This window comes from Actinoallomurus bryophytorum (assembly GCF_006716425.1).
GTDB classification, from domain to species: Bacteria; Actinomycetota; Actinomycetes; order Streptosporangiales; family Streptosporangiaceae; genus Actinoallomurus; species Actinoallomurus bryophytorum.
Genome location: NZ_VFOZ01000001.1, coordinates 6491956 through 6953328, shown reverse-complemented (window position 1 = coordinate 6953328; position 461373 = coordinate 6491956). Strand labels below are relative to the sequence as shown.

Sequence of the window (461373 nt, the reverse complement as noted above, 5' to 3'; positions counted from 1 at the left end):
TCTTCATGGTCGCGCCGCGGCCGTGCTCGCCGAGGTGGGTCACCTCCTTGCCCAGGAGTGACAGGAGCGGCTTGACGCGCGCCAGCACCGGCTCCGCACCCCCCACGAGGAACCGCAACTCGCCGGCGCGAGCGTGGTCGCCGTTGCCGATGATGCACGCGTCGAGGACCTCGTGGCCGCCCGCGGCAACCCGCTCGGCCGTGGCGCGGGCGAACCCCGGTGCGACGGTGCTGGTGTCGATGATGACGCCACCCGGTCGCAGGGTGGCCATGATCCCGTCGGGTCCAGACAACACGGATTCGACCGCGGCCTGGTCGGCCAGGCTGAGCAGGACCGTGTCGACGCTCTCGGCGAGCTCTGCCGGTGTCTTCATGACCGTCGCACCGTCCCGCTCGTACGGGCCGGTTCTGGCGAGGGTCCGGTTGTGCACGGTGACGGTCACGCCCTGCTCCAGAAGACGTGCGGCCATTCCGCCGCCCATGGTGCCGAGCCCGACGATGCCGATCGCCGGGATGTCTGGGGCCTCCATCTGACCACTCCTTGCCCTTGACGGTCATCTTCCTGGTGTTCAGTATAAGTGAGCACTCACACATTTGAGTGAGCGTTCACCCATTTCTTCCGGGCCGGACGCGGAGGCCAAGTGCGGAGGAGAACCATCGATGGCGATAGACGTCCACGGACACGTCACCTCACCCACGCTCTTCGAGCGTTTCCCGATGCCGCCCAGCCTCGCCGACATCGACGGGATGGTGGAGAAGAAGGCCGAGGCCGGCATCGATACGACGATCGTCGGCAGCCCGGTGGGCGCCGGGACCATGGTCCGGGTCCCCGACCTGGACAACTACCGGCAGCCGCTCGACCAGCTGGCCGCCTTCCACGAATGGGTGGCCGAGCAGGTCCGCGCCCGCCCGGGGCGCCTGCGCGCCTACGCGTACACGGATCCGCACGGCGGCGACGGGATCCTCGACGCGGCGGCCCGGCTGCTCGAGCAGGAGGAGTTCGTCGGCCTGATCGTCAACTCCAGCATCAACGGCGAGTTCCTCGACACCGAGCGCGCCGGCGACTTCTTCGCCATGGCCGCCGAACACCGGGTCCCCGTCATGCTGCACCCGCCCGCCGAGCCGGCCGGCAGCGCCGGTCTGCGGGATCCACGGCTCGTCGAGCACGTCGCCCGGCCCGGTGACGTGGCCACCGGGGTCGCGGCGATCATCTTCGCCGGCTGGCTGGAGAAGTACCCGGAGTTGCGGATCATCGCCCCGACCGCCGGCGGTGGCCTGGCGCTGCTCGTCCAGAAACTGGAGATCGCCCATCGGATGCCCCAGCGCATGGGCCCAGCGGGCGCCGAGCCCCCGCTCACCGCCGAACGACCGCCCAGCGCCTCGCTGGGCCAGGTGTACGTCGACACGGCCACACCCAGCCCGGCGGCGCTCGGCGCGGCCGTCCGCGTCTTCGGCGCCGGCAACGTGCTCTTCGGCACCGACACACCGCCGATGAACGCGCCGGCGCAGAACGCGCTGCGGATCCTGGACCAGCTCGGCCTGTCCCCCGAAGACCGCGAGCGCATCCTGTCGGGGAACGCCGCGGACCTGTTCGGCATCCAGGCTCCGGTCCAGACGGGAGCCGGCTCATGACCGACCGGAGCGAGGGAGCCGGAAGCACAGCCCCCATGGTCACTCCTCCGACGAAGGAGAGTTCATGACCCCCCAACGCGCCCTCGTCGTCGGTGGCTACGGCGCCATCGGACGTGCGGTCAGCGAGTCGCTGGTGGCCGAGGGCATCGACGTCGCCGTCGCCGGTCGCTCCGCGGACAAGGCCGCCGAACTCGCCCGGGAACTCGCCGGGAACGGACCGCGCACGGCCGGGCTACAGGTCGACATCGCCGACCGTGCGAGCGTGAACAGCCTGGTCAAAGAGGTGGTCGCGGCGTGGGGCGGGGTGGACATCCTCGTCAACTGCGCGAGCGCTCTGATCACCCGGCCCGCCGAGGCGTTCGAGGACACCGACTGGGCCACGATCCTCGACACCAACCTGTCCGGCGCCTTCTGGCTCTCCCAGGCGGTGGGCCGGGTGATGATCGATGCCGGCGGGGGGCGGATCGTGCACCTCTCGTCGGTACGCGGCGCGCTGGGCGCCCGCCGCGGCTTCACCGCGTACGGGGCCAGCAAGGCGGGGCTCAACCTCCTCGTCCGGCAACTCGCCGCGGAGTGGGGCCAGCATGGGATCACGATCAACGCGGTGGCCCCCGGCTTCGTACGGACCGATTTCGTCTCCGAGGCGGGACAGGACCAGAAGTTCCTGCAGATGGTCATCTCGCGCACGCCGCTCGGCCGCACCGCCGAGGTGAAGGAGGTCGCGGACGCGGTCGTCTATCTGGCATCCCCGAAGGCCAGTTTCGTCACCGGACAGGTGCTGTACGTCGACGGTGGCGTCAGCTCAACTCAGTGAAGGAGAAAGTCGATGGGTACTTGGCACGCACTGTTCTACCCGCTCAAGGCCGGAAGCGAGGACAAGGTCAAGGAGCTGTTCCGCAGCAGCGGACGCCCGGTGTTCGACGTGACCGAGGCCGACGGCCGTGTGGTCGGCCGGCTGCTCGGCACGATGGCGTTCGTCGGCAAGGAGATGGCCGTCCGCGTCATCGAGGTCGACGGATCGCTGCCCCAGGTGGCCGCCCACATGAGCCGCCAGCCAGAGGTACGGGAGTTCGAGCGGCAGCTTGAGGAGCACCTCAGCGAGCCGCGCGACATGCGCAGTCCGGAAGGCGCACGGGAGTTCTTCCAGCGCGCCTCGCTGGAGTGCGTACTGTCCCGCCGCCACGACGAGCCCACCGACGTGGCCGGGTGACGGCCATGGACATCAGCATCGGACTGCCCGCGTCGGTGCCCGGCACACCGGGGACGACGATCCCCGCCTGGGCACGCGCCGCGGAGCAGGCCGGCTTCGCCACGCTCACCACGATCGACCGCATCGTCTACGACAGCTACGAGCCGCTCACCACGCTGGCGGCCGCCGCGGCGGTGACCGAGCGTATCGGTCTCATGACCGCCATCCTGATCAGCCCGCTGCACGCCAACACGGCGTTGCTGACAAAGCAGGTGGCCACCGTCGACCGGCTGTCCGGGCATCGGCTGACGCTCGGCCTGGCGGTCGGCGCCCGGCCTGACGACTTCGAGGTCAGCGGGGTGCCGCTGGCCGGGCGCGGCGCCCGGCTGGAGGCCCAGCTCGTCGAGATGGACCGGCTGTGGCGCGGTGACGGGGAGCATCCGGGCCTGGGCACCGGCCCCGCCCCGGGCGCGCCGGACGGCCCACCCGTCATCCTCGGCGGCCACACGCCGGCCGCCCTGGACCGGGCCGCGCGGATCGCCCAGGGATGGATCGCCGGCGGTGCCGGCCCGGAGGCGTTCGGCCACGGAGCCCGGGCGTTCACCGAGCGCTGGCGGCAGCACGGCCGGCCGGGTGAGCCCCGGCGGCTATCGCTCGCCTACTACGCGCTCGGCGCGGACGCCGAGCGGATCGCCGAGCGTTATATCCGTGATTACTACGCATCCGCCGGGCCCTTCGCCGAGATGGCGTTCCGGCAGGCCGCGGTCTCCGAGGCCGGTGTCCGAGGGCTGATCAGCAGATTCGAGTCCGCGGAGTGCGATGAGTTGATCTTTGTGCCGTGCTCGGCCGAACTCGACCAGGTGACCCGGCTGGCCGAGATCACAGCCGGGGCGAACGTCGCCTGACCGCCACCACCGCGGGGTTCGAGACCTTCTCGAACCCCGCGGTGTTTTGGTGGCAGGGTTCGAGAGGGACATCAGATGCCCGTCGCCGTCAGAGGTGGTCGAGCGGAAGCCGGACCGCCACCCGGGTACCGCCCACCCCGCGCCGGGTGATGCCGCACTCACCGCCGAGCTCTTGTGCCCGTGCGCGCATCGACACCAGCCCGATGCCGGTGCGCGACTTCGCGCAGATCCCGACTCCGTCGTCGACGATCTCGAGCCGCAGGTCGTCGTCCACCTCCAGGCGGATGACGCAGTTGCGGGCCTGCGCGTGCTTGGCCACGTTGGTCAGCGCCTCGCTCGCGATCCGGAACACGGCCACGGCCACCGGGTCGGGCAGATCCGGCAGCCGGGGCGGCGTCTCCATCCGCACCCGCAGTCTCCCGGCGGCGGCCCGTTCGAAGCGCTTCACCTGTTCGGACAGCGCGGCGGTCAGACCGGTGCTGTGCATCGCCGGCGTGCGCAGTTCGCCGACCAGCCGCCGGACGTCCGCCACGGCGTTCTGGGTCTCGGTGCCCACCTGCTGAAGCAGCGTGTCCGCGGCGTTCAGGTCGGTGGGCAGGAGCGCACGCGCCGAGTCCACCTGCATCTTGACCGCGGCGAGGATCGGACCGAGCCCGTCGTGGAGATCCCGTTGGATCCGGTGCTGGACGTCGTTGCGTGCCCTGGCGGCCACGCCGCGCTGGAACGTTCCGTGTCGGAGGTAGTACACGCTGGCCGCGAGCTCCCGGGCGAACCACTCGAAGAGCATCTGGTCGGTGGAGGTGGGGACCGTGTCCTCGTCCACGTAGGCGATGAAGCGGCCGTAACTCTTGTCGCGGTACGCCACGTCGATCGGGTAGATCCGGCTACCGCGCCGGTTCGGCAAGGCGACCGCTCTTGACACGCGGCCGCCGCCGATACGTATCTCCAACTCGGCGTTCTTGAGTGCCAGCACGTCGACGGCCGACCGCATGACGGACGCGAGAACGTCAGGAGAGTCGCCCTGCTCGATTATCTTTCTCGCGATCTGCACGAGCCGGCTGCAGCGAAGTGAGAGGTAATGGGCGTCACTGCGGTTACGCATTTCCCACCGTAAACACACGATCGCGGCGAGTAAGGTCAGTATGACGCCGATACGAGACGGAGTTATTCCGCCGGGAAGATTTACCGTTTGATCAAGAAAAGCGACCGGAAAGGAAAGAGCGCAGGACACCAGGAAAGCCACCACGATCAGCGGGAGATCCTTTGCGCTTCCTTTGTTAACACCCCGCAACAACAGAGAACGTACCCTGGTCTCCAGCGCGGGCGCGGGGGGAGCGTCGAAGTCCTCCTCCGCCGGCCGCACCGCGTCGACAGGGGCCATGTCACCTGCTAAGCCACCCACCTCGAACAGCGCCCCGCCCTCCGCCTCATCTGCCCACGGCTGGGCCGTCCCCGGCGCATAATGGTCCTCGGACATCTCCTCGTCCGCGTCCACGAAAGAGCTATCCGACCGTGCGCACTCGACTCGGCCATCCGCCCATCCCGCCATCCTGCACCCCTCTACAAGAAATATCCGAGACATATGCGCATCTGAGACTTACTCACTATCAGTCACCACGCTAACATATTTATGGACCTTCCGTAATCGAGCAATACGGCCAGTGTCGGCCACGCCTTGAGTACCTACTTCCGAATAGTCACGCCGGGTTTACAGAGTGCGAATTCACCGTTGAATTCAGGTCCCATCCAATAGACGGCATCCGCCATCGTCAGTCAAGTGATCTCGACCGGCCACCACACAGCGTGGCCCCGTCGGATCAGCGACCGGCTCAGGCGGCCGAAGAGCGGGCGGACGGCGGCCCGCACACCACTGGGACGCCCGCCCCGGCATCCGCGAGGGCACCACTCGCAGCTTCACCGGCAAGAGCTCCAATTCGCAGCGGGACTGTGGGCGCGCTTGCCGCCCGGCTCGCGTAGTACATCCCCGAGCATGCGCGCAGCGGTTCAGCGGATCATCCGATGGATTACGGCTTACGTGTACGTCACAGGGCGTACTCGCGCTGCGGTGAATGCGTAGAAGAGCGGAGGCCATGTCCTGTGCGAAGCGTTACCGAATGAGTGACCGCGAGACCGAAACTCCGACGCTTTCCCTCGTATGTACTGGTCATCACGGCGACGGCCGCTTTACGCAGCGTACTAATTCGAATTTCAGACCGCGGCGAACCAATCTCGCGTGCGCGAGTCGCCGACTCGCGCGCCGGCGGGCGCGCACCGCGCCCTGTACGCCACACACACATTCAACAGTCCCCGGTAGACGGACGACAAACGCGGGGTCATGAGGTGAAGTTCATGGAGCGAGGGCGACTGGCCGGCCGACCGGGCGGGGCCGTCGGCAGCGCACCTGAGGAGAGATCTTGATGTCGGTCCTGGTGGCGAGCAAGGTGGACGAGTGGACGTGGGTGTGGGGTCCGGTCGTGCTCATCTTGTGGGTCATTTCGGTTGCCGTCGTGGTCTGGCTGGTCGCCCGCACCGCCAAGCCGAGATCCGAGCACGGTCTTCGTGAGGCCAGGGAGTTGCTGAAATCGCAGATCGAAAGCGGTGAGCTCACCGAGGAGGAGTACCGGCGGCGAATGAAGTGGCTGCGCTGACCGGCATGACGCCGACAGGACACCGCGTCACAGCCGGCCCGGGACGAGTAAGCCACGTGACGTAGGCCCGGGCCGGCCGGCTACTTCCCACCGCGCGCCGGGTACACCGCTCGTCCGGTGCCGCCCACGTTCCGCACGGCCGATCGTGGTTGCGGGAATTATGATCCCCTCATGAGCCGATGGTCCCCGGAGCGGCCCCGTCCGGCAGATGTGGTCCTCACCGTCACCGTGGGCGTGTTCGCGGGCCTTGGGGCCTGGGGGACCTCGTCTTGGCAGTTGCCACCGGTCCGCCCGATCGACACGGCCGGTTACGCGCTGGCGGTGCTCGCCTCCGCCGCGCTGATCGCACGGCGTTCGTGGCCACTCCAGGTCCTGGCGGTCTCGACGACGGCGGCGGCCTGCTATCTCGCGCTCAGCTACCCCTTCGGGCCGCCGTTCCTGGCCATGGGGCTGGCGATGTACTTCGTGGCCGCCCACTTGCCATGGCGGCGTTCGGTGGCGGTCTGCCTGCTCGCGTGTACCGCCGTGATCACCGCGGTCCTCATCGCCGCCCGCGGCCGGCTCCTGCCCAGCGTGCCGGTGATGCTCGCCGGCGGCATCGGATGGCTGGTGCTGCCCTGCGCGGTCGGCATCGTACTGCGGATCGGCCGGGACGACGTGGCCCAGTCGCGTGAGGAGGAGGCGCGGCGGAAAGCGTACGAGGAGCGGCTGCGCATCGCGCGCAAGATTCACGAGGTCGCCGGTGAACGGCTGGCCGCGATCAACATGCAGTCGGCCGTCGCCCTCTACGTCGCCGACAAACGCCCCTCCCAGACACACGAGACGCTCAACGCCATCAAACAGGACAGCAAGGAGGCCCTGGAGCAACTGCGGGCCACGCTCGGGATGCTCAGCCAGGAGAGTGAGCACTCGGCACCCCGGCGCCCGATGCCCGGGCTCCGTGAGGTCGCCGCCCTGATCTCCACCATGAACGACAGTGGCTTACAGGTGGAGGTCGTGGTCAAGGGCACCGGTGGCGGCCTGACCGCCGCGGTGGATCTGGCCGCCTACCGTATCGTCCAGCAGTCGCTCGCCAACGTGCTACGGGACGCCTCGTCGACGACCGCCACCGTCCTCATCGACTACGCCGGCGAGAGCGTGTGCCTGGAGATCACCGACGATCGGCAGGGCCCCGCCGGCGAATCGGACTTCGCGACCGTCGCCGGCATGCGGCAACGCGCGAACGCGGTCGGCGGTGAACTGACCGTCGAGCCGCGTCCGGAGGGCGGGTTCCAGGTGCGGACGCTCCTGCCACTACGCGCTAGGACGTAGTCGCTCTGCGTTCGTCGCGCAGGCCAGATCAGCTCTCCGGGGGACGTTCTCCGGGATGGAATGACCGCAGAATGGAGCACTATCGCGGCTTATGGCCTATCGGCTAAGTCGGGGAGGAGGATGCGTGGGCAACTCAGCCTATGGGGACGCAGCCGAACACTGGTCGGAGAGCTCCTTCAATGGTTACGGCTGGTGGTGGCTGTGGGGACCGGCCACCATCGTCTTCTGGCTGAGCGTGGTCGCCGGAATCATCTGGCTGATCACCAGCCGCGCCCCGCGCAAGGAGACTTCGCCGCTGGACCGGGCCCGGCAGATCCTCGCCGAACGCTATGCCAGGGGCGAGATCGACACGGAGGAGTTCCAGCGGCGAATGGACCACCTCCGGTAAGGCGGCACGCGCCGACCCCCCACCACCAGCTCAGATCACCTCGAAATTGGCCATCATGGCCATGTCCTCGTGCTCCAGATTGTGGCAGTGCATGACGTACCTGCCCTGGTAGCCGGTGAACCTGGCCACGATCGTCACGGTCTCGTTCGAGTGCAGCGCGACGGTGTCCTTCCAGCCGACGTCGTACGCGCCCGGCTTGCCGCCTCCCCGCGACACCACCTGGAAGCCGGCCAGGTGAAGATGGACCGGATGGTCGAGGTCGCTGGTCAGCTGCCACTTCTCCACGGAGCCGAGCCGCGGCCGCGCCTCCGTGCGTGCCGGGTCGAAGGCATGGCCGTTGATCTTCCAACCCGAGTGCCCGTCGATCATGCCGGAGCGGAAGCTGAACTTCCGCGTGACGGCCGCCGCCGACGGGTCGAGACGCTCCACCTCGGCCAGCTTCGCCGGCAGGGGGCCATCGCCACGCGCCGCGCGGGTGACCTGGAACCGCATGACGGCGGCGGCCGCTCCACTGCCGTTCGGGTTCCGCAGGGTGATCACCGATCCGACCCGGTAACGGGAGAAGTCGACGACCACGTCGAACCGCTCCCCCGGCACGATCTCCAGGGCGTCGTGGGCGACCGGCGCGGCCAGCAGCCCTCCGTCGCTACCGATCTGCTGGATGCCCCTGCCACCGGGTGGCGGTGGGTCGAGCGCGAGCTTGTACTCACGCGCGTTCGAGGCGTTGAGGATGCGGAACCGGTAGGCGGTCGCCGTGACCTCCAGCACCGGCCAGGGCGCGCCGTTCACCAGGATGACGTCACCGAGGACGCCACCGCGGTAGTCGTCCGTGACGCCCGCCACCGACCGCAGGTTCCGGTCGGCCGAGGGGTAGAGCAGGGAACCGTCCGCGTTGAACGAGCGATCGCAGATCATCAGCGGGATGTCCCGCTCGCCCTTCGGCAGCGGAAGGGCGTCTTCCACCTCGTCCCGCACGATGTGAACGCCGAACAGGCCACGCCACACCTGCGCACCCGTGAAGTCCATCCGGTGGTCGTGGTACCACAGCGTGGCCGCGCGCTGGGCATGTGGGTAGTCGTACTGGCGCGTGACACGTGCCACCGAGGCACGAGCGTCGTGCATGTCATGCCACGAGCCGACGGCCGGCAGGAGCAGGTCGGTCGGGTATCCGTCGCTCGCCGGTGGGGTCACTCCACCGTGCAGGTGGGTCACCACGGGGACCGGAAGCTCGTTCCGCTGGCGCACCACCGCACGACGGCCGGCGCGCGCCTCGATCGTCGGACCGGGGAACCGGCCCTCGTAACCCCAGACGAGCGTCTTGCGGCCGGGGAGGATCTCGGCGGGCGCTTCCCGCAGCGTCATGTCGTAGTAGTCGGCGCCTGCGTCGCTGCTCGCCGGCTTCAGCACCGGCGGGACGGGCAACGGCACGGCGAACGGCCGCGGGAGCGGCAGCCTGCTCTTGAGCAACCGGGGCTTCCTGCCGCCGCCGCTCCCCGAACAGGCCGCCGCCCCCAGAGGGGTCAGGAGGGCGGCGCCCATCAGGCCGATCGCTTCGCGGCGCGTTCGGCTCACGTGTGTCCAGGCCGGGCGGCGGACCTGGGCGACCAGGCCCACACGAGGAAGGCGGCGGACACACCCAGCAAAGTCATCCCGAGGGGCACGTGCACGGCCAGGTTGTGGCTTCCGCCGACGGCCGACTGCACGAAGCCGAGCAGCGCTATCAGCAGGCTGACCAGGGCGGGCCAGCCGGCACCCCGGCCGGGTCGCCACCACAGGATGGCGAGGACGAGTTGCACGAGCGCGGTCAGGTGCACGGCGGCCGAGCCGGTGGCGTGCACATCCTTCATGCTGTCGGTGCCGTTGAGCAGCTGACCGGCGGTCACCCCCTGGAACAGGATCGCCGCGGTCTGCAGCGTGACGAAGATCCGTAGGGCGAGGTGGAGTCCAGAACGTTCGGTCGGCCGCCCCGCGCTCACAGCCCTAGGCTCGGCGGCGAGGTTATCTGCAGGCATATCTGGACCTTCCCTCGATTCGTTGTGGTGGGCCGGGCAGCGCGACAGGATCTGAAACGTGCCTTTCTTCCTGCCTGCGCCACCACCACAAGACTCGCGAAGTGGTCCTCACGGGAACATCCGCCACAGAGCGGCTTGCGCCTACGTCATTCGGCGTATCCGAATCCTAGGGTTGACAGGTCCATAAACTCAGTCATCATTCGTCGACCGCGATGGCGAGGCCGGATTGGAACGCGAATACGACAAGCTGGGCACGGTCGCGTGCCCGGAGCTTGACCATCGCGCGGCTGACATGGGTGCGGGCCGTCGCGGGACTGATGACCAGGCGCTCGGCGATCTCCCCGTTGGACAGCCCCTCGGCCACCAGTGTGACGATCTCGCGCTCTCTCTCGGTGAGCTCGGAGATGTTGGGAAGCGACGCGCGCCGACGGGCGGGCCGCGCCGCGTACGCGCTGATGAAACGCCGGGTGACGGTCGGCGACAGCAGCGCCTCGCCTTCGGCGACCACACGAATGGCCCGCACGAGCTCGGCCGGCTCGGTGTCCTTGACCAGGAACCCGCATGCCCCGGAGCGCAACGCCTCGTACACGTAGTCGTCCAGGTCGAACGTCGTCAACATGACCACCTTGGTGCGGGCGAGATCGGGATCCCCGGCGATCTCCCGCAACGCCATGAGCCCATCGGTGCCCGGCATGCGAACATCGAGTAGCGCCACGTCCGGTCGGGTTCGGCGGACCATCTCCACCGCGGCCTTGCCGTCGGCGGCTTCACCGACGAGTTCGATGTCATCCTCGGAATCCAGCAGCACCCGCAATCCCATTCGGACCAAGCTCTGATCTTCGGCCACCAATATGCGGATCATGCGCATATCTTTACCAGGGGGAGCCGGGCCATAACCTGGAAACCACCTGCCGCACGCGGTCCCGCCGCAAGCGTCCCGCCGAGCGCGGCCGCGCGTTCCCGCATTCCGGCGATCCCATGCCCGCCGTTGCCGGACACGCTCCCGCCGGTGGCGCCCTTGCCGTCAGGACCGGCGACCTCACCGGCGTCCGCGCTGCCGTCGGGCTCGTCGTTGGCGATGCTCAGCACGAGCTCGGCCGGCTCGTACCGCACCTCCACGGTCGCGCGCACCGGACCGGCGTGGTGCAGCACGTTGGTCAGCGACTCCTGGATGATCCGGTACGCGGCCAGCTCCACTTCGGCCGGCAGCGATCGGCGCGCGCCGGCCACGGCGAACTCCACGTCGAGCCCGACGCGGCGCACCGCGGCCAGCAGCCCGTCCAGCCGGTCGAAGCTGAGGTCCACGCGGTCCGCGCCGAACTCCTCCCGGAACACCCCGAACGTCGTGTCCAACTCGACCAGGGCCTCCGCGCTCACCTGGTTGACGGCCTCCAGAGCCTGTTTGGCCTGCTCGGGCCGGCGTTCACTCACGTGAAGGGCCACACCCGCCTGCATGTAGATCACCGCCAGGGCGTGGCCGATGGCGTCGTGCACCTCACGGGCGATCTGCAGCCGCTCATCCTCGACCCGGCCGCGCACCGCCTCCGCCCCGGCCCGGGCCACCGACGCGCGGCGCATCCGTATGGCGACCGCCAGCACCGTCGGCAGCAGCAACGCCGTGCCCACGATCGGGACCGCACCCCACACCTGCAGGCCACGCTGGTGCACGGACCGCAGCAGGAACGGCGGGAGAACGACGAGGAAGGACAGGCCGCCGGCGGCCAGCGCCCGCAGCCACGAGACACGCTGCGCCACCGCGTACATCGCGAGGCTGGGAGCGGCGATGATCGCCAACGTCGGGTAGCCGATCCCCGCGTAGGCGGCCGCCGCGGCGGTGACCAGCGCGAGGACCATCCGCGGCCACATCCGCCGCACCAGCAGTGCCGCCACCGAGCACAGCAGGAGAACGTCAGGGAACGGGGCGAACGTCTCTAACCGCCCCGAGCTGACCATGACGACCGCCCCGACCAGCAGCGCCAGCAGTCCGTCGACGGCGAGGTCCGGTAGGCCCGGGCCAGTGATGCGGGACCGCTGCTCAGTGGTCACGTCTGGACCTTAGAAGATGCCCGTGCACATATCAAAGCGCACAAAGCGAACACGCCCGCGGTCGCACCTCATGGCATCGATACCCGACGCCCGATTTGCACATATTATCGCCATTTCCCCTGTTCGCTGGAAGAACGATCGGCGGACGCGACTTTTTCCACCCTTCCGCAAACGGGGATCCGCGTTTCGCGCGGCGTCACCACGCGGCGCACAGTATGTCCCGCCCCCGGCCGTACCCGCTTGCGGACGGCCCGTACGTCCATTCGCGTACCGGCGATGCCGCTTCCCGGGGGACGCCCGCGACCACAGAAAAGACGATAATCGGCAAAACGATCAATGAGGCCGACATCACGGACCGGAGGCCGAAGCCGCCGGTCCGGGGAGGCGAAATGAATCACACGGCACCCAGAGAAGAATCCGTTTCACCAAAAATTACCGCAACCGCTCGGGCCGAGCGAGCATCCAAGATCTACCGGTCCGGCGAGGCCGCGGTCAAGGCGCTCGACGACGTGACCATCGACATCCCCGCGGGTCGGCTGACCGCCATCATGGGACCGTCCGGCGCCGGCAAGTCGACACTGATGCACTGCCTCGCGGGCCTGGACACGCTCACGTCGGGCAAGGTCTTCATCGGGGACGTCGAGCTCGGCTCGCTGTCGGACTCGCAGCTGACCCTGCTGCGCCGCGAGCGGATCGGCTTCATCTTCCAGGCGTTCAACCTGCTGCCCACCCTGAGCGCGCTGGAGAACATCGTCCTGCCGGCGGCGCTGTCGGGCCGCAAGCCGGACCAGGGATGGCTGGACACCGTGGTCGAGACGGTCCGCCTCGGCGACCGGCTCTCGCACCGCCCCTCCGAGCTGTCCGGCGGCCAGCAACAGCGCGTCGCCGTCGCTCGTGCGCTCGCCTCCAAACCCCAGATCATCTTCGCCGACGAGCCCACCGGGAACCTGGACTCCCGCTCCAGCGGCGAGGTGCTGGGCTTCCTGCGCCGTGCCGTCACCGAGCTCGAGCAGACCATCGTGATGGTCACTCACGACCCGGTGGCCGCGGGCCACGCCGACACCATCGTGTTCCTGGCCGACGGCCGCATCGTCGACACGATGGACGATCCGACCGCGCAGAAGGTCCTGGACCGCCTGAAGGCCTTCGGGGAATGACGTCGCCATGATGACCAAGATCACACTCCGGGGCCTGTGGGCCCACAAACGCCGCCTCGTCGGCTCCTTCCTCGCCGTCTTTCTCGGTGTGGCGTTCCTGTGCGGGACGCTCGTCCTGAGCGACACGCTCAGCGCCAGCATCGACCGGTTCTTCACCCAGGCGTACGCCAGCACGGACGTCGTGGTGCGGAACGCCACGTCGGCCACCGCGGACTCGGGCACCCCCCGCGGGATGATCCCCAGCTCGGTGCTCGGCCAGGTGCGTCAGGTCAGCGGTGTCGCCAACGCCGAGCCGGTGATCCAGGGGGCCGGTTCGGTCCTGGGCAAGGACGGCAAGCAGGTCGACATCCAGGGCCCCCGCATCTCGGGCAACTGGGTCGGCGACCCGGCCCTGAACCCGTACCGCATCGCCGAGGGACGCGCGCCGCAGGGCGCGAACGAGGTCGTCATCAACCGCGGTCTGGCCAAGTCGGGCTCGCTCAAGATCGGCGACAGGACGGCCGTGTTCACGCCCGAGCGCGTGGACGTGACGATCGTCGGCATCAGCACCTTCGGGTCTCAGGACGCCTTCGGCGGTACCTCTTTCACGGCCTTCAGCACCGAGGCCGCCCAGCGCTACATCGCCAAGTCGCCGGACCGCGTGACGAGCGTCGCCATCAGGGCCCAGAGCGGCGTGTCACAGGACGAACTGGTCAAGCGCGTTCGCGCGGCCGGCCTGCCGCAAAGCGTCGAGGCGATCACGGGTAAGAGCGTGGCGGAGGAGAACGTGTCCGTCCTGAGCGACGGCTTCCTCGCGCTCTTCCGCACCTTCCTCCTGGTGTTCGCCGCGGTCGCGCTGCTGGTCGGCGCCTTCAGCATCAACAACACCTTCTCGATCATCATCGCCCAGCGGACGCGTGAGTGGGCCATGCTGCGGGCCATCGGCGCCTCCCGGCGGCAGATCCTCACGTCGGTGGCGATGGAGGCCACCGCGATCGGCGTGGTCGGCTCGGTGGTCGGACTCTTGGGCGGCGTGGGCGTCGCCGCCGCGCTCAAGGGCGTGTTCGCCGGCTTCGGCCTGGGTCTGCCCGCGGGCGGAATCGTGTTCACCGCCACGGCAGCCATCGTCTCCCTGATCGTGGGCATCGTCGTCACGGTGCTGTCCTGCCTGGTCCCGGCCGTCCGGGCGTCGCGAGTGCCGCCCCTCGCCGCGCTGCGTGACGTGGAGGTCGAGCCGCGGACCGCGTCGAGAAGACGCGTCATCATCGGCGCGGTACTCGCCGTCCTCGGCGTCGGATCCGCCCTGGTCTCCACGTTCATCGATGGAAACGCCGCGATGACACCGGCCGCGGTGGGCGCCGTCGTGACCATCGCGGCCATGATCGTGCTCGGGCCCGCGGTGGCCCGGCCCGCCGCGATGGCGCTCGGCTCACCGGCCGCCCGCCTGCGCGGCGTCGCCGGGGTGCTGGCCCGGCAGAACGCGGCGCGCAGCCCGCGGCGCACGTCCGGTGCGGCGACCGCGTTGATGATCGGCGTCGGCGTGGTGACGCTCTTGACCGTCATCTCCGCCTCGCTGAAGTCCTCCTACGCCGACCAGGCGGGCAAGGCCTTCGCCGGCGACCTGTCGATCGGTACGGGACAGACGAGCACGCACTCGGGGTTCAGCGGACAGCTCAGCGCCGACGTCGCGAAGCTGCCACAGGTGGCGGACGCCGCGGGGCTGGGCAACGGCACCGTGCTGCTCGACGGAGCCAAGCAGACGGTGACCACGACGGATCCGGCGCGGCTCGACGGCGTCCTCCACCTCGACACGACGGCCGGCACGCTCGCCAACCTCGGCAACGACCAGATCGCGGTCGACAAGAAGACCGCGGACGACAAGAACTGGCGAGCCGGTTCGCAGGTCACGCTCCGGTTCCCCGACGGTGTGACGCAGCGGTTCGGCATCGGCGCGATCTACAAGCCGTCGCAGGTCGCGGGCAGCGTCGTGATCTCCCAGGCGGCGGTCGTCCCGCACGACCCGCAGGCGCTGGACACGAAGGTGCTCGTCAAGCTGAAGGACGGCACCGACCTCGCGTCCGCCAAGGCGGCGATCAAACCGGTCGCCGCGAGATACGGCGCGTCCGACATCCAGGACCGCGACCAGTTCATCAAGGCCCAGTCCTCCAGCATGGACGCGCTCCTCGGCGTCGTGTACGTGATGCTGGCGCTGGCCATCGTGATCGCGCTGCTGGGCATCGCGAACACGTTGTCGCTGTCGGTGTACGAACGGACCCGTGAGCTCGGGCTGCTCCGCGCCGTCGGCACGACCCGGTCGCAGATCCGTTCGATGATCCGCTGGGAGTCGGTGATCGTGTCGGTGTTCGGCACGATCGGCGGGCTGGTGCTCGGACTGTTCCTCGGCTGGGCGCTGGTGCACGCGGTGGCCCAGGGCGGCACCGGCACCGGCACCTTCTCCGTACCCGCCCCGCAATTGATCATCATCGCGGTCGTCGGCGCGATAGCCGGAGTACTCGCGGCCATCCGGCCGACGCGGCGCGCGACGCGGCTCAACGTGCTCGACGCCATCGTCGCGTGAGGCGGCCACGGTGATCGGGCGGGGGCCGGAGAGTGAATCCGGCCCCCGCCCGCACGATCGGCAGGCACCGGCGATCGGCCCTGCCGCACCCGGCCCAGGCCCCCGGGGCCCGCGTACGCCCTGGGGCGTAGCCGGAAAGCCGAACGACGGACGATGCTCCCGAGCCGGTCCCGGGCTGACAATGGCCGCGTGATCAGGCAAGGCGCAGGAGCCATCAGGCACAGCGCCCTGATCACGAGACTCATGAAGGCGGCATCGTGACCGAGTACCTGGTCGAAACGGCGAAGCTGACCAAGATCTACGGCCGCCGCCGGGCCGTCGACGACCTCGACCTGCGCGTCCGAGCCGGCGAGGTGTACGGCTTCCTCGGGCCGAACGGCGCGGGCAAGACGACCACGATGAAGATGCTCCTCGGCCTGATCCGCCCGACCTCGGGCACCGCCGAGGTCCTCGGCGCACCGCCCGGCGATCCGGCCGCGCTCGCCAAGATCGGCATGCTGGTCGAAACCCCTGCCTTCTATCCGTACCTCTCCGGCCGCGACAACCTGCGGGTGCTCGCCCGCTACGCCGCGGTCCCGGAGAGCCGGATCGACGCGGCGCTGGAGACCGTCGACCTGTCGTCGCGAGATCGCGACCGGTTCGCGACGTACTCCCTGGGGATGAAACAGCGCCTGGGCGTGGCCGCCGCCCTGTTGAAGGATCCGGATCTGCTGATCATGGACGAGCCCACCAACGGGCTGGACCCGGCGGGCATGGCCGACATGCGGAGGCTGATGCGCGGGCTGGGCGACGCGGGCCGCACCATCCTGCTCTCCAGCCACATGCTGAGCGAGGTCGAGGAGATCTGCGACCGGGTCGGGGTCATCTTCCAGTCCCGGCTGATCAGGGAGGGAACGGTCGACCAGTTGCGCGGTGGCGGCGCGCTGCAGGTGACGGCCGATCCGCTCGACGCCGCGGAGCTCGTCGTCAAGCGACTCGTGGACGCGGACCACGTCACCGTGCAGGACGGCCGGCTGCGGCTCCGCACGACACGTGAGGACGCGGCGCGGATCAACCGGGAGCTCGTGGTCGCCGGCATCGACGTGCTGGAGCTGACCTGGGCGGAACGCACGCTGGAGGACGTGTTCCTGGAGATGACCACTGAGAGGCCCACGGAACCGGTGACGGTCGGACGGCCGGATCCAAACGAACGGGACGTGCGATGACGTACGCGGTCTTGTCGGCCGAGCTGTTCAAGCTCCGCAAGCGCCCGGCGGTGTGGGTCGTCGCCGGCCTGTGGATCCTGCTCGGCCTGATGTTCGGCTATGTCTTCCCCTATCTGGGCTCACAGGGCAGCGGCGGCGGGTTCGGGCCCGACGGCGGCCAATCCCCCGCCGATCTCCTCGCCGGCACGCTGCCGGCCGATCTCGTGCCCACCCTGACCTCTGGACTGCCGATGTTCGGCGGCGCCTTCGCGCTCATCCTGGGCGTTCTGATCTCCGGCAGCGAGTACGGCTGGGGCACGGTCAAGACGATCCTCGCCCAGGGTCCCTCCCGTACGACGGTGCTGACCGGCAAAATCGTCGTGGCCGCCGGCATCTCGCTCGCGCTCGTGCTCACGGAGTTCGTGACGGACTCGATCGCCGCCCTGCTGATCGCGACGATCAAGTCCGCTCCGGCGCACTGGCCGCCCGTCGCGGAGCTGGCGCGAGGGGTCGGCGTCGGCTGGCTCATCGTCGTGACCTGGTGCCTGGGCGGGTTGATGCTGGGCACGCTCCTGCGTGGTACGGCGCTGCCCATCGGTTTGGGGCTGGTCTGGGCGCTGGTGGTGGAAAACCTCATCCGGGGCTTCGCGTCACTGCTCGGATTCATGGACTTCATCCAGAAATGGCTGCCCGGGACCAACGGTGGGTCCGCCGTGGCGGCGCTCGGGGCGTCCACGCGCGGGAACCCGGGGGTGTCGGACGCGGTCAGCGGGACACACGCGGGGGCCGTCCTCGCCGCCTACGTGGCACTGTTCTGCGCGGTGGCGCTGATCGTCTTCCGCCGTCGCGACGTCACCTGATCCCGGTGGCTCACCGGACGCATCATCGACACCGCCGCCGGCCGCGGAGCGGTTCGAGCGGCGGAAAGAAACGCCGCTACCGGCGGCGTGGATGTGGCCGGGATACTACGCCGTGACGATCTTGATCGCACGGGACGGGCAGCGGTCCGCGGCCTGGCGCAGGGCCGGAAGCAGCGCCTCGTCCGGGTACTCCTCGACCAGCGCGACACGGCCGTCCGTGTCGCGCTGATCGAAGACCGCCGGTAGGCGCAGAGCGCACTGGCCGGAGCCGGCGCAGCGCCGGCGGTCGGCCACCACACGTACTCTCGTCACCATCTCACCAGGAGTTCCTGCATGCCGTAGACCCACGCGTCAGTGCGGAACGGCAGCTCCTCCAACGGCCGCTCGACCCTCAGCCCGGGGAACCGCTGGAACAATCGCACCAGCGCGGTCTTGAGCTCGAGCCGGGCGAGATTCTGCCCCGCACACTGGTGGCTGCCGTACCCGAAGCTCACCTGCCGCGGGTTCTCGCGACCGGTGTCGAAGGTGTCGCTGTGCGGGCAGACGGACTCGTCCCGGTTGGCGGACGCGAGGGAGCAGACCACCCAGTCGCCCTCGCGGATGACCACGTCGCCGATCGGGAGGTCGGCGGTGACCTTGCGCACCAGCCCGTACTGGACGACCGTGTGGTAACGAAGCAGTTCCTCGACCATGTTGTCCGCGCGCTTGGGGTCGGCCGTCAGCGCCGCGATCTGGTCCGAGTGCTCCAGCAACGTCAGCGCGCCCAGCGCGATCATGTTCGCGGTGGTCTCATGGCCCGCGATGAGCAGCAGCATCGCGTGACCGACCAGCTCGTCCTCGTCCATCGTGGCGCCGTCGATCTCGCCATGCGTCAGGCGGCTGAGGATGTCGTCGCCGGGATCGCTCCGCCTCATCCTGATCAGCCCGCGCAGGTAGTCCATCAGCGTGAGCGTGGCCGTCTGCACCTGGTCCGCCGGGGTGTCGACGCCCATGATCGTGTTCGTGTGGTGCTGGAACTCGCTCTGGTCCTCCTGCGGCACGCCCAGCAACTCGCAGATCACCATCGAGGGGATGGGCGCCGCGAACGCCTCCACGAGATCGACCGGCGACCCCGAGCGCTCCATGCCGTCCAGCAGGCCGTCGACGATCTCGGTGATTCTCGGCTGGAGCCGTTGCACCCGCCGTACCGTGAGCTCGCGTACGTAGAGCGCGCGGCGCGGGGTGTGTTCGGGCGGATCCATGCCACTCAGCGACTTCGGCAGCATCACGCCGCCCTTGCGCCCTATCGACAGTGACGGCGGCCGGCTGGCGAACCGGTTCACGCTGACCCTGGGGTCGTTGAGAATCGCACGCACGTCGTCGAACCGCGTCACCAACCACGCCTCGATGCCGTTGGGCCAGCGGAACCGGCTGATCGGCGCCTCGGCGCGCAACCGGCGGAACGCCGACGGCGGGTCCATCGGCCCTTCCCGGCGGACGGGCGGTGCGGGGAGTTCGGAATCAACAGTCATGGATACCCCTAGATGATGATCCGGCCGCCGGATACGTCGATCGTGAGCCCGGTCAACCAAGAAGAGGATTCGGACGCGAGGAACAGAGTGGCGAGGGCGCAGTCGGCGGGCCTGCCGATCCTGCCCAGCGGGAACAGCTTCACGATCTGCGGAAGCCGGTCCGCCGGGATCTGCGCCTCCTTACTCTCGGTCATGACCAGCGAGGGGGCGATGCAGTTCAGCCGGATGCCACGGTCGCCGAGTTCCCGTGCGAGGTGCTTGGTCAGCATCCCGACGCCGGCCTTCGCCGCCGCGTACGACGAGGCGGCCTGGCCGGCCAGCCGGCCCGCGGTGGAGGCCATGGTGATGATGGAGCCGCCGCCATGCTCGATCATGCCGGGGACGAACGTGTGCAGGGCGAGGTAGGTCGAGGTCAGGTTGAGGTCGATCGTCGCGCGCCAGGTGTCCAGGCCGATGGTCTCGAACGGGACCGGATCACCACCGCCGCCCACGAACGCGGCCAGCACGTCGACAGGGCCGATCTCGCTCGTGACCTCGTCTCGGATGCGTTCGACGTCTTCTGGCACCGAGCCGTCCGCGACCACCCCGACCGCCTCGCCGCCGGCGGCGCGCAGCTCGTCCACCATCGCCTCGACGTTGTTCTTGTTACGCGAGGAGATGGCGACGCGCGTTCCCTGGGCGACGAGCATCCGCGCGGTCTCGGCACCGATTCCCTGCGTGCCGCCGATGATCAGAGCGGCCTTTCCCTTCAGATCTGGATAGATCGGGATATCCGGCGTTGTCACGATGTGGCACTCCCTCTCTGCTCCACGCGGCCTGAACGCTCGCGCGGGTCCTCCGTTCGGGTCCGCTCGCCGGGCGCGTCATCGTCACAGATCAGGACGATCTTTCCGGCGACCGCCGACTTCTCCAGAAGCCCCTGGGCGGCGCGCGCCTCCGACAGCGGAAGGGTCCGTGCGATGACCGGTTTGATCTCGCCGGCCGCGAGCAGGTCCAGCAGCTTGGTCATGTCGTCCCGGTAGGCACGTGGCTCTTTCTTCTCGAGGCTCCATGCGTTGTAGAAGACCGTGCGCCGGCCGTCGGGGATCAGCTTCGGGGCGAATATCCCGCCCAGGAACCCGAAGATGGCCAGGCCCGTACGCGCGTTGCCCTCGTGCAGCGCCTGGCTCTGCCCGTACGCGACGAGCGTGCCGGGCCGGTTCAACGCGCGGTACGAGCGCATGAAGTGCGTGCCTCCCACCGCGTCGAACACCATGTCCACGCCGCCGCGGGGGTGCCCGTGCTTGCAGTCGAAGGTGTCATCGAGCGCCCATCCGGGGCGTCCGCGCACCACGTTGACGAAGTCCTCCGCGCGGTAGTCGATGTACTCGGCGCCCAGGGACGTGACGACCTCCCGCTTTCCCGGCGAGGCCGAGCCGAAGCACTTGACCCCCGCCAGCGCGGCCAGCTCCAGCAGGGCGGTGCCGACGCCGCCCGCCGCGCCGTGCACCATGGCGGTCTGGCCCGGTCGCGCATGGGCGACCCGGTGCAGCATCTGGTAGGCGACGAAGTAGTTCAGCGCCATCGCGGCGACCTCCACCGGGTCGACCCCGTCCGGCAACGGCACCACCCGGTCGGCGGGCGCGGTCAGGAACTCCGAGTACCCGCCGCCCCGCACGATGGCGCAGACCCACTGCCCCGCCGCCAGCCCCGACACGCCGTCGCCCACCGCCTCGACCACGCCGGCCGCGTCGTACCCGGGGACGAAGGGCGGCTTCGGCGCGCCGGGAATGACGCCTTCACGCAGGAGTACGTCACCGTAGGAGACCCCGGCCGCGACCAGCCGGATCAGCACCTGACCGGGCCCGGGCGGTGCGCTCTCCCGCGTGGTCACCTCGATGCCGCCCGAGTCACCGCGGCGGCTCACCACCACGTTCGTGTATCTCATGCCGTCTCTCCTCAGATCCCGTCCTCCCGGCGATCGGGCGATCGTCGTGGGTCCGGTCTCGACCGGAGCGTAAGCCGCACACCAGCAGGGCTGCATCGGGCAGGAATCACCAGTCGGCTGGGCAAATTCCTGCCTTCGCGGGACCGCTGAATGACGTCGCAGGGACCCTCCTGAGGCGACCCTTTATCCATTCGGCTCGCTGAATAGAGGCATGCATGACGACACTGAACGACGTCGGCCGGGAACCCATTGCCATCGTGGGAATGGGCTGCCGATTCCCCGGCGGCGTCAACTCTTCGGCCGAATACTGGGAAATGCTCGTCTCCGGCAGGGAGGGCATAGGAAAGATTCCGGATGGCCGATGGGACCATCACGTCGCCGCAGGGGGCGAGACCGCGGCGGCGACGCGGAAAGCGGTCAGATACGGCGGGTTCCTGGATGACATCGACGGCTTTGACGCGGCCTTCTTCGGGATCTCTCCTCGCGAGGCCGCGCTGATCGACCCGCAGCAGCGGATCACGCTGGAGGTCACCTGGGAGGCGCTCGAGCACGCCGGGGTCTCCCCCGACCGGCTCACCGGCAGCGACGCCGGTGTGTTCATCGGGGTGAACACCGACGACTACGGACGCCGGCTGCTGGAGGACCTGCCGCGCATCGAGGCGTGGACCGGAATCGGCTCGTCACTATGCGGCATCGCCAACCGCGTGTCGTACACGCTGGACCTGCGCGGCCCCAGCCTGGTCGTGGACACCGCCTGCTCCGCGTCGCTGGCCGCGCTGGAGATGGCGTGCGAGGCCCTGCGGCAGAACACCGTGCCGCTGGCGATCGCCGGCGGCGTGATGCTGATGGCCGGCCCGAGCCTCACGCTGGTGATGGGCGCCGCGGGCGCGCTGTCACCCGACGGCCGGTGCAAGCCGTTCGACGCCGCGGCCGACGGGTACGGGCGTGGCGAGGGCTGCGGCATCCTCATTCTGAAGCGACTGTCGGACGCGCGGCGCGACGGCGACCGGGTCTTCGCCGTGATCCGCGGCGGCTCGGTCAACCAGGACGGCCGGACCAACGGCATCATGGCGCCCAGCAGCGAAGCCCAGGAGCACCTCTTCCGGCTGGCCTGCCGGCAGGCGGGCGTCTCGCCCGACTCGGTGGACTACGTGGAGGCCCACGGCACCGGCACGAAGGTCGGCGATCCGATCGAGGCGGCCGCACTCGCCGCGGTGTTCGGCCCCGGGCACACCCCGCAGCGGCCGTGCCTGATCGGCTCGGTCAAGTCGAACATCGGCCACCTCGAGGCCGCGTCCGGCGTGGCCGGCGTCATGAAGGCCGCCCTCGCCCTCCACCACCGGATGATCCCGCCGAGCCTGAACCTCACCAAGCCGAGCCCGGAGATCGACTGGGCCGAGTCGGGGCTGCGGGTCGTCACGGAGGCCATCCGCTGGACCACCCCGGAAGGCCGTCCCCGCCGGGCCGGCGTGTCCGGGTACGGCTATGGCGGCACCATCGCGCACCTTGTCCTCGAGGAGGCCGCGCCGGAGGCCGCCGAGGCGATTCCGGATGTGATCCCGGACGGCGCGCCCCGGCTCTATCCGCTGTCCGGCGAGTCGCCCGAGTCCGTACGGGAGTACGCGGGCCGCCTGGCCGACTGGCTGCACCACGACGGCGCCGGCACACCGCTGGAGGACGTCGGGCACACCCTCGCCCACCGGCGCGCCCATCTGACCCATCGGCACGGCATCGTCGCCGCCGACCGCGACGAGCTGACCACGCGGCTCCGCGCGGTGGCGGAGGACCGGCCCATCGACCAGGTCAGCGTGGGCACGCCTCTGGAGCCCGCCGCCGGACCCGGGCTGGTCTGGGTCTTCTCCGGGCACGGATCGCAGTGGACCGGGATGGGCCGCGAACTACTCGACGGCGAGCCCGTGTTCCGCGACGTGCTGGAGAGCATCGAGCCGATCTTCCGGGCGGAGATCGGCTTCTCGCCCATCGAGGAGATCCTCGGCGGCGAACTGCGCGCCACCGACCGGATCCAGCCGATGATCTTCGCGCTGCAGGCCGGGCTGGCCGAGCTCTGGGGTCACTACGGCGTCCGCCCCTCGGCCATCATCGGGCACTCCGTCGGGGAGATCTCCGCCGCCGTCGCCGCCGGCATCCTCGACCTCCATGACGGCGCGCGACTCGTCTGCCGCCGCTCGCTGCTGCTCAGGCGCGCGATGGGCCACGGCGCGATGGCGATGGTCAACCTGCCGTTCGAGGAGGTCGCCGGGCGGCTCGGCGGCCGGCAGGACGTGGTCGCGGCGATCTCCGCCTCCCCGTCGTCGACGGTACTGGCCGGTGACTCCTCCGCGATCGAGGCGCTCGCGGAGGAATGGCGCCGCGAGGACGGCCGGTTCGTCCGCCGGGTGGACTCCGATGTGGCCTTCCACAGCGCCCACATGGATCCGCTGCTGCCCGGGCTCGTCGCGGCGGCGCACGACCTGACGCCGTGGCCCGCCCGGCTCCCGACGTACACCACCGCGCTGGCGGACCCGCGCAGCACGGAGACCCGCGACGGTGACTACTGGGCGGCGAACCTCCGCAACCCCGTCAGATTCACCCAGGCGGTCGAGGCCGCGCTGGAGGACGGTTACCGCGCGTTCCTGGAGATCTCCGCGCACCCGGTGGTGCTCCCCTCAATGCTCGAGACGTTCGCCGCGGCCCGGGTCGAGGAGACGATGGCCGCGTACACCCTGCGGCGGAACCGGCCGGAGCAGGCCACGATGCTCGTCAACCTCGGCACCCTGCACGGCAACGGCGTGCCGGTCGGCTGGGGTGCGGCCCAGCCGCGCGGGCACATCGTCGATCTGCCGCGCTCGGCCTGGCAGCATCGGCGGTACGTGGCGGAGAGCCCGCGCCGGAGCGGTGCGCACGGCCGGGCGCACGACCCGGATGAGCACACGCTGCTCGGCTCGTCGCTCATGGTCAACACCAGCCCGCCGACGATGCTGTGGCAGACCGACCTCGACCTGTCCAACCGCCCCTATCCGGGCGACCATCCGGTGCAGGGCACCGAGATCGTCCCGGCCGCCGTCCTGCTGAACACGTTCGTCGCCGCGGCGCGCGACGGCGGGCCACCGCCCGCACTGGCCGAGGTGGCTCTGCGCATGCCCGTCGCGGTCGGCGGCACGAGGACGCTCCAGATCATCTTCACCGACGGCGCCCTCCGGCTCAGTTCCCGTCCCCTCGACGACGACTCCGACAGCGGGTGGCTGACCCACACGACGGCGGTCGTCTCCACCCCGGCCGAGCAGATCTGGGCGGACGAGCCGTTCGTCGCCGCGGCGCGTGCGCGGTGCGCCGAGCCGCTGCCCGGCGACCAGGTCATCGCCCGGCTGGCCGACGTCAGCGTGGCCGCGATGGGATTCCCCTGGCAGATCCTCGAGCTGTCACGGGGCGAGGGCGTGATGGTCGCCCGGGTCTCCACGCGCGGCCCGGACGGTGAGGAGCCGGCAACCTGGGCCCCTCTGCTCGACGCCGCGATGTCCATGGCCTCGATCATTTTCTCCTTCTCCGGACCGGCGGTCCTGCGGATGCCCGCGCACATCCGCCGGTTCGCGACCACCGGGCAACCGCCGACCGAGGCCCTCATCGGCGTGAGGACCCTCGGGGGTCCGGCGGGACGGGACACGGTCGACGTCGATATCACGACCATGTCGGGGGAACTGGTCGCCCGGTTCCTCGGGCTTCGCTACGGGGTCCCCAACGGTGACATCGGTGCGCCCACCAGCCCGCGCCGCCTGGTGCACGAGATGGTCTGGCGCCCCCTGGACCTGGACGCGGACGCCTCGGGGTCACCTGCCCCCGGCGGCAACGGCATCGCGGCCGCCGCACCTTCGGTCGCGGTGTTCGTCGGGGACGACGGGGCGGCGGCCGGGGCCCTGGGCCCGGCGCTCGCGGAGGCGGGCGTCCGTACGCTCACGGTCCCCCAGGCCGCGGACCTACCGCGGTTCACCGAGCCGGCCGCGGTGATCGTCGTGCCCACCGGCGGCCGGGAGACGCTCGAGGCGGCCGTCGACGCCGCCTGGCGGCTGGTCGACACGGCGCAGCGGCTGGCCGACCGCGGCGACGCCGAGCGCGCCCGCCTGTGGTGCCTCACACAGGGCGTACGAGAGGGCGAATCGGTCGAGCAGTCCCCCCTCTGGGGTGTCGGCCGCGTGCTGGCGGGCGAGCATCCGGAGCTGTGGGGCGGCCTCGTCGACCTGGACCTCCGCGACCCCGCGGCAGGGCCCTTACTGGCCCGCCTGCTACGCACGCCGCCCGGCGATGAGATCGTCGCCCTGCGAGACGGCGGCGCGCTGGCGGCCCGGCTGGTACCCCTCGAGCAGGCCGAAGCACGGACAGGACGGCTCGTGGGCTGCCGCGCGGACGGCACGTACCTCATCACCGGAGGGCTCGGCACGCTCGGCCTGGAGGTCGCGCACTGGCTGGCCGGCCGCGGCGCACGGCGCCTGGTCCTCCTGGGACGGACCGGTCTGCCGCCCCACGAGGAATGGGCCACGGTCACCGACCCCGCGACACGCGACCGCATCGAGTCGGTACGGGCCCTGGAGAACCGCGGCGTCACCGTAAGGACGCTCGCACTCGACATCGCCGACCGGGAACAGGCCGCGAGGCTGCTGGACGCCCACGCGCTCGGCCTGCCGCCGATCCGCGGGATCGTGCACGCGGCGGGTGTCCTGGACAACCGGCTGGCCAGGAACGTCGATCGGCGGTCGCTGCACACGGTCATGCGGCCGAAGGTCGGCGGGGCACTCGTGTTGCACGAGCTCTTTCCGCCCGCGAGCCTGGACTTCCTGGTGTTGTTCTCCTCGGCCGGACCGCTGCTCGGTCTGCCCGGGCAGACCGCCTACGCCGCGGCCAACACCTTCCTTGACGCGCTCGCCGCGCACCGGCGGGCGGCCGACCGCGACGACCGCACCACCGCCATCGGCTGGACCTCCTGGCGAGGGCTGGGCATGTCCACCTCGTCCGAGGTCATCGACGCCGAGCTGGCGGCGCGTGGAACGGCCGACATCACCGCCGCGGACGCCTTCCGCTCCTGGGAATACGTCGAACGGCACGACGTGGCCCACGTCGCGGTGCTGCGCACCATCCCGCTCGAACCGGGAATGCGGCGGCCCGTCATCCTGAGTGAGCTGCTCGCGGAAGAAGCGGCGGCACCCGGCGGCGCCGACGCGGCGGACCGCTCCTGGGCCGGCCTGGCCGGCGAGGAACTGCGAAACCACGTCGTCGGCGAGGTGACACGGCAGGTCGCCGCCGAGCTGCGGCTGCCGGCCGAGGAGCTCGACCCCCGCCGGCCACTGGCCGGGCTGGGACTCGACTCGGTGCTGAGCCTCGTCGTCCGGCAACGACTGGAAAGACACTTCCGCCTTCGCCTGCCGTCCGCGCTGCTCTGGAACGCCCAGAGCGCCCAATCCGTCGGCGACTCCCTCGCCGAGATGCTCTCGGCATACGACGGGGGCGCCGAATGAGGAGCCCGGGGACGCGGCGGTCGTCGTCAAGACCGCCGCGGCAGTAGGCCCCCGGATCCGCCGAACCCACCGAACACCTGCCCACGGAGGAGAACGTGAACCTGAACGCACAACCCAACGCGTCCGGCGTCGACCCCATGGATCTGCTGGAGCTGATGTTCCCGTCGACGCCGCAGTGTCTCGCGATCGCCGCCGAACACCGGATCGCCGACCTGCTCGCCGATGGACCGCTGTCCGTCGAGGAGCTCGCGGAGAAGTCGGGAACCCACACACCGTCCCTGCACAAGATCCTGCAGACGCTGACCGAAGACAGGGTCTTCGCCGAGATACGGCCGGGCGTGTTCGCGAACACGCCGCTCTCCGAACTGCTCAGCCCGAGCGCCGAGAAGACGCAGTACTCGATGGCCCGGCTCGTCGGGGCCGAGTGGCTGTGGTCGTGCTGGGGCGGACTGGACCACAGTGTCCGCACCGGCAAGGCGGCGTTCGACGAGGTCTTCAAGATGAACACCTGGGCGTACCTGGGCCGCAACCCCGACCAGGCGCGGATCTTCAACGGCGCGATGACCGATTTCTCCGAGGCGCTGGGACCGCAGATCGCGCACGCGTACTCGGAGTTCGGTCAGGCGGGTGCGATCGCCGACCTCGGCGGAGGCCAGGGCACTTTCCTGCACTCCATCCTGTCCGCCTATCCCTCGATCGACCGTGGGGTGCTGGCCGACCTTCCACCGGTGATCGAGCAGGCGAAGGAGCGCCCGGAGCTGGCCCCCCTCATCGAGAGCGGCCGGCTGGAGTTCGCGGCCGGCGACTTCTTCGAGGGCGTGCCGGCGGGGATCGACACATACGTCACCAAGCAGATCATGCACTCCTGGGACGACGAGAAGGTACTGACGCTGCTGCGCAAGACCCGCGAGGCGTCGCCGAACGCCCGCATCGCGGCGGCCGAGCTGGTCCATCGCGACGGAGTGTCCCGCTTCGTGAAGAACTTCAACCTGATCATGCTCGTGACGATGGCCGGAGCGATCCGCACGGCTGAGGACTTCACCCGTCTCTTCGACAAGGCCGGCTACAAGGTCACCCGCATCGTGCCCACCAACACCGCCTTCTCCATCGTCGAGGCGATCCCGGCGAAGTAGAAGTGGGGGTGTCCCCAGCTCCTTCCGGCCCCGAGAGAGGTCACCTGAATGAGTATCGAATCGCATCAGACCATGAAACCGGTCGTCGACTGGATCGCCGATCACGCCGAACCCCTTACCGATCTGCGCACGCTCCGGGCGCATACCGCCGATGCCATCGTCGTCGGGCTGGGCGGCAACACGTACGGAGCGCATGAGCAGTTCACCGTGACCGACCGGGCGCTGCGCTACCTCGTGGAGGAGCTGGGCTTCCGTTCGGTCGCCACCGAGGAGGACTGGGGAGTCGGCCTCGAGATCGACCGTTATGTGGTCAGCGGCGAGGGCGACCTCGACGAGCTGATGAAGGGGTCGAACTTCCCCTGGCGTTGCCAGGAGATGGCCGACACCCTGCAATGGATGCGCGAGTTCAACATGGCGCACCCGGACCCGGTGCGTTACGTCGGGGTCGGCGCGTTCGACACCCGCACCCCGATCTACGACGCGGTGGCCGAGTACGTCGGTCGTGTCGCACCGGACCGCGCGGCCGAGCTCGCGGGGCATCTGGACGAGATCCGGCCCGGCCGCCCGCACTGGACCGGCTGGTTCATCAGCCAGGTGAAGGACAAGGAGCCGTACGTCGAGCATGCGCGGCAGGTCCTCCGGCTGGTCGAGAGCATCCCGGACAACCCCCTCATCGTCCAGCACGCCCGCCAGATCGTCGCGTTCTACGAGCACTACGCGTTCCATCTGATCGACGACGGTTACCGCGACGCGAAGATGGCCGAGAACCTGTCCTGGTGGCATGACCACACCGGCAGCAGGATCGTGTACTGGTCGACCAGCGCGCATAGCGCCGTCGCCTCCGAGCTGAAGGTGTACGTGCCGCCACGGCCGGAGCTGGCGTTCCGCACGACCGGCGCGCACCTGCGCGAACGCTACGGGCAGCAGTACGTGTCGGTGGGCATCACGTTCGACGATGGCATCGTGAACTCCGGCTGGAGCATGCCGCCGTTCACCCCGCGGCCGCTCTCGGCGCCGGCCGCGCCGGCCGACTTCGCCGAGCGTCCCCTGGGCGACGTCGACCTTCCGGAGTACCTGCTGGACCTCCACACCGCCGGACCGCCCGCCGTCGAGGAGTGGCTGCGTTCCCCGGCCAAGACGCGCATCATCGGCTCGATCTACGATCCGGACAACCAGCCGCCCGCCGACTACTTCATGACCGGCGGCTCACTCGCGGAGTGGTTCGACGTGGTCATCCACCAGCAGAAACTGTCCCCGACCAAGCTCCTCTGACGCGACACGCCGAGGCGGTCGCCACCGGCCGATCTCGGGCCCGCTACGCCCCGAGCCCTGCCCTGCGGGCCCGGACGGCCGCCTCGATGCGATGCGTCACCTGGAGCTTGACGAAGATCCGGGAAAGGTAGTTACGCACGGTCTTGATCGACAGATCCAGCTCGCGCGCGATGGCGGCGTTCCCCGCGCCGCCGGCGACCAGCCGAAGAACCTCACGCTCGCGAGTGGTGAGCTCCGGGAACGGCACCTGGGGCACCCCCCATTCGGTGAGATGGTTGACCACCTGGCTCGCGATCTGCCGGCCGAAGATCGCCTCGCCCCGGCCGACCGCCTTCACCGCGCGGACGATGTCGTCGACTCCGGCGCCTTTGAGCAGGTAGCCGCGCGCGCCCGCCCGTATCGCGGCCATTACGGAGTCGAGGTCTTCCACGATCGTCAGGATGAGCACCGCGCTCTTCGGACACTTCTCGACGATCGCGCGCGTGGCGGCGATCCCGTCCATATCCGGCATGTCGAGGTCCATCAGTACGATGTCCGGCTGCAGCCTGCGGGCTTTCTCGACCGCCGCCCTGCCGGTATGCGCCTCGCCGACGATCTCGATCCCCGGGACGGCGTCGAGCATCATCCTCAGGCCGGCACAGAAAATCGGATGGTCGTCCGTAATGAGCACGCGCATGATCGGCTCAGCAGTCATGGGCCCACCCGTCCTTGAAGCGGCTCACCGCCGATGATCAAGCTCGGCGGCACGACGTGTATCCGGGGCTGATGAAAGAAAGGTACCCACACTTCGCGCGGTTGTGAATTACTTGCAAAGATCGTGAACAGCTGGGAAGATCACTGAGTAGACTGCTCCTCTCAGGGGAGCCTTCCGCAGAAACAAGCCGTCGCACACCCGCCGTCCCGAGCCGCAGGTGAGACGGAAATGCCCGGCGGCCATACGACGCTACCGGGACATGACCGACGAGGCTCCCACGACCGGGCCGTCCATGTCATTGGTCCAGCTTGAAAGCGGCCTTCCGCCGGCCAGGGGCATACCCATCGGATCACCGGCATGAATGAGCGGCACGTTGCCCGCAACGGGATGTCGATATGGCCGACACCGGCCTTTGCCCTGAAATCCTCGGGATCCGAAACGGTCGATACCCGCATCGGATTCTCGTGCGGATAATGGATCACCGTCGCCCTGGGCAGATTCCCCCCTGAGCCGGGACTGCTGCAAGACTTCGCGGTGTTCTTTGCTGGTCATGCTGGTCGTCAAGAACGACAGAGACACCCTTGAGGCAGTCGTGACCCGCTCGAGGCTCCAACCGCCGATGCCCAAATGGAGTCGATTCCATGGTCGAATCAGCCACCGCTAAGGCACCTTCAATCGGACTGGCTCGCTGGCAGGTACGTACCGTACTCACCGTATTGCTGACCGGCCAGCTCCTTTCCGCTCTGGACCAGACCATTGTCGGTACGGCACTTCCGACAATGGTCGGCGAACTAGGAAAGCTTGACGACTTCTCGCTTGTTGTCACGTCTTATCTTGTGACATCGACGATCGCCACCGCCATCTATGGGAAACTGGCCGACCTCTACGGCGCCAAACCCATGTACATCTCGGCGATCGCCATCTTCGTGCTGGGCTCGTTGCTCGTCGGGTTCAGTAACAATGTGCCGGAGATGGTCACCTTCCGCGCGGTGCAAGGCCTTGGCGCGGGCGGCCTGGTGACTCTGGCGTTCACGATCTCCGCGACGGTGGTACCGCCTCGGCAGATCGGGCGCGTCCAGGGCATGGTCGGCGGGATGTACGCGCTCGCCTCGCTGATCGGGCCGCTGATCGGCGGTACCTTCACCCAGTACGTGTCGTGGCGCTGGTGCTTCTTCATCAACGTGCCCATCGGCATTCTGGCCCTCGTGGCGCTGAGCCTGAGACTGAAGCTGCCCGCGCCCCGCCGCGAGCACACGGTCGACTACTCGGGCGCGTTTCTCCTCGTCGCCGGGATCGCGGCGCTGCTGCTGGTGATGATCTGGGGCGGCACCGAGTACGCATGGGGGTCCCCGCAGATTCTGGGGCTGATCGCCCTCAGCGTCGTGCTGACCGTGGTCTTCGTGTTCCGTGAGAGCACCGCGCGCGAGCCGCTCGTGCCCCTTCGGATCTTCCGCCAGCCCAGCATCGCCATCGCCATCGCCATCACCTTCCTCATCGGTGTGGCGACGATCGGCGCGTATTTCTTCCTGCCGCTCTACCTCCAGGTCGTGCGAGGTGACGGCCCGACCAGAGCCGGTCTGCAGCTGCTGCCTCTGATGATCGCCGTAATGATCGGCTCCGGCGGCAGCGGGTGGCTCATGTCGATCGTCGGGCGGGCGAAGGCGGTGATCGTGCTCGGCGCCGCGATCATGTCCGTCAGCCTGCTGCTGTTCTCACAACTCGACGCGTCGACGCCGGTGTGGCGCCTGTGGGCCTACGAAGGCGTCATGGGCATCGGGATGGGCATGGTGATCTCGAAGCTGATCATCATCGTGCAGAACAGCGCGGACCGTCGCGACATCGGCACGGTCACCGCTCAGACGGCGTTCTTCCGGCTGATCGGGTCGTCCATAGGAACCGCGGCGTTCGGTGCCGTCCTGACGGCTCGGATGAGGTTCTGGCAGGGGCGCCTGCTGACGGAGCAGGCGGTCGGCAGGCTTCCGCACGGCGCCAACGCCGTCTACACCGATCCCGCGTCGATCCGCCGCATCGGCTCGACCGCACCGCAGGTACACGCCCAGGTGATCGAGGTGTTCGGAAGGTCTCTGCAGACCGTTTTCCTCGTGGCCTTCCCCATCATGCTCGTCGCCTTCGCGCTGACCTGGTTCCTACCCGACACGACGCTGCGAACCGGAGACCACGCCCATGGCGCCGGGAAAGCCCCCGCGCAGGCGGGCGGGAGGCCGGATACCCCGGAGAACGCGCCGAGCTGAGACATCGACGCGTCGAGACGGCGCCGGCGGCGGGGAATCACTTCCGCTGGTGCCGCTCTCGCTTTCTCTGACCGCAATTGGCAATTCGCCTGGAGTAGCGAGTAAGAATTCATCCGCTACGCCGCAAGGCGTATCGCGAGGACGGTCGAGTACGCCATCGGGCGTATACATGTTCAGGCATATCAAGCGTAAGCTCAAGACATAAATAATGACATCGGGTTGACTGGCCGGAATGAGCGATACCAGCATCGACCCTTTTGCCGCGTAACGCCACAAGAAAGGTGATAAAGATGGAGGGTCGATACATCTTCGCCCCCCGTACCGGCGGCCCCGAGGTGCTCGAAGTTCGAACGCGGCCGGTCGAGCCGCCCAAGCCACACGAAGCCGTCGTCCGGGTCCAGGCGACGGGCGTGTCCGGAGGAGACCCGCTCTTCCGCGCCGGCGCGGTACCCGTCGGCCCGAGACCACCGTTCACCCCGGGATTCGACATCACGGGGACCGTTGTCTCGGTGGGCGACGACGTGACGGGACTGGAGCCCGGCCAGTCCGTCACCGCGCTGGTGAAAAGCGGCGGCAACACCGAGTACATCGCTCTCCCGGCGGACCGGCTCGTCCCGGTTCCCGATGGGCTCGATCCCGTGGAGGTCGCGGCCACCACGCTGAACTACTTCATCGCCCATCAGATGCTGCACCGGGTCGCCGCACTCCGCTCCGGTCAGCGGATCGTCGTCCACGCCGCGGCCGGCGGCGTTGGAATCGCCGTGCTGCAGCTCGCGCGGCTGGCGGGTATCGAATGCTACGCGACCTGCTCCGGCGGGAAGCGGGACTCCGTCACCGAGCTCGGCGCCCGCCACATCGACTACCAGAAGGAGAACTTCGCCGACGTCATCCGGGCCGAGGCCAAGGACGGGCTGGACGCCGCGCTCGACCCCATCGGAGGGACCAGCTTCCGGCGTTCCTACAAGCTGCTCCGCCGCGGCGGAATTCTCATCGGTTACGGTCAGAGCCAGGTCATGAAGGACGGCGAGATCAAGAAGTCGCTGGGCGCCGTCGGCCTGCTCACCGGAATCCTCGGTCCGAAGCTTCTTCCAGACGGCCGGAGGACGACCTTCTACAACGCGTGGAGCCTGGAGAAGAGCCAGCCTCACGCGTATCGCGAGGACATGGGCGAAGTACTCCGCCTGCTCAAGGGCGGGGAAATAGCCCCCATCATCGCCGAGACCATGCCGTTGACGGACACCGCCAAGGCCCATGAGATTCTCGAACGGGCGTCCATCGTCGGCAAGATCGTGCTCGTCTGCGATCCGGCGCAATAGACCGTTATCTGCGCGCCCGGTCGGGCTCACGACAAAGCTCCGGCCAGCACGAATCTGGTCACAGATTCGCCTGCTGCCGGAGCTTCGTCATGAGCCCGCTTTCGCCGGTTCGGGAAGGTCCCATGAATCCCGGGACACCGGCCATTTACAGCAGGGCGTTTTTCCTCTGGAACGTAGGACGGAGTACTCACGACTGGGCCCGGACATTGAGCGATAGTCGAGGCGAAGATTGCTCGACATCGAGATTTTTTCCGAGGAAAGCCAGGCAGAGATGTCCGTTGAGCCGAAAGTGCGAGTTCTCATCGCGGACGACCACCCGGTATTCACTGCGGGTCTGCGCATGCTGCTCGAATCCCTCCCCTCGACCGAGGTCGTCGGGGAGGCGTCGACGGGAAAGGATGCGCTGGAGCTCGCCCGCGAGCTGATTCCCGACGTCGTGATGATGGACGTCGACATGCCGCAGATGAACGGCATCGCGGCCACGCAGGCCATCCAGACGGCGAGTCCGGACAGCGCCGTTCTCATCCTGAGCATCATCGAGGACCTCGACACCGTGCTGGCCGCCGTCCGTGCCGGTGCCCGCGGATACCTGCTCAAGGGAGCGGGCATGGAGGAGATCGCCCAGGCGATCGGCGTCATCAGCACGGGCGGTGCGATCTTCGGGTCCCAGGTCGCGCGGGCCGTCGTCGACTACATCACCAAGCCACCGCCGCAGATCGTCCCGTTCCCGGAACTCACCGACCGGGAACGAGACGTGCTTCGCCTCGTGGCGGACGGCCAGGGCAACACGGTCATCGCTCGCGAGCTGAGCCTCTCCGTCAAGACGGTGCGCAACTACCTGTCGAGGATCTTCGCGAAGCTGCAGGTCACGCACCGCACCGAGGCAGCCGTACGGGCGCGGCGCGAGGGGCTCGTGGCGGAGGTCGACGGCAAGGGGGGCGGCGCCTACGGGAGCAGCTGCCGAGCCGGGCCCGACGCTTTGCCCGGCCCTCCGGTTTCGCCGTCGAGTGCCCCGGCAGGTCCCTGGAGCGGGGACGAGGGCCATCGACGAGGAACGGCGTCGATGTGCCGGCGCGGCGCGGTCGCCGGTGCCGCGGGGATCCCGGCCGCCGGCATGCGGGGATCTCCGGCCGCTCAGGCGTCACGCAAATGACGTCATCCCCCGCATGAGCGAACCATGCGGGGGATGACGTCATCGCGCCGGTCCGGCCGGAGCCGCAGCGGCTCAGGCCTGGTGAACGGCCAGCGTGAACCCGCCTCCGGGGTTCTCACGGAAGGCGGGCACCTCGCCACCACCGGTGACCTGGCGTACGCCGCTCAGGCCCTCGACCTGCTCCGGGACCAGATGGTCATTGGTCGTGCCGTCGCCCAGCTCACCATGGTCGTTACAGCCCCAGGTCCACACGGTGCCGTCCTCCCGCAGCGCCAGACTGTGCCCGTAGTCGCCGGGGTTGGCCTCGCCGCCGCCACCGGCCGCGACGACCGCGATGATCCGATCGAGGCCCTTGACCTCCACGGGGAGGCTTCGATGCGTGTTGGTCCCGTCACCGAGCTGACCACGGTCGTTGATCCCCCAGGACCGCACGGTTCCGTCCTCCAGCAGCGCGACCATGTGGTGGTACGCGGCCGCGACTTCCAGCACCCCGGACAGGCCGGCCACCTTCACCGGCGACGACCGGTGTGTCCAGGTGCCGTCACCGAGCTGGCCCCGGTCATTGCAGCCCCAGGCGTACACGGTCCCGTCATCGAGGACCGCCACACTGTGGCCGCCACCGCCGACGACGGAGCGCACACCGCTCTCCAGGCCCGGAATGACCGCCGGGGCGAGCCGTGCCGGGTACGCCCGGCCCGCATGGTGCTGGGTCTCCGCGCCGGGCCGCTTCCCGGTCAGGTCGCCGTCGCCCAGCTGCCCGAAGTCGTCCCGTCCCCAGCTCCACGCCGAGCCGTCCTCGAGTACGGCCAGACCCTGACCGCCACCTGTGGCCAGCACCCGCACCTCGCTCAGACCGTCGATCTTGGCCGGCACGGGCCGGAGGCCGGGGTTGGTCGCGCCGAGGACGCCGAAGAAGCCGGCGCCGCTCCCCCATACCGTGCCGTCCTCCATCAGGAACAGCGTCTGCCCACCCCCCGCGGCGACGTCCCTGATGCCGTCCAGCTTCACGCGGGAGGGGCGCGCCTGGTTCTCTGTCGTGCCATCGCCGATCTGGCCGAAGGCGTTCCGCCCCCACGCGTACGCCGTGCCGTCCGTCAGCAGGGCGACCACGTGCCCGCTGCCGGCGTCGATCTTCTTGACTCCCTCCAGGCCCTTCACCGGGACCGGGCTCCGCGCATAGGCGCCGTCCTCGCCCCCGATCTGGCCATTCGAGTTGTCGCCCCATGCGCTGACGATTTCACTCATGGCGTCCCTTTCCCGCGCGACTTATTGTCGATAGTGAATACAGGCCAATATCAGTCGGCACGTCTAGGTTCATACGCGCTCCGTCCCCCTGTCATGAGCCAGGAGTCCCTGCGTCGTGGGGATTCTGCCTGGTAGCAGGCAGAGTGGATCTGATTTGGCCGCCGTTCCACTGCGGGCGGCGACGTTCCCGAATAGCACGTACCCAGCGATTTGGGCTCGATTCCCCGGATAAACGGGACCGCGAACTCACGACGGCGGGATGCCCGCGTACCGAAACTGTCGCTACCAAGACGTCTACCGGTCGTTTGAAACCGCACCGCCGACGATGAGGAAGCCGAACCCAAGGGGAGAGCAGAAGATGAGCCAGACAAGCGAGCCGGTCGCGACCGATTCCCTGCGCGGCCGACGAGCCTTGGTCGCCGGTGGATATGGCGAGATCGGCAGTGTGATCAGTACCCACCTGGCGGAGCGCGGCGTAGACGTGGCGATCGCCGGGCTCGAAAGGGAACCAGCGGTCAAGCTGGCGGAACAACTGGCGACGGAGTCGAACCGGACGGTCGGCTACCAGGTCAACGTCACCGACCGAGAGGCGGTCGACCAGCTCGTCGAGGACGTCACGGGCGCCATCGGCGGGATCGACATCCTCATCAACTGCACCGGAGTGCTCAAGGTCGCCCCCGCCGAGGACTTCACCGAGGCCGACTGGCGCGCCGTGATCGAGACCAACCTCATGGGCGCCTTCTGGCTCTCCCAGTCCGTCGGCCGCCTCATGATCAAAAGCGGCGAAGGCGGCAGGATCGTCCACCTGTCCTCGGTACGCGGCTCGGTCGGCCTGGCCATGGGCGGCTTCACCGCGTACGGCGCCAGCAAGGCCGGCGTCCACCTGCTCACCAAGCAACTCGCCGCGGAATGGGGACGGCACCAGATCTCGGTGAACTCCGTGGCCGCCGGGTTCGTACGCACAAAGCTCTCCGCCAATGCCATCCAGGACGAAGGCCTCAACCAGATGGTCGCCGCCCGCACCCCACTCGGCCGCGTGGCCGACGTCCAGGAGATCGCCAACGCGGCCCTTTATCTGGCCACCGAACAATCCTCGTTCATCACCGGACAGGTTCTTTATGTCGACGGCGGCTTGACGGCCACGCAGTAGAGAAGGGCACTTACATGACCACAACAACCGGCGCGGTCCTTCCGCACAGTGCCGAAGCGCCACCGGCCATGCAGATGATGGAGATGCTGTACGGGTCGCTGGCGACGCAGATGATCTCCGTGGCAGCCGAGTTCGGCATCGCGGACCTCCTGGCCGACGGCCCACGGCCCGTCGAGGAGCTGGCCGCCAAGGCCGGCACCGACGCGACGGCCCTGCTCAGGCTCCTGCGCGGGCTGACCGGCCTGGGGGTGTTCACCGAGAGCTCGACGCGCGTCTTCGGCCTTACGCCCCTGGCCTCCACCTTGCGCAGTGATGTGCCGGACTCGATGCGGAACCTGGCGCGTGACGTCGGCGGCCAGACCCGGCACCGCGCGTACACCGAGCTCGCCCACAGCGTCCGCACCGGCAAGCCCGCCTTCGACAAGGCCCTCGGCATGGGCATGTGGGAGTACCTGAAGACGCACCCGGACGAGGCCGCGCTGTTCGGCAGCGCCATGGGCAATCTGGCCGCCCAGGCGCACGCGATCGCGTTCAGCGACTACGACCTGTCGGGCACCCGGCGGCTGGTCGACATGGGCGGCGGCGAGGGGTACCTCATCGCGACGATCCTCCCCCGCTATCCGCAGATGCGCGCCGTCGTGTTCGACGAGCCGTACGTGGTCAAGGGTGCCGATCGGGTGTTCGCGCAGGCGGGCGTCGCGGACCGCGCGGAGGCGGTGGCCGGCAACGTCTTCACCTCGGCGCCCCCCGGCGGTGACGCGTACGTGCTGTCGTCCATCCTCTTCAGCTACGAGGACGTCGAGGCCCGGACGATCCTGTCGAACATCCGCCAGGCGATGGACCCGGGCGGCAAGATCCTCGTGCTGGAACCGATCCGGCCCGAGGGAGACATCTCGCACCCGGGAAAGCTGCTCGACGTCGTACAGCTCGCCCTGCACAAGGGCGGGGTACGCAGTGAGGCCGAGTTCGCCGCCCTGTTCGAGTCCGCGGGCCTGCGCATCGACGAGATCCGGAAGATGTGGCCGGCCGGTCCGACCGACCTGATCACGGCGGTAGCAGCCTGATCATGGACACGGACGTAGAGACGCTCGAGGAGATGTTCCGGACACCGATGCCGGAATCTCGCCTCCGCAGGGCCATGAGGAAGATCACGAGGTCGCTGTGGGCAGCGTTGATCATCCTCGGCTTCTCCGTCTGGGCGTACCCGTTGACGTGGAACCCGATCGAAGAACTGTTGGAAATCCGCCGCAAAAATCCCCCGCTCCGCTGAATACGGAATCGCCGCACCCTCCCGCCACCGCCGCCATGCCGGTGTCGACGGGAAGGGCGGCGATTCTGTGCGTAAGGACGACAATGCCCCGGCACCACCGCCCCACCGCCGCCCGGGAATCTTCCAGACCATCGCGCACCGGACAGGGTCCCATGCGGGCCATGGAAATTCCCGCTCTCATGTGGACCGGTGGCTCATGCCCATGGGACACACGGAAAGTCAGACTCGACGTGAGAGGAAAAGAACGCGTCCGCTCGGGTCATCCCTGTCCAAGCGCCGTCGACCGATGGAGGCACGATGACCACCCATATCTTTGACGTTTGGCTACTCGCCGCTTCCGGTATTCAGCTGGGCACCCTGTGGATTATGAAGTTGTCCATTCTGCCCATGTTGAACGCACTTCCCTACAACCGTTACGTCAACACCTGCCAGCTCATCGACATGCACACCTTCCACCCGATCGCGGTCTGGAACGGTCTTCTGGCCGCCGGGGCGGGCATTCTGCAGGCCTACATGGTCGGTGACGCGGTCGCCAGTCCCCTCTACGTCGTCGGCTCCCTCGGGATGCTGGTCGTCGGCATCACCTCCGAAGGCTTCAACCGGCCGATCTGGCGCCAGATCGAGAAGTGGAGTCCGGTCAACGTCGCCGAGGAGTGGAACGAGAAGCGCTATCGCTGGCACTTCGCCCACCAGGTGCGCACGTACGGCGCCATTCTCGCCGTCGCCTGCTACGCCGCAGCGATGATCACCGCCGGCGCCTGAGCGAGGGAGGACAACGATGGATCAAAACGTCATCGACCGCAACAAGTTCGTCGTACGGCTGGTCACGGAGAAGGGGTTCAACGAGGGCGACCTTTCCGGAATCAGCAAATACTTCAGCGCCGACTACAAGGTGAACGCACCCGGGATTCCACCGCTTCCGCCGGGGCCGCAGGCCTTCCACCAGGCCGTGCTGCTGTTCCGGAACGCGTTTCCCGACATTCGAGTGAACATCGAGGACGTCATCGGCGAGGCAGACCGGGTCTACACCCGGTTCATCACCCGGGGGACACACACCGGGTCGCTGATGGGAATTCCGCCGACTGGGCTTCCGGTAACGATTTACGAGACGACATGTCACCGACTGGAGAACGGCAAGGTCGTCGAATCCTGGATCGGCGACAATGTGCCGAACATTCTTCACCAGGTCGGCGCACTGGTCGACCGCAGAGAATTGGCTCGGCAGGAAAAAGCAGCGCACTGACCGACCGTCTCGCAGATCTCGCATCGGCCAATGAAAACAAGGGAGACGAGTGACATGCCGGGACACACGGAGAACACCATCCGGATCGACGCGCCGCTTCCCCTCGTGTGGGAGATGACCAACGACGTGGCCAACTGGACGAATCTCTTCACCGAGTACGCCAAGGCCGAGGTGCTGGAACAGAACGACAACACCGTGCGGTTCCGGCTCACCCTGTACCCGGACGAGGAGAACCGCGTCTGGAGCTGGGTCAGCGAGCGGGTCATGGACCCGGTGAACCACAACGTGACCGCCCGGCGCATCGAGACCGGGCCGTTCGAGTACATGAACATCCGCTGGAACTACGAGGAAGACGGCGACGCCACGCGGATGACCTGGATCCAGGACTTCGCGATGAAGCCCACCGCCCCGGTGGACGACGCCGGCATGACCGAGCACATCAACAACAACAGCAAGGTCCAAATGGACATCATCGCCCATCGCGTCGAGGCCACCGCGCGAGAGAAGAGCGCGGCCAAGGCCCCGTACAAGCTCGTGTCCTTCGGCGACGTGCCGGTCAACCGGCGCCGCGGCGGCGAGATCCGCACACTGCTCAGCCCGGGAACCGTGAACAGCACCTCGGGCTTCATGGGGCTCTTGAGTCTCCATCCCGGCGAACAGGTCAACGAGCACTACCACCCGTACAGCGAGGAGTTCCTCTACCTGGTGCACGGCTCGTTGACCGTGGACCTCGACGGCGAGGAGGTGCCTCTCGCCGGCGGCGAGGGGCTCTACATCCCGATCAACGTTCGGCACCGCCTGCGGAACACCGGCGGCAAAGAGGCGTTCGCCGTCTTCAACCTCGGCCCGCTCGCCCCGCGCCCCGACCTCGGGCACGTCGACACCGAGGTGGGTGAGTGACGATGAGGTCGCATACCGGGGGCGGGGGTCGCCGGGTGGTGGTGACAGGCATCGGCGTCGTCGCACCCGGCGGAGTGACCCGCAAGGAGTTCTGGTCGAGCGTGACCGAGGGGCGCACCGCCACACGGCGCATCTCGGCGTTCGATCCGTCGCCCTTTCGGTCGCAGATCGCCGCCGAGGCCGACTTCGACCCGGAGGCCGCGGGCCTCACGCCGCGCGAGATCCGGCGCGGCGACCGTTTCATCCAGTTCGGGATGGCGGCGGCGGCCGAGGCCCTGGAGGACAGCGCGCTGCCACTGGACGAAGAGACGCTGGACTCGACCGGCGTGGTCATGGGCAGCGCGGTCGGCGCCACGATCAGCCTGGAGAACGAGTACGTCGTCGCCAGCGACTCGGGCCGGGAGTGGCACGTCGACCACGACTACGCGCCGCCGTTCCTCTACCAGGCGCTGGTACCCAGTACCCTCGCGGCCGACATCGCCTGCCGGCACGGCGCGCACGGCCCGGCACAGGTGATCTCGACCGGGTGCACGTCGGGCATAGACGCCATCGGATACGGGCTGCAGCTCGTACAGGATGGGGAGGCGGACGTGGTGATCGCGGGCGCCTCGGACGCCCCGATCTCGCCGGTGACCGTGGCCTCTTTCGACGCGATCAGGGCGACCAGCCCGGACAACGACGATCCCGAGCACGCCTCGCGGCCGTTCGACCGCGACCGGCACGGGTTCGTGCTCGGCGAGGGCGGCGCCGTACTCATCCTGGAGGAGATGAACCACGCGCTACGCCGCCGTGCCTCGGTGTACTGCGAGGTGCTGGGCTACGCCACCAGGGGCAACGCGTACCACATGACCGGCCTGCGGCCCGACGGCCTCGAGATGGCCGAGTCGATCAAGCACGCGCTCAACCAGGGCCGGCTCGCTCCTGAGGCGGTCGGCTACATCAGCGCGCACGGCTCCGGCACCAAGCAGAACGACCGCCATGAGACGGCCGCCTTCAAGCGGGCGCTCGGACCGCACGCGTACAACGTACCGATCAGCTCGATCAAGTCGATGGTCGGTCACTCTCTCGGCGCGATCGGCGCCATCGAGATGGCCACCTGCGCACTCGCCATCGACACGGGCGTCGTCCCGCCGACGGCGAACTGGGCCAACCGGGATCCCGAGTGCGACCTGGACTACACGCCCAACGTCGCACGCGAGCTGCCGGTCGACGTGGCCCTGTCGGTCGGCAGCGGCTTCGGTGGATTCCAGTCCGCGATGGTGTTCGGCAAGCTACGGGAGACCGGCAGATGACGCGACGCGCCGTCATTACGGGCATCGGCGTCACCGCGCCGAGCGGCGTCGGCGCCGCGGCCCACTGGGACACCGTCCTGAAGGGGGAGAACCGCATCGGCAGGATCTCCCTGTTCGACCCGGCACGCTACCCGGTGACTCTCGCCGGGGAGGTACGCGGCTTCGTTCCCACCGACCATGTCGCCAGCAAGCTGCGGGTGCAGACGGACCGGTGGACCTGGTTGGGACTCGCCGCGGCGGACGAGGCGTTCGGCGACGCCGCGCTCGATCCGGCCGGCGTTCCGCCGTACGAGATCGCCGCGACGCTCGCCAGTTCCTCCGGCGGCAACCTGTTCGGGCAGAAGGAGCTCCAGCGCCTGTGGAGCAACGGCACCGCCCGCCAGGTGGGCGCGTACCAGTCCATCGCCTGGTTCTACGCCGCCAGCGTCGGCCAGGTCACGATCAAGCACGGGCTGAAGGGCGCCTCCAGCGTGCTGTGCGCCGAGAGCGCGGGTGGGCTGGACAGTCTCGCTCACGCGGCCCGTACGATCCGCCGTGGCGCGTCCGTGGTCCTTGCGGGTGGCACCGAGTGCCCGCTCAGCCCGTACGCGCTGGTGTGCCAGCTCAGCAAGGGCCAGCTCACCACCAGGACCGATCCCGAGCGTGCATACCGGCCGTTCGACGTCGACGCCGACGGTTACGTGCCGGCCGAGGGCGGCGCCATCTTCGTCGTCGAGAACCTCGACGACGCGCTCGCCCGCGGCGCTCCGTACATCTATGGAGAGGTCGCCGGGTGGGGGGCGACGCACGACGCGGTGCCGGCGCACCGATCCAACGGCGGTTCGGTGCGGCACTACGCGCGCGCCATGTCACGAGCGCTGGAGACCTCCGGACTGGACCCGGCCGACATCGATCTGGTCCTTCCAGACGCGCTCGGGGTGCCCGCGTTCGACGTGAGCGAGGCCGAGGCGATGCGCTCGGTGTTCGGCGTCGACGCACTCCCCGTCGTCACTACGCAGAAGGCGCTGGTCGGACGCATGTACCAGGGAGGGGCGGCGCTCGATGTCGCCACCGCCCTGCTCGCGATGCGGCACCGATACGTGCCCGGAACGGCCGGGATCGACCAGCCCGCCCCCGGGTGTGAGCTGAACTTCGCGTACACCTCGCATCGCGCGGCTCCCGACGCGGCGATGGTCAACGCGCGCGGCTACGACGGCTTCAACAGCTCCGTGGTCATCCGCAGGTATCCGCGTGAAACGGAGGCACAATGAGCAACGAACCCACCCGCGCCCGGGTCGTCTTCATGGTCCGGGTGCCGCTCGACCGCACCGGCGCCTTTCTCGAAGGGTACGAGAAGATCCGCTATTCGGTGGCCGAAGGTGTTCCCGGCCACCTCCTCGACCAGGTCTGCCGATCCGACGACGACCCCGAGCAGTGGCTCATCACGAGCGAATGGGAGACGCTCGCGGCCTTCGAGGCCTGGGAGAGCAGCCCGGATCACCGCGAGCTCGTGCGGCCCCTGGCTCAGTGCATCACCGAGCGCCGGTCCCTACGGTTCCTCATCCACAAGGAGACACGGCGCAGGACTCCCGCGACGTCCCCCACCTGATCACTCCCGGTCCGAGACGAGGAGATCATGGCAACGGCAGTCATCATCGGCGGGAGCATCGCGGGCCATGCTGTGGCGGGCGACCGTATCCGGACAGACCCTGCCGCCTCCTGCCCCGCGCGAGCTCACATCGGGGTATGTGGCCACGGCCGGCGCGACCGATCCGGTCAGGCGGCGGCGACTGACCGATTCCGGGTCAGAGGTTCGGCTACCTCGGTAAGACTGAGCTCATGATACGTGTAGTGGTAGCCGACGATCAGAGCCTGGTGCGCATCGGACTACGGGTGCTGGTGGAATCCGAGGACGACATCGAACTGGTCGGCGAGGCCGGCGACGGAAGGTCCGCGGTGAAGCTCGTCCGCCGCACCCGTCCCGACGTAGCGCTGCTCGACGTCCGTATGCCCGAGACCGACGGGCTCACGGCGCTTCGGGAGATCACCGGCGACCCGGCCCTGGCCGGCACCAAAGTCGTCATCTTGACCACCTTCGACATCGACGAGTATGTGTACGAGGCACTGCGCTCCGGGGCCAGCGGGTTCCTGGTCAAGGACACCGAGCCGTCGGAACTGGTCCGCGCCGTACGCGTGGTCGCCCAGGGCGACGCCCTGTTGTCGCCGACGGTCACGCGGCGTCTGATCAGCGCCTACGCCGCACGTCCGGCCCGCCGCAAGGCGGACTTCCCCAACATGGCGCAGCTCACCGAGCGCGAGCGGGAGATCGTCGCTCTCGTGGCCGAGGGGCTGTCCAACGAAGAGATCGCCCAACGTCTCGTCATCAGCCCCGCCACGGCGCGTACACACGTGAGCCACGCCATGATCAAGCTCCAGGCCCGTGACCGTGCCCAGCTCGTGGTCTTCGCCTTCCAGTCCGGCCTGGCCACTCCGGCTGACGGATGACGTCCCTGGGGGCACGGCGTCGCGCGTCATCACGGCATCTGGCCCTGTGCCACCACCTCATCCAGCGTGTCAGTACGCGCCGGGCCCAGTCTGTGCCCCGCGACATGCCGGGCCGGGATGCGAATGAACCGGCCGTTCTTGGTGGGCACCCACGGACGGAGCGGAAGCCGCGCGAGCCGGGTGCGCTCCTCGCCGCCGTCGACGAGCCGGGCCTGCCCGGTGATCGTGACGGTCCATCCGGTCGTGGTGTCGGAGTCGAAGTCATCCACCTGGAAGGCCACCACGGCGTTGGGGATGGCCGCGGCCAGGGTCGAGCCCGATTCGATGTGGATCACGACCTCATCGCCGTCGAGGACGAAATTCATCGGAATGACGGCCGGCAGGGCCTGGTCCGTGTACACGACCCGGCCGATCGGTACGGATGCCGCAAGGGCCAGGCTCTGCTCACGGCTGATGGATCGGGGGTCATCCTTTTCGGCCTTCATGTGTCCAGCCTGTCGCTTTTCTTTCCACGTTGTTAATGGGCGAAGGTCCCGCTGTTGAGACTTCAGATCTGCCCGCCGGTCCTTCCTGGCTGATGAGCGGAGACGGCCAGGCCGGTCCGGAACGCGCTGGGCGCCTGGCGCTCCCCCGGCGAAGACGAAAGCGCGGGCTTTCGCCCGCGCTCTCTTTGCTCGGTGTCACTTCAGGATGGGAAAGCGCTGGACCAGGCGGGTCCTGTCCCACCGGCGGCCGAGGCCGAGGGTGTTTCCGGCACCGATCAGCGCGAGGCCGATGATCAGCAGCGCGTAGACGAGGTGGTCGTCCATGAAGATGTGGTTCTCCGGAGGCAGGACGACGCTCCACATCATGACCAGCATGGCCGTGCCCGCGATGGCCGCGAAACGCATGCCGATGCCGAGCAGCAACGCCGTGCCGACGGCGGCCAGGCCGAGCATGAACAGCCAGTCGGCCCAGGCGGCGCCCGCGATGGAGTGGTAGAAGCCTTTGAACGGACCGGCCGCGGAGAACTTCAGGAACCCCATCGTCGGGTGCCCGCCGTGGACCCAGGCCTGCTTGGTCGTGGTCTCGTGGCCGAGCCCGAACAGCTTGTCCACGAACGCCCACGCGAACACGGAGCCCAGGGAGAGCCTGGCGAGCGCCCACACATAGCGGGCGGCGGGCGGCGCGGTCCGCGACTCCGCCTGCTCCGTGTCGTGAGAACGGCGACGGATTCGGGGCATGTGTTCGGCGACTGCCATTTCATCTCACCTCTTGTTCGGGCAACCGGAGCGTTTCCGGCTGCCTTTACTCAACGCCACACGGTGCGGGCATCGCAGAGGCGAAAGCATCGCCGCGCGCGGGACCTTCGTCCTGTCTGCGGCAGAGGAGCGGATGAGGCGTTTTCGAGCCGTTACTTCCCATCCGAGTTGAGGGGCACTCGCCATTCGAGGACCGTCCCGCCGTTCTCACCAGGCCGCATGTCGAATACGCCGCCCAGGCTCTTGGCCCGGGAGGCCATGTTGGCCAGGCCGCTGCGTCGTCCCGTCTCGGGAACGCCGACGCCGTCATCGGCGACGCGCAGCAGCAGATCCGCGCCTGCGACGACACTCACGTCGACGCGTGTGGCGCGGGCATGGCGTGCGGCGTTCGACAGCGCCTCCCGCAGGACGGCGAGCAGATGCTCGCCCGTGGCCTCGTCGACGACCGTGTCCAGCAGCCCGTCCAGCCGCATCGCGGGCGCGAAACCCAGACTCTCCGTGACACCGTCGATGACGCCGAACAGCCGTGACCGCAGCGTCGGCTCATCCTCCCCTGTCGCCTGCAGCGCGAAGACGGTCGAGCGGACCTGCCGGATCGTGTCGTCGAGGTCGTCGACAGCGCGCTGGACCCGGACCGCGACGTCACGCTTCTGGGTGATCTTCATGGCGCTCATCAGCGTCATGGCGATCGCGAAAAGCCGCTGGATGACGGTGTCGTGCAGGTCCTTGGCGATCCGGTCCCGGTCCTCCAGGACGACCAGCCGCTCCGCGTCCCGACGGCGTTCGGCCAGCTCCAGTGCGACCGCCGCCTGCGCGGCGAACGTCTCCAGCAGCCGCTGTACGTGGTCGCCGAACGCCGGATGGCCCGATATGTTCGCGACGGTCAGAACCCCACGGGCGGACGTACCCACACCGAGCGGCACCAGCAGAGCCGGTCCCAGCGGAACACGCGAGGGTATCCCGGACTTACGTGCCTCTTCCTCGGCGTCCACCAGCGCCCGTGACGCCCCCGTGCGGTAGACCTCCCCGGCGAGCGCCTCATCGAACGGCACTCGAACGCGCTGGAGCACCTCGGAGTATCGGCCGTCGGCGACCCGGACGTCCAGTTCCTCCGAAGCGTCGTCCGCCAGCGCGACAGTCGCGAGGTCGGCGTCACACATCTCCCGTGCCCGCCGTACCACGAGATCGAGCACCTCCCCCGGCGCGGTGCCGGACAGGAGCGCCGTCGAGATCTCCGCGTTGGCCTCCAGCCAGCGTTCGCGGCGTCTCGCGTCCTGGTAGAGGCGCGCGTTCTCGATCGCGACACCCGCGGCGGTGGCGAGCGCGCTCACGACGTTCTGATCGTCGTCGTCGAACTCCTCACCGCCCGCCTTCTCGGTCAGGTAGAGGTTGCCGAACACCTCCTCCCGCACCCGGATCGGCACACCAAGGAACCTCCGCATCGGCGGATGGTTCGCCGGGAACCCGTACGACTCCGGGTGCTCGGACAGGTCGGCCAGCCGGATCGGCCGCGGGTCCTTGATCAGCAGGCCGAGGATGCCCAGGCCGTGCGGCCAGTGCTCCAGCGCGTCGATCTGCTCCTGGGTCACCCCGGCCGTGATGAACTGCGTCAGCCGGTCGTCCTCCCCGATCACGCCGAGCGCCCCGTACCTGGCATCGACGAGCTTGGTCGCGGCCTCGATGATCGACCGCAGCATGGTCTCCAGGTCCAGGTCGCCGCCGATCGACACGATCGCCTCGAGCAGCGCGCGCACCCGGTCGCGCGTGGTCAGCACCGTCGCGAGCCGGCTCTGCAATTCGGCGAGCAGGTCATCGAGTTGCAGCTGCGGCAGCACCGGGCGAGCGCGGTCATCGCCCGGTGGATTCTCAGGGGGCACGGAGCTGGTCCTCTCGGGCGTTCGGAGACCTCAATCATTGTCCAACTCACCCGTAATGGCACGCCCGCGGACCGAGAGGTCGGTCCGGAGCCGGCTACGAGGAGCCCTATCGGAGGTGATGGCGGTCTGGGTACCGTCGTGGCCATGACCACCCCCATCAAGGTCTTCCTCCTCGATGACCACGAGGTCGTACGCCGTGGGGTCGCCGCCCTGCTCGAGGCCGAACCCGACATCGAGGTCATCGGCGAGGCCGGCACGGCAGCCCAGGCCGTCGCCCGCGTACCCGCGCTCCGACCCGACGTCGCCGTGCTGGACGTACGCCTCCCCGACGGTGACGGGATCACCGTGTGCCGCGAGCTCCGCTCCCGCATGCCCGAGCTCGCCTGCCTGATGCTCACTTCCTTCACCGACGAGGAGGCACTGGTCGACGCCGTCATGGCCGGCGCATCCGGCTATGTGCTCAAGCAGATCCACGGTTCGGACCTCGTCGGCGCGGTCCGAACCGTCGCGGCCGGGGGGTCACTGCTCGACCCGAGCAGCACCGCGCAGATCTTGCAGCGGCTCCGCGAGCGTCCCCGGAAGGACCCGCTCGCCGCCCTCACCGAACAAGAACGCAAGATCCTCGACCTCATCGGCGGGGGCCTGACCAACCGCCAGATCGGCGAACGCCTCTTCCTCGCCGAGAAAACCGTCAAGAACTACGTCTCCAGCATCTTCACCAAGCTCGACCTCCACCGGCGCACGCAGGCCGCCACCCTCATCACCCAGCTGAAAGCGAACGAGTCGCGTACCCTTCCCGGCGAATAGCCACGACGGCCACCGGGCAGTGAGCACGGTGGACCACCGCCTGGCTCACCGAGCCCAGCAGCATGCCGCCCAGACCACCGTGTCCGCGTGAGCCGACCACGACGAGCCGCGCTCCCGCGGACTCCTCGATCAGCACGCGACTCGCCAGGTCGGCGACTGTGACGACGGTCCGGACGTCCGTCTGCCCGGCGCTCAGCGAGGTGAGCATCTCCTCGGCAGCGGCCCGTTCGTCCTCGTGCTCGACCGCGTGGACCAGGGTGACGCCACAACCGTGATCTCTCGCCTCGATGAAGGCGAAGTCGACGGCCGCCTCGGACAGTTCGGTTCCGTCCACACCCACGACGACGCGGCCGTCCGAAGAGCCTGTCCCGACGTCGGGCAGTCCGGGACGGACGACCACGACCGGCACGTCCGCGTGAGCGGCCATCGCCATGGCCGTCGATCCGTCGGCCATATCGGACATCTCCAGGAAGCTCGCCGAACCGACGACGATCATTGAGGCGTCCAGGGTCGTGGGGACCTCGGGGTCCCGGCCCGCCAGCACGCGCACTCGTGCGCCGCGGCGACCTGCCTCCCTGTACGCCCAGGCGATGGCACCCTGGCCTGAGGCCGTACCGTCGACCTCCACGATGATCGGGCGGGGCGTGGACGAGATGCCGCCCGAACCGCACTCGGAACGCTCGTCGTGCGGCTTCATCCGGCTCTCCCGTGTCACGGTTCTGGCCTGCTCAGGTCGGCCGGCGACCGGCGTACGCCCGGGATCTCGCTGTCGGCGAAGCCCAGCCGCACGATCATCTGGGGGTACGCGTCGTCGCAGTGCCGTCTGCGGATGAACTCCCGCAGTTCCGGAACCTCAAGCGCCTGGGTATGGAACGCGGCCGACACGTCATTGTCGGCGGCGCGCAGCAGGATCCGCTGCAACGCCTGGCCGGCTCGCAGCCAGTCGCCACGCCCGTCGGCAGCGGTCGTGAGCAGGGCGACGACTCCGGTGGCATCTTGTTGATCATCGCCGAGCAGCCCCCAGCCCTGTCCCCGTGCGAAGTCACGCTCCGCGAAGTACGGGTCGGTGTGCTCCGGGTCCCGGGGATAGGTATCCGCATGTACGCCATCGGCCCGGTCACTTCCGGGACGCGGCGCCCAGCGTGCCATCTCCGCGAGATAGGCCGGGTTCTGCCGGTGCGTCTGCTCGCCGACCTCCGTCAGGGCGGCGAGCGCGATCCGCGCGCGTGGATCGGCGACCACACGGAGCATCACGGCCTCGTCATGGGCCTGAGCCTTCAACGACTCAAGCAGTCCGGCCGGCAGGCCTTCGGGACGGAAGCCACCCCGGTGAGTGCGCCGCCGCCGGATCTGGTCGTACATCCGCTCTTCCTCACCGGTGGGCTGGCCGGGCCGCCCGATGGCCACATCGGCGATCAGCCCCGGCCGGTCAGGGTCGGACGACAACTGAACGTGCGGATGGCGGCCGAGATGACGGACGGCGAGGCGAAGGGTGTACAGCGCCGCCCCGCAACTGATCAACATCTCCCGGCCGTCTGGGTCGGCGATCTCCAGGCGGCGGTCCGTGTCAGCGTGCACGGTGACCGTCGAGCCATGCGTACCGAACCACCACGGCTGCGTGTTGTGTACGGACGGCGCCCAGACCACCGCGTCGAGGAGAAGGCGCGCCGCCTTCTCTTCCTCCGTACTGCCTGCGACGTTCATGACCCGCCCTTCCTCGCCGAGACGCGATCACCTATCCAGGTCCTGGGAACCGCGTCACGGCCTTCCCTGTCCACCATGACTCTCTCCGGACTCAGGGAGAGAGTGCCGAGCGGCCCGGGAGCACGGGACCTTCGGCCCCGTTCAGACCTCTGGGCGAGATCGCGTGGTTCGCGTGGCGTAGGGCACCTCGGTGAAAGGACCTTGGTCCCTCCACACTTTCCTCGCCGGATGGTGTGCTTGGGCGCGGACGCGGTTCATCGTGTCCTGTGGGGTATGCAGCCGGCTGAAGCCAGTGAGGGACGTGTCATGCTGACCGATGACGAACTCGGTGCGATCGACGCCTGGTGGCGTGCGGCCAACTATCTGTCCGCGGGCCAGATCTACCTGCGCGCCAACCCGCTTCTGCGACGGCCGCTGGACCGCGAGGACATCAAGCCGCGGCTGCTCGGGCACTGGGGGACCTCCCCGGGGCTGAACTTCTGCTACGCGCACCTCAACCGGGTCATCGCGGCGCACGACCTGGACATGATCTACGTACTGGGACCGGGGCACGGCGGCCCGGCGGCGGTCGCCAACGCCTGGCTGGAGGGCACCTACAGCGAGGTCTATCCGCACGTGTCCCAGGACGCGGCCGGGATGGAGCGGTTGTTCCGGCAGTTCTCCTATCCCGGCGGGATCCCGAGCCACGTCGCGCCCGAGACTCCCGGTTCGATCCACGAGGGCGGCGAGCTGGGTTACTCCCTCGCGCACGCCTACGGCGCCGCCTTCGACAACCCGGACCTGATCGTGGCCTGCGTCGTCGGCGACGGCGAGGCCGAGACCGGGCCGCTGGCCACGAGCTGGCACTCCACCAAGTTCATCGACCCCGTTGGCGACGGCGCGGTGCTCCCGATCCTGCATCTGAACGGCTACAAGATCGCCAATCCCGCCGTGCTCGCACGGATCCCGGAGGAGGAGCTGGTCGCGCTGCTGGAGGGGTACGGGCACCGGCCGATCCTCGTCAGCGGCGACGACCCTGCGAAGATGCACGGGTTGATGGCCGCCGCACTGGACGAGGCGATCGAGGAGATCTCCGAGATCCGCCGGCAGGCCCGGCACGCCGGAGCCACCGGGCGGCCGCGCTGGCCGATGATCGTCCTGCGCACGCCCAAGGGCTGGACCGGCCCGAAAGAGGTCGACGGCCTCCCGGTCGAAGGCACCTGGCGCGCCCACCAGGTCCCCCTCGCGGGCGTACGGGAGAACCCGGCGCACCTCGCGCAGCTGGAGGCATGGCTGGCGTCCTACCGGCCGGAGGAACTCTTCGACACCGACGGGCGGCCGCGCACCGGCGTACTCGCCACCCCGCCGGCCGGGGACCGGCGGATGAGCGCCAACCCGCACGCCAACGGCGGCCTGCTCCTACGCGACCTGGAACTGCCCGGCTTCCGCACGTACGCCGTCGAGGTCGACGCGCCCGGCACCACCTCCACCGAGCCGACCCGGGTGCTCGGCGCGTACCTGCGCGACGTCATCGCCGCCAACCCGGACTCCTTCCGCATCACCGGCCCGGACGAGACCGCCTCGAACCGCCTGTCGGCCGTGTTCGAGGCCACCGACCGGGCCTGGCAGGCCGAGACCCTGGCCACCGACGACCACCTCGGCCCGCACGGCCACGTCATGGAGGTGCTGAGCGAGCACCTGTGCCAGGGCTGGCTGGAGGGCTACCTGCTGACCGGGCGGCACGGCCTGTTCAACAGCTACGAGGCGTTCATCCACATCGTCGACGCGATGTTCAACCAGCACGCCAAGTGGCTGGAGACCACCCGCAAGATCCCGTGGCGGCGGCCGGTCGCGTCGCTGAACTACCTGCTGTCCTCGCACGTGTGGCGGCAGGACCACAACGGCTTCACCCACCAGGACCCCGGCTTCCTCGACGTCGTGATGAACAAGAAGCCCGAGATCGTACGGGTCTACCTTCCCCCGGACGCCAACACCCTCCTGTCCGTCGCCGACCACTGCCTGCGCTCCCGCGACTACGTCAACGTCATCGTCGCCGGCAAGCAGCCCGCGCTCGACTGGCTTTCGATGGACGAAGCCGTACCGCACTGCACGCGCGGCATCGGCATCTGGGACTGGGCGAGCACCGACGACGGCACCGAACCCGACGTCGTCCTCGCCTGCGCCGGTGACATCACCACCCTGGAGACCCTCGCCGCCGCCGACCTGCTCCGCCGCCACTTCCCCGACCTTCGCGTCCGTGTCATCAACGTCGTCGACCTGATGCGGCTCCAACCCGACACCGAACACCCCCACGGGCTGCCCGACGCCGAGTTCGACGCCCTGTTCACCACCGACCGCCCGGTCATCTTCGCCTTCCACGGCTACCCGTACCTCATCCATCGGCTCACCTACCGCCGGAACGGCCACCACAACATCCACGTCCGCGGCTACAAAGAAGAAGGCACCACCACCACACCGTTCGACATGGTCATGCTCAACGACCTCGACCGGTTCCACCTCGTGATGGACGTCATCGACCGGGTCCCCGGCCTCGGATCGCGCGCCGCCGGCGTGCGCCAGCGGATGGCCGACGCCCGGCTGCGCGCCCGCGCCCACACACGCGAGCACGGTGAGGACGACCCGGAGATCTCCGGGTGGACGTGGCCGCACGGTGAAAGGTGAGGGCATGCGGATCCTCGTGGTCAACGCCGGGTCGAGCAGCCTCAAGCTGAGCCTGCTCGACCACGACGACACCCTCATCGCCCAGCCCGCGTCCCTGGACGCACTGCGTGAACTGCCCACTCCCGACGCCATCGGCCACCGCGTCGTCCACGGCGGCGCGGACTTCACCGGCCCCGTACGCATCGACGACCAGGTCGAGGCGCGGATCCGCGCGCTCACCGAGCTGGCGCCGCTCCACCAGCCCAAGTCCCTGCACGGCATCGACCTCGTACGCGCGGCGCTGCCGGGCCTGCCCGAGGTGGCCTGCTTCGACACCGCCTTCCACACCCACCTCCCCGCGGCCGCCGCCACCTACGCGCTACCGGCGGACTGGCGCAACAAGTACGGACTGCGGAGATACGGATTTCACGGCCTGTCCCACGCCTACGCCACCCGGCGGGTCACCGAAACGCTCGGGCGTACGCCCCGCCGGCTCATCGTCTGCCACCTGGGCGCCGGCGCGTCCCTGTGCGCGGTCGCGGACGGCCGGTCGGTCGACACGACGATGGGCTTCACCCCACTCGAAGGCCTCGTCATGGCCACCCGGTCCGGCAGCGTCGACCCCGGCCTCCTGCTCTGGCTGCAGGAACGCGAGGACCTCTCCCCCGCCGAGCTCGCCGACACCCTCGAACACCGGTCCGGGCTGCTCGCCCTCGCCGGCACCGCCGACATGCGCGACATCCACGACGGCCTCGCCCTCGACGTCTACCTCCACCGGCTGCGCGCGGCCATCGGCGCGATGGCCGCCTCCCTCGGCGGCCTGGACACCCTCGTCTTCACCGGCGGCGTCGGCGAACACGCACCGGCGGTACGCCGCCGGGCCGCCGACGGGCTGGGCTTCCTCGGCATCGCCCTCGACCCGGCCCGCGACGACACCACCGACGCGGAGATCACCCAGAAGGGAGCCGCCGTACGCACGTTCGTCATCACCGCACGCGAAGACCTCGAAATAGCCACCGGCGTACGCAAGATCCTCACCAGGTAGACACCGATCCGCAGGGCCGCGCCACCGAGGCCTAGAGCAGCTCCTCCGCCGCGTCTCGCAGTGAGCCGAGGACGCGGCGGGTCTGGGGCGCGTCGGGGACCACCGCGAGGAGTAGCGGAGTGGTGGAGAAGGTCGACTGGTGGACCATGAGGCGGCGGACCCATTCCATGCCCGCCTCCAGCTCGGCGACGGCGTCGGTCGCGCCGCCGCTGCGTGCCCAGCCTCCGAGTGCGGATCGGTGGATGGCGTCGACGAGGGCCGCGAGGGCCATCGGCTGGAAGGGCGGGGTGTCCGGTGGGAGGTGATCGCGCAGGAACGAACGCGTGAGTGTCACGTACCGTTCGTGTTCGATGACCTCTCGCTTCCGTAGCTCAGGAACGACACGCGTCAGTTTGTAGCGCCGGAGGACGAGTTCTGGCCGGTTGAGAAAGTCACGGAGTGACTCCCCCGTGGCCGCGATGACGGCCTCCACCGGGTCCGTGTCGGCATCGGACTCGACGAGACAGCGCTGGACGAGACCGATGCGTTCGGTGTGGTCGGGGAACGCGAGTTCGTCCTTGCTCTCGAAGTGCCGGAAAACGGTGCGGCGAGAAACGCGCGATGCCTCCGCGACAGCTTCGACGGTAACGTTTTCGTACCCCTCATCGAGAAACAAGGCCATGGCCGTTTCCGAGATCCGGTACTTGGTCTCAAGTATTCGCCGCGAAGTCACCGACAGGCCCCCCATCCTGACGTGGCGTGGCGCAGAGTCTAGTCCGCATGTTCGAACTTCGCCGATCTCCGAATCCCCGCGCCGCCCTTGCGGCGGCTCACTACCCATGCCCCGCCGGATCGGCGTCGACCGGCGTGCGGCGCGACGACGTTCGACGCTGTGACCAGGTCAGCCACTGGTGACGGACGGTGCCCCAGATTCCGCGGCGGAAGAGCAGCACCACCAGGATGAAGACCGTACCGGTGATCAGGTCGATGCCGCCCAAGCTGGACGAGGCGAGATAGTCGGCGAGCAGCACGACCAGGAACGCGCCCAGGATCCCTCCCCACAGCGTGCCGATGCCGCCCAGCAGCGTGATCAGCACGACCTCGCCGGACGTGGTCCACTCGAGTTCGGTCAGCGCGACGAAGCCGTGGCTGATGGCGAAGACTCCGCCGGCCAGGCCGGTCAGGCCGGCGGAGAGCACGAAGGCGATCACCTTGTACTTCTCCACGTCGTAGCCCAGCGCTCGCGCTCGCGGGGTGTTGTCGCGGATCGCCACCAGGACTCGTCCGAACGGCGAGTGCACGATCCGCCAGGCGGCCCACATGCCGAGCAGGAGGATCGGCAGGGCCGCGTAGTAGAAGTAGAACGACTCGGTCTCCACCAGCTCGATGCCGAAGAAATGCCGTGGCACGCCTTGCAGCCCGTTCTCGCCACCGGTCAGGTCGCTCCACTGGTAGCCGACGAAGTAGACCATCTGCCCGAAGGCGAGGGTGACCATCGCGAAGTAGATCCCCGATCGGCGCACCGACAGGTACGCGACGGGAAGGGCGAGGACCATCGCGAAAATCGCGCCGCCCACGACGGCCACGGGGAACGGCACACCGTAGTGCGTCGCGATCAGCCCCGTCACGTACGCCGAGCCGCCCCAGAACGCCGCGTGCCCGAAGGACAGCAGGCCCGTGTAGCCGAGCAGGATGTCCAGGGCGATCGCGAACAGCGCCATCGCCACGATGTCCATCGCCACGGGCGGGTAGACGAGCCACGGCAGCGCCAGCGCCGCCACCAGGCCGGCGGTCAGCAGGATCCATCGCGGCCGGGAGCCGCCTCCGGCGATGGCGGCGTGCGCCTCGGTGACCGACGTCTCGGGCATCACCGACTGGGTCATGTGGCCGCCTCCTCGCGTCCGAACAGCCCGGCGGGGCGGACCAGGATGATCAGGGCCATCAGAACGAAGATCAGGATCTGCGCGAACGTCGGGGCGTAGGCCTGGCCGAACGCCTCCACCAGCCCCACCAGGAAACCGGCGGCCACGGCGCCGACGATCGAGCCGAGCCCCCCGATGACCACCACCGCGAACAGAATGATCACGAAGTTGTTGCCCATGTCGGCCGTGATCGCGCGGAACGGTGCGGCGAGCACGCCGGCCAGGCCGGCGAGCGCGACGCCGAAGCCGAAGACCGGGGTCACCCAGCGACCGACGTTGATCCCCAGCGCACGGGCGAGCTCGGGCTTCTCGGTCGAAGCCCGGACGATCATGCCGATCCGGGTCCGCGTCATCAGAAGCCAGACGAGCACGCAGATCGTCACGGAGAACAGGAAGACGAACAGCTGGTAGCGCGGCAGCACGACGCCGGCCAGGTCGACGCGTCCCTGGAGGATGGCCGGAGGCTGGTACGGCAGCCCGGAGACGCCGTACTTCTGCTTGACCAGCTCGACGAGGACGAGCGTGAGACCGAAGGTGAGCAGGAAGTTGTAGAGCGGGTCGAGCCGGAGCAGCCACCGCACGAGCAGCCGTTCCACCACGACGCCGAAGACGAACATCAACGCCGGTACGACCAGCAGCGACCACCACAGCGTGAGGCCGAGGGTGTCGAGCAGCACGGCCGTGGCGACCGCGCCGAGCATGTAGAACGCGCCGTGGGCGAAGTTCACCACGCCCAGGACACCGAAGATGACCGCCAGTCCCAGGGCCGCCAGCGCGTAGAAGCTGCCGGCCGCCAGGCCCTGTACGGCGTACTGCAGCACTGCGTTCATGAGTTCCCTTCCCGGTACCGGCCCGGGGCACCGACGGGCGCCCGGACCGTACGAAACCGGACCACCTCGCTCACATCGAGCAGGCGAACTGGCCGGCGGGAGGGAACGCCTTGGCCGCCGGGATCGTGGTCACGATGTCCTCGTAGTCCCAGGGCTCCTTGACCTGCGAGGGCTTCTTGACGCGAGCCAGGTACGCGTCGTGGACGACGAGGTGGTCCTGGGCGCGGACCTCGCCGTTGCGCAGGAACACGTCGTTGATCTTCTTGCCCTCGAGTTGGTGGACGACCGCGTCCGCCTTGTCGGTCTTGGCGCTCTGGACCGCCTCCAGGTACTGGAGTGCCGCGGAGTAGTTGCCGGCCTGCTCGAAGCTCGGGCGGATCCCGGTCTCCTGCCGGAACCGGTCCGCCCAGGCACGCGACTGCTGGTCGAAGTTCCAGTACCAGGGGTCGGTGAACGTCGTGCCGGCGACCTGGTCCACACCCAGGGCGTGGATGTCGTTGATGACCATCAGCCCGACGGCCAGGTGGACGCCCTTCTCCTTCAGACCCGACTGGTTGTACTGCTTCACCAGGTTGTCCAGGTCACCGCCTGCCTGCATGGTGCCGATCACGTCGGGATCGGTGCTGCCGGCCTTGGTGAGGAAGGTGGTGAAGTTGTCGTTCGGGAACGGCGTCGCGATGCTGCCCTGCACCGTGCCGCCGGCCGCCTTGATCGCCTTGGTGAAAGACGCGGTCATGTCCTGGCCGAACGCGTAGTCGGGGTAGATGAGCTGCCAGTTCTTGTCACCGTCCTTGGTCACGGTGGTGCCCGTGCCGTTGGCGAGCATGTAGGTGTCGTACGCCCACTGGAAGGTGTACTTGTTGCAGTGGGCTCCGGTCAGTTCGGTGGTCGCCGCGCTGACGTCGATGAACACCTTGTGATGGTTCTTCGCCTGGGTGGCGACGGCGAGGGCCGCCGACGAGGTCGGCACGTCGAGGATGACGTCCGCGCCCTTGCGCTCGTACAGCTCCTGGGCCTTGGTGTTCGCGACGTCCGGCTTGTTCTGGTGGTCGGCCGAGGTGACCTCGATGTCGTCGACGACCGCGGCGCCGCCGTACTTCTTCTTGTAGTCGGCCACCGCCATCTTCACGGCCTTGACGCTGTTCGGCCCCGACGCGTCCTTGTAGACGCCGGTCTGGTCGTTGAGTACGGCGAGGACCAGCTTGCCGCCCGTGAAATCACCACCCGACGAGCCCGGGCCGCCACCGCAGGCACAGAGGAGCAGTGCCCCCGTCACGGCCGCGACCCCGACGCGAATCTGCGTGCTCTTCATGGTGTCTCTCCTCGTGTCATGTCGGGATGTGTCCTCGTCCGGTGGGCCGCTCAGATGCCGAGGTGTTCGAGGAGCTCGCCTTCGCGCCGCCGGAACTCGGAGTTGTCCAGGGCCGTGGCGATGCGGCCCTGGCTGAGCAGGTAGTGCCGGTCGGCCACGGTGGCGGCGAACTTGACGTTCTGCTCGATCAGCAGCACGCCGACGCCGGTCGCCTTGATCTCAGCGATGATCGCCCCGATCCGGGCCACCACCACCGGGGCCAGGCCCTCGGAGGGCTCGTCCATCAGCAGCAGCCGGGCGCCGGTCCGCAGCACCCGGGCGATGGCCAGCATCTGCTGCTCTCCACCCGACAGCGTGGTGCCCGGCGCCTTGCGGCGGACGGCGAGCTCCGGGAACGCCTCGTAGACCTGTTCCAGCGTCCACGCCCGGTCGGAGACCCTCGGCGGGAGCAGCAGGTTCTCCTCCACGGACAGGCTCGCGTAGATGCCGCGGTCGTCCTGGACCCAGCCCATGCCGGCGCGGGCCCGCCGGTGGGCCGGCACGCCGGTCACGTCGCGGCCGAGGAAGGACACGGCGCCGCTGACCTGCCGGTGGAGGCCGATCAGGCAGCGCACGAGGGTGGTCTTGCCGGCGCCGTTGCGCCCGACCAGCGTGACGACCTCGCCCTTCTCGACGCTCACGGTCACCCCGTGCAGCGCCTGGGCCTCGCCGTACCACGCCTTCAGATCGGTGACCTCAAGCATGGTCGGCCTCACCCAGGTAGGCGGTGATCACTCGTTCGTCGCCCCGGACCTCGGCGTACGGCCCCTCCACCAGGACCTTGCCCTGCTGAAGCACCGTCACCCGGTCGGCCAGGCTGCCGACCACGTGCATGTTGTGGTCGACGAACACCACGGTGCGCCCGGCCGCGATGCGGCGGACCAGCTCGATGGTGCGGTCGACGTCCTCGATCCCCATTCCGGCCGTCGGCTCGTCGAGGAGCATCACCCGTGGATCGAGCGCCAGCACCAGTGCCAGCTCCAGCGCGCGCTTCTGCCCGTAGGCGAGCAGCCCGGCCGGCTTGTCCGCCAGCGGCATCAGCCCCACCTCCGCGAGCAGCTCGTCCACGCGGGCTCGATGCCTGCCGAGCAGCTTCTCCGTCCGCCAGAACCGGAACCCCTGGCCGGTACGTCCCTGGAGGGCGAGCTCCACCTGCTCGCGGCTCGTCAGGTTCTCGAAGAGGCTGGTGATCTGGAACGACCTGGCCACACCGCGGCGCGCGACCTGCTCGGGCCGCTTGCCGGTGACGTCCTCGCCGAACACCGTGATCGTCCCGGAGGTCGGGGACACGAAGCCGGTCAGCAGGTTGAACAGCGTCGTCTTGCCCGCGCCGTTGGGACCCACCAGCGCGTGCACTCCGCCCTCGCGGACCTCCAGGTCCACCGCGTCGACCGCGCGGAACCCGCGGAACACCTTCGTCAGGGCCTGTGTGCGCAGCGCCACTCGCCCGCTCGTCGTCACACGGCTTCCTCTCCAGCCCGCAGGCCGCTTGCCGGTGCCGTCAACGCGAGCACACGAAGCTCTGGGCGCTGTCGGGGTCACCGGAGTGGTACTTCGGCCAGCGCGGGTACTCACAGAGCGGCCGTGTTCTGCCGTGGCTGCCGTCGGTGACCACCGGATCGACCGGCGCACGTCCGCCCTCGACCCAGTGTTCGAGCGCGGACAGCGAGTCCCAGTTGGCGGCGAACGCGGGGGTGCCGAAGTTGGCGTGGTTCGCGCCGGGCACGAGGTAGTAGCGCATGAAGTCACGGGTCCGCCCGGCACCCACCGTGGCTCGCACCCGCCGGTAGTAGTCGTTCGTCGAGCGGTGGGAGACCAGCTCGTCCGCGGCCCCGTGGAGCAGGAGCAGCTTCCCGCCGGAGCGCGCGAAGGGACGAAGGTCGGCGTCGTTGCGATCCTGGATCGTCGACAGGTAGCTGATGCGGGGAAGCCATTTGCCGGGTCGCCGAGGGTCGACACTGAGCGACTTGTAAGCGGGATCCCGCGTCAGGAAGTACTTCACCCACTGGTCCCAGTACTGGAACCCGTATCCACTCGTCGTCGGCATCGGGTTGGCGGGCGCGGTCGTGCCGAAGCCGAGATAGGGGGTTCTCATGTCGGCACCCGAGAGGAAGGGAAAGCCGGGGTACTCCCGCTCGCCACTGGCGATCCGGTACGGCCAGCGGAACGGCGTGGACGCGGCGATCACCGAGGTGATCTGCGCGTCCGACAGGCACGTCGGCCCGGTGTCGGCGCCACGGGGGCAGCGCAGCCTGTGCGGATCGAAGGTGCAGCCATCGGCGTTCGAGACGACGCCGTCCTTCAGACCGTCCCGGCCGTCACACGCCTTGATGACGCTGTTGTAGAGAAGCGTCTGCTTGTCGGGCCCGGGGAACGCGCCGGGACGGGACATCACCTGCGCGAGGTATCCGAGATCGAGGCCTTCGGCCGTGTTGTTCCAGGCAGGGTAGGCGGCGATGACGCCGTCGAAGGCGTCGGGCCACCGTTGCGCGACGACGAGGGCCTCGCGACCGCCGGTCGAGCCTCCCGCGAAGTACGTACGGCCGGGGCCTGCGCCGTAGCCATGGCGGATGAGGAAGACGGCGGCATCGTGGGTCTTTTTGAGCGCGTCGCCTGCAGAGAAGTTCCGCAGTGCCTCGTCGTTCACGCCGAAGGACCCGTCCAGGGACCCGGCGGGACCCGCCTGGTGCCCGGAGTCACTGGCGAACGTGGCATATCCGCGGGCCAGGGGCGCCGGTTGGCCGGACGGGCCGAACGGCACGTTCTGCGTGAGGTCGGGGATCGTGCCGTTGTACCCGCCGCCGCCGAACATCATCGCCTTGTGATTCCAGTCGACCGGCATGCCGACGCTCAGCTTGATGTCCGGCGCGGACGGGTCGACGGGGGAGAGTGCCGCGTCGGCCTCGCAGTACTCGACGGTCACGCCACTGACGACCTTGGTCATAAGAGAGGCCGACTGGACCCGGCCACCTCGGGTCGGCAGGCTGATCACCGACGCCGGGATCTCCTGTCCCGTCAGCTCCGCACATGTCGGCACTGCGCCCGCCGCGGCGGTGGCGGGGGCGGACCCGAGGGCCACTGCCGCGCCCGCCGACGCGATGACGAGCGCCAGCCCGGTACGGATCGAGCGGAATGTTCCACAACTTCGCGGCGATGGGCTCATGGCGGATCTCCTCAGGGCACGCTGTGCCGCAAGATCGCTCCGCGGCGGCACCGAGTGCCACTGTGCCACGCGTCACAAACGCCCGCAAGGGTCCGTGCTTTCATCGTCCACGATGGGCGGCCCGGCCGGCACATTGCGAGCGCGTGCGACGCGTTCGCCATCAGCCGCTCATCTGCTGGAAGACCCTGATTTCCCCTCGGCGACGGCCGGGGATCTCCAGCGCGCTCGACGCGGGTCGGCGACCCCGGCCGCCCCGGCCGGGAGTGTCCGACTCTTGCCCGCACAAGTGATGCGTGCCACAGTGAGCGGCACCTGGTGGCCCTGAGGGGTGCGAACATGGCACTGCGTGCCACGAGGAATCGGTGCCTGCCGGCGTGCCGCCGGCGCATTACTCCCGGACCCCCGTTAGGCACCTACCGCTCGTCCGGATGAACGTTTTCGGTCAGCACACTAGACGGCGTCCGGGAGCGGGAGGACAAAGCGGAATCTGCCATTTCCGTGGCCCTCGAGGCCCGGGTTGTGCCAGACCAAGTCCGTCGCGCAGCCGGAAGAGTCCAGGCGAGCAGCGGTCAACCTCACGATGATGGACGGATGTCCTGACCTTACGGCCGCGTTCGCGAGCTTGCGCTCTTGGCCTTCGCGCAGGGTCCCTGATGCCAGGAGGTCGCCATCGACATAGATACGCCAGTCGACTCTCGCGGCCGGGCAGCCGTACCTTACGGTCAACTCGCCGGCCAGAGATTCGACCTTGGATGATTTGTCGACATCCAAAGTCGCACCAACGGTCGCCCCGGGGCCCAGCTTCCACTTGTCGTACAGACCGCCACCCTGCGTTTCGATGCGCGGAGGGTCACCCTCCCGATACGTCAGCGGGTAGTCCGCGAGCGACCGCCACGACAAGAAGGCGAAGAGGACCGACACGAGGGCGACGAACAGAGCACAGCCAACGAACATGCTGTTGTCCGTCATGGCGACGAACAGGAATATGAAAACAATTACTAATATCGCCAGGAGCGGGCCGTTCACATAGACGACGTCGGACGCTACTGACGATTCGGCCACGGAACCGTAGGAAGAAATCATGTCAGCCGCTTCGCCGGTCGTCACATCGTGTCGCATTCCCGATGACATCAGTATCGCATCTTCGGTCCCAGGCCAATGCGATCTCATGTCCCAGCCGCACCGGTCTTCGGTCGCGGAGGCATGGCGACCCGCCCGGCGCGCCCGGCGCACCCGCGTGCGAAACGCGTGATCCCTCTGTTGTCGGGTGGCAGGTCCGGTGACATGATCGGCGCAGTTCTCCACCCTTCAGTCTCGGAGGCGGCGGTGGCCGTTAACGGAACAGCAGCGGCAGGGCACGGGCTCAGGCGGGACGCGGTCGGGCTGCGCGAGGTCTTGTTCCAGAGCATGACGGACATGGCGCCGGGTGCGGCCATTGCCGCGTCGATCCCGGCAGGCGTCGCGTTCGCCGGTGGCGCCCTTCCGCTGGCGGTTCTGTTCGCCCTTGTCGCGTCATTGTTCACGGCTTGGTCGGTCAGCCAGCTCGCCGGCGAGATACCGGCCGCGGGATCCCTTGCGACGTACGTCGCCCGCGGCATCCATCCCGCCGCCGGGTTCCTGGTCGCGTGGGCCTACGTCATGGTCGGGTGGCTGGTCGCGCCGTTGGTGCTGCTGCAGCTCGGGTTCACGACGGCCGCCACGCTCAACACCGAGTTCGGCTGGCCGGCCGACCTCTGGTGGCCATGGTCGGTCCTCGGGATACTGATCGTGTCCGCGGTGGGTTTTTTCGGTGTCCGCGCCTCCGCCCGGATGGGCACGATCCTCGGCATCTTCGAGATCGCCGTGTTCGCCATCATGGCGGTGCTCCTGGTGATCCACGCGGGCGAGCACAACACCCTGTCGGTGTTCACGACGAAGTACACCCCGGACGGCCAGTACCACGGCCTGTCCGGCGTCATCGCCGGTTCCGTCTTCACCACACTGGCGTTCCTCGGGTTCGAAAGCGCGGCGCCACTCGCCGAGGAGGCGCGCAACCCGCGGCGGACCGTGCAGCTCGCGGTGCTGCTGTCCACATTGATCATCGGCGCCCTGTACGTGTTCACCACCTACGCGATCGACGTGGCGTTCGGGCCGGCCGGCTTCTCGAGGTTCACCACCGGTACCGGAAGCGCGTCCTGGCAGGGCGTGGCCCGCGACCTGTACGGCCTGTTCTGGGTGCTGGTCTTCTTCGCGATCATCAATTCGACCCTGGCCAACTCCAACGCCGGCGTGAACGTCGCCAGCCGCACCTCGTTCGCCATGGGCCGGATCCACGCGTTCCCGCCGCAGTTCGCCCGGGTCGGCGAGCGGCACCGATCACCGGTGATCGCGATCGCCACGGGTAGCGTCATCAGCCTCGCGGTGATGCTCGGGCTCGGCTTCGGCTACGACCCCACGACGGCGTTCGGCATGATCGGCACTGCGCTCGTCATCCTGCTCGTGGCCATCTATCTGGTCGTGAACGTGGCCTGCATCGGCTACTTCGCCCGCAGGGGCCGCGGATTCAACCCGATCTCGCATCTGCTGGTGCCACTCATCGGCATCGCGGCCTTCCTCCCCGCCTGGCTCGCCGGGGCGGGCATCAAGACCCCGGGCCTCAGCTTCATCACGCCGCTGACCTCACCACTTTCCTACATGGGACCTGCCGCGGCGATCTGGATGATCCTCGGCGTCCTCTACCTCGGGTACCTCTACCTGCGCCACCCGCAACGGGTCGTCGACGTCGGCCTGGTCCACCTCGATGCCGAGCCGGTGGACGGACCCGCCGACGCGAAGCGGTCATGAGCCACCTCGGGCGCCGGGGGATCTCATCAACGCGTCAGCCGTCGGCGAGTGCCGCGTGTGCGGCGTTGTAACCGGGGATGAACGTGATGCCGGGGCCGCCGTGGCAACCGGCGCTGCCCAGGAAGAGTCCCTCGATGCCGAGCGGCTGGCCCGCGTAGCCGTTCGGCCCGGGACGGCCCGGTCCCATCTGCTCGGGATGGACCAGGCCATGGCAGTAGTCGCCCCCCGGCGCCGCGAACATGGTGCCCATGTGGCGCGGGGTGAACGTCGTGTGTTTGGTGATGAGGCCCGCGAAGCCGGGTGCGAGCCGGGTGATCTTGTCGATGACGCGCTGCCCCATCTCGGCTTTCAGCCGCGCGTGGTCGGCCTGACCGGTCTCGACCGGCAGCCACAGGGAGAACGCCGACGCGGCGTGCTTGCCCGGTGGCGCGAGGTCGGGGTCGTGCGCCGACGGGATCTGGAACGCGATCGCCGGGTCGGCCGGCACGATCCCGCGACGGCACTCCTCCCACTGTCGCTGGAGTTCCTCCGGGGTACTGAACAGGCCGATGGCCGCCTGCATCGCCGGGTCGTTCAGCAGTTCGTACGGTGCCGCGAACTCCGGCACGCCGTCCAGCGCGAAGTGCATCTGCAGGTAACTGCCGCGGTGGTCGACATGGGAGAACCGCTCGCGTACGTCGGCGGGGACGGCGCCGGTGGGGACCAGGCGGGTGAGCGTCAGGTCGGGGGCGACGCAGGAGACGACGATCGGGGCGTCGAGGGTGGATCCGTCCTCGGTCCGTACGCCCGCCACGCGTCCGCCGGCCACGCGGATCCCCTTCACCTCGGTGCGCAGCCGCAGCTCTCCCCCGGCCGAGGTGAACCGGTCCCGCAGATGCGTGGTGAGCGCGCCGATGCCGCCTCGCGGTTTCTTCATCAGCGCGGCGTCCTCGTCGGGGACGGCCAGGCCGAAGGCCAGCGCCATGGCACTGCCCGGTGTCGCCGGTCCGCGGTAGGTGGTGTTGACCGCGAGGAACGCGAGCATCCCGCGTAGCGCGCCGTGCTTGTCCTTGTCGGGGAGGTGGCGGTCGAGTACGTCGGTGACGGATCCGAACAGCAGGTCGGTGATGCTGGACCGCTCGAACTCATTCGTCGCGCAGGCGTACATCTCATCCAGCGTCTTCGGCGGCCGCCCGGCGTCGAAGCGGCCCAGCGCCCTGGCCGGCGCCTGGCTCCAGGCCATCAGGCTCGCCATGCCGTTGACCGCCTCAGCGCCATGCACCTCGGTGAGGTGGGTCATCAGCCGCATCAGGTCGGTGTAGTAGACGACCGGGTCGTCGCCGACGCCTCGCATCGACACCGACATGACGTCCAGGTCGATGGTGGGCACCGAGTCCAGGCCGAGCTCGCGGCTCACCACCGCCGAGGTCGGGAACTGCAGCGAGCCGGCGATCTCGAACTTGTAACCCTCGAACAGCTCCACGGTGGACGCCATTCCGCCGGCGTACCGCTTCGACTCCAGACAGATGGTGCTCAGGCCCGCCCGCTGCAGCAGGGCGGCCGCGGCCAGCCCGTTGTGTCCCGCGCCGATCACGATCGCGTCGCAGCCCCGCATGGCGCCGCCTCCCGTTCCGCTGGCTTGTCGGCAGGCTGACATGGGCGGCATGTTTCGTCAATAGTGACGAAACATGCCGTCGATCATCCCGTGCTCGATCGAGGCGAGCGCGGCGTGGCAGAGCTGGGCCAGCTCGGACAGGGAGCGTTCGTCGCGCAGCATCCAGACCTCCATCGCGCCGAAGACGGCGGCGGCGATGCACCGCGCCGTCACCGTGACGGCGAGTCGTTCGGCGAGCGGCGTGCCGCCGGCCGCAGCCGTCCGGCGACCGAGCCGCTCGGCGACGGCCTCGGCGAAATCCGACTCCACCTGACGGATGTGGTGGACGATTCGTCCGGGGTCGAGCGCCTCGGCACGCAGGGCGGCGATCTGCGTGACCGTCTCCACGTCGTACGGGAAGGCGAAGATGGCCGCCCGTACCGACTCGATGATGGGCTCGCCGTCCGGACGCGCGGCCAGGGCGGCACGGAACCAGTGCAGGCCGGCGTCGTAGTCGGCGAACAGCAGGTCGTGCTTGGAAGTGAAGTGACGGTAGAAGGTCCGCAATGACACCCCGGCATCCGCGGCGACCTGCTCGGCCGAGGTGCCCTCGACGCCCTGGGCCAGGAACCTGACCAGGGCGGCGCGCCGTAGCGCCTCCCGCGTACGTTCGCTGCGTACCGTCCGCGGCGACCTGTCCATGCACCAGAACTTATCTGTTTCGACAATATTGACAAAACTCGGCGCCGAGGTGACGCTGACGAGATGCTGTCGCTCATCGCCCACGCCGCTTTGGGCGTGGCGGTCGTCTGGTTCCTCGTCGCCTCCAACCGGCCGATCTTCCGCCGCCCGGCGACAGGCTCGTTGTTCTCGCCGCTGGAATGCGTCTACTACGCCGTCGGCATCGCGTCTGTCGCGCTGGGCTGGTACTTCAACATCCGCTTCGTGAGGGAGTACGCCGACGGAAACGCCAACCCGATCTGGGGCGACGGCAGCTGGGCGCAGTACATCAAGCTGATGTACGTCAACCCGGCCGCGAGCTCCGCCGGCCAGGACTACACGATCGGCAACGTGATCCTGCTGCCGCTGATGACGATCATCGACGGCCGCAGGCGCGGCATCCGCCGCCCGTGGCTGTACTTCGTCTCCAGCCTGTTCACCAGTTTCGCGTTCGCCTGGGCCTTCTACCTGGCCACCACCGAACGACAGCGCCGCCTGACGGGATCGCCCTCGCACGCTCATGACGAGACCTGAGCACCGCCGCCGGGTCCGGCAGCGTGCGGGATCTCCTCCCCCAGGTCAGCCGCGGGCGTCGCCGTCCGCCGACGCGCGCTCGGCGACGATGCTGGCGAGTTCGACGCGTGAGCCGATGTCGAGTTTCCGGAAGACCTGGCGGAGGTGGTACTTCACGGTGTGCGGGGAGAGGAACATCTGGGCACCGGCCTGTTTGTTCGTCAGTCCCTGGGCGACGAGTGTGGCGACGCTGCGTTCGGTGTCGGTGAGGCTGTCCCAGCCGGCCTCGGGCCGGCTGGATTGGGCCCAGTGGCGGCGTCGGACGCCGAACCGCCGCAGTCTGGCACGGACCCGGGCCGCGTCGCGGAGCGCGCCCATCTGTTCGTAGCCCTCGAGCGCCTGGTCCAGGCCGTGGATGGCGGCCTCGTGGTCGGGTTCGCCGGAGGTGCCGGCGAGAAGGACGCCCAGGTCCTCGGCGGCTGACGCGCGTGCCCACGGGTCGCGGAATCCGGCCATGGCCTGGCCGAGTGCCGCCGCGTCCTTGTGGAGGATTCCGCGGGCGTGTGCCGCCGCGCGGGTGAGCATGGGGAAGTCGGGGTTGTCGTGGGCCAGTCGCTCGATCGTGCTGACGATCGTTCTCGCCTGCGGACGATCTCCTGCGGCCAGCGCGGTCCGGGTGGCCCATGCGGCGAGATTCGACTCCACGACAAGGTGCCAGCGCCACATCCGGATGTCGGGGCAGTTGGCACGGAGTACACGCATTGCCTCCTTCGGGCCGCCCTGGGCCTCGGCGACCACTGCCGTCCCCCAGGCCACCCAGGCAGGGGGGAACGCCATGCCCTGGGTCGCATGGACGTGGTAGCGCTCGATGTAATGGACCGCCGCGGGCAGGTCTCCGCGGAGTAGCGACACGACGGCGAGGACGATGACTCCGATGAGGATGAACGAATGTGTGCCCAGCTCGTCGGCGATCTCCAACCCCGCCTTCGCCTCGGCCGCGGCGTCGTTGAGCCGGCCGGTGACCAGTCGCAGGTAGGCGCGTACGAATGCGGCGCCGGCCGCCTGCACCGTGTGGCCCATCGCGCCGATCTCCTCGTCGACGGCTTGCAGGACGTCTTCGGACTCCTTGAACTGCCGTACGTTCACCAGGCAGATCGCCAGGCTCAGCCGCGGTGCGACGCTGTGCGCGCCGAGCGACCCTCCGGCCGCGATCCGCGCCGCCTCACGGATGTGAGCGAGCCCGTCGGCGACACGCCCCTCGGCCCAGGCGACGTTCCTGAGCAGCACGTGCGCCCCGGCCAGGGCACTGGCGCCGCGATGATCGCGGGCGGCCAGGATGGCCTCCGCCCGCTCCCTGCCACGCCAGATGTCCTGCCGCACGATGAGCACCACGAACCAGGTCAGCTGGGCCGCGTCGCGAAGGTCATCGGACAGATCCGGCTGGTCGAGCATGCTTTCGACCTCGACCAGCGCCTCCTCCGGCCGGCCGTTGAACAGCAGGTTGAGTGCCAGCTGGTGCCGCAGGTGGGGGGCCTGACCGGGCGGCGCATGACCAAGCCCGGCACGCGCGAGCTCGGCGGACTCCGACAGCTGTCCGGTGGCCGTCAGAGCATCGACCGCGGTCACCGTACGGTCGAATCGGGCCGGGTCGGAGACATCGGTGAGGTCGAGGGCACGCATCGCGAGGTCCGCCGCGGTCCGCGGTGAGGACGGCAACACCTCGCGCGCCGCCCGGTCGAGCCCGGCGAGCACCCGCTCGTCGCCCGGCCGGGCGTGCACCATGAAGTGCGCGGCCGCGTGGACCGCCGAGCCGCCATGTTTCAACAGCACCTCCCCGGCCTGGAGATGCAACCATCGGCGTACAGGTGGGGAGAGGCTGTCCGTCACCGCCTGCCACAACATGTGGTGCCGGAAGGCCAGTTTGTCGTCGGAGGACACCACGATCTGCGTCGCCAGGGCCTCCTCGAGCGCCGTCAGCAGCTGGCCGGCCGGTTCTTCCAGCAACTCGGCCAGGTCGTCCACCGAGAAGGAGTGGCCGAGCACCGCGGCCGCCTGGAGCAGCCGCCGGGCCTGCGGCGACAGCCGGTCCAGGCTGCTTCGCGCGAACACCTGAACTCGTCGCGGCAGCCGGGGCAGCCGCTCCGAGACAAGCCGCGCATGCCCGTCGGCCAACTCGACGGCCGCCTCGTCGCGGAGCCCGCCCAGCAACTCGACGAGCAGGAACGGGTTGCCCCCCGCCACGGCGGCCTGTGCGAGCAGGCCGGTCTCGGGTACCCCGCCGAGCACGTCTTCGGCGAGCTCGCTGATCGCATCGTTGCCCAGCGGCTCCAGGACCACCCGGCTGCCGCCTTCCTGTTGCAACACGTCATAGAGCCGGTTCAGGTCCGCGTTGTCGTCGCTCGTGCGTGCCAGCATCCACACGACCGGATACGAGGCCAGATCGGGTACCAGCGATCGCAGCGCCAGCAGGGTCAAGGGGTCCGCCCACTGCAGGTCGTCCAGCGTGACCAGCATCGCGCCGCGTACCAGGCGTTCCTCCAGCCGAGTCCGCAACTGGTCCACCAACCACATCCGCAGGTCACTGACGTTCGACGGCGTCACTCCTGCGGGCAGTCCCCACATGCGGGCGGACTCGCCGAGCGCCGACATCAGCGGCGCCAGCGGATCCAGGCGGCGTAGTTCGTCGGCTCTGCCACGGGCGATCATGAATCCGTGTTCGGCGGCGGCGTCGATCGCCTCGGCCAGCAGCCGGCTCTTGCCCATCCCCGATGGGCCCTCGATCAGGAGTACGCCGCCCCGGCCCGCCTCGGCCGCCCTCAGCAGCCTTGTGACAAGGCGCCACTCACCCGCGCGGCCGCGATACCCGGGCCACGAGAGCTCCTTGAGACCTGCGCCGCCCACGCGGGGTGAGGCTACGCCCCCCATGGGGTCAGGAAACACCCGCGAGCGCCATCCCGCAATGGTTCAGCCCATCAATGAAACCGCTGTGACGTGGGTAAACGCATCGGCGGTGTCGGCACAGGCGATCACCCCGTCCCGGCACGAGAACATCGAACTGCCCGGATGGGCGATACGCCAAGATCGCCCCTTCGACGACCGTGTTCGGTGTCGCCGCCTGCGGCCCAGGCCGGGAGCGAACCCGACGCTCTGGATGGTTCGGTCGCGCCAGGTTGAGAGCGATGTACCGACAGATGAGGAAGAGGATCTGACATGAGCAGGACTCTCGACGGATACCAGCGCGTGGACCCTGGGCGTCCCGGCGTCTCTTCCTCGTGGCCGGTGAACCGGCCTCACAAGCGTCGCGATGAGTCGCGGAGGCCGAACGCGGAGCCGCGAACGGTGTGCGAGGAACCATCCGAGAACGCGACGGGTTCGGCGTCGCAGTGCATCTCGGAGACCCTGGCCGAGATGTCGCACGAGCTCCTCACCCCGCTGACCTCGATGCTCATCTACGCCCGGCTACTGGCCGACAACCCCAGCACGAGGCTCTCCGACGAAGAGGTGGGTTTTGCCACCGCCATCCAACGTGCCGGCTCCGATCTCCTTCATCGAATCAACGGCATCCTCGACACGGCGTGGCTGGAAGCGTTCTCGGCACGCAGGGAAGCAGATCTCTCCGCCGAGCTGGCCCGTCTGATGCTGAGCGGACCCGATCTGGAAGCGTCCCTCGCGGCCACCGCACTGCACCTGCGACAGGCGCTGGGCCTGCCCTGGGCGTCGCTCCAGCTGGGCGAGGTCGCCGCCGACGAACGGCATGAGGCGTTCTCGCTGCACGACGAGAGGACGCCGGCCACGCTCCTGGTCCCCACCGGGCTGCCCAGAGCGACATCGCGGCGCCTGCGCGCGCGGGTGCTGCCCTGGCTGGAGGTACTCGTGCGGACCGCGCAGGAGAGAGAACGCTCCGCGCAGGCCCTCAAGACCGCCCGCGCCCGCATCATCGAGATCGCCGACCGGACCCGCCACCAGATCGACCGTAACCTGCATGACGGGGCCCAGCAGCGCCTCATCTCGATCGGGCTCGAGCTGGTGGACATCGAGGCCATCGCACCCCTCACCCTGAAGCCACGCCTCGCCCGAACGGCCACCGCCTTGGCCGACGCCATGACGGAGCTACGTGACATCTCTCGCGGACTCCGTCCCCCCGCCCTCACCAAGCACGGCATCCGGCCCGCGCTCGCCGCGCTCGCATGCCGTTGCCCGATCACCGTCGACCTCGACCTGTCCTACCGCCGGCTGCCGGCGCAGATCGAGCTGGCCGTCTACTACATCGCCTGTGAGGCCCTGGCCAACGCCGCCAGGCATGCCCACGCCTCCAAAGTGCATGTCGAGCTCACCAGCGGCTCCACCATCCGCCTCGTCATAGGCGATGACGGGGTCGGAGGCGCCGATCCATCCCGCGGATCGGGGCTCATCGGTCTCGTCCACCGTGTCGAGGCACTCGACGGAACCCTGGAGATCGTCAGCCCGGCGGGAGGCGGAACAGAGCTCCTCGCCGAGTTCCCGGCCTGCTGCGACTGAATACGGGGAGACCACGCTCAGGAGTCTGTTCCACGAAAGACATCTGCGAATGCCCGCCTGAACGCCGCTGGGCGTTCCCGGGCCGGCCCGAGAACGCCCAGCTCGAAATCAGGTCAGCGATCGTCGCGCGAGTGGCGCGCCGGGCCGTCGTGGCGCGGCCGTCCGGCTACCCGGTACCAGACCGCGCGGTGCGGGCGGTTCCAGCCCTGGTGGTACCGCACCCCGTGAGGACGGTTCCCGCCGGTGGCGTACGGCGGGAAGACCGTGAGGATCTCGCTCGCCTGGCGGGCCTCGCTCGGTACGCACTGCGCCGTGATGGTCCCGGTGGTGGCGGTGTTCGCGCTGATCGTGATGCTGTTGACGCTCAGCAGGTCCGTTCCGCGCCGGGTCGGTGCCCAGTCGCCGATGAGGTCACCGGAGAGGGGCTGCCGTGCCGGTACGACTCCCCCCGAGCCCGACACCCGGAACGACGAGCTCTCGGCGCCGCGTACACCGATCGACGCGGAGGCGTTCCAGGAGTCGATGGGGACCGGGGAGTTCAGGGTCAGTCGTGCGATGTGCAACCGGAAGGCGGCCGTCCCGTTGACTGCCGCCTGGCCCGGCGAGGTCAGCCAGCCGTCGAGGATGGCGGCTCTCGGTCCCAGCAGCGGAAGGGCGCACGTGTAGGCCGTGGAGAAGCCGGAGGCGCGCGCGGGTGTGTGGGCCACGGCGACGCCGAGGCCGCCGAGTGCGGCGACCGTGGCGGCGGCCACGGCACGTTTGCCGAACGACGAGATCATCTGAGCTCCTTAGGAGTGCCGCATCACATCTCGACGTCACCACTAGTGCGCGGCCGGGAGGCGGCATGACCGGGCCCCTTTGCCGGGCCTGGTGACGATCACTACCGGCCGGTGATCAAAATGCCGATCTTCGGCACCGGCCCCTGTCGCTCCGGGGATGCGGCCGCGGGCGAATGATCACGAGGCCGGGCGCCGGCTCAGTGCATCCGGGCCAGGTACTCGTAGTGACCGGGCAACCGCTTGACCAGTTCCTGAGCCTCGTCCTTGATCGCCTGGACTCCTTGGCGGCACGTGTGCCGTCCATCAGGCTGAAGAAGATGCCGGTGGATTCGAGCGGTTCGACGAACCCGCCGGCCAGCCCGATCGCCACACAGTCGCCGACCCAGGAGTTGCGGCTGCGCCCGATGCGCATGCGAATGTGGTTGGCCTCCAGGTCCGCCGCCCGCGGCCCGGCGAACTCGCGCAGGGTGCGCTCGGCCTCCTCCGGGGTCGTGTAGTCGCCGGCGTACACGTATCCGGTCCCGACCCTGCCGTACAACGAGATGGTCCAGATCCATCATTCGGCATTGCCCCGCCGTTGGGCCACGCCGCCCCTTGTGGGGTACTGCCGCCTATACGCCGCCCACGCCCTTCAGCCACCTCAGCTGCACGGAGCGGTGTTCCGCCGAGCCGCCCTCGTGGCCGTTCCACGGGTAGATCTCGATGGACTTCTCCGGGTGCGCCCAGTGGTTGTAGGAGGCGAAGACCGTCGAGGGCGGGCAGGTCTGGTCCATCAGGGCCACCGAGTAGAGCGCCGGGCACGCGGCGCGGGCCGCGAAGTGCTGGCCGTCGAAGTAGGACAGGGTGCGGAAGACCTGTTCGTCCGCGTTCCGCTGCGTCTTCAGGAAACGGACGATCTCCTGGTACGGGTCGTCGTTCGTGATCTCCAGCGCGCGACGGAAATGCGTCAGGAACGGCACGTCCACCAGCGCCGCCGCCACGTCGCCGCGCAGCCCGGCCACCGCCGTGGTGATGCCGCCGCCCTGGCTGCCGCCGCTGACGTAGACCCGGCCGGGGTCCACGGCGGGGTGACTCTTCGCGGCGTCCACCGCCCGGACGGCGTCGGTGAAGACCCGGCGGTAGTAGTAGTGCTCCGGGGCGAGGATGCCGCGGGTCATGAAGCCCGGGCTCTGCGGGTGCACGCCGCCGTCGGGGTCCGCGGTGGCGCCGGCGTTGTTGCCGCTGGTCGCGCCCTGGCCCCGGGTGTCCACGACGAAGACCGCGCGGCCCGAGGCGGGCCAGACCAGATGGTCGTGCGGAGTGCCGCGGCCACCGCCGTAGCCGATGTAGTGCATGACGCAGGGCACCGGACCCGCCGCGTGCTTCGGCACGATGAACCAGCCGGATATGCGGTGCCCGCCCCAACCGGCGAAAGAGGCGTCGTACACCTCGACCTCGGTCAGCGCCGCGTCGTACGGACGGAACTCCGCCGCCAGGTCGTGGCCCGCGGCCTGGTCCAGGGTGCTCCTCCAGAAGGCGTCGAAGTCCGCGGGCTCGGCGCGCTCGGGGCGGTATGCACGCATCTCGGCGAGGGGCATGTCGAACAGGGCCATGCGGGGCTCCCAGGGTGGTGTGAGCAAGCGCTACCAAATCTATGCACTGACGGCAATGATCGTCCACCGTAATGTCCAGGACAGGTCAGTTGTTTGCAACTCTGCAAGCGCGTGCAATGCTTGCAGAAATGGGAGGTGAGCGATGACCGTCAACGCACGTGCCGCCATCGTCGGTACCGGAAGTCGCGCAGAGCTGTTCACCGAAGGGCTCGCCCGCCGCGAGCATGTCGAGATCGCCGCTCTCTGCGACCCCAACCCGGTGCGCATGGCGCACCACAACCGGCTGCTGGCCGCGGCGGGCCGGCCGCAGGCCGCCACCTACACCCCGGACGGCTTCGCGGAGCTCCTCCGTGCCGAACGCGTCGACACCGTCGTCGTCGCCACCGTCGACGCGCTGCACGACGCGTACATCGTCCCGGCGCTGCGGGCGGGCTGCCGGGTCGTGACCGAGAAGCCGATGACCACCGACGCGCAGCGCTGCAACCGCATTCTGGACGCCGTCGCCGAGGCCGACGGCGACCTGTCGGTGGCCTTCAACTACCGCTTCAACCCCGTGCACGAACTGGTCCGCAGGGAGCTGCGTCGCGGCGCGATCGGCGACGTCCTGTCCGTGCACTTCGAGTGGCTGCTGGACGTACGCCACGGCGCGGACTACTTCCGCCGCTGGCACCGGGAGAGGGACAACAGCGGCGGCCTGATGGTGCACAAGGCGGGCCACCACTTCGACCTTGTCCACTGGTGGCTGGGCGCACGCCCGGAGCGGGTCTTCGGCCTGGGCCGGCTCGGCTTCTACGGCCGTGAGAACGGCGAGCGCACCGGCTACCGCCGCGGCTACGACCGCGCCCACGGCTCGTCCGCCGCGGCGGACGACCCCTTCGCCCTGCACCTGGAGGACAACGAGGGACTGCGCGCCCTGTATCTGGACGCCGAGAAGGAGGACGGCTACCACCGCGACCGCAACGTCTTCGGCGACGGCATCACGATCGAGGACGACATGGCGGTCCTGGTGCGCTACAACACGGGCGCTTCCATGTCGTACCACCTGACGGCCTACTCCCCCTGGGAGGGCTACCGGGTGATGTTCAACGGCACCGGCGGCCGCCTGGAGCTGGAGGTCGAGGAGAGCCTGTGGCAACGGCCGCGTGCGAAGCTCACCTCTGCCAAGGGTGCCGTCCACGGCGACACCGCGCTGGAGAACGCCGGCGGGGCGCGCGTCCTCGTACGGCCGCTGTGGCAGCCGCCGCGCGAGGTGGAGATCCCGGAGTTCGACCACGCCGGGCACGGCGGCGGGGACGCCCGGATGCTGCGGGCGCTCTTCGACGGCGAGATGGGCGAGGACGGCAGTGCGCCGACCGCCACGGCGGTCGACGGCGCGCTCGCGCTGGCGACGGGGCTCGCCGCCAACACCGCCTTCGCCCACGGTGAACCGGTGGACATCGACGACGTGGTACGCATGAAGTGAATGCCACCATGGCCGACGTGGCACGCGAGGCGGGGGTGTCCGCATCCACCGTCTCGCGTGTCTTCAACCTGCCGGAGACCGTACGAGCCGACACCCGGCAGCGGGTGCTCGCGGTCGCCCGGCGGCTGGACTTCACACCCAACCGGGCGGCGAGCTCGCTCGCCCGCGGCCGCACGCGGACGCTGGGCCTGCTGGTGCCGGACGTGGTCAACCCGTATTACGCGGAGATCATCAAGGCCGTACAGCACCGGGCGCGCGCCAAGGACCACGCGCTCTTCCTGGCCGACACCGGCGACGACCCGGCCGACGGCTTCGAGCTCGCGCAGGCCATGGCCGACCAGACCGACGGCCTGCTGCTCGCCGGCCCGCGGATGACCGACGACATGCTTCGTGAGCTGGCGCAGGCCGGCCCGGCGGCGCTGATCGGCGCCCGGCTGCCGGAGGCCGACAGCGCCTACGCGGAGCTCACGACCGGCATGCGGCACGCGGTCCGCCACCTGGCGGCGCTCGGCCACACCCGGATCGTGTACGTCAACGGCACCCGCACCGCACGTACGGCCGGGCACCGGCGGCCGGTGCAGGAGGCCTGCGACGAGCACGGGGTGGAGCTCGTCGAGCAGCTGGGCCCGTTCGACCTCACCTTCGACAACGGTGTGGCGGCCGCGGATCTGGTCCCCACCAGCGGCGCGACCGCGGTCATCGCGCACAACGAGATGGTGGCGCACGGCGTCGCCTGCGGCCTGGCCCGGCAGGGGCGCTCGGTGCCACGGGACTTCAGCCTGGTGACGGTCGACGACACGTTCATGGCGCGCACGATCCACCCGGCGCTCACGGCGCTGCACATCCCCCTCGACGTGATGGGCGCCCGTGGGGTCGACCTGCTGCTGCGGCGGATCGCCGACCCGGACGGCGAGACCCGGCACGCCGCACTGCCGACGAGCCTGGTCGTACGCGGCTCGACGGCACGGCTCTCACCCTGAGGAGACCTTGACATGACCAAGCCCGCGATCGACGAGACCCTGCTTCCGGGGCCCGAGGACATCGCCTTCTACCGCCGGCACGGCTGGTGGATCTCCCCGGTGTTGCTGCCCCCCGAGGTCCTGGACGCCGCGGAGCGCGGCATGGCCCGTTATTACGCGGGCGACCTCGACACCCCCGACGACGGCTGGACCCCGCCTCCCGCCGAGGGCCTGCGCAAGCACGACTACGCCTCCCTGCATGTGCGTGAGCTCGCGCGGCTCGTTGCCCAGCCGCTCCTCGCCGCGACCGCCGCCAGGCTCGCGGGCGCGGACGGCATCCGCCTCTGGCACGACCAGTTGCTGTACAAGCCCGTCGACACCCCGGACACGGCCGCGAACGTGGGCTGGCACACCGACCGCCAGTACTGGCAGCCGTGCACCAGCGAGGAGATGCTGACCGCCTGGGTCGGCTTCCACGACGTGGACGAGACCGGCGGCTCGGTCTCCTTCGTGGACGGCAGCCACCGCTGGGACGTCTCCGGCCTGGATTTCTTCTCCCAGGACCTGGCCGCCCTGGAGGAAGAGATCACCCGCCAGGGACACACCCTGGACATCCGCCACACCCGCATGCGGCGCGGCCAGGTCAGCTTCCACCACTGCCGCACCGTGCACGGCTCGGGCCCCAACCACGGGACCGGACCGCGGCGTTCCCTGGCCATCCACCTGCAGCCCGGCGACAACCGCCACCGCCCCGGCACGGCCGGCCACGGCAACGACCGCCTCGTACGCCTACGGGACGGCGTCCCCGACTACACCGACCCACAGGTCTGTCCTCAACTGTGGCCGTAGGACCTGTTCGGGAAGTATCGGCACTCGCCGACATGGCCCCTTGATCCTCACGCGGCGTGAGGATGCGTCGTTGCCTCATGACTGTTCCTGCGACCTGGAAGGTAGGCCCGCTCGCCGAGGCCGGCGGGCCGACCGTACGGCGCTGCACCTCGGCGGCGAGCTGTCGATCGACCAGGCATCGACGGCCGCGCTGCTCGAAGCGCTGCAGGCGATCGGCGGGACCGGACCGGACAGCGAGCACACCCTGCGCCGCCACCTGAATGCCGGCCAGATCCAGACACTGCGAACGACAGCGCTATCGCCGCCGGTGTGCGGGACGCCTGGCACGACGACCCATCCGCGATGTCCGGGGAGCCTGCCGCTGTGACCGGCCAATGGCGAGAACTGGCCGACTACCTGACCCTGGCCCGCGACAGCCCGGCCTGAGTCGCACGCCCCCAGCCTGCTCCTACTCCCCCGCGGCCTCCGCGTCCGTGAAGCGGTAGTGCCGGGCCGGGTCGAAGATGGGCCATGGCTGGTAGGCGTTCACGCCGGGTGCGCCGCGAAGGTGGAACGCGCTCGGGAAGGGCTGCTCCTCCGCCGTGATGCGGGTCGAGGTCGGGATGTAGCGGATGGTCAGCCCGCACCGCCGCCGGGGCGAGGTGTTCGCGTTGCTGCCGTGCACGATGTTCGGGTGGTGCACCTCGACGTCGCCCGGTGCCAGCACCATGTCGACGGCCGCCGACTCGTCCACGTCGGCCGCGATCTCCTCGCCGAGCACGTTGTCCACCGCCGTGTTGGCGCGCATCGCCTGGATGTCGCCGCGGTGGCTGCCGGGGACCAGGCGTACACAGCCGTTCTCCGGCTCGGAGTGGTCGACGGCCAGCCAGAGCGTGACCACCCGCATCGGCTCCAGCGGCCAGAACGCCGCGTCCTGATGCCAGAGCACCGGCTGCCCGGAGTACGCCGGCTTGCTGATGTAGTGCGAGGCGAACAGCGCGATGTCCGGGCCGATGAAGGTCTCCGCGATGTCCAGCAGCCGGTCGTCCGAGATCAGCCGCAGCCAGAACGGGTCGTCGCGCAGCAGCGTGTGGCCCAGTTGTTCGGGCCGCAGGTCCGGGTGGTGGCGCTGCAGCCAGTCGACGTGGCCGGCCGCCTCCTCCACCAGCTCCCGGTCGATGACCTCGCGGAAGACGGCGTAGCCGTCGCGGTCGAATCGGTCGAGGACGTCACTCATCGGGCTCTCCCAGAATGCGCAGCGGGGCGGGTGCCCCGGAGTGGATGACGCGGCCGTCCACCGACGCCTCGCAGTGGCCGGCCGACAGCTTGAGGTCGATCTCGTGGCCGCGGTAGTGCAGCCCGTGCAGCTCCAGTACGCCGGGGAGCCAGGCGGGAGGCATCACGTCGAGCGCGCCGTCGACCCGCGGCCGTATCCCCGCCAGGCCGAGCAGTACCGCCTCCGCGCCGGTCAGCCCGGCGATCACGTTGGCCCGCCGGCCGCGGGGCGGGGCGGCGGGGCGGTCGCAGTAGTGGTCCTGCGGGAAGTACGGGAAGTGCCCGCCCATCCACAGCACCCGGCGCAGCACGTCCCAGGCGAGCCGCGGCTCGTCCCGTTCCCACAGGGTCAGTGCCAGCTGCGGCGTCTCGCCGGTGTAGGCGCCACCGCCGGACCAGTCCACGTCGCCCAGCTCGTAGTGCAGCGGGTCCTCGGCGGAGACGCTGCTCACGCCGTACGGGCCGAGGAAGGCGCCGTCGCGCAGGTGCGCCAGGAGCGCCGTCGCCATCGACGGCGTGCAGGCACCCGCCCGCAACGCGTCGTAGGCCTGCACGGAGTAGGCGAGCTCGGTGTGCCCGTCGGGGTAGCGGCTGCGGAACCAGCCCGCCTCCGCGTCCCACAGGTCGTGCGCGACGGCCCCCCGTATGCGCTCCGCCTGGGCCCGCAGCGGGGCCGCCGGCACCGGGGCGTCACACTCCTCGGTCAGCTCCGCCAGCAGTTCGAGGCTCCAGGCCCGCTCGGCGTTCGGACTGGCGACGACGTGCTCCCAGCCGGTGGAGCGCATCTCCAGAAGGTTCTCCTGTGCGCCGTAGTCGCGTAGCTCCCCCACGGCCGGGAAGCGCAGCGCGAGCTGTTCCTCCGTCTCGTGCAGCCGCGCCACCAGGTCGGGAGCGATCCCGTCGTGGCAGGCGGCGGCGTGTGCGAGCGTCACCAGCGACCAGCCGCTGTACGCGTACGCGACACCGGTGCCGCTGCCGTCGGGCGCGATGGCGTAGTGGTCCGTCAGGTCGCCCTTGATCATCGCCTCCAGGACGTCCGCGACGCCGCAGCCGAGCAGCAGCGCGAGAGTGTGGGGTGCGTAGCCGCCGGTGTCCCAGGCGTACGCGCACAGCGCTCCGCCGTCGATGCCGGACGTGGCGGGGAACGGGACGGTGGCGAAGGCGGGGTTGTCCCACAGGCACACCAGGCCGCTGGCGAGCGAGCGGCGGTAGTATGCGTCGAGGCCCGGCACGTCCGTGGTCAGCCTCGGTATCCGCTCCAGGGCACCGGCGGTGCGCCGCCCGATCAGGGCGCGGGACTCCCCCGCCCATTCGCCCGGGGAGCCGCCCGGACCGCCGCCGTCGAGGAGTACCGCCAGGTCGAAGGTGGCCTCGTCCCCGGGCTCGATCGCCGCCGACGACGGCTCGTGCACCAGCGACGCCTGGTCCGGTGCCGCCGCGGGCTCCGGCGGCATCCAGCCCCACTGCCCCAGCGGCACCTCCCCGACCGGCCCGGCCGTCAGCTCGGGCAGCAGGCGCAGCGTCAGCGCCCGTCCGGAGCGGTTGCGCACGACGACGCGCAGCGCGTAGCCGGCGCGTCCGTGCAGTGGCGTCAGCTCCGAGCGCACCAGCAGCGACACCAGCCGCCCCTCGTGCCGGCGATGGTACGTGCCGCGCCTCTCGATGCCGTCCAGCCGCCAGGTTCCGCCGGCGGGCAGCAGCCCGGTGCCGTGCATGCCCGGCGCGCCCGTGTCGGTGATGCGGGTGCCGTCCGCTTCGAGTACGACGGCCAGCCGGGCCAGTGGGGCGGCGTACGGCGGGGCATAGCAGGCGCCCACGCCGCACACCGTGCCCGGGGCGAGCGCCGCCGTGGACCAGCCACTGGTGGTCCACAGCGTCTCGGCGACGCCCCGCCGCAGGTCGAAGTCGAAGTCGCCGATCTGGTACCCCGTCACAGCTTGATCTCCTGTTTCTCCCGCGCGGACCGGTAGGCCGCGAGAATGATCTTGAGCACGTCCGTGCCCTCTTCGTGGGTGTGCACCGGCCGCGAGCGGTCCCGTATCCCCCGCACGAAGCCGGCGTAGGTACGGGGGTGGTGATCGGTGCCGATGAGGCCGATGGAGATGGTCAAAGGCGGGTTCCTTCCTCGCGGCTGCCGCGTGTGGCCGCGGCCGTCAGGCGGGTCAGGTCCAGGCCGAGGGCGAGGTTCTCCTCATCACGGGTGCCATCGGCGACATGGCGTACGAACAGGTCGAAGGGTGTGCCGGTGCGCGGCGGTACGGGGAGTTCGCGCCAGGCGCCGGCGGTGCCCAGCAGCAGCTTCGGCTCGGGCGTGCCGTACACCAGGGATCCCCCGGAACCGTGCAGCTCGATGGAGAACGGGGAGGCCGGCGCGGTGAAGGACGCCTCCACCACGCCGAGGGCGCCGTCCGCGCAGCGGAGCACCACGACGGCGTTGTCCTCGACGGCGCGCTCCGTCACATGGCCGAAGGACGCGGTCACGGTCTCGGGCATGCGGCCGAGGAACAGCCGGGCCAGGTACATGGGGTGGCAGCCGAGGTCGACGAGGGCACCGCCCGCGGTGGCCGCCGGGTCGTAGAAGTGCTCGGGGAGCGTGCCCTCGCCGACCGATCCGCCGTGGGACAGCCGGACCCGGACGAGGGTGAGGCGGCCGAGCTCGCCGTCGGCCAGCACCTTGCGGATGGCCGTCGTGTAGCCCTCGTACAGCCGGGGAAGCGCGAGCATCAGCGCGACGCCGGACCTGTCCGCGGCGGCGATGATCTCCGCGCACTCGGCCGGGGTCGGGGCGAGGACCTTCTCGGTGAAGATGTGCTTGCCGGCCGCCGCCGCGGCCGTGATGACCTGGCGGTGCGCGGTCGTCGGGCAGGTGACGACCACGGCGTCGACGTCGTCGCGGGCGAGCAGGCCGCCGAGGTCGGGGTGGAAGCGCGCGCCGAGGTCGCCGGCCCAGGCGCGCCCGCGTACGGCGTCCTCGTCCCAGACGGCGGTGATCTCGGTGCCGGGGTGTTCGGACGCCTGGCGGGCGTAGTCACGGGCGTGCACGTGCCAGAAGCTGAGGATGGCGAGGCGGAGGGGCACGGATGATCCCTTCTAACCTTTGACGGCGCCGGCCAGGCCGTTGACGAAGTAGCGCTGCAGCAGCAGGAAGATCACCACGATCGGTACGAGCGAGATCACCGAGCCGGCGCACAGGAACGTCCAGTCGGTGGAGTTCTGGCCCAGGAACGCGTACATCCCCACCGGCAGAGTGCGCAGTTCGGGCTTGGAGAGGGTGAAGACCAGCGGGATGAAGAAGCTGTTCCAGGCGCTGATGAAGGTGAACAGGCCGACGGTGGCGATCATCGGGCCGGACAGCGGCAGCATCACGCGCCAGAAGATCTGGTGGAAGCCGGCGCCGTCGACCCTGGCCGCGTCCTCGATGTCCCGCTCCATGGTGGAGAAGTAGCCCATGAACAGGAAGGTGGCGAAGACCAGGCCGCTGGCGGACTGCACGATGATCACTGACCACAGGGTGTTGAGCAGGTGCAGTTTCTGCACGATGTCGAAGATCGGGATGATCGTGTAGCCGTGCGGCAGGAAGAGCGTCACCGAGATCAGCCCGATGCACGCCTTGCGCCCGGGGAAGTCCGTACGGGCCAGGACGTAGCCCGCCATGGAGGTGGCGAGCAGGGTCAGGATGACCGCGCCGGCCGCGACCACCGCCGTGTTGACGAAGTAGCTGCCGAAGGAGGCCTCCTTCCAGGCGCTGGTGTAGTTGGAGGCGTGCGCACCGTCCGGGAGCGGGTTGAGGCCCTTGGCGAAGAAGCCGTCGGAGCTCTTGAAGGAGCTGCCCAGCGTCCACAGGAACGGGAACAGCCACACGAGGCCGCCGCCGAGGAGCAGCAGATGGGTCAGGGACCGGCCCGCGGTACGGCGGACCGCCGCGCGGCGGCGCGCGGGCGTACGGCCGCGCGGGGCTCGGGAGACCAGGACTGCCATGTGGCTGCCCCTTTCAGGCGCGCCCGGCGGCGCGGCGCTTGGCGATGGACCGGAAGATGAGCACCTGCAGCACCGAGAAGCTAATGAGCAGCAGGCCGTAGAAGAAGGAGGCCGCGGAGGCCAGGCCGACGTCCGGCTCGGTGGCCTGAGCCTGGTTGCCGCCGAAGGCCAGGTGGTAGATGTAGGTGTTGACCACCTCGGTGCCGAAGTACGGGCCGCCGCCGGTGAGCACCTGCACCAGGTCGAAGATCTGGAACGAGCCGATGAAGGCCAGGATGACGATCATCAGGCCGACGGAGCGCAGCAGCGGTACGGTGATGTGGGTGAACGTGCGGAAACGACCCGCGCCGTCGATCTTCGCCGCCTCGTAGACCTCCTCGGGGATGGTCTGCAGACCGGCGAGGAAGTAGACGAGGTTGTAGCCGAGGGTCTGCCAGACGCCGACGAGGATGATGATCCCCAGCGCGGTCTTCGGGCTGCCGAGCCAGTCGACGGGCTGGCCGATGAGGTGGGCGTCCAGCAGCCAGTTGTTGAAGGTGTCGCCGAAGTTGGAGACCAGGAGCTGGATGACGACGCCGACGACGGCGGGCGAGGTGACCACCGGCAGGAAGAACAGCGTGCGGTAGAAGGCGGAGAAACGCAGCTTCTTGTTGTTGAGCACCAGCGCGAGTACGAGCGCGAGCACGAGTTGTACGGGCACCACGACGATCGCGTACACGAAGGTGTGGCCGACGGCTCGCCAGAAGATCGAGTCGTGCGCGATCTGGCGGAAGTTGCCGAGACCGACGAAGTCCTCGGGCGAGCCGATGCCGTTCCAGCGGTAGAAGGTGTACGCGAGCGAGCCGAAGATCGGATAGACGACGAAGGTCAGCAGGAGCGCCATCAGCGGTACGAGGTAGAGGTAGCTCCACCTCGCGGCCCTGAGCCGGCGCCACAGGCCGGCCTTCCGCGGTGATGCCGGGGGGGCCGCCCCGCGCCCGTCGGCCGGCGGGCGCGGGGTGGTGGTGTCGAGGAGTTGCACGGACGCTCCTACGCCGGCTTGTTCTGGTACGGCTTGGTGGGATCCCAGTCCTGGAACACCCAGTCGGCCAGGCTGACCTTGGCGCCCTTGGCCTGGGCCTTCTTCACACCGTCGGCGAGGGCCTTGTTACGGCGGTCCTCCAGAGCCGTGAGGGCGGCGCCCAGGTCCGAGAGCTGCCCCGTGTACAGGCCGGCGAGCACGTCGGGCAGGTCCGGCTTGACGGCCGGGATGACCACCTTGGACGCCTCGGGATTGCGGATCGCGGGGACGGGCCACGGCAGCGCGTACTTCTGGAAGCTGACGTACGCCTGGAAGGGCGCGGAACTGATCCTGGCGTTCTTGTTCGCCTCCGGGAAGATCGACAGGCCCTGTCCGGCTTCCACCCAACGCTGTCCGGCCGCCGGGCTGTGCAGCCAGTCGAACCACGCCCATGCCTCGTCGGAGACCGTCGAAGGCTGGGAGATCGCCCACACCCGGCCGCCCGGCGGGTAGTAGAAGAACGCCTGCGGCACTCCGGTCGGCGACGGCAGTGTGGTCACGCTGTAGTCGGTGAAGTGGTGCTCCGCCCACGTCGGCTGGTTCCACACGCCGCCGACGATCATGCCGAACCTGCCGCGTTCGAAGAACGCGCGGGCCTGCTCGTCGCCGATGGACATCGAGTGCGGGTAGATGTAGCCCCTCTTCTTCCAGTCCAGGAGCAGCCCGATGAAGTCGGCGTAGTTGCGGTCGGAGCCGAACGTCCACTTGCCGACCCGGTAGTCGGGGCCGTCCGAGCCGTAGCCGGCGGGCGAGCCGGCGCCGCGTACGAACAGCTCCACCCACCACGGCAGCGAGGCGCTCTGCGCGTTGCCGAAGCCGAGGCCGTACGCCTTGCCGCGGCTCTTCTGGGTGATGGCCTCCGCCGCGGCGGTGACGTCGTCCCAGGTCCGGGGGATCTTCACGGAGCCGTCCGGGTTGGTGATCCCCGCCTGCTTGAACAGCTTGTTGTGGATGTACAGCTGCAGCCAGGGGGCCTGGCCGGCGAAGGGGGCGCTGTAGACCTTGTTCTGGGCCATGTTCACGCCGTTGAAGAAGTTCCCCGCGGGGAAGTGGCCGCGCCACTGCGGGGTGGCGTGGCTGTCCAGGGCGCGCAGCCAGCCCATGTTGACCTGTTCGTCGAACTTCGGGTCCGGCGGGATCATCAGCATGTCCGGCGCGTTGCCGCCGCGGAAGGCCAGGTTGATCAGGTCCGGGTACTTGTCGCTGACCTGGACCGTACGCTTGATCTTTATCGTCGGGTTCTTCTTCTGGAAGAGCTCGATCTCGTGCTTCAGCCACGGCTCCTGGGCGACGTACCAGTCCCAGTGGTTGATCGTCTTGGTGCCCGCGGGCACCGGGTCGGAGGACGAGCAACCGGCCAGTGTGGTGATGGCGGTGCCGCCTACGGCGGCGGAAGCGGCGGCGAGAAAGTGGCGTCTGTTTAGTGGGGACATGGGACCTTAGGCTCCGTTCGTGAGCGATGCGTCGTCGAGGAGGAGATCGCCGGTGCCGGCGGCGGTGCTGGCCCACCACTCGGCCTTGGCGAGGGTCTTGCCGTGGAAGTCCAGCGGCACGGCGGAGGAGGTCGACAGCCGGGTCCAGCCGCTCGTCGACACGGCGGCGGAGGCGAGCGGGACCGATTCGGCGGTGCCGTCGGTGTACGCCAGCTTGAGTTTGATCTGTGCGGTGGTGCCGGCGCCCGAGGCGAGGCGCACCCAGGCGCTGGAGGTGTAGCTCTGGCCTGAGGCGACCTGCACGCCCTCGGCCGGTCCCTGCCACTCCGCGGTACGGCCGGTGGAGCGGACCGCGACGGAGCCGGAGTGGACCGTCCTGGTGTCGGGCTTCACGGTGCTGGGGCTGAAGCCGTACCAGTTGACCGCGCCCAGCTCGGCGTCGGCGTTGGCCAGCAGCTCCTTGTCGTCGGAGTCCTTGCCGTCGGCGACCACGGTGATCGTCTTGCCACCGTTCGACGGCATGCGGACGTGCGCCCTCTCCGTCGCGCCGCCTGCCGTCACTGTGACCAGGTAGTCGCCGAGGAAGCCGCGGGTGCGGTAGTCGCCCGAGGTGTCGGTGGCACCGGAGGCGTTGGTCCACCACGTCTTGGTCACCAGGTCGTGCCAGACCTGGCCGTTGGGCTTGAGGGACCAGTCGGCGTTGTAGAGGGCGGCGAGCGGGTTCCAGATGTTGTTCTCCCAGATCCCGAAGGTGCTGATCGCGGTGACGTCCGGGTGGCTGAAGAGAATGGTCAGGAAGTCGCGGGTGTAGTCCGCCTGCAGTTGCCGGTCGGCGGTGGTGATGTCGAACTCGGTGGCCTCCAGCGGCAGCCCGAGGGAGGCGTACCGGTTCAGCAGCGTGTAGACCTCCTCGGGCGGCGTCGGCTGCAGGGCGGAGAAGTGGCTCTCCAGGCCGAGCCCCTCGATCGGGTAGCCGCCGTCCTTGATCCGCTTGGCCAGGTTGTAGATGTAGTCCTGGTGGCGCTTGGACCAGCCGTTGTTCTCGACCAGGCCGTAGTCGTTGAGGACCATGCGGGCCTTGGGGTCGGCCTGCCCGGCCAGCACGTACCAGCGGTTGATCTCGTCAGGGCCGAGGATGTCCTGGAGGTTGTGCTCGGAGTACGGCTCGTTGACGACGTCCCAGTTGTCGACGGCGCCGGTCAGCGCGCCGGCCTCGTCCGTGATGTGAGCATCGATACGGGCCCGCAACGCGGGCTTGTCGTTCTGCAGACCCTGCAGGTCGGCCGGCAGACTGCCCCAGGACGGCCAGATGAGGTTGTGGCCGCGCATGGCCAGGCCCTGCTCGCGTACCCACTTCAGGGTGGGCAGGGTGACGGTGTCGCGCTCGGTGGTGTTCTCCCAGTGCGTCCACTTGAGGTTGTTGCCGAAGGTGACCTGGTTGAAGTCTCCGTTGGTGACGGCCTGGCGGTACTTCTGGCCGTCGGCCGTGTTCTTCATCATCGTCGCGGCGTCCACGGCGGTGCCGAACCCGAAGGCGTGCTTCTGCAGGTCCGCCTTGACCGAGGCGCCGGGCACCGGATCGCCGCTCGAATCGACCACGTGGACCGTGAGGTCGCCCTTGCGGTACTCGTCGATGCGCTGGTCCGCGGCCGTACGCCAGGCGGCGTTCGCCTCGCGGCCCTCGTACGTGACCGTGGGGAAGCCCGCCGGGTCGCCCTGGCCCCAGTCGGCGACGGACACGCCGGCGATCTGCAGGGTCTGCGCGCCGTAGCCCAGCCACAGGTTGAGGTGCGCCTCGCCGGCCGCGTAGTCCTCCGCGATCCGGAAGGGGAACGTGAACTTCTGCCAGGTGGAGGTGAAACGCAGCGCCGCGGTCGCGGACTTCTTGAACGAACCCCCGTCACGCTCGAACGCGAAGGTGGCGTAGCCCGCGTCGGAGCCGGCGGGCGGGGTGATCGATCGGGCCCAGAAGGTCGCCACCGCGGCGTCGTTGACCTTGACGGCGGCGGCGGTCTTCGCGCCCAGCGTGATCTCGTACTCGCCGTCGAGACCCGCGCTCTTCGGGGCCGACGCGGTGGTGACCTGCAGCGCGCTGGTGAAGTCGGACGAGCCGGAGACGGGAACGACCTGGTACTGCGGGGCCGGGGCGCCCTTGGTCTCGGTGAAGCCGGCCAGCGGGTCCGGGCCCATGACCTCGGCCGGGCCGGCGGTGGCGCCGGCGGGTACCGCCTGCAGGCAGGCGGCGGCGGTGAACAGCGCGGTGAGAAGAGCGAGCGGCCTTGTCGCCCGGGTTCTGCGGGGGCCTTTTCTGGAACTTCGGGAATGCCTCATGAACTCCCCTTTCGGGGTATAGGCGGGCATGGTGCTCCGCTGTGCCGTGCTGCGGCTCCACCGAGGGTGAGGCGGTGCGGGGGGTGCGTTAACGGTCTGCCGTGGCGGGGCCGGTGCTGTCCCGGACGATCAACTTGGTGGGGAGGACGATGCGCTGGGATATCTCGTCGGACTCGGTGCTGTCGAGGGCGGTGAGGAGGATGTCCGCGGCTCGCCGGCCCATGTCGGCGAACGGCTGCTGGACCGTGGTGAGCGCCGGGCGCACATGGGCGGCGGCGTCGATGTCGTTGAACCCGACCACCGAGACGTCCTCCGGCACTCGCACGCCGGCCTCCGCGAGCTCGTTCAGCACGGTGAAGGCCGCCGAGTCGTGGTAGGCGAACAGCGCGGTCGGGCGGCGATCCGGGGATAGCCGCATCAGCTCTCGGGTGCGGCTGCGGATCAGCGCCTCCTCGAAGTCCGTCTCGGCCTCGAGCCCTGGGCCGGGCTCCAGACCGGCCTCGTGCATGGCGTCTCGCAGGCCGCGCCGCCGCTCCTGGACGTATGGATGGTCGGTGGGCCCGAGGATGCTGGCGATCCGGCGGTGGCCGAGGCCGAGCAGATGGCGGCCGACCAGCAGACCGCCGGTGTAGTTGTCGGCGCCGACGGCGGGCAGGTCGCTTATCGCGCCGAGGGTGTCGACCAGGACCGTGGGCATGCCGCCGCGGTTCAGCTCGACCAGGCGGTCCAGCACCTGCTGGTCGTGGGCCACCACGATCAACCCGGCGCACACGCCGGAGCTGATGACCCGGTCGATGGCACCGCTGTAGTCGCGCTCGTTGGTGCTGGTGAACAGGACGATCTCGTACTTGGTGTCCTCGATGACCTTGGCCACGCCGTAGTTGATGTTCGCCATGAAGCGCCAGGTCAGGCCGGGCACGATCATGCCGATCAGGCCGGTGTTGCCTTTGGCGAGCGCCGTGGCGGCGAAACTCGGCACGTAATTGTGCTCGCGCATCACGGCGAGCACCCGGCGGCGCGTCTTCGGGTCCACCTTGGGGCTGTTGTTGAGGACCAGCGAAACCGTCGACTTCGACAACCCGGACAACCGGGCGATGTCACGGATGGTCAGGTTGGCCATACCAGCCCCTCTCTTGGACTGGTCCAACAACTGGGTCATAAAAATCCAGTGGACCAGTCCAACGCTGTTTCCGGGAAGTTAACGCCGGACGGGTCGATCGTCAATGGATCCGGCAGATAAAAGTCGATTCGGCCCGCCTGCGCTGCGGGGCGCCCGCACGAGGCGGGGCGGCGCGGCCGCCTCGTGACGGCCCCTGGGGACCTCGCCCTCTTCTCGGCTGCCCGGCCCGCCGCGTGCCGTCGTGGTGGTCGCGGCGCCGCCCGCCCAGCACGGACACCCGGCCGCGCGTGCCTCAGCCGCCGACGAATCGACTGCGAGGCGGGGAAGGGGAACGGACCTGGTCAAGGGGCCGCCGCACCACGACTGGAGCAGGCCGGACCAACTTTTCTCTTCCGGATCCATTGACGATCGACCCGTCCGGCGTTAACTTCCCGGAAACAACGTTGGACTGGTCCACCGAATTCTTATGGCCGGACTGTTGGACCAGTCCAAGAGAGGCATTGGCACAGGCCGACCCGACCATCCGTGATGTCGCCCGGCGGTCCGGACGGCCCTGGTCGCCACCCTCGGCTCAGGCATGAAACCGGATGGACCAGGAAAGCCGGCCATCGCCGAGAAGGAGGAACGGAACATGAGGAGAAGCAGAGCAAGGGGGGCGGTGATCGCGTTCGCGGTACTGCTCGCGGCGACCGGGGTCGACGCGTCCGCCCAGGCCCGATCGGCTCCGGCGCAGCCGGATGCCACCGCCGGGCTACTGCCGTCCGGCTACCTGAGCACCAGCGGAAGCCAGATCGTCGACTCGACGGGCAAGCGGGTACGGATCGCGGCCGTGGCCCTGCACGGCAACTCCCGCCTCGACCAGAACACGATCGTCAACCAGGACAGCCCGCTCGCCGGACTGAACGCCAACCTCAGGGCCATCCGTAACGCCGGGTTCAACACGGTGACGCTCGCCTGGAGCGATGCCAGCCTGCACGACGGCAACGCCGCCAACTACCTGGCCGGCCTCGACGCGGTGGTCGCCGCGGCCAAACAGAATCTCCTCAAGGTCATCCTGAACCACCACAACGACGAGGGGGCCGCCGGCAACGGCAACTGCCTGGCCCAGCAGGGAAACGGGCTGTGGTACGACAGCGGGCCGGGCACCAACGGGACGGACGGCTGCGGCACGCCGGGCACCGTCACCCAGGCGTCGTTCCTCGCCGACTGGCAGCAGATCGCCACCCGGTACAAGGGCAACTCCACGGTCATCGGCTTCGACCTCGACAACGAGCCGCTCGCGTACCCCGGTGAGAGCACCTGGGGCGACGGCGGCGTCACCGACATCCACGCGATGTACACCACCGTCGGCAACGCCGTCGAGTCCATCGACCCGGGCGTACTGGTCATCTGCGAGGGCCCGCAGAACTACGGCGGCTCGTTCGCCGGTGCCGCCGGCGTGAAGGCACCCGAAGGCGACCTCACCGCGGTCGCCGCCCATCCGGTCGTCCTGTCCGGCGCCAACGCCGGGCGCGCACGTGTCATCTACTCGGTACACGAGTATCCGTACTCGGTCGCCCACATCGATCCGGACAGCGGCCCCGAGGCGGTCCAGCGGTACAACGCGGTGTGGGGATACCTGGTGACCCAGAACATCGCGCCGGTGTGGATCGGCGAGGCGGGCGCGCCGATGAGCAGCAGCGACGACACGGCCTGGGCGAACACGCTCACCTCCTACGTCAACGGCAAGGAAGGGGCGAACGGCGGCCCGACGTTCACCGGCACCTCGCAGGGCATCGGCACCACGTACTACGTCTGGGACACCCAGGGACTCGGTGCGCTGAACAGCGACGGAACGCTCAACCAGCCCAGGTACGCCGTGTACTCCCAGTGGCGGACGAACTGACCACCGCACGCCCCTGAGCCTGGACCTCGCGGATGCCCCCCGGAAGGCGCCGCGAGGTCCAGCCCTGAAAGTCGCCATGACCCATGCCGGTTCCGATCAGCCGGCGTTCTGCCGTCTACGCCGCCTGCGGATCATTCGTATCAACCGCCATCCGATCAGGACGAAGACGATCAGGAACAGGATGACGAGCGCGGGGACCAGGAGCGCGACAAGGCTCATCGTCAGTGACATCGTGTCCTCCGCCGCGCTCACGAAGGGTGTCCCGATGCCGACCGTGCCGACGTTGACGATGGGACGCACCCCCGCCTTGGTGACGTGCACGCACAGCGCGACGACGACGCCCAGGACCCAGCCCACCCAGGGATGACCGGTCATCCATCCGGAGTGGTCGATCCGCGCGGCGGCGTCCGACGCGGCGAAGACGGCACCACCGGCCGTAGGTCGTACGAATGTCTGTATCGCGTCGTTGACATGGTCGACGACGGCCACCTTGTCGAGAACGACCTCCGCGGCGAGCAGGACCGCCACGACCGCGAGCGCCCATCCGTTGGTCATCCACGCGAACTGGTGCGGCAGCGCGATCACGTCGGTGAAGCGGGCGAGCAGGCCGACCACCATGATGGGGATATAGGCGTTCAGACCGGCCGATGCGGACAGGCCGAGCCCGGTCAATATCGCGAACATGCCAGGTAAGACGTCGTCGACGCGGAGAAAGGTTCCGCCGGGAAACCCCCGCCCTGTCACGAGCGCCGATCTGATGGAACGCCGTGGAACGCCTACTGGGTGAGGCGCCGGTCATCAAGGACGGGCCTGGCACTCCAGCGAAGGCAGGTAAAGGGTGAATCCGTTCGAGGACGAGAGCAGTACCTATCGCGTACTTGTCAACGACGAACGCCAATACTCGCTCTGGCCGGCTTCGATAAAAGTTCCGGCCGGCTGGTCGGTGGTGGTCGATGGCGCCACCCGCAAGGTATGCCTGGACTACATTGATCAGCACTGGATCGACATGCGCCCGCAGAGCCTGCGTGAGGCCATGGAGCGCGGGGCGTGACCGCCGGAGGAAACCGGCGCGCCGTCCCGGGGGAACGCGATGACAGCGGCGATGCCGTCCGTCTCCGGGCCGACGGCACGCTGCCCGGGTTGTTCGAGCGGCAGGTCGGCGCCGCGCCGGACGCCCCCGCCGTCGTCTTCGGTGACACCACCCTGACCTACGCCGAGCTCAACGCCCGCGCCAACCGGCTCGCGCACCATCTCATCGGACTCGGCGCGGGGCCCGAAAAGATCGTCGCCCTCGCGCTCCCGCGTTCGGTCGAGCTCGTCACCGCCGTACTCGCCGTCGCGAAGACCGGCGCCGCGTACCTCCCCGTCGACCTCCAGTACCCGCCCCACCGCATCGAACAGATGCTCCGCGGCACCTGCACGCTGCTCCTCAGCATGAAGGACGCCGCCGGCGGGCCCGCGGAGACGCCGTGCCTGCTCCTCGACGACCCCGACGTCGTCCGGGCGCTGGACGCCTGCCCGCCGACGAATGTCGCCCAGCGTGGCCGGCCGTTGTCACCTCAGCACCCGGCGTACGTCGTGTACACCTCCGGCTCGACCGGGCGGCCCAAGGGCGTCATGGTGCCGCACGACGCGATCGTGAGCCGGCTGTCGTGGATGCAGGGCGAGTACGCGCTTCGGTCCAGCGATCGCGTCCTGCACAAGGCCTCCGTCAGTGTGGACGTGGCGGTCTGGGAGGTGTTCTGGCCGCTGGTGGCCGGCGCGGTTCTGGTGGTCGCCGAACCCGGAGGACACCGGGACCCCGCCTACCTGACGTCCCTCATCCGGCGGGAGCACGTGACGACGGCCCACTTCGTCCCGTCCATGCTGGACGCCTTCGTCCGGACGCCCGAGATCGCCGGATGCACCAGCCTCCGTCGCGTCCTGTGCGGCGGCGAGACCCTGCCGGGCGGGCTCGCGGAACGGTTCCGCGCCGTCTCGGATGCCGACCTCCACCACCTGTACGGCCTGACCGAGACGGTGGTGGACGTCACTTCGTGGAAGTGCACTCCCAGCGACGGTCCCCGCGTGCCGATCGGCCGACCCATCCGGGACACGCATGTGTACGTGCTGGACGATCGTCTGCGGCTCGTGCCGCCCGGCGTGGCCGGTGAGCTCTACGTCGCCGGCGCCGGACTCGCGCGCGGATACCTCGGCCGCCCCGCGGTCACCGCCGAGCGGTTCCTCGCCTGCCCGTACGAGGGCCCCGGTGAGCGCATGTACCGTACCGGCGACGTCGCCCGCTGGAACGCCGGCGGGAACCTGGAATTCATCGGACGCACGGACGACCAGGTCAAGATCCGGGGCTACCGCGTCGAGCTCCGCGAGATCCAAGCCGCGCTCACCGCCCAGCGCGGCATCACCCAAGCCGCGGTCACCGTCCGCGAAGACCACCCCGGCGACCGGCAACTCATCGGTTACGTCGTCACCGACGAGACCACCGATCCGGCCCGGCTGCGCCGAACCCTCGCCCGGACGCTCCCGGACCACATGACCCCCGCCGCCATCGTTGTCCTGGACGCCCTTCCGCTCACTCCGAACGGAAAGCTCGACCGCGCGGCGCTTCCCGCACCCGGTTACGCCACCACGGACCGCTCCTCACGTACTCCGCACGAAGAGATCCTCGCCCGCCTGTTCGCCGAGACACTCCACCTGGACCGCGTCGGCATCGACGACGGCTTCTTCGACCTGGGTGGTCATTCACTCCTGGCCACGCGCCTCATCAGCCGGATCCGCACCACACTCGGTATCGAAGTCCCGATACGCGCGCTGTTCGAGACCCCCACCGTCGCCGGCCTCGCCCGCGACCTCGCGTACGCCGGCAATGCCCGTCCCGTCCTGACCGCCGGCAGCCGGCCGGACGTCATTCCGCTGTCCTCTTCGCAACAGCGGCTTTGGTTCCTCAATCGGCTCGAGGGGCCGAGCGCCACGTACAACATGCCGGTCGCGCTACGACTCAGCGGCGAACTCGATACCGGCGCGCTCGCCGCGGCACTGGCCGACGTGACCGGACGGCACGAGACCCTGCGCACCGTGTTCCCCGAAACGGGCGGCGCCCCGCGCCAGGTCGTCCTCCCCCCGCAGGCGGCCCGCCCTCGGCTGCACGGCGTTCACGTCACCGAGGCCGGGCTGCCCGAGGCGCTGACCGAGGCCGCCGCACCGGGCTTCGACCTGACCCGCGAGCCGCCGCTGCGTGCTCACCTGCTGACGCTCGCCGCCGGCCACGAGCCACGGCACGTCCTGCTGCTCGTGCTCCACCACATCGCCGCCGACGGCTGGTCGATGACCCCGCTCACCCATGACCTCGCCACCGCCTACCAGGCACGCCGTACGGGCCGGCCGCCCCAGTGGACCCCGCTCCCGGTCCAGTATGCCGACTACGCCCTCTGGCAGCGCGAGCTCCTCGGCAGCCGAACCGACCCGGACAGCGTCCTCAGCGAACAACTCGGTTACTGGACGACCGCCTTCCACGAAATCCCCGACCAGCTCCAGCTGCCCACCGACCACCCGCGCCCTTCCGTCGCGACCCACCGCGGCGCCACCGTCCCCTTCGACATCTCAGCCCACCTGCACGACCGGCTCCTCAGGCTGGCGCAGCGCAACAACGCCACTCTGTTCATGGTCCTGCACGCCGCCTACGCCACACTGCTCACCCGCCTGGGCGCGGGAACCGACATCCCCGTCGGCGTTCCCATCGCCGGACGCACCGACGACGCTCTTGATCCCCTCATCGGGTTCTTCGTCAACACGCTGGTCCTGCGCACCGGCACCGCCGGGAACCCCACCTTCGCTCAGCTCATCCGGCAGACCCGTGAGACCACCCTCCGCGCGTACCAGAACCAGGACCTCCCCCTCGAACAGCTCATCGAAGCGATCAGCCCGGCCCGGTCGACCGCCTACAACCCGCTGTTCCAGGTGATGTTCGCCCTCGACAACAACGCGACCGCGCACTTCGAGCTGCCCGGTCTCAGCATCACCGAGCAGCGGGTCGACATGGGCATCGCGAAGTTCGACCTGTTCCTCAATCTCGCCGAAGGACCCGGTCCTGACGGCACTCCGTCCGGGATCAGCGGCGCCTTCGAATACGCCACCGACCTGTTCGACCGCCACACCGTCGAGGCCATGGCCCAGCGGCTGGAGCGAATACTGGAACAGATCGCCTCCGACTCCGACGTACCGATCGGCGACCTCGACATCCTGACCCCGTCCGAACGCCACCGGCTCCTTCACGAGTGGAACGACACCACCCGGCCCGTCGCGGACACCGCTCTCCCGGAACTGTTCGAAGCCCAGGTCGCCCGTACGCCGGACGCCCCCGCCGTCGTCTCCGACGACACCACTCTGACGTATGCCGAGCTCAACGCCCACGCCAACCGGCTCGCCCACCACCTCATCGAACGCGGCGCGGGGCCCGAAAAAATCGTCGCCCTCGCACTCCCGCGTTCGGTCCGGCTCGTCATCGCCGTACTCGCCGTCACGAAGACCGGCGCCGCCTACCTCCCGGTCGATCTGCGGTATCCGGAAGCCCGAATGCGGCTGGTCATCGAGCAGACCGACGCGCGGTTGCTGGTGACCGACCGGGCCACGATCGCGCGCGTACCGTCCGATCGCGCCGACGTGGTCGTGGTCGACGACGAACGCGCGGAGTCCGGCGCCGACCCTCGCGTCCCGGTCCATGGCGACCAGCTCGCCTACGTGGTGTTCACCTCGGGGTCGACGGGTGCGCCGAAGGGGGTCGCGGCGACGCATGCCGACGTGGTCGCGCTGGCCGCCGACCGGTGCTGGCGCAACGGAGCCCACGAGCGGATCCTGCTGCATTCCCCGCCCAACTTCGACGCCTCGACCTATGAGCTGTGGGTTCCCCTGCTGTCGGGCGGTCAGGTCGTCGTGGCACCTCCGGGTGACCTGGAGCCGGCGACGCTGGCGCGCGTGGTCCGGCGGCACCAGGTGACCGCCCTGTGGCTGACCGCCGGGCTGTTCATGCTCATGGCGGAGCGTCCCGAATGTCTCGCCGGCGTACGGGAGGCGTGGATCGGCGGCGACGTCGTGCCACCGCCCACCGTCCGCCGGGTGATGGACGCGTGTCCGGGGACAGTGGTCGTCGACGTGTACGGGCCCACGGAGATCACGGCGTTCGCCACGCGCTTCTACGTACGTCATCGCGACGACCTGCGAAGTGCGCTCCCCATCGGGCGGCCGCTGGACAACACGCGTGTGTACGTGCTGGACGATCGCCTGCGGCCCGTGCCGCCCGGTGTGTCCGGTGAGCTCTACATCGCCGGCGCCGGACTCGCCCGCGGCTACCTCGACCGCCCCGCGCTGACCGCCGAACGATTCCTCGCCTGCCCCTACGGCGGGAGCGGCGAACGCATGTACCGCACCGGCGACCTCGCCCGCTGGAACGCCGGCGGGAACCTGGAGTTCATCGGACGCACCGACCACCAGGTCAAGGTCCGCGGCTACCGCATCGAACTCGGCGAGATCCAGACCGCGCTCACCGCTCAACCCGGTGTCGCCCAGGCCGCGATCGCCGTCCGCGAGGACCACCCCGGCGACCAGCGACTCACCGCCTACGTCGTCACCGACGAGACCACCGACCCGGCCCGGCTACGGCAGAACCTCGCCCAGATACTCCCCGACTACATGACGCCCGCCGCCATCGTCGTCCTCGACGCCTTTCCGCTGACCCCCAACGGAAAAATCGACCGCGAGGCCCTCCCCGCACCCGAATTCGTCACCACCGACCGGCACTCACGCACCCCGCACGAGGAAACCCTCGCCCATCTCTTCGCCGAGACACTCCACCTCGACCGCATCGGCATCGACGACGACTTCTTCGACCTCGGCGGCCACTCACTCCTGGCCACGCGCCTCATCAGCCGGATCCGCACCACACTCGGCGTCGAACTCCCGATCCGCGCGCTCTTCGAAACCCCCACCATCGCCGGCCTCGCCCGCAACCTCGAAGGCACCGGACCGAAGGACGCACTTAGCGTCGTCCTCCCGCTGCGGTCACGCGGCATCCGGCCGCCGCTCTTCTGCGTGCATCCGGCCGGCGGCCTCAGCTGGAGCTACGCGGGGCTCATCCAGCACCTCGGCGCCGACCAGCCCATCATCGGGCTCCAGGCTCCCAGCGTGACATGCCCCGGACGACCGGCCCTCTCGGTGAGGCGACTGGCGGCAGAGCACCTGGAGCAGATCCGCGCGATCCAGCCGACCGGTCCGTACGCCCTGCTCGGCTGGTCGATCGGTGGCCTGCTCGTCCACGAGATCGCGGCCGAACTTCAGGATCTCGGCGAGCACGTCTCTCTGCTCGGGCTCCTCGACGCCTATCCCGGGTACCGGCCGGAAAGAGCGAGGAGCGAGGAGGAGATCCTCGCCCAGTTCGCCGACCAGTTCGGCATCGCCGGTACGGAGCTCGACCGCGACGCGATTCTGGCGGCCACCGGCGGCTCGCTGACGCATTTCGACAGACCCACCGCTCAGGCGATTCTCGACACGTACATCAACCTGTCGCGTAGGGCGTTCGACCATGTTCCCCGCCCCTTCCAGGGCGACGCTCTGCTCTTCGTCGCAAAGCTCGACGGGGAACAGGAGCGGCGGGTCGCGGCGACGCGACCGTACATCACCGGAGAGGTCATCCGGCACGACGTCAACGCTCGTCATGCGTCGATGACGGACCCCGGCCCACTACGGGAAATCGGAAGTGTTCTCGCTCGGCACCTCGGCCGCTGACACCTAGGACAAGAAACTCATGTCGATCACCGATACCTGCATGCCACCATGGCGAGACGGCCCTGCGTACCGGCGGGCCCCCGGGATGGTCCTGCCTCAGGGGGTGTCGCCCAACCTCGCGCTCGACCAGCACCTGTCCCACCGGATCGCCGCCGGGGAACGCGTGGTGCACCTCGGGCTCGGGGAGTCACGGCTTCCGGTGCACCCGGCCCTGATCGAACGGCTGGCCGACGCGGCACCGGCCCATTCCTACGGGCCCGTCGCCGGCGGGGAGACCGTCCTGCGAGCGGCCGCCGGATACTTCACCCGCCGCCGGTTGCCCACCGCACCGGACCAGATCGCGCTCGCGCCCGGAAGCAAGGCCGCACTGTTCGCGCTGATCGCCGCGCTGCCCGGTGACGTGGTCCTGCCGCGGCCGTGCTGGGTCAGCTATGCGGCGCAGACGCTGTTGGCCGGACGCCGGGTGACACGCGTGCCCGTGCCGGCCGAATGCGGCGGCGTTCCCGACCCCCTGGTCCTCCGTGAGAACATCCTCGAGGCTCGCCGGAGGGGCCATGACCCCAGGATCGTCATCCTGACCGTGCCGGACAACCCGACCGGCACGATGGCCGCACCCGAGACGGTGCGCCGCGTCTGCCAGGTGGCGGAGGCCGAGGGCCTGGTCGTCCTCTCCGACGAGATCTACCGGGACATCAGGCACGACCCGGCGCTCCCGTATCTCAGCGCGGCCGAGGTGCTTCCCGATCGGACGATCGTCGTGACCGGGTTGAGTAAGAACCTCGCGCTCGGCGGCTGGCGCATCGGGCTCGCACGGTTTCCGGCGGGCGAGTGGGGACACCGTCTTCGCGCGAAGGTGCTCGCGATCGGCAGTGAGGTGTGGTCGACGGTCGCCGCGCCCATGCAGGAGGTCGCGGCCTATGCGCTGGACGAGCCACCGGAAATCGTCGACCACCTGGAATCCAGCGCCCGCCTGCACGGAGCGGTGGCCGTCGCCGTACACCGTGTGGTCATCGCGGCGGGGGCTCGGTGCAACCCGCCCCAGGGCGGTTTCTATGTCTATCCGGACCTCGAACCGGCTCGCGCGATCCTCGCGGCCAAGGGCATCGTCAACGCGTCGTCGCTCCAGTCCTGCCTTCTCGATCGCTGGGGAATCGCCGTTCTGGGGGGGCACCACTTCGGAGACGAGCCGGGCAGCCTGCGCTTTCGCGCCGCGACCAGCCAACTCTATGGACGCACCGCGGACGAGCAGTGGGACTCTCTGCGGGCCGCGGATCCGACGCGTCTGCCCCACGTGGCCGGGCAACTCGCGCTCCTGCGCGACGCTCTCGCCGCACTGACGGATGAGGCGGGTTGAAAGACGCCGCGTCATTGACGGAGGCCCGTCTCACGTACCGGGAGGTCATCGGCGTCCCGCGTGTACCGGGCCTGCTGCTGTCGGCCTGCCTCTCGCGGCTGGCCGGGCGGATGTTCGGGCTCGCGATCGTCCTGTACGTCCTTACACACTTCGGCTCCGTGGCACTGGCCGGTTGGGTGGCCTTCGCCTCGATCGCCCCTGGCTTCGTCATCAGCCCCATCGCGGGAGCGCTGCTCGACCGTACCGGTGAGGCGGTGGCGATCACGATCGACCTGGCGGCGAGCGCGGTGCTGCTCGTCGCGTTGGTCATCACGAGCCGGACCGGAGTGAGCAGTGCACCGCTGTTGCTGATCCTGGCGGCCGCGTACTCCCTCACCAGCCCGTTGAGCGCGGCCGGCATCCGCGCCCTCATCCCGCGGCTGGTTCCTGAGAACGCCCTCGACCAGGCCAACGCGCTCGACACCGGTAGCTACGCACTGGTCAACGTGCTCGGGCCGTTCCTCGTCGGACCGCTGTTCGCCTTCACCGGAGCGGACTCGACCATGGTGGTCATCGCCGCGCTGTACGGGGTCGGTGCGCTGAGCCTCATCGCGATGGGGAGCCTCAGCTCGACCGCGGCGCCGGCCCGGCCCGGCCCGCCCCGAGCGCTGTTGCGCGAGGCGGCGGTCGGGCTCGGGTACCTGGTCCGCCACCGTACGCTGCGGGGCCTGGCCGTCGCCTACTCGCTCTACCAGATGAGCTGGGGAGTGCTCGTCGTCGCCGTTCCCGTCAGCGTCGTCAGGCATCCGGCCGGCGGCGCGTCCGCCGGCTCGCTGACCGGCCTGCTGTGGGCGGTCGCCGGGCTGGCCGGCGTGGCCGGCGCCATGGCCGCGGGCCACATACGAACCCTGGGCCGCGAGCGCACCGTGATCGCCGTGAGCGCGCTGGCCACCGGTGTGGTGATCTTCCCGGTGAGCACGGTGTACGGTCTCGCCGGCCTGGGGGTGGGTCTCGCGCTGGTCGGCCTCCTCGAAGGCCCGATCGACGTCGGAGTGCTCACCCTGCGGCAGCGCCGTGCCGACCCCGGTTGGCTGGGGCGCATCCTCGCGGTGTCGTTCAGCCTGAACATGGCCGGACTGCCCATCGGGTCGGCCATCGGCGGACTGATCGTCACCCAGTCACTGCCCGCCGCGTTCGCGGTGGCAGCCATCGCATCGATGGCGTCCGCGCTGGCCACGTACGTGCTGATCCCGAAGCGGACCGACTGAGCCGATGGGATCTAGCGCACGGCGCGGAGGGTTGTGCTCGGGAGTTCGTCGTAGGCGGTCTGGTACTCCGCCGCGAACCGGCCCAGGTGGGTGAAGCCCCATCGGTGGGCGGTCGAAGCCACGGTCTTCACCAACGGTTCGTCCTGGACAATCCCGTCAGCCGGTCCGGCGAGGTGCCGTTCCACATCCTGCTCGCGGGCCGGTGCGCGGCCGAGTTCGCCGGCCGGACGATCCACCTGCGGGCCGGGGACGTGCTGGTCTTCCCCCGAGGGGTGGCGCACCGGATATCCGCCGATCGCGGCGACGGGCCGATCGAGATCGTCGAGGAACCGGGGGCGGCGTTTCCGATCCGGCGCTCCCGTGGCGCGGAACCCGAGGTCGACCTGCTGTGCGGGTACTACCGCATCACTCCGGGCGCCGGCGACCTGCTGTTCCGGATGCTGCCCGAGGCCCTCCACGTCTCACTGGGCGCGGGCGGACACGAACCCATCCGGGCGCTGAGCGCGCTGATCCGCCGCGAGGCGAACGCCGGCGGTCCTGGCGCCGCGGCCGTCGTCTCCTCGCTGTGCGACGCGCTGCTGGCCATGGTGCTCCGCGGTTCGCCGGAGCAGCGAGCGTCCGGAGACGTGCCGTGGACCGGCGCCGACGACGCCGCCGTCCTCTGCGTGATCGACGCCGTGCTGCGCGAGCCGGGACGGGACTGGGGCATCACCTCGTTCGCCGCCCGCGCCGCCATGTCGCGGACCACGTTCATCCGTCACTTCACCCAGGCGACGGGAATGACCGCCGGCCAGTTCGTGACCCGGCTGCGGATGATGATCGCGGCGGACCTGCTCGCCTCCGGCCATCGTTCCGTCAGCGCGGTCGCCGACGCGGTCGGCTACCGTTCCGTCTCCTCCTTCGGCCGCGCGTTCCGCGCCGTGACCTCGACCAACCCGGCCCGCTTCCGTGCGGATGCCCACACGGTCACCGCGCGGGGCGAACCACCTGCTCCGCCCGATGAGCGGTCATGAGGCGACGGGCGATGGGGACCCCGGAACCTCGGGGTCCCCATCCGCGGCCCTCAGTGCTGCGGTTCGGCGGTGCAGTGGAGGTCTTTGGCCGGGAGCTTCCCGTCCGTGAGAAACGCGACGGTGGTGGTGTCGGCGCACGTCGAGCCCGCGTGGTAGACGTAGTGGCCGCCGTTGTCGACGCCGACGAAGCCGGCGCGGGAGCCCAGCGTCCGGCGCAGGCCGCGGCCGGTCTCCCACGGGGTGGCGTTGTCGCGGCGGTTCTGCAGGAGCAGGACGTCGCGGGCGCCTTGGGACGTGACCTTCACCGGCGCCTCGAGCGGGGCGTGCCAGAACGCGCACGGCCAGATGTTCCCCGGCATGCCGGCGGTCAGTGGCCACGCCTTACGGTCGGCGGCGGTGGCGGCGGCGTACTTGGCCACGTCATGCGACCATGCGACGTCTCCGCAGGTGAGGGCCAGGAACATGCTGGCCTGGTTGTCCGCGGGCACGCCGGGCTCGGGCGGGCCGTCCGCGAACACCTGCCCCAGCACGGCCGAGTCCTCGCTCGACGGCTTGCCCGCGGCCAGGTCGGCCGCGGCCTTCCAGAACTGGATCAGAGTGGGAAGCGTCTCGTTGTGCAGCAACAGCCCATAGGTGACCTGACGGAACATCACCCCGTTCAGGGACAGCTTCGTGCCCGGCGCCGGGGCGGGCGTGCGATCGAGACGGTCGGCCAGAGCCACGTAAGCCTTGGTGACCTTCGCGACGTCGGTACCGAGTCCGATGGTGTCGTGGTGGCTCGCAGCGAGGCGAGCGGCGTCGGGGAACCGGGCGGCCATGCCCGTGTTCCAGGTGGCGGACTGCCGCGCCCAGACCTTGTTCGGGTCGACGTTGCCTTCCAGGACCATCCGGTCGGTGTGTTCGGGGAACAACCCGCGATAGACCGCGCCGAGATAGGTGCCGTAGGACTGGCCCCAGTAGGAGACCTTCTTCTCCCCCAGGGCCTGGCGGATCAGGTCCAGGTCACGTGCGGTGTTCGCGGTGGTGAAGAACTCCAGGTCGGCACCGACCGCCGAGGCGCACTGCTGCGCGGTCGTGCGTGCCAGGGTGACGTTGGCCGTGATCGAGCCATCGGCGGCGGGGTAGGGGAACAGGTCCGACAGGCTGGGGTCGGACAGGTGGCAGCTGATCGGCGCGCTGTGCCCGACACCGCGGGGGTCGAACCCGATCAGGTCGTACTGGTCGAGGACCGATGCCGGCAACGTGGGTGCCATCTGCCCGGGCATGTCCAGGCCCTCCAGCGCCGGTCCGCCCGGGTTCAACAGCAGCACCCCCCGCCGCTTGCCGGGCTTTGCCGTGGCGATCCGGGACACTGCGACCGAGATGCTCCTGCCGTCCGGATGTCGATGGTCCAGCGGCACCTTCACCGTCCCGCATTGTTCGCGCGGGTCCCGCGTCGCTCCCTTCGCGAGCGCAGGACAGGCGCCCCACGCGATCCCGTTCGTGTTCGCGACGGGCGAGGCCGGACGTGATACCTGAGCGACCGGCTTGCCGGCAGTCGAGTCGGCCGAACACGACGTCGTCATGCCCACCAACGCCGCGATTCCGGCGGTCACCGCCGTCGCGACGTTTCGTCTTGTATGGGAGTTAATGGGCAGAAAACTGTGGGTCATCCTCATAGTTACGCCTTCCACGCAAGTAACGGCCGCGAACGGATCTGCGGCCTGGCCGGCGCACCGGCTGTGACACCGAAAGCTATGGAGTACGGCGGGTACCACGCTTCACCTTGGGGAGGACGTTTCCGATAGCTCGCGCGAGGGATGGCAAGCGACGAAAGGCGCTGCATTAGCACACGAATACAACCGGCGAAACACGCCTCCGCGATCGTGGTTCTCCTGGCGTACCGCGATTACCGGATTAATGGCGCTTGCTCCCGTTAGGCTCTCCGCGTGATCGTGACGCCGATGCTCGACCGGGCACGACCGGCCGTGACGTGGTGGCGGGGGCGCGGGCTGGCCGTGCGCGACGGCACGCTGGCGGTGGCGGTGGCGGTCCTCGCGTTCGTGCCGGGCGTCGCGCACGAGGGCGTGATCCTCGGCTACAACTTCCGGCGTGACCTCGACCCGCTCGGCCTGGGGTTGCTCCTGGCCCAGTGCCTGCCGCTGGTGGCGCGCCGGCGCCGGCCGGCGTGGTGCCTCGCGCTCATCGCCGCCGCGTTCGCACTGCACGAGCTGCTCGGCTATCCGGCCACCTTCGCCAGCGAGGGCCTCATCGCCGCGCTGTACAGCGCCGGGGCCTACCAGGAACGTGCCCGCCGGACGCTGGCCCTCGCCGGGTCCGCCGGGTACGCCGCCCTCGCGGTCGCGCTGCGCGCGCAGGGCTCACCCGAGCAGCCGGTGGAGTTCACCACGTTCTACCTGGTCGTCCTCGGCGGCTGCTGCGCGGCGGGCACCTGGATGCGTGCGCGTACCCGCAAGGAGTCCGAACGACGACGGCAGGCCGCCGACTCGGCGGCCGCGCGGGAGCGGGCCCGCATCGCGCGGGAGCTGCACGACGTGGTGACCCACCACGTCACCGCCATGGTCGTCCACGCGGACGCCGCCCAGATGGTCGCCGCCGAGGCACCCGGCCGCGCGGTGAGCGGACTGGCCACGATCAGCGACACCGGCCGCCGCACGCTGGCCGAGCTGCGGTACTTCCTCGGCGTGCTGGACCCGGTCCCCGAGGCGGATCGGGCACCGGCGGTGGGCCGGCTGGGGGACCTCGTCGAGAACACACGCTCGGCCGGCCAGCCGGTCGAACTGATCGAAGAGGGTGAACGGCAGCCGATGACCAGCGGCGCCGAACTGGCCGCGTACCGGGTGGTGCAGGAAGGGCTGACCAACGCGCTCAAGCACGCATCCGGGCGCGCGACGATGGTACGGGTCCGCTACGGCACCGCCGAGGTCGAGATCGAGGTGAGCACCGACGGCCCGGGGGGCGCCACGGCACGGGCCGGCGCGGGACGCGGACTGGCCGGGCTGCGCGAGCGGGTCAGCGTGGTCGGCGGCGAGCTACGCGCCGGCAGCCGTCCGGACGGTGGCTTCACCGTGCGCGCCCGCATCCCGGTGGCGAGCGGGCATTGACCGACGACCCGATCAGCGTGCTGGTCTGTGACGACCAGGGCCTCATACGGGCCGGGTACGTCACCATCTTCGCGGCCCAGCCCGATCTGGCGGTGGTCGGCGAGGCCGGAGACGGCCGTGCCGCGGTGGAGCTGGCCCGCCGGCTGCGCCCCGACGTGGTCGTGATGGACGTACGGATGCCGGTGCGGAACGGCATCGAGGCGACCCGGCTGCTGGCGGGCCCGGATGTCGCCGACCCGGTGAAGGTGCTCGTCGTGACCACGTTCAACCTCGACGAGTACGTCTACGAAGCGCTGCGCGCCGGGGCCAGCGGGTTCCTGCTCAAGGACACTCCGCCGGCCGAGCTGGTGGCCGGGGTGCGCACCATCGCCGCGGGAGAGGCGCTGTTGGCACCGGCCGTGACACGGCGGCTGATCGGCCGGTTCGGCTCCCGGTTGCGCGCGGCGGCGCCGGACCCGGATGGGCCCCTGGCCGCACTGACCGACCGGGAACGCGAGGTGCTCAACCTGGTCGCCGCCGGGCTGTCCAACGCGGAGATCGCCACCGCCATGGTGATCAGCCATGAGACCGTCAAGACGTACGTCTCGCGCATCCTGACCAAGCTCGACCTGCGCGACCGGGTGCAGGCGGTGGTCTTCGCCCATCGGATCGGCCTGGTCACCGCCTGCGACTGACCGGCGCGCCCATCCCCCGGGCGAGCTACCCGAGATGTCCCCCACGGCGCGATGATCTCCGGCCCTGTCGTCCCTAGCCTTTCCCCCCGACGGCCCGGCACCGGGCCGGGGAACCGGGAGATGATGATGACGTTCGATGGCTCGTGGGCTGAGGGCCGGGAGGCCCCGCCGGCACCCGACGCACCGGACGGTCCGGTACGGGCCACCACGTCCGGCGAGACCCGGCGGTGGCTGCGCCCGCCATGGGTACGCCTGATCGTCCTGCTGGTGGCCTTCGTGCTGGCCGACACCGTCGTCGGCGGGATCGACCAGGGGCTGGACGACGTCCCCGTGGTGGGGCTGCCGGTCGGGGTCGTCCTCGCCGCGCTCGTACTGTTCGCCTACGTCAAGGCCATACGGTTCGTCGAGCACCGCGAGGTGGCCGAGCTGGCACGTGACGGCGCGGCGGCGGACGTACGCCGGGGAACACTGATCGGCATCGTCCTGTTCCTGGCCTGCATCGGCATCATCGCGATGTTCGGCGGGTACCACGCCGGCTGGGGCTCCATCGGCGCCATGCTCACCACCTTCGGCCTGATGTGCGCCGTGGCGGCCGCCGAAGAGCTGATCTTCCGGGGCGTGCTGTTCCGCATCGTCGAGGAGATGGCCGGCACGTGGGGCGCGCTCGTCGTCTCCGCGCTGATCTTCGGCGCGTTGCACCTGGTCAACCCGGACGCGACGGTCTGGGGGGCACTCGGGATCGCCATCGAGGGCGGGCTGATGGCCGGTGCCGCCTACGCCGCCACCCGTACGCTCTGGCTGCCGATCGGGCTGCACCTGGGTTGGAACTTCGCCGAGGGCGGCATCTTCGGCGTCACGGTGTCCGGCTCGCACGGCACGGTGGGCCTGCTCAAGGGCACGTTGTCCGGCTCGGCCGTGCTGACCGGCGGAAACTTCGGCCCGGAGGCGAGCCTCGTGGCGATCCTGATCTGCGGGATCCCGACGGTCGTGTTCCTGCGGCTGGCGGCGCGGCGCGGCCGCATCCACCCTCGCCCGCGCCGTGCCTCCGCCGCCGCCGCCGAGCACTGAACCGCGGGCCTTTCCTGCTCGTCGCACCTGGAGGAGTGGCTCACCGGGTGTTCGCCGATCGCGGCGACGGGCCGATCGACATGGTCGAGGTCGGGATGTTCGACAGCGGCGAGGTCCGGTTGTCGCCGGCCTCGATCAGGGCTTCCACCACGTCGCCGGAGAACCCGGCGATCGATCGCGTACGCAGTGCGTAGTGCCGCCCTGCCGGTGCGACCGGGTCGACGAAGCCGATCAGTACATTCCAGGCAAGCGGGCCGACCTGGGAGGCGAGGACCGTACCGAGGCCTTCGAGCCGCGCGATGTACTCCTCGCCGGTCGCCTGGTCACCCACCCAGGTGGGCGAGACCAGCACGGCGGGCGAGCCGTCGGGGGCACTCACGAACCCGGTGCCGACCGACAGCTCGTCGGGTGCGTCCGCGAGGACGCCCTCGACTCCCGCCCAGACCTGTGCGGCGTCGCTCCAGCCGAACATCATGAAACCGGCGAGTGCCGTCTCGAGCGGATGCAGCCTCATCCGCATCGAGGTGACGACACCGAAGTTGCCGCCGCCTCCGCGGTGGGCCCAGAACAGGTCCGGCTCGTTCGCCGCGTCCGCGGTGACGACCCGGCCGTCCGCCAGTACGACCTCCACCGAGATCATGTTGTCCAGCGTCAGCCCGTACTTGCCGATGCCCGGACCGTATCCGCCACCCATGCCCAGGCCGACCATACCGACCGCCGACGAAGTTCCGGTGGCGGTGACGAGCTTGTGCCTGGACGTCTCGGCGATCAGGTCGGCCGCCGTGGCGCCCCCGCCGATCGTCGCGGTCCGTGTCGCCGGATCGACGGTGACCTGGCGCAATCCGGACAGGTCGATGGTCAGCCCGCCGGCGCGCAACGCCCGTCCGGCCCAGTCGTGGCCGCTGCCCTTGACCGAGATCGACAGGCCCGCCCGCCTCACGGGCGGCACGCACGGCGGGCTGAACATCCGAAACCGACTCGCAGGGCACCACCAGCGCCGGTTCGGCACTGACGGCGCCGTTCCAGAGGCGTGTCGCCTCCGCGTACCCGTTGTCATCGGGACCAAGCCGTCGCCGCAGAGCTGGCCGGCACCCTCGCCGCCCGGCCCTTGTTCTGCGACCTGCTCACACACGCGCCCCTCAACCTGGAGCGCAATGTCTCACTCGACACCGCGTATCGATTCAAGCTGGTCGCGATGGCCGAGTCCCGCCTCATCGCCGCAGATCTTGCCTCACTCCTCGGGCTCACGAAATTCCAGGCCATCGATGTGGTCGCCACCGCGACCGGTATGGCGGGGGCACTCTGGCAGACGGCCGCGCAGGGGACCCAGCTGAGCACGCTGTACGAGAAGTACCCCGAACTCGCCTACGCCAAGGTCGAGGTCAAGCCACGCCTGGCCGGCATTCTGACCGACCTCCTGACGGGGATGCGGCGCACGGGACCCTCTGGTGATGCCGACGGGGACGGTGTCTGACCGCCCGTCAAATCTGGTTCTGCAGGTTATTGGGTTGTTTTGGAGTGCTCCAGGAATCGCAGCGCCGCACCTTGCGAACCCGGCTGCATGCGTTGAGTGTGCTCAGGCAGGCGTCGAGTTCCTCCTGGGTGTAAGCGAGAAACAGGACGGTCGCCGGGTTCGGCGCCCGGGTGGTGGCGAGGTGGTCGACGGCGGCCAGCAGCAGAGTGCGTGTGGTCACTCTGATCTCGGCGCCGCCATGGCCAGTGCCCAGCAGTGGAAAGAGGACGCTGCGGATCGCTGTCCACTGGGCGCTGCACTGCTGGGCGGCCCGGAGTGCGTTGACGACGGTGCGATCAAGCTCGCGGACGGCACGGAAGCCGGCTCCGGGCTCGCCCTGTACCGCGGCCGTGTGAATGAGGCAGCGCACGCCGTTGCGTCGGCTCAGTTGGCCGGCGGTGGAGACGATGGCGGTGCCGGGTGCGACGGGGAGGCGACCCCGTACGGCTCGGGCCAGACCGTCGGCGATCACGTCGTCGATCACCCGCCCGGTCCGGTCGTGCACCGCGCCCTCATAACGGATCGTGCCCGAGATCGAGCGTTCGTGGATGCGGGCCATCTTCATGTCGGTGTTCTCGGGGTTGACCCAAGCATCCACGTGCTGAACGCGCCGGATGTCGCCGGTGATCACGCCGATGTGGCGCGCGGTGTCACTGCGCGCCTCTCGCGTCAGGCGGTAGAGGTAGGTTCGCTGGCCGTCCAGTGGCTTCTGGGGAGCAGGGTCGCTTCGCGCCTGACGCGTCTCCCGGGCGTCGCGGTCGGCGGCGTGCTCAGCCGCGCGCAGAGCGCCGGTCCAGATGAGGAAGACGAACGCGCCGGCCCCGCTGAGCGTGACGCCCAGAATCTGCCCGTCGGCGGTCGACGACGGGAAGACCGAGAATGTGATCAACGTGGTGCTCAACGCGGTGAAGAGCCAGGCGAAGACGAGGATGGTGTGCCGGTATCCGATCGCCGCCGCGCGGGTACTCCACCGGAACGTCGCCAGGGCCAGTGCCAGACAGACGGCGGCAGCGCCGAGTGCCGGCAGGCTCACGTTCATGGGCACCCGCCGGTCGTCGCCCAGCGGGCGTCACGGCCGTGGCCAGAGTCGAACGGGTCACACTCGCCGAGCAAAGCCAGCGTGAACGCCGCGGCGGCGAGGGATGCGTAGTTCCGCCAGAGCGGCGTGGTCCGGCTGTCGCCGTAGTCACTGATCCCGCGCACGACATACCACTCGAGGCCGTTGAGAAAGCCGGCGCGGCCGAGGCCTTTGATCTCCATCTCCACGGCTCGAAGGTCGTGGCGCCGCGCGAGTTCGTCGCGGACCGACGCGTCCCGCAAGGACCGGTCGGCGCTGCCAATGTTGCCGCGATGCACCTTGGGCACTCCCCGACGATGGCCGCTGTCCTTGCGTCGGGGGTGCTTCAGCACTCGACCCGACTCGTCCGAGGCGTACAGCACGTCAGTTCGGTCGTCGGGTCGCCGGAAGCGAGCCAGTTCGGGCCGTCGGGTGGTGTCCAGCCAGGGTTCCCATGGGTGTTGGCCGGCCCGGTCATGTGCGAGGAGCCGGTTGACCGCTGCCGTCATGCGCGGCGAGGGCTCGGGGAAACCCGGCCGAACCTGGGTGCCTTCCGGACGGACATCGACGTGGTCGTAGTCGATGATCGCCCATGGGACGACGACGTCCCCGAGCCGGACGTGCTGTCCGGGCCGCTCGAGATTAGGGATACCGGCCGCTATTCCGGCGAACAACACGCATTTCATTGAGGGAAAGCTTCGGCTGAGGTTGGTGCAAACGGTCGCCGCGATATCGTTCCCGCCCTCGGGCAGCACGGTCGCGACGACCAGATGCGACCGATCCGGGTCCCGGCTGGGCACATATCCGGTCGCGTACGCGGTCGGGTCGCCGGGCACAGGGTACGGAGTCATGCCGCCGAACATCACCTTCACCGCGTCGTACTCCTCGGTCAGGGCGGTAACGATGCCGACGGTGGCCGGGGGGAGGCTCGATGCCGGATCTCGGTAGGCGACGTTCACCAGATTTTCGTTCCCCTGGACGACAGTGTGTGCGTTGATCTCACGTGTCCGGAAGACTTGATTCATTTGGCTAGGCCTTCTTTGACTGGGGAGGATCATCGGACGTCTTTACTACAAAGGTATTGGAATTGCCGAAGCCAACGACGTCGGCCTGCACTTTGTCGACATTCCAGTTCTGGACGTTCTTGACGACTGACTGCGGCAGGTCGAAGTCAGTGGTGTCGATGCTGTGCGCGTCGAGAAAGGCGCGCAGGCCGGTCGCCAGCCTGGAGGCCATGTAGACGGTGTCGCGTTTCAGAGCTCGCCGTACGTTGTCGTCAAGGTGGGCGAAGTCCGCTGAGGACAGGCCCTCACGCGCCGTGATGAAGGCGCCGTAATCGTAATAGCGAAACCGTCGCGTGGCCCGCACCGCTCCCCTCCGGATACGCCAGAGCACTGTCGCGGCCAGCAGCCGTCGAGTCAGCCTTATCGGGCTGTCGAGCACGAGTTGGGGCAGCCGTCGTGTTCCACCACCCAACGCCTCCCTAACCACGTCCCGGCGATGGACCGGCAGCAGCCGGACACTCTGGACGATGGCCGGGTGCGGGGGAAGCAGCGCATTGAGCGAGACTTCGAAGAACAGCAGCCGCCCACGGTGCGCCGCGCGCGTTGACGCGGTGACCACGAGGTCGTCCTGGCGTGTGACGGACTCGAGGAAGAACACCCGCTGGGAGTCTTCGTTGTCCTTCGTATCGACACGGTGTGCGATCGTCTCCGGCGCCAGACGGTCTCGCGGAGAACCGGACAGGTTCGGCCGCAGAGCCGGATCAGAGTCGACCTTGCCACCGTTGAGGTAGAGCCGGAATCCATGACGGATACCGACCGCGTTGTCGAGGCTCCAGTCCTCGTCCAGAAACGTGTACAGGTCACCGACCGTGAACGGCGCCGGCGTCAGTGGGCCCTCGTCATTGTCGTCGTCGGACGCGCCCTTGCCCATGTCGACAGTGATATTCCAATGGGCGATCCTGTGTCCGCTGCCGACGAACGGGAGCGGTGCGCGTTCCTCGTGGTAAAAAACGACGTTCTTCGTGGGGACTTGGCACAGTCGCTCCTCGATGGCCGCGGCGAGGACCGGCGCCGTGGCGGTGGGAGGCTCGACACCCCGCCAACAGCGGTTAGCGCATCGGATGCTCTGGTACTGATCTGCGAGGCTGATCGCCCAGGCCGGCACAACGCTTCCGAGCAGAACCGCGAGCGGGAACACAACCACGTCGCTCTCCGCGACCTGGTAGCCGATCAAGAACGCCGTCAGTGCCGCGAGAAATGCGATCCTGAACATCCATCGCCGATTTCGCGTGAACCCGGCGCGAACTCGCTGGCCCAGCTTCACGGCGACCCAGCCGGCCTTCCGCAGCGCCAGCCAGGCTGCGACGAGCCCAGCGCATGCCAGGAGCACGCCGGGCCGGCCGTATCGCAACGCCGCCTCGACCACGAGGGTCGACGGTGCCGAGAGTAAGACGGCCAGGAGCGCGGTGTCCCGGAGGACGAGCGTGCGGCGGGCGATCCGCGCATGCCGGAGCAGGGCGGTGAGGTCAAGGGTGGGTGAAATGCCCCACGCCCTTTGCGGATCGGCCAGGTACGCATTCCATACCGCGTCGCATACCAAGGGATCGAGGTACAGGTATGCGCACACCACCCTCGTGGTGAACTGGTCCGTGGGCGAGTACGGGGTCTCTGCGCGGCGACGCCACTGGGCTTTCAGCATCATCCTTCGCCACCAGTGGCCTGCGGGATCGTGACGGGATCCGAGTCCGTTGTCGTCAGAGCGACGACGCCGGGATTGAAGATCACAAATATCATGAGATATCTCCAACAGGGCTGTTCCGACCGTTCTCGTGGCAGATCGGAAAAAGCTCATCAAGCGGGATGCTGGCGTCAATCACGGGGCGCGACGGGGCGGATGGGTGAAATCCTGCCCGATCGCGGCATCCGACGGCGGAGAATCCGGATGTGCGCGGACATCCGCGAACACTCGTCACATGATGGAGGGATCGATGAAGAAGATCGCTAACGCGGCGGACCCAACGCGGATATACGTGATCGACGAACTTTCCCTCGCACTGGACCAGCTCCGGCGCGCGGCGGCCGGAGCGGGGCAGCGACAGGTCCCGGTTCGCGAGATCGCCGCCGCGATCGATCGGGCGCCGAGCACTATTCAGCCCTACCTTCGCGGGCAGCGACTCTGCCCGCCCGACATCTACGAGAGCATCCTGCGAGCCCTCGGCGTCACCAACGAGCGCCTTCGGCCCTGGCTGGAGGCATGGGAACGGATCGCCGAGGGCAGCGCCGAGGCGCCTAAGCGTGAACAGCGCCCACCCAGACCGCTGGATTACACCAGCGTGTTCAAGTATCGGGTCAGCGAACCGACGCGTCCGGGCGCCACGGTGAGCATCGTTACCGGTGACATCAGGAGGGTCCGGTTCGTCGAAATATGGGTTAACTCCGAAAACACCAATATGATCATGCCGCGCTTTGAGGAGTTCTCGACATCGGCGATCATCAGATTCGAGGGAGCGGTGCGCGACCGTGCGGGGCACGTCGTTATCGACGTGATCGCTGAAGAACTCGCCGAAAAGGTGAACGGTCACACTCCGGTGGCGCCCGGAACCGCGATCAGCACGGGCTCAGGGGAACTGCGGAACAGCAACGGTGTTCACAACATCGTCCATGTCGCGGCCGTACAGGGAGAACCCGGCGAAGGTTATCGCGCGGTCAGCAACATCAGCCGCTGCGTGACGAATGCCATGGTCGAGGCCGACCGCCTGCTGCACAACGGCTCGTCGGTGCGCAGCATCCTGTTTCCACTACTCGGGACCGGCGTCGGTGGCGGCAACAAGGCTGACACCATAAGGATCATGGTCAACGCGGCGGTGGGCCGGCTTGTCGAGCCGGACGCTCCGATTTCTTCCGATCAATCCGGCATACGTGACGTCTACGTCCTTGCCTACACCGACCGGGAACTAGCCCTGTGCGTAGACGAGTTCGACCGCAATCCCCGGTTGATCCTTGAGAGCAAGGGCTCACCCGCGTAGTGGTGACCGGCGCTGCGTCTGGCCGAGTCGGCCGGCGCGCGAGTACTCCGCAGAGCATGTGGCGAATGATGGAGGAGCGCTGTGCCGCTGAGCTCGGAGCCGTTGCGGAAGCTGGGCTTTTTGACCATTGGGCTGTTCGATGAGGCCGTCCCTCGCCTCGGCCACGAGTCGACGCTCGACATCATCGAACTGGGTGAGCGACTGGGTTTCGACAGCGCCTGGGTACGGCACCGTCACCTGCAGTACGGCGTCTCCTCCCCGGTCGCCGTCCTGGCGGCGGCCTCTCAACGTACGAGCCGCATCGAGCTGGGCACAGCCGTCATCCCCCTGGGCTGGGAGAATCCCCTGAGGCTGGCCGAAGACCTGGCAACGGTCGACATCCTGTCCGGAGGGCGCCTCAATCCCGGTGTCAGCGTCGGTCCGCCGATGCGCTACGCGTTCCGGGAGATCGACGAGGTCGCATTCGCGCTGCCCTTCACCTTCGACCACGGCGACTATGTCAAGATCCTCACCGACATCGCCACCAGGCTCGGCCCGGCGCTCGGCTGGCAAGCCGCCTCCTGACCCCGCCATCGGCGCGCGCAACGCCGTGGCCGGGTGAAGGCCAGACCGACTCGTCTGCGCCGGCTCCGGGATGTACAACCGGTGGACACGCCAAGAGCAATTAACAGGGCTAATCGATCGATGAGAAATCGACTGTTGTTCGCATTGGAAAAGTCAGACAAGATGGGATCTCGGCGACCGGCCGCATTTCTTGCTGAACGCCGCGCTCGCCGCGCTGAACAATAAATTAAAGAGACCGGCAGCGCCGCCGCATTCGCCGCGCTCCCGGTCTCGTAGAAGGCTGTTAGGTCAGCACTCCACATCGTGGGTCGTGCAGACCGTACAACCTGCGGTACGGAGTGGAATCGCGGGCATGACCTGCCCGGGACGGCTCATTCCCGCAGCGTAGGCGTCCCAGCCCGCCCCGGCCGTCGCGTCGATTGTCGGGTCCAGATCGAACTCACCCATGGCAAAATCTCCCTCGGAAGACGACTCTGAATCTTTTCCACCATAGGACACTCGATCCCTTGATTCAATGCCCCTCGAACTCGGTGACGGCAACCTCGCAACGGACCACGGAATAACGTATCCTCCGGAACCGACAATCGTTCACAAGGATGGGTCGCAAGTGTCGGAAGAAGCAGAATTCCGGGCGGCGGGTTTCGCCATGGCCCGGCTGTCGGCACTTTCCACGATCCGCGAAGTCGTTCGTCCTGCTCATGAGTCCGGGTCGGCGGAACTTTCGGCCTTCCTGCTCGACGCGGCCGCCGATCCGTTCATCCGTGAGGCGGTGGCCGTGTCCAGCGCCTCCCTCGACGCGCTGCTGGACAAGCTGGTCTCCGGAGTGCCCGTCGAGCCGAAACGACTCCGGAGCGCGGCGTTGTCGATGACGCGCTACATCGTGCGCATGACGCACCGGCCGACCCCGTTCGGGCTGATGGCCGGGGTCGCGGCGGCGCGTCTCGACGACGAGCCGAAGATCCGGATCGGTGCCCGGCACCGCAAGCACGCGCGCGTCGACATGGCCTGGCTGAGTGCCGTCATCCGTCCGTGGGAGACCGCCCCCGCCGTACTCGAGCACCTGCGCGTGGTCGCCAACGACCTGTGCTTCGTCCGTGGCGACCGGCTCATCATTCCCTACGCGCCGCCCGGCGACGCGAACTGGGGACTCGACGACCGCGAGCGGACCGTTCGCCACACCGGAGCGGTCAGGCTGGCCCTCGCCGCGGCCGGGACCCCGATCCGCCACGCCGACCTGGTCACCCACGTCCGCGAGGCGTTCCCCGGTATCGGCGAGGCCGTCGTCCGCCGCATGCTGGCAGGACTGGTCGAACACGACGTGCTCCTCACGGACCTGCGTCCGCCGGCCACCGCTGCCGACCCCCTCGACCATGTGCTCCAACGGCTCGCGTCGGTGAACGATCATCCTGGACACGCCGCGCTCGGACAGGTCCGCGTCCTGCTCGACGTGTACGAGGCGACGCCGCCCGGGAAAGGGCGCGAGGTCCTGCGGATCGCCGCCGGCGCCATGCGCGCACTGCACGTCACGGACCGGCCCGTCCATGTCGACCTGGCCATGGACGCCGACATCGTGCTGCCGTGGGCGGTCGCCGAAGAGCTGGAGCGGGCCGCGGCGGCGGCCTGGCGGCTCGTTCCGGCCTCGGCACTGGAGGATCCGCTCGCGGAGTACCGGACCGCGTTCATCGAACGGTACGGCGTCGGCGTCGGCATACCGCTCGGCGAGGTACTCGACCAGAGCGCCGGGATCGGACCGCCCGCCCATTACCTCTCGGGGCCCGAACCTGCCCGCCGCGATACCGGCTCCGAAGAGCGTGACCTCATCATCGGCGAAATAGCCCAGCGGGCGGCGGCTCAGGACGCCCGCGAGGTCGTGCTCGACGACGCCGTCATCGAGCGGCTCGCCCGCCACGGCGACGGTCGCCCGCCCGGCTTCGTCGAGATGTGCGTCCAGCTGCTGGCCGACTCCGAAGAGGATCTGCGTACGGGACGCTTCGGGCTGGTGGCGTCGCCGTACTCCCAGCGGTACCGGCCCGGCTCGCTGTCCGGCCGCTTCATGCGGATCCTGCCCGAGCTCGGCCCGGCCGTCGCCGGGCTCGCCACCGAGCTCGCCGGCGACGGAACCGGCGTGGTCCCCGCCCAGCTGACCACCCTGCTCGGTTCCTCCCGCGACCTGAACGTGGTCCAGGTCCCCCGGCTGACCGACCAGACCGTACGGATAGGGGTGTTCGCCGACCGATCGCGGCCGGGCGTGCTGACGGTCGAGGACCTCGCGATCGCAGCGCACCCCGACCGGCTGTCCGTCCTGTCCCTGCGCGACGGTACGGAGGTGGTGCCCGAGCTGTTCAGCGCCCTCAACGTGGCCGCACGGGTGCCGTTCGCGGCGCGGCTCGTCTGGGAGATCGGCGCGGCCCGGATGCCGTCGTGGCCGCTGTGGAGCTGGGGCGCGGCCGCCCGCCTGCCACGTCTGCCCCGCGTCAGACACGGGCGCACCGTCCTGATCCCGGCGCGCTGGCGGCCCGATCGGCGGCTGGCCGGCTCCGAAGCACCTTTTGAGGACTGGCGCCGGTCGTTCGAGGCCTGGCGTCGCGACTGGTCGGTTCCCGGCACCGTGGAGGCGGCCGTCCTCGACCAGAGGCTCCGCCTGGACCTCGGCTCCGAACTCCACCTTCGCGTGCTCCGCGACGAGCTGCGCAGACACCCGGACCTGAAGTTGTACGAAAAGCCGTTCGGCGGTGAGATCGGCACCGGATGCACCGGCGGGCACGCGACGGAGGTCGTCATCGCGCTGCGACCCGCGTCCCCGCGGCGCGTCCAGGCCGGCACCGGGCCGCCACCGCCGGTCATCGGCCGAAACTCCAGGCCGGTCCACCAGCCAGGCGGTGAGTGGCTCTACCTGAAGGTCTATGCCGCAGCCCGCCGCCACGACGAGATCATCGCCCACCACCTGCCCCTGCTGCTGGAACGGGCGGGTTCGGTCGCCGATCGCTGGTTCTTCATGCGCTATCACGACGACCGCCCGCACCTGAGGCTCCGGTTCCACGGTGAGCCGGCCGCGCTCAACTCCACGCTGCTTCCGGCGGTCCATGACTGGGCGGCCGGGCTGGCCGCCGCCGGGACGATCCAGCACATCGTCATCGACGCCTACCGCCCCGAGGTCACACGCTACGGAGGAACGCTGGCGATCGAGGCCGCGGAAGGCCTCTTCGGAGCCGATTCCGACGCCGTCATCGCCCAGCTCGGTCTTCGCGCCAAGGGGCTTCTCGACCCGCCGATGGAGCTCCTCGCCGCCGCGAACGTCCTGGACCTGGTCGAGCGCCTGCACGGCGAGGGATGGCAGGAGTGGATTCTCGCCACCTTCCCCAAGGGATCGCATCACCCGGCCTTCCAGGCCGGCAGACGGGCGGCCGTCCGCCTCCTCACGGCCGGCAGCGGCCGGCCCGACGCTGCCGCGGTGGCAGGCGGAGACGAGCTGGCCGGCCTGTGGCTGCGGCGCGGAATGCTCGCCGCGCCGTACGCGCGGATCCTCTCCGAACGGCCCGGGACACGGGACACCGCCATCCGCAGTGTCCTTCACCTGCATCACAACCGGCTGGCCGGAGTCGATCCGGAAGGTGAGGCCGACGTCTACGCGATCGTCCGCGGGGCCGTACAAGCACATCTCGACAGGAAGCGGCACGAAAGTCGATGAACACCCAGCTGAGACAGCGAGCGGCCCAGATCGTCGACGTGGTGGCCGACCGGCTGGCGGACGCGCCGCGGGTCGCCGAGATCGCCGGAGCGCCGCACAACGTGATCACCACGATCGACGGCACGGTGCCCCTGTGGAGTCCGCTGAACCTCTCCGACGGATACCCGGGTGTCGCGCTGCTCTTCGCCGAGCTGGCCGCGCACGACCCCGCGCGGCGTCGAAGCACTCACGACCACCTCGTCGCGGGTCTCGCCGCCTCACCCTCGCCACCGCCGGCGGAGCTCTACTCCGGAGCTGGGGCGCTCACCTATGCCGCCCAGGCCGCGGCCCGGATCCACGGCGGCTACGCGACGCTGCTGGCCATGATGGACCGGAACATCGCGGAGGAGGCGACGGCCCAGGCCGAGGCCTCCCGCGCCCGGATCGACGCCGGTGAGCCCATCGGCCACTGGGCCTCCTACGACCTCATCTGCGGAACGGGCGGCCTCGGCTGCTACCTGCTCGCCCGGCACGAGCTCGCCGACGACGGCATGGTCACCGACGCCCTGACGACCGTGCTCTCCCTTTTCACGTCGGTGGCCCTGGCCGACGACGTCACGCTGAACGGCGTGAAGGTGCCCGCCTGGTGGGTCCGTCACGATCAGCTCTACAACGAGACGGACAGCGGCGGCCATCTCGACCTCGGCATGGCACACGGCATGTCGGGCGTCCTCGCCCTGCTCGCACTGGCGTGGCGGGCCGGCGTCCGGGTCGACCGTCAGGATGAGGCGATCAGCCGGATCGTCGCGAAACTGAACGAGTTCCGGCTGACCGACGCCGCCGGACCGTACTGGCCCACCGCGCTCATGGCCGTCGACATCGTCCGGCCGTCCACCGAGCGGCCTCGGGAACGCGACGTCTGGTGCCGCGGCTCCGCCGGCCTGGCGCGCGCCCTCCACCTCGCCGGCGCCGCGTTCGGGAACGCGGACTGGCAGGCCGACGCCCGCGACACGCTACTCGCCGCCCTCGGCACGGCGGATCCCGGCCGCGTCAACAGCATGACGCTGTGCCACGGGTGGTCCGGACTGTTGCAGATCACGTGGCGAATGGCCATGGACACGGGCGATCCGTCGTACCGAGACGCCTGCGACGCCCTCGCCTCGACGATCATCGACGGCTTCGACGAGAAGGAACCATTCGGGTTCGCCTACATCCACCCACGGACGAAGCGGAAACACGACCGGCCGGGCTTCCTCGAGGGCGCCGCGGGCATCGCACTCGCCCTGCACGCCTATGCCGGCGGCGAACCCCCGGTGACCAACTGGGATGCCGTCCTGCTGTTGAACTAGGCTCCGCGTCATCGCGAGGCCGCCCGACGGCTGAAGAACGATGGAGGACCCCTGTGCCGCCGAACTCCGAACCGTTGCGGAAGCTGGGCTTTCTGACCATTGGGCTGTTCGACGAGGCCGTCCCCCGCCTCGGCCACGAGTCGACGCTCGACATCATCGAACTGGGTGAGCGACTGGGTTTCGACAGCGCCTGGGTACGGCACCGTCATCTGCAGTACGGCGTCTCCTCTCCGGTCGCCGTCCTGGCGGCGGCCTCTCAACGTACGAGCCGCATCGAGCTGGGCACAGCCGTCATCCCCCTGGGCTGGGAGAATCCCCTGAGGCTGGCCGAAGACCTGGCAACGGTCGACATCCTGTCCGGAGGGCGCCTCAATCCCGGTGTCAGCGTCGGTCCGCCGATGCGCTACGACCAGGTCAAACAGGCGCTGTACCCCGACACCGCCGACATCGAGGACTTCAGCTATGACCGCGTGCGAAGACTGCTCGACTTCGTACGCGGCGAACCGGCGACCGGTTTCACCGGTCAAGAGGGCTTCGAGGTGTTCTCCGACCGTGTCCAGCCCCATGCCCAGGGTATCGGCGACCGGATGTGGTACGGCGGCGCGAGCCTGCGGTCGGCTCGGTGGGCCGGCGAGCACGGAATGAACTTCTTGACCAGCAGCGTGGTGAAGGCGGAGGAATCCGAGGACTTCGCCGAGATCCAGCTTTCCCACATACGAACATTCCGCGCCCACCACCCCGACGGCGACCACGCCCGTGTCTCCCAGGGGCTCGTCGTCATCCCCACCGACACCGCCTCGCCGGAGCAGCGAGCGAAGTACGAGGAATACGCGGCGAAGCGGACGCCGCGAACCGCCACCGCGCAGGGACCGGCGCGCATGATGTTCGCCCGCGATCTCGTCGGCACGTCCGCGGAGATCGCCGAACGCCTCTATTCCCACGCTGCGTTCCGGGAGATCAACGAGGTCGCATTCGCGCTACCTTTCACCTTCGACCACGACGATTATGTCCAGATCCTCACCGACATCGCCACGAAGCTCGGCCCGGCACTCGGCTGGCAGGCCGCCCCATAGGCTTAAATGATGGAGAAGACCACGGTGAAGGTAAAGCCGTCGCTGTGCGGAACGCAGCTGCCCACGGACTGAACTCCACGCGCGCCGATGTACTTGACCTCCTGGTTGTCGCACTCCCTCCAGGTGGTGTACGGGCCGAAGGTTTCGGAGAATGTCACCTCCGGACGCACTGCCGAGGTCTCCCCCGGAGACGTGGCCGCCTGGGCCGGAAGTGCGGCCGCCGTGGCAATGAACGCGGTGGCGCAGGTGACTTTGAGACCTCGCGCAAGCCATTTAGCCATGAATCCTCCAGAGCTCGTATTACGAGAGCCGTTGTTCTTGCTTTCCCGAGTATCCACAGCTCTGCTGCCATTTCGCTTTCAGGTTCCTGTCACACGGCGTAGAGTCTCGCCAAGCGTCATCCTTCGTGACCTCATGCGCGCGTCGGTGTTACCTCGTCCTTCTGGGAGATACGGCATGGCCTATGAGGATGTCGAGGCGGAGCTTCTCAGGCATCCGGCCGTGCGGGAATGCGTGGTCGCCAAGATCCCGACCCCCGCGCGGAAGGCCTCGCTCGTCGCGTACGTCGTCACCACCGGTGAGGCCGATCCGGCGGAGATCCGGGCGTTCCTCTCGGCCCCACGGCTGCGGTCCGGCCGGATCCCGCAGGCCGTGATAGCGGTGGAGTCCCTGCCGCGTACCGGCTCCGGTGAGGTGGACCGCGAAGGCCTTCCCCTTCCGGTGCTGCCGGGGCGGGCGGCGGGCGGCAAGGGGTCGCTGTCCGACCTGGGCGGCGGGACGCTCACGGTCGTCATGCTGGTGCCGGCGCTGCTCATCGCCCTGGTGGCGTTCCTGACGACCGACTCTCTTTGGCCGGGTTCCACGAATGTGTCGGCGGTGCCGCACCCGTGGGCCGGGCTCTTCCGGGGGCTCTACGTGGTCGAATGCCTGTCCTTCGGCCTGGGGATCGGCTTCCTGTTCTTCGGCCGCGGGCGGCTGACCCGGCTGGGACGCCCGCCATGGCTGACCACGCTCGCCCATCTGTCGATCGTGTGGCTACTGGCCGCCTGGTGGCCGCAGGACAACTTCTACCGGCTCGCCGCCAAGACCGACTGGGGCCGTCAGGCCGCGCTCGTGTACGGGTTCAACGTCACGTTGATGATCGCCGCAGCCGTGCTCGTCGCGTTCGCGGTCCGCGGGGACCGCGAAGGCTGACCTCCAGGTCGCCGAACATCTCGCCCAGCGCCGTGTTCGCGTCGCGGACCGTGGCCTCCGCCTCCTCGACGGCCCGCTGGGTACGGGCGGCGATCGCCACGCCCAGGTACGGGACGGGATCGAACGCGGCCGTCGGGATGGTGGCCAGCAGGGTCGCGCCGAGCGCCCGACACCTCTGTGCGGTGCGGGTGAGGTGTTCGCGCAACGCCCCGGCGGGCAGCCGTGCACCCAGTGGCAGCCGGTCGAGGGTGCGGACGACGTGGTGTCCTCCTCGCAGGCGGTCCAGGGTGGCCTGGAGGTGGAAAGCGACGGCCGGCCCGGTGAGCCGCAGGTTGATCTCGGTGGGGGCGAGGCGGGACGACCGGTCGGTGACGAAGTCGACGTCGTACCAGCCCCGGTAGCCGTCCGCGGCCAGTGCCCGGCCCACCGCCGTCCCGAATCCGACGGCCGTCTCGGTGAGCGGGCCGGGTAGGACGCCCGGGCCGACGGTGACTCCGCGGTAGCCGGTCCCCTCGACGTCCATCAGCCCGACGCCGACCGGGTGGACCTCGCCCTCGGTGTCGACGACGCCGTCGAAGGTGGGGTCGCGGTACGGGCCCGACCCCTCGACGTACTCCTCCAGCAGTGCGCCGGCGCGCGCCCACCGCCGTGCGAGGGCCCGCAGCCCCGCGGTCCCCGGTGACACGATCAGCGTGCCGGACCCGCCGGCGCCGTACTCGGTCTTCAACACCACCCGATCCCCGCGGGCCAGTTCCCGTGCGAGCGCGCGGGGCGAACCGGCCGGCCGCTGTGCGGGGATGAGGATGCCGGAGTGGCCGGAGGCCAGCGCGCGGAACAACGCGTGCGAGCGCCTCTTGGACTCATAGCGGCCGATGGCCTCCACCACGCCGCGAGGCGACGGGGCGATCGGTTCGAAGGCCGCCGTCCGGCCCCAGGGCAGGACCGGTGATCCACGGGAGGTGAGGTGTTCCAGCAGGTCCGGACGGGCCCGGATCGCCTCGGAGACCCGGCCGTCGGCGGCGATCCCGCTGTGGACCTCCACCTCGCCCCAGCCGAGTACGGAGGCAAGGTCCCGGACCCACCAGTCGTCGACCCGCTGCGGGACAACGATCACGGCAGGGCGTGGACCGCAGAAGGCGGCCAGGCAGGAGTAGTGGTCGGGACCCCGTACACCGCCGGCGAACTGGCCGTTGAACTCGGCGACATTGCCCACGTGGACCGTGGGCCCGCCCGCGCTCCAAGCCACCGACCAGGCCGGCTCCGGCCGGACCGGCCATGCGACGAGCACGGGCAGCACACCGCCGGTTTCCTGCCGTTCCGCCCCCATCGCCAGGTAGAACGCCTCCGCGTTGGGGTCGGACTCGATCGTCACCTGAGTGAACCCCAGCCGCCCCGCCGTCTCCAGCACGTGCCGGTACAGCAGGCGCCCCACGCCCTCGCCTATCGCGTCCGGCTCCACGAACAGCAGGCCGAGCTCACCGTCCGGTGGATCGCCTTCCAGCGTGGCGACGCCCAGGACCCGTCCGTCGCGTTCGGCGACGACCGTGCGCCGTTCGGCGACCTCGCCACGCCGAAGCCGAAGATCCTCCCGGCAGGCGGCCAGGAACGCCTCGTCGTAGCCCCAGTGCGCCTTGGAGCGCATTGTCAGCCCGCTCAGAGCCTCGGCTTCGTCCGGCCGCGCCGCCCTCAGCTCCACCGGTCCGGTCAGGCCGCCCATGCGGGGATGTTCTCATGGGGCGACGGCGGCGGTCAGGAAGCGGGGGCGGAAAGGCCCGCCGCCAGATGGTCGAACGCCTGGTCGATGAGCACTCGCAGGCCCTCGATCCCCGTCTCCGGGGTCCAGGTGGTGAAGGCCACGCGGAAGACCGACCCGGTCGCCGCCGCGAGCAGCCGCGGATAGAGGCCGTCTTCCGGGCATCCGATGCGGTCGGCGAGGGTCTCGACGAGCCGGGTCTCGAGGCGGAACACCGCGTGCAAGATCTTCGTCCGGAGTTCGGGATACGCGCCGAACAGCTCCTTGCGTGCGTTCCAGCCGGTCTGTGAGGCGAAGCCGGGCATGGTGTCGTCCATCGCCCGGCGCAGCGCCGTGAGCGGGGGTTCGTGCGGTGGTCGCGCGGCGAGCTTGGCGGCGAACTCCTCGGTGAGGTGCTGGTCCCAGGCGAAGAGCGCCGCCTCCTTGCTCTCGAAGTAGTTGAAGAAGGTCCGGCGAGAGACGCGGGCGGCCTCGCAGATGTCGTTCACGGTGACCACCGAGGGGTCGTGCTCCATGAAGAGCCGGATCGCGGCGGCGCGCAGGGCCTCGCGGGTCTCGGCCTTCTTGCGTTCACGTAGCCCTGGAACCGCGCCCTGCATGGTGATCAAGTCCTCTCACGACCGGCGAGGGCCAGCGTACTCACGGGCAGGTCAGTGCATGGGTGCATGATTGCACGGGTGCAAGATTAGCGTAGGCTGCGCCGCATGGCATCCGCGCACGCAAAGACCACACATGCCGGCGAGATCGTGCGAACACTCGTGATGGGGCTCTGGCTCCCCGCGATCTTTCTGGCCGGGCTTCTCTTCTCCTTCCTGCCGGCCTTCCACCACCCGACGCCGCACCACATCAAGGTCGCGGTCGCCGCCACGCCGGCCGCGACGGCGCAGCTGCAGCGCCGGCTCGACGCCGCGATTCCGAACGGCTTCGCCCTGCGGCAGGTCGACTCCGCGGCCGAGGCACGCTCGGCCGTCCTGGACAAAGACGCGGTGGCGGCGTTCGTACCGGCCGTGCACCATCCTCAGCTGTACGGCGCCAAGGCGGACGGCGCCGTCATGGAGTCGAGCATTCGCGAGGTCTTCACCACCGGGGCCCAGACGGCCGGCGCCACGGTCGGCTTCCACGAACTGGTCCCGACCAGGCCGGGAGACACTCTCGGCACCAGTCCGCTCTACCTCCTGATGGCCTGCACTCTTCCCGCCTACTTCCTGGTGGTCACCATGCAGCGCGCGGTGGGCTTCAGCCGCCGCGCACATGTGGCCACGATGGTCGGAGGCGGCGCCGTCTCCGCCGCCGCCTGCTACCTCACCGGCGCCTACGGGATGGATGCGATGCCGCAGCATCCGCTCGCCCTGCTGTACCTGTTCCTGCTGACGCAGACCGTGTCACTGACCTCCTACGGACTCGTGGCCTTTCTCGGCCCGCTCTTCCCCGGGGCCGCCGTCACGGTGTTCATCATGCTCAGCGTGCCCTCCAGCGGCCTGACCGTCCCGGTCGACCTGCTCCCGGGCTTCTTCCGCTTCCTCCACCCGATCCTGCCGATGGGCAACGCCGGCGACGCCCTGCGCGACGTCGACTACTTCGGCGGCCGGCAACTGGGCCGGCCCACCGCGGTCCTCTGCGCCTGGACCGCGCTCGGCATCGCTCTCATCGTGCTCGGATACCTCAAGCAGCTACGGCAGCTCCTGCGCGAAGCGCGGGCGGGCATCACGCGATACGTCCCCGCTCCCCCACCGGAGGACCCCACCGTGGAGCTCCCCGTACCGGTCGCCCTTCCCCCGCATCGGCAGCCTTTCGGCGGGCAACCGCCGATGCTGACCGGAAGAGTCAGTGGTCCCGCCGGAGAGCCACTACCGGGCGCCACGGTCACGGTCACCGACCCGCACGGCCGCCAGCTCCTTCACACGCGCACGGACCAGAACGGTGAGTACGCGGCCACCGGCTTCCACGACGGTCTCGCCATCGTTCTCGCCGGCGCCCCCGGACGGCAGCCGGTCGCCACGCGGCTCCTGCTCACCACGGCCACACCCGTGAACCAGGACTTCATCATGACGCCCCGCCGGCAGGTCGTTCCGGGACACGCGGGCGGCGCGGCCCAGGACCCGCGGCCCGCCGGTCACCCCGTGTGACGCCGCGTCCGAGGGCGGTGGCGTCACCGCATTCGGGCGCGTAGGCTCTGCACTATGGAAACTCAAAGAGGTTCCGCAGTTTCCAGGCTGGTCGACCCCGACGTCGCCGAGCTGGTGGTGGACACCGCCGAGCGGCTCTTCTTCACCGCCGGGTTCAGCCGCACCAGCATGGACGACCTCGCACGCGAACTCCGCATCAGCAAGAAGACCATCTACCGGTACTTCCCCGGAAAGCGCAGCGTGCTCGCGGCGGTGCTCGACCGGCAGTTCGCCCGGGTCGAGAAGGCGCTCGCGGAGGCGGTCGACGCCTCGGCCGGCACGCCGTTCGAGCACCAGGTGGAGGACTTCCTGGTCGCGGCCGGGGGCGAGTTGTCGCGGATCGGCGCACCCCAGCTGCTGTGGGGACGCGGCGATCCGCTGCTCAAAACGTATGTGGAGCAGCGCGTCGAGACGGTGGTGTACCGGCGGATCGACGACCTCTTCCAGACCGGCCACCGCGCCGGTGCGCTGAGCACGCCGCCCGAGCTGCTCAGTGTGATCACGCGCGGCGCCCTGGAGCGGCTGCTCAGCTCCGAACTCCCGCTCGCGCTCGACCGAAGCGCGGCCGACCTGCTGCGCGAGACCGTCGACGTGGTGCTGCGCGGAGCCCTGGTCCGCGAAGGCGGGGTGTCCGTACCGGGTGACCGGTCATCTTCGCCGGGCACGTCCGAAAACTCCCGGAGGCCGACATGACGAACGTTCACCAGGGCGGCAGGGTCGCCCTCATCACGGGCGCGAGCCGAGGGATCGGTGCGGCCGTGGCCCGGTTGCTGGCATCCCGTGGCATGCGGGTCGTCGTCAACTACCGCAGCAGCCGCGGCGAGGCCGACGACGTGGTCGCCTCGATCAGGTCCGCCGGCGGCCAGGCGATGGCCGTACAGGGCGACGTACGCGACGGGTCCGCCGTGCTCGGCATGGTCGGCCAGGTCCGGAGCGCGATGGGCGAGGTGGAGGTCCTGGTCCACAACGCCCTGATCCCGTACGCCATCAAGTCGTTCGACGAGATCTCGTGGGACGAACTGGGCGGCAAGCTCGAACAGGAGATGCGAGCGGCCTTCCTGCTGACGAAGGCCGTCGTCCCCGGCATGACCACGCGCGGCTACGGACGGATCGTCTATCTCGGCACCGTACTCAGCCGGCAACCACGTGAGGGCATGATCGCGCTCGGAACGTCGAAGGCGGCCCTGGGCCAGTTCGCCCACTTCGTCGCGCAGGAGGTCGGGCCGCACGGGATCACCGTCAACGTGGTGGCCCCGGGGCCGGTGGACGAGACCGTCACCACCGACGCCGCCTTGGACCAGGAGCACAAGGAGCGCCAGGCGGCACAGACGGCAATGGGCCGCATCGCCTCCCCCGACGACGTGGCACGCGCCGTCGCCTTCTACGCGGGTGACGACAGCGGATTCATCACGGGCACCACCGCGCCGGTCAACGGCGGACTGGTCATGGACTGACGCAAACCGGAAAGGAGTCCTCGCCGTGCACACCATCGACCTGACCTACGTCGGGCTGGGAATCCACGAGGAACTGGTCGCCTATGTCGCCGACCAGGAGAACTACTACGAGCAGGAGGGGGTCCACGTCGCCCTGCGCGACGGATGCGACTGGGACGGCGAACGGGTCCGGCGGACCGCCACGATCGGGCTGGGCCGGGCGGTGCTGTCGCGCGTGACGGACGGCATCCCGTGGACCGCTCTGTGCGTCAACACCGAGCGGCCGCTGTTCTGGCTGCTCGCCCGCGACGCCTACGCGTCGGTCGAGGGGCTGAGGGGCGGCAGGATCGGCATCCACCCGCCGAGGACCGCACCCGGGTGCTTCGCCCGCATCGTGCTCAGGAGGCACGGCCTCGACCCGGACCATGACGTCCAGCCGGTCGTCATGAAACCGGGCGACTACGGCCGGCACATCCGCCGGCTCGCCGAAGGCTCCCTGGACGCGGCGTTCGTCGGCAGCACCCTGGCGCCGGAGGTCACGGCCCAGGAGAACGGCCTGCGGCTGCTGGCCTTCGTCGGAGACCACTTCAGGATTCCGACGACGGGCATCGCCGTGGACACCACCCACACGGCGCCGGACGATCCGGCGGTGGTCGCCCTCGTCCGGGCCAACCGCCGGGCCCTGCGCACGGTACGCGACGAGCCCGACCTCGCCGTTCGGTACGTCAACGCCCTCATCCCGAGCCTCAGCGAGACCGAGGCCCGCCGGCACTACGAACGCTACGTCGCGCCGTACTTCACCGCCGACGGCCGCCACGATCCGTCCGTCGCGGCCCAGGCGGTGGCGAGCGTGGCGGAGGAGCTGGGTGTGTCCACGGTGCCCGACGCGGCCGACATCTACCGTACGGAACCCACGGAGGGCTGACCGACCGGCGAACACGGCCTATCCCAGTGCCCAGTCCTGCTGCTGAACCTGGTTCGAGAAGAAGCTCGTGTTCGAGCAGCTCTGATAGGTCACGGCCGTGTGGTCATCGCCGGAATTGTTGGCCGTGCCGACGCACGCACCTATCAATCCGAGACCGATGAACATATCTCTGGTGTCGAAGCTCGCGGGTATCAGCCTCCACCTGGTCAGGTCGCTGCAGGTGTCCTGGACGACGATGCCGCCGATGCCTGACGGAGGCTCCAGGCAACGGCCACTGGCCTTGTTGACGATCCAGTAGAGGGGGGCTCCCACGGACACGAACCTCCAGAGCTGGGGAGCGCCGTTGGGTGCGGAGCCGTGGCAGTGGAAGACCTGAAGCCGCAGCCCGAGAGAGCTGCTGCCGTTCGGCACGTCCAGGCACTTCGGCTGTGTGACGTTGAAGTAGCGAGGAAAGATCTCGTAGTAGGTGTCAGGGTCGACCGTCACAGCGGCCCGTGCGGTCCCCGCCGCGATGGTCACAAGACCGGTCGCCAATATGCCGGCCACCGAGAGAAGCGCCGCCGTCTTCTTCTTGCCACTCATTTTTCTCCTCGTGGAATCGGACAGCCCCCGACCCGTAGGCGTTCCATGCCGTTCCACGCGTCGCGCCGACGGGAGTGGACGAGCCGCGCCACTCCGGCTCGACGTCACGGCCCGCGCGGCGGGCGGGAATCAAACGCGGCCGCCGCGCGCTGGGAGACCGAGTGAAGAAGATTGGCTTTTTGTCCTTCGGGCACTGGACGTCGAGCCCGCAGTCGCAGACCCGGTCCGCACGTGACTTCCTGCACCAGTCCATCGACCTGGCGGTCGCGGCCGAGGGGCTCGGCGTGGACGGGGCCTACTTCCGGGTGCATCACTTCGCCCGCCAGGCGGCCAGCCCGTTCCCGCTGCTCGCCGCGATCGGCGCGCGTACCTCGAAGATCGAGATCGGCACCGGCGTGATCGACATGCGCTACGAGAACCCGATGTACATGGCCGAGGAGGCCGGCGCGGCCGACCTCATCGCCGACGGGCGGCTCCAGCTCGGCATCAGCCGTGGCTCCCCCGAGCAGGTGATCGACGGATGGCGCTACTTCGGCTACGCCCCCGCCGAGGGCGAGACGGATGCCGACATGGCCCGCCGCGACGCCGAGACGTTCCTCACGGTGATCGAGGGCGAGGGCTTCGCGCAGCCGAACCCACGGCCGATGTTCCCCAACCCGCCGGGACTGCTGCGGCTCGAACCCCACTCCGAAGGCCTGCGCGACCGCATCTGGTGGGGCTCCAGCTCCAACGCGACCGGTGCGTGGGCCGCGAAGCTCGGCATGAACCTGCAGAGCTCCACACTCAAGAACGACGAGACCGGCGAGCCGCTGCACGTCCAGCAGCGCAAGCAGATCGAGGCGTTCCGCGAGACGTGGAAGGAGTCCGGCCACCGGCGAGAGCCACGGGTGTCGGTGAGCCGCAGCATCTTCGCCCTCACGACCGACCTGGACCGCGCCTACTTCGGGCACGACCGCAACTCGCAGGACCAGATCGGCATGATCGACGACACGACGAGAGCGGTCTTCGGCCGGTCGTACGCCGCCGAGCCGGACGTGCTGGTCGAGCAACTCGCCCAGGACGAGGCCATCCAGGCCGCCGACACGCTGCTGCTGACCATCCCGAGCCAGCTCGGCGTCGAATACAACGCCCACCTGCTGGAGAACATCCTCGTTCACGTGGCGCCGGCGCTCGGCTGGCGCTGAACACGGGTCCGCGTCAGCCGTCCACGGGCACGGGCGGCGTGCCGTGGGTGTGGAAGGACTCGATGGTCCGCAGTCCCCACGCCTGGCCCTTGGCACGTTCGGCCTCGGTCCAGGTGATGGTCTTCCAGTCGGGTGCCAGGACGAGCCGCGCGCACGGGTTGCACAGCTCGATCCGGTTGCCGCCGGGCTCGTAGACGTAAAGGAAGAAGGTCTGCTGGATGGCGTGCTTGTGCGGGCCGGTCTCGATGAACACGTCATTGTCGAGGAAGATGTCGGCGGCGCGGAGGATGTCCTCGCGGGTGTCGGTGGCGAACGCGATGTGGTGCAGGCGTCCGTTGCTGCGCGTCCAGTCACGCGTGTAGACGAGGTCGTAGGACTTGTTGGTGAAGGTGACCCAGCGCCCGCCGATCGTGCCGTCGTCGAGCTGAATCTGCTCGGTCGGGTGCCCGCCCAGCACCTCCCGCAGGAAGTCGGTGCTCGGCTCGACCTCGGCGGCCAGGAAGTTGACGTGGTCGAGGCGTCGGACGCAGACGCCCATCGCCGGGTAGGCCTGGGCCTGGTTCTTCAGCGACGGCTTCAGCTCCGGTGGTGCCTCGTACCACTCGCTCTCCCAGTAGATCTCCAGCTCGTGGCCGTCGGGGTCCTGGAAGACATAGGTCGGGCCGATGCCCGGGTCGCCGTCCCGCCAGCCGAGGCCGAGGCCCGCGTCCTCGATCGCCCGCACCCGCCGGTCGAGCGCCTCCTGCGACGAGGCGCGCAGCCCGGTACGGCGGGTGCCGGACGTGCCGTGCGCGGTCAGCTTGAGGGTGTGATGCTCGTAGTCGTCCCAGGTCCGCAGGTACACCGAGTCGCCCTCCGCCCCGACCTCGGTCAGGCCCATCACGCGAGTGAAGAACCACAGGCTCTTGTCGGGCTCGGGCGTCAGCAGCTCGACGTGCGCGACGTGCGCGATCTCATGCTTGATGGTCATGACCGGCTCCCGGACTGGAAAGAGGTGGGCGGGCGAAGACGGTTCCGTCGAACAGTCGCCGGGCGGTACGGACGGTGCTCGATCGGCGGATCGTGGGCTGGGCGGTCGTCGTGTCGAGTTCGACCTGGACGTCGAGGCGGCCGGTGGGGTGCTCGATGCTCATCGGGACGCCCGGGGCCGGAAACGCGGCCAGCTCGTGGCCGGCCGCGCCGTCCATCAGCAGCGCCGTGGCCACGGTGACGGCGCCGAGCACGCCGATCGAGGTGTGCACCTCCAGCGGGATGAACGTGCGGGTGCAGATCGTCCCGCCGTCGCGGGCCGGCGCGACGCGGGCCGGCTCTCAGTACTCATCGGAACACTTCCTCGGCACAGGGGGTGGGAGAGTGACGCAGCCCCGCGCGCCATAGTGCAACCCGGCGGATAAGTTGTCAACAATCTTGGCTAAGATCTTGGCGCGACGGAGGGTGAACTGTCCTCTGACGCGCTCGGCGGCTGTACGGCGGCGGTGAGCCAAGGCGCCTCATAGGGTGTGACGGTGAGTTACTCGACTGACCCGCGGGCGGCGCGCAGCCGGGAGGCGATGCTCGCCGCCGCCCGGGATCTGCTGGTGAGCGAGGGTCCCGGCGCGATCACGCATCAGCGGGTCGCTCAGCAGGCGGGCGTGGGGCGTGCCACCGTCTACCGGCACTGGCCGCGGCCCGAACACCTACTGCTCGAGGTCATGAGCGGCGCCGACCTGCCGCTTTTCAAGAATCCCGAGACGCCGGTGCGCCCGTGGCTGCGTCGGCAGCTCCGGCAGATGGCCGACGAGCTCGCCGTGCCGGCCGTCGCCGCGGTCTCGCTCACGCTGATGCAATCCGCGATCTGGGATCCGGAGATCGCACACCGGCGTGACGAGTCCCTCAAGACGATCACCGAACGGATCCACGCCGCCGTCCGGTCGGCCGTGGCGAGCGGAGAGGTGGAGACCGACGCCGGTCCGACGGATCTGTCGGCGGTGCTGGTGGGCCCGATCGTCTACCGCACGACCATGCAGAACGGCGTGGTCTCCGACGACCTCATCGACCGGCTCATCGACGGTGTGGGGATCTGGCACCGTTAGCCCGGGCCGTTCGCCTCGGCGACGGCCTTGATCAGAACACCACGACGGTCCGCCCCGCGTGCGCCGGATTCTCGATCTCGGTGACCATCGCCGTGGCGACGTCGGCACGGGCGACCTTCGGCGGCATGAGCCGCCAGGACCGGTCGAGGAAGTCCAGCGGGACGACCCTGGGCTTACCCGTCGCCGGTCCGTCCGTGAGCATGACGGGATGGAACACCGTGCTCCGCGGACCGGCGACCGCCTCGTCCGCGACCGCCTTGTCGGCGAAGCCGTGGCCGAGCACGCGGCGCAGGATGAAGTCGTACAGCGATCCCGCGCGATGAAGGGAGTCGCCCGCACCGAGCGAGCCCATCCAGGCGACGCGGGACGGCTTGGCATCGGCGATGGCCCTGGCACCCGCCGACAAGGTGCCGGCCGGTGCTCCCCTGGTCATGCCCAATGCGCTGATGACCGCGTCGGCCTCGCGGCAGGCCGAGGTGACCGTCTCGGGATCATGCACGTCCGCCTGCCTGACCTGCAGATTGCCGTGGGTCACGCCGGACAGCGCATCGGGCCGCCGGGCCAGCGCGACGACCTCGTGGCCCCGCTCGAGCGCGACGGTCAGCACCTGACGGCCGGTGGCCCCGGTGGATCCCAGAACGACGATACGCACGGCTCTCCTTAAACTGAGACGGCTCACTATGAGACATAATGCCTCATAGTGAGCAGAGTCCCATGGAGGTCTCTGTGAGTCAATTTGCCTCACTGCGCTTCCAGGGCGGGCGGCCGCCGGGCCCGGATGTAGTCAGGTGACGCTGTTCAGCCCCGCCTCTGGCGTGCGGTGCGCAGCGGAAGCCGAGCGGCAGGTTACGTAGCGTCGAGACTCCGGCTGTGCCCGACACCAACACCGTCAGCGGTAGCTTCTCCGTCGAAGGCGGATTCGTCGGGACCTTCTACCAGTCGACTCTGCCCAGACGTACAACGCTGGCCGAGCACGGCATCGGGAGGGAGCCGGCTCCCGCCGGCTCCCTCCTCACCCGGGCGCGGGGTGCTCGTGATCTCGGCCGGTGCCGTGATCGCCGTTCGGCAAGAACGTCTAGGTCGTCGCGGTCCGGTCATCACGTTCCGCCGGCGCCTCGGGTGAGCCGGTCGTGTCGGGGAACGAATGGTGCTCGTGCGTCACGGTCCAGTGGCCGTTCAGCCTGCGCAGGCCGATGGTGAGCCGCAGGCGCTGCTCAGGGCGGCGCGCGAAGTCCGCGGCCGTGCCGCACCGCAGCAGCGCGTAGGCGAAGGCGACGTCGGTGCCGGCCGTCACGTCCAGGGACTCGATCTGGAACACCGCTCCACTCGCCTGCCACGCGAAGAAGCCCGGCCAGGTCTCGCGGTAGGCATCGATCCCGCGTACGCCCGCGTCCGGCGGCGGGACGTCGAACATCACGATGCCGGGATCGTGGCCGGCCAGTACCGTGCCCATGTCCCCGTCGTGCACCGCGGTCGCCCAGCGTTCGATCAAGGCGCGGATCTGCTGGTCGTCGGTCATGTCGTCCTCCTGGTGATGGTGTCACCGATAGAACCCGCGCCGATCCCCGAACTCATCGCGAACGCGGAGATGGCCCCATGAGCACACCCGCCGATCTCCTGGCCGCCGCGCGGTCCGGGAACGCCGACGCCTTCGAGCGGCTCGTCGGCCCGTACCGCGCTGAGCTCCTGGCGCACTGTTACCGGATGCTGGGCTCCGTGCACGACGCCGAGGACGCGGTGCAGGAGTCGCTCATCCGCGCCTGGCGGGGCGTCGGCGGGCTCGACGAACGCGGCTTCGTCCGAGCCTGGCTGTACAAGATCGCGACGAACCGCTGCCTCACCGCGCTGGAACGCCTCGGCCGGCGTGAGCTACCCGTCGACGTCCTGCCCGGAACCCCCGAGACCGAGATCAGCTGGCTCGAGCCGTACGCCGACGTCTCCCCCGAGGCACGCTATGTCGAACGCGAGAGCGTGGAACTCGCGTTCGTCGCCGCCCTGCAGCGGCTGTCCGCGTCACAGCGGGCCGCGCTGATCCTGCGCGAGGTGCTGCGATTCTCCGCCGCGGAGGTCGCGGACCTGCTCGGCACCTCCACCGCCTCGGTGAACAGCGCACTGCAGCGCGCGCGTAAGGCGATCGGCCCGTCCGGCACCAGCCAGCAGGCGACGCTGCGCGCGCTCGGCACGGCCCGTGTCGACGAGATCGTCACCCGGTGGGCCGAGGCGTGGCACGCCGGCGACATCGACGCGATCGTGGCGATGCTCGCCGAGGACGCACGGTACTCCATGCCACCGCTGCCCGAGTGGTACCGCGGCCGCGCCGGCATCAGGGAGTTCCTGCTGCGCGGCCCGCTGCGATCACGGTGGCGGTTCCTGCCCACCTCGGCCAACGGCCAGCTCGCGTTCGGCACCTACCTGTGGGACGACGCCGCGGCGGCGTACGTGCCCGGCGGGCTGGACGTCCTCACGATCCGCGACGGACAGGTGGCCGAGGTGACCGCCTTCCTGTCCGCCGACCTCACCGCCTTCGGCCTGCCCGCGAAGCTGCTCGCCTAGGACCCGACATCACACGACGGCCGCGAGTACCTCGTTGAACGCCTCGGTCGAGCTGGGATGGGTGTAGACGCCGTCGCGGAGTTCGGCCGCCTTGATGCCGTACCGCATGGCGAGCGCGACCGTGTTGATGAGCTCCTGCGCGTCGACGCTCAGCAGCGCGGCGCCGAGGATCTCGTCGGTCTCGGCGTCGATCACGAACTTCATGAGGCCGCGGGTCTCCTCGACTACGTACGCGCGAGGCATCGCGACGATCTCGGCGACGGGTTCACGCGTGACCTTCACCACGTGACCCGCTTCGCGCGCCTCCCTCTCGGTGAGCCCGACGGTCGCCAGCGGCGGGGTCATGAACAGCGTGTGGGGAATCGCGACCCGGTCCGCCGTCGAGCGCTTGCCCTCCCCGATGAGCTGGTCGAGGACGATGCGGCTGTCGTCCAGGGAGATGTAGGTGAACTGCGGCCCGCCGTTGACGTCGCCGAGGGCATAGATGCCCGGCCGGCTCGTCCGCAGGTACTCGTCGACCTCGATCCCTCCGCCTTCGGTCGTGCGGACCCCCGCGGCCTCGAGCCGGAGACCGGCGGTCGCCGGCGCACGGCCGGTGGCGACCAGGATGACGTCGGCGTCGACGGTCTCCTGCCGGCCGTCCCTGTCGTAGACGACGGTCACGTCGGCCGGACGGTCGCGGACCTCGACGACGCACACGCTAGTAATGATCTTGATGCCCTCGTCCTCGAGGATGCCCTGGGCTGCGGCGGCGACGTCCTCATCGTCACGACCGAGGATCCGCGGGGCGGACTCGAGCACGGTCACCTGCGAACCGAACCGGCGGTAGATCGACGCGAACTCCAGGCCGAGATAGCCGCCACCGATGATCACGAGCCGCTCGGGCAGGACCGTCCGCTGGATCAGATCGGTACTGGTCAGGGCGTACTCACTCTCGCGCAGCCCGAGAGTGTCGGGGATGATCGGCTCGGACCCCGTGTTGATCAGAATCGTCTCGGCCGTGACGACCAGACGTTCACTCCCGGATCCCACCTCGACGGAGTGCTGGTCGACGAACGCGGCCCGGCCGGTGACGACCGTCACGGTGTCGGCGCCGTTCAGCGCGTCGAAGTTCCCCCCGCGAAATCGGCTCGTGAGCGCCTGGACCTCTTCCACGGCGTGCTCGTACCACTCCTGCGCCGGGTCGCCCGTACGGCGCTTGCCGGAGTGGTGGACGAGGGCCTTCGTCGGCACGCAGCCGATGTTGGGGCAGGTGCCGCCGTACATCTGGTCCGACTGCTCGACGAGGACGACGCGCTTGCCGAGACGGCCCATCGCCGCCGCGACGGTCTTGCCGCCCTTACCGAAGCCCAGGACGAGGACGTCGGCGTGAAGAGTCTCCTTTGGGTTGTCCATGGCTCCAGCTTCGAACACCTAGAATTGAGCGTACAAGGCCTGTTCGTCTCATTTTTCGGCTCGATCGGCTCACTCGTGGACCTCATCACCCATCTCATCCGCCTCGCGCGACTGCAGGCGGCTCTGGACAAGCGGTGCCTCCTCGCCGGCACCACCCTGATGGACGTGGCCGAGCGCGGCGAGGGCGAGGCCCCGTTCCACGTGCTGCTCGACGGCGCGTGCGTGCTCGAACTCGCCGATCGGCGCATCCAGATGCAGGCGGGCGATGTCGTACTGCTCCCCCGTGGCGCCGCACATCGAATCCGTACTCTCGGCACCGGGCGAGCCCAGGCGGTCGTGGAGACGCCCGGCACCACGTTCGACACCATCCACAGCCGCACGGGCGAGCCGGTGATCGATCTCCTGTGCGGGCACTACACGGTCGGCTCCGGCGCGGGTCCGATGCTGCTCCGCAGCCTCCCCGACCCCCTTTTCGCGTCCTTCGCCGGGTCGGAGGAGACCGACGACGCCCGGATGCTCGCCGCGATCATGCGACGGGAGGCACAGAACGACGGACCCGGCACCACCGCCGTACTCTCCTCGCTCTGCAACGCACTGCTCGCGATGGTGCTGCGACGGTCGAACCGGCGGCTCACCGAGGCGGCACTGTGGACCGCGGTCGACGACGAGCGGATCCGGGCCGCCATCGACGCGGTGTTCGGCGATCCGGGCGACGACTGGTCGATCGCGCACCTCGCCCGAGTCGCCGGCATGTCACGGGCCACGTTCGTCCGGCGCTTCTCCCGCGGCACCGGGATGACCGTCGGCGCGTTCCTCACGAACATCCGGCTGATGTACGCGGCCGATCTGCTCACCGACACGGATCTAACGGTCGCCGTGGTCGCCGCCAAAGTCGGGTACGGCTCCGAGTCCGCGTTCGGCCGGGCCTTCCGCCAGGCGACCGGATCGACACCCGCACGATTCCGCCGGAGCACCGCGCGATAGACCGGTGGACGAGGGCCGGCCGTCTCAGCGCGGGCGGGTGCTCTCCCGCAGGACGACCTCACCGCGTACGGAGATCACCCGCGGGGAGCGCCCGGCGGTGGTCAGCGCCAGCTCGGCGGCCTGGACACCCATCTCCTCGAGGGGCAGCCGGACCGTGGTCAGGGAGGGGACGAGATCCCGCAGCGTCGCGATGTCGTCGAAACCGGCCACCGCGACGTCGTCCGGCACGGCGATGCCACGGGCTCGGAAGGCCGCCATCGCGCCGACCGCCATCACGTCGTTGGTGGCGAACACGCACGTCCCCCCGATGTCCTGCTCGGCGATGCGGCTGCCGAGCTCGAAGCCGCCGTCCCGGGTGAACGCCCCGTGCAGCACCTGGACGGACTTCCGTGCGACACCGCGCCGCGCCAGTCCCTTGAGGAACCCGGCCAGCCGGTCCGTCGAGGTGGTGAGGTTCTTCGGCCCGGCCAGGACGTTGAAGCGGCGGTGCCCGAGGTCGTACAGCGCCTCGGCCAGGTCACGGGCGCCGGCCCGGTTGAGCGGCTGCACGGTGTGCGAGCCGAGACGGTTCTGGCTGATGACGGCGACCCGGCCGCCACCGCCACGGAAGCTGTCGAGCTCCTTGTTCAGCTTCGCGAGGTAGGTCTGATCGGTGGTGCGGCTGCCCGCGATGATGATCGCCTGGGCGCGCTGGGAGTGGAGCGCCGTGACGTACTTCAGCTCCTGCTCGGGGATCCGGCGGGTGCTGCCGAGTACGACCACGAAGCCGTGTTCCTCCGCGATCCGCACGACGCCGTCGGCGATGGTGGAGAAGTACGGGTCGGCGACGTCATGGACGATCAGGCCCACGAGGTTGCTGGCTCCTCGCGCGGTGGCCTGGGCCAGGGCGTTCGGCCGGTAGCCGAGTCGCTCCGCGGCCCGCAGCACGCGGGACCGGTGGGGTTCGCCGACCTTGCGCTCGCCGTTGAGCACGCGAGACGCCGTGGCCACCGAGACCTTGGCCTCCGCCGCGACCATGGCGAGCGTGGCAGGCCCCTGCCAGGTCATTCCCCGTCCTTCGTTTCGGCCCGAGGCGGGCATCAGAGCCGGGCCCGCCGCAACCACAGCTCCACCCGAGCGGTGTCCACGGCCTTCGCGTCCACGATAACCGCTCGGAACGAGCGCCGCATTTCGTCGCCCGCGTCGAGAGAGACGGGTGCGGCCCACGCGAGGGCGGCGCCGATCCCCGGATAGCCGGCCACGCGGACGAACCAGGGATCCCACGCGGACGGCTCGCCGCCGTGCTCGACGACGACCGACCACTCCCGGCCGGCCTGGTCGGCCGCGGTCACCGCGATCCAGCCCGAGACCGTGCCGTGCACGGCGTCCTCTCCCGAGGCGCCGGCGGTGAAGACGCCGAGCGAGCCGTCGTGGGCGGGCAGCCGCCAGAAGAAGCCGCCGTACCCGGCCCGGTCACGGCCGTTGGTGGCCGGGCTGCCGAGTTCGATCGCGTGGCCGGTGGCGTTTCGCAGGGTGAAGGTCAGGTCGAGCCGCCAGGCGCCGGGCACCGGCATGGCGGAGGCGCGCAGGGTGCGGTGCTCGGTGAGCAGCACCGAGCCGTCCCGGCCGAGCCAGTCGAGGCGCTCCTCCAGGTGGTCCGCGGCGCGCTCCAGCCATTCGCCGCGGATGACGCGGCCGTGGTCGCCGAGCCACTGGTAGCCGTGGTCCCGTACGTACGTGCGGCCGCCCCAGAAGTTGGTCCTGTCGACGTCCTGGATCGCGACGGACACGCCGAGGTGCCACCTGTGGTCCGCCGGGCACGCGTCGGTCACCGTGGTGCCGGCGAGGGTGCGTACGGGATGGAGGTGAGGACGGGGGGCCAGCGGCGGCTCGAGCGCGGCGCCGTCGTCGTACCAGGCGACGGTCGTGCCGCCGAGGCGGAGGGTCGCCGGCTCACTCATGGGGCCTCCGCCGGGACGGTCGTGGCGGCGGACGGAGTGCCGCCGATGTCGTACGCGGTGGGCGCCGCCGCCCAGGGGGCACCGAGCTCGGAGTACAGCGCCAAGTCCGCCGAGGAGGCCGCCACCAGGTCGTCGATGCCGTGGATGACGAACCGCTCCCCGTGCTCGTCGGCGACCCGTACGGAGTGCGGCTCGCCGATCTCGGCGGGGTCCGGGGCGGTGCGCACGGCGTCCACGACCGCGGTGAACGCGCCGGTCGCGTGCAGCGGGACGAGGAGCTCCACGGCGTCCGGCCGCGCCACGTGCGCGATCAGGTTCTCCAGCAGGTCGGTGCGGGGGTAGAGGGCGGTCTCCCGCGTGCCGCCCGACTCCAGTCTGACCTCGCCGCGCTTGTAGAAGAGTGTGACGCGGCCGCGGCTGCCGTGGACGACGAGGTGCGGGTCGTGGTCGGCCGCCGCGCACAGGGTGGCCGCGACGGTGACGGGCGTGCCGTGCCGGTCACGCACGCGGACGCAGGAGGTGTCATCGGACTCGATGGCGTTCGCGCGGTAGAGCTCGACCTCGATCCGCGCCAGGTCGGCGCGGGCGGTGGCGCGGGCCAGGTGTAACGCGGACGCGACGGCGTGGGCGAACGGGTTGGTCAGCGCGCCGTCGACCACGGGCCGGCCGCCGATCGCGCGCCGGCCCGCCCACGGCGACCGGGTGAAGTAGCGCATCGGCCGCACCCACGCGCACGCGCCTGAGATCCCGAGCCGGTCGCCGATCGCGCCGTCGCCGACGAGCCGCGCGATCGCCGGAAGCGCCGACGAGGCCAGATCCTGGAAGCCGATCTGGCAGGCGCGCCCGGTGCGCTCGGCGGTGCGCGCGATCCGGTCGTACTCGGCGCGGCCGGCGGCGGGGGGCTTTTCGAGCAGCACGTGTGAGCCGGCCTCCATCGCGGCCACCGCGAGCTCGGCGTGGGTGTGGATCGGCGTGCAGATGATCGTGACGTCCGGCCGCGTGCGGGCCAGCAGGTCCGCCAGGTCGCGGCTCTGCGGGGGGTCGTCGAGGCCGGCCAGGGCGTCGGCGCTCGCGGGCCTGGGGTCGCACACGCCGGCCACGGTCACCGCGCCGGAGCGGACGAGCCGGCCGAGGTTGCGCAGGTGTGACCGTCCGTGTCCGTGCGCCCCGGCCAGTACGACGCGTGCGGGCGTGCCGGGAACGGACTCGGGCGAAGGCGGACCGCCGGGGGGCGGGAGGAGTCCGGGCACGGGCTCACCATAAGTCGTGAAGCGAAAATGGGAAAGCGCTTGCCCATGTCGAACGCGTCGAACTGCACAGGGCGGCTTTCAGCCCGCGATGACGTTTTCACTGATGGGGCGGGATATCAGGTGGCAAGACGGCGAAAAGACGCCGGACGGTGACATTTCAAGGGGTTGACACCCCCTGTCTACCGCGCTTCTCTGGCAAGCGTTTACCCACAGGTCGATCGAAGGAAGCCGGTCGTGCCCGAGATAGACGATCCCCCGACGGCCCTGCTGACCGCCGGAGGCGAAGGCCGCGGGGACACACCCGCCGCCCCGGCGGGCGAGCAGCGCGGACGTGCCCGGCGCGACCGTCCGCGGCGCTCCTTCTCGGACCGTTACGCGCACTACGTTTTCCTGGCGCCGTGGTTCGCGGGCCTGTTCCTCATCACGCTGGGGCCGCTGCTGGCCTCCCTGTACCTGTCGTTCACCAAGTACAACCTGCTCAACGCGCCGGAGTGGACGGGGCTCGAGAACTACCGCCGCATGTTCGGCGACCCGCGCTTCTACCACGCGCTGAAGGTGACCTTCATCTACGTCGGTGTCTCGGTGCCGCTGCAACTCGCGCTGGCGCTGGCGCTCGCCGTGGTGCTCGACCGGGGTATCGGGGGGCTGGCGGTCTACCGGTCGGTCTACTACCTGCCGTCGCTGCTCGGCACGAGTGTCGCCGTCGCCGTGCTGTGGCGGCAGATGTTCGGGGCGGACGGCCTGGTGAACGGGCTTCTCGGGCATCTCGGCCTGCACAACCTGCCCGGCTGGATCTCCGATCCGAGGTTCGCACTCGGGTCCCTGATCGCGTTGAACGTGTGGACGTTCGGCGCCCCGATGGTGATCTTCCTCGCGGGACTGCGGCAGATTCCGGGCACCTACTACGAGGCGGCGGCGCTGGACGGAGCCGGCCGGATCCGGCGGTTCACCCGGATCACGCTGCCGCTGCTGTCGCCGGTCGTCTTCTTCAACCTGGTCCTCCAGCTCATCCACGCGTTCCAGAGCTTCACCCAGGCGTTCATCGTCAGCGGGGGCGAGGGAGGGCCTGCCGACTCGACGCTCTTCTACACGCTTTACATCTACCAGAAGGGCTTCGGCAGCTTCGACATGGGATACGCGGCGGCGCTGGCATGGGTTCTCGTGCTCATCGTCGCGGTGCTCACCGCGATCAATTTCATCGCTTCGAAATTCTGGGTGTTCTATGGCGACGAGTAACGTGATGAGGAGTGCGACGGCACGGCGGCCCCGGTCCCGGCCTCGCCGCCCCCGGCTCTTAGTGCACGCGGCGCTGATCCTCTTCGGCATCGTGATGCTGTATCCACTGATCTGGATGCTGGTCGGCTCCTTCAAGCACACGTCCGACATCTTCAGCCATCCCGACCTGTTCGCGAAGAGCTACACCGCGAAGAACTACCCCGCCGGCTGGAACGCCAACGGCATCTCCTTCGGCCGGTACATCGTCAACTCACTGATCGTGGTGACCGGGGCGATCGCGGGGAACCTGCTGGCCTGCTCGGCGGCCGCCTACGCCTTCGCCCGGCTGGAGTTCCGGCTGAAGAAGATGTGGTTCGCGCTGATGCTCGGCACGATCATGCTGCCGATCCACGTGGTGATCGTGCCGCAGTACATCCTCTTCTCCAAGCTCGGCTGGCTGAACACCTACCTGCCGTTGATCGTGCCGAAACTGCTCGCCACCGACGCTTTCTTCGTCTTCTTGATGGTGCAGTTCATCCGGTCACTCCCCCGCGACCTCGACGAGGCCGCCAGAATCGACGGCTGCGGGCATTTCAGAATCTTCTTCCGCATCATCCTGCCGCTCTCGCTGCCGGCACTGGCGACGACCGCGATCTTCACTTTCATCTGGACGTGGAACGACTTCTTCCACCAGCTGGTGTTCCTCACCGATCCGAAGATGTACACCGTTCCGGTCGCGCTGCGGACCTTCGTCGACTCCACCAGCCAGACGCCGTGGGGACCGGTCTTCGCCATGTCGATCGTCTCCCTGGCGCCGGTCTTCGGATTCTTCCTCGCCGGTCAGCGATACCTCGTGCGCGGCATCGCCACAACCGGGCTCAAATGAACGGAGAAAGGAGAACCCCCGTGTTCCACAAACCTCGAGGCGTCCGCCGAGGGGGCGGCCGGCGCTTCAGAGCGTTCGCGGTGCCGCTCGTCCTGGCCCTGGCCCTGGGCGCCTGCGGCGGAGGATCGGGTTCGGACGGCAAGGTCCACCTGACGATGACGTGGTGGGGTAGTGACACCCGGCACACGACGACCAAGAAGCTCATCGCGCTGTACGAGAAGTCGCATCCGAACGTCGTCATCAGCCCGACGTACACCGGGTGGGACGACTACTGGGACCGGCTGGCCACGACGGTCGCGGGCGGCAACACCCCCGACATCATCCAGCAGGACTTCCGCTACGTGCACGAGTACGCCGACCGCGGCGCTCTCGCCGACCTCACGCGGTACATGCCCAGCGTGATCGACGACTCTCAGCTCGACAAGCCGGCTCTGTCGACCGGCCGGCTCGACGGCAAGACGTACGCGATCCCCACCGGGGTCAACGCCTTCGCGCTCGTGGTCAACCCCACGCTCGTCAAGCAGGCCGGGGTCACCCTCCCCGACGACAAGAAGTGGTCGTGGGACGACTTCGTGAACACCGCGGCCAAGATCACCATGGGTAGCAAGGGTGCCTTCCACGGCACCGAGGACATGGGCTACTACGACGGCGGGCTCCAGGTGTTCGCCCGCCAGCAGGGCGAGGACCTGTTCACCCCCGACGGCAAGCCGGGCATGTCGACCTCGACGCTGACGGCCTGGTTCAACATGATCGTGAAGATGCGCGACACCAAGGCCGAGCCGTCGGCGTCGGTTACGCACGAGACGTGGTCGGCCGGCATCGACCAGTCGCTGCTCGCCACGAACAAGGGCGCGTCGAGCTTCTGGTGGACCAACCAACTGGGCGCCCTGTCCACCGACTCGAAGGCCCCGCTCGAACTCCTGCGCATGCCCGGCGAGTCGCAGGCCACCAAGCCCGGCACCTTCCTCAAGCCCGCGATGTTCTGGTCGCTCTCGGGCCGGAGCAAGCACCCCAAAGACGCGGCGCAGTTCATCAACTTCCTGATCAACGACCCCGAGGCCGCCAAGCTCCAGCTCAGCGACCGCGGTCTGCCGATCAACACCCGGCTCCGCGCGCAGATCACCGGGGAACTGAGCCCCGCGGACCAGAAGTCCGCGAGCTTCGTCAAGGAGATCGCCCCCGGGCTCGCGCCGCCCCCGGCGCTGCCGCCGAAGGGCGCGGGCGACGTGGAGAAGATCCTCAGCCGGATCAACGAGGAGGTGCTCTTCAACCGCGTCTCGGTCCCGAAGGCGGTTCAGGAGTACCTGGACCAGGTGAAGTCCGCGACGAGCTGACGATGCCCCGGGTGGCGGCCCGCGATCCGCGGGCCGCCACCCGCCCATGGACGGAGGCGGGATGACGCGCCCGGACCGTGCCGATCGTGGCCGCCGCCGGTATGCGCTCGTCGGCACGGGCCATCGCGGCGAGATGTACTTCGCGGCGCTCCTCGGAACGCACCGCGACGTCGGTGTCCCCGTCGCCCTGTGCGACACGCGAACGCGCACGCCCCATGGGAGGGATACCGTGTCGCGTTCAACGGCACCGAAGGGCGCCTGGAGCTGAAGCTCCTCGACGACGTGTTCCGCGAGGCCGCGCCGGACCCTCTGCACCGCCGCGCGGGCTTCCAGGACGGGATCAGGAGCGTGCTGGTCGGCGCCGCCGCGAACCGTTCGATGGACGAGCGCCGCGCCGTCGCGATCGCCGAGCTCGGCCTCGCACGAGACGCCTATGCCCCCGCCGCGGAGCCGGCCTGACGGTGACCGGCCGGGTCAGAGCTCGCGGAGGCGGGCGGCGGCGGCGTCGGGGAGGACGTCGTTGATGTACGCGCCGCCGCCGGTCTCGCTCGTGGCGAGGAACTTCAGCTTGTCGGCGGTGCGCTGCGGCGTGTAGACGCGGGCACACAGGTGCGCCGCGTCGCGCGACGCATGCGCCGGGGCCTGGTACCAGCAGGCCATGTACGGCGTCGGGTGCTCGAAGAGGGCGTCGAAGCGGCGGAGCACGTCGGCGTAAAGACGCATGAGCTCGTCACGCCGTGCGGCGTCCAGCGCGGGCAGGTCGGGGACGCAGGAGCGCGGGGCGACGTAGACCTCGTACGGCCAGCGGGCGGCCTCGGGCACGTACGCGAGGAAGCCGTCGGTCTCGGCCACGACGCGCGGCCCGGCGGCCTCGCGGGCGACCACTTCGCACATCAGGCACCGGCCGTGCGCCTCCCGGAACCGCCCGGCGGCGGCGAGCATCCGGCGCGGGGTCGGCGGAACGTACGGGAAGGCGTAGATCTGGCCGTGCGGGTGCGGCAGCGTCGCACCGATCGCCGCGCCGCGGTTCTCGAACAGGAAGACGTACTCCACGTCAGGGCGCTTCCCGAGCTCGGCCGTGCGGTCGGCCCAGGCACGGCCGACGGTGGCCAGCCGTTCGGGCGGCAGGGCCGCGAAGGACCCGTCGTGGAGGCTGGTGAAGCACAGCACCTCACAGCGCCCGCCCGCCGGGCCGCCGAGGGAGGGGAAGCGGTTCTCGAACGAGACCACGTGGTAGCCGGTGGCCGGGATCTCGCTGAGGTGGTCGCCGCGAGAGGCGCACAGCGGACACTCTCCGGGCGCCGGCTGGTAGGTGCGGTTCTGCCGGTGGGCGGCGACGAGGACCTCCTCGTCGTGCAGCACGTCGTAGGCCAGCTCGGCGGCGGGCGCGTACGGGGGCAGGTCGCGCAGGTCGAGCGTCGAACGGTCCAGCCCGGGCGCGTCGTCGAAGTAGATGAGCTCTCGTCCGTCCGCGAGCCGCACGGACGTACGAGCGGTGGACGCGGTGACGGCATGGGCCGACATGGTCTTCCTTTCACGGGCACCGGTCGCGGGATGGGACGGGTTACGCGGGTGCCCGCCCGGCGCTGCTCCGGCTGACCAGCTCGGTGGAAATGATGATCTTGTTGTCACTGCGGTGGCCGCTCTCGATCTGCTCGAGCAGGAGGTTCACGCTGGACCGGCCGACGGCGGTGAAGTCCTGACGGATCGTGGTGAGCGGCGGAATGAAGTACGCCGCCTCGGGGATGTCGTCGAAGCCGATCACGCTGACGTCGTCCGGCACCCTGCGGCCCGCCTCGTGCAGGGCGCGCAGCAGGCCCAGAGCGTTCTGGTCGTTGGCCGCGAACACCCCCGTGACCTGCGGGTCGGCCGCCAGAGCCAGACCTCGCTCGTACCCCGACCCGGCACTCCAGTCGCCGGGGATGGTCGGCGGCACCGGCGCTCCGGCGTCGGTCAGCGCGTCGCGCCAGCCGCGGTGACGCTCGCGCGCCTCCAGCCACGACATCGGGCCGGGCAGGTGGTGAACGGTCCGGTGGCCGAGGTCGAGGAGGTAGCGGGTGGCCGCCTTCGGCCCGGTGTACTGGTCCACCCCGACCGCCGGGACGATCGTCTCGCTCTCCATGACCACGACGGGCAGGTCCCGCGGCAGGTGCTTGATGGTCTGGGTCAGCGGGGCATGGCCGGGGATCACGATCAGCCCGTCCACTCCCTGGCCGCGCAGCCGCTCCGCCGCCTCGGCGATCGAACGCTCGCTGGTCGACTGCAGCGCGATGACGCTGGTGAAGTAGTCGGCCTCGCGCGCGCAGTGCTCGATCTCACTGATCATCGACGCGGGCCCGAACTGCCTCGCGTCGAAGCTGACCACGCCGAGCGTGCGCGACCGGCCGGTGGCGAGGGCACGCGCGAAGGCGTTGGGCCGGAAGTCCAGCTGGGCGGCCGCCGCCAGGACCTTGGCCCGGGTCTCCGTGCTCACCCTCGGGTGGTCCTTGAAGACCCGAGACACCGTCTGGTGCGACACCCCGGCGAGCTTGGCCACATCCCGGAGGCCGGGGCGCGCCGGCACCCGCGCGTCGCCCCGATCCCCGGGATCTGCGGTCATGGAAGGGATCCTATTTACCGGGAGGTTCCGGCGCGGCGCTTCGCCCAGACGTCGAACGCGACGGCGGCGAGCAGCACCAGACCCTTGATCAACATGACCCGTTCGCTGGGCGCGCCCAGCAGCGACATGCCGTTGTTGATCACAGCCATGATGAGACCGCCGGTGATGGCGCCGACGACCTTGCCCACGCCGCCCTGCACCGCCGCGCCGCCGATGAACGCCGCCGCGATCGAGTCGAGCTCGAAGTTGGTGCCGGCGGTCGGGCCGGCCTGGTTGAGCCGCCCGGCGAAGATGACGCCGGCGATGGCGGCCAGTACGCCCATGTTGACGAACAGCAGGAAGACCACGGACTTGGTCTTGACGCCGGAGAGCCGGGCGGCCTGGAGGTTGCCGCCGAGGGCGTACATGTGCCGGCCGAAGACCGCGCGGGTGGTGATCAGGGTGTACGCGAGGATCAGGACGGTCAGCAGGATGAGCACCACGGGCAGGTTCTTGAACCGCGCGAGCTGCACGACGATGAACATCACGACGAACCCGGCCAGCACCATCCGCGCGATGAACACCGGCAGCGGGCCGACGTTCTGGCCGTACCCCGCGCGGGCCTGGCGGGCCCGCCACTGGGTGAAGACGATGCCCGCGACGCCGATCACGCCGACGAGCAGGGTGAACGCGTCCGCGCCGCCCAGCGGGCCCAGGGCGACGTTGCCGAAGTAGCCGGGCAGGAAGCCGTTGGCGAGCGTGCGGACCTGGTCGGGGAACGGGCCGATGCCCTGGTTGCCCAGCACGGTCAGGGTCAGGGCGCGGAAGATGAGCATGCCGGCCAGCGTCACGATGAACGCCGGGATCTCGAAGTAGGCGATCCAGTAGCCCTGCCACGCCCCGATCAGCGCGCCCGCGACGAGGGTCAGCACCACCGCGAGCGGCCAGGGCACATGGTGGTTGACCATCAGCACGGCGGAGATCGCACCGCAGACGGCGACCACCGAGCCGGCCGACAGGTCGATGTGGCCCGCGATGATGACGAGGATCATCCCGATCGACAGGATCAGGATGTAGGAGTTCTGCACGAGAACGTTGGACATGTTCTCCGGGGAGAGCAGGCTCCCGTGCGTGAGGATCGCGAACAGCGCGACGATCAGCGCGAACGCGACATAGATCCCGCTCTGCCGCAGGTTGACGGAGAAAATCCGGTCGGCCACGCCGCCGCGGGACGGGGGCGGGGCCTCGCCCTTGTCCGGGCGGGCCGGTGCGACGCTGCTCATTGGGCGATGATCTCCTCGTCGTATCTGGTCATGTACTGCATCAATCGCTCGGGCGTGGCCTCCGCGCGTGGGACCTCACCGGTGATACGCCCGGCCGACATCGCGTAGACGCGGTCACAGATGCCGAGCAGTTCGGGCAGCTCCGAGGAGATGACCAGCACGGCCTTGCCCTGGTCGGCCATCGCGTTGATGATCGTGTAGATCTCGTACTTCGCGCCGACGTCGATGCCGCGGGTCGGCTCGTCGAGGATCAGCACGTCCGGGTCGGTGAACAGCCACTTGGACAGCACGACCTTCTGCTGGTTCCCGCCGGAGAGCTTGCCGGTGACCGCGAGGACGCTCGGCGCCTTGATGTTCATGCTCTTGCGGTAGCCCTCGGCGACGCGGAACTCCTCGTTGTCGGGGACCCATCCCCGCCTGGCGAGCTTGCGCAGCCCCGCCGCCCCGACGTTGCGCTTGATGTCCTCGATGAGGTTCAGGCCGTACCGCTTACGGTCCTCGGTGGCGTACGCGATGCCGTGCTTGATGGCCTCGCCGACCGACCTGACGCGGATCTCCTTGCCGTCCTTGTAGATCCGGCCGGTGATGCCGACGCCGTAGCTGCGGCCGAACACGCTCATCGCCAGCTCCGTACGTCCGGCGCCCATCAGGCCGGCCAGGCCGACGATCTCGCCGCGCCGCAGCGTGAGGTTGGCGCCGGACACGACGAGGCGCTCGTGCTGCGTGGGACTGCGCACGGTCCAGTCCTCGATCCTCAGCACCTCCTCGCCGATGGTCGGCTCGTGCTCGGGGAAGCGATGCTCCAGGTCGCGGCCGACCATGCCGGAGATGATGCGGTCCTCGGTGACGAGGTCCTTGTTCATGTCGAGGGTCTCGATCGTGCGGCCGTCGCGCAGGATGGTCGTCGAGTCCGCGATCGCCTTGATCTCGTTGAGCTTGTGGGAAATGATCACGCAGGTGATGCCCTGTTCGCGCAGGCCGCGCAGCAGGTCGAGCAGGTGCGCGGAGTCGGCGTCGTTCAGCGCCGCCGTCGGCTCGTCCAGGATCAGCAGCTTCACGTCCTTGGAGAGCGCCTTGGCGATCTCCACGAGCTGCTGCTTGCCGACCCCGAGGTCCATCGCCGGGGTGACCGGGTTCTCGTCGAGGCCGACGCGGGCGAGGAGCTCGGCGGCGTCGGCGTTGGTGCGGTTCCAGTCGATCAGGCCGCGGTGGACCCGTTCGTTGCCGAGAAAGATGTTCTCGGCGATCGACAGGTACGGGCTGAGCGCCAGCTCCTGATGGATGATGACGATGCCGCGCCTCTCGCTGTCGCGGATGCCGGAAAAGCCGCACGGCTCACCGCCGAAGTCGATCTCGCCTTCGTACGAGCCGTGCGGATGGACCCCGGACAGCACCTTCATCAAGGTGGACTTGCCCGCACCGTTCTCACCGCAGATCGCGTGGATCTCGCCGCGGCGTACCACCAGGTTCACGTCCTGCAGCGCCTTGACGCCGGGGAACACCTTGGTGATCCCGCTCATCCGCAAAATCGCGTCGTCGGTCATGTCATGCCCTTCGAGTCACGCCGGAAGGGCGGGCGGCGCACGCGGCGCCGCCCGCCCCGGGCCCGCTACTTCAGCTGTGCAGCCGTGTAGTAGCCGCCGTCGATCAGGGTCTTCTGGACGTTGGTCTTGTAGACCGTGACCGGTTGGAGAAGCATCGACGGGACGACCTTGACGCCGTTGTTGTAGTCCTTGGTGTTGTTCACCTCGGGCTTGCCACCCTTGAGGACGGTGTCGGCCATCTTCACCGTGACCGACGCCAGCTCGCGGGTGTCCTTGTAGATGGTGGCGTACTGCTCACCCTTCATGATCGACTTCACCGAGGCGAGCTCGGCGTCCTGGCCGGTCACCACCGGGTACGGCCGGTCGGAGGTGCCGTAGCCGGCGCTCTTGAGGGCGGACAGGATGCCGATCGACAGACCGTCGTACGGCGAGAGCACACCCTGGACCTTCGCGCCGCCGCCATAGGCCTTGGTGATCAGGTCCTCCATGCGCTTCTGCGCGGTGGCGGGGTCCCAGCGCAGGATCGCGATGGTCTTGAAGGCCGTCTCCTTGCTCTTGACGACCAAGGTGCCCTTGTCGATGTAGGGCTTCAGGGTGGCCATCGCGCCGTTGTAGAAGAACGTCGCGTTGTTGTCGTCCGGCGACCCGGCGAAGACCTCGATGTTGAACGGGCCCTTGGCGGTGCCGTCGGAGCCGTCCTCCTTCTTCAGGCCGAGGCCGACGAGGAGGGACGTGGCCTGCATGACGCCGACCTTGTAGTTGTCGAAGGTGGCGTAGTAGTCGACGTTCGGCGACTTGGTGAGCAGCCGGTCGTAGGCGATGACCGGGATGTGCTTGTCGGCCGCCTCCTGCAACTGCGTCGTCAGGGTGGTGCCGTCGATCGAGGCGATGATCAGGAGCTTGGCGCCCCGGGTGATCTGGTTCTCGATCTGGTTGACCTGCGTGGGGATGTCGTTCTCGGCATACTGCAGGTCGACCTTGTAGCCGAGCTTCTCCAGCGAGGCTTTGACGTTCTCGCCATCGTGGATCCACCGCTCGGAGGACTTGGTCGGCATGGTCACGCCGATCAACGCGCCCTTGACCGAGCCGGCGCCCGCCGCACCCTTCTCGTCGACGGTCTTGGTGCTCGAACCGCACGCTGCGGTCACGCTCAGGGCCATGAACAGCCCCGTGGCCGTCATGGCCATTTTAGTGAATCTCATGTCCCACCTTGGGTCGGGCTAGGCGGTTACGCCGGCATTACAGCTGGATTTCCACTGCTGTGTCCGGGAGTGTTACCGGTCACAAATCTGATGTCAAGACACAGTTCGGCAACGTGGCCGACCACGGTCTCGTCATTGACTTTGTCGATGTGACCGGTAACATCCGCGTGTCGTGAGGTCGTCGTGGCCCCGCCTCCGGCCCCGTAACATGAGGAGTACTCGCTACACATGCGCATCACCGGTATCTCGACACACGTCGCCGGCACGCCCTGGCGCAACCTCACGTTCGTCCAGGTCCACACCGACGAGGGACTCGTAGGCGTCGGTGAGGCGCGGATGCTGAACCACACCGACGCGCTCATCGGTTATCTGGCGGAGGCCGAGCGCAACCACGTCATCGGCTCGGACCCCTTCGACACCGAGGACCTGGTCCACCGGATGAAGTACGGCGACTACGGCCGCGCCGGAGAGATCGCCATGTCCGGCATCGCCTGCGTCGAGATGGCCTGCTGGGACATCGTCGGCAAAGCCCTCGGCCAGCCCCTCTGGCGGCTACTCGGCGGCAAGGTACGGGAACGGATCAAGGCCTACGCCAACGGCTGGTACACCGTCGAACGCACCCCCGAGGCCTTCCACACCGCCGCCCTCAAGGTCGTCGAACGCGGCTACCAGGCCCTGAAGTTCGACCCGTTCGGCACCGGCACGATGGAGCTGGACCACGCCGAGACGATGCGCTCGGTCAGCCTCGTCGAGGCGGTACGCGACGCCATCGGGCCCGAGGCCGACCTGCTCGTGGAGATGCACGGGCGCTTCTCCCCCGCCACCGCGATCCGGCTGGCCGGGCTGCTCGCGCCGTTCGAGCCGAGCTGGCTGGAGGAGCCGTGCCCGCCGGAGAACCTCAAGGCCCTGGCCAAGGTCTCCGCCCACACCGACTTGCCGATCGCCACCGGCGAACGCATCCACGACCGCATCGAGTTCCGCGAACTGTTCGAACTCCAGGCCGTCGACATCATCCAGCCCGACATCTCCCACATCGGCGGCATCGCCGAGACCCGCAAGCTGGCCGCGACCGCCGAGACCCACTACGTCATGGTCGCCCCGCACAACGTCGGCGGCCCCGTGCTGACCGCCGCCAACCTCCACCTCGCCGCCTGCACCCCCAACTTCAAGATCCAAGAGCACTTCAACGACTTCGCCGACTCGGCGATCAAGGGCGTTGCGCCCGGTCTGCCGGAGGTCGTCGACGGCTACTTCGCCCTGCCGGAGGCTCCCGGTCTCGGTGTCGAACTGGACCTGGACGCGCTCGCCGAGTTCCCCCGCCAGCGCGCCAACTTCAACCTGTTCGCCGACAACTGGCACCTTCGCGACCCGGCCGGGACCAAGTGAGCCGGTCGGTACTTCTGGAGGGGCCGGGCCGCCGGCGAGTGGTCAAGGGCGAGGTACCCGAGCCGGGGCCCGGTGAGGTCCTCGTCCGCGTCGCCGCGGCGGGCATCTGCGGCAGCGACCGCGAGATGTACGAGGGCGGCCGCCCCGAGCCGTACCGGACGTTTCCCATCGTCCCCGGTCACGAGTGGTCGGGAACGATCGAGGAGACCGGGCCGGGCGTCGACCCGTCCCTGACCGGCCGGCCGACGGTCGGCGAGGGCTTCGTGAACTGCCAGGTCTGCGACCGCTGCCGCGCCGGGGACACCAACCTGTGCGGTGCCGGCTATGACGAGATCGGGTTCACCCGGCCCGGCGCGTTCGCCGACCACCTGATCGTGCCCGCCCGGCTGCTGCATCCGCTGCCGGCGGGCACCGACCTGCGGGCCGCCGTACTGCTCGAACCGGCGGCGGTCGCCGCAGCCGCCGTTCTCCGGGCCGCTCCGGTGCCCGGAGAACGGGTCGGCGTGGTCGGGGCGGGCACGCTCGGCCTGCTGACGATCCAGCTGCTGGCCGCCTCCTCCCCCGCCGAGCTCGTCGTCAGCGACCCGCGCGCCGGCCGGGAGGCGGTCGCGAGGGCGGGCGGCGCGACCGCCTACTTCCACCCGGACCGGCTCGGCGCGACGGACCTCGACGTCGTCGTGGAGACCGCGGGCGCACGCGACTCGGCGGCGGCGGCGGCCCGGCAGGTGCGCCGGGGCGGCCGGCTGGTGCTGACCGGCATCCCCGGCGTGGTCTCGGAGATGCTCTCCCCTTCGATGATCGTCGAGCGCCAGCTCATGGTGACCAGCGTGTTCGGCGCCCCGTCGGCGGCCTGGACGCACGCCGTACGTATGTTCACCTCCGGCCTGCTCGACCTCGGCCCGCTGGTCACCCACGAGCTGCCGCTCGAGGCCTACTCCGACGCGGTCGCGCTGCTAGGCCAGGGCGGCGAGGGCGTCGGCAAGATCATTCTTAGACCCTAGGAGTACGTGATGAGCCTTACCCGCCACCCCGGCGAGCACCTGCTCGACCGGCTCGGCATGCCCGCCCGCGGCGCCGCCCCCACCGGATCGGAGGCCCGGTTCCCCGACGGCGGGAGCTGGCGGACCGAGCTGCCCTCCTGCGAGGGGCCGGAGGTCCTGGCCGCCGCCCTGGAGGAGATCGACCGCCTCGAGGTGCCGATCCACCGCATCAGCCAGGGCAGTGGCATCTGGATGCTCACCGACGCCGAGATCACCGAGATGGTGAAGGCGTGCGAGGAGCGCGACATCGAGCTGTGCCTGTTCGTCGGCCCGCGCGGCACGTGGGACATCGGCGCCGGGGTCAAGGCCTCGTCCGGTGGTTCCGGTCCGCGTGCGCGGGGACGCGACCAGCTCGCCCAGTGCGCCGAGGAGGCCGAGCGCGCCGTGGCGCTCGGCGTGCGCTGCCTTCTCGTCGCCGACGAGGGCGTGCTGTGGACGCTGCACCGGCTGCGTGCCGCGGGCGTGCTCCCCGCCGACGTGACGTTCAAGGTGTCGGCGCTGGTCGGGCCGGTCAACCCGGCCGCGTACGCGGTCTGGGAGAAGCTCGGCGGCGACTCCATCAACGTGCCGAGCGACCTGACCATCGGGCAGATCGCCGAGCTGCGGGCGCAGAGCGGCGCGCCCATGGACTTCTACGTCGAGGCCCCAGACGACCTCGGTGGCTTCGTCCGCCTCTACGACGCGGCCGAGCTGATCCGCTGCGGTGCGCCGATCTATCTGAAGTTCGGCCTGCGCAACACCCCCGGCGTCTATCCGGTCGGCCGCCACCTGCGCGACCTGGCCGTCAACGCCATGCGGGAGCGTGTGCACCGCGGCCGCCTGACCCTGGACATCCTGGAGCGGCTCGGCGCGGACGAGGGCATGTCCCCGCTCGGCTCGCGGCTGCCCGGCACCCTGAACCGCTTCCCCGCGGATGGAGACCTGCGATGACGTTGCTGTACGGAGTCGACCCGCGAACCGGCGAACGCCTGGAGCCGGGCGTGCCGGAGACCGGTCACGAGACGGTCGCCGCGCTCGGCGTGACCGCGGCGAGCGCCGCCCGCCCGCTCGCGGAACTGCCACTGCCGGACCGGGCCGCACTGCTGGACGCCGTCGCCGACGCTCTTGAAGGTGCCGCCGGGGAGCTGGTGGCGCTGGCCGACGCCGAGACCGCGCTCGGCCGCACCCGCCTGACCGGGGAGATGGAACGTACCACTGGCCAGTTGCGCCTCCTGGCCGGTGCGGCACGCCAGGACGGCTTTCAGCGGGACGCCGTCGAGGACGGGTTCGTACGCGCGCTGCTGCCGATCGGGCCCGTCGCGGTGTACGCCGCGAGCAACTTCCCGTTCGCGTTCTCCGTGGCGGGCGGCGACACGGCGTCCGCGTGGGCGGCCGGCTGCCCGGTCATCGTGAAGGCCCACCCCGGGCATCCGCGTACGTCGGTGCGCACGGCGGAGGTCATCGCCGACGCGCTCGCCAAGGCGGGCGCGCCCGAGGGGACGTTCGCGGTCGTGTACGGGCTGGAGGCGGGCCTGGCGCTCGTCAAGGACCCGAACGTGAGGGCCGCCGGGTTCACCGGCTCGGTGCGCGGCGGGCGGGCGCTGTTCGACGCCGCCGTGAGCCGCCCCGACCCGATCCCGTTCTACGGCGAGCTGGGCAGCGTCAACCCCGTGTTCGTGACGCCGTCGGCAGTGGCCGCACGGGGCGAGGAGATCGCGCGCGGCTACGTCGGCTCGTTCACGCTCGGGTCGGGACAGTTCTGCACCAAGCCGGGGCTGCTCTTCCTGCCCGCAGGCCACGGGCTCGACGCCGTGCTGGCCGAGGCGGTCGCGTCGGTGGAGGCGCCCTCACTCCTGACACCGCAGATCGCGGACGCGTTCCGTACCGGGGTCGAACGGCTCACCGCCGGGACGCGCACGGTGGCGGAGAGCGCCGGGGCGCATCTGGTCGCGGTGACCGCCGGGGAGTTCGCGGCCCGGCCCGAGCTGGCGGAGGAGTGCTTCGGCCCGGCCTCCGTCATCGTCGAGTACGCCTCGGAGGAGGAGCTGCGCGCCGCCGCACGCGCCGTACCCGGCTCGCTCACCGCGACCGTGCACGCCGAGTCGTCCGACGCCGGCCTGGCGCGCGGGCTCGTCGCCGAGCTGGCCCGGCACGTCGGCCGCGTCGTCTACAACGGCTGGCCCACCGGCGTCGCGGTCAACCGGACGATGCACCACGGCGGCCCCTGGCCCGCGACGACCGCGCCGCTGCACACGTCCGTCGGCACGGCCGCGATCCGCCGCTTCCAGGTCCCGGTCACCTTCCAGGGCCTGCCGGAGGAGCTGCTCCCGCCGACCGCGAGGTGAGACCACCCATGGCGGCGGGCTCCCGGCTTAGGCAAAGGCGGAGATTACCTGGCGTTAAGACCTCGTTGACCCGTGCTCTTCTAGTGTCGCGATGTCGTTCACCGCAACGGCGGCCGGCATCGCCTCACCGCACTAGGGGATCTGTGGCCGAGCTGATGGGTTTGACCAAGGCCGGTTTCATCGCATTGTTGCTCGTCATCGCGTTCGCCGCAGTGGTGGTCTGCCTCCGCCTGCTACCGAGATACTCCGGCACAGGTCTCGGGCAGGTGGCCGTACGGGCGGGGCTGCTGCTGGGCGGTCAGGTGCTGCTCCTGCTGGCACTGCTGGCCCTGATCAACTCCGACCTGCAGTTCTACTCGTCGTGGGACGACCTGTTCGGTGCGGACTCAGGCACCGTACGAATCTCCGATCAGGCCCCTGTGGCACAGCCGCCCCCGGCCGCTCCACGGGTGAGGTCGTCGCATGACGCCCTCACCCGGCGGCTGCCGGCCGGCGAGGGGCGGCTGCGCGTCCTCAGGCTGCGCGGCTCGAGATCGGGAATCGTCACACGGACGTATGTGTACCTGCCGCCGCAGTACACCCAGGATCGGTCGCAGCGGTTCCCGGTCGTGCTGTTCCTCGGCTCCCCCCGCGACGTGATCCGCCGGCGGCGCCTGCCGGAGCTGGCGGCGCGTGAGATCGCCGCCGGACGGCTGCGTCCGGTAGTGATCGTGATCGCGCCGACCGGCCACGGGTGCGTGGACGCGCCCGGCGGTGAGCAGGGTGAGACGTTCCTCAGCGAGGACCTGCCCACCGCGGTCGACGCCGCGTACCGCGTCGGCACCGCCCCGGGAAGCTGGTCGGTGGCGGGGCCGGGCCTCCGCGGGCCGGCGGGGTACTGCGCGGCACTGCTCGCGATGCGTCACTCCGACCGGTTCGGCTCGGCGGTCTTCGCCGCGCCCTCCCTCACGCCGCCTCCCGGGAGGCTGTACGGCGGCAGCCGGTCCATCCGCGATGAGTACGACCCGCGCTGGCGGCTCCGGTACCGGCCGCCCCCGCCGATCAGTGTCGGTGTCATCGCCGACGACGGATTCTCCGCCGGCGTCCGACCGCCGATGCGCGCCGAACCGCTGCCCGCGACCGCCACGCAGGACCTTCCCGCGATCCTGCGCTGGCTGGGCACCCACCTCACTCCGGGGAACCGGCCATGATCAGACTTACCGGTACTCCCCTGCTCGTGATGCTCGTCATCGTGACGGTGACCGTGCTCGCCGCGGCGATCTGGTTCGCTCCGCGGGTGGCGGGCCGGCGGCCCACGCACGTGCTGGCGCGCCTCGGCATCGTCGCCGGCTGCCAGCTCTTCCTGGTCGTGGCCGTACTGGCCCTGGTCAACGCCACCTTCGACTTCTACGGCTCTTGGGGCGACCTCGTCGGCCTGCACGCCGGAAAGAGCGGTCCCGGCGAACCCATGGCGGCCGGGGCGGGCGGCTTCGGCACCTCGGCGTCCCGCACCGCGCCCGTCACCACGAACCCTTCCGCGCCGAGGTACCGGCTTCCGGCGGGGCAGGGCCGCATCGACTCCGTCGTCATCCACGGAGTGCGCACGGCGATCAGCGAGCCCGCGTTCGTCTACCTGCCGCCGCAGTACTTCGCGCCGGCGTACGAGACCCGGCGCTTCCCGGTGACCGTGGCCTTCACGGGGTACCCGGGCAACGCCGAGAACCTCATCACCCACCTGCGGCTGCCGCAGACGGTCGCCCAGGAGATCGCCGCAGGGCGGATGCCCCCGACGATCGTCGTCATGGTGCGCCCCTCCGTCGCCCCGCCTCGCGACACCGAGTGCACCGACATCCCGCACGGGCCCCAGGCCGAGACGTTCTTCGCCGAGGACGTGCCGGCCGCACTCGCCGCGGTCTACCGGACCGCCGACCACGCGTCCGGCTGGAGCGCGCTGGGCGACTCGACCGGAGGCTACTGCGCGGTCAAGCTCGCCATGCGGCACTCCGACCGCTACTCGGCCGCGGTGTCACTCGCCGGCTACTACCGCGCCCTCCAGGACTTCACCACCGGTGATCTCTACGGTCACAGCAAGGCGTACCGGGACGAGTGCGACCTGATCTGGCGGCTCCGGCACCTGCCACCGCCGCCGACGAACCTGCTGCTGACCACCAGCCGTACCGGCGAGAAGGACTACCGTCAGACCCGGGAGTTCCTGGCCCTCGCGCGCCCGCCCGCGCGTGTCGCTTCCATCACACTGCCGTTCGGCGGCCACAACTTCACGACCTGGAAACGCGAGCTCCCGCCGGCGCTGCGCTGGCTCGGCGCCCACCTGAAACCGGGCACCTGACGCGCTTCTGCGGGTACGCCTCGGACCCGGTGACGCGGCGCGCCGCGCTGCCTGAGGCAGATCTTCCCGACGGGAGTGTGCGGCTACACCGAACCGGGCGTCGGCCGGCAGCCGTGCCGGCGGCACGGCCAGGTGGCCGTGCCGGTGCACGGTCAAGCCGTGCCGGCGGCCGCGACGGCCGTACGCGGGAGGCGCGAGACCGGGACGGCCAGGGCGACGATGAGGAGACCGCCGAGGCCCGCCACCGCGAAGGACCAGTCCGTCCCCCAGTCGTCGATGATGACGCCGGTGACCGGGCCGGAGACGGCGATGCCCAGCGTGAGGGCGGTGCCGTGCAGGCCCATGGCCTCACCGCGCGCGGCGGTCGGCACCCACCGGCTGACGGCGTCGACCGTGGCCGACAGGGCAGGGGCGCAGAGCAGTCCGGACGGGACCAGGGCCAGGCAGAGCCACTGCCAGTCGCCGACCAGACCGAGCGGAACGGTGAGGGCGGCGATGCCGCCGATCATGACCAGCGGCGAGAACCCGCGGGGCAGCGCGCCGTACAGGAAGCCGCCGACCAGCGAGGACAGGGCCATGAGGCCGATGACCAGGCCGGTCCATCGGGTGGCGGAGTCGGCCTTGAGGACCGCGACGACGCTGAGCTCGGCCGCGGCCAGCACGAACGTCGCGGCGAGCGTGACGCCGAGCAGGGCGAGGAGCGCCGGCGTCAGCCACTGCCGCCGGGGCACCGCGGCCTCGTCCCGCTCGCGCTCCTCGTCCGTACGTGTCGGAGGGTCCAGCACCAGCAGCGCGACGCCGGAGCCGACCAGGCCCAGTCCCACCAGGACCATGGTCCAGCCGCTGCTGAGCGCGGCGGTGGCGGAGACCGCGACCGCCGGGCCGATCATGTAGGAGACCTCGACGAGCATCGAGTCGAGGGTGAACCCGGTGCGGCGCTGCTCGGCCGGGACGGCCGCCGCCACGCACTGGCGAAGCACGCTGAACACCGGCAGCGACAGTACACCGGCGACGAACGCTCCGACGGCCAGTGGCCAGTACGGCAGGAACGCGGCCGACGGCCAGAACACCAACTGGGCGGCCGTGGTCACCACCAGGACCGGGCGGAGCCCGTGCCGGTCCACGAAGCGCCCGGCGGCAGGGGCGCCGACGGCCACGCCGGCGGTCGAGGCCGCACCGACCAGCCCCGCCTGCAGAAAGCCGAGGTTCATGCCGTTGACGACGTGCAGGGTCAGCGTCAGGCCAGTGGCGATCACCGGGATCCGTGCGACCAGCCCGACGAGCAGGAGCGCGCGGACACCGGGGTTCGCCAGCACTCGCCGGTAAGGCTCTACTGTCATTGTGGTTACTTACCTCCGCCGAGCATTGTGGCAGTGACCACTGACAGCACGGAAACGAAATTCCCGGCCGGCGGACGCGTCAGGGCACGAACACGATCCGGTCGGGTGTTCCAGCGGTCGCCGTCCAGGCCTGTTCGACCTCCGCGAGGGGCACGGCACGCGCTCTGACGTCGAACGCGCCGTCGGCGACGGCGGACGCCAGCTTGGGAAGTTCCTTGACGAAGTCGCGGCCGGGGACCGAGCCGATTCCGCTGCCGATGATCTGCAGGCGCGCCGAGCGCAGCGCGGCCGACGGGATCGGCGCCGTCGGACCGGCGACCGAGCCGATCTGGATCCAGGTGAGCGACGCACCGCGGTCGGCGCGGGCGGTGAGCATGTCGGCCATGGCGCGCGCCGTTGGCTCACCCCACACGTAGTCGATGACGACGTCGACATCGGCCGCCTTGGTGAGCTCGTCGAACGTGCAGGTCTCATCGGCCCCGAGAGCGCGCAGCCCGAGGAGGCGAGCCGTGTCGCGTCCGGCCGCGATCACGTGGGCGGCGCCGAAACGCTTGGCGACCTGGATCGCCATCCGGCCGGCGTTCCCGGTGGCCCCGAGGATGAGGACGCGTTGCCTGCGCCGGAAGTCGACGCGCCGGCGTAGTGCCACCCATGACGACATCGCGGGGTTCATCGCCGCCGCGATCTGGACCGGGTCGATCCCGTCGGGAAGGACGACGCTGCGATCGAGGTCGATGACGGTGCGCTCGGCCATGGTGCCGAGGACCGTGTCGTCCAGGACGGTGTATCGGATACGGCCCTTCGGGTCGCGCACGACGCCGTCGATGCCAGGGACGAGCGGGAGCTCGTCGGTGCTGGTGTAGTGCGAGCCGTCCGCCTGCGAACGGACGCGGGGGTGCAGACCGGCCGCGAGGACCTCCACGACGACCTCGTCGCCGCCATGGGCGACGGGCTCCGGGTACTCCACGTACTTGGGCAGGGCATCGAACGACGTTACGACGGCCGCGTGCATGACGACCTCCAGGGAAATAGTTGGAAGTACGAACTATTTCATGGTGGTTGGTAATACGAACCATGTCAAGTAGGGTGACGGCGTGACCAGGGAACCCGCCCGTACGAACGGACCGCCGGACGCGTCCGGCACCGGTCCGGAGCTCGTCGACGCCCTCGCACAGAGCGCGTTCGTGGTGATGGGCACGCTCACCCGGATCGGCGCGGCACACGATCTGTCCCTCACCCAGCTTCGGGTGCTCGGGATCCTGCGCGACCGAAGAGCCCGGGTGACGGAGCTCGCGGACTTCCTCGGACTCGAGAAGTCGACGATGTCCGGCCTGGTGGACCGCGCCGTACGGCGGGGGCTGCTCGAGCGGGGCAAGAACGCCGAGGACGGCCGTGCCGTCGACGTGTTCATGACCGCCGCCGGTCTCGAGCTGGCGGAACGTGTGCACACCGAGATTCGTCGCGCGCTCGCCCCGACCACGAGTCGCCTCGACACGAAGGAACGGCACGCGCTCACCCTGCTGCTCTCACGGATGCTCGGACCGGCTCGGGCGTGACCGCGACGGTCTCGTACTCCCGCCTCCTGACCGGCCGCGCGGCCGGTCCCGCCGTTGGTCGGCGGAACCGGCCGTCGCGTGGCCGCGCTATCCGAGCAGGCCCAGCAGCTGGTTCAGCTGCGCGAGCAGCTGGTCGAGCTGCGCGAGGGTTCCGGTTCCGTCCAGCAGTCCGGCGATGGCGCACAGCAGATTGCCCAGCAGATTGCCCGGTCCGGAGATCGCGGTGAGGTCGAGGACGACCCGGTCCAGGTGGACCTTGAGGCCGAGGAGGTCGAGGTCCAGCGGCCCCAGGGTCAGGTGCAGGATCGGGCAGAGTCCCGTCGGCAGCGCCACCGGCATGGTCACCGGGGCGTCGGACACGGTGCCGGCGGTGCCGCCGCCGCTGTTCGTCATGGTGCCGGAGACCAGCCCCTTGAGGAGCACGTCGCGGCCCTCGGCGACGAACCGCGTCGGCCGGACGCTGCCGACGAAGGTCCCTCCGTCCGCCGTCGTGCCGGTGACCGGGATCCGGCTGAGGGGTGCGGGTACCGCCGCGGCGTCAGCCGGGACGGCGGTCAGGCCGACCATCGTCACCAGCCCGATCGCCGCTGAGAGCAGGGTCAGAATTACTCTTTTCACGAACGTTCCTTTCATCGGGATCATCACGCAATTCGCGAGAAGTCGACTGCCTACCCGACGAGTGATTTGTTACACAGGAAGTTGACGGACCCTGACAAGAACAAATGCGCATAGGACTAGGTCAGGAGCACCGGTTTACCGCGATACCTGGCCGCATCGTGCCACTTTTTGACCATTACAGAACCGCACGGAGTCATGCGATGACAGAGCGAAGAAATGCGCGGTCAGCGGCATCTCACTGAGTGGAAAAATGTGGCGGAAAATTGTACGAGAGGCACAACTTCCCGTGCCGACCTGCGGCGGAGTCCGGAATGGCGCGGACGGCCGCAGCCTGGACGGCGGCGACCCGCGACAGGCGGGCTCCACGACAGGCGGGCTCCAAGACGGGGCGCGGCCCAGACCAGGCGGGGCCCCAGACCGAGGACTTCGAGGCAGGCTCTAGAGGTCCGACCGGTCGAGGATCCGTTTGGCCTGGGCGAGCAGTGGGGCGTCCACCATCTGGCCCTCGACGCGCACGACACCGCGTTCGGCGCCGGCCGCGAGGACGCGCTGTGCCCACTCGACGCGGTCGGGGCCGGGGGCGAAGCCGCGGCGTACCGTCTCGACCTGCCCCGGATGGATGCATGCCTTGTGGGCGAATCCGCTCGCCACCGCGTCCTCGGTCTCGGCCGCGAGCCCGTCCAGATCCTTGATGTCGAGGTACACGGCGTCGATCGCGGCGCGCCCGTGCGCACCGGCCGCGAGCAGCACCTGCGCACGTGCCGTGCGGGCGACGTCGCGGTAACCGCCACCGGGCCCTCTGCTGGAGTATCCGCCCAGCGACGCCACCAGGTCCTCCGCGCCCCACATGAGGGCGACCACCGACGGGACCGCCGCGATCTCGGCGGCGTTCACCACACCCCGCGCGGTCTCACAAAGGGCGACGATCTCCCACTCCCCCAGCTCGCCCAGGTCCGCCGCGCTCTCGCTCTTGGCGACCATGAGCCGCCGGTACGCGGTCCGGCGTACGGCCTCCAGGTCCAGTGAGTGGTCCTCGGTGCCGGCCGGGTTGACCCGTACGATCGTCCGTTCGGGGTCGAGCGGTGTGCCGAGCAGTGCCTGCCGCGCGGCCGGCCGGTCCCGCGAGGCGACGGCGTCCTCGAGGTCGACGATGACCGTGTCGGCGGCGGCCATCGCCTTGGGGTAGCGATCCGGGCGGTCGGCCGGGCAGAACAGCAGCGCCGGCCCCCGCAGCGCGGTCACGGCCGGCACCTCATGAGCGAGTCGCGTACGACCGTGGCGACGACCGTGCCGTCCTGCTTGCGCGCGGTGTGCTGGAAGCCGACGACGCCCTGGCCGGGACGGCTCGCCGAGAGCCGTTTGGACGACACCGTCGTCTCCCCGTAGAGCGTGTCCCCGACGAAGACGGGCGCCGGGAAGGCGACCTCACGAAACCCCAGGTTGGCCACCAGTGTGCCCTGCGTCAGGTGGCCGACCGACAGTCCGACCAGCACCGAGAGCGTCAGCAGGCTGTTGACGAGGCGCTCACCGAACTCCTGCGTCTCGCTGAACGCGGCGTCGAGGTGGAGCGCCTGCGGGTTCATCGTCAGGGTGCTGAACAGCGTGTTGTCGGCCTCGCCGATCGTACGTCCGGGGCGGTGCCGGTACAGCACCCCCTCCTCCAGCTCCTCGTACCAGAGTCCGCGCTGCTCGACGACCCGTGGCTCCGTCATCCGGCCACCGCCGCGGGCAGCGCCATCTCACGCGGGTCGCCGCCCCCGGTCAGTGGCAGGTCGCAGTCATTCACGCTCTTGTACCCGCCGTCCCTCGCTCGGTGATCGGTACCGACGTCACCAACCTATCGGCGGAGCGCTTCGGGGATCAGGTCGCGGTGTGCGTCGAGTAGTTCGTCGCACAGTGCCTCCGCCTGGCGGGTGGTCAGCACGCTGCCCGCGTTCGGGTCGAGCAGCGCGGCCTGGTAGACGTGCCGGCGATCGCCGTCCAGGACGGCACGTACGGTCAGTTCGACGACGTTGAGGAACGTGCGGTTCAGGGCGGCCAGCTGCGCGGGCAGGGCACCGATGGGCTGCGGATGTGCGCCGGTGGCGTCCACGAGGGCGGGGACTTCGACACAGCATTCGTCGGGCAGGTTGGTGATCAGGCCGTTGTTGCGCACGTTGAGGTAGATCTCGCGTTCCCGGCCGGTCTGGTGTGCGTGGATGAACTCCGAGGCCAGCTCGGACGTCGCCTCAAGGGCGAGCGGCTCCTCGGCGGCCAGTTCGCGGCGGGTCGACTCGTACTCATCGATGTTGCGTTCCGACCGCCGGAGGTACTCCCCGACCGGTACGCGGAACCGCTCGATCTCCTCGTCGTGGTGCATGAACCACGGCACGTACTCGGCGCTGTGTTCGCTGGACTCGGTGGGGAAATAGCCGAAGCGGCGGAAGATCTCGACCCGGACGCGGCGCTGGAGCTGCGGATCGGCGTCGATGGCGGCCCGCAGTGCCGGATACAGGTCCCGCCCCTCGTGCTCGAAGCGGAGGACGAAGGCCTGGTGGTTGAAGCCGGCCGTACGAAAGTCGATCTCCGCCAGTGGCACGCCGACCAGCTCGGCGAGGAGCCGGTGCGTGTCGCGTACCGAATGGCACATGCCGACGACCCGCTGGAACGGCGAACCGGCGTAGACCGCCCACGGCAGCATCGCCATCGGGTTGCTGTAGTTGAGCAGGTACGCGTCCGGTGCCACCTTCGCGAGATCCTCGCCGATCTGGATCAGGACGGGGATCGTGCGCAGGCCGCGGAAGATGCCGCCGATCCCGATCGTGTCCGAGATCGTCTGGCGCACGCCGTAGCGCGCGGGGATGTCGAAGTCGGCGCGCGTGGCGCGGTAGCCCCCGACCTGGATCTCGTTGATCACATAGTCGGCGCCCTCGAGGGCCGCCAGCCGGTCGATGCTCGCGCTCACCCGGGCGCCGGCGCCGGTCTGCTCGTTGACGCGGCGTACCAGCGCCTCCGCGTAGCCGAGCCGGTCGGCGTCGATGTCGTGCAGCGCCAGCTCGAACCGGCCGTGCAACTCGGCGAAACCGCACAGGTCCGCGACGACATTGCGGGTGAACTCGACGCTGCCTGCTCCGATGAACGCAACCTTCGTCATGCTCGGACTATGGCACTCGCGCCGACAATCGCACAACGATGAGCAGGAAACACGCAATATTGGTGCGCATTGGTGCGCGAAACCTCAGACGAGCGTCACTTCGCAGCCGTGCGCCCGTATCCGGTCGATCTGCGCGCCGTCCGCCCGGTCGTCGGTGATCAGCAGGTCGACCTCCGGCATGGCGCAGACCTGGGCGAGCGCCACCCGGCCGATCTTGGTCGCGTCGGCCAGCACGACCGTCTTGCGGGCGCGCTGGAGCAGGGCCGCGTTCGTCCGCGCGCCCTCCGGGTCGTAGTTCGTGCAGCCCGCCGACGCGTCGACGCCGTCCACCCCGACGAAGGCGACGTCGAGGTTGTACCCGGCGAGGAACGCCTCAGTGCTGTGCCCGACCGCCTCCTGGCTGCTGCTGCGCACCTCACCGCCGGCGGCGAACACGCGAAGCCGCGGATTGTCCAGCAGGTGCAGCGCCACGTTGAGGGCGTTGGTCACGACGGTGAGACCCTCCCGTTCGAGCAGCAGGTGCGCGAACTCGGTCACCGTGGTCCCGCCGGTCATGCCGATCACCCGTGCGTCGGCGAGATGCCGGCGGGCCTCGTACGCGATCCTGCGCTTCTCGGCCAGGTCCTGGGTCGTCTTGTAGCTCAACGGCATGTCGTTGAACGCGGCATGGGTCGTGGCACCACCACGAGTGCGGCTGACCAGGCGTTGCTGCTCGAGCACCTCGAGGTCCCGCCGGATCGTCGCGTGCGACACACCGAACTGCTCGGCCAGTTCGGGGACCTCAAGGGACCCGTGCGCGACGATCGCGGACAGGATCTGATGGATGCGTTGGCTGCGTCGCATGGCGCGAGGTTAGCGCACAAACGATCATATTGCGCATTGGGTGTTCAATCTGCGCGCAAACTGCACACGCGCTATCAACCCCCGCGTTCACGGCAAATTTCGCGAACAGAGTGGTTGACGCCTGGCAGAACACCTGCGACAGTCTCTGCCACATCACGCATAACGATCGGTAAACGCGCAGATCTACGTTCGGATCCTGCGCATAGTGCTCGCAGCCGGTGAACGGACCGTCCATCCGCCATCGGCTGGGTCTCGGCCCGCTCGCCCGTATCGGACGGCGGTTCAGCACGGCTCTACACGCCCGCAGCGGCGGGTCGTCTTCCGAGAGAGAGGCGTCGCCCATGCCTTCCGTACGACAGTCCAGGGCCTCTGCGGTGGTCGGTGCGCTGTCCTGTCTGGCCCTGCTGGGTACCGCGTGCTCTGGCGGCGGCACCTCGGGCTCGTCGGCGACCAAAGGCGTCAAGATCAACGTCGCCCTTGCGATCCCGGCTCCGCCCAAGGCCTCACTCGACGCGTTCACCAAGGCCACCGGCATCACGGTCAACTGGACGAACATCGACTGGGACAGTCTGCAGACGAAGATCGCGGCGGGCGCCACCGCCAAGACCTACTTCGCGGACGCCACCGACGTCGACTGGTCACGGGTCGGCCAGCTCGGCAAGCTCAACTGGTTCTATCCGATGGAAACCTACGTCGACACGAAGTCGCTCACCGCCGACATGCCCCAGCTCGCGTCGTTCACCATCGGCGGGCACGTCGTCGGGATCCCGTTCGACGCGTCCTTCCTGGTGACCACCGTGAACACGAAGATGTTCACCAAGGCCGGCGTGACCAAGATGCCGACCACGATCGACCAGTACACACAGGACCTCAAGCAGATCAAGGCGAAGGGCGGAGTCCAGTATCCACTGAACATCCCGTTCGCCGCCGCGGAAGGGCTGTCGACGTACTGGTACCAGACGACGGCGGCGTTCGGCGGCACGATCCTCGACGGACAGGGCAAACCCCAGTTCGCGACTCCCGGCTCGCCCGGGTACAAGGCGGCGCAGTGGATGGTCGACGCGCTCAAGCAGGGTCTCGTCCCGCCGGGCAACATCAACGTCAGTGACAGTCAGGGCCAGCAGACGCTGATGGCGCAGGGACAGGTCGCCAGCACCTTCGGCGACTACTCCGGCAACATCGGCAGCCTCTACGACGTACCGGCCGCCTCGAAGGTGGTCCACCAGGTGGACTATCTCGCCACCCCCGGGGTGACCGGACCGGGCCCGAACATGAGCAACCCGGACGGCATCGGCATCCCGCGTACGGCGAAGTACCCGGCCGCGGCGGCGAAGTTCATCCAGTGGTTCACCTCGGCGGCCAACCAGGCCGACTTCGCCGGCCTCAACGGACCGGACAAGGCGCTGAAGAGCTACAACTTCCCGTCCCGGCTGACCGCGGTCGACCAGCTCGCCACCAAGGGAAAGCTCGTCAAGGGCTCCGCGCTCAGCGCGATGCTCAAGTCCAGCGCCCGGCCGGTGTTCCCGGCGGGAGCACCGTCGTGGTACCCGCAGTTCTCCAACTCCGTCTACACGAACCTGCATTCGGCCGCGACCGGCTCGCTGAGTGTCGACGCGGCGATCAAGGCGATCGCCGCCACCGCGAACCGCCTGGCGAGCGGCGGGTGAGCGGGCACAGGACGGCCACGGGGTCGCGCCGATGAGCGAGGGGCAACTCGACGCGCCGCCGGTGACGGCATCAGCGGACGGGCCGGCGGGTAAGCGTCGCCGCCGGTTCGATCCGCTGCCCTATCTCCTCGTATCGCCCCTGGCGCTGTTCATCATCGCCCTGGCGCTGGTTCCGGCCGCCTTCACGATCATCGAGTCGTTCTTCCGGGTCGACGCTCTCGACCCGCCGACGCGTTTCATCGGACTGGGCAACTTCCGGCGGCTGTTCGGCGACCACGTGGTGCTGACCAGCGCGGAGAACACGCTGATCTATGTGCTGATCGGTGTCGGGCTCTCGACGGTTCTCGGCATCGCGATGGCGATCACCCTGCAGCACAAGTTCGCCGGCCGCTCGGCGCTCATCGCGATCCTGATCCTGCCCTGGGCCCTGCCCGGGGTCGTCGAGGGAATCGTGTGGAGCGGCATCTGGAACGCGAACACCGGGCTGCTCAACAGTGTGCTCACGTCGCTGCACATGGTCGACCACTATCACGTCTTTCTCGGCCAGCACCGCTGGCGGACGATCGCGCTGATCGAGCTGGTGCAGGTCTGGCAGATCACACCGTTGTCGGCGCTGCTGGTGCTGGCCTCGCTGCAGAACATCCCCGGTGACCTGTACGAGGCGGCGCGCCTGGACGGGTGCTCGCCATGGGCGGCGTTCCGGCGGATCACACTGCCGCTCGCCCGCCCCGGTGTCGCGGTGGCCATGGTGCAGGCGGTGATCGCGACCTTGAACGTCTTCGACCAGCCGTATGTGCTCAACGGCGCGGCGTCGACCGGCTCGTCGGTGATGGTGCAGACCTACTTCATCAGCTTCCAGAACCTGGACTTCGGCGAGGGGTACGCCCTGTCGCTGCTGATCACCCTGGCCACCCTGGCCATGTCCTTCTGCGTCGTCAAACTCGTGTACCGGACGGTGGAGTACTGATGGCTGTTCGCACCCGCCGCCGGATACGCGCGCGCTGGTTCGGGGTGGCGTTCATCGTCCTGTGGTCGCTGGTACCGATCTACTGGACGATCAACACCAGCCTGCAGACGGAGGCGCAGGCCGGCAGCAAGCCCGCGCACTATGTGCCACCGACACCGACGCTGGCGCACTACGTCAGCCTGCTCGGCGACTCCGGCGAGCTTCCGGACCAGATCCGCCGGTCGACGATCAACATTCTGATCGAGTGTTCCGCCGCGACCATCATCACGGTGCTGCTGTCCACGCTCGCGGCCTACGCGTTCGCGCGGATGACGTTCCGCGGCCGCAACGTGCTGTTCTACACGGTGCTGGCCACGATGGCCTTCCCGGCTTACACGACACTGATCCCGCTGTACCGGATCCTCGGCGACTTCGGCCTCGTCAACACCTACACCGGCATCGTGCTGGTGTACGTGTCCGGCTTCCTGCCCCTGGCGACCTGGATCATGTACAACTACCTCACCAGCCTGCCGGCCGCCATCGAGGAGGCCGGCCAGGTCGACGGCGCGAGCCGCATGCAGGTCCTCTGGTACGTACTCCTGCCCCTGGCCCTGCCGGGCATCGTGTCAACGGCGATCATCACGTTCCTCTTCTCGTGGACGCAGTTCCTCTTCCCGCTGGTCCTGTCGACCGACCTGTCGACCCAGCCCCTCACCGTGGTCGTCCAGGCGCTGCAGGGACAGCACGTCGTTCCGACCACACTGCTCAGTGCGGCCGGGGTGATCGCCATCGCAGTCCCGGCGGTCATCGGGCTGACGCTCAACCGGTACATCGTGAGCGGGCTGCTGACCGGGAGTGTGAAGTGAGTCCCGTACGGCCGTCCCGTCGCCGGGGAGGACGGCATGGCTGACAAGGGATTCGTGCTCATCGGTGCCGGCAGCACGGTGTTCACCCCCGGGCTGCTGCGTGACATCACGTCATCGCCGGCGTTCGACGACCACACGGTGCACCTCGTGGACACCAACGGCGAGGCCGCCGAGACCATGGCCGTCGTCGGCCGCCGGCTCGCCGCGCGGCAAGGCTCCGGCGTACGGATCGAGGCGCACACGGACCGGCGCGCGGCGTTGCCCGGCGCGAGGTTCGTCGTCACGACCATCGCGGTCGGAGCCGCCGGGGGATGGCGGGCGGACCTGGAGATCCCGGCGCGGTACGGCATCCGCCAGACGGTGGGCGACAGCGTCGGCCCCGGCGGTGTGCTGCGCGCGCTGCGGCATGTTCCCGAGCTGGTGGCGATCGCCCGCGACGTCGCCGATCTCGCGCCCGCCGCATGGCTGATCAACTACAGCAACCCGCTGACCGCCAACGTCCGTGCGATCACCCAGCAGACCGGCGTCCGGGCGATCGGCCTGTGTCACGGGACCATGCACACGAAATCGGCGCTGTCGAAGGCGCTGGGCCTCGATCCCGATGACGTGCATGCCGTGTTCGCCGGCCTCAACCATCTGTCCTGGCTGCTCGACATCCGAAGTGGTGACACCGATCTGTACCCCCGGCTGCGCGAGCTGGTGGAAGCGCGGGCCGGTGGCCGGGACGCGCCCTCCTCGCGCGTCGAGGGGGTGCACGCGGCCGTGTCGGCCGATCTGATGCGCACCTTCGGCCGCTACCCGGCGCCCGGTGACCGTCATGTCGCGGAGTTCTTCCCGGGGTACCTGTCCCCCGGCTCCGATGCGCTGCCGTGGGGCCTGCAGGGCGGTCAGGACATGACATTCGAATACATCGGCGAGAAGAGCCGGCTGTGGGACGACCTGCGGGCGCAGGCCGGGGGCACCGCTCCGCTCCGGGTCTCGGCCGACCAGGAGGCCGAACGCGTGGTGAGCATCGCCGCGGCGCTGATGGGCGACCGGGACACCGTCGAGCCGTCCGTGAACCTGCCCAACGACGGCAAGATCCCCAACCTGCCCGCGACCGCCGTGGTGGAGGTGCCGGCGGTCGTCGGCGCCGGCCGGATCACCGGCCTGGGCATCGGCCCGCTGCCGCCGGCAATCGCCGCGGTCCTCAGCGCGCGCGCCGGCCAGCAGGAGCTGACCGTACGGGCCGCGGTGACCGGTGAGCGCGACACGGCCCTCCAGGCCCTGACCCTCGACCCACTCGTCGGCGACGCCGGCACCGCGAGGGCGATTCTCGACGACGCGGTGCTCGCCCACGCCCCCTACCTGGACGGATTCAAGTCCTGACCATCGACAGCCACCGCTCCGTCCCAGAGAAGGGGAACTCCGCCGTGTCCTCCGCGCGACCTCTTGGCCAGGTCACCTCCGACGAAATCGCAAGCCAGCCCGACTGCTGGATCCGCGCACAGGAACAGGCGCGTTCTGGGCTGAGCGGGCTGCCCGAACCGGGCGAGCGGGTTCTCGCGCTGGGCTGTGGCACGTCCTACTACGTCGCGGCCGGGTATGCCTGGCTACGCGAACAGCGCGGGCACGGACAGACCGATGCGGTCATCGCGTCGGAGCTGCCTCCGGTGATCCGCGACTACGACCGCGTGGTGGCGATCAGCCGATCGGGCACCACGACCGAGGTCCACCAGGCACTGCTGCGACTGCGCGAGTACGCGCGGACCACCGCGATACTCGGCGCGCTCGACACGCCGATCGCCTCCCTGGCCACGGACGTCATCGACCTCTCGTACGCCGACGAGCGCAGCATCGTGCAGACACGGTTCCCGACGACGGTGCTGACCCTGCTGCGCGCCCAGCTCGGCGACGACGCGCAGGCCCAGGCCGACCTGGTCGGCAGCGGAGAGCGGGCGACGAGCGCCGAGGTCTCGGAGGCCGCGCCCCGGCAACTGGTCATCCTCGCTTCGGGATGGGCCGCCGCGCTCGCCCAGGAGGCGGCGTTGAAATGCCGCGAGTCCGCGGGCATGTGGGCGGAGGCGTACGCGACCGGCGAGTACCGCCACGGACCGATCAGCGCCGCCCGGCCGGGCACCCTCGTGTGGGCGATGACGCCACTGTCGGACGTGGAGATCGCCGCCATCGAGGCGACCGGGGCCCGCATCCACCGAGGGGGTACGGAACCCCAAGCCGAACTCGTGCTCCTGCAACGCCACGCGATCGCCTGGGCGGCCTCGGCAGGACGCGACGCCGACATCCCGGTGCACCTCACCCGGTCCGTGGTCGAGCTCTGACGCGCTCGGCCAGGAACGGATAGTCGAGGACGACATGGTCGGGGTCCGTCGTCAGCTCATGGACCTTGTCCGTCGAGCCACGGTAGAGGGCCGTCGTCCCTTCTCGTCCCACATTCGTGACCATGTACTGCTGCGTGATCGGGACGACCTCCAGCGACGGCACCTTCACCAGCGCCGCTCCACCAGCAGGCTCCTCGTCCGCCATCCGTCGCCTGCTTCGAGACGCCAGGTGAGCTCGTAGTCCAGGGTGACACTCACTCCCCCGGCCTCGCACGAGTCGCCGTCGAACTCGGCGCGGGCGATGTCGAAACGGTGCGGGTCGTCCAGGCCCCTCCAGGCGAATGTCGCCGTCTTCACCCCGCGCCTTCCGCCTCGGCTACTGGAGTCCCGCGCGGACGGAGGTGATGCGCTGGGTGTTGAAGCCGAGCCAGTGCATCCGGCCCACGTAGCGCGCGTGCTCGATCTTTAGGCAGCGGTCCATGACCACCGTCGCGCCGCCGTCCTCCGCGATCCGCGCGCCCTCCTCGTTGATCACGCCGAACTGGCACCACAGGGCACCGGCGTCGATCGCCACGGTGTCCCGCGCGATCCCCGGCAGCGCGTCCGGCGCGCGGAAGACGTTCACGACGTCCACGGGCACGGGCACGTCCAGCAGGCTCGGGTAGCACGTCTCGCCGAGGATTTGCGCCTCGCGGGGATTCACCGGGATCACGCGGTAGCCGTGGCGCTTGAGGTAGTAGCCGACGAAGTAGCTGGCTCGCAGCTCGTTGTTCGACAGGCCCACGACCGCGATCGTCTTCGCGGTGTGGAGCACGCGTTGGATCGTCGACGGGTCCTGGTAGTGGCTGAGGTCGGTCATGCTCTCGCTGTCCCTTCCCCCGCTGCCGCGGCGACGAGCGCGAAACTCTGTTCGAGGTCCCAGATCAGGTCCTCGACGGACTCGGTGCCGACCGACAGCCGCACCGTCCCCGGCGCGACGCCGGCCGCACGGAGCTCGTCGTCGCTCAGCTGACGGTGCGTCGTGCTGGCGGGGTGGATGATCAGGCTCTTCGCGTCGCCGACGTTCGCCAGGTGGGACCAGAGCGTCACGCCGCGGATGAGGTCCTGCCCGCCGTCGCGGCCACCCGCGCAGTCGAAGGAGAACACCGCGCCGACACCACGCGGCAGATACTTCTCCACGAGCGGCCGGTATTTGCTCGTCGGCAGGCCGGGGTAGGTGACATTCGACGCCAGCTCGTGCGACTCGAGGAACGCCGCGATCGCCCGTGCGTTCTCCACGTGGCGTTCCATCCGCAGCGACAGCGTCTCGAGCCCCTGCAGGAACAGGAACGCGTTGAGCGGCGCGAGCGTCGCGCCGAGATCGCGCAGGGTCTCGGCGCGCAGCTTCATCAGATAGCCGTAGGTCCCGAACGTCTCGTGGAACTGCAGGCCGTGGTAGGCGGGCGACGGATCCGCGATCACGGGGAACCGCCCGTTGGACCAGTTGAACGTGCCCGCCTCGACGACGACACCGCCGATGCTCGTGCCGTGGCCGCCGATGAACTTCGTCGCCGAGTGAACCACGATGTCGGCGCCCCACTCGATCGGGCGGCACAGGTACGGCGTCGCGAACGTGTTGTCCACGACCAGTGGCAGCCCGTGCTCGTGCGCGATGGAGGCCACGGTCTCGATGTCCAGCACGTTGCCGGCGGGGTTGCCGATCGTCTCACCGAAGAAGGCCTTGGTGTTCGCGCGTACCGCCTGCCGCCACGCGTCCGGATCATCGGGATCGACCCACGTCAGCTCGACGTTCATCTTGCGCAGCAGGTGCTTGAGCTGGTTCACCGTGCCGCCGTAGAGCGCCGAGGACGAGACGATGTGGTCGCCCGGCTCCAGCAGCGTGAAGAGCGCGGCCGCCTGCGCGGCGATCCCGCTGGCGAACGCCACCGCGCCGACGCCGCCCTCGAGGTTCGCCACGCGCTCCTCGAACACCGCGACGGTGGGGTTCATGATGCGCGAGTAGGTGTTCCCGTACTCCTGGAGGTTGAAGTACGCCGCCGCGGATTCCGGGTCCTCGAACACGTAGCTGGTCGTCTGGAAGATCGGTACCGCGCGTGCGCCCGTGTTCGGGTCGGGCCGTTGTCCGGCATGCAGCTGCCGCGTCTCGAATCCGAACGCGCGGGCTTCCTCGGCGCGGGGAAGGTCGTCGGTCACCAAAGCCCTTTCGCGTGGCTTGCGGAGCGGATCAGTGGGCACTGTACGGGCGTCACCCGCCGGCCCTGCCTTCGGCCAGGCCGTGTTCGCTCAGGAACCGGCGGATGATGGGCGTCTGGCGCGCCTCCTCGAGCAGGAAGCAGTCGTGGCCGTACGGCGCCTCTATCAGCTGAAACTCTACCGGCTTGCCGAGAACGCGAAGCGCCTCCTCGATCTCCCTCGACGCCGACGGCGGGTACAGCCAGTCGGAGCTGAACGCGATCAGCAGCGTGCGCGCCGAGACGTGTTCGAGTGCCCGCGCGAGCGATCCGCCGCCGTGCTGCCGCGCGAGATCGAAATAGGTCAGCGCACGCGACGTGAAGAGATAGGTGTTGGCGTCGAAGCGCTTGACGAACGAGTCGGCCTGGTGGCGCAGGTAGTTCTCGACCTCGAACTCCGGGTCGGTGATCGTGTAGCGGATGTCGTCGGCGAACTGCAGCCGCCGGCCGAACCTCTCGCTCAGCGCCGGTGCGGACAGGTACGTGACGTGCCCGACCATCCGCGCCACGCCCATGCCGGCGTGGGGCGTACGGCCCGTGCCGTAGTAGTGGCCGCCCTGCCAGGCGGGGTCGCGCATGATCGCGTCACGCGCGATCGCGTTCCAGGCCACGCCCTGCGGGTGCAGGGCGTGCGTGCTGGCGATCGCCACGATGGCATCGACCTGGTCAGGGAACTGCACGGCCCACTGCAACGCCTGCATCCCGCCGAGCGAGCCGCCGGCCACCGCCGCGAGCCGCTCGATACCGAGGACGTCGAGGAACGCGCGCTCGGTGCGCACCATGTCCGCGACGGTGATAACGGGGAAGCCGGACCCGTACGGCTCGCCCGTCGCCGGGTCGATCGACGACGGCCCCGTCGTCCCGCTACAGCCGCCGAGCAGGTTCGTGGAGATGACGAAGAAGCGGTCGGTGTCGAACGCCTTGCCGGGGCCGATCATGCCGTCCCACCAGCCGAGTCCCTTGCGGGCCGAGCCGTCGCGGTCCTCGGCGCCGAACCCGTCGCGCGTGCTGTCCCCTGACGGCGTCTTCGAGGTGCCGGCCGCGTGGGCGTCGCCGCTGAGCGCATGGCACACCAGGATGACGTTGTCACGCTCGGGCGAGAGGGTGCCGTAGGTCTCGTACGCCACGCGGATCGGGTGCAGGGTCCGCCCGCAGTCCAGCCGCACGGGTTCGGGCAGATCGAGGTACTGCGTCTCGACACTGCCGACCGAGCCGGTTGGGAGCGTCGAGGCTGTGACCATGGGCGGAATCATAGCTCTAGTCATAATCTGCCTGGCCACTATATTGTCAAGCATCCCGATGGGGAACCAGGGAATAGGGCGAAGGGGACACCGCGACATGACGACGATCGACAACGGAGTCAACGTTCAGGCACTGCTCGAGGCACGCGAGGCGCTGAAGGGCGCGCCCGAGGCGGCACAGTTCACCTGGCGGGCATCCTCCAAGTGGCAGAACGGCGTCCACAGCACGACGACGATCCAGAACTTCTTCGGCCTCGGGCAGGAACAGAGCCACAAGCGCGAGACGGAGTTCACCGCCGACCACCCCGAGGTCTTCGCGGCGGAGGACCACGGCATCACGCCGATCGAGTACCTCCTCGTCGGCCTGGCGAGCTGCCTGACGGCGGGCGTGGCGTCCGTCGCGCAGAATCGCGGCATCCAGCTGCGCTCGGTCGAGGCGACGGTCGAGGGCAACCACGACATCCGCGGCATCCTCGGTGCGGACAGCGACGTACGCAACGGCTTCAACGACATCAAGGTGACGTTCGCCATCGACGCGGACGCGTCGCAGCAGGACATCGAGGCGCTGGTCGCCCAGTCCGAGAAGCGCTCGGCCGTGTTCGACGCCCTCACGAACCCGACGAACGTCACCGTCGAGGTCGCCTGAGGGAGACCGGGCCATCGAACACTTCAGCACCGTCGTCATCGGCGCGGGGCACGCGGGCCTCGCCGCCAGCCACTTTCTCCGCGACCGGTCGATCGACCACGTCGTGCTCGAGCGCGGCGAGGTGGCGAACTCCTGGCGACGCGAACGCTGGGACTCCCTGCGGCTGCTCACTCCCAACTGGCAGAGCCGCCTGCCGGGCCATCGGTACGACGGCCCGGACCCCGACGGCTACATGACGATGGGCGAAGTGGTCGATTTCATCGAGCGCTTCGCCACCGTCACACGCGCTCCCGTCCGTACCGGCACGAACGTCACATCGGTACGACGCACCGACGGCGGGTACCACGTGACGACGAGCCGCGGCGAGATTCGCTGCCGTGCGGTGGTCATCGCGAGCGGCGCCTGCAACCGGCCGACGGTGCCGGAGTTCACCGATGCGGTGCCGTCGTCCATCGCGCAACTGACGCCGTTCGACTACCGCGACCCCGGCTCGCTCCCCGACGGCGGCGTACTCGTCGTGGGCGCGTCGGCGACCGGCGTACAGCTGGCGGCCGAGCTGAGGCGGTCGGGGCGGCCGGTGACCCTCTCGGTGGGAGAGCACGTACGGTTGCCGCGCCTGTACCGCGGGCGCGATGTGCTGTGGTGGATGGACGCGTCCGGCGTATGGGACCAGCGCCACGACGAGGTCGATGACCTGACAAGGGCCCGGCGGCTGCCCTCACCGCAGCTGGTCGGGACGCCCGAGCGCAGGACGCTCGACCTCAACACGCTGGCCGCGATGGGTGTCGAGCTGGTGGGCCGCTGGGCGACCGTACGCGATGGCCGCGCGCTGTTCTCCGGTGGCCTGCGCAACGTGTTCTCGCTCGCGGACCTGAAGATGCGGCGCCTGCTGGACACGTTCGACGACTGGGCCCGGCTCAAGGGGTACGACGCCGAGGTCGACGCTCCCGAACGCTTCGCGCCGACACTCGCGCCCGAGTCGGCGCGATGGCAACTCGACCTGCGAAGCGGTGAGATCCACGCGATCGTGTGGGCGACGGGATTCCGCCCGGACTACGGATGGCTCGACGTCCCCGTGGTCGACGCGAAGGGCCGGCTGACCCACGAGGGCGGTGTGGTCGACAGCCCGGGACTGTACGCGCTGGGACTGCCCGTGCTCCGGCGGCGCAGGTCCACGTTCATCCACGGCATCGAGGACGACGCGCGCGAGGTGGTCGATCACCTCGCGCGACACCTGGCCGGTGACGCCTCAGAAGACCTCGAAACGCACCTGCGCAGTCCCTGAGGCGCCGCCCGTCGACCCGGAAATGGCTTCAGTGCTTCTTCTGTCGTCACAGGGGAAGGTCCCGTTCTTCTAGCAGGCGCAGAGATCAAAGCCGTGTGGCGGTGACCAGCCAGCTGTGCGCCGCGCCGGGCTGGTCGGGGTCGTAGGCCGGATGCACCTGCCGGCCATAGGTATGCGCGACGGTGGCGAGCTCTCTGATGTCCGGCCTCCAGCCGTGACGGCGCAGCCACGTGTCCGGATCGCTCGGCCCGGACCGCCAGAGCCGGGCGAGCCCGGGGCTGATCGACGTGAGGGCCTGCCGCAGCGCGTCACTGTCCTCGATGTGGTCGAAGCCGATGACGCTGCCGTGGACGCTGATGTCGCCGATCTCGGTGAGCAGACGGCCGGCGTCGCTCTCGTCCATCGCGTAGAGGAGTCCCTCGACGAGCCAGGCGGTTCTGCGGCCGTGCGAGAACCCGGCCTCCATCAGTGCGGCGGACCAGTCCTCACGCAGGTCGGCCTCGACGGCGCGTACGCCGGTGTGCGCGGTGGCCGAATGCACTTGCAGGACGCGTTGCTTGAAACGCAGGACCGCCGGCCGGTCTACCTCGAAGAGCTCGGTACCGGCCGGCCACGCGATCCGGTGGGCCCGGCTGTCCATCCCGGCCGCCAGGAGCACCACCTGACGGCATCCGCTCGACGCCGCCGAGACCAGCGCCTCGTCGAGGAATCTGGTCCGCACCGCGGCCTGGACCCCCATGATCGCCGCGAAGGCGGCCTTGGCCGCGGTCGGCTCGGCGTCGACGCCCGCCGCATCGAGGAACATCTCGGCATACGGGTCCTCGAACAGGCGGTCAGCCCGCCGAGTCTCGGCCGCGCGAAGAGCGGCCACCTCGAAAGCCGTTCTTCCGATCGCATCGATCTCGGAGATATCCCTGCTCATCTGTTCACCTCCGTCACATCCAGCACCAACGCGTCATTAGTCGCTGCCGCGACAGTATCACATGATACCGTCGCAAGTGAAACAGAAAATGGTGCCGGCCGATCGAATACGACAAGGGAGTTAAGACATGTCCGAATCGAGCAACGTCGCCATCGTCTATTACTCCGCAACGGGCACGATCCACACACTGGCCGACGCCGTGCGCGCCGGTGCCACCGATGCCGGGGCGGCCGTAAGGCTACGAAGGGTCGAGGAGCTCGCGCCACTGAAGGCGATCCTCAGCAACGACGCCTGGGTGCACAACCTCGCCGCCACGAGCCGCGTTCCACTGGCCACTCACGAGGATCTGCTCTGGGCCGATGCCGTCATCTTCGGCACTCCCGCCCGCTTCGGGAATGTCGCCAGTCAGCTGAAGCAGTTCATCGACACGTTGTCCGGCCTGTGGCGACAAGATCTTCTCTCGGACAAGGTCTACAGCGGATTCACCTCGACCGCCTCGGCTCACGGCGGGCAGGAATCGACGCTACTCGCGTTGTACAACTCCATTTATCACTTCGGTGGCATCATCGCTTCGCCTGGATACAAGAACCACATCAACGACTCCGCGGGAAATCCCTACGGCGCCGGCCATGTGACAGGCGAGGACGGCTCGATACCCGTCGACGAGACCGCCCTGAACGCCGCGCGATTCCAGGGGGAACGGATCGCGGGCCTGGCCGCGACGTTCAAGACCGGGCGGGCCGCCCAGCGCCTCGCTCTCACCGCCGCCGGTGAAGACTCCCGCCGGCGGTCCGGCCTGTCACTCGCCCGTCGTCATGTTGCGCTGGAGGGTGGATAGGTGAAGCGCGTCAGCAGGTCAACGAGCTGATCGGTCTCGCCCGGACGAAGGTGGGCGACCAGCCCGTCGGCCAGACCGGCGGCACTGGCCTGAGCCGTGTCGAAGACCTCGAGCCCGCGGGCCGTGATCTCGACCGCGCGGACCCGGCGGTCCCCGGCCACGGCCCGGCGCACCGCGTAGCCGGCGGATTCGAGATCGTCGACGACGCGCATGATGGCCGCCTTGTCGAAACCCGTCTCGAACCCCAGGTCACGCTGGGTGGTCGGACCCTCCTCGACAAGCACGATCAGGACGGCGAGGTGACGCAGCTCCAGCCCGAGGGGCCTCACCGCGGCCGCCATCGTCGAGGCCGCACGGGCATGCGCCCGGCGAAGCAGGAGCCCGAGCGCGAACGGCGAACCGCCATGCGGACCGGCGGTCACGCGCTCGGCCTCAGCGCCCTCACCCGGTCCGCGACTCATCCTCCGGACTATACCGCAAAATCGGTTCGAATAATATCGTATCGTTTGATACTAGTTTGGCTCTGGCAGTTGCGGCTCACCCTCGGCGCGCCGTCCAGATACGAGCTCCGGTCTGGAGGCCGACGCCTTCGGAGGTCTGGTGCTCGGCCAGCATGGCGCGCAGACGACGGCGCGCTTCGGCCGTGTCGGCCTCGTCCAGGTCCGTCATGAGCCCGTGGACCGGCCCGCCGGGAAGAGTGAGACACGCCTCCGCATCCTCGGGACTCTTGCCCAGGAATATGAGTTCGTCCACGTCCTCCCCCGCGACGTCGACGAAGCCCGAAGCCTTCAGCATCTGGAGGACGTCGGCCTCGTCGGCCATCGCGAAGGGGCTCGGCACACCCGCGGGGGGACCGGGCAGCGTACGCCCCATCGCCATCGCGTCCATCTGCAGCGTCACCCAGGGATTGTCGGCCAGCGCACGCCACACGATGATCGCCAGCTCACCACCAGGGCGAAGGGCTTGACCGAGGTTCTCGAACGCGGCCTGCCGGTCGGAGAAGAACATCACGCCGAACGAACTGATCACCTTGTCGAACCCGCCCACCGGGAAGGGATGGACCTGCGCGTCGGCACGCTCGAACTCGATATCGTCCAGCCCTTCGGCCGAGGCCAGCCGCCGGGCCTTTTCCAGCATCGGCGACGAAAGGTCCGCCCCGAGGGCGTACCCCTCGGAGCCCGCGGTTCGCGCGACGGCCCGCGTCGTGGCCCCGGTGCCACAGCCGACGTCCAGGATCCGCTCGCCGGCGCTCACGCTCGCGGCCCTGAGCAGCCGATCCCGCAGAAGGCGGACGCCACCTTCGTAGTAGTCCGAATAGGTGGCCCAGTGGACTCCGGCCACGCCGTTCCACGCGGCGGCCTGCTCAACATTGACGATCTCTGCCATGGTCACGAACTCCTTGAATGTCGGTTGAGTGGAATGCCGGTGAGAACCCTCACGGCCTGACGCTCTGGATCGACGGCACATGCTTGGCCACGTGCACGGGCTGCGACCTCCAGCGCGGGCGCAGCGTCTTCTCGGCGATCAGCAGGAGGCCGCACCCCGCCCATACCGACAGCACGATCGCGGGTTCGGCCGCACCGTTGCCGCCGAAGAACGCACTGCTGCGCAGCAACTCGGCCGCCGCGCCCGGGGGAAGGAACCGGCCGATCCACCCGACGGGCTGGGGCAACAGCTCCGGGGCGGCGGATACGCCGGAGAACGGATTGCCGACGAAGACCATGAGCAGGGCCCCCAGCACCTGACCGGCCCGGCCCAGCAGCCATCCCAACCCCACGACCGTGGTGGAGATGGCCATTACGGTCAGCCCCAGGACAGCGGCGTTCGCGATCCAGTGACCACTGAGCACGTCGAGCCAGGACTGGACGACGGTGGCCGCCGCGAGGCCGGCGGCGGCCGACGCCGCGATCAGAGCCCCCATCTGCATCAGTCCTCGGACGGTCAACGTCGCGATGATGAGCCCGGTGAGAACACCCGTGAGCACCAACGGGAGCACCGTCGAGCTCAGGGCCGCACCGCGCGGGTCATGGGCGTCGGCGGGCACGACGTCGACGATGTTCACAGGCCTGGCGGCGGCCGGGCGTACGGGCGGGTCCGCGGACGGATGCGCCACCAACTGCGGGGCGACGGCCACGATCTGCTGAGCGACCAGCGGGCTCGCCGCGGACGACGTGAGTACGGTCATCCCCGTGGGAGTGGCGACGAAGGCGCCGTAGACCTGCCGGTCTTCGATCGCCCGCTTCGCCGCCGCGCCGTCGGGATAGACGTGGACGTCGAAGGCGCCGGCCCGCTCTTCCAGCCGTACGAGGAGGGGGGCGATGGTCTGCGTGCTTCCGACCACCGCGATGGGCAGGCTCCGCGGCTCCAACCTGGCCGATGGCCACGCGAACGCCGCCAGAGCCGCGAATGCGATGACGGGTGCCGCCACGACGCACGCGAGCAGGCGCATCGGCCGGCGTGGTTTTCTCATGACCATCACAGTCCTCAGAGATCTTCGGTAGGAGCGGCGCCCATCAGGTCGCATCGATGCCGGCGGGGGCTCGGCAAACAAGACAGGCTTGTCTCGGTACGAGACGATACTATCTTGTTATGGTGTCCACAACAGCGCACCCGGATCCCCGGGTGGTCCGGCGCCAGGCGGTGTTCACGCCACGCCCGACCGGTACTTTCGACGACCGCACGACCGCCGGCCCAGTGGCTAGGAAACGGTGTCCAGGTGTGCCGAGAGCCGGTCGAGGGCCGCCTTGCATTCGTTCACACCCCGCCTGCGAAGTGCGTACCGTCGCATCAAGGCGCAGACAATGGCGGCCTGCCAATAATTTCCCTTCGAATCGATCTCAAGGAAATGCGCATTTCCCAGTGCCTCGGATACTCGGCATGCCTGCGTTTTGGGCAGGCCGAGTAGCGCGGCCGCTGCGGGCAGGTCCAACGAGCGCCCTCCCGTCATCCCGAAAAGCATGGCGGCTCTGGCCAGCTCGGGATTGAGTCGATCGAGCGCGAGTCCATAGCGCCTGTCGACCACCTCGCAGTCCTCGTCGACGGCGTACAGCTGCCGAAGGTCGTCCTGGACGCGCGCGTCGACCTGGTCGACGGAGAGGTAGGGGCGGCCCAGCAAGCGCGCCGCCACGACGCGGATCGGAAGCGGGTGATGCGAGCATCTCGCGACCAGCCGTGCGCACGCCTCTGGTTCTTCCGCCACGCGCCGGTCCCCGGCCAGCCCGCTCAGGAGCCGCAGTGCCTCTTGGGGCCGCAGTCCGCCGACCGGGACGGGCCGTAGTCCGGGTACGTCGACCAGTCGTCGCCAGCTCGTGATCAGAACACCGCAGCCATGCGAGCCGGGCAGCAGCGGCATGACCTGCGCACTGTCGTGCGCGTCGTCCAGCAGGACCAGTATCTTGCGATCGGCCACCACGCTGCGCCACATGGCACTGAGCTCGGCCAGCGGCCTGTCATGGGCCGGGGCGTGAACACCGAAGGCGAGGAGAAACCCGGTCAGCACCTCGCGGGGGTCAACGCGGCGCCCGTCCTCGCTCAACTCCGCGTAGAGCTGACCGTCGGGGAACCAGGCTCGCAGCGTCTGGCAGACGCTGATCGCAAGGGCGCTCTTCCCGACGCCGACGACACCGGTCACGTTGATGATTTCCCGTTGGCCTGGAGGGATGAGCGAATCCCGTATCTCCCGGATCTCGGTCTCGCGCCCGACGAAGCCGTCGACGGGTGGGGGCAACTGGGCGGGCGCGACCAGCTCGTAGGCTCTCTGCCGGCCGGTCGCCATCCCCGTGAGCGAGGGGTCCGACTCGAGGATCCGCTGATGCAGATCGCGCAGGCCGGGGCCCGGCTCGAGGCCCATCTCATCCCGCAGCAGGGTTCGTACGTGCCGGTACGCGGCGAGCGCCTCCGCCTGCGAACCGGACCGGTACAGGGCGAGCATCAGGAGTTCCCACAGGTGTTCCCGCAACGGGTGCCGGGTGACGGCCTCGGTCAGCTCTGGCACGACGAGCGAGTGCTGCCCCAGCTCGATCTTCAGCCTGAGCCCCTCTTCGAGCACCGTCGAGCGAAGCCGGTCCAGCCGGTCGCGCTGCCCGTCGAAATACCGTCCGGACACGCCCATCAACGGATCACCGCGCCAGAGCGTCTTCGCCTGCTCGAACCACCGGTCGGCCTCGCCGATATCGCCGAGGTCCCAGGCGGCCTTCCCGTCGGCGACGCACTGCTGGAACACGGTGAGATCCACCCTGGCGGGATCGACCAGGATCGAGTACCCCGGGCCCTGGGACAGAAGCGCCATGTGGCCGTCGGTCACCGCCGGATCCAGGAGCCGGCGCAGCCGGTAGATGTAGGTCCGAACAGTGCTGCGAGCGCCCCGTGGGACGTCGTCGCCCCACAAGGAGTCGATGAGTTCACCGAGCGGCACGTGACCGCCGTCCCGCAGCAGCAGATGTGCGAGTACGGCCCGCTGCTGTGGTGATCCCAGATCCAGCTCGGCTCCGTCCTGCCACGCGGTCACGGCTCCGAGCAGGCCGAATCGCAGCCCTGCTTTCTCCCGCCACGGTCCGATCGACGAACCCGGTCGCTCGCCTTTGCCGTTGACGGCCGAGAGCAGACCGCCGAGGTCCGTGGACGTTCCTCTCCATGTGGCATCCATCAAGGTCTTCCCCCCTGGAAAATGAACGGGCGAACGGCTACCGCGGCCGCTTTCGCCCCGTCGCTTCGGCTTCGGCCGGGGCCTAGACGGGCGTGATCCGTGCCATGCGTGACGTGGCACGGGTGATCCCCGCCAGCGAGACGGGCCCGTCCGCGGACTCCCACAGCGTCCAGCCGCCGTAGGCGAGTCGTTCGTCCACGAGGGCGGCGCCGTCCGCGAGCCTCTCGCCGGTTTCACGGGCGAAGGCCTCGCACCATTCCAGCAGGAGCCCTCGGTCGCCCGCCGTCGCCGGCCGTGAACGTCCCGGCACTGGCGGCTTCGGCCACGTCAACCGGCCGAGCCGGTAGAGCCGCGTGTTCCTGCGCACGTACGCACGCGATCCGGTGTGACGGAACCAGGCGCCGACGATCTCGTGCACCGCCGGGCCGGGTCCGACCAGCCCCGTGGTGGCTCTCCGCTGGGCGGCGATGACGGGCGCGAGTCGCGAAGTCGCCTCGCCCGGCATCGGCGAGATCGCGATGAGGTGCGGGGGCGTCCAGACGAACGCGCCGGCGAGCCGCCTCTCCCCCGATGCCTCCCGCCACCAGCCGTAGAGCGGAGCACACTCCGCGGCGTACCGATGATCAGCGCTTCGGTGGGACGCGATGGCGGACAGCAGCATGGTGTGCCGGTCGGGACGTGCACTCAGGTAGTCGTCGGCGACGGCGAGAAAAGCATCAAGATCATCCATCGTGGTCCACGTCATCGGCTCAGTCTCCCCATCGGTGTCGCACGCCCATCGGCCATGGCGACGAATACATCTGGGACAGGCGCCATTATCGGGCATTCTCTAAGTGGGTGCGTAGTGTCACGATCCCGCCCCGAGCCGATTCCGCATGTCGACATTCCGTCGATGTTCTGTCGATGTTCTGTCGATGTTCTGTCGATGGAATGTCGATATCAAACACAAAGCCATGGTGTAAACCTTCAGCGTGACACGCGAGGGGCTAATCGAGAGCCTTTTACCGGGCGTTTCGGGGACGACAGCGTCTGATACTCAGCATTCGAACCGGGGGACATCATGACCAGCACGGACGCTGCCGCAGAGGCGATCCGCGAGCTTTCCGGCCGGCTCGACCCGAACCGGGTGGTGACGTCGGGTCCGGCCTACGAGGCCACCTGCCGGATCTGGAACGGTGCCGTGGCGAGCCGACCGGCCGTGGTCGTACGGTGCCGGACGCAGGCCGATGTGCAGGCCGCCGTGCGCGCGAGCCGCAACCACGATCTTCCGCTGTCGGTACGTGCGGGTGGGCACGACTGGGCCGGACGCAGTCTCCGCGACAACGGGCTTGTGATCGATCTGACCGGCATGCGGCAGGTCACCGTGGACGCGGAGGCGCGAGTGGCCACTGTCGGCGGCGGTGCCACCGCGACCGATGTGGTCGCCGCGGGGGCCGTTCACGGGCTGGCGGCCGTCACCGGCAATGTCGGCAGCGTCGGGATGGCCGGCCTGACCCTCGGCGGTGGCTATGGCCCCCTGAGCGGTCGATTCGGGCTGGCGGCCGACAACCTTCTCGGCGCCGAGCTGGTCCTCGCCGACGGGCGGCTGGTCACCGTGGACGAAGACCACGAGCCGGAACTCTTCTGGGCCCTTCGCGGTGGCGGGGGCAACTTCGGCGTCGTGACCTCGATGCGCCTTCGGCTCCACGCCCTGGACCGCCTACTGGGAGGACTGATCGTCTACCCGTGGGAGCAGGCCACCAAGGTGCTCGAGCAGGCGGACCAGATCCTCGCCGTCGCACCGGATGAGCTCACCGTGCAGGTCGGTGTCCTCACCAACCGCGACGGCAGGCGTGCGGTGTTCGTCACACCGACCTGGAGCGGTGAGCCGGCGGCCGGCGAGGCGTACGTCGATGAACTGCAGCGGCTCGGAGACCCCGTGATGGCAGTGATGGGGCCCATGGCCTACGGCGAGCTACTGCGCCTCAACGACTTCCTCGGCGAGATCACCGGGAACCACTACGCGGCCCGTACGCGGACGATGGCGCGCCTTACCTCAGACGTCATCGCCGTACTCACCGAGGCGGGCGACGCCTTCACCACGCCCCTCTCTCTCATCCCGATCCACCACTTCCACGGTGCCGCGACCCGGATACCGGTCGAGAACACCGCCTTCGGCGTACGGGAAGACCATCACATGGCCGAGATCGTCGCGATCTGGGAGCCCGGCGACGGCCTCCCGCACAAGGCGTGGGCGGACTCGGTCGCCGACGCTCTGGCACCGCACTCTCTGCCCGGCGGCTACCCCAACATGCTCGGGCCTGATGACCACGCGCAGAACGCCGAGGCATACGGCCCCAACACCGCGCGGCTTCTCGCGGCCAAGGCCCGTTTCGACCCCGACGGAGTCTTCTCCGCCACGGCCCTGCCTCCGTCCACCACAGGTACAACCGAGCGTTCACCGCGGCGATCCGGCTGACGTGGAGGATCTGCTGCTCGAATGACAGTGGCGATTCGCGACCACGGCCTGGACCGCAGGAGGTGGTGGGACCCGCGTGGGCCGCGCGGGCCCCACCACGTACGGGCGACTCAGCACTGCTGCCGGGGGCTCTGACTGATGGGGCGGCAGATTCCTGAGTGACCCGGTGGGGGCAGGGGGAGACGGTCGCCCAACGGTCATCGACCACGAGCGGGCTCGCGTTCGAGGTCGGGCATGTCTTCGGTGCTGATCCCCTTCTTGCTCATCACGTTGCATGGTTCCCCGCCGGATGGCCAGAGTGCCATCGTCCCTGGTGACGCCGTCCCCAGGTAGCACCGCGACAGAATCCTCCGCTGCTAGGCTCGAAGTGATGGACTGCAGGGAGCTGGGCTCCTTCCTCAAGACCCGTCGGGCGAGGATCCAACCGTCCGAGGTCGGACTGATCTGCGACGATCGCCGGCGAGTACCCGGGCTGAGGCGCGATGAGGTGGCTTTGCTCGCGGGCATGTCCACGGACTACTACATCGAGCTCGAACAGGGGCGCGGGCCACGTCCGTCCGAGCAGATACTCACCTCCCTTGCGTCCGCGCTGGACTTCAACCCCGACGAGTGCACCTATCTCTTCCGGCTCGCCGGCTATGCACCACCGACCGCTTCCGTCGTGCCGGGGTTCCCTCGCGTACCCGCCATCCATCCAAGCCTGCGCGACCTGTTCGGCCGACTCACGGCGATACCGACGCTCGTCATCACGGACCTGCACGAACTCCTGGCCCAGAACGCACTCGCCGTAGCCCTCCTGGGCGTGCGCCCGACGGGGACCTGGCCCGATGGCAGCTTCGCCCACCGGTGGTTCGCCGAACCCGCCATCAGAGTGATCTTTCCGGAAGAGGACCACGCATGGCACTCCCAGATCCTCGCGAACGATCTTCGTGCTTCACTGGCCCGTCGCGGTAACGATCCGGCGATCGCGAAACTCATGATCGACCTATGTACGGTGAGCGCCGAGTTCGCCACTCTTTGGCACTCGCATGACGTGGCCCGAAGACGGTCGGAACAGAAGCGAATCGTCCACCCGGAGCACGGAATCATCGAGGTGATGTGCCACAACCTCCCCACCGAGGATGGCCGGCAACGACTTTCGTGGTTCAGTCCCGTGCCGGGTACCGCAGCGGATCGGCAGTTCTCCGCGCTTCGCGCGTCGGTCGCTTGAGACGAGTGTCCTGAGTTGCCATGCTTCGCCGGCCTGGTCGCCTGGGCCTGCCCGGCGACGTGGTCGCGTTCCTCGCCTCCGGGCCTGTCCGCTGGCCGGCGAACGGGATCAGCCGTTGAACTCGGTATTGGCCGCTCGTTGCCCCGCCTCGTTGATCTGGGTGTCACAGGCCAGGGCCAGCAACCGTTCGCGGATGGGCTCGGCCAAGGGGCGGGGGGTGGTCGGTACGAGCTTCTGCCCAGGTTTCACCGGGATCGTGAAGCGCCGTGTGGTCGCCGTGTCGGACCTGGCGGGCGTGAGCGGGTCCAGGCACGGCACTGCCAGTACGGTCACGGCGACCGGCGTGCTCCGTGGCGCGTGTAGCTGGCTGCGCACGATCGTGGTGTCCCACTGGGCGTGCACCGCGTTGCCGGACGTGACGGCGCCGCTTCCGGGGATCTGCCGTATCGCGGTGCCGGAGTCCAAGGCCTCGTCGGGATCGACGGCAAGCGCGATGCCGATGTTGAACGCGTGCGGTGCCTGGGCGGTCAACTGAATGATCCCCCGTAGGGGCTTGCCCGACTTGGTGGTGGCGTCCGCGGGGGTCAGGGTGGCCTTCTCCGGCAGGGGCTGCCCTTGGACGCATTTCTTCGCGCCCAGGTATTTCAGGTTGGAGTCGGGATTCTGCGGGGCGAGGTAGGCGCTGGACAGGTATCGGTCGCGGGCCGGTTCTTTGGACAGCCAGCGGGCCACAAAACGGCCGAGTCCGTGCTCATGACGGGATGCCAGCAGCCACCGGGTGTCGTTCCAGCCCTTCACCACGGGGTCGTTCACCGGGTCACCGACGCAGTAACCGGTGAACCCGACAACGCAGTCCTTGCTGAAACGGTCGGTCTGGGCGAAACCGAGTCCGGGGCCCGAGCGGGCGAAGTTACCCGTCGGCCCGGTCGTGGCCGCCCGATACGGGGTCCGGTACGTCTGTGCCGTCGCGCAGGACGGTACGGCCAGATCGCCGGGCGTCGCGGGCGTGATCAGGTTGAGCAGGCCGCCGATCAGCGCGGGAACGCCCAGTATCCCGACCGCCGTGGCCAGTAGCGTCGACGGCTTCCGCTCGTCCTCGGCCGCGTCACCGGTCAACCGGAAGTGCCACTGGTACAGGACGGCCGCGACGATCAGCACGACCGCACTGATGACGATGTCGATCAGTACGATCCGGGTCGCACCGAACAGCATCCCGTCCTCGACCAGCCACAGGCGGGCCGCCATGAGGCCCAGTAGACCTATCAAGGCCAGCCAAACATACAACCGGGATCTGGGCTTCCGCCGCCGGCGCGAAGTCTCTGCCATGGTCGGGAAAGTACCCGACGTTTCCGTCTTTTTTTACCGATTAATGTCGCAATTACGACCGTTCGGTGGAGATGCGTAAATGATACCCCGTTAATAGTTGGAGATGTGCCATATAACGCCTGTCTGCATCTAATGGATCGACCGACCGTAATACGGTAACGACGCCGCGGAAGTCCCCGCACTTCTCGCCCGTGCCACAGGCGACCCAGCGCACGTCTGTCAGACCGGCTCGATCGGACACGTCCGTGACCGGCCGCCCCTAACACACGCAGACGGGTAGGGCAATGGAGCCAGGGGATCTCCTGATCTCCAGTGTGGGGGATCGCCGCGACCTCCCTGCTCGCAAAGGATGAAGTCATCCACTTCGACCGACCTGAGGAAGAGATTCTCGTGGCTGACTTCCGTGACGCCCCCCACCCGGCTCGGCCCTCGTCCGCCTTCGCGCGTCGCAAGATGGGTCGCCTGACCACGGCGGCGGTGGTGGTGACCGGTCTCGTCGCGGCCGGCGCTCTCGCTCCCCTGGCGGCCGGCGCCCGTACCGTGCCCGCCAAGCACCACGACGCCGTCCAGCAGGGTCTGGACTCTCTGGTGAACGACGACAAGTTCCCCGCCACCCTGGCGTCGGTCCGCGACAAGGACGGGCGGGTCCGCGACTACACCGCCGGCGTCGGTGACGTGAAGACCGGAGCGCCGGTGCCGGTGGACGGAGAGGTACGCATCGGCAGCAACACCAAGACCTTCACCGCCACGGTCGTCCTCCAGCTCGTCGGTGAGGGCAAGATCGACCTCGACGCGCCGATCGAGAAGTACCTGCCGAACCTCGTCCGTGGCGACGGCATCGACGGACACAAGATCACCGTCCGGCAGTTGCTGCAGCACACCAGCGGCCTGCCCGACTACGACGTCGACGTCACCGACGACTACGTGGCCACCAAGCAGCACACCCACTACGAACCGCGCGACCTGCTCGACCTGGGCCTGAGCCACAAGGCCGTGTTCGCGCCCGGTACCGGCTGGTCGTACAGCAACACCAACTATGTGGTGCTCGGCCTCCTGGTACAGAAGATCACCGGCCGGCCGGTCGGCGAGGAGATCACCCATCGCGTCATCGACCGGATCGGCCTGCGCCACACGTACTGGCCGGCCCTGGGCGACCAGAGCATCCACGGACCTCACCCGCACGGCTACTTCTCCCCCGCGCCCGGGACCCCGATGACCGACGTCACCACCAGCGACCCGTCCGCGGGCTGGGCGGCCGGACAGATGATCTCCACCCCGCGCGACCTGAACCGGTTCTTCGGCGCCCTGGTCGACGGCAAGCTGCTCCCACCGGCCCAGCTCAAGCAGATGGAGACCACCGTCGCGGCGCCCGGGTCCGCGGGACGCGGCGACGAACGGTACGGACTCGGGCTCCAGACCTTCACCCTCAGCTGCGGTGGTACCGCCTGGAGCCACGGCGGTGACTACCCCGGCTACTCCACCACCAACGCGGTCAGCACCGACGGACGAGCCGTGACCCTCGCGACCACGGCGCTGCCCACCTCACTGAACGTCCTCAAGGACCTGGAGAACTTCGTGGACGCCGCGGTGTGCGAGTAGCACGGCCGGAAGGAATCCCGGCCGCGCGGAGGAATGCGCGGGCGGGATTCCTCACGTCCCCGGCGACGGCCGGGCGTCGGGCGAACGTGGCCCCGCGGACGCGGTCCTCAGCCCCGGCGCCCGGTCTCCTCGAGATAGCGCAGTACGGCGGTGACCCTGCGGTCCGCACGGTCGGTGGGGGCCAGGTCGAGCTTGGCGAAGATGTTGCGGATGTGCTTGTGGACGGCGCCCTCGGTGACGAAGAGGCGTTCGGCGATGGCGGTGTTGCCCAGTCCCTCGGCCATCACGGCGAGGACGTCGCGTTCCCGTGCGGTCAGGCGTTCGAGGGCACTGTCGGGGCGGGTACGCGTGAGCAGTTGCGCGACGACCTCGGGGTCGATGGCCGTACCTCCTTCGGCCACCCGGTGCAGTGCGTCGAGGAACTGCTCGACGCGGCCGACCCTCTCCTTGAGCAGGTACCCGAGCCGCATGGCGCCACCGATGAGCAGTTCGTTGGCGAACGCCTGCTCCACGTACGCGGACAGCACGAGCACGGCCAGACCGGGCTGACGGCGCCGGGCCTCGACCGCCGCCACGATCCCCTCGTCGGTATGCGTCGGCGGCATCCGTACGTCGACGATGGCGACGTCCGGGTGGTAGGTGTCGACCGCCGCGAGGAAGGCGTCCGGGCCGTCGGTCGTGGCCACCACGTCCAGCGACTCGGCACGCAGTAGCAACGCGACCCCCTCACGCAGCAGGGGGTCGTCCTCGGCGATCACGATCCGCATGGAAGCTCCGCTTGAAGAGTCGTCGGCCCACCGGGTGGGCTGGTGAGGGTGAGATGGCCGTCGTGCGCCTCGATCCGGCGGCGGATGCCGGTGATGCCGGAGCCGTGGTGCTCGTCCGCGCCGCCGTGGCCGTCGTCGACGACCTGCAAGAACAGCCGGTCGCCCTGGCGGCGTACGGTCACGGTGGCGTGCCGTGCCCCGCTGTGCTTGGCGACGTTGGTGAGCGTCTCGGCCACCACGAAGTAGGTCGTGGCCTCGACGGAGGCGGCGCACCGGCCGGGCACGTCGACGTCGACCTCGCAGGGCACCCCGCAGTTGGACGCGAGCCCGGCGAGGGCACCGGCGAGTCCCCGGTCGGCCAGGACCGGCGGCAGGATGCCGCGTACGACCGTACGCAGCTCGGCCAGGGCCAGTTCGGCGGCGTCGTGGGCGCGTTCGAGCATGGCGTCGGCGTCCGCCGGGTCACGGGCCAGCGCGCGGCGGGTCGCGCCCAGCAGCACCGTCACCGCGACGAGCCGGTTCTGGGCACCGTCGTGCAACGACCGTTCGATGCGCCGCAGCTCGGTCGCGTGGGCGTCCAGCGCCGCGGCGCGGGTGGCGGAAAGCTGCGCGACCCGCAGGGACAGGTCGGTGTCCGGGTGCGGAACCAGGAGCCGCCGTCCCGGCCATGCCTGCAACCGGGCGAGGGCCGGGCCGAAGAGCACGAAGAGCACGCCCAGCACCAGGCCGAGGAGTGCGACCTCCAGGGCGCTGGACAGGTCGTGGACGGACCAGAACACCAGGTTCGGCTTGTCACCGCCCGGTGACAGCATCCGCCACCACAGCGGGAACGTGACGTCCTGTACCGCGTTGACCGGCAGACTCAGCCCGGCGAGGCTGATGAGCAGGCCGAATGTGCCGTGGACGGCGACCCAGCCCAGGTCACGCCGCACGGCCTGATCCGCCAGGGCGGCCCGTACGCCGGCCGCCGGCACCGGCTCCGGGCCGATGATCTCCGGTCCCCATCGGGATAGCCGGGCGCGCTCCCGCTCGGCGACGACGTGCAGCACGCGCGGCACGGTGGGCGCCAGGAGCAGGCCCACGCCGACAAGGCAGGTGAGCGCCACCAGGACCAGCCACAGCAGGGCGGCCAGCGCCAGAATGCCCGTGCCCAGGCCGCCGACGAGATGTTCGAGCGCGTTCAGCAGCGCGCGGCCGCGGGTTCGGACACCCCATCGCCCCGCCCGTTCCGGACCGGGCGGATCGGCGTCATTGGTCGGCATTCGCACCTCCTGGGCCCGACCCTAGGGCAGCGTTTTGATCTCTGTCAGGCGGCCGCCGGAGGAGTACAGCCTGCTGTACCACGATCGGCGCGTTGGCTGGATCGTCCCCGGTTACCCCCGCTCCTAGCGTTGTGGCCAATCGACCAAGGAGCAAATCATGACGGACCCCTACCGGATCTACGAGACCGCCGACTCCTCGCCGGCCGCCGCCGAGCGGCGCGGGAGACTACGGCCGGTGCTGTGGCTGCTGCTGGTGATCAGCGTGGCCGGCAACGTGGCCACCTCGAACACCGGACTCAACATCATGCTCGGGATCGGCTTCGGGCTGGTCGCCCTCGCCTGCGGCGCCGCGCTGATCGTCGACCACTACCAGCACCGACGCCGATGAGGGCCGCAGCCGAACACGGCCACCCTCAGGCGGCGTTGCGGGCGCCGGCCGTCGCGCTGGCGAACGTCACCAAGACCTACCCCGGCGGCGTACGCGCCCTCGACGACGTGTCCATCACGGTGGAGCGAGGCATGTTCCTCGCGGTGATGGGCCCGTCGGGGTCGGGCAAGAGCACCCTGATGCACTGCGCCGCCGGGCTGGACACCCCGACCAGCGGGAACGTCGCCATCGACGGCATCGCGATCGGGGGGCTGAACGAGACCCGGCGTACGGAACTGCGCCGCGCACGCGTCGGGTTCGTGTTCCAGTCCTACAACCTCGTTCCGTCGCTCAGCGTCGTGGACAACATCACGCTGCCGTTGCGGCTCGCGGGCACGGCGCCGGACCGCGACTGGGTGCGGCTGCTGGTCGAACGGGTCGGGCTGGCGGACCGGCTGGAACGCCGCCCGGCCGAGCTGTCCGGCGGCCAGCAGCAACGGGCCGCGATCGCCCGGGCGCTGGTCACCAGGCCCGCGGTCGTGTTCGGCGACGAGCCGACCGGCGCACTGGACCTGCGTACCGCTCGTGAGGTGCTCGACCTGCTCCGCGACCTGGTCGACGGCCTCGGCCAGACGGTCGTGATGGTCACCCACGATCCGGCCGCCGCCGCGCGTGCGGACCAGGTGCTGGTCATGGCCGACGGACGGGTCGTGGAAACGCTGGAGAAGCGCAGTGCGGCCGACCTCGCCCACCACATCACGAGCCTGTCCCCACCCGACGGCCCCGCCACCGTGCCCTCACCCGACGGCCCCGCCACCCGGCGCACGACCTTTCCCCCACCCGATGGCCCCGCGACCCGGCGCACGGCCTTTCCCCCACCCGATGGCTCCGCGACCCGGCGCACGGCCTTTCCCCCACCCGATGGCTCCGCGACCCGGCGCACGGCCTTTCCCCCACCCGATGGCTCCGCGACCCGGCGCACGGCCTTTCCCCCACCCGATGGCTCCGCGACCCGGCGCCCCACCCTGGAAACGGAGTAAGTGATGTTGTATCTGGCGTTGCGCATGGCGCGGTACCGGATCGCCGCGCTGGTGGCGATCGCGTGCGCCGCCCTGGGGGGTGCCGCGTTCATCACCGGCATCGGCGTGCTGGCCGAGTCGGGTTTCCGGTCGCACGCGCCGGTCGGCCGGCTCGCCGGGGCCGACGTCGTCGTCTCCGCCGGGCAGTCCTACAAGGCGACTGGCGGCGAGCCGGCCATCGCGCTGCCCGAACGCGCGAGAGTGCCGGGCGACCTGGCCGGCCGGCTGGCGCGCCTGCCCGGCGTCACCGCCGCGATCGGCGACCTGAGCTTCCCCGCCGCCGTCCTCGACCGGCATGGCGCGGTCGTACCGGCCGGCGATCCACGCACCGCCGGGCACGGCTGGGCCTCGACCGGGCTGCTGGAACACGCGCCCGTCACCGGCACGCCACCGGCCGGCCCGGCAGAGATCGCCCTCGACCGGCGCACCGCCGCCGCGGCGGGCGTGACGGCCGGCGGCCAGGTGTCGGTGGTCGCCGCCGGACACCGCGCCACGTACCGCGTCTCGGCCGTGATCGGCGCGCCCGGGATCTACTTCGCCGACGCCACGGCGGCGCGGCTGGCCGGCCCCGGGGTCGACCTGGTCGCGCTGCGCACCGCGCCCGGCGCCCGTACGTCGGTCACCGCGAAGGTCCACGAGGCCGCGCGGGGACTGAACGTGTCCACCGGAGCCGCGCGTGGCGACGTCGAGGCCCCCGACACGGCGACGGGCCGCGGCACCCTGCCCCTGCTCGCGAGCTCACTCGCCGGAGTCACCCTCCTCGTCGTCGGGTTCATCGTGGGCGGCGCGCTGGCGGTCTCGATCGGGTCCCAGCGGCGTGACCTGGCCCTCATGCGGGCCGTCGGGGCCACCCCGCGCCAGGTCCGCCGCCTGGCCGCCCTCCAGGCCACCATCGTCACGGTCGCCGCCCTGGTACCCGGCGTCCCGCTCGGCTACCTGCTGGCCGAACGCCTCCGGCTGCTGCTCGTCTCGACCGGGATGCTCCCGTCCTCGCTGCCGCTGACCTTCAGTCCCCTTCCCGCGGTGGCGGCGGTGATCCTGCTGCTCCTCGTCGTACGCGTCTCGTCGTGGTGCGCGGCGTTCCGTACGGCCCGGATGCCCGCCACCGAGGCGGTCGCCGAGTCACGCAGCGAACCTCGCGATCCGTCCAAGGGGAGGGCGTTCGCCGGGCTCCTGCTGATCGTCGGGGCGACCGTCCTGTCGGTCGGCCCGCTGCTGGCCCGGTCGCAGGCCGGCGCCGCGGTGACGGCCCTCGCCGGCATCATCGCGACGATCGGCCTCGCCCTCGCGGGCCCCGTCATGGTCGGCCGGATCGCCCACACGCTGGCCCGCCGGCTGCCCGTCGGGGTGGCCGCCTCGACGTGGCTGGCCGTGGCCAACAGCCGCGGGTACGCCCTGCGCGTCGCCGGCGCCATCACCACGCTCGCCATGGCCGTGGTCTTCACGCTGACGTACGCGCTGACGCAGACCACCGTGCTGAAGGCGACGTCCGCCGACGTCAGCGACGGCACCCGCGCACAGTTCACGATGACCGCGCCCGGCTTGGGGGGCGTGCCCGATGACCTGCCCGCGGCCGTACGGGCCACCCGGGGAGTGAAGGCCGTGGCTCCGGTCACCAGCACGGCGGTGATCTGGCCGTACAAGATGTTCGGCGACATCCAGGCCGACTCCCAGCCCGCGCGGATCCTGAACCCGGCCGCGCCCGGGGTCCTCGACCTCGACGTACGGGCCGGCGACCTGGCGGACCTGACCGGTGCCACGGTCGCCGTCGCCTCCGACGCGGCCAAGACGCGGCACGCGCCTTTGGACGGCACGGTGAACCTGATCCTCGGCGACGGCGCCCACGTGAGCGCCCGTGTCGTCGCGGTCTACGGCCGTGGCCTCGGCTTCGGCCCCGTGGCGATCTCACGCGACCTCGCCGCGGGACACACCGCGACGCGACTCGACCAGAGCCTGCTGATCCGTACCGACGGCACGGCCGCGGCCCGGCGTGGCCTCACCGCGCTCGCCGCGTCCCGCCCGGGGCTGGCCCTCGGCGACTCCGGAACCGCGGACAACGGTGACGCGGTCCCACCGGAGTTGTGGATCAACGTCGCGGTGCTCACGGTGCTGCTCGGATACCTCCTGCTCGGCATCGCCAACAAGCTCGTCGCGACCACCGCGGGGCGACGCCATGAGTTCGCCGCACTCCAGCTGATCGGCGCCACGCCCGGCCAGATCCGCAAGATGATGCGCCGGGAGGCGGCACTGATCTGCACGGTCGCGCTCGGCACCGGCTTCCTGCTGTCCGTCGTGCCACTCGTGCTGCTGTCGATCGGCTTCCTGCACCGGCCCTGGCCGGCCGGGCCGATCTGGCTGCCACCCGGCGTCGCGCTCGTGGTGGCCGCGATCGCCTTCCTCACCATGGAGATCCCCACCCGCCGGGCACTGCGCATCCCGCCCGCCCAGGCCCTCACCCGGGGCTGACCGTCGCACCACCTCATGACGTCGGGGACCTTCGGCCCGTACCTCCGTAAGGTCCCCGCGGGTCTCATCGAGTGTCGTCCGGCGTGTTCATCCTCCCTGTGCGCTCCGGCGCCTCGACGGCACCAGGAGGAGGGTCGCGAGCAGCACCAGAACGGACAGGACGACGACGTTGAGTACCTGGTCCTCCTTCCCGTACATGTCCAGATGCCGCGTGTGAAAGACGAGGTGCGGCACGCTGAAGACCAGCCATGCCGCGCCCGTCGTCCGTACGAGCCGTACGTCACGTACGTGGCGCAGGGAGATGATCGTCAGCACGGCCATCGCCAGGAACATCGCCCCGGTGTCCTTGGCGAGGTGCTCGTTGTAGGGCCCCAGTTGAGGCAGCCAGCTGCGCCCGAGGCCGGGGAAGTTCGCATACCAGTTCACTGGGGCGGCGTACGCCCAGATGCCCGTGAAGAGCGCGCTCGCGGCCAGGAGGCCAAGAGCGACGCACCTGATTCTCGTGTTCATACCCCTATGACGAGACAGGACCCGCCGATGTGAGATGCCCCCCTGACCAGGGGGACGAGCCGCCGCTAAGGGGCCCGGTCGATGGCCTTCCGGGGCGGGCGGATGAGCTCTTCGAAGCCGCCGCCCGGGAGTTGCCGGATCAGTCCCGTCTCGACGCCGTGTTCTGCCTCGTCCCGTTCGCGCTGCCGCAGGCCGAGGCAGAGCCGCCGGGTGACGGTGAACGCCACGGCCGGTCCCGCGATCACCGCGAAGCGGAAGAAGATCGTGATGGCGTTCAGGGACAGGTGGAAGTGCGTGGCGATCTGGTCGTTGGAGGCGGCCGCCCACAGCAGTCCGTATAAGGTGACTCCGGCCGCGCCGATCGCCGTACGGGTCGCCCTGTCGCGTGGACGGTCCAGCAGGTCGTGGGGGCGGATGTCGCCGGTGACCCGGCGCTCGATCATCGGGTAGGCGGCCAGGAGGGTGAAGAAGGCTCCGGGAAGGACGAGCCCCGGTATGAGCACCGCGAGACTGAGCGGGTGCCCGAACACGTTGGGTTCCCAGTTCGGCATGATCCGGAGTCCGCCGTCGAGGAAGCCCATGTACCAGCCGGGTACGGCCCCTGCCGTGATCGAGCCGGGTTCGAAGGGGCCGTACAGCCAGACCGGGTTGATCTGTGCCAACGAACCCAGCAGCGCGAGAACCCCGCACACGGCGGAGAACAGCGCCCCGGCCGCGACCAGGCGGGAGCGGCGGTCGAGGGTACGGGGCCGCCCGCCGGCGAAACGGGTGTGCCCCTGCCGCCGCAGGAGCCGATGGCGCAGCACCAGCAGCGCGAGGACGAGAACGCCGATGACCAGATGCGCCTCGTACAGGCGAGGAATGATCCTGTCGCCGGGCACGTCGCCGCCGAACAGCCAGAGCGTCAGGTAGGTGCCGACCACCGGAATCGACTGGACGATCCCCTGGATGAGACTGAGACTGCCGCCGGACAGCTGGTCGTCGGGCAGCACGGTGCCGGTGACGCCCGCGGCCATGCCCAGCGCCAGCAGTCCGACCCAGATGAGCCAGTTGAGCCCGCGCGGGCGGCGGAAGGCCGCGGTGAAGAACATGCGGAAGAGCTGCAGCAGCACGGCGGCGACGAAGATGACGGCGGCCCAGTGGTGGATCTGCCGCACCAGCAGCCCGCCGCGGACATCGAAGCTGAGGTTCAGCGTCGAGGCGTACGCTCCGCTCATGCCGACGCCCCGCAGCGTCGGGTACGTGCCGTCGTAGACCGTCCGCCTCATCGTGGGCTCGTAGAACCCCATGAGGAAAGCGCCGGTCAGTACCAGCACGACGAATGCGTATGCGGCGATCTCACCGAACATGAACGACCAGTGCCCCTGGCCGGCTCCGCGCACGTACCGCGATCTGAGGGTCATGAGTTCCCCGAACATCAGCGTATGCCGCCATCGGCATCTCACTGATAAGACTGATCGGCACCGCGTTCTGTGATGCCGACGGCCCGAATGTGGCCGAGGTCACGCGGGACGAACTCACGCGCCCGGCCCACGCGGGCACCGCGACACGCATGCGTGAGAGAGGCTGAGGCGATGTTCGAAGCCTTCGATTCCCAAGGCATCACGAAGAGACCGACCGGACCGCCGGGGTACGGAATCGACTCCGGACACCATGTCGCGGAAGAGGCTCCGGACGCGCTCGCCACCTCCCTCGGCGACTTCTTCGCCGGCTGACCTGTGCCGGTGGCCGCCGTCAGGGCCTGCCGGCGAACACCCATCGGTTGGCGGCCAGCGCGTCGTGCTGCTCGGGCTCGGGGTGTGGGCCGCGTCCGTGGCGACGGGTGAACTCGAACGCGGTGTGGACCGACGTGCCCCAGCCACGGGCGGTCAGGTCCGCGGCGGAGTCGGGCCGCGGATCCCCGTCGAACAGGACGAGCAGGTCGATACCGGTCCGCCTGGCCGCCGAGTAGATCGAGCTCTCGCGGACGGCCGCGGACTCCACGCCGAGCTTGATCTCGTAGGCCAGAGCGCTCCCCGCGGCGCTCAGCCCGTCGACCGCCTCGATGAGGGCGCGTTCGGCGGCACGGGGAAGGTAGAGCAGCAGCCCTTCGGCGAGCCAGGCGGCCGGTGCGGCCGGGTCGAAGCCCGCGCCGGTCAGCGCCTTGGCCCATTCGAGGCGCAGATCCGCCCCGATCGTGACGCGCTCGGCCTTCGGTGTGGCACGCAGCCCGGCGAGCACGCGGTCCTTGAACGCGAGGACGTCCTCCTGGTCGACTTCGAAGACCGTGCAGCCGGGCGGCCAGTCGAGCCGGTACGCCCGCGTGTCCAGGCCGGCCCCGAGCAGCACGACCTGCCGTGCGCCGTCGCGTACCTGGGACAGGAGGAAGTCGTCGAGGACCCGCGTCCGCAGGCCGAAGTAGCGCCCCAGCCGGCCCCACAGCGGATCGGCGTCGCCGTCAGGAACCTGATGAGGGCGGATCGGCCAGCCCGCGGACGCACGTGCCGCGCGCACGAAGTGCTCGGCGTAGACGTCCCGCGCCAGGGCGTCGTGGCGGTGGGTCTCGATCGCCCGCGCGGCGGCGACCATGAGGGCGGTCAGTCCAACGCCTTCTTCCACGCCGGTGTCACCGGCCATGGACTCTCCTCTCCGGGCCCTGCCTCGCGGCCGGCATCCTCCGGCCGCGAGGCGGCGGTCTGGCAGGACGGGAAGACGAGCCGATGCCCGTGGGGGGCACCGGCTCGACGCCGGCCGCGGGGTGTCAGACGAGGGTGTCGCCGACGGAGTGACTGCCCTTGGTGAGGAAGAAGTCCTCGATGGCGGTCCGCCACTCGATCCTGGAGACCTGGCCGGTGCCCTGTGGGTCGAGCGCCCGGGAGAGATCCTCGATGTTCGCCACGGGGAAGCCCACGGCCCCCAGCCCCCGCACGAGGTCGGCGTGCTGGACGAAGCCGTCGTCGTCGCGGTCGCATATCGCGGTCAACGCCTCCGCGTAGGGGCGGACGTTGCCTTCGTACCCGTCAGGTTCGTGGAACCGTGCGTACTCCTCGCAGGTCAGCCTCCCGTCGCCGTTCCGGTCGAGGGTGCCGACAAGGCCCTGCCAGTAGCGACGGCAGCCCGCGTGCATCGCCTGGGCCTTGGGTGAGCTCTCCGCCACGTCGAGGGCCTGGACGATCCGGTGCCCGAGCCTGTCGAAGTCGCCCGCCTCCAGGTAACCGTTGGAGTTGGTGTCGAGAGCATCGAACGCGGCCTTGATTCGATCCAGACGTGCATCCATCGGGGGGAACCTCCAGGGAGGAGCGTGACGCGGACAGTAGTACTGTAACTACTTAAAGTGATCGTTCAAAGAGCCTCGTGAGGTCCGGGTGGAGCATTCCGCCCGCGCCGCCACCCGACATCGAAGGCTTGTCACAAATCTCACGCTCATTTCAATCAGAGCTCCGATGGCGGATTCCATTTTCCGACATTGCAATCTGTTACCGCTTCGTTACAGTTAATCAGCGATCTAACTCACGACCCGGTGCGTCCACAGTGTGGTGGACAAAAAAGGTTCACCTCCCGGCCATACCGATGGGGGTGGGCGCCGTGGAAACAGGGCGTGATGACTTCGACGCGGGTAATCTCTCACCGGTTGACAACTGGTCGGCGGAAACATATTCCACGACCACCTTCCAGTCTCTTCCCTTTCAGATACGGCGCGTCGCCCTGTTCGTCATGGGGGCGAGCCTCGTCGCGGTGCTCGCGATCGTGATCCTGATCGCTCACCCCTGGTCCGGCGGCGGCGACGGCTCTTCGGCCGGCTACACCGGCAGCGGATCGGGCGTGCCCGGTGACACCGACGTTCCGCAGGAGCCGGTCAGCAGCGACGCTCCATCGGAGGACCCGTCGCCGGCGGCCACCGACGGCCCGTCGCAGGCAGCGGCCCTCCAGGGCCTTCTGCAACAGGCGATCACGGACCACCAGACGGTGATCTCGGCCGTCCAGGACATCCAGGCGTGTGGCAGCGGTGACGGGTTCGACGCGGACATCTCGGCACTGACCCAGGCCGGCACCGACCGGTCGGAGATCGCCGATCAGGTCGGCCAGGCGTCCGTCGACCGCCTCAGCGGCGGCCAGGAAGCCGCGCAGGCTCTGGTGACCGCCCTCACGGAATCGGCCGCGGCCGACAATGCGTTCGCCGCCTGGGGACGCGACGTGAGCAATGGGCAGTGTGACGGTCAGGCTCCGACCGGCGGCAGAAATTACAAAGACGGCGAATCCGCGAGCACGAGAGCGGGAAAGGCCAAGGAGGAATTCGTCTCCCTCTGGAATCCGATCGCCGGCGAGTACGACCTGCAAACGATCACCTCCGACGATTTCTGATCATGTATTGCCACTCTCCGCGGAAACGGGAGGACCAGCATGGCATCACCATCTCGGCGGTCCGGTGAGCGTCGATCCACCTCACGGCTCTCGGCGCGGCCGTACGCCTCAAGTGAGGTGACCCGGCTCCTGTGCGTCGGCGCCCACGTGGACCCCGCCTTCTCTGACGCGGTGATCAGGGAGCTCGTCAGCGAGAGTGATCGGTTCGTGGCGCCGTCATTCGGCTTCGACGTCCTTCCCGTGCTGGGCCACGCCCTCGTCGCGCGGCAACGCCGGTCCCGCCGCCGTGTGGTCGTCATCCTGAGCCCGCTGATCCCCGTGTTCCTGTTCTTCTTCGGCACCATGGCCTTCGCCATCGGAGTGGCGCTGTGGCTCTGGGCGACATGGGCCGCGATATGCGCCGAGCGCCTGGTCGCCCTGCACATCCTCACCACTGATCTCGCAGACCCGCGGACCTCTCGCGATCGGCACGGCTTCGACGGGCGCATCCCCGTCCATCCGATGCTGACCGCCTACGACTGCGACCGGATCAACCGCGAGCAGGACAGCGGTTCCGGGCTGGTCTACTACAGCGGTTACGACCCCTTCATCGGCGCTGGGATCCGGCGGAACTCCTCGAAGTTTCCGATCCTGCTCAACAAGGCACGCGGCTCCCTGGCGGTCTCGCTCGACGGCCGCCCAGGCCTCGATGACGCGGCGGAGGTCGAGGCGTTTCCGGCCGGCGAGATCTTCGAGTACGTCCAGGAGCGGCTCGAGGCCACCCTCAAGGATGAGGGATGGGGTGACCAGCAGATCGAGGGCCTGGACATATCGCGGCGCTGGTACCGGACCGCGGTCGGACCCGAGCGCCCGGAGTCACCGGCCGACGTCTCGTCCTCCTCACAGGGCGGCGAACGCTACGACTCCGCACGTGAGTACCTCTGCGTCCGTATCGGATCGTGGGGCCAGGAGGTCGTCTCGTCGGCGTTCATCAACTTCGACGTCAAGGGCCGGACGCTCTACACCGAGTTCCACAGATACGTCCTCCCACCGCTCAACCCCGCGTACCGCGCGGCGGACCGCCTTTCGCCGGAGATCACCGATGGCGAGGTCTGCCTGATCGCCGGTGAGTCGGTCCTGCGGATGGTCCGGGAGGCGGTCGAGGCCGTCCTCCTCCTCGTCCTCCTGCCCTACCGCCTGTGGTCGTTGGTGATCAAGAGAGACCAGCCATCCCTGGAGGGCGAGGTCTCGCTCGGCATCGAGCTCCCCGGCAAGAAGATCGACGCCTTCGACTACGGAGCTCGCACCAGCATTCGTGAGCTGGCGCACGCGAAGGAGTATCAGCATTTCTTCCAGTCCGTCGACGCCGGAAAGTACGGCGACATCATCGAGCGCCGCTTCTTGGAGATCGTCATCGACTTTCTCGAGAAGAAGGGCATGGACACCGGGGAGTTCCGTGCCCGCCAGGCGACGATCCTCAACTACGGGATGATCCAGACCGGCGGCGGAACCATAAGCAACGCGGGACAAATGGCCGTCGGCACGGACGCCTCGGCATCGGCATCGTGATTCCTACCTGAGAGGTCCTCATGACGCACGTGGGACGTAACGACGGCATTTTCCAAGGCGGAAACGGACAGATCATCAACACCGGCGCGATGGCGATCGGCGCCAAGGCGCGAGCATCAAACCAGGCCGCGGCGGCCGAGCAGACCGTGAACGAGCTGCGGGAACTCCGCACCCTGCTGGCCGAGCACGGTTCGGATCTTTCCGAGGCGGCGCAGAGCGAGGCGGAGGAGAAGATGACGGAGGTGGCCGACCAGCTCGACAGGGCCAAGCCGGACCGCGGCCGCCTCACGGCCGCGGTCGGCCGGCTCACGACCATCCTCACCTCCGTCGTCCCTCTCGCCGAAGGCGCGGAGCGCCTGAGGCAGGCGGTCGAGAAGCTCGTCCACTAGGGCCATGCTGTTGCCGTGTGGCGCCGCCTGGGGCGGCGCCACACGACGTTATCCACAGAACCCCGCTCTACTTCCACCCGCCGCTGTTCCCGCTGGACAATAAGAGTGGGATGGCACCCCCGGGCGGGAGGGCCCCCGGGCGGGAGGGCCCCCAGGCGGGAGGGCCCCCAGGCGGGGCGGGGCCCAGACCCGCAGCCCCAGACCGGCGGGCCCCAGACCCGCAGCCCCAGACCCGCAGCCCCAGACCCGCAGCCCCGGATCGGCGGGGCCCAGACCGAGGACTTCGAGACACGCCCTCGTTAGGGTTACGCCGATCGACTCGGGGACACGCTTAAAGCCCGCCGTTCGGTCAGTCACGGTCTTTCGGCGCGGCGAACATGAACCGTTTGACGGGGGGCGCGGCCTCGGCGACGCGGAGCAGGGTGCGGAAGGCGCTTCGCTTCAGCCGGGCCTCCGCGCCCGCGGTGCGGGCGTTGCGCAGGGACTGGCTGAGGGCGATGTTGGCGTACGCCCGCATCCGGGTCTCGTACTCGGCGATGGCCTGGACCGGGTCGCCGTCTCCGGCCGCGGCCTGGGACAGCGCGGCTCGCAGGTGACCGGCGTCGCGTAGCGCGGTGTTGGCGCCGACGCCGGCCATCGGGGTCATGTTGTGGATCGCGTCGCCCAGCAGGGTCACGGTGCTCGCGGGCCACGGCTCGAGCGTGGGCATGCTGCGCAGCGGGATCGGTGCGATCGAGCCGGGTACCGCGTCCGCGACCAGTGACCGCAGTGTCGGGTCCCAGTCCTTCGTGCGGTCCAGGACGAGATCGCGCAACTGGTCCGAGTTCATGTCCTCGACGCCGGCCGGGTAGCCGGCCCGTGCGGCCGCGTACGCCCACACCACGTAGTCCGTGGCCGCGTCGTCCTTGATGTGGGAGCCGTCGTGCTGGGCGTCGGCCCACCGTCGCGGGGTGTACCAGGTCGAGACGAACATCCAGCCGGGTCCGGCCGGGACGATGTTGTTCACCGATCCTTCGGTGAGCGGGGTCGGGAGCCGGGCGGCGCGGTCGGGCGTCAGCGCGTAGCGACCGGCGACGTTGAACACGCCGACGTCGAAGCGCCGCAGGTCCGGGAGGTACTGGCCGCGTACGCGGGAGTTGCTGCCGTCCGCGCCGACCAGGACGTCCCCGGCGGCGGTGGTGCCGTCGGCGAAGTGGGCCGTGACGCCGCCGCCCGGCGGCTGCTCGTAGCGGACGAACGTCTTGTCCCATCGCAGGACCGGGTTCAGTCCCTCCAGCAGGACCTCGCGGAGCGCGAGCCGGCTGACGGCGCGGCGATGGCGGATGGGGTCGGACTCGGAGGCGATGAAGTCGCCGTCGCGCGCGGTGATCTGCCGTAGGTGTTCGTCGTGGAAGCGGACGATGTCCTTGGCCGGTGCGGTGACGGCGTCGAACCGGTCCCAGTTCTCCGGCGGCAGGCAGTCGTGCAGGGCCTTGCATCCGTTCGCGTTGAGGTGGATGCCGTATCCGGGCAGGCCGTCGGTGCTCTCGGTGGAGCGTTCGAAGACCTCCACGTCGATGCCGGCCCTGGTCAGCCCGTGCGCCAGGCAGAGTCCCCCAGTGCCCGCGCCGACGATGAGTACGCGCATGATGATCCTTTCTCAGTGGCCCGTGATGGGTGCGTTGAGCTGTTGGGCGTCCCACAGGTCCCGGTAGACGCCGCGTCGGGCGAGGAGCTCCCGGTGGGTTCCGCGGTCGGTGATGCGGCCCTCGTCCATGACGAGGACGTCGTCGAACGCGTGCAGCGGGGCGAGCCGGTGCGTCACGACGAGCGTGGTGCGGCCGCGGCGTGCGGCGAGGATCGCGTGCAGGATCGCGTCGGCGTGTTCCGGCTCGAGTCCTTCGGCGGGCTCGTCGAGCAGGAGCGCGGGCGGGTCGGCCAGGAGCGTACGTGCCAGGAGCAGTCGTTGCCGCTGCCCTCCGGACAGCCGGTGTCCCCGCTCCCCCACCGTCGTGTCCCAGCCCGCGGGCAGCGACGCGAGCCAGTCCGTCAGTCCCGCCTGCCGCGTCGCCTCCGCGAGTCGCCCCTCGCCGGCGTCCGGCCGTGCCAGCAGGAGGTTGGCTCTCACCGAGGTGCGGAACAGGTGCGCGTCCTGGGTCAGGGCCCGGGACGCTGGGAGCGTGGCCGTACCCTCGTCCGGCTCGATGAGGCCGGCGAGTACGCCGAGCAGGGTGCTCTTGCCCGCTCCGCTGGCACCCACCACGGCGACCGAGCGTCCGGCCGGTACGTGCAGGTCGATGCCGTCCAGCGCCGGACGGTCGTAGCGGACGCCGACGTTCCGCAGGTCCATCGCTCCGGTGCCGGCCGGAACCGCACGCGAAACGCGCCGGGGTGCGGCCGTCAGTGCCGCGACGCGCCGGGCGGCCGGTGCGATCACCGTCAGCTGCTGCGCGGCGCCGGTCAGGGGCAGCACGGTCTCGACCGCGGCCAGGGTGGTGAGCGTGACGACCGCGACCAGGACGCTGTCCGCGCCGGACCGGATCGCGACCAGGGCCACGCCGACGGTGGTCAGGCCCTGGACGATCAGGCCCGCGGCGGCCATCGCGCCGGAGACGGCGCCGGACCTGCGTTCGAGGGTGGCCAGCGTCGCGGTGTGCCGCCGGAAGGCACCCGCGGTACGGCCGGTGGCGCCGAACGCGGCGAGATCCCGCGCCCCGTCGACCAGGTCGAGGGTGACGGCCGCCAGGTGTGCGCGCGTCGACGCTACGCGCGCGTTGGATCGCCGGGCGGCGAGCACCGTGGCGGCCGGGATCGCCAGCCCGGCCACGACCAGGCCGGCGACGAGTACGGCGCCGGCGGCGGGGAGGAGCGCGGCGCACAGCCCGATCGCGACGATCGCGGTGGTCAGGGCCGTGGTCGCGGGCAGGACGACGCGCAGGAGCAGGTCCTGGACGCTGTCGGTGTCGGCGACCAGGCGGGTCAGCACGTCCGCGTCACGCCGTGCCGCGGACCGGCCGAGGAGGGCGTCATAGACCTTGCCCCGTAGCTCGGCGACGGCGCGCAGGGCCGTGTCGTGCCCGGTGAGCCGTTCGGCGTAGCGGAAGGTGCCACGCGCGAGGGCGAAGCCCCGTACCGCGGCGATGGCGACGGTCAGGGCGGCGATCGAGGGCCGCTGCGCGGCCCGGGTGATCAGGTACGCGGAGGTCGCGACCAGCCCCACCGCGCTCAGCTCGGTCACCGCGGCCATGACGGCGGCAAGGATCAGGGGGCGCACCCGCACGGCCCGCAGGACGGCGATCACGCGACCGCCTCCGTACGGAGAATCCCGGACTCGTGGAGGCGGCCGTCTTCGATCCGTACGACGCGGTCGGCCGTCGCGAGGATCGCGGGCCGGTGTGCTACCAGGACGGCGGTACGGCCGTGCAACAGCCGTCCGGTCGCGGTGACGACGTCACGCTCGCTGGCCAGGTCCAGGCGGGCGGTCGGCTCGTCGAGCAGGGCGATCGGCGCGTCGCGAAGGAGGGCGCGGGCCAGGGCGACACGCTGGCGCTGGCCGGCCGACAGCCCGGTCCCGTTCTCCGCGAGGACGGTGTCGAGGCCGCGGGGTGACGCGGTGACGAAGTCGAGGGCGCAGGCGGCGGACGCCGCGGACCGTACGTCCGCGAGCGCCGCCCCGGGGACGCCGAGCCGGATGTTGTCCAGGATGCTGCCGGCGAACAGGTGGGGATGCTGGGGTACCCAGGCGAGCCGCCGGCGCCATGCCTCCAGGTCCAGGTCGCGCAGGTCGGTCCCGTCAATGAGCACCCGTCCGGTGTCGGGGGTGACGAAGCCCAGCAGCAGGTGCAGCAGTGTGGACTTTCCGGCGCCGCTCGGGCCGACGACGGCGAGTTTCTCGCCCGGCCGTACGGTCAGCGACAGATGGTCCAGGGCGGGCCGGTCCCGCCCTGGAAAGGTCACGGTCACGTCGACGAGCCGGATCTCCGCGCCGGGCCGGGGAGCCGTACGGCCGGCGGCCGGCCGCCGTTCCGTGTCCAGGATGTCCCGCACCTGCTCCAGGACGGCCATGCCTTCGGCGCCGGCGTGGAAGCGCGTGCCCAGGGCGCGGAGCGGCCCGAACGCCTCGGGGGTGAGCAGCAGCACCAGCAGCGCCGTCGTCAGGGAGAGACGTCCGTCGAGCAGCCGCAGCCCGACCGGTACGGCCACCAGGGCGACGGACAGCGATCCGACGAGCTCGAGCACGAACCCCGACAGGAACGCGACGCGCAGCGCTCGCATCGTGGCGGCGCGGTGCTCGTTCGCCATCCGCCGTACGACGCCGGCCTGGTGGCCGGTCCGGTCGAAGGCCCGCAGTGTGGACAGGCCGGCGATGACGTCGCGGAAGTGCCCGCCGAGCCGGTGCAGGCGCGCCCACTGGGTTCGGGTGGCATCGCGGGTGTGCAGGCCGATGAGCACCCCGAACACCGGGACCAATGGCAGCGTCACCGACACGATGACCCCGGTCAGCGGGTCGGCGGCGAACAGCCGGACCAGGACCAGAGGCGGGACGACGGCCGCGAGGACCAGCTGCGGGACGTACCCCGACAGCGACGCGTCCAGGGCGTCCAGCCCGGAGCCGACGAGCGTGGCGAACGCGCCGCCGTCGCTCCGGGCCGCCGCGTGCTCGGCCAGCCGGTCACGCATCCGGTGTTTGACGGTCTCGGCTCCGCGGCGGCCCAGCTGGTCGCCGGTCCAGGTCAGCAGGGCCCTGGCCGCGACGACCAGCCCGAGCCAGGGCAGCGGCGAGGGGTCGAGCCGGGCGATCGTCTCCGCCAGCAGCCACGCCTGCGCGATGACCAGGACCGCGCGGCCCGCCGCCAGGACGGCCAGCGCCACCAGGGTGCGCCGCGGGACCAACCCAACCAGCCGGGGGTTCACAGGTACGTCGCCGTCGTGACGCGGTGGCGGAAGGTCCACCACACCCAGCCCTGCGTGGCGAGCAGCAGCGGGGTGACGAAGAGGACGGGTGGCAGCAGGAACACCAGTGACGCGTGATCGGCCGTACGGCCCGCCGGCTCCAGCCCGAATCCGGCGAGCAGACCCAGGACGACGAGCGCGGCGGACGTCGCGGCCAGGAGCGTGGCCTCGCCGGACGAGCCGCACAGGCGGCGGGCACGGTGACGTGGCGAGCCGGTCAGCCGGACGGCGGCGAAGGCCATGCCGTGTACGGCGAACAGCCCCGCGACGGCCAGGGCGGTCGCGATCGCCGACGGGGTGGTCCGCACCTGCGTGGTGGATCCCTGGATCAGCGACGCCAGGATCGCGCCCCAGCTCAGCGCGACCGTCCAGCTTCCGGCGGTGATGGCCGTGTCGCAGCAGGCGCGCCATCCTCGTGCGTCGACGCGGCCGCGTAGCCACAGCCCCGTGTCGCGGACCACCCAGCCGAGCAGCAGGGCGGCGACCGCCGGGTAGAGCCCGTGCAGCACGGATGACTCCATGGGCGGAAACGCTCCGGCGAGGACGCCCGCGGTGGCGACCAGCCAGACCTCGTTCCCGAGGAAGAAGGGCGCGATCGCGGCGATGACCAGCCTCCGGTCACGTGAGGTACGGCCCAGGAACGGCAGGACCATTCCGACGCCGATGTCCGCGCCGCCCAGGACCAGGTAGCCGAGCGCGAACAGGCCCAGCAGGGCGACGGCCAGTGTGTTCACGGGATCAGTGCCTCTCAGAAAGTGGGTTCGACGACGGGCTCGGGCGCCGCTTCTCCGGCCGGCCGGCCCAGCGCGGCGGCATCGGGCCCCCGGCGGGCGAACCGCGCCAGCAACCAGGAGTTGGTGACCAGCAGCACGGCGAAGAGCAGGACGAACACGGCCACCTGCGTCCGCATGGCCACGGCCGAGATCGGGGACACCGCGTCCCTGGTGCGGAGCAGGCCGTAGACGGCCCAGGGCTGGCGGCCGGTCTCGCGGAACACCCAGCCGGCGACCAGGGCGAGGAACGGCAGCGGGACCATGGCGATCACCGCCCCGTGCAGGCGGCGTGCGCGCGCCGTACGCTCCGGCGACCGCAGCATGATCGCGGCGAGTACCGCGACGGCGAACATCACGGCCCAGCAGCCGATCATCACGTAGCCGGCGGCGCCCCAGCCCGAGGACGGAACGTAGTTTCCGGGTCCGAACCGGACCACGGCTTCGGCCTGGAGGTGGTTGATCTCGGCGGTGTCGTGGCCGAAGACCTTCATCTTCAGCGGCTGCGTGTCGCCGACGACGCCGAACTGGAGGCCGCCCAGCGCGATGGTGACCAGCAGCGCGGGCACCGTCACGCGGATCCCCAGGTGCAGGGATCGCACGTGGAACTCCCGCTCGGCGGTGTCGCGGCGCAGGTGGTAGGCGCTGACGCCGGCCATCACCAGTCCGCCGGTGACCAGCCCGCCGCCCAGGACGTGCCCGAACGCCATGAGGACGCTCTCGTTGGTCAGGACCGCCGCCGCGTCGTCCAGCCGCAGCACGCCGTCGACGGCGCGTGCACCCACCGGGTGCTGCAGGAAGCCGTTGGACACCATGATCCAGTACGCCGAGGCGTACGCGGTGAGGGTGACGACCCAGATCACGGCGAGGTGGGCCCAGCGGTTCAGCCGTCCCCAGCCGAAGATCCACAATCCGACGAAGGTGGACTCGACGAAGAAGGCGGTGATGGTCTCCAGCGCGAGCCCCGAGCCGAAGACGTTGCCCGCGAAGTGCTCCAGGCCGCTCCAGTTCAGCCCGAGCTGCAACTCCATGACCAGGCCGGTGACGATGCCCACCGCGTAGTTGATGACGTACAGCTGGCCCCAGAAACGCACCATGCGTTCGTGTACGGCGCTACGGCTGATCGTGGCCCGGGTCTGGATGGCGGCGACGAGCGTCGCCAGGCCGAGTGTCAGCCCGACGAACAAGAAATGCGTTCCCGCGGTCAGCGCGAACTCCAGCCGGGCGAAGTTCAAGGTGTTGACGTCCACGGCGACGACTCTGGGTCAGAGGTGAAGGCCGGGTCGTCATACCGGGGTTAGCACCCGCGTTACCCCACTGGTGGTAGGCGAGGCGCGCGGCGTACATCCTCAGCTCAGCCAGCCCGGCGTGACCATCGCGGACTCATAGGACAGGATGACGAGCTGGGTACGGTCGCGGACGTCGAGCTTGGTCATGATGCGGCTGACGTGGGTCTTGACGGTCGCCGGGCTCAGCACGAGGCGTGCCGCGATCTCGTCGTTGGTCAGGCCCTGGGCGACCAGGGTCATGACCTCGCGCTCACGGGCGGTCAGCACGTTGAGCCGTGGGCTCGGGTCCGGATGCCTGCTCCTGGTCGCCAGCTCCGCGATGAGCCGGCGGGTGACCGACGGCGCGAGCAGTGCGTCACCGCGGGCCACGACCCGGATGGCGTGCGTCATCTCGGCGGGTTCGGTGTCCTTGACCAGGAAGCCGCTCGCGCCGGCCCGCAGGGCGGCGTAGACGTATTCGTCCAGGTCGAAGGTGGTCAGGATGATCACCTTGACGCCGGCCAGGCGCGGGTCGGCGGCGATCCGCCGGGTGGTCTCCAGGCCGTCGAGCACCGGCATCCGGATGTCGATGAGCATGACGTGCGGATCCAGGTCACGTGCCGAACGCAGCGCCTCGGCGCCGTCCGACGCCTCCCCCACGACCTCGATGTCGTCCTCGCCCTCGAGGATCGACCGGAAGCCGGCGCGCACCAGCGTCTGGTCGTCGACCAGCAGGACGCGGATCATCGGTGCGCCTCCCTGCCGGACGGCACCGCGCCGACCCGCTCGGGCAGGCGAGCGCTGACGCGGAAGCCGTGGCCGGGCAGCGGCCCGGCGGCGAACTCTCCGCCCAGCGCGATGGCGCGTTCGGCCATCCCGCGCAGTCCCGAGCCCGACCCGGCGGACGCCACCGGTGTCCCGCGCCCGTCGTCCTCGATCTCCACCGTGACCTGCCGATCGTCGAAACGGACCCGGACCACCGCCGTGCTCGCGCCCGCGTGCCGGGCCACGTTGGTCAGTGCCTCCTGCGCGATGCGGTAGCCGGCGAGGCCCACCTCGGCCGGTACGTCCCGTGGCCGTCCGGCGATCTCGAGGCTGACGCTCAGGTCGGCGGTGCCGGCCCGTCCGACCAGCGCGGACAGTCCGGCCAGGCCCGGTGCGGGATCGGTCGGGGCGGCCTCGTCCACCTGGCGCAGGACCCCCAGCGTCGTGCGCAGTTCGCGCAGTGCCTCTTTGCTCGACGCCTTGATCGCCGTCAGCGCCGGGGCCGCGCGTTCGGGCCGGGACTGCAACCGGTGCAGTGCGGCGGTGGCCTGGACGTTGATCAGGGAGATGTTGTGGCCGAGTACGTCGTGCAGCTCCCGTGCGATCCGCAGGCGTTCCTCGGCCGCGCGCAGTCGCAGCTCTTCGTCGCGGCGCAGCCGCGCGTCCTGCGCGTGCCGTTCCGCCTCGCGCAGGTACGCACGGCGGTTGTGCACCACCCCGCCGACCGCGATCGCGGCGACCAGCCAGCCCGCGAGCAGGAAGGGAGCGGCACCGGCGAGATGCGGCGTCCCGGTCCCCTTCTCCTCGAAGGCGAACGCGACCAGGGCGACCGTGACCAGAACGACGGCGATGGCCGGTCGTGCACGCGCCGCCACCGTGTACAGGGCGATCAGGAACGCCGGCCAGATCGGCCCGTGGACCTCGCTGACCGCGTAGTAGACCAGGCAGGCCACGAGGGTGAACACCGCCACCGGCACCGGACGGCGGCCGCGCAGGCACAGAGCGGCGCTTTCGGCGACGGCGAACACCCAGCCCAGCGTGTCGAGTCCGGTACCGCCCCACGCGGCGACGGCCGCCAGCGCCAACGCCGCGAGCCCCGCATCGGCCAGCGGACCACGCGTCCACGCCTGTCGCCTCACAATGTCGCCCCCCGGACGGTTGAGTACTCTGTGATTGAGTTACTCACTGAGTGAGTGTAGCTTCGGGAATCGATATGACAAATGACACCGAAGATGGCGGCATCCGCCGGGCGATCGGCGATGCCCTGAGGCGGCACGGCACGGCCGCGACCCGGCTGGTGCAGGCCTTCGCCCTCGGACGCGGGATGCACCACAGCGACCTGCAGGCCCTCGTGGCGATCATCACCGCCGACGACGCGGGAGAGCCGCTGACACCGGCACGCCTGCGCGAGCACATCGGGCTGTCCTCGGCCGGCACGACGTACGTGATCGACCGGCTGGAAGAGGCGGGATACGTCCGGCGCACCCAGGACCATCCACGGAACCGCCGCATGGTCCGGCTGCGGTACACCGAGCAGGGGCTGGCCACGGTCGCGGCCTTCTTCCGCCCCATCAGCCGCCGCACCAACCTCGTCATGGACGGTTTCGACACCGCCGAGCTACTGATCATCAAGCGCTTCCTCACCGGTGTGGCCGACGCGATGGGCGAGGAGGTTCTCGTCCTCAACGCGCCGTCTCACGAGCCATCACCCGTCCACGCGAGTCCCGAACCGACCGGAGCGCCATGACCGAGATCACCATCGAACCGATGCGCCGCGTCGTCGTCCGCCGCGCCGGTCCGCCCCCGTCATCGTGATGTTCGACGGAGTCAGCGCCTCCGAGGCCGAGCGGAGGGCGGTCCGTGCCGGGGACGCGATCGTGGCCCCGGCCGACATCGTCATGGACCGGGCGTTCACCGTCGACGGCACACCGGAGGAGGTCTGGCCCTGGCTGCTGCAGCTCGGCAAGCGCCGGGCCGGCTGGTACCTCCCGCGGAACATCGAGCGCCTCCTCCCCCGCTCCCGGCGTGCCTCCAGGTCCGTCGACCCGCGATGGCTGGGACTCCGGGTGGGCGACGTCATCCCCGACTACGGCGGACGTCACGAGACCTTCGAGGTCGCCGAGATCGCCCCGCCGACGTCGCTGGTGTACAGGTCGCGCCGCAACAGGACCGACGTCACCTGGTCGATCACGCTTCAGGCCGCGGACGCGGACGCGGGCGCGGATGCGGACGCGGATGCGGACGCGGGCGCGGGCGCGGATGCGGACGCGGACGCGGACGCGGGCGCGGATGCGGACGCGGACGCGGACGTGGGCGCGGATGCGGACGTGGGCGCGGGCGCGTCGCGGCGGACCCGCGTCCACCTTCGCCTGCGGATGGCGCCGGTGCGGCGCAAGCGGCTCGCTCGTACCGCCGGAGAGCTGCTCGACCTGCTGACCGTCGCGGGTATGGCAGCGGGCCTGCGGGAACGTCTGGCCGAGGGAGATTCCTAGCGCGGCATGCCGCGGGGCGAGGGCCGCCGATCCCCGTACGACGACCCCCGCTTCCAGGTCAGACCGCGACGGCTTCGATCATGGAGTACGGGGCCTGGAGCTCGGTGGTCCGCACGCGCCGCAGGCCGGCCTGCTCGAAGAGTGAGTCGAACTCGGCGGCCGTACGCTCACGGCTGCTGAGCATCGTCAACATGGCGATGTCCATCAGCGGGGCGAACCCGCCGTCCTGTTCGGCGATCACCATGTCCACGACGGTGACCCGGGCGCCGGGGCGCATGGCCTGCCGGCACAGGCGAAGGATACGGACGCAGGATTCGTCGTCCCAGTCGTGCAGGATGTACTTCAAAAGATAAAGGTCGCCTTCGGGCACCAGCTCGAAGAAGTCTCCGGCGACACCTTCGAGTCGGTCCTCCAGGCCCCGGTTCTTCGCTTCCGCCTCGGCACCCGGTACGGCGTGGGGGAGCTCGAGGACGACACCTTCGAGGTGCGGGTGCGCGGCCAGCAGTTCCAGGACGAACGCGCCGTTGGCGCCGCCGACGTCGACCACCGTCTTGGCGCCCGTCACGTCCAGTTCCTTGACGGCCTCCAGGATGACGGGAGTCGACAGGTCGGTCATCGCCGCCGAGAACAGGGCGCCCTCCTGGGGGTGCTCGGCGAAGTAGTCGAAGATCGACTTACCGAGTGCCTCCGTTGACTGGCTCCGGCCCTGCCGTATCGCATCGCTGGTGCGGCCCCAGGTCAGCCAGTGTCCCGGCGCGGTCTGGGCCAGGGCGAAACTCTTCACCGACATCGGCGAGTCCCGGTGCAGGACCGCGAGCAGCGGCGTACCGGCGAACCCCTCACCCTCGAACGCGAGCAGTCCGACACTGACGCAGGCGCGCATGAGCCGGAACGTCGCGGAGACGTCCGCGGACTCCCTGCTCGCGATCTCCTCGGCCGTACGCGGCCCGTCCCGCAGGTGTTCCGCGAGCGAGAAGTCGGCCGCCGTACGGACGATCTGGCTCACCCAGAACCCGGAGACCATCTGCATCACGGCCCCGTGGGCTTCAAGGGTCGCGTCCGGCTCTGGTGAGGGGTGTTCATCTACCGTCATTGTTTTCTCTCTCTTCTTGGCATGCCTTAGATGATTTTGGACGACGAATGCGCCCGGCGATATCAGGGCAGCGATAAATCGGTGACCCCCGCAAAGGCCACGTTTGAAGCTTCAAACGTCACGTTATCAGACACATAGCAGACGCGCCGCCGGTTCAAGTTGGTAGGGTTCAGCGGTGGTACCTGCCGACGACGAGCCGCCCCGCTGGCTGACCCCTGTCGAGGAGCAGACCTGGGTGTCGCTCACCGGTCTGCTGCTGAAACTGCCCCACGCGCTCGAGACGGATCTTCGGCAGCGCGCCGGCATCAGTCACTTCGAATACCTGGTCATCAGCGTTCTGTCCGAGTCCGAGGGCCGCACCCTCCCCATGGGGGACCTGGCGACTCTGGCCAACTCGACCCCGTCACGGCTCACGCACACGGTCGAGCGGATGGAGGCGCGGGGATGGATCAGCCGTCGCCGTAGCCCGGACAACGCCCGGTTCACCCTCGCGCACCTGACCGACGAGGGGTTCGCCTTCCTCGCGGATGTGGCACCGGGGCATGTGGCGACCGTGCGGAGAGTGGTGTTCGACGCCCTCGAAGGCGACGACGTCGAGCGACTCGAACTGATCGCCCAACGCATCCTGGGCCGCATCGACCCGGGCCACCAATGGCCGCCCCGCGGGACACGGCACGGCTGGAAAGACGAACCCGCGCCCGGCTAGCCACTCCCGCGTGCGGCCCCTGAGACCGCTGGACCTCGACCCGGCGATCAGCCCGCGGCCGGATGCTTCGCCATCTCTTGAAGAGTGGCGGCGCCGCAGATCAGCCGGAGTACGTTGCGCCGACACGGTGCGCCTCAATCCCCGTCCCGTCCATTCCAGTCGTCTTCACATGGGCTGACGGCCGGCTCCGTGATCACAGACGCCGAACGGAGTACGGATGATGACGACGAGATTTTCAGCGCTGATCGCGGCCGCCTCGGCGGCGGTTCTCTCCCTTGCCGGGCCAGTGACCGCGAATGCCGCGACGCCGGAGAACTACGGTGACTACTCGCTGATGTTCACCCGGTCGGCCGGCCAGTATTTTTCCGGTGGAAGTGTCGCCGGCCAGTGGGCCTGGAGTCCACAAAACGCATCGTCGAGTGACATTTCCTGGGGGGACTCCGCGAACTGGCCCCCAGCCTCCGCCGAGCACTTCATTCGCAGCGGCGACTGGGTCGAGCTGGACGGTTACTCTGACGGCCAGGGCAAACCCGTGAACGAAGTTCAGCGTGTGACGTCGGAAACCGTCGGCGATGCCGGCTGCACCGATATGACCCCCCTGCCGGCCGACAAAGGCCGGCAACATTACGTGCGATGGACGATCCCCGCCACCGGCTACTGCCTGGATGCCGTCGGTACGATCACGTCCACGGTCAACGGCTCGGTCGTCCATTTCGAGCACAAGCAGCGATGGACACCGCCGGCACCGTGCACCAACGCCTACATGAACGGCCAGGAGTGCATCGGCCAACATGAACAATGGTGGGATGACCATGGCCACGGCTATGGCCTGCAGATCGATCGCACCCAGTACATCGCCCGCGGTCTCGGCATGGCGTACGCGATTCGGACGACGGTGCCGATCAGCTGGGCGGCGGACGGCCGCTACTTCTGGTCATGGTGAAGGTGATCAGGACACTCGGCCCGCACACGCCACCGGCATCGTCCACACCTCGACGGTCGTGGGGGCACCGGTCCCTCGTCGTCCCCGGTGGCGAGTGCCGCGGAATGTCAGGGCCTCACGGCAGGATGAGGGTGTGACCGAGGCTCTGGGACTTCCCGCACTGGGTGATGAGGCGGCCTACCGGCAGGCGGTCGCCGAAGCGGTCGCCGCCGCGGCGGCCTACTACGGCGATGGCTCCACCGCGCTGGACGACGACACCTATGACCGGCTGGTGCGGCGCATCGCGGCGTACGAGGACGGCCATCCCGGCGAGGTGGCGCCGGACTCACCGACCGGAAAGGTCGCCGGCGGGGCGGTGAGCGGAGACGTGCCGCACACGGTCCCCATGTTGAGTCTCGACAACGTCTTCTCCCCCGAGCAGCTCACCGCCTGGGCCGCCGGGCTCGAACGACGGCTCGACCGGCCGGTGGGGGCATGGAGCGTGGAGCCGAAGCTCGACGGCCTGGCGATCGCCGCCCGCTACCGGGACGGGCGGCTGGTCCAGCTCGTCACCCGCGGCGACGGCACCGCGGGCGAGGACGTCTCCCATGCGATCGGCACCATCGTCGGCCTGCCGGAGCGGCTGCCTGCGCCGGTGAGTGTGGAGATGCGCGGTGAGGTGATGATGACGGCCGCCCAGTTCGAGGCCGCGAACCTCATCCGCGTCCAGCACGAGGGCACGCCGTTCTCCAACGCCCGCAGCGGTGCGGCCGGCACGCTGCGGGCCAGGGAGCGCCCGTACAAGGTCGAGCTGAGCTTCTTCGGCTACGGCGCGCTCGGCCTGACGCCCGGCACCGACCTCACCCGGCGGCTCCAGGAGTCCGCGCACAGCGAGGTGATGACCTACGTCGCCGGACTGGGTGTGCAGACCACCACCGCGACCGGCGCCGGGATCACCACCGCCGCCGATCTCGAGGACGTACGGCGGCGCATCGAGGAGATCGCCACGCTGCGGGCCGAGCTGGGCCTGGGCATCGACGGGATCGTCATCAAGGCCGACGCCGCCGCCGACCAGATCGAGGCCGGCTTCAGCTCCCGCGCGCCGCGGTGGGCGATCGCGTACAAACTCCCCGCCGTCGAGAAGATCACCCGGCTGCTCGAGGTCGAGTGGAACGTGGGACGCACCGGCGTCATCGCACCCCGGGCCGTGCTCTCACCCGTCCAGATCGACGGCACCACCGTCACCTACGCGACGCTGCACAACGCCGCCGACATCGGCCGCCGTGGCCTGCTCCTCGGTGACCACGTCACCGTCTACAAGGCCGGCGACGTGATCCCCCGCGTCGAGGCACCCGTCGTGCACCTGCGCACCGGCGCCGAGACCCCCATCGCCATGCCGGCCGTCTGCCCACGGTGCGGCGGAGACATCGACACGTCCCAGCAGCGGTGGCGGTGTGTCCAGGGGCGGCTGTGCCACGCCCTCGCGTCCATCTCCTACGCGGTCGCCCGCGACGCCCTGGACATCGAAACCCTCGGCCGCACCCGCATCGAGGCGATGCTCCACGCCGGGCTCATCGCCGACTTCGCCGACCTGTTCACCCTCGACCACGACGCCGTACTCGGCCTGGAGCGGATGGGCGAGACGAGCACGGCCAACCTCCTGGCCGCGATCGAGGCCGCCAAGGCCAAACCGCTGAACAAGGTGTTCTGCGCCCTCGGGGTCCAGGGCACCGGCCGGCGCATGTCCCGCCGGATCGCCCGCCACTTCACCACCATGGAGGCGATACGCGGCGCCGGCATCGAGGCACTCCAGGAGGTCGAGGGCATCGGACCCGAGCGTGCCGCGCTCATCACCAGAGAGCTCCACGACCTGGCGCCCGTCATCGACAAGCTCATCGCCGCGGGGGTGTCGATGACCGAACCCGGCGCCGCGACCGGCGAACAGGCGCCTCCGGGCGACCCGGACCTGCCACTGACCGGAATGACCGTGGTCGTCACCGGCTCGATGACCGGCCCCCTCGCCGCGCTGTCCCGCAACGAGATGAACGACCTGATCGAGCGTGCCGGCGGCAAGGCGTCCTCCGGCGTCTCCACCAAGACGTCCCTGCTCGTCGCCGGAGAGAAGGCCGGTTCGAAGAAGGACAAGGCCGCCGGCCTGAGCGTCCCGATCGCCTCGCCCGAAGAGTTCGCCGAGATGGTCGAGGCGTTCCTGTGAGCCGGCGCGCGGCACGTGGCGGGCTCCCGCGAACGCGGTGGCCACGGTGGTCGACGTCGCCCTAGAGTCCGTGCCGTGCTGAACCGACGGACCTACCGCATGGTCGAGGGCGACCGCGTCGAGGGCACCTGGCGGCCCATCTTCATCCGCAACGGCGGCTACCACCTGACCGAGCTCTTCATCTTCGCGGACGGGGCCATTCACTGCTGGGAGTGGGTCGACCTCGACGGACTGCGGCGCAAGATCGAACAGGGCTGGGTGGCGACCAGCCTCAGGCCCGGCGACCGCGCCTCCGTCCACCACCTGGCGGCGTGGCGGTTCGAGGATCCGCACATGTGGATCAGTGGGGAAGAGCTGATCGGCGAGGTCGCGGACGAGATCGACCAGCTCAACGGCCGGCCCGACTCCACCGGCCGATGCCTGCGGGCACTCGGCCGTTACCTCGACAGCCGCACCGAGGACGACCGGATCGCGCTGCGTGAGGCGTACGACGCGATCCCCGGCCACCTGTGCACGTACGCGCTCGGGGACATGGACTACGGCGACGCCCCGCTCAGCGTGCTCGCCGCCCGCGTGGGGGAGCCCGTCGGCGACCTGCGCAACCTCGGGGACGAGGAGGTCGTCACCGAGGAGCTACGGCAGCGCGCCTTCGCCTACTTCGCCGACCGCGACCGCCACCTCGCCGAGTACGAGGACACCCGGCGGCGCCCCGCGGACGGGCCGGAAGACGCGGACGCACCGACGGTGCACCTCGACGCGGTGGTGTTCCCCCAAGGGTGGCCGGACGACCTCGGCGTCCTCGCGCTGCGCAACGAGTGCCCGGCTCCGGTCACCGTCACCGGCCTCACCTACCCGACCGTGACCCACGCCTACTGGGCGCTGTCCACCACCGACGGCCGGGCCGCCGAGCGCATCCGCGGCGCGGAGCGCCCCTACGAGGCAGAGCGGCTCGGGGAGGCGGCGCCACGCCGCGACGGCTGGCCACAGGCGAGGGTCGCCGTCATGGCCTCCCTCCTGCGCGCCAAGTTCGACCAACACCCCGACCTTGCCGAGACGCTGCTCACGACCGGTGACGGGCGGATCCGCTACACCGGCCTCGACTCGGCCTACTGGATATCCAAGGGTGACGGCGGACGGAACTGGATCGGCCGGCTCCTGGAGGTCGTCCGCTCCGAACTCGCCGCCCACCGGGCCGGCATCCCCCTGTGACCCGGCACCGGAGGCCTTTCCGGTCAGCCGCAGAGCTCGGCGAAACGACGGGCGCCGATGTTGCCGCCAGAGACGATCACGCCGATGCGGGCGGGTACGGGGTCGATGCGGCCGGCCAGGAGGGCGGCCAGCGGGGTGGCGCCGCTCGGCTCGACGACGACCTTCAGGCGTTCGAAGACCAGCCGCATGGCCTCGCGGATCTGGTCGTCGGTGACCAGCGCGATCTCGTCGACCAGCCGCCGGTTGACGGAGAACGTCAGCTCTCCGGGGATGTCGGCGGCCTGCCCGTCGGCGATGGTGCGCGGCACGGGGATGGAGACGCGCCGGCCGGCCTCCAGGGACCGTTTGGTGTCGTCCCCGGCCTCCGGCTCTACGCCGATCACGCGGATGCCCGGGTCGAGTCCCTTCGCGGCGGTGGCGCTGCCGGCGATGAGGCCGCCGCCGCCGACCGGGACGACGAGCGCGTCGAGCCCGCCGACCTCATCGAGGAGTTCGAGCGCGGCGGTGCCCTGCCCGGCGATGACATGCGGATGCTCGTACGGCGGGATGAGCGCCAGGCCGTGGTCGGCGGCCAGGGCCTCGCCGATGGCGACCCGGTCGCCGGTGTAACGGTCGTAGGTGACGATCTCCGCGCCGTAACCGGCGGTGGCGTCCATCTTGGACCGCGGGGTGTCCTCCGGCATGAGGATCACCGCGGTCGTACCGAGCTCCCGTGCGGCGAGGGCGACGGCCTGGGCGTGGTTGCCCGACGAGTAGGCGGCGATGCCCTTGCGCAGCTGCTCCGGCGCCAGCCGGGAGGCGGCGTTGTAGGCGCCGCGGAACTTGAACGCGCCGACACGCTGAAGGTTCTCGCACTTGAGGAAGACCTCGGCGCCGACGAGCGCGTCCAGGGTCCGTGAACGCAGCACCGGGGTGCGGTGCGCCACTCCCTTGATCTGCGCGGCGGCGTCGCGGACGTCGTCCAGAGTGACCGGCGGGGTGTCCGTCATGGTTCGGCTTTCTGTCGAGATGCTGCCGGGCGGGGATGCACCCCCAGCCTAGGCACCCGGCTCACCCGAGGTTCCGGCAGGAATAGGCCGGTGCGAGAAGGCACCTTCCGGCCAACCGTGACCCCGCGGTTCCCTGCCGCCCTCCCGCAGACGATGATCAACGTCGTCCCATGTGTATTTCGTAGGAGGCCCCCCTCATGCTGAGACGCATGATTGCCACGATGGCCGCGACGTTGGCGGTCGCCGCGTCGCCGATCCTCGTGGCGCCCGCCGGTGCCGCACACGCCGATGACATCGGCAGCGCCAAGGTCGTACCGGTCCAGGTCACCGGCGATCCGGCGAAGCGGTTCAACGTCGTGATCCTCGGCGACGGTTTCACCGAGGCCGACATGCCGACGTTCCGCGAGAACGTCGACCACGAGATCAGCACGCTGTTCGCCTTCGAGCCGTGGAAGTCCTACCGCAGCTACATCAACATCTACCGGGTCGAGATCGTCTCGGGCGAGTCGGGCGTGAGCTGCGATCCGTCGCTGTCCGCACCCCGGCGCACGACCCCGCTCAGCATGCAGTTCTGGAGCGGCTGCCGGACGGACGGCATCCAGCGGCTCCTGGTCATGGACGACGACGCGGCCAACACGTACGCGAACCTGGTCACCGGCACCAGCGCCGCCAACCGGCAGATCGTCGCTCTGGCCAACAGCCCGACGTACGGCGGCGCGGGAGGAACGTACGCGACGGCGTCCGGGAGCAACGCGATGTCGTCGCTGATCATGCCGCACGAGATCGGCCACTCACTCGGCGGCCTGCAGGACGAGTACAACTACTACCAGCGGGGTGTGCCCGGCGGCGCGTACACCGGCGGCGAGCCCGACTCGATCCACCACACCCTCCTCACCGAGACGCAGATGCGGCAGCAACAGGCGAAGTGGTGGCGCTGGCTCGGTGACCGGAGCACCGCCGGCGGCGTCATCGGCCGCTACGAGGGCGGGATGTACGACACCACGGGCGTCTGGCGGCCCAGCGAGCACTCGATGATGAAGACCCTGGGATACGCCTACGACCAGGTGGAACGCGAGCGGATGACGCAGGCCATCTCCGGGAAGCTCAACCTGGTGCAGGACGACACCCCGGTCGGAACGCCCATCGGCGCCGACCGTGTCGTCTGGCTGGAGACGCTGCACCCGGTGAGCCACACGCTGCACATCGGCTGGACTCTCGACGGCAGGACGATCTCCGGCAGCGCGGACCGGCACAACGTCGACCTGGCCAGGCTGCACGTCAAGCCGGGCACGCACACGCTGACCGCCACGGTCCAGGACCCCACCGACTTCGTCCGCGACCCGGCGATCAGATCCTCGGCGGCTCTCACCCAGTCCCGTACCTGGACGGTGGACACCCGGATCAAGACCGCGCCGACGGCCACCACGCCGGGCTTCACCGACTCCACCCCGGCGAGCACCGATGTGGGCGCGAACGACGTGATCTACGCGGAGACGGCGCACCCCGCGACGTCGGTCCCGGCCGTCCGGTGGACCGTCGACGGCCGGCGCGTGAGGACGACGGGAAACGACCGTGACCTGGCTCTGAGTCGCTTCCACCTCACCTCCGGGACACACACGGTCACCGCGCGAGCGGTGGACCCCGCCACCGGCACCGAGTCATCCCCTCTCACCTGGACGGTGGACGCACAACGTCCGGTGGTCTCCGCGGAGTTCTCCCGGCCGGCCGCCACGGTCGGCAGGACCAAGGTCTTCGACGACCGGTTCACGATGAAGCTGAACCCCTCCGACAACGCGTCCGGGGCAGCGCTGGCGGAGTTCCAGGTCGACGGGGACGGCTGGTACCGCTACTTCGGCTGGCCGACCGACTCCACCGCGCCGTTCCTGTTCACGCCGCTGGGCACCAACATCGACGACCTGTACTACGGCAAGCTCGGCAAGCCCGCGAGAGCCGTCGCCTGGGAGAACGTACCTCCCGGCTACGGCCGTCACACGATCCAGTTCCGAGCCATCGACGCCGCCGGCAACATCGGGAAGACCACCACGATCCAGGCGGTCCTCCGCAAGACCGGCTGACACGCTCCCAGGCCCGCCACGAAAGGGGCGGGCCTGGGACCGCGATCTCACGCTCGGCTCGGGGCCGGTCCATCTCGTTCGAGTTCGGTTCAGTAAGGGAGCTTCTTGGGAGGTGCGGGCTTGCTGTCGGTCCAACCCGAGCTGCGGTTCATCTGGTAGAAGATGACGAAGCCGGGCTTCTGCCTCCGGTACTCACCACCCGGCTTGGTGAGGACCTCGCGTTCCCCGAGGCACTCCCCCTTGTCGTTGAAGATGAGCTCCACCCTCGAGCCGTAGCCGTGATAGGTCGGGCCCTCCGACGGCCAGTCCGCCGCCACGGCGAAGCCCGGCCGGCCCAGCGGGTCGGTGACCGAGCCGACCGGATGGACGCCCGGCAGCAGTGGCAGCATCCGCATCATGGCCGCCCGCAGCTTCGGTGGCACCGGGGCGCCGCTCAGGTTGTCCGACACGCTCATCAGCAGTTGCGCGTTGTTCGGACCGATTTTGGAACCCGGCTTGACGCTCATGAAACGGGTGGCGAGCTGCTTCGGATCGGTGGTCAGGTTCTCCAGATCCTGAATGGTCGCACCGTATCCGACAGGTTTGGCGCAGCCGGTCCCACCGACCTGCTTGGGGCAGGGCATCGGCACCATCCGGCCGTTGTCGAATCCGGCGAACGGAAACCGGCCGCCCTCCCTGGCCTGCGGCTTGTCCGGCCGCCAGGGGCCCGGCTTCGCGGTGTAGGTGCCCCAGTGGTCGTTGGACCAGACCCGGAAGCTCTTCGGCGACCCCGTCCGGCGCCACGCGGCCTCGTCGGCCTTGGTCAGGGGGCGCGCCGGCAGGTCACGACCGTAGAAGAGATTGCCTCCCCCCTTCTTGACGGCCGTCCATTCGAAGAACTCGCTGGCCGCGGCCGAGACCGCGTACCCGTCCTTGACCAGGTACGTCTGCGCCTCGACCTGGTCGTTGTACCAGTACTTGCCCATCGGCTCGGCCTCGGCCTTCTCTGCTGCCGCGAGCAGGACGCTGTGAGGTGCGAGCTCGGTCGGCCGGGAACCACCGCCGGCCGGGTCGCGAGGCGAGCCGCCGCCCAATGCCGCGACGGCGACGACCACCGCCGCCGTACCGGCCGCGACCAGCCCGAGACCGAGACCCAGTCGCCGGGAGGTCCGCCTGGGCAGCAGCCTCTGGCGCCCGGCCGTCTCGGCCAGTGCCCCGGCGATGTCACGCCGGCGCCGCTCGGCGTCCGAGGGCGGATCCAGGCTTTCGGGACGGGCCGCGGCCAGCCGTTCCATGGCGCTCTGCGCACGTTTCATGACGTCTCCGTCCTAGAGATGAGCAGGGATGAGCGCGTGGCGGGACCGTCGGACAGCGCCTGCTCCAGCCGCCTGCGAGCACGGTGGAGCTTGACGAAGTACGTCGCCTTGGAGGTACCGATGACCTTCGCGGCCGCGGCCGCCGAAAGCCCATGCCAGGCGACGAGTGTGAGGACCTCCCGGTCCCCGCTGGACAGGCGGCTCAGCGCCTGGAGCACCTGCGCCCGCTCGACGACCGCCTCACCGACGTCGGCGGAGGTGAGCTCCGCCTCGGACACCCAGCTCTTCAGCTCGGCGTCCAGCGAGCTCTGTTTGACCTGAGCCCGGTAGGACTCACGCAGGACGTTCCGGGCTATGCCGAGCAGCCAGGGCAGGGGTCGTGAGGGCAGGTCACCGAATCGCCGCCAGGCCACGCAGAAGGTCTCACTGGCCACCTCCTCCGCCAGTTGCCTTCCCGTACGGCTGACCGCGTAGGCGTAGACCCGGGGATGAAACTCGTCGTAGATCGCGGTGAACCTGCCCACCGCGTCCGGATCCGTCATGCTCCGGCTCCTTTGTTGGGGTACATCCTCACCGGGGAAGCGATCAGGAGTGCCCGCTTCTTACACCGAGCCCGGCCCGCGGTCGTCCGAAGGGAGGAGAACCGGCTCCCGGCAGGCCGAAGAGGTCACCCAAGGGGTTCTCTTTACGCCCATCTCGGGTCTCATCGGCGGGCCATGCCCTGGCCGGCGCGCGGGGCACCCTGCCCACACCGATGCACGACGAGCTGACCGGCACCGGCCCGGTCACGTCGCTACGCCTGGACGGACACGGAGTCGCGGTGCTGCGCCCGGCCTGACCGGCCGAGACACTCCAGACCGCCTACTGTGGGCATACTTGCCGGAATTTTTCCCCAGGTACATAGCGTCGCCATTCGGCGTGCGTGAATGAGCGGGTGGTGACGGCGCAGATCGACGAGAGAAGATCGGCGGGCTCGCCCACATTCCACAATCGCACCGTGTGGTCATAACCGGCGGTGGCGAGGGTTCTTCCGTCCGGGCTGAACGCCACGGAGTAGACGTAACCGGTGTGCCCGATGAGCGGTGCACCGATCTGGCGATGCATAGCAACGTCCCACAGCCGTGCCGTGTAATCGGCGCTGCCGGTGGCGAGGGTCCTGCCGTCGGGACTGAACGCCACCGAGTCGACGTAGCTGGTATGCCCGGTGAACGGTGCACCGATCTGGCTATAAGTCGCGATGTCCCACAGCCGTGCCGTTCCGTCGTTACTGACGGTGGCGAGGGTTTTACCGTCAGGGCTGAATGCCACCGAGTTGACAACGCCCGTGTGACCCCGCAGTTGCGTGATAATCTCTCGGGTGGCGATGTCCCACAACTGTGCAGTATTATCGTTACTGGCGGCGACAAGTATCTTGCCGTCAGGGCTGAATGCCACCGCGCGCATGTTATCCCCGAAACCTGTGATCAAGTCACCGATCTGGCGTTGGGTGGCAACATCCCACAACCGTGCCGTGTTATCGCTACCGGCAGTGGCAAGCCTCTTACCATCAGAGCTGAACGCCACCGCTTCTAAAGTGGCACCGGAGTGATGATTGAAGGTACCGATCTGGCGTTGGGTGGCCACGTCCCACAACCGTGCCGTCTGATCGGTACTGGCAGTGGCAAGCGTTCTGCCATCCGGACTGAAGGTCATCGCATTGATGACCTTGGTGTGGCCGACGAAGGGTGCACCGACCTGATGGTGGGTGGCGACGTCCCACAATCGTGCCGTGTGGTCGGTACCGGCGCTGGCGGTGGCGAGGGTTTGTCCGTCCGGGCTGAATGCGGTTACTCCATTGGTGGAACCCACGAAGTCATCGACCTGACGATGGGTTGCGACGTCCCACAGCCGTGCCGTCTGATCTCCGCTCGCGGTCGCGAGAGTTTTTCCGTCCGGGCTGAATGCGACCCCGGCCACGAAGGCGGTGTGGCCGGTGAGAGGTGCGCCGATCGGAGAGTGAGTGGCGGTGTCCCACAGCCGTGCGGTGAAATCGCCACCGGCGGTGGCGAGGGTTTTACCATCGGGACTGAAAGCCACCGACGACACCGCATTGGTGTGACCGACAAACGGCTTACCGACCGGCCTGTGAGTGGCGGTGTCCCACAACCGAGCCGTACGATCATAACTACCGGTGGCAAGAGTCCTACCATCGGGACTGAAAGCCACCGACGACACCGCATTGGTGTGACCGACAAACGGCTTACCGACCGGCCTGTGAGTGGCGAAATCCCACAGCCGAGCCGTGTGATCGGCGCCGGCAGTGACAACGGTTCTACCGTCGGGACTGAACGCCACTCCGTACACGCCGCTCCCGTTCCTGGCGAAGAAAGCAGCCTCACGGCTGTTCGCTCGTGCACTCCCCAACTCAAGAGATCCGTTGTTCGAACCGGTGATGATGTGGCCGCCGTCCGGGTTGAACGCGATCGCGTTGACCGAGCCACCGGAATATAGCGATTCGCCAACAGAGTAACCCGTTGCCCGATCCCACAAACGCGCCGACCCATCGCTACTGGAGGTGGCAAGGATCTTTCCGTCCGGGCTGAACGCCACCGCTCTGACCGCGCCGGTGTGGCCCGTGAAGGTTCCCCGTTCGGGGTTCTGGAGGGCCGTGAGCATGCTGTAGCGGGCTTCGGCCGTAGGTGCGATGCGCCAGGCTGCCGCTGCCAGCAGTGCCGAGGTGACGGGGTCGGTGGCGGTCACGGATTGGCTCTCCGTCGCCAATTGCCGGGACACCGCGAGGACGCGCTGATGGTCGGCGTCATCAGCCGTGTAGATGGCCGTCGCCGCCGCGGTGATGGCGACGACGAGCAATGCGGCCAGCGTGCTCAGCACTGCCCGGCGTTGACGGAGCCTGCGGCGGGCAGCGTGCGTTGACGCGTCGAGGAACTCACGGGCCGTACCGGTGAGCGGGTGGTCTCCGGTCTCCCACCGGCCGTTGGCCTCAAGGACGGCGGCCAGCTGGGTGCCCCGGTAGAGGAAAGACGGGTCCTGGTGGTTACGGGCCCACTCGGCGGCGTCGTCAAGGATCTGCCCGTACAGGATGTGACCGGCCAGGTCGGGCTCCAGCCATGCACGCAGCCGCGGCCACGCGCGCAGGAGCTCATCGTGGGCGATTCCAGCGGTCTCCCCGCTCAGGACGACGAGCCGTTTGGCCGCGAACGCCTCCAGCACGGCATCGACGGAATCGCGTTCAGCACCGGCCCGCCCGGCGTACAGGCTGGTGCGGGTCCTCCGGCGACGGGCCAGCCGGCCGTCGCGTGCCACGACGACCATCTCCTGGAACATGGCGGCGGCGATGTCCTGTTGTGCGCCGCCGAGGTCGGCGTAGACGGCCTCCGCGCTGGTCTGGATGGCATGACGGACTCCGCCGGACAGACCGTAGCCACGGCTGGTCAACCGGCCGTCCTCGCGGTGTTCCCAGGTGATGAGCATCGCATGCGACAGCCAGGGCAGTGCCCCTGTCTCGTATCCCTCCGAAGCGGCACCGGAGCGAAGGTCGGCAAGGACGGTGTCGGTCAGTCCGGGCTCGATCCGCAGTCCGGCCGCGGCCGCGGGCCCGGTGATCGCTCGGCGGAGGTCCGGTTCGGCCATGGGGCCGACGATGAAATGCGCTCCGGGCATCGCCTCCCGTAGCCGGGGGTAGGCGGCGCATCGATCCAGGAAGTCCCCGCGGATGGCGATCACTACGAGCGCCGGTGGTTGCTGGCGGCTTCCGCATGGTGTGCCGGCCGCCGCATGGAGAGCGGTGATGAATGCCGACCGCTGTGCCTCGCCGGCCTCATCCTGGTCCTGGCCGAGTGTGAAGATCTCTTCGAACTGGTCGACGAGCAGCACGAGCCGATGCCGCTCAGCGGCTTCCGCGGAGACCCCGTTCCTCTCGGCATCTGCCAGGATCGCCTGCCGTACCAGCAGGTGCGCCTGGTCGGGATGTTCGGCAAGGCTGTCGCAGACCACCGTCGGGTCACCAGCGGACAGAACGGCCAGTTGGGTGGCCAGCTCCTGGAGAGGAGCGCGGGTCGGCGTGATCAGCCTGCGAGGCCACTCTGCCGAGGACGGAGACAATGAACCACGGGCCAGCGCCGGCAGCAACCCGGCCCGCAGCAGCGAGGACTTGCCGACCCCGGATGCGCCGGTGACCACCACCAGTCCGAGTCCGACCAGGCGTTCGGCGAGTGTGCCCACCAGTTCGGCGGTCACCCGCTCCCGGCCATAGAACGCCTCGGCCTGGTCCTCCTCAAACGGTGACAGTCCTCGGTATGGGCACCCCTCCAGCCACGGCGCGGATCTCTGCGGCCCGTTCGGATCACCGTCATCACCGGAACGGCTACGGTGCTCGATGGCCAGGACGTCCTCACGCATCAGGCGGGTATGAGTGGCCTGTCGCCGCAGCAGATCGATGATCAGCCGTTGCTCTGATCCCTGCTGGTTCAGATCGTCCTGGATGGCCGCCAGCGCCGCGCTCACGTCGACCAGCAGAAATCGGAACTCGGCGAACTCGTCCCCGAGCCCCGCCAGCGCGCTGGTCAGCTGCGCTTGCAACTCCTGGTCACCACTTCGTACCGCCTGCTCCAGCGCGGCGCTCGCGGCTCCTATCTCCCGCAACACCCTGGCGATGTCACCGCGCAGCTGCCGAGCCTGCAGACCGCCGGCACCCAGGATCTCCTGAATCCGCTGCTCGACCTCCTCCTCGATCTCCTCCCGAGTCGGTTCCTGCCCGCCGTCGCGCAATCGGCCGATACCTGCCTGGATGACGTCGGCGAGGGCATTGCCACCGACCGAACCCGCCACTCCGATTCCCGCGACCAGCGCGGCCCCAGTGCCGGCCACCCCCGCCGAAGCCGCCAGCAGCGGGCCGAACGCACCTGCACACAACACTCCGAGCAGGACCGGCGGTGACCATCGCTGCAGCCCGTCTCCCGTCGTCTGCGTCACACGGGCAATACGGGCCCGCACTCCCGCGCGCATCCGTTCGGTCTGCTCATCCGCACCCCCGCCGGCCTCCATACGAGCAAGGATCGCCGACAATTCGTGATGAATGCGCGGAAAATGCGCCCCGTCCGATAGTGGCCGCCAGCAGACGGTCTGCACCATCGCGGCGAGCCAACAGAGCGAAGATCCAACGGCTGACCTCTAGGGCCGCCGAGGGCACAAGCGGGCGGATGGGCCGTACGCGGCGGGTCCCCGCGCCGGTCGAGAACGGCGAGTCCCGGCGGATGCGCAAGCCGCTCGGCCGGGCTCGCCGTTTCGGGCCCCGACCGCGTCAGGGGCCTCCCTGAACTTCGGCGGCCGGATCGCCACACCCGAGGAGGTCAGGGTGGGGCGGGGAAAGATTCAGTTCTCCGCGTCAACGCGCGGACCGTGCCCCCGGCGCGGGGTTACCACACCAGCAGGTGGTGACGCCGGTGCGGCACCGGCCGCGGTGGGGGCTCGGCTTCCTTCATCGGCGCCCGGCCGAAGCCCTGAGCGGGCTTCGGCCGGGCGGCGCCGGGATCAGAAGTAGTGGTTGCGGCCGCCAACGGCGTGTCCCAGCCGGCCCAGGAGCATGAGGACGAGCCCGACGACGAGGATGACGATTCCGATGGTCCACAAGATCGAGATGTGGGCCAGGAATCCGATGAGCAGAAGGATGATGCCGAGAACGATCATGACGATTTCCTGCTTTCAAAGGTGGACGGAAGCACTCGCAGTCGTGCGGAGCCGTCACTGCTCCAGCTAACAGCAATGTGCCGGACGGGGAAACAACCGGCCTCAGCAGCGCTTATCACGCCAAGTGATGACCGGCGATCGGAGGCCCTCAGCGGGCGGGGCGGGTGCCACGGCGGCGGCCCATTCGGACTCCGCCGACGACGAGGTCGGCCAGGAACAGCACCACGCCGATGATCAGTAGGAAGAAAAGACCTTTCACCACGGCACCGACGAGTCCCAGCGCGATCGCGACGATGACGACGAACAAGAACAAGGCCATAACGGGTACTCCCTCTCGGGTGGCGCGGTCCGGGGTCCACGGTCAGCGGCGTCCGAGCCGGCGCTGGTCCGGCTCCGCCTGGTAGGTCAGGCCGTAGTGGGCGAAGACCGCCTCTTCGTCGCCGGCCGGCAGCTCTCCGTCCGTGTCGATCGAGGGAGCGTCCTTGACCTGCTTCTTCGCGAAGGCGACACGGACATGGCCCGGTCCCACCGTCGCCTCCGCCAGTGGCACGAACACCAGCCGGTGCCGGGAGGGCAGACCGATCTTGACGGTGGCGAAGAACGGCTGATCGGTGCTGGTGTCGACGTAGACGGCCTCCAGCTCCCCGATCTTCTTCCCGTCGGCGTCGATCACGTCGTGGCCCCGCCAGTCGCGGATGTCCTCGATCGCGAACATGTTCCCTCCAGCCGTTGCCGATGGCCGAACGGCCACTCACCTTTCACATACCCGCCGTACGGGAACTACGCCTCATCCGGGCAACCGCGAGGCCCGCTGGTTTACCGGCGACCGTCCGGGGCAGCGCAGGCATCTCACGGGACCGCGATGACGGGGGCATTGATGAGTGGATACCGGACACTGCCGGACGGCCGACGACCTGCGGATGACCGCACGGAGAGAGCGCCGGATGAAAGAGGCGAGATCGGTACGGGACGGAGGTGCCACTGATGCGCCTGCCGGCCCCCCGCGGCCCGGTCACCGCGGCCCTTTTCGAGGAGCTGACCGCTCACCCCCACGACCTGCCCGCGCGGCTCGCCTCGCCGTTCACCGGCGACGGGCCCGCCCTTCACGACGACGACCTGCAACTCGCGCTCTTCGTCTGCTACGAGCTGCACTACCAGGGGTTCACCGACGTCGATGACGGCTGGGAGTGGAATCCCTCCTTGCTCGGCCTGCGCCAGGGCGCCGAGAGGCGGTTCGAGCGCCACCTGCGGGCACTGGTGCCTCGCCCGGCGCCGGTCACCGACGTGCCGGGTGAGCTGGCACGTCTCGCCACCGCCGACGAGGGCCCGTCCCTGGCCAGGTTCCTCCAGCGTGAGGCGACGCTGGAGCAGTTTCGCGAGTTCGTGATCCATCGTTCGATCTACCACCTCAAAGAGGCCGATCCCCACACCTGGGGCATCCCCCGGCTCAGCGGGCCGAGCAAGGCGGCTCTCGTGGAGATCCAGGCCGATGAGTACGGCGGTGGCCGTCTGGAGCTCATGCACGCGGAGCTCTTCCGCGGGGCGATGCGAGGGCTGGAGCTGGACGACACCTACGGGGCGTACCTCGACGCCGTGCCGGCGATCACACTGGCGGTCAACAACCTCATGTCCTTCCTGGGACTGCACCGGCGCCGCCGCGGTGCCCTGCTCGGCCACCTGGCGGCGTTCGAGATGACCTCCTCGCTGCCGAACCGCCGCTACAGCTCCGGCCTGGCCCGGCTGGGCGCGGACCGGCACACCCGCCGGTTCTACGACGAGCACGTCCAGGCGGACGCCGTCCACGAGCAGCTCGCCGCCCACGACCTGTGCGGCGGCCTGGTAGCCGAGCACCCCGAACTGGCCGCCGACGTGCTGTTCGGCGCGAGCTGCGGCCTCGCCCTGGACCGCCTGTTCACCGAGCACCTGATGGGCTGCTGGGGCCGGTCGGCCACGTCGTTGAACGCCGTGGCGGCCCTTCGCTGAAAACGCGCCGGTGGGCCGGGCTCAATCCGGCTCACTGGCCGCCCGGAACCTCGTCGCCTTGTGCGAACCATCGCAGAACGGCTTGGCGCCGGACCGTCCGCAACGGCACAGCGCGATCGTCTTCCGCCCTGGATCGATCCGCCGCCCGTCCTGGGTGAGGAGTTCGACCGGACCGCGGACGATGAGGGGCCCGTTCTCGTACGGCGTCACGGTCACCCGCTCGCCGTCGGCCTCCGAGAGTTCATGCGTGGACATGGACACGGCACTTCCCCGCCCTGGAGGGATAAACGGGAGTACCGCCGGGGTTCGGTGCCGATGACACAAGGTGACCACTCGGGAACGCTGAGTTCGTGTACCGCGCCGCTGGGAAAGGATGTTGGGAGACGACGAGGAGGTCAGCGACATGTCGCCGGAACGCCGAGGCGGCCGTTCCCTGTGGTCCGGGGTCCTCATCGGCATCGGCATCGCGGCGTTCGTCGACGAGACCGTCTTCCACCAGTTGCTCCACTGGCACCACTTCTACGATCGGTCGAGCACCGATGCCGGGCTGGTCTCCGACGGGCTGTTCCACGCCTTCGGCTGGTTCGCCGTCGTCATCGGGCTGGTCATGGTCGCCGATCTTCGCCGGAGTGCGAGCCTGTCGCGGCGCCGGCTGGCCGGCGGGATCCTGCTGGGCGCCGGGGGCTTCCAGCTCTACGACGGCACCGTCCAGCACAAGCTCCTCCGGCTGCACCAGATCCGGTACCACGTCGACCTCGCCCCCTACGACTGGACCTGGAACGCGATCGCCGTGGTCATGCTGCTGGCCGGGGCCTGGCTCCTGCGCGGGGTCACCCGGCGCGTGCCGGAGGAGTGATGGACCACGGCGGGCATTCGAGTGGCGTCCCGGCGCTGGGCTGGGTGGCGGCGGCCATCGCACTGGTCGTCGTCGGCGTCTACCTGGTGGCGTCGGTGCGGCTACGGCGACGCGGCGACGGCTGGTCCCGGTGGCGGGACGCCTGCTGCGCCGCCGCCGGCGCCGCGCTGGTGGTCGCCGCCCTCGTGCCGCTGCCGGGCGGGGAGTTCACCGCCCACATGCTGCGGCATCTGATCATCGGCATGGCCGCACCGCTCCTGCTGGTCCTGTCGCGCCCGCTCACCCTGGGGCTACGCGCGCTGCCGCCCGGCCCGGCGCGGCACGCCGTCCTCGCCGTGGCGCACTCGAGCGCCGCCGCCTGGCTCGTCTTCCCGCCGCTGGCGGCCGCGGCGGACGTCGGCGGGCTGTGGCTGCTGTACCGTACGCGGCTCTTCGCCGTCAGCCACGACCGGCCGGGGCTCCAGGCGCTCGTCCACGTGCACGTCCTGGTGGCGGGGATCCTGTTCACCGCCGCGGTCTGCCAGCTCGATCCCGTCCGCCGCCGCCACGGTCTCGCCGTACGCGCGGGCACGCTCGTCGCCGCCTGCGCCGCCCACGCCGTGCTGGCCAGGACCCTCTGGGCGACGGCGCCGCCCCGTACCCGCCTCCCGGCCGGGGACCTGCACTACGGTGCCATGGTCATGTACTACGGCGGTGACCTGATCGAGGTCGCCCTCGCCGCCGTCGTCGCCCTGCGGTGGTACGCGGCCGCCGGGCGTACGAGATCGAGCCGTTGCGCGCCCGCCGCGACGCGCGTAGTGGGGTCGCGGGATCCCGCCTAGGCGCTCCATCTCACCGGACCGTGAGCCGCACCGCCGTGCCGCCGCCAGGCCGGTCACGGGTGCTAGGGGACGATGCCGAATTTGCGCGGGTCGTTGGGGTGTTCCGCCAGCGGAATCACCTCGACGTCCATCCACGGCCACAGGGGCAGTGACGACACCCGCCTCGTGCACGGTGGTCGCGTCCGGTGCCTCGTACAGGCCGTAGTTCGCCCACCGGCCCGGGATCCGCCACAGCCGCTTGCACAGGCCCTGGTGGGCCAGTTCCTGGCCGCGGCGCAGCTCCTTCTGGAAGATCTCCTCCCTGAGCTCCGGATCGGCCTCGGGCGGCCAGTTGATTTCGACGTGTACGAGGAACTCCACGAGATCTCCTAGTCGGTGGTCAGCCGCGCGGACAGGGTGGCGAACGCGTGCCCGGGCCGGTCCTGTCCCGGCGAGAGCAGTGACGCGACGGCGCCCTCGGCGACGGCCGACGGGACGTGGTCGCCGGTGTTGCGGCGGAACTTCGCGATGATCTCCGACTCGCTCAGGGGCGTGTCGGGGTTGCCACGCGCGTGCGCGACCTCGGCCGTGGCCTGGCCGCCGTCGGTGCGACGCACGGTGACCCTGGCCGGGCGCCGGACCGGAAGGGCCGCAGTGTACTCCTCCACCTCGGTGAGGCGGACCTCGCGGGCGAGGTCGCGTACCGCCTCCCGCCCGAGGTCGTCCGGCAGGAAGGACGCGGCGTCGAGGTGGCCGTCGTGGGCCAGCGCGGCGGCGCAGTACGGCAGCGAGAAGCGCGCATGCATGTCGGAGGTGGGGTCCGGGTCGTCGAGGGAGACGGCGAACGCGAAGGTCTCGATCGACAGCTCCGCGATCGTGGCCGCCGGCCCCGGCACCTCCTCCAGGACGCGGGTGAGCGCGTCCAGCGCGGGATGGAGCCACCGCGCGCACGGGTACGGCTTGAAGTAGCTGTTGACGATCTCCCACCGCGTCCCGAGGTCCGCGGTCAGCGCGGCCGGGTCGAGACCGGTGCACACGGCCCCGTCGAACACCGACACCAGGTCGCGTGCCGGGGCGGTGAGGCCGGCGTGGGCCCACTGGTGCGCCATCGCACCGTGGTAGGCGCCGAGGCCGGTCCAGAGGTTGCGGACGGTACCGCCGCGCATCGGCACCTCCAGCGCCGTCGCGAACGGCAGTGCGGACCCGAGCAGGAACGCCTGGGCCGCCGTCGACCCCGCCGGGTCGTGGACCAGCGCGGCGGCCAGCGCCGCGGCCGACGGGCCGTGGACCCCGTGGGGATGAAACCCCGGGCGCAGCGCGCTGCCGACGCCCAGCCGCAGGCCGACCTCCACCGCCACCAGGAAGATCTCCAGGAGCCGTTCGTCGTCGAGGTCGCCGTCGGCGGCGGCGAGCAGCAGCACCGGCAGCACGTGCGGTGCCGGATGCGCGGTGGGCACCGGGGGAAGCCGGTGGCCCTGCGGATGGAAGGAACCGCCCGAGTCGGCGTCCAGCCAGGTCGCGGCGGCGCCGAGAGTGACGAGGCCGCCGAACCGGCTCGCCGGTCCGCCCACCGTGTCCGCGAGCGCCCGGACCTGGGGGTAGCGAAGACCGCCGATGAGCGCGCCGAGTGTGTCCAGGAGGAGCAGGCGCGTGTGCCGGACCACGTCGTCCGGTACGGCGTCCAGCCGGGTGGTCGCGGCGAAGCGCCGCACGGCCTCGATATCGGGTTCCGCTCCGGCAACGGTCTCGGTGGTGGACATGACACTCCCTTCCGGTCGGCGGCCGCGGCTCACGCGGCCGCGAAACCCTCCGCGAACGCCGCGCCGAGCGCGTCCAGCCGCTCGGACACGCCGCGCAACGCCCCGGCGACGACGAAGCCGTCGACCCCGAGGCGGGTCAGCTCGGCCACCCGCGCCGCGAGGCGCGTGGACTCTCCGGTCAGCACGAAACGGTCCCGCACCGCGGTCTCCACCTGCTCCGGAGCGCGTTCCCCGCCGCGTGCGCCGGACGTGCCGTGCCGGCGGTAGTCGTGGCTCTCCGCCACGCGGCGTACGGGGCCGGCGAGATCCGGGCTCAGCCCGTACCAGCCGGGCGCCGCGACCAGCCGGGCCGCGCAGGAGCCGAGGATGGGTTCGGCCACCTCGCGTGCCTCCTCCGCGGAACGGGTCGGAACGGCACGCGTGAACAGCCAGCAGCGTACGGACGGGTTCGCGTCCTGTGCGATCCCGACCGCTGCGGCCACGACGGAGGGTTCGACGCCCACGTCGATGAGGACCCCGCCGAGGTGGGCGGCGGTCAGCGCGATCGTGCGCGGGCCGGACGCGGCGCCGAGCAGCCGCCCCGCGCCCGGGTCTCCGCCCAGCTCGCCGGAGGCGCTGACCAGCCCGGCGAGCAGCTCGCCGTACGCGTCGAGGCCGGGCACCGGCAGCCCCTCGTTGCGCACCGAGCTCTCACCGCGGCCCACCACCGCCAGCAGACGCTCGCCGTGCCGCCGGCCGAGGGTGGTCAGGGAGGCGGCGACCGTGGCCGGGTGCCGCAGGCCCAGACCCACGACGCACGGCCCGGCGAGCGCGGCCGGCGTACCGGCGAGCACCCGGTCGGTCTCGATGAAGCAGTCGGGGTACAACCGTGGGCTGTCGGTGAGACCGACGCCGTCGAACCCGGCCGCGCACGCTCTCGCCGCGACGCCGGCCGCGTCCTGGCGTTCCGCAGCGTGTCCCGCAGCGTGTCCCGCGATGGGCGCGGCGAGGTTGACCAGCAGGCCGGGCCGGTTCATCCGAGGAGCCGTCCGGCGACGACCGACGCGGTGTGGGCCCGGCCCCGGGCAGCGGCGTCACTCCGGCCCGCCAGACGGCCACCGCCAGCCATCCGGAGGCGCAGACATGCCCGGCCGCCAGGAGCCGCGCGTCACCGCCGGCGGCGACGACCGTCACCATCAGGCTCGCGGCGAGATCGAGCACGACGGCCAGGTCCTCCTCCGACGCCCCGCCGAGCAGTGCGCAGGTCACGGCAGCACCGAGCACGCCGTACGAAGGACGGGCCGGTACGGGTCCGGCGATCAGGGCCCCGGCGGCGCGGACGACCGCCCGGCCGGCCAGCACGGCGCGGCACAGGCGCGCCGACGCGGCGGCCGACGTGAGGTCGAACTCATCGGTGGCGGCCAGACCGGCGATCAGGAGCGCCACATCGGGCAGGTCCGCGGCACCGCACCGGGCGGCGTTCCACCCCAGCGCCTCGTAGTCGTCGGCGCGCAGCCCGGTGCCGAGCAGCGGCAGTTCGCCGGTGGGTCCGCCGATCTCCTCGGCCAGGGAGGCCAGCGCCTCCGGGGCCGGTGCGGCCAGCGCGCGTACGGGGCCGTCATGGACGAGCCGGCGGAACTCCGCCCATTCGTCCGGGCCCGGCTCCTTCGCGTGGACCGTCACGGCCAGCCGGGCCAGGTCCCGGCTGGTCCCGACGTCGGGTGCGGTCAGCGTCATCGCGTCCCCGTGGGCCGGCGCAGGAAGACGCCCTGTGGCGTGCCGACGACGTTGCCGCGCTCGAGGACCTGGTGGCCGCGGACGAACGTGTCGGTCACCTTGGCCGACAGCTCGAAGCCCTCGAACGGGGTGTACTCCTGCGTCGACTCGGAGTCGGCGGCGTGCACCGTCCAGGTGGCCGACGGGTCGACCAGGCAGAAGTCCGCGTCGTACCCCTCGGCGATGGTGCCCTTGGTCGGCAGGCCGTACCGCTGGGCGGGGTTCCACGAGGTCAGCTCCGCGATACGCCCGTAGGACAGGCCGCGGCGGCGTCCCTCTCCGACGAGACCGGGCAGGAGGTACTCGGTGCCGCCGAAGCCCGACTTGGCCGCGAAGACGTCCTCGCGCGGGTCGCCGAACTTTGTCTCGTCCTTGCAGCAGGCGTGGTCGCTGACCACCCAGTCGACGGTCCCGTCGAGGACGTACTCCCACAGCGCCTCGACGTCCTCGCGCGGCCGCAGCGGCGGGTTGACCTTCCCGCCGATCCCGGCGGCGGTCTCGACGTCGGCGAGCAGGTGCCCGACCGTCACCTCACGCCTGAAGTCGACGTGCGGGAACGTCCGCGCCATGCGCACCGCGGCGTCGAGCGCCTTGCGCGAGGACAGGTGGAGCAGGTTGATGTTGGGCAGCCCGGTCTCGTGCGCCAGGTAGGACGCGATGGTGACGGCGAGGCCCTCGGAGTGCTGCGGGCGGGACGCGCTGTAGGCGGCCAGGCCGCTCAGCGTGCCCTGCTCCTCGACCAGCCGCGTGTAGGCGGTCATGATCTCGGCGGTCTCGCAGTGCAGGGAGAGCGAGACGTGCGGGGCGAGCTCGGTGAGCTTCTCCCGTGCCTCCTGGACTCCGCGCATGACGAACTCGAAGTGCGCCAGGTCGTACCGCTCGTCCTTGGGGATCATGAGGAACGAGCTCTGGTCCGCCGACCTGCCGTGCAGGCCGTGGCTGCCGTAGAACATGAAGATCTTGAACGACGTCACGCCGTACTTCTCGATGAGAAGCGGGATCTCCTCGATGTGCTCGCGCATCATGGGCGCGAGGTGGAAGGCGTAGTCGACGTAGGCACGACCCTCCGACTGCTCCAGGACATGCGGGAAGAACTCGTCGTAGCTGCCACCGCGGTTCAGGTAGTACTGACCGGTGCGCATGTACGTCAGCGCCGTCGTCACGCCGCCCTGCGCCGACGCACGGCTCTCGGTACGGGTGTCCTCGTCCAGCGGGTTGTAGATCCCCCAGTGCTGGTGGGCGTCGACGACGCCGGGAAACGCGAGCAGGCCGCGCCCGTCGATGACGACCTGCGCGTCCTCGGCGGGGATGTCGGCCGCCAGCCGGGTGAATTTTCCTCCGGCGATCCCGATGTCGAGCCGCTCCGGCTCGGCGACGCCCGGCCGTACGACCTGGACGTTCTTGACCAGTGTTTCCAGTGAACTCATCGCGTTTCCCTCCCGATGTGGTGTGCGAGGTGGTCGGCGGCCAGGTACGCCAGGCCCAGTGCGGGCAGCAGGCCGTTCCCCGCCAAGTAACCGGCAGCGCCGTGTCCGGAGATCCCGGCCGCCGCGCCACCGGAGGCGTACAGGCCGGAGATCTGCGAGCCGTCGTCCCGCAGGACGCGTGCGTGCTCGTCGACCACGAGCCCGCCCTGGGTGTGGAACAGCGCCGGGACCACGCGCACCGCGGCGTACGGCGGTGCCAGCGGCGCCTCGAAGAAGGTGCGCCCGAACCGGTCGGTGGCCTCGCCCCGTGCGGCGCGGGCGACCTCGGCGAGCTCGCCGGCCGCCGCCGGCAGGCCGATGGCCCCGGCCAGCGACTCGACGTCGTCCGCCCAGACCAGTACACCCGACTCGACGGTCTGCCGGAAATCGGTGAACGGCAGGCACAGGTCGTGGATCCGCTGGTCGAGCACGATCCAGCCGGTGGCCTGCGGCCGTGCGGCGAGCGCGGCGGCGTACTCGGAGTAGCCGGTCGTCTCGTCGCCGAACCGGTACCCGGTGAGGTCCAGCATGACGGCGCCGTGCATGATCGTCGCCCAGCCGACGAGCGTCGCCGCGCGGTGGGCCAGCGCCCCGTGCCCCTGGTACGCGTCGAGGAAGGCGGTGGCGGCGCCGATCCCGGTGCCGATCCGCAGGGCGTCGCCCCGCGAGGTCTCGCTGCCGTGGTAGACCGCCGTGGCGATCTCCGGCAGGTGCTCCGCGACGAGGTCACGGTCGGCGCCGTAGCCGTTGGTGGCCAGCAGCAGCGCGCGGGTGGGGATGTCCTCGGCCGACCCGTCCGGGTAGGTGACGACCGCGGCCTCGACGTGCCCGTCCGCGGAGGACCGGATGCCGGACAGCCGGGCGGGGACGAGCATCTCCACCCGGTCCTCGGCCCTGACCGCGCTCAGCAGATGGTCGATCAGCCCGGTCCCGTGCCGCCCGGGAATGGTGTGGCACCGGTCGACCGAGTGCCCGGGATAGTGGAAGTCGGTGACGAGCGACAGGGGCATGCCGAGGTGGTCGGCCATCCACTCCACTAGGCCGGCGCTGACGTCCCCGAGTGCCCGTGCCAGCCGTTCGTCGCCCTGGCCCTTGGTCTTGGCCCGTACGTCCTCGGCGAAGAGCTCCGGCGAGTCGTCGATGCCGGCCTCGCGCTGCCAGCGCGACCCCGCTCCGGGCACCATCGCGGTGGACATCGAGGTGTTGTTGCCGCGCCGGAAGTGCTCGCTGGCCTCGACGACCAGGACGTCCAGACCGTGCTGGGCGGCGCGCAGCGCCGCCACCAGCCCGCCGCCGGCACCGGCGACGACCAGGTCGGGACCCGTCTCGCTCATGCCGCCTCCCCCGCCCCCAGGAGGCGCAGGGCCAGGGCTGTCGGGTCGACCACGGGGACGCGATGGGGGTCGGCCGCGTCCAGGTCGACGGCCGAGCAGCCGTTCACGACGAGGTCCGCGCCGTCGTCGGCGAGACCGTCCACGGCTCCGCCGAGCGCCGCGACCCAGCGGGCGTCATCGGCGATCGCGTCGAGGCCGAGGTCCAGCACGGACACCTCGCGCAGTGATCCAGCGAAGCCGTACGCCGCGGCGACGGCCGTGAGCTCATCCGCGATCGCCTGGTTGCGCGTGACCGCGCCGGCGGTGCGCCCGGTGGCGACCGCGTAGCCGACGGAGAGCCGCAGGATGCCGAACACGGGTGCCGCGAGCCGTCCCTGCAACTCGGCGACGCCGGGATCGAGCACGCAGTCGGGCAGGAACGCGTCGTAGCCCGGCCCGGCCGCACGCAGTGCCGCGACGACGCACCGCTCGGACTCGCGTACGTCCTCCGCCGTCTCCAGGGCGCTGGGCGCGTGGTCGCCGATGTCGTGCAGCTCGACCGTGACACCGGGCGGGCTGATCTGGTCGTAGCGCCGCTGCCGGCGCAGGAGCTCTTCCTCGGGGACGTGGATGGGGGTGATCGCGAAAATGCGCACTGGGCTCTCCCGGGTTCTTGTCTCGGCGACTGGACGAGCGCCGCCCTACGGATCGGCGAGCGAACCCAGCAGGTCACGGACGCCAGGCGCCTCCGGCAGCCGCCCGGCGCAGTCGCGGAGCCGGCCCGGCAGGGTGCCGTCCCCGAGCAGTCCGCTCAGCAGGCCGGACAGGTCGGCCTCGGTGAGGGGGTGGTGGTCGACGTCTCCGACGGGGTTCGGCACCTCGTGGACGTGGCGGGCGCCGTCGCGCGTGCGCACCGTGACGCGGGCCGGGCGCTCGCCGGGAAGCCGGGCGTCCAGGTCCGGCGCGACGGCGACGCGGACCCGGCTCGCCAGCTCCACGACCTCCGGATCGTGGAGTGCCGGCGGGATCGAAGCCTCCGGGCCGACACGGCCCCGCAGGAACGCGGTGGCGACGACGAACGGGGTGGAGAACATCGCGGAAAGCCTGTTGTCCCAGGTCACCCGGTCCAGACCCGCGCCCAGCGAGTGCGTCTCGACCAGGATCTCCTCGACGGCCCGGCCGGCGAGGGCCGGGCGCAGCTCGAGTACGGCGTCGGCCGCGGGATGGGTGAACGAACAGGACGCGTGTCTCTTGAAGTACCCGAGCGTGATATCCCAGCGCGTGCCCAGCTCCGCGACCAGCTCGCCGGGCTCGAAGGAGCCGAGCAGGCCGCCCAGCGTGTGCCCGGCCGTGCCCGTGTTGCGGGCCAGCCCGGCCGCCGCCATCCGGGCGGCGGCGAGGCCCGAACTGTTGGCGGCGCCCATCCAGGCGTCGCGCACCGGGTTCCCGTCCAGGGCCGAGGCGAAGTGCGCGGCGACCGGCAGGCCGGCCCCGGTGTCGATCGCCGCGGCGACGGCGTCACCGTCCAGCCCGAGCAGCCGGGCGCAGCCCGCGGCCGCGCCGGTCACGCCCCAGCTGCCGTGCGGGTGGGCCCCGGCGTTCAGCGTGGTGGCGCGGCCGAAACGGGCCGCCACCTCGTAGGCGACGAGCAGTGCGGCGGCCGTCGTCGGCCCGTCCGCGTCCAGGCGAGCGGCGAGGGCGAGCACGGCGGAGAACCCGTGCGCCGCCGGATGCCCACGGGCGTACTTGTTGCCCTCGTCGAGTTCGAGGCAGACCGTCGCGATGCCGTTCAGCCACGCCGCGTCCTCGACACTCACGCTCCGTCCGCCGCCGACGAGGGGGGCGGGCCCGGGAGCGGGGTCCCATGCCTCGACCAGGGCACGCTGTTCGGGGAGGCGCGCCCCGGCCGCGCAGGCACCGAGGACGTCGAACAGGACCAGCGGCAGCCGGGCGCGTACCGGATCCGGCACTTCCTCCCACCGCAGTGCGGCGGCCCAGGAGCCCAGCTCACCGGTCGCGCGCAGGGCTTCGCCGGTCACCCGCTCACCTCGCCCGTCCCCCGGCCCTCACTCTCCGGCTCCGGTGTCCCGGACTCGGCATCGGGCGCCAGCCCGAGGTAGGCCCGCTTCACGCGCTCGTCACCGGCCAGCTCGGGGCCGGTCCCCTCCAGGACGGTCGTGCCGTTCTCCATGACGTAGGCGCGGTCCGCGATGGCCAGCGCCTGGGCGGCGTTCTGCTCGACGAGCAGGACGGCGATCCCCTGGTCGCGTACGGCGCGCACCGCGTCGAGGACCGCCCAGGTCAGCTTCGGCGACAGCCCGGTGGACGGTTCGTCGAGCATCAGCAGCCGCGGCTGGGCCATCAGCGCCCGGCCGATGGCGAGCATCTGCTGCTGGCCGCCGCTGAGCGTCTCGGCGATCTGCTTACGGCGTTCGGCCAGCATGGGGAAGAGCGTGTAGACCTCGTCGAGTACCTTGCGCGCGGTGTGACCCGGCCGGGTCCACGCGCCCATGGTGAGATTCTCCGCGACGGTGAGCGGCCCGAACAGGGACCGGTCCTCGGGGACCTGGACCAGGCCGGCCGCGACCAGCGCGCTGGTACGGCTGCCGTTGATCCGCTCGCCGCGGAACTCGATCGTGCCCTCGGTCGGCTTGAGCACGCCACAGACCGTACGCAGCGTGGTCGTCTTGCCCGCGCCGTTGGCGCCGACCAGCGCGACGATCTCTCCCTCGCCGACCTCCAGGGAGAGCTCGTGGAGGATGCTCAGGCCTCCGTAGCCCGCGCAGACACCCTCAAGTTTCAGCACCGCTCGGCTCCTCTCCGAGGTACGCCTCGACGACACGGGGATCCCGTGTCACCTCCTCCGGCGCCCCGAGGGTCAGGACCCTCCCCTGTTCGAGCACCAGCACCTGGTCGGACAGCCGCATCACGGCGGCCATGATGTGCTCGATGAAGAGCATCGTCAGGCCGTCCTCGTCGCGCAGCGCGGCGAGGAGCTCGAGGAGCGGTGCCCGCTCGGCCGGGACCAGCCCGGCCAGCACCTCGTCCAGGAGCAGCACCTTCGGCCGCATGGCCAGGGCGCGGGCGAGCTCGAGCCGTTTCAGGCCGGCCGTCGGCAGCTCGGCCGCGGACGTGTCGCGCCAGCGGCCGAGCCCGACGCGCTCCACCACCTCCGACGCGTGCGCGACCACCTCGCGGTGCGCGGACGTGTGGCTCATGCTCGCGACGCCGACGTTCTCCAGCACGGTCATCGACCGGAACGGGCGCATCAGCTGGAAGGTGCGGACCAGGCCCGCGCGCGCGATGCGGTGGGGCGGCCTGCCGGTGATGTCGTCACCGGCCAGCACGATCCGTCCGCTGTCCGGCTTCAGCGCGCCGGAGATGGCGTTGAAGAGGGTCGTCTTGCCCGCACCGTTCGGCCCGATGATGCCCAGGATCTGGCCCTCGTCGACCTCGAAGGCGACGTCGCCGAGGGCGTGCAGGCCCTGGAACGCCTTGCTCACGCCCTCCACGCGCAGGATCGTCATCGCCTGAACCTCCCGCGGATCGCGCCGTAGACCCCGCGCGGCAGGGCCAGCACCAAGACGATGAGCAGGATCGCGTAGAGGATCACGTCGAGCCCGCCGCGCCCCTGCAGGGTGGACAGGAAGGCCGGCGGGTTGCGCAGCAGGCTCGCGGTCACGTCCGAGAGCGGGCCGAGGATCAACGCCCCGATCGCCGGACCCCAGATCGTGCCGACACCGCCGATGACGGCCGGCAGGATCGCCTGGATGGACACGTCCGAGCCGAACGCGAGGTCCGGGTTGATGAACAGGTAGTACTGGACGTAGAAGACGCCCGCCACGGCCGTGATCGCCGCCGACAGCGCGATGGTGATCAGCTGGTAGCGCATCGCGTGCACACCGAGGGCCGCCGCCGCGGTCTGGTCGTCGCGTACCGCGATCGTGAAACGGCCCGCGCGGGACCGCAGGTAGAGGACGTTCACCGCGATCGCCACGGCCACCAGGCCCAGCCCGACGTAGAAGTAGTTCGGGGAGCCGAGCGCGAACTGGAGCTTGCCGAACGACGAGCCCTGGATCAGCGGCACGTTGTAGCCGACGGCCCGGTTGACGAAGCCGCTGCTGGTGGCGATGAGATGGAGCATCTCGGCGAAGGCGAACGTGGCCAGCGCGAAGTAGGCGCCCTTCAGCCGGTACCGGAACGACAGGTAGCCGATGACCACCCCGAACAGGGCGGCCAGGGCTCCGCCGGCGAGCATGCCGATCCACGGGGAGACGCCGTGCTCGACGAGGAGCCATGCTCCGGTGTAGGCGCCGATACCGAAGTACGCGGCGTGCCCGAAGCTGAACATCCCCCCGAAGCCGCTCATGAGGTTCCAGCCGACGCCCATCAGCGCGAAGATCAGGATGCGGACCGCGACGGCCTGCTGGGCGGCCGGCAGGACCAGCGGGAGCGGGATCAGCACGACCACGATCACGGCGAGGACGACCAGGTTGCCCAGCGACGTACGCCCGCCGATGCCTCCGCCGAGACGCGGGCCGGTCCGGCCGGGCTTCTCCGTCGAGGTGATGGTCATGAGCTCCTCCCGAACAGGCCCTGCGGCCGCAGGAAGAGCACCAGCACGAAGACGATGAACACGAGCAGGAGCGGGCTCTGACCGGGAAGGTAGATGCCGCCGAGCTGCTCGGTGAGCCCGATGAGCAGGCCACCGGCGAGCGCGCCGAGCACGTTGCCCATGCCGCCCAGCACCACCACGACGAACGCGAGGATGTTGAACGTCTGACCGGCCGTCGGCTGGATCGTGGTGAACGGCGCCACGAGCGTGCCCGCCGCGCCGGCGCAGGCCGTGCCCAGCGCGAAAGTCAGCGCGTAGATCTTGCGGACGTCCACGCCGATGAGCGAGGCACCCTGCCGGTTCGCCGCGACGGCACGGATGGCCGTGCCGATCCGGGTACGGCGCAGGATCAGGTACAGCACGCCGGCGAGCACCAGGGCCGCCACGAACGCCAGGACCCGGGACAGGTCCGCGACGGCGCCGAGGACGGGCAGGCCGCGGTTACCGGGGAAGTGGACCGAGTGCGGGTTGCCGCCGAGGAACAGCAGCAGCCCGTTCTCGATGAGCAGGGAGAAGCCGAGCGTGATGAGCAGCTGGTTCTCCAGCGGCCGGCCCATCGCGCGGTTCAGCACGGCGTACTGCGCGATCCAGCCGAGGCCGAACATCACCGGCACGGCGATCAGCAGTGCGAGATACGGATGCACGCCGGTCGTCTGGACCACGCCGTACGTGATGAACAGCGCGAGCGCGAGGAACGCGCCGTGGGCGAAGTTCACCACGTCCAGCACGCCGAAGATGAGCGTGAGTCCCATGGCCACCAGGCCGTAGACACCGCCCGTCAGGATGCCGGTGACGACCGCCTGGGTGACGATCACCGGCTTGTCCGCGCGCAGGTAGGCGAGGACCAGAGCCGCCGCCAGCACGAGCACGACGACCGTCGCCCGCACCGCGACGTCTCTGGTCCAGACCCGCGACGCGCGGGCGGCCGGCGCGCTCTCCGTCGCTTCCGCCATGGTCATCGGGGCCTCAGCTGCCCGCGGTGGCCGGGAAGCTCGGCGTGACCTTGTCCTCGGCGTACTTGGCCGGGTAGACCACCTTGGCCGCGTCGCCCTGGACCTGGGTCACGACCGGGAGCGAGCCGGTGTTCTGCCCGGTCGCGTCGAACTTGATCGGGCCGTTGCCGATCACCAGTGAGTCGAGCGAGAGCCCGGAGATCGCGTCGCGCAGCTTCGTACGGTCGCTGCTGCCCGCCTTCTCCAGACCGGCCGCGATGACGCGTACGGCGTCGTAGGAGAGCATCGCCTCGGTACGGATCTTGTCGTTGAAACGCTGCTGGTAGAGCGTTGTCAGCTGCTGTACCTGCGGGTTGTTCGCGTCCTGCCGGTAGTTGGTGTCGTAGAGCCCGGCTCCGGCCGCTCCGGCGTCCCCGGGGAACTGCGGCTGGTCGAAGGCTCCGTCGGCGATGCCGAAGACGGCGTTCAGCTTGGGCTTGACCGAGGCGACCGCCTTCGCCGCGAGCACGCTGTCGGCGTAGTAGCCGGTGACCGCCAGGACGTCGGCGCCCGACGCCTTGACCTGCGTGACCTGGGTCGTGAGGTCCGACACGCTCGCCGGGCTGTAGCTGATCTCGGGACCGACCTGGAAGCCGAGCTTGGCCGCCTGGGCCTTGAAGGCGGCCAGCACGCTGGTGCCGAACGCCGTGTCGTCGTGCAGGTAGGCCACCTTCTTGACGGGGTGACCGGCCGCCTTGGAGATCTCGTACAGATCCTGGGCACCCTGCGTTCCCATCTGGGAGTTGGGCGGCTGGATCCGGTAGGTGTACTTGTAGCCGTGCTTCAGGACGCCGTCGTCGCCGGTGACGTCCATGACGAACGGCACCTTGTTCCGCTCGGCGACCGCGGAGACGTTGGCGCTGACCGCGCTCATGTACGTGCCGACCAATGCGACGGCGCCACCCTGGATCAGCCGGGTCGCCTCGCTCTGGCCGACGTCGGGCTTGCCCTGGGTGTCGCCGCTGGAGATCTCGAGCTTCGCTCCGCCGAGCGACTTGATGCCGCCCGCCGCGTTGATGGCCTCGACGGCGAGCTTGGCGCCGTTCTCCAGCTGCTTCCCGTCGGCCGCGCTGGCTCCGCTGAGCGGATGGAGTGTTCCGATCTTGATGGTCTTGCCGCCACCGCTGCCGCCGGTCGCGCCTCCCGGTGCCGTCCCGCCGCATGCCGCAGCGCCGAGCGAGACCGCGGAGGCGAGGGCGACAGTGGTCCAGATCTTCCTCATCTACCCGCTCCTGGAGTCCTGGCAACTCGTTCCTGCTAACGGAACGACTGATGGTGGCCAATGATGCTCAGGCAGGAATCCAGTGTCAATGGTCTCCCGGAAATCCCTTGCTAACTGTGCATTCGCCTTGACCAGCCCAAGCGGCGTGTGATTTCTTGGCGTTCCACTTACAGGAACACCGTCCGTGCACGGGGTGGGAGGAACAACGTGGCCGAGGGGTCCGGTACCGAGGTCGCCGGCCGGGTTGCGGATGTGCTGCTGGCATTCACCGACGAACCGGCGTCGCTCGGGGTCTCGGAGATCGCCCGGCGACTCGACCTGAGCAAAGCGGTCGTGCACCGCATCCTGCAGGCGCTGCTGACGCGGGGACTGATCAACACCGATCCGGAGACCCGGGGATACCGGCTCGGATCGGCCGCGGCCATGCTCGGCGCACGTGCGCTGCGCGATTCGGACCTGCGCGGCATGGCCATGCCCGTGATCCGCGAACTGCAGCGGCAGACCGGCGAGACGACCACCGTGTCGGCACTGGTCCCCGATGGCCGGGTCTACCTCGACCAGGTGGAGAGCCGGCAGGAGATCAAGATGACCGTCGAGATCGGCCGCCGGTTCCCGCTGCACGCCGGCAGCTCCAGCCAGTGCATCCTCGCCTTCCTGCGCGAGCCGCACCGTACGGAGATCGTGTCGGGCGTGCTCGGGGCCCTGACGCCACGAACCATCGTCGACCGGGGCCGGCTGCACGACGTCCTGGAGGCGATCCACGTGAGCGGGTACGCGTACACGCACAGCGAACGTCAGCCCGGCGCGGCGTCCGTGGCCGCCCCGGTCTTCGGCTTCGACGGCGCGGTCGTCGGCGCGCTGTCGGTCTGCGGGCCGGCGGCGCGGGTGGACGAGGGGGCCAGCAACAAGTACGCCCCGCTGGTCCGCGAGGCCGCCGACCAGGTCTCCCGCGCACTGGGATGGAGCGGCGGCCTGCCGGAACCGGATCCGTGGCAGGCGATCGGGGCCGGTCATGAGTGAGGACGACGCGGGCGCGCTGTCCGGGCTGCGGGTGCTCGACGTGGCGACGCTCTTCGCCGGCCCGCTGGCCGCGACCATGCTGGGCGACTTCGGCGCCGAGGTCATCAAGATCGAGCACCCTCGCGGTGACCCGGTACGCGGCCACGGCGCGAGCAAGAACGGCGTCGGGCTGTGGGGCAAGGTGGTCGGGCGCAACAAGAAGAGCGTCACGCTCTACCTCGGCTCGCCCGAGGGACAGGAGATCTTCCGGCGCATGGTCGCCGACGCCGACGTCGTGATCGAGAACTTCCGCCCTGGCACGCTCGAACGGTGGGGGCTCGGCTACGACGAGCTCTCCCGGATCAACCCCGGGGTCGTGCTCACCCGGGTCACCGGGTTCGGGCAGTTCGGGCCGTACGCGAGCCGGCCGGGGTTCGGGACCCTCGCGGAGGCGATGAGCGGGTTCGCGGCGATCACCGGGGAGCCGGGCGGCCCGCCGACCCTGCCGCCGTTCGGACTGGCCGACGGGATCGCGGCGCTCACCACGGCGTTCGCGGTGATGACCGCGCTCCGCGAGCGGGACAGGTCCGGTCGCGGACAGGTCGTGGATCTCGCCATCATCGAGCCGATCCTGACGCTGCTGGGCGCGCAGCCCACCGTCTATGACCAGCTGGGCGAGCTGCAGGAACGGACCGGAAACCGGTCGGCCAACAACGCGCCCCGCAACACCTACCGCACCCGCGACGGACGCTGGGTGGCGATCTCGACCAGCAGCCAGTCGATCGCCGAACGCGTGATGCGCCTGGTGGGCAGGCCGGAGTTCATCGACGAACCCTGGTTCGCCTCCGGATCGGAACGCGCCAAGCATGCCGACGAGCTCGACGAGGCCGTCGCGGTCTGGATCGCCGAGCGCGAGGGCGACGAGGTCGTCGCCGCGTTCGAGGAGGCGCAGGCCGCGGTCGCCCCGATCTACGACGTACGCGATGTGCTGGCCGACCCCCAGTTCGCGGCGCTGGACAGCATCACGACCGTCGACGACGACGAGCTCGGGCCTCTTCGCATGCAGAACGTGCTGTTCCGGCTCGGGCGCACCCCCGGCCGGATCACGAGCGCCGGGCCGAGCCTCGGGCAGCACACCGCCGAGGTGCTCGCGCGGTACGGCGTCGACGAGGCCGAGCTGGCGCGACTGCGGGAACAGGGGAAGGTGTGACCGGCGTCGCGCGCTCCTGGCTGTACGCCCCGGGCAGCCGGCCCGAGCTCGTCGGCAAGGCGCTGAGGGGCGGCGCCGACGTGATCGTGATCGACCTGGAGGACGCGGTACCCGCGGACCGCAAGGCCGAGGCGCGTGAGACGGTCCGCTCGGTGGCCGGGCAGCACGCCGCGAAACCGGTGTGGGTGCGCGTCAACGACCTACGCGGGCCGTGGGGCGAGGCCGACCTGGACGCGCTCGCCGGCCTGCCGCTGTCCGGTGTACGGCTGCCCAAGTGCGAGGACCCGGCCGTCGTACGGCAGGTGGGCTACCGGCTCGGGCTGCCGATGCAGCTGATCCTGGAGTCCGCGGTGGGCCTCGAACGCGCGGGCGAGCTGGCTCGCGCGCACCCGCTCGTGAGCGGGATCGGGCTCGGCGAGACCGATCTGGCCGCCGACCTGCGGCTGGCCGGCGAGGACGCGCTGGCCGGCTGCCGCTTCCGCGTGGTGCTCGCCGCGCGCGCCGCCGGACTGCCCGCCCCGGTGCAGAGCGTGTGGACCGATGTCGGCGACCTCGACGGCCTGCGCCGCAGCAGTGAACGCGCACGGGACGGCGGTTTCTTCGGCCGTTCGGTGATCCATCCGGCGCAGGTGCCGGTGGTGAACGAGGTGTTCACCCCGACCACGGCGCAGATACGTGCGGCACGGGACCTCATCGACGCGCTGGCCGCGGCGGAGCGGGACGGCCGGGCCGCGTTCCTCGACCACTCCGGGCGCTTCGTCGATCCGGCCGTCGTCGAAGGCGCGCGGTGGACCCTGGCCGTCGCCGCACAACTCGACAATCGGGAGGAAGCAGAATGAGCTCGCCGACGACCCCTGGCAGGGAGCCGGACCCACTCCTCGCCGCCGTGACCGCGGGCGTACGACTCATCGACCTCGGCCAGCCGTTCTTCACGGGCATGCCGTCCTCCCCCAACCACCCCGGCTTCCGCATGACGCTCATCCGGCGCCATGGCGACATGGTCCGGCCGGACGGCGGCTCCGCCGCCAACGAGATCATCGTCACCGGCGGCCACGTGGGCACGCACATCGACGCGCTCGCGCACGTCAGCCATGACGGCCACCTGTACGGCGGCGTGGACGTCCAGGACGTACAGCGGGGCGGGCGGCTCACAGCCGGTGGCGCCGAGGAGACGCCCGCGCTGCTCACCCGCGGGGTGCTCCTCGACGTCGCGGCCGTGCACGAGGTACCCGTGCTGCCGCCGGGGTACGGCGTGACCGCCGAGGACCTGAAGGCCGCGGCCCGGCGCGCCGGCGTCGAGGTACGCCGCGGTGACGTGGCGCTGGTCCGCACCGGCTGGGCGCGCAACTTCGAGGACACCGAGACCTACCTCGGCCAGAAGGACGGGGTCCCGGGCGCGACCGAGGACGCCGCGCGCTGGCTCGCCGGCATCGGCGTGCGCGCGACCGGCGCCGACACGACCGCGTACGAGCAGATCCCGGCCGGTGCCGGGCACCGGGTGCTGCCGGTCCACCGCGTCCTGCTGGTGGAGAACGGGATCTACATCATCGAACATCTGAACCTGGAGGAGGCCGCGGCGGAGGGGCTCACCGAGTTCGTCTTCATGCTCGCGCCGCTGCCGATCGTCGGCGGCACGGGTTCGCCCGTACGCCCGGTCGCGGCGGTGTCGGCATGACCGCCACGCTCGTCCAGCGCATCGCCGCCCTCGCCGCCGACGTCCGTGCGCAGGGGCTTGCGCCCGAGCTGCGCGCCGACGTCGCCCGCCGCGTACTCGACCTGCTCGGGAACAGCCTGGCCGCCACCACCGAGCGGCCGGGCCAGGCCACGACGGCGGTGGCCCGCTCGTGGGGCGGCGAGGGCCAGTCGACCCTCGTCGGCGGCGGCCTGAAACTGCCCGCGCCCTCGGCCGCCCTGGTCAACGGCACTCTGGCGCATTCGCTGGACTTCGACGACACCCACCTGCCCTCGGTGCTGCATCCGTCCTCGTCGGTGATCCCGGCCGCGCTCGCGGTCGCCGAGGCCCGCGGCTCCAGCGGCGCGGAGATGCTGGACGCGGCCGGTGTCGGGATCGAGGTCACGGTCCGGCTGGGCATGGCCGGATACGACAGCGAGCTGGGCAACTCGATCTTCTTCGAGCACGGTCTGCACGCCACCTCCATCTGCGGCACGATCGGCGCGGCCGTCGCCGTCGCGATGCTGAACGGGCTGGACGCCGGCGGCATCGCCGACGCGGCCGGCATCGCGGCGAGCATGGGCGCCGGGATCATCGAGGCCAACCGCACCGGCGGCACGGTGAAGCGGGTGCACTGCGGTTGGGCCGCCCACTCGGGCGTGGCGGCGGCGAGCATGGCCGAGCACGGGATCACCGGCCCGCCGACCGTACTGGAGGGCCGGTTCGGCTTCCTGCAGGCCTACTGCGGTGACCGGTACGACGCCGACGCCATCACCGACGGCCTGGGCGAGACCTGGGAGCTGCCGGGGATCTTCATCAAGCCCTATCCGTGCAACCACTTCACCCACGCCGGCATCGACGCGGCACTGCGCCTGCGCGCCGCGGGCCTGGACCCGGACGACATCGAGGCGATCGAGCTCGGCGCGCCCAGTGCCGTCCTGCGGACGATCGCGGAGCCGCCCGAGGACAAGGCCCGTCCCGCGTCCGGGTACCACGCGGCGTTCAGCGGGCCGTACACGGTGGCGGCCGCGCTGCTGGGCGGCGGTGGACTCGGGGTCTTTCACGAGGACTTCACCGACGAGGCCGCCGCGGACGAGCGACGGCTCGCGCTGGCGGCGCGGGTCCGCTGCGTGGCCGACCCCCGCAGCGGCGAGATCTTCCCGCACCAGTTCCCGGCGGTGCTACGGGTACGGCTCCGCGACGGCGGCGAGCTCGAGGAGCGGGTCGAGGTGAACCGCGGCGGCCCGGGCAACCCGCTGTCGGCCGACGAGCTGGCGACCAAGTTCCGCCTCAACGCGTCCCGGGTCCTGACGGAGGAGGAGGCCCGGGACGTCTCGGCGCTGGCCTTCGCCCTCCCCGGCGCCTCCAGCGTGCACGCCCTGATGGAACGGGTCGCGGGACCGCGCCCTCCGGAGTCCGTCTGACGCCCATTGCATGATCCGTGGCCGCCCGCGAAGATGAGTATCTCCTCGGCAGGGGCGGCCACGGATGATCCAGATGAGCCGGGTGTCACGCACTTTCCACAGCAGGCGTGGAGTCGTGGAGGCGTTACGAGGCGTCGACCTCGAGGTGCGCGAGGGAGAGTTCATCGCACTCGTGGGACGCTCAGGCTGCGGCAAGTCCACCCTCCTGCGGCTGGTCGCCGGGCTGGTCCCCGTGTCGGCCGGCCGGATATCGGTCGGCGGCACGCCGGTGACCCGGCCCCGGCAGGACGTCGCCCTGATGTTCCAGAGCCCGGCGCTGTTGCCGTGGCGCACGGTCGCCGACAACGTGCTCCTGCCGGTGGAGATGTTCGGCTGGGACAAGGGCGAATACCGCGACCAGGCCCTGCGGCTGCTGGACACGGTCGGCCTGGCCGGCTTCGAGAAGCGGCTGCCGCATGAGCTCTCGGGCGGCATGCAGCAGCGTGTCGCGCTGTGCCGGTCGCTGATCCAGCAGCCCCGGGTGATGCTCATGGACGAGCCGTTCTCCGCCCTGGACGCGCTCACCCGCGAGGAGATGGCGATCGAGCTGCAGCGCATTCACATGGAGCATGGCGCCACCACGGTCTTCGTGACCCACTCGATCACCGAAGCGGTGCTGCTCGCGGACCGGGTGGCGGTCCTGACACCGCGTCCCGGGCGCATCCTCCGGGTCATGGACATCGACATTCCCCGGCCCCGGACGCTCGGGCGCACGTCTCACCTCGAGGACGTCGCGCGGTGCGGTGCGGAACTCCACGAGCTGCTGGCGGTCGAGGACGGCGGCTAACCCGCGATCTCGCGTGCCCAGGGCAGCAGCAGGCGTTCGGCGGCGGACACGAGGTAGAAGAGCGTCACGCTCATCACCGCCAGCAGCGTCATCGCGGCGAAGGCCAGTGCGGTGTCCGCGGACGCGCCGGAGGCGACGATCACGTACCCGAGCCCTCGGTCCCCTCCGGAGAACTCACCCACGACGGCGCCGACCACCGCCAGGGTGATGCCGACCTTCAGCCCGATGAAGATCTGCGGGAGGGCCCAGGGGATGCGCAGCTTGACGAACATCTGGCGGCGGGAGGCGGACAGCGACCTGGCGAGCTCGCCCAGCTCCGCCGGCATGGAGGCCAGCCCGGACACCGCCGCGACCACGATGGGGAAGAAGGAGATCAGGAACACCATCACGACCTTCGGCACGGAACCGAACCCCAGCCAGACGATCAGCAGTGGCGCGACCGCGATCTTCGGGACGGCGTTGGCCGCGACGAGCAGCGGGAAGAGCGCTCGCTCCACGACACGGGAGGCGCTCAGTGCCACCGCGGCGAGGAGTCCTCCGGCGACCGCGAGCCCGAACCCGGCGAGGGTCTCCACGAGCGTCGTCCAGGTCTGCCGCAGGAGATAGCCGGGCAGCCGGAAGAACGCCTCGGTGATGTCCGGCGGTGCCGGCAGGATGAACGGCTGGATGGCGAAGACGATCGTGGTGAGCCACCAGAGCGCCACGACGACGACGGCGCCGAGCAGCGGCAGCCACAAGGCGGACGGCCGCCACCGGGCCGTACGGGCACCGGCGCCCGCCATCAGGTCATCGGCCGTGACCCGCCGGTCAGCCATCTGACCGGCGGCCCGTCGTCGAGTAGGTGAGGTAGCCGCGCACCACCAGCCGGGGGTCGCGCGCCAGCGCATGCAGCCGGTCCAGCCGGGCGGCGCTCATCCCCGCCTCGATGAAGTCCGTACGCAGCTCGGTGATGTTCGCGTCGATGAGCAGGGCGCCGGCGGTGCCGCCCGCCCAGGACCGCGCGGACACGACGGTCTCCACGTCGGTCAGGCCCTCGGCGAGCATGGCGGCGTGGACGCGCCCCGCCCAGGTGGGGTCGTTGCCGTGCGCCGCCAGCAGCGTCTCGACGAGCAGGTCGTAGTAGGCCTCGACCAGCGCGGCGTCCTCGGCCGTCGGCGCCGCCAACACCATCTTGCGCAACGTCGTCTCGAAGTCCTCCACGACGATCGCGCCGCCCGGGGCCAGGGCGGCGGCGAGGCGGTGCAGGATCTCCCGGCGCTGCGGCAGATGGAGGAGCACCATGCGAACGTGGACCACGTCCCAGGGGCCCTCGGGAACCGGCTCGGTGACGAGGTCGTGCCGCAGCACCTCATAGCCACGATCGGTCCTGAGGTGGCGCGTGTTGAGGTCGGTGGCCAGCACTCTTCCCGCCGGCCCCGCCTGCCCGGCGAGCCATTCGGCGATGCTGCCGCCCCCGGCGCCGACCTCCAGGCACCGCGCTCCCGCCAGCTCGCCCAGGCCGGACAGGCACTGGATCGTGGCGCCGTCGAGGATCTCGGACAGCTGCCGGAACCGCTGCGGCGTCCCGGGCGCGTCGTTGTCGAACGCGTACGCCTCCGCGTCCCCCGCCGGGCCGGCGGCCACCGGCGTACCGGGCTCACATGACATCGAAGTCGACCACGTCTTCCGGAGTCACTCCCGGCCGGAGCAGCCCGATCTTCTGCAGTTCGGTGATGGTGCGCGCCATGCGCGCCCGGTCGATCGCGCCGACCACCGATCCGCCGTCCGTCGCGGTGACCGACGGGGTCATCAACTTGATCTCCTCGCTTGCGGCGTCGGCGGCCGTCGCGGGCTGCTTGGCGTGCAGCAGGGCGCCGGCCTCGTCGGGATGCGCGACGGTGTATTCCAGTGCCTTGAGCATCGCGCCGCGGAAACGTTCGACGAGACCGGGTTTGCTCTTGATGAGATCGGTTCGCGCGATCACCGCGTTTCCGAACAGATCGGGTAGGTATTCGCTGTACGGAAGGACCACCACCTTTTTCTTATGGGCCTGGAGGGTGGCCTTTTCGATGGTGGGACGCCCGATCAGGAATGTGCTGAGGGCATCGACCTTTCCGCTCGCGAGGGTGTTGCCCAGCTGCACCGGCTGCACCGCGACCCACTTCACCTTGCTCGCGTCGATACCGGCCAGCTTCGCGTAACCGGGGAAGAGCAACTGGTTGACCCCGTTCGCGGCGGCGGCGATGGTCTTGCCCTCGAGGTCCTTGGGCGAGGTGATCCCCGACCCCTCTTCACTCATGATCGAGACCAGGGTGTGCTGATGAACGGCGAGGACGGCGCGGAAGTCCTTGAATCCCGAGTTCTGGCGGCCGAACGCGGCGATCATCGCGCCGGTGAGGTCGAGGGCCGCGAACTGGGCCTGGCCCGAACTCAGCGCCTTGAGGTTCTCCCCGGCCGCCTTGCCGAGCTGGATCCGCACGTCGATGCCGGCGGACCGTAAGTAGCCCTTCTCCGCCGCGATCCAGACGAACGCGTCGCGCCCCGCCGCGCCGAACGCGGTGAGATAGGTGACGTGATCCACGGAGGTGCCGGGCTTGTCATCGGACCCCCCACAACCATTCAGGGCCGCACAGGCCACCGTTGCCATGATCATTGCGATTATGCGTGATCGCCTGAGCCTCACCATTACCTCCGGACACCGATGAATCGAACCTGCGCCTTATGCGCCCGCACGAAACGGCCCCCGTTTCACCGGTCAGCTGAATCTTTCCTCACCGTCAACTCCCTGTAAATGTCCTTATCCGGACAGGCCGTTTGGTGGCTCTGTACACCGGACGGGCGGCACGAACGTCTTCTTCAGGGGAGGAGCGGCGTGGGCACCGAACATCAGATCACCTTCTTCCTGCGGGAGTCGGCGGAGCCGGACCCTGAGCGGCGGGCGGCCGCCGCCAAGGGACTCGGCCGCATCGGCCGGGCCGAGCACGCTCAGGTCCTCGTGGACGCGGCCCGCGACCCCGAGCCCGTCGTACGCGCGGCCGCGGCGCTCGGTCTCGGCCGCCTCGGCGTCCCCGGCACCGGTGACGTGCTGATCGGCCTGATGGCGGACGCGGACCCGCGAGTGCGCCGCCGGGCCTCGGTCGCCGCCGACCGGCTCGCGCTGACCGGCCCGGCCGTCACCGAGGCGTTCGGTCGGCTGCTGTCGGACGAGGACCGCCACGTACGGCTCAACGCACTCGCCGGGCTGATCCGGCTGGACGCACCGGGCGATCTCCGCGTACTGGTGCGGCTGCTGGGCGACCCTGAGCCCGCCATCTGGGGACATGCGCTCAAACTGGTCAGCGCCCGGATGGGCGAGGAGGCCGTGGTGGCCGAGGTGCTGCGTACGGCCCGGCAGGGTTCCGTCGCGGCACGCGTGAAGGCGCTGGAGATGCTGCCCGCCCGCTACACGCCGCGGCTGCGCGACTCCCTGCTCAGCGGCCTCCGCGGTCAGGCTCCCGAACTACGTGCCGCCGTGGCGCGCAGGCTGGCCGACGAACCGGGCACGGCCGGCGTCCTGCTGGCGGCGCTGGAGCACGAACGGGATCCGGACGTCGCCCGGACGCTGCTCCACGCGCTCGCCCGCTCGGGCGATCGCCGCGCCCTGACGATGGCGGTCCGATGGCTCGGCCACCCCACCGTGGGCCCGCTCGCCGTACGGGCACTGGCCCGCATCGGCACGCCGTCCGCCGTACGGCATATCAAGTCGGCCGTCACCCGGTCGCCCCATCCCTACGTGCGGGCGGTCGCGGCCAGTGTCCTGGGCGAGCTCGGGGACCAGCGGACCGCCGGCCTGCTGCTCCTGCTCATCCGCGATCCGGACGAGCGGATACGCATCGGGGCACTGGACGGCCTGCGGCTGCTGGGCGACCAACGGCTGCCGCGCTCGAAGCGCCGCGCGGTGGTGGAGGAGCTGGTGGACCTCCTCGTGGCCGACCCTGGGCTGGCCTGGCACACCCGCAACGCGCTGACCGGCTACCCCGAGGCGCTGCCCAGGCTCAGGGGCCTGGCGGACCACCCGTCGGGCGAGGTACGGGCGGCGGCGCTGTCGCTGCTCCACGAGGCCGATGTGGACCGCTTCCTCGCGCATCTGGACGACCCTGACGAACCCGCCCGCTACCACGCCACGCTCGGGCTCGGCCGGTACGTACGGGAACACGGCGCGCTCCCACCAGGCGGGGACCGGGCGATCGAGCTGCTCACCGCGCTAACGGCCGACGACTCGCGCCGTACGCGGCAGAGCGCGGCCGAGGTGCTCGACGCCCTCCGGCGCTGACATCCGGGATCGGCGGCGTCGCGGCCGGGCGGTGCGGTAACCCGACTTCGTCCGCCGCGGCCGGGCGCAGGCCGCTCGTCGTCCAGCTCCGGCCGTCGGCGGCCACGGCGTACGCCTCGTGGCCGGGCAGTCCTTCGATCCAGTCGCGGGCGGCGTCGCCCATGACGAAGGCCGCGGTCGCGTACGCGTCGGCCGTGGTCAGATCGGGCCCCACGACGGTGACCGACGCGAGGCCCTCCGCGGGCAGGCCCGTACGGGGATCGAGGATGTGGGCCCCGCGCTCGGCCGTTCCCGAGGTGGCGACCGCCAGGTCGCGCCCCACGACGACGGTGCCGACGGCACCGGGCCGCAGCGGGTCGGCGATGCCGATCCGCCAGGGCCGGCCGGGTTCCGGACCGCCGTCGAGTCGCAGGTCGCCTCCGCCGTTGACGCTGTGGTTGCGGGAGCCCGCACGGCGCAGCATCTCCGCGGCCGACTCGACGGCCCAGCCCTTGACCACGCCCGACGGGTCCAGAGTCCCGGACGCGTATGCGCTGAAGCAGCCGGCGGTGGCCTCCCGCAGCCGGTCGCACAGGCCGAGGATCTCCCCCACCTCCGGTGCGCACCCGGCGAGCGTGACGTCGCCCCGGGCCAGCCGGCTGATGTCGCTGCCCGGCCGGTACGGGGAGAACGTCGCGTCCATCCGGTGCAGCCAGGCGACGACGTCCTCCAGGACGGCCGCGGGGACGTGAGGGGGACGGAGATCGAAGGAGAAGACGGTGCCCATGCAGTGCTCCACGTGCCGCCGGGCCGTCATGAGCGCGCCTTGTCCAGCGCGCTCTGCAGCGACCGGATGTACCCCTCGCTGGTGTAGGTCGCGCCGGACACGGCGTCGATCCGCGCGCTCTGCGCGGACAGCGCCTCCTGGGTCAGCCGCGGCACGGCGAAGTCGTTGATCTCACGGTCGCGCTGGTTGCCGTCGGGGAGCCGGAGCGCCGTGACCTTGGTGATCTTCCCGTGCGTCAGCGTCACCTGGAGCTGGACCGGGCCCCACTGCGTGTCGATGCTGCTTCCCTGGACGGTACGGGTGCCGGACGAACCGTTGCCGGACGTGACGCCGGGGCTCGGCCCCGCCGCCGTACCGGTGCTCGTGTCCGTGACACCGCCCGCCGCCTGACCGGCCGGATGGGTCTTGAAGCCGAGCAGGAGGACCAGGCCGGAGATCGTCCCGGCAATGGCGAGGATCGCCCGTTTCATGTGTTCCTCCTCAGAACGCGAACGACTCGTGGTGGATCCGGTGTCGCGGGACCCCGGCCGCGCGCAGCGCCGTGGTGGCGGCGGCCGTCATGCCGTCCGGGCCGCAGAGGTACACGTCGTGCCGGGGAAGGTCCGGAACGAGCCGGGTCAGCTCCGCCGGCGCCAGCGGGTCCGCGCCGAGCTCGGCGCGTGAGCCGGCCAGGACGTACACGGCCGCTCCCCTGGCCCGCGCGATCGCCACGAGCTCCTGCTCGAACACCAGGTCGGAGCGGCGGGTGGCCCGGTACAGGAGCGTGATCTCGCCGGGGCCGCCGGGCAGCGTCTCGAACAGCGTCCGCAACGGCGTGATCCCGACCCCGCCCGCCAGGAGCAGCACCTTCCGGCTCCGTCGCCGCCCTTCGGTGAACGACCCGTACGGCCCCTCGGCGAAGACCCGGGTGCCGGGCCGTACCCGGGTGAGCGCCGCGCTGTGGTCGCCGAAGTCCTTCACCGTGATCCGGAGCAGGTCCGGTCGTACGGGTGCGGACAGCGAGTACGGGTTGGCCGCCCAGCCGAGCTCCCGGGTCAGGAACCGCCAGCGGAAGAACTGACCGGGCTCGGCACCCAGCTCGTGCAGGCGTCTCCCCCGGACGTAGATCGACACCACCCCGGGTGCCTCGCGGTGCACTCCGGCGACGCGCAACCGGTGGACGACCGCCCGGCGCAGGGGCGTGACGAAGCGGTACCAGACGAGCAGGCATCCGACGCCGAGGTAGAGCAGGGCCCAGGCGGCGCGGGCGGCGCGGTCCGCCATGAAGTCGGCGCCTGTCGCGAACTGGTGGCTGAACGCCAGCGCGATCGCGAGATAGGTGTAGAAGTGCAGGTAGAACCAGGTCTCGTAGCGCATACGCCGCCGGGCGGCACGCATGGAGACGATGCCGACGCCGACGAGGAGCAGGCCCGCGACCGTCGCCATGAGCACATCCGGGTAGCTGAGGAGGAGCGTCGCGGTCTGGTGCACGACACCGGTGTGCGCGGTGACGGCGTACCCCCAGATGATCAGCAGGGGATGCACCACGACGAGCCCGACCATGTACCGGCCGCCCATCGCGTGCCATCGCGCGAGCCGGTCCGTCCCGACGCCGCGTTCGAGCGCGGGGACCCGCGCCATGAGCGCGAGCAGCACGACGGCCGCGTAGCCGGCGAGAAGGCCGGTGACACGGCCGGCATTGGTGATCCAGTCCCCGGCGTTCGTGATCGCCGGGGTGTCGTGCCACCACAGCGCGGTGATCGCCGCGGCGCCGGCGGCGACGGGCACCAGCACGTATGCCGGGCCGGCACGGACCGGGCGGCGGGTGGTGACCCGGCCGTCGAATGTCGTCACAGGCTCCCCCGAGTGAGCGGTTGGTGGAGGTCCCCACCCTGCTGCCGGTTCCTGTGGATTCCTTCTGAGGCGCCTGTGTACGGCCGGTCACCCCACCGTGACCAGTGCGTTTGCCATCCTTCAGAGGTAATTCTGAAGAAACCCCCAGGTACGCCGCAGCCGCCAGGGGCAGGGTGGGACCACGATGAACGATCCCGATGCGTCGCCCCGGCCGCGGCACCCGATCATGACCCGTCCCGACGGGTCCCCCGTACGCGCGCTCGTGGTCGACGACGAGGCGAGCCTCGCGGAGGTCCTCGCCAGCGTGCTGCGCTTCGAGGGCTGGGAGGTGCGGACCGCCGGCGACGGCGCCGACGCGATCAGGGCCGCACGTGAGCTCCGGCCGGACGCGGTCCTGCTGGACGTGATGCTTCCGGACATGGGCGGCCTGGACGTCCTGCGGCGTCTGAGGGCGGACAACCCCTCGGTCTGCGTGTTGTTCCTCACCGCCCGCGACGCGGTCGAGGATCGCATCGCGGGGATCACGGCCGGCGGAGACGACTACGTCACCAAGCCCTTCAGTCTCGAAGAGGTCCTCGCGCGGCTGCGCGGCCTGCTCCGGCGTACGGGCCGCGCTCGCGGCCAGGGTGGCGACGCCCTCACCGTGGCCGACCTCACGATGGATGAGGACGCCCGCGAGGTACGCCGCGGCGGTGACCTGGTCGAGCTGACGGCCACCGAGTTCGAGCTCCTCCGCTACTTCATGCGGAACCCGCGCCGGGTGCTGTCGAAGGCCCAGATCCTCGACCGGGTGTGGAAGTACGACTTCGGCGGCCAGGCGCACGTCGTCGAGCTGTACGTCAGCTATCTGCGCAAGAAGATCGACGCCGGCCGTGAGCCCCTCCTGCACACGGTGCGCGGCGTCGGCTACGTGCTCAAGCCGCCCATCAGATGAGATCCGCATGAGTTTCCGCATCCGCACCCTCCGCGGCCGGCTCATCGCCGGGCTGCTGGTGCTCCTGACCGTCGCCTGCGCGGTCGTCGGCCTGGTGACGACGCTGGCCCTCCACGCGTTCCTGGTCGCGCGGCTCGACCAGCAGCTCACCGCGGCGGGCACCCGCTACGCCGTCAACCTCGAACATCCCGATGGCGCCGGCGACGCCGACCGGGAGCACGGACAGGCCGTGGGCACGTTCGGCGCCCGCCTCATCGACGGCCGGATCACGCAGTGCGGCGTGGTCAGCGACCGGGGCGGGCAGCTCGTGCTGGAGACGGCGGACCGGCAGAGGCTGGCCGGGCTGGCCGCCGGCTCCGGACCGGAGACGATCGACCTGGAGGCCCTCGGCGAGTACCGCGTGATCGCGGCGGCCGGTCAGGACGGTGACGTCCTCATCACCGGGCTGCCGATGCACGGCCTGGAGCAGACGCTCGATCGCGTCGAGGTGACCGAACTGATCGTCTTCGGGGCGGTGCTGCTGGGCACCGCCATCGCCGGCACCGTCTTCGTACGGCTGACGCTGCGGCCACTGCGCCGGATCGCCGCCACCGCCACGGAGGTCTCCCGCCGCCCGCTCGGCAGCGGCGAGATCGCGATGCCCGGCCCGGTTCCGTACCGCGACCCCGGCACGGAGGTCGGCCAGGTCGGCATCGCCTTCAACCGCATGCTCGAACACGTCGGATCGGCGCTCGCCCAGCGGCACGCGAGCGAGGACCGGCTCCGCCGCTTCGTCGCCGACGCGAGCCACGAGCTGCGGACCCCGCTCGCCGCCATCCGGAGCCACGCCGAGCTCGCGGGCCGCGACGCCGACGGGTCCGGGCCCGAGGTCAGGCACGCCCTGAGCCGGGTCGAGGCCGAGTCCGCGCGGATGGGGCATCTCGTGGACGACCTGCTCCTCCTGGCGCGCCTCGACGCCGGACGGCCGCTGGCCCACGACCAGGTCGACCTGACCCGGCTCGCGATCGACACGACGTCCGACGCACGCGCGGCCGGACCGGACCACCGCTGGTCGCTGGACCTGCCCGGCGAACCGGTGGTGCTCCAGGGAGACGAGTACCGGCTGCACCAGGTCCTCGGCAACCTGCTCACCAACGCCCGCACGCACACGCCCGGCGGTACGAACGTCACGGTGCGGGTGGCGGCCGACGAGCCCGGCACCGTCACGCTGGAGGTGACCGACGACGGTCCCGGCGTCCCGGCCGACCTCCAGGAGAAGGCGTTCGAGCGCTTCGTCCGCGGCGACGACTCACGCTCACGCAGGGCGGGCAGCACCGGCCTCGGGCTGGCCATCGTCTCCGCCGTCGTCCAGGCGCACGGAGGCACGGTGACGCTGACGAGCGCACCCGGCCGGACCGAGATACGGATCCGGCTGCCCGAGCGCGCGAGCCCCGCCCAGGCCGGCGGCACGGCCCAGCCTTGACGATCACCCTGAGTGACGGTGACTTGCAGGGATGACGTAACATGAAATTTACATAGGCGGGTAATGTAATTAGGCGGTAGGTGATCACAGAGCCACTGAACGTACGGATCAGGCGACGCTCGTTGGAGGTACTCATGTGTGGAATCTGCGGATGGGTGTCGTTCGGGCGCGATCTGCGCGCGGAACACGCCGCCGTGGAGTCGATGACCGAGACGATGGCCTGCCGCGGCCCGGACGACCATGGCACCTGGGTGACCGAACACGCGGCGCTCGGCCATCGCCGGCTGGCGATCATCGACCTGCCCGGCGGTCGTCAGCCGATGAGCGTGCGGACGCCGAACGGGCCGATCGTGATGGTGTACTCCGGCGAGGCCTACAACTTCACCGAGCTGCGCGAGGAGCTCATCGGCCGCGGTCACCGGTTCCACACCGACTCCGACACCGAGGTCGTCCTGGTGGCGTACCTCGAATGGGGCGACGCGTTCGCCGAGCGGCTCAACGGCATGTACGCCTTCGCGATCTGGGACTCCCGCGAGAACAAGCTCGTCATGGTCCGTGACCGGATGGGCATCAAGCCCTTCTACTACTACGAGACCGCCGACGGCGTGCTGTTCGGCTCCGAGCCGAAGGCGATCCTGGCCAACCCGCTCGCGGAGCGTGCCCTGACCCTGGACGGCGTCCGCGAGCTGTTCGCCTTCGTCAAGACGCCGGGGCACGCGGTCTGGGAGGGCATGCGCGAGGTCGAGCCGGGCACCATCGTCACCGTCCGTGCCAACGGCCTGCGCACCACGCGCTACTGGACGCTGGAGACCCGCGAGCACACCGACGACCGGGACGCCTCGGTCGCGCATGTCCGTGAGCTGCTCGAGGACATCGTGCGCCGGCAGCTCGTCTCCGACGTGCCGCGGTGCACTCTGCTCTCCGGCGGCCTCGACTCCTCCGCGATGACGGCCATCGCCGCCCGGCAGCTCGCCGAGACCGGTGAGACGGTCCGCAGTTTCGCCGTCGACTTCGTAGGCCAGACCGAGAACTTCGTGCCCGACGACCTGCGCGGCACACCGGACACTCCGTACGTGCACGATGTCGCGGCCATGTCGCACACCGAGCACCAGGACATCGTGCTCGACTCCGACCAGCTCGCCGACCCGGACGTGCGCTCCAAGGTCATCCGGGCCCGTGACCTCCCGGCGGGTCTCGGCGACATGGACGCCTCGCTGTACCTGCTGTTCAAGGCCATTCGCGAGCACTCCACCGTGGCGCTGTCGGGCGAGTCGGCCGACGAGGTGTTCGGCGGCTACCAGCAGTTCTTCGACCCGAGGGCCCAGCGGGCCACCACGTTCCCCTGGCTGGTGCGCTTCGCCGATCACTTCGGCAAGGACGACAGCATCCTCACGCCCGACCTGACCGAGGCTCTGGACCTGCCGCGCTACATCCAGAACGCCTACGACACGTCCGTGGCCGCGATCGAGCGCCTCGACGGTGAGAGCGACTTCGAATGGCGCATGCGCAAGGTGTGCTACCTGCACCTGACGCACTTCGTTCGCATCCTGCTCGACCGCAAGGACCGCGCCTCGATGGCGGTCGGCCTCGAGGTACGCGTGCCGTTCTGCGACCACCGGCTGGTGGAGTACGTCTACAACGCGCCCTGGTCGCTCAAGACCTATGACGACCGGGAGAAGTCCCTGCTGCGCGGCGCGACGCGCGACGTGCTGCCGCCGTCGGTGGCGGACCGCGTCAAGTCCCCGTACCCGTCCACACAGGACCCCAAGTACGCGGTGAAACTCCAGGACAACGCGCGGGAGTACCTGTCCACGCCGGGGCATCCGGTGTTCGACATCGTCAGCCACGACTGGCTCGCCAGGGCGGTCGAGATCGAGACGCCGCAGATCACCCAGGCGTCGCGCCACGGTCTCGAACGCAGCCTCGACCTGGCTCTGTGGCTGGACATGTACAAACCCACGCTGAAACTATCCTGAGCATGACTGCGCGGACGGTGGGTGCCGAAGAGGCGCTGGACGTCGTGATCGCGATGCACCGTCTCATGCGCCGTCTTCGCCGGGCCGGTAACACCGGCGCGGTGCACCCGACCCAGCTCATCGTCCTCGCACTGCTCATGCAGTACGGCCCGCTGCGCGTCGGTGAGCTCGCCCGGCGCGTGCCGTGCTCGCAGCCGACCGCCACCACCGCGGTGGCCGGTCTGCTCGCGGCCGGGTTCGTCGACCGCGAGCCGGACCCGACGGACGGCCGCGCGATCCGCGTGGCCGCCACCGACGCCGGCCGCGCCATCCTGCAGTCCTTCGCGCACGGCGAGGCCGAGGTCCTGTCCGCCTTGATGTCGGCGATCCCGGAAGAGGACGCACGCCTCCTTCTCACGGCGGCGCCCGTCCTCAGCACGCTCGCCGACCTGCCCGCACCGCCGAGCCTGGGCCCCGTGCCGGACGGCGACTCACCGCTCCCCCACGCGTGAGCGCCACGGCCCGGCCGGCAGGTCAGGGGGCGAGGGTGAGCCAGTCGGTGAAGCCGCTCGGGTCGTGCCGGCCGAGTGCGCCGTGTTCGAACAGGCCGTAGCCGGTCGCACCCTCGCAGGTGGCGCGGCCGACGTGGTCGACCACGCCGAACATCATCTTCCCGGCGACCTCCGGGGACCCGAGGTCGTAGGTGACGCGCTCGGTGAACCCCGGGCCCTTCCACATGCCGTGGGACCAGTCGCCGTCGCCGCTGTAGCCGGCGCCCAGGTGGAGCGCGACCGGCAACAGTGACTCGACCTCCAGCGTGACGGGCCTGCCCTCCGCACCGGTGCAGCGGATCACGGCTCCGGTCGGGATCCGCGTACCGGAGGCGTAGGAGATGTTCACCTGGGGCCAGCCGAGCTGCTCGACCCGGCCGTCACGCCACACGCGGGTGCAGTCGTTGAGGGTGCGGAAGCCGTCCGGGTCCTCCTGGATGATCAGCACCATGGCGTAGTCGTCGAAGCGCAGCGGCATGTAGAGCCACCACATGCCCTCGAACGGCGGGTCCGCCGGCCGGCCCGCCGGCACGGCCTCGCCCACGGGACGGATGCCCCACGAGCGGTCGCGGGCGCCGACCCAGCGGTCGGGCGTCACCGCGATCTCCTCACCGTCGATGACGATCGAGCCGGACCAGGTGCCGACCTGGGCGAAACGCTGCGCGTCGAGGGTCACGCGGCTGCCGTGGCGCAGGATGTGCGGCTGCTCCTGTACGACGTCGAACGACCCTTCCCAGGTCAGGTCGGCCGCGATGCCCTCGGTCTCCTCCAGGACGATGCGCAGCTTCTTGAGCGGCTCGACGACCTCGATCCGATAGCCGTTGACCCGCTGGTTCAGGCGGTCGTCGTCGATCGCGTCGCCCAGGTGGACGGCCGTCTGCATGTCGCCCCGCCGGACCAGCAGGAAGGCGTCCTTGGTGCCGAGGTTGGGGTACCAGCCCAGCCCGCTGATCACGAAGATCTCGCCCGTACGGTCGTGGGCGTTGAAGTAGCAGCGGTCATAGAAGTTGCGGTCGCTGGTCGCCGCCCAGGTCACCGGGAGCGGCGCCTGGTGGATCGGATACTCGTCGAGAGGGCTTACCACGTCTCTACGCACCTACCTCGTCCAGGAGCCTGACGACCAACGGCCGGTGATGCATCAGGGTCTCGGTGTCGTCAGGACGCTCGATCTCACCGAAATGGATCTGCCGCGCGCCCGTTCTCAGGAAGACGATGCACCACCGCACGGCGTTGTACACGTGGTACCACCGCAGATCGCCCAGGGTGACACCGCTTAACCTCTCGTACGCCGCCGTCACGTCCTCCTCTCGGAGAAAGTGTGGCATACCCGGCAGGGCCAGCATCTCGGCGAGCGACTCGAAGACCTGGTGAGCGAAGATCAGCCAGGAGACGTCGAGCTCACGGGGGCCGATCGCGGCCATCTCCCAGTCGAGCACGGCGACCGGCTCGAAGTCGCGGTAGATGATGTTGCCGACCCGCGCGTCGCCCCAGCTGAGGACCGTCTCGCCGGTCTCGGGCAGGTGCGCCTCGAGCCAGGCCAGCCCCCGCTCGACGAGCGAGGAGGGGCCCGTCCCGGGCACCGCGAAGTCGTACCACGCCCTCGTGCGCGCCAGGTTCCGCGCGAGCAGGGTGTCACCGGCCCTCCCCTGCCGCGGGGTGAGGAAGCCGAACGTGGACTGTGCGTCGGGGATGGCGTGCAGTTTGGCGATCACGTCCACCGTGCCGTCCTGCAGCCGGCGGTGATCTTCGGGTGAGGCGTCGAAGAGCCAGTTGTCGCCGAGGTTGTAGGGCAGCACGTCGCGCGGGATGTTTCCGTCGACGTGGTCCATCAGGAAGAACGGGGTGCCGAGCACCGACCCCGTGGGCTCCATCCACCGCAGCCGCGGTATCGGCACGTCGGTCAGCTCGCCGACCAGCCGCATGGTGTCGTACTGGTCCTGCAGTGCCTGCTCGGGAAAGACCGGGATGTCCTCGGCGGCCGGCGTGACGCGAGCGACGTAACGGCCGGCCTTTTCCCGGCCGTCCTCGTTCCAGGTGGCTTCGAGGAACAGCGTCTCCGCCGACATGCCGTTGTCGTCGACCCCGTCGCGCATCACCACGCCGGGGTCCGGCCGTTCACCGGGCAGTACGGTCGCCAGCCACCGGGTGAGGTCGGAGGAGAGCGCACTCGGATCGCGGCCGGAGCGCTGCAGTTTCAGGTCGGCGGATGGGCGTGGGTGGTCCATGAGAACTCCCTGCGAGCCGGCACGAAAGCGGCCGATCGTTAATGACCTGCATTGCAGCGGAAGCCCGGTAGAACAGGTTCTAGAGTCGTCCGTAGATTACATCGCACGTGCCGAAGAAGACACAGTGAATCCTTGGCTACGCGATCTTCGCCAGGCCCGGCCACGGCAGGGCCATGGCCCTCGTCTCCCCTGTCTCCCGCGCCGGCACGCCCGCTGTGCCCGGCTTCGCGAGCCTAATGCCGGGTGACCGTAAGGCCCCGTCAGGAAGGCTCTCCGCCGTCGCGCGATTCGCCGTCATGCGATTCGCCGTCGCGCGATTCGGCGGCATCGTCGATGGTGAGCACCACCGCGAGGCCGGCCACGATGAGGACGACGTACGTCACGACCTCGTGGTCGCGGAGGTACGGCGTCGCGTGCGCGGCGCGCGCCACGATGCCGAACAGACCCCAGCCGAGCCACCAGTGCGCGATCCCCGCCAGCCCGCCCAGGATGAGCAACCCGCCCAAAGTCTCCAACGGCTTCTTCATACGGCGACGCTAGGCGACGCCGACCGCGCGGGGCAGTGGCCGATGGTCTGAGTCGTCGCGACTTCGGTCGATCGATGCCGCTCGGGCGCCCGGTCCCGGCGGGAGCGGTCGTGTCCAGCGGTCAGACCGGATCCGGCCGAATCACGCCGCCGCCCGTACCGCCCGGCGACACTTCTGCCCAAGTCCGCCGACCGCCGCCCCATCCGCCGAGTGAAAGATCCGCCGTTCGCACCCTCCGCCTCGCCACTGGAAGGGCCCCGCTCATGCCCGCTTCCTCCGTCTCTCCTCTCCTGTACGGACGGACGCGGCGCGCCCTCGTCATGGCCGCCGCCATCCTGCTGACCGTTCTCGGCCTCGGCCTCCGCCCGGCGGCCGCCGAGGCCCGGCCCTCGTCGTACGCCTGGGGCAAGGGCACGCTGACCGGCCCCGAACTGCGCGCGCTCGTGTCCCAGATGACGCTGCCGGAGAAGATCGGCATGGTGCACGGCAGCGCCGACACCACCTGCTCGACGACCCTGCCCGAGGGGTGCGTGGGTCAGGCCGGCTGGATTCCGGGCGTCGCCCGGATCGGCGTACCGCCGCTGCGGATGACCGACGGGCCCGCCGGCGTACGGCTCGGGCACGTCGAGACCGCGATGCCGGCACCGGTCGGGCTGGCCGCGACCTTCGACACCGGCGCGGCACGGACCTACGGGAAGACCGTCGGCGCGGCCGGGCGGGCGACGGGCCAGGACGTCTGGCTCGGCCCCATGATCAACCAGGTGAGCTACCCGACCGCGGGCCGCAACTTCGAGACCCTCGGCGAGGACCCGTACCTGGCCGGCAGGCTCGCCGCCGAGGAGGTGACCGGCGCGCAGAGCCAGGGCCTGGTCGCCGAGCTCAAGCACTACATCCAGAACGACTTCGAGAACGGCCGCGGTGCCACCAGCGTCGCCATCGACGACCAGACCTTCCACGAGACCGAGCTGGTGGCCTTCGAGGCCGGTATCAAGGCCGGCGCCGGCTCGATCATGTGCTCCTACAACCGGATCAACGACATCTACGGCTGCGGTGACGACGACACTCTCATCAAGGTGCTGCGCCAGCAGCTCGCCTTCACCGGCTTCGTGCAGTCCGACTGGGGCGCGGTGCACAAGATCACCGATCTGGTCAACGGGACCGACATCGAGCAGCCGAGCGGTCGCAACCTCACCGAGGCCGCGCTGACCGACGCGGTCACGGGCGGCACTCCGGAGGTCGCCGCCACCGCCGACTTCCCCGCCTACCCGGCGATCTCCGCCGACCGGTGGAAGTCGGCGCTGGACACCGCGATCTTCCACATCCTTTCCACGATGAACGAGGCCGGGCTGCTGGAGGGCACCCAGTACGGGTCCCACTTCGACGGCACACCGGTGCCGTGGGTGCCGGCCCGCCCGAGCCTGGCGAGCCTGCGGGCGTCCGACGCCGCGACCGCACGATCCGTCGCCGCCGGCAGCGCCACCCTGCTGCGCGACAAGGGGCACATCCTGCCGCTGTCGCGCGCCGGCGCGTCGAAGGGCCTGGTCGTCATGGGCCCGACCGCGATCGCGCCCTATTACGGCGGCGGGGGCAGCGCCCACGTCACGCCCTACGACGGGTCGGCCGGCCCGTACGAGGCCATCAAGGCCCACGCGGGATCGGCGGTCTCCTATGTCCCCGGCTACGACCTGGACGGCCGGACCGTGCCGTCCTCCGCGCTCACCGCGCCGGACCCCGCCGCGAACTACCCCGACTGGACCCTGACCCCGGCCGACGCGGAGTTCGCCGGACAGCATGGTCTGCTGCGGCAGCAGACCACCACCGACCCCGTCGCGTCCGGCGCGCAACCGGTGCTCGCGACCGGCGGCGCACCCGACCGGCTCGACACCACCGTCGACCGCAGCGGCGGCACCGCACTGCCGCCGGGTACGGCGTGGCGCTGGTCGGGCCTGCTCACCGCGCCCGCCGACCCCGGCGGGACGGGGTGGCAGCTCAAGGTCGCCGTGCAGAACCAGGCCGGCGCGCAGCTGTTCGTGGACGGGCTGGCCACCACGTCGCGTCCGATCAACATCGGTGCCTACCCCACCGCGCCCTCCTCGTCCTACGCGTCGCTCGGTGAGGCCGCCCGCTCCCACGATCCGGCCGACCCGGGACTCCAGCAGGCGACCTACTCGGTGAACCTGACCGCGGGACAGCAGCTCCACCTGGACCTGCGGGTGACCGCCGGCGCCAAGCCCACCGACGTGCGGCTTCGCTGGGTGCCGCCGGACAACCAGGCCCAGGCGATCGCCAAGGCCGTGAGCGCCGCCAAGTCGGCGAAGACGGCCGTGATCTTCGCCTATGACGAGGGCACCGAGGGCTCGGACCGCGGCGGGTCCGATCAGGCCGCCGGGCTGTCGCTGGCCGGCTACCAGAACGACCTGATCAAGGCGGTCGCGCAGGCCAACCCGGACACGGTCGTGGTGCTGAACACCGGCGACGCCGTGCTCATGCCGTGGGCCGGCGACGTGAAGGCGATCCTGGAGATGTGGTACCCCGGCCAGGAGGGCGGGGCCGCGACCGGCGACGTCCTGTTCGGCCGGGTCGACCCGGGCGGGCGGCTGCCCATCACGTTCCCCGCGAGCGCCCAGCAGACGCCCATGTACGACCCGACGTGCACCGACACCTCGGCGACCGGAAACTGCCCGATGTATCCGGGCGTCGTCGGCCCGAGCCCGTTCCTGCCCGGAGCGACCACCAGTTACCGCACCATCACCGGCATGAAGGTCAACGGCATCTACGAGGGCTACCGCTGGTACGACAAGAAGGACATCGCTCCGCTCTATCCCTTCGGGCACGGCCTGTCCTACACCGGTTTCGCCTACGGCGGGCTGCGGACGGCCCCGACCAGGTCGGGCGGGCTCGTGGCGAGCTTCAACGTGACCAACACCGGCGCGGTACGCGGCTCGGAGACCCCCCAGGTCTACCTCGGTCCCTCCTCCGCCATGCCGGCGAACGTCCAGCAGGCGGTCGCCAAGCTGGTCGGCTTCGAACGGATCTCCCTCGCCCCGCACCAGACCCGGCACATCACCGTTCACGTCGACCGGGAACAGCTGTCCTCCTGGTCGACCGCCAGGAACGGCTGGCAGCTCGGTCCCGGTAAGCGGACCCTGTGGATCGGCTCGTCCTCCCGCGACCGGCGGCTGCACACCACGGTGGACCTGCGGTAGCCCCGTACGTTCCCGTCAGGACTGGTGACCTCGTACGCGGGAGAGCGATTCCTTTCGGCGGCGACGGCGGTCTGTATTACCGAGGCCCTTCTCTGGGCGCCGGTAATACAGGTCCCGTCAGGGCGGAGGGGATCCAGGAATGGCGAGGATACGGTGACGACGGAACGGTCAGAGGAATTCGTGGAGCGCACCGAGCCGTTCCGGCGCGAGCTGCTCGCGCACTGCTACCGCATGCTCGGCTCGGTGGACGAGGCCGAGGACCTCGTCCAGGAGACGTACCTGCGGGCATGGCGTTCGTACGACACCTTCGAGGGCCGCTCCTCGCCGCGTACCTGGCTCCACCGCATCGCCACCAACGCCTGCCTGTCCGCGCTCGAACAACGCACCAGGCGGGCACTGCCCTCCGGCCTGGGCGGCCCCGCCGAGGATCCCGATGACATGCCGGCGCCGGCCGGGCCCGAGGTGGCATGGCTGGGGCCGGTACCGGACACCCTGGTGACCTTCGGGACCCAGGACCCGGCCACGATCCTCACGACGCGTGACAGCGTGCGGCTCGCGCTCGTCACCGCCCTGCAGTACCTGCCGGCCCGGCAACGCGCCATACTCCTGCTCCGGGAGGTGCTGGGCTTCAGCGCCCCCGAGGTGGCGACCATGCTCGGCACCTCGACCGCGGCGGTCAAGAGCGCGCTGCAACGAGCCCGCGCCCGGCTCGACGAGGGCGCTCCCGCCACCGAGATCATCACCGAACCGCACGCCCGGGACCTGCTCGGCCAGTACATCGCCGGTTTCGAGAATGCCGACATCGCGGCCCTGGAAAAAGCGCTGCGCACCGACGCCGCCATCGAACTGGTGGGCACGCGGACGTGGTTCTCCGGCAAGGTGACGTGCCTGCGCTACCTCGCGCACGTGATCGGATCTCCTGGCGACTGGCTGATGACCCCCACCGGCGCCAACGGCCAGCCCGCCGCGGCCACCTACCACCGCACCGACGACGGAACCCATCACGCCCTCGGGGTCGCCGTTCTCACCGCCACCCCCGCCGGGATCTCCCGCATCACCGTCTTCCCCGGCGGTCCCGGCCTCGTGGCGAGATTCGGCCTTCCCCCCTCCCACCACAGCCGCCGGTCGTACAGAGACTGAGGAGAAGCCATGCCTGCCGTGCCGACTGACGAGGAGTTCCTCGCCTACAACCAAGGCGTCATCAGCGAGTTCCGCGCCAATCGCGGCGTGGTGAGCCAGCCGCCGTTCCCGATCCTGCTGCTGACCACGGCCGGGGCGCGGACAGGACGGCGAACGACCGTGCCGGTCGGCTTCGCGGTCGACGACAGGAACCGCGTGTTCGTGGTGGCCTCCAAGGCGGGCGCCCCGCGGCATCCGGCCTGGTTCCACAACCTGCGAGCCGACCCGGCCGTGACGGTCGAACTCGGCGACGGCTCCTACCAGGCCAGGGCCGTCGTGACCGCGGGCGAGGAGCGCGAACGGCTCTACCGCATGGTCTCCGACGGCACCTCCGCGTACGAGAAGAACACCGAGCGGGTGTTCCCGGTCGTGGTCCTCGAAGGCGTTCCCGCCCCCGCCTGACCGGCTCATCCGCCCTGGCCGAGCCGCCAGTGGTTCACTCCGTCCCGAGGCGCCGGCCGTGCCCAGGGCGACCCCGAGGCCGGGGCGTACGTGGCGATCCGCCCTTGGTACCGCAACGGGTAGTTCCCGCGTCAATAGTTGAACGTTAAGCTTTCTCCCAGAGCCCGCGCGACAAGCGGCCGCGGGCCTTCGCGGCGACCTCCTGGAGACAGACAGATGACCGACCGAGCAGACGATGTGATCAAGGCACTGCGCTCCGGCCACGACGACCTCGCGGCGCTGGTGCGCGGCTTCACCGCCGACGACCTCGCGCGCCCGTCCGGAGCATCGAAATGGGACATCTCGCAGGTGCTCAGCCACCTGGGCAGCGGCGCGGAGATCAACCTCGCCGCGGTCGAAGGTGCGCTGAACGGCTCCGGCAGCCCCGCCGGTGACTTCAACCAGGGTGTGTGGGCGCGGTGGGACGCCATGTCGCGCGAGGAGCGCGCCGAGGGCTTCCTCACGGCGAACGAGACGCTCGTCCGCCGCTACGAAGGGCTCGACGAGCAGACCAGGGAGAGCCTCCGCATCGACCTGGGATTCCTGCCCGCGCCCATCGACGTGGCGACCTCCGGCCGCATGCGGCTCAACGAGTTCGCCCACCACACCTGGGACGTCAAGGTGGCGTTCGACCCGAAGGCGACTCTGGCGCCGGAGGCAACGCCGCTGCTGTTCGCCCAGGTGGACATGTTCCTGGCCTTCGTCGGCAAGCCCGCGGAGCTGGGTGGCGGGCCGGTCCGCATCGCGGTGAACACCACGGACCCGGAGCGGTCCTTCGGCCTCGAAGTGAGCAGCGAGAAGATGGCTTTCATCGACGCTCCCGACAATCCGGACGCGGTCCTCACCGCACCCGCGGAGTGGTGGCAGCGCCTGGTCACCGGCCGCCACGCACCGGAGCACACCCCGGACACCGTGACGCTCACCGGCTCCACGATCACGCTGGACGACCTGCGCCGCGTCTTCCCCGGCTTCTGACCGGGTTCGCGTGCGCCGGCCACCCGGCGCACGCGAAGGCCGGACGCCCACCGTCGCCGGATCCGGTACGCGCGGAATTCAGTCTGGCGCCTCGTTCCCCCGGTGGCGCCGGGTCTCACGCCCGGCAGTCCGCGGCGCGTGCGTGTTCGGCTATCGCGAGCGCACGGGCGATCTCGCTCGCCGTGAAGGGCACGCCCGGACGGTGGAGCCGGATCGGCCGGCCGCCTGCGGGGAACAGCGACAACGTCTCGCGGTCGTTCGCCTTGGCGGCCGGGACGGGACGCGCGTCGAGCAGGGTGGCGAGCGCGGCCGCCAGGCCCCGCGGGTCCTCGCGGACGGCCGAGGCCAGCAGGAGGGCACGGGTCACCGGGTCGACCAGCTCGTGCATGGAGGCCGGCCGGGCGGTCACCTCGCGACCGCCGGCCGAGCTGAGCGCGGTGACCAGGGTCTCCGCCGGCACGGGCGACGGCATTCGGACGTAGATCTCGTCGACCGTCCCGTCGGTGTCGAGAAGGCTGTTCAGCGACATGATGTTGCCGCCGGCGGCCGCCGTGGCGGCGGCCATCGCCGCGAGCTGGCCCGGGGTGTCACGTACGCGGGCGCGTACCCGCCACAGGCTCGCCGGCGGGTGCGGCTCACCGGCACGGCCACCGCGGCCATGCCGGTGCCGCTCGTGCCGGTGCGTCCACCACAGGTGGCCGGAGACGACGACGAGCAGCACACCGCCGAGCCCGACCAGCAGCATCCAGCCGGTGGCGCGGTGGCCCAGCATCGTGGAGAACAGGTGGGCGATGCCCGCGGCCACGAACAGCGCCGCGAACTCCACGAGGTCGCGGCGCCACGCGCTCCGGCCACGGGCAGGCGAGGCGTGAACGCCCCGGTGGTCAGGTGATCGCCTGCGCTTGAGTCCCATGACGGCCACTCTGCGGATCTCTCGTTGCGGCCGGCCACACGACCCGTGACAACCCCGTTACCTCTCCGGACATGAGCGGGTTGGCGCCCCAGGTGAGGTGCTACAGATAACGGACCGCTCCGGCGTACTGGTCCGCGTACCGGTGCTGGTCCACCTTGACGATCTCCAGCGGGCTCTCCTCGGTCGCGCTGTTGGCGGGCGCGTCGATCTCGTAGCCGTCGCCGATGTACATGCCGACGTGGTGGACCGAGCCGGTTCCGTGGTCGTGCGCGTAGAAGATCAGGTCACCGGGCAGCAGGTCGTCCTTGGCCACCGGTGTTCCGCCGGCCTTCTGCGCACCGGCGTCGCGCGGGATGGTGATGCCGTGCAGGTCGTAGACGGTGTGGGTGAAGCCGGAGCAGTCGAATCCGAACGACGACGTACCGGCCCACAGGTAGTGCAGACCGGCGAACATCTTCGCGGTCCGTACCAGGTCGGTCCCGGTGGGCCGCGGGATGTCCGCCGCCTTGTCGTAGACGGCCACGTCGCGGGCCGAGAGCCAGCGACCGCCGCGGTCGGGGGTCGCGACCAGCACCGCGGAGCCGGTGCGGGCCAGCACCGGCAGGCGGGTGTCGGCCGGCAGCTCCATCTCACGCCGCCGTCCGGCGGGATCGGCGGACAGCCAGGCGGTGTCGGCGGTCACCATCGCGAACGGCCGGGTCCGCCGCAGCGTGCCGAAGGCCGTTCCGGTGACCAGTTGCCGCGCGGGGATCCAGCCCGGGTAGCCGAGCGCGTCGCGCGGGGTCGGCTGGCCGGCGACGGCCACGTGCACCCAGTCGCCCTGCCGTTCCAGAATCCGCACCGGACTGCCGTACGGCGCCTGTGTCTCCAGCCTGCCGACCAGATCGGCGCGCTGCTGCAAGGTCATGTCCGTCGTCCACTTCCGGATGTCGACCGGATTGCCGACCGCGGGCCGGTCCACCGCCCGGTCGGTTGCCGGGGCGACCCACGCCGTGGCCACCGAAACGCCGACATACGCGGTGGCCGGCTCCGCCGTCGCCATGGACGGCGCCGTCACCACTCCGGACAGGACGAGCAGGGCGGCCGACAAACCACGACGGATCATCACAAGAACATTTGACCGAGCCCGCCCGCGAATGTCCACGATGGGCGGAAGAAGATCGCTCAGACGGCCAGCCGGGGATCGAGCTCAAGGGGCTTCTCGAAACGGATCATCGCACCGTGCAGAGGGCGGCTGGTGATCTGCAGGTTCTCGGCGAGGGCGTCGATGATCTGCAGGCCGCGGCCGTGCTCGGCGGTGGCCGCCTGGTCGGCCCGTGCCTGGCCCAACGTCGCGGAATCGAAGCCCCGCCCCGTGTCGACCACCTCGACCACGCAGAGGGAGTTGGTCAGCCGTACCCGGACCTCGTACTCATCACTGGAGTCGGCATGCTGGATGACGTTCGCGCACGCCTCCCCCAGGGCCAAGGTGATGTCGCTGCGGGTATCGGCCGCCACACGCAGCGCGGTGAGGGACGCGTCCAGCACCTCCCGGGTCAGACGCGCGGTCTCGGCGTCTCTGGGCAGGCACAACACCAGCGAAAGCTTCACAGCGACTACTCCCAACCATTCAGGGGCGCGCCGCCGGCCTCGGGGACTTCGCCCCGGGCCGCCGGGGAACGACCACTGCCGGAGGTGTTATCGGTCATCGACCGGACACCGTCCTTGGACTCGTTCGCGTACGGATCCCTGTCGGTACCCCTCTGTGAGGCACTCGAACACGATCGGCGATCGCATTCGCCCGCGCCGACCGGCTACCGCACCGGCCGCTCGGTCGAATCCCGGTAGGTCTGCGTCAGGCGGTCCTGGAGTTTCGCGTGCCGGAACTGATAGGCGGGTCCGGCCTCACGGAGCAGGCCGACACGGTGCGCGTCGTCCAGGAACCGCATCAGCCTGATCGGGACGCGGTGCCGCGCGTACAGCACGGACAGGGCGGCGAGGTAGGTCGAGCTGGCGCCGGCGAGATCGAAGGTGAGCGCGAACACCACGCCGCCCGCCACGCCGAAGGCGACGCCGGCCTCGATGCCCGCCAAGGGCCCGGCGAAGCCCTTCGCCAGCGCCCCGGCGATGCCGAACGCGGGGCCGAGCGTGAGCCCGAAGGCCACCGAACGGACGTAGACGAGCTCGAGGTCGCGGCGCAGCGTGAAAACGGGCGTCTGCGGCCGTGCGTCCGTCACGGGCGTGCTGACCCACCGGCTCAGGCCGATCGTGAACCCGCCGGCGGCACCGACGGCCAGCCCGAACACCAGGCTCTCCCGTACGCCGCCGATCAGCCCGCCGATGAGCCCGAACCCGAGAGAGGTGATCATGCCGACGGCGAGCCCGACCGTGAGCCCGAGCGCGAGGTTTCCGGCGAGGGGCCGCAGACGGCCCTTCAGGCGCACGTCCGCGTACGCAGGCTCCACGCCGGAGCTCTTCATCACTTCGAGGAGCACTCCGCCGGTGAGGCCTCCGACCAGTCCCCCGGTCAGACCGCCCGCGAAGCTGAAGATCAGCGCGTCCGCGAGGGTGCCGGGGACCGCGTGCGTCAGCGCGATCGTGAGACCGCCCGTGATCCCCACCGTGACGCCGATGGTGAGCCCCACCGTCAGGGCTCCGACGAGGCTGGTCCAGCGGCGGTGGACCTCGCGATAGAGCTGCCACCACTGAAAGTCGCGCGTGCCGCTCCTGCTCATGTGGTGGGCGATGAACGACAGCCAGCGCTCGGCATCGCCCGAGTCCCACACATGGCGCGGCCGGAACGGATGGTCGTGGTACCGCGGGTCGTCGGGATCATGTTCGGCCGAGATGGTGGACAGGGCGGAATGGACGAGGTTGTCGAGCAGATGCTCGGCGACGGCGTCGGCCGTGGGAAAGCGAGCCGTGTCGCAGAGCGCCGCCGGGTCACTGCGGGTGTCGATGTAGACCTTGCGTAACAGCCACAGCGTGAGCGGCGTGGACAGGGCCTGGGCCACCGGTCCGTTCGGGCGGGACTTGATCGTTGCCAGCAGCTTCGGCCAGCCACCGGACTGGCCGGGCACCAGGCGGTTCGTGATGTACGCGGCGGCGTCGGCCGCCTTGATCGGGCGGGGCTCGATGACGGCGCCACCGGCGAGCAGGTGACCGGCCGACATCTCCGCCGCCGCCTGGTACTCCTTGGTCCGGCAGGTGAGGATGACCGACTCGGTGGTGGCCGCCGCGTTCAGCGCGGACAGGACCTGCGGCTGCACACTTGGGGGCAGTTCGTCCAGCCCGTCCAGAACGGGCAGCAGGCGCCGCTGGGAGACCAGGGCCCGCGGCGCGTCCGGCCCGAAGTCGGCCGCCCGCAGCGCGGGATAGTTCTCCGCGAGCCGCCGGGTCAGCCACCTGTGCACGGGCTCGGTGCCGGGGTCCCATCCGGCCATCGACAGGAAGACGGGCACCGGCTCCCCCGGCCTGCGGTCCTCCAGCAGCGTGCGGAGCAGCAGCACCGCCAGTGTGGTCTTGCCCGTACCGGGCGCGCCGAGGATCACCAGCCTCCGCCGCGCCAGCTGCCGGAACCGGTGCGCCATGTCGTCCATCCGGTCGGTACGGCCGTTGAACCGGACCCGGCCGAGCCGGAGCCAGGAGCGGACACGACGGGGTCCGTCGACGCGACCGGCGTCGTCCATGACGTCGAGCTCCGTCAGCCGCCATCGAACCGCCAGCCGGGTCACGTCGTCGAGCCCGCGGATGCGGATCTCCTCGCGCCACTGGCTGCTCACCAGCAGCGCCAGCGCCTGGTGTGCCCGCTCCACCTGTTCCAGGGTGCTGGTCTTGGCCGACAGGGAGTTCCACCACACCCTCAGCCCGACCGCCAGGGGCGGGACCGCGAGCACCACCGAGACCAGCTGGGCCACGTTCGCCGCGGTCGGCAGGCTTCCCCCGCGTAACGCCCCGCCGATCATCAGCAGGATCACGGTCGAGCCGGCGATGCCCGTGACGACCACGAACCCGCGCCACCGCGAACCGCTACGCGCCACCGCGACCGCCCACCTCACGCCGGCCGCGGCCCGGCGGCGCCGTCTGACCCATCTCACCTCGCGTGATCGCTCGGCCACCAGCTCACGTGGAGCATCTCCTCACCCGGAGAACGCGTCAAGCCTCGGCGCCGGAGGATCCCCAGGGACGTTCGCGCGGCCACCGGCCGGAGCGTTCGGCGCCGGCCTTCGATAACGTCGGGTGCGTGCGGCTTCATGTGGGATGCGCGATGTGGACTCACGCGCCGTGGCGGGGGCGCTTCCTGCCTCATCCGCTCCCTCCCCAGGATCGCCTGAGGGCCTACGCGACCTGGTGCAACGCGGTGGAGGGCAACACGACGTTCTACGCGACGCCGGCGACGGACGCGGTGGAGTCGTGGGCGCGGCAGACCGGTCCCGACTTCCGGCTGGTGGTCAAGCTGCCCAAGTCGATCACGCATGAGCGCCGGCTTCAGGGGGCCGACGAGGAGCTGCGCGCCTTTCTGCGCGCGATCGAGCCGCTCGGGCCGCGCGCCCATGCCCTCTGGGTACAGCTTCCGGCCTCGTTCGCCCCGGGCGACCTCGGCGCCCTGGCCGCCTTCCTCCGCGACCTCCCCCGCTCACACCGGTACGCCGTCGAGGTGCGCCATCGCGCGTTCTTCGAGGACGCGCGGTCCGAGCGGCTCCTCGAAGGGGTTCTCACCGGCGCCGGCGCCGAATGGGTCCCCTTCGACACCACCACGCTCTTCCAGAGTCCGCCGGTCAGCGACGCCGAGCGGGACGCGTGGATGAAGAAGCCGCGGGTGCCGTACAGGTCGCGGGCGCTCACCGACCGGCCGATCGTCCGCTACCTCGGCCGCGACTCCACGGAGCGTACGGTCGAGGGCTGGCAGCGGTGGATCGGCACGGTCACCGAATGGCTGCGCGAGGGCCGCTCACCGACCGTGTTCGTTCACACACCCGACAACGCCGACGCACCGGCGCTAGCGCGCCGCTTCCACGACGAGGTACGTGCCCGTCTCCCCGGGATCGAGCCCCTGCCCGAGCCGGATCCGGTCGAGCCGCTCACTCTCTTCTAGGGCGAACCCTCACGGTCGCCCACGGCGAAGCCGGAGGGCTCGTGGGCGGCCCCGCGTACGACGCTCGCGAAGTTGGCCGCGAGGCGCCGCGCGTGGCGTGCCGACTCCGGCTCGGCCTTGTCGGCCTCGGCGCGGAGCACGCGCAGGTCCAGCCCGGCGTCGGCCAGGGCGGACTCGTCCCATTGGCCGAGCCGGTCGGCACCGGCCTCCGGGTGGAACTGCACGCCCCAGGCCCGCTCCCCCACGCGGAACGCCTGCACCGGGCAGGCTTCGCTCTCGGCGAGCCGGACGGCGCCGGGCGGAAGCCCGGTGATCTGGTCGCGGTGGTTCTGGATGACGCGGAACTCGCCCGGCAGGCCCGCGAACAGCGGGTCGGTTCCGGCCTCGCCGCGCAGCGAGACGCGACACGACCCACGCTCCGGCGAGCCGTGGCATCCGCGCACCGTGCCTCCCGTCGCCGCGGCGAGCACCTGGGCGCCCAGGCAGATGCCCAGCAGCGGGACACCTCGGGCCACCGCGCGCCGGGCGAGCTCACGTTCCGCCGGCAGCCAGGGGGCCGCACGGTCGTCGTCGGGCAGGAAACGGCCGCCGAGCAGGACCACCGCGTCGAAGCCGTCCGGCGAGCCGGGGGCCGAAGCACCGTCGACCTCCACGATCCGCAGCCCCATCTCCTCCCACCACGGACGAAATCGTCCGAGTCTGCTCCGCTCCGTGTTGCGGACGGCCAGCACTCGGAGGGGCCGGGAAGAGAAGGAAGGCACTGTCACGCTCCGTCGACGTCTCGTAGGACCGTACAACGCCGCACCGGGTCCTCCCTCTCATGGGAGCCGATGCGGCGGGTCGTTCCGGCCGACCGGCCCCGAGGCCGTCCCCATCGGGCTCGGGACCGGTCGATCCGCGGCGCCGCGGCCGGTACGGATCACCGGGCGGCGTGTGACGGGCCGGGCCCCTACCCCAATGTCCGGGCCCGGTCTCGTTGGCTCCAGGCTTCAGTGACTCACCGCGACGTTGTGGTCGCTGTCGTGAATCACGATCCGGACATGGTGGTCGGCGTGGTCGTAGTGCCTCCAGCCATGGTGGTGGTGATGCCGGTAATACCACGAGCGGTAGTGGTCCGCGTGGTGACGTCCCGTCGATGTCGCGATCGTCTGGACGTACGCCACGTCACTCCGCGCGGACGCCTGCGTGGTCTGTGCCGACGCTGGTGAACCCCCGACGAAGAGCGCACCGGCCGTTGCGGCGGCCGCGAGGCCCACAGAGGCGATGGTCTTCTTCAACATGTCGATCTCCCCGTACTCGTTCCCGTACGGCGTGTTCGCCGTACACCTGGTCACAAGCACCGGGAGCGGTCAAACCTTCGAAACCCTTGACCCGCGCAATGATCGGAAATAAATCGGCGACCGGTCTCACGATCGCCGGTCGCGGATGCCCTCCGGCCGCCACACGGATCGGGGCAGCGCGGCCACTTCGCCCAGTCGCTCCAGCGGCATCCGGCCGTCGTCGCAGCTGTCGCGGATGTGCTCGACGGCACGGGGAAGTACGGCGTCGCGTACCGCCTGCCCCTGTTCGGTCAGCACGAGGTGCGTGACGCGCCCGTCCCAGACGTCGTCCACTCTGGCCAGCAGACCGCGCGTCACCAGGCGGTCCACGAGACGGGTCAGCCCGCTGGGCGAGAGCCCCACCTCACTCGCCAGCCGTGCCGCCGCGTCGCCGCGGCCGGCCGTCCGCCCGCCAGACGGGGCGGCCGGGATCATCGAGAGGACATGCATCTCGGTGAGGTTGAGCCGATGCTCCTCACGCAGCCACCCGTCCAGCTGCCGGAGCCGCGAGTGCAGGAGGTGCAGCGTGCCGATGAGCTCGCCGGCCCGTGCGTCGCCGCCCGGTGCCGCGCCCGGTTCGGTCCGCGTGTCCGCGGCCGTGCGCCGCTGCGGTCGAATCTGCCCGCTCTGCCGGGCCTGAAAGATCTGCCGTGCGCGCTCGACCGCGTACTCACTCATCGCCTGCCCCCCGGTTTCCCCGTTTCAGAGCCAACTCTTCGCAAAGCTTCAGGTATTCCCAGGTCAGTGGGCTTTCGTCGCGGAACGCCGACATGATGATCGCCCAGCGTCACCTCCCTACGCGCGCCGCGATCCGGCCGGAGCCGTCGGCACCGAGCGGCTGCCGCCCGGCATGAGCCGCGAGGTCACGGGCAGGCCGCGGTCGTGGCGGCCTGCCCGCACCGGTCCGGCACCGCCTTTTCTCCCAGGTCAATGGGCCGGTCATGCCATTCGAGCATGGTGAGTTCCGGTCACCGGCCCATCCCTTTGGGCGCAGCGGACGAGACAGACCGTGAATCCTCGTCCGGGCGTACGAAGACAGGCCCGATTCGACGGATAAGGCTGCGCCCCAGCGATTCCCGACTGGAGGCACGATGAAATCCATACTGGCCGTCACGGCGGCGGGCGTGCTCACACTGACCCTGGCCGCCTGCGGCGGTGGCGGGAGTTCCGGGGGGACCTCCGGCAGCCAGGCCCTGGCCGACGGCAAGACGTTCACCATGGCGCTGCGCGGGGACCCCGGCAACCTCGATCCGCAGTTCACCTCGCTGTCGATCACTCTGGCGACGGATCGCTTCCTTTACGACTCCCTGCTCAACATCGACCCGAACGGCGGATTGGTCGCCGGACTCGCCGACAAATGGCAGGGCACGACGACCAAGGCGACGTTCAGCCTCCGTAAGGGCGTCACCTGTTCCGACGGCACTCCGCTGACCGCCGGCGACGTCGCGGCGAACATCAACTTCGTCGGCGACGCCAAGAACGCCTCGACCCGGATCGGCCTGTACGTGCCGGCGGGAGCGAAGGCCACCGCGGACGACGCGGCCGGCACGGTGACGGTCACCTCCCCGACGCCGGACGCGTTCCTGACCCACAATCTCGGCGCGCTGCAGATCGTGTGCCGCCAGGGAATGAAGAACCGCGGCCTGCTCAAGCAGGGCGCCGACGGCACCGGGATGTACAAGCTGACCGAGGCGGTCTCCGGCGACCACTACACGCTGACCCGGCGCAAGGACTACGCGTGGGGGCCGGGCGCCTGGCGGACCGGGCAGCACGGGCTGCCGGACCGCGTGGTGTTCAAGATCGTCACCAGCGAGACCACGGCCACGAACCTGTTGCTCTCCCGTCAGGTCAACGCCGTGCAGCTGGCCGGGGCGGACCGGCAGCGCCTGACGGCCGCCAAGACGTTCAGGCGGGACGTCGTCGCACCACTGGGCGAGCTGTGGTTCAACGAGAAGGCCGGGTTCCCCGGAGCGGACGAGACCGTACGGCGAGCGCTGACGCAGGCACTGGACCTCGGCCAGCTCGGCCAGGTGGTGACGAGCGGCACCGGGCAGCCGGCCACCGGCCTGGTCGCGCCCGGCATGGGCCCGTGTAAGCAGCAGCCGATCGCCTCGAGTCTGCCCGCCCATGACATGAACGCGGCCCGATCGGCCCTCGACGCCGCCGGCTGGACGGCCGGCGCAGGCGGCGTCCGGGCCAAGGACGGCCGGAAACTGTCCATCGCGTTCTACTACTCCACCAGTCTCGGCCCGGCGATGCAGGCGGGCGCCGAACTGGTGCAGAAGACCTGGAAGGCCATCGGGGTGGACGTCTCGCTCAAGGGCGTGACGGACACCGAGACGGGGCGGCTCATCGCCGGTGGGCAGGGCGCGTGGAACGCCACCATCCTCCCGCTCGGCCTCACGCTGCCCAGTGAGGCGGTTCCCTTCCTGTCCGGCCCGACGCCGCCGAACGGCACCAACTTCGCCGGCATCAAGAACGCCGGCTACCTGGCCGGGGTCAAGGCGGCGTCGGCGGTCGAGGGCGCGGCCGGCTGCGACAAGTGGACCGCGGCGGAGAAGGCGCTGTACGAGCACGTCGACCTGGTGCCGTTCGTCGACTCTGTGGCTCCGATCTTCGGGCAGGGCGCCCGGTTCGACCTGGTCGAGGGCAACGTCGCGCCCAGCTCGATCCGCATGCTCGGCTGACCGATGACCGGCGTTCGGTACGAGCGGACAGGTCCGGACCATGCTGTTGGTGCGCCCGGACGAACATCGACATCGGGAGTCCGGGCACCATCACGGTTGGACAGGAACGAACCGGGACGGAGGCCGCATCCGTGACGAACGCCGCCGTCGACGCCCGTACGTTCCCGGGCCTGGACGGTGCCTGGGCGCGGTTCGCCCTGCGCCGGCTCGGGCGCCTGCTGGTCTCCGTGTGGGTGCTGGTGACCGCGGCCTTCCTGATGATCCATCTGATTCCGGGTGATCCGGTACGCGCTGCGCTGGGCACGACGGCGCCGGCGAGTCTCGTGGCGGCGCGCCGTGCCGCGCTGGGCCTGAACGATCCGCTGCCGGTGCAGTACGCCCACTACCTGCGCGAGCTGTTCCAGGGGAGGCTGGGGACGTCGATGACCTCCGGCCTCCCCGTGTCGCAGGTGATCGGCGACCGGCTCCCGGCGACGCTGGAGGTCGCCGTGCTCGCGTTCGCGCTGGCGGCCCTCATCTCGGTCCCGCTGGGGCTGACGATGGCGGCGCTGACCCGCGGCGGCCGGCGCAGGCCGACCGAGCTAGCGTTCACCTCCACCAGCGTCGTGCTCGCGGCGATCCCGGAGTTCCTGCTGGCCGTCGGCCTGGTGTACGTGTTCGGGGTGCACCTGGGCTGGGTGCCGGTCGCGGGCCGGGCCGGCCCTGCCTCCTACATCCTGCCGGTCGTCTCCCTCGCGGTCGGCCCGGCCGCCGTGCTCGCGCGGATCGTCCGGGTGGAGACGCTCTCGGTGCTGCAGGCCGACTACATCCGCACCGCGCGGGCCAAGCGGCTGCCCGACCGGCTGATCTACCTGCGCCATGCCCTGCCCAACGCACTGACGGCGACGATCACGATCGGCGGGCTGCTGCTGAGCGCGATGGTCGCCGGAACGGTCCTGGTCGAGAACGTGTTCGCGTGGCCGGGGCTGGGCAGCACGATCATCCAGTCGATCCAGGCGAAGGACTATCCGGTCGTCCAGGGCATCGTGCTCGTCTACGGTGCCGGCGTGCTCCTGGTCAACCTCGCGGTCGACGTCACGCTCGCGCTGCTGGATCCACGCTCGACGATCAGGGAGAGCTGAGCGATGGCGTCACGTCTCAGGTCGAGATGGGCCGGTGTGCTGCGGACCCCGGTCGGGGCAGCCGCGGCGGCGCTGCTGGCCGCGGTCCTCCTGCTGGCCCTGCTGGCGCCGCTGCTGTGGTCCGCGCGGGCGAACGCGGTGCACACCGACCTGATCACGCGCGGCTCGTCGGCGGCGCACTGGATGGGCACGGACAACCTCGGGCGGGACATCTTCTTCCGTGTGCTGGTCGCGACGCGGCTCTCGGTGGAGCTGGCCCTGCTGGCGACCGTGATCGGCGTGGTGGCCGGCCTGCTGCTGGGAACGGCGTCCCTCTCACTCGGAGCACGCGCCGGCCGGTTGGTGACGGCGGTGGTGAACATCGCGGTGGCGTTCCCAGGACTGCTGCTGGCGCTCTTCTTCGCCGTGATCTTCGGCACCGGGACCAAGGGTGCGGTCCTGGCGATCGGCCTGGCGATCGCGCCGGGATTCGCCCGCCTGACCCAGACGCTCGTGGCCACGACCTCCGGACGTGACTTCGTCGCCGCGGCCCGCGTCGCCGGCGTGGGCCGGTTCCGCCTGCTCGTCCGGCACGTCCTTCCCAACATCGGCGAGCCTTTGGTCGTCAACGCGACGATCGCGGCCGGCGGCGCACTGCTCGCCTTCGCGGGACTGTCGTTCCTCGGCATCGGGGTGCGGGCTCCGGACTACGACTGGGGGCGGCTGCTCGGGGAGGGGCTGAGCGGCATCTACGTCCATCCGGGCGGGGCGCTGGCCCCAGGGGTCGCCGTCGTGGTGGCCGGCCTGGCGTTCAACCTGTTCGGTGAGGCGATCGCCAAGGGCATCGGGCAGCGCACCGCCGTCGAGCGCCGCGTGCGTCCGACGGCGGCGGGGCCGGCCGTGGCGCCCACCCGGCCGGTGGCGGCGGGTGAGGATCCGGTGCTCGTGGTCGAGGGCCTGCGGGTCGCCTTCCCGGGCCCGTACGGTCCCGTCACACCGGTACGCGGCGTCGACCTCGCGCTTCGACGCGGCGAGGCAGCCGGGATCGTCGGGGAGTCCGGGGCCGGCAAGAGCCTCACCGCCCTGGCGATCGCCCAGCTGATCGAGGAACCGGGCCAGGTCCACGCCGACCGGCTGGAGTTCCTGGGCGAGGACCTGCTCGGCGCCTCCGCCCGTACCAAGCGGCACCTGCTCGGCACCTCCCTCGCCATGGTGTTCCAGGACCCGATGACGTCGTTCAACCCGGCCAGGCGGATCGGCCGCCAGCTCGCCGAGGTGGCCGAGCAGCACCAGGGCATGAACCGCGCGCAGGCCCTGGCGCGCGCGGTCGACCGGCTGCGCGCCGTCCGTGTCCCGGCGCCCGAACGGCGGGTCCGGCAGTTCCCGCATGAGTTCTCCGGTGGCATGCGTCAGCGCGCGATGATCAGCATGGGTCTCATGGGCACCCCGGCCCTCATCGTGGCCGACGAGCCGACCACGGCGCTGGACGTGACCGTGCAGCGGCAGGTGCTGCGCCTGCTGGAGTCCATCCGGGCCACCGACGACGTCGCGCTGCTGCTCATCAGCCACGACATCACGGTCGTCGGGCAGGCGTGCGATCGGGTCCTGGTGATGTACGCGGGGCGGATCGTCGAGGATCTGCCCGCCGCGGACCTGCGGACCCACGCCCGCCACCCCTACACGCGCGCCCTCCTCGCCGCCGTACCGGACATGGACACGGACCGCGACCGGCCGCTGGCCGTCATCCCGGGCCGGCCACCCGACCCGGCGCGGCCACCGGGGGGCTGCGCGTTCGCACCGCGCTGTGCCTTCTCCGACGAGTCGTGCACCGAGGCCGACCCCGCGCTCGTCGACGACGGCGAGGGCCGGTGGGTCGCGTGCTGGCATGCGGACCTCACCACCGCGGCGGCAGGTGAGCGGCCGTGAGCGAGCTGAGGTTCGACGATCTCACCGTACGGTTCGGAACCCGCAGGCGCGGCATCACCGCCGTCGACCACGTCGACCTCACGGTCCCTCCGGGCACGGTCGTCGGGCTCGTCGGTGAGTCCGGTTCGGGCAAGTCCACCCTCGCCCGTGCGGCGGTCGGGCTGACGCCGGTCACCGGTGGGCGCGTCCTGCTCGACGGGCGGCCTCCGCGCCGTGGCTCGCGCGGTGCGGCACGGCGGCCCATCCAACTGGTCTTCCAGGACCCGTACTCGTCACTGGACCCGCGCATGACGATCGGGGCCTCGATCGCCGAGGCCATTCCCCGCGGCGCCGTACGAGGATCGGCCGACCGCCGGGGCGAGGTCGCCCGCCTCCTCGGACTCGTCGGCCTGGCCGCCGGGCACGCCGGTGAGTATCCGGCCGCGCTGTCCGGCGGCCAGTGCCAGCGCGTCGCGCTCGCCCGCGCGCTCGCGGGACGGCCCGATGTGATCATCGCCGACGAGATCACCTCGGCGCTCGACGTGTCCGTACAGGGCACGGTGCTGAACCTCGTACGGGACCTGCAGCGGCGGATGCGGCTGTCGATGCTGTTCATCTCCCACGACCTCACGGTCGTGCGCTACGTCAGCGACGTGATCGCGGTGATGTACCTCGGCAGGATCGTCGAGTACGGGCCGGCCGACGACGTCCTGGCGGAGCCTCAGCATCCCTACACGCGTGAGCTGCTGGCCGCCGCTCCCCGGCCCGGCGCCGCGCCGGTGGACCTGCCCGACCCGGACCCGGCCCTGCGGGCCGTGGCCGACGCCGAACCCGCCGATCCGCACCATCCGCCGCCCGGCTGCCGGTTCCACCCCCGTTGTCCCATCGGTCCCCTGGTCCGCGACGACCGCGAGGCCTGCCGGGAGACCGAGCCGGCCGCCGAGGGGCATCGGCACCGGGCGGCCTGCCACTTCGCGGACGCGGCCTCCGGTTCCCCCGAGCCCGACCACGAGCGACCCGACCACGGGCGATCGGACCACGGGCAATCCGACCACGGACCCCCGGGCACCGGAACCAGCCAGGAGATCTCAGGCACCGCCATCTGATCGAGGAGTAGCCGGTGACACACCCGACCGAGCCGACGACGGAGACGCGCCGTCAGCGCATCGACGACCTGACCGCGTTCGCCGTACCCGAGCAACCGGCGCTGTCCCCCGATGGCGCCGAGTGCCTCTACGTGCTGCGCACCTGCGACACCGACGCCGACCGGAACCTGCGCTCCATCTGGCGCGTCGGCGCCCGCACCGGCCGGCCGCGACGACTCACTCACGGCGAGGCCGACTCGTCACCGGCGTGGTCACCGGACGGGAAGGACATCGCGTTCCTGCGCGCGCGTGACGGCGCACCGCAGATCTGGCTGCTCCCCGCCGGCGGCGGGGAGGCCGAGCAGCTGACCACGCTGCCGCTCGGGGCCGGTGCGCCGGTGTGGAGCCCCGACGGTTCGAAGATCGCCTTCGCGGCCGCCGTGGATCCGTTCGCGGCCGAGACGGGAGGGCGCGCGGACGCGCCGATCGTCGCCGACCGGCTCGACTACCAGGCCGACGGCGCGGGCCTGCTGGGCGCGGTGCGCAAGCACCTCCACGTGCTCGACCTGGACACGAGGCGGTGCCGCCAGGTCACCGAGGGCGACTGGCACGCCGGCGATCCGGCCTGGTCACCGGACTCGGCGCGGCTGGCGTTCGGTGCGCCGACGGCACCGGACGCGGACCTGCGGGCCCGCATGCCCGTCCACGTCCTCGACGTGACCGGCGAGCACGCGAGGCCGGAGCCGGCCGGCCTGGCCGAAGGCTTCGCGGGCACCGCTCTGTGGACCGCGGACGGGTCGGCGCTCCTCGTCGCGGGCATGGCCGGCGCACCGGTGGGGCACGCACGCCTCCTGCGCGTCCCGCTGGACGGCGGTGCGCCCGCGGACCTCACCGAAACGCTCGACCGCAACGTGATGCCGGGCGGGCCGGGCTATCCCGGCGCCCTGCCCCAGCTCGCCGACGGCGGCCGTACGGTGCTGTTCTGCGCGCGCGAGCGTGGCTGCACCCACCTGTACGCGGTGCCCGCCGACGGCGGCACGCCGCGCACGCTCCTGGGCGGTGCCGGCCGCAGCGTCCTCGGCCTGTCGGTGGCGGGTGAGGTGGCCGTCGCCGTGCTGGCCACGCCCACCTCCTTCGGCGAGATCGTCACCCTGGACCTCACGACGGGCACCGAGACCGTACGCACCGAGCACGGAGCCGGGGGCCTGGCCGGCGTCGACCTGTTCCCGCGCGAGGAGTGGGAGTTCACCGTCTCCGACGGCACCGCCGTCCAGGGCTGGCTCATCCGCGACGAGTCCGTGGAGGGGCCGCGGCCGCTGCTCCTGGACATCCACGGCGGGCCGCACAACGCCTGGAACGGCGCCGCCGACGAGGCGCACCTCTACCACCGGGAGCTCGCCGCGCGCGGCTGGGCGATCCTGCTGCTGAACCCGCGCGGCAGCGACGGGTACGGCGAGGCGTTCTGGAACGCCGCGCTCGGCGCGTGGGGCGAGGCCGACGCGAAGGACTTCCTCGAGCCGATCGACGACCTCGTCGCGGCGGGGATCGCCGACCCTGCCCGGCTGGCCGTCACCGGCTACAGCTACGGCGGGTACATGACCTGCTTCCTCACCGCCCAGGACGACCGGTTCGCGGCGGCGGTGGCCGGCGGTGTGGTCAGCGACCTGGTCAGCATGGGCGGCGCCTCCGACGACGGGCACCTCATCAGCGAGTACGAGCTCCACGGCACGCCGTGGTCCGCTCCGGACCGGTACGCGGCGATGTCGCCGCTGACCCGGGTCGGCCAGGTGAGGACGCCGACCCTGGTCGTGCACGGCGCCGCCGACCTGCGCTGCCCCGTCGGCCAGGCCCAGCAGTGGCACACGGCGCTGCGCGAGCGCGGAGTACCGACCCGGCTCGTCCTCTACCCGGAGGCCTCGCACCTGTTCATCCTCGACGGGCGGCCCTCGCACCGGCTCGACTTCAACCGCCGCGTCGTCGACTGGGTGGAGCAGTACGCCGCCGGCGGCTCACGTCCCGGCCGTCCCCGCCTCGACGCCGCGCACTGGCGGCGCCGCCTGGCCGCGATCGCCGAGCGGCATCGCGTACCCGGTGCCACGCTGGGCATCATGCGGATGGGCACGGACGGAGAGGACGAGGTGGTCGAGGCGGCGTACGGCGTCCTGAACAAGGACACCGGCGTCGAGACGACCACCGACTCGGTCTTCCAGATCGGCTCGATCTCCAAGGTCTGGACCACGACGGTCGCCATGCAACTCGTCGACGAGGGGCTGCTCGACCTCGACGCCCCGGTCGCCGAGGTGCTCCCCGAGCTGCGGCTGTCCGATCCGGACGTCGCCAAGCGGGTGACGCTGCGCCATCTGCTCACGCACACGAGCGGCATCGACGGCGACGTCTTCACCGACACGGGGCGCGGAGACGACTGCCTCGAGAAGTACGTGGCGCTGCTCGCCGACGTGGCACAGAACCATCCGCTGGACGCCACCTGGTCCTACTGCAACGCCGGTTTCTCCCTGGTCGGGCGGGTCATCGAGAAGCTGACCGGCGGCACGTGGGACGAGGCCATGCGGCAGCGGCTCTTCGTACCGCTCGGACTGGAACGCACCGTGACGCTGCCGGAGGAGGCGCTCCTGCACCGGGCCGCCGTCGGGCACGTGACCGTCGGCGGCGCCGAGCCGGTACGCGCGCCGGTCTGGGGGCTGGCACGGTCGGCCGGGCCCGCCGGGCTGATCAGCGCGACCGCCGCCGACGTGCTCGCCTTCGCGCGGATGCACCTGGCCGGCGGCGTCGCCGCGGACGGCACCCGGATACTCGCCGAGTCGAGCGCCACGGCGATGACGGAACACCAGGTCGAACTGCCGGACAAGCACATCCTCGGCGACTCATGGGGCCTCGGCTGGTTCCGGCTCGGCTGGGACGGCCGCCGGCTCTTCGGGCACGACGGGAACACGCTGGGGCAGTCCGCCTACCTGCGCCTGTTCGCCGACGAGGGGCTGGCGGTCACCCTGCTCACCAACGGCGGCAACACGCACGGGCTGTTCGAGGACCTGTACCGCGAGATCTTCGCCGAGCTCGCCGACATCGCGATTCCTCCCCCGCTCGGCCCTCCGGCCACTCCGGTGACTGTGGACGTGCGGCCCCACGTGGGGACGTACGAGCGGGCGAGTGTACGGATGGAGGTACGCGACGGCGAGGACGGCCCGCGGCTGCGGACCACGATCACCGGGCCGCTGGCCGAGCTGGTGGCCGAGACGACGGAGGAGTACGCGATGGTGCCCATCGAGGAGAACCTGTACGTCGTCCACGAGGCGGAGCTGCGGACCTGGGTGCCGATGACGTTCTACAGCCTGCCGACGGGCGAGCGATACCTGCACTTCGGCGCGCGCGCCACTCCGAAGGTGGACTGAGGTGGACCTCTCGACTCTCCCCGCCCACATGACCGCCGCGCTGCCGGAGATGCTCGCCGACATCGAGGCGCTGGTGACGTGCGAGTCGCCGTCCGACGACCTGTCCGCCGTCGCCAAGAGCGCCGAGGCCGTGGCACGCGTCGGCGCGCGACGGCTCGGCGCCGCCCCCGAACGCATCGTCCTGGAGGGCCGTACGCACCTGCGCTGGCGTCTCGGGGACGGGCCGTCACGCGTACTGCTGCTCGGTCACCACGACACGGTCTGGCCGCTCGGCACGCTGGTGACCCGCCCGTACGCGGTCGAGGGCGGTGTGCTGCGCGGCCCGGGCTGCTTCGACATGAAGGCCGGCCTCGTGCTGGCGATGCACGCCGCGGCACGGCTCCCCGACCCTTCCGGCGTGACGATCCTGGTCACCGCCGATGAGGAGATCGGCTCGCCCAGCTCTCGCGCGCTCATCGAGGCCGAGGCGGCCGGTCCCGTCGCGGCGCTGGTGCTCGAGGCGTCCGCGGACGGCGGCGCGCTCAAGACCGAACGCAAGGGCGTCTCGCTGTACGGGGTGGGCGTCGCGGGCCGGGCCGCGCACGCCGGCCTGGAGCCGGAACGCGGCGTCAACGCCACCGTCGAGCTGGCGCACCAGGTGCTGGCCGTGAGCGCCCTCGCCGCCCCGGGGCGGGGCACGACCGTGACGCCGACACTGATGTCCTCAGGTGTCACGACCAACACCGTGCCCGCCGCCGGCCGGCTGGCCGTGGACGTCCGCGTCCGCGACGCCGCCGAGCAGGACCGGGTCGACGCCGCGATGCGCGCGCTGCGGCCGGCACTGGACGGCGCGCGCCTGGAGATCACCGGTGGCCCGAACCGCCCGCCGCTGGCGGCCGAGGCGTCGGAGCGGCTGTTCGCGCGCGCCGTGGCCGTCTCCGCCGATCTGGGGCTGCCGCCGCCGCGCCGCGCCGCGGTGGGCGGAGGGTCGGACGGCAACTTCACCGCCGGCGCCGGCACGCCGACGCTCGACGGGCTCGGTGCGGTGGGCGGCGGCGCCCACGCCGAGGACGAGCATGTGCTGGTCGCCGAACTGCCGGGGCGCGCCGCGCTGGTCGCGGCGCTCGTGACCGGGCTGCTAGACGAGGCGCGTGCCGCCTCCGGGGAGCTCCGGTCATGACCGTCCCTGATGAGATCACGAGCGGGGAGCGTCTCATGGGTCCTCTCATCGGCGCCGATCCGGGCACCGGCGCCGCGGTGGAGGCCGCCGGCCGCGCCGCGCGTGCGGCGGGCGTCCACATCCGCGAGATCACCGAACTCGGCGACCTCGAGGCGGTGTACCGCCTGTACGACGGGATCTGGCGGCCCGATCCGGCGAACCCGCCGGTGACGACCGAGCTGCTGCGCGCCTTGGCCAAGGCCGGCAACTACGTCACCGGCGCGTTCGAGGGACCACGGCTCGTCGGCGCCTGTGTCGGGTTCTTCCGCCCGCCCGCCGACGAGGCGATGCACAGCCACGTCGCCGGGGTGTCTTCGGCCGCCGCCGGCCGCCATGTCGGCTTCGCCCTCAAGCTGCACCAGCGCGCCTGGGCGATGCTCCGCGGGGTCTCGGAGATCGCGTGGACGTTCGACCCCCTCGTCAGCCGCAACGCCTACTTCAACCTGGGCAAGCTCGCCGCCACGGCCGCGGAGTACCTGCCGAACTTCTACGGCGGCATGAACGATGGCATCAACGGCGACGACGACACCGACCGGCTGCTCGTCCGCTGGGCGCTGAACGCTCCGGAGGTGACGGCGGCGTGCGCCGGCACGGTACGGACGTGCGACGCGGAGTCCGAACGGGCGCGCGGAGCGGTGGTCGCGGTCGCCTGTTCCCCGGACGGATCGCCGGTACCCGGCGTGCTGGAGGGCCGGACGCTGCTGGTGGCCGTGCCGCCGGACATCGCGTCGCTGCGCGCGGCCGATCCCGGGCTGGGCAGGGAGTGGCGCCGCGTGGTACGTGACGTCCTCACGACATCGATGGCCGACGGCGCGTACCTCGCCGGGTTCGACAGGTCCGGCTGGTACGTCCTCAGACGCGACACGACGGAGGATCTCGGATGAAACTCACCGGCGTGGAGCTGCGCCATATCCGCATGCCACTCGTGGCGCCGTTCCGTACCTCCTTCGGGACCACGACGTGGCGGGAGGTCCTGCTGCTGCGCGTCGTCGCCGGGGACGCGGAGGGCTGGGGGGAGTGCGTGGCGATGTCCGACCCGCTGTACTCCTCCGAGTACGCCGACGCCGCGGCGGACGTGCTGAGCCGCTTTCTCATCCCCGCCCTCGCGGCGCACGACCGCCTGGACGCCGGCGCGGTCGCCCCCGCGCTGGAGCGGTTCAAGGGACACCGGATGGCCAAGGCGGCGCTCGAGATGGGCGTGCTGGACGCCGAGCTGCGCGCCCAGGGCCGGCCGATGGCGCGTGAGCTCGGCGCCGTACGTGACCGGGTGCCGTGCGGGGTCTCGGTGGGCATCATGGCCTCGATCGGCGAGCTCCTCGACGCCGTCGAGGGCTATCTCGACGCGGGCTACGTCCGGATCAAGCTGAAGATCGAGCCGGGGTGGGACATCGAGCCGGTGCGCGCGGTACGCGAGCGCTTCGGCGACGACGTGCTGCTGCAGGTCGACGCGAACGCCGCGTACACGCGGGCCGACGCGCGTCATCTCGCCCGGCTGGACCCGTTCGGCCTGCTGCTGATCGAACAGCCCCTCGACGAGGACGACGTTCTCGGCCACGCCGACATCGCCCAGGTCATCGGCACGCCGATCTGCCTGGACGAGTCCATCACCTCGGCCCGCGCCGCCGCCGACGCGATCCGGCTCGGCGCGTGCGCGATCGTCAACGTCAAGCCGGGACGCGTCGGCGGCTACCTCGAGGCGCGCCGCGTACACGACGTCTGCGCCGCGAACGGCGTGCCGGTGTGGTGCGGCGGGATGCTCGAGACCGGGCTGGGCCGGGCGGCGAACGTCGCGCTGGCCGCGCTGCCCGGCTTCACCCTGCCCGGCGACACGTCCGCCTCGGACCGTTACTACCGTACGGACGTCACCGCGCCGTTCGTCCTGGAGGACGGTCACCTCCCGGTGCCGACGGCGCCCGGCATCGGCGTCACACCGCTTCCCGACGAGCTGGAGGCGGTCACGACCAGCACCCGCTGGATTCCGCTGTGAGCCCTGGATGACCTGGGCGTCGCCGCACTACGCTGGGCGCCCCGGCCCCAGGCGGTGCCCATCACGATGACCTCACGGCCCCACGCCAGCCTCGGCCGAGTGCTGGACGATCTCGGCACGACCCTGCTGGAACTCGTCCACGGTGACGCGGACCAGACCGGCGACATCGGCGGTGTCGCCATCCACGACCCGCTCGAGGAGCCGGTCCTGCCGCAGCACGCGCTGGTCCTGGGCGTCGGCCTGCACGACCCGGAGGAGATCACGCGGCTGCTGCGCACGCTCGGCCGGCACGAGGCCGCCGGGCTCGTGCTCCGGGCGCCGATCCCGCCGTCCGCCGAGCTGGCGGCGGCGGCCGCGGAGACCGGCGTGGCCCTCCTCGGGCTGACGCGCGGCGCCTCCTGGGCGCAGCTCGCCGCGATCCTGCGTTCGCTGCTCGCCGAGGGCGACGTCGGGGACGCCGGGCCCGAGACCCTGGGCGGGATCCCGTCCGGTGACCTGTTCGCCCTCGCCAACGCGGTCGCCGCCCTCCTCGACGCGCCGGTGACCATCGAGGACCGGGGTTCGCGCGTGCTGGCCTTCTCCGGCCGCCAGGACGAGGCCGACCCCTCCCGCGTGGAAACGATCCTCGGCCGCCGGGTGCCCGAGCGCTACGCCCGGCTGATCACCGAACGCGGGGTGTTCCGCGACCTGTACCGCAGCGACCGGCCGGTGTACGTCGAGCCGCCGACAGGCGGGCTGGACGGCTTCTGCGTCCCGCGCGTCGCGATGGCCGTGCGTGCCGGCGACGAGGTGCTCGGCTCGATCTGGGCCGCCGTCCGCGAACCGCTCAGCGCCGACCGTACCCGTGCGCTCTCCGACGCCAGCCGGCTCGTGGCGCTGCACATGCTGCGCATCCGGGCCGGCGCGGACGTCGAACGCCGGCTGCGAACCGACCTCCTGAGCACGGCGCTGGAAGGCGGAGCCGGGGCTCGCGAGGCCCTCAACCGCCTGGGCCTGGCCGACCAGCCGGTCGTCGTGCTGGCCCTCGCGACGCCGGAGTCCGCGCAGGCCGAGCGGTCGATCGGCACCGACACGGGCCGGGCCACCGAACGCCAGCGGCTGTGCGACGGCCTGGCGATGCATCTCAGCGCGGTGCACCCGCGCTGCGCCGCCGCGCTCGTCGGCGACGTGGTCTACGGGCTGGTGCCCGTGATCCGTGCCGACGACGGTGAGCGGCGGGCGGTCCACATCGCCGCCGACTTCCTCGACCGCGTCGGCGACCGTACCCGCGCGGTGGTGGGCGTCGGCCCGGTGGCGCGTGACACGGCCGGCCTGTCCGGCGCCCGCGCCAGCGCCGACCGCGCCCTGCGAGTACTCCGGGCGGGCACCGGAGGAGGCCGCCGCGTCGCTCGGCTGGCCGATGTCCACGTCGAGGCGCTGCTGCTGGAGCTGCGCGATCTGGTCGCGGCGCGCGGCGACCGTCCCACCGGGCCGGTCGCGCGGCTGCTCGCCTACGACGAGCGGCACAACGCCAAGCTGATCCCGACGCTCCGGGCATGGCTGGACGCGTTCGGCGACGTCCCGGCGGCGGCCGCGGCCATGCACGTCCACCCGAACACCTTCCGCTACCGGCTGCGCCGCCTCGCCGAGGTCGGCGCCATCGACCTGACGGACCCGGAGGCACGCTTCGCCGCGATGCTGCAACTCCGCGTCGTCACACCACACCCCCATCGGCCCTCCCGCCCCGAGCCGCCCGCGGGATGATCAGCGGTGGCAACAGGCGAACAGTGGGAGGCAGCGATGCGAGTCGCGGTACTGGCCGATGTCCACGGCAATCTGCCGGCGCTGGAAGCGGTGCTGGACGAGGTCGAACGCCTGTCGGTCGACCGGATCGTGCTGAACGGCGACATCGCCGGCGGTCCTCTCCCCGGCGAGACCCTGGCCCGCCTCGCGGAACTGGGCGAACGCGCCGTCTGGGTGCACGGCAACGGTGAACGGGAGATGGTCGCCGGCTTCGACGAGGTCTCCGATCCCACCGCCCACGAGGACAGCCTCGAGCAGGGCCGGCTGCTCGGACCCGCCGAACGCGCCCTGATCGCCGATCTGCCCCTGACCGTGACCCTCGAGATCGACGGGCTGGGATCGGTCCTGTTCTGCCACGCCACTCCCCGCCGCGACGACGAGATGCTGCTGGTCGACAGCCCTCCTGCCCGCTACGCGGCGGTCCTGGAGGGGGTCACCGCCGACGCGGTGGTGCTCGGCCATACCCACATGCCCTTCGACCGGCTCTTCGACCGACGGCGGATCGTCAACCCGGGCAGCGTGGGCATGCCGTACGGACACGACGGCGCCGCATGGGCACTGCTCGGCCCGGGTGTCGAACTACGGCGCACCTCCTACGACACGGAGGCCGCCGCCCGCCGGCTCGCACGCGGCCCCTGGCACCGCGCGGCCGCGTGGGCCGACGAGTACGTGCTCCACCGGTACGGCGACCTCGAGGCCCTCGAAGCCTTCACCCCGAAAGACGAGGAACCCCCTAGAGCAAGCCGTGATCATGTGGCGGACGCCTCGATGCCGGCCGCTCGGCGCCGGTAGCGGGCTTTGATGTGGACGCGTTCGCCCTGGGGGCCGAGGATGCTGAGGAATTCCACGGGGTGTTCGTCGGCGTTGCCGAACCAGTGCGGGAGGTGGGTGTCGAATTCGGCGACTTCGCCCTCGGTGAGGATGAAGTCCTTGTCGCCGAGTACGACGCGCAGGCGTCCGCTCAGGACGTACAGCCAGTGGTAGCCCTCGTGTGAGCGGGGGTCGGGTCCGCGACCGTCGGTCAAGCCGGCGGGCAGGATGTGCTTGAACGCCTGCAGTCCGCCGGGTTTGCGCGTCAGCGGCACCACGGTCATGCCGTTCCGGGTGAACGGCTGCGGATACACCCGGGGATCGAGATCGGCCGGAGCGCCGATCAGCTCCTCGACCGGGACGCGATAGGCCCTGGCCAGGGGCAGGAGGAGTTCGAGCCCCGGTTTGCGGTGCCCGGACTCCAGCCGGGACAGCGTGCTGATCGGAATGCCGGTGGTCTCCGACAGGACGGTCAGGGTGACGCCGCGGCGACGGCGCAACTCGCGCAGCCGGGGCCCGACCGCGGCCAGCACCGCGTCGAGGTCGTCACTCATACGTTCACCGTGCCCGCGTTTTGCATTTTCCGCAAAGGACTTTGCGCGATTGGTGACGCAGGTGCACCTTGGCGTCGGAGGTGGTCACGATGACCCGGAATCCCGCCATGGACGTCCGACGCTGGGACGAGATGTATCGCAGCCGCGACCAGGTGTTCAGCGGTGACCCCAACGGAGTGCTCGTCGGCGAGACCATCGACCTGCCACCGGGCAGGGCGCTCGACGCCGGATGCGGCGAAGGCGCCGACGCACTCTGGCTGGCTCGGCGCGGCTGGCAGGTCACCGCGGTCGACGTCTCCGAGACCGCCCTGCGACGTGCCGCCGCCGCTGCCACCGAAGTCAAGGACCGCGTGTCGTGGGCACGGGCCGACCTCATCACCACGCCGCCCCCGGCGGACGCCTTCGACCTGGTGTCCATCCAGTACTTCCCGCTCCGTCGCCGGTCAGGCCACGCGGCGCTGCGCGGCCTGCTGGACGCCGTCGCCCCCGGCGGCACGCTGCTCTTCGCCACCCACGCCCTCTCGGATCTGGCCCCGCGCCAGGAGGAGGACTTCGACCCCGCCGACTACTACCAGCCCGACGACATCGCCGAACTCCTCGATCCCACCTGGAACGTCCTGGTCAAGGAGACCCGCCCCCGCACCGCCCCGGCCCCCGCCGGCACACACCACACCCACGACACCGTCCTGCGCGCGCTGCGCCTGCCGTGAGCAACATCTACTAGGGCACCGGGCCGTCGAGCGCTCGCCGTACCATCCCCAGGGCCTCCTCGGAGCCGACGCGGAGGCGTTTCACCCGTGCCGCGAACTCCATCGCCGCCTCTTCGGCCAGGCGGGTGGTGACGTCGGCGGTGCCCGCGACCACGGTGCCGTTGCGTCCTCTCGTCGCCACGACGCCGTCCTGCTCGAGTTCGCGGTAGGCGCGGGCCACGGTGTTCGCGGCGAGTCCGAGGTCGTCGGCCAGCCGCCGTACGGTGGGCAGCCGGGTGCCGGTGGGCAGTTCCCCATCGTGCACCCGCGCGGAGATCTGCGCGCGGATCTGCTCGTACGGCGGCGTCGACGACTGCGGGTCAAGAGTGATCATGCTGGGCCAATCCGATCGCCGGCAACGACGCGGCCAGCATCCCACCGGCCACGACCACGGGCCACGACCACCGGGCCACGACCACCGGCCGCGACCACGGGCGGCGACCGCTCAGTCGCGGGCGAGGCCGAGGAGCAGGCCGTCGGCCGGGACCGCGGGGCTGGTGGTCAGGAACAGCGGCGTACCGGCGTCGGGCGCGGTCACCTCGGCGAACACCTCGCCCCAGACATCGCTCATCGTGCCGAGGAGCGCGCCCGCCCGTACCGCCTCCCCCGTCCTCACGGCCGGCTGCCACCAGCCTGCGCGGTCGGTGCGCAGCCAGTGCCAGCCCTCGTGGAAGCGTGGCTCCGGCATCGGCGCCGGATCACCGGCGAGCACGCCGATGGTCCTGGCGATGTTGGTGAGACCGGCCAGGTGCTGGTCCACCGCGGCCCGGTCGACCAAGCCGTTCTGCCCGGACTCCGCGATGATCGCCGGGATCCCGGCGTCGGCCGCGGCGGCGCAGGTGCTGCCCGCGACCGTACGTGCCGTCGCGGCCTGCCGGACCATGTGGCCCGCGCCGTAGGCCAGTGCGAGGGCGCGGGAGGCCGCCTCGACCGGCGACTCCTCGAAGATCGTGAACGGCTCCAGCGCCTCGGGCAGGTCGCCGGCGTGCAGGTCGACCAGGTAGTCCGCGCCGAGCACGAACGAGGTGAACACGTGGTGGGCGAGCACCTCGGTGAAGCCGCCGCCCGCGTCGCCGGGGAAGGCGCGGTTCAGGTTCTCGCCGTCCACCGGGACCACGAAGGGCGACCGGGCCCAGAACGCGGGCACGTTCACCACCGGCACGACGGTGATCGCCCCCGACACCTCGTCCGGGTCCACGTCGCGGACGAACTCCCGCAGCGCGGCGATCGAGGTGTACTCCGTGCCGTGCACGCCGGCCACCACCGTGAGCCGCGGCCCGTCGCCGCGGCCCTGGATCTCGAAGTAGGGGATGTCGAGCCCGGGAACGCTCAGCGTCCGGCGTTCCGTCATCGCGCGGCTCCCAGCTCCGGCAGCGCCTCGGCGAGGAAGTCGCGCATCGTCTGCTGGAACAACGATGCCTCCTCGGTCTGCGGCGAGTGCCCGGACTTCTCGAAGACGACCAGCTTGGAGTTCGGGATGAGCGAGGCGATCGTCTCCGACGACGACACGGGCGTCACCCAGTCCGTACGGCCGACGGTGACGAGCGTGGGGCAGGTGACCGACGGGAGCTGCGGCTTGACGTCGTAGACCGGCGCGTTGTGCTGGAAGCACCAGTTGTGCGCCTCGTGGCGGTAGATGCCGGCCTCGACACGCGCCTTCGCCTTCTCCTCGTCGTACTCGAAGTCGTACAGCGGGATCAGCTCGGCCCAGCGTGCCTTGAGGTCCTCGTCGTCGCGGATGTGGCCGGACCAGTAGCGGTCGTAGTTCTCCCAGTTCAGCTTCACGCGGGTCTGCTTGCGCGCGTTCTCGTGCGCGAGCTCGAGGTTGGTGCGGTCCGGTGAGGTGTCCCGCAGGATCATCGCCCGCACCCGGTCCGGGTAGGCGATCGCGTACTCCATGGCGATGAACCCGCCGTACGAGCCGCCCGCGACCACGATCTGCTCGGCGCCGATCCACTCACGCAGCCCGTCCACGTCCGCGGCCCACTGCGCGTGGGAGTACGGCGGGACGCCCTCGCTCAGGCCGCAGCCCCGTGAGTCGAACACCACCACACGGAACAGGTCGGACAGCGGGCCGAACGTCGACTTCGGCTCCGCCAGCGAACCGATGCCGCCCCCGCCGTGATGGGCGATCAGTACAGGCGCGCCCTCCTCGCCGAGCACCTCGACGTTGAGCCGCGCGCCGTTGATTTCCACGAACATGTGCACTCCTCAGGAAGGGGGGGTCAAGCCGCCGTTTCGTCGGTCCAGGCGCCCACGATCTGGCCGAGCACGTCGAGCGGGACCGCGGCGTTGCCGAGCACGGCGCCGTGGAAGGCCCGGATGTCGAACCGGGAGCCGAGGCGGTCCTGTGCCTCGGCGCGCAGCCGCCGGATCTCCCGGCGGCCGATCATGTACGCCAGCGCCTGGCCGGGCCACGCCGAGTACCGGTCGATCTCGTTGCGGACGTTGGCGCGCGTGGTCGCGGTGTTGTCCCACATGAAGTCCATGGCCTTCTGGCGGGACCAGCCCAGGTGGTGCATGCCGGTGTCGACCACGAGCCGGCAGGCCCGCAGCGAGTCGAACGAGAGCATGCCGAGCCGGGCGAGATCGGAGGTGTAAAGCCCCATCTCGTCGGCGAGCCGCTCGCAGTACAGGCCCCAGCCCTCGACGTACCCGCAGACCTCGGCGTCCAGGAACCGCCGGAACGCCGGCAGGGCCGTCAGCGTCTGCGCGGAGGCGATCTGCAGGTGGTGGCCCGGGGTGCTCTCGTGGAAGGCGAGCGCCTCGTACTCGTACACGAACCGCTCCTGCGGGTCGGTGGTGAGCACGCAGTGCGCGCCGGGACGGGACCCGTCGCCGGCCGGCGGCCGGTAGTGGGCGAGCGCGGCGTTGCCGGCCTCGATCGGGTTGATCTCCTCGATCACGCAGTCGGCGATGTCGTAGGCAGGGAACCAGTCGTCGCGTACCTCCTCCGCGCGGCGCAACGCGTCGCCGACCGTGGCGACGATCTGCGCGCTCGTCTCGAACCGCAGCGACGTGTCATCCCGCAGCCGGGCCTGGATCTCGGCCAGGTCGCTCGTGCCCAGCGCGCGGCCGCCCACCTCGGCCCACTCCGCGCGCAGGTCGGCCAGGCAGTCCAGGCCGATCTGGTGGATCTCGTCCGGGGTGAGGTCGGTGGTGGTGTGCCGCCGCACCGCGGCGCGGTAGCCCTCCTCGCCGCCGGGGACGAAACGGATGCCGACCTTGTCGTCGGGCCGCGCCACCGGCAGGAGGTCGTCCCGCAGCCCGGCGAGCAGCCGACGCAGGGCGGGCCGTACGCGGTCGGCGACGATCTCGGCCGCCCGCGCCCTGACCTGGGCCGCGTCCACGTCCTGCGGCAACCGCGGGCTGAGCAGCGTGTCATCCTCCAGGCTCAACGCGAGGTGGCCGGTGAGCTGGTCGATGGCCTGGCCGACGCCGATCCGGGTCGGGAGGCGGCCGTCCGCCTTCGCCTCGCGGTACCGGTCCGTGACCGCGTCGAGGAACGCGGGCAGCCCCGACAGCCGCTCGATGTACGCCTCGGCGGCGGCCGCGTCGGTGATCGACGTGGCCGGCACCGCCATGAACATCATCGCCTGCGGCGAGGAGTAGCCGTCCGCGGACGCCGTGGACTCCCACAGGGCGTGCTCCAGGTCGGACCGGGTGGCCCAGGCGAGGCGCCCGAGCACGGCGTGGTTGACCCGGTCGGCCTGGTTCAGGCCGTCGGTGGCGATGTCCGACAGCCGCCGCTCGATGTCCCGCAGTTTGCCGGCGGTGACGTCCGCGCCCGCCCGGCTCGGGTCGGGCACCAGGCCGTCGAAGCCCGGCGCGCCCAGCAGGGTGGCGCTGAACGGATCGGCCGAGTGCTTCACCTGGAAGAACTCTTCGCTGAGCCGGGCAAGCTCCGCGTTCGGGGCGGGCTCGTTGTCAGCCATCGATGATCACCTTTCTGGTCGATCGGGCGCGGCGCGTCACCGGACCCAGATCTTTTCGAGTGCCCTGAGGATGTTGCCGCCGAGCACGGCGGCGATCTCGTCGTCGGAGAAGCCCTCGGCCACCAGCCACGCGGCGATGTTGGCGAAGTTCTCGGTCGGGTTCTCCAGCCCGTCCACGTACTCCACCGGCTCGAACGCGGGGCCGCCGGGAGCGGCAGCCCCCACCTTGAGCAGGTCCGCGAAGACGGTGTGCAGCCCGACGTGGTCGCCGTAGAGCGTGTCCGGCCCGAAGGCGACGTGCTCGATGCCGACCAGGTCCAGGCAGTACCGGAAGTGGTCCATCACCGAGAGGATCGTGTGCCGGGAGTGCGCGTGCGACAGCGTGGTGTGCGGCGCCGCGGACATCCCGATCACTCCCCCGGTCTCGGCCACGGCCCGCAGCACGTCGTCCGGCTTCATCCGCGGTGTGTCCCAGACCGCGCGCGCCCCGGCGTGCGTCATGAACACGGGCTTGTCACTCGTCGCGCACGTGTCCAGGCTCGTGCGGTCGGAGGAGTGCGAGACGTCGATGGCCAGGCCCAACTGGTTCATCCGGGCGACCGCACGCCGCCCGAAGTCGGTCAGCCCGCCGTCGCTGGTCTCGTTCAGGCCGCTGCCGAGCGTGTTGGCGTCGGAGTAGGCGATGCCGATCTGCCGGAGGCCGAGGCCGTACAGGACGTCGAGCCGGTCGATCTCGTTCTCGATCGGCGTCGCCGCCTCCAGGCCGAACACCAGCCCCACCTTGCCGAGCCGGTGCGCGTACTCGATGTCGGCGAGCGTACGGACCACGATGACGTCGCTCTGGTGCGCGACGTCGGCCTGGCGCATGCCGAGGTCGGTGATGATGTCGAGCCATCGCCACGGGGCGTTACCGGTCACGCAGGCGGTGCCGTCCATCATGTTGTCGAACACCACCGTCATGCCCGACGCCCGCAGTCCCGCGAACGCCGTGTGCTGCCGTCCGGTGCGGTTGTAGGCCGGGGTGTCACGCATGTCGGCCGGGAAGCGCACCGGATGGTCGTGCAGGCTGATCACGATGGTGTCCCGCAGCAGCCGGTCCGCCCGCGCCCGGTCCTCCGCGCTCAGCCCGGCCTCGTACGGCGGGACGCGGCCGAACTCCGGCGCCAGGTCGAAGGCCGGAACCTCGCCGGGCTCGAGGTAGCCGTAGGACTCGTACGCGGTCATGAGCCGTCCCGTGACACCGGAGCCAGCCGGTGCGGCCCGTCGGCGAGCAGCCGCCACAGCCGCTCCCAGGCGCGCATGCCCTCGCGCAGCCGGGAGATCCGCATGTACTCGTTCGGCGCGTGGAGGTTCTCGTCCGCCGTGGAGAAGGAGAAGAACAGCGTCTTGGCGCCGAGCACCTCCTCGAACAGCGCGGTCGCGGGCAGCGTGCCGGCGATGACGGCCAGCAGGACGTCCTGTCCGGGATAGACGTCCGCGAGCGCCGCGCTCGCCGCCCGGATCGCCGCATGGTCGGCGGGGATCGTGTACGCGGGCACCCCGACGTCGTCGGGGCGGACCGCGACGCGTACGCCGGGGATCTTGTGCGCGAGCACGTGGTCGGTGATCGCCTGGAGCACCCGCTCGGGGCGCTGTCCCGGCACGAGCCGGCAGGAGATGTGGCCGGTGGCGGCGTGCGGGATGACGGTGTACTTGCCGCCGGCCCGGACGCCGTTGATCTCCAGGGTGGGGCGTTCCCACAGCCGTTCCAGCGTGCTGTAGCCGGCCTCGCCGAACACCTCGTCCAGGCCGAGGCCCGCGCGGTAGGCGTCGTCGTCGAACGGGACCTCGGCGATGGCGGCGCGGCGTTCGTCGCTCAGCGCGGGGATGCCGTCGTAGAAGCCCTCGACCGCGACCCGGCCGTCGGAGGTGTGCAGGCCGGCCAGGATCTCCGACAGCGCGTGCACCGGGTTGGCCACGGTGCCGCCGTACCGTCCGGAGTGCAGGTCACCGTCGGCCCCGGTGACCTCGATGTCGAGGGTCACCAGGCCCTTCGAGGCGATCGACAGCGAGGGCTCGCTCGGCCGCCACATGGCGCCGTCGGCGGAGATCACCAGGTCGGCCGCGAGCTCGTCGGCGTGCTCCCGCAGGTACGCGGGCAGGTGCGGGCTGCCGATCTCCTCCTCGCCCTCGAAGAGGAACTTCACGTTCAGGGGCAGAGCGCCCTCCTGGGCGAGGAACGCCTGCGCCACCTTGAGGACGATGAACACCGGGCCCTTGTCGTCGGTGACACCACGCCCGCGGATCACGTCGCCGTCCCGGACGAGCTCGAACGGCGGGGTGTCCCACTCGGCGAGGTCGCCGGTCGGCTGCACGTCGTAGTGGCCGTAGACGAGGATCGTCGGCGCGTCCGGCGCGCCCAGCCAATCGGCGCGCACCACCGGATGCCCCTGAGTGGCGACGACCCGGCCGCCCGCGAATGAAAGCTGCGCGGCGAGCCATTCCGCCGCGGTGCGCATCGTTTCCGCCGTCGCGTCCCGGCTCACGCTCGGGACCGCAACATAATCCGTCAGCTCGTCGATGTAGTCGGAGTCAGTAGCATCAAAAGAGAGCATGTCCACCATCAATCGAAATTGTCTGCCCGGTTATCCAGGACGAGTCCTCGGAGACGAAGAAGCGGACACCGTTCGCGATGTCGTCCGGCCTGCCGAGCCGTCGTACCGCGATGCCCTCGACGAGCGCGGACTGCCCCTGCTCGCCGTAGCTCTCCCACTGCCTCACCGTCGTGGGGTTGGACAGCACGAACCCGGGCGCGATGCAGTTCACCGTGATGCCGAACGGGCCGAGCTCGTGCGCCATCTGCCGGGTGAAGCCGATCTGCCCGGCCTTCGAGCTCGCGTACGCCTGGATGCCGGTGAGGCTGACGCTGCGTCCCGCGCCGGAGGAGATGTTGACGATGCGGCCCCAGCCCCGGCGCTTCATGCCCGGCGCGACGGCCCTGGTGCACAGGAAGGTGCTGGTCAGGTTCGCCGCGACAACGGCCGACCAGGCGTCGTCGGTGATCTCCTCGATCGGGTGATGGGTCTGGCCGACCACCCCGCCGGCGTTGTTCACGAGGATGTCGACGTCGCCGACGCCGGCGAAGAAGGCGCCCACCGCGGCGGAGTCGGTCAGGTCCGCGGTGTCCTTGTCGACGCGGTGCACCCGGACCCCGTCCGCCTCCAGCAGGTCCGCGATGGCCGACCCGATCCCGTGCGCCGTGCCCGTGACGACGGCGGCTCTTCCGTTCACAGCCATCCCTCCTCCAGGAGTTCGCGTACCTCGGCGACGCCCGCGTCCCACACGACCCGCATGTCCTCGTCGGAACGCCGGTAGGCCCCGCCCAGGCTGCCGTCCGTGGAACGTTCCCTCATCTCGTCCGCGGTCAGGTTGTTCGCCTGCGACCGGGGCAGGACCGGGGCGGAGCCCTCGGGGATCTCCACCCCGGCGACCCTGGTCCACGGGAAGTTCTCCAGCCAGGAGCCGTGGTACTGGTCCTCGTCGAACCGGCTCGCCGCCTCGGCGGTCTTCGGCGCGTTGTACCAGCTGTGGAACAGCACCTGCACCCGCTCGGGGCGCGGCTCGGAGATCCATTCGCGGATGAGGCCGGCGACGGGCGCGTTGCCGCCGTGGCCGTTGATGACCGCGATCCGGCGGAAGCCCTGGCCGGCGAGGCAGTCGAGCAGGTCGCGCAGCACCGCGACGTACGTGCCGATGCGCAGGGTCATGCTGCCCGGATAGCGCGCGAAATAGGGCGCCATGCCGAACGGCAGGACCGGCAGCACCGGCACGCCGAGCGGCTCGGCCGCCTCCACCGACACCCGCTCGGCGAGCAGCGCGTCGGTACCCAGCGAAAGGTACCCGTGCTGCTCGGTCGAGCCGACCGGGAGCACGATGCGGTCATCGCGCTCGAGCCGGTCGGCGATTTGCATCCAGTTACTGTCGAAGACCCGCAACGGCCCTCACGCTCCGTCCTGTAAGCGCCCACGCGTAAACGAGTCGCGTGCGCAGATCGGAAGAGACGGCCCGATTGAATTGCCGCCGCTATCCGTAAAATGGATCGTCTAGAAAATCTCCGCCATAGGCGCCTTTCAATGCTTCGCGCGTGGGTAATCTCATCGACATGCCCCCGCATCGCCGTACCCGCCCCAACACCTCATCGCCTCCGGCCGCAGGCGGCTTCGACGTGCCCGAGCAGTCCCCGGCGGTTCCGCTCGACGAGGTGGACCGCCGGATACTCGTGCTCCTCAGTGAGGACTCCCGGCGCTCCCAGCGTGCGCTGGCCCGCGAGCTCGGGATGTCCGCCCCGGCGGTCAGGGAGCGGATCGGGCGCCTGGAGCGCCTCGGCGTGATCCGTGGTTACGGCGTCCGGCTGGACTGGAGCGCCGCGGGCTACCCGATGACGGTCTACCTCAGCATCAGCGCCGTCCAGGGTTACCAGCAGGGCGAGATCGTCAAGCAGATCGCCCGCATGCCGGAGGTCGAGTGGCTCGACATCGTCACCGGCGGGATCGACATGCTCGCCCGACTCCGGGTGCGTGATCATGCGCATCTGCGGCAGGTGCTGGTGGAGGAGATCTGGAAGCTCGAGGGCGTACAGCGCACCGAGACGTCGCTGGCCATCGTGGAGATCGAGCCGAGGAACCTCGTGGCCGAGCTGCTCTCGGAGCCGCCGGACGACCAGGAGTGAGTCATCGGTCCTCACCCTCGGACGTGCCGCCGGTGAGCTCCGCGACGCGGCTCGCGTCGTAGCCGAGCAGCTCCCCCAGGACGTAGCCGGCGTCCTCGCCGCGCCGTGGACCCCGCCGATGGCGCCGCTCGGCCGAGCCCACCCGCATCGGGCTCGCCACCTGCCGTACCGTCCCGAAGTACGGGTGCTCGGTCTCGACCACCATGCCCCGTGCCACGGTGTGCGGGTCGCTCAGCGCCTGGGCCACGGAGTTCACCGGCCCGCACGGCACGCCGGCCGCCCGCAGCAGGCCGAGCCAGTGCTCGCTCGTCCCGGTGGCGAACACCGCCTCCAGCTCGGCCACCAGAGCCTCGGCGTTCTCCCTGCGGGCGGCGAAGTCGCGGTAGCGGGGATCGCCGGGCCACTCCGGATGCCCCACGGCCTCGGCGAGGCGGCGGAAGAACTTCTCCTTCGGGCAGGCGACCACCAGCCATCCGTCGCCGGTCGGGAACGCCTGGAAGGGGACGAGTGACGGGTGGGCCGAGTGGTGGGTACGCCGGGGCTCGAAGTCGCCGTTGAGCTGCCACGCCGCCGGATAGGTCAGCATCGAGATCGCCGTGTCGAACAGGCTGATGTCGCAGTCGGCGCCGACGCCGTCGCGACGGGCGGCGTGCAGCGCGGCGAGGATCGAGCCCGCCGCCACGAGCCCGCCCGCGTAGTCCACCAGGGAGAGGCCGGACTTGGTGGGCGGCCCGTCGGGCTCGCCGGTGATGTCCATCCAGCCGGCCATGCCCTGGAGCACGTAGTCGTAGCCGGGCTCGGCGCTGCGCGGGCCGGTCATGCCGAAGCCGCTGAGCGAGCTGCACACGATCGCGGGGTTGAGGTGCTTCAGGTCGTCGTAGCGGATCCGCAGCTTCGCCGGGACGTCACCGCGCAGGTTCGAGTGGACGACGTCGCTGACGCGCACCAGGTCCTCGAACACGGCGCGGCCCTCCGGAGTGGAGATGTCCAGGCCGAGGCTGCGCTTGTTGCGGTTGAAGGTCTCGAAGAACAGGCTGTCCTCGCCGTGCTGCTCGGGCACGACGTACCGCCCGATGTCCCCGCCCGTCGAGGGATCCTCGATCTTGATGACCTCGGCGCCGAGGTCGGCCAGGTGGACGCTGCCGAACGGCCCCGCGCCGTACTGCTCGATCGCGATGATCCGGACGTCCGACAGTGGCATCACGGCAGGACCATCCCTCCTGACCGGCGCGCGGCCGCGATCGCCGTCACCCGTGCCATCTCGTTGCCGACGATCATCAGTCCCTCGTCCACGCCCATACCCGGTTTGGCGAGCACCTGCGCGGCTCCGCAGGCCATCGCCACGTGCGCGGTGACCTGCGCCGACCGGTCCGTCTCGTTGCAGGTTCCGCCGCAGTAGGCCATCAGGCCCGCGGCGCGGACCAGCAGCAGCGCCTCGATGGTGTCGTCGATGCCGCCGAGGTCGGGCGTCTTGACGTGGATCACGTCGGCGGCGCCGCGGCCGGCGAACATCGCGATGTCCTCGAGCGTGTTGCACCACTCGTCCACGGCGATCCGCACCCGCGAGCCCGTCCGCCGCAGCGCGTCGCGGAGCCGAAGGTAGGTCTCGATCTGCGGCTCACGTCCGCCGGCGTCGATCGGATGCTCGATGACCAGCTCGTACGGCGCGGCGATCTCCCCGAGGCGGGTGAGGTAGGCGGCCACCGCCTCGACGTCACCGCCGAAGGCGAGGCCGATGGTGCCGTAGGTGTCGAAGTGCAGCCGGGGCGCGTACGCGTCGTCCGTACGCAGCTCGCCGATGCGGCCCACCAGCCAGCGCAAATAGGCCTCGAGCAGCTCGCCTCGGCGGCCGAGCCTGGTGTCGACGTTGTTGACCAGGCCGTGCGGAAGGACGTCGACCCGCTTGAGGATCATTCTCTCCGCGCCCGCGTACCGCTCGTCGCCGGTCTGGGCGAACATCGGTACAGGCACCAGGTCCACGCCGGTGGCGTACTCGTCCCGTACGACCTCGGCCATGGTGAGCCGGCGGGCGAGCGCGACCGCGTCGAGCACCGCCTGCGTCACGCCGTACCTGATGGCGGCGTGCAGCCGGCCGGTCGGCGTACGGCAGGCGGCCACGCGCCCGGCCAGGTCGCGGAACGAGCCGAGCTCCGCGCCCGCCAGCATCGGGGCGACGTACTCGTCGACGTCGCGGCGGGCCGCCGTCGCGTCGAAAAGCGGGTCGCGTCCGCCCGCGCCGGGGTACTGCACGGACGCACAGTCGCCGTGGGCGACCGAGCCGTCCTCGAGCAGCAGGAGCACCGAGAGCGCCTCGCCGGGCTCGCGGATCGCGGCGAAGCCCGGCGTGACCGGGGCGCCCGTGTATCCGAAGCCGTCGTGCTCCGCGCCCGCCCTGATCGCCGCCTGGTCATCGGAGAAGAACCCGGCGCGTACCGGCTCGGCGATGACCTTCACGATCCTCACTCGACGAGGCCCCGGCACAGCAGCACGACGGTGATGAAGGTCTGGTAGATCCACAGGGGGTCGTCGCCGGTGATGACGGCGGACAGGTCACCGGTCCGCTCGACCCCGGCGATGCGGGCGGCGAGCTCGCAGTAGTCGCTGCTGCGGAACGCGATGCCGAGGGTGACGGGGACGTCGATGGACGGCGGCGCGGCGTCGGCCAGCCCGCGCAGGCTCGCCTCGGCCCGTTCGCCGATCAGTTCCCGCGCCGCCTCCGGATGCAGCGACTCGGCGGCGAAGCGCGTGACGGACTTCTTGACCACCGCGGCCTCGATGCCCGGGCAGAACCGCCCGGTCTCCTCGGCCGTCGTGGCGTCGCCGGTGACGAGCACGATCGGCACCTCGTAGGCGCGGGCCACCAGTGCGTTGATGCCCGCCTCTCCGGCGACCGCGCCGTTGACGGTGACCTCGGCGAACGCGGTCGGGAAGTAAGTGTGCGACAGCACCGAGCCGTTGCTGCCCATCGACCCGTGGTAGGAGACGAAGAAGACCGCGTCATAGCTCGCGTCGAGGCCCTGCATCATGTACATCGGCTTGTACCGGCCGGACAGGTAGGCGGCCCGTCCGGCCAGGGCGTCCGGTCGCAGGTTGGCCATCTTGGAGTGGGAGTCGTTCACCAGGAACTCCGTGGCGCCGGCCCGCATCGCGCCCTCGATCGCGGCGTTGATCTCGCCGGTCAGCAGCTCGGTGTAGTACGCGTACTGCGCTCCCCCGGCGATGCACTGACTCCAGTCGACGACTCCGGCGGTGCCCTCCATGTCGGACGAGATGAAGATCTTCACAGCGGACTCCTCAGGTCGGACCCGGCTCGGCGTCGGCTCCCACGACCTCCGCGAGCCGGGGTACGTGGACGCACGCGGCGAGCCGGGCGGGATCGCGTGGATCGGGCAGCAGCGGGGGTTCGACCGCGCACTCGGCGACGACGGACGGGCAGCGGTCGGCGAAGCGGCAGGGTGTGGTGCCGTCACGTGCCGCGGAGGCGGCGACCTCCTGCCTGACGTCGCCGCGGTCGTCCTCGGCCTCCACCTCGGCCCGTACCGGTCCCTCGGAGCCGACGAGCCGGGGAACCGAGCCGGTGAGCAGCCGGGTGTACGGATGGACGGGGTCGTCGAACAGGGTCCCGGTGCTCCCGGTCTCGACGATGCGCCCGCGGTACATCACCGCGGTCCGGTCGCAGATCTGCCGCACCACCGCCATGTTGTGCGAGACGAAGATGACCGACAGGTCGAGTGTGTCCTTGAGGTCGGCGAACAGGTTGATGATCGTGGCCTGAACCGAGACGTCCAGCGCGGACACGGGTTCGTCCGCGAGCAGCACGGTGGGCTCCAGCGCCAGGGCACGCGCGATGCCGACGCGTTGCCGCTGCCCACCGGAGAACTGCCGCGGCCGCTGGCCGAGCGCGCGTTCGGGCAGGCCGACCAGGTGCATCAGCTCGCGGCTGCGCTCGCGTACCTTGTCGCGCGGCACCAGCTTGTGGAACCGCAGCAGCTCCGCCAGCATCTGCCCGACCGTCATCCGCGGGTTCAGCGAGCTGTACGGGTCCTGGAAGACCATCTGGATCGCGCGCTGCTGGGCCCTGGTCCGCTTCGCCGGCAGGACCTCGCCGTCGTAGCGGATCACGCCCGCGGTCGGAGGGTGCAGGCCGACGATGGCGCGCGCGAGGGTGGACTTGCCCGACCCCGACTCCCCCACCAGGCCGAGCGTCTCCCCCTTGTGCAGCACCAGGTCCACGCCGTCGACGGCGCGGTTCTCCGTCGGCTTCGTGCCGAAGAGCCGGTCGATGACCGACACGTGCGGGGCGAAGTGCCGGGCCAGGCCCTCGACCGCAAGGATCTCGTTCGTCACCGGGTCGCCTCCTGGCTGACCATCGCGGTCCATCGCTCCGCGGTGTCGATGCGCCGGCAGGCGCTCTGCCTCGCCGGGCCCGCCGGGAGCAGCTCCGCGTCCCACTCGCGGCAGGCGTCCTCCGCGAACGGGCACCGGGGGGCGAAGGAGCAGCCGGTGATGGTCTCGGCGAGGTCCGGTGGCTGGCCCTGGATCGACAGCAGCCGGGCGACGCGCCGGTCCGGGTCGGGCACCGAGCGCAGCAGCGAGAACGTGTACGGGTGACGGGGCGCGGTGACCAGGTCCACCAGGTCGCCCGTCTCCACGACCTTCCCGGCGTACATCACGTACAGCCGCGAGCAGGTCTGGCCGACCACGGCGAGGTCGTGGCTGACCAGCAGCAGGCCGACGTTCTCCTCCTGCCGCAGCCGGTCGAGCACGCCGAGGACCTGGGCCTGGATCGTCACGTCCAGCGCGGTCGTCGGCTCGTCCGCAAGGATGAGCCGTGGCTTGGTGGACAGCGCGATCGCGATGCAGATCCGCTGGCGCATGCCGCCGGACAGCTCGTGCGGGTACAGCCGGTAGCGCCGCTCCGGGTCGGCGATCCCGACCTCGTTCATGAGGTCGACGGCGATCGCCCTGGCCTCCGACCGCGAGGCGCCGAGCCTGCGCAACGGCGCCTCGGCGATCTGGTCGCCCACCCGCATGACGGGGTTCAGGGCGGTCAGGGAGTCCTGGAAGACCATGCTCATCGTGTCGGTCAGCCGGCGCTTGAGGCGCTTGGGCGGCATCCCGGTCACGTCCTCGCCGTCGATCAGGATGGCTCCTGAGACGATCCGCGCCGGGCGCGGCAGCAGGCCGAGCAGCGCGCGCAGCGTCAGGCTCTTGCCCGAGCCGGACTCGCCGACCAGGCCCACCGACTCGGCGGTGTCCACGGTGAGGGACACGCCGCGGACCGCGTGCAGCCGGCCGTACGGCATCGGGATCTCGACGTGCAGGTCGCGGACTTCGAGCAGCGGAGGGGTCACTGGTTCGCCTTCTCGACGATGCCGTCGGCGATCAGCGCCAGTGCGAGGCCGGTGATGACGATGGCGAGGCCCGGGATCGTGGACATGTACCACTTGGTGAGGATGAACTGCTGGCCTTCCTGGATCATCGAACCCCAGTCAGGCGTCGGGGGCGGTACCCCGAGGCCGAGATAGCCGAGGGTGACGATCGCCAGCAGGGTGAGCACGATGTCGCTCATCGAGAAGATGATCGCCTGCAGGATGACGTTCGGCAGCAGGTGCCGCAGCAGGATGCGCCAGGTGGGCAGGCCGCTGGCCTTGGCCGCCATGGCGTACTCCTGCTCCTTGGCGACCAGCACCTGACCGCGCACGATGCGGCAGTACGCCACCCAGCCGACCAGGGTGATCGCCGTGTAGATGCTGGTCGTCCCCGGGCCCATCGCGAAGACCAGCGCGATGACCAGCACGAGGAACGGGAAGGCGATCACGATGTCGACGATGCGGCCGATGATCGCGTCGACCCAGCCGCCGAACCACCCGGCGACCAGCCCGACCAGGCTGCCGATGACGAACGGCGAGATGACGGCCAGCACGCCGACCCTCAGGTCGACGCGGGCGCCGTAGAGCAGGCGGGCCAGCACGTCGCGGCCGAGCTCGTCGGTCCCCAGGAGGTGACCGGCGGCGCCGGGCCCCTGGAACGCGCTGTTGAGGTCCTGCTTGATGGGGTCCTGCCCGGTCAGCAGGGGTGCGCAGAGTGCGCACAGGACGATGAGCCCGAACAGGCCCAGCCCGACCATCAGGGTGACGTTCCGCCGCCCGCGCCGCCGCCCGCCGGTGTCGACCAGCGGCGCGGTGGGGTCGACCGTCGTTATGGCTGTGCTCATGCCGCGCTCACCACTCCTCACTCGCTCCGCGAGCCACCTCGTACCTCGGCGGCTCACTCCGCTCGCTGCGTCGGATTCGCGCGGTCATGACAGCTTCACCCGTGGGTCCAGAGCCGCGTGCGTCAGGTCGGTCAGCAGGTTCACGATGACGACCATGATCGCGAAGGTCAGGGTGATTCCCTGCACGGTGGGAAAGTCCCTTCCGAGAATGGAGTTGATCATCTGCTGCCCGATGCCGGGCAGCGAGAAGACCCGTTCGACCACGAGCGTCGTACCGGTCAGGTAGGCGATGTTGACGCCGAGGACGGTGACGGACGAGACGGCGGCGTTGCGCAGCGCGTGCCCGAGGACCACCCGTGACGTGCTGATCCCCTTGCTGTGGGCGGTCACGATGTAGTCGCTGCTGAGCACCTCGATCATGCTCGCGCGCAGGCTGCGGATCAGGATCGGCGACAGGGCCAGCGCCACCGTGATGCCCGGCAGCACGATGCCGCGCAGGTGCTCGGGCAGGCTGTTGCCGTATCCGGCGACCGGAAACCAGTGCAGCTTCAGTCCGAATATCAGGATCAGGATGATGCCGAGCCAGAACGACGGCAGGCCCAGGCCGATCACCGGCACCGCCCGGATGACGTTGTCGGCGACCCCGTTGCGCCGCGCCGCGGCCAGGACGGCCAGCGGCACGGCGATCAGCAGGGTGAACACGGTGCCCGAGACCAGCAGCCAGATCGTCACCGGCAGGCTGGTCGTGATCAGGTCCACGACCGAGCTGCTGTAGACGTAGGAGTACCCGAGGTTCCCGTGCAGCAGGTGACCCAGGAAGGTCAGGTACTGACGCCACACCGGCTGAGTGAGTCCCAGCTGCGTGCGCAGCTCGTGCACCGTCTCGGGCGTCGCGTGCGAGCCGAGCAGCGTCGCCGCCGGATCCCCGGGTATCAGCCGGATCAGGAAGAAGACGATGAGCGAGATCCCGATCAGCACCGGGATCAGCGCCACCAGCCGCTTCAGTATGTAGACGAGGTACCTCATCGACCCTCTCGCTCCGAGTGTTCCGCCGGGGTGAACCGGGTCAGAGCGAGACGTCTTCGAGGTGGTAGTAGCCCGTGGGCAGCACCTTGAAGCCCTTCACCTTGTCGGACTGGGTGTACGGGAAGGGCGTGTAGAACAGGAACCCGAGGAACGCCGTCGCCGCGGCCTTCTCCTGGATCTGGTTGTACAGCTCCTGCCGCTTGGTCTTGTCGAACTCCCGCTGCGCCTTGTGCACCAGCGCGATGAGGTCCGGGTCGTTCATGCCGGTGTTGAAGGAGTGACCGCCGGACTTGGGGTCGAGCGCGTACTGCACCAGCTCGTCGGGGTCGGCCAGGTCCATCGTCCAGTACGAGTGTGAGATCTCGTACTGGAGCTTGGTCGTCAGGTCGTGCTGGGCGCTGGGGTCGACGTTCTGGATCTTCATCGTGATGCCGAGCTGCTTCAGCGACGCCTGCAGGATCTGCGCGATGGAGGCGTCCATCGCGTCCCCGGACTGGGCGAGGTAGGTCGTGGTGAAGCCCTGCGGCACACTCGACTGCGCCATCTCCTGCTTGGCCTTGGCCATGTCGTACTGCAGGCCCGGGGAGTTCTTGTCGTAGTAGGGCGCCGACGGCATCATGAACGAGTTCGCCACGCTGCCGCTGCCGAACAGGATGTTCTTGACCAGCGCCTGGCGGTCGATCGCGTACGAGATGGCCCGCCGCACGTGCACGTCGTCGTAGGGCTTCTTGGTCTGGTTCATCAGGATGTAGTCGGTCCTGGTCGAGGGGAACAGGTCGACCTTCAGGTTGGGCGTGTTCTTGACCTGGCTGATGCTGGAGAAGGGCGGCGCCTCGTTGATCTGCGCCTGGCCGCCCTGCAGCTGGAGCGCGCGGGCGTTGGTGTCGGGCACGACCTTCCAGGTGACCGTGTCGACGGCGGGCTTGCCGGGCTGCCAGTAGGAGGGGTTCTTCTTCAGCGTGAGGGCGCTCCCCTTCTGCCAGGTGCCCCACATGAACGGGCCCGTGCCGACCGGGGCCTGGTAGAAGTCCTTGGAGCTCTTGCCGGCGTAGTCCTTGGGGATGATCCCGTTGTTCGGGCAGCTCAGGTCGGCCAGCAGCGGAGCCCACGGGTACTTGGTGGTGATCACCACGGTGAGCGGGTCCGGGGTCTTGACCTCTTTGATCGCGGAGTTGATGAACTCCCAGCCGCCCTTGGTCTTGCTCGACTCGTCGATCGAGAACTTCACGTCGGCCGACGTCACCGGCTGGCCGTTGTGGAACTTCACGCCGGACCGGAGCTTGAAGGTGCAGGACAGGTTGTCCGCCGACATCTGGTAGCTCTCCGCGAGCCAGGGCTTGACGCCCTGACCGTCGTCGGTCATCGCGACCAGGGTCTCGTACATCTGCTGGTAGACCCAGAGGGAGGCGTTGCTGAACACGGTCGTCTTGTCCATGTTCACCGAGTCCTGCGCGCGAACGATGACCAGGTTGCCCCCCTTCTTCTTCGCCGAAGTGGTGTCCGAGGACGATCCGCAGGCGGCCAGCAGCGGCGCGGCCGAGAACGCCCCGATACCCAGGCCGCTGAGCCGCAGCATGCGGCGCCTGCTGATCATGGGGACCCGTAGGCCTTCGGGGATCTCGTCGTTCATGCCTGCTCCTTCGTGGGGGTCATAGGGCGGAGCGGCCGCCAGATGCGTGTGAGTTATGAGGGAGGGCAGGTGGAAGCCCTGATTCACCGGCCCAGCGAGCGCGGGACCGTTCCAGCGGACTCATTTGAGCAGGGAAACGTTTCGGACATATTACGCACGATTTACGTGACATACGGAAGGCCCCTGCCCGAAATTCCGTACCAGACGTGAGGAGGAGGGCCGGTTAGACCGCTCCAACGTGTTTGGTAGCGTCCGACGGCAGGACGACCTCGGGCGCCGAGGCCCTGACCCCCACGAGGCGGATCCCCCATGCAGCTGACCATCATCGGTGCCGGTGCGATCGGCGGCACCATCGGAGCCCATCTCATCCGCGACGGCCACGACATCCTGTTCTGTGACGCGGATCCGGCACACGTCGACGCGATCAACCGGAACGGCCTCACGATCGAGGGCCCGGTCGAGAACTTCACGGTGACGGCGCGTGCGGTCACCCCGGAGGACCTGCCCGATCGCCTCGAACGCGTCGCGATCGCGGTCAAGAGCCACCACACCGCCCAGGCCGCGGAACTCCTGCGCGGCCGGCTGGCCCCGGATGGGTACGTGGTCAGCTTCCAGAACGGCCTGACCGCCGACATCCTGTCCGCCGTGGTCGGCCCGGAGCGGCTCATCGTCTGCTTCGTGAACTTCGGCGCCGACGTGCTCGCGCCCGGCCGGATCATGCAGGGCAACGTCGGCACGTTCCGGATCGGCGAGCCGACCGGCGAGATCACCCCGCGGCTCCGTGAGCTGGCCGAGGCGCTCCCGTACGCCGAGGCCACCGGCAACATCCTGGGCTTCCTGTGGGGCAAGGAGGCGTACGGCGCGATGCTCTACGCCGGCGCCGTGTCCGACCTGTCCATCGCGGACTCGCTGGAGGACCCGCGCTGGCGGCCGCTCATGCTCGCCATCGCGCGTGAGGTGCTCGCGCAGGCTCCGGTGGAGCCCGAGGGGTTCGACGGCTTCGACCCCCGCGACCTGGAGGGCTCGCTGGCCCGGCTGGTCACGTTCAACCGCACCAGCGCCAAGTCGCACAGCGGCATCTACCGCGACCTCATGGTCCGCAAGCGCAAGACCGAGGTCGACGACCTGCTGAACGACCTCGCCGGGCCGCTGACCACGTACGCCGGGCAGATCATCAAGGCGATCGAGCGGGGCGAGCGCACCTGCGAGGTGGCCAACCTGGAGCTCCTCGCCGCCTACGAACGGGCCGAGCGGCTCGGCCGGCCGCTGAACGCCGTGGTCGAGCTGTTCCCCGCTCCCCCGCGCGCCGCGGACGGACCGCTGCACGGCGTCCCCGTCGCGGTCAAGGACATGATCGACATCGCCGGCCACCCGCGCGGCAACGGCAACCCCCACGCGATGCGCGCGCGGCCCGCGACGGCGGACGCCCCGGTCGTCGCGGCACTGCGCGCCGCCGGGGCGGACGTCTTCGCCGCCACGTCCCTGCTGGAGTACGCCGCCGGCGCCGTCCATCCCGAAGCGCCCGAGGCGATGAACCCGTACGCCACGGACCGGACGGCAGGTGGGTCCAGCGGAGGCTCGGCCGCCCTGGTCGGTGCCGGCGTCTGCGCGGTGGCCCTGGGTACGGACACCGGCGGCTCTATCCGGCTCCCGGCGCACTACTGCGCCACCGTCGGGTTCAAGCCGAGCCACGGGACGCTGCCGCTCGACGGCGTCGAGAGGCTCGCCCCGACCCTCGACCACGTTGGCCTGCTCACCGCGGACGTCGCGGTCACGGCCAAGGTCTTCTCGGCGCTGACCGGCACCGCGCCCGCGGCGGCGGTCGGCGCGCCGCCGCGGATCGGAGTGATCCCCGGACAGCTCGAACGCGCCGAGGTGGAGCCGGATGTCGCGGCCGCCGTACGCGGCGCGATCGAGACTCTGCGGGCCGCCGGCTGCGCGATCGTGGAGGTCGACGGCTCGGGCCTGGACGAGATCGAGAAGACGTTCTCCGACATCCTGCTGTTCGAGGCCTGGCAGGTGCACGGCGAGCGGGTGACGGCCACGCCGGACCACTACGGCCCGGAGACGCTGCGGCTGCTCCGCTCGGGCGCGGAGGTCAGCGCGGCGGCCTACCAGGACGCGCTCGACACACGCGAGCGGCTACTGCCCGCCGCGGCCGAGGTCTACGCGGAGGTCGACGTGCTCCTGGGCCCCGCCGCCCCGTTCGTCGCTCCGGTCACCACGCCTCCGGTCGACACGCCAGAGGGCGAGGCGGAGGGGCTGTTCACCGCCGTGCACAACCTCACCGGAGCGCCGGCGCTGGTCCTGCCCTGCGGATGGGGCTCGACCGGCCTGCCGATCGGCCTCCAGCTGTCGTCGCCGTTCGGCACCGACTCGGCGCTGCTCGCCCTGGCCGCCTACGTGGAGTCGACGCTCGCCGTCGAGTCCCGCGACCCCGCCGTCGCCGGCTCGGCCGACGTCTGGGAATGAGGCCATGGGCGGCCTAGGCTCGGAACATGTATGACATCGCGGTGAGCGCCGTCGCCTGTCTTCGCGCCGGTACGCGGGTGGACGTGGCGTGGGCGGTCGAGACCCATGGATTCAGTGCCCGCGATCACACCGAGGCGCTGATGATCACTCCCGGAGGGGGCCGGGTGGGTTCGGTCCTGTCCGGTTCTCTCAACGACCGGCTCGCCGGCCTGGCCGGCGAGGAGGGCGGCGGCCGTCTCGTCGACCTGCACGTCGGCGAGGTGGACGCGCTGGTGGCGGGCCTGTCCTGCGGCGGCGACGCGCGCTGCCTGCTGGTTCCCGCGGCCGAGCTGCCGGAGCGACTGTGGGAGCTGCTCGCCGACCGCGAGCCGATCTGCCTGGTCACCCGGCTCGACGGTGGCGCGGTGGCCGAGACCACCGTGTACGACCGGACCACCGTCGGTGACGCCGGGGAGGACACGGAGCGGCTGTTCCGCCGGGCGGTGAGCGTGTCCACGATCGAGGGCGACACGGTGACCACCGTGCTGTGGCCGGTTCCCAAGCTCGTCGTCATCGGCGCCGGCGCGATCGCGGAGGCGCTGGTCGCGGCTGCCGGCCTGCTCGGCTGGAACACCCAGACGATGACGGACGCGGACGCGGCGGCCACGGTGCTCGCCGAGCTCGCGCCGCTGGACAACGTGGTCGTGATCAGCCACGACGCCGAGATCGCCGGCCGGGCGCTGATGGCGGTGCTGTCCGGTGGTGCCGGCTACGTCGGAGCGCTCGGCTCACGCCGTACCCAGCAGGCACGGGCCGACTGGCTCGCCGAGCACGGGGTCACCGAGCTGGACCGGATCCACGGACCGGCGGGCCTGGACATCGGCGCCAACACCCCGGCCGAGATCGCCCTGTCCATCCTCGCCGAGGCACTGGCGGTGAGGTCAGGTGCCGGCGCCGGCTCGCTGCGTTCGCGGCCCGGGTCGATCCACGCACCCGGTAAAGCGAATGCTTAATCCGCCATCGCCCGGACGCCGCACGGCGACCTAGTGTGGGGTATCTCGCACCATCCGGCCGGAAGGGGTCTGAGGATGAACCAGCAGCCAGATGACGCGGTCGAGGTGCTTCGCGCGGTGTGGGCGGCGGACGACCAGGACCGCGCAGACCTCGACGAGGTCTGCGGCACGCAGAAGCCGTGCAAGAACATGAAGCACGTGAGCTTCGACGGCCTGGCCGAGCCCGGGACCGATCTTCGGTCGGCGTGGCGGGAAAGGCTCGAACGCGAGGGCAAGCTGAGCTCATCGGGCGGCACCGTACGCGACCTCGTCCTGGGGCGGCAGGAGTCCACCCCGTCCTGACGTACGCGAGAACGCACGTGCGGCGAAGGGGGCGGGCTGCCCACGGTGAGGAGCACACTGGATGGATCGCCTCAAGACCGTCGGCGAGTTGACCGAGGTCCTGCGCGGCGGCGGCTATCTCGCCGATCGCGGGCTGTCCACGGCGGTGTTCGTCGGGCTGGCCCTGGACCGCCCGATCCTGCTCGAGGGTGAGGTCGGCGTCGGCAAGACCGAGATCGCGAAGGTGCTCGCCGCGGTACTCGGCCGCAAGTTGATCCGCCTGCAGTGCTACGAGGGCATCGACACCAACCAGGCCCTCTACGAATGGGACTACGCGCGCCAGATGCTGCAGATCCGGGCGCTGTCCGAGCGCGGCCTGGGTGACGGCCAGGCGGTCGAGCAGCTGTACGGCCCCGCGTTCCTGCTCGAACGGCCCCTGCTGGAGGCGGTCCGCGCCGGTGACCGTGCCGTCCTGCTCGTCGACGAGGTCGACCGCGCCGATGACGAGTTCGAGGCCTTTCTGCTCGAACTGCTGTCGGACTTCCAGATCACCGTCCCGGAGATCGGTACTCTCACCGCCGAGCGTCCGCCGCTCGTCATCCTGACCTCCAACCGCACGCGTGAGCTGCACGACGCGTTGAAGCGCCGCTGCCTCTACCACTGGGTGGGCTACCCGAGTGCCGAGCGCGAGCTCGAGATCGTGCTGGTACGCGCGCCGGGGATCTCCGAGACGCTCGCGCGGAAGGTCGTCGCCGCGGTCAACCGGCTGCGCGAGCTGGACCTGGCAAAACCACCGGGGGTCGCCGAGACCATCGACTGGGTACGTACCCTCGACGTGCTCGGCGAGTCCGATCTGAGCACCGGAGCCGTCGAGGACACGCTCGGCGCGGTCGTGAAAGAACGCGACGACCTCGACGTGGTCCGCGACAACCTCGAACGGATCACGTTCGGTGCCTGAGGACCCGGCGTACGTCCGGTTGCTCGTCGGCTTCGCACGTGAGCTGCGCGGCGCGGGACTGCCCGTGGGCTCGGGCGACGTGCTCACCTACTGCGCGGCGATGTCCCCGCTGGACCCGACCGACCTGCTGGACCTGTACTGGGCCGGCCGGACCACACTGGTGATCGGCCGCGACCAGATCCCGGCCTACGACCGGGTGTTCCGGCGCTACTTCCTCGCCGACGGCGAGGAGGAGCCCGCGCCGCCCGTGCCGTTCAGCCTCAAGTCGAGGGCGGAGGCGCGGGCGACACTCCAGGTCCCCCAGACCGAGCCGGGACAGCCGGGCGGTGACGAGGAGGAGACGCGGCTGGGCCTGGTCGCCTCCGACGCCGCGACGCTGAGAACGAAGTCGTTCACGGCCTGTACGCCCGAAGAGCTCGCCGCGGTGCGCCGGATCATCAAGACGATCGCGCTGACCCCGCCCCGCCGCCGTACCCGGCGCAGCGTCACCGCGCCCAGCGGCCGGGCTCCCGATCTGCGCCGTACGGTCCGCGAGACGCTGCGCATGCACGGCGAGCCCGCCGAACTGTTCTGGCGCCGTCGCCGGCTGCGGTTGCGGCCGCTGACCCTGATCCTCGACATTTCCGGGTCGATGGCCGGCTACTCCCGCAACCTGCTCCAGTTCGCCTACTCCACGACCCGCACCTCCGCGCGGGTCGAGGTGTTCTGCTTCGGCACCCGGCTCACGCGCATCACGCGGGAGCTGCGGCGCCGCCGGCCCGACGACGCGCTGGAACGGACCGCGCAGGCCGTCGTCGACTGGGAGGGCGGCACCCGGATCGGTGAGTCGCTGGACGCCTTCGTCCGTGACTGGGGACGCCGCGGCGTGTGCCGTGGCGGCATCGTGGTGATCTGCTCGGACGGTCTCGACCGCGGCGACCCGGACGTGCTCGCCACCGCGATGGACCGGCTCTCCCGGCTGTGTCACCGGGTGGTGTGGCTGAATCCCCACAAGGGCAATAACGTGAATTTCCGGCCGAACACCCTCGGGATGATGGTCGCCGCACCCCACATCGACGTGCTGCTGTCCGGACACGATCTGCGCAGCCTCGAGGAGTTCGCCGCGTTGCTACCCGAGCTGACTTAGGGGGCGTCCCGTTGAGGTGGAGCGTGACGTTGGAGGCCGAAGGTGATCGGGTCATGACCCGCGAGGAGATCGTCGAGCTCGCCGACGCGGTCGCCGCGCACGGCGGGATCGCGTCCGGCATCGGCACGACGCGCTACGGAGCACAGTTGTCCGTCGAGGCCGGCGATCGCGAGGCCGCGGTGGAGCGGGCGTCGGCGGTGTTCGCCGACGCCGCGGCGAAGGCGGGGCTGCCGTCGTGGCCGATCGCCGACGTCGGCGTGACCGGCGAGGAGGACGACCTGGGTTTCCTCGCATGATCAGGCTCGGCTCGCTCGCCGGATACCCCTTCGAGGGCCCGCGGGTGCTCGCCGGCTGGACACCGCCGGCCACACCCGCCGTCTACGCGATCATGTACAGGCCGGAGCCGGAGGCCAGGCCCGAACGCTACGCGGTGATCTATGCGGGCCACTACGAGGACGCGGCGAGCGAACGCCTCCCGTTCGGCCACCCTCGCGCGTCCTGCTGGACCCGCCGCGCGGGCAGCAAGTGGAAGCTGTTCATCTGCACGTACGAGGTGCCGGGCGGGCTGCCGTCACACCGCGAGCAGATCGTCCAGGAGCTGTGCTCGGTCTACCGTCCGGGCTGCAACGAGGAGAAGTACGAGCCCTCGTGGAAGGAGGAGTGGATCGGCGGCTACAACGCCCCGACGACCGGCCCTCTCACCACCCGCCGCGAGCCCGGCCCACCGGACGCGACATAGGCGCATATCCGAGAAAAACGTCAAGGGTCCAATGTAGGGATTTCCCCGATGTAACGGGGATGCGGCCGAAGTCATCATCGTGACCTCCAAGACGAGAGGAAGCATGATGACCGAGGTAATCCCGAGCACCGAACGTACCCGGAGATGGGGGCGGACGCACGCCTTCGCGGTCGCGGCGGGGCTCGCCTTAGTGGCCGCCACCACGACGACGCTCGCCACGGCGCAGCCCGCACGGGCGAGCACGTGGGGCTTCGGGGAGGTCTGGGGGCGCGGCACCTCCGGGCAGCTGGGCAACGGTTCGACGGCCGACCAGCACTCTCCGGTCCTGATCACCTCGCTGACCAAGATCACGCAGTTCAGCGGCGGCTTCCAGCACACACTGGCGCTGCGCGACGACGGCACGGCATGGGGGTGGGGTGACAACACGTACGGCGAACTGGGCAACGGCACCACGACGGGAAGCTCGGCACCCGTGCAGGTGACCGGCCTGACCGACGTCGCCCAGGTGTCCGCGGCCGCCGACTTCAGCCTGGCACTGCGCTCGGACGGCACCGTGTGGGCCTGGGGGTCCGGTGTGTCCGGGCAGATCGGCGACGGCGGCACGACGAACCGCACCACTCCCGTGCAGGTGAGCGGCCTGACCGGGGTGAGGCAGATCGCCGCGGCCGGGAGCCACGCCTTGGCCCTGCTCGCCGACGGCACCATCCGCGCGTGGGGCGACAACACCTACGGGGAGCTCGGCGACGGCACCACCACCAACCGGAGCCTTCCCGTGGTCGTGTCCGGCCAGTCCGGCGTCGCCCAGGTCGCGGGCGGCTACAACCACAGCCTCGCGCTCCACACGGACGGCACGGTACGCGCGTGGGGCTACAACGGCGACGGGGAGCTCGGTGACGGCACCACGATCAACCGCTACTTCCCGGTGACCGTGAACGGCGTGAACCCGAGCGTCGACCCGAGCCTGTCCGGAGTCGTCCAGCTCAGCGGAGGCGCTTACCACGACCTGGCGGTGCGCACGGACGGCACCGTCGTGGCCTGGGGCGGCAACTACGAGGGGCAGATCGGCGACGGCACGCTCACCAACCGGACGATCCCCGTGGTGGTGGGCGGCGCCTCCTCCGACGTCGCGCGGGTGAGCGCGGGCGGCTATCACAGCCTCGCGTTGCGCACGGACGGCACGGTACGGGCGTGGGGCTACAACCACTACGGGCAGGTCGGCGACGGCACGACGACCGACCGCACCAGCCCGGTGACCGTGCCCGGGCTGAGCGGGGTGTTCCAGATCTCGGGCGGCGGGCACCACACGCTGGCGCTGGACCGCTGAGGCCGGCGTTCACCGCTCAGGCCGGCTCACCGCGCGGCCTGAGCGGTGGCGGTCACGGGCGAGGTGCGTATCCCACGCCGTCGTGGAGGCGGGAGCGGCGGCGGCCGGAGGCCGGGCGCGCCGGGACGGGCTCGGGTTCGGGTTCGGGGCGGGGGGTCACGCCGGCGACAATGCCCTCGGCCATCCCGTACAGGAGGGGCAGTGCCCCCGCCACCACTCCCCCGGTGCGGTTGATGTGGTCGACGCCCGGGATGATCGGCTCGGCGTTGCCGCCGATCTCCCGTACGAGATCACGACACTCTTCGAGGTTGGTCGCGATCCGGCCCAGCTGCGAGCCGACGACGAAGAGGTAGAACGCGAGCCCGGCGATCAGCAGGGCGATGTCGATGACCGACAGCACGACCATGGTCGTCACATCCTCACCTTGTCGAGCACTCGCCCCAGGAACAGGTGGTGCTTGAGGCCTTCGGCCAGTACGGCGTCCACGCCCTTGCCGGTCTCGGCGATCAGCGCGGTGTCGGCCGTGTTGGCCGCCGCGGCCTTGAGGGTGTCGCGCACCTGGACGACGCGCCGGTCGATGGTGCGCACCAGCACGACCAGGATGGTGAGCAGGGCCGCCACCGCCAGCACGATGACGAAGCCGCCGATGATCGCCCCCCACCACAGGCCGCGCTGTGTGGACGTCAGTGCGAGTTCTCCCATGGTCAGCCTCCCAGCCTCGTGCGTCCGCGTTCGAGTCCGGCGACGATGACCTCGGCGTGCTCGATCGTCGTGGTCAGCTCTTTCAGAGCGGCGGTGTTGTGGACCGACTCGGTGAGCGAGTCGTCGATCGCCTTCGCCTGCGTGCCGATCGAGCGGGCCAGCAGCAGGATCGGTACGACCAGGGCGACGACCACGAGCACGACGACAATTGCGGCTGTGTAGCCGATCGCCCATCCGGTGGTCGAGGTGTCCGCGGCCGCGGAGATCAAAGGCATGGTCGTCTCCTCAGACGGATTCGCAGAAGTCGCGGACCGGCTTGAGCTCGGCGTTCACGGCAGGCAGGACCTCGGGGACCGTACTGGTCCGCTGGGCGACGACGGCGACGCCCCCGATGACGTTGCCGAGCGTCCGCCGCACGGCACGGAGATGGAAGATCACTCGAATCAGTCCGAGCGCGGCAGCGGCGACGATCAGCGCGGTGATGACCAGGGTCACCCAGGCGACGGCGGGCATGTCGGCTCTCCTCTCAGCTCAGCAGCTTCCCGACCGACCCGGCGTACCGGGTCGCGCCGACGGCGACGTCGTGGATGGTCTGTTCGGTCGTGGCCAGTGCCTCGGGCACGCCCTCGAGCTCGCCCGCCAGCGCGACACCGCCGGCGAGGATGTCATCGGCGGCGCCGCGGATGCGTTCCAGCGCCGCGAGCACCCGGTTGAGGAGCGCGACGAGTACGGGCACCACCACCAGCAACAGCACCGCGTTGCCGATCCACCAGAGCAGCACGAGCGGACCTCCTCAGCCTCGGTTGGGTTCGTAGGGCAGGAAGAAGCGGCGCAGTACGCGGGCGAGCGCCATCCGCATCGCGCGCAGGGCGATCGTGAAGCCGCCCGCGGCGGCCGAGCCGATCTGGTCCGGCGAGACGCCCTGCTCGATCGCGGTGATGCGCTTTTGCATGTTGGCCGCGAAGTCGCGCATCAGCACCGACGTGACGTCGGAGATCATGCCGCGCCCGTACTGTGCCGCGGCGCCGGAGAGCTGGAGGTCCTGTGCCACCTCGACCTTGCTGCCGCGCGCGGTGGCGACGACGTTCGCCGTCACCGACATCGCGGCCTGGCCGCGGCCCTTCTCGTCGGCGCCTGCCGCGTCGACCACGATGCGTTTCGCGGCGTCGTCGCGCTCCTTGATCTCGGCCGTGCCGGCGAATCGCAGCCTGACCGGGCCCATCCGGATGGAGACCGTGCCCCTGTACTTGTCGTCGCCGAGGTCGTCGGTCAGCTCGGCGCCCGGCAGGCAGGCCGCCACCTGCGGGATGTCGTCGAAGAACCTCCACACCTTGTCCGGCGGCTCGGTGACCTCGAAGTCGCTCCTGATGAGCATTCAGACCTCCTGGCGGGCGTAGGCGGTGACGTAGGTGCCCGGGTCCTGCTCGAAGGCGTCGTGGCAGCCGGCGCAGCAGAAGTAGTAGGTGACGCCGTCATGCTCGATCGGGCGGCCGGACGGGGCGGCGGCCACCGTCATCCCGCACACCGGGTCGGTCGCCTGGGCGGGCGTGCTCGACCGCGGCGGTTCGGCGGGCCGCGCGGGCAGCAGCGATCCGGAGGCGCGCAGCTTCACCAGCTCGGCGAGGATCGCGACCGCGATCTCGCGGTGCGACGTGTGCCCGAGGTCCAGACCCACCGGCGCGCGTACCCGGTCGAGCAGGTCCTGTGGCACGCCGCGGTCGGCGAGGTAGCCGCGGATCGCCTCGCCGCGGCGTCTGGAGGCCACCAGCCCGATGAACGCGGGTGAGGCCGAGACCGCCTGCTCGACGGCCTCCTCGTCGCCGTGCCCCTGGGTGGCTATGACGACGATCGAGCGGGCGCCGGCGTCCGCGGCGGAGAAGTCCGGCCCGTCGCGCAGGTCGGTGCGCCACCCCATCGCCGTGGCCAGGTCGGCGAGCGTGTGCGCCATCGGCGAGCGGCCGACGATCACCAGGTGCGGTGTGGGGACCACGGGTTCGATGTAGACCTCCAGCGCTCCCTCGCTCTGACACGAGATCGGGATGACGGCCATGCCCTCGGGGATCGCCGCGCCGAACTGCTCCGGCGCGCCGAGCAGCAGCAGCCGCGCCTCGCCCGAGCGGATCACGTCGCGCGCCTCACGGATGACGACGGGCTCGGCGCAGGCACCCCCGATCCAGCCGTGGAGCTCGCCGGTGGCCGTGATGATCGCGCGCGATCCCTGCTGCCCGGACGAAGGGCCCTGCCGCCACACCACGGTGGCCAGCGCGAACTCCTCGCCGTTCCGAGCGAGCTCGTGGGCCCGGTCGATGACGTCCCACCGGTCGATGGAGTGACCGCTCATCTCATTCATCCACCTTCACCGGCGGCGCGCCGGACACGTCGTGCCGTTCCGTCAGCGCCTCGTACACCCGGTCGGGCAGCAACGGCATGTCGATGTTGCGTACGCCGGTGTCCTTGATCGCGTCCATGACGGCGTTGACGAACGCGGCGGGTCCGCCGACGGTCGCGCACTCGCCGATGCCCTTGGCGCCGAGCGGGTGGTGCGGGCACGGGGTCACGACCTCGTGCAGCTCGTACCCCGGCGTCTCCCACGAGGTCGGCAGCAGGTAGTCCATGAAGTTCGAGCCGACGCAGTTGCCCTCGGCGTCGAAGGTGATGAACTGCATGCTGGCCATCGCGTACGCCTCGGTCAGCCCGCCCATGATCTGTCCCTCGACGACCATCGGGTTGATGCGCACGCCGCAGTCGTCCACCGCGATGGTGCTCAGCACGTCCCACACGCCGGTCTCGGGGTCGACCTCGACGGTGACGATGTAACAGGCGAACGGCCAGGTGAGGTTGGGCGGGTCGTAGTAGGCGTTGCCCTCCAGGCCGGGCTCCATGCCGTCGGGCATGTTGCTGTACGCGGCCATCGCGCACTCCTGGATGGTCACACCCTGGTCCGGCGCGCTGCGGATGTAGAAGCGGCCGAGCTCCCACTCGATGTCCTCTTCGGAGACCTCGAGCAGGTGCGCGGCGAGCTTGCGGGCCTTGGCCCGGATCTTGCGGGACACCATCGCCACGGCCGCGCCGGCGACGGGCGTGCTGCGCGACGCGTAGGTGCCCATGCCGAACGGCGCGGTGTCGGTGTCGCCCTCCTCGACCACGACGTCCTCGGCGGGCAGGCCGAGCTCGTGGGCGACGATCTGCGCCCAGGTGGTCTCGTGGCCCTGGCCCTGGGTCTTCGCGCCGGTACGCAGGATCGCCTTGCCGGTCATGTGCACGCGCAGCTCGGCGGAGTCGAACATCTTGATGCCGAGGATGTCGTACTCGCGGCTGTTGCCGGCGCCGAGCGGCTCGGTCATCGTCGAGATGCCGATGCCGAGCAGCCGGCCGCGCTTCCTGGCCTCTTCCTTCTGCTCGAGGAACTTCTCATAGCCCACGGCCTTCAGCCCGACGTCCAGGCACTTGCCGTACTGGCCGGAGTCGGTGAGGAAGCCGAACGGGGTGCGGTGCGGGAAGTCGTCGTCGCGTACGAAGTTGAGGCGCCGGAACTCCGCCTGGTCCATGCCCAGGTCATCGGCCGCGGCCTGGACCATGCGCTCCTGGAAGAACATCGCCTCGGTGACACGGAAGGAGCAGCGGTAGGCGACGCCGCCCGGCGCCTTGTTGGTGTACATGCCCCGCGCGGTCAGGTGCGCGGCCGGGATGTCGTAACAGGAGAACGCCGAGTGCATCAGCCCGATCTTGAACTTGCTCGGCTGCGCGTCGCCGAAGAACGCGCCGTGGTCGGCGTCGGTGTGCATGCGGACGCCGAGGATCCGGCCGTCGGCGCGCAGCGCCATCTGACCCTTCAGGTACACGTCACGGCCGAACCCGGTGGAGATGAGGTTCCCGCTCCGGTCCTCGATCCACTTGACCGGGCGCTCGGTCAGGATCGAGGCGAGGATCGACATGACGTAGCCGGGATAGACCGGCACCTTGTTGCCGAAGCCGCCGCCCAGGTCCGGGGAGATGATGCGGATCATGTGCTCGGGCAGCTCGGCGATCAGCGCGACCGCGGCGCGGACGATGTGCGGCGCCTGCGAGGTCATGTAGACCGTCAGCTTCGACGTGGCCCGGTCGAAGTCGGCGATCGACCCGCAGCACTCCAGCGGCGACGGATGCGAACGCGGGTAGTGCAGCTCGATCTCGGACACGTGGTCGGCCTGCTCGAAGGCCTGGTCGGTGCCCGCCCGGTCGCCGACCTCCCAGTCGTAGATGACGTTGTCGGGCTGGTTCTCCTTGTCGTCGCGGATCAGCGGGGCGCCGTCGGCCAGCGCCTGCGTCGGGTTCACGATCACCGGCAGCGGCTCGTAGTCGACGACGATCGCCTCGCAGGCGTCCTTGGCGATGTAGGGGTCGTCGGCGATGACGCAGGCGACCTCCTGGCCCTGGAAGCGCACCTTGTCGGTGGCGAGCACGGCCTGCGTGTCGTAGGAGAGGGTCGGCATCCACGCGAGGTTGCGGGTCGCCATCATCTCGCCGGTGAGCACGAGGCGTACGCCGGGGATGTCCCAGGCCTTACTGGTATCGATGGACCTGATGCGCGCGTGCGCCAGCGGGCTGCGCAGGATCTCCATGTGCAGCATGCCGGGCAGCACGATGTCGTCGATGTAGTTGCCGCGACCGCGGATGAACCGGTTGTCCTCGACGCGCTTGCGGCGCGCGCCCATTCCACCGATCTTGATCTCGTCCAGTGCTGTCACTTCAGCTCCCATCCGCGGCGGATTGCCCCTGCAGCTTCTGCGCGGCCGACAGGACCGACTTCACGATGTTCTGGTAGCCGGTGCAGCGGCACAGGTTGCCGGACAGCGCCCAGCGGACGTCGTCCTCGCTGGGGTCGGGCGTCTCGTCGAGCAGCGCCTTGGCGGTCAGCATCATGCCCGGCGTGCAGAACCCGCACTGCAGGCCGTGGCAGTCCTTGAACGCCTCCTGCACCGGATGGAGCTCGCTCGCGCCGCTCAGCCCCTCCACGGTGGTGATCTCGTGCCCGTCGGCCTGGACGGCGAGCATGGTGCAGCTCTTGATCGGCTTGCCGTCGAACAGCACCGTGCAGGCACCGCAGTTCGTGGTGTCGCAGCCGGTATGGGTGCCGGTGAGGCGCAGCCCCTGCCGCAGCAGGTGGGCCAGCAGCAGCCGCGGCTCGATGTCGGCCGTACGCCGCTCTCCGTTGACGCTGATCGTCACCCGCCGGACCGGAACGGTGTCGGCCGGCTCGGGGGCGATCTCCTCGAACAGTGCCATCTCAGGCCGCCCTCTCCGTCGTGTCGCCGATGCGGGTGAGGATGCGCTCGACGAAGGTGTGCACCAGGTGCCGCTTGTACTTCGCGCTGCCGCGGTGGTCCGACTTCGGCTGCGCCGCCCGCGCGGCGAGGTCGGCGGCCTCGCCGATGGCCTCGGCGCCCAGCGGCCGGCCCACGAGGACCCGGGCCGCCTCGGCCGCGTCGATGGTCGACCCGCCCACTCCGGTCAGCGCGATCCCGGCACGGGTCACCAGGCCGCCCGAGGTCTCCACGGCGACCGCGGTGCCGGCGGTGGCGAAGTCGCCCACCCGGCGCTCCAGCTTGAGGTATCCGCCCGCCGGGGTCCCCTCGGGCGCGGGGATCACCACCTCGACGGCGATCTCGTCGTAGGCGAGGGCGTTCTGGAACGGGCCGTTCACGAACCGCCCGATCGGGATCTCACGGCGGCCGTCCGGCCCCTGCGCGACGACGTGCCCGCCGAGCGCCGTGACGACCGCGGCCCAGTCACCCTGCGGGTCCGCGTGGCACAGCGACCCCACCAGCGTGCCGCGGTTGCGGACGATGGGATCGGCGACGAGCGGGGCGGCCGCGGCCATCGTCGGCTGCCGGCCGGCCAGAAGCGCGGAGCGCTCCAGGTCCGCGTGGCGGCACAGCGCCCCCACCCGGATCGTGCCGTCCGGGTCGGCCCGGTGGTAGTCCAGGCCCGGCAGGCCGTTGATGTCGACCAGCATCTCCGGCGACGCGAAACGCAGCTTCAGCAGCGGCACCAGGCTCTGCCCCCCGGCGAGCACCTTCGCCTCGCCGTCGCCGGCGTGCAGCAGCTCGATCGCCTCGTCCATCGACCGTGGCGCCTCGTAGCGGAACCGCGACGGATACATACCAACCTCCGGGGTCTCAGGATTCGGCGCGGTCGGAAGTCTTCGGATCGGTCCGGGTCTCCGCCGCCGGATCCGGCACCGCCACCGGCCCGGACTCCTCGTCCGTCGGGTCGGGCCTCGGACGCTGGTGGGGTGGCCATGGGCCCTGCACCGGCTGGCCGGCGACCTTCAGGAAGTCCACGAACTGGGGAAACGCCCAGACTGTAGGGCTGCTGTTCGTCTTGGTGCCCGTCTTGGGCGCGTTCTCGAACAGCTCGTACAGGCGGGGATTGCCCCGGCTGTGCCCATCCGACTCGACCGGCATGGCGTCTGCCCCTTCCACAGGACGGAGCCGCGAGGCACCGTCGCCGCATCATGCGAACGCGATGCTCCACCGCCGCCCACCCACCCGCAACAGCGGATTAAGGCATCACTTACGCAGCCCCCGCCGGCCGCGGTGCCGCAGGTGCACGGCCCCTCGATTTCTGCAGGTCACCACCGGGTCACTGTGTGTTCGGCGACGTTCGTGTACCGACCCCCCAGTCGGTCCACTATCAACGGATTTGAGGTAAATACGCGCTTGGCGCTGTGGCACTCTCCGATTGCGGCATCCCGCCACCGGCTTCTCCGTAAGATCGACACGCCCGAGCGTCCGACCGTATTGGGGATAAAGGTCCTCGACAGGCAGAAAGGTACATAGGTGGACGAAGCCGCACTGCCCACGGCCCTCCAGGAAGCCCTCAGGACCAAAACGGCCGGTGCGACCGGTGTCGCGCGTCTCGCGATCGCCGGTCTGCTCGAGATCGTCGACGACCGTGGCGCGCTCGAACAGGCGGCGGCGATTCTGGCCGCCCGGCTTCCCGGTTACGCCCCGATCTGGCATATCGCCGATGCCGTCCACGGCGACGAGCCGGCCGCCGCGTTGCTGCGTATCCGCGGGGAGCTGGACGAGGCCGTCGGCAAAAGCGTGGCCGCGGCCGCCGCGTGGGTGGCCGACCGTGGCGGCGCGGTCGCGGTCGCGCCCAGCAGCTCGGTCGTGAGCCAGGTACTGGCCCGGCTCGGGCACGGGCCCGACGACGGCGCCGCGATCGCCCTGGCCGGAGCCGACGCGATCGGCCCGGCCGAGGTGCTGAACATCAAAGGCACGGCCGAGCTGGCCGCACGGCTGCCGACGCTGGTGGTCACCACGTCGCTGAAGCTCGTGCCCGGAAGCGTCTTCTCACGCCTCGGCGCCCCGGTCTTCGAACGGATCCCCCTGCGCGCGTTCGCCGCCGTCGCGCTCGACGGCGAGATCCTCGATCCCGCGGACGTCGGCCGGCGGGCCGCCGCCATCGGCGGCTGAGGCCCGGCCGACGAAGGAGGCTGAGAGGGGCAGGATGTCTCACGCGGACGACGACTTCACGCGGTACGAGGACGACCTCGACTTCACCGTGGGCGTCCGGGTCATGCGCGCCGCGACCGGAGCGGCGGCTCGGGAGGTTCTCGCCTCGACGGCGGTGCTCGTTCTTCCGCCGCTCTCCCTCGCCACCCGCCGGACCCCGGTGGCGCTGGAATGGCTCGACGCCCACGGCTTCAGCGTGGAGTACGCGCATACGGTGCGGCTCACCGACGACCGCATCCACCGCATGTGGAAGTACCAGATCGCCGACGACGGTGCGGACCGGATCCGTCTCGTGTCGCGGCTGCTGACTTACGGGCCCTCCCTGCTGCTGGCCGTCGTCGGCCCGGTGCGGGACGGCATCCCGGTGGCGACCCGGCTGTGCGAGCTGAAGGGCCACGCGGACCCGGACCGGACCGCTCCGCACCATCTCCGCCATCATCTCGGCGCGGCCAACATGTTCAACAACTTCGTGCACATGCCGGACGGCCCGCCGGAGCTCCTGCGGGAGGCCGCGGTCATGCTGCCGGAGCAGGAACTGCTCACCCTGTGGAACCGCGCCCGCGACGCCCGCTCAGGTCCCCAGGCGCGTGGCCGCGAGGACGCGCTGTCCCTGACACCGGCGACCGGCCTGCCGGAGGGCGTCTCGCTGGCCCACGTGGCGGTGTCGCTGCGCCGGAGCCTGCTCGAACGGATACGGGTCTCGGTGCCCACGGCCGATCTCGCGGAGGCGGAGCGTCTGACCGCCGCCGAAGCCGCCTGGACCGCAGGCCGCGCCCCGGACCGGCCCGTCGAGGTCCTCGCCGAGTTCAGGTCGCGGTTCCGGCCCGTGTACCCGCTCCTCCGGCGGGAACTCGATCCCTCCGAGCCGTTGCTGACGGTGTTCGCCGAGGCCGAAGGCGCGCTGTTCGCGGCCGACTTCGATCCGGAGCGGATGAGCGACGCCGCGGAAAAGGCCGGGATCACACTCGGCACACGAGACGCCATTGTTTTCGACACAGAGTGGTTGTCGCTCTCCCTACGTAGCCGGCACCTGAATTCGGTCAAGCAGATATAGAGATTCGTGTATCTTGGCGCCTACCCGAGGACAGCGAAGGAAGATGACCGAACCAGCGAGCACGGACGATATCCGGTCCGTCGCCGAAAAGGCGATGCGGCTCCGCACTCTGGTCCTGGAAATGACGACACTCGCGGGCAGCGGCCATCCCGGCCCGTCCCTGTCGGCGGCGGACGTCATCGCGGTTCTGTATTTCCACCTCATGAGGCACCGCCCGGAAGAACCCGGCTGGCCGGAACGCGACCGGTTCATTCTCAGCAAGGGGCATGCCGCCCCGGCGCTCTACGCCGCTCTCACTCTTTCGGGTTACTTTCCCGCCGCCGAGCTGCGCACGCTGCGGCGTATCGGAAGCCGGCTGCCGGGCTTTCCCGACATGACCCTGACGCCCGGCGTCGAGGCGTCCTCCGGCTCCCTGGGGCAGGGACTCTCCTTCGGGATCGGCGTCGCCCTGGCCGCTCGGGTCACGGGCCGGGACTACCACACGTTCGTCATGGTGGGCGATGGCGAGTGCAACGCGGGACAGATCTGGGAGGCTGCCATCAACGCCGCCACCTGGAACCTCGACACCCTCACCGTGATCGTCGACCGGAACGACCACGAGCGAGAGACGTCCGGCTCCCTTCCGTACGGTCCGATGGAACCGATGGCGGACAAATGGGAGGCGTTCGGCTGGGACACGCACGAGGTCGACGGTCACGATCTGCCGGCTCTCCTCGCCGAGCTCACCGACGCACGCGACTCGAGGACCGGCAGGCCGAAAGTGATCATCGCACGTACGGTGCGAGGAAAGGGAACCCGGCACGTGGCCGACAATCCCGAATACCACATGCGCCCATTGCCTCCGGAGTTGCTGGACGCGGCGATAGCCGAGCTGAACCCGGCCGGTGAGCGCTATCTCGAAAGGGCATAGGCGGCAGATGCGGACGTCCACGCGTGACGCCTTCGGCCAGGCCCTGGTCGAGCTGGGCAAGGAAAGGCCGGACTTCGTCGTACTCGACGCCGCCGTGTCCGAGCCCACCCGGACCTGGTCATTCGCCCAGCGGTTCCCCGATCGGTACTTCAACTGCGGCATCGCCGAGCAGAGTCTCGTCTCGATCGCGGCCGGGCTTGCCGCGTCGGGAGTGCCGGCGGTGGCCGTGTCGTTCGCGGCCTTCCTGACGACCCGTGCGTTCGATCAGATGCGCCTCCTCGTCGCCCAGCCCCGGCTGAACGTCACGCTGGTCGGCACGCACGGCGGTATCACGGTGGGCGAGGACGGCATCTCCGCGCAGGCGGTCGAGGACCTTGCGCTGATGTGCTCACTCCCCGGCGTCGGCGTCGTCGTCCCCGCCGACGCGCCGCAGACCGCCGCCGCGCTCCGCGCCGCGCTGGAGAGCGAGGGCCCCTTCTATCTGCGCTGCAGCCGGTACGAATCGGCGGCGGACGTCTCCGGGTCCGAACCCTTCGCGACCGGCACGGCCAACGTCCTGCGGCCGGGTCACGACATCACCGTCGTCGCCACCGGCACGATGGTGGAGGCCGCCCTGGAGGCGGCGGACGTCCTCGCCGGTGACGGCATCGCGTGCCGGGTGGTAAATGTGTCGACGCTCCAGCCGATCGACGCGCGGACGCTGGAATCCGCCGCGCGTGAGACCGGCCGGATCGTCGTGGCCGAGGAACACCTGAAGCAGGGCGGCCTGGCCTCCATCGTGGCGCGGACGCTGGCCACCCTGTGTCCCGTGCCCATGCGGTTCGTGGGGCTGGAGGGCTACACCCAGTCCGCGCCCGCCGCGGAGCTGCTCGCCGCGTACGGCCTGACCGCCGACGCGATCGTCCGGTCGGCGCGCGAACTCCTGCACTGAGCCGGGGCCCTTCGACCATCGCTGGGAAGGTGGTGACGCATGTCCGAACGTACGGCCGACGTCGTCCGTTTCGGGATCGCCGGGCTTCGCCGGGGCGCGAGCTTCGTGAGCGCCCTCGCCCGCGTCCCCCACGCGGAGCTCGTCGCCGCGTTCGATCCCTCCGCCGAGGCCGGGGCGTCGCTCCGCGACGGTCATCCGCGCGTGCGGATCGCCGGTGACTTCGCCGAGCTTCTCGCCTCCGGCGTCGACGCGGTCTACCTGGCCTCACCGCAGCAGCACCACGTGCCGCAGGCCGTCGCCGCGCTCCGGCGCGGCATTCACGTGCTGAGTGAGATACCACCGGTCGCCGGCATCGACCAGGCCCATGATCTGGTGGCCGCCTGCCGCCAGAGCGACGCGTATTACATGATGGCGGAGAACCACTGCTACTTCCCGCACCACCTGACCGTCGAGGCCATGGTGCGCGAGGGCCTGTTCGGCGACCTCTACTACGCCGAGGGCGAGTACCTCTACGAGGCCCGGCACAAGCTGCGCGACACGGACGGGCGGCCGACCTGGCAGGGCGAATGGCACGCCGGGCGCAACGCGGTCACCTATCCCACGCACACTCTCGGGCCGCTGCTGCGGTGGATGGACACCCGCCTGGTCGCGGTCGCCGCCGCCGGGGCCGGACGGGAGCCCGGTTACGCGGTGGACAGCACGATGGTACTCCTGGGCCGGACCGCCGGCCACGCGCTGGTGACGATGCGCCAGGACCTGATCTCCTACCGGCCTCGTGAGGCCTCCTACGTGGCGGTTCAGGGATCCAACGGGGCCTTCGAGTCCGGCCGTGGTCCGTTCGACCGGCCTCGGGTCCACATCCGCGGCCGGAGCGCGGAGCGCGAATGGGAACCCCTGGATCCCTACGTCGAGACGTTCCTCCCCGGGCGTTACCGGGAGCTCGCCACCGATGAAAGCCTCTGGAAGACGCCATACGGCCCCACCCTCGACTTCGTCGACGCGATCCGGTCCGGATCGCCTCCGCCGCTCGGCGTCTATGCCGCCCTCGACACCATGCTTCCCGGGATCGTGTCCGAAGGCTCGGCGGCCGCGGGCGGCTCCTGGGTGGACGTACCGGATCCACGGTTCTTCACCGACGGAATCGGGATGACCCCGGGGCGTGAATGGCCGCTGACCTAGCAGTCTGCACGACGAGAAAGGAGGTGACGGAATGACCAAATACAGCAAGCCGATCGTCAAGAAGGTAGACAGCAACGCGGTGCTCCGAAGCCGCACCTGAGATCTGTCGACGGGGAGCCGGGCTCTGCGACGAGGCGAATCCGGCTCTCCTGCCGGTTCTCAAGCGGTGGACATCGAGACCGATCGGCACGGTACGGAAAGGAGTTACGGCCGGTGGTGAGTCAGTGGGCCGGAAGGTTCGGTGGTCGCGACTTCGTGCGCCTGTGGGCGGCGACCACCGCGAGCTCCTTCGGTACCACTCTGACGACCGTGGCGCTGCCCCTCGTCGCACTGGTGACTCTGCACGCCTCCACCTTCGCGGTCGGCCTCATCTCGGCGGCGGAACTCCTGTCCTGGCTGGTTCTCGGCCTGTCCGCCGGAGTCTGGGTCGATCGCCTGGCGCGTAGGCCACTGATGGTCGCCTGTGACCTCCTGCGCGCGGTCGCGCTCGTCTCGGTACCCGTCGCGGTCGCGACCGGGATGGTGAGCGTCCCCCAGCTCGTCCTCGTGGCGCTCGTCCTCGGTGTCGCCTCGGTGTTCTTCGACATCGCCGGTCAGACGTACCTCCCCCTGGTCGTCGAGGCGGACGGCCTGCTGGCGGGCAACAGCCGGCTGCAGGCCGGTCAGTCGGCCGCGCAGACCGGTGGTCCCGCCGTCGGCGGCGCCCTGGCGCAGCTGATCGGCGCACCGCTGACGCTGCTCGTCGACGTCGCGAGCTACCTGTTCTCCGCGCTGTTCCTGTCCACGCTCCGCACCCGGGAAGAACCCTCCGAGGTGACGGATCGGGCGCGGATGCTGCCGCAGATCCGTGAGGGACTGCGGCACGTACTGGCGGACCCGGTGATCAGACCGCTGATGCTGGTCGCGGCGGGCCTGAACATGGTGGGCACCGCGTACGAGACCCTTCTGGTGCCGTTCCTGCTGCGGACCGTGGAGGTGAGGCCCGCGCTGATCGGTGTGCTGCTCGCGGTCGGCGGCGTCGGCGGCGTGCTCGGCGGCGTACTCGGCCCCCGTGTCGCCGCCAGGCTCGGCGGCGCGCGGACCATGGTGCTCACCGCCTGCGTCTGCCCGCTGATCTCGATGCTGGCACCGCTTTCCACGGCGGGCGCGGGCCTCGTGCTGCTCGGGGCCGGACTGGTCGGCCGCGAGGTGTGCATCACGGTGTTCAGCCTGCTGGCCCGCAGCTACCGCCAGGCCACCGTCTCCCGCGTGCTGCTGGCGCGGGTGACCGCCAGCATCAGGTTCATCTCCTGGGGCGTGCTGCCCATCGGTGCCCTGCTCGGCGGGTCTCTGGGCGAGCTGGCGGGCAACCGGGCCGCCCTGTGGGCCGTGTGCGGACTGCTGCTGCTGACGCCCCTGCCCCTCCTGTTCTCCGACCTACGCGGGCGCCGGGACCTGCCGGAGGCACCGGTCCGTGAGTCTCAACCGGCGTGACCACGCCGGAAATCCAGAAAGACCCCTGAGGAGTTGCGAGACATGTGTGGCCTGACGGGCATGGCACGCGTCGGCGGCGGTGATCTGTCCGTTCGTGACGAGGTGCTGCTCGAACGAATGACGCGGGCCGTGGGACACCGTGGTCCCGATGGTGAGCGGCTGTTCCGCGACGGACCGGTGGCGATGGGCTTCCGCCGCCTCGCCCTGGTCGGTCCGGCAGACGGCGACCAGCCACTGTTCAGCCAGGACCGGCAGCAGGTGCTGATCGCGAACGGGGAGGTCTACAACCACCGCGAGCTGGAGGCCGGGCCACTGGCCGGCGTCCCGATGCGCACCAAGTCCGACTGTGAGGTACTCCCCCACCTGTACGCGCAGCGCGGTCACCGTTTCCTCGACGACGTCGCCGGCATGTACGCCATCGCCCTGTGGGATCGCGCCGCCGGCCGGCTGGTGTTCGCGCGCGACCGGTTCGGCGTCAAGCCGCTCTACTACACCCGTGCCGGCGACACCGTGCTGTTCGCCTCGGAGATCAAGGCGCTCTTCCAGCATCCCGGCTGCCGGCGTGAGCTGGACTGGGACGGCGCGCTGGCCGACCAGTCCATGACCGCCGCGCCGTACCTGAGCCACGAGCCGGTCAACACCTGGTTCCACGGCATCGAGACGGTGCCGGCGGGCGGGATCGTCACCATCGACCTGACGACCGGACACACCGAGCACCGCACGTACTGGGAACTGCCCGGCTTCGACGGTGACAACGACGCCTCCGACGAGGAGCTGATCCGGGCGTACCGTGAGCTGCTCGCCGCGTCGGTGGCCGACTGCACCGGGGCCGACGCCGAGGTGGGGCTGTTCCTCAGCGGGGGTGTCGACTCCGCCTCGGTGGCGGCGCTCGCGGCACGTCAGGGCACCACGATCCACACCTTCAGCGTCCTGAACGCCGCCACACTGGCCAACGGCGACGCCGAGCACGGTCATCGGGTCGCGCGGGCGCTCGGCATGCCCAACCACCAGCTGGTGTTCGAGCCGGACCGGATACCCGGCACCGAGGAGTGGAAGCGCCTGCTCTGGCTGCTGGAGACCCCTCTGTGCAACGCGGAGCAGTACTACAAGTACGAGCTCTACCGCTATGCCAAGCACGTACGTCCCGAGCTGCGGGGGATGCTGCTGGGCCAGGCCAGCGACGAGTACAACGGCGGCTACTCGACCACGATCACCCGGGGGGACGGGTGGGCGGGCTTCGAGGTGGGCGTGCGGGACCTGGCCAGGGCGTCCGCGCTGCACGGCTTGCCGGCCCTGGCGTCATGGTGGGAGCATGGCGAGCTGCTCGCCGAGGACCTGCTGCGGGACGGCGCCGGCCGGCGAGCGGCCGACCCGTACCCCGGGTACGTGGCCTGGAAGCACCGGGACGTCCAGCAGTACAACTGCTGGCACGAGGACCGGACCGCCGCCGGCAACGGCGTCGAGGCGCGCGTCCCCTTCCTCGACCACCGCGTCATCGAGCTGCTGGCCACGATCCCGGCCGGCCGGCGAGCGAGCCTGCTGTGGGACAAGCGGATCCTGCGCGACGGCGTACGCGATCTGCTGCCCGCGTTCGTCGCGGACCGGCCCAAGGTGTCGTTCTTCTACGGGGAGGGCGCCGGGTTCACCCACCGGGCCATGGTGCGGATGCTGCGCCAGGACGGAGACGCGCTGCTGGAGGAGGCTCTGGCGAGCCCCGGGGCCCGGCGGCACCTGCGGCCGGACGCGCTGCGGGGGATGCTGCGCGGGCTGGCCGGTGAGATGGAGCCCTTCGGGGTCGAGTTCCTGCTGCGGCTGGTCAACCTCGGGCTGCTCGACCAGATGGCCGCGGAGCCTCCGGTGCCGCCCGTCGACGCACCCCCGGTGAAGATCCTCTCCGCCGCGCCGATCACGGACTGGGACCAGGACGCCCCCGGCCTGACCGCCGCGATGCACCGTTGTCCCGAACCGCGCGCTGACGACGTGGTCGCCCTAGCCCCGGACGTCCTGCTGGTCGCGGAGCCGGCCGACCCGGACACGCTCTATCTCGCCGTCGGTGGCCAGTTCGAGTACGTCGCGACCGCCTCGGCCGCCCCGGAATGGTGCGCGTTCCTGCGTGCGGTCGACGGGCGGCGTCGCATCGGTGAGGTGCTCACCGAGGCGGGCGTCACGCACGCGTCGGTGGCCACCGAGCTGTGGGACGCCCTGGACGCCGGCGTGCTCACGGCGACCGCCGGCGCTCTCACCACGACTCAGGGAGCCGGCCGATGAACGAGGACAGGTTCGCCCACTGCCTGCCCACCCTCAGGGACCTCGGCCTGCTGCCCGGCACCGAGCTGGCCGTGTTCGTCGTCGGCTCGACGGTCCGGGGCTGGGACCACGGCGCCAGCGACCTCGACCTGGTGGTGGTGTGCGCGGAACGCTTCCAGGACGAGAGGCTGGAAAGGGTCACCGTCCCGCTCAGTCCGGGCGAGGTCGACGTCATCGGCTTCACGCGGGAAGGTCGCCGCTGGGAGGTCAAGTACTGGCTGGACGACCAGGTGGACCAGGTGCTCGACAAGGTCTCCCGCGACTCCTTCGACCACGACAGGACCGCGGGCGCCCGGCTCATCCCCACCGAGGAGATCCTTCTGGGGCGGCTGGCGGCCTGCCATCCGCTGTCCGGGCCGGACTGGGTACGCCGCCGCCTGCGGCAGATCGAGGAGTCCGCCTTTCAGACCTACGTCCTGACCGACCTGCTCGCCATGGCCGACACGAGGGCCGAGACCGCGATGGGCCAGCTGGCCGCCGGTGACCTGCCCAGCGCCGTGCTCTCGGCGCGGGACGCCTTCGGCTGCGCCGTGGACGCACTGCTCGTCGGTTACGGCGAGTACCCGAATCCGCCGAAATGGCGGGCCCGGCGCTTTCAGGAGGCGAAACCGGAGCCGCTGACCTTCGAGGAGTACTGGGAGATCGAGACCATGCGTGGCTATGATCCGGCCGACCCGGCGCAATGGGTGGAGCAGGTCGTCGACCTGTGCAAGGACATCGCCATGGAGGTGGAGATCACGTGACGCCGGAATCGATCCCGAAAAGGCGCACCAGCGTACGGGCTCGCAAATTCCGAGGTCAGTTGCTCGTCTCGATCGATGAGGAGACGTTCGAACTCTCCGAGTCGGCCGAGTTCATCTTCCGCGGAATCAATGGAAGACGCAGCGTCCAGGAGATCGGTGTGCTCCTCGCCGAAAAGTACGCGATCCCGGTCGACACGGCGGTCGAGGATGTCGCGGAGCTCCTCGACGCGCTGGCGCGGAGCGACATCCTCGAGTTCCCGGGCTGAGCATGGCCCCAGAGGAGCGAGCGAACCCGGGATGGAGCTACACGAGCACGTTCGGTAACTGGGAGAACCGTGCGAGCGTACGGAACAAGCCGCCGAGGATCCTGACGGAGGCGACGCCGGCGACGGTCTTCTTCCCGCCGGAGGCGGTCCCGGCCGTGTCCGATCCGCTCGTCGTCGAGCGGGGACCGGCGGTCGCACACCGGCTTCTCGTGCACTCGCTCTACCAGTACCTGCACTTCACGACCGTGCTCGAACAGGTCGCCGTGCTGCCGGTGACCGCGCGCATCTCCCTGGACCGGGCGGGAGTCGTGGCGCTGCCCGCCGCGATGCGCGCCGACGCGTTCAAGATCACCACGGATGAGGCGTGGCACGCCCAGAGCTCCCACGACTTCACCGAGCGGGTCGCCGCGGTGACGGGCATCGCGGCGAGCGCGGTGGTGGAGCCGCGGTTCGCGCACCTGCTCGCCCGGCTCAGGGACGGTTTCGACGTGGCGGACCGGCCCCTGGTCGACCTGGTGTTCGCCGTGGTCAGCGAGACGTTGGTGTCCTCGCTTCTGGCGGGCCTGCCGTTCGACCGCCGGCTGCCCGAGCCGGTACGCGCACTGGTCGCCGACCACGCCGCCGACGAGGGGCGCCACCACTCCTACTTCCGCGCGTTCCTTCGCTGCCTGTGGCCACGGCTCACCGCGGCGCAGCGTCGGTTGGTCGGCCCCCGCGTACCCGAACTCGTGGAGGCCTTCCTCCACCCGGATCTGGCCGCGGTACGTGCCGCCCTGGTCGCGTCGGGCTTCACCGCAGCCGAAGCGGACACCATCGTGCGGCGCTCCTACCCGCCGGGCGCGCCGGTCTTCGACGTCGCCCCGGCCGCCAGGGCGACGGTACGTGCGTTCCGCGACGTGGACGCGCTTGACGACACCGCGACGCGAGAGGCCTTTATGGCCGCCGGCCTGGAATGACGCGGGACGTCCTGTCCGGCGCCGAGTCGCCGACAATGCGGTGGACCCTGCCTCCCGTTCCGGGAAACCGCAGTTCACCGGCCGTTGGGCAATTAAAGGGGAATGCCGGAAAAGCCCAACTGGTACCTTACGTCGGGTGAGTGATGTCCCAGCCCGACCCTTTCCTTCCGACCGCCCGGCCGACCTTGAAAGTCAGCCGGCCAGGATCGACACGACGAAACCCCATCCGGCGCGTATCTACGACTTCCTGCTCGGCGGGAAGGACAATTTCCAGGTCGACCGCGACGCGGCCGAAAAGGTCGTCGCGGCGGTGCCGTCGGCGCGGGCGGAGGTGGCGGCGAACCGCGAGTTCCTGCGCCGGGTGGTCACCTATGCGGCCGGTCAGGGCATCTTTCAGTTCCTGGACATCGGTACGGGCATTCCGACGGTGGGGCCCACACACGAGGTCGCCCAGCGGGTGAACCCGCTGGCCCGGGTCGCATATGTGGACAACGACCCGATCGTGCTCGCGCACTCCCGTGCGCTGCTGACCACGAACGACCGTACGTTCACGGTTCAGGCCGACGTCCGCGAGCCCGACACGATCCTCCGTCATCCCGCGGTACGCGAGCTCCTGGATTTCGAGCAGCCGATCGCGCTCATGTTCGTCGGGTTGCTGTACTTCGTCGACGACGGCGAGGACCCCTGGAGCCTGGTCGCCCGTTACCGGGACGCCCTGTCGCCGGGCAGTCATCTTCTGCTGTCGCACGTCATCGACACGGTCGAGACACGTAACGCGGCCAAGGCCTACGAAACGGCCACCTCCGGGCTGTCGCCCCGCAGCCCCGGTCAGATCACCGCGATGTTCGACGGCTGGCAGATCGTGGAGCCGGGGATCGTCCCGATCCACGACTGGCGCCCGGACGGCGGCGAGACCTTCGCGGGCCAGCTCCTGGGCGGCATCGGCCGCCTCGTCTGAACCCCGTGGGGGGTGCCACCGGAGCCGTACCGCCGTTCTAAGCTGCGAAGATGTGCGAAACCGGGGCCGACCCCCACGACGTGCTCACTGCCATGCCACGCCCGGCCGCCGGGCCCGCGGTCGACCCGATCGCGCTGGAGCCGGTCGACGAGATCAAGATCACCACGTTGGTGGACAACGTGTTCGACGCGCTGCTGACCGGTGACGAGCGCACGCGCAGGGCGAGCTCCGGTGCGGTGGTGGCGGCACCGCAGTTCGAGACCGGCCGGACCACGCCCGGGATGATCGCCGAGCACGGCTTCTCCGCTCTGGTCACGGTCCGCCGCGCCGACCGCTCCACGACGCTGCTGTTCGACACGGGCCGGTCCCCCGACGCGATGCTCACCAACGCGGACCGGCTCGGCATCGACCTGAGCGGCCTGCACGGCGTCGTGCTCAGCCACGGTCACTACGACCACGCGGGTGGCCTTGCCGGGCTGGCCGGCAGACAGGGGGTGCGCGCACTGCCGATGGTGGTGCACCCGCGGGTGTGGACCAGGCGCCGGCTGGCGATACCCGGCGGCACCACCGAGGAGCTGCCGACCCTGAGCAAACGGGCGCTGGAGGGGGAGGGCTTCGCGGTCATCGAACGCCGTGATCCGTCGTTGCTCGTCGACGGCAGCGTCCTGATCACGGGCGAAGTGGACCGGACGACCGAGTTCGAGCGCGGCATGCCGCCTCCGCACCAGGCGTGGACCGGGTCCGAGTGGGCCCACGACCCTCTGGTGATCGACGACCAGGCCCTCGTGGTGCACGTACGCGACCGTGGCCTGGTCGTCCTGACGGGCTGCGGTCACGCCGGCGTCATCAACATCGTCCGGCAGGCGCAGCGGCTGACGGGGATCGAGCGGCTGCACGCACTGGTCGGCGGGCTGCACCTGAGCGGCCCGGCGTTCGAACCTGTCATCGGCCCCACACTCGCCGCGCTGACCGAACTCGCGCCCAGCCTCGTGGTCCCCGGCCACTGCACCGGCTGGCGCGCCCAGCACGCCATGGCCGGCGCCATGCCCGACGCCTGGGTCCAGGGCAGCAGCGGCACCACGTACCGCCTCACCGCCGCCGTGTAGACAGGGCGGCGTGGGCGAAGCGAAAGGCGGGGTCCGAGAGTCCGCCTTTCGCTTCCGTCGCTAAGCGTTCCGGTCGCGATCGACCCGAGCGACCTCGACGCAATTACTGTTGTTCGCGTTGCTCCGTGAGGACTTACGCCAGCTCAGATCCTGCTGTTCCACGACTCCGCCACTTCCTTGATGAGCCGGATGGACTCCTGCTCGCTCAGCGCGTGCTTCCGCGTGATCTCAAACATACGCCGGAGTCTGGACACTTCATCGGCGCTCTCCACCACGTCACCACTGAGCGCGTCGTCTATCTGGCCGATTTCAGCCGCGACACCGAATGAGCCGGTGTATTGGGAGCCGATCGAGCAGCTCAGGCGGACGACCTGGATGATCACATGCTCCTGCCCCGCCATTTCGACAAGGCGATTGAGCTGGTCGCACATGACCTGGGGCCCGCCGACGTTACGATGCAGGACACTCTCGTCGATGAGCGCGACGAAGATCGGCGGATCCTCCTTCGCCAGAACCTGCTGCCGCGACATCCGCACCTTGACCTGATCGTCGTTGCGGAGCACCGCTCGCGCGTACTCTTCGATTTGCAGAAGGCCGGGGACGACGTCGTACGTAAATAGTAAAAGCGTCGCCGCTTGGGCTTCGGCGAACGCCCACGTGCCCAGGAATTCCTGAGGCTTCTCTCCCGTGACCATGTTCTCGACGATGTCCTGGAGAAGTCCGTCCGTGCCGAGGATGTCCTCGACGCCCTTCAGTGTGTCGGGGTCCGGGATGTTACGGCCGGACTCCCACGCGGCGACGGCCGAGTCCGACACCCGAAGCCGCTCTCCGATGGCCCGGCGACTCATCTTGGGGACCTGCCGCTCCCGTGCGACGCGAAGCCGCCGCCCGAAGAACTCTCTCCCCGTCATACGTGCTGGCATTGAGATTCGTACCCTCTCGCACTCGCCTTTACCCGCACCGCACTTGCCAATCGTGCACACCGGAGCACTTATCAGCCTATGGGACAGGTGCCATTCTCGGCAGAGGAAAATCCGCAATCACATAAAGGCAAAACGCCCCATGAACGACTTTACCGATATTCAAACTCGCCTGGTCCGCGCCGGGCTGGTGCCCTACATCGCCCGCTGGAGCGGTGAGCGGCCGGCCCGTGTTCCGGTGGTGGCCCACGGCCGTACCGGAATCGGCTATCAGCGCGAGCGCCCGGGCGACCGCGACGCGCGCGGCGTGTTGTGGAAGCGCTACGTCCGCGCGCCGGGCGAGGGCGTGCCCGAGTTCGGCGGGGTGCACCCGTACCGGCAACGCCGAGCCATGCGCCGGTTGCTCTGCCAGGTCTGCGGCGGGCCGGCCGACCTGAACGAACAAGGCGTCCTGTGGCTCGTGGGCGACGCCGGACGGGGCTGGTCGGACGAGGAGGTGACCGGCCACCCGCCGGTCTGCCTGCGCTGCGCGGGTACCGCCCGCCGCGTCTGCCCGCACCTGCGCGACCGTGGCGTACTGGCGCCGCGGGTCCGCGACGCGCCACTCGTCGGCGTCTCCGGCACCCTGTACGAACTCCGCCGGTGGGGCCTCGCCTGCCTGGGACCCGCCACCCTCGCGTACGACGACCCACAGGTCAGGTATCTGCAGGCCGCCCAGCTCATGCGCGGACTACGCGATCGGACGGTGGTGGACCTGGACCGCGTCTGACGCGCTCGCCGCCGGGCGTCCACCGCCATGCCCGGCGCTTGGGTCCAGAGCAGCAGCGGCACCACGTACCGGCCCACCGCGCCTCGTGGACACGGCGGGGTCAATCCGCTGCGGTGTCCTCCGGCGCCAGCTGGGCGAGGGCCGCGAGCGTTCCGAGCGCCGCCGAGAGCGTTTCGGCAGGCGGGGACGCGAGCGCCAGGCGTACGGCGTCGGGTGCGTGACCGGCGCCGACCGTGAAGGCGGCGGCGGGGGTCACCGCGATCCCCCTGCGGGCCGCGGCGGCGACGAACGTCTCGGCGCGCCAGGGCTCGGGCAGCCGCCACCAGCAGTGGTACGCGCACGGGTCGGCGTCGACCGCGAACCCGGCGAGGCGCTCGCGCATGAGCTCCTGCCGCGTCTCCGCGTCCACGCGCTTGGCACGTTGCACGGTGTCCACGGTGCCGTCGGTGAGCAGGCGGGTCGCGGCCTCGAGGGCGAACCGGCCCGCCGACCACCCGCCGGACCGCAGTGCCGAGGCGATCCGCCCGGCGACGGCGGGCGGCGTGACCGCGAAACCCACGGTCAGCCCGGGTGCCAGCCGCTTGGACAGGCTGTCCACGACGACGACGCGTTCGGGTGCCAGACCGGCCAACGGCGACAGGTCCGCGCGGAGAAAGGCGTAGATGCCGTCCTCGATCGCGTACAGGCCGAGCTCGTGCAGCAGACCGGCGATCTCGGCGCGCCGCCCGGCGGACATCGTGATGCCCAGGGGGTTGTGCAGCGTGGGCTGGAGATAGACGGCGCTCAGTGCGCCGGCGGAACGGATCGCCTCCGGCGTCACCCCGTCCGCGTCCATCGCCAGCGGGACGAGCGTGACGCCCAGACGGCCGGCGATGCCCTTGACGATGGGGTACGTAAGCGCCTCCACGCCGAGGCGTTCGCCCGGCCGGACCAGCGCCGCCACCGACGCGGCGATCGCCTGCCGCCCGTTGCCGGCGAACAGGACGTCACGCGGCTCCGGTGCCCAGCCGGCGCGGGCGAGCAGCCGCGCGGCGGCCTCGCGGGCCGGTGCGGTCCCCGCGGCGCCCACCGGCCGCAGGGCCGCGTCCAGTACGTCGTGCCGCAGCATCCCGGCCAGGCTCACCGCGACGAGCGCGGGCTGGTCCGGCAGGACGGAGAAGTTCAGCTCGAGGTCGACCAGGGCGTCGACCGGCTCGGCCAGAGCGGGCTCGGCCTGCGGCCGGGCGGCGCGCACGAACGTGCCGCGGCCCACCTCCCCGACGGCCAGCCCCCGCCGGATCAGCTCGCCGTAGATCCGCGCGGCCGTCGAGCCCGCGATGCCGTTCTGCCGGGCGAACCGCCGCTGTGGCGGCAGCCGGTCGCCGGCCCGCAGCCTCCCGTCGGCGATCTGCGCCGCCAGGTCGTCCGCGATCCTCCGGTAGTCGTCCATCATCGCCCGTCGCTATCGACATTGCACCGAGAACAATCCATCGATTGCACCGAGATATTGGCGTTAATAGCATTGATCCGTCAAACGCCGGACCGAGGAGCACGCACGTGAGCGCAGTTTCCGTTGACGGGTTGAGCATCGCCTACGACGACGAGGGGAGCGCCGGCGCGCCGGTCGTGGTCCTGGTGCACGGCCACCCGTTCGACCGGTCGATGTGGCGGCCGCAGGTCGAGCGGCTCGTCGAGGCCGGCCGGCGGGTGATCGTCCCGGACCTGCGCGGCTACGGGGAGAGCGCGGTCGTCCCCGGGAAGACCCCGCTGGCGGCCTTCGCCCACGACATCATCGAGCTGCTCGACCAGCTCGGCGTCGAACGCTTCGCACTGGGCGGCCTGTCCATGGGCGGGCAGATCGTCATGGAGCTCCACCGGCAGGTGGCGGACCGGATCCGCGGCCTGCTGCTCGCCGACACCGCACCCTGGCCGGAGACGCCGGACGGCCGGAGGACGCGCAACGAGGTCGCCGACCGGCTGCTGCGCGAGGGCATGCGGCCTTACGCGGAGGAGGTCCTGCCGAAGATGGTGGCCCCGGCGACGATCGAACGCCTGCCTGCGGTGGCCGAACACGTACTGGGCATGATGCTGGGCACCTCTCCGGAAGGCGCCGCGGCGGCCCTGCGCGGTCGCGCCGAACGCCCCGACTATGCCGAGTCGCTGTCGCGGGCCAAGGTGCCCGCCCTCATCGTCGTCGGCAGCGAGGACGAGTACACCCCCGTGGACGACGCGCGGCAGATGCACGAACTGATCCCGGACTCCACACTGGTCGTGGTGGACGGTGCGGGACACATGCCCAACCTGGAATGCCCGGAAGCGTTCGACCAGGCCCTGCTCGCGTTCCTGGACGCCCTCTGACTCACCCGCCCGTGGCGGCGGTCTCGACCAGCGGGAAGTGGCAGCTGACCTGCCGGCCGGGGGCGACCTCCACCGGAACCGGCCGCTCGGTCCTGCACCTGTCCTGCGCGTACGGGCAGCGCGGATGGAACGGGCAGCCCACCGGCTTGTTGATCGGGCTCGGCACGTCACCGGTGAGCACGATCCGCTCGCGCCGCGGCGTCGTGCCGTCGTCGATCTCCGGCACGGCCGACAGCAGTGCCTGGGTGTACGGGTGGGCGGGCGCCTCGTACAGCGGTTCGGCGTCGGCGAGCTCGACGATCTCGCCGAGGTACATGACCGCGATCCGGTCTGAGACGTGCCGCACCACGCCGAGGTCGTGCGCGATGAAGATGTAGGTCAGGCCGTACTCCTCGCGCAGGTCGGCGAAGAGGTTCAGCACCTGCGCCTGGATGGACACGTCGAGTGCGGCGACCGGCTCGTCGGCCACGACCAGCTTCGGGTTCATCGCGAGCGCGCGTGCGATGCCGATCCGCTGGCGCTGGCCGCCGCTGAACTCGTGCGGGTATCGGTCGACGTAGGTCTCCGACAGGCCGACGACGTCGAAGAGCTCGCGTACGCGGCGGCGGACCGCGGCCGCGTCGCCGTACCCGTGCACCTGGAGCGGCTCGGCGACGATGTCGCCCGCGCGGCGGCGCGGGTTCAGGGAGGCGTACGGGTCCTGGAAGACGAGCTGGAGTCCGCGACGGATCGGGCGCAGGCGGCGCCGGGACAGCGTGCTGATGTCGCGTCCGTCGAACTCCACCGTGCCGCTCGTCAGGTCCATGAGGCGTACCAGGCAGCGGCCGAGCGTCGACTTGCCGCACCCGGACTCGCCCACGACCCCCAGGGTCTCCCCCGCGACCACGTCCAGCGACACCCCGTCGACGGCGCGCACGACCTCCTCTCCGCCGCCACGCGCCTTGGTCAGCACGCTGGACCGCAGCGGGAAGTGCTTGACCACGTCGGTCGCGCGAAGGAGCGTGCTCATGGTGTGTCCTCCCCCACGGCGGCCGTCGCCGCCTCCGCCCGCAGCTCGTCACGCCCGTCGCGAGGCAGCCAGCAGGCGTCCCGGTGCCCGTCGCCGCCGGCGAGCTCGGGCCGTTCGTCGCAGGCCTCGTGCCGGAACCGGCAGCGCGTCGCGAACGCGCAGCCGGAGGGGACGTCGAACGGTGAGATCGGCGACCCGGGTATCGCGGTGAGCCGGCGGATCCGCGCGCCCGTGACGCGTGGCACCGAGCCCAGGAGCCCCCACGTGTACGGATGCCGCGGGTGGCGGAAGACCTGGGTCTTCGGTCCCTGTTCGACGGCGCGGCCGCCGTACATGACGAGGACCTGGTCCGCGATCTCGGACACCACCCCCATGTCGTGCGTGATGACGAGGATGGACGAGCCGTGGGTCTCGCGGAGCCGTCGCATGAGGTCGAGAATCTGGGCCTGGGTGGTGACGTCGAGCGCCGTGGTCGGCTCGTCCGCGATCAGCAGTTTCGGGTTGCAGGCGAGGGCCATCGCGATGACCGCACGCTGCCGCATCCCGCCGGAGAACTCATGCGGGTAGCCGTCGACGCGCTGCGCGGGGTTCGGGATGCCCACCTCGTCGAGGAGCGTGATCGCCCGCTTACGTGCCTCGGACCGGGACACGGGATTGTGCGCGCGCAGCTGCTCGGCGATGTGCCAGCCGACCGTGTAGACCGGGGTGAGCGCCGTCATCGGATCCTGGAAGATCATCGCGATGTCGCGGCCGCGTACCGAGCGCAACTCCTTGTCGGAGAGCGCGAGCAGGTCACGGCCGTTGAAGGAGACGGTGCCGGAGACGCTGGCGTTCGGGTCACGGATCAGCTTGAGGATGCTCATCACCGAGACGGTCTTGCCGGATCCGGACTCGCCGACGATGCCGAGCACCTCACCGGGCTCGACCGCGAACGACAGGCCGTCGACGGCGGTGACGGTGCCACGGCGGGTACGGAACGTCACGCGCAGGTCGCGTACGTCGAGGAGCGGCTCAGGCATGACGCACCCTCGGGTCGAGCCGGGCGTACAGGACGTCCACCAGCGCGTTCGTCAGCACCACGAAGAAGGCCGCGTACAGGACCGTTCCCATGATCACCGGCAGGTCGACGTTCTGCAGCGCGTCGTAGGTCAGCTTGCCGACCCCGGGCAGGCCGAACACCACCTCGGTGAGCAGGGCGGAGCCGCCGACCAGTGCGCCGAAGTCGAGCCCGAACAGCGAGACGAACGGGATGAGCGAGCACCGGAGCGCATGCTTGATCAGGATGCGCCGCTCGGAGATGCCCTTCGCGCGTGCGGTCGTGACGTAGTCCTCGTTCAAACTCGCGATGACCTCCGAACGCAGGAGCCGGGCGTAGATGCCGGCGTACAGCAGCGCCAGCGTGAGCCAGGGGAACAGCAGGTGCAGGGCCCACTCGCCCGGGTTCTCGGTCAGCCCGACGTAGCCGAGCGGCGGCACCCAGGAGAAGACCCCGTCGTGCAGCCGGCTCTGGGTGAGCAGGTTGACCGCCTCGCCGACCCAGTAGACGGGAAGCGACGCGCCGACGACGCCCAGCATCATGATCAGCGGATCCACGGCGGTGCCGCGCAGTGCGGCCGCCGCGCTGCCCATGGCGATGCCGAGCACCACCCAGATCACCGCCGCGCCGAGCACGAGCGACAGCGTGATCGGCATGGCGTGCGTGATCTGCGGGATCACCTTCGAACCGCGGTTGACGAAGGACTCGAGGTCACGGCTCACGAACAGGTGCTTCATCATCAGCACGTACCGCACCGGGAGCGGCCGGTCGAAGCCGAACGCGTGCCGGACCTGCGCGAGCGTCGCCGGGTCGGCGTTGCGTCCCGCGATGCGCGCCGCGGGGTCGACGCCGGGGGTGGCGAAGAAGATGAGGAAGACCAGCACGCTGATCGCGAACAGGACGAGGATCGCGGAGACGAAGCGGCGTACGGCGAAGGCGAGCATCTACACGCCTCCCCTTAGCCGGGCGCCCGGATCGAGCGCGTCGCGGACGCCGTCGCCGAAGATGTTCAGCGCCACGGCCGTCACCGCGATGAGCAGGCCGGGGACGAGTGCCACCGCCGGCCGCGTGTACAGCAACCCGAGGCCGTCGTTGATGATCGTGCCCCAGCTCGCGTCCGGTGGCTGCACGCCGACCGAGAGGAAGGACAGCGCCGACTCGGTGAGCATGTTGAGCGCGGTCATGAGCGGGAGGAAGACGATCACCGTGGGTGTGACGTTGGGCAGGATCTCGCGGCGCATGATCCGCCGGTCGGTGGCGCCGATCCCGATCGCGGCCTGGATGAAGTCCCGGTGCCGCAGCGCGATCACCTTTCCGCGTACCGGGCGGGCGACGTAGGGCACGTAGATCACCGCGATGATGAAGATGGGCACCCAGATGCTCCCGGCGTCGACGCCGACCGGCCCGATGTGCACGCCGCTGGTGAGCAGCACCACGGACAGGCAGATCGCGAGCAGGTAGACGGGGAACGCCCAGACGACGTCCAGGACGCGGGACAGGATCGCGTCCACCAGTCCCCCGGCGTAGCCGGCGACGACGCCGACGAGCGTGGCGATCAGGCAGCACAGCACCGCCGACGTCAGCCCGATGAACAGGCTGTTGCGGCCGGCGTACAGCAGCCGCGCCATCACGTCGCGCCCCTGGTTGTCGGCGCCGAGGAAGTAGTGGCCGGGGTCCCAGGTCGGGCCGATCGGCGTGACGCCGAGCTGCAGGCCGGTGCTGCTCGGGCGCAGCACCGGCACCGTCCTGCCGTCGACGACCGTCGAGCCGGAGATGTTCGACCGGAAGGCGTCGGTGTGCGCGATCTGGTGGGCGTACAGCGGCGCGGCCACGCAGGCCAGGACGATCAGTACGAAGACGGCCGCCGCGGCCATCGCCGCCCGGTTGCGCGTCAGCTGGGTCAGGGAGTTGCGCCACGGGCCCGACGTCCCCGCGGCGGGCGGGACGGCGACCGTCCCGCCCGACTCCGGAGCGCCGGGAAGCCCGGCCACCACGGCCATGGGTCGGCTCACTTCACCCAGAGCTGGCTGACCAGCATGTAGAACTGTTTGCTGAACTGGTAGTCGCCGACCTTGGTCGAGACGAAGTCGACGAGCTTGGGGTTGAACAGCGGGACGAGTGGCGACTTCGCCATGACCGCCTGGTCGACCTGGCCCCACTTCTGGTCGGCCGTCGGCATGCTGGTCTGCTCGGTCTTCAGCGCGTCCTTCATCTGCGCGTCGACATCCTTGTCGCAGAAGCCGGCGATGTTGATGCTCGAGTCGCTGCCGGGGTGGAACGACGCGCACGACAGCAGCACGTTGAGGAAGTCCGAGGCCGCGGGGTAGTCCTGGTACCAGGACGTCAGTGCCAGCTGCACCTTGTTCTCGGTGTTCTGGATGTAGGTGAACTGGATGTTGGCCGACAGCGGCTTCAGCGTGGCCTTGTAGCCGATCTGGTTGAGCAGGCTCTGGACGTACTCCCCGATCGACTTGTAGACCTCGTCCTCCTGCACGACGACGGCGACCTTCTGGCCGGCGGTGCCGGACTGCTGCACGAGCTGTTTGGCCTTCTCGATATCCGGCGCCGACCAGGTCGCCCCGCCGCCCTTGGTGTAGTCGCAGAAGTTCACGTGGCCGGGGAAACCGGCCGGAAGGACCGTGCAGGCGGGCTGCGCGAGGTTCGTACCGCCATACAGCCGTACCGCCGCCGCCCGGTCGATCGCCCAGTTGATGGCCTGACGGGCCATCTGGTTGTTGAACGGCGCCATGTTGGTGTTGAGCGTGAGGTAGAAGAACGCCGTCAGCGGGTTGACGTGCACCTGCTTCTCGTACTTGGTGCCCATCTCGTTCAGCCGGTCGGACGGGGGCGGGTCGAAGACCCAGTCGCCCTGGCCGTTCTCGACCGCCGTGACCTCCGCCTCGACGGTGAGACCGAACGTCTCATCGATCTCGTCCGGATAGCCCTGTGGCTCGGCGTCGTGTGACCATTCCTTGAAGTACGGGTTGCGGACCAGCTTGAGCGCACGGTTCGGGTCGTAGGAGGCGGCCATGTACGGCCCGGTGCTGGGCAGCGGCTTGGTGCCCGCGTCCTTGGCCGGCGAGTCCTTGGGCACGATGCTCGCGTGCGGCACCGCGAGCTTGTACGGCAGCTCCGGGTCCGGATCGGTCAGGTTGATCGTCACGGTGCCGGCGCTCGCGTCGCCCACGACGCCCTTGCTCAGCGAGCAGTCCGCGGGCTTCTTCAGGCACGCGGCGCTTCCCACGATGCCGTTGTAGAACGTGCCCGCGGTCGGGCTGGAGACCTTGAAGATGCGCTCGAACGAGGCCACGACGTCATCGACGGTGACCGGTTTGCCGGTGGAGAACTTGATGCCGGGGCGCAGCTTGAAGACATAGGTCCTGCCGCCGTTCGTCACCTGCGGCATCGCCTCGGCCAGGTCCGGAACGACGGTGAACGACGCCTGTCCGCCGACCTTCTTGAAGGCCAGCAGCCCGTCGTAGGTCGCCTGGTAGAGCTGCCAGTACTGCAGCGTGTAGTTCACCTGCGGGTCGAACGAACCGCCCGCCGCCTTGGCCATCAGGTGGAGGGTGCCGCCCTTGTGCTGGGGCTGGAAGCCCTGGGCGGCGGCTCCGCCGGAAACGCCGGACCCACCGGAGTCACCGGAGTCACCGGAACCACTGCAGGCGGCGGTGAGGACGAGCAAGGCCGCGGCCGCCACCGACCCGATACGTGTCTTGGACATCCGGATTCCTCCATGACATGTTCGGCGAGAATGCCGTTCCGGAACGGCCACGGCCTCTCCCCGGATCTGGTCGGTTACGACGGAAAGCGATCTCGTGCCGGTATCCTGAAGGCAAAAAGGTCAGGCCACAAGACCTAATCGCGATGTCGTCGTGAAATAACACCCCGTTAACATCTCTGACCATCGACCCGACCCGAGGAGCCAGTCCGTGACCGGCCAGCCTGAGGCAGACGATCTCGGCGCGGACGCGACGCGAGCGCCGGGTCCGGCCGACGAGCTCTTCCGGGTGATCACACAGGTTCTCGACGAGGGCGCTCCCGCGCCGCTGCTGGGACCGGTACGCGTCTCGACCGCGGCCGAGGAGGTGTCCGACCGGCTCATCACCGCCGTGGCCGTCGGGGAGTTCCTGCCGGGCGACCGGCTGCCCGTCGAGCGGGAGCTCGCCCGCCTCCTCGGCGTCAGCCGGCCCACCGTACGCGAGGCGATCAGCCGGCTCCAGGCGGCCGGCGTCGTCGACATCCGCCGTGGCCGGCTGGGCGGCACCTACGTACGCGACAGCTGGACCGAAGTGTCCGCCCCGGCCGTACGCCGGACGCTGCTCCCCCGGTGGCCGGAGTTCGAGCAGCTGTTCGACCTGCGCGGACTCGTCGAGGAGATGGTCGCCCGTACCGCGGCACAACGCCGACGGCCCGAGCACGTCGAGCGGCTCCGCAGCGCCGTCGAGGCGTACGAGTCGGCGGAGACGGGACGCGAGATGCACGCCGCGGACAACGCCTTCCACCAGGCCGTGCTCGACGCGACCGGCAACCCGCAGATCATCGCGCTCAGCCGTGCCCTGCTCACCCGTGTCGCCCTCGGCCTTCCCATCGAGCCGAACATGGACGTACGCGAGGTGCACGAGCGCGCCCTGCGCGAACACAGTGCGATAGCGCACGCCATCGCCGCCGGCGACGTCGAACTGGCGGGTGAGATCGCCCGCGAGCACTTCACGATCACGGCGGACACGCTGCGCGAGGCGCTGTCCCGCGGGATGGCCGCCGAGGAGTGATCCGTCAGCGCTCCCGGCCGGCGCCACCGGCCGCGAGGGCGGCGGTGAAGGTGAGGCCGGCCAGCAGGGCGTACGAGGCGGGGTAGCCGCCGGTGAGACGGGCCAGGAGCGCGCCGCCGCCGGGCGCGAGAGCGATGGCGACGGTGATGGGCGCGGTGAAGACCCCGTTGACGCGCCCGAACGAGCGGGTGCCCCACCGGTCGGCGACCGTGGTGGCCTGGAGCAGGGTGAACAGGCCGCGGGCGGAGCCCGCGACGACGGCGACGCAGACCAGGGCGACGCCGGGGCCCGGCAGGACGCCCAGGACGACGATCGTGGCCGCGCCGCCGACCAGGATGGCGACCGTACGCGGCCTCGGACCGAGGCGGGAGACCAGCCAGGGGTAGCCGAGCCGCCCGAGCACCTGGCCGGCACCGCACAGGCCGAGCGCGACGGCGGCCAGATGGGTGCCCAGCCCGTCCGAGGTCAGCAGCGGGACCAGGTTGACCGTGGCGGCGTAGCAGCCGAACGCGGCGAACGTCATCGCCGCGGTCAGTGTGAGGAACGTCCCGCTCCGGACCACCGAACGGGCGTGCTCGTCCCGGTCGCGAGCGTCCCCGGCGCGGCTCGCGGGCCAGGGCGGGGTCAGGCACAGCGTGGAGCGGGATGGTCACCACGGCCAGGATCACGGCGAGTGCGAGGTAGGTGCCACGCCAGGTCAGGTGGTCCAGCAGGACGGCGGTCAGCGGGGCGAAGACGGTACTGGCGAACCCCGCGGCGAGGGTCACGGTGGTCACCGCGCGTACGCGGTCCGGGCCGTACCAGCCGGTGAGTGCGGTGAAGGCGGGCTGGTAGAGCACGGCCGACTGGGCCAGGCCGGCGAGGACCCAGGCGGCGAAGAAGACGGGCAGGGTCGGCGCGGCGGCGATCGCCAGTACGCCGGCGACGCCGAGGACCGACCCGGCGGTCATGACGGGGCGCGGCCCGTGGGCGTCCATGAGCCTGCCGACCAGGATGCCGGCGAGGGCGGAGACGACGGCTCCGGTGGAGAAGGCGGCCATGGCGGTCGCGGTGGACCAGCCCGTGTCGCGGGTCAGCGACGAGAGCATCACCGGGAAGGCGTAGTACAGGACACCCCAGCTGGTGATCTCCGTGACGCACAGGGCGATCAGCGCGCGCCGCGGCGGCACGATCCGCGCCGTCTCGGTGCCGTGGCCGGGCCGGCGGGAGCCGATCACCGCGATCCTTCCGTCGTCGCCGTCTCCCTCCCACCCTCTGTCAGCGGCCGTCGATCATCCAACCGGGCGCCTCTTCGCCGCGCGGGTAGGAGACCTGTGCGGTTCGCTGACGGGAGGGGGGACATGGGAGGAGGGGACGTACGCGGGCGGCCGCGCGCGGCCGACTCCGGCCAGGTTTCCAGCTGAGTGCCGAGCTCGACCGGATCGCCGAACACTGAAGGCCCTGGCGCGGGTCCAGGACGGGCTGCACCCGGTCCATCGAGGACGGCCTGGACACGCTCGCCGGCCTCGCCACGGCGAGCGCCGGCGAGCCACCGGACCGGCTCTGCCGGATCCTCGCCGACGGCCACCCCGGCGACGGGAGCGACGACACCGCCATTCTCGCCATCAGGACCCCCGGGCATTCCGGTCCCTGATCCACCGTTGCCGCGGGCGGACGGGGTCGCACGACCCCTTCGGGATACGGCGCGGCGGCCCGCCGGCAGGCCCCGGTAGCGGTTCGGCGGGCCGCTCGGGGCCACGAGCGCTACCAGTTCTGAGGATGCGCCGGGCCTGACGGGCGGCGAGTGTCGTTGGAGGAGCAGTACACACCTGGGGGACGTGATGACTCACCAGGACGCGAAGACGCGGCAGGCCGCCACGGCCGGCTGCGCGAACTGCGGCAGGCAGAACCGCGTGCCCGCCGCCGCGGCGGGTGTGCCGCGCTGCGGCGACTGCCACGAGCCACTGCCATGGATCGCCGACGCCGACGACGACACGTTCGCCGACGTCGCCGGAAACGCGTCGGTCCCGGTACTCGTGGACCTGTGGGCGAAATGGTGCGGGCCCTGCCGTCAGGTCACCCCGGCGCTTGAGGAGGTCGCCCGCGACCTGGCCGGCCGGGTGAAGCTGGTCAAGGTCGACATCGACCGGGCACCGAAGACACAGGCGCGCTTCGAGGTGATGGCGGTGCCGACGTTGCTGCTGATGCGAGACGGCTCGGCGATCGCGCGGAAGTCCGGCGCGGCACCCGCCTCCGCCCTGCGCCAATGGGTGGAACAGGCCCTCGAGAGGAGCGTCTGACCGCCGCCGTGGGCCGCGCAGGACTACCAGATATGAGGATGCGCCGTGCGCCCGAGGCGAGAAGCGTCGGTTGGAGGGGGCGTTCGGGCGTCTCACCGAGCGCGAGGGCGGCCGGCTTCGCCGCGAGGACCGCTTCGAGTACCGCGTCCGCCTGCCGGCGGCATCCTCACCGCGCGCGATGCGCGGGGCGGCGCGGCCGAGAGGGACCGCCACATCGAGATCACGGACTGATCAAGAGGGGTCCCGGCACGGCCGGTCCGCCGGGGAGGGCCAGATCTGCGCAGGAGGGGGCATATGCCGAAGGCAGCCGGAATCGATCTCGGCACGACGAACTCGGTGATCGCGGCGATGGTGGACGGCCATCCGACGGTGGTCCCCAGTGCCGAGGGCGCGCGTACGACGCCGTCGGTGGTGGCGTTCACGCCCGAGGGCGAGCGCCTGGTGGGTCAGCTGGCCCGCCGTCAGGCGATCCTCAACCCGAAGGGCACCATCTACTCGGCCAAGCGTTTCATCGGCCGGCGCCACGACGAGGTGTCCAGCGAGCTGAACGCGGTCACGTACGACGTGGTGGGCGGCCCTGACGGTGTGGTGCGGTTCCCGGTGGGCGGCAAACAGTACGCACCCGAGGAGATCTCGGCGCTGGTGCTGCGCAAGCTCGCCGACGACGCGGGCAAGTTCCTCGGGGAACGCGTGACCGAGGCCGTCATCACCGTCCCGGCCTACTTCAACGACGCCCAGCGCCATGCCACCAGGGACGCGGGCCGCATCGCCGGCCTGGAGGTCATGCGGATCATCAACGAGCCGACCGCCGCCGCGCTGGCCTACGGCCTGGACAAGAAGGGCAACGAGACCGTCCTGGTCTTCGACCTGGGCGGAGGCACCTTCGACGTGAGCATCCTGGACGTCGGCGACGGCGTCGTGGAGGTACGCGCCACCTCCGGCGACGGGCACCTGGGCGGCGACGACTTCGACCGGCGGATCGTGGACCACCTCGCCGATGAGTTCCGGCGGGACAACGGGATCGACCTGCGGCAGGACCCGCAGGCGCTGCAACGCCTGTTCGAGGCGGCCGAGAAGGCCAAGGTCGAGCTGTCCTCGGTGACCCAGACGACGATCAACCTGCCGTTCGTCACCGCGGACGCCTCCGGGCCGAAGCACCTGAACACGACGCTGATGCGCTCGACGTTCGAGCAGCTGATCGCCGATCAGCTCGAACGCTGCGAAGGGCCGATGCGCCAGGCCATGTCCGATGCCAAGATCACCGCGGATGACATCGACGAGGTCATCCTGGTCGGCGGTTCGACACGCATCCCCGCGGTGCAGAGCCTGGTACGGCGGCTGACCGGCGGCAAGGACCCGAACATGACGGTCAACCCGGATGAGGTCGTCGCGATCGGCGCCGCGATCCAGGCCGGCGTGCTCAAGGGCGAGGTCGAGGACGTCGTGCTGCTCGATGTCACGCCGCTCTCGCTCGGCCTGGAGACGCTCGGCGGGGTGATGACCAAGACGCTCGAACGCAACACCACCATTCCGGCCCGTCGTACGGAGACGTTCAGCACCGCCGAGGACGGCCAGACCGCGGTGGACGTCGTCGTCCTCCAGGGCGAACGCGAGAAGGCGTCGGACAACCGGACGCTGGGCCGGTTCCGGCTGGAGAACATCCGACCGGCGCCGCGGGGCGAGCCGCAGGTCGAGGTCACCTTCGACGTCGACGCCAACGGGATCCTGAACGTCTCGGCACGTGACAAGGACACCGGCGCCGAACAGCGCATCACGATCAGTGAGACCACCAACCTGGACCAGGGTGAGATCGAGCGGATGATCCGCGACGCCGAGCAGCACAGCAACGAGGACGCGCGGGTGCGGATGTGCATCGACGCGCGCAATGAGCTGGACTCGGTCACCTACCAGGTGGAGAAACGCCTGAACGAGCTCGGCGGGAGTGTTCCCGAGCATGAGCGGGCCCGCGCCCAGATGCTGGTCGACGATGCCCGCCAGGCGATCAAGGAAGAGGCACCGGTCGACCGGATACGGTCGCTGACCGCCGAACTCCAGCAGATCTACCACGGCCTCGCCGCTACGGCCTCCGCCGCAGGAGCGGGCGCGGGTCCCGGCGGAGCCCAGGAACCCCGGCCCACAGGTGGCGAAGACGTGATCGACGCGGAGTTCACGACCGATGAGTGAGTGACATGGGCGAAGAACACGACGAACGGCAGGAGCGGCCATCCGGCGAGAGGCCGGCCGGCCGCGCCGAGAACGGCGGTCCTCCGGCCGGCATGACGAAAGGTTCCGGGCCGGAGGAGGGGCTCACCTGCTCCACGGAACCGGCCGGAGAGGCCCGGCCGCGTACCGGCACCGAAGGGGACTGGCCGCCGGAGGCGGGCAGTCCGGAGGAGGCGGCCGCGGCGCGGATCGCCGAGCTGGAGGACAGGTGGCGCCGGGCGCTGGCGGATCTGGACAACCACCGCAAACGCACGGCGCGTGCCCTGGACCGGGAACGTACCGGGGAGCGGGCACGGACCTCGGCGGAGTGGCTGCCGGTCCTGGACAACCTCGAACGCGCTCTGGAGCATGCCGGGTCCGAGTCCGGTGCGGTGATCCAGGGCGTGCGGTCGGTGCTGGAGCAGGCCCGCGACGTGATCACGCGACTGGGGTTCCCGCGCAGGAACGACGAGGGCGAGCCGTTCGACCCGGCACGCCACGAGGCGGTGAGCACGGTGGCCGGTTCCGGTGCGCCGGACGGCACCGTGGTGCAGGTCGTACGGCCCGGCTACGGCGACGGCGAGACGCAGCTGCGGCCGGCGCAGGTGGTGGTCGCCAAGGGGCGTGGCGATGGCCCGGCCCCGTGACTTCTATGAGGATCTCGGTGTGGCGAGGACGGCGAGCCAGGAGGAGATCCAGCGCGCCTACCGGAAGCTCGCCCGCGAGTTCCATCCCGACGTGAACAGGTCTCCCGATGCCGAGGAACGCTTCAAGGACGTCTCCGAGGCCTACTCGGTCCTGTCCGACCCGGAGCAGCGCAAGCGCTACGACGCCTTCGGCGCGGACTTCCGGCGGGTCCCCGAAGACGTCGACCCGCAGACCTGGGCACGGGCGTCCCGTGCTGGCCGGGCACCGGCGGGCGCGGGCGCTCCCACCGGCGGCGGCTTCGGCGACGTCGGCTTCGAGGACCTGTTCGACGACATCTTCGCCGGACGCGCGGGACGTGCCGGGCATACCGGGCGCGGCACCGGCACGGGGCGGTACGGCGGCTGGGGGCCGATGCCGGGCGCCGACCAGGAGACCGAGGTCGAGCTGTCCGTCGAGGAGGCTTATCGCGGCACGCGAAGGAGCCTGGCGATCTCCGGGCCGGAGGGTACGCGCAACGTCGAGGTCTCCGTTCCCGCCGGGGTCACCGACGGTCAGCGAATCCGGCTGGCCGGACAGGGCGGGCGAGGAGCCGACGGCGGGCAGCCGGGCGACCTGTACCTGATCGTCGCGATCAGGCCGGACTCGCGCTATCGGGTGGAGGGCCGTGACATCTCGATGCGGCTGCCGCTCGCGCCGTGGGAGGCGGCGCTCGGCACGACGGTGCCGCTGGAGACTCCCGGCGGTGAGACGAAGGTCAAGGTGCCGCCGGGCACCTCTTCCGGACGGCGGCTGCGGCTGCGCGGCCGCGGCCTGCCGAACCCCCGCGGCCGGCCGGGCGACCTGTTCGCCGAGGTCCAGATCACGGTGCCGCCGAGCCTGAGCGCCGAAGAGCGGCGGTCGTTCGAGCAACTCGCCGCCACCTCCACGTTCGACCCGCGGGGGCGGTCATGAGGTACGCGCTGATGCGCCCGCTGCGGCTCGACCTGGATGCGTTCGCGCGGGCGAGCGGCGTCCATCCGGAGCTGGTCGGCCGGCTGGTGGGGCTCGGGCTGATCGAGCCGGAGCGCGACGTCCACGGCGCACTGTGGTTCTCACACGCCCAGATCGCCGAGGTGAACCGCATCCAGCGGCTGCGTTCGGCGTTCGCCCTCAACTACGCCTCGGTCGGGCTCGTCTGCGACCTGCTCGACCGCATCGCCGCGCTGGAGTCGGCGATGCGCCATCGTTCCCGACCTCCGGGAGACCGATCATGGACCTGAACAAGCTGACCGAGAAGTCGCAAGAGGCGCTCAAGTCCGCGCAGTCCCACGCGGTCGAGCGGGGACACAGCGACGTCGACGCGGAGCATCTGGCGATGGCCCTGCTCGACCAGCCCGACGGCCTGGCGCCACGGCTGCTCCAGCGGGCGAACGTCGATCCGGCTCTGCTGCGCGGCGAGATGGAGACCCACCTCGGCCGGCGTCCACGGGTCACGGGCCCTGGAGCGGCTCCCGAGCGGGTGCACGTCACGCGGCGCCTCGAACGGGTGCTGGAGAAGGCGTCCCAGGAGGCACAGCGGCGGAGGGACGACTACGTCTCGGTCGAGCATCTGCTCATGGCACTGATCGACGAGGGGGTGATCACCGGAGTGCCACGGGAGAGGTTCGCCGAGGCGCTCACCGCCGTGCGCGGCGACCATCGGGTGACCTCCTCCAACCCCGAGGCGGCCTACGAGGCCCTGGAGAAGTACGGCCAGGACCTGGTCGCCCTGGCACGCGACGGCAAACTCGACCCGGTCATCGGACGCGACGCCGAGATCCGGCGCGTCATCCAGATCCTGTCCCGCAAGACCAAGAACAACCCCGTCCTCGTCGGCGATCCCGGCGTCGGCAAGACCGCCATCGTCGAGGGCTCGCCCAGCGCATCGAACGCGGCGACGTGCCCGAAGGGCTGCGGAACAAGACCGTGTTCACCCTCGACCTGGGCTCACTGCTCGCGGGCGCCAAGTACCGCGGGGAGTTCGAAGAACGCATGCAGGCGGTGCTCGCCGAGGTCAGGGCCTCCGCCGGGGAGATCCTGCTGTTCGTCGACGAGCTGCACAACGTCGTCGGCGCCGGTGCCACCGAGGGCTCGATGGACGCCGGGAACATGCTCAAGCCCATGCTCGCCCGCGGCGAGCTGCACATGATCGGCGCGACGACGGTGCAGGAGTACCGCAAGCACATCGAGAAGGACGCGGCACTCGAGCGGCGCTTCCAGCCGGTCCTCGTCGACGAGCCCTCGGTGGAGGACGCCATCTCGATCCTGCGCGGCCTGCGCGAGCGCCTCGAGGTCTTCCATGGCGTGAAGATCCAGGACTCGGCGATCATCGCCGCGGTGACCATGAGCCACCGCTACATCGCCGACCGGTTCCTGCCCGACAAGGCCATCGACCTGGTCGACGAGGCATGCGCGAAGCTGCGTACCGAGATCGACTCGATGCCCGCCGAGCTCGACGAGCTCACCCGCCGCGTGACCCGTATGGAGATCGAGGCCGCGGCTCTGGAGAAGGAGGAGGACGCGGCGAGCCGTACACGGCTCGAGGAGCTGCGCCGCGACCTGGCCGAGCTGCGCACCCAGGCGGACGCCATGCGGGCGCAGTGGGAGGCCGAGCGCCAGACCCTGCGCCGCCTCCAGGACCTGCGGCAGGAGATCGAACAGGTCCGCCGCGACGCCGACCAGGCCGAACGCGAGTACGACCTCAACCGGGCGGCCGAGCTCCGGCACGGCGTGCTGCCGGAGCTGGAGCGCCGGCTGCGGGCCGAGGAGGAGCGGCTCACCGCCAAACAGGGCGAGAGCCGGCTGCTGCGCGAGGTCGTGACCGAGGACGAGATCGCCGCGATCGTCTCCCGCTGGACCGGCATCCCGATCACCCGCCTGAAGGAGGGTGATCGGGACAAGCTGCTCCGGCTCGAGCAGATCCTGCACGAACGCGTCATCGGGCAGGAGGAGGCCGTACGCCTCGTCACCGACGCGATCATCCGCGCCCGCTCCGGCATCAAGGACCCCCGGCGCCCGATCGGCTCGTTCATCTTCCTCGGCCCCACCGGAGTCGGGAAGACCGAGCTGGCCAAGGCGCTCGCCGAAGCGTTGTTCGACACCGAGGACAACATGATCCGGCTCGACATGAGCGAGTACCAGGAACGGCACACCGTGAGCCGTCTGGTCGGGGCGCCTCCCGGCTACATCGGTTACGAGGAGGGCGGCCAGCTCACCGAGGCGGTACGCCGCAAGCCGTACTCCGTCGTGCTGTTCGACGAGATCGAGAAGGCCCACACCGACGTCTTCAACGCGCTGCTGGGGGTGCTGGACGACGGCCGGCTGACCGACGCGCAGGGGCGTACGGTCGACTTCCGCAACACGATCCTCATCATGACGTCCAACATCGGCTCGGACATGCTCCTGGACGGCGTCACACCCGACGGCGAGATCAAGCCCGACATCCGGGAGGTGGTCATGCGCATCATGCAGACCCACTTCCGGCCCGAGTTCCTCAACCGCGTCGATGACATCGTGCTGTTCAAGCCGCTGACACAGCACGAGATCGAGCTGATCGTCGACCTCATGTTCAGCGACCTCAGGGACCGTCTGCGCGAACGCGGCATGGCGCTGGAGGTCAGCGAGGAGGCGCGCCGGTTCATCGCCCGCGAGGGCTTCGACCCGGTGTACGGGGCCCGGCCGCTGCGCCGGTTCATCGCCCGTGAGGTCGAGACCCGCATCGGCCGCGCCCTGCTGACCGGAGAGATCGAGGACGGCACGGTGGTCCGGGTCGAGCTGGAGGACGACCGCCTCGTCGTCCGCGAGAACCCGCCGGGGTGATGGCCATGACGTGACCGCCGGAGCATGACGCGGACCGGCGCGAGCCGGTCCGCGTCACCGCCGGCGGTCACGTCATGGCGTTCGGGTGCAGGACGACCTTGGTCCAGCCACGGTCGCGGCGGTCGAAGTGCTCATAGCCCTCCGGCGCCTTCCTCAACGGGAGCTCGTGCGAGACGATCCACGACGGCCTGGCCTGGCCCGTACGGATGAGACGCATGAGCTCGCGGTTGTAGGCCTTGACGTTGCACTGGCCGTTTCCGACGCTCTGCCCCTTGAACCAGAACAGACCGTAGTCGAAGGCGACCTCGCCCTCCTTGTACAGCGGGTCGGGGCTTCGCGGATCACGCGGCACGAAGAGCCCGACGACGCCGATGGAGCCGGCGAAGCGTACGGACCTGACGAGGTTGTTCAGGGTCATGTTCGGATGCTCGTGGCCCTGCGGATCATGGGCCTGGAAGCCCACGCACTCGCAGCCGCGGTCCGCGCCGATGCCGTCGGTCCGGTCGAGGATCTGGTCGACCGGCGACGCATCCGCGTCGTTGACGGGAATGGCGCCGACCTCCTCGGCCAGCCGGAGCCGGTCCGGATGGCGGTCGACCACGAAGACCTTGCTGGCGCTCTTGAGCCTGGCGGACAGCGCCGCCATCAGGCCGACCGGCCCGGCGCCGTAGATGGCGACCGTCTCCCCCGCACGCAGGCCCGCGAGCTCCGTGGCGTGCCAACCCGTCGGGAAGATGTCGGACAGCATCACGTAGTCCGTCTGCCGCTCCTCGGCCTCCGGCGGAAGGACCAGGCAGTTGAAGTCGGCGTACGGGACGCGGAGCAGTTCGGCCTGCCCGCCCTCGTACGGCCCCATGTCCGCGAACCCGTAGGCGGCCCCTGCCATGGCCGGGGTCGGATTCGCGATGAGGCAGAACGCCGTGAGCCCCTTCTCACAGTTCCCGCAGAATCCGCAGCTGATGTTGAAGGGCATGCACACCAGGTCACCGACCCGGACGTGGTCGACGGCGGCACCGACCTGCACCACCTCGCCAAGGTTCTCGTGGCCGAGCACGCGGCCGGTCTCCATGTCGGTGCGGCCTTCGTACATGTGCAGGTCAGAACCGCAGATGTTGGTGGTGGTGACCCTCACCAGCGCGTCGGTGGCGCGTTCGATCCTCGCGTCCGGTACGTCCTCGACCCCGACCATCCGGGGTCCCTCGTACACCAGGGCCTTCATGGCGAACACCCCGATCTTCTCGATCAACGGATTATTGGCCGCCGGGCCGCAGCGCGGAACGCCGGCGACTCCCCAGACCATCGCCCCTGCGCCCGCGGAACTTGAGAATCCGCAGGCAGATCCCCTTTTTCGAGTTTCTCACCCGCCGGTCCGGCGTCAACGCGCGGGTGGAGTGCTCACCCGTGCCGTGCGCTGAGCCAGGGCAGCACCTTGCCGTCGCGCACCAGCTCGCCGTAGGCGGCGGGATCGACCGGCTCGGCCAGCACGAAGTCGAGAACGACGGCAGCGGCCTCCGCGGGCGTACGGGCCTGGCTGAAGTCTTCGAACCAGGGCCGTGAGGCCGGCGTGTCCACCAGGCCCGGGCAGACGGCCGCGACCATGGTGCCTTCCTCCAGGTCGGTCTCCCTCCGCTCGCTGGCGACCGCGCGTACCGCGGCCACCTGCGCGACCTTGGACGGCACGTTGATCCACTGCGGCCACCCGAGATCCTGCGCGGTGCCGGCGTGAACGGCCGTACGCCAGGACTCCACCAGTGACTCGACCTCGTCGAGGGAGGCGTTCTCGAACAGCGGGTGCAGGCGTTCGTCCAGGTTCCCGAGGGTGCCGAGGGCGCTGGCCACGACGATCAGACGCCCACCCGGGCGGACCACCGGGCCGAACGAGCGCAGTATCGCGTGCGTGCCGCCGTTCGCCACGTCGACGAACGCGTCGGCCTGCTTCTCCTGGGGGAGGTCAGGGGTGATTCTGGCGGCGGCGTTGGAGACCACGACGTCGATGCCGCCGTACTGCCCGGCGAGGCCGGCCGCCATCCGTGCGACCGCGCCGGCGTCGGTGACGTCGAGCGGCCTGCCCTCGACGCGGGCGACCGTGGTGGACGCGCCGCCGGCGCGTGCGGCGGCCTCGGCGACACGGGACCGGTTCCGTCCGGTGAGCAGCACGAGGTCATCCGGGTTCCACCGGGCGGCCAGCCCCTCGACGAGCGCGTAACCGACGCCTTGGTTGGCCCCGGTGACCAGAGCGATGCGTTGGGCTGTCATGCCGTCGAAACTAGACACCCGCGTTCCATGCGTCCAACGAGTCTTTGTCATCCGTGGTATGCGTAAACATCATGGACTTTACCGATGTGTCGCTCGCCGGGCTCCGGGTCGTACGCGAGGTCGCCGAGCGCGGCACCTTCACCGCGGCGGCGGCCTCACTGGGCTACACCCAGTCCGCCGTGTCCAGGCAGGTCGCGGCCGTGGAGCGCGCGGCCGGGGTGCCGGTGTTCGAACGCCGCAGGGAAGGCGTACGGCTCACCACCGCCGGGCGTGTGATACTCCGGCACGCGGCGGCCGTGCTCGACGAGATCGACGCCGCCGACCGCGAACTGCGCGACCTACCCGACGAGACGGGAACCGTGCGGCTGGGCACGTTCCCCAGCGCGGGTGCCGTCCTGCTGCCGCGGGCGCTCACCGCTCTGCGCCGTACGAATCCCAGCATCACAGTGGTCACCCGCGACGGCGGCACGCCCGTGCTCGTCCGCGCACTACGTGCCGGCAGTATCGACCTCGCGGTCCTGGGTTCGGAACCACCGTTCCGTCCGCCGGACGCCGAGACGCCCGCCCTGGTCACGGACACGTTGACGGAGAGGAACCTTTGCGTCGCGGTGCCATCGACCCATCCCTTGGCCGACAATGACTCCATCCACGTCGATGACCTGCGCGGGCAACGGTGGATCGCCGGCCGGACGTCCGGTGACGAGCCGCAACTCGGCGTCTGGCCCGGCCTGGAGGGCCGCCCGGACGTCGCGCACATCGCACGTGACTGGCTCGCCAAGCTGCGACTGGTGGCGGCAGGGTGCGGCCTGACCACGGTGCCCGCCGTCATCGCCGCCGCCGCGCCCGCGGGCGTACGCGTGCTCGCGGTGCGCGGCGGGCCGGAGGAACGACGCCGCGTGGTCGTGGCCCACCTCCCGCGGCCCCTGCCCGAGACCGCCCTGCGCGTCGTCGAAGCCCTGCGCGCGGCTGCCACACAGACCGGTGCGTCCTGACGCCCGTCGCCGCGATCAGTGGAAGCGGCGGACGAAGGCCAGGGCGGTGTCGGCGACCTCATGCCAGCCACCGTCGATCGTCAGGGCATGGCCGCGGCCGGGCACTTCGACGATCTCGGTGACCGCCTTGTTCCGCCTCTGCTTCTTGTACGAGGCGTTGGTGATCGCCCACGGGACCGTGTTGTCCTTCTCCCCCGAGACCAGCAGCAGGGGGCCGCGTTCGGGATTCTTGCTGTTCACCTTCACCTCGGTCCAGGGATTGAGGTTCGCCGTCGCGGCCTGGAACAGCGGCTCGCCGGAGGCCGGGACCGCGAAGGTCTCATAGAGCTCCTTGGCCTCCTCCTCGCTCACGGCGTTCGCGAACGCGAAACGGAACTGCTCGTAGGTCAGTGGGACCGCGCGGTGGAGGTTGGCGGGGTTGCCCAGGACGGGACTCGCGGCTCGGAGCGCGGAGACCGGCAGGGGCAGCACGCCGCGGAACGGAGCGGGGTCGACCGCCACCGAGACGGCCGACAGGCCGCGGCCGGCCAGGATCTGGGTGATCAGGCCGCCGAACGAGTGACCGATCACGGCGGGCTTGCGTGACAGCTTGCCGATCAGGTCACCGAAGTGGTCGACGACCTCGCCCACACTCTTGCGGGCGAACGTCTCAGGATGGGCGTTGGCCTCGGCGACCGTGTCCGGATCATCCGGCCAGCCGGGTGTCACCGGCGCGTACCCGGCCTCCTCGAACACCTGCGCCCATCGGTCCCAGCTGCTCGGCAGCAGCCACAGACCGTGGACGAAGACCACCGGTGGCCGCCCGGAGGCGTTGGCGCGCTCGATCTGCTCGGTGTCGTGGGCAACGGACATGGGGTGCTCCTCCGCGAGGGGCCGGATGGTCCGGCTTCAGCTCAGCCAAGCCGCCGCGGCGGGCCCTGGCAATGGATCTCACAGACCCCATTCGGCCGCGAGGAGCTCGAAGGAGCGCACGCGGTCAGGGTGGTCGTGAGTGATCGTCGTGACGAGCAGCTCGTCGGCCCCGGTCGCCTCCGCCAGGACGCGCAGCTTCTCGGCGACGGCGGGCGGAGTGCCGACGAACTGGGTGTCGAGCCGGTCGGCGACCAGCCGGCGGTCCTGGTCGGACCAGCGGTGTGCGGCGGCCTCGGCCGGCGTGGGGAACGGGATCGCTCCGGCACCGGTGCGGATGCTGCGCACCCACAGGCCGTACGGGGAGGCCAGCTCTCGTGCCGTGCTCTCGTCCGCCGCGAGCACGACGTCCGCGGACACGAGCACATGGGGAGCCTCCAGGGAGGCGGAGGGTTTGAACGCGGCGCGGTAGGCGTCCACCGCCTCCAGCACGGTGGCCGGGCTGACGTGGTAGTTCGCGGCGAACGGCAGTCCGCGTTCGCCGGCCACCTGTGCGCTCTGCCCGCCGCTGCTGCCCAGGATCCACAGTTGCAGGTCCGCGCCCTCCCCCGGGACGGCGTGGGCCTGGGTGCCCTCGGCGGACCGGTAGGTGCCCTCGATCAGGGCGAGGATGTCGTCGACCTGCTGAACGAAGTCCGGTGACCGCGCCTCGGGCTGCATCAACAGGAGGTCGGTCAGCGCGAGCAGGGGTGACCTGGCGATGCCGGAGGGGGAGAACGGCGGCGGGATGAGCAGCCCGTTCACCGTACGGGCACCGGTACTGCCGGGCTCCGGTGCCGCGGCCGCCTTCGCGGCGAACTCGGCGCGGCGGTGGCCGGAGCGGCCGAGGCCGAGGTCGATCCGGCCGGGGTGCAGCGCGTCGACCGTGCCGAACTGCTCGACGACGGCCAGCGCGGTCTGGTGGCCGAGCTGGACGGCACCGGAGCCGACCCGGATGCGGCGGGTCGCGGCCGCCACCAGCCCGATCAGCACCGCGGGCGCGGAGCTCGCCACGCCCGTGGCGAGGTGGTGCTCGGCGAGCCAGTACCGGTGGTAGCCGAGTTCGTCCGCGCGCCGGGCCAGGTCGAGCGTGTTGCGCAGAGCGCCGGCCGCGGTGTCCCCGTAGCCGATGGGTGCGAGGTCCAGGATCGACAGCGGTATCCGGGTCATGCGTGTCCTCCGTCGGCGTCCAGGAACTTCATCGCATCGCCTTCTGGTAGCACCGTGAGAACGGCACGTCCTCGTACGGCGGGAAGACCGGGATCGGGGTGTAGCCGTGCCGTTCGTACAGCCGGACCGCGTCGGGTTGCCGGTCACCGGTCTGCAGGATGATCCGGCGTACGCGCAGTGTCCGTGCCGCTTCCTCCGCGGCCCTGAGCAGGGCGACGGCGGCACCGGTGCCGCGGTAGGGCGGGACGACGTACATCCTCTTGAGCTCGACGTCGTCACCGGCCCGGCGCAGGGCGAGGTGCCCGATGGGCAGGCCGTCACCGGTGATCGCGAGTGCCGTGTAGGCGACCGTGCCGGGCGCGACACTCAGCGCCGGCGCGTGGGCGCCGAACTCGGCCCCCCGGTCGGCGTACCGGTGACCCATCTCCCGGACCATGGCGCGGCGGAGCGCGCCGGCGGCCGGGTCGTCGTAGTCGACGGCGATGACCGTGACCCCCGGCGCCCGCAGCGGCACCGGGTGCACGGGATCACCGATCACGCCGGCACCCCGTCGCGGGTACGTGCGGGCCCGAGGCCGAGATTTCCGCGCAGCGTGCTCGCGGTGTAGGCCGTACGGAAGACTCCGCGCTCCTGCAGCAACGGCACGACCGTGGCGACGAACTCGTCCAGCCCGGCCGGCACGAGGTGCGGCACCAGGATGAACCCGTCGGCGGCGTCCGCCTGGACGAACCGGTCGATCTGGTCCGCGACCTGCTCCGGTGTGCCGACGAACGACTGGCGGCCGGTCACCTCGATGATCAGCTCGCGGATGCTCAGCCGCTTCTCCTCGGCGATCGCACGCCAGGCGCGGGCCGTCGCGAGCCGGTCGTCGTGCTGCCGGGTGCGGCCCTTGATGATGGAGTCGGCGGCCGGGTCCGGGTCCTCGGCCGGGAGCGGCCCGTCCGGGTCGTATCCGGACAGGTCGCGGTTCCACACCTGCTCCAGCAGGGAGATCGCCGTCTGCGGGCTCACCTGCTGGCGCCGTACGTGGGCGGTGCGCTCCAGGGCGTCCGCCTCGGTGTCTCCCAGCACGAACGTGGCCGCCGGCAGCACCTTGAGCTCCTCGGGTGACCTGCCGAACTTGGCGAGCCTGGACTTGATGTCGCGGTAGAACGCCTGGCCCGCCCTTGGCGTCGAATGCCGGGTGAAGACGACGTCGGCGGTCGCGGCGGAGAAGTCCCGGCCCTCGTCGGAGTCTCCGGCCTGGATGATCACCGGATACCCCTGGGGGCTGCGTGGCACGGTGAAGTGGCCGGCGATGTCGAAGTGCGGTCCGTGGTGGCCGAACTCCCCCGCGTCCGCCGTACGGGTGAAGGCTCCCTCGTCCTTGGCTGCCACGACGGCGTCCGGGGGCCAGGAGTCCCAGAGCGTACGGGCCGCCCGTACGAACTCCGCCGCGCGCTCGTACCGCTGGGAGTACTCCAGGAAACCGCCACGGCGGAAGTTCTCGCCGGTGAACGCGTCGGATGAGGTCACGACGTTCCAGCCGGCCCGGCCGTCGGAGAGATGGTCGAGGGTGGCGACCTTGCGGGCCAGGTCGTACGGCTCGTTGAAGGTCGTGTTGACGGTGCCGGCCAGCCCGAGGTGCGTGGTGACCCCGGCCAGGGCGGTCAGCACGGTGAGGGCGTCCGGGCGGCCCACCACGTCCAGGTCGTGGATGCGGCCGCGCTGCTCGCGCAGCCGCAGTCCCTCGGCGAGGAAGAACATGTCGAACAGGCCGCGTTCGGCGGTCCGCGCGAGATGGGCGAAGGAGGCGAAGTCGATCTGGCTGCCCGAGGCCGGGTCGGTCCAGACGGTCGTGTTGTTCACTCCCGGGAAGTGCGCGGCGAGGATGATCTGCTTGGCCACCTATCTCCTTTCCAGGGCATGCCGATTGACCGGGCGCGCCAGCCCGAGCAGCCCGCGCAACGTGCCCGCCTCGTATTCGCGGCGGAAGGCTCCCCGCTCTTGCAGGACCGGCACGACCGCGCGGCTGATCGCCTCGAGGTCGTGCGGCAGGGTCCCTGGCCGCAGCCGGTATCCGTCGAGCCCGGTCGTTCGCCAGTCCAGGATCAGGTCGGCCAGGCCTTCCGGGGTTCCGGTGAAGATCGCGGCGTCGGAGGAGAGCCCCGCACCGTCCAGGTCGTCGAGCCGCGCCTTGCGGTCCGCCGCTTCCTCGTCGCTCGCGTCGAGGAAGACCAGCAGGTCGGCGAAGATCTTCAGCGGCTCTTCACGCCGCACGGCGGCCTCGGCCTCGCGTACCTCCGCGACGATCGAACGTGCCTGCTCCCCGTCGCGCGGCGTCACGTACACCAGGTCGGCCCCGCCCGCAGCGAACCGGTACGGCAGCGCCGCGTGCGCCAGCGCCGTGACCAGCAGCTGTCCCTGGGGCGGCCGCGGAGTGATGAGCGGCCCCTTGACGCTGAACCACCGCCCGGCGAAGTCGACGTAGTGCAGCTTGTCGCGGTCGACGAAACGGCCGCTCGCGACATGCCGGATGACGGCGTCGTCCTCCCAGCTGTCCCACAGCCGCCGTACGACCTCGACGACGTCGGTTGCCTCGCCGAACAGCTCCTCGATGTGACCGAGGCCGTCGGGCTCGGGGAACTCCCGCCGCCCGAAGTGCGCCGCCTCTTCGCGCCGCCCGGAGATCCGCGCCCGCCAGCCCGCGCGACCGGCGCTGATGTGATCGAGCGTGGCCAGGGCGGTCGCCACGTGGAACGGCTCGGTGTGGGTCGTGGTGGCCGTCGGCACGAGGCCGATGTGCCGGGTGAGCGGCGCGACCCGCGAGGCCACCAGGACGGCGTCCAACCGGCCGCGCACCCGGTCCGTACGACCGACCGGATCGCCGGGGCCGAGCGCGTCCTCGATGGTCACGAAGTCCAGCAGGCCTCGCTCGGCCTCCAGGACCAGATCCGTCCAGTACCCCGCGGTGAGGAGCTCCCGCGGCCGTGCGCCCGGATCACGCCATGCCGCCGGATGCCAGCCGGCACCGTCGAGAGCCGCCGCGAGATGGAGGGGGGCCTGCGCCATGGCTTCAAGATTGTTGGATTTCCCTACTTTGTCAATAGGTTAACTTCGGTATGGATCCGTAGAGGCCCTACTCTTGCGGCGCCGGTGATCCGGCGGATATACGCGAGGCATGGTCATCGTCGCCCACTTAACGATCGCGGCCGTCTGGCTGGGCTCCATGGTCTACAGCCTCGTGGTCGTCCAGCCCCGCGTCGAACGCTTCTTCCCCGACGCCGAACGCCGCGAGGAGTTCCTCGTGACCCTCGCGAACGGGAACCGCCGACCGGTGGTCGCACTGGTCGCCGCGCTGTTGCTCACCGACCTGTCGATCCTGGTCATACGGCCCGAGGTCCGGCTCGGCTACGGCGTCGCCCTGGTGCTGCATCTGCTCGCCGGATCCGTGTTCGCGCACGTGTCCTGGCGCCACTGGCCCGCGCGGGTGTTCGCCCTCCCCGAAGAGCTTCCCGGGTACCAGCACCGGCTACGGCGGCTGGCCTGGACGATTCTCGGCCTGGTCGCCGCCGCCTTCGTGACGACGTTGAGCGTAAGCGTCGACACATGACGAACGTCGTCATCGCGGGGTCGAGCGGCCTGATCGGGACCGCTTTGCGGCGGTCCTTGGAGGCCGACGGGCACAGCGTCACACGTCTGGTCCGGCACGTTCCCGAGGCTCCGGGCGAGGTCGAATGGCCGCCCACCCCCTCGGTCCTGGCCGACGCCGTGGTCGTGAACCTCGCGGGCGCCGGTATCGGAGACCGGCGCTGGACGCCCGCCTACAAGAAGGTCCTGCTGGACAGCCGAGTCTCGACGACCGCCGCCCTGGCCGAGCTGTGCGTGCAGGCCCGTCCCGGCGTGCTCATCTCCGCCTCGGGCATGCGCTGGTACGGAATCGACCGGGGCGACGAGGCGCTCACCGAGGCGTCCGCCGCCGCCTCCCCTGGCTTCCTGCCGATGGTCTCCCACCGCTGGGAGGCGGCCACCCGGCCCGCCGAGGACGCCGGAATCCGCGTGTGCCATCTGCGTACGGGCCTCGTCCTGTCCGGGCAGGGCGGCGTCCTGCCGAGACTCCTGCCCTGGTTCCGTGCGGGCCTCGGCGCCTCGATCGGCTCCGGCCGCGAGTACTGGAGCCAGATCTCCCTGACCGACACGGTCCGCGCCATCCGCTTCCTGGCCTCGGACCCGCAGGCGTACGGGCCGTACAACATCACCGCGCCGCACCCCGCCCGCAGCCGCGACCTCACCGACACTCTTGCTCGCGAGCTGGGCAGACGTGCCTTCCTCCGGCTCCCGGCCTGGCCCCTGCGCCTCACGGTGGGCCAGGTCGCCCCCGAGGTGCTCGGCAGCCTCCGCGTCATCCCCGACCGCCTCACCACGGCCGGTTTCACCTTCCACCACCCCGACGTGGAATCCGCCCTCCGAGCCGCCCTCGACCACGCCTGAAGGAGCTTCGCCGCGACCACGCTCGACGACGTCCACCGGTTCGCGGCCGGCAGGTGGCGGTCACCCTTGGCAACTTGCTCAAAGCCGGTGGTTTCTCCCGGCCGACTTGTCGGACTTGAAACTTATTGGCCGAATCCTGCCAATGTTCCAGCGATCCGTCCCCATCATGATCAGTTCGGCGTCATCCTGACAGGCGATGGCTCCAGGCCGATCAGCGGCCGCGCAGGAGCCGATGAACGGGGAGGCTTCATGGGGGAACGACCGCTCGATCTGACGGGCCGGTTGCTCAGGCTGACCGTGGCCGGCGTCATCGCCGCCGCGACGGCGGTGGCGACGGCAGGCGGCGCCGGCGCGGCGCCACGGGCCGCGGCCGCCGACGGTCCGGGAAAGATCGCCTACACCTCGCTCACCGAGGAGTACGGCCAGGGCGAGCAGATCACCGTCGTCGACATGGCCACGCTCACGCGAACCGTGCTGCCCACCCCCGACGGCTATGACTCGGCGGAGGCACCCGACATCTCCCCCGACGGCAGCCAGATCGTCTTCACCGCCGTCAAGGACTACGCGGCCGAGCTCTGGGTGATGAACATCGACGGCACCGGCGCCCATCGGATCACCGCCTTCTGGGACGGCCGGTACAACCCGCGGGACGAGCCGGCGTGGATGCCGGACGGGACACACGTCGTCTTCCCCGCCTACGATTCCCAGGCCGGTGTGAACAAGCTGTTCGAGGTGGGCGTGGCGGGCGGCGCCGCACCCGAGCCGCTGCCGGTCGACGGTGACGTCTCCACGGTGGACAACCTCTCGGTGGCCCCTGACGGGACCATCGCGTACGTGACTTCGCCGGCCTCGAGCGGCTACGACGTCTGGCTGCGTGAACCGGACGGCGAGCGACACCTTCTGGTTCGGTCGGCGCGGGATCCGGCCTTCTCCGCGGACGGCAGCAAGATCTACCTCGCCAAGGGGGGAGAGGCCGACCAGATCTACAGCGCCACGCGCGACGGTGTGCTGACCCAGGTCACCACTGACCCGCACACACACGGCGCCCCGGCGCCGTCCCCCGACGACCAGGCCGTGGCGTACCGCAAGGTCTCCGACTGCCCCCGCGTGTACGTGCTGCGTGCCGGCGTCGAGACACGCGTGAGCGGCGAGACCGAGTGCATGTCGGGCCTGTCCATCGACTGGCGCTGAGCCTTACGCGACCGGCGCATGGATGGCCACACGACCTCCGCCACGTCGTCGTGGCGAGGCGAGGTGACCAAGGCCGCGTAACCCTGGAGCCCCCCACATCGCGGGGGTTCCGGGGGGTCGCCCCCCGGGCCGGCGTGGCCGACGTCGGCCTCGGCGGCGGCTTTGGCAGTGCTGACATGTTCAAATCGACAACTACCGGTGCGGTAGGCCGGTCCGAGTTGAGCAGCAGTGCTGGAGGTGGCCGTGAGCGGTCAGGATCCCGTCTCGTCGCCGGCACGCACGGATTCGTGGTCATCGAAGATCGACACGTCGGTAGCGCATCCGGCTCGCCGTTACGACTACTGGCTCGGGGGCAAGGACAACTTCGCGGCCGACCGGGAGTCCGGTGATGCCGTGGCCGCCGCGTTCCCCACCGTGCGGACCTCGGCCATCGAGAACCGCCGGTTCCTGCGCCGCGCGGTCGCCTACCTGGCGAGGGAGGCGGGGCTGCGTCAGTTCCTCGACGTCGGCACCGGGATTCCGACCGCCGACAACACCCACCAGGTCGCCCAGGCGATCGCCCCACAATCCCGGATCGTCTACGTCGACAACGATCCCATTGTCCTGATGCACGCGCGTGCTCTGCTGACGAGTACGCCCGAAGGGGCCACCGCCTACCTCGACGCCGACCTCCGCGACCCCGGCAGGATCCTCGGCGATCCGCAGCTCGCCCGCACCATCGACCTGTCGCGGCCGGTCGGGCTGATGCTGGTCGCGATCCTGCACTTCGTCAAGGACGCCGACGACCCGTACGGGGCGGTGTCCCGGCTCGTCTCGGCCATGCCGTCCGGCAGCTATCTGACCATCACCCACGCGACCAACGACCACATGCCGCCGGAGATCCTCGCGGCGGTCGGCGACGCCGACGCACAAATCCCGTTCCAGTTCCGCTCCCGTGAGGAGTTCGGCCGCTTCCTCGACGGAATGGACCTCGTACCGCCGGGCATCGTGTCCGTCGCCGAATGGCGGGCCGAGAACGAAGCCGGTCCCCGTCCCTCCGCGGCGGAGACCGCCGTGTACGGAGCGGTCGCCAGAATTCCCTGAGCCACCCCACGGTCAGGACCGGCGCGCGACGTATGCCACATCACGAACATGTTCGTAACGAACATGCTCGTGGTACGGTTCCTCCATGAACGCAGACGAGAGCGGCACGACACCTCGCAGCCGGCGGGAGCGGCCCGCAAAACCCGCCCTCACAAGGCAGGGCATCATCGACGCCGCGCTGGCGATCCTGCGTGAGGAGGGCCTGAGCAAGGTGACGATGCGCCGCATCGCCGCCACGCTCGACACCGGCCCCTCGTCGCTGTACGTCTACGTCAGCAACACCGAGGACCTGCACGCCCAGATCCTCGACGTCCTGCTCGGCACGGTCACCGTGTCCGCACGTGGAGCAGGCCCCTGGCGCGACCGGCTCAAGGCCCTGCTGAACGCCTACCGCGACGTGCTGTTCGAACACCCGGAGATCGCCCGAATGGCACTGTCCACCCAGCCCAGCGGCCCCAACTACATGGCGCTGGCCGAGGCGATCCTCGCCCTGCTCGCCGAGGGTGGCGTGACCGGTCGCGCGGCGGCGTGGGGTCTGGACCTGCTGCTGCTGGTTCCGACCGCGGCCGCCGTCGAGCACACCGGCCCGAGATCGGCGGCCCAGGAGGCCGCGGATCTGTCCGCGCTGGCGGATCAGATCCGGGCCACCGACCCGGCGCGCTATCCGCACATCACCGCGCTCGGCGACGAACTCGTCTCAGGCGACGGGGCGAGCCGTTCCGACTGGGCGTTCAACGTCCTGGTCGACGGAGTCCTGGCGTCCCTCCCCCGAACATGAGGAGCTCCACCATGTCCACACCCTCCATCGCGATCGTCGGCGGCGGCCCCAGCGGCCTCGTCCTCGCCCGCATCCTGCAGATGCACGGCATCGAGTCCACGGTGTACGAAGGCGACGCCTCGGCCGACGCCCGCAGCCAGGGCGGCTCCCTCGACCTGCACGAGGAGTCCGGGCAGTTCGCGCTGCGCGAGGCCGGCCTCCACGAGCGGTTCCTCACGCTCACCCATCCCGAGGGTGAGACCATGCGCGTTCTGGACAAGGCCAGCACGGTCTTCATCCACCACGAGCCGGAGGGCGGCTACGGCGGCCGCCCCGAGATCGACCGGACCGCCCTGCGCGACCTGCTCATCGAATCCCTCGACCCCGGCCGCGTCGCCTGGGGCCACAAGGTCACCGCGGCCCGCTCGCTCGACGACGGCCGGCACGAGCTGACCTTCGCCGACGGCGGCAGCACCACCGTCGACCTGCTGGTCGGCGCGGACGGCACCTGGTCGAAGGTACGGCCCCTGGTCTCGGCGGTCACCCCGGAGTACGCCGGAATCTCCTACCTGGAGCTGCGCCTGACCGACGTCAGGACGCGTCATCCCGACTCGGCCGCCCTCTTCGGCCCCGGGATCATGTTCGCCCTCTCCGACGACAAGGCGCTGATAGGGCACGGCGGCACCGACGTTCACGTGGGCGCCTCACTGCGGGTGCCCAAGGACTGGACGGCCACCCGCGGCGTCGACTGGTCCGACGCGGCCGCCGCCCGCGCGCTCCTGCTCGCGGAGTTCGCCGACTGGAGCACGGAGCTGACCGACCTCATCCGCAACTGCGACGACACGATCGTCCCGCGCCTGATCTACGCCCTGCCGACCGGCCACTCCTGGTCGCGGGTCCCCGGTGTGACGCTCGTGGGCGACGCGGCGCACGTGATGTCGCCGTACGCCGGTGAGGGCGCCAACCTCGCCCTGCTCGACGGGGCCGAGCTGGCGCTGGCCCTCGTCGCGCACCAGGACGACATCGAGACGGCGCTCCTGGAGTACGAGACGGCCATGTTCCCCCGCGCCGCGGCCGCCGCCGCCGGGTCCGCCCAGGGACTGGACATGTGCTTCGCGCCGGACTCCCCGCGCGCCATGGTCGAGTTCTTCGCCGGAGACGGCGTGCCCGTGGTGCGCTGAGCAGGCATCACACCACCGTCACGGAAGGCGACCGGGCGTCAAGTGTGCGCGGCGAGAATAGGCAATTCATCGCACTCGTCTAGGTAATTGCTCTTGCCGGTATAGACGGTTCGAGCGTCACCGATCCGCCTGAGCTGCGGCGGAGTACCTAACCGAATAATTAGGCAAAGAGGTGCGCGTTTATCGCACCTATTGAGATGGATTTCCTCGTGGACATAGGAGATGCTAGCGCCCGGACACTCGCTCTATGGCCACTCATTTCAAAAGGAGAGTAAATTGCGGTCTCTCACCATTCGCAAGGTAGGCGTCACTGCCGGCATCGCTGCCGCTGCGGCCGCTTTCAGCCTCGTCGGCGCCTCTGCCGCGTCCGCGGACACCCCGCGTCACGGCGTCGTCTACCCGACCTACTACGACTGCGTTTACGCCGGGAACACCTACGCTCAGATGGGCCTGCTTCACGGATTCTCCTGTCCCCAGGTCAACGGTGGATACCGGCTGGACTGGTGGTGAGCGGCATCCGGACGCGTCACTGAGGCTCGGGTCTCGCGTACGCCACACAAGCGTACGCGAGACCCGAGCACGCGTTTTTGTCGTCTATTTCGAGGAAATCCGCTGAGTCCCCATACGGCGTGCCGGATTTCAGTTCGCAGGCTTGAGCACCCACAGGTGGTCGTCCTTGGGGTCGCACGGCCAGGCGGTCAAGCTGGCGTCCTCAGCGCGGGCGCCTTCCACGTCGAGACACTTGCCGCCGTCGCCCGAGTCGCGGATCCAGAACTCCCCTGAATGCTTTTCGTCCAGGTACCACAGCTGGTTGCCGCCGGAGGCGCAGCGCCATTCGGTCACCCTATCGACGGCTCCGCTGCCGCGCAGGTCGAAGCAGAGGCCGTCCTTGCTGTTGCGGATCGTGAACAGGTCCGCGCCGTTCGGACCGGCGCCGTTCTTGCGCACCACGAGGTCCCAGCGCTGGTTGTCCTGGGCCGTCGCGCGGCACGTGTGTTGCACCACCGGGCCGTTCATCGTCCCGTCGCCGTTGCCGGGGACGTCGGCGCATTTGCCGGTCACCACGTTCATGAGCAGCAGATCACGGGCGGTGCTGAACTTCGGGCCGGCAGGCCGCCGTCCCCCCTTGGACTCCGCCTTGAATACCGTCCGCTTTTTCTCCTTCGTCCCCGGCTCGGCGGGCTTCGGAGCCGGGAGAGCCGGGGAAGCCGGTGGCTTGGAACTCGGTGTCGTCGTGCCCCAGGGCATGGCGTACGGCGATGTCGGAGCCGGGGTGGGCGCCTGACCGGCGCGCGCCGTCAGCGCCAGTTCCCGCTCTCGGTTTTTGGCCGCTTTCCGATGGTCATAGTGGTCCAGGACGCCGGCACCGTACGCGACGCCCGCCGCCACGATCACGGCGATACCACCCGCCAGGAAACGCAGGCGCTGCCGGGGCCGCTCCCCCGGCTGCCAGGCGCGCTTGTTGAAGGCGTCGACGAATTCGGCGCGCTCTTGTCGTTGGCGTTCAGTGGAATTCTGCTCGCTCACGTGTTCTTCCTGGATCAGTGCGCGCGGATCCGGCCGCTGTCCGGTGGACTCCATAAGGCCGGTCCGGCCGGATATGTGTGCGGCGCGTCTCCGTGGAGGTACGGCGTGGCCTGCGCACCTCCCGATTCGCAGGAAACGGGAGGTGCGACGTCGAGTCTGGCACCGGACGGCCAAGCCTGAGTATCGGCACTGTTGCCTATTCCCGGACCTCGGCAATGCCGCATCCAGGATCTGGTCAGTGGCCGAAGGCGAACCAGTGCAGGTTGACGAAGTCGCCCGGCTGCCCACTGCTGAACCTCAGGTACACGTCGTGCACCCCGGTCACCTTGCGGACATCGGCCTCGACCGTGCCGTAGGTCTGCCAGCCGCCCGTGTTGGCGATGGCGAAGCCGCCGACCGGCGCGTTCGACAGGGCGTCCAACCGCACCTCGACCCGGCCGCTGACTCCCGCGGCGGCGCCGCTCGCGACCCGGCCGTAAAACCGTCGCGCTCCATCGAGACCGAAGCCGACTCCCTTGTACAGCGCCCAGTCACCGTCACTGATCCAGGCGAGGTTCTGGCCACCGCCGGTGTCGCCGGTGTTCTCCGTGCCCAGGTTCGACTGCCGATCGAGCGCTTCGGCCTGGATCGGGCTGTACGCGTCGTGCTCGGCGCTGCGAGTGCCGCCCTGCGGGGGCGTGGTCGGAGGCGGCCCCGTGCGAATCGTCGGCCACTCGGACCTATCCGGCCTCTCCGTCGGCGTCGGGGTCTTCTCCGGCTCCGGCAGTGTCAGCAGGGTGTGGGGTGCGGTCTCGCCGCCCTGCTGCGAGCTCCGCTCGGCGACCTTTCGCCGTCCCCCCGCGCGGTCGGCACCCTTCTCGTCATCGGCACCGTCCCCGGCCGGGGCCTTCAGCGGCACCGTGAGTGCCGGCGAGCCCGTCGGGGCCGGGGTCGGCGCCGGCTCGGTGCGCGGCCCTTCCGCTCCGGGCCTGCCCGGCGTGTCCGGACGTGAGGCGCGCTTGGACGGGATGCCGCCCCTCGGGGCGTCGACCGACGGGCGCGGGACTCCGGGCACTGTCGTCGCGCCCGTACGGCCGGCCCGGTCGACGCTGGGGTACCGCGAGGTCAGGGCCAGCTCTCGCGAGCGCTCTTCCGCGGCGCGCTTGTGGTCGTACGACGTCATCGCACCGGCGCCGAACGCCGCTCCCGCGACCACGATCAGCACGATTCCGCCCGCGAGCATCCGCGGGCCGACCTGCGGCTGCACGCTCGGCTGCCACGCACCACGGGTGAACGCGCCGACGAGGTCACCGCGTTCCTGGCCCCGACGTTCGTTCTGCTTCGGATCGTTCAACGGTCATCTCCTCAATGTGACGGTGGAAGGGGGGGTCAGATCCCGACGCCTGAGAAGGGGTCGACGCCGAGGTTCGCGATCGGCTGACGGCTACCGGTCGACTGCGGACCCGGACTCGGGGCCGGGGACGGCGGATCCTCGGACGGAGCGCCGTCCCCGACCTGCCTGGTGGCCGTCCACACGCCGATGTAGGCACCGCCCTGCGGCAGCCGGACCAGGACGATCCGCCGGCCGGACGGGAAGCCGTACTCGTCCGCCACGCCGCTCGGCGATATGACGACGACGCGCAGGCGCAGCACCACACCGGTGGCGACGAGCATCAGCACCTCCGCGCCGTCGGAGCGGCCGGGGCTGGTGAGCATGGCCATGAGCGAGCGGCGGAGGTCGTCTGTCATGGGTGCGTCCCGCGACAGTCCGATCCGGCCCAGCTCGGCATCGATCATCGGCCACAGCCGCCGTTCGGCCGAGGTACGCGCGAGATCGGCGGCGAGCATGTCCGCCAGGTGCCTTCTCAGCTCGTCCGGTGTCGCGGGCCGTCCGCGGCCGATCGCGGCGAGCTCGGTGGCCGCTCCCGCGCCGAGAGCGTTGACGATCTCGTCACCGGTCGCGGGCACGTAGAGCGGCGCCAGCCCCTGCGACGTCAGCGCCGACTCCTGTTCGCGGGTGAGGCCCCCACCCGTACGGGACGCCGCCGACGAGCCGCCGCGGTCCTGCGGGGCCCACGCGGCGAGCTCCCGTCTCTCCGCGCGCGCGTGGCGCTGTTCGCGCCGCGACATGGCCAGCTCGCGGTCATGCTGGAACGTCATCCGGTCGAGCCCGTCGGCGATCTCCCGTACTTCCTGTTCGGTGAGGTCCGTCCTGAAACCGCTGCGGGCCGCCGCCCGCAGGAGATCGAGGATCTTCGTGGCGGCCTCTTCGTTCCACTCCGCCTGGTGTCTCTTCTCGGACAGCTCCAGGAAGCCGGTCAGCGAGTCGTTCTCGGCCTGGAGCCGCCGGCGCTCGATCGCCTCCTGCCGCCAGTGGGCTTGAGCATCGGCGGCGTGCTGGAGCAGCTCCGGCAGGTCGTCATGGTGCGCGGTCAGCCGGTCCCTCCGGATGGCGAGTTCGGCGCCCGCCGCCTGCTCGAAGGTCTGCTGTCGCTCCTGGGCGAGCAGGTACAGCCGGCCGAGCTCGGCGTAACCGAATCCGTAGGCGTCCAGTTCGGCGCGCATGTCCGGCTGCAGCAGCCCGTCCCGTTGCGCGATCTCCGCGGTGAAGAAACGGTTCTTGGAGGTCACCGGGTCGAAGATCCACAGGGCGCCGCTCGCGTCGCGGCGGATCCGTGCCGGGTCGAAGGTGAAGGCCCGGCCGTCGGGGTCGGCCCAGGTACGGCGCACGGTCCCGTCGAGACCGACGATGTCCACCTGCACGTGTGCGTTCAGCTCGTGAGCGACGTCACGGCCCAGGAACGCCGGGTCCAGGCTCAGTGCCGCGGCCTCTCGCGGCGCGGACGCGGGCGCCCCGGTGGGGTTGTCCGGCCGCTGGGAATGCAGGGCGTTGACCGTGTTGATCACGGTCGTCGTCTCGTCCGGCAGAGACTCCACGGGGCCGAGGGCGGCTTCGGCGCCTTCCACGCCCAGGGCGTGCAGCCGCAGCTCGTACCGCGCCAGCGCCTCCGGCGCCTCGAAGTCCGGAGTGACCCGCCGAATCGCCTCCAGGTCGTCCCGCATCGTGCGGACCGCCCACCTCAGCACCTGCTCATGGGCGCTCACGGTGAGCGCGGCCTGGTCGGCGGTCAGGACGACCGGCGTGTTCGCGCCGGCCTGCCGGCGGATGCGCTGGGCGACGCCGCGGTAGGCCCGAAGCGCGTCGACGCGGGCGCCGCCCGTGTCGGTCAGCAGCGGAGCCAGGTCGAGCCGCGGCGCCCGCTCCATGGCGGGCCAGTCCCTCCGCGGCGCCCTGGCGTTCTCGTGCAGCTGCCGGTTCAGGTCGTCGATCTGCTCCTGGTAGAGCTCGGCGTACGCCTCGCCGGTGATCGGATCGCTTTCGAAGTGACCCGTGGGCTTGTTCTTGCGGAACAGGTGGTCGTTGAACCGCTTGGCGACCAGTGTGCCGCGGAACCGCATCCGGACCAGTTGCAGCGGTCCCTTCTCCTTGCCGTGCTGCTCGTCCCGCTTGTTCACGCTGGCGCCCGTGCTGTCGCCGAAGGCCGTGCTCCGTCCCGCGCCGTTGTCGGTCGACCAGGAGTGGCCCGGTGTGTGGTCACCGATCGCCCCGCTGCCGGACAACCCGAAGTCGCCGACCACCCGTGAATGGTCGGTGCTCGCGCTGACGGTCGTGCCGCTCTGGTACTTGTTGTAGCGGCCGACGCCACTGCCCTTCTTCATCGTCCCGAGCACCTCCAGGCCGTAGAAGTCGCCCTTCAGCCCGATGTCGGCTCTCTTCCTGGACTGGCCCGGTTCGAAGATGCCGTCCGGCAGCCAGTAGGTGCCGCCGCCGGCCGCGTCCGCCAGGTGGTTGCCGAGGTGCATGCGGGAGAACAGCAGCGGAAGGGACAGGACCGGCCGGGTGTGCGGCTCGCCGGTCTTCGCGTGGGTGGCCGTGGGGCTGAGCAGCCGGTCGACCAGGCCGGGCTCGAACATCCGCTCCAGCATCTTGCGGGCGATCCTCTGCGTGTCGCCGAAGACGACGCCGGTGTTGAAGGAGTTCCCCGGCAGTTTCGGCAACGGCCGCAGGTCGGGCGGCGGGTGCGGGCCACGGGCCCGGCCGGACTCGGCGAGCGCCCGTCCCACCTGGACCTCCAGCCGGCCCGGCACGGTCACGCTGCTCGTGGCGCTGTGCTTCGTCCACCGGTCGAACGTGTGCAGGAGCCGGTTGTTGAGCGGCCGATGGGACATGTCCAGCCGGCGCACCCGCATGGACGTCTCGGTGTCGAACCCGACGATGTACTGGCCGTCGTAGCCGGCGTACTTGGTCTGCTCCTTCAGATGGGTCTCGGAGCGCGTGGTGCCCCGGTGGTGCCCTTCGGCGATCTTCAGCGAGGTGTTGCCGCCTCCGCTCGCCGGTTTCTGCAGGCCGCCCATGTTGAGCTTGGCGAACGTCAGGGCCTGTCCCCCGTCCCTGGACCTGCCCATGGAGGTTCCGGATCCGCCGTACCCGTAGATCTCCGTTCCGGTGTTCGGGACGAAGTGCCCTATCTCGGGCGAGAACAGGTCGCTGGAGATGGTCACCTCGACGATGTCCGACAGCAGCCAGCCCGTCGGGTTCACCAGGTAGAAGGTGTAGCCGTCCTCGGCCAGGAACTCGTCCAGCATGGCGTCGTCCCGGCCCTTGGCCAGCAGTGACTGCAGGGCGTCGACCCCGCCCTGCATGCGCCCGATCACCCGGCGGTCCCGGTTCCAGAGCTCCGCGCCGGCGCTGAGCATGCCGGGCGCGACCTTGTCGATACGCTCCTTGACGATCTGGTACGTCGACTTGCCGTTCCGATGCTTGAAGCTCTCGATGCCGTTGGCTCCGATGAACCGTCCTCCGCGGTCCTCGCGGGTCAGGTACTCCGGGATCTCCACCTCGCCGGCCGGGATCGGCGGTTGCGGGAGCTTGCGCCCGAAGGTCTCCTGGAGCCTCCGGCGGAGATCCTCGTCGCGGACCGGGGCGGTGCCCTGGCCGTGCCGGCTCGCCAGCGTCGCCGCCAGCTCGTCGCGATCGACCGGCGCTTGCGGGGTCCAGCGCAGCAGGATCCCGGCCACGACGTCGCCGGGGAGGAGGAGCGTGCCGGCCTGCCAGGCGGTCATGGCCTCCGCGAGCCGCGTGTCGTCCAGCCGCGCGGTGCCCTGGGCGTACTGGACGAGATCCAGCGGAGTGCCGAGGTACGGGTCGAGGGCCGGTGGGTCGGACAGCCCCTGCCCGAAGGCCTCGCCGAACCGCCGGCGTCCGTCCTGGTCGAGGATCCGTATCCCGCCGAGCTCGTGCGCCCGCGCCAGGTCACGGCCGAGCGCGTCGATGAAGGCCAGGTCTTCGGGCCTGGCCTTCGGGCGCCCCGCCACGTCCGTGCGCCAGCGGGTCAGCACCCCCGCCGCGACGTCGCCGTTCATGATCAGCTCGCCGCTCTGCCAGCGTTTCATCACGTCGGTGAGCTGGGTGTCCGAGAGCGGCACCGTCCGCCGCGCGTACTCGTGCAGCGCGTCGGGCTCGGACAGCAGGAAGCCGACGGGCCGGTTCTCGAGCGTCTTCGGGCCGGGCTTGGCGGTGCTGCTGGGGAGGAGCTTCGCGCGCTTCTCCAGCAGGCCGCTCACCTTGAGGTCCGCCGGCGCCTCGAACAGGTAGGCCCTGTCGATCTTGAGCTGGATCAGTTCCTTGGCGCCGGTGCGCCCGCTGGACTTGCTGGTGTTGCGCTGCCAGTGCCGGTTGACGTCCCACTCGGTGCTGAGGTTGGCCTGCCCGGCGACACTGCCGAGCTCGAGGTCGAGCTGGTCCCAGGTGATGCCGGAGGACTTCGTGGCCGTGAGCCGGCTCTCGAGCAGCAGGAGCTTGATGATGCCGATCACGAACGGGTCGGAGGTCGCGTCGACGAACCTGGCCGGACCGAGCGATCCGGAGATGTCCAGTGCCCCGAAGGTGTTGCGAATCAGGCCGGGCTCGAACGGCCGGTCGGTCGTGTACTCGCGGTTGAAGATCTCCTTCAGGTGCGACCGGACCAGCGTGTGACCGGCGAACGAGCTCACGTCGCGGTCCGCCGCCCCGGCCGGGCCGACCAGGTCCTTCAGCATCCCGGCCGCGGCCTCCCGCAGGCCCGCGAGGTCCGCGTAGTAGATGATGGCCTGGTCCAGGACGTCGGACGGGGTGTTCCGCTCGGTGTTTATGAGCTCGGCGACGGACATCTCCGACGGCTTCAATGTCGGATGCGTGTGGTTCCCCAGCGTGGGCACGTGCGCCACGGCCGTCTGCCGCTCGATCGGCGGCAGCACGCGGTCCCGATGGTCCTTCGCGATCTTGCCGATCTCACCGGAGTGCTGGTACTCGACGGTGACCTCGTAGTCGTCGGTCAGCCTGAGTTTGAGCGCCTTGCCGACACGGTCGGCCAGTTCGGGGCGGTTGTTCAGGAAAGCGGCCGAGTCGGAGGCGCCGCTGATCCGCTGCGCCTCGATGCCCGTCAGGGCCGCCTTGAGGTACTTGAACAGGCCCTTGAACTTCAGGCTCAGCGCGATCTTCCGGGAGTGGCTCGTCCCCTGCCCGGCGGTGTCCATGCCCATCGCGAGGTTGACCAGATGGAACGTCTCGACGGTCCCGAGGTACTCCGGCGGCGTGTCCTCCCGGCTCTTCGCCCTGATCGTGACCTTCGCCGAATCGGTGTCCAGGTCCATGCCCGCGGCGCCTCTGCGCAGCCGCAGCGTGAACGTGAGCCCGTCCTGGTGCGCCTGGTCGTAGTTGGTGTCCAGGCTCTGCAGGGACACCATCTTGTCGAGCAGTTCCTTGTTGTCCAGGCGGCTCTCGACCTTGTTGCCGTGAGTGTGCCGGTGCTCGCCGAACGGCCTGTCCTCCTCGGGCAGGAACCCGTACGGCCTCAGCTCCTCCTTCAGCATGCGGCGGATCTCTTCGACGGTGGCCTCGTCCGTCCTGAGCAGGCCGGTCCCGATGCCCTTCCCCTTGAGGATGTGCGGGGGGATCGGCTCGGACGCCGGCTCCTCGACCGCCTTCCCCTTGCCCTTGTCCTTGCCGGTCTCGGTGCCGCGCTGCCCGCCGCCGCGTATCGCCTCCGGATCGTACGGCACGGTGTCACCCTCGGGCAGGGTCTTCAGCGCCTCCCCGTCCACCGGCAGGCCGTGCTCGAACGCCTGCGGCTCGGGCACGCTCACCAGCGCCCGGCCGACGACGGGCGTCGTCACCGTCTTCGCGTCCGGCGACTTCTTCGCGCCGCGGACCCACACCTTCGCCTGGTGCGCGAAGGTCATCTTGTACGCGCCTGCCTGGCCCGAGAAGCGCGGCACCTGGACCCACAGGCCGACCCGTCCGGCCGACAACGAGTCGACGTTCGTCTCGGTGTAGGTCAGGCCGACACTCGCCGCCAGGCCCACGTCCGGAGCGGCATCCGGCAGCGGCAGCAGGCCGAACTCCACGGCCAGCGGAGTCACCGAGCTGGTGTTCGTGAGGTTGTGGCCGCTGCTGCCACCGTCGATGAGCGTGCGGACGTCCTCGATGTGACGCTTCTCGCTGGTCGCCCCGACCTGCCGCACCCCGTCCGGCAGGCGTGCGCTGTACACCTGGACGATCGCGACGGTGCGGCCGTGCTCGTCGTGCAGCGTGAGCTCGTAGCCGTCCTTGTCGTTGACCGCCTTGCCCAGGTGGACGCCGAGGTTCAGCAGCTTCTGCCAGAGCTCGCCCCGTGTGGCGCCGCCGAGCTTCAGCTTCAGGCCCTGGGACTCCAGCGTGTGCACGATCTCGTCGAAGAGCTTGGGCAGCCTGGTCAGGCCGGACGCGGAGAAGTGCGGCGCCAGCCGGGTGCGTTTCACCCCCTCGCCGGCCGCGGTGACCTGCCGGGCGGCCGGTTCGGCGAGGTAGGAGTTCGCCAGCCACAGCAGCAACCGCTCCGTGCCGGGGTCCGCGATCCGGATCGGCTTGATCTTCTCCCAGCCGGGCGGGGTCTTGCCGGACCCGCCGGTCCGGATCTTGACCGAGATGTTCGGCCGGTAGGCGACCAAAGTGTGCTCGATCCGGTTGTCCTCGACGTGCCCGCCTTCGGCGTCCATGACGTGGGTCGTGCTGCGGCTCGACTGGTTCGCCACGCCCTTGATCGAGGCGCCCGCCTTGACGACGTTGAGGACGCCGGGGGCCACGCCGTAGCCGAACATCGCCGAGAGGCCGCCCGGGGTTCGCTCGGTCGAACCCGAGTGCGTCTCGACGTGGGCACCGGTCGCGTACCCGGCGTTGACCGTCTCGAAGCCCTCGTGCTCTCCCTCGGCCGGCGGCAGCGTCGACGGCGCCGTGGTGGAACCGGCCGGGTTGTCGACGGTGTGCGGATCGGACGGGTCGAACGTGACCAGCACCTCGGCGCCGCCGATCGGCACCATCAGGCCGCTGGTGTTCTCGTCGTCGGCGCTGTCGCCGAGGAGGTACTGGTAGCGGGCGAGCAACTGCTTGACGAAGAAGACCATCTGGTCGTCGGTGACGGTCACACCCTGGGCCGCGAGCTCCTCCTGGACCGCCCTGATCAGCGCCGGCACGTACGGCAGGCCCGCGCGGGGCACGCCGATCGACCGCACCATCTCGTCCACGTCCTTCGGCGTCGTTCCGGCGGGGGCGGGCGACGTCGTCGGCTTCGGCGGCGGCTCCTCCGACGGCGGTTCCCGTACGGGCTCGCCGGCCAGCACGAGGTCCAGCGGTGCGGCGGCGGGCTCGTCCGGCAGATGCAGCCGGAAACTCGCGGTGTCCGACGCCTTGGCCTTGCCCTTGCCCTTGGTGTCGGCGCGGGGGGTCATGGTGGCCCGGTCCGGGTCGTAGTCCACGCCAGACGGCGCGCTCAGAACCGGCCCGTCGGTCACCGTCGTCAGCCGCTCGGCCACCGGTGACGATCCCGGGGACAGCAGGAACGGCTGGTATCCCGGCGCCCTGGCGCCCAGAACGGCGCCCAGGACGGCGGGCGTGACGACCTGGTCCCCGATCACGACGTCGCCGTCCCGTATCTCGGCGATCACGAACACGGTCTGCGGCGGCGCCATCGAGCCGAGCTGCTCGACCGTACGGGGGTCGGGGGCCGGCAGGTCCGCCGGTGCGCCCGGAAGCCGGAGGAGCACCGGGCGATCGTCCAGCACGTACACCTGGGCCTGGTCGAGCACGTCCGCCAGCTTCATCGGTTCGGGCGGCGGAGCGGTGCCGGAGTCGTCCTGCTCGCCGGTGGTCTCGGCAGTCGTCTCGCCGGTGGTCTCGCCGGTCTGGTCGGCCCACCGGACGCGGCGGGCGGGCGGCGGTTCGACCTGCTCCGGCGCCGGTTCGCTGGACATGCTCGTCGTGGCCGTCTCGTCGGCGAAGACCAGCGACGGCTCCTCACCGGGTGAGAACCGGATCAGGGGTTCGGCACCGGCCGCGCCCATCTGGTGCTTCGAGACGATCTCGTTGAAGATCTGTTCCTGGAAGGCCCCGTCGGGGCGCCAGTACATGTGAGCGCCGTGCTGAACGCCCATGTTCCGGTGGGTCAGCAGCCAGATGACCTCCTCGTAGGCGTCCTTGGAGAGCGGAGCGCCGTCGTCGAGCAGCCGGATGTTGTAGAGATCGTGGTCACCGGTCAGCGGGCGGAACTCCCCGTCCGCACCGATGCCCTCGATCACTCCGTCCCGGATCCGGAACTCACCGCTCTGGGTGTACTTCGTCATCTCGGCGGCCAGGTCCACGGACTCGCGCCGTCTCTGCTCGTAACGCGCCTCGACCTGCCGGCGCTGCTGTTCCGGCATGCTCGCGAGGTCGTCCGCCGAGGGAAGACGCGGCCGGAAGAAGCCGACGAGGCCGATCTGGTCCCCCGACGCCCCGAGGTGGACATCCAGCTCGTTGATGGTCTTGGACTTGATGGTGTGCGGCTTGGGCAGCGCGCCGTCCTCCAGCCAGCGCCGCGAGGCCGGGTTCGTCGGGCGCACGTCGAGTACGAGGTTGAACCGGTCGGCGAACTGACGGAACCGCGTCTGGTTGGCCCTGGGCATGCCGAACTCGTCGGCCAGGCGTTCCGGCGTCAGCTCGAACCCCTGGTCCGGCCGGATGGAGGGCAGCCGCCCGGCGCGCAGATGCGGTCCGCGCGGCACCGGTGGAACGGTGGCGTCGATCGCGTCCATCGTGTTGGCGACGAAGTCCCCGATTCCCTGCGGCATCTTCAGCACCGGGCGTGAGGGCGTCGAGCCGTTCCCGGCGCCGTTCCGGGTCGCCGGGACGGCCGGGGCCGACGAGGTACCCGCGGCGGCGAAACGGCGGTGCAACGACTTGATCTTCGTGCTGAAGAAGGTGCGGAGGGCCGCCGGCGCCGCGTACCGGGGGCGTGCCGCGGTCGCGCTCGTATCCAAGGCCGCCGGCTTCGTGGACTCCTCAGGCTCCACGGGCTCCGTGGACTGCACGGGCTCCGTGGACTCATGCGGCGCCGTGGACTCCTGCGGCTCCACGGGCTCAGTGGACTCCTCGGGCTCTGCGGGCTCTGCGGGCTCTGCGGATTCCGCGAACGAGTCCGCCGGCGGTTCGAGGAGATCCGGGTCGAGCGGCCGTGTCGTGTCCAGGGGGTCGACCTGCGAGTCGTCCGATTCGTAGGTCTGCTCTGCCGTGGTCGCCTGCGGAGGGCTCACGTCCTCGGCGACCGGTGGCAGCGAGGCGAAGATCGTCTGGGTGCGTGATCCCCGCCGTGACTCCGGCCACATGGTCTTCCACGGGGCCGCGACCGGAGGTCCGGGCGGGAAGGAGAAGGAGGACTGCTGGGAGGCGTCGGGCATCTCCGTATCGCCGTCGTGGTCGATGGCGCGGCGTGAGGCGGAGGCCCGCGACGCCCGTACGCCGTGCGGGAGGAACGTCTGCCGGTCACCGATCGTGTGCAGGTCGACCTCGACCGTCCCGCCGGACGCGTCACGGAAGGGTTCCAGGCGGACGGTGTCGCCGTCTGGCAGGTGGATTACCAGGGTCTGCCCGAGGTGCGTGGCGATGGCCCGTCCCGCCAGGTCACGTGCGCTGTCCGCACGCTGGTTCTCGCTGTGCTCCTCCGTGTGCCGTACGAGCGTGTGCTGCACGAACGCGTTGATCAGGTCGCCGTACCCGAACGGCGACCGCACCCCCTGCATGACGGCCGGCTGCGCCATTCCCCGGTCCTCGGCCTCGATCCCGAGTTCGTCGCGCATCGCGTGAACCGCTCCCGTACGTACCGAGTCCGCGGACCGGCCGACGAAACGCGCGACCGCGTCGAACAGCGTGTTGCCGGCGACGGGCGGGGGCATGCCGTGGGTGAGGATCTCGTCCCCGAGGAAGGACATCTGGTAAATCAGCTTCGTCATCGGATCCGAGCCCGCGACCAGGTGCGCGGCGAGCACCGCCTCATCCGCCTGCACACCCGCGGCCGGCGTGCCGGTCTCGTCGTCGGGCCCAGGAGGGATGGTCAGATCCATCGAGATCCGCCGGTTCAACCGTCCCCCCGCGGCGATGTCCCGCTGGTCGGACCGGTGGAGAGGCCTCCACCGTTGCCGGCCGGAGGACGTCTCCTGCAGGTCCGAACTCGTCCTCCGCAGCGGGTCGTGCGCCCGATCCGCGTCCGGGTTCAGATAACGCGTGCGCAGACCGGCGCGATACCTCCCGAGAGACGTCCCGGAACTCGCGGTCCGGGACAGGTAGAACTGGGTGCGCACCGACTCCAGCGTCGAGTGCGACTGCGGCAACGAGCCCCTGGACCCGGTGAACCGCTCGTTGAACCGGCTCAGATCGGTGGCCGTCGCGCCTTCCACGAAATCAACGACATACGCCTGACCACGCAGCGGATGCCGGTTGTTCGCCCCGTCGACGCGCGCGGCCTCGCGACCGTCCTCGTCGGTACTGTGCGCGAGCGACAGTTCGGCCGCGTAGGCGGTGTTCAATGTCTCCGCCAGCCGGCCGAACTCGGCTCCACCGTCGCCGAACCGGATCTCTGTTCCCTCCACCGAGAGGAGAGTTCCGTCGAAGAACAGGTTCGGCTCGGGCGCGTACGGCAGCAACGGATGAATCGCGGCCAGCTGGTCGCGGGTCCGCATGTCCTCCAGAACGGCATCGCGCAGACCGGGCTTGGCTTCCATGTCCGGCGAAACCCGGTAGCCGCCCGCCATCATCACCGGGCGGTCCACCCCTCCAGCGACCTGCAGTTTGTCATCGAAGTGCTGGAAGACGTGCTTCCCGGAGGGGACCGTACGGGCACCTTGGTCGAAATCTTGAACCGAGATGTAGGGATGGGTCCCCGCCGCGACGAACCCTTCCACCAACGCCCTCGTCGCCGATGAGGACAACACCTCGTTGCGCATCGTCCCCGGGCGGAACTCCCGGGCGAACACGCTGCCCACGACGGCCGCCGGATACGTCAGAGAGCCGAGGATCCTGTTGATCTGATTGGACACCCGCGCCGGCAGGCCGGCCCCAGGGACGCCCTGCTGATTCACACCGAACACGAAGGCGACCCGGCCCGGCGGCCCGTCGTACCCGGTCATCACCGCGTCGATGACCTCGGGGATCCTGCCGACCTCACCTGCCGGAAGAATGATGTTCACCACGAACGACAGGGGCCGCCTACCATCGACGCTGTCGCTCAGGAACGTCTGGTAGTCCGCGGCCGTTCTCGGCCGAGGCTCGCCCGCCAGCGCGCGGTACAGGCCGTTCGCCCGTACCCCGTTCCCCAGGTCGATGACCTGGCCGAGCCCGGAGCCCGAGCCGAGCGATGGCCGTTTCCGCGTTCCCGGTGCCTCCGGAGCCGCGCGCTTCCGTGCCGGGGCGGGAGCGGAACTCGTCTCGACGCTCCGCCAGAAGTCCTGAACGGCACCCTCGATCACTGCCTCGGGACCACCGACCGGGTTGACCGGAATGGAGATGGCCGGCTTGTTGCCGAAGGTGCGCTGCAGTATCGGCAGCAACGACTTCTCGTGCTCCTGGATCCACTTCAGCCCGTTGTTGCGCCGCGACTTCGTGTTGCCGTCGAACCCCTTGTTCACCCCCAGATAGGTGTTGACGGCCTGTGCGAAGTACTCGCGATCGTCGGTGGCCGAGTGATTGACGTCTCCGGACGTCCGCAACAGCCCGTCCGGCCATGCCACCGGCCCGCCGGCCCGTTCCGCCTCCCACTTCGCCTGCCACGACCTGAGGATCGTCCGCTGGTCCTCCTCACTCAGCCCGAGGAGGTGAATCGAGTGCGCGATCTCGTGCACCACCGTGGAGTAACCCGGCGGATGTGCCGAACCGGTCCCACCCACGACGTTCGCCTCGCCGACCAGATTCTCCTCGGCCACCGCGGTGACCGGACGGTCCGATGTCGCACCCGCGCCCCGAACGTCGTCCCACGTCATGTCGTGACGGTTGTTGAACGACTTGCCGGCCAGATCACGCCACGGTGCCAGCGACGTCAACGCCTGGCTCTTCGGAATGACCACCACCCGGACCTGCCGGCTCAGCAACCTCCCGGCCACATCCGGATCACCCAGCATCGTGGCGAGAATCGACTGCAACCGATACCGGGCGGTCGCGGGCTGCTCCACCCCCTCCGGAATCTGAATCATCAAGGCGGCGGCGACATCCGCGAACCCCGTCGGAAGCAAGGCGCGAATCCGCTGGAAGAACTCCGGGTCCAGCGCGAGTGCGTCCCGCCGCTCCTCCGGCAACGCGCGCAGCGCCTGCAGACGCTCATCCGCGGGCAATGCGGCCAGGCGTTCCGCCTCTTCCGTCGCCGACAGGTCGCTCATGGCGCGGTCATGCCCGGCGGCGCTAGTCTCGGCCGCCGAACGGGACGGGGTCGGCACAGTCGTGGATCCGGAGGGCCGTGACCGCCCCGTGTCGGCACCGTCCGGCGTCGCGCCCGAGAACGTCCTGCCCAGACCGGCTCGTATGGTCTGCCAGAGACTGGTGGCCGCGGTGACGTAGTCTTCGCCGGTCCGCTCGATCGCGGCCCAGAAAGACCGGTAGCCGCTGTAGAACTCGTTGCCCGCCCGGGTCTCTCCCACCGGATTCGCGTTCGTCACGGGTTCCGGCCCGTCGAAGATCGATTGCAGGAGTCCGGCCAGCGGGCCTTCGTGCTGCTCGACGTAGGCCGGGCCGTTGTTACGGTGCAGATAGGTGGCCGGGTCGAACCCGGTGTTCGTACCCAGATAGACGTTGACGAGCTGCGCGAAGAACTCACGTTCGTTCGTGGCGGAGTAATTCGTCTCGCCGGGCCGGTTCGTGTCCTGGTAACGGCCGTCCGGCCAGATCGTGTCGGAGCCCTGTTGCGACAGACGCAGTTTCCGGCCGTACCAATCGGTGATCTGCTGCCGCTGCGCATCGGTCAGCCCGACGTTGTAGATGAGATGCGCGATCTCGTGTGTCACCGACGAGTAGCCCTCGTCGTGGCCGGGGCCGTCGCCGATCGACCGCTCCTCGCCGAGAAGGTTCTCCTCGGAGACGGCGGTCATCCCGGAGTTCCGGATCGAGATGCCGCGGAGCCCGTCGTCCGTACCGGCACGAGCGTGCCACGGCGGCAGCGAGGTCAACGATTCGTTTCTTGGAATCACCCACACTTGCGCGCCGCTGAGCAGGACGTTCTTGGCAACCTCCGGATTGACCAGCATCCGCGTCAGAATCGCCTCGAGCCCGCGACGCGCCGACACCGGTTGCTCGACGCCCCTCGGTATCTCGATCAGCAGGGGTGCCGCGATCGACGCGAACTCCCTGCCGGACAGCCCCGCATCGGCCAGGACACCGACGAACTCTCGATCCACCGCGAAGGACCGGCGCATCGCCGGTGTCATGAACTCCAGCTCCGGTCCCCGCTCGGCGGGTGGCATCTCCACCAGACGTGCCGCCACCGTCGCCCCTGACATGCGTCCGCCGGGGACCGGGACCGAGCGGCCATCGACGGCGGTACGGGTCGGTTCGTCACTCGCCCTGCCGGGGACTGGGATCGTCTGAGTGGCCGCCCCACTGCTCGCATCGCCGCGGCTCCGCGTGTTCCGTGCCGGTGGACCTGGCTCGCGGTCCGCGGGAGCCAGGTGTGATCCGCTCTCCGGCTGCTCGGCCACGGCCGGTGCCCGCCAGACCACCATCGGATCCCCCGCCTCGACCGCGGCCGCCATTTCGTCGAGCGGCAGCGGCCGGGTGGTCGGGAGGATCTGGCCCAGCTCGGTGACCTGACCGTCGGGCTCGTACGTGTGAAAGGCGTCGTACCACTCGTTGGCGAGCCGCAGCGCGCCGTCCGGGTCGCTCTCTGGCGTCGCGGCGAGCAGGTGACCGGAGGGGAGGGGGGTGACGGCGCCCCACGGTGCGGTCACCGGCACGCCGAGCAGGGATGCGACGGCCGGGGCGAACGAGCGAGCGTCTTTGGCCACCAGGAGCAGCGGTACACCGGATTCGTACTCCGGCCGGCTCTTGACCCACGCCACGAACGCGGCCGGTGTCATCCCCCGGAGCCGGCCGGGGACGACGATCGTGCCGTCGGCGGGCAGGACTTTGCCCACGACGACCAGCCGATCACTGCCCGGCCTCGGGGACACCTGGTCGTCCACGTCCCTGGGCGACCGCTCGCCTTCCGGCCGGCGTGCATCGGTGCGCCGCGCCGGCTCTCGTGGCTCGGCCGGCGCGACGGGCCTGCGGGGTTCGCTCGTGGACGATTGATCGATCGACGTCCGGGTGCCGGATCGCTCCCTGCCGCCGGTCACCGGACGGGGCTCGTTCTGCGTCGATGCCGGATCTGCGTCCGAAGGCGCGGCCTTCTTCGGCGCGCCGGTGACCCGTCCCTCAGGCGCCTCGTCGGTCTCCTTGGGACGTACGGTCCACCACCAGCTCGCCGACGGATGTTCGCTCGTCCCCGAGGCCGCCCGACCGGCGGTCGTGATGTCACTACCGCCCGGAAGGACCTCGCCCCGGTCGAAGACCTCACCACGCGGGGTGTAGGTATGCCAGCGATCGTAGGACTCGGCGACGAACCTCGGTTCGCCGTCCGGCCCGGTCTCGAGCCTTCCGGCCGCGAGCTCACCGGAGGACCGGGGAACGAAGTGGCCCCACGGCCCGGTCACGTCCGCGCCGAGCCGCCGCGCGAGCGCGGACGCGAACGAACGCGCGTCCGGAGCCAGCAAGACCACGGGCGTGCCCGGCGAGTAGCCCGGGCGACCGCGGATCCACGCGGCGAGCTCTGCCGGGTTCATCGGCCGAGGCAGCCCGGGAATAGCGATCACGCCATCGGACGGCAGGACCCACCCGGCCACCACCAGCGGCTTTTCGTCCGTCGGCGGCCATACGTGCGTGCTCTCGGAGCCGGCGGTCCGTTGTCGCGTACCGAACCCTGACTGGAGCTGCGGCCGCGTCCCGGGCGACGTGGTGACGCGCCCGGACCGCGGCGGGCCAAAGCCGTCGGTCTCCCGCCCCGACGTGACCTGCGGGCTCCCGCTCCGTTCGGCGGACGCTTCCGGTGCACGTGGGGGCGACGTCTTCTCGGTCAACTCCTCCTTCACATAAGCATTCGCCTTCTCCGCCCCCTCCTCCCGAATGACACGAGCCACCTCCACACGAAAACCCGCATAATCCCTCGGCGCCTCAAAAGCACCCCGCGGCCCAGCCAACGAATCAAGAATCCGATCCGCCCGCTCAAACGACTCACCCACCCGCACCTGAGCCGAACGATCCACCACACGCGCAGGAGCAGACGCCGCCTTCTCGGTCAACTCCCCCTTCACATAAGCATTCGCCTTCTCCGCCCCCTCCTCCCGAATGACACGAGCCACCTCCACACGAAAACCCGCATAATCCCTCGGCGCCTCAAAAGCACCCCGCGGCCCAGCCAACGAATCAAGAATCCGATCCGCCCGCTCAAACGACTCACCCACCCGCACCTGCACACGCGAAGGAGATGTCTTCTTCGGCGCTGAATCCGTTTTCGGCGCAGGCTGCTTTGAATGCCCCTGCTTCGCCGGCTCCCGCCCCGCAGACCGGGGCTCCGATTCCTGAGACTTCGACTCCTGGGTACCGGCCTTCGGCTCCTCGGACGGGGAACTCTGCGGCTTCGGCTGCGACTTGGACTTTGGCTGCTCAAGCATCGTGGAGCTGCCGTTGCCGTTTCGGTTGGCCGTCGTGCCACGCCCGGACTCGGAGGATCCGCCGCCTGTGCCCGACTCCGATGCCAGATCTTTGAACTGGCGCGTCGTGGCCGGCTTCTGCGGCTTCACCGGTCGCACCGCGGCGGTGCCGTCCTCGGCACGCTTCAACCGAGCGTCGTCCAGTTCGGCCCACGTCTTGTTCCCGCCGGGAGCGGCGCGTTCACTCGTCCCGTCACGGCCAAGGCGAGTACCGGGGCCTTTGAAGCCCGGGTCATCATTTGCTCTCTTGGCGTTGAAGACCGAATAGGGACGCCCGCCGTTGTCCGAGCCCGCCGGCAGGTCCTTGAACTCCGTCACCTTTCCCCGCAGCCAGGCCTTCGCCGGACCAACGATGGCGGCACCGTCCTCGCCACGCTTATAACGCACCCACCCCCACGTCTCCCCCGGACGCGCACCCGACGGACTACCACCCCCACCACCCAACCGATGACCAGAACCCTCAAACCCCGAACCCTTACCACCCGACGCCGGAACACTCTTCTCCGAATCCGCCGGCAAATCCTTCAGCCCCGCCATCCTGCCCCGCGGCCAGGCCTTCGCCGGACCAGCGACAGCGGCACCGTCCTCGCCACGCTTATAACGCACCCACCCCCACGTCTCCCCCGGACGCGCACCCGACGGACTACCACCCCCACCACCCAACCGATGACCAGAACCCTCAAACCCCGAACCCTTGGCCGAAGAAGAACCGCCATCCCCGTCCGCATCCGCCGGTAGATCCTTCAGCTCCACCACCTTCCCCCGCGGCCACGCCTTCGCCGGACCAACGACGGCGGCACCGTCCTCGCCACGCTTATAACGCACCCACCCCCACGTCTCCCCCGGACGCGCACCCGACGGACTACCACCCCCACCACCCAACCGATGACCAGAACCCTCAAACCCCGAACCCTTACCACCCGACGCCGGGGCACCCTTCTCCGAATCCGCCGGCAAATCCTTCAGCCCCGCCGTCCTCCCCCGCGGCCACGCCTTCGCCGGACCCGGAACAGAACCGTCGGCCTCAAACCGCCCCAAACGCTTTTCATTCAGCTCGGCCCACGACTCATCCGACTTCAAACCAGGCCGATCATTGGACCCCTGGCCTAGACGATGACCAGGGCCCGTGAACGCCGGCCCCGAACCCTTGGCCGAAGAAGAACCGCCATTCCCGTCCCGATCCGCCGGTAGATCCTTCAGCTCCACCACCTTCCCCTGGGGCCACGCCTTCGCCGGCCCAGCCACAGCAGCGCCGTCCTCCCCACTCTTGTAACGCACCCACCCCCACGTCTCCCCCGGACGCGCACCCGACGGACTACCGATCTCGCCACCCAACCGGTTGCCAGGACCCTTGAACGCCGAACCATCACCGGACCCGGCAGCGCTCTTCCCACCGGAGCGGCCCGCGGTCGCGGGACCCGACGAGGTCGACTCGCGATCCGGCGGGACCGCGAAACGGTTTTGCTTCGTGCCCGTCGAGCCGACCTCTTTGCCCGGCTCCTTGGGCCCTGTCCCGGAACCGTGGCCTTCGCCCGAGTTCGAACCGCCCGGATCGGCTGACCGTGGCGGCACCCCGGGGGGCGGGTCCCCGGCCGCACGCGCCGGACGGACGCCGGGCTGCACGCCCTGGCGGGACTCGGCCAGGGCGGGAGACGACGTCGCGTGATCGGAGGAGGGTGGGGCCACCGGCGGCACGTCGCCGTCCGTCTTGACCGGCGTCTCTCCTGGCGTCTTCAGGGTGCGCGACCCGGAACCACTCTGTTTCGCCGCATCGGACGAGACGGAATCACCCCCGCCGCGGCCGCCGGAACCACCGGAACCGCCCGAAGCCTTCACCTCCACAGGCGGAGCCCCGTTCACCGCGGCCGCTCGCCCGCTCCCCGATCCGAGGGTCTCACTCGACCCGGAACCGGAGCCGCCTGACGACGTCTTCTCACTCACCGGCGGCTGAGAGACCGGCGCCGGAATGTCCGTTCCCTGGCGGCCACCCGAACCGTTCCCTGATGCCTTCGTCTCCGTGGGCGGGGGGTTGTCGGGCGCGGAGCGGCCGGCCGTGAAGGTCTCGCCTGAGCCCGAGCCCTTCGGGGCGCCGTTCACCGGCAACGCCTGCCCGTCCGCGAGGTTTTTGCCGCCCGACGAACCCGGCGCGCTCTTCTCTGGCGCGAGTCCCTGGGTTCGCGGGGTGATCGGCGGTGGGCCGCCGGTGACCGACTTCCCGGAGCCCGAACCACTGAAGTCGCCCGTCTTACCGTTCCCCGGAGTCTCGGGGGTCACATTGGACCCGCCCGTGGCCGGAACACTGACCCCGTTGAACCGGTTCTCTCTGTCGATCTGACCGAAGCCGGCGCCGAGAGTGCCGCCGAGTCCCGCGCCGATGCCGACGTTCATCCCCTCTTGACCCCAGTCGACGGAGAAGGGTTGGCCCGTGATGGCGCTGGCCAGGCCCGTGGACGTCATGTCGATACCGAAGGTGGTGACGCTACCGACGACCGCGCCGGCGGCGAACTCGGCGGCGGCTGCGGCCATGGCTCCGAATCTCGTGGCGATCTGATCGATCACCTTGGCCATGCCGGCCATGAGGCCGGCCAGCGCCGGAAAGAGCGCGGTGAGCCCTTTGAAGGCGAACGGGAGCAGGGCGCCGATGATGGCGCCGATGAGGTTGGCGAGGAAAGCCTGGGTGTCGTGCTCGGCCCGTTGCTGGGCGATGCTCTTGATGTTGTCGCCGTACGCGTTGATGGCCTCGCCGATCTTCCACGCGGCGTCGGCGGCGTTGTTCATGACGACCGACATGTGGTCGCCCCACGTGTCGGAGGCGGCGCGGCCGGCGGCCCCGGACCAGCGGAACTCGGCGACACTGTCGTTCAGCTTGAACTGCCCGTTGTAGAGCGAGTCCCCGAACTTGATCCACTCGTTGCCCAGGTCGTAAATGGCGTCTAGGTCGAGTTCGCCGAGGTAGTAGTGCCAGTCAACGATGGCCATGACCGTCCTCCTCGAGGTTCTCGGATGAGTGGTTCAGGCGGCGACGCACGGTGATCGTGACCAGGCGTCAGTAGTCGGCCGTGATCGCGGTCTTGTTCGTGTCCATCTGGTCCGGTGGCACGTCCGTCGACGGCGCGTTGTTGCCGCCGCCGCTGGTGGGCATCGCGGCGGCGAACTTCGTCCACACGTCGAGGAGCCCGTTGTCGGCCCTGCTGTAGTTGTCGCCGGCGGTGCCGATGCCCGCGACGATGGCGTTGAGCACACCCGCGCCCGGCTCGGCCTCGGTGCCAAAGATCTCTTTCATGACCGCGAGCCAGCGATTACTGAAATCCTCGGCCTCCTGCTGGGTGGTCCCCAGCCAGCTGTCCAGCATCAGGGAGTTCAGCGTTTTCAGGATGCGATCGGTGGCGTCCGCGATGTCGTCACCCAGGTCTTTGATCCTCCTGCCGCCCTCGTGAATGCCCCACGATCCGATGGAGATCGTCTCGGTGTCGTAGTTCGCATTCGATCCGGCCATCAGGAAGCGCCTCCGTCGGGAGTCATGTTCTTCGTGTTCGTCCATTCGGCGCTGCTGTAGTTCTCATATGCCGTCTGCATACGGGAGATGAGTTCAGTGAGGAGGTCCGTCAGGTCGGTCGACGCACGGTGAAACCACGTGTGGACCTCCTCGAAGCTGGTGAACGCCGGACTGTGCCAGTACGCGGACAGATTTTGCATCCTCACCTCGATCTGTTCCACCGAGAAAGAGATGTTGTCGGATGCGTCCTGTACCGTCCCGATGGCATTGTGCAGACTCGCCAGATTCACGCCGAACTCTGTTCCGGCGGCCTCTGTTTCACTCGGCATACCGCACCTCCTCCGTCGAATCGGATGCCGTCAAGACAGTCAGCCGGTTACGCCCTTGGGCGGAGGATCGGGGAAATACGAGCTCCGGTCGGCCTGCGCGTAGATCTGGCCCGAGTGGTTCACCAGAGCGATGTATTCACCGACGAGTTCGAGCGCGGCGCCGATGCTCTGCAGCGTTTTCTCTTGCGCCGGATTCATTTTCGCCGCGAAATCCTTCGCCGGTGCGACCCATCCCGAGGGTTGGTCGCTGTAGCCGCTGTCGAACGTGGTATATCCCTGGTAGGTCTGAGCGCGTGCATGGGTGTTCTGGCCGAAGACGGTGCTCTCGGATCCCAGGACCTTGGCCCTCAACGTCTCGTACTCGGTGACGAGTTCACGCGAGACGCCCAGCATGGAGTCCACCTGCGTGCCGACCCGCTGCAGATTGATACTGAAGTCTTCGGCGTCGGGCTCACTGCCCGGAGGGGCTCCGGGCATGCCGGAGGCGTCCTCGGTGATCTCCTTGGGCGGCGTGTTGAACGATATGTGCCTTTCCCACGCGACGTTCAGGTGCGGCGACGTGGTGTTACCCGGGTTCGAATTCTCGTTGTCATGGCTGTGGTCGTTCGGATCGAATGGGTGCCTGTCATACGGGGACTTGACCGGATCGGTCATTGCTCCTCCTGTCCGTCAGCCTTCATGACCACACCGTCTCGACCGGCTCCGCCGGACGGTCGGCGTACTCCACCGGATGTTTCTCCTCGTCCAGGGCGACCTGGACCATGGTCGCGTCCTGTCTCCGGCGGACCAGCACACCTCGTCCCGGGTTGCGTCGTGCGGCTCGCTGTTCACCGAGGAGGGCGCCTTCGCGGGGATCGCCGGACAGGATCAGCCCGTCGGCGCCGAACTCCCGCAGCCGCCCGAGGAGGGGGTCCCCCATCAGCGTGCGGACGGCGCCGCCCACCCTGCGCGCCACCACGACGTGGAGACCGAGGTCCGCGGCCTGGGTGACGTACGGCACCAGAGGCGCGAGCGGCCCTCGGTCGGGCCCGCCGATCACCACGTCGTAGTCGTCGGCGACGACGTACAGTTCCGGTCCGTCCCACCAGTCGCGCTCGCGTAGCTGCTGGGAGCCGAGCCCGGGTGGGGGCACGCGCTCCTTGAGCTTGTAGACGATCTGCTCGACAAAGGCCGCGGCCACGTTCGGGTCGCCCGCGTGCGCTCCGATGTACGGCTCGGGGAGAACGTCGAGGAGGCTACGGCGATAGTCGATCAGGATCAGCCGTACCTGCCAGGGTGAGTAGCGCGCCGCGAGACCCCGCATCCACGCGCGCAGGAACGAGGTCTTGCCCGACTCCGCGTCACCGAAGACGAGGAAGTGTGGGGTGCCTGCCGTCAGATCCAGGCCGACCGGCCGCAGGTCGGTCTCGCGCAGGCCGATCGGCACCTCGGTCTCGGCCAGCCCCTGCCCGTCGTTCTCCCATGGACCGCCCGTGGCCGACTCCGCCGCGATCGCCGCCAGTTCGTCCGTGGTCACGCGCTGGGGAAGAACCCGCAGCGCCGGCACGGTGGGCCCGGTCCAGGCGTCCGCCATCGCGGACACGAGGTCCTGCTGGGCCTCTGCCAGGCCGTCGAGCCCGTCCGCGCCGTCGAGGCGGGGAAGTGCGACGTGGAACGACAGGCCGGGCGGCATCAGGCCGCGCCCGGCGGGAAGACGGCCGAGGCGCCGGGCCTCCTTCCGGTTCACCTCGGACTCGGCCGGATCGTTGAGCATCAGTTCGAGCCGCCCCGCGATGTTGTCGAGCAGGCTCACCCTGATCTCCGCCCAGCGGTTCGCGGTCAGCATCAGGTGCACTCCCACGCCCAGGCCCCGGGTGGCCAGATCGATCGCGATCGCCGTGGCGTCCTCCATCTCGGCGTGCAGCGCGCCCCAGTTGTCGATGACCAGGACGACGTCGGCGGCGCGGACGCCTTGCGGCAGCTTCCCGGCGCCGCGGAGCCGCCGGAAGTCCGCGGCGGACTGGATGCCGAGGTCCTCGAACATGCGCTCGCGGATGGTGACGAGGCGGCCGACCTCGGCCAGCACACGCCGGATCCGCTCGGAGTCGCGTCGCCCGGCCACGCCGACGACGTGCGGGGCGTCCTCCAGGCCGTACAGCGCTCCACCGCCCTGGTCGATGCAGTAGAACTGGAGCTCCTCCGGGGTGTGCGTGAGCATCGCGCTGATCAGTGCGGTGCGCAGGAACATGCTCTTGCCACTCTGCGGGGCTCCGACGAGCGCGAGATGGCCGTGCGCTCCGGCCAGGTCGAGGACGAGGGGCCGCTGCTCCTGCCGGGACGGCAGGTCCGCGACCGCGACGGGGGACTTCAGCTCTCCGCCGGACTCCCACACGGTGCTCCGCAGCCCGCGGCCGGCCTCCGGTTCCAATGGGCCGAGCAGCACGTCCAGCGAGAAGTGCGGGGGCAGCGGCGGAAGCCAGACCTGGTGGGTCTGCGCGCCGCCGGCGGCGAGACGGTCCACGACGAGGTGCAGGTCGGTGGTGTCGTCTCCCGGCGCCCAGGTGTGCCTGACCACAGGAGTCATCTCCTCCGCGGTCGGTCGCGTGCGCAGCCCGAAGGGCGCCGGCTCGACCGGCGTCTGAGACACCCCGTCGTCGTCTCCCCGGTACAGCCGGGACACGTGAGCGACCCGGAATCGCTCGTAGGTCGACTCGTCCACCTTGAGGTAGGCCGAGCCCGGAATCGGCGGCAGCGTGTACGCGTCGGGCGTCCCGATCACCGCCCGGCTCTCGGCGGCGCTGAAGGTCCGCAGGCAGATGCGGTACGACAGGTGGGACTCCAGGCCGCGGAGCCGGCCCTCCTCCAGCCGCTGGGTGGCCAGGAGCAGGTGCATGCCCAGGCTCCGGCCGACCCGCCCAATCTGCACGAACAGCTCGATGAAGTCCGGCCGCTGGGTCAGCAGCTCACCGAACTCGTCCACGACGATCATCAGGTACGGCAGCGGGGGCAGCGCTTCGCCGTCCACGCCGGTGGCGCCGGCCGCCTGTTTCATCTGGTACTCGCGGATGGAGTCGACGTTGCCGGCCTGGCGCAGGAGCCGCTGCCGCCGCTGCTGCTCCCCGATCAGCGCGGCCCGCACCCGGTCGACGAGGGACAGGTCGTCGGCGAGGTTCGTGATCAGGCCCGCGACGTGCGGGAGCCGGGTCAGGTTCGCGAACGTCGCGCCGCCCTTGAAGTCGATCGGGACGAAGCCGAGAAGCTCCGGCGAGTGCGTCATCGCCAGTCCGGTGACGAGCGTGCGCAGGAGTTCGCTCTTGCCCGAACCGGTCGCGCCGACGATCAGCCCGTGCGGGCCGATGCCGCCCTGCGCCGACTCCTTGAGGTCGAGGACGAGCGTCTCCCCGTTGCCGTCCACGCCGACGGGGACCCGGAGCACGGCGTCGTCGTCCGGTCCACGCCAGAGCGCGGCCGGGTCGAATTCCCTTACGTCGTTCATGCCGAGCATGCCGGGGAGCGACACGGCCTCGGACAGGACCTGGTCGCGTTCGCCGGACAGGCGGAGCGGGGCGAGCAGCCGGGCGATCCGTTCGGTCAGCACGGGGTGGAAACGGTCCACGGCGGCGTTCTCCACGACACTGTGCAGCACCATGTCGCGTCCTTCCAGCGTGAGCGCGCCGTCGGCGGCGATCCGTGCGCGTACGTCCACCCGTCCCGGCTCCTGGCCCTCCTCGGTGACGAGGCAGACGAGGGTGACGCCGAGCTGTGGTCCCGCCTCGGCCAGGAGCCGGAGGACGAGAGAGGACCGCGCCCACTCCAGCCGCGGGTCGTAGCGGTCGAGCACGACGACAAGGCGTTGCCGCGGCCCGTCCTGTGCGATCGTGCCCACGAGCCGGGTGCCGCGTTCCGTACGCGCCGCCGTGGCGCGTTCGAGCTCGGCCTCCAGGTAGTCGGCCAGGTCGTCGAGACGCTCCGCGACGAGCGGGACGACCTCGATCCCGCGCTCGTCCGTGTCCGGCTCGTAGGTGTGCGGCAGCCACTTCGTCCACTCCCACTCCTGGTGGCCCTCGGTGACGACGGCCACGCGCACGTCGTCCGGGGCGTGCAGGACGGCGAGCTGGCACAGCAGCGCGGTGGCCGCCAGCCGTGCCTCGCGCTCCGGCCCGAGCAGGCTGACCACCCCGGCACGGCCGACGTCGATCCAGGCGGGCTGGTCCTCCACGCGGCCGTGGACGCGGACCAGTTCCTCGGCCTCGTGCATGGAGCGCGGGTCGTACTCGATCGACGGGTCGCCGCGCTTGGCCACGGCGAGCTGGGCTGCGAGCGGCCCGGTGCCGCTGCCGAGACGGACCCGGAGGAAGTCGGCGTCGCCCGGACGCCGCTCCCACACCCGGCGCCGGCGTGTGGCCATGGCCCAGAGCCGCCGCGGGCTCGGATGCACCCAGGCGGTGGCGAGCCGCTGCACCTGGGCGATCTGCCGTGCCTGCTTGCGGACGCCGGCGAGATGGTCCAGGTAACGCTCGCGGTGGTGGTCCCGCTGGCGGCGGTTGCGCCCGCGCATTCGCGTACGCACGCCGATCGTGAAGGCGGTCGACGAGATGACGAACAGGACGCCCAGCATGATCATCCATAGCCGGCCGGTCGAGATGAGGTAGGCGGCCATGCTGACACTCGTCAGCAGGGGCAGGACCAGCATGATGAGGCTGGACTGGGGGTTCTCGGCCGGAAGCTGGGGCGGGGCCGCCAGGTTGATCTTCTCCTCCGGCACAGGCGGAGGCGCCATCCTGGCGGGGCGGTGAAAGGCGGTCCTGCTCATCGGTACGGCACCTAGCGTGAGGAGTGCGGGCGGGGGGCGTTCACACCGCCTCGGGGGGCGGCAGGTCGCCCGGCAGCAGAGTGGTCAGGTCGCCGGGGCCCTCCACCTCGAGGTCGTCGGCGATCCGCTGCGCGTGCCGTTCGGTCATCAGCTGGAAGACCTGCCGTGCGGTGCGGCCGTTGCCGAATCGGTCGCCGCGCGGCAACCCCTCGAAGAACGCGCGCAGCGCGTCGAGGGTCGGCGGCGGGCATTCGTACTCGTGCCGGCGGGCGTGGTACCGCACGATCCGTACCAGCTCGTCGGACGTGTAGTCCTCGAACGTCAGCGTGCGGGTGAACCGCGACGCGAGCCCGGCGTTGGAGTCGAGGAAGCGCCGGATCTCCCCGGTGTAGCCGGCGACGATGACCACGACCTCGTCCCGATGGTCCTCCATGAGCTTGACCAGCGTGGCGATCGCCTCCTGGCCGAAGTCGTTCGGCTGGCCGTGCGGGACCAGGGAGTAGGCCTCGTCGATGAACAGCACGCCGCCGAGCGCCCTGCGGAAGGCCGCCTGCGTCTTGGGCGCGGTGTGGCCGACGTACTCGCCGACCAGATCGCCCCTGTCCGCCTCGACCAGGTGCCCGCGCTCCAGCAGGCCCAGCGCGTGCAGGAACCCGCCGTACACTCGCGCGACCGTCGTCTTGCCGGTCCCCGGATTGCCCGCGAACACCAGATGCCGGCTCAGCGGAGGCGGGGGCAGCCCGGCCTCCTGCCGGACCTTCACCATCTGCATCAGCTTGGTGAGGTTCACGACCTCGCGCTTGACGCCGTCCAAGCCCACGAGCACGTCGAGTTCCTCGCGCAGCCGTGCGAGCCTCTCCTCGGCCGTCTCCGGCTCGTCGCCCTCTCCCGGGCCCGCGCCAGGCCGCGCGGGCGAGGCCGCCCGCGCCGGGCCGCTCGGCGCGTGCTGCGGGAGGGTGCTCTCGCGCACCCCTTCCGAGCGGCACTCCTCGAAGACGGGCTCGGCCCCCTCGCAGACCACCAGGTCGTGGTCGCTGCCGGACACCAGGCACCGGCGTACGACGGGCGCCGCGTGCGTCTCGACGTAGATCGCGGGGAACCCGGTGCCGGCGATCCGCAGGTCCTCGAAAAGCCCCTCCGCGTGCTCGGTCACGAAGAGCCCGTTGTGCGCGGCCCCTTCGATGCTCAGCCCGCGCACCCGCGGCCGGGCGCCCGCGCCCACGGACACCGCGCTGCCCTCCACGCCGGCGATCGCGCACCCGTCGATCCGCGCGGCGCTGCCCGCGTCGAGGAACAGCCCGGTCGATCCGGTGCGCTCGATCCGGCAGTTCTCGACCAGGGCCGCGGTGCCGGGGCCGACCTCCACGCCGACTCCGTCGATGTCGGTGAGCCGGCAGTCGGCCAGCAGCGGGCGGTGCGTCGTGCGCAGACTCGCCCCGGTCCGCGTACGGCTGATGTGGCAGCCGCGCAGCACCGCGTCACCGCCGTCGACGAACACACCGGCCATCGCGGTGTCGCGCACCTCGGTATCGCCGATGACCAGCTCTGCCTGGCCGCACGCGCGTACGCCGTACTCGGGCGTGGTGTGGATCCGGCAGCCGGCCAGCGTGACACGTGCCCCGCCGACCGCGTGGACGGCCGTGTAGGCGGTGTCGCGGATCTCGCAGTCGGTGAGCGTCACGTGCGCGTCCCCGTCCGCGTACAGGCCGTTCGCGCCGGTGCGGGCGAGTGTCGCGCCGTCGGCGGTGACGGTCGCGGCGCCGGAGACCGCGAGCGCGGTGTCCTGGGCGGCGACGGCACGTACGTCCTTCAGGTGCAGCGTGGCGGACCCACCGGCGATGACGCTCGCCCGGCCGGTGTCGTGGACGTGGCACGCGTCCAGCTCCGCCGCCGCCTCGTCCTCGGCCAGCACGCCGGCCGCGGCGGTGTTGAAGATCTCACAGCGGACGAGCAGCACCGCGTGGACGCGGGAGCTCTGCGGCTCCTCGGCCGAGGCGCCGTCCCGCCGGCCCTGGCCGTCGTCCGCCCGGCGCCCGGCCCTGTCTCCGAGCCGTACACCCTGCGCGCCGGTCTCGTGGAGCCGGCAGTCGATCAGCGCCAGTGCGCTGCCGCCCGCCGCGTGGACGGCGACGTCCGCGGTGCCGCGCACCTCGCACCGGGTGAACGATCCGCGCGCCGAACCGGTCAGGTGGACGCCGCGGGCGCCCGCGCCGTCGACGACGGTGCCGGTGCACACGGCCCGGGCCTCGTCGTCCACGACGATCCCGTCGCCGCCCGCGGACCGTACGGTGCAGTCCTCCAGGGCCGTACGGCTCGTACCGGTCAGGAGCGCGGCCGTGCGGCCGACGCCGGTGAGCGTGCATCCCGCCAGCACTGCGGCCGCGTCGCCCGTCACCTCGAGACGGCCGCCGGTAACCCGGCAGCCGCGCAGGGCGGGAGCGCCGCCGGAGACCAGGACGACCGACTCACCCGGTGATGCGGCCTCGAACGTCAGCCCGGACACGGTGACCGCGCCGTCGTGCACGGTCAGCGCCGGACCGCGGACCCCCACGACCCGTACGGTGCCCGGGCCCTTCTCGGCCACCAGCGTGACGTCACGGTTCAGCCCGAGGCTCTCCCGGTAGACACCCGGCAGGACGGAGACCACCGCGCCTGGCGCCGCGGCTCGCATGGCGGCCCCGATCGTCGCGTGAGCGCCCCAGCTGCCCGGCGCCACGCGCTCCCGCGACGGTTTGTGCGTCCTGTTCGTCAGCACCGCGTCACATCTTTCCGCCGGCCCGTATGAGGTCGCCGAAGACACCGAAGACGCCGACGGCGAGCGGCACGCTCACCGCGCCCAGGAAGTTCGCCAGGGCGACCGACCAGCTCCACCGCTCGCCGAACTCGGCCTGCCGCAACGAGCTGCGGAAACACAGCACCAGGCCACACCAGACCACGACCGCGCCGACCACGAGCGCCGCCATCGGCGCCAGCCAGCCGGCGGCGTCCGGGGCACCGAGACGGCTCTGCGGCCCGAAGACATGGCCGGGGGCGCGGATCGCCAGCGCTGTCAGCCCGGCCGTGCCGCTGGTCAGGACGGCGGCAACGACCGCGCGCAGCCGCGAGGAGCTCGCGCGGCACAGCAGCGCCAGGCCGAGGCAGACCGTGAGCCCGAAGGCATACCAGTCGTCCGAACCGCTCAGCACCACCAGGCACGCGTCCAGCACGAGGCAGCACACCGCGGTCAGGAAGACGAGTAGCCGCCGGACCCGCTGTACCGCGCCCTCGATGTCGTCCATCTGCGCAGGTCCCGGCGGTACCGCCGCGACCTGCGCCGCGAGCCTCGGCAGCGCGCTGATCGCGAAGAACATCGCCACCCCGGTCACGGCCGCGACCTCCACCCGGCCCGCGTGCAGGACCGCGAGCAGGACCGTCAGCACCATCGACGAACCGCAGACGATCTGAAGCACCAGCGTGGCGATCGCCGGGGCCGCCAGATAGGCCACGAACGCGCCGATCGAGGCGGTCAGCGCGACCGCGACCGGCGACGCCGCCCCGTGCAGCGGCAGCGAGAGCGCCGCGAGTCCCAGCAGCGGGCAGGTCACCATGGCCATGACCAGCCGCAGCAGTCCCGGCACCGGCCACGCCTTCGCCCCGGCCGCCCAGGCGAGTACCGCCGAGGCCACGCCGGTCGCGAACAGCACCGGCCCGAGTACGGGCGCTTCCTGGTCGCCCGCTCCGAGCGCGCCGGCCGCGAGCAGCACGATGAGGAGGCCGAGTGCGACTGTGGTGTACGCCCGCGCACGGGCGTTCCACGCGATTCCGTCGTCGTCGATCTCGGCGAGCTGTTCCGCGATGTCGGCGACGACCGGGCCGTCGGACTCGCCCTGGAGCACATCGCGGAGATAGAGCGTCGTACCGTCGAGAACCCCGGCGGCCTCCAGCGACTGGTGCGGCTCGAAGGGCCGTCCTTCGGCCGGCGCCAGTGTCCAGGCCGCGGGTATGGCGTCCGAATCCGCCTGTCCGCACATGCCGGCGAGCGCGGGAACGTAGTCCGCGATCGGCGCGCGCGCCGGAACCGCCAGATCCACGCTCCTGAGCTCGCCCACGATCGTGATCCGGCACCGCTCGTCGGTCACCGGTCAGTGCCTCCAGGTCTTGATGTTCGACCACTCGGCATCGGTGTAGTTGCCCCAGTTGACGTGCATGGCCTGGGCGATCTCACCCAGGATGCCGGTCGGGCCGAACAGCCCCTCCGCCGCGATGTTCCACTCCTGCTGCATGTCCTGGTAGTAGGTCGCCGCCTGGCTGTGGTTCCACGAGTCCTGCAACGGCGCGAGCTTGTTCTTCAGGGCCTCCAGGTCTTCCGAGATCTCTCCGGCGCGCCCGTTGAGCCAGGTGCCGGCGGCGCCCAGTCCTTCGCCGACGTAGATGTCGGAGCCGTCGATGTCGGCCATGGTCTGCTCCCTTCCGCGGGTGGTACGTCAGGTCAGGTTGGCCAGCACCGTGTGACCGCCCGGCATGTTCGACTCGATGGAGGTCAGGTTGGTGATGTTCTGCTGCTCGGAGTCGCGGTAGTTGATGTAGTTGCCGTGCAGGCCGCTCGCGATTCCAGTCAGGGCCTGGTGCAGCATGTTCGCGAGAATGTCGTACTCGCTCATCAGCGCCACGAACCGGTCGTGCGCGATGCCCTTCCAGACTTCCTCAAGGCTGTAGACGTACGTCTTGATCTGGTCCAGCTCGCCTTTGATCCGCTCTGCGGCACTGGTGGCGTCGGTCGACGCCTGAGCCAGATATTCGGGCGTGACGTGGTACGTCACGCCTCCCACGGTCACCGATGGTTCCGCCATGGCGGGTCGCCTTTCGCAGAGGTCATTCCCGTTAGCCGACGCGTGGCATTCACGAATTGAGTCTTTCGCCGTACAAGGTCACCGCTGTATCGGCAACGTTGCCTATTTCCCGGTCTCGGCATTGCCTGAGCTCAGTTGCAGGTCGTGAAGTTGCCGGCGGGAGTTGAGGCCGAGTTTCTTGAAGATGCTGCGCAGATGCGCGTGGACGGTGCGAGGACTGAGGAAGAGCTGCGCGGCGGCCTCTTTCGAGGTGGCGCCGCCCGCGACGAGGCGGGCGATCTGGAGCTCCTGCGGGGTGAGCAGGTCGAGCGGCTTGGAGGCGGGACGGTGGGGATGCTCGCCGCACGCGGACAGCTCACGCGCGGCGCGAGCGGCGAACCCGGCGGCACCGATCGCCGACAGCATCTCGTAGGCGATGCGCAGCTGGGTCTTGGCGTCCGCGCGCCGGGTCTCCCGGCGCAGCCACTCCCCGTAGACCAGGTGGCAACGGCCGAGGTAGGCCGTGGCGCGGGTATGGGTCAGCCGGTGGATGGACTGCTGGTAGAGGTCCTCGGCGCCGGCGCCGTCGGTGAGCAGCGCACAGGCGTTCAGCTGCAGGCCGATGGCCAGGTCGGTGCCGCTCGCATCGGTCCTCGCGACGAACTCCGCCAGCACCTGCCCGGCCTGCAACTGCCGGCCACTGCGCGCGGCGGCCTCGATGAACTCGGTCGGGTTCAACGCGGAGAACCCGAGCTCGTCGTGCCGGCACGCACGTGCGGCGCAGTCGAAGGCGGCGTCGTACCGGCCGATGCCGTTGTACAGCACCGCCCGCGTGCCGTCGAGCACCGTGAGGTGATGGCCCTCGCCGGACTCGTACGCCGTCTCGTTGAACCGCTCGGCCAGCGCGGCGAAGCCCTCCTCGTCGCCGCGCCAGGCACGCAGCGCCAGGTCCGCGAACGGCGGGCCGGCCGGGTTTCCGGTGGGATCGATCGTGTTGGCCTCGGCGACCAGCGCCTCGGCGTCCTGGAACTCGCCGGCGGTGAGGTGCGCGGCGGCGAGGAAGTGCAGCCCGCTCGGCAGGGTGATGAGCGCGCCCTTCCGGCGGGTGATGCGAACGTGGTGTTCGGCGATGACACGCCAGTTCTCCAGGTCCCAGAGGTCGATCGCCATTCCGGAGACGATCGAGAGCCAACGGGACCTGGGCTTCGGCGCCTTCGCCGCGGCCAGGAAGGCCTCGATCGCGTCCCGCATCGCGGGCACGGCGGCGGCGTAGCCGTCCGTCTCCCGCGTGATCAGTGCCCGCAGCAGAAGGTCCGCGCGGGGCGCCGGGGTCAGGGGCGCCGCGTCCAGTGCCTTCGCCACCTCGTGGGCGGTGTCGTTCAACAGGTCCTCGGCGCCGAGGCGACCGGCGCGCATGGCGACGAGAAAGGCCTCGACGTACACGTCGCGGGCCATCAGCGGGTCGTGTTCCTCGACCTTCCGCGCCGCGTCGAGGAGCGGGGCCGGATCCTTCGCACCGGTGCTGACGGAGATCTGGGCGGTCAACACTTCGGCGAGCGCCCGCCGCAGTCCGTCGAGCGGGCCCATCCTGGCGGTGGCCAGCAGGTCGGTCGCGGCATCGGGCGCACCGGCCCAGTGCTTGAAGCGCGCCGCGGTCAACGCACGTTCGGCCCGGCCGGCGGGGTCGGGGGTCAGGGCCGTGGCGCGCTCGAGGAAGCCGGCCGCCGCGGCCATGCCGCCGCGGGCGGACGCGCGTACGGCGGCGTTCTCCAGTTCGGCCGCGATGTCCTCGTCGGGTCCGAGCACCGACTGGGCGCGATGCCACGCCCGGCGGTCCGGGTCCGCCCGCGGATCGGTGACCTCGGCCAGCGCGCGGTGTGCGCCGCGGCGGTCGTCCGGGGTCGCCGCGTCGTAGACGGCGGACCGGACCAGCGGGTGCCGGAACCGTACGCGGACGCCGATGTCGAGCAGATCGGCGGCCTCGGCCGGCGCGGCCGCGGCGGCGTCGACGCCGAGCCCTTCGGCCGCCCGCCACAACAGCACCGGGTCGCCGAGGGGCTCGGCGGCCGCCAGCAGGAGCAGCCGCTGGGTGTCCCCCGGGAGGGCGGCCAGCCGCTCGCGGTACCCGGCCTCGATGCGCGCGGGGACCGGGAGCGCCTTGGGCAGGCCGAAGCCGCCGGCCAGCTCCGCGGTTCTCACGCTGCGTGGAAGCTCGAGCAGGGCCAGCGGGTTGCCGCGCGCCTCGGCGACGATCTGGTCGCGGATCCGTTCGTCCAGTGGCGCGCGCAGCTGGGAGGCGAGCAGTGCCAGCGCGTCCTCGTTGCCGAGCCCGGTGAGGGTGAGCGTGGGCAGCCCGCCGAGCAGTGCGGGCGTGGCCGGCTCGCGTACCGCGAACAGGAACATGACCGGGTCGTGCTCGACGCGGCGAGCCACGAATGCCAGGACCTGCGCGGAGGCGTGGTCGAGCCACTGCGCGTCGTCGACGGCACAGACGATCGGCTGCTCGCGCGCGGCGGCCGACAGCAGGCCGAGCACGGCCAGGCCGAGCCGGAAGCGATCCGGCGTCGCGCCGTCGCGCAGGGCGAAGGCCACCTCCACCGCCGTCCGCTGGGGGGCGGGCAGTGTCTTCAACCAGGTCAGCAGCGGCCGGCACAGCTCGTGCAGTCCGGTGAACGGGAGCTCGCTCTCGAACTCCCGGCCGACCGCCCGCACCAGCCGCAGACCCTCGGCACGGTCCAGTACGCGTTCGAGGAGTTCCGTCTTGCCGATGCCCGCCTCGCCGCAGATCACCATCGTGCCGCCCTGCCCGGCCGCGGCGGCGCGCATCCGCCGGCCGATCGCCGCCAGCTCCGCGGTGCGCGAGAAGAACTCTGACGGGCGTGAGGGCTGGGGCGCACCGGCCGTGATCATTGATCTCCCAAGGGACGGACCCGAGCAATGATCGTGAGCACGAGGACAGCGCAGTTGAGGGGGAGAGAACTGCGGGTCAGCCTCATAGTCATGCCTTCCAAGCAGGTGTTGACCGTGAACGGGCGTACGGCCTGGCCAGGGCATTAAAGCTATGAAGTGGACCGGATATCGCGCTTCACCTCTTGGAGGACATTTCAGGTAGCTCGCACGGGGGACACCAAGCGATGGTCGGGCGGCCTGTCCCACGCGCCGGCCTCATGCCGGGCCCTCAGCCGCCGTCGGCACGTCCTCCCTGGCCCAAGCGTCCGGTCAGGACCGGGCCTCGTTCGCCGGGCGAGCTCCCGGCTCGTCCCGCACCGGAGACGGCCGTACGGCGATCGCCGACCGGATCCGCCGCTGGGCGGCCTCGGAGGCTCCGGCCTCCGCCAGCGCCTCCGCCACCGCGCCCGCGACCGGCTGCACGTCGAGCACGCGGGGCTCGGCGAGCGGCGCCTGGCCGGCCAGGCGCACGCGGATGTGGTCGTGCAGCAGGACCTGGCCGTTCTGCAGTGTTCCCCCGCCGAGCACCACCGGCGTCGGCGTGTCCAGCAGGTCCAGCCGGCGCAGGAGGGCGGTCACCATGGTGACGATCTCGTCGCCGAGGCGTTCGACGATCTCGCGCGCCACCGTGTCACCGCCCTCCGCGGCCGCGAACACCAGTGGTGCGAGGCCGTGAAGTTCGGCGACGGCGATCTCGCCGGTGCTGACGGCCAGGGCAACGGCCTCCACCGTCGGCAGCCCGAACCACGTCGGCAGGACGTCCCGCAGCACGGTCGCCGGGCCGCGCCCGTCGCCGGCGCGTACGGCGGCGCCCAGCCCCGCACGTGCCACGCTCATGCCGCCGCCCCAGTCACCCGTGATGTCGCCGAGCGACAGGAAGCGGGCCGCCCCGCCGTGGGGGTGGACGCCGACCGCGTTGATGCCGGCGCCGGACACCACCGCCACTCCCCAGCCCGCCGGAGCGCCGGCGCGCAGGATGGCGAGCGTGTCGTTGCGCACGATGACGCGTTCGGCCACGTCCAGCCCGGAGAGAAGCCGCAGCGCCGCCTGCTCCGCCTCCGGCACGTCCACGTTGGCCAGGAAGTAGGCGCCGACCGCGACCGGGTCGGCCGGGCGGCCGGCCTCGTCCAGCGCCCGCCGCATCAGGTCGGCGAGCCGTTCCGCGGTGACCACCATGCCCTCACGGTGCGGGCGCGTGCCCTCACCGCGCACCCAGGCCAACAGCCGCCCTTCGGTGTCCGCGAGCACCAGGTCGGTCTTGGAGTTGCCCCCGTCGACCCCCGCCACGAGGTCAGCCATTGGCGTCCCCGGAGAACCGCGGCAGGTACGCGCGGTTCGCCTCCAGCAGCGCGTCCAGCAGCGGCGCGGCGGACTCCCACTGGCGTACGAGGGGGTTGGCCACGAGCGCCCGCCGGGCCACCGACCGGTCCCCGGTCAGCGCCGCCTCGATGGTGAGCGTCTCGTACGCGGTGACCGCCTGGACCAGGCCGAGCATCTCGGGCGGCAGCGGCGGCACCGGGACCGGGTGGGGACCGCCGGTGTCGACGTGTGCCGGCACCTCCACCACCGCCTCGTCCGGCAGACCGGCCACGACCCCGTTGTTGCGCACGTCCACGTAGTGGTGCGCGCCGTCCCCGGTGAGCAGGCTGGTCACGAGCGCGGCCGCGGCCTCGCTGTAGTACGCGCCGCCCCGGCTCTCCAGCAGCTCCGGCTTGCGGTCCAGGGCCGGGTCCTCATACAGGGCGAGGAGCTCCCGCTCGATGGCCAGGACCTGTTCGGCACGGTGCGGCCCGGACAGCTGACCGCTCAGCTCGTGGTCGGTGCAGTAGAAGTAGTGCAGGTAGTACGACGGGATGGCGCCGAGGTCCTGGAGCAGACCGGCAGGCACGCGCACCTGCTCGGCGAGCTCGGTGAGCGTGTCGCCGGCGAGCAGCTCGGGCAGGCGCTCCACGCCGTCGGCGGTGACCGAGCGGATCCACGACAGGTGGTTGAGGCCGGCGTGGCCGAGCCGGACCCGGTCCGGCGAGACGCCCAGGCGTACGGCCAGGTCCCGCTGGAACTTGATCGCCACGTTGCACAGCCCGACCGCCCGGTGCCCGGCGTCCAGCAGCGCGCGCGTGACGATGCCGACCGGGTTGGTGAAGTCGACGATCCACGCGCCGGGCCGGGCCCTGCGGCGTACCTCCTCGGCGATGTCCAGCACCAGCGGCACCGTGCGCAGCGCCTTGGCGAACCCGCCCGGCCCGGTGGTCTCCTGGCCGATCAGCCCGAACTCGTTGGGCAGCGTCTCGTCGACGAGCCGTGCGGCCTGGCCGCCCACCCGCAGCTGGATCAGCACCGCGTCCGCCCCGTCGAGCGCCGGGCCGAGTTCGACGGTGGTGGTCAGCCGGCCGGGGAACCCGTGCCGGGCCAGGATCCGCCCGGCCAGGCCGCCGACCACGCGCAGCCGCTCGGGGCTGATGTCGTACAGGACCAGCTCGTCCACCGGCAGCACGCCCGCGCGCCGGGCGAAGCCCTCGACCAGCTCGGGTGTGTACGTGCTGCCGCCGCCGACAACTGTGATCTTCATTGGTGACTCCTTAGGGGGCGCGGCGGCCGTCAGCCCTTGATCCCGGTCATCGCGATGCCCTCGACGAAGACCTTCTGCGCCAGGAAGAACAGCACCAGGACCGGCAGCAGGAACATCAGCGAGGCGGCCATCTGCAGCTGGTAGGCGTTCTGGTGCCCGCTCTTGGCGAGCTGGGTGAGGGCCACGGCGAGGGTCTGCCCGCTCTGGCTGTTCCCGGTGTAGAGGAGCGGGTTGTAGAAATCGTTCCAGGCGTACAGGAACGCGAAGAGCCCCACGGCGGCGATCGCCGGCCGGGTCATCGGGATCATCACCCGCAGCAGGATGCGCAGCTCCCCCGCACCGTCCACTCGTGCCGCCTCGGTCAGCTCCTCGGGGATGGTGAGGAAGAACTGCCGCAGCAGGAAGATGCTGAACGCGTCGCCGAAGAACGACGGGACGATCAGCGGCTTGAGGGTGCCCACCCATCCGATGTGGGAGTAGAGGACGTACAGCGGGAGGCTGGTCACCTGGGCCGGCAGCATCATCGCGGCGAGCACGACCATGAAGAACGCCTCGCGGCCACGCCAGCGCAGCCGGGACAGCGCGTACGCCACGGGCACCGAGGAGACGACCGTGCCGACCGTGGCCAGCGCGGCGTACATCACCGTGTTGAGCAGGTCACGGCCGAACGGCATCGCGCGGAAGACCCGGCCGAAGTTGCCGAAGTCCCAGGGCGAGGGCCACAGCGACCCGGTACCTGCCTGGCGCTGGGTCATGAACGCGGTGAGCACGCTGATCAGCAGCGGCAGCAGGAAGCACAGCGCGAACGCCACGGCCAGCGCGTGCTCGGCGATCTTGTTCAGCAGCCGGCGGCCGGTCAGCGGACGGCGGGTGAGGTCCACCGTGGTCATCGGCCACCCCCGGCGTAGTGCACGAAGCGGCGCGACGCGCGGATGAACACCACGGTCACCGCGAAGATGGCAAGGAACAGCAGCCAGGCCATGGCCGACGCGTATCCGGTCTTGAAGTAGGAGAAGCCCTGCCGGTACAGCTCCGTGGAGTAGAACAGCAGCGAGTTCGCCGGGTAGCCGAGCAACTGGTTGCTGGAGGACTCCACGTTCGACGAGCCGGACACGACGAACGCCTCGGTGAAGTACTGGAACGTGTAGATCAGCCCGGTGAGCAGCGAGAAGTAGATCACCGGTGAGATGGCCGGCAGCGTGATGCTGCGGAACTTGCGGAACGTCCCCGCGCCGTCCAGGTCGGCCGCTTCGTACAGCTCACGCGGCACGTCGAGCATGGCGGCGGAGAAGATCACCATCGTGTTGCCGCTGACCCACAGCGCCATCAGCACGAGGCTCGGCTTGGACCAGGCCGGGTCGGAGAACCATCCCGGACCGTCGACGCCGAACAGGCCCAGCAGCCGGTTCAGCGGCCCGACCGGGTTGAGCAGCACGATGAACGACAGCGCGCCGGCCACCACCGGCACCATCGACGGCAGGAAGTACAGCGTGCGGTAGACGTTCCGGCCGCGCTTCACCCGCGTGATCACCCAGGCGGTGAGCATCGCCCACACGGTGCGGAGCGGCACCATGACCACGACCATCCACAGCGTGTTGCGCACCGAGAGCCAGAAGTCGTCTGACCTGGTGAACAGCGTCCGGTAGTTGTTCAGCCCGACGAACCTCACCGGCCGGTACGAGCCGGCCTGGAAGTTGGTCAGCGAGTAGTAGAGCGTCGCGGCCACCGGATACAGCACGAAGACCGAGAGCCCGACCACGAACGGGGACAGGAAGAGCAGCACGACCCACCAGCGGGTCCTGCTCGGACGACGGCGGCGGCGCCCGGTGGCGGGGCGTCGCCGCGCCCCGCCGAGGGTGTCGCCGGCGGGGGCGACGGCGGTCGCCATGCCTACTGTCCCGCCTGCGCGTTGGCGTCGTCGATCTTCTTGGCGATCCCGGCCAGGCCACCGGGCAGGTCGGAGACCTTGCCCTGCTCGTACCTGAGGACGAACGCCTTCCAGGTGTCCATGTCCTCTTCGCCCGAGGCGCTGAGCGTCTTGTAGTACGAGCCGGGGTTCTCGAACATGTCGATGAACGGCTTCCAGTGCGGGTCGCTCGCCTTGTCCCAGCTCTTCAGCGCCGCGAACGTGCTGGGCACGTTGGCGACCGTGTCCGCGAGGCTGTTGAGGAAGGTCGTGTCGGTGGTGAGCTGCTGGAGCGCGAAGAAGCCCTCCTGCCGGTGCTTCGAACCCGCGGGCAGGTAGGCGACGGTGCCCAGGCTCAGGCCCGCGCCGTACGTGCTCGCGGCGGAGTCCAGCACCGGCATCGGCGCGACGCCGTAGTCGAGGTCCTTCTTCGCCGCGTCGATCTCACCGACGTGCCACTCGCCGTCGTACTCCATGGCCGCGGCGCCGGTCAGGAACGGGTTGCTCGCGTCGTCCGCGTGCGGCTGGTACTGGCCGACGAACTTCTGCACGTTCGCGGCGCCGTAGGAGTCATCGAGGGTCTTGTCCCACTGGAGCAGCTGCTGCCACTTGGGGTCGGTGCCGAACGTCGCCTTGCCGTCGGTGCCGTAGAACTTGTTGGCGCTCTGCACCCCGGTGTACATGTACCGGTTGCCGTTGTAGTCCGAGCGGGAGACGAACCCGAACGTCTTGACGGAGCCGTCGGCCTTCTTCACCGTCAGCTTCTTCGCGTCGGCGGCGAGTTCGCTCAGCGTCTTCGGCGGCGTGGTGATGCCCGCCGCGGCGAACATCTTCTTGTTGTAGTACAGCGCGTACGCGTCGGTCAGCAGCGGCAGCGCGCACTGCTTGCCCTGGTACTTGGTGTAGACGAGGGTCGCGGGCGGGAAGGTCGTGGCCATGTTCACCCTGGCCGAGGACAGGAACGGGCCGAGGTCGGCGACCGTGCCGTTCGAGCAGAACTTGCCGACGTTGTCCGGGGCGGAGGAGACGAAGACGTCGGGCGGGTCGCCGGCCGCCACCGCCTTCGCGAACGCCGCGTCGTCCTTGTTGGGCACGAAGTTCACGGTCAGCCACGGGTATTTCGTGTGCAGCCGGGCCAGCGCCGACTTGAAGGCGGCCACCTCGTTGGGGAGGTGGTTGAAGGTCCACACGTTGATCGTGGCAGGCGCGTGCGAGGCGCCCGCCGAGATCGCGGTGTCCGGCTGGGAGTTGTCCGGCCCGGTGGACGTACAGCCGGCCAGCAGCAGCGCCAAGCCGGCCGCGGCCCCGATGATAGTTTTGGACATTGGTCGTCCTTCCTCGGTGATGGCATTCATGGGTGACAGGTCGATCGGACGCTCCGGGCGCTGCAACGCAACGGAGCCTCACGCGGCGGCGCTGTCCTGCAAGACGGCGTCGCCGCAAAACGTCAGGAAAGAGACAGCGGCGCCTCCGCCGGAGCACTCGGGGCGGTCGCGGCGGCGAACGTGGACTCCCGCGCCAGCTCGGACGACATGGTCGTGGCGCCCATCAGCACCGCGTCCTGCCCGAGGCCGGACGCGACGATCCGTGGTTCGAATGTGCTGAAGTCGGCGAGATGCCGGGCGACCGGCGCGAGGAGCAGGTCCCCGTTGCCGCCGATGGCACCGCCCAGCACGATCAGGGCGGGGTCGATCAGGGGGACCACGCACGCCACCACGTACGCGATGCTGCGGGCGGTGTCGTCGACGATCCGCGCCGCGCCCGCGTCTCCCCCGCGTGCCAGGTCGAAGACGGTACGCGGGCTGCCGTCGCCGGGCAGCCCGAGGCGGCGCGCCTCGGTGCTGATGTACCGCGCGCCCAGGTGCTCCTGCACCAGGTCGCGGCGTTGCCCGGCAGGCGCGATCATGCGGTCGCTCGGCAGGTAGCCCGCCTCCCCCGCCACGCCGGTCGCCCCCCGGCGTACGCGCCCGTCGACGACCAGGCCCAGGCCGAGACCGACGCCGAGGCTGACCAGGACGAAGTCGTCGACCTCCTCGCCGCGCCCGTGCGTGCGCTCGGCCAGCGCCGCGAGGTTCACGTCGTTCTCCAGGACCAGCGGCACCGGCACACCGCGAGCGAGTGCGACGCCGAGCCCGCTTCCGGCGTCAGGCAGCCCGGCCGCGTACGACAGGGTGCGGCCGTCCGCGCCGACCACGGCCGGCAGGCCCATCACGACCTGGGTGATGTCCCCCAGGGCCAGTCCCACCTGCCCGGCCAGGTCCTCGCACATCGCGACGATCCGCGCGACGAGCGCGTCACGGTCCGGCCGGCCCTCCTGTTCGGCCCGCGCACGTACGTGACCGGTCACGTCCGCGACGGCGGCGCGGATCCGCTTGTGCCCCACGTCCACACCGATCGCGAAGGCGCAGTCGGCGTTGACCTGGTACAGCGCCGGTGCCGGCCCCTTGCGGCCGGTCACCGGCCCCGCCTCACTGATCACGCCGCGCTCCAGCAGCAGCCCGACGGCGGCGGCCACCGTCGGGCGGGACAGCTTGATCCGGCCGGCGAGGTCGGTGGTGGTGACCGGGTGACCGGCCCGGTCGATCGCCTCCAGCACCGCGCGCCCGTTGAGCAGGCGCAGCAGGCGCTGAGGTCCTGCCGGATACCGGTGAGCCACGTCGGCGACCTCTCAGCCTGCATCGATCTGTAAGAAAGAAAGTTGTTTACTTATACGCCTGCCGCTGTCCGGAATCAAGATCGGTGATATCGCTGAACCACGGTCGCCGGACCGGGCGTCACCTCAGGTGGCGCTCCACTCCTGGTTCGACGTGCCGCCGCAGGTCCACTGCTGGAGACGGGTGCCGTTCGCCGTCTCCATGTCCGTCACGTCCACGCACTTGCCCGAGCCGGCGTTCACCAGGTCGCCGTCCGTGTACAGCACGAACTGCTGTGCCGAGCCACCGTTGCAGCGTGCCAGCTGGACGACCGCGCCGTCCTCGTCGGATCCCCACGCGACGTCCATGCACATGCCGAGGGCGCGCACCGAGCCACCGGGCTCGAACGTCCACCGCTGCCGCGCGCCGCCGGTACAGTCCCGGATCTGCAAGGGCGTGCCGTCCCTGGCCTTCCCACCGGGCACATCGATGCACCGGCCGGACGCGAAGCTCACCAGTTCACGGGTGAGTGCGCGCGACGTCGCACGGGGCGCCGGGGGTTCGACCGGAGGCCGCGGCGAGGGATTCTTCGCTGGCGGCTTGACACCCATGGCTCCCGACGATGACGGCGACGGGCTGGCGCTCGCCCGTGGCGTGGGCGTCGGCGTCCGTGTCGGTGTCGGCATCGGTGCACGGCTCGCCCGGCTGGGTGCCGGTGCGGGCGCCGCCGGACGCCGCGCGCTCGGCCGGCCGTCATCGGACCTGCCCGAGTTCGACATGTTGCGACCGAAGAACCCCCGCGACGACATCAGCGTCACGGCGAAGGGCGCGGCCACCAGAACGACCACCGCCACCTTCAGCAGCACAGGCAGCGACCCGGACCGGCGCTCCCCTGTCCGTGGTCGCTCCGGCCGCTCCTGGTCACCGCGGTCACGGTGAGCCGCGCGGGGGCCGGTCTCCCTTCCCCCTGACACGGGCGGCATGTGAACCGGCTCAGGGGAGAGCACCCCGGCCCCGGCCATGGCGCCGACCCTGGGCAGCAGCGTGGCGTGCCGGACCCGTGACCCGGTGGCGCGCTCACTCATCTCCGTAACACCGATCGACCGGCTGAATTCGGAGTCACATGATCCACCTTCGCTCCGCCATCAATTGCGCATTATCCGGCGAGGCCTCGGCCATTCGTTTTCGGCCAAAACCATAAGTAGGCCCGTGCACCGCATTCCCTCAGATGAATCTCCTCCGCATACACGACCGGATCGACCGTCGTACGATTGCAGCGATCCCGCCCCTCCTGGAATCGCCGTGTACTGAACACGGCGCCCGGGGCACGAAGGGTTCACAATCTCGAGATTTAATATGGGAAAGATAAGAATCCCCTGGTCAGGGCGTCGGCGGAGGGCGCGAGCCGGTCCGGCCGTCCGCACCCGGGCGCCGCACGCGGCCTCGAACCCCGGCCTCGCCGGTCTCTTGGCCCGTGGTACACCGGCGATTTCACCGGCGTTCTCGGACGAGATCAGGCGGCACCCTTTCAACCAATCACCGGAGTCTCATACACTCAGGTGAATTCGTTTTGCATCGCGCCAGATCCACCAGGAGGAAACCAGATGCCCGGCCGATATGAGCGCAAATCATTACCCCGATCCTCACTCGAAGAAAGCCTGATCCCGGCTCCTGCCGTGCTCTCCTGTCCAGGGGGCCACGATGACCGTCCATGACGCGGAGCGTCCCCGCGATCCGGTGCGCCGGGTACGCCGCGTGGTGATCGCGCTGCTCCTCCTGGCCGGAGGACTGGCGGCCTTGGCGGTCGCGCGGCCCGATCCCGGCGCGGTCTCGCGCCTGCGCGATCTCCTGGAGTACGTCGCCGGGGTGTTCGCCCTGCTCGCGCTGACAGAGGGGTTCCTGTCGGGCGTCGCCGCCTCGGAGCGTGTCGTGCCCATACGGTTCCGCCTCCTCATCCAGTCCACACACCGGACGACGACGCTGCTGGCGGCCGGTTTCCTCGTGGTCCACGTCCTTTTGAAGATCACGGAGGGGCACGCGACGATCCTGGACGCCTTCGTGCCCTTCTACGGGGGGCACGGCCGGGTCGTCTACGTCGGGCTCGGGACCATCGCCGGTGACCTCCTGATCCTCGTGCTCGTCACCGGCCTGATGCGGGCCCGCTTCGCCGCCAGCCGGCGGCCATGGGTGTGGCGGTCCGTCCACGTACTCGCGTACCTGATGTGGCCCCTCGCGCTCCTGCACGGACTCCTGGCCGGCCGTGCCGCGAAGCCATGGGTGGTCGTGAGCTACGCCATCGCCGCCGCACTCGTCCTGCTGGCGGTGGCGAGCCGCCTCCCGCGCCTGGCGCATGAGCGGCGCATGATCGCGGCGCAGTCCTCCGGTGCGTTGGACCTGGTGGTCGCGCCCCTTGGCGGACCGCACACGAGCACGTCCGATGAAAGGTACGAGGCGCCGGTCCCCCCGGCCGGGCGGCCGGGTGATCGTCGATGACGGACTTCGCGTATCTCGGCCCGGTGCGTCTCCTGTCCGGGCTCGACCGTCTGCCCCGGGTCGACTGGGCCGCTCATCAGGCGATACACGGCGCCTTCCAGACGGTGAGCCTGGAAGAACTGCTCGCCGTCGCGACCAAGGTGGATCTGCGGGGGCGCGGCGGGGCGGCGTTCCCGTTCGCGCGGAAGATGACCGCGGTCGCCTCGGCGGCACACGCTCGCGGCAGCCAGACCGTGGTGCTGGTCAACGCCACCGAGGGCGAACCCGCCAGCACCAAGGACCACTTCCTGCTGGCACACACTCCGCATCTGATCCTGGACGGCGCGATGCTCGCCGCGCGTGCGCTGGGCGCCCGCGAGGCCGTGATCGCGGTGACCGACCGGGGACAGGCCCGGCAGTCCATACGGAACGCCGTCACCGAGAGCCGGCTCGGCGCCTTCGTCCGCGTCGTGTCGCTGCCCGAACGCTTCGTGACCGGCGAGAGCGGGGCGCTCGTCAACTGTGTCAACGGCGGCCTTCCGCTGCCGCCCGGCCGCAAGGTGAGGACCTCGGACAACGGCGTGGACGGGCTGCCCACGCTCCTGTCCAACGCCGAGACCTTCGCCCAGCTCGCGCTCCTGTCCGAACTCGGCCCGGACCGTTACGCCTCCGTCGGTACGCCCGAGGAACCGGGGACCGTCCTCCTCACGGTCTGGGGCCCGAGTGGGCAACCGTGCGTCGTCGAGACGCCGACCGGTGTGCCGCTCGTGCAGGTGCTCGACCTCTGCGGTACCGATGTCGGCCAGGGCGTGCTCATCGGCGGATATCACGGCAAGTGGCTCTCCCCCGCCGCCGCGGAGTCCGCGCAGGTGTCACGTACGGACCTCAAGAGGGCCGGCGGCTTCCTGGGTGCGGGCCTCATCCTGCCGCTGAGCCCGGAGGTCTGCCCGCTCGGGGAGGTCGCGCGGGTCGCGGCCTACCTGGGCGCCGAGTCGTCGGGGCAGTGCGGTCCCTGCCGGCTGGGCCTGCCCGCGCTGGCCCAGGCACTCGGCCTGCTCGCCTCGGGCGAGCAGGGTGCCGAGGCCCTGGCGGCCGTACAGCACGGCGCCCAGACGGTGCCGGGCCGTGGCGCGTGCAATCATCCGGACGGCGCGATCCGATTCGTCAGCTCGGCGCTCACCACATTCGCCGATGACGTGGAGACGCATCTCGCGAGCGGCACCTGCGGCCGCCCGGTGCGCGGGCTGCTGCCCGTCGTCCGTGACGACCCGCCGTTGCCGCAGGACGAGACGCACAGCCTCCGGCTGGAGGTCGACTGGACGCGCTGCGCGGCGCACGGCCTGTGCGGGCAGCTGGCCCCCGGCCTGGTCCGGCTGGACGAGAACGGCTATCCGATCATCGAGGACGCGGACGTACCCGGAGCGCTCGTCGCGGAGGCGCAGGAGGCGGTCGAGAAGTGCCCCGCCCTGGCACTGCGCCTCGGCGAGGCCGGCTGACGCGCGAGGCGATCGCCGCGCGCCGCCAACGCCCCCGGCGGTTCGCGGAGACGGGCAAGCGCCCGGCATGTTCGCGCGCCGTTGGCCAGGCCGGTGACGCCGATTCCACCTCGTGCCGGTACCGATTGGACCGTCGTCCGGCCGAGTCGAGATGATCAAGCCTGACGAAGTGGGACTAAGCCCGGACGTTCCGGGTAACGTGCGCCCACCGAGGAGGCGTTAATGGGCATACGCGACGGTTGGGCACGTATCGGCGGGCGGCGGAAGATCCGCCGGGTCGCCAAGGAGGTCTTCGACTGGCGGGAGCTGCGGCCCGGTCAGAGCGAGGCGATGGAGTTCCTGCTGCGGGGGCACGACGTCCTTGTCGTGATGCCGACCGGCAGCGGCAAGTCCGCCGTCTACCAGATCCCCGCCCAGCTCCTCGACGGCCCGACCATCGTGATCTCACCGTTGATCGCCCTGCAGCGGGACCAGATGCTCTCGCTCGCGGAGCGGAAGGCGGGCGGCGCCGTCGTCGTCAACTCCGCGCAGTCCGCCGGCTCGAGCCGCGACTCGCTGGAGCAGATCCACGCCGGCAAGGCGGAGTACATCTTCCTGTCCCCCGAGCAGCTCGCCAAGCCCGAGATGGTGGACCGGCTCGCCGCGGCACGGCCCTCGCTGATCGCCATCGACGAGGCGCACTGCGTCTCCTCGTGGGGACACGACTTCCGGCCCGACTATCTCCAGCTCGGCCAGGTCATCGAACGCCTCGGGCACCCTCCGGTGATCGCGCTGACCGCGACGGCGGCGCCCCCCGTACGCGAGGACATCGTGGCGGCGCTCGGCCTCCGCGACGTACGGCAGGTCATCCGGGGGTTCGACCGGCCCAACATCTCCCTGCGCGTCCGCCGGTATTCGGAGGAGTCCACCAAGCGGCGTGCGCTCGTCGCGGACGCGGCCGGGCGTTCCGGGCTCGGCCTGGTCTACGTGGCGACCCGCCGCGACGCCGAGGCGTACACCAAGGAGCTGGTCGCGGCGGGAGTGCACGCCGAGACCTATCACGCCGGGATGAAGGCCTCCGAACGCGAACGGGTGCACACCCTGTTCGCCGAGGACGGGCTCGACGTCGTCGTGGCCACCTCGGCGTTCGGCATGGGGATCGACAAGCCCAACGTGCGCTACGTCCTGCACAGCGCGCCGCCCGAGTCCCCCGACTCCTACTACCAGGAGATCGGCCGGGCCGGACGCGACGGCGAACCGGCCGAGGCCGTGCTGTACTTCCGCTCCGAGGACCTCGGCCTGCGCCGGTTCTTCACGAGCGGCAAGCCGGACGAGGCCAAGCTGCGCCAGGTCGCCACGCTCCTCCACGAGCACGACGGCCCGGTGAAGGCCAAGTCCCTGCGGGAGACCGTGGGTGTCGGCCCGTCCAAGCTGACCGGCCTGGTGAACCTCCTTCAGCACGCCGAGGCGGTCGAGGTGACCGGCCAGGGAGAGCTCCGGTACGCCGAGCGCGGCCCGGACCCCGAAGAGGCGGTGGCCGACGCGATCGAGCTCGACACCAGCCGCCGCAAGGTGGACGACTCGCGCATCGACATGATGCGCGGCTACGCCGAGACCACCGGCTGCCGCCGCCGCTACCTGCTGGAGTACTTCGGCGAGCCCTATCCCGGTAACTGCGGCAACTGCGACGGCTGCACCGCGGGCCCCGTCGCGCAGGCCGAGAACGACGGGCCCTTCCCGATGCACGCCGAGGTGATGCACGCCTCGTGGGGTCCCGGCACGGTCATGCGCGCCGAACCCGACCGGATCACCGTTCTCTTCGACGAGATCGGCTACAAGACGCTGTCCCTGGACGCCGTCCAGCGCGACGAGCTCCTGACCCTGGCCACCGCCGGGAAGTCCTGACCGGCCTCCCGCCGGGGGAGGCGTGCGTCAGGCGACCGCCTCCCCCGGAGCGACCGGGCCGGGCGGAGTCCCCTCGCCGAAGGGCCGGCCGCCCAGCTCCTCCCGGTGGTGCGCGGTGGTCCAGCCGGACGTGTCCGGTCCGAGCGGGACGATGCCCGTGGGGTTCACGTCGCGGTGGACGACGTAGTAGTGCTCCTTGATCTGGGCGAAGTCGATCGTGTCGCCGAAGCCCGGGGTCTGGTAGAGGTCACGGGCGTACGCCCAGAGCACGGGCATCTCGGTGAGCTTGGTGCGGTTGCACTTGAAGTGCCCGTGGTAGACGGCGTCGAAGCGGACCAGCGTGGTGAACAGCCTGATGTCGGCCTCGGTGATGGTGTCGCCGACCAGGTAACGACGCGTGCCGAGGCGTTCCGACAGGGCGTCGAGGCGGGCGAACAGCCGCCGGTAGGCGCGCTCGTAGGCGCCCTGGCTCCGGGCGAAACCGGCCTGGTAGACGCCGTTGTTCACGTCCGCGAAGACGCCCGCGTTGATCTCGTCGATCTCCTCGCGGAGCCCTTCCGGATACAGGTCGGGGGCGCCGGCGCGGTGGTGCTCACGCCACTCGGTGGACAGGTCGAGGGTGATCTGGGCGAAGTCGTTGGTCACGACCTGACCGGTGGGGACGTCGACGATCGCCGGCACGGTGATCCCGAGCGGATAGTCCGGGTCGCGTGCCAGGAACGCCTCCTGGAGGCGCTCGATGCCGAGGACGGGATCCCGCCCGCCGGGGTCGAGGTCGAAGGTCCAGCTTCGCTCGTCGTGGGTGGGCCCGCAGATGCCCATGGAGAGCACGGGCTCGAGGCCGAGAAGCCGCCGCACGATGACACTGCGGTTGGCCCACGGGCACGCCCGGCTGACCACGAGGCGGTACCGGCCGGGTTCGACCGGAAAGCCGTCACGGCCGTCGGCGGTGATGCGGGTGGTGAGATAACGCTGGTCGCGCACGTACTCGGCACCTTGCGTACTCATAGGGCCCTCCCCGGCAGATCACTCACGCTGACGACAACAACGTAAGCCACGGCCTGCGGCCGTGCCCTCACGGCCTCCGCCCGAAGGCGAGGAAGTGGGCGCTGGCCGGCACGAGCGAGGGGTCGGAGTCCACCATCCGCGCGGCGGCCAGGGCCGAGGCGAGGTGGGCGGAGTCGGCGAGGGTGTCGCCGGTATGGGCTTGGAGCGCCATCAGCGACGGCCACACGGGGCCTTCGACCCCTGAGACCGAGACATCGGCCAAGCCCGCGTCGCTCATCTCGGCACGTAGTCCTCCGACCGTATGGAAGTAGGCGGTGGTGAATCCGAACGTCGGATCGTGGTGACCGGTGGCGAGGATGGAGTCGACTCTGGAGCGGGTCGGCCCGTCGAGCCGGCCGAGCGCGGCCTTCTCCAGCAGCGCCGCGTTCCGGCTGATCGCGGCCACCGCCACCAGACCGCCCGGTCGTACCGACCGCCGCGCCTCGCGGAGGGCCTGGAGGCGTTCGGCCGGGTCGGTGAGGTGGTACAGCGGCCCCAGCAGGAGCACCACGTCGTACGAGGCGTCGGAGGCGGTGAGTCGCCGCGCGTCACCAAGTTCGACACTGCACGCTCCGGTCGCGGCCGCCTCCTCCAGGTGACGCTCGACCGGATCGACCAGGTGCACCCGGTATCCGTCCGCCGCCAGCCACCGGGCGTGCGCGCCCGGGCCTCCCCCGACGTCGAGCACCTCGGCCGGCGGCTCCGGCAGGTGGCGCCGCAGGAGTTCCTGGGTGCGGATCTTCTCCAGCAGGCCGTGCGCCTTGGTGGACAGCCGGCTCGCCTCGTCATAGCCCGTGGTGTAGAACTCGATGATCTCCGGCGCGACCGTGAGTGGCTCCATTAAGGGATTGTCGTCGAGCCGGGCCGAAGACGCATCCCGATTTCCCGGCCGCGTCAGCGCAGCAGGCCGTCATCGCGGATGCTTCGCAGCACGTCGCGGGCGGCCTCCAGGGTGCGGTCGATGTCGGCCTCGGTGTGGGCGGCGGAGATGTGGTTGCGCTTGAGCGCCAGGGGCAGCATCAGGAACCCGCGGTCGGTCATCCGGCGGTGGAACGCGATGTACGCCTCGTCGTTGTCGCGGAGCAGGTCGCGGTAGCCGCGGATGGGACCTTCGGCGAAGTACAGCGCGAAGACGCCGCCGAAGCCGGCCGGGACGGCGTGGATGCCGAGCTCGCCGGCGATGGCGCCCAGTCCGGAGCGGATGCGGTCGCCGAGCGCGTACGTGCGCTCGTAGAACTCCGGGTGGTCGCGCAGGTAATTGATGGTGGCGATGCCGGCGGCCGAGGAGACCGGGTTGCCGTTGAAGGTGCCGGCGAGCAGGACGTCGCCGCCGGCCGAGCTGAAGCGCTCCATGAGGCCGCGCGGCCCGGCCAGCCCGGCGATGGGGTAGCCGTTGCCCATCGCCTTGCCGAAGGTGGTGAGGTCCGGCCGTACGCCGCAGATCTGCTGGTAGCCGCCCAGCGCGTGCCGGAAGCCGGTGATGACCTCGTCGAAGACGAGCAGTGACCCCTGCTCGGAGGTGATCGTCCGCAGGCCCTCGATGAACGCCGCGTCGGGCAGGAGCGCGCCCACGTTGTGCGGGATCGGCTCCAGGATCACCGCGGCGATGCGTTCCGGGTACCGGTCGTACAGCTCGCGCACCGAGTCGAGGTCGTTGAACTCGGCGATGACGGTGGCGTCGAGCGCGCCGTCGAGGATGCCGCGCGACAGCGGGTCGAGCCCGTACGCGCTCTCGGCCGAGGAGATGACGTTGCGCGCCACGGCGTCCTGCCATCCGTGGAAGCCGCCCTGGAACTTCAGGATCAGCGGCCGGTCCGTGACCGCACGCGCCAGCCGCACCGCCTGCGCGACGGCCTCACTCCCGCTCATCGCGGAGATCATCTGCTCCGCCGACGGGATCATCTCGACGACCAGCCTGGCCAGATCGATCTCCGGCTCGGTCACGCCCCAGCCGACGAGGTCGATGCCGCCGATGGCCGCTCGCACCGGATCGTCGACCTCCGGTGCGCTGTGGCCGAGCAGGATCGCGCCGAACGCGGCGTGGTAGTCGAGATAGCGACGGCCGTCCGCGTCGGTCACGTAGGCGCCCGACGCCCCGGTGAGAGCGTGCGGCGCGCCGACCAGGCGTGTCGCCGAGTTGACGCCGCCGGGGATCACCTCGCGGGCGGCTGTGAGCAGCTTGGCGCCGGTCGAGGAGTCGCCGGCGAGATCCGCGGATGTCATGTACAGGCCCCCAAATCGAGGTGCCCGGCACATGCGTGGCCACCGTCGCGGCGGGCACCGTGTCGCGGCCGTGGTTCCGCCCGAAGCCTTCATGGAAAGCCATTCCATGTCAAGGGTCGAATCAGGGTGTGACCTCGCACATATGCCTCTTGACACGCCATGGCGGAGCACCTCAGGATCGCTTCACATGGAACATCATTCCGCGTCGATCGGTGTCCTGGTCGTGGGGGTGGGCTTCATCGCGGAACAGCACATCGCGGCGATCCACGCCGACCCGCGTTCGCACCTCGCCGGCATCGTCGACGTCGACGCGGGCCGGGCCGCCGTCGCCGCTCGCGCGAACGGCGGCGTCCCCTGGTGGACCGACCTAGACCAGGCCCTCGCCCGTCCGGAGGTCGGCGCGTGCGTGGTCTGCACGCCCAACGACACACATGCCGCGATCGCCGTGGCCGTCGCCGCGGCGGGACACCATCTGCTGATCGAGAAGCCGCTGGCCACGGACGTCCCCGGCGCCCGCGTCATCGCCGCCGCGTTCGCCGGAACCGGGCGCGTGCTCATGCCGGCGCACACCCATCGCTGCTACGACTACGCGCGTACGGTCAAGGACGCCGTCGCCGGCCTCGGCCGGCCCGAGTTCGTGCGCCTCGCGATCCTGGGCGGCTGGATCTGGCCGGACTGGCGCGCCTGGGTACTCGACCCGAAGCGCTCCGGCGGGCACGCCCTGCACAACGGCGTCCACCTGCTCGACCTGGTGACCTGGTGGACCGGGGAGCGCCCGGAGACTGTGTACGCGCGAGGGCGCAAGCAGACCGCCGCCGAGCTGGACATCTATGACTACCTGGAGATGACGGTCGGCTTCGCGAGCGGCGCGACCGCGGTGTGCGAGATGAGCCGTGGCCACCGGCCCGCCACGTACGCGGCCCGCGACGTTCTCGTCGTGGGCGAGGAGGGGATCTTGACCTTGCCCTGGGACGCCGAGGCCGGCACGGTCACCGACGAGTCCGGCACGGGACTGCTCCCGCCCGGCGGCGGCAACGGGTTCGCGCTGCAGCTCGGCGCCTGGCTCGACGCGATCGGCGGCGCGGCCCCCCTGATGACGCCGGAGGACGGCGTGCTCGCGGTCGCCATGGGCGTGGCCGCCGAACGGTCCATCGCCACCGGCGAGCCGGTACGGGTCGCCGACGTCCTGGCGGAGGCGGCGGTATGAGCCGCGTCCTGCTCGCCGGGTTCGGCGGCCTCGGCGCCGGTCAGGACCACCAGCGCACCATGTACCTGCCGGCCTTCCAGGCCCATCCCGGGTTCACCGTCGCGGGCGTCGCCGGCGACGCGAGCCTGGCGGCCTCGCTCGGGGTTCCCTGCTATCCGGGCCTGGCCGAGGCGCTCGCCGAGTGTGACGCCGAGGTCGTGAGCGTGTCCGCCCCGCACGCGGAGCGGGCCGAGTCGGTCACCGCGGCACTGCGCGCAGGGCGCCACGTCCTCGCGGACAAACCCCTCGCCCTCACCGCCGCCGAGGCGGAGTCGATCGCGGCCGCCGCGCTGGAGGCCGGGACCGTCTGCATGCCGGCGCACCACCAGCGGTTCGCCCCGGCGATCCGGTCGGCGAAGGCCGCCGTCGCCGGCGGGCGCGTCGGGCTGCCCTGGAACATCCAGGCGGACTTCCTCGTCGCCGGCGGCGACCCGTGCCCGCTCGGCGAGCTGACCAACTTCGGCGTGTACCCGCTGGACATCGTCCAGGCCCTCACCGGCCAGCCGGTGCGCCGCGTGCACGCGCGGTCCGGGCGCGGCATCACGATCCTTCTCCTCGACCACGACCACGGCCTGACCAGCACGATCTCCGTGGGCCGGATCCAGGAGACGGCCGGTGTACGTCCGGGCGGCCTGGTCCTGCACCGCTACCGGATCAGCGGCTCGAACGGCGTCATGAACGTGGACGCCGCCAAGCCCGCCGCGACGGTGCGCACGTCGAAAGACGTGCGTGCGCACTGGAGCGGGCCGGGCACCGTGGCGCTGATGCTCACCGAACTCCACGCCGCCATCAGCGGCGGACGGCGCGCCGAGGTCGGCCCGCAGGACGCGCTCGCCGCGGTCCGGGTCGTCGAGGCCGCACAGCGGTCCCTCGCGACGGGCCGGCCCGTACATCTCCCCCAGGAAGGCCGAATGTGAAGCTCGCCACATACCGGAAGGACGGCCAGGTCCGCCACGGCCAGATCATCGACGGCACCCACGTCACCGACCTCGGCCCGGGTGACCTGACCCCCCTGCTCCCGGCGCCGGACCCGCTCGACGGGACCGCGCGGTATCCCCTGGAGGAGGTGACGCTGCTCGCCCCGCTGCTGCGGCCGGGCAAGATCCTCGCCGTCGCCGCGAACTACCAGGCCCACGTCACCGAGACCGGCGGCGACCGGATCGACAAGTCACGTATCTCCCCGCGCCTGTTCCTCAAGCCGCCCACCGCCATCAGCGGCCCGGACGAGGACATCGCGCTGCCCTCGGTGAGCGACCAGGTCGACTGGGAGGTCGAGCTCGTCGTCGTGCTCGGCCGCGGCGGCAAGGACATCCCGGCCGGCGAGGCGCTGGACCATGTCGCCGGCTACACCGTCGGCAACGACGTGTCCGCGCGGTCCATGGACTACGGCTACGAACGCGACACCGGCGATTCGGCGGTCGGGTTCTTCGACTGGCTGAACGGCAAGTGGCTCGACGGCTTCGCCGCGCTCGGCCCGTGGCTGCTGACCGCCGACGAAGTGCCCGATCCGCAGGCTCTGGAGATCTCACTCGAGGTCAACGGCGAGGTGCGGCAGCGCGGCAGCACCGGGGACATGATCTTCAGTGTGGCCGAGCAGATCGCCTTCGCCTCCCGGCTCATGACGCTGGAGCCCGGTGACCTGATCTACACCGGTACGCCGTCGGGCGTCGGTCTCGCCTCGAACCGGTTCCTCAGGCCCGGGGACGAGATGACGGCGCGGCTCGCGGGCGTGGGCAGTCTCGTCAACCGCGTCCGCTGATGACCGACCTGCTGATCACCGGCGGGGTGGTCGCCGACGGCACGGGCGCGCCGGAGCGCAGGGCGGACGTCGCGATCTCCGGTGGGCGTGTCGAGGTCGTCGGCGACCTGGTGGGACGTACGGCCACGCGCGTGCTCGACGCGACCGGGTGCGTCGTGTGCCCCGGCTTCGTCGACGTGCACACCCACTCCGACCTGACCCTGCTGTCCAGCCCGGCGGCGCACAGCAAGGTGCGCCAGGGCGTCACCACCGAGATCATCGGCAACTGCGGGCTCGGCGTCACCCCCGTCCTGGGCGACCGCGCGGCCCTGCGCGGCGCCGCGGGCTACCTCGACCTGGACCCGGCGGTCGCGTGGGACTGGACGGACCTGCCCGGCTACCTGGACGTCCTGGCGCGGGCGCGCCCGGCGGTCAACGTCGCCGCCCTCGTGGCGCACATCCCGCTGCGGGCCGGCGTGGTCGGCTTCGAGGACCGGGCCGCCGGACCCGCCGAGCTGGACCGCATGTGCGGCCTGCTCGACGATGCCCTCGCCGCGGGCGCGGTCGGCGCCTCCACAGGGCTGGTGTACGCGCCCCTCACCTATGCCCGCGAGGAGGAGCTTGTCGCCCTCGCCCGCACCGTCGCGGCCCGCGGCCGGACCTTCTCCTGGCACATCCGCGACTACGGCGACCACCTCCTGGACGCCGTACGCCAGGTCCTGCGCGTCGCCGAGACCACCGGCTGCCGCACCCAGATCTCCCACCTGACCTCCGTCGGAAGGCGCAACTGGGGCAAGGCCGTACGTGCCCTCGACCTGATCGACGCCGCGCGTGAACGCGGGGCCGACGTCGCCGCGGACATGTACCCCTACCTGGCGGGCAACGCGCCGCTGTCCCAGCTGCTGCCCGCCTGGGCACAGACCGGCGGCGAGGCCGCGATGCGGGAACGGCTCGCGGACCCGGGCGTACGCGACCGGGTCCGCGACGCGTGGAGCGACCTGCCCAACGGATGGGCGGACATCACCGTCAGCCGGATCCCGGTCGACCGGCCCGGCGTGACCGGGCGTACGCTCGCCGACCTGGGCGGGGCGGACACCGCGCTGGACCTGGTCGGCGAGTTCGGGAACGCGGTGATGATGGTGGCGGGCGGGCGCAGCGAGGAGGACCTGCTCGCGGTGCTGCGGCATCCGGCCACGGTCATCGGCTCCGACGGCCAGGCACTCGACCCGGACGGCCCGACCGGCGCCGGAGTGCCCCACCCCCGCTCCTACGGCTGCTACCCGCGCCTGTTCGGCGACTACGTGCGGAGCGGGCGGCTGCCCCTGGCCGAGACGGTCCGCAAGTGCACCGGCGCCGCCGCCGCACGCTTCGGGCTGCACGCCCGCGGCGAGCTGGTCGCGGGCAAGGCCGCCGACGTCGTGGTCTTCGCCCCCGAGGCGATCGCCGACCGGGCCACGTACGCCGAACCGCAGCGGTACCCGGACGGCATCCGCGCCGTGCTGGTGGGCGGGCAGGTCGTGGTCGAAGAGGGTTCGCATCGTGGTGCGCGCGCCGGTGAGATCCTGCGTGCCGGGCATGGAGGTTAAGTGATCGATTTTCATACGCACTGCCATCGTCCCGAGCACTGGGGCTGCGAGTGGGACAAGCACTGGCGGCCGGTCTACGGCCGCGGCGCGCACGACTACGGACCGGAGGAGTACGACCGGGCGATGGCCCCGGTCACCGCCGCGTGTGTCTTCGGCATCCGCGCGACCGCCGCCGGCGTGCTCACGCCCAACGACTTCACCGAGCGGTTCTGCGCCGAGACCTCCACCGAGACCATCGGGTTCATGGCGCTGGACCCGGCCGATCCGGACGTGCTCGACCAGCTCGCCGACGGCGTGGCACGTGGCCTGCGCGGCATCAAGCTGTACCCGGTGCTGGCGCTGTTCGACCCGCGCGACGAGAAGCACGACGCGTTCTACCGTGCCGCGACCGACCACGGACTGGTCGTGCTGTGGCACATGGGGGCGACCCCGAGCCCGGCCGGCGACCTTTCGGTCAGCAACCCGCTGGTCGTCGACGAGGTGGCGCGGCGGCACCCGGAACTCGTCCAGATCATCGCGCACCTCGGCCACCCGTGGCAGCGGGAGACGATCGTGACCCTGCGCAAGAACCGGCGGGTGTACTCCGACGTCTCCGCGTGCTGGGCGCGCCCGCTCGACGGCTACCTCGCGCTGGCGCGCGCGCAGGAGTGGGACGTGGTGAGCAAGCTGGTGTTCGGCTCGGACTTCCCGCTGTGGACTCCGGCGGAGGCCGTCGCGGGCCTGCGCGAGCTCGCGTCCTCACATCCGGCGGGCTTTCCGCCGATCAAGTCGTCGACCGTCGAGTGGCTGCTGGACGGCGACCCGCGGCCGGAGATGGGGCTCGCATGACCGAACTCGCCGACCTGGCGACACCGGCGCTGCTGGTTGACCGTACGCGGCTGGAGCGCAACGTCGCCTCGATGGCGGGCGCGATGCGCGACGCCGGGGTCGCCCTGCGCCCGCACTTCAAGACCAGCAAGTGCCTGGAGGTGGCACGGCGCCAGCTCGACCACGGCGCGATCGGCTTCACCTGCTCCACCCCGGCGGAGGTCCGGCTCCTGCAGGACGAGGGGGTCGGCGACCTGCTGTGGGCGCACCAGCCGGTCGGCCCCGCCAAGGTGGCCTTCGCCGTCGAGGCGCTCCGCCGCGGCGGGCTGATGATCGGCCTGGACTCGGCCGAGAGCGCCGCGCCGCTGTCCGCGGCCGGCGTCACGGTGCCGTTCCTGCTCGACGTCGACACCGGGCTGGGCCGTACGGGAGTCTCCCCCGAGCGCGCCGTGGAGACCGCGGTCCGGCTCGCCGCGCTGCCCGGACTGGAGCTGCGCGGCGTCATGACGCACGAGGGACACCTCGGGTCCTACGGCGCCGACCGTACGGGCCTGGAGGAGGCGGGAACCCAGGCTGGGCGGCGGCTGGCCGAGGTCGCGGCGGCCCTGCGCGTCGCGGGCCTGGACTGCCCGATCGTGTCGGTCGGATCGACCCCGGGCGCGACGTCGGCGCCGTTCGTGGAGGGCGTGACCGAGGCGCGTCCGGGCACGTACGTCTACTACGACTCGGGCCAGGTACGGCTGGGCAGCGCCACGCTGGACCGCTGCGCCCAGACCGTGCTCACCCGGGTGGTCAGCGCCCAGCGGCCGGGCACCGTCATCATCGACGCGGGCGTGAAGGCGATGAGCTCGGACGGCCTCGCGGGCGGTTCGCTCGGCACCGTCTGCGACCCGTCAGGCCGGCCGCTGGAGGACGTCGCGTTCGTCAACGGCAACGAGGAGCACGGCTACCTGACGGGGTCCGGGACGGCCCGGCTGCGCGTCGGCGACCTGCTCCGCGTCGTGCCCAACCACGCCTGCGGCACCACGAACATGTGGAGTGGCCTGCACGTTCTCGATGACGGCCGCACCGTCGACCGCTGGCCGATCCGCGCCCGGCACTGAGAGCGGGTCCTCGCCTGCCACGCCCGGCCTGGACGGTGGTCGTCCAGGCCGGGCCCGGTTCGTTCAGCAGGCCGTGTCGGGGTCGTAGACGTCCGGGAGGTCCTGGATCAGCCACGGCTTACCGCCGGCGAACCAGTACGACGCGGCGTTGGCCGGGTCGCAGTAGGTCGCGGCCGGATGGCTCCAGCCGGCGATCCAGATGGGCAGCCCGTCCATGCTCTGGCCACCCGTGATCTTCCCCCACTGCAGCTGCGTGGAGTAGATGCCCGGGGTCTTGCCGAGGATCTTCAGCCGCGCGGCGGCCGCCGCCACGATGGTGGTGTTGACCTTGGTGTCGCACGTCCAGAAGTTGGCCTTGTAGCAGTCGTCGCCCGGCGGGTTGATGCTGGTCGCGGTCGGCAGTTCGGTGTCGAGCCACCACGTCTTGCTCGTGGCACCCGCCTCGGTGGCGATGCGTACCGAGTAGTCCGCGGCGTTCCACCCCCAGTTGAACGCCTGGCACTTGTAGTCGGTGGCCGTGCAGTCACCGGCCGGTCCGTGGCCGGCGTACTGGGCCGCGGTGTCCGTGGTCGACCCGATCGGTGAGTCCAGGATCATGTACTGGGCGTGGACGCCGTTCGGCGACCAGGCGAGTGCCTCGTCCATGCAGGGCAGCGCGGTGAACGGCGTGCCGTCGTTCACGCCGACCACCGCGACGTCGGAGTCGGGCGGGAGCACGGGATTGTGCGCCGGGCAGTTCGGCCACGAGATGTCGTATCCGGTGGCGCCCGAGGGCCAGATGTTCCCGGTGCTGTGTGCCGGACGTGCCGTGGTGTCCTGTGCGGCCGTCGGTCGCGCGGCGGCCTGCGGGATGTACACCTTGGTGCCGTCGAGGCTCTTGATGGGCAGTCCGCCGATCGCGTCGGAGGCGACGGTGTGGATCACGGTCGGCTTGGGGGCGGGCGCCGCCTGCGCCTGCGCCATCGGCACCGACAACGCGGCCAGCGCCAGCGCGAGCCCGGTCATTCGCTTGAGCAAGCTTCATCCCTCGGTCGGTCGATCGTCGTCAGAGCCGTGCACGGTCGTGCCAGGAACGGCGACGTCGAAATGAGCGGTCCCCCCTTATTGCCCGAAGCGCCGAAAAAGTTCCCGTTACTTCGTTCAGACGTACAGCCTGCGGCCGGCCGGAGAGCACCGCCGAAAAGTGTTCACGGTGCACGCTGAGACATTACGCTCGCCAAGATCACAATGAGAGGAGACCGTCGATGCCCGAGACGGCATTCGCTGCGGCCGGTCGCGTGTTATTCCTGCTCATCGCCGTCGTCGCGATGATGACGGCATCCCTGCGACCGGGCACGGCGCTGGCGGCTCAGGCTCCGCAGAACCGTTGCGATGTTCCCGGCAAGGTGTACACCCAGACGATCATCGTCGACCGCAAGAACGGGCCGATCGGCACGACGACGCTGTTCCTCGTCTGCCGACCGAGCCACGTCGTGGCGATCGTGGACTCCGACGGCGGCACGTACAAGGATCTGGCCGACTTCCAGGCCCACAACCATCTGTTCGGTGCGGGCGACACGATCACTCTGCCGCGCGACTTTCCCGCGGTCGACCCGGGGAAGAGGGACCTCGTGACGGTCTCCGGGCACACGGGCTCGTCATCGGTCTGGTGGTGGATGATCGGCGGCGTCGTCCTGATCCTGGCCGCCGGTGGTGGACTCCTCGTACTGCGTGCCCGCCGGCGGCGTAGCCCGGCCGCCGACCCCGAGACCGACGCCGATGCGCAGGAGCCCTAGACAAGACGCACGCCGCTTCTAAGACCTCAGGCTGCCCTCCGACCCCAGCCCGCGGGGGGCGTGGGGGGCGGAGCCCCCCACATCGGGGGGTTCCGGGGGGTCGTCCCCCCGGGCAGAAACAGACACCGTGACCATGCGCGACCAGATGGAGTACGGGGACGGGGTCGGGTGGGACCAGTTCGCGCCCCGGTCGCCGAAGACCAGCATGCTGTCCGGGCCGGTCGGGAGCAGCACGCCGTTCGCGGAGTTCTGGTAGTCCGCCTCCACCGGGCGGGTCCACGTATGGCCGCTGCCGTCGGGTGAGGACAGGAGCGCCAGGCCGGGGCGGCCGACCATCAGCACGAGCGAGCCGCCCGGCAGCAGCGACAGCGACGGGTACACGCTGACGACGTTCTGGCCGGCGGCGACCAGCGGCGTGGCGGCCGACCAGGTGGCCCCATCGTCCGTGGACCGCGACACGTACATCGGCAGATAGCTCCCGATCCGCATGACGATGAGGAGCGAACCGTCCGCGACGCGTTCGAGCGCGCCCTCGCAGAATCCCTCGTAGCCCGCCGCCGTCGTCAGGTCCGGGTTCACCGCGACGGTCGCGGCGACGGTCCAGTTCACGCCGCCGTCGGTGGACTTCAGCACGATCTGCCGGTACTTGGTGTCGGCCGCGTAGAAGCCGTAGCCGGACTGGTAGAGCGTGCCGCCGGCGTCCTCCACCACGGGGTGCACGAGCGCGTACCCACCCTGGGAGTACCCGGGCCGGTCGGTCTGCGTGGAGATCGGGCGCATCGCGGTCGGCGCCGTCATCACGCCCGTGCGCGCGGTCCAGGTCGCGCCGCCGTCGTGGGAGACGCTGGAGTCGACCTCGGCCTTGAGGTCGCCTGAGCCGGCGACCATGTAGGTGTGGTACGCGACGGCGAGCACGTCGCCGTCGCGCAGCCGGGTCAGGTTGTACGACGCCGCGTCCGGCATCGGGTTGGCGGCCTGGTCGACCGTCCACGTCCTGCCCATGTCGTCGGAGTGGGCGTATCTCGTGCCGGTCGTGGTGTTGTCGTCGCCGTGCGCCGGATAGGCGAGCAGCACGCGCCGGCCGGTGCCGTGCGGCTCGATGACGGCGGCGTTGGGCATCTGCATCGGCGTCGGCGACTGGTCGACGGTCACCGGCGGCGCGATGCCGAACGGCGCGGTGCCGCCCGGCGGCGGGGTGTTCACGGCCGGGCCGAAGCCGACGTCGTCGAGGTAGACGTCGTCGCCGGAGGTCGGCGTCCCGTCGCTGGAGAACTGGTATCCCGTGATGTCAGCGAGCGCCCGCACGCCGACCGGCCCGCCGTCGCCGACGTAGCGCCCGCCGACGTAGACGTGCGCGGCGCTCTGGTCGGACGGGACCCGCACGTCGAACGAGGTCCAGTCCGCCTTCGGAACGGTGCCGGCCGGTGCCACCTGCGTCCAGTTGACCCCGTCGTACCAGCGGACGCGGCCGGTGCCGTCCACGGCGAGGTGGAAGACGGTCTGCACACCCGCGACGCCGGTCTGGTGGCCGAGGAGGTCGACCAGGAAGCCGTTCGGCAACGCGGCCGGGTACGCGGTGAAGCTCAGCTCCGCCCCCTGCTGCGCGGGCTGCGCGCACGCCACCTTGGTGATCTTCGTGGTGCTCGGGTCGTCGAGGCGCAGGGACCGCGCGCTCTGGTATCCGCGTGCGGAGCTGACCAGTGCGGCCGCCGCACCCGACGGCGTCGTGCAGGCCGGTGGCACCTGCCCGACCGGGTCGCTCTCGAACGTCCGCACTGTGGGAGCGGCCGTCGCATGGCCCCCGGCCACGAGGCTCGCCGCCAGGACGACCGGTACGACGAGAGCTCTGGTGATCCGCGACATCGGCTCTGCCCTCTCTTTCGGCGTTCCCGAAAACAACACACGGAATGCCGTTCCATGTCAACGGTAAGGTCGGAGGGCAACCGTAGGAGAAAGGCACATCAATGAAGACCGTTCATCCCGAGCACTTCCCCACTCCTGCCGTCCCCCTCAGCCATGGCGTGCGCGCCGGTGACCTGTTCTTCGTCTCCGGCCAGGTCGCGACCGGCCCGGACGGTGCCGTGCTCGTCGGTGACTTCGAGGCCGAGGTGAACTCCGCCATCGACAACGTCGAGGCCGTGCTCCACGCCGGCGGCGCGACCCTCGCCGACGTCGTCAAGGTGGGCGCCTACCTGTCGAACGCGGCGCTGTTCGCCCCGTTCAACGAGATCTACGCACGCCGGATCGGCGACGTGCCGCCCGCGCGTACGACCGTCGTGGTCGGCTTCGGCCATCCCGACGTCCGCGTCGAGATCGAGGCGATCGCCCACCTCGGGAAGTAGGCCCGCAGGCCTCCGCCGGATCCGCGGCACCGGCGGAGGCCATCGCCACGGCGTCTGCGAAACTTCCCCGATGCCTCTCACGACCGGCGCGCCGAACGCCGATCTCACGCGGACCTTCCCCGAGCTGGCCCCGTACGCGCGAACGACCGTGCGGCTGCATCCCCGGCGCGGCGAACCGGGGATGCGCGACAGCCACATCGGCGGCCCGCTGTGGTGGCCCGCCGCCGAACCCTGGCCGCACTGCGGCCGGCACAAGGATCTGAACGGCAGGCCGAATGACCCGTACCCGATGGTCGCCGTCGCCCAGCTGACCGCCGCACACTTCCCCGAGCTCGGCTTCCCCGGCGGGACGGATCTCGTCCAGGTCCTGTGGTGTCCCGAGTGGCACGAACAGCCCCACCCTCACGGCTGGGGGCAGGCCTGCCGGGTGGTCTGGCGGCGTACCGAAGAGATCACGGACGCGCGGGCCGGGAATCCCGATACGGAGGAGGATTGGGACCCCGAGTACGACATGGTCCCGCGCGCCTGCGTCCTGCACCCCGAGCGGGTGGTGGAGTACCCGTGGCCGGAGGAGCTTCCCGGCGACCTCGGGAGCCGCCTGGAGTACGGGTCGGCGGCGCGGGACCTGTACGACGACGTCGCGGCCGTACTCGGCCACAAGGTCGGCGGCAGCATGAACTGGTCAGTGTCCGACATGCCATCCCCGCTGGACTGCTCCGCCTGCGACGCCCCGCTCACCCTGCTCCTGCAGGTCGACACCTACGAGTGGGGCCTGGGCGGCTGGGGACCGGACGGTGAGCCGCACCGGTTCTGGCCACTGGAGGAACGCCACCTGGAGCCGGGGAGCGAGGAGTTCGAGGCGGCACGCGCGCCGACCGGGATGACCGTCGGCCGCGGTGGTCACGCGGGCCTGTTCGTCTGCTCCGCCGACCCGACCCACCCGCCGTCGTTCTTCACGCAGTGACTTCGCAGGCTACCCGGCCGGCTCGAAGCCGGCCGGGCGCAGTGACCGGTGCACGATCCGCAGCGCGGCGTCGAAGTCCGGGTCGGCGGTGAGCCCCTCGGCGGCGGTCTTCAGCTCGGCGACGTAGTCCTCCTGCTGTGCCTCGGTGAACTCACCGGACGGCCCGGACACGCTGATCGCCGCCAGGCACTCACCGCCGAACAGCAGCGGCACGGCGACGCAGCGCAGCCCGGCGCTGCGCTCGTTGTCATCGAGGGCGGACCCGCGCTCTCGCGTCAGCCGCAGCTCCTCGGTCAGGCCGGCGAGCGTCGTGATCGTCTGATCGGTGAACGCGGGGAACGGCTCGGCCGGAGTGCTGGACCGCAGCACGCCCGGCTCGACGTGCGCGAGCAGCACCTTGCCCAGCCCGGTGCAGTACGCGTGGTCCCGGGTCCCCGGAGGCGCCATGAACCGCAGCGGGCGGTCCGGCTCGGTCACGCAGATGTGCAGCACCTGCGCGCCGTCGAGCACCCCGAGGTTGGCGGTCTGGCCGGTGCGGCCGGCGACCGGGCGCAGGTACTGCCCGGCGACGACGGACAGGTCCAGCGACGAGACGTACGCCGTCGCGAGCCGCTGCACCTTGTGCCCGAGCCGGTAGGAGGGCCGGTCATCGACCCGCACCGCGTACTCCAGCTCGCACAGCACGCTCAGGAGCCGTACGAGGGTGCTCTTCGGCAGCGCGGTGTGCTCGGCGAAGTCGCCCAGTGTCGGCGGCTCGGGCCGCATCGCCATCTGTTCGAGCAGTGCGAGGCCGCGGGCCAGTGCGTTGGCGTGGTAGTTCGCCGACGCGGGGCGCGTTTCGTCGATCGGCGCCTGCTTAGTCCGGCGCGATGGTGCGGCCACCTGAATCTGCCTCCTGCTCGGTCGTCGGGAGATATCGGAGGGTGCGTCGAAGTGTCCCGGTCACGGGCCCACCACGACGTCATTCTCCGGAAAATGGCACGCGCTCGCGGGGCCATCGCCCGCGGAGCCGACCAGCGCGGGCGTTTCGGTGGCACAGATGTCGCGTGCCTTCCAGCATCGGGTACGGAACCGGCACCCCGACGGCGGGTCGCTCGGGTCGGGCACGTCTCCGGTCAGAGTGATCCGCTCGCGTTCGCCGCGCAGCGCGGGGTCCGGCACCGGGACCGCGGACAGCAGGGCACGCGTGTACGGGTGGCGGGGCGCGGTGAAGATCTGGTCCCGGGTGCCGATCTCGACGATCGTGCCGAGATACATCACCGCGATCCGGTGCGAGATGTGAGCCACGATCGACAGGTCGTGGGAGATGAAGACGTACGCCAGTCCCAGGGTCCGCTGCAGACGGCGCATCTGGTTGACCACCTGCGCGCGGATCGACACGTCCAGCGCGCTGACCGGCTCGTCCAGCACGAGCAGCTTGGGGTCCAGGGCGAGCGCGCGTGCCAGCCCGACGCGCTGGCGCTGCCCGCCGGAGAACTCGTGGGCGTAGCGGTTCTCGTAGGCCGCCGAGAGGCCGACCAGGTCGAGCAGCTCGCGTACGCGTGCCGGGCCACCGTCGCGGTAGCGGCCGTGCACCCGCAGCGGCTCGGCGACGATGTCGTGCACGGTCATCCGCGGCGACAGCGAGGAGTACGGGTCCTGGAACATGATCTGGATCTCGGCGCGCAGCTCGCGCAGCCGGCTCCCGCGCGCCGCGACCAGGTCCTCGCCCCGGTACAGGATCCGGCCGCCGGTCGGTTCGAGTAGCCGTACGATCATCCGGCCCGTGGTCGACTTGCCGCAGCCGGACTCCCCCACGATGCTCAGCGTCTCGCCCGCGTTCAGCGCGAAGCTCACGCCGTCGACGGCGCGGATGTCGCCGTCGTGCCGGCGCAGCACACCACGCCGGATCGGGAAGTACTTGCGCAGGTCCTCCACGCGCAGCAGCTCCGGGGCGTCCTCGCGCCCGCCGGTCCGTGCCGTCTCCGTCGCCGTGTTCACCTGGCCTCCTCCCCCACCGCGTACAGTGCCCGGCCGTCGGCGAGCTCGTCCGCGAAATGGCACGCGCTACGCCGGACCTCGCCCTCGCCGGACGGGCCGGACAGCTCGAGCAGCTCGGGCCGGTCCGTACGGCACCGCTCGCGCGCCATCGGGCAGCGCGGATGGAACGCGCACCCGCTCGGCGGGTCGCTCATGTCGGGTGGGCTGCCCGGGATCGACATCAGCTCGCCGTCCAGGTCCGCGCGCGGCACGCTCGCCAGGAGCCCGGCGGTGTACGGATGCCGGGGCCGGGCGAACAGGGGACGTACGCCGGCCTCCTCCACCACCCGCCCGCCGTACATCACGACCACGCGGTCGGCCAGCTCGGCGACGACGCCGAGATCGTGCGTGATGAGGATCGTCGCCGCCCCGGTCTCCTGCTGCGCGGTGCGCAGCAGGTCGAGCACCTGGGCCTGGATCGTGACGTCCAGCGCGGTGGTGGGCTCGTCGGCGATGAGCAGGTCCGGGTCGTTCGCGATGGCCATCGCGATCATCGCCCGCTGCCGCATGCCGCCGGAGAACTCGTGCGGGTACTGCCCGTAGCGGGTCTCCGCGTCCGGCACCCCGACCTTGCGCAGCAGCTCGACAACGCGGGTACGCGCGGCGTCCTTGCCCAGGTCGCGGTCGTGCAGCCGCAGCGCCTCGGCGACCTGCTGCCCGACCGTCATGACCGGGTTCAGCGCGGTCATCGGATCCTGGAAGATCATCGCGACGTCACCGCCACGGATCTCCCGCAGCCGCTCCCCGGTGACCGCGCGCAGGTCCTCGCCGCGGAACACGATCCGGCCGTCGCGGATGACGCCGGGCGGCGTACGGATCAGGCCGAGGATCGACATCGCGGTCACGCTCTTGCCCGAGCCCGACTCACCGACCACGGCGACGATCTCACCGGTGCGGACGGTGAGGCTCACGCCGTCCACGGCGTGCACGAGACCGTCGTCGGTGGCGAAGTCCACGACGAGGTTCTCGATCGACAAAAGCGGCATCGTGAGCCCTCCTTCGTCGGAGGGAGCGGCCATCGGCGCTGTGTTGTCGATGCCCTCGCTTCGCTCGGTCATGGCCATCAGCCCTCCTCAGGCTCGCCGGGGGTCGACCGCGTCGCGCAGGCCGTCGCCGATGAAGTTGACCGCCAGGACCGTGATGGCGACCGCCAGGCCGGGCGGCAGCCACAGCCAGGGCATCGACCGGATCACGGTGAGGCTCTGCGCATCGGTGAGCATGTTGCCCCAGCTGGCCGCCGGTGGCTGCACGCCGATGCCGAGGAAGGACATCGTGGCCTCCAGGCCGATCGCCTGGGCCACGGCGATCGTGGCCACGACGCTCACCGGCGGCAGCGCCGCCGGGATGATGTGCCGGCGCATCAGCCAGAACGAGCGCGCGCCGGCCGCGCGCGCCGCCTGGACGTACTCCTGTTCGCGTACCGACAGCGTGACCCCGCGGACGATCCGCCCGCACTGGGGCCACTGGAACAGCCCGATGGCGATGACCATCGCGGTGACGCTCGGCCCGATGATCCCCGCGATCACCACCATCACGACGAGCGAGGGAAAGGACATGAAGACGTCCACGAGCCGCATCGCGGACTGGTCGACCCAGCCGCCGAGCAGGCCGGCCAGACTCCCGACCACCGTGCCGATGATCACCGCGAGCAGCGCGGCGGCCACGCCGACGCCGAGGGACACGCGCCCGGCGAACAGCAGGCGGGCGAGCACGTCCCGTCCGGTCGCGTCGGTGCCGAGCCAGTGGTCGCCCGACGGCGCGGCGCGGGTGGAGAACAGGTCGATGGTGTCCGGGTCGTGGCCGGAGATCTGGCGGGCGAACACCGCGGCCAGCACGATCAGCACGAGCACGACGGCACTGATCACGGCCATCCGGTGGCGCAGGAACCGGCGCAGCGCGCGGCGGCCCGGTGACCGGCGGGCCGTGGCGGGTGCCGAGGTGTCCAGTTCGACCGCGCTCATCCCAGCCTCACCCTCGGATCGACCAGTGTGTACAGGATGTCGGCGAGCAGGCTGGAGATCAGCACCAGCACCGAGATGATCAGCGCGAACCCGATGATGACCGAGTAGTCGTGCCGGCCCACCGAGCTCAGGGCGAGCTGTCCCATGCCCGGCCAGGCGAAGACCTGCTCGATGACGACCGCCCCGGCGAGCTGCTGGGGAAGGTTCGCGGCGACGTAGGTGAGCACGGGGATCAGGGAGTTGCGCAGCGTGTGCCGGATGACGACACGGCGCCGGGGCGCGCCCTTGGCCTCGGCGGTGCGCACGTAGTCGGCGCCGAGCTCGCTGATCATGCTGCTGCGGACATAGCGCATGTACGCGCCGGAGTTGCCGAACCCCAGGATGAGCGCCGGCAGGACCAGGTGCTGAAGGGAGTCCCCCAGGCCCGGGGAGTTCGGATCGGAGATCCCCGACGACGGCAGGATCGGGAACTTCACGGTGAACACGTAGATGGCGATCAGCGCGATGAAGAACGCGGGGATCGACACCGACCCCAGGCTGACCACGGTCGCCGCGTAGTCGACGCGGGTGTTGCGGCGCAGTGCGGCCACGATCCCGAGCGGGAACGCGATCAGCAGGGACAGCACCAGGCCCGTGGTCATCAGCTCGAGCGTGGGGCCGAGGCGCTCGCCCAGCAGGGAGGTGACCGATCGCCCGTTGACGAGCGAGTAACCGAAGTCGCCGTGGAGGGCGTTCACCAGCCAGTGCCAGTACTGCACGATCAGCGGCTGGTCCAGGCCCAGTTCGTGGCGTTTGGCCGCGACGAACGCCGCGCTGCCGGAGTTGAGCTGGTCCGCCGGGATCATCATGGCGATCGGGTCACCGGGCGCCTTGTGCACGAGCCAGAAGATCACGATGGTGATGAGAAGGAAGACCAGGATGTTGATCAGCAGGCGGCGCGTGATGTAGGCACCCATGGCACCCCCTTCGGTCGGCCGCCGGACCGCACGGCGTCGGCCGTGCGGTCCGGCGGGTTCGGAACTCGGGTCACAGCGACCAGCCGGCCGGGTTCCAGAAGGCGCTGTCCTGTGAGCCTGCCGCCTGGAATCCCTTGATCTTCTTGTTCACCGCCCACAGACCCGTCGGGTCATAGAGCCACATCAGGTCGGCCTGGGAGTTCTCCTCGAGCACGGCCTGGTCGTAGGCCGCCTTGCGCTGCGTGGTGTCGGCGATGGAGTTCGCCTTGGTCAGCTGTTCGTCCAGCTTCTTGTCGCAGAACCAGTCGATGTTGCCGCCCGTGGGGTACCGCTGGTCGCAGGTGGCGATCACGTTGACGTTCCACGAGTCGACCGCGTAGTTGCCGCCACCGTACAGCGTCATGTCATAGGACTTCTTGTCATAGGTTCCGGCGATCTGCGCCCCCTGGATCTGCTTGAGCTTCACCTTCACCCCGACCGCGGCGAGCTGGCTCTGCACGATCGTCGTGGTCGCGTCACGGTCGCGCTGGCCGGGGACCCACTGCAGCTCGACCGTGCGGTTCGGGTCCCAGCCGGCCGCCGCCAGCAGCGACTTGGCCTTCGCCGGGTCGTAGCCGTACTCGTTGATCCCCTGCGGCGTGTTCGCCCCGAAGAAGTCGGAGTTCTGCACGGTCGCCTTGCCGGCCAGGACCTTGTCGACGAGCGTCTTGCGGTCGACCGCGTACAGGAACGCCTGCCGGACCCGTACGTCCTTGAAGTAGGACTTGGTCTGGTTGAGTGCGATGCGGACGAACCCGGCACCCGCCTTCTCCTGGACGGCGATGTCGCCGAAGCCCTTGACTGTGCTCAGGTCCGCCGGGGAGAACGACGCGATGTCCATGCCCCCGTTGCCGAGCTGGGCGGTCGCCACGTCCGAGGTCATGGGCTTGAGGTAGACGTCCTTGATCTTGGCCGGCGAGCGGTAGGTGGGGCTCGCGGTCACGTGGACGTACTGGTTGGTCTTGTACTCCACGAACTTGTACGGCCCGGATGTCACCGTCGGGGCGCGGAAGTAGGCGTTCTTGGCCACCTGCGCGACCGGTACGTCGCCCAGGATGTGCTTGGGCGCGACGTACGCGATGCCGACCTGGGCGAGCAGCCCGATGTCGGGCTTGGCGGCCTTGATGACGAAGGTGTTGTCGTCCGGCGCGCTGAAGCCCGAGATCGTCTTGGCCTTGCCCTTGACGAAGTCGCTCACGCCCTCGACGGCCGCGTAACTGCCCGCCGTGGCGCTCGTGCTCTTGGGGTCGGCCAGCAGCCGGTAGGTGAACAGCACGTCCTGAGCCGTCAGCGGCTGCCCGTCGCTCCACTTCAGCCCGGGGCGGAGGTGGAAGGTGAAGGTCTTGGCGTCCGGGGAGACCTCGAAGCTCTGGGCCAGCTGCGGCTGGAGCCTGTAGTCCGGATCCACGGCCAGCAGGCTCTGGTCGAGCATCGACATGACCTGGTTGTCCGGACCGCTGGAGGGGGCCAGCGGGCTGAAGATCCCGGCGGGTTCCTGGTAGAGGTAGACGTTGATCGCGCTCTTCCCGCCTCCGCCGCCGGTGCCGGAATCGGACGCGGGTCCGGTGCACGCGGCGGCCGACACGGCCGCGAGAACGGCGACGCCGAAGGCGCCATATCTGAACCGTCTTGCCATTGCGAACCTCGCAAATCGGTCTGGCTTATCGGGGGAACAGAGGGATCCGCGCCACATGGAACATAATTCCATGTACACAATGGAGGCGCGGAGTCCCCACGTCAAGGGGTGAATCGTGGCCGTACAGCGGGTACTTCGCGGGGTCAGCCGGCGGAGGGCACCCAGTAGGAGTAGAGGTCGCTACCGGTGAGGTGGAAGCGGAACTGGACCTGACGCCCGGACAGCGCCGACAGGCTCCTGCCGCCCTTCCACCGGACCGTCGCCTGGTACTGGTCTCCCTTGACCGGTACGGCGTCGTCCGCGGTGTAGCCGGGAATGGGCGTGCCGTCGGCGGCGTCGAGCACCTCAACGGTGAGGGACCCGTGGGAGTGGACGACGGCGTTCACCTTGAGAGCGCCGCCGTGGAAGACGACCGGCTTGGTGGTGACCTCGCCCGGCTCACCGGTGCCCGGCGTCGAGGCGTTGGTCAGCGACACGAAACCGTCGCGCCGCCAGCTCGCCATGCCGGTCTGGCCGAGATAGGTGTCCGGGTCGGGGACGGTCGCGTCCTGGCCGCCGTGACCGGCGTTGAAGGCGCCGTAGTACATGGTGATCTTCTTGTCGGTCACCAGCGCGTTCGACGAGGTGTAGAGCGCGCCGTCGTCCCATGCCCCGGGGTCGCCGGGCCTGAGGATCGGGTCGCGTACCGGGCGGCTCCAGTCGGTCAGGTCACGCGATGAGGCGACCTCCGGCAGCACCGGGCCGGCACCGGCGGAGGACTGGGATCCGGTGGTGTAGTCGGTGGTGAGGAAGACCCACGGGATGCCGATGTAGGTGCTCTCGTAGGGCAGCACCGGCATGCCGTAGATCTGGCCTTCGAGCCCGTTCAGCGCCTCGGCGGCGCCGTCGTCGGCGTAGTCGCCGCTCACCGCGAGCTGGGGTGTGCTCCAGGTGAGGAAGTCCTTGCTGGTCGAGACGAACGCGGCCCGGTCGTAGATGCCCGGCGTGCGGGAGGTGAACATCCGCTTCTTGATGGTGGCGATGTAGAGCTTCTGGCGCGGGTCCCAGGTCACCTGGGAGACGTCGCCGTCGAGCAGCGCGGGCTTGTCCTCGCCCAGCGTCCAGTCGTAGCCGTCCTTGGAGAAGTACACGTAGTAGCCGAGCGTCTGGTTGACCACGCCGGAGTGGAACTGCATCAGCGCGAAGCGCCGGTCCGGGCTCGCGTCGGGGTTGTACGCGATGGTGCCGCCGCCGGCGATGACCAGGTTGGTCTTGGCGGCGGGGATGTCCTTGTAGCCGACGCTCCCCCGGCCCAGCGGCTTGGTCCACTTCTCGCCGTCGCGGCTCTCGGCGTAGCAGAGGTAGTAGTTCGGCGCGACGTCGTTGTTGCAGTCGTACCACATGCGGTAGACGCCGCCGATCTTGAAGACCGAGCCGTAGGTGTACGCCGACGTCTCCCACGGCTTGTCGGGCCGTACGACCGGCTCGGGCAGCTTGTGCGCCGCGTGCACGACCCGGCCGACGTCCTTGGACGAGGCGATCCGGTAGTCGTCGAGGAACAGCTCCCGCGACGAGCCCAGGCTCGGGTCGTACGCCTGCGGCGCCTCGGCGAGGTTCACCTCGTCCCAGTAGGACACGCCCGGGTCGCCGGCGCGGATCCGCACGGTCACGTTGGCGGTGCCGGCGGGCGCGGTGCCCGCGACCGTGGCGGTCTGCCAGTCCGTGCTCGCATCCGGTGTGGCGACGTGCTCGCCGAGGTCGGCGCCGTCGAACCCGGTGAAGTCGAGCGAGAGCGCGGCCGGCGTCCCGCTCTTGCCCTTGACCTTCGCGCTCAGCCGGTACTCCCGGCCCGCGGCGGCGACGATCCGGTCGCTGGAGACCGTCACCGCGTCGCCCTTGTCGTTGATCTCCAGCGAACCCAGGCCCGCCGTCCGGTAGGCGGAAAGGTTGACGATGTTCGCGCCGGCCTCGTCGCCCTCGACCGCCCACCCGATCGGGTGGCCGGCCCGGTCACCGGCGTCGAAGCCGGCGTTCGGCACGAGCGTCGTGGACTTTCCGGGGTCGGTGCCGGGGGGCGTCTGGCCGCCCGCCGTGGGTGGCCGGTACGCCACGAACGCACCGAGCATCACCGTCACGAGGACGGCGGGGGTGATGCGCCGCCGTACGGCCGACCATCCCTCGCGTTGAACCATCACGACCTCCAGGGCCTGGATCCGGGGCGCTCAGCGTCGTGTGGAATGTCATTCCATGTCAAGACTCGCGACGCTTGACATGGAATGGCTTTTCATGGAGAAACGGGGACAATCCGGCGCCGTCGCCGGGACCCGGACGAAGTGCAGGTGGACCCATGATGCGAAATCGCGCCCCCCGGACGGCTCGGCTCGGACTCGGCGTGGCCCTCGTGTGCTGCTCCCTCGCCGCGTTACCCCTCACCGCGTCGGCGGCGTCCTGGACCGGGTCGCGGCTGGTCCCCGACCCCGGGTTCGAGGAGAGCACGTCATCGGCGGCGCGCTGGTCGGTGTCCGGCCAGTCCGGCGCCGTCTCCGTCGTGTCCTCGCCGGTCCACGGCGGCCACGTGGCGGCGCGGATCGCCGACACCTCGGCCGACGAGGGCGTCAGCCTGCGCAGCGAGCACCTCGCCGCCTCCCCCGGTGAGGAGCTGACGGCGAGCGCCTGGGTGGACCGGGTCTCCGGCCAGGGCGGCTACCTGTACCTGGAGTTCTGGAAGGCCGACGGGACCACCCGCGTCTCCGCGGTCTCGACGGCCGCCGGCACGGGCACGGGCTGGCAGCAGCTGACCGCCCGCGGCGTGGTCCCGGACGACGCCGTGACCGCGACCGTCCTCGCGTACAGCAACGTCGCCGACCAGGGCACGACGGTCTGGGACGACACCACCGTCACCACCCTCCCGCCCCCGGCGCGGCGCGTCCCGAACGCCGGGTTCGAGGAGCCGCGCGAGGGCACACGTCCCACCGAATGGACGGTCTCCGCCCCCGGCGGATCGGCGACGGTGGTCACCTCCGGCGCCCATTCCGGGCTGCGGGCGCTGAGGATCGCGGACAACTCGACCACCGGCGAGGTCTCCGCGCTCAGCCGCGCGGTCCCGGTCACGGCCGGTGAGACGATCACCGCCTCGGCGTGGGCGTCGGGCACGACCGGCTCGCTGTACCTGGAGTTCCGCCGGTCGGACGGCACCCGTATCGAGCCACCGTCGAAGGTCGACGTGGGTACCGGGAGCGGCTGGAAGAAGGTGACCGTGGCCGCGGCCGCGCCGTCCGACGCGACGACCACCTCCGTACGGCTCTACGACGACCAGAAGAGCACGGGCACGACGACCTGGGACGACGTGGTGCTCCGTTCCAGCCTCGACTCCGCGTACGCCGAGGCGGTCGGCACCGGCACGGTGCTGTTCGTCGGCGACCAGCGCGTCGAGTCGTACGCGAACGTCACCCGCTCGGTGCACCCCGGCACGAAGACCGGCGACCCCGCGCTCGCGAGCGTCGGCACGGGAGTCGTGCTGGCCGGTGGCGCCTGGGACGGCAACCCACGGGTGAGCGGGACCGTGCTGCCGGCGCCCGGCGGCGGCTACCGGATGTGGTACACGGCGGCGGACGGCTCGACCTGCGGTTACTGCACCGGCTACGCCGAGAGCACCGACGGCATCCACTGGGACCGGTCGATGGAGACCCACTCGGTGTACCCGTACGGCCCCGGCGGCGTCGTGGCGAACCCCGCCTCGACCGGCCCGCGCTACTACATGCTGCACTCCCACGGTCCGGACAGCCCGCAGTCCGACCACTACTACGCGGCCCAGTCGAATGACGGGAAGACCTGGACCGAGATGAACTCCGGCAACCCGGTGATCAACGGCTGGGACGTCGTCAACGTGACCTACGACCCGAGCACGAGCCGGTACGTCGCGATGACCAAGCAGTATCCCGTCGGCTACGTGGCGAACACGAACCCGGCCGGGCCGCGCACGGTGTGGATGTCGACCAGCACCGACTTCGTCCACTGGACCTCGCCCCGCCCGTCGTTCGCCGCCGACCTGCGCGACGACGCGGCGATCACGGACCCGGCGCCGTCCGGGCACGCGCGCTGGTCGGAGGTCTACGGCATGCCGGCGATCCGGTACGGCGAGCAGTACCTCGGGCTGCCCTGGGTCTTCGACATCACCGACAGCCCGACGACGCTGGCCGACCCCGGGCCGGACAAGGGACGGCAGCACGTCGAGCTCGCCTCCTCCCAGGACCTGCTGAACTGGAGCCGCCCGAGCCTGGGCAACCTCATCGCTCCCGGAGCGGCCGGGTCGTGGGACTGGGGCTGGGACATGACCGGCACGACCCTGCTGACCGTCGGTGACCAGGTCCGGCTCTACTACGCCGCGTTCGCGGGCCAGCACAGCTGCTCCGCCGGCGACGTCTCCGCGGGGCTGTGCACGACCCCGTTCGGCAACTCTCGTGTGGGGCTCGTGACCTGGCCGAAGGACCGGTTCGCGTCCTTCCACGCCGGCGCCGGGGGCGGCAGCGTCACGACGCGCACGCTCAGCCCGTCCGGGTCACGGCTCACGGTCAACGTCGCCCCCGGTTCCGGCTCGCTCAGGGTCGAGGTGCTGGACGCCGACGGGAACCCGATCTCCGGCTACACGGCCACGGACGCCACCCCGATCACGTCCGACACGCTCGGCACCGCCGTCGGCTGGGGTTCGAGGACCACGCTGCCGGCCGGGCCCATCCGGCTGCGGTTCGATCTCACGGCCGGCGACCTGTACTCGTACACGATCAGCTGAAGGAGAGATCCCGTGGTGTCACGGCCTGGGGGAATCGGCTTCGACGCGGCCACCGCGACCTGGATCCTGCACACGCCGGACACCACCTATGCCCTCCGGCTCGCCGAGGGCCGCCCCGCGCACGTCTACTGGGGGGCGGCCCTCACCGACGCGGAGGCGACCTCACTGCCGGTCCGCGCTGAGTCCGGGGCCCGGCAGCGTGGCAGCACGAGCTTCGAGGCGCCGTTCGACGGGACGGAGGAGTACGCCTGGGACGGCGGCGTGCGTTACGGCGTGCCGTCGTTGCAGGTGCGCTTCGCCGACGGCGTCCGCGGCCTCGAACTCGACCACAGCGGTCACGAGATCACCGGTGACTCGCTCACGATCACACTGCGCGACCGGCACTACCCGCTGGAGGTGGGCCTGCGCTACCGCGTGCGCGGAGACGTCATCGAACGGTCCGCCACGCTCACCAACGCGGGTGCCTCCGACGACATCGAGGTGCTGCGCTTCGACTCCGCCGCCTGGGTGCTCCCCCACCGCGAGGACTACCGGCTCTCCCACGTCACCGGGATGTGGGGCGCGGAGACGCAGGTACGGCGGGAGGCGGCGGCCGTCGGCGAGACCGTCTTCACCAGCCGCCGCGGCATCACCGGCCATCACGCGAACCCCTGGGTCATGGTCGACGACGGCTCGGCCACCGAGGAGCACGGCGAGGTGTGGGGCGTCGCCCTCGCGTGGAGCGGCACGTGGCGCATGACCGTCCAGCGGACGCCGCTGAGCCGGACCAGCGTGACGACCGGCTTCGGCCACGACGGAGTGTCGTGGCGGCTCGCCCCCGGCGAGCGGCTGGCGACGCCGGTGAGCGCCGGGATGTTCTCGACCGGCGGGTTCGGCGGCGCGAGCCGCGGCTGGCACTCCTACGTCTGGCGGCACGTGCTGCCGGAACCCTCGGAGCCACGGCCCGTGCTGTTCAACTCCTGGGAGGCGACGTTCTTCGACATCGACGCCGGCCGGCAGGCCGACCTGGCGTCGCGGGCGGCCGAGCTCGGTGTCGAGCTGTTCGTCGTGGACGACGGCTGGTTCCGCCCGTACAAGGACGACCGGGCGGGGCTCGGCGACTGGCGGATCAACGCCGAGATCTTCCCCGACGGCCTCCAGCCGCTGATCGAGCACGTGCACGGGCTCGGCATGGCGTTCGGGATCTGGGTGGAGCCGGAGATGGTGAACCCGGACAGTGGCCTGTACCGGAGCCGCCCGCACTGGGTGCTGCACCAGCCGCACCGGGCACGCTCGGAGCTGCGCAACCAGCTCGTGCTGAACTTCGGCCGCGACGACGTGCGCTCATGGGCCTTCGCCTGGCTGAACCGGCTCGTACACGGCACCGGGATCGAGTTCCTGAAATGGGACATGAACCGTACGTTCAGCGAGGCCGGCTGGCCGGAGGCCCCCGATCCGGAGCGCCTGTGGATCGAGCACACCCGCGGCGTGCACCTGGTCATGGACCGGCTGCGCGCCGCCAATCCGGAGTTGCGCATCGAGTCGTGCAGCGGCGGCGGAGGCCGGCTCGACCTCGCCATCCTCGCGCGTACGGACCAGGTGTGGGCCTCGGACAACACCGACGCCTCGGACCGGCTGCGGATCCAGCACGGGTTCACCCAGCTCTACCCGCCGGGTGCGCTGGAGGCATGGGTGACCGACAGCCCGAACAAGGTGACCGGGCGCCGTACGCCGCTCGCGTTCCGGTTCCACGTCGCGATGACCGGCGTGCTCGGGCTCGGCGGCGACCTGAGCGCCTGGCCGGTGGCGGACCGGGAGGAGGCCGCCGAACTGGTCGCCCTCTACAAGCGGATCCGCCCGCTCGTGCAGCACGGCCGGCAGTACCGGCTCCGCCCGCCGTGCTCCGACGGGCTCAGCGCGGTGCAGTTCGCCGACCGCGACGTCGTGGTCTTCGGCTTCCGTGAGACGCCACGGATGGGCTTCGGCGTGCCGCCGCTGCCGCTGGCCGGCCTGCCCCGGCGGGCCCGGTACCGCGACACGCGGACCGGCACCGTGTACGACGCGGGCGTGTTGACCCACCACGGTCTCACCCTCGACCTGCCGCCCGGGGAGTACGCCAGCACCGTCGTTCACCTGGAGCGTCTTGACGACCACCCGCGTGAAGACGGCGTGCGGTAGGCGTCCGATTCGGGCCCTGTCGCCCGCAACGACGCGAACTCGAGACCTTGTCCGGATGACACTGCCAAGCCGAACTTGCTTAACTATGGGCGATCTTTGTCGTAGTCACCGTTCCACGCGGGCGGGGCGCCGGAGGTGGCAATGCGGGCCGGACCGTCGTTCATCGTCGTCTGGTTCGTCATCGGCGCGGTCGCCGCGGGGCAACGCCACGACTACTCCCACTTCGACGCGAGCTGTGCCAAGACGACCACGATCGTCCTGACGATCCTGTCCGGCCCGCTCAACTACGCGGGCATCAACCCCCAGGTCTCCTGCCGGATGCCCCAGCCCAGCAAGTGACGCCCGCCCGGCCGCGTCACGTCATGGGCTCCAGGATCGCGCAGGCGCGGCCGATGCCGTCCTCGGCACGTATCCGGCGGCCGGCCGCGGCCGCGCGCGTACGGATGCCCGGGTCTCCCACCCCGGCCGACACGCGTGCGGCGAGGGTGGAGGCGTCGAGTCCCTTGACGGGAAGCGGAGGCGGTCCCGCGCCGAGGGCGGCGACCCGCTCGCCCCAGAACAACTGGTCGCCGAAGAACGGGCACACGACGGTCGGTGTCCCCGCCCGCAGGCCGGCGGCCGTGGTGCCGGCGCCGCCGTGGTGGACGACCGCGGCCACACGCGGGAACAGCCACGAGTGCGGCACGTCCTCGACGAGGAAGAGCGCGTCGTCCGCCGTGGCCGCCGAGGCCGCCGAGGCCGTGAGCCTCCCGGTCTCACGGCACGCGCCGCCGGTCAACACGCCGCGCAGGCCCGCCCGGCGCAGCGCGGAGCGTACGACCTGGAACGTCTCCTCCGGGTCGCGCGGCACCATGCTGCCGAACCCGACGTAGACGGGCGGCGGACCGGCGGCCAGGAACTCCGTGAGGGCGGTGCTCGGCGTCCAGGCCGGCTCGTCGAGGAACCAGTAGCCGGTCAGATGCACGTTCGACGGCCAGTCCGCGGGCCGCGGAACCACCACCTCGCTGAAACAGCAGAGCACGGTCACATCGCGTACGCGGTGCATGGGCCCCCGCAGCGGCAGTTTCGGCAGGCCGAGCACGTCGCGCCGCCAGGGGTTCACGAACGGCCGCAGCAGCTGCCAGCCGAGCTGGTCGACGGCGCCGAAGCTCAGCCGGTTGGCACCGAACGCGTGCCGCATGAGGGGATGCGGGAAGGCACGCGTCGTCCGGCTGGGCTGAAAGTGGATCAGGGCCTCGGCGATGCCCAGATGCTCGGCGATGTGGTGCCCGACGAACCCCAGTGTCGGATAGAGGATCAGGTCGGCACCGGCGCAGGCGTCCAGGGTCTCGGCGAGGATGCGCTCCACGATCGGCCCGAGGATCCTCTTGAACCCGGTGACGAACCGGAGCGGGTTCCGCCCGCCCGCCAGCCACGCCTGGCCCTCCTCGGTCTGCAGGACGTGCGCCGGGTCGACGGACAGCGGCGCGAACTCCAGTCCGGCGGCGAGCGGAGCGTACACACCACTGGCGATCAGCCGTACCGTGTGCCCACGGTCCGCGAGCGCCCGCCCCAGCGCCGAGCAGGGCTGGATGTCGCCACGGGACCCACCTGCGAAGATCACTACACGTCCGGCCATGTGTTCACGGTGCACCCCGCCGGGCTCCCACCGGACTGCCGGATCACGCCAGAACAACGGGACGCAGGTGCAAACTCCCGTCACACCCGCGGCTCCCCGTCAGGACCGTCGCTCCCCGCTGGGCCTGTCTGGAATTCCTCGGTCTGGGACCCCGCCCCGTCTGGAGCCCTCCCGTCTGGAGCCCTGCCGCCTGGAGCCCTGCCGCCTGGAGCCCTGCCGCCTGGAGCCCTGCCGCCTGGAGCCCTGCCGCCTGGAGCCCACCCACCTGGAGCCCACCCACCTGGAGCCCACCCACCTGGAGCCCACCCGCCCGGGGGTGCCATCCCACTCTCATTGTCCAGCCAGAACAGCGCCGGGCGGAAGTAGAGCGGGGTTCTGTGGATAACCCCGCGCGGCGCCACCCAGGCGCCACCCAGGCGGCGCCCAGGCGGCGCCCAGGCGGCGCCCAGGCGGCGCCCAGGCGGCGCCCAGGCGGCGCCACACGGCAACAGCATGACTTTGAGACAGGGCCTTAGAGGTCGAGGACGATGTCGGTGGCGGGGCGAGCGCAGCAGATCAGGACGTCATCCGGGCCGGGCGGTTCGAGTGGTGGCGGTGAGTAGGCCACCTCGCCCGAGAGGAGCGTCGTCGTACACGTGTGGCAGACGCCCGTGCGGCATGACCAGCGTGTCGGGACGTCGCACGCGTCGGCCAGGTCGAGGACGGACGGCTGCTGTTCGGACCAGGGCACCGTCAGGCCGCTGCGGGCGAAGGTGATCGCCGGTCCGGTGCCCGGCTCACCGGGCGGCTGGTGCGGCGGTGTACGTGCGTGGCCGGTCACGCCGGGGTTGATGGCGGGCATCGCGCCGAACAGCTCGGTGCGGATGCGGTCCTCGGCGAGGCCGAGCCCGGCCAGTGCGTCGTGGATGTCGGTCATGAACGCGGCGGGTCCGCAGATGTAGGCGGTCGCGTCTGCGGGGACGCCGAGTCCGGCGAGCCCTTCCCCGGTCAGTCGGCCACCGACCGCCGTGTAGAAGACGTGCTCCCGTGCGTCCGGGAGCGCGGCGATCAGGTCGTGTGCCTCGCCGGCGAGGGCGTGCTGGGCACGGTCGCGAACGGTGTGGATCCACCACACCGGCCGCCGGCTCTGCCGGGCGGCCAGCTCGTGCAGCATGGCCAGCACCGGTGTCACGCCGATTCCCGCCGAGATCAGCAGCACCGGGCCGGTGCCGTCCTGGAGCACGAAGTCTCCGCGCGGGGCCGCCACGTCGAGGACCGCCCCCGTACGCAGCGAGGCGTGGAGGTAGCCACTCACCAGGCCGTGCGACTCGCGTTTCACGCTGACCCGGTAGACGTCCGCGCCCGGCGCCGATGACAGGGAGTAGCTGCGCACCGGGGCGGGCCGGCCGGCGCCGGTGACGCGGAGCGTCAGGTACTGGCCCGGCCGGGCCCGCGGCAGCGGGGCGCCGTCGTCGGCCTCCAGGTAGATGGAGGACACCGACGAGCTCTCCGGCGTGATCCGTGCGACGCGGAGCCGGCGGAAACCGCTCCAGCCCGGCTCGACGCCCATCGAGGGCAGGTCCGGGCTGTCCCCGCGGTCGGCGGCGTCGGCGATGTCGCGGAAGGACTGCTGCCAGCCGGGGCTGAGCGCCGGGATGTTCAGGGCGGTACGCAGCTTGGCGAGGTCGCGGTCGGGCAGATAGAGCAGCGCGTCGATGTCGGCGACGCTCAGCGCTCCGGGGCCGACCTTCGTCCTGGTGATCTCGTCGCCGGCCTGGACACGGCCCTCGGTGATGACGCGCAGATAGAAGCCGGGGCGGTGATGGGCCACGAGCAGCGAGGGCATGGCCGGCTCACCGAGGCGGAGGCCGACGCGGTAGCAGGTGACGCGCGGCTGCGTGACCTCGAACTCCGCCTCGCCGATGCGGTAGCGGTCACCGACGCACACCTCGTCGTCGGCGAGACCGTCGACCGTGAAGTTCTCCCCGAACTGGCCGAAGGTGAAGTCGTCACGCTCGAAGTGCTTCTGCCAGTGCTCGTAGGACTCGATCTGGTACACGAGCACGGCCCGCTGCTCGCCGCCGTGCCCGTTCAGGTCGCCCTGGCCGTCGCCGTCGACATTGAGCCTGCGCACCATCCGCGGGCCGTCGACCGGCTCCTTCCAGATGCCCGTGTGGACCGTCTTTCCCTGCCACGCGACATCCTTCGGCAGCCCGACGTTGACCGACAGAAGCGACGCCATCCGAATCCCCCCTCGCCGACTCCGGAATCAACCCCAAACTAGTCACCCGCCGCGAAGCCACACCCCTCCAGGGCATGAAACTTCCGGCCGGTCCGCTTAGATTTCGCGAATGGTTCGGCTCCGGGCCCTGTCGCGTACGCCGGAACGGTGACAGCGTGGCCACTCGTGCCGGTGTTGCGTGAGCGGCGCACCTGGCGAGCGTCGTAGCCGAGGACAAACGCCCTGTCTATACCACTCCATGCCTTGATGGCCGATAGTTTACTTTTCCCTAATTCTCCGACGGATACCCCGGCAGGACCGTAGATTCGCCCCGTTGGACGGCTTGCTTGGGGGGAAGTCTCTTGGTTCTTCGTACATTGCTCGGCTGTGCCCCGTTCGTCGCCTGCGGCGTGATCAGCGTCTTCACCAACTGGCGCATCGGCACGGTCATCGCCCTGTCGCTCAGCCTCGTACTGCTGCTGGACAACCGGCGCCGTGGGAACAGCCTGGGCGAGGCGTTCATCGAGACGAGCGCCGCGGTCTTCTGCGCCATCGCCATGGTCATCTCCTTCGCGGCCCCCCAGGCGCCGCTGAGGGAGTTCATCGCCGCGCTGTCGGCGGGATGGCAGGCCCTGACCGCCTGGCTCTCGCTCGTGCTCCAGCGGCCGTTCACCCTGGGAGCCCAGCTGCGTTCCGTTCCGCGCCCGCGCTGGCCGCGCCACCCCCTCTACCGCTGGCACCTTCGCGCCAGCGTGATCTGGGCGGCGGCCTTCACCGTCACCGCCGGCATCCTCGGCATGGTCGAGTCGGCCACGACGGGCTCCGAGGGCCTCCAGAGCCTCATCGAGGTCGCCGGATACCTCATCCCCGCCCTCGTCGTCCTGCGCTACGAGATGACGCTGCGGCGTACGGACACGGCGCCGGTCCACGGGGGCAACGGCACCCGGCCGGCGGTCCGTTAGGCCCGGACCGGGCACGACCAACGGGCACGACCAACACGACCGGGCGCCCGCCCGGCAGGCACGTTCTTCGCTGTCACACGTACTCAGGAGTGGTAGATGTCCTTGCAGAGCGGCGGGGCCGGACAGCAGCAGCCGATACACGTGAGCCCGATGATCGGCGAGGCGAACCCGATCTCCGGTGTCGGCGGGTCCCTGCCGAAGTACCGGCTCCCGGACGGCCCGATGGTGCCGGGAACGGCCTATCAGCTCATCCACGACGAGCTGATGCTGGACGGCAACTCGCGCCTGAACCTCGCCACCTTCGTGACCACCTGGATGGAGCCCCAGGCGGAACGGCTGATGGCCGAGAGCGCGGACAAGAACATCATCGACAAGGACGAGTACCCGCGGACGGCCGAGATGGAGCAGCGCTGCGTCGCGATCCTGGCCGACCTGTGGAACGCCCCGGATCCCGCCGCCGCGGTCGGGTGTTCCACCACCGGCTCCAGTGAGGCGTGCATGCTGGCCGGGATGGCGCTCAAGCGCCGCTGGATGCGCAGCAACGCCGAGCGGTACGCCTCCGGGGCACGCCCCAACCTGGTCATGGGCACGAACGTCCAGGTGTGCTGGGAGAAGTTCTGCAACTTCTGGGAGGTGGAGGCGCGCCTGGCCCCGATGGAGGGCGACCGCTACCACCTCTCCCCCGAGCAGGCCGTGGAGCTGTGCGACGAGAACACCATCGGCGTGGTCGCCGTCCTCGGCTCGACGATGGACGGCAGCTACGAGCCGGTCGCCAGGATCTGCGAGGCGCTGGACGCCCTGCAGGAGCGTACGGGGCTGAACGTCCCGGTCCACGTGGACGGCGCGTCCGGCGGCATGATCGCGCCCTTCATCGACCCGGAGATGGTGTGGGACTTCCGGCAGCCGCGGGTCGCGTCGATCAACACGTCGGGCCACAAGTACGGGCTCGTGTACCCAGGGGTCGGATGGGCGCTCTGGCGTGATCAGGACGCCCTGCCCGAGGAGCTGGTGGAGCGGGTCAACTACCTGGGCGGCAACATGCCGACGTTCGCGCTCAACTTCTCCCGTCCCGGCTCACAGGTGATCGCGCAGTACTACAACTTCCTGCGGCTGGGGTATGAGGGCTTCCGCCTCGTCCAGCAGAACAGCCGGGACGTGGCGATGCACCTGGCCAGGCGGATCGAGGAGATGGGCTGCTTCCGGCTGATCACCCGCGGGGACCAGCTGCCGGTGTTCGCCTTCACCACCACGGACGACGTCACCTCGTTCGACGTCTTCGACGTCTCCCGGCGGCTGCGGGAGTTCGGCTGGCTCGTCCCGGCCTACACCTTCCCGGCGAACCGCCAGGACCTCGCCGTGCTCCGGATCGTCTGCCGCAACGGGTTCTCCTTCGACCTGGCGGACCGGCTGATCGAGGACCTGAACAACCTGCTGCCGTGGCTGCGCAGGCAGACCGCGCCCATGCTCGGCCCCGAGGACGTCCCGAGCTTCCACCACTAGAAGGCGGGGAGGCCGGGCCCTCGATACGACCAGAGTCCGGGGACCGGACCTCTCCCACGTGGAGGAATGATCGGAGCGGGTTCCGCTGCCGATCGGACCGGCGCCGCCGTCACCGCGACGCCCCGTGGCCTCCGGGTCCGGCGCGGACGGCGCGTACGAAGTCCGCGATCGCGGCACCGATCTCGTCCGGGCTGTCCTCGGGGGCGAAGTGCCGCCCCCGTACGGTGACCTCGGTCTGGTTCGGCCAGGTCCGGCAGAACTCCCGGCCGCGCCCGACGAGGACCGATCCCGGCTCGGTGTTGATGAACAGCTTCGGGACCGGGGACCGGGAGAGCCAGTCGGCGCACTCCTCCACGACCTTGACGACGTCGGCCGGTTCACCCTCGATCGGCAGCTGGCGTGACCAGCTCAGCATCGGCCGGCGATCCTCTCCGGGGTTCACGAAGGGCTCGCGGTACGCGGCGTGCTCGTGTTCGGTCAGCGTGCGCAGGGTCATCGACGGCAGCACCCCCTCGATGAGGAGGTTGCGGTCGAGCACGAGCTCCTCACCGAGGTCGGAGCGCAGATCCCGGTAGAAGTCGCGGTTGGGTCCGACCTCGTCCCAGGTCAGCGACTTGACCACCGCGTCGAGATACACGATCCCGGCCACCCGGTCCGGATGCCACCTGGCCCACTCGAACCCCAGCGTCGCCGCGAAGCTGTGCAGCACGAGAATGACGTCGCGTTCCAGGCCGAGCTGCTCCCACAGCCCGAACAGATAGTCGCGATGCTCGAAGTAGTCGTAACGCTCCGGCCCGGACGGCAGCAGTTTGTCCGAATCCCCCATGCCGATGAGGTCACACGCGATCGCCCGGCCGAGCGGGGTCACGTGCGGCAGCACGTTGCGCCACAGGTAGGAGGAGGTGCCGTTTCCGTGCTGGAACACGATCGGAGCGCCCTCGCCGTCCTCCACGTACGCCATCCGGCGGCCACTGACGAGAGCCGTCTTCTTCACCGACGGCGCCGGCACGCGGACTCCCCCTGGGCCGGCGGACCCTCAGGCCCGCTCGGTCGGCGGTCGCGAAAACAGAACGCACATTCCAGCGAAATTACCACGATCTAGCAGGCCCTCCCGTGCGCTCGATGCTCAGCCCCGCGGACGGCCGGTGCCCGCCGAGCCCCGCAGGGACTCGACCAGCTGGGGGGTGACGGACAGCCGGGATCGGGCGCCCGTCTTCGCGACGACGTTCAGGATGTGCTCCTGTACGGCGGCACGCGGCAGTGACAGGGCCATGCCGATCTCGCCGTTCGCCCATCCGGCGGCGACCAGCTCGGCGACCTTGTACTCCGTCGGGGAGAGGTGTGACGGCGCCCGGCGCCCCCCGGCCCTCACGATCCCGTGGCCGGCCAGGAGCGTCTCGGTACGGCGGAGGTCCCACAGAGCCCCGAGCTCGGCGTAGAGCTCCATCGCCTGATGACCATGGAGCGCCGCGGCCTGGATCATCGACGAACGGGCAAAGATCCCGGCCGCGTCCTCCAGGGCCATCGCCTGCTCGATCCTGCGCCCGAGCGCCGCGAACCGCTCGGCGGCGGCGAGCACCGGTTCCGGGTCGGACTCCGCCAACCCGGCGCACCACCGCAGCGTCACGCCGGCTCGCGCGGGACTCCACTCCTTCGCCGCCTCGGCCTCGCAGGCCGCGACGATCCTGCGCGCGAGCGGGAGGTCGCCCACCTCGACGGCCAGCCGCGCCATCCGCGGCAGCCACTGGTGCGCCGCCACGCCGCCGGTGGCCGGGCCGGACAGCAGCGGCTCGAGGATGGCCAGCGCGTCGAGCGGACGGCCGTCCTGCTCGGCCGCCATCGCTGCACCGACCAGCAGGAAGTCGAACGTGGCGGTCCGCGTCGCCTCCTCGCCCGATGACCAGGTGGTCTTGAGCGCCGCCTCGAGGCCGACGGAGTCGTCCCGGTGCGCGGCGATGACCGCCCGTAGCCCCTGTACCAGCCGGAACACCCCACTGCGCCGCAGGCAGTACCAGCCGTCGTACATCGTGTACTCCAGATCGGCGATCGCGTCGTCCCATCGCCCCAACCAGTACCAGTGCACCGCCGCCAGCGGCGCGATCCCACCGGCGACTCCCCGGCGGATCGCCAGCGCACGCGCGGTGGCCAGCGCGCGCTCGGCCTCCTCCAGCCGGTCGAGCTGCTGCAGGCTGAAGACCTTGTCGCCCCACAGCCCCAGCTCGACCTCGATGGCGTCCCGCTGCCCCGAGACCGCCTCGATGCCCGCCTCCACATGAGCCAGCGCGCCATCGTGATCGCCGAGCTGCCACTGAAGCTGCCAGAGCCGGTGTCGCGCGTACGCGACTCCCAGCACGTCGCCGGCCTCCTCCGCGGCACGAACGGCCTTCGTCGCGAAGTCGCGCCCGTGTTCGGCGTACTCGATCTGCCCCCGCAGGCACTCGAGCCGTATCCGCCAGCGCACGTGCAGGGCCGGGTCGGCCAGTGCTCGCCGGATGGTGTCCTGTGCGACCGCCGGCTCCCCCCCGTCGGACTGGAGGTAGGCGGTGACGAGCCGCATCTCCGCCGCCAGCTCGGCGTCCGTCGTCGCCAGCTCGACGAAGGCGGCCTCTTCCACCGGCCGCCCGCCCTGCCTCCACACCAGCCGGACCAGCAGTGCCGTGAGATCCACCCGGCTGGCGCTGCGCAGACCCCGCCAGGCCAGCACGCGCTCGACCAGCCCCACCGCGAGCTTCGGCGCCTGGATCGCCAGAACCTCCGCATGGGTCAGCAGCCAGCGGATCGTCCAGGCGTCCGGCGGGAGCTCGGCGAGCAGGAGCTGCGCGGCGACGCGATCGGGCATCGCGCCGGCCTCCTCCAGTGCGCGGGCCGCCTCGCGATGCCGGATCGGTCTCTCCGACTCCGGCGAGGTCAGCTCGACCGCCCGGCACAGCATCGGGTGCTGGAACGCCATCCGCCGGCCGAGCTGGCGGAGGACGCCGTTCTCGACGGCCTCGGAGAGCGGGCGCGCCAGCGCGGGCAGAGCCTGCCCGAGCAGGGCGGTGAGGTCGTCGAGGTCGAACTCGAAGCCGAGCAGGGCCGCGGCGCGTACGAGCCGCAGGCAGGGCTGCGTGAGGACCCTCAGCCACGGCCGTACGACCTCGCTCAGCGTGTCCTCGTAGTAGGCGCGGGCGAGTACGAGCCGCCCCTCTTCGATCCTCAGGAGGGAGGCGGAGGCCAGCGCCTCGATGATGTCGATCAACCGGCCGGGGTTTCCCGCCGCGCAGCCGAGCACCTCGAGCAGTTCCGGTCCCGGCGCCGTACCCGTCACGTCGGTCACCAGCTCCGCCACCCCGGCCTCGCCGAGCGGCTTCAGCTCGATGGCATGACCGACGTTGGAGATCGTCTCGGCCAGCCGTCGCAGCTCTCTCCTGTTCTCGTCGGGCCTGCCGGCCGCGACCAGGCAGAGCGGCCGGTCCGCCGCGACCTTGACCAGCCGCCGCCAGGCGAGCAGTCCCCCCTCGTCCACGTGGTGGAAGTCGTCGACGACCAGCAGGATCGGCCGGCGGTCGCACATGGCGCGTACGTCCCTGACGAGCCGGTCGATGGTCACGTAGACGGGCTCGGCGGGGTCGGCCTCGATGCCGCGAAAGCACCGCATCAGGTCCGCCGGTGAGTTGGGACCGCCGTCCTCCGCCGCCAGCCGGAACACCCGGCAGCCGGACTCCTCCGCACCGGCCATGCCGGCGGCGAGCAGCGCGGACTTTCCCACCCGTGGCCCGCCCTCGACCCAGATGACGCTCCCCTGGCCGGCTCGCAGGTCCGCGAGCCGTTCGCGCAGGAGCGCCTTCTCGGCCGACCGGCCGGCGAGCGGCCGCTGCAGGAGCTTGTCCAGGACCCGCTGGCGCATCCCGTGGAGCCGGTCTCCCGGCCCGAGCCCGAGCTGGTCCGCCAGCGTCATCTCGACACGTTCGAAAACCTCCAGCGCCTCGGCGCTCCCGCCGTTCTCGTGCAGCGCGAGCATCAGCAGGGCGTTGAGCTCCTCCCGCAGCGGATATTCGGCGACCAGCGGTGTCAGGTCCGTGATGACCTCGGCCTGCCGCCCGCGCTGGATCAGGGCACCGGCACGTCGTTCGACGGCCAGCAGCCGCAGCTCGGTCATCCGCGCGCGCTGCGCGGTGACGAAGGAGCCCTGGACGTCGGAGAGCGGCTCGCCGCGCCACAGGCCCAGCGCGGACTCCAGGGCGTCCAGCGCTCCGTCCGGGTCGCCGGCCTCACCACGGCGGCGGCCGAGCTCGCCCAGCCGGACGAACTCCTCGACGTCCACCTCCACCGCGTCGGCCCGCAGCCGGTACCCGCTGCCCTCCGTCACCAGGATCTCGCCGGTACGTGACGGGTCCAGCACTCTTCGCAGTCGCGAGACGTAGGTGTACAGGCCGTCCTCCGCGGCGTCCGGCGGCTCCTCACCCCAGACCGCGTCGATCAGCGCCTCACGGGAGACCACCCGGTCCGCCTGAAGCGCCAGGACCGCGAGAACGAGCCGCTGCTTCGCCGAGCCGGCCTGCAGCTCGCGTCGCCCCCCTGTCAGTCGTACCGGGCCAAGAAGCTCCACCCGTAGCCGCCCGACCTCCATCTCCCCCACGCTCCTCAAGCCGGATGACGCCGGGCACGTACGCGACGCCCCGGCCACCACCGTCCAGACCAATCAACGAAGTCCGGCACTTACGGTCAGCTCGGACTGCACTATCGGACACCATGATCCGGACCCCTCGCCGCGATCATTGTGCTGCGCCCCACCCGGACTCCTCTTCGGCCAAAAGATGGATCACGGCGGAGATCCGCTCGGCCATGAGAATGGCCCCCCTCGCGGTCGATCATGACGCCCGTCCCCCCGGATCGGTTCACCGCACTGGCTGATCGTCCCACAGCCTCCGGCCGATTGACCTCCCTCGATCCGCGAGGTAAGGAACCGTAAGATTCCCCATCAAGACCGCAAAGGCGTCTCTGTACGCCCGAAACAGACCTTTTGACCACGACGAACGGACCGATCGACCGACCGGGGGAATGTCGACATGGCCCGAACCTCACCGCGCGTCGACCTCCTGGGCCCGGTGCGCATGTCCGTGGACGCCCGGCCGGTCGCGCTGGGCTCCGGCCTGCGGCTGGCCGCCTTCGTGGTTCTCGCGAGCGGCGAGGGCCGTGCCGTGACGCGTCGCGAACTCGTCAACGCCCTCTGGGGGGCACGGCCGCCGGCCACCGCCGACGGCAGCGTCTACACGTACGTCGCGGGGCTGCGACGCGCTCTCGCGGCCGCCGGCGCACCCGACCTTCTCGTGTCGGACCGAGACGGCTATCGACTGGCGATCCCGCCCGAGGCGCTCGACCTCACCGCGTTCACCCGGCTGAGCGCCGAGGCGGCGGCCCTGGTCGCGGGCGGCGACGACAGGAAGGGCATCGAGACCTACGCCAGGGCGCTCCACCTCTCACGCGGCGAGCCCCTGTCCGGTGTGCCCGGACCGTTCGCCGAATCGAGGCGGGAACAACTCGGCGCCGCGCTGCTGGCCACGCAGGAGGCACACGCGGCGGCACGGCTGGAACACGGCGCGCACGCGGAGGTCGCCGCCGAGCTGGCGTCCCTGATCGACCTGTTCCCCCTGCGGGAGTCGCTGCGCGAACTGCGCATGCGCGCGCTGCACCGGGCGGGCCGCCACGTCGAGGCGCTGGCCCTCTTCAGCGACACGAGAGAGATCCTGCGCCGCGAACTCGGCGCGGAGCCCTCTGGGTCCCTGCGGCGGCTGCACCAGCGGATCCTCACCGATGACGGACCCGGCACGGCGGTACGGAAGCCGGCCGCGCCTGAGTCACAGCACGGGCCGGCCGCGGTCCGCCGGCCCGCCGCACCCCGGTTCGTCGGACGCACGGACGTACTGGATCTGCTGCGCCACCACCTCGCCGAGCTCCGGCACGGCCGTGGCGGCTCGGTCTGGCTCGAGGGCGACCCGGGCATCGGCAAGTCCGAGGTCGTCGCCGTCGCGCTGCACGAGCCGGACCGGCGCGACCATCACGTCGCCTGGGCGACGGCGGACGAACTCACCTCCCGGTTCCCCCTTCAGGTCATGCTGGACTGCCTGGGCATCCATCCCGA

396 protein-coding genes and 4 pseudogenes (2 of these 400 cut by a window edge) are annotated in these 461373 nt (G+C 70.3%); 186 read left to right on the top strand and 214 right to left on the bottom strand.

All coding sequences use genetic code 11. The features are described from left to right. Positions 1 to 529 carry the 5' portion of an NAD(P)-dependent oxidoreductase gene (locus FB559_RS32315; protein ID WP_141960705.1) on the bottom strand. The gene continues 371 nt to the left of window position 1, outside the view, so the window shows 529 of its 900 coding nt (coding positions 1-529); its start codon is at positions 527 to 529; the stop codon falls past the left edge of the window. 130 nt (positions 530 to 659) lie between these two features. Between FB559_RS32315 and FB559_RS32310 the strand changes: the two genes are divergently transcribed. From FB559_RS32310 to FB559_RS32295, 4 genes are all read left to right on the top strand, one after another. Beyond that, positions 660 to 1631 carry an amidohydrolase family protein gene (locus FB559_RS32310; protein WP_141960703.1) on the top strand — a complete coding sequence of 324 codons (972 nt, stop codon included), beginning with the start codon at positions 660 to 662 and terminating at the stop codon, positions 1629 to 1631. Between the two features lie 64 nt (positions 1632 to 1695). Further along, positions 1696 to 2445 carry an SDR family NAD(P)-dependent oxidoreductase gene (locus tag FB559_RS32305; RefSeq protein ID WP_141960696.1) on the top strand — a complete coding sequence of 250 codons (750 nt, stop codon included), beginning with the start codon at positions 1696 to 1698 and terminating at the stop codon, positions 2443 to 2445. Positions 2446 to 2457: 12 nt separating this feature from the next. Then, entirely contained in the window at positions 2458 to 2841 is a 384-nt protein-coding gene (locus tag FB559_RS32300; protein WP_141960694.1) for a SchA/CurD-like domain-containing protein, read from the top strand. A gap of 5 nt (positions 2842 to 2846) precedes the next feature. Further along, entirely contained in the window at positions 2847 to 3725 is an 879-nt protein-coding gene (locus tag FB559_RS32295) for an LLM class flavin-dependent oxidoreductase (protein ID WP_141960692.1), read from the top strand. A gap of 88 nt (positions 3726 to 3813) precedes the next feature. Here FB559_RS32295 and FB559_RS32290 read toward each other — a convergent pair whose 3' ends face one another. Continuing rightward, the gene (locus FB559_RS32290; RefSeq protein ID WP_185792503.1) at positions 3814 to 5220 is read right to left on the bottom strand and encodes a sensor histidine kinase; all 1407 of its coding nucleotides are present in this window, start codon (positions 5218 to 5220) and stop codon (positions 3814 to 3816) included. Positions 5221 to 6142: 922 nt separating this feature from the next. Here FB559_RS32290 and FB559_RS32285 point away from each other — a divergent pair. The 3 genes from FB559_RS32285 to FB559_RS32275 all read left to right on the top strand — a co-directional run bounded on the left by FB559_RS32285 (position 6143) and on the right by FB559_RS32275 (position 8072). After that, complete coding sequence (locus FB559_RS32285) at positions 6143 to 6373, top strand: SHOCT domain-containing protein (protein ID WP_141960688.1); 231 nt, start codon at positions 6143 to 6145, stop codon at positions 6371 to 6373. 171 nt (positions 6374 to 6544) lie between these two features. Then, positions 6545 to 7684, top strand: a complete 1140-nt coding sequence (locus FB559_RS32280; protein WP_141960686.1) for a sensor histidine kinase — start codon at positions 6545 to 6547, stop codon at positions 7682 to 7684. A gap of 124 nt (positions 7685 to 7808) precedes the next feature. Beyond that, positions 7809 to 8072: an SHOCT domain-containing protein gene (locus tag FB559_RS32275; protein WP_246122260.1), complete on the top strand. Its 264-nt coding sequence runs from the start codon at positions 7809 to 7811 to the stop codon at positions 8070 to 8072. A 30-nt stretch (positions 8073 to 8102) separates the two neighbouring features. On the opposite strand, the gene FB559_RS32270 is transcribed toward FB559_RS32275, so the two are convergent. From FB559_RS32270 to FB559_RS32255, 4 genes are all read right to left on the bottom strand, one after another. After that, complete coding sequence (locus tag FB559_RS32270; protein ID WP_141960682.1) at positions 8103 to 9644, bottom strand: multicopper oxidase family protein; 1542 nt, start codon at positions 9642 to 9644, stop codon at positions 8103 to 8105. Beyond that, entirely contained in the window at positions 9641 to 10048 is a 408-nt protein-coding gene (locus tag FB559_RS32265; protein WP_141960680.1) for a hypothetical protein, read from the bottom strand. Before FB559_RS32265 ends, FB559_RS32270 begins: the two co-directional genes overlap by 4 nt. Before the next feature lie 232 nt (positions 10049 to 10280). Continuing rightward, positions 10281 to 10946, bottom strand: coding sequence for a response regulator (locus FB559_RS32260; protein WP_141960678.1), 666 nt, complete (start codon positions 10944 to 10946; stop codon positions 10281 to 10283). Continuing rightward, entirely contained in the window at positions 10943 to 12130 is a 1188-nt protein-coding gene (locus FB559_RS32255) for a sensor histidine kinase (RefSeq protein WP_141960676.1), read from the bottom strand. Before FB559_RS32255 ends, FB559_RS32260 begins: the two co-directional genes overlap by 4 nt. A 389-nt stretch (positions 12131 to 12519) precedes the next feature. Between FB559_RS32255 and FB559_RS32250 the strand changes: the two genes are divergently transcribed. The 4 genes from FB559_RS32250 (at position 12520) to FB559_RS32235 (ending at position 17888) form a co-directional block, all read left to right on the top strand. Continuing rightward, positions 12520 to 13287 carry an ABC transporter ATP-binding protein gene (locus FB559_RS32250; RefSeq protein WP_141960674.1) on the top strand — a complete coding sequence of 256 codons (768 nt, stop codon included), beginning with the start codon at positions 12520 to 12522 and terminating at the stop codon, positions 13285 to 13287. Positions 13288 to 13294: 7 nt separating this feature from the next. Next, positions 13295 to 15844, top strand: a complete 2550-nt coding sequence (locus FB559_RS32245) for an ABC transporter permease (protein WP_141960672.1) — start codon at positions 13295 to 13297, stop codon at positions 15842 to 15844. 257 nt (positions 15845 to 16101) lie between these two features. Beyond that, the gene (locus FB559_RS32240) at positions 16102 to 17049 is read left to right on the top strand and encodes an ATP-binding cassette domain-containing protein (protein WP_141960669.1); all 948 of its coding nucleotides are present in this window, start codon (positions 16102 to 16104) and stop codon (positions 17047 to 17049) included. After that, positions 17046 to 17888 (top strand): ABC transporter permease, encoded by an 843-nt coding sequence (locus tag FB559_RS32235; RefSeq protein ID WP_141960667.1) that lies wholly within the window; start codon positions 17046 to 17048, stop codon positions 17886 to 17888. The genes FB559_RS32240 and FB559_RS32235 overlap by 4 nt, the downstream gene beginning before the upstream one ends. 105 nt (positions 17889 to 17993) lie before the next feature. Here the strand turns inward: FB559_RS32235 and FB559_RS32230 are convergent, their stop codons facing one another. Genes FB559_RS32230 through FB559_RS32215 form a run of 4 tightly spaced genes read right to left on the bottom strand, consistent with a single transcriptional unit; the run spans position 17994 to position 21326 of the window. Next, entirely contained in the window at positions 17994 to 18200 is a 207-nt protein-coding gene (locus FB559_RS32230) for a ferredoxin (protein ID WP_425455094.1), read from the bottom strand. After that, complete coding sequence (locus FB559_RS32225; RefSeq protein WP_141960663.1) at positions 18197 to 19399, bottom strand: cytochrome P450; 1203 nt, start codon at positions 19397 to 19399, stop codon at positions 18197 to 18199. Before FB559_RS32225 ends, FB559_RS32230 begins: the two co-directional genes overlap by 4 nt. An 8-nt stretch (positions 19400 to 19407) precedes the next feature. After that, the gene (locus FB559_RS32220) at positions 19408 to 20184 is read right to left on the bottom strand and encodes an SDR family NAD(P)-dependent oxidoreductase (protein ID WP_185792502.1); all 777 of its coding nucleotides are present in this window, start codon (positions 20182 to 20184) and stop codon (positions 19408 to 19410) included. Continuing rightward, the gene (locus FB559_RS32215; protein WP_141960659.1) at positions 20181 to 21326 is read right to left on the bottom strand and encodes a medium chain dehydrogenase/reductase family protein; all 1146 of its coding nucleotides are present in this window, start codon (positions 21324 to 21326) and stop codon (positions 20181 to 20183) included. The genes FB559_RS32220 and FB559_RS32215 overlap by 4 nt, the downstream gene beginning before the upstream one ends. 215 nt (positions 21327 to 21541) lie before the next feature. On the opposite strand from FB559_RS32215, the gene FB559_RS32210 reads away from it, so the two are divergent. From FB559_RS32210 to FB559_RS32200, 3 genes are all read left to right on the top strand, one after another. Then, positions 21542 to 26830 (top strand): type I polyketide synthase, encoded by a 5289-nt coding sequence (locus FB559_RS32210; protein ID WP_141960657.1) that lies wholly within the window; start codon positions 21542 to 21544, stop codon positions 26828 to 26830. A gap of 95 nt (positions 26831 to 26925) precedes the next feature. Next, positions 26926 to 27963 (top strand): methyltransferase, encoded by a 1038-nt coding sequence (locus tag FB559_RS32205; RefSeq protein WP_221640278.1) that lies wholly within the window; start codon positions 26926 to 26928, stop codon positions 27961 to 27963. A gap of 48 nt (positions 27964 to 28011) precedes the next feature. After that, the gene (locus tag FB559_RS32200) at positions 28012 to 29235 is read left to right on the top strand and encodes an erythromycin esterase family protein (protein ID WP_141960655.1); all 1224 of its coding nucleotides are present in this window, start codon (positions 28012 to 28014) and stop codon (positions 29233 to 29235) included. A 43-nt stretch (positions 29236 to 29278) separates the two neighbouring features. On the opposite strand, the gene FB559_RS32195 is transcribed toward FB559_RS32200, so the two are convergent. Continuing rightward, positions 29279 to 29911, bottom strand: a complete 633-nt coding sequence (locus tag FB559_RS32195; protein WP_342781032.1) for a response regulator — start codon at positions 29909 to 29911, stop codon at positions 29279 to 29281. 659 nt (positions 29912 to 30570) lie between these two features. Between FB559_RS32195 and FB559_RS32190 the strand changes: the two genes are divergently transcribed. The 3 genes from FB559_RS32190 to FB559_RS32180 all read left to right on the top strand — a co-directional run bounded on the left by FB559_RS32190 (position 30571) and on the right by FB559_RS32180 (position 34650). Next, entirely contained in the window at positions 30571 to 32181 is a 1611-nt protein-coding gene (locus tag FB559_RS32190; RefSeq protein ID WP_141960650.1) for an MDR family MFS transporter, read from the top strand. A 290-nt stretch (positions 32182 to 32471) separates the two neighbouring features. Then, positions 32472 to 33497, top strand: coding sequence for a medium chain dehydrogenase/reductase family protein (locus FB559_RS32185; RefSeq protein ID WP_141960648.1), 1026 nt, complete (start codon positions 32472 to 32474; stop codon positions 33495 to 33497). A 289-nt stretch (positions 33498 to 33786) separates the two neighbouring features. After that, positions 33787 to 34650, top strand: coding sequence for a response regulator (locus FB559_RS32180; protein WP_246122258.1), 864 nt, complete (start codon positions 33787 to 33789; stop codon positions 34648 to 34650). 72 nt (positions 34651 to 34722) lie between these two features. Here the strand turns inward: FB559_RS32180 and FB559_RS32175 are convergent, their stop codons facing one another. Continuing rightward, a complete protein-coding gene (locus FB559_RS32175; protein ID WP_141960644.1) occupies positions 34723 to 35895 on the bottom strand; it encodes an RCC1 domain-containing protein in 1173 nt (390 codons plus the stop codon). A 358-nt stretch (positions 35896 to 36253) separates the two neighbouring features. Here FB559_RS32175 and FB559_RS32170 point away from each other — a divergent pair, with 358 nt between their 5' ends. The 10 genes from FB559_RS32170 (at position 36254) to FB559_RS32125 (ending at position 44234) form a co-directional block, all read left to right on the top strand. Next, positions 36254 to 37045: an SDR family NAD(P)-dependent oxidoreductase gene (locus FB559_RS32170; protein WP_141960642.1), complete on the top strand. Its 792-nt coding sequence runs from the start codon at positions 36254 to 36256 to the stop codon at positions 37043 to 37045. Positions 37046 to 37059: 14 nt separating this feature from the next. Further along, positions 37060 to 38109 (top strand): methyltransferase, encoded by a 1050-nt coding sequence (locus tag FB559_RS32165; protein ID WP_141960640.1) that lies wholly within the window; start codon positions 37060 to 37062, stop codon positions 38107 to 38109. 2 nt (positions 38110 to 38111) lie between these two features. Continuing rightward, on the top strand, positions 38112 to 38315 hold the full coding sequence (locus FB559_RS32160; protein WP_141960637.1) for a hypothetical protein: 204 nt from the start codon (positions 38112 to 38114) through the stop codon (positions 38313 to 38315). Positions 38316 to 38612: 297 nt separating this feature from the next. Beyond that, positions 38613 to 39077: a DUF1772 domain-containing protein gene (locus tag FB559_RS32155; protein ID WP_141960635.1), complete on the top strand. Its 465-nt coding sequence runs from the start codon at positions 38613 to 38615 to the stop codon at positions 39075 to 39077. Positions 39078 to 39093: 16 nt separating this feature from the next. Then, positions 39094 to 39558 carry an ester cyclase gene (locus FB559_RS32150; protein WP_141960633.1) on the top strand — a complete coding sequence of 155 codons (465 nt, stop codon included), beginning with the start codon at positions 39094 to 39096 and terminating at the stop codon, positions 39556 to 39558. A gap of 54 nt (positions 39559 to 39612) precedes the next feature. Further along, the gene (locus FB559_RS46495; protein WP_141960631.1) at positions 39613 to 40458 is read left to right on the top strand and encodes a cupin domain-containing protein; all 846 of its coding nucleotides are present in this window, start codon (positions 39613 to 39615) and stop codon (positions 40456 to 40458) included. 2 nt (positions 40459 to 40460) lie between these two features. Continuing rightward, complete coding sequence (locus FB559_RS32140; protein ID WP_141960628.1) at positions 40461 to 41750, top strand: beta-ketoacyl-[acyl-carrier-protein] synthase family protein; 1290 nt, start codon at positions 40461 to 40463, stop codon at positions 41748 to 41750. Then, positions 41747 to 43000, top strand: coding sequence for a beta-ketoacyl synthase N-terminal-like domain-containing protein (locus FB559_RS32135; protein ID WP_141960626.1), 1254 nt, complete (start codon positions 41747 to 41749; stop codon positions 42998 to 43000). The genes FB559_RS32140 and FB559_RS32135 overlap by 4 nt, the downstream gene beginning before the upstream one ends. Beyond that, a complete protein-coding gene (locus FB559_RS32130) occupies positions 42997 to 43338 on the top strand; it encodes an antibiotic biosynthesis monooxygenase family protein (RefSeq protein ID WP_141960624.1) in 342 nt (113 codons plus the stop codon). The genes FB559_RS32135 and FB559_RS32130 overlap by 4 nt, the downstream gene beginning before the upstream one ends. 230 nt (positions 43339 to 43568) lie before the next feature. Next, a complete protein-coding gene (locus FB559_RS32125; RefSeq protein ID WP_141960622.1) occupies positions 43569 to 44234 on the top strand; it encodes a response regulator in 666 nt (221 codons plus the stop codon). Between the two features lie 29 nt (positions 44235 to 44263). Here FB559_RS32125 and FB559_RS32120 read toward each other — a convergent pair whose 3' ends face one another. From FB559_RS32120 to FB559_RS32110, 3 genes are all read right to left on the bottom strand, one after another. Further along, positions 44264 to 44719 (bottom strand): pyridoxamine 5'-phosphate oxidase family protein, encoded by a 456-nt coding sequence (locus FB559_RS32120; protein WP_141960620.1) that lies wholly within the window; start codon positions 44717 to 44719, stop codon positions 44264 to 44266. 195 nt (positions 44720 to 44914) lie between these two features. Beyond that, on the bottom strand, positions 44915 to 45475 hold the full coding sequence (locus FB559_RS32115) for a DoxX family membrane protein (RefSeq protein WP_141960618.1): 561 nt from the start codon (positions 45473 to 45475) through the stop codon (positions 44915 to 44917). A gap of 152 nt (positions 45476 to 45627) precedes the next feature. After that, on the bottom strand, positions 45628 to 47352 hold the full coding sequence (locus FB559_RS32110) for a sensor histidine kinase (protein ID WP_246122256.1): 1725 nt from the start codon (positions 47350 to 47352) through the stop codon (positions 45628 to 45630). A 144-nt stretch (positions 47353 to 47496) separates the two neighbouring features. On the opposite strand from FB559_RS32110, the gene FB559_RS32105 reads away from it, so the two are divergent. Continuing rightward, positions 47497 to 48159, top strand: coding sequence for a response regulator (locus FB559_RS32105; protein WP_141960616.1), 663 nt, complete (start codon positions 47497 to 47499; stop codon positions 48157 to 48159). Here the strand turns inward: FB559_RS32105 and FB559_RS32100 are convergent. Both FB559_RS32100 and FB559_RS32095 read right to left on the bottom strand, forming a co-directional pair. Then, the gene (locus FB559_RS32100) at positions 48113 to 48856 is read right to left on the bottom strand and encodes a universal stress protein (protein ID WP_141960614.1); all 744 of its coding nucleotides are present in this window, start codon (positions 48854 to 48856) and stop codon (positions 48113 to 48115) included. The two genes, FB559_RS32105 and FB559_RS32100, sit on opposite strands and share 47 nt — an antisense overlap. Positions 48857 to 48870: 14 nt before the next feature. Further along, the gene (locus tag FB559_RS32095) at positions 48871 to 49863 is read right to left on the bottom strand and encodes an Acg family FMN-binding oxidoreductase (protein WP_141960612.1); all 993 of its coding nucleotides are present in this window, start codon (positions 49861 to 49863) and stop codon (positions 48871 to 48873) included. Between the two features lie 273 nt (positions 49864 to 50136). Between FB559_RS32095 and FB559_RS32090 the strand changes: the two genes are divergently transcribed. Together FB559_RS32090 and FB559_RS32085 are read left to right on the top strand one after the other, a co-directional pair. After that, complete coding sequence (locus FB559_RS32090) at positions 50137 to 52524, top strand: phosphoketolase family protein (protein ID WP_141960610.1); 2388 nt, start codon at positions 50137 to 50139, stop codon at positions 52522 to 52524. A gap of 4 nt (positions 52525 to 52528) precedes the next feature. Further along, on the top strand, positions 52529 to 53548 hold the full coding sequence (locus FB559_RS32085; RefSeq protein ID WP_141960607.1) for an acetate/propionate family kinase: 1020 nt from the start codon (positions 52529 to 52531) through the stop codon (positions 53546 to 53548). A gap of 31 nt (positions 53549 to 53579) precedes the next feature. On the opposite strand, the gene FB559_RS32080 is transcribed toward FB559_RS32085, so the two are convergent. The 8 genes from FB559_RS32080 to FB559_RS32045 form a co-directional block, all read right to left on the bottom strand. Next, positions 53580 to 54209 (bottom strand): TetR/AcrR family transcriptional regulator, encoded by a 630-nt coding sequence (locus FB559_RS32080; protein ID WP_185792501.1) that lies wholly within the window; start codon positions 54207 to 54209, stop codon positions 53580 to 53582. Positions 54210 to 54360: 151 nt separating this feature from the next. Then, a complete protein-coding gene (locus FB559_RS32075; protein ID WP_141960603.1) occupies positions 54361 to 55410 on the bottom strand; it encodes a branched-chain amino acid ABC transporter permease in 1050 nt (349 codons plus the stop codon). After that, positions 55407 to 56279: a branched-chain amino acid ABC transporter permease gene (locus tag FB559_RS32070; RefSeq protein WP_141960601.1), complete on the bottom strand. Its 873-nt coding sequence runs from the start codon at positions 56277 to 56279 to the stop codon at positions 55407 to 55409. Before FB559_RS32070 ends, FB559_RS32075 begins: the two co-directional genes overlap by 4 nt. A gap of 70 nt (positions 56280 to 56349) precedes the next feature. Further along, the gene (locus FB559_RS32065; protein ID WP_141960599.1) at positions 56350 to 57591 is read right to left on the bottom strand and encodes an ABC transporter substrate-binding protein; all 1242 of its coding nucleotides are present in this window, start codon (positions 57589 to 57591) and stop codon (positions 56350 to 56352) included. A 50-nt stretch (positions 57592 to 57641) separates the two neighbouring features. After that, positions 57642 to 58334 (bottom strand): ABC transporter ATP-binding protein, encoded by a 693-nt coding sequence (locus FB559_RS32060; protein WP_141960597.1) that lies wholly within the window; start codon positions 58332 to 58334, stop codon positions 57642 to 57644. Further along, positions 58327 to 59091: an ABC transporter ATP-binding protein gene (locus FB559_RS32055; protein ID WP_221640277.1), complete on the bottom strand. Its 765-nt coding sequence runs from the start codon at positions 59089 to 59091 to the stop codon at positions 58327 to 58329. The genes FB559_RS32060 and FB559_RS32055 overlap by 8 nt, the downstream gene beginning before the upstream one ends. A gap of 40 nt (positions 59092 to 59131) precedes the next feature. Next, entirely contained in the window at positions 59132 to 60793 is a 1662-nt protein-coding gene (locus tag FB559_RS32050) for a tannase/feruloyl esterase family alpha/beta hydrolase (protein ID WP_141960595.1), read from the bottom strand. Between the two features lie 450 nt (positions 60794 to 61243). Further along, positions 61244 to 61900, bottom strand: coding sequence for a hypothetical protein (locus FB559_RS32045; RefSeq protein WP_221640276.1), 657 nt, complete (start codon positions 61898 to 61900; stop codon positions 61244 to 61246). Between the two features lie 219 nt (positions 61901 to 62119). Here FB559_RS32045 and FB559_RS32040 point away from each other — a divergent pair, with 219 nt between their 5' ends. Continuing rightward, complete coding sequence (locus FB559_RS32040; protein ID WP_221640275.1) at positions 62120 to 63616, top strand: APC family permease; 1497 nt, start codon at positions 62120 to 62122, stop codon at positions 63614 to 63616. A 34-nt stretch (positions 63617 to 63650) separates the two neighbouring features. On the opposite strand, the gene FB559_RS32035 is transcribed toward FB559_RS32040, so the two are convergent. Both FB559_RS32035 and FB559_RS32030 read right to left on the bottom strand, forming a co-directional pair. Continuing rightward, positions 63651 to 65210: a phytoene desaturase family protein gene (locus FB559_RS32035; protein ID WP_141960591.1), complete on the bottom strand. Its 1560-nt coding sequence runs from the start codon at positions 65208 to 65210 to the stop codon at positions 63651 to 63653. A gap of 57 nt (positions 65211 to 65267) precedes the next feature. Beyond that, positions 65268 to 65891: a TetR/AcrR family transcriptional regulator gene (locus tag FB559_RS32030; RefSeq protein WP_141960589.1), complete on the bottom strand. Its 624-nt coding sequence runs from the start codon at positions 65889 to 65891 to the stop codon at positions 65268 to 65270. A 63-nt stretch (positions 65892 to 65954) separates the two neighbouring features. On the opposite strand from FB559_RS32030, the gene FB559_RS32025 reads away from it, so the two are divergent. Next, positions 65955 to 66443, top strand: coding sequence for a DUF2834 domain-containing protein (locus FB559_RS32025; protein WP_141960587.1), 489 nt, complete (start codon positions 65955 to 65957; stop codon positions 66441 to 66443). A gap of 45 nt (positions 66444 to 66488) precedes the next feature. Here the strand turns inward: FB559_RS32025 and FB559_RS32020 are convergent, their stop codons facing one another. After that, positions 66489 to 69323, bottom strand: a complete 2835-nt coding sequence (locus FB559_RS32020) for a helix-turn-helix transcriptional regulator (RefSeq protein ID WP_185792500.1) — start codon at positions 69321 to 69323, stop codon at positions 66489 to 66491. 438 nt (positions 69324 to 69761) lie between these two features. Here FB559_RS32020 and FB559_RS32015 point away from each other — a divergent pair, with 438 nt between their 5' ends. Further along, positions 69762 to 70940, top strand: a complete 1179-nt coding sequence (locus FB559_RS32015; RefSeq protein ID WP_185792499.1) for a histidine kinase dimerization/phospho-acceptor domain-containing protein — start codon at positions 69762 to 69764, stop codon at positions 70938 to 70940. A gap of 113 nt (positions 70941 to 71053) precedes the next feature. Here FB559_RS32015 and FB559_RS32010 read toward each other — a convergent pair whose 3' ends face one another. The 3 genes from FB559_RS32010 to FB559_RS32000 all read right to left on the bottom strand — a co-directional run bounded on the left by FB559_RS32010 (position 71054) and on the right by FB559_RS32000 (position 73311). Beyond that, the gene (locus tag FB559_RS32010; protein WP_141960580.1) at positions 71054 to 71719 is read right to left on the bottom strand and encodes a hypothetical protein; all 666 of its coding nucleotides are present in this window, start codon (positions 71717 to 71719) and stop codon (positions 71054 to 71056) included. Positions 71720 to 71834: 115 nt separating this feature from the next. After that, complete coding sequence (locus tag FB559_RS44930; protein WP_281286342.1) at positions 71835 to 72263, bottom strand: tryptophan 7-halogenase; 429 nt, start codon at positions 72261 to 72263, stop codon at positions 71835 to 71837. Positions 72264 to 72330: 67 nt separating this feature from the next. Continuing rightward, on the bottom strand, positions 72331 to 73311 hold the full coding sequence (locus FB559_RS32000) for an acetylxylan esterase (protein WP_141960578.1): 981 nt from the start codon (positions 73309 to 73311) through the stop codon (positions 72331 to 72333). 142 nt (positions 73312 to 73453) lie between these two features. Here FB559_RS32000 and FB559_RS31995 point away from each other — a divergent pair, with 142 nt between their 5' ends. The 4 genes from FB559_RS31995 (at position 73454) to FB559_RS31980 (ending at position 76948) form a co-directional block, all read left to right on the top strand. Next, positions 73454 to 74773 carry a Gfo/Idh/MocA family protein gene (locus tag FB559_RS31995; protein WP_141960576.1) on the top strand — a complete coding sequence of 440 codons (1320 nt, stop codon included), beginning with the start codon at positions 73454 to 73456 and terminating at the stop codon, positions 74771 to 74773. Between the two features lie 17 nt (positions 74774 to 74790). Beyond that, entirely contained in the window at positions 74791 to 75753 is a 963-nt protein-coding gene (locus tag FB559_RS31990; RefSeq protein ID WP_185792498.1) for a LacI family DNA-binding transcriptional regulator, read from the top strand. Between the two features lie 12 nt (positions 75754 to 75765). Beyond that, a complete protein-coding gene (locus tag FB559_RS31985; protein WP_141960572.1) occupies positions 75766 to 76581 on the top strand; it encodes a phytanoyl-CoA dioxygenase family protein in 816 nt (271 codons plus the stop codon). Positions 76582 to 76651: 70 nt separating this feature from the next. Beyond that, a complete protein-coding gene (locus FB559_RS31980) occupies positions 76652 to 76948 on the top strand; it encodes a hypothetical protein (RefSeq protein ID WP_141960570.1) in 297 nt (98 codons plus the stop codon). A gap of 81 nt (positions 76949 to 77029) precedes the next feature. Here FB559_RS31980 and FB559_RS31975 read toward each other — a convergent pair whose 3' ends face one another. The 9 genes from FB559_RS31975 to FB559_RS31935 all read right to left on the bottom strand — a co-directional run bounded on the left by FB559_RS31975 (position 77030) and on the right by FB559_RS31935 (position 87757). Further along, the gene (locus FB559_RS31975) at positions 77030 to 77797 is read right to left on the bottom strand and encodes a phytanoyl-CoA dioxygenase family protein (protein WP_141960568.1); all 768 of its coding nucleotides are present in this window, start codon (positions 77795 to 77797) and stop codon (positions 77030 to 77032) included. After that, positions 77790 to 79769, bottom strand: a complete 1980-nt coding sequence (locus FB559_RS31970) for an MGH1-like glycoside hydrolase domain-containing protein (RefSeq protein ID WP_141960566.1) — start codon at positions 79767 to 79769, stop codon at positions 77790 to 77792. The genes FB559_RS31975 and FB559_RS31970 overlap by 8 nt, the downstream gene beginning before the upstream one ends. Next, complete coding sequence (locus FB559_RS31965) at positions 79766 to 79945, bottom strand: hypothetical protein (protein WP_141960564.1); 180 nt, start codon at positions 79943 to 79945, stop codon at positions 79766 to 79768. Before FB559_RS31965 ends, FB559_RS31970 begins: the two co-directional genes overlap by 4 nt. Continuing rightward, a complete protein-coding gene (locus tag FB559_RS31960; protein WP_221640273.1) occupies positions 79942 to 80913 on the bottom strand; it encodes a Gfo/Idh/MocA family protein in 972 nt (323 codons plus the stop codon). Before FB559_RS31960 ends, FB559_RS31965 begins: the two co-directional genes overlap by 4 nt. A 12-nt stretch (positions 80914 to 80925) precedes the next feature. Next, positions 80926 to 81813 carry a carbohydrate ABC transporter permease gene (locus tag FB559_RS31955; RefSeq protein WP_141960562.1) on the bottom strand — a complete coding sequence of 296 codons (888 nt, stop codon included), beginning with the start codon at positions 81811 to 81813 and terminating at the stop codon, positions 80926 to 80928. Between the two features lie 13 nt (positions 81814 to 81826). Next, positions 81827 to 82834 carry a carbohydrate ABC transporter permease gene (locus FB559_RS31950; RefSeq protein WP_221640272.1) on the bottom strand — a complete coding sequence of 336 codons (1008 nt, stop codon included), beginning with the start codon at positions 82832 to 82834 and terminating at the stop codon, positions 81827 to 81829. 8 nt (positions 82835 to 82842) lie between these two features. Then, entirely contained in the window at positions 82843 to 84306 is a 1464-nt protein-coding gene (locus FB559_RS31945; protein WP_141960560.1) for an ABC transporter substrate-binding protein, read from the bottom strand. A gap of 6 nt (positions 84307 to 84312) precedes the next feature. Then, positions 84313 to 86637, bottom strand: coding sequence for an endo-1,4-beta-xylanase (locus FB559_RS31940; RefSeq protein WP_185792497.1), 2325 nt, complete (start codon positions 86635 to 86637; stop codon positions 84313 to 84315). Between the two features lie 88 nt (positions 86638 to 86725). Beyond that, positions 86726 to 87757 (bottom strand): LacI family DNA-binding transcriptional regulator, encoded by a 1032-nt coding sequence (locus FB559_RS31935; RefSeq protein ID WP_185792496.1) that lies wholly within the window; start codon positions 87755 to 87757, stop codon positions 86726 to 86728. 631 nt (positions 87758 to 88388) lie between these two features. On the opposite strand from FB559_RS31935, the gene FB559_RS31930 reads away from it, so the two are divergent. Continuing rightward, positions 88389 to 89642 carry a glycoside hydrolase family 5 protein gene (locus FB559_RS31930; protein WP_185792495.1) on the top strand — a complete coding sequence of 418 codons (1254 nt, stop codon included), beginning with the start codon at positions 88389 to 88391 and terminating at the stop codon, positions 89640 to 89642. Positions 89643 to 89738: 96 nt separating this feature from the next. Here FB559_RS31930 and FB559_RS31925 read toward each other — a convergent pair whose 3' ends face one another. Then, on the bottom strand, positions 89739 to 90326 hold the full coding sequence (locus FB559_RS31925) for a DUF4126 domain-containing protein (RefSeq protein ID WP_141960552.1): 588 nt from the start codon (positions 90324 to 90326) through the stop codon (positions 89739 to 89741). 154 nt (positions 90327 to 90480) lie between these two features. Here FB559_RS31925 and FB559_RS31920 point away from each other — a divergent pair, with 154 nt between their 5' ends. The 5 genes from FB559_RS31920 (at position 90481) to FB559_RS31900 (ending at position 100030) form a co-directional block, all read left to right on the top strand. After that, the gene (locus FB559_RS31920; RefSeq protein ID WP_141960550.1) at positions 90481 to 90693 is read left to right on the top strand and encodes an MbtH family protein; all 213 of its coding nucleotides are present in this window, start codon (positions 90481 to 90483) and stop codon (positions 90691 to 90693) included. Beyond that, the gene (locus tag FB559_RS31915; RefSeq protein WP_141960548.1) at positions 90690 to 96416 is read left to right on the top strand and encodes an amino acid adenylation domain-containing protein; all 5727 of its coding nucleotides are present in this window, start codon (positions 90690 to 90692) and stop codon (positions 96414 to 96416) included. The genes FB559_RS31920 and FB559_RS31915 overlap by 4 nt, the downstream gene beginning before the upstream one ends. A 19-nt stretch (positions 96417 to 96435) precedes the next feature. Then, a complete protein-coding gene (locus FB559_RS31910; RefSeq protein ID WP_246122253.1) occupies positions 96436 to 97770 on the top strand; it encodes a pyridoxal phosphate-dependent aminotransferase in 1335 nt (444 codons plus the stop codon). A gap of 14 nt (positions 97771 to 97784) precedes the next feature. Then, entirely contained in the window at positions 97785 to 99017 is a 1233-nt protein-coding gene (locus tag FB559_RS31905) for an MFS transporter (RefSeq protein ID WP_185792494.1), read from the top strand. 104 nt (positions 99018 to 99121) lie between these two features. Beyond that, positions 99122 to 100030, top strand: coding sequence for an AraC family transcriptional regulator (locus FB559_RS31900; RefSeq protein ID WP_185792493.1), 909 nt, complete (start codon positions 99122 to 99124; stop codon positions 100028 to 100030). Positions 100031 to 100080: 50 nt separating this feature from the next. On the opposite strand, the gene FB559_RS31895 is transcribed toward FB559_RS31900, so the two are convergent. Beyond that, positions 100081 to 101436 carry an alpha/beta hydrolase gene (locus tag FB559_RS31895; RefSeq protein ID WP_221640271.1) on the bottom strand — a complete coding sequence of 452 codons (1356 nt, stop codon included), beginning with the start codon at positions 101434 to 101436 and terminating at the stop codon, positions 100081 to 100083. A 522-nt stretch (positions 101437 to 101958) separates the two neighbouring features. On the opposite strand from FB559_RS31895, the gene FB559_RS31890 reads away from it, so the two are divergent. The 3 genes from FB559_RS31890 to FB559_RS31880 all read left to right on the top strand — a co-directional run bounded on the left by FB559_RS31890 (position 101959) and on the right by FB559_RS31880 (position 104876). Beyond that, positions 101959 to 103134: a sensor histidine kinase gene (locus FB559_RS31890; protein WP_246122252.1), complete on the top strand. Its 1176-nt coding sequence runs from the start codon at positions 101959 to 101961 to the stop codon at positions 103132 to 103134. Then, the gene (locus FB559_RS31885) at positions 103131 to 103808 is read left to right on the top strand and encodes a response regulator (protein ID WP_246122250.1); all 678 of its coding nucleotides are present in this window, start codon (positions 103131 to 103133) and stop codon (positions 103806 to 103808) included. Before FB559_RS31890 ends, FB559_RS31885 begins: the two co-directional genes overlap by 4 nt. Positions 103809 to 103934: 126 nt before the next feature. Then, complete coding sequence (locus tag FB559_RS31880; protein WP_141960539.1) at positions 103935 to 104876, top strand: CPBP family intramembrane glutamic endopeptidase; 942 nt, start codon at positions 103935 to 103937, stop codon at positions 104874 to 104876. A gap of 40 nt (positions 104877 to 104916) precedes the next feature. Here the strand turns inward: FB559_RS31880 and FB559_RS31875 are convergent, their stop codons facing one another. After that, positions 104917 to 105825, bottom strand: coding sequence for an FAD-binding oxidoreductase (locus FB559_RS31875; RefSeq protein WP_185792492.1), 909 nt, complete (start codon positions 105823 to 105825; stop codon positions 104917 to 104919). Positions 105826 to 105906: 81 nt separating this feature from the next. Here FB559_RS31875 and FB559_RS31870 point away from each other — a divergent pair, with 81 nt between their 5' ends. Further along, positions 105907 to 106350: a hypothetical protein gene (locus tag FB559_RS31870; protein WP_185792491.1), complete on the top strand. Its 444-nt coding sequence runs from the start codon at positions 105907 to 105909 to the stop codon at positions 106348 to 106350. Between the two features lie 7 nt (positions 106351 to 106357). Here the strand turns inward: FB559_RS31870 and FB559_RS31865 are convergent, their stop codons facing one another. The 3 genes from FB559_RS31865 to FB559_RS31855 form a co-directional block, all read right to left on the bottom strand. After that, a complete protein-coding gene (locus tag FB559_RS31865; protein WP_141960533.1) occupies positions 106358 to 107428 on the bottom strand; it encodes a macro domain-containing protein in 1071 nt (356 codons plus the stop codon). Continuing rightward, positions 107425 to 108405 carry a 5'-methylthioadenosine/S-adenosylhomocysteine nucleosidase family protein gene (locus FB559_RS31860; protein WP_185792490.1) on the bottom strand — a complete coding sequence of 327 codons (981 nt, stop codon included), beginning with the start codon at positions 108403 to 108405 and terminating at the stop codon, positions 107425 to 107427. Before FB559_RS31860 ends, FB559_RS31865 begins: the two co-directional genes overlap by 4 nt. Positions 108406 to 108475: 70 nt before the next feature. Further along, positions 108476 to 110152 (bottom strand): hypothetical protein, encoded by a 1677-nt coding sequence (locus FB559_RS31855; protein ID WP_141960529.1) that lies wholly within the window; start codon positions 110150 to 110152, stop codon positions 108476 to 108478. 286 nt (positions 110153 to 110438) lie between these two features. Between FB559_RS31855 and FB559_RS31850 the strand changes: the two genes are divergently transcribed. Next, positions 110439 to 111476 (top strand): macro domain-containing protein, encoded by a 1038-nt coding sequence (locus FB559_RS31850; RefSeq protein WP_185792489.1) that lies wholly within the window; start codon positions 110439 to 110441, stop codon positions 111474 to 111476. 81 nt (positions 111477 to 111557) lie between these two features. Beyond that, positions 111558 to 112040, top strand: a complete 483-nt coding sequence (locus FB559_RS31845) for an LLM class flavin-dependent oxidoreductase (RefSeq protein ID WP_141960524.1) — start codon at positions 111558 to 111560, stop codon at positions 112038 to 112040. Positions 112041 to 112328: 288 nt separating this feature from the next. Here FB559_RS31845 and FB559_RS44220 read toward each other — a convergent pair whose 3' ends face one another. Beyond that, entirely contained in the window at positions 112329 to 112487 is a 159-nt protein-coding gene (locus tag FB559_RS44220) for a hypothetical protein (RefSeq protein WP_185792488.1), read from the bottom strand. Positions 112488 to 112647: 160 nt separating this feature from the next. Here FB559_RS44220 and FB559_RS31840 point away from each other — a divergent pair, with 160 nt between their 5' ends. From FB559_RS31840 to FB559_RS31830, 3 genes are read left to right on the top strand one after another with little or no spacing between them, the layout of a single operon-like run. Further along, complete coding sequence (locus FB559_RS31840) at positions 112648 to 115728, top strand: lantibiotic dehydratase (RefSeq protein ID WP_185792487.1); 3081 nt, start codon at positions 112648 to 112650, stop codon at positions 115726 to 115728. Continuing rightward, complete coding sequence (locus tag FB559_RS31835) at positions 115725 to 117056, top strand: lanthionine synthetase C family protein (protein ID WP_141960520.1); 1332 nt, start codon at positions 115725 to 115727, stop codon at positions 117054 to 117056. Before FB559_RS31840 ends, FB559_RS31835 begins: the two co-directional genes overlap by 4 nt. A gap of 53 nt (positions 117057 to 117109) precedes the next feature. After that, a complete protein-coding gene (locus FB559_RS31830) occupies positions 117110 to 118129 on the top strand; it encodes an LLM class flavin-dependent oxidoreductase (protein ID WP_141960518.1) in 1020 nt (339 codons plus the stop codon). Positions 118130 to 118131: 2 nt separating this feature from the next. Here FB559_RS31830 and FB559_RS44215 read toward each other — a convergent pair whose 3' ends face one another. After that, positions 118132 to 118410 carry a hypothetical protein gene (locus tag FB559_RS44215; RefSeq protein ID WP_185792486.1) on the bottom strand — a complete coding sequence of 93 codons (279 nt, stop codon included), beginning with the start codon at positions 118408 to 118410 and terminating at the stop codon, positions 118132 to 118134. 175 nt (positions 118411 to 118585) lie between these two features. Between FB559_RS44215 and FB559_RS31825 the strand changes: the two genes are divergently transcribed. After that, positions 118586 to 119323 carry an AMP-binding enzyme gene (locus FB559_RS31825; RefSeq protein WP_185792485.1) on the top strand — a complete coding sequence of 246 codons (738 nt, stop codon included), beginning with the start codon at positions 118586 to 118588 and terminating at the stop codon, positions 119321 to 119323. Here FB559_RS31825 and FB559_RS44925 read toward each other — a convergent pair. Further along, entirely contained in the window at positions 119259 to 121040 is a 1782-nt protein-coding gene (locus tag FB559_RS44925) for a GNAT family N-acetyltransferase (protein ID WP_221640270.1), read from the bottom strand. The genes FB559_RS31825 and FB559_RS44925 overlap by 65 nt on opposite strands. A 32-nt stretch (positions 121041 to 121072) precedes the next feature. Beyond that, positions 121073 to 121675, bottom strand: a complete 603-nt coding sequence (locus FB559_RS31815; RefSeq protein WP_141962059.1) for a TetR/AcrR family transcriptional regulator — start codon at positions 121673 to 121675, stop codon at positions 121073 to 121075. 105 nt (positions 121676 to 121780) lie between these two features. Here FB559_RS31815 and FB559_RS31810 point away from each other — a divergent pair, with 105 nt between their 5' ends. The 4 genes from FB559_RS31810 to FB559_RS31795 are packed head-to-tail and all read left to right on the top strand — an operon-like array spanning position 121781 to position 125599. After that, positions 121781 to 123202, top strand: a complete 1422-nt coding sequence (locus tag FB559_RS31810; protein WP_141960514.1) for a carboxypeptidase regulatory-like domain-containing protein — start codon at positions 121781 to 121783, stop codon at positions 123200 to 123202. A gap of 54 nt (positions 123203 to 123256) precedes the next feature. Next, positions 123257 to 123934 (top strand): TetR/AcrR family transcriptional regulator, encoded by a 678-nt coding sequence (locus FB559_RS31805; RefSeq protein ID WP_141960512.1) that lies wholly within the window; start codon positions 123257 to 123259, stop codon positions 123932 to 123934. Then, positions 123931 to 124695 (top strand): SDR family NAD(P)-dependent oxidoreductase, encoded by a 765-nt coding sequence (locus FB559_RS31800; protein WP_141960511.1) that lies wholly within the window; start codon positions 123931 to 123933, stop codon positions 124693 to 124695. Before FB559_RS31805 ends, FB559_RS31800 begins: the two co-directional genes overlap by 4 nt. Positions 124696 to 124720: 25 nt before the next feature. Further along, on the top strand, positions 124721 to 125599 hold the full coding sequence (locus FB559_RS31795; RefSeq protein ID WP_141960509.1) for an ABC transporter substrate-binding protein: 879 nt from the start codon (positions 124721 to 124723) through the stop codon (positions 125597 to 125599). A gap of 18 nt (positions 125600 to 125617) precedes the next feature. Here FB559_RS31795 and FB559_RS31790 read toward each other — a convergent pair whose 3' ends face one another. Next, complete coding sequence (locus FB559_RS31790) at positions 125618 to 126181, bottom strand: RICIN domain-containing protein (protein WP_141960507.1); 564 nt, start codon at positions 126179 to 126181, stop codon at positions 125618 to 125620. 161 nt (positions 126182 to 126342) lie between these two features. Between FB559_RS31790 and FB559_RS31785 the strand changes: the two genes are divergently transcribed. Then, positions 126343 to 127365 (top strand): LLM class flavin-dependent oxidoreductase, encoded by a 1023-nt coding sequence (locus tag FB559_RS31785; RefSeq protein WP_141960505.1) that lies wholly within the window; start codon positions 126343 to 126345, stop codon positions 127363 to 127365. Positions 127366 to 127378: 13 nt separating this feature from the next. On the opposite strand, the gene FB559_RS31780 is transcribed toward FB559_RS31785, so the two are convergent. Further along, positions 127379 to 128335: a catechol 2,3-dioxygenase gene (locus FB559_RS31780; RefSeq protein WP_141960503.1), complete on the bottom strand. Its 957-nt coding sequence runs from the start codon at positions 128333 to 128335 to the stop codon at positions 127379 to 127381. After that, complete coding sequence (locus FB559_RS31775) at positions 128319 to 128618, bottom strand: PrpF domain-containing protein (protein ID WP_425455124.1); 300 nt, start codon at positions 128616 to 128618, stop codon at positions 128319 to 128321. The genes FB559_RS31780 and FB559_RS31775 overlap by 17 nt, the downstream gene beginning before the upstream one ends. 252 nt (positions 128619 to 128870) lie before the next feature. Between FB559_RS31775 and FB559_RS31770 the strand changes: the two genes are divergently transcribed. Next, entirely contained in the window at positions 128871 to 129437 is a 567-nt protein-coding gene (locus FB559_RS31770; RefSeq protein ID WP_221640268.1) for a TetR/AcrR family transcriptional regulator, read from the top strand. Positions 129438 to 129468: 31 nt separating this feature from the next. On the opposite strand, the gene FB559_RS31765 is transcribed toward FB559_RS31770, so the two are convergent. Together FB559_RS31765 and FB559_RS31760 are read right to left on the bottom strand one after the other, a co-directional pair. After that, positions 129469 to 130089, bottom strand: a complete 621-nt coding sequence (locus FB559_RS31765) for an NAD(P)-dependent oxidoreductase (protein WP_185792484.1) — start codon at positions 130087 to 130089, stop codon at positions 129469 to 129471. 423 nt (positions 130090 to 130512) lie between these two features. Next, positions 130513 to 130956, bottom strand: coding sequence for a YybH family protein (locus tag FB559_RS31760; protein WP_141960497.1), 444 nt, complete (start codon positions 130954 to 130956; stop codon positions 130513 to 130515). Between the two features lie 77 nt (positions 130957 to 131033). On the opposite strand from FB559_RS31760, the gene FB559_RS31755 reads away from it, so the two are divergent. Next, entirely contained in the window at positions 131034 to 131990 is a 957-nt protein-coding gene (locus tag FB559_RS31755; protein WP_141960495.1) for a sigma-70 family RNA polymerase sigma factor, read from the top strand. Positions 131991 to 131999: 9 nt separating this feature from the next. Here FB559_RS31755 and FB559_RS31750 read toward each other — a convergent pair whose 3' ends face one another. Then, positions 132000 to 133385 (bottom strand): FAD-dependent oxidoreductase, encoded by a 1386-nt coding sequence (locus FB559_RS31750; protein WP_141960493.1) that lies wholly within the window; start codon positions 133383 to 133385, stop codon positions 132000 to 132002. 24 nt (positions 133386 to 133409) lie between these two features. Between FB559_RS31750 and FB559_RS31745 the strand changes: the two genes are divergently transcribed. Next, positions 133410 to 134369, top strand: a complete 960-nt coding sequence (locus FB559_RS31745) for a cupin domain-containing protein (RefSeq protein WP_221640267.1) — start codon at positions 133410 to 133412, stop codon at positions 134367 to 134369. Between the two features lie 24 nt (positions 134370 to 134393). On the opposite strand, the gene FB559_RS31740 is transcribed toward FB559_RS31745, so the two are convergent. Genes FB559_RS31740 through FB559_RS31730 form a run of 3 tightly spaced genes read right to left on the bottom strand, consistent with a single transcriptional unit; the run spans position 134394 to position 137559 of the window. Continuing rightward, positions 134394 to 135416, bottom strand: a complete 1023-nt coding sequence (locus tag FB559_RS31740) for a LacI family DNA-binding transcriptional regulator (protein ID WP_141960490.1) — start codon at positions 135414 to 135416, stop codon at positions 134394 to 134396. A 32-nt stretch (positions 135417 to 135448) separates the two neighbouring features. Beyond that, positions 135449 to 136309 carry a DUF6807 domain-containing protein gene (locus FB559_RS31735; protein WP_141960488.1) on the bottom strand — a complete coding sequence of 287 codons (861 nt, stop codon included), beginning with the start codon at positions 136307 to 136309 and terminating at the stop codon, positions 135449 to 135451. Further along, the gene (locus FB559_RS31730; RefSeq protein ID WP_141960486.1) at positions 136306 to 137559 is read right to left on the bottom strand and encodes a Gfo/Idh/MocA family protein; all 1254 of its coding nucleotides are present in this window, start codon (positions 137557 to 137559) and stop codon (positions 136306 to 136308) included. The genes FB559_RS31735 and FB559_RS31730 overlap by 4 nt, the downstream gene beginning before the upstream one ends. A 267-nt stretch (positions 137560 to 137826) precedes the next feature. Between FB559_RS31730 and FB559_RS31725 the strand changes: the two genes are divergently transcribed. From FB559_RS31725 to FB559_RS44920, 4 genes are all read left to right on the top strand, one after another. Further along, a complete protein-coding gene (locus FB559_RS31725) occupies positions 137827 to 138795 on the top strand; it encodes a carbohydrate ABC transporter permease (protein WP_425455123.1) in 969 nt (322 codons plus the stop codon). Between the two features lie 4 nt (positions 138796 to 138799). Beyond that, positions 138800 to 139660: a carbohydrate ABC transporter permease gene (locus FB559_RS31720; protein ID WP_246122246.1), complete on the top strand. Its 861-nt coding sequence runs from the start codon at positions 138800 to 138802 to the stop codon at positions 139658 to 139660. Positions 139661 to 139680: 20 nt separating this feature from the next. Next, positions 139681 to 140994, top strand: a complete 1314-nt coding sequence (locus FB559_RS31715) for an ABC transporter substrate-binding protein (RefSeq protein WP_185792483.1) — start codon at positions 139681 to 139683, stop codon at positions 140992 to 140994. A gap of 189 nt (positions 140995 to 141183) precedes the next feature. Further along, a complete protein-coding gene (locus tag FB559_RS44920; protein WP_221640266.1) occupies positions 141184 to 141453 on the top strand; it encodes a hypothetical protein in 270 nt (89 codons plus the stop codon). A gap of 15 nt (positions 141454 to 141468) precedes the next feature. Here the strand turns inward: FB559_RS44920 and galT are convergent, their stop codons facing one another. The 5 genes from galT to chvE all read right to left on the bottom strand — a co-directional run bounded on the left by galT (position 141469) and on the right by chvE (position 147601). Further along, positions 141469 to 142518 (bottom strand): galactose-1-phosphate uridylyltransferase, encoded by a 1050-nt coding sequence (gene galT / locus FB559_RS31705; RefSeq protein ID WP_141960480.1) that lies wholly within the window; start codon positions 142516 to 142518, stop codon positions 141469 to 141471. 40 nt (positions 142519 to 142558) lie between these two features. Then, entirely contained in the window at positions 142559 to 143593 is a 1035-nt protein-coding gene (locus tag FB559_RS31700) for a LacI family DNA-binding transcriptional regulator (RefSeq protein WP_141960478.1), read from the bottom strand. A gap of 14 nt (positions 143594 to 143607) precedes the next feature. After that, the gene (gene mmsB, locus FB559_RS31695; protein WP_141960477.1) at positions 143608 to 144855 is read right to left on the bottom strand and encodes a multiple monosaccharide ABC transporter permease; all 1248 of its coding nucleotides are present in this window, start codon (positions 144853 to 144855) and stop codon (positions 143608 to 143610) included. Continuing rightward, positions 144852 to 146399: a multiple monosaccharide ABC transporter ATP-binding protein gene (mmsA, locus tag FB559_RS31690; protein ID WP_141960475.1), complete on the bottom strand. Its 1548-nt coding sequence runs from the start codon at positions 146397 to 146399 to the stop codon at positions 144852 to 144854. Before mmsA ends, mmsB begins: the two co-directional genes overlap by 4 nt. A gap of 65 nt (positions 146400 to 146464) precedes the next feature. Next, the gene (gene chvE / locus FB559_RS31685) at positions 146465 to 147601 is read right to left on the bottom strand and encodes a multiple monosaccharide ABC transporter substrate-binding protein (protein WP_141960473.1); all 1137 of its coding nucleotides are present in this window, start codon (positions 147599 to 147601) and stop codon (positions 146465 to 146467) included. A gap of 228 nt (positions 147602 to 147829) precedes the next feature. Between chvE and FB559_RS31680 the strand changes: the two genes are divergently transcribed. The 6 genes from FB559_RS31680 (at position 147830) to FB559_RS31655 (ending at position 154677) form a co-directional block, all read left to right on the top strand. Beyond that, entirely contained in the window at positions 147830 to 148987 is a 1158-nt protein-coding gene (locus FB559_RS31680) for a mandelate racemase/muconate lactonizing enzyme family protein (RefSeq protein ID WP_141960471.1), read from the top strand. Further along, a complete protein-coding gene (locus tag FB559_RS31675) occupies positions 148984 to 149988 on the top strand; it encodes a zinc-dependent alcohol dehydrogenase (RefSeq protein WP_141960469.1) in 1005 nt (334 codons plus the stop codon). The genes FB559_RS31680 and FB559_RS31675 overlap by 4 nt, the downstream gene beginning before the upstream one ends. 9 nt (positions 149989 to 149997) lie before the next feature. After that, positions 149998 to 150957 (top strand): PH domain-containing protein, encoded by a 960-nt coding sequence (locus FB559_RS31670; RefSeq protein WP_141960467.1) that lies wholly within the window; start codon positions 149998 to 150000, stop codon positions 150955 to 150957. Beyond that, a complete protein-coding gene (locus FB559_RS31665) occupies positions 150954 to 152351 on the top strand; it encodes an aldehyde dehydrogenase (NADP(+)) (protein WP_141960465.1) in 1398 nt (465 codons plus the stop codon). Before FB559_RS31670 ends, FB559_RS31665 begins: the two co-directional genes overlap by 4 nt. 143 nt (positions 152352 to 152494) lie before the next feature. After that, complete coding sequence (locus FB559_RS31660) at positions 152495 to 153541, top strand: alpha/beta hydrolase (RefSeq protein ID WP_221640265.1); 1047 nt, start codon at positions 152495 to 152497, stop codon at positions 153539 to 153541. Next, a complete protein-coding gene (locus tag FB559_RS31655; protein WP_141960461.1) occupies positions 153538 to 154677 on the top strand; it encodes an alpha/beta hydrolase in 1140 nt (379 codons plus the stop codon). The genes FB559_RS31660 and FB559_RS31655 overlap by 4 nt, the downstream gene beginning before the upstream one ends. Positions 154678 to 154829: 152 nt before the next feature. Here FB559_RS31655 and FB559_RS31650 read toward each other — a convergent pair whose 3' ends face one another. Further along, positions 154830 to 156017, bottom strand: a complete 1188-nt coding sequence (locus FB559_RS31650; RefSeq protein WP_141960459.1) for an MFS transporter — start codon at positions 156015 to 156017, stop codon at positions 154830 to 154832. 79 nt (positions 156018 to 156096) lie between these two features. After that, positions 156097 to 157029, bottom strand: a complete 933-nt coding sequence (locus tag FB559_RS31645; RefSeq protein WP_141960457.1) for a quinone oxidoreductase family protein — start codon at positions 157027 to 157029, stop codon at positions 156097 to 156099. A gap of 82 nt (positions 157030 to 157111) precedes the next feature. Between FB559_RS31645 and FB559_RS31640 the strand changes: the two genes are divergently transcribed. Next, positions 157112 to 157573 (top strand): MarR family winged helix-turn-helix transcriptional regulator, encoded by a 462-nt coding sequence (locus tag FB559_RS31640; protein ID WP_246122244.1) that lies wholly within the window; start codon positions 157112 to 157114, stop codon positions 157571 to 157573. 87 nt (positions 157574 to 157660) lie between these two features. Here FB559_RS31640 and FB559_RS31635 read toward each other — a convergent pair whose 3' ends face one another. From FB559_RS31635 to FB559_RS31615, 5 genes are all read right to left on the bottom strand, one after another. Beyond that, positions 157661 to 158191 carry a hypothetical protein gene (locus FB559_RS31635; protein ID WP_221640264.1) on the bottom strand — a complete coding sequence of 177 codons (531 nt, stop codon included), beginning with the start codon at positions 158189 to 158191 and terminating at the stop codon, positions 157661 to 157663. A 438-nt stretch (positions 158192 to 158629) separates the two neighbouring features. Next, complete coding sequence (locus FB559_RS31630; RefSeq protein ID WP_246122242.1) at positions 158630 to 159433, bottom strand: HpcH/HpaI aldolase/citrate lyase family protein; 804 nt, start codon at positions 159431 to 159433, stop codon at positions 158630 to 158632. Beyond that, a complete protein-coding gene (locus FB559_RS31625; protein WP_141960451.1) occupies positions 159430 to 159903 on the bottom strand; it encodes a MaoC family dehydratase in 474 nt (157 codons plus the stop codon). Before FB559_RS31625 ends, FB559_RS31630 begins: the two co-directional genes overlap by 4 nt. 125 nt (positions 159904 to 160028) lie before the next feature. After that, entirely contained in the window at positions 160029 to 161324 is a 1296-nt protein-coding gene (gene melA / locus FB559_RS31620) for an alpha-glucosidase/alpha-galactosidase (protein ID WP_141960448.1), read from the bottom strand. An 84-nt stretch (positions 161325 to 161408) separates the two neighbouring features. Next, positions 161409 to 162167 (bottom strand): DeoR/GlpR family DNA-binding transcription regulator, encoded by a 759-nt coding sequence (locus FB559_RS31615; RefSeq protein ID WP_141960446.1) that lies wholly within the window; start codon positions 162165 to 162167, stop codon positions 161409 to 161411. A gap of 341 nt (positions 162168 to 162508) precedes the next feature. Here FB559_RS31615 and FB559_RS31610 point away from each other — a divergent pair, with 341 nt between their 5' ends. The 5 genes from FB559_RS31610 to FB559_RS31590 are packed head-to-tail and all read left to right on the top strand — an operon-like array spanning position 162509 to position 167964. Then, positions 162509 to 163834, top strand: coding sequence for an ABC transporter substrate-binding protein (locus FB559_RS31610; RefSeq protein WP_141960444.1), 1326 nt, complete (start codon positions 162509 to 162511; stop codon positions 163832 to 163834). Positions 163835 to 163865: 31 nt separating this feature from the next. Then, positions 163866 to 164801 carry a carbohydrate ABC transporter permease gene (locus tag FB559_RS31605; RefSeq protein ID WP_141960442.1) on the top strand — a complete coding sequence of 312 codons (936 nt, stop codon included), beginning with the start codon at positions 163866 to 163868 and terminating at the stop codon, positions 164799 to 164801. Next, complete coding sequence (locus tag FB559_RS31600; protein ID WP_141960441.1) at positions 164801 to 165646, top strand: carbohydrate ABC transporter permease; 846 nt, start codon at positions 164801 to 164803, stop codon at positions 165644 to 165646. The genes FB559_RS31605 and FB559_RS31600 overlap by 1 nt, the downstream gene beginning before the upstream one ends. A 36-nt stretch (positions 165647 to 165682) precedes the next feature. Further along, positions 165683 to 167014, top strand: a complete 1332-nt coding sequence (locus tag FB559_RS31595) for a family 4 glycosyl hydrolase (RefSeq protein WP_141960439.1) — start codon at positions 165683 to 165685, stop codon at positions 167012 to 167014. A 44-nt stretch (positions 167015 to 167058) separates the two neighbouring features. Then, a complete protein-coding gene (locus tag FB559_RS31590; RefSeq protein WP_141960437.1) occupies positions 167059 to 167964 on the top strand; it encodes an SIS domain-containing protein in 906 nt (301 codons plus the stop codon). On the opposite strand, the gene FB559_RS31585 is transcribed toward FB559_RS31590, so the two are convergent. Genes FB559_RS31585 through metX form a run of 5 tightly spaced genes read right to left on the bottom strand, consistent with a single transcriptional unit; the run spans position 167939 to position 171436 of the window. Then, a complete protein-coding gene (locus FB559_RS31585; protein WP_141960435.1) occupies positions 167939 to 168169 on the bottom strand; it encodes a putative glycolipid-binding domain-containing protein in 231 nt (76 codons plus the stop codon). The genes FB559_RS31590 and FB559_RS31585 overlap by 26 nt on opposite strands. After that, positions 168130 to 168321 (bottom strand): hypothetical protein, encoded by a 192-nt coding sequence (locus FB559_RS31580; RefSeq protein ID WP_141960433.1) that lies wholly within the window; start codon positions 168319 to 168321, stop codon positions 168130 to 168132. Before FB559_RS31580 ends, FB559_RS31585 begins: the two co-directional genes overlap by 40 nt. Before the next feature lie 19 nt (positions 168322 to 168340). Continuing rightward, positions 168341 to 168823 (bottom strand): CoA-binding protein, encoded by a 483-nt coding sequence (locus FB559_RS31575; RefSeq protein WP_141960431.1) that lies wholly within the window; start codon positions 168821 to 168823, stop codon positions 168341 to 168343. After that, positions 168820 to 170160 (bottom strand): O-acetylhomoserine aminocarboxypropyltransferase/cysteine synthase family protein, encoded by a 1341-nt coding sequence (locus tag FB559_RS31570; RefSeq protein ID WP_221640518.1) that lies wholly within the window; start codon positions 170158 to 170160, stop codon positions 168820 to 168822. The genes FB559_RS31575 and FB559_RS31570 overlap by 4 nt, the downstream gene beginning before the upstream one ends. 49 nt (positions 170161 to 170209) lie before the next feature. Further along, a complete protein-coding gene (metX, locus tag FB559_RS31565; protein WP_141960427.1) occupies positions 170210 to 171436 on the bottom strand; it encodes a homoserine O-acetyltransferase MetX in 1227 nt (408 codons plus the stop codon). Positions 171437 to 171533: 97 nt separating this feature from the next. On the opposite strand from metX, the gene FB559_RS31555 reads away from it, so the two are divergent. Continuing rightward, positions 171534 to 172082: an OsmC family protein gene (locus FB559_RS31555; protein WP_141960425.1), complete on the top strand. Its 549-nt coding sequence runs from the start codon at positions 171534 to 171536 to the stop codon at positions 172080 to 172082. A 13-nt stretch (positions 172083 to 172095) separates the two neighbouring features. Then, positions 172096 to 173367 (top strand): NAD(P)-binding domain-containing protein, encoded by a 1272-nt coding sequence (locus FB559_RS31550; protein WP_141960423.1) that lies wholly within the window; start codon positions 172096 to 172098, stop codon positions 173365 to 173367. Between the two features lie 85 nt (positions 173368 to 173452). Here FB559_RS31550 and FB559_RS31545 read toward each other — a convergent pair whose 3' ends face one another. Further along, positions 173453 to 174289, bottom strand: coding sequence for an SAM-dependent methyltransferase (locus FB559_RS31545; RefSeq protein WP_221640262.1), 837 nt, complete (start codon positions 174287 to 174289; stop codon positions 173453 to 173455). Between the two features lie 127 nt (positions 174290 to 174416). Between FB559_RS31545 and wrbA the strand changes: the two genes are divergently transcribed. Beyond that, on the top strand, positions 174417 to 175127 hold the full coding sequence (wrbA, locus tag FB559_RS31540) for an NAD(P)H:quinone oxidoreductase (RefSeq protein WP_141960421.1): 711 nt from the start codon (positions 174417 to 174419) through the stop codon (positions 175125 to 175127). Here wrbA and FB559_RS31535 read toward each other — a convergent pair. The 5 genes from FB559_RS31535 to FB559_RS31515 form a co-directional block, all read right to left on the bottom strand. Next, on the bottom strand, positions 175103 to 175588 hold the full coding sequence (locus FB559_RS31535; RefSeq protein WP_141960419.1) for a MarR family winged helix-turn-helix transcriptional regulator: 486 nt from the start codon (positions 175586 to 175588) through the stop codon (positions 175103 to 175105). The two genes, wrbA and FB559_RS31535, sit on opposite strands and share 25 nt — an antisense overlap. A gap of 76 nt (positions 175589 to 175664) precedes the next feature. Next, positions 175665 to 176513 carry a class I SAM-dependent methyltransferase gene (locus FB559_RS31530; protein WP_185792481.1) on the bottom strand — a complete coding sequence of 283 codons (849 nt, stop codon included), beginning with the start codon at positions 176511 to 176513 and terminating at the stop codon, positions 175665 to 175667. A gap of 49 nt (positions 176514 to 176562) precedes the next feature. Further along, positions 176563 to 177597 carry an ABC transporter permease gene (locus FB559_RS31525; RefSeq protein WP_141960415.1) on the bottom strand — a complete coding sequence of 345 codons (1035 nt, stop codon included), beginning with the start codon at positions 177595 to 177597 and terminating at the stop codon, positions 176563 to 176565. A gap of 228 nt (positions 177598 to 177825) precedes the next feature. Next, the gene (locus FB559_RS31520) at positions 177826 to 179772 is read right to left on the bottom strand and encodes an AfsR/SARP family transcriptional regulator (RefSeq protein WP_141960413.1); all 1947 of its coding nucleotides are present in this window, start codon (positions 179770 to 179772) and stop codon (positions 177826 to 177828) included. Between the two features lie 82 nt (positions 179773 to 179854). Next, complete coding sequence (locus FB559_RS31515; protein ID WP_141960411.1) at positions 179855 to 180517, bottom strand: GNAT family N-acetyltransferase; 663 nt, start codon at positions 180515 to 180517, stop codon at positions 179855 to 179857. 315 nt (positions 180518 to 180832) lie between these two features. Between FB559_RS31515 and FB559_RS31510 the strand changes: the two genes are divergently transcribed. Both FB559_RS31510 and FB559_RS31505 read left to right on the top strand, forming a co-directional pair. Beyond that, positions 180833 to 182230, top strand: coding sequence for an FAD-binding oxidoreductase (locus FB559_RS31510; RefSeq protein WP_141960409.1), 1398 nt, complete (start codon positions 180833 to 180835; stop codon positions 182228 to 182230). 370 nt (positions 182231 to 182600) lie between these two features. Then, positions 182601 to 183440 (top strand): helix-turn-helix transcriptional regulator, encoded by an 840-nt coding sequence (locus FB559_RS31505; protein ID WP_185792480.1) that lies wholly within the window; start codon positions 182601 to 182603, stop codon positions 183438 to 183440. A 108-nt stretch (positions 183441 to 183548) separates the two neighbouring features. On the opposite strand, the gene FB559_RS31500 is transcribed toward FB559_RS31505, so the two are convergent. Beyond that, complete coding sequence (locus FB559_RS31500) at positions 183549 to 184685, bottom strand: hypothetical protein (RefSeq protein ID WP_141960405.1); 1137 nt, start codon at positions 184683 to 184685, stop codon at positions 183549 to 183551. Positions 184686 to 185156: 471 nt separating this feature from the next. On the opposite strand from FB559_RS31500, the gene FB559_RS31495 reads away from it, so the two are divergent. After that, the gene (locus FB559_RS31495) at positions 185157 to 186365 is read left to right on the top strand and encodes a serine hydrolase domain-containing protein (protein ID WP_141960403.1); all 1209 of its coding nucleotides are present in this window, start codon (positions 185157 to 185159) and stop codon (positions 186363 to 186365) included. Positions 186366 to 186472: 107 nt separating this feature from the next. On the opposite strand, the gene FB559_RS31490 is transcribed toward FB559_RS31495, so the two are convergent. Both FB559_RS31490 and FB559_RS31485 read right to left on the bottom strand, forming a co-directional pair. Further along, positions 186473 to 187132 (bottom strand): response regulator transcription factor, encoded by a 660-nt coding sequence (locus FB559_RS31490; RefSeq protein WP_141960401.1) that lies wholly within the window; start codon positions 187130 to 187132, stop codon positions 186473 to 186475. Next, on the bottom strand, positions 187120 to 188394 hold the full coding sequence (locus FB559_RS31485) for a sensor histidine kinase (protein ID WP_141960399.1): 1275 nt from the start codon (positions 188392 to 188394) through the stop codon (positions 187120 to 187122). The genes FB559_RS31490 and FB559_RS31485 overlap by 13 nt, the downstream gene beginning before the upstream one ends. 157 nt (positions 188395 to 188551) lie before the next feature. Between FB559_RS31485 and FB559_RS31480 the strand changes: the two genes are divergently transcribed. The 3 genes and pseudogenes from FB559_RS31480 (at position 188552) to FB559_RS31470 (ending at position 192306) form a co-directional block, all read left to right on the top strand. Next, positions 188552 to 188782: a hypothetical protein gene (locus tag FB559_RS31480; RefSeq protein WP_141960397.1), complete on the top strand. Its 231-nt coding sequence runs from the start codon at positions 188552 to 188554 to the stop codon at positions 188780 to 188782. Continuing rightward, positions 188779 to 189528: pseudogene (locus FB559_RS31475) on the top strand (ABC transporter ATP-binding protein); the annotation flags it as partial. The gene FB559_RS31480 and the pseudogene FB559_RS31475, both read left to right, overlap by 4 nt. Before the next feature lie 276 nt (positions 189529 to 189804). After that, positions 189805 to 192306, top strand: coding sequence for an FtsX-like permease family protein (locus tag FB559_RS31470; protein WP_141962053.1), 2502 nt, complete (start codon positions 189805 to 189807; stop codon positions 192304 to 192306). A gap of 87 nt (positions 192307 to 192393) precedes the next feature. Here the strand turns inward: FB559_RS31470 and FB559_RS31465 are convergent, their stop codons facing one another. Together FB559_RS31465 and qcrB are read right to left on the bottom strand one after the other, a co-directional pair. Continuing rightward, complete coding sequence (locus tag FB559_RS31465) at positions 192394 to 192816, bottom strand: hypothetical protein (RefSeq protein ID WP_141960393.1); 423 nt, start codon at positions 192814 to 192816, stop codon at positions 192394 to 192396. A gap of 65 nt (positions 192817 to 192881) precedes the next feature. Beyond that, positions 192882 to 194219, bottom strand: coding sequence for a cytochrome bc1 complex cytochrome b subunit (qcrB, locus tag FB559_RS31460; RefSeq protein ID WP_185792479.1), 1338 nt, complete (start codon positions 194217 to 194219; stop codon positions 192882 to 192884). Between the two features lie 171 nt (positions 194220 to 194390). On the opposite strand from qcrB, the gene FB559_RS44210 reads away from it, so the two are divergent. Continuing rightward, positions 194391 to 194531, top strand: coding sequence for a hypothetical protein (locus FB559_RS44210; RefSeq protein WP_185792640.1), 141 nt, complete (start codon positions 194391 to 194393; stop codon positions 194529 to 194531). A 19-nt stretch (positions 194532 to 194550) separates the two neighbouring features. Here FB559_RS44210 and FB559_RS31455 read toward each other — a convergent pair whose 3' ends face one another. Further along, a complete protein-coding gene (locus tag FB559_RS31455; protein WP_141960389.1) occupies positions 194551 to 195432 on the bottom strand; it encodes a class I SAM-dependent methyltransferase in 882 nt (293 codons plus the stop codon). A 124-nt stretch (positions 195433 to 195556) separates the two neighbouring features. Further along, entirely contained in the window at positions 195557 to 196072 is a 516-nt protein-coding gene (locus FB559_RS31450; protein ID WP_141960387.1) for an EF-hand domain-containing protein, read from the bottom strand. A gap of 299 nt (positions 196073 to 196371) precedes the next feature. Here FB559_RS31450 and FB559_RS31445 point away from each other — a divergent pair, with 299 nt between their 5' ends. The 3 genes from FB559_RS31445 to FB559_RS31435 are packed head-to-tail and all read left to right on the top strand — an operon-like array spanning position 196372 to position 199094. Then, the gene (locus tag FB559_RS31445; RefSeq protein WP_141960385.1) at positions 196372 to 197157 is read left to right on the top strand and encodes a hypothetical protein; all 786 of its coding nucleotides are present in this window, start codon (positions 196372 to 196374) and stop codon (positions 197155 to 197157) included. A 39-nt stretch (positions 197158 to 197196) separates the two neighbouring features. Further along, positions 197197 to 198705, top strand: coding sequence for a hypothetical protein (locus tag FB559_RS31440; protein WP_141960383.1), 1509 nt, complete (start codon positions 197197 to 197199; stop codon positions 198703 to 198705). A 29-nt stretch (positions 198706 to 198734) separates the two neighbouring features. Continuing rightward, entirely contained in the window at positions 198735 to 199094 is a 360-nt protein-coding gene (locus FB559_RS31435; RefSeq protein ID WP_141960381.1) for a DUF5955 family protein, read from the top strand. Positions 199095 to 199443: 349 nt separating this feature from the next. On the opposite strand, the gene FB559_RS31430 is transcribed toward FB559_RS31435, so the two are convergent. From FB559_RS31430 to FB559_RS31405, 7 genes are all read right to left on the bottom strand, one after another. Further along, positions 199444 to 200721: an FAD-dependent oxidoreductase gene (locus FB559_RS31430; RefSeq protein ID WP_141962052.1), complete on the bottom strand. Its 1278-nt coding sequence runs from the start codon at positions 200719 to 200721 to the stop codon at positions 199444 to 199446. A 12-nt stretch (positions 200722 to 200733) separates the two neighbouring features. Next, on the bottom strand, positions 200734 to 202374 hold the full coding sequence (gene cydC / locus FB559_RS31425) for a thiol reductant ABC exporter subunit CydC (protein ID WP_246122240.1): 1641 nt from the start codon (positions 202372 to 202374) through the stop codon (positions 200734 to 200736). After that, positions 202371 to 203966 (bottom strand): thiol reductant ABC exporter subunit CydD, encoded by a 1596-nt coding sequence (gene cydD / locus FB559_RS31420; RefSeq protein WP_246122238.1) that lies wholly within the window; start codon positions 203964 to 203966, stop codon positions 202371 to 202373. Before cydD ends, cydC begins: the two co-directional genes overlap by 4 nt. A gap of 17 nt (positions 203967 to 203983) precedes the next feature. Next, complete coding sequence (locus FB559_RS45825; RefSeq protein ID WP_246122236.1) at positions 203984 to 204760, bottom strand: cytochrome d ubiquinol oxidase subunit II; 777 nt, start codon at positions 204758 to 204760, stop codon at positions 203984 to 203986. 14 nt (positions 204761 to 204774) lie between these two features. Further along, positions 204775 to 206046, bottom strand: a complete 1272-nt coding sequence (locus FB559_RS31415) for a cytochrome ubiquinol oxidase subunit I (protein WP_141960377.1) — start codon at positions 206044 to 206046, stop codon at positions 204775 to 204777. A 99-nt stretch (positions 206047 to 206145) separates the two neighbouring features. Next, positions 206146 to 206811: a response regulator gene (locus FB559_RS31410; protein WP_141960375.1), complete on the bottom strand. Its 666-nt coding sequence runs from the start codon at positions 206809 to 206811 to the stop codon at positions 206146 to 206148. Continuing rightward, positions 206808 to 207968 (bottom strand): sensor histidine kinase, encoded by a 1161-nt coding sequence (locus FB559_RS31405; protein WP_246122234.1) that lies wholly within the window; start codon positions 207966 to 207968, stop codon positions 206808 to 206810. Before FB559_RS31405 ends, FB559_RS31410 begins: the two co-directional genes overlap by 4 nt. Before the next feature lie 74 nt (positions 207969 to 208042). Here FB559_RS31405 and FB559_RS31400 point away from each other — a divergent pair, with 74 nt between their 5' ends. After that, positions 208043 to 208576 (top strand): MarR family winged helix-turn-helix transcriptional regulator, encoded by a 534-nt coding sequence (locus FB559_RS31400; RefSeq protein WP_141960373.1) that lies wholly within the window; start codon positions 208043 to 208045, stop codon positions 208574 to 208576. Between the two features lie 67 nt (positions 208577 to 208643). Then, positions 208644 to 209321, top strand: coding sequence for a hypothetical protein (locus FB559_RS44915; protein ID WP_221640260.1), 678 nt, complete (start codon positions 208644 to 208646; stop codon positions 209319 to 209321). A 58-nt stretch (positions 209322 to 209379) separates the two neighbouring features. Here the strand turns inward: FB559_RS44915 and FB559_RS31390 are convergent, their stop codons facing one another. Continuing rightward, a complete protein-coding gene (locus tag FB559_RS31390) occupies positions 209380 to 210414 on the bottom strand; it encodes a methyltransferase (protein ID WP_141960371.1) in 1035 nt (344 codons plus the stop codon). Between the two features lie 175 nt (positions 210415 to 210589). Between FB559_RS31390 and FB559_RS31385 the strand changes: the two genes are divergently transcribed. The 4 genes from FB559_RS31385 to FB559_RS31370 all read left to right on the top strand — a co-directional run bounded on the left by FB559_RS31385 (position 210590) and on the right by FB559_RS31370 (position 215466). Further along, positions 210590 to 211120 (top strand): MarR family winged helix-turn-helix transcriptional regulator, encoded by a 531-nt coding sequence (locus FB559_RS31385; protein ID WP_141960369.1) that lies wholly within the window; start codon positions 210590 to 210592, stop codon positions 211118 to 211120. A gap of 217 nt (positions 211121 to 211337) precedes the next feature. Beyond that, entirely contained in the window at positions 211338 to 212063 is a 726-nt protein-coding gene (locus FB559_RS31380; RefSeq protein WP_221640259.1) for a hypothetical protein, read from the top strand. Positions 212064 to 212196: 133 nt separating this feature from the next. Beyond that, positions 212197 to 214257 carry an NAD-dependent DNA ligase LigA gene (ligA, locus tag FB559_RS31375; protein ID WP_246122233.1) on the top strand — a complete coding sequence of 687 codons (2061 nt, stop codon included), beginning with the start codon at positions 212197 to 212199 and terminating at the stop codon, positions 214255 to 214257. A 75-nt stretch (positions 214258 to 214332) separates the two neighbouring features. Next, a complete protein-coding gene (locus FB559_RS31370) occupies positions 214333 to 215466 on the top strand; it encodes an NADAR family protein (RefSeq protein ID WP_221640258.1) in 1134 nt (377 codons plus the stop codon). Positions 215467 to 215489: 23 nt separating this feature from the next. Here the strand turns inward: FB559_RS31370 and FB559_RS31365 are convergent, their stop codons facing one another. After that, positions 215490 to 216455 carry a pyridoxal-phosphate dependent enzyme gene (locus FB559_RS31365; protein ID WP_141960365.1) on the bottom strand — a complete coding sequence of 322 codons (966 nt, stop codon included), beginning with the start codon at positions 216453 to 216455 and terminating at the stop codon, positions 215490 to 215492. 221 nt (positions 216456 to 216676) lie between these two features. Here FB559_RS31365 and FB559_RS31360 point away from each other — a divergent pair, with 221 nt between their 5' ends. Beyond that, positions 216677 to 218530 carry a M64 family metallopeptidase gene (locus tag FB559_RS31360; protein ID WP_141960364.1) on the top strand — a complete coding sequence of 618 codons (1854 nt, stop codon included), beginning with the start codon at positions 216677 to 216679 and terminating at the stop codon, positions 218528 to 218530. Between the two features lie 89 nt (positions 218531 to 218619). Here FB559_RS31360 and FB559_RS31355 read toward each other — a convergent pair whose 3' ends face one another. From FB559_RS31355 to FB559_RS31340, 6 genes are all read right to left on the bottom strand, one after another. Beyond that, positions 218620 to 219825: a CU044_5270 family protein gene (locus FB559_RS31355; protein WP_141960363.1), complete on the bottom strand. Its 1206-nt coding sequence runs from the start codon at positions 219823 to 219825 to the stop codon at positions 218620 to 218622. After that, positions 219822 to 220367: an RNA polymerase sigma factor gene (locus FB559_RS31350; protein WP_141960362.1), complete on the bottom strand. Its 546-nt coding sequence runs from the start codon at positions 220365 to 220367 to the stop codon at positions 219822 to 219824. Before FB559_RS31350 ends, FB559_RS31355 begins: the two co-directional genes overlap by 4 nt. 319 nt (positions 220368 to 220686) lie before the next feature. After that, positions 220687 to 224955, bottom strand: coding sequence for an nSTAND1 domain-containing NTPase (locus tag FB559_RS31345; RefSeq protein ID WP_141960361.1), 4269 nt, complete (start codon positions 224953 to 224955; stop codon positions 220687 to 220689). Between the two features lie 399 nt (positions 224956 to 225354). Continuing rightward, entirely contained in the window at positions 225355 to 225510 is a 156-nt protein-coding gene (locus tag FB559_RS44205; protein WP_185792478.1) for a DUF6131 family protein, read from the bottom strand. A 148-nt stretch (positions 225511 to 225658) separates the two neighbouring features. After that, positions 225659 to 225829, bottom strand: a complete 171-nt coding sequence (locus FB559_RS44200) for a hypothetical protein (protein ID WP_185792477.1) — start codon at positions 225827 to 225829, stop codon at positions 225659 to 225661. 42 nt (positions 225830 to 225871) lie between these two features. After that, entirely contained in the window at positions 225872 to 226225 is a 354-nt protein-coding gene (locus tag FB559_RS31340) for a PRC-barrel domain-containing protein (RefSeq protein WP_141960359.1), read from the bottom strand. A gap of 269 nt (positions 226226 to 226494) precedes the next feature. Between FB559_RS31340 and FB559_RS31335 the strand changes: the two genes are divergently transcribed. Beyond that, positions 226495 to 227493: an iron-containing redox enzyme family protein gene (locus FB559_RS31335; protein WP_141960357.1), complete on the top strand. Its 999-nt coding sequence runs from the start codon at positions 226495 to 226497 to the stop codon at positions 227491 to 227493. 21 nt (positions 227494 to 227514) lie between these two features. Here the strand turns inward: FB559_RS31335 and FB559_RS31330 are convergent, their stop codons facing one another. Continuing rightward, complete coding sequence (locus FB559_RS31330; RefSeq protein ID WP_141960355.1) at positions 227515 to 227748, bottom strand: CDGSH iron-sulfur domain-containing protein; 234 nt, start codon at positions 227746 to 227748, stop codon at positions 227515 to 227517. Between the two features lie 118 nt (positions 227749 to 227866). Between FB559_RS31330 and FB559_RS31325 the strand changes: the two genes are divergently transcribed. Beyond that, positions 227867 to 228349 carry a DUF2243 domain-containing protein gene (locus FB559_RS31325; RefSeq protein ID WP_246122231.1) on the top strand — a complete coding sequence of 161 codons (483 nt, stop codon included), beginning with the start codon at positions 227867 to 227869 and terminating at the stop codon, positions 228347 to 228349. Next, entirely contained in the window at positions 228349 to 229170 is an 822-nt protein-coding gene (locus tag FB559_RS31320; protein ID WP_141960352.1) for a cytochrome c oxidase assembly protein, read from the top strand. Before FB559_RS31325 ends, FB559_RS31320 begins: the two co-directional genes overlap by 1 nt. Before the next feature lie 62 nt (positions 229171 to 229232). Here the strand turns inward: FB559_RS31320 and FB559_RS46900 are convergent, their stop codons facing one another. The 13 genes and pseudogenes from FB559_RS46900 to FB559_RS31260 form a co-directional block, all read right to left on the bottom strand. Further along, positions 229233 to 229328 carry a muconolactone Delta-isomerase family protein gene (locus tag FB559_RS46900; RefSeq protein ID WP_221640257.1) on the bottom strand — a complete coding sequence of 32 codons (96 nt, stop codon included), beginning with the start codon at positions 229326 to 229328 and terminating at the stop codon, positions 229233 to 229235. A gap of 16 nt (positions 229329 to 229344) precedes the next feature. After that, positions 229345 to 229530, bottom strand: a pseudogene (locus tag FB559_RS46895) (muconolactone Delta-isomerase family protein); the annotation flags it as partial. 8 nt (positions 229531 to 229538) lie between these two features. Next, entirely contained in the window at positions 229539 to 230909 is a 1371-nt protein-coding gene (locus FB559_RS31310; protein ID WP_141960350.1) for an MmgE/PrpD family protein, read from the bottom strand. A gap of 29 nt (positions 230910 to 230938) precedes the next feature. After that, the gene (locus tag FB559_RS31305; RefSeq protein ID WP_141960348.1) at positions 230939 to 231925 is read right to left on the bottom strand and encodes an LLM class oxidoreductase; all 987 of its coding nucleotides are present in this window, start codon (positions 231923 to 231925) and stop codon (positions 230939 to 230941) included. A 696-nt stretch (positions 231926 to 232621) separates the two neighbouring features. After that, positions 232622 to 234091 (bottom strand): dihydroorotase, encoded by a 1470-nt coding sequence (locus tag FB559_RS31300; RefSeq protein WP_141960346.1) that lies wholly within the window; start codon positions 234089 to 234091, stop codon positions 232622 to 232624. Further along, positions 234088 to 235464, bottom strand: a complete 1377-nt coding sequence (locus FB559_RS31295; protein WP_141960344.1) for an FAD-dependent oxidoreductase — start codon at positions 235462 to 235464, stop codon at positions 234088 to 234090. Before FB559_RS31295 ends, FB559_RS31300 begins: the two co-directional genes overlap by 4 nt. Beyond that, positions 235461 to 236099 (bottom strand): aspartate/glutamate racemase family protein, encoded by a 639-nt coding sequence (locus FB559_RS31290; RefSeq protein WP_141960342.1) that lies wholly within the window; start codon positions 236097 to 236099, stop codon positions 235461 to 235463. Before FB559_RS31290 ends, FB559_RS31295 begins: the two co-directional genes overlap by 4 nt. Positions 236100 to 236144: 45 nt before the next feature. Then, positions 236145 to 237482: an MmgE/PrpD family protein gene (locus FB559_RS31285; RefSeq protein ID WP_221640256.1), complete on the bottom strand. Its 1338-nt coding sequence runs from the start codon at positions 237480 to 237482 to the stop codon at positions 236145 to 236147. Continuing rightward, a complete protein-coding gene (locus FB559_RS31280; protein ID WP_141960340.1) occupies positions 237479 to 238249 on the bottom strand; it encodes an ABC transporter ATP-binding protein in 771 nt (256 codons plus the stop codon). Before FB559_RS31280 ends, FB559_RS31285 begins: the two co-directional genes overlap by 4 nt. Beyond that, complete coding sequence (locus FB559_RS31275; RefSeq protein ID WP_141960338.1) at positions 238236 to 238970, bottom strand: ABC transporter ATP-binding protein; 735 nt, start codon at positions 238968 to 238970, stop codon at positions 238236 to 238238. Before FB559_RS31275 ends, FB559_RS31280 begins: the two co-directional genes overlap by 14 nt. After that, positions 238967 to 240019 (bottom strand): branched-chain amino acid ABC transporter permease, encoded by a 1053-nt coding sequence (locus tag FB559_RS31270; protein ID WP_141960335.1) that lies wholly within the window; start codon positions 240017 to 240019, stop codon positions 238967 to 238969. The genes FB559_RS31275 and FB559_RS31270 overlap by 4 nt, the downstream gene beginning before the upstream one ends. After that, a complete protein-coding gene (locus FB559_RS31265; RefSeq protein WP_141960333.1) occupies positions 240016 to 241017 on the bottom strand; it encodes a branched-chain amino acid ABC transporter permease in 1002 nt (333 codons plus the stop codon). Before FB559_RS31265 ends, FB559_RS31270 begins: the two co-directional genes overlap by 4 nt. Positions 241018 to 241024: 7 nt before the next feature. After that, positions 241025 to 242272: an ABC transporter substrate-binding protein gene (locus tag FB559_RS31260; RefSeq protein WP_141960331.1), complete on the bottom strand. Its 1248-nt coding sequence runs from the start codon at positions 242270 to 242272 to the stop codon at positions 241025 to 241027. Between the two features lie 207 nt (positions 242273 to 242479). Between FB559_RS31260 and FB559_RS31255 the strand changes: the two genes are divergently transcribed. The 6 genes from FB559_RS31255 to FB559_RS31230 all read left to right on the top strand — a co-directional run bounded on the left by FB559_RS31255 (position 242480) and on the right by FB559_RS31230 (position 248403). Then, positions 242480 to 243292: an IclR family transcriptional regulator gene (locus FB559_RS31255; RefSeq protein WP_141960329.1), complete on the top strand. Its 813-nt coding sequence runs from the start codon at positions 242480 to 242482 to the stop codon at positions 243290 to 243292. Next, positions 243285 to 244481, top strand: a complete 1197-nt coding sequence (locus tag FB559_RS31250; RefSeq protein ID WP_141960327.1) for a CaiB/BaiF CoA transferase family protein — start codon at positions 243285 to 243287, stop codon at positions 244479 to 244481. The genes FB559_RS31255 and FB559_RS31250 overlap by 8 nt, the downstream gene beginning before the upstream one ends. Further along, complete coding sequence (locus tag FB559_RS31245) at positions 244478 to 245320, top strand: HpcH/HpaI aldolase/citrate lyase family protein (protein WP_141960325.1); 843 nt, start codon at positions 244478 to 244480, stop codon at positions 245318 to 245320. The genes FB559_RS31250 and FB559_RS31245 overlap by 4 nt, the downstream gene beginning before the upstream one ends. Then, entirely contained in the window at positions 245317 to 246156 is an 840-nt protein-coding gene (locus FB559_RS31240) for a cyclase family protein (RefSeq protein WP_141960323.1), read from the top strand. The genes FB559_RS31245 and FB559_RS31240 overlap by 4 nt, the downstream gene beginning before the upstream one ends. Next, positions 246153 to 247577 carry an MmgE/PrpD family protein gene (locus FB559_RS31235; RefSeq protein WP_141960321.1) on the top strand — a complete coding sequence of 475 codons (1425 nt, stop codon included), beginning with the start codon at positions 246153 to 246155 and terminating at the stop codon, positions 247575 to 247577. Before FB559_RS31240 ends, FB559_RS31235 begins: the two co-directional genes overlap by 4 nt. Positions 247578 to 247650: 73 nt before the next feature. Next, positions 247651 to 248403 carry an ABC transporter ATP-binding protein gene (locus tag FB559_RS31230; RefSeq protein WP_425455092.1) on the top strand — a complete coding sequence of 251 codons (753 nt, stop codon included), beginning with the start codon at positions 247651 to 247653 and terminating at the stop codon, positions 248401 to 248403. On the opposite strand, the gene FB559_RS31225 is transcribed toward FB559_RS31230, so the two are convergent. The 3 genes from FB559_RS31225 to FB559_RS31215 are packed head-to-tail and all read right to left on the bottom strand — an operon-like array spanning position 248400 to position 251029. Further along, a complete protein-coding gene (locus tag FB559_RS31225; protein WP_221640254.1) occupies positions 248400 to 249218 on the bottom strand; it encodes an ABC transporter permease in 819 nt (272 codons plus the stop codon). The genes FB559_RS31230 and FB559_RS31225 overlap by 4 nt on opposite strands. Beyond that, a complete protein-coding gene (locus tag FB559_RS31220; protein WP_141960317.1) occupies positions 249211 to 250050 on the bottom strand; it encodes a class I SAM-dependent methyltransferase in 840 nt (279 codons plus the stop codon). Before FB559_RS31220 ends, FB559_RS31225 begins: the two co-directional genes overlap by 8 nt. After that, the gene (locus tag FB559_RS31215) at positions 250040 to 251029 is read right to left on the bottom strand and encodes an ABC transporter substrate-binding protein (protein ID WP_221640253.1); all 990 of its coding nucleotides are present in this window, start codon (positions 251027 to 251029) and stop codon (positions 250040 to 250042) included. The genes FB559_RS31220 and FB559_RS31215 overlap by 11 nt, the downstream gene beginning before the upstream one ends. Positions 251030 to 251254: 225 nt before the next feature. On the opposite strand from FB559_RS31215, the gene FB559_RS31210 reads away from it, so the two are divergent. Then, a complete protein-coding gene (locus tag FB559_RS31210; protein WP_221640252.1) occupies positions 251255 to 252694 on the top strand; it encodes a HEAT repeat domain-containing protein in 1440 nt (479 codons plus the stop codon). Here the strand turns inward: FB559_RS31210 and FB559_RS31205 are convergent. The 3 genes from FB559_RS31205 to FB559_RS31195 are packed head-to-tail and all read right to left on the bottom strand — an operon-like array spanning position 252618 to position 255293. Next, positions 252618 to 253490: an FAD:protein FMN transferase gene (locus FB559_RS31205; RefSeq protein WP_221640251.1), complete on the bottom strand. Its 873-nt coding sequence runs from the start codon at positions 253488 to 253490 to the stop codon at positions 252618 to 252620. The two genes, FB559_RS31210 and FB559_RS31205, sit on opposite strands and share 77 nt — an antisense overlap. Continuing rightward, the gene (locus tag FB559_RS31200) at positions 253487 to 253930 is read right to left on the bottom strand and encodes an FMN-binding protein (protein ID WP_141960311.1); all 444 of its coding nucleotides are present in this window, start codon (positions 253928 to 253930) and stop codon (positions 253487 to 253489) included. Before FB559_RS31200 ends, FB559_RS31205 begins: the two co-directional genes overlap by 4 nt. 10 nt (positions 253931 to 253940) lie before the next feature. Continuing rightward, positions 253941 to 255293, bottom strand: a complete 1353-nt coding sequence (locus FB559_RS31195; RefSeq protein ID WP_141960309.1) for a ferredoxin reductase family protein — start codon at positions 255291 to 255293, stop codon at positions 253941 to 253943. Between the two features lie 184 nt (positions 255294 to 255477). On the opposite strand from FB559_RS31195, the gene FB559_RS31190 reads away from it, so the two are divergent. From FB559_RS31190 to FB559_RS31175, 4 genes are all read left to right on the top strand, one after another. Next, positions 255478 to 256227, top strand: a complete 750-nt coding sequence (locus FB559_RS31190; protein WP_141960307.1) for a response regulator transcription factor — start codon at positions 255478 to 255480, stop codon at positions 256225 to 256227. 7 nt (positions 256228 to 256234) lie between these two features. Beyond that, positions 256235 to 257689: a sensor histidine kinase gene (locus FB559_RS31185; RefSeq protein ID WP_141960305.1), complete on the top strand. Its 1455-nt coding sequence runs from the start codon at positions 256235 to 256237 to the stop codon at positions 257687 to 257689. Between the two features lie 134 nt (positions 257690 to 257823). Continuing rightward, positions 257824 to 259665 carry an asparagine synthase (glutamine-hydrolyzing) gene (gene asnB / locus FB559_RS31180; protein WP_141960303.1) on the top strand — a complete coding sequence of 614 codons (1842 nt, stop codon included), beginning with the start codon at positions 257824 to 257826 and terminating at the stop codon, positions 259663 to 259665. Between the two features lie 2 nt (positions 259666 to 259667). Then, positions 259668 to 260156 carry a MarR family winged helix-turn-helix transcriptional regulator gene (locus FB559_RS31175; protein ID WP_141960301.1) on the top strand — a complete coding sequence of 163 codons (489 nt, stop codon included), beginning with the start codon at positions 259668 to 259670 and terminating at the stop codon, positions 260154 to 260156. Between the two features lie 22 nt (positions 260157 to 260178). Here FB559_RS31175 and FB559_RS31170 read toward each other — a convergent pair whose 3' ends face one another. The 3 genes from FB559_RS31170 to FB559_RS31160 form a co-directional block, all read right to left on the bottom strand. Further along, positions 260179 to 261279 (bottom strand): Rv3169 family protein, encoded by a 1101-nt coding sequence (locus tag FB559_RS31170; protein WP_141960299.1) that lies wholly within the window; start codon positions 261277 to 261279, stop codon positions 260179 to 260181. A 4-nt stretch (positions 261280 to 261283) separates the two neighbouring features. Continuing rightward, entirely contained in the window at positions 261284 to 262420 is a 1137-nt protein-coding gene (locus FB559_RS31165) for a phosphotransferase family protein (RefSeq protein WP_141960297.1), read from the bottom strand. 260 nt (positions 262421 to 262680) lie between these two features. Further along, positions 262681 to 262947: a hypothetical protein gene (locus tag FB559_RS31160; protein ID WP_141960295.1), complete on the bottom strand. Its 267-nt coding sequence runs from the start codon at positions 262945 to 262947 to the stop codon at positions 262681 to 262683. Positions 262948 to 263210: 263 nt separating this feature from the next. On the opposite strand from FB559_RS31160, the gene FB559_RS31155 reads away from it, so the two are divergent. The 4 genes from FB559_RS31155 (at position 263211) to FB559_RS31140 (ending at position 268748) form a co-directional block, all read left to right on the top strand. After that, the gene (locus FB559_RS31155; RefSeq protein ID WP_185792476.1) at positions 263211 to 266153 is read left to right on the top strand and encodes a beta-glucosidase; all 2943 of its coding nucleotides are present in this window, start codon (positions 263211 to 263213) and stop codon (positions 266151 to 266153) included. 153 nt (positions 266154 to 266306) lie between these two features. After that, entirely contained in the window at positions 266307 to 267293 is a 987-nt protein-coding gene (locus tag FB559_RS31150) for a sigma-70 family RNA polymerase sigma factor (protein ID WP_141960291.1), read from the top strand. A 9-nt stretch (positions 267294 to 267302) separates the two neighbouring features. Continuing rightward, the gene (locus tag FB559_RS31145; RefSeq protein ID WP_141960289.1) at positions 267303 to 267734 is read left to right on the top strand and encodes a nitroreductase/quinone reductase family protein; all 432 of its coding nucleotides are present in this window, start codon (positions 267303 to 267305) and stop codon (positions 267732 to 267734) included. A gap of 216 nt (positions 267735 to 267950) precedes the next feature. Continuing rightward, positions 267951 to 268748: a maleylpyruvate isomerase family mycothiol-dependent enzyme gene (locus tag FB559_RS31140; protein WP_141960287.1), complete on the top strand. Its 798-nt coding sequence runs from the start codon at positions 267951 to 267953 to the stop codon at positions 268746 to 268748. 115 nt (positions 268749 to 268863) lie between these two features. Here the strand turns inward: FB559_RS31140 and FB559_RS31135 are convergent, their stop codons facing one another. The 4 genes from FB559_RS31135 to FB559_RS31120 all read right to left on the bottom strand — a co-directional run bounded on the left by FB559_RS31135 (position 268864) and on the right by FB559_RS31120 (position 273680). After that, a complete protein-coding gene (locus tag FB559_RS31135; protein WP_141960285.1) occupies positions 268864 to 269661 on the bottom strand; it encodes a hypothetical protein in 798 nt (265 codons plus the stop codon). A 100-nt stretch (positions 269662 to 269761) separates the two neighbouring features. Next, entirely contained in the window at positions 269762 to 270766 is a 1005-nt protein-coding gene (locus FB559_RS31130) for a C40 family peptidase (protein WP_141960283.1), read from the bottom strand. Positions 270767 to 270825: 59 nt separating this feature from the next. Beyond that, positions 270826 to 271251: an ATP-binding protein gene (locus FB559_RS31125; protein WP_141960281.1), complete on the bottom strand. Its 426-nt coding sequence runs from the start codon at positions 271249 to 271251 to the stop codon at positions 270826 to 270828. Positions 271252 to 271454: 203 nt separating this feature from the next. Continuing rightward, a complete protein-coding gene (locus FB559_RS31120; protein ID WP_221640250.1) occupies positions 271455 to 273680 on the bottom strand; it encodes an NACHT domain-containing protein in 2226 nt (741 codons plus the stop codon). A gap of 203 nt (positions 273681 to 273883) precedes the next feature. On the opposite strand from FB559_RS31120, the gene FB559_RS31115 reads away from it, so the two are divergent. Next, positions 273884 to 274735 carry a DUF72 domain-containing protein gene (locus tag FB559_RS31115; protein ID WP_141960279.1) on the top strand — a complete coding sequence of 284 codons (852 nt, stop codon included), beginning with the start codon at positions 273884 to 273886 and terminating at the stop codon, positions 274733 to 274735. Here FB559_RS31115 and FB559_RS31110 read toward each other — a convergent pair. The 3 genes from FB559_RS31110 to FB559_RS31100 all read right to left on the bottom strand — a co-directional run bounded on the left by FB559_RS31110 (position 274732) and on the right by FB559_RS31100 (position 276732). Continuing rightward, complete coding sequence (locus FB559_RS31110) at positions 274732 to 275403, bottom strand: type 1 glutamine amidotransferase (RefSeq protein ID WP_141960277.1); 672 nt, start codon at positions 275401 to 275403, stop codon at positions 274732 to 274734. The genes FB559_RS31115 and FB559_RS31110 overlap by 4 nt on opposite strands. A 321-nt stretch (positions 275404 to 275724) precedes the next feature. Next, positions 275725 to 276015 (bottom strand): hypothetical protein, encoded by a 291-nt coding sequence (locus tag FB559_RS31105; RefSeq protein WP_141960275.1) that lies wholly within the window; start codon positions 276013 to 276015, stop codon positions 275725 to 275727. Positions 276016 to 276141: 126 nt separating this feature from the next. Next, a complete protein-coding gene (locus FB559_RS31100; protein WP_141960273.1) occupies positions 276142 to 276732 on the bottom strand; it encodes a MarR family winged helix-turn-helix transcriptional regulator in 591 nt (196 codons plus the stop codon). Between the two features lie 413 nt (positions 276733 to 277145). On the opposite strand from FB559_RS31100, the gene FB559_RS31095 reads away from it, so the two are divergent. The 10 genes from FB559_RS31095 (at position 277146) to FB559_RS31050 (ending at position 291997) form a co-directional block, all read left to right on the top strand. Continuing rightward, on the top strand, positions 277146 to 278741 hold the full coding sequence (locus FB559_RS31095; RefSeq protein WP_141960271.1) for an ABC transporter substrate-binding protein: 1596 nt from the start codon (positions 277146 to 277148) through the stop codon (positions 278739 to 278741). 131 nt (positions 278742 to 278872) lie between these two features. Next, positions 278873 to 279862: an ABC transporter permease gene (locus FB559_RS31090; RefSeq protein ID WP_141960269.1), complete on the top strand. Its 990-nt coding sequence runs from the start codon at positions 278873 to 278875 to the stop codon at positions 279860 to 279862. A 3-nt stretch (positions 279863 to 279865) separates the two neighbouring features. After that, complete coding sequence (locus FB559_RS31085) at positions 279866 to 281767, top strand: dipeptide/oligopeptide/nickel ABC transporter permease/ATP-binding protein (RefSeq protein ID WP_141960267.1); 1902 nt, start codon at positions 279866 to 279868, stop codon at positions 281765 to 281767. Next, on the top strand, positions 281764 to 282852 hold the full coding sequence (locus tag FB559_RS31080; RefSeq protein WP_141960265.1) for an ABC transporter ATP-binding protein: 1089 nt from the start codon (positions 281764 to 281766) through the stop codon (positions 282850 to 282852). Before FB559_RS31085 ends, FB559_RS31080 begins: the two co-directional genes overlap by 4 nt. A 14-nt stretch (positions 282853 to 282866) precedes the next feature. Next, positions 282867 to 286238, top strand: a complete 3372-nt coding sequence (locus FB559_RS31075) for a serine hydrolase (protein WP_141960263.1) — start codon at positions 282867 to 282869, stop codon at positions 286236 to 286238. Position 286239: 1 nt separating this feature from the next. Next, the gene (locus FB559_RS31070) at positions 286240 to 287397 is read left to right on the top strand and encodes a M20 family metallopeptidase (protein ID WP_246122229.1); all 1158 of its coding nucleotides are present in this window, start codon (positions 286240 to 286242) and stop codon (positions 287395 to 287397) included. Continuing rightward, on the top strand, positions 287394 to 288320 hold the full coding sequence (locus FB559_RS31065; RefSeq protein WP_246122227.1) for a GNAT family N-acetyltransferase: 927 nt from the start codon (positions 287394 to 287396) through the stop codon (positions 288318 to 288320). Before FB559_RS31070 ends, FB559_RS31065 begins: the two co-directional genes overlap by 4 nt. Beyond that, positions 288317 to 289423, top strand: coding sequence for an o-succinylbenzoate synthase (menC, locus tag FB559_RS31060; RefSeq protein ID WP_141960261.1), 1107 nt, complete (start codon positions 288317 to 288319; stop codon positions 289421 to 289423). Before FB559_RS31065 ends, menC begins: the two co-directional genes overlap by 4 nt. A gap of 99 nt (positions 289424 to 289522) precedes the next feature. After that, positions 289523 to 291166, top strand: a complete 1644-nt coding sequence (locus FB559_RS31055; RefSeq protein WP_246122225.1) for a PucR family transcriptional regulator — start codon at positions 289523 to 289525, stop codon at positions 291164 to 291166. A gap of 36 nt (positions 291167 to 291202) precedes the next feature. After that, positions 291203 to 291997 carry a metallophosphoesterase family protein gene (locus FB559_RS31050; RefSeq protein WP_141960257.1) on the top strand — a complete coding sequence of 265 codons (795 nt, stop codon included), beginning with the start codon at positions 291203 to 291205 and terminating at the stop codon, positions 291995 to 291997. On the opposite strand, the gene FB559_RS31045 is transcribed toward FB559_RS31050, so the two are convergent. Then, on the bottom strand, positions 291955 to 292569 hold the full coding sequence (locus FB559_RS31045; protein ID WP_141960255.1) for a helix-turn-helix domain-containing protein: 615 nt from the start codon (positions 292567 to 292569) through the stop codon (positions 291955 to 291957). The two genes, FB559_RS31050 and FB559_RS31045, sit on opposite strands and share 43 nt — an antisense overlap. A gap of 107 nt (positions 292570 to 292676) precedes the next feature. On the opposite strand from FB559_RS31045, the gene FB559_RS31040 reads away from it, so the two are divergent. Then, positions 292677 to 293279 (top strand): class I SAM-dependent methyltransferase, encoded by a 603-nt coding sequence (locus tag FB559_RS31040; protein ID WP_141962040.1) that lies wholly within the window; start codon positions 292677 to 292679, stop codon positions 293277 to 293279. A gap of 10 nt (positions 293280 to 293289) precedes the next feature. On the opposite strand, the gene FB559_RS31035 is transcribed toward FB559_RS31040, so the two are convergent. The 8 genes from FB559_RS31035 to FB559_RS31000 all read right to left on the bottom strand — a co-directional run bounded on the left by FB559_RS31035 (position 293290) and on the right by FB559_RS31000 (position 301203). Further along, positions 293290 to 293652, bottom strand: a complete 363-nt coding sequence (locus FB559_RS31035; protein ID WP_141960253.1) for a GntR family transcriptional regulator — start codon at positions 293650 to 293652, stop codon at positions 293290 to 293292. A gap of 111 nt (positions 293653 to 293763) precedes the next feature. Then, positions 293764 to 294669, bottom strand: coding sequence for a succinylglutamate desuccinylase/aspartoacylase family protein (locus FB559_RS31030; RefSeq protein WP_141960251.1), 906 nt, complete (start codon positions 294667 to 294669; stop codon positions 293764 to 293766). Then, positions 294666 to 295520 carry an alpha/beta fold hydrolase gene (locus FB559_RS31025; RefSeq protein WP_141960249.1) on the bottom strand — a complete coding sequence of 285 codons (855 nt, stop codon included), beginning with the start codon at positions 295518 to 295520 and terminating at the stop codon, positions 294666 to 294668. The genes FB559_RS31030 and FB559_RS31025 overlap by 4 nt, the downstream gene beginning before the upstream one ends. A 23-nt stretch (positions 295521 to 295543) precedes the next feature. Beyond that, on the bottom strand, positions 295544 to 297253 hold the full coding sequence (locus tag FB559_RS31020) for a DUF885 domain-containing protein (RefSeq protein WP_141960247.1): 1710 nt from the start codon (positions 297251 to 297253) through the stop codon (positions 295544 to 295546). 36 nt (positions 297254 to 297289) lie between these two features. Further along, positions 297290 to 298477: a dipeptidase gene (locus FB559_RS31015; RefSeq protein ID WP_141960245.1), complete on the bottom strand. Its 1188-nt coding sequence runs from the start codon at positions 298475 to 298477 to the stop codon at positions 297290 to 297292. Further along, positions 298474 to 299847 carry a dipeptidase gene (locus FB559_RS31010; protein WP_221640249.1) on the bottom strand — a complete coding sequence of 458 codons (1374 nt, stop codon included), beginning with the start codon at positions 299845 to 299847 and terminating at the stop codon, positions 298474 to 298476. Before FB559_RS31010 ends, FB559_RS31015 begins: the two co-directional genes overlap by 4 nt. Continuing rightward, positions 299834 to 300523 (bottom strand): SDR family NAD(P)-dependent oxidoreductase, encoded by a 690-nt coding sequence (locus FB559_RS31005; protein WP_221640248.1) that lies wholly within the window; start codon positions 300521 to 300523, stop codon positions 299834 to 299836. The genes FB559_RS31010 and FB559_RS31005 overlap by 14 nt, the downstream gene beginning before the upstream one ends. Next, complete coding sequence (locus FB559_RS31000; RefSeq protein WP_141960239.1) at positions 300520 to 301203, bottom strand: creatininase family protein; 684 nt, start codon at positions 301201 to 301203, stop codon at positions 300520 to 300522. The genes FB559_RS31005 and FB559_RS31000 overlap by 4 nt, the downstream gene beginning before the upstream one ends. Positions 301204 to 301376: 173 nt before the next feature. Between FB559_RS31000 and FB559_RS30995 the strand changes: the two genes are divergently transcribed. After that, a complete protein-coding gene (locus FB559_RS30995) occupies positions 301377 to 301961 on the top strand; it encodes an Lrp/AsnC family transcriptional regulator (RefSeq protein ID WP_141960237.1) in 585 nt (194 codons plus the stop codon). 1 nt (position 301962) lies between these two features. Here the strand turns inward: FB559_RS30995 and FB559_RS30990 are convergent, their stop codons facing one another. The 8 genes from FB559_RS30990 to FB559_RS30955 form a co-directional block, all read right to left on the bottom strand. After that, positions 301963 to 303162: a CaiB/BaiF CoA transferase family protein gene (locus tag FB559_RS30990; protein WP_246122612.1), complete on the bottom strand. Its 1200-nt coding sequence runs from the start codon at positions 303160 to 303162 to the stop codon at positions 301963 to 301965. Continuing rightward, positions 303162 to 304424 (bottom strand): methylaspartate ammonia-lyase, encoded by a 1263-nt coding sequence (locus FB559_RS30985; RefSeq protein ID WP_141960234.1) that lies wholly within the window; start codon positions 304422 to 304424, stop codon positions 303162 to 303164. The genes FB559_RS30990 and FB559_RS30985 overlap by 1 nt, the downstream gene beginning before the upstream one ends. Then, positions 304421 to 305245 (bottom strand): M55 family metallopeptidase, encoded by an 825-nt coding sequence (locus FB559_RS30980; RefSeq protein WP_141960232.1) that lies wholly within the window; start codon positions 305243 to 305245, stop codon positions 304421 to 304423. Before FB559_RS30980 ends, FB559_RS30985 begins: the two co-directional genes overlap by 4 nt. A 10-nt stretch (positions 305246 to 305255) precedes the next feature. Beyond that, positions 305256 to 306308, bottom strand: coding sequence for an oligopeptide/dipeptide ABC transporter ATP-binding protein (locus tag FB559_RS30975; protein WP_185792475.1), 1053 nt, complete (start codon positions 306306 to 306308; stop codon positions 305256 to 305258). Then, complete coding sequence (locus tag FB559_RS30970) at positions 306305 to 307315, bottom strand: ABC transporter ATP-binding protein (protein ID WP_221640247.1); 1011 nt, start codon at positions 307313 to 307315, stop codon at positions 306305 to 306307. Before FB559_RS30970 ends, FB559_RS30975 begins: the two co-directional genes overlap by 4 nt. Further along, positions 307312 to 308178 carry an ABC transporter permease gene (locus FB559_RS30965; RefSeq protein WP_141960228.1) on the bottom strand — a complete coding sequence of 289 codons (867 nt, stop codon included), beginning with the start codon at positions 308176 to 308178 and terminating at the stop codon, positions 307312 to 307314. The genes FB559_RS30970 and FB559_RS30965 overlap by 4 nt, the downstream gene beginning before the upstream one ends. An 84-nt stretch (positions 308179 to 308262) precedes the next feature. Then, positions 308263 to 309204, bottom strand: a complete 942-nt coding sequence (locus FB559_RS30960) for an ABC transporter permease (protein ID WP_141960226.1) — start codon at positions 309202 to 309204, stop codon at positions 308263 to 308265. Between the two features lie 40 nt (positions 309205 to 309244). After that, positions 309245 to 310834: an ABC transporter substrate-binding protein gene (locus tag FB559_RS30955; RefSeq protein WP_141960224.1), complete on the bottom strand. Its 1590-nt coding sequence runs from the start codon at positions 310832 to 310834 to the stop codon at positions 309245 to 309247. A 309-nt stretch (positions 310835 to 311143) separates the two neighbouring features. Between FB559_RS30955 and FB559_RS30950 the strand changes: the two genes are divergently transcribed. From FB559_RS30950 to FB559_RS30915, 8 genes are all read left to right on the top strand, one after another. Beyond that, positions 311144 to 313306: an amidase family protein gene (locus FB559_RS30950; RefSeq protein ID WP_141960222.1), complete on the top strand. Its 2163-nt coding sequence runs from the start codon at positions 311144 to 311146 to the stop codon at positions 313304 to 313306. A 26-nt stretch (positions 313307 to 313332) separates the two neighbouring features. After that, positions 313333 to 314298: an XdhC family protein gene (locus FB559_RS30945; RefSeq protein WP_141960220.1), complete on the top strand. Its 966-nt coding sequence runs from the start codon at positions 313333 to 313335 to the stop codon at positions 314296 to 314298. A 75-nt stretch (positions 314299 to 314373) separates the two neighbouring features. Beyond that, positions 314374 to 314640, top strand: coding sequence for a hypothetical protein (locus tag FB559_RS30940; protein WP_141960218.1), 267 nt, complete (start codon positions 314374 to 314376; stop codon positions 314638 to 314640). 61 nt (positions 314641 to 314701) lie between these two features. Further along, positions 314702 to 315577 (top strand): AAA family ATPase, encoded by an 876-nt coding sequence (locus FB559_RS30935; RefSeq protein WP_141960216.1) that lies wholly within the window; start codon positions 314702 to 314704, stop codon positions 315575 to 315577. Then, positions 315570 to 316703 (top strand): vWA domain-containing protein, encoded by a 1134-nt coding sequence (locus tag FB559_RS30930; protein ID WP_141960214.1) that lies wholly within the window; start codon positions 315570 to 315572, stop codon positions 316701 to 316703. The genes FB559_RS30935 and FB559_RS30930 overlap by 8 nt, the downstream gene beginning before the upstream one ends. Before the next feature lie 53 nt (positions 316704 to 316756). Further along, positions 316757 to 316999 carry a hypothetical protein gene (locus tag FB559_RS44195; protein WP_185792474.1) on the top strand — a complete coding sequence of 81 codons (243 nt, stop codon included), beginning with the start codon at positions 316757 to 316759 and terminating at the stop codon, positions 316997 to 316999. Then, the gene (locus FB559_RS30920) at positions 316996 to 317442 is read left to right on the top strand and encodes a hypothetical protein (RefSeq protein WP_141960209.1); all 447 of its coding nucleotides are present in this window, start codon (positions 316996 to 316998) and stop codon (positions 317440 to 317442) included. The genes FB559_RS44195 and FB559_RS30920 overlap by 4 nt, the downstream gene beginning before the upstream one ends. Before the next feature lie 106 nt (positions 317443 to 317548). Continuing rightward, a complete protein-coding gene (locus FB559_RS30915) occupies positions 317549 to 318766 on the top strand; it encodes an RCC1 domain-containing protein (RefSeq protein ID WP_185792473.1) in 1218 nt (405 codons plus the stop codon). Between the two features lie 52 nt (positions 318767 to 318818). Here the strand turns inward: FB559_RS30915 and FB559_RS30910 are convergent, their stop codons facing one another. From FB559_RS30910 to FB559_RS30860, 11 genes are read right to left on the bottom strand one after another with little or no spacing between them, the layout of a single operon-like run. Then, positions 318819 to 319181 (bottom strand): hypothetical protein, encoded by a 363-nt coding sequence (locus tag FB559_RS30910; protein WP_141960205.1) that lies wholly within the window; start codon positions 319179 to 319181, stop codon positions 318819 to 318821. Next, positions 319178 to 319468: a hypothetical protein gene (locus FB559_RS30905; RefSeq protein ID WP_141960203.1), complete on the bottom strand. Its 291-nt coding sequence runs from the start codon at positions 319466 to 319468 to the stop codon at positions 319178 to 319180. The genes FB559_RS30910 and FB559_RS30905 overlap by 4 nt, the downstream gene beginning before the upstream one ends. A gap of 2 nt (positions 319469 to 319470) precedes the next feature. Further along, positions 319471 to 319743, bottom strand: a complete 273-nt coding sequence (locus tag FB559_RS30900; protein ID WP_141960201.1) for a hypothetical protein — start codon at positions 319741 to 319743, stop codon at positions 319471 to 319473. 10 nt (positions 319744 to 319753) lie between these two features. Continuing rightward, positions 319754 to 319981: a hypothetical protein gene (locus tag FB559_RS30895; RefSeq protein ID WP_141960199.1), complete on the bottom strand. Its 228-nt coding sequence runs from the start codon at positions 319979 to 319981 to the stop codon at positions 319754 to 319756. A gap of 13 nt (positions 319982 to 319994) precedes the next feature. Further along, a complete protein-coding gene (locus FB559_RS30890) occupies positions 319995 to 320249 on the bottom strand; it encodes a hypothetical protein (protein WP_221640246.1) in 255 nt (84 codons plus the stop codon). Positions 320250 to 320261: 12 nt separating this feature from the next. Further along, the gene (locus tag FB559_RS30885; RefSeq protein ID WP_141960197.1) at positions 320262 to 320843 is read right to left on the bottom strand and encodes an SRPBCC family protein; all 582 of its coding nucleotides are present in this window, start codon (positions 320841 to 320843) and stop codon (positions 320262 to 320264) included. Then, on the bottom strand, positions 320844 to 321809 hold the full coding sequence (locus tag FB559_RS30880; RefSeq protein WP_185792472.1) for an XdhC family protein: 966 nt from the start codon (positions 321807 to 321809) through the stop codon (positions 320844 to 320846). A 1-nt stretch (position 321810) separates the two neighbouring features. Continuing rightward, on the bottom strand, positions 321811 to 324195 hold the full coding sequence (locus FB559_RS30875) for an aerobic carbon-monoxide dehydrogenase large subunit (protein ID WP_246122222.1): 2385 nt from the start codon (positions 324193 to 324195) through the stop codon (positions 321811 to 321813). 1 nt (position 324196) lies between these two features. Then, positions 324197 to 324733, bottom strand: a complete 537-nt coding sequence (locus FB559_RS30870) for a (2Fe-2S)-binding protein (protein ID WP_141960192.1) — start codon at positions 324731 to 324733, stop codon at positions 324197 to 324199. Between the two features lies 1 nt (position 324734). Continuing rightward, on the bottom strand, positions 324735 to 325610 hold the full coding sequence (locus tag FB559_RS30865) for an FAD binding domain-containing protein (protein ID WP_141960190.1): 876 nt from the start codon (positions 325608 to 325610) through the stop codon (positions 324735 to 324737). A 16-nt stretch (positions 325611 to 325626) separates the two neighbouring features. Beyond that, complete coding sequence (locus FB559_RS30860; RefSeq protein WP_141960187.1) at positions 325627 to 325914, bottom strand: hypothetical protein; 288 nt, start codon at positions 325912 to 325914, stop codon at positions 325627 to 325629. A 375-nt stretch (positions 325915 to 326289) separates the two neighbouring features. Between FB559_RS30860 and FB559_RS30855 the strand changes: the two genes are divergently transcribed. The 12 genes from FB559_RS30855 (at position 326290) to FB559_RS30800 (ending at position 338853) form a co-directional block, all read left to right on the top strand. Beyond that, positions 326290 to 326931: a hypothetical protein gene (locus FB559_RS30855; protein WP_141960185.1), complete on the top strand. Its 642-nt coding sequence runs from the start codon at positions 326290 to 326292 to the stop codon at positions 326929 to 326931. A gap of 34 nt (positions 326932 to 326965) precedes the next feature. Continuing rightward, on the top strand, positions 326966 to 328024 hold the full coding sequence (locus FB559_RS30850) for a nucleoside-diphosphate kinase (RefSeq protein ID WP_141960183.1): 1059 nt from the start codon (positions 326966 to 326968) through the stop codon (positions 328022 to 328024). Positions 328025 to 328067: 43 nt separating this feature from the next. Continuing rightward, positions 328068 to 328934: a transketolase gene (locus FB559_RS30845; RefSeq protein ID WP_141960181.1), complete on the top strand. Its 867-nt coding sequence runs from the start codon at positions 328068 to 328070 to the stop codon at positions 328932 to 328934. Positions 328935 to 328941: 7 nt separating this feature from the next. Continuing rightward, complete coding sequence (locus tag FB559_RS30840) at positions 328942 to 329865, top strand: transketolase family protein (protein ID WP_141960179.1); 924 nt, start codon at positions 328942 to 328944, stop codon at positions 329863 to 329865. A gap of 39 nt (positions 329866 to 329904) precedes the next feature. Further along, positions 329905 to 331044, top strand: coding sequence for a Gfo/Idh/MocA family protein (locus tag FB559_RS30835; RefSeq protein WP_141960176.1), 1140 nt, complete (start codon positions 329905 to 329907; stop codon positions 331042 to 331044). Positions 331045 to 331257: 213 nt separating this feature from the next. Continuing rightward, positions 331258 to 332517, top strand: a complete 1260-nt coding sequence (locus FB559_RS30830) for an MFS transporter (protein WP_185792471.1) — start codon at positions 331258 to 331260, stop codon at positions 332515 to 332517. Between the two features lie 42 nt (positions 332518 to 332559). Then, on the top strand, positions 332560 to 334785 hold the full coding sequence (gene asnB / locus FB559_RS30825) for an asparagine synthase (glutamine-hydrolyzing) (protein ID WP_141960172.1): 2226 nt from the start codon (positions 332560 to 332562) through the stop codon (positions 334783 to 334785). Beyond that, entirely contained in the window at positions 334782 to 335567 is a 786-nt protein-coding gene (locus FB559_RS30820; RefSeq protein ID WP_141960170.1) for a nucleotidyltransferase domain-containing protein, read from the top strand. The genes asnB (FB559_RS30825) and FB559_RS30820 overlap by 4 nt, the downstream gene beginning before the upstream one ends. Then, entirely contained in the window at positions 335564 to 335833 is a 270-nt protein-coding gene (locus FB559_RS30815) for a PqqD family protein (protein WP_185792470.1), read from the top strand. The genes FB559_RS30820 and FB559_RS30815 overlap by 4 nt, the downstream gene beginning before the upstream one ends. A 2-nt stretch (positions 335834 to 335835) precedes the next feature. Continuing rightward, on the top strand, positions 335836 to 336789 hold the full coding sequence (locus FB559_RS30810) for a diiron oxygenase (RefSeq protein WP_141960165.1): 954 nt from the start codon (positions 335836 to 335838) through the stop codon (positions 336787 to 336789). A gap of 136 nt (positions 336790 to 336925) precedes the next feature. After that, positions 336926 to 337747, top strand: a complete 822-nt coding sequence (locus FB559_RS30805) for an SAM-dependent methyltransferase (RefSeq protein WP_246122220.1) — start codon at positions 336926 to 336928, stop codon at positions 337745 to 337747. A gap of 50 nt (positions 337748 to 337797) precedes the next feature. After that, positions 337798 to 338853 (top strand): MBL fold metallo-hydrolase, encoded by a 1056-nt coding sequence (locus tag FB559_RS30800; protein ID WP_141960163.1) that lies wholly within the window; start codon positions 337798 to 337800, stop codon positions 338851 to 338853. A gap of 60 nt (positions 338854 to 338913) precedes the next feature. On the opposite strand, the gene FB559_RS46890 is transcribed toward FB559_RS30800, so the two are convergent. Both FB559_RS46890 and FB559_RS30790 read right to left on the bottom strand, forming a co-directional pair. Beyond that, on the bottom strand, positions 338914 to 339015 hold the full coding sequence (locus tag FB559_RS46890; protein WP_141960161.1) for a DUF397 domain-containing protein: 102 nt from the start codon (positions 339013 to 339015) through the stop codon (positions 338914 to 338916). Beyond that, positions 338997 to 339764 carry a helix-turn-helix domain-containing protein gene (locus tag FB559_RS30790; RefSeq protein WP_185792469.1) on the bottom strand — a complete coding sequence of 256 codons (768 nt, stop codon included), beginning with the start codon at positions 339762 to 339764 and terminating at the stop codon, positions 338997 to 338999. The genes FB559_RS46890 and FB559_RS30790 overlap by 19 nt, the downstream gene beginning before the upstream one ends. 151 nt (positions 339765 to 339915) lie before the next feature. Between FB559_RS30790 and FB559_RS30785 the strand changes: the two genes are divergently transcribed. After that, complete coding sequence (locus FB559_RS30785; protein ID WP_141960158.1) at positions 339916 to 340542, top strand: hypothetical protein; 627 nt, start codon at positions 339916 to 339918, stop codon at positions 340540 to 340542. Between the two features lie 100 nt (positions 340543 to 340642). On the opposite strand, the gene FB559_RS30780 is transcribed toward FB559_RS30785, so the two are convergent. Further along, positions 340643 to 341974, bottom strand: a complete 1332-nt coding sequence (locus FB559_RS30780) for an aminotransferase-like domain-containing protein (protein ID WP_246122218.1) — start codon at positions 341972 to 341974, stop codon at positions 340643 to 340645. A 104-nt stretch (positions 341975 to 342078) separates the two neighbouring features. Here FB559_RS30780 and FB559_RS30775 point away from each other — a divergent pair, with 104 nt between their 5' ends. After that, positions 342079 to 342879: an alpha/beta fold hydrolase gene (locus tag FB559_RS30775; RefSeq protein WP_141960156.1), complete on the top strand. Its 801-nt coding sequence runs from the start codon at positions 342079 to 342081 to the stop codon at positions 342877 to 342879. Between the two features lies 1 nt (position 342880). Here FB559_RS30775 and FB559_RS30770 read toward each other — a convergent pair whose 3' ends face one another. Genes FB559_RS30770 through FB559_RS30750 form a run of 5 tightly spaced genes read right to left on the bottom strand, consistent with a single transcriptional unit; the run spans position 342881 to position 348648 of the window. After that, positions 342881 to 343888 carry an ABC transporter ATP-binding protein gene (locus FB559_RS30770; protein ID WP_141960154.1) on the bottom strand — a complete coding sequence of 336 codons (1008 nt, stop codon included), beginning with the start codon at positions 343886 to 343888 and terminating at the stop codon, positions 342881 to 342883. Next, positions 343885 to 344907, bottom strand: coding sequence for an ABC transporter ATP-binding protein (locus FB559_RS30765; RefSeq protein ID WP_141960152.1), 1023 nt, complete (start codon positions 344905 to 344907; stop codon positions 343885 to 343887). The genes FB559_RS30770 and FB559_RS30765 overlap by 4 nt, the downstream gene beginning before the upstream one ends. After that, entirely contained in the window at positions 344900 to 345868 is a 969-nt protein-coding gene (locus FB559_RS30760; RefSeq protein ID WP_141960149.1) for an ABC transporter permease, read from the bottom strand. Before FB559_RS30760 ends, FB559_RS30765 begins: the two co-directional genes overlap by 8 nt. Next, positions 345869 to 346936 (bottom strand): ABC transporter permease, encoded by a 1068-nt coding sequence (locus FB559_RS30755; protein WP_246122216.1) that lies wholly within the window; start codon positions 346934 to 346936, stop codon positions 345869 to 345871. It abuts the gene before it with no gap. Continuing rightward, positions 346933 to 348648, bottom strand: coding sequence for an ABC transporter substrate-binding protein (locus FB559_RS30750; protein WP_141960145.1), 1716 nt, complete (start codon positions 348646 to 348648; stop codon positions 346933 to 346935). The genes FB559_RS30755 and FB559_RS30750 overlap by 4 nt, the downstream gene beginning before the upstream one ends. Positions 348649 to 348856: 208 nt before the next feature. On the opposite strand from FB559_RS30750, the gene FB559_RS30745 reads away from it, so the two are divergent. After that, positions 348857 to 349696 carry a FadR/GntR family transcriptional regulator gene (locus FB559_RS30745; protein ID WP_246122214.1) on the top strand — a complete coding sequence of 280 codons (840 nt, stop codon included), beginning with the start codon at positions 348857 to 348859 and terminating at the stop codon, positions 349694 to 349696. A gap of 4 nt (positions 349697 to 349700) precedes the next feature. Here the strand turns inward: FB559_RS30745 and FB559_RS45820 are convergent, their stop codons facing one another. Both FB559_RS45820 and FB559_RS45815 read right to left on the bottom strand, forming a co-directional pair. Continuing rightward, complete coding sequence (locus tag FB559_RS45820; RefSeq protein ID WP_246122213.1) at positions 349701 to 350258, bottom strand: MFS transporter; 558 nt, start codon at positions 350256 to 350258, stop codon at positions 349701 to 349703. An 88-nt stretch (positions 350259 to 350346) separates the two neighbouring features. Continuing rightward, positions 350347 to 350784 (bottom strand): annotated as a pseudogene (locus FB559_RS45815) (MFS transporter); the annotation flags it as partial. A gap of 732 nt (positions 350785 to 351516) precedes the next feature. Here FB559_RS45815 and trxA point away from each other — a divergent pair. The 7 genes and pseudogenes from trxA to FB559_RS30710 all read left to right on the top strand — a co-directional run bounded on the left by trxA (position 351517) and on the right by FB559_RS30710 (position 358662). Next, on the top strand, positions 351517 to 351975 hold the full coding sequence (gene trxA, locus FB559_RS30735) for a thioredoxin (protein WP_141960142.1): 459 nt from the start codon (positions 351517 to 351519) through the stop codon (positions 351973 to 351975). Between the two features lie 294 nt (positions 351976 to 352269). Further along, complete coding sequence (gene dnaK / locus FB559_RS30730) at positions 352270 to 354159, top strand: molecular chaperone DnaK (RefSeq protein ID WP_141960140.1); 1890 nt, start codon at positions 352270 to 352272, stop codon at positions 354157 to 354159. 5 nt (positions 354160 to 354164) lie between these two features. After that, entirely contained in the window at positions 354165 to 354824 is a 660-nt protein-coding gene (locus tag FB559_RS30725) for a nucleotide exchange factor GrpE (protein ID WP_246122210.1), read from the top strand. Then, a complete protein-coding gene (locus tag FB559_RS30720; protein WP_141960137.1) occupies positions 354808 to 355776 on the top strand; it encodes a DnaJ C-terminal domain-containing protein in 969 nt (322 codons plus the stop codon). The genes FB559_RS30725 and FB559_RS30720 overlap by 17 nt, the downstream gene beginning before the upstream one ends. Further along, complete coding sequence (locus FB559_RS30715) at positions 355773 to 356084, top strand: chaperone modulator CbpM (RefSeq protein ID WP_141960135.1); 312 nt, start codon at positions 355773 to 355775, stop codon at positions 356082 to 356084. Before FB559_RS30720 ends, FB559_RS30715 begins: the two co-directional genes overlap by 4 nt. After that, positions 356075 to 356380: pseudogene (locus FB559_RS46885) on the top strand (Clp protease N-terminal domain-containing protein); the annotation flags it as partial. The gene FB559_RS30715 and the pseudogene FB559_RS46885, both read left to right, overlap by 10 nt. Positions 356381 to 356769: 389 nt before the next feature. Continuing rightward, positions 356770 to 358662 (top strand): ATP-dependent Clp protease ATP-binding subunit, encoded by a 1893-nt coding sequence (locus tag FB559_RS30710; RefSeq protein ID WP_425455091.1) that lies wholly within the window; start codon positions 356770 to 356772, stop codon positions 358660 to 358662. Between the two features lie 67 nt (positions 358663 to 358729). On the opposite strand, the gene FB559_RS30705 is transcribed toward FB559_RS30710, so the two are convergent. Both FB559_RS30705 and FB559_RS30700 read right to left on the bottom strand, forming a co-directional pair. Then, positions 358730 to 359908 carry a glutathione-independent formaldehyde dehydrogenase gene (locus FB559_RS30705; RefSeq protein ID WP_342781002.1) on the bottom strand — a complete coding sequence of 393 codons (1179 nt, stop codon included), beginning with the start codon at positions 359906 to 359908 and terminating at the stop codon, positions 358730 to 358732. 149 nt (positions 359909 to 360057) lie between these two features. Beyond that, positions 360058 to 360918 carry an SDR family NAD(P)-dependent oxidoreductase gene (locus tag FB559_RS30700; protein ID WP_141960133.1) on the bottom strand — a complete coding sequence of 287 codons (861 nt, stop codon included), beginning with the start codon at positions 360916 to 360918 and terminating at the stop codon, positions 360058 to 360060. A gap of 71 nt (positions 360919 to 360989) precedes the next feature. Here FB559_RS30700 and FB559_RS30695 point away from each other — a divergent pair, with 71 nt between their 5' ends. Continuing rightward, the gene (locus tag FB559_RS30695) at positions 360990 to 361910 is read left to right on the top strand and encodes a LysR family transcriptional regulator (protein WP_141960131.1); all 921 of its coding nucleotides are present in this window, start codon (positions 360990 to 360992) and stop codon (positions 361908 to 361910) included. A 15-nt stretch (positions 361911 to 361925) separates the two neighbouring features. Here the strand turns inward: FB559_RS30695 and FB559_RS30690 are convergent, their stop codons facing one another. The 5 genes from FB559_RS30690 to FB559_RS30670 all read right to left on the bottom strand — a co-directional run bounded on the left by FB559_RS30690 (position 361926) and on the right by FB559_RS30670 (position 367019). Beyond that, positions 361926 to 362762: an alpha/beta hydrolase gene (locus FB559_RS30690; protein ID WP_141960129.1), complete on the bottom strand. Its 837-nt coding sequence runs from the start codon at positions 362760 to 362762 to the stop codon at positions 361926 to 361928. A gap of 78 nt (positions 362763 to 362840) precedes the next feature. Beyond that, positions 362841 to 363968 carry an LLM class flavin-dependent oxidoreductase gene (locus tag FB559_RS30685; RefSeq protein ID WP_141960127.1) on the bottom strand — a complete coding sequence of 376 codons (1128 nt, stop codon included), beginning with the start codon at positions 363966 to 363968 and terminating at the stop codon, positions 362841 to 362843. Positions 363969 to 363996: 28 nt separating this feature from the next. Next, positions 363997 to 364506: a GNAT family N-acetyltransferase gene (locus tag FB559_RS30680; RefSeq protein ID WP_246122209.1), complete on the bottom strand. Its 510-nt coding sequence runs from the start codon at positions 364504 to 364506 to the stop codon at positions 363997 to 363999. Continuing rightward, positions 364503 to 365855, bottom strand: coding sequence for an NtaA/DmoA family FMN-dependent monooxygenase (locus FB559_RS30675; RefSeq protein WP_141960125.1), 1353 nt, complete (start codon positions 365853 to 365855; stop codon positions 364503 to 364505). Before FB559_RS30675 ends, FB559_RS30680 begins: the two co-directional genes overlap by 4 nt. Beyond that, a complete protein-coding gene (locus FB559_RS30670; protein WP_141960123.1) occupies positions 365856 to 367019 on the bottom strand; it encodes an LLM class flavin-dependent oxidoreductase in 1164 nt (387 codons plus the stop codon). Between the two features lie 109 nt (positions 367020 to 367128). Between FB559_RS30670 and FB559_RS30665 the strand changes: the two genes are divergently transcribed. The 7 genes from FB559_RS30665 (at position 367129) to FB559_RS30635 (ending at position 373160) form a co-directional block, all read left to right on the top strand. Further along, positions 367129 to 367560 (top strand): hypothetical protein, encoded by a 432-nt coding sequence (locus FB559_RS30665; protein ID WP_141960121.1) that lies wholly within the window; start codon positions 367129 to 367131, stop codon positions 367558 to 367560. Beyond that, positions 367557 to 368438 (top strand): TIGR01777 family oxidoreductase, encoded by an 882-nt coding sequence (locus FB559_RS30660; protein ID WP_141960119.1) that lies wholly within the window; start codon positions 367557 to 367559, stop codon positions 368436 to 368438. Before FB559_RS30665 ends, FB559_RS30660 begins: the two co-directional genes overlap by 4 nt. 249 nt (positions 368439 to 368687) lie before the next feature. Then, positions 368688 to 369629: a TolB family protein gene (locus tag FB559_RS30655; protein WP_141960117.1), complete on the top strand. Its 942-nt coding sequence runs from the start codon at positions 368688 to 368690 to the stop codon at positions 369627 to 369629. A gap of 243 nt (positions 369630 to 369872) precedes the next feature. Further along, complete coding sequence (locus tag FB559_RS30650) at positions 369873 to 370712, top strand: SAM-dependent methyltransferase (RefSeq protein ID WP_141960115.1); 840 nt, start codon at positions 369873 to 369875, stop codon at positions 370710 to 370712. Between the two features lie 85 nt (positions 370713 to 370797). Beyond that, on the top strand, positions 370798 to 371490 hold the full coding sequence (locus FB559_RS30645; protein ID WP_141960113.1) for a TetR/AcrR family transcriptional regulator: 693 nt from the start codon (positions 370798 to 370800) through the stop codon (positions 371488 to 371490). 11 nt (positions 371491 to 371501) lie between these two features. Then, positions 371502 to 372650 carry an FAD-dependent oxidoreductase gene (locus tag FB559_RS30640; RefSeq protein ID WP_141960111.1) on the top strand — a complete coding sequence of 383 codons (1149 nt, stop codon included), beginning with the start codon at positions 371502 to 371504 and terminating at the stop codon, positions 372648 to 372650. 276 nt (positions 372651 to 372926) lie between these two features. Continuing rightward, positions 372927 to 373160, top strand: a complete 234-nt coding sequence (locus FB559_RS30635; RefSeq protein WP_141960109.1) for a hypothetical protein — start codon at positions 372927 to 372929, stop codon at positions 373158 to 373160. Between the two features lie 129 nt (positions 373161 to 373289). Here FB559_RS30635 and FB559_RS30630 read toward each other — a convergent pair whose 3' ends face one another. The 3 genes from FB559_RS30630 to FB559_RS30620 form a co-directional block, all read right to left on the bottom strand. Beyond that, the gene (locus FB559_RS30630) at positions 373290 to 374177 is read right to left on the bottom strand and encodes an RICIN domain-containing protein (RefSeq protein ID WP_185792468.1); all 888 of its coding nucleotides are present in this window, start codon (positions 374175 to 374177) and stop codon (positions 373290 to 373292) included. A 235-nt stretch (positions 374178 to 374412) separates the two neighbouring features. Continuing rightward, the gene (locus FB559_RS30625; protein ID WP_246122207.1) at positions 374413 to 375510 is read right to left on the bottom strand and encodes a carbohydrate-binding protein; all 1098 of its coding nucleotides are present in this window, start codon (positions 375508 to 375510) and stop codon (positions 374413 to 374415) included. A 35-nt stretch (positions 375511 to 375545) separates the two neighbouring features. Further along, positions 375546 to 390344, bottom strand: coding sequence for a hypothetical protein (locus FB559_RS30620; RefSeq protein WP_141960105.1), 14799 nt, complete (start codon positions 390342 to 390344; stop codon positions 375546 to 375548). Positions 390345 to 393665: 3321 nt separating this feature from the next. Between FB559_RS30620 and FB559_RS30615 the strand changes: the two genes are divergently transcribed. Next, positions 393666 to 394208 (top strand): hypothetical protein, encoded by a 543-nt coding sequence (locus tag FB559_RS30615; RefSeq protein WP_141960103.1) that lies wholly within the window; start codon positions 393666 to 393668, stop codon positions 394206 to 394208. 109 nt (positions 394209 to 394317) lie between these two features. Here FB559_RS30615 and FB559_RS30610 read toward each other — a convergent pair whose 3' ends face one another. The 16 genes from FB559_RS30610 to FB559_RS30535 form a co-directional block, all read right to left on the bottom strand. After that, the gene (locus FB559_RS30610; RefSeq protein ID WP_141960101.1) at positions 394318 to 394767 is read right to left on the bottom strand and encodes a hypothetical protein; all 450 of its coding nucleotides are present in this window, start codon (positions 394765 to 394767) and stop codon (positions 394318 to 394320) included. Continuing rightward, positions 394767 to 395096 (bottom strand): WXG100 family type VII secretion target, encoded by a 330-nt coding sequence (locus tag FB559_RS30605; RefSeq protein WP_141960099.1) that lies wholly within the window; start codon positions 395094 to 395096, stop codon positions 394767 to 394769. Before FB559_RS30605 ends, FB559_RS30610 begins: the two co-directional genes overlap by 1 nt. Positions 395097 to 395135: 39 nt before the next feature. Continuing rightward, positions 395136 to 395750 (bottom strand): hypothetical protein, encoded by a 615-nt coding sequence (locus FB559_RS30600; RefSeq protein ID WP_141960097.1) that lies wholly within the window; start codon positions 395748 to 395750, stop codon positions 395136 to 395138. Between the two features lie 22 nt (positions 395751 to 395772). Continuing rightward, positions 395773 to 399888 carry a type VII secretion protein EccCa gene (eccCa, locus tag FB559_RS30595; protein ID WP_141960095.1) on the bottom strand — a complete coding sequence of 1372 codons (4116 nt, stop codon included), beginning with the start codon at positions 399886 to 399888 and terminating at the stop codon, positions 395773 to 395775. A gap of 40 nt (positions 399889 to 399928) precedes the next feature. After that, a complete protein-coding gene (locus tag FB559_RS30590; protein ID WP_221640245.1) occupies positions 399929 to 402643 on the bottom strand; it encodes a right-handed parallel beta-helix repeat-containing protein in 2715 nt (904 codons plus the stop codon). A 4-nt stretch (positions 402644 to 402647) separates the two neighbouring features. After that, positions 402648 to 404006 carry an EsaB/YukD family protein gene (locus FB559_RS30585; protein ID WP_141960093.1) on the bottom strand — a complete coding sequence of 453 codons (1359 nt, stop codon included), beginning with the start codon at positions 404004 to 404006 and terminating at the stop codon, positions 402648 to 402650. Between the two features lie 3 nt (positions 404007 to 404009). Then, a complete protein-coding gene (locus tag FB559_RS30580; RefSeq protein ID WP_141960091.1) occupies positions 404010 to 404324 on the bottom strand; it encodes a WXG100 family type VII secretion target in 315 nt (104 codons plus the stop codon). Between the two features lie 27 nt (positions 404325 to 404351). After that, positions 404352 to 404717 (bottom strand): WXG100 family type VII secretion target, encoded by a 366-nt coding sequence (locus FB559_RS30575; RefSeq protein WP_141960089.1) that lies wholly within the window; start codon positions 404715 to 404717, stop codon positions 404352 to 404354. 102 nt (positions 404718 to 404819) lie between these two features. Next, positions 404820 to 407606 (bottom strand): ATP-binding protein, encoded by a 2787-nt coding sequence (locus FB559_RS30570; protein WP_141960087.1) that lies wholly within the window; start codon positions 407604 to 407606, stop codon positions 404820 to 404822. Between the two features lie 309 nt (positions 407607 to 407915). Beyond that, positions 407916 to 408944, bottom strand: coding sequence for an N-acetylglucosamine kinase (locus tag FB559_RS30565; RefSeq protein ID WP_141960085.1), 1029 nt, complete (start codon positions 408942 to 408944; stop codon positions 407916 to 407918). Next, on the bottom strand, positions 408937 to 410214 hold the full coding sequence (locus FB559_RS30560) for a 6-phospho-beta-glucosidase (RefSeq protein ID WP_141960083.1): 1278 nt from the start codon (positions 410212 to 410214) through the stop codon (positions 408937 to 408939). Before FB559_RS30560 ends, FB559_RS30565 begins: the two co-directional genes overlap by 8 nt. 29 nt (positions 410215 to 410243) lie before the next feature. Then, the gene (locus FB559_RS30555) at positions 410244 to 411104 is read right to left on the bottom strand and encodes a carbohydrate ABC transporter permease (protein ID WP_141960081.1); all 861 of its coding nucleotides are present in this window, start codon (positions 411102 to 411104) and stop codon (positions 410244 to 410246) included. After that, the gene (locus FB559_RS30550) at positions 411101 to 412102 is read right to left on the bottom strand and encodes a carbohydrate ABC transporter permease (RefSeq protein ID WP_141960080.1); all 1002 of its coding nucleotides are present in this window, start codon (positions 412100 to 412102) and stop codon (positions 411101 to 411103) included. Before FB559_RS30550 ends, FB559_RS30555 begins: the two co-directional genes overlap by 4 nt. Positions 412103 to 412104: 2 nt before the next feature. After that, the gene (locus FB559_RS30545) at positions 412105 to 413445 is read right to left on the bottom strand and encodes an ABC transporter substrate-binding protein (protein WP_185792467.1); all 1341 of its coding nucleotides are present in this window, start codon (positions 413443 to 413445) and stop codon (positions 412105 to 412107) included. A 122-nt stretch (positions 413446 to 413567) separates the two neighbouring features. Next, positions 413568 to 414776 carry an ROK family transcriptional regulator gene (locus tag FB559_RS30540; protein WP_141960076.1) on the bottom strand — a complete coding sequence of 403 codons (1209 nt, stop codon included), beginning with the start codon at positions 414774 to 414776 and terminating at the stop codon, positions 413568 to 413570. Positions 414777 to 414899: 123 nt separating this feature from the next. Further along, on the bottom strand, positions 414900 to 415364 hold the full coding sequence (locus FB559_RS30535) for an RICIN domain-containing protein (RefSeq protein WP_141960074.1): 465 nt from the start codon (positions 415362 to 415364) through the stop codon (positions 414900 to 414902). On the opposite strand from FB559_RS30535, the gene FB559_RS30530 reads away from it, so the two are divergent. The 4 genes from FB559_RS30530 (at position 415363) to FB559_RS30515 (ending at position 420605) form a co-directional block, all read left to right on the top strand. Then, on the top strand, positions 415363 to 415692 hold the full coding sequence (locus FB559_RS30530; RefSeq protein WP_141960073.1) for a hypothetical protein: 330 nt from the start codon (positions 415363 to 415365) through the stop codon (positions 415690 to 415692). The two genes, FB559_RS30535 and FB559_RS30530, sit on opposite strands and share 2 nt — an antisense overlap. Positions 415693 to 416454: 762 nt before the next feature. Beyond that, complete coding sequence (locus tag FB559_RS30525; RefSeq protein ID WP_141960071.1) at positions 416455 to 417246, top strand: hypothetical protein; 792 nt, start codon at positions 416455 to 416457, stop codon at positions 417244 to 417246. Next, entirely contained in the window at positions 417243 to 418721 is a 1479-nt protein-coding gene (locus tag FB559_RS30520) for an NADH-quinone oxidoreductase subunit NuoF family protein (RefSeq protein ID WP_141960069.1), read from the top strand. Before FB559_RS30525 ends, FB559_RS30520 begins: the two co-directional genes overlap by 4 nt. A 222-nt stretch (positions 418722 to 418943) precedes the next feature. After that, positions 418944 to 420605, top strand: a complete 1662-nt coding sequence (locus tag FB559_RS30515; RefSeq protein WP_141960067.1) for a RecQ family ATP-dependent DNA helicase — start codon at positions 418944 to 418946, stop codon at positions 420603 to 420605. 27 nt (positions 420606 to 420632) lie between these two features. On the opposite strand, the gene FB559_RS30510 is transcribed toward FB559_RS30515, so the two are convergent. The 3 genes from FB559_RS30510 to FB559_RS30500 all read right to left on the bottom strand — a co-directional run bounded on the left by FB559_RS30510 (position 420633) and on the right by FB559_RS30500 (position 423875). Next, complete coding sequence (locus FB559_RS30510) at positions 420633 to 421613, bottom strand: glutathione S-transferase family protein (RefSeq protein WP_141960064.1); 981 nt, start codon at positions 421611 to 421613, stop codon at positions 420633 to 420635. 67 nt (positions 421614 to 421680) lie between these two features. Continuing rightward, positions 421681 to 422493 carry a class I SAM-dependent methyltransferase gene (locus FB559_RS30505; RefSeq protein WP_141960062.1) on the bottom strand — a complete coding sequence of 271 codons (813 nt, stop codon included), beginning with the start codon at positions 422491 to 422493 and terminating at the stop codon, positions 421681 to 421683. Positions 422494 to 422546: 53 nt separating this feature from the next. Beyond that, on the bottom strand, positions 422547 to 423875 hold the full coding sequence (locus FB559_RS30500) for an aspartate aminotransferase family protein (protein ID WP_141960060.1): 1329 nt from the start codon (positions 423873 to 423875) through the stop codon (positions 422547 to 422549). Between the two features lie 187 nt (positions 423876 to 424062). On the opposite strand from FB559_RS30500, the gene FB559_RS30495 reads away from it, so the two are divergent. The 6 genes from FB559_RS30495 to FB559_RS30470 are packed head-to-tail and all read left to right on the top strand — an operon-like array spanning position 424063 to position 430355. Continuing rightward, positions 424063 to 425082: a Gfo/Idh/MocA family protein gene (locus FB559_RS30495; protein WP_185792466.1), complete on the top strand. Its 1020-nt coding sequence runs from the start codon at positions 424063 to 424065 to the stop codon at positions 425080 to 425082. Further along, positions 425079 to 426038: a Gfo/Idh/MocA family protein gene (locus FB559_RS30490; protein ID WP_141960056.1), complete on the top strand. Its 960-nt coding sequence runs from the start codon at positions 425079 to 425081 to the stop codon at positions 426036 to 426038. The genes FB559_RS30495 and FB559_RS30490 overlap by 4 nt, the downstream gene beginning before the upstream one ends. Then, positions 426035 to 426880, top strand: a complete 846-nt coding sequence (locus tag FB559_RS44190) for a fumarylacetoacetate hydrolase family protein (RefSeq protein ID WP_185792465.1) — start codon at positions 426035 to 426037, stop codon at positions 426878 to 426880. Before FB559_RS30490 ends, FB559_RS44190 begins: the two co-directional genes overlap by 4 nt. Continuing rightward, the gene (locus tag FB559_RS30480; protein ID WP_141960052.1) at positions 426880 to 428445 is read left to right on the top strand and encodes an N-acyl-D-amino-acid deacylase family protein; all 1566 of its coding nucleotides are present in this window, start codon (positions 426880 to 426882) and stop codon (positions 428443 to 428445) included. The genes FB559_RS44190 and FB559_RS30480 overlap by 1 nt, the downstream gene beginning before the upstream one ends. After that, entirely contained in the window at positions 428446 to 429273 is an 828-nt protein-coding gene (locus tag FB559_RS30475) for an amidohydrolase family protein (protein WP_141960050.1), read from the top strand. It begins immediately after the preceding gene. Next, positions 429270 to 430355, top strand: a complete 1086-nt coding sequence (locus tag FB559_RS30470) for an alanine racemase (RefSeq protein WP_141960048.1) — start codon at positions 429270 to 429272, stop codon at positions 430353 to 430355. The genes FB559_RS30475 and FB559_RS30470 overlap by 4 nt, the downstream gene beginning before the upstream one ends. Before the next feature lie 63 nt (positions 430356 to 430418). Here FB559_RS30470 and FB559_RS30465 read toward each other — a convergent pair whose 3' ends face one another. Then, positions 430419 to 431372, bottom strand: coding sequence for a glycoside hydrolase family 25 domain-containing protein (locus tag FB559_RS30465; protein ID WP_141960046.1), 954 nt, complete (start codon positions 431370 to 431372; stop codon positions 430419 to 430421). A gap of 227 nt (positions 431373 to 431599) precedes the next feature. Here FB559_RS30465 and FB559_RS30460 point away from each other — a divergent pair, with 227 nt between their 5' ends. Next, positions 431600 to 432130: an LPXTG cell wall anchor domain-containing protein gene (locus FB559_RS30460; RefSeq protein WP_141960043.1), complete on the top strand. Its 531-nt coding sequence runs from the start codon at positions 431600 to 431602 to the stop codon at positions 432128 to 432130. Between the two features lie 18 nt (positions 432131 to 432148). Here FB559_RS30460 and FB559_RS30455 read toward each other — a convergent pair whose 3' ends face one another. Beyond that, entirely contained in the window at positions 432149 to 433993 is a 1845-nt protein-coding gene (locus FB559_RS30455; protein ID WP_141960041.1) for a sialidase family protein, read from the bottom strand. A 101-nt stretch (positions 433994 to 434094) separates the two neighbouring features. On the opposite strand from FB559_RS30455, the gene FB559_RS30450 reads away from it, so the two are divergent. Both FB559_RS30450 and FB559_RS30445 read left to right on the top strand, forming a co-directional pair. Then, on the top strand, positions 434095 to 434472 hold the full coding sequence (locus tag FB559_RS30450) for a RidA family protein (protein ID WP_141960039.1): 378 nt from the start codon (positions 434095 to 434097) through the stop codon (positions 434470 to 434472). 70 nt (positions 434473 to 434542) lie between these two features. Further along, positions 434543 to 435436, top strand: a complete 894-nt coding sequence (locus FB559_RS30445) for a YwqG family protein (protein ID WP_141960037.1) — start codon at positions 434543 to 434545, stop codon at positions 435434 to 435436. Between the two features lie 9 nt (positions 435437 to 435445). On the opposite strand, the gene FB559_RS30440 is transcribed toward FB559_RS30445, so the two are convergent. From FB559_RS30440 to FB559_RS30410, 7 genes are all read right to left on the bottom strand, one after another. Next, entirely contained in the window at positions 435446 to 436318 is an 873-nt protein-coding gene (locus FB559_RS30440; protein ID WP_141960035.1) for an IclR family transcriptional regulator, read from the bottom strand. Between the two features lie 60 nt (positions 436319 to 436378). Further along, positions 436379 to 437416 carry an ABC transporter ATP-binding protein gene (locus FB559_RS30435; RefSeq protein WP_141960032.1) on the bottom strand — a complete coding sequence of 346 codons (1038 nt, stop codon included), beginning with the start codon at positions 437414 to 437416 and terminating at the stop codon, positions 436379 to 436381. After that, on the bottom strand, positions 437413 to 438513 hold the full coding sequence (locus FB559_RS30430) for an ABC transporter ATP-binding protein (RefSeq protein ID WP_246122205.1): 1101 nt from the start codon (positions 438511 to 438513) through the stop codon (positions 437413 to 437415). The genes FB559_RS30435 and FB559_RS30430 overlap by 4 nt, the downstream gene beginning before the upstream one ends. 15 nt (positions 438514 to 438528) lie before the next feature. Beyond that, on the bottom strand, positions 438529 to 439416 hold the full coding sequence (gene opp4C / locus FB559_RS30425; protein ID WP_141960030.1) for an oligopeptide ABC transporter permease: 888 nt from the start codon (positions 439414 to 439416) through the stop codon (positions 438529 to 438531). Beyond that, on the bottom strand, positions 439413 to 440372 hold the full coding sequence (locus FB559_RS30420; RefSeq protein ID WP_141960028.1) for an ABC transporter permease: 960 nt from the start codon (positions 440370 to 440372) through the stop codon (positions 439413 to 439415). The genes opp4C and FB559_RS30420 overlap by 4 nt, the downstream gene beginning before the upstream one ends. Before the next feature lie 70 nt (positions 440373 to 440442). Continuing rightward, positions 440443 to 442047, bottom strand: a complete 1605-nt coding sequence (locus FB559_RS30415; RefSeq protein ID WP_185792464.1) for an ABC transporter substrate-binding protein — start codon at positions 442045 to 442047, stop codon at positions 440443 to 440445. A gap of 143 nt (positions 442048 to 442190) precedes the next feature. After that, complete coding sequence (locus FB559_RS30410) at positions 442191 to 444218, bottom strand: hypothetical protein (RefSeq protein WP_141960024.1); 2028 nt, start codon at positions 444216 to 444218, stop codon at positions 442191 to 442193. Positions 444219 to 444373: 155 nt separating this feature from the next. On the opposite strand from FB559_RS30410, the gene FB559_RS30405 reads away from it, so the two are divergent. The 3 genes from FB559_RS30405 (at position 444374) to FB559_RS30395 (ending at position 449311) form a co-directional block, all read left to right on the top strand. Beyond that, a complete protein-coding gene (locus FB559_RS30405) occupies positions 444374 to 446815 on the top strand; it encodes a hypothetical protein (RefSeq protein ID WP_221640244.1) in 2442 nt (813 codons plus the stop codon). A 12-nt stretch (positions 446816 to 446827) separates the two neighbouring features. Further along, on the top strand, positions 446828 to 448972 hold the full coding sequence (locus FB559_RS30400; RefSeq protein WP_221640243.1) for an alpha-galactosidase: 2145 nt from the start codon (positions 446828 to 446830) through the stop codon (positions 448970 to 448972). Between the two features lie 141 nt (positions 448973 to 449113). Continuing rightward, complete coding sequence (locus tag FB559_RS30395; RefSeq protein ID WP_141960022.1) at positions 449114 to 449311, top strand: hypothetical protein; 198 nt, start codon at positions 449114 to 449116, stop codon at positions 449309 to 449311. A gap of 16 nt (positions 449312 to 449327) precedes the next feature. On the opposite strand, the gene FB559_RS30390 is transcribed toward FB559_RS30395, so the two are convergent. Continuing rightward, on the bottom strand, positions 449328 to 450590 hold the full coding sequence (locus tag FB559_RS30390; RefSeq protein WP_141960020.1) for a glycosyltransferase: 1263 nt from the start codon (positions 450588 to 450590) through the stop codon (positions 449328 to 449330). Between the two features lie 511 nt (positions 450591 to 451101). After that, positions 451102 to 452811 carry an MOSC and FAD-binding oxidoreductase domain-containing protein gene (locus FB559_RS30380; RefSeq protein ID WP_141960018.1) on the bottom strand — a complete coding sequence of 570 codons (1710 nt, stop codon included), beginning with the start codon at positions 452809 to 452811 and terminating at the stop codon, positions 451102 to 451104. Between the two features lie 341 nt (positions 452812 to 453152). Between FB559_RS30380 and FB559_RS30375 the strand changes: the two genes are divergently transcribed. After that, positions 453153 to 453752, top strand: a complete 600-nt coding sequence (locus tag FB559_RS30375; RefSeq protein ID WP_141960016.1) for a hypothetical protein — start codon at positions 453153 to 453155, stop codon at positions 453750 to 453752. A 96-nt stretch (positions 453753 to 453848) separates the two neighbouring features. Further along, positions 453849 to 455252 carry a glutamate decarboxylase gene (gad, locus tag FB559_RS30370; protein WP_141960014.1) on the top strand — a complete coding sequence of 468 codons (1404 nt, stop codon included), beginning with the start codon at positions 453849 to 453851 and terminating at the stop codon, positions 455250 to 455252. A gap of 109 nt (positions 455253 to 455361) precedes the next feature. On the opposite strand, the gene FB559_RS30365 is transcribed toward gad, so the two are convergent. Together FB559_RS30365 and FB559_RS30360 are read right to left on the bottom strand one after the other, a co-directional pair. Beyond that, a complete protein-coding gene (locus FB559_RS30365) occupies positions 455362 to 456261 on the bottom strand; it encodes a haloalkane dehalogenase (RefSeq protein WP_246122203.1) in 900 nt (299 codons plus the stop codon). A gap of 117 nt (positions 456262 to 456378) precedes the next feature. Then, positions 456379 to 459861, bottom strand: coding sequence for an ATP-binding protein (locus FB559_RS30360; protein WP_246122610.1), 3483 nt, complete (start codon positions 459859 to 459861; stop codon positions 456379 to 456381). 439 nt (positions 459862 to 460300) lie between these two features. Here FB559_RS30360 and FB559_RS30355 point away from each other — a divergent pair, with 439 nt between their 5' ends. Further along, positions 460301 to 461373, top strand: the beginning of a protein-coding gene (locus FB559_RS30355) for an ATP-binding protein (RefSeq protein WP_141960009.1). 2374 nt of this gene lie beyond the right edge of the window; 1073 of the gene's 3447 nt are visible here — the first part of the coding sequence; it begins with the start codon at positions 460301 to 460303; the stop codon falls past the right edge of the window.

Excerpts from the sequence above, each read along its gene's own strand:
- FB559_RS30405 (WP_221640244.1), top strand. The coding sequence starts at position 444,374 with ATGATGCGAAATCGCGCCCCCCGGACGGCTCGGCTCGGACTCGGCGTG.
- FB559_RS31095 (WP_141960271.1), top strand. The coding sequence starts at position 277,146 with ATGAAATCCATACTGGCCGTCACGGCGGCGGGCGTGCTCACACTGACC.
- FB559_RS32105 (WP_141960616.1), top strand. The coding sequence starts at position 47,497 with ATGACCACCCCCATCAAGGTCTTCCTCCTCGATGACCACGAGGTCGTA.
- FB559_RS31025 (WP_141960249.1), bottom strand. The coding sequence starts at position 295,520 with ATGTTCGTGGAAATCAACGGCGCGCGGCTCAACGTCGAGGTGCTCGGC.
- FB559_RS32115 (WP_141960618.1), bottom strand. The coding sequence starts at position 45,475 with ATGGCAGTCGCCGAACACATGCCCCGAATCCGTCGCCGTTCTCACGAC.
- FB559_RS31480 (WP_141960397.1), top strand. The coding sequence starts at position 188,552 with ATGACGGACCCCTACCGGATCTACGAGACCGCCGACTCCTCGCCGGCC.
- FB559_RS31930 (WP_185792495.1), top strand. The coding sequence starts at position 88,389 with ATGAGGAGAAGCAGAGCAAGGGGGGCGGTGATCGCGTTCGCGGTACTG.
- FB559_RS30990 (WP_246122612.1), bottom strand. The coding sequence starts at position 303,162 with ATGCCACTGTCGGACGTCCGGATCATCGCGATCGAGCAGTACGGCGCG.
- FB559_RS31400 (WP_141960373.1), top strand. The coding sequence starts at position 208,043 with ATGACAAATGACACCGAAGATGGCGGCATCCGCCGGGCGATCGGCGAT.
- FB559_RS32030 (WP_141960589.1), bottom strand. The coding sequence starts at position 65,891 with ATGGACAGGTCGCCGCGGACGGTACGCAGCGAACGTACGCGGGAGGCG.
- FB559_RS31835 (WP_141960520.1), top strand. The coding sequence starts at position 115,725 with ATGAACACCCAGCTGAGACAGCGAGCGGCCCAGATCGTCGACGTGGTG.
- FB559_RS31240 (WP_141960323.1), top strand. The coding sequence starts at position 245,317 with ATGAGCTCGCCGACGACCCCTGGCAGGGAGCCGGACCCACTCCTCGCC.
- FB559_RS30580 (WP_141960091.1), bottom strand. The coding sequence starts at position 404,324 with ATGGCCGACATCGACGGCTCCGACATCTACGTCGGCGAAGGACTGGGC.
- FB559_RS32135 (WP_141960626.1), top strand. The coding sequence starts at position 41,747 with ATGACGCGACGCGCCGTCATTACGGGCATCGGCGTCACCGCGCCGAGC.
- FB559_RS31175 (WP_141960301.1), top strand. The coding sequence starts at position 259,668 with ATGACTGCGCGGACGGTGGGTGCCGAAGAGGCGCTGGACGTCGTGATC.
- FB559_RS31100 (WP_141960273.1), bottom strand. The coding sequence starts at position 276,732 with ATGAGTGAGTACGCGGTCGAGCGCGCACGGCAGATCTTTCAGGCCCGG.
- FB559_RS30905 (WP_141960203.1), bottom strand. The coding sequence starts at position 319,468 with ATGGGAGAACTCGCACTGACGTCCACACAGCGCGGCCTGTGGTGGGGG.
- FB559_RS30470 (WP_141960048.1), top strand. The coding sequence starts at position 429,270 with ATGACCGAACTCGCCGACCTGGCGACACCGGCGCTGCTGGTTGACCGT.
- FB559_RS30780 (WP_246122218.1), bottom strand. The coding sequence starts at position 341,974 with ATGATGGACGACTACCGGAGGATCGCGGACGACCTGGCGGCGCAGATC.
- FB559_RS44925 (WP_221640270.1), bottom strand. The coding sequence starts at position 121,040 with ATGGGCGGCCTGACCGGACCGGTGGAGCTGAGGGCGGCGCGGCCGGAC.
- FB559_RS31925 (WP_141960552.1), bottom strand. The coding sequence starts at position 90,326 with ATGTTCGCGATATTGACCGGGCTCGGCCTGTCCGCATCGGCCGGTCTG.
- FB559_RS31225 (WP_221640254.1), bottom strand. The coding sequence starts at position 249,218 with ATGGCTGACCGGCGGGTCACGGCCGATGACCTGATGGCGGGCGCCGGT.
- FB559_RS31935 (WP_185792496.1), bottom strand. The coding sequence starts at position 87,757 with ATGGCCAACCTGACCATCCGTGACATCGCCCGGTTGTCCGGGTTGTCG.
- FB559_RS31740 (WP_141960490.1), bottom strand. The coding sequence starts at position 135,416 with ATGACCTGGCAGGGGCCTGCCACGCTCGCCATGGTCGCGGCGGAGGCC.
- FB559_RS30835 (WP_141960176.1), top strand. The coding sequence starts at position 329,905 with ATGTCCGAACGTACGGCCGACGTCGTCCGTTTCGGGATCGCCGGGCTT.
- FB559_RS44220 (WP_185792488.1), bottom strand. The coding sequence starts at position 112,487 with ATGGGTGAGTTCGATCTGGACCCGACAATCGACGCGACGGCCGGGGCG.
- FB559_RS32245 (WP_141960672.1), top strand. The coding sequence starts at position 13,295 with ATGATGACCAAGATCACACTCCGGGGCCTGTGGGCCCACAAACGCCGC.
- FB559_RS44205 (WP_185792478.1), bottom strand. The coding sequence starts at position 225,510 with ATGATCGTTCTCGGCATCATCCTTCTGCTCATCGGATTCCTGGCCCAC.
- FB559_RS30770 (WP_141960154.1), bottom strand. The coding sequence starts at position 343,888 with ATGAGCACGCTCCTTCGCGCGACCGACGTGGTCAAGCACTTCCCGCTG.
- FB559_RS30800 (WP_141960163.1), top strand. The coding sequence starts at position 337,798 with ATGTGCGAAACCGGGGCCGACCCCCACGACGTGCTCACTGCCATGCCA.
- melA (WP_141960448.1), bottom strand. The coding sequence starts at position 161,324 with ATGACGAAGGTTGCGTTCATCGGAGCAGGCAGCGTCGAGTTCACCCGC.
- FB559_RS31040 (WP_141962040.1), top strand. The coding sequence starts at position 292,677 with ATGGACGTCCGACGCTGGGACGAGATGTATCGCAGCCGCGACCAGGTG.
- FB559_RS30495 (WP_185792466.1), top strand. The coding sequence starts at position 424,063 with ATGGAACATCATTCCGCGTCGATCGGTGTCCTGGTCGTGGGGGTGGGC.
- FB559_RS30945 (WP_141960220.1), top strand. The coding sequence starts at position 313,333 with ATGTATGACATCGCGGTGAGCGCCGTCGCCTGTCTTCGCGCCGGTACG.
- FB559_RS31985 (WP_141960572.1), top strand. The coding sequence starts at position 75,766 with ATGACCAAGCCCGCGATCGACGAGACCCTGCTTCCGGGGCCCGAGGAC.
- FB559_RS31335 (WP_141960357.1), top strand. The coding sequence starts at position 226,495 with ATGCGCCTGCCGGCCCCCCGCGGCCCGGTCACCGCGGCCCTTTTCGAG.
- FB559_RS31490 (WP_141960401.1), bottom strand. The coding sequence starts at position 187,132 with ATGCGGATCGTGATCGCCGAGGACGACCCCCTGCTGCGTGAGGGGGTC.
- FB559_RS32260 (WP_141960678.1), bottom strand. The coding sequence starts at position 10,946 with ATGATCCGCATATTGGTGGCCGAAGATCAGAGCTTGGTCCGAATGGGA.
- FB559_RS31430 (WP_141962052.1), bottom strand. The coding sequence starts at position 200,721 with ATGCGCGTACTCATCGTCGGCGCGGGCACTGGGGGACTCTGCCTGGCG.
- FB559_RS30560 (WP_141960083.1), bottom strand. The coding sequence starts at position 410,214 with ATGAAGATCACAGTTGTCGGCGGCGGCAGCACGTACACACCCGAGCTG.
- FB559_RS32140 (WP_141960628.1), top strand. The coding sequence starts at position 40,461 with ATGAGGTCGCATACCGGGGGCGGGGGTCGCCGGGTGGTGGTGACAGGC.
- FB559_RS32095 (WP_141960612.1), bottom strand. The coding sequence starts at position 49,863 with ATGAACGTCGCAGGCAGTACGGAGGAAGAGAAGGCGGCGCGCCTTCTC.
- FB559_RS46495 (WP_141960631.1), top strand. The coding sequence starts at position 39,613 with ATGCCGGGACACACGGAGAACACCATCCGGATCGACGCGCCGCTTCCC.
- trxA (WP_141960142.1), top strand. The coding sequence starts at position 351,517 with ATGACTCACCAGGACGCGAAGACGCGGCAGGCCGCCACGGCCGGCTGC.
- FB559_RS31485 (WP_141960399.1), bottom strand. The coding sequence starts at position 188,394 with ATGCCGACCAATGACGCCGATCCGCCCGGTCCGGAACGGGCGGGGCGA.
- FB559_RS30765 (WP_141960152.1), bottom strand. The coding sequence starts at position 344,907 with ATGCCTGAGCCGCTCCTCGACGTACGCGACCTGCGCGTGACGTTCCGT.
- FB559_RS30565 (WP_141960085.1), bottom strand. The coding sequence starts at position 408,944 with ATGGCTGACCTCGTGGCGGGGGTCGACGGGGGCAACTCCAAGACCGAC.
- FB559_RS32215 (WP_141960659.1), bottom strand. The coding sequence starts at position 21,326 with ATGAGATACACGAACGTGGTGGTGAGCCGCCGCGGTGACTCGGGCGGC.
- FB559_RS31600 (WP_141960441.1), top strand. The coding sequence starts at position 164,801 with ATGGCTGTTCGCACCCGCCGCCGGATACGCGCGCGCTGGTTCGGGGTG.
- FB559_RS32305 (WP_141960696.1), top strand. The coding sequence starts at position 1,696 with ATGACCCCCCAACGCGCCCTCGTCGTCGGTGGCTACGGCGCCATCGGA.
- FB559_RS31955 (WP_141960562.1), bottom strand. The coding sequence starts at position 81,813 with ATGGCAGTCCTGGTCTCCCGAGCCCCGCGCGGCCGTACGCCCGCGCGC.
- FB559_RS30640 (WP_141960111.1), top strand. The coding sequence starts at position 371,502 with ATGTCCACACCCTCCATCGCGATCGTCGGCGGCGGCCCCAGCGGCCTC.
- FB559_RS31065 (WP_246122227.1), top strand. The coding sequence starts at position 287,394 with ATGACCGTCCCTGATGAGATCACGAGCGGGGAGCGTCTCATGGGTCCT.
- FB559_RS31000 (WP_141960239.1), bottom strand. The coding sequence starts at position 301,203 with ATGCAAATCGCCGACCGGCTCGAGCGCGATGACCGCATCGTGCTCCCG.
- FB559_RS30960 (WP_141960226.1), bottom strand. The coding sequence starts at position 309,204 with ATGAGGTACCTCGTCTACATACTGAAGCGGCTGGTGGCGCTGATCCCG.
- FB559_RS31340 (WP_141960359.1), bottom strand. The coding sequence starts at position 226,225 with ATGTTCGCGATCGAGGACATCCGCGACTGGCGGGGCCACGACGTGATC.
- FB559_RS31275 (WP_141960338.1), bottom strand. The coding sequence starts at position 238,970 with ATGACGATCCTGCGCGTGGAGGGCGTGAGCAAGGCGTTCCAGGGCCTG.
- FB559_RS30760 (WP_141960149.1), bottom strand. The coding sequence starts at position 345,868 with ATGCTCGCCTTCGCCGTACGCCGCTTCGTCTCCGCGATCCTCGTCCTG.
- FB559_RS31305 (WP_141960348.1), bottom strand. The coding sequence starts at position 231,925 with ATGAACCGGCCCGGCCTGCTGGTCAACCTCGCCGCGCCCATCGCGGGA.
- FB559_RS31945 (WP_141960560.1), bottom strand. The coding sequence starts at position 84,306 with ATGTCCCCACTAAACAGACGCCACTTTCTCGCCGCCGCTTCCGCCGCC.
- FB559_RS32150 (WP_141960633.1), top strand. The coding sequence starts at position 39,094 with ATGGATCAAAACGTCATCGACCGCAACAAGTTCGTCGTACGGCTGGTC.
- FB559_RS32250 (WP_141960674.1), top strand. The coding sequence starts at position 12,520 with ATGAATCACACGGCACCCAGAGAAGAATCCGTTTCACCAAAAATTACC.
- FB559_RS31410 (WP_141960375.1), bottom strand. The coding sequence starts at position 206,811 with ATGATCCGCGTCCTGCTGGTCGACGACCAGACGCTGGTGCGCGCCGGC.
- FB559_RS32295 (WP_141960692.1), top strand. The coding sequence starts at position 2,847 with ATGGACATCAGCATCGGACTGCCCGCGTCGGTGCCCGGCACACCGGGG.
- FB559_RS30950 (WP_141960222.1), top strand. The coding sequence starts at position 311,144 with ATGCAGCTGACCATCATCGGTGCCGGTGCGATCGGCGGCACCATCGGA.
- FB559_RS31615 (WP_141960446.1), bottom strand. The coding sequence starts at position 162,167 with ATGCGACGCAGCCAACGCATCCATCAGATCCTGTCCGCGATCGTCGCG.
- FB559_RS32100 (WP_141960614.1), bottom strand. The coding sequence starts at position 48,856 with ATGAAGCCGCACGACGAGCGTTCCGAGTGCGGTTCGGGCGGCATCTCG.
- FB559_RS31050 (WP_141960257.1), top strand. The coding sequence starts at position 291,203 with ATGCGAGTCGCGGTACTGGCCGATGTCCACGGCAATCTGCCGGCGCTG.
- FB559_RS30885 (WP_141960197.1), bottom strand. The coding sequence starts at position 320,843 with ATGCTCATCAGGAGCGACTTCGAGGTCACCGAGCCGCCGGACAAGGTG.
- FB559_RS31720 (WP_246122246.1), top strand. The coding sequence starts at position 138,800 with ATGAGGAGTGCGACGGCACGGCGGCCCCGGTCCCGGCCTCGCCGCCCC.
- FB559_RS32185 (WP_141960648.1), top strand. The coding sequence starts at position 32,472 with ATGGAGGGTCGATACATCTTCGCCCCCCGTACCGGCGGCCCCGAGGTG.
- metX (WP_141960427.1), bottom strand. The coding sequence starts at position 171,436 with ATGGTCACAGCCTCGACGCTCCCAACCGGCTCGGTCGGCAGTGTCGAG.
- FB559_RS31805 (WP_141960512.1), top strand. The coding sequence starts at position 123,257 with ATGGAAACTCAAAGAGGTTCCGCAGTTTCCAGGCTGGTCGACCCCGAC.
- FB559_RS32160 (WP_141960637.1), top strand. The coding sequence starts at position 38,112 with ATGGACACGGACGTAGAGACGCTCGAGGAGATGTTCCGGACACCGATG.
- FB559_RS30570 (WP_141960087.1), bottom strand. The coding sequence starts at position 407,606 with ATGATCACGGCCGGTGCGCCCCAGCCCTCACGCCCGTCAGAGTTCTTC.
- FB559_RS32025 (WP_141960587.1), top strand. The coding sequence starts at position 65,955 with ATGCTGTCGCTCATCGCCCACGCCGCTTTGGGCGTGGCGGTCGTCTGG.
- FB559_RS31880 (WP_141960539.1), top strand. The coding sequence starts at position 103,935 with ATGACGTTCGATGGCTCGTGGGCTGAGGGCCGGGAGGCCCCGCCGGCA.
- FB559_RS31940 (WP_185792497.1), bottom strand. The coding sequence starts at position 86,637 with ATGAGGCATTCCCGAAGTTCCAGAAAAGGCCCCCGCAGAACCCGGGCG.
- FB559_RS31345 (WP_141960361.1), bottom strand. The coding sequence starts at position 224,955 with ATGGTGCAGACCGTCTGCTGGCGGCCACTATCGGACGGGGCGCATTTT.
- FB559_RS30700 (WP_141960133.1), bottom strand. The coding sequence starts at position 360,918 with ATGACAGCCCAACGCATCGCTCTGGTCACCGGGGCCAACCAAGGCGTC.
- FB559_RS31500 (WP_141960405.1), bottom strand. The coding sequence starts at position 184,685 with ATGGCGGCCCGCCTGTGGCTGGTCGAGGACGGGATGCTGTTCGGTGCG.
- menC (WP_141960261.1), top strand. The coding sequence starts at position 288,317 with ATGAAACTCACCGGCGTGGAGCTGCGCCATATCCGCATGCCACTCGTG.
- FB559_RS31155 (WP_185792476.1), top strand. The coding sequence starts at position 263,211 with ATGCCCGCTTCCTCCGTCTCTCCTCTCCTGTACGGACGGACGCGGCGC.
- FB559_RS31680 (WP_141960471.1), top strand. The coding sequence starts at position 147,830 with ATGCGCATCACCGGTATCTCGACACACGTCGCCGGCACGCCCTGGCGC.
- asnB (WP_141960172.1), top strand. The coding sequence starts at position 332,560 with ATGTGTGGCCTGACGGGCATGGCACGCGTCGGCGGCGGTGATCTGTCC.
- FB559_RS31755 (WP_141960495.1), top strand. The coding sequence starts at position 131,034 with ATGAGCACACCCGCCGATCTCCTGGCCGCCGCGCGGTCCGGGAACGCC.
- FB559_RS30665 (WP_141960121.1), top strand. The coding sequence starts at position 367,129 with ATGGTCATCGTCGCCCACTTAACGATCGCGGCCGTCTGGCTGGGCTCC.
- FB559_RS30870 (WP_141960192.1), bottom strand. The coding sequence starts at position 324,733 with ATGGCACTGTTCGAGGAGATCGCCCCCGAGCCGGCCGACACCGTTCCG.
- FB559_RS30480 (WP_141960052.1), top strand. The coding sequence starts at position 426,880 with ATGACCGACCTGCTGATCACCGGCGGGGTGGTCGCCGACGGCACGGGC.
- FB559_RS32035 (WP_141960591.1), bottom strand. The coding sequence starts at position 65,210 with ATGCGGGGCTGCGACGCGATCGTGATCGGCGCGGGACACAACGGGCTG.
- FB559_RS31625 (WP_141960451.1), bottom strand. The coding sequence starts at position 159,903 with ATGACGGAGCCACGGGTCGTCGAGCAGCGCGGACTCTGGTACGAGGAG.
- FB559_RS32310 (WP_141960703.1), top strand. The coding sequence starts at position 660 with ATGGCGATAGACGTCCACGGACACGTCACCTCACCCACGCTCTTCGAG.
- FB559_RS30380 (WP_141960018.1), bottom strand. The coding sequence starts at position 452,811 with ATGGCGTCGCTTCTGTCGGTCAACGTCGGGCTGCCGAAGGATGTCGCG.
- FB559_RS44915 (WP_221640260.1), top strand. The coding sequence starts at position 208,644 with ATGTTCGACGGAGTCAGCGCCTCCGAGGCCGAGCGGAGGGCGGTCCGT.
- FB559_RS30655 (WP_141960117.1), top strand. The coding sequence starts at position 368,688 with ATGGGGGAACGACCGCTCGATCTGACGGGCCGGTTGCTCAGGCTGACC.
- FB559_RS31855 (WP_141960529.1), bottom strand. The coding sequence starts at position 110,152 with ATGATGCTGAAAGCCCAGTGGCGTCGCCGCGCAGAGACCCCGTACTCG.
- FB559_RS31310 (WP_141960350.1), bottom strand. The coding sequence starts at position 230,909 with ATGTCCACCACCGAGACCGTTGCCGGAGCGGAACCCGATATCGAGGCC.
- FB559_RS31505 (WP_185792480.1), top strand. The coding sequence starts at position 182,601 with ATGGACTGCAGGGAGCTGGGCTCCTTCCTCAAGACCCGTCGGGCGAGG.
- FB559_RS32285 (WP_141960688.1), top strand. The coding sequence starts at position 6,143 with ATGTCGGTCCTGGTGGCGAGCAAGGTGGACGAGTGGACGTGGGTGTGG.
- FB559_RS30575 (WP_141960089.1), bottom strand. The coding sequence starts at position 404,717 with ATGGCGGAACCATCGGTGACCGTGGGAGGCGTGACGTACCACGTCACG.
- FB559_RS31250 (WP_141960327.1), top strand. The coding sequence starts at position 243,285 with ATGAGTGAGGACGACGCGGGCGCGCTGTCCGGGCTGCGGGTGCTCGAC.
- FB559_RS31365 (WP_141960365.1), bottom strand. The coding sequence starts at position 216,455 with ATGACGGACACCCCGCCGGTCACTCTGGACGACGTCCGCGACGCCGCC.
- FB559_RS31670 (WP_141960467.1), top strand. The coding sequence starts at position 149,998 with ATGAGCCTTACCCGCCACCCCGGCGAGCACCTGCTCGACCGGCTCGGC.
- FB559_RS31220 (WP_141960317.1), bottom strand. The coding sequence starts at position 250,050 with ATGTCATGTGAGCCCGGTACGCCGGTGGCCGCCGGCCCGGCGGGGGAC.
- FB559_RS31995 (WP_141960576.1), top strand. The coding sequence starts at position 73,454 with ATGACCGTCAACGCACGTGCCGCCATCGTCGGTACCGGAAGTCGCGCA.
- FB559_RS32165 (WP_141960640.1), top strand. The coding sequence starts at position 37,060 with ATGACCACAACAACCGGCGCGGTCCTTCCGCACAGTGCCGAAGCGCCA.
- FB559_RS31700 (WP_141960478.1), bottom strand. The coding sequence starts at position 143,593 with ATGACCGCAGATCCCGGGGATCGGGGCGACGCGCGGGTGCCGGCGCGC.
- FB559_RS31045 (WP_141960255.1), bottom strand. The coding sequence starts at position 292,569 with ATGAGTGACGACCTCGACGCGGTGCTGGCCGCGGTCGGGCCCCGGCTG.
- FB559_RS31865 (WP_141960533.1), bottom strand. The coding sequence starts at position 107,428 with ATGAACGTGAGCCTGCCGGCACTCGGCGCTGCCGCCGTCTGTCTGGCA.
- FB559_RS31010 (WP_221640249.1), bottom strand. The coding sequence starts at position 299,847 with ATGCTCTCTTTTGATGCTACTGACTCCGACTACATCGACGAGCTGACG.
- FB559_RS30520 (WP_141960069.1), top strand. The coding sequence starts at position 417,243 with ATGACGGACTTCGCGTATCTCGGCCCGGTGCGTCTCCTGTCCGGGCTC.
- opp4C (WP_141960030.1), bottom strand. The coding sequence starts at position 439,416 with ATGAGCGCGGTCGAACTGGACACCTCGGCACCCGCCACGGCCCGCCGG.
- FB559_RS31470 (WP_141962053.1), top strand. The coding sequence starts at position 189,805 with ATGTTGTATCTGGCGTTGCGCATGGCGCGGTACCGGATCGCCGCGCTG.
- FB559_RS32225 (WP_141960663.1), bottom strand. The coding sequence starts at position 19,399 with ATGACTGTTGATTCCGAACTCCCCGCACCGCCCGTCCGCCGGGAAGGG.
- mmsB (WP_141960477.1), bottom strand. The coding sequence starts at position 144,855 with ATGAGCAGCGTCGCACCGGCCCGCCCGGACAAGGGCGAGGCCCCGCCC.
- FB559_RS31790 (WP_141960507.1), bottom strand. The coding sequence starts at position 126,181 with ATGAGTGGCAAGAAGAAGACGGCGGCGCTTCTCTCGGTGGCCGGCATA.
- FB559_RS30850 (WP_141960183.1), top strand. The coding sequence starts at position 326,966 with ATGTCTCACGCGGACGACGACTTCACGCGGTACGAGGACGACCTCGAC.
- FB559_RS31545 (WP_221640262.1), bottom strand. The coding sequence starts at position 174,289 with ATGAGCAGGGATATCTCCGAGATCGATGCGATCGGAAGAACGGCTTTC.
- FB559_RS31200 (WP_141960311.1), bottom strand. The coding sequence starts at position 253,930 with ATGAAACGGGCGATCCTCGCCATTGCCGGGACGATCTCCGGCCTGGTC.
- mmsA (WP_141960475.1), bottom strand. The coding sequence starts at position 146,399 with ATGACCGACGACGCGATTTTGCGGATGAGCGGGATCACCAAGGTGTTC.
- FB559_RS30410 (WP_141960024.1), bottom strand. The coding sequence starts at position 444,218 with ATGGTTCAACGCGAGGGATGGTCGGCCGTACGGCGGCGCATCACCCCC.
- FB559_RS30610 (WP_141960101.1), bottom strand. The coding sequence starts at position 394,767 with ATGGCCGGATCGAATGCGAACTACGACACCGAGACGATCTCCATCGGA.
- FB559_RS30840 (WP_141960179.1), top strand. The coding sequence starts at position 328,942 with ATGCGGACGTCCACGCGTGACGCCTTCGGCCAGGCCCTGGTCGAGCTG.
- FB559_RS30660 (WP_141960119.1), top strand. The coding sequence starts at position 367,557 with ATGACGAACGTCGTCATCGCGGGGTCGAGCGGCCTGATCGGGACCGCT.
- FB559_RS30600 (WP_141960097.1), bottom strand. The coding sequence starts at position 395,750 with ATGACCGATCCGGTCAAGTCCCCGTATGACAGGCACCCATTCGATCCG.
- FB559_RS30670 (WP_141960123.1), bottom strand. The coding sequence starts at position 367,019 with ATGGCGCAGGCCCCCCTCCATCTCGCGGCGGCTCTCGACGGTGCCGGC.
- FB559_RS31645 (WP_141960457.1), bottom strand. The coding sequence starts at position 157,029 with ATGCACGCGGCCGTCGTAACGTCGTTCGATGCCCTGCCCAAGTACGTG.
- FB559_RS30845 (WP_141960181.1), top strand. The coding sequence starts at position 328,068 with ATGACCGAACCAGCGAGCACGGACGATATCCGGTCCGTCGCCGAAAAG.
- FB559_RS30455 (WP_141960041.1), bottom strand. The coding sequence starts at position 433,993 with ATGTCGCGGATCACCAGAGCTCTCGTCGTACCGGTCGTCCTGGCGGCG.
- FB559_RS31260 (WP_141960331.1), bottom strand. The coding sequence starts at position 242,272 with ATGAGGAAGATCTGGACCACTGTCGCCCTCGCCTCCGCGGTCTCGCTC.
- FB559_RS44215 (WP_185792486.1), bottom strand. The coding sequence starts at position 118,410 with ATGGCTAAATGGCTTGCGCGAGGTCTCAAAGTCACCTGCGCCACCGCG.
- gad (WP_141960014.1), top strand. The coding sequence starts at position 453,849 with ATGTCCTTGCAGAGCGGCGGGGCCGGACAGCAGCAGCCGATACACGTG.
- FB559_RS32210 (WP_141960657.1), top strand. The coding sequence starts at position 21,542 with ATGACGACACTGAACGACGTCGGCCGGGAACCCATTGCCATCGTGGGA.
- FB559_RS30860 (WP_141960187.1), bottom strand. The coding sequence starts at position 325,914 with ATGCCGGTCGAGTCGGATGGGCACAGCCGGGGCAATCCCCGCCTGTAC.
- FB559_RS31390 (WP_141960371.1), bottom strand. The coding sequence starts at position 210,414 with ATGACGGTAGATGAACACCCCTCACCAGAGCCGGACGCGACCCTTGAA.
- FB559_RS30605 (WP_141960099.1), bottom strand. The coding sequence starts at position 395,096 with ATGCCGAGTGAAACAGAGGCCGCCGGAACAGAGTTCGGCGTGAATCTG.
- FB559_RS31760 (WP_141960497.1), bottom strand. The coding sequence starts at position 130,956 with ATGACCGACGACCAGCAGATCCGCGCCTTGATCGAACGCTGGGCGACC.
- dnaK (WP_141960140.1), top strand. The coding sequence starts at position 352,270 with ATGCCGAAGGCAGCCGGAATCGATCTCGGCACGACGAACTCGGTGATC.
- FB559_RS30935 (WP_141960216.1), top strand. The coding sequence starts at position 314,702 with ATGGATCGCCTCAAGACCGTCGGCGAGTTGACCGAGGTCCTGCGCGGC.
- FB559_RS30555 (WP_141960081.1), bottom strand. The coding sequence starts at position 411,104 with ATGACCACGGTGGACCTCACCCGCCGTCCGCTGACCGGCCGCCGGCTG.
- FB559_RS30530 (WP_141960073.1), top strand. The coding sequence starts at position 415,363 with ATGGCTCCCGACGATGACGGCGACGGGCTGGCGCTCGCCCGTGGCGTG.
- FB559_RS30490 (WP_141960056.1), top strand. The coding sequence starts at position 425,079 with ATGAGCCGCGTCCTGCTCGCCGGGTTCGGCGGCCTCGGCGCCGGTCAG.
- FB559_RS30500 (WP_141960060.1), bottom strand. The coding sequence starts at position 423,875 with ATGACATCCGCGGATCTCGCCGGCGACTCCTCGACCGGCGCCAAGCTG.
- FB559_RS31520 (WP_141960413.1), bottom strand. The coding sequence starts at position 179,772 with ATGGATGCCACATGGAGAGGAACGTCCACGGACCTCGGCGGTCTGCTC.
- FB559_RS31145 (WP_141960289.1), top strand. The coding sequence starts at position 267,303 with ATGCCTGCCGTGCCGACTGACGAGGAGTTCCTCGCCTACAACCAAGGC.
- FB559_RS30515 (WP_141960067.1), top strand. The coding sequence starts at position 418,944 with ATGGGCATACGCGACGGTTGGGCACGTATCGGCGGGCGGCGGAAGATC.
- wrbA (WP_141960421.1), top strand. The coding sequence starts at position 174,417 with ATGTCCGAATCGAGCAACGTCGCCATCGTCTATTACTCCGCAACGGGC.
- FB559_RS32190 (WP_141960650.1), top strand. The coding sequence starts at position 30,571 with ATGGTCGAATCAGCCACCGCTAAGGCACCTTCAATCGGACTGGCTCGC.
- FB559_RS30395 (WP_141960022.1), top strand. The coding sequence starts at position 449,114 with ATGCGGGCCGGACCGTCGTTCATCGTCGTCTGGTTCGTCATCGGCGCG.
- FB559_RS30820 (WP_141960170.1), top strand. The coding sequence starts at position 334,782 with ATGAACGAGGACAGGTTCGCCCACTGCCTGCCCACCCTCAGGGACCTC.
- FB559_RS30865 (WP_141960190.1), bottom strand. The coding sequence starts at position 325,610 with ATGTATCCGTCGCGGTTCCGCTACGAGGCGCCACGGTCGATGGACGAG.
- FB559_RS30505 (WP_141960062.1), bottom strand. The coding sequence starts at position 422,493 with ATGGAGCCACTCACGGTCGCGCCGGAGATCATCGAGTTCTACACCACG.
- FB559_RS30360 (WP_246122610.1), bottom strand. The coding sequence starts at position 459,861 with ATGGAGGTCGGGCGGCTACGGGTGGAGCTTCTTGGCCCGGTACGACTG.
- FB559_RS31360 (WP_141960364.1), top strand. The coding sequence starts at position 216,677 with ATGGCCGCGACGTTGGCGGTCGCCGCGTCGCCGATCCTCGTGGCGCCC.
- FB559_RS32200 (WP_141960655.1), top strand. The coding sequence starts at position 28,012 with ATGAGTATCGAATCGCATCAGACCATGAAACCGGTCGTCGACTGGATC.
- FB559_RS32085 (WP_141960607.1), top strand. The coding sequence starts at position 52,529 with ATGCGGATCCTCGTGGTCAACGCCGGGTCGAGCAGCCTCAAGCTGAGC.
- FB559_RS31350 (WP_141960362.1), bottom strand. The coding sequence starts at position 220,367 with ATGACGGATCCGGACGCGGTGGGCAGGTTCACCGCGATCTACGACGAG.
- FB559_RS32170 (WP_141960642.1), top strand. The coding sequence starts at position 36,254 with ATGAGCCAGACAAGCGAGCCGGTCGCGACCGATTCCCTGCGCGGCCGA.
- FB559_RS30940 (WP_141960218.1), top strand. The coding sequence starts at position 314,374 with ATGAACCAGCAGCCAGATGACGCGGTCGAGGTGCTTCGCGCGGTGTGG.
- FB559_RS31215 (WP_221640253.1), bottom strand. The coding sequence starts at position 251,029 with ATGGCAACGGTGGCCTGTGCGGCCCTGAATGGTTGTGGGGGGTCCGAT.
- FB559_RS30550 (WP_141960080.1), bottom strand. The coding sequence starts at position 412,102 with ATGGCGACCGCCGTCGCCCCCGCCGGCGACACCCTCGGCGGGGCGCGG.
- FB559_RS31555 (WP_141960425.1), top strand. The coding sequence starts at position 171,534 with ATGACGACGATCGACAACGGAGTCAACGTTCAGGCACTGCTCGAGGCA.
- FB559_RS30725 (WP_246122210.1), top strand. The coding sequence starts at position 354,165 with ATGGGCGAAGAACACGACGAACGGCAGGAGCGGCCATCCGGCGAGAGG.
- FB559_RS32090 (WP_141960610.1), top strand. The coding sequence starts at position 50,137 with ATGCAGCCGGCTGAAGCCAGTGAGGGACGTGTCATGCTGACCGATGAC.
- FB559_RS30430 (WP_246122205.1), bottom strand. The coding sequence starts at position 438,513 with ATGACCGAGCGAAGCGAGGGCATCGACAACACAGCGCCGATGGCCGCT.
- FB559_RS32130 (WP_141960624.1), top strand. The coding sequence starts at position 42,997 with ATGAGCAACGAACCCACCCGCGCCCGGGTCGTCTTCATGGTCCGGGTG.
- FB559_RS32010 (WP_141960580.1), bottom strand. The coding sequence starts at position 71,719 with ATGATCTCGTCGTTCGGCAAACGTGCCGTGGCCGCCGCCACGGTCGCC.
- FB559_RS32125 (WP_141960622.1), top strand. The coding sequence starts at position 43,569 with ATGATACGTGTAGTGGTAGCCGACGATCAGAGCCTGGTGCGCATCGGA.
- FB559_RS31515 (WP_141960411.1), bottom strand. The coding sequence starts at position 180,517 with ATGACGTGGACCACGATGGATGATCTTGATGCTTTTCTCGCCGTCGCC.
- FB559_RS44210 (WP_185792640.1), top strand. The coding sequence starts at position 194,391 with ATGTTCGAAGCCTTCGATTCCCAAGGCATCACGAAGAGACCGACCGGA.
- FB559_RS30645 (WP_141960113.1), top strand. The coding sequence starts at position 370,798 with ATGAACGCAGACGAGAGCGGCACGACACCTCGCAGCCGGCGGGAGCGG.
- FB559_RS30880 (WP_185792472.1), bottom strand. The coding sequence starts at position 321,809 with ATGAGCGGTCACTCCATCGACCGGTGGGACGTCATCGACCGGGCCCAC.
- FB559_RS30545 (WP_185792467.1), bottom strand. The coding sequence starts at position 413,445 with ATGTCCAAAACTATCATCGGGGCCGCGGCCGGCTTGGCGCTGCTGCTG.
- FB559_RS31300 (WP_141960346.1), bottom strand. The coding sequence starts at position 234,091 with ATGAGTTCACTGGAAACACTGGTCAAGAACGTCCAGGTCGTACGGCCG.
- FB559_RS32070 (WP_141960601.1), bottom strand. The coding sequence starts at position 56,279 with ATGAACGCAGTGCTGCAGTACGCCGTACAGGGCCTGGCGGCCGGCAGC.
- FB559_RS31325 (WP_246122231.1), top strand. The coding sequence starts at position 227,867 with ATGTTGGGAGACGACGAGGAGGTCAGCGACATGTCGCCGGAACGCCGA.
- FB559_RS31655 (WP_141960461.1), top strand. The coding sequence starts at position 153,538 with ATGATCAGACTTACCGGTACTCCCCTGCTCGTGATGCTCGTCATCGTG.
- FB559_RS31130 (WP_141960283.1), bottom strand. The coding sequence starts at position 270,766 with ATGATCCGTCGTGGTTTGTCGGCCGCCCTGCTCGTCCTGTCCGGAGTG.
- FB559_RS30510 (WP_141960064.1), bottom strand. The coding sequence starts at position 421,613 with ATGAGTACGCAAGGTGCCGAGTACGTGCGCGACCAGCGTTATCTCACC.
- FB559_RS30695 (WP_141960131.1), top strand. The coding sequence starts at position 360,990 with ATGGACTTTACCGATGTGTCGCTCGCCGGGCTCCGGGTCGTACGCGAG.
- FB559_RS31530 (WP_185792481.1), bottom strand. The coding sequence starts at position 176,513 with ATGGCAGAGATCGTCAATGTTGAGCAGGCCGCCGCGTGGAACGGCGTG.
- FB559_RS31035 (WP_141960253.1), bottom strand. The coding sequence starts at position 293,652 with ATGATCACTCTTGACCCGCAGTCGTCGACGCCGCCGTACGAGCAGATC.
- FB559_RS31165 (WP_141960297.1), bottom strand. The coding sequence starts at position 262,420 with ATGGACCACCCACGCCCATCCGCCGACCTGAAACTGCAGCGCTCCGGC.
- FB559_RS30690 (WP_141960129.1), bottom strand. The coding sequence starts at position 362,762 with ATGTCCGTTGCCCACGACACCGAGCAGATCGAGCGCGCCAACGCCTCC.
- FB559_RS32175 (WP_141960644.1), bottom strand. The coding sequence starts at position 35,895 with ATGAGTGAAATCGTCAGCGCATGGGGCGACAACTCGAATGGCCAGATC.
- FB559_RS31575 (WP_141960431.1), bottom strand. The coding sequence starts at position 168,823 with ATGACCGACCTCAGCCACTACCAGGACCCGTCGACGATCCAACGCGTG.
- FB559_RS31295 (WP_141960344.1), bottom strand. The coding sequence starts at position 235,464 with ATGAGCGAGACGGGTCCCGACCTGGTCGTCGCCGGTGCCGGCGGCGGG.
- FB559_RS31160 (WP_141960295.1), bottom strand. The coding sequence starts at position 262,947 with ATGAAGAAGCCGTTGGAGACTTTGGGCGGGTTGCTCATCCTGGGCGGG.
- FB559_RS30415 (WP_185792464.1), bottom strand. The coding sequence starts at position 442,047 with ATGGCAAGACGGTTCAGATATGGCGCCTTCGGCGTCGCCGTTCTCGCG.
- FB559_RS31380 (WP_221640259.1), top strand. The coding sequence starts at position 211,338 with ATGATGACGACGAGATTTTCAGCGCTGATCGCGGCCGCCTCGGCGGCG.
- FB559_RS31850 (WP_185792489.1), top strand. The coding sequence starts at position 110,439 with ATGAAGAAGATCGCTAACGCGGCGGACCCAACGCGGATATACGTGATC.
- FB559_RS30900 (WP_141960201.1), bottom strand. The coding sequence starts at position 319,743 with ATGCCTTTGATCTCCGCGGCCGCGGACACCTCGACCACCGGATGGGCG.
- FB559_RS31085 (WP_141960267.1), top strand. The coding sequence starts at position 279,866 with ATGGCGTCACGTCTCAGGTCGAGATGGGCCGGTGTGCTGCGGACCCCG.
- FB559_RS30420 (WP_141960028.1), bottom strand. The coding sequence starts at position 440,372 with ATGGGTGCCTACATCACGCGCCGCCTGCTGATCAACATCCTGGTCTTC.
- FB559_RS31135 (WP_141960285.1), bottom strand. The coding sequence starts at position 269,661 with ATGGGACTCAAGCGCAGGCGATCACCTGACCACCGGGGCGTTCACGCC.
- FB559_RS30390 (WP_141960020.1), bottom strand. The coding sequence starts at position 450,590 with ATGGCCGGACGTGTAGTGATCTTCGCAGGTGGGTCCCGTGGCGACATC.
- FB559_RS31780 (WP_141960503.1), bottom strand. The coding sequence starts at position 128,335 with ATGACCATCAAGCATGAGATCGCGCACGTCGCGCACGTCGAGCTGCTG.
- FB559_RS31440 (WP_141960383.1), top strand. The coding sequence starts at position 197,197 with ATGGCATCACCATCTCGGCGGTCCGGTGAGCGTCGATCCACCTCACGG.
- FB559_RS30915 (WP_185792473.1), top strand. The coding sequence starts at position 317,549 with ATGACCGAGGTAATCCCGAGCACCGAACGTACCCGGAGATGGGGGCGG.
- FB559_RS31030 (WP_141960251.1), bottom strand. The coding sequence starts at position 294,669 with ATGACGGAACGCCGGACGCTGAGCGTTCCCGGGCTCGACATCCCCTAC.
- FB559_RS30920 (WP_141960209.1), top strand. The coding sequence starts at position 316,996 with ATGATCAGGCTCGGCTCGCTCGCCGGATACCCCTTCGAGGGCCCGCGG.
- FB559_RS30785 (WP_141960158.1), top strand. The coding sequence starts at position 339,916 with ATGAACGACTTTACCGATATTCAAACTCGCCTGGTCCGCGCCGGGCTG.
- FB559_RS30525 (WP_141960071.1), top strand. The coding sequence starts at position 416,455 with ATGACCGTCCATGACGCGGAGCGTCCCCGCGATCCGGTGCGCCGGGTA.
- FB559_RS44200 (WP_185792477.1), bottom strand. The coding sequence starts at position 225,829 with ATGGCCTTGTTCTTGTTCGTCGTCATCGTCGCGATCGCGCTGGGACTC.
- FB559_RS31650 (WP_141960459.1), bottom strand. The coding sequence starts at position 156,017 with ATGACAGTAGAGCCTTACCGGCGAGTGCTGGCGAACCCCGGTGTCCGC.
- FB559_RS31105 (WP_141960275.1), bottom strand. The coding sequence starts at position 276,015 with ATGTTGAAGAAGACCATCGCCTCTGTGGGCCTCGCGGCCGCCGCAACG.
- FB559_RS31190 (WP_141960307.1), top strand. The coding sequence starts at position 255,478 with ATGAACGATCCCGATGCGTCGCCCCGGCCGCGGCACCCGATCATGACC.
- FB559_RS30620 (WP_141960105.1), bottom strand. The coding sequence starts at position 390,344 with ATGAACCCGGCAGAGCTCGCCGCGTGGATCCGCGGTCGCCCGGGCTAC.
- FB559_RS31825 (WP_185792485.1), top strand. The coding sequence starts at position 118,586 with ATGGCCTATGAGGATGTCGAGGCGGAGCTTCTCAGGCATCCGGCCGTG.
- FB559_RS31265 (WP_141960333.1), bottom strand. The coding sequence starts at position 241,017 with ATGACCATGGCGGAAGCGACGGAGAGCGCGCCGGCCGCCCGCGCGTCG.
- FB559_RS30715 (WP_141960135.1), top strand. The coding sequence starts at position 355,773 with ATGAGGTACGCGCTGATGCGCCCGCTGCGGCTCGACCTGGATGCGTTC.
- FB559_RS31595 (WP_141960439.1), top strand. The coding sequence starts at position 165,683 with ATGGCTGACAAGGGATTCGTGCTCATCGGTGCCGGCAGCACGGTGTTC.
- FB559_RS32300 (WP_141960694.1), top strand. The coding sequence starts at position 2,458 with ATGGGTACTTGGCACGCACTGTTCTACCCGCTCAAGGCCGGAAGCGAG.
- FB559_RS31465 (WP_141960393.1), bottom strand. The coding sequence starts at position 192,816 with ATGAACACGAGAATCAGGTGCGTCGCTCTTGGCCTCCTGGCCGCGAGC.
- FB559_RS30720 (WP_141960137.1), top strand. The coding sequence starts at position 354,808 with ATGGCCCGGCCCCGTGACTTCTATGAGGATCTCGGTGTGGCGAGGACG.
- FB559_RS30965 (WP_141960228.1), bottom strand. The coding sequence starts at position 308,178 with ATGAGCACAGCCATAACGACGGTCGACCCCACCGCGCCGCTGGTCGAC.
- FB559_RS31455 (WP_141960389.1), bottom strand. The coding sequence starts at position 195,432 with ATGGCCGGTGACACCGGCGTGGAAGAAGGCGTTGGACTGACCGCCCTC.
- FB559_RS31450 (WP_141960387.1), bottom strand. The coding sequence starts at position 196,072 with ATGGATGCACGTCTGGATCGAATCAAGGCCGCGTTCGATGCTCTCGAC.
- FB559_RS32155 (WP_141960635.1), top strand. The coding sequence starts at position 38,613 with ATGACCACCCATATCTTTGACGTTTGGCTACTCGCCGCTTCCGGTATT.
- FB559_RS31320 (WP_141960352.1), top strand. The coding sequence starts at position 228,349 with ATGGACCACGGCGGGCATTCGAGTGGCGTCCCGGCGCTGGGCTGGGTG.
- FB559_RS31735 (WP_141960488.1), bottom strand. The coding sequence starts at position 136,309 with ATGAGTGAGCCGGCGACCCTCCGCCTCGGCGGCACGACCGTCGCCTGG.
- FB559_RS30685 (WP_141960127.1), bottom strand. The coding sequence starts at position 363,968 with ATGACCCGGATACCGCTGTCGATCCTGGACCTCGCACCCATCGGCTAC.
- FB559_RS31185 (WP_141960305.1), top strand. The coding sequence starts at position 256,235 with ATGAGTTTCCGCATCCGCACCCTCCGCGGCCGGCTCATCGCCGGGCTG.
- FB559_RS32050 (WP_141960595.1), bottom strand. The coding sequence starts at position 60,793 with ATGAGCCCATCGCCGCGAAGTTGTGGAACATTCCGCTCGATCCGTACC.
- FB559_RS31535 (WP_141960419.1), bottom strand. The coding sequence starts at position 175,588 with ATGAGTCGCGGACCGGGTGAGGGCGCTGAGGCCGAGCGCGTGACCGCC.
- FB559_RS30750 (WP_141960145.1), bottom strand. The coding sequence starts at position 348,648 with ATGTCCAAGACACGTATCGGGTCGGTGGCGGCCGCGGCCTTGCTCGTC.
- FB559_RS31525 (WP_141960415.1), bottom strand. The coding sequence starts at position 177,597 with ATGAGAAAACCACGCCGGCCGATGCGCCTGCTCGCGTGCGTCGTGGCG.
- FB559_RS31140 (WP_141960287.1), top strand. The coding sequence starts at position 267,951 with ATGACCGACCGAGCAGACGATGTGATCAAGGCACTGCGCTCCGGCCAC.
- FB559_RS31230 (WP_425455092.1), top strand. The coding sequence starts at position 247,651 with ATGAGCCGGGTGTCACGCACTTTCCACAGCAGGCGTGGAGTCGTGGAG.
- qcrB (WP_185792479.1), bottom strand. The coding sequence starts at position 194,219 with ATGACCCTCAGATCGCGGTACGTGCGCGGAGCCGGCCAGGGGCACTGG.
- FB559_RS31020 (WP_141960247.1), bottom strand. The coding sequence starts at position 297,253 with ATGGCTGACAACGAGCCCGCCCCGAACGCGGAGCTTGCCCGGCTCAGC.
- FB559_RS44195 (WP_185792474.1), top strand. The coding sequence starts at position 316,757 with ATGACCCGCGAGGAGATCGTCGAGCTCGCCGACGCGGTCGCCGCGCAC.
- FB559_RS32000 (WP_141960578.1), bottom strand. The coding sequence starts at position 73,311 with ATGGCCCTGTTCGACATGCCCCTCGCCGAGATGCGTGCATACCGCCCC.
- FB559_RS31910 (WP_246122253.1), top strand. The coding sequence starts at position 96,436 with ATGTCGATCACCGATACCTGCATGCCACCATGGCGAGACGGCCCTGCG.
- FB559_RS30790 (WP_185792469.1), bottom strand. The coding sequence starts at position 339,764 with ATGACGGGGAGAGAGTTCTTCGGGCGGCGGCTTCGCGTCGCACGGGAG.
- FB559_RS32195 (WP_342781032.1), bottom strand. The coding sequence starts at position 29,911 with ATGCGCGTGCTCATTACGGACGACCATCCGATTTTCTGTGCCGGCCTG.
- FB559_RS31800 (WP_141960511.1), top strand. The coding sequence starts at position 123,931 with ATGACGAACGTTCACCAGGGCGGCAGGGTCGCCCTCATCACGGGCGCG.
- FB559_RS31205 (WP_221640251.1), bottom strand. The coding sequence starts at position 253,490 with ATGACGGCCCGGCGGCACGTGGAGCACTGCATGGGCACCGTCTTCTCC.
- FB559_RS31270 (WP_141960335.1), bottom strand. The coding sequence starts at position 240,019 with ATGACCATCACCTCGACGGAGAAGCCCGGCCGGACCGGCCCGCGTCTC.
- FB559_RS30895 (WP_141960199.1), bottom strand. The coding sequence starts at position 319,981 with ATGCCCGCCGTCGCCTGGGTGACCCTGGTCATCACCGCGCTGATCGTC.
- chvE (WP_141960473.1), bottom strand. The coding sequence starts at position 147,601 with ATGAGATTCACTAAAATGGCCATGACGGCCACGGGGCTGTTCATGGCC.
- FB559_RS31355 (WP_141960363.1), bottom strand. The coding sequence starts at position 219,825 with ATGAAACGTGCGCAGAGCGCCATGGAACGGCTGGCCGCGGCCCGTCCC.
- FB559_RS31815 (WP_141962059.1), bottom strand. The coding sequence starts at position 121,675 with ATGCAGGGCGCGGTTCCAGGGCTACGTGAACGCAAGAAGGCCGAGACC.
- FB559_RS31610 (WP_141960444.1), top strand. The coding sequence starts at position 162,509 with ATGCCTTCCGTACGACAGTCCAGGGCCTCTGCGGTGGTCGGTGCGCTG.
- FB559_RS31665 (WP_141960465.1), top strand. The coding sequence starts at position 150,954 with ATGACGTTGCTGTACGGAGTCGACCCGCGAACCGGCGAACGCCTGGAG.
- FB559_RS32080 (WP_185792501.1), bottom strand. The coding sequence starts at position 54,209 with ATGGCCTTGTTTCTCGATGAGGGGTACGAAAACGTTACCGTCGAAGCT.
- FB559_RS30810 (WP_141960165.1), top strand. The coding sequence starts at position 335,836 with ATGGCCCCAGAGGAGCGAGCGAACCCGGGATGGAGCTACACGAGCACG.
- FB559_RS30535 (WP_141960074.1), bottom strand. The coding sequence starts at position 415,364 with ATGGGTGTCAAGCCGCCAGCGAAGAATCCCTCGCCGCGGCCTCCGGTC.
- FB559_RS31510 (WP_141960409.1), top strand. The coding sequence starts at position 180,833 with ATGACCAGCACGGACGCTGCCGCAGAGGCGATCCGCGAGCTTTCCGGC.
- FB559_RS31750 (WP_141960493.1), bottom strand. The coding sequence starts at position 133,385 with ATGGACAACCCAAAGGAGACTCTTCACGCCGACGTCCTCGTCCTGGGC.
- FB559_RS31110 (WP_141960277.1), bottom strand. The coding sequence starts at position 275,403 with ATGGGGCTGCGGATCGTGGAGGTCGACGGTGCTTCGGCCCCCGGCTCG.
- FB559_RS30450 (WP_141960039.1), top strand. The coding sequence starts at position 434,095 with ATGAAGACCGTTCATCCCGAGCACTTCCCCACTCCTGCCGTCCCCCTC.
- asnB (WP_141960303.1), top strand. The coding sequence starts at position 257,824 with ATGTGTGGAATCTGCGGATGGGTGTCGTTCGGGCGCGATCTGCGCGCG.
- FB559_RS32280 (WP_141960686.1), top strand. The coding sequence starts at position 6,545 with ATGAGCCGATGGTCCCCGGAGCGGCCCCGTCCGGCAGATGTGGTCCTC.
- FB559_RS31235 (WP_141960321.1), top strand. The coding sequence starts at position 246,153 with ATGACCGCCACGCTCGTCCAGCGCATCGCCGCCCTCGCCGCCGACGTC.
- FB559_RS31975 (WP_141960568.1), bottom strand. The coding sequence starts at position 77,797 with ATGAGTGACGTCCTCGACCGATTCGACCGCGACGGCTACGCCGTCTTC.
- galT (WP_141960480.1), bottom strand. The coding sequence starts at position 142,518 with ATGTCGGCCCATGCCGTCACCGCGTCCACCGCTCGTACGTCCGTGCGG.
- FB559_RS31330 (WP_141960355.1), bottom strand. The coding sequence starts at position 227,748 with ATGTCCACGCATGAACTCTCGGAGGCCGACGGCGAGCGGGTGACCGTG.
- eccCa (WP_141960095.1), bottom strand. The coding sequence starts at position 399,888 with ATGAGCAGGACCGCCTTTCACCGCCCCGCCAGGATGGCGCCTCCGCCT.
- FB559_RS31015 (WP_141960245.1), bottom strand. The coding sequence starts at position 298,477 with ATGACCGCGTACGAGTCCTACGGCTACCTCGAGCCCGGCGAGGTTCCG.
- FB559_RS32120 (WP_141960620.1), bottom strand. The coding sequence starts at position 44,719 with ATGAAGGCCGAAAAGGATGACCCCCGATCCATCAGCCGTGAGCAGAGC.
- FB559_RS31810 (WP_141960514.1), top strand. The coding sequence starts at position 121,781 with ATGGCATCCGCGCACGCAAAGACCACACATGCCGGCGAGATCGTGCGA.
- FB559_RS32235 (WP_141960667.1), top strand. The coding sequence starts at position 17,046 with ATGACGTACGCGGTCTTGTCGGCCGAGCTGTTCAAGCTCCGCAAGCGC.
- FB559_RS30445 (WP_141960037.1), top strand. The coding sequence starts at position 434,543 with ATGCCTCTCACGACCGGCGCGCCGAACGCCGATCTCACGCGGACCTTC.
- FB559_RS30460 (WP_141960043.1), top strand. The coding sequence starts at position 431,600 with ATGCCCGAGACGGCATTCGCTGCGGCCGGTCGCGTGTTATTCCTGCTC.
- FB559_RS31605 (WP_141960442.1), top strand. The coding sequence starts at position 163,866 with ATGAGCGAGGGGCAACTCGACGCGCCGCCGGTGACGGCATCAGCGGAC.
- FB559_RS32065 (WP_141960599.1), bottom strand. The coding sequence starts at position 57,591 with ATGAAGAGCACGCAGATTCGCGTCGGGGTCGCGGCCGTGACGGGGGCA.
- FB559_RS31585 (WP_141960435.1), bottom strand. The coding sequence starts at position 168,169 with ATGGCGGACGAGGAGCCTGCTGGTGGAGCGGCGCTGGTGAAGGTGCCG.
- FB559_RS30955 (WP_141960224.1), bottom strand. The coding sequence starts at position 310,834 with ATGAACGACGAGATCCCCGAAGGCCTACGGGTCCCCATGATCAGCAGG.
- FB559_RS32060 (WP_141960597.1), bottom strand. The coding sequence starts at position 58,334 with ATGCTTGAGGTCACCGATCTGAAGGCGTGGTACGGCGAGGCCCAGGCG.
- FB559_RS32075 (WP_141960603.1), bottom strand. The coding sequence starts at position 55,410 with ATGACCCAGTCGGTGATGCCCGAGACGTCGGTCACCGAGGCGCACGCC.